This window comes from Streptomyces sp. NBC_00887 (genome assembly GCF_045207585.1).
Genome location: NZ_CP108788.1, coordinates 457,886 through 916,733 on the forward strand (window position 1 = coordinate 457,886; position 458,848 = coordinate 916,733).

The window sequence follows — 458,848 nt, forward strand, 5'->3', positions numbered from 1 at the left end:
GGTCACTACGCGCTGGTCAACCATCTCTGGCCGGCGATCGCACGCGGTGGCGCGCGCGTCATCGCCGTGTCCTCCGGCGCCCACGGAATCACCGGCGTGCGCTGGGACGACGTGCAGTTCGAGCGCGGTTACGACAGGTGGCAGGCGTACGGGCAGGCGAAGGCGGCGAACGTGCTGTTCGCCGTGCATCTCGATGCGCTCGGTCGGGACTCGGGAGTCAGGGCGTTCGCGCTGCATCCGGGCAGCATCCTCACCCCGTTGCAGCGCCACCTTCCGAAGTCGGAGATGGTCGAGGCGGGCTGGATCGACGAGAGCGGCAACCCGACCGATCCCACCTTCAAGACGCCCGAGCAGGGCGCGGCGACTCAGGTGTGGGCGGCGACCTCTCGCCAACTCGCCGGCCTGGGCGGCGTGTACTGCGAGGACTGCGACGTGGCCGAGCCGGCCGGCGACGGCTCGGAGGGCGGTGTGCACGCACATGCGACCGACCCCGAGCAGGCCGCGCGCCTGTGGGCGCTGTCGGCCGACCTCACAGGCGTCAACGCTTTCGCGGCGGCGACGTAGAGGGGCCTGCCTTCGGGGACGCGGACCAGGAGGACACCGCTCTTTGAGGACACGCGCCCGAGCCGGCCATTCGCAGGTCGGGTGGAGGCTTGGGGCTTCGGGTACGGCTGTGAGCGTGTCGCCGTCCGACGGCTCAGCAGACTCGCCCACCTGGAGCTCCCACTCGCCTGCGACAGACGGCTCCGGCCCTCGCCCTCCTGGTCACCGAACACCGAGCCCCGGAACGCACCGGGCTTGCAGCCCGCAGATGTGAGAGTTGACTCTCACATGATGTGAGAGGAAACTCTCACATCATGGATTCCAGGAACCGGCTGGGCGATATCGAGATCACCGATCCGCAGGCGATGCGGGCGTTGGCGCATCCCGTGAGGCTGGCGATCCTCGACCGTCTGCTACGACACGGGCCGGCGACAGCAACGCAACTCGCACCCGAAGTGGGAGCAACTCCCTCGGTGACCAGCTGGCATCTGCGGCACCTGGCGGGTTTCGGGCTGGTCCGTGATGCCGAGGCCGGGGCGGACCGCCGGCAACGGCGGTGGGAGGCGGCAGCCCGTGGTTTCCGCTTCGAGGCGCCGGAGGACGAGGAGGGCAGGGCGGCCGCGCAGGTCCTGTCCCGGGAGATGTTCGTGCGCTACGGGGATCTGCCGGACAGATGGCTGGCCGAGGTCGAGCCCGGCCTGGAGCCCGTCTGGCAGAGGGCCAGTGGACTTGCCCACACCCGTGTGGTCGTTTCGGCGGAGGAACTCGCGGCGATTCAGGACGGGATCGAGCGGGTGCTTGCGCCGTACGTGACACGCGACCCTGCCGAGCGTCCGGCGGGAAGCCGTGGCGTCCGGCTGATGCGCTACGCACTGCCGGAGCGGGACGAGGGGCGCACGGACGGTCGCCCGTGACCGCCCCGGCGACGGACACTCCGGCATCCCTGTGGCGTAACGCGCGCTTCCGCCGGTTCTGGGCGGGACAGTCGATATCGGAGTTCGGTGACCGGATCACCGAACTGGCACTGCCGTTGATCGCGGTGACAGCGCTCGGTGCCTCGGCCAACCAGGTGGCATGGCTGACCGCGCTCATCTGGACGCCGAACCTCCTCGGCATCTTCCTGGGGGCCTGGGTCGACCGACGCGTCCACAAACGACGCCTGATGGTTCTCGCCGATCTGGTGCGCGGTGCGGTGCTGATCAGCCTGCCCGTCGCGTACCTGCTCGATGCGGTGAGCCTCGGTCAGCTGTATGCAGTGGCGTTGCTGACCGGCGCCGCAGCCGTGCTGTTCAGCACCGCCTATCCGCCCTTCTTCGTTCAGCTCGTGCCTCGCTCGTCCTATGTCGAGGCCAACAGCAAGCTCAGTACGAGCCGGTCGGTGTCGTACGTGGTCGGGCCGGCGGTGGGCGGCGGTCTCGTGCAGGCGTTGACCGCTCCCGTCGCTGTCGTCGTCGATGCCCTGTCGTATCTGGCCTCCGCGTTCCTGATCGGGCGGATCCCGCTCGGTGAACATCGCGCCGACACCGGCGGAACCGCGGTTCCTTCATTGCTCCGGCGTGCCGGGGAAGGGCTGGCCTTCGTCGGGCGGCACCCGGTACTGCGTGCAGGGCTCGGCTGTGCAGCGACCGTCAACTTCTTCACCTTTGTTGCGGGCAGCGGGCTGATGGTGCTGTTCGCCAGCCGTGTGCTCGGACTGTCCGCCGGAGTCATCGGCCTGGCGATGGGCATCGGCTCCACCGGCGCTCTCCTCGGTGCCGTGATCGCCCCGCGGGTCTCGCGCCGTATCGGTGTGGGCCGCAGCATCGTGGTGGGAGCGGTGCTGTTCCCGGCGCCCATCGCCATCGCGGCGTGCGCGGGAGGCCCGCTCTGGGCGCGTGCCGGAGCGCTGGCCGCGGCGAGGTTCCTCTCCGGAGTCGGCGTCATGCTCTTCGACGTCAATCTCAACTCCCTGCAGACCAGCGTGATCCCCGACGGGATGCGCAGCCGCGTGGCAGGTGCTTACAGCACGCTCAACTACGGCATCCGCCCTGTCGGGGCCCTCGTCGGCGGCCTGCTCGCCACCGTCTTCGACCTGCGGACGGCGCTGCTCGTCGGGGCCGTCGGCGGAGCCCTGTCGTTGCTCTGGCTGCTCTCTTCGCCCATACCGCGCATCCACTCCCTGGCTGCCGACGACGTGGCCACGGCACGCGGGGATGGCGAGCCGAGCAGGACCGGGTAGCGGGCGCGATCCGTCTGCCGTACGGGCGGCCGGGAGTAGCTGAGGACCTTCTTGGCGTGTCCGGCGCCGGACCGACCAGCAACCGGGCACGGGGTCCCACAGGTACTCCACGTCGCCGAGGCCTGCTGGCCTCACCTGAGCCATCTCCCTGGCCTGGTCGAACTGGTCGAGCAGTACGCCCAAACGATCGGTCCGCGCGCCCTCGATCGCCATGCCCGGCTCCCCTCGCCGTCTCTTATCCCGTTGCGCTCAGGCGGAAACTAACGGCCCGCCCCACGGGGCGCGACTGATTTCCCCAACGGGAAGCGGTGCGGCACGACGCTGAGAGGTGTTCTCAGCAGTCGAGTCAAGTCGAGTCGAGTCAGAACGCCGAGATGAAGAGGTGAGTGGCGAGTGCGGCGATCAGGCCGCTCGAGAGCAAGGCGGTGACGAGCCGCCCGCGGCTGCCGGTCAGCGTTCGTCCCAGCAGTGCCCCGCCGCCGACGAGCAACAACTGCCAGCTGGTGGAGGCCACGAACGCAGCGAGGACGAATACCGCCTTTTCCATGAAGTGGGCAGCCGCCGCGATATCGCTGCCGAGCACGAGCGCCGCGAAGTAGATCACGGTCATGGGGTTCATCATCGTGATCGCCAGCAACGCCGCAAAGGCACGCGCGGGAGTGAGGGGCGTCGACTCTGTTCGGGTCGCGGTCTGCCGTTTGCGGTACTGGCGGATGCCCGTGGCGCCGCCCCAGAGCGCCAGCACCATGAGGACCGAGGCGGAGGCCCACTGCAGGGGAAGCATGACCGGCTCGACGAGGGGAGTGATCGTGGAGCCCCCGGCCACGGCGATCAACGCGTAGAGGCCGTCAGCGGTTGCCACCCCCAGAGCGGCGAACGCACCGATCTTGGGAGACGTACGGGCTGTCAGGGCCACCAGGTACGTCCCGACCGCTCCCACCGGCATGGCGATCCCGAAGCCGGCGAGGAGCCCCGCGACCAGAACGGCGCTCACGAGTGCGGGAACTTAGGCCTTCGCGGTCGGCCAGGCTGCTGCTGGGCTCGCACCGATCGGGCGGTGGAGGTCAGGAGCACGGCGGCGGTGGTCGTAGTCATGGGCGGATGTTGTCGGTAGGGCGGGCGGTCTTTCAAATCATTTTCCGTCCGTTTCACAGCCAGGGCCACGACCAAGGCGAACAGTGCCCTCCTGAAGGGTGGTCGGTGACCGTCACCGAGCACCGCCAACCGCCTGTCTGCCTGGAAATCCACGAGCCATCCGGTCAAGGTCCATGCATGATGCCTTCCGTGAACCATGTCCTGTGCGGGCTCGCTGCCAACGCGGCTCTGCCGTCCGAGCTGGTCGACCGGCTGATCACGGTCGCGGACGCCGATATCGCCGCGGCCCTCGCCGGTCACGCGGACCTCAGCCCTGCGCAGGCGGTCGCGTTGGCCTCGTCCGCCGAAGAAAGTGCGGTGCGGCTCGCGTACCAGGGCCGGCTGACCGCCGCCGACGTTGATCCCGCGGCACAGCCTCGCGCCGCCCTCGCCCTGCTCGAAGAGGGTGCCGGTGGACCGGAATGGGCTCGTCTCCTTGCGGCCGATCCCGTTGTCGACCATCGGGAGAAGCTGGCCCGCTGCCCCGACCTCCCGCCCGATGTGGTGGAGATGCTCGCCACGGACTCGGACGTGCGCGTCGTCGCGGAGTTCGCGTTGTGGACCACGCCTGATGCGGCCGCCAGGCTTGCGGGGCATCCACATGCCGAGGTCCGCCGCGCTGTGGCGGTCAATGAGGCGACGCCCCCGGCCGTACTGGCGGCGCTCATCAGCAGCGACGGGCTGTCTCACGCGCGGCGGTGCCTAGTCTGCGACCGCGAAGATCCGCCGTTCGTGCACGATCCGCAATGCTCACGGCTGGATTGCGATCTGCTGCCGGGCGCCTCCTGCGACGGCTCCCACGAATCCACCGTGCACGACTTGCTGCATGCGGCACTGCAGAACCCGGCCACGCCCGTGGAAGCCGTTGTCGGCTTCGCCGATCATCCTTCGATGCTCCTGCGCTGGGCACTCGCCGCCCGCCCCGACCTGCCCCCCGAGGTGTGCGCACGGATCGCCGTAGATCCCGTTCCCGGTGTCCGCGCCGACCTCGCCGCAAATCCCTCGATCGACGACGACGTGATCCGTGCCCTGGCCGAGGACGAGGACCACACCGTGCGGCGACAGTCGCGCACAACCCACACGTACCGCTCGACGTGCTGACCCGGCTGGCCGGCATGGCCACAGTCGGCTCCACCCTGCTGCCGCGGATCGCGTCCGCCTCCCCCACCGAGGTCAGGGAGCTGGCCCAGTCGCCGGACCCGGCCGCGCGGATGCTCGTGGCCCACCGACGGGACCTCCCGGCCGAGATCCGCGACGCGCTGGCCACCGATCCCGACGCCAAAGTGGTCAAGTCCGTCGCTCCGCACCCCGGCCTCCTCGATTCGCAGCTGCGCTCCATGGTCGTCCGGCACGGAGTCCGGGTCATCGCCGAAGTGGCGGCCAACCCGGACGCGACTCCGGCACTGCTGGAGTACCTGACCCGACACGAACCACTGGTACAGAAGGCGTTCCGCCAGATCGCCCGTCACCCCAACGCGACGGCCCCGGCACTGCTCGCCTGCTTGGCGGACCATCGGGCGAGGCCGATAGCCGCCGGTCATCCGACACTCCCGCCGCTGGTTGTCGCAGAGCTGCTCACTGATGGGAACGGTCAGGTAGCCGAAGCGGCGGCAGCCAACCCGTCGTTGCCGCTCGCCGTGATGGCGGAACTACTGCCCCAGGGCCTCTCACCGTTCGGTCACGAAATGTGATGGAGCGCATGGTGTCCCGGCCCTGGTTGGACACGTCGGCAGCGGAGACGGGTGGGCACGCTCGTACGCGAACGGATGCTCCGAGTAGAGGAAGATCACTGCGATCACGAGCACGCCCACTGTGAACCCGCCGAGCCAAAGGACCGGAACCCAGTCCATCGCGAATGCCCCGCTTCGTTCGTCGCCAGGATTCCTTCCTCGGATGACCAACGTCAGCCCCAGCAGAAGGGCGACCGGAACCTCGATGAGCAGCAGGATCAGACTGATACAGCCACCCGCGAATCCGTCACCTCGCGAGTCGGAACACCTCCCGGACCGGGCATCAGTCGCAAGCAGACGCGGCGTACGCGAACTCGGTTCGAAGGCCATGACCACACCCCCGTACGGTGCGCCGTGCACTGCGTCGCTGTTCACCGGGCCGAGACCCAGTCGTGCTGAGCCCAGCACCCTGCCATGACGTGTCCGGCCGATCACGCCGCTCGGTGAGGTGCAGCGAGGGAGAGGGCCCGATGAGTGCGGTGGGGCTGAGTCGGGCGGAAGCGATCGCGCTCGTGCAGCGGATCATGGAGGCGGACTACTACGCCTGTGAGGATGAGGTGAACGACTGGCTGGACAGGCTCGACAGAGCTCTTTCCTGCCCGTCCGGTCACGTCAGCGACCTGGTCTTCTGGCCGCCGGTGCGGGAGTTGTCGGCCGAGGACGTGGTCGACCATGCCTTGGGGTATCGGCCGATCGTCTTGTGACGCCGGTAGTCACCTGCGGAGCCAGATCACGAAGGTTGCCGCGGTGGCGGTGCCGAGGAAGACGTAGCCGCGCTTGTCGTAGCGAGTGGCGACTGCCCGGTGCTGCTTGAAGCGGACGTGCGGCCTTCTGGGCCATCACCGTGTTCGCTGCTGCGGTCACGAAAGTGGCTGTTCCAGGACTGGATCGGGTCCCGCAAGCGCCGGCGGCGCCTTTCGTGACGAGGTTCGGGTGTTGCCCCTCCGCATCACCGGCCGACCGGCCACCCTCCGCCACCGCACCAGCCTCCGACGGCTCCTGACGAACCCTCAGGTCAGGAGCAACGTCTCAGGCGCGGCGGACCCGCCAGAGCCACACTGCCGTGCCGGCCAGCAGAACCAGCGTCGCCAGGTTGGCGAGGAGGGCCGGGCCGTCGCCCGACGGGCCGCCACTGGACAGGTTCCACGTGACTATGAAGGCACTCGGCAGGACGGCGGCAAGCAGCACGCCAGTGGTCTTCTGGACGGCGGCCCAGTGCACCGAGGTGCAGAGAAGTACCGCGCCGGTGATGCGGAACAGGACGCCGAACACCGGCCCGGGGAGGTCAGGGAAGACCATCATGAAGGGCAGCGAGAGAGTGAGCATCAGGAGCGGGACCAGGGGGTGCACCTTGCCCCGTCGGGCGGGTGTACCGACACCGTCTCCGCCCGTGGTCCCGACAGCCGCGTTCCCCGACTCGGCCAGCGCTGTCGCCGCGATCATGCGGGGGTCCCCCAGCTCCGCCAGGACCTCGCCGATGGGGGTATCCGGGTGTTCGGCGCGCGTCACCTCGATGTGTTCGGCAAGGTCGGCGAGGAGTTCCTGGCGACGTTCGGCGGGGAGCGCGGAGGTCTCGCGCTCGACGGCGGAGAGGTAGTCGCGTACGGGATCGGCAGAGGTCTTCATTCGTGGTCTCCGGTGGAGGGGTGCGGGGTGGTCAGGAAGGCGTCGACGGCGTCGCGGAAGCCGGGCCAGACCCGGGTGAACTCGTCGAGTGCGGCCCGGCCGCTGTCAGTGAGCGCGTAGTAGCGGCGGGGTGGTCCGGAGGCGGACTCCTGCCAGGTGGTGGTGACCAGGTCGTCGCGGCGGAGCCGGGAGAGCAGCGGGTAGACCGTGCCCTGACTGGTGGCCAGGGCGCCGGAGTTCTGTAGGGCGTGGAGGAGTTCGACGCCGTACCGGGGGCGGTCCCGCATCAGGGCGAGTACGCAGTACTCCAGGACACCCTTGCGCAGCTGGGCGGCTGCCCTGGCCTGCCTGGCCGAATCACCTGGTTCCATGCGATGCAAGATACCTGGTGGGGCAAGCAAATGAGAAGGGGCCACGGATCCCCTGGACCCATCAGTCTGGAGGTGCCGGTGCCGACGACCTTCTGGGCCGTCACCAGGCCGCGATCAGGCGGGTGAAGCAGACAAACCCGCAGACCGGAAGCAACCGCACGGCAGGACGTAGTCGGCCTGCCGTGCATACGGGGCGGGGTCGGCGACGGACCAGCCGGGCCTGCGCTGCGTGTGCCGAGATGTTCAGCGACGCATTCGCCAACTCTGGGGTGTCCCGTGAGCGGACACTCAAGGCCGAGCGGTCCGATCGGGCTTCTCCAACAGCCGGTCGAGGCGGTGCCGCTGAGCCGACGTCAGATCAAGGCCTGCCGCCGCAGGATTCTCCTCCAGGTGGTCGATGCGTGCGGTACCCGGATCGGGAGGATGACCGGCGAATGCCCGAGAAGCCAGGCGAGGGCGACTTGTGGGGGTGTCGCCGGTCTCGGCGGCCTGCGGCGATCTCTGCCCTCTCGCCCGACGCTCCCCACGCAACGGGCCGCCAGGGCAGAATGGCGATCCCCGCCGCCTCACAGGCCGCGAGCACGGGCTCGTGCTCGAGGTCGAGGTCGAGGTCGAGGTCGAGGTCGAGGTCGAGGTCGAGGTCGAGGTCGAGCAGGTTGTAGCGGTCTGGACGCTCGAGACGTCGATGATCTCCAGAGCCCGGTCGAGTGCGGCGGTGGTGACCTCGGACAGTCCGATCCGCCCGATCTTCCCCTCGGTCTGCAGCTCCCGTAGCGTGCCGAGCTGGTCGGCGAGAGGTGTTTCCGGATCGATGCGGTGCAGTTGCAGTAGCTCGATCCGCTCGACGCGCAGTCGGCGCAGGACCTGTTCGACTTGAGCGCGCAGAGCGGCCGGACGGCCGTCCAGCCCCCACTCGCCCGACTCGGGCGACCGGGCGACGCCGACTTTCGCCGTCACCTCGGCCGCCGTGAGCACATGGACGGCACCGTCCAAGCCGTCGCCGGCCTTCTGTCCCAGCAGCAGACCGCAGACCAGATCCCGGCTCGGCAGACGTGAGCACGGAAGCCCCACCGGCCCCTTCGACGTCCCACCGCTCACCGTGCACGAGCTCGTTGGGAGCGGACCAGGTGAACAGGCCAGGCGCCCGGACGGGAGCCCGGCCACCCTCCGGTGAGGAAGGGTGGCCGGGCTCAGGGTCATGCCTCGCGCCCTTCTGCGCCCGCCAGCCGATCCGATGGTCATCCCTGAGCCCTCGGTGGCGCGCTGCGCGGCTTTCAGGCGTCGAGGGAGTTGGCGTTCCTCAGTTCCGCGAGCAGTTCGTTCTGTCCGGCCAGCAGCTCGGTGAGAATGCGCCGTGCGGCCCGAAGGAGTTCCGCCACATCGCCCCCGGCGAGTGCGTAGCTGACGGTGGAGCCCTCTCGGATGGAGATGACGATCCCCGAGCGGCGTAGTACGGCCAGTTGCTGGGAGAGGTTGGACGGTTCGATCTCGATGGCGTTCAGCAGTTCGCGTACGGGCACGGGGCCGTTCTGGAGAAGTTCCAGTACACGGATTCGGACTGGGTGTCCGAGCATGCGGAAGAACTCCGCTTTGGCCTGGTACAGCGGCACCTGCATGCGAATTGCACTCCCACCCGGGTCGACCATTCCATGAGCCGACAACCATTCCTGCTGGTCCTCGGCGCCCAGTCCGTCCATCCTCCTGCTTCCCGAACCCCCTGCGCCCTTGACTGAGCACTTTCAGATGTGCCGAGTTGAAGAGTTCTTCAACTCGTGGGCATGCGGAGCCGGGAAGCAGGAGAAACGTCTACAGTTCCAGTTCCGTCTCGATGCGTCTGAGCTGGTGCCTGGCCATGGCGAGGTTCGCCCTTCCCTTGTCCAGGACGAGGTAGAGGAACAGGCCGTTGCCCCCGCGCCCCTTGATCAGCCGGATGAGGTGGTACTGACTGCCGAGGGTGATCAGCACATCCTCGATGTCCTCCCTGATACCCAGCATCTCCATCGTTCGGATCTTCGCCCGGACCACATCGGTGTTCCCCGCGGCGGCTACCGTCAGATCGAGGTCCTTGCCTCCCCCCAGCGTTCCCAGGGCCATGCCGGACGTGTAGTCGACCAGCGCAACCCCCACGCTCCCCTCGATCGCGGTCATCGCCTCCTTCAGAGACGTCTCCACACTCAACATCGGTACTCGCTCCCTCAGCCTCGGACGAACCCGGCCCGTTTCATACCTCCGAACCAGGTGGTGATCGCCGAGGCTACCCACCGGCGCCCAACAGGATTGGAAAGAGCGGGAATTCGGCGGGAAACGAGCCCACACCCTAAAATGCACCACCACCTCGAGGTCACACAGCCCTGGTTGCCCGCACGATGTGGCCGTTACGGCCGTGTTCTCCCGAAGCCACGACGAAGTGACAAGTAGCTCTCTGTGATCAGAGTGACATTCAGTCAGGGACAGCGAGGCGGGTCCTGGGACTTCGCCGACCTGGAGGGCGGCGAAGTCGGTGTGGGCCTGTTCGACGGCTTCGGGATACGCCTCGCGCTCGGCGTGCTCGGCGAGCGCCCGGTAGATGCTCGCGACGGAGGGGTTCTGTCCCTTGCGCTTGCCGGTGGGGATGATCAGGTCGGGCTGGATCTGCTCGACGGACTCGCCGCCCGAGTGACGCCGCGGGACGGTGTGCAGCATGTCGTCGGTGATGACGGGCGGTCGGCCGTCATGCTTCCCCTTGCGGGCCGCGGTGTCGAGCCCTTCGAGGGTGGACTCGCGGATGTGCTCCCGCTCTGTCTCGGCCATCGCCGCGAAGAAGGCGGGACAGGCCATAGCGGCGCAGTTGAGAAGGCCGGAAACGTGGGAACGGGCAGGCGAATCCGGCGGAGGTGCCCCCCTCTCTCCTCGGTGCATCGCAGTCCCGAACAGAGCAAGTCGAGCGTGAGCCTTGTGCCCCCACCGGAGTACGGGTCGGTCGACAGCAGCACCGGGTGCCGGAATGGGGGGCGGAAGCGGATCCGGCGTCTACTCCCGCCGGCTCCGTCGCGTGGTGGTGGATAGCGGGACCATTGGATGATCATCGATACGGTGGCATCAACGGATCCTGACCGGGGTGGACAGGTCATCACCTGTCCACCCCTTCCGCGTCCCCGTACGTCAGCCGGTGAACCGCTCCCACAGGGCAGCCTCATCCGCGGCGAGCGGTGGCTCCCACACCAGCCTGCCGCCGATCAGCCCCGGCAGGCGGCCGGTGGCCGGCTGCGGATTCTCCAGCTTGTCGGCCGTCTCCTCCAGCAGCATGCTCAACGTCTGGTCCCCGACAGTACGCACGGACGTGTCGTCCCAGTGGCCGACCTTGCCCGTCTCGGCGTCGACGAACAGGCCATAGCTGGTGTCGGTCACCGACCATGAGCAGAACGGAATCCACGACGGCTTCCATACCGTCTCGTCGTCCGCGCTCCACCCGAGTCCCAGCTTCCGCCGGTTGTCCCTCTGCCACCGGTAGGACGTGGCCACCGTGCCCAGCTGCATCAACGCCCAGTCGTAGTCAGGCATCACGCCCGCCCCCGGAGTGTCCTTGCCCCCCGCGCACAGCAACCACAACGCCCGTAGCTCCACGGGTACACGTACCCCAAGTGCTTGCTCCAGCGCGGCGATCTCGTACGTGGACGCGCCGGGCAGCAGCGCCGCGCGGGTGGCGGACGCGTGCTGCTCGAGCCAGCTGATGATCCGCCGCCATGCATCGGTCACCTGTCGCGCAACGATCTGTTGCCTACGGGGATCCGGCACTTCCGCGGGGGCCTGCTCGTCGCCGGCGTCGGGGAGCGGCCCGGTCGCCTCGACGTCCCGGATCTCGATCCGGTCTACGTCCAGCAGAGGCGGACCATGGGCGTAGCGCACGATCAGGGATGGGCACGCATCGAAGGTGTCACTGTCGATCGTCGCCGCGTACAGGCCGAGCCTGCCGGCGCGCTCGCCCAGGCGTGGATCGTCGGCCAGCTGCCGGGCCAGGGTCTTGACCGCGTACAGGACACCGTCGCCGAGCTCGATGCAGCGAGCGCGTATGTGGTCGGGCAGGTCAACATCGACGGTCACCGGGAAGCCTGCTCCTTGCGTGTGGCTCGGGCGTACCGCTGGGCGCGTTCTGTTACGACGTCAGCCCCCACCCTGTGGACTCTTCACTCCCGCTGCCACCGATTACGATCCGCGATCAGAGTGGCCGAGATGCCGATGACGGCACCGGCCAGTGTGGAGAGCAGAGGCATCCAGTTCATGCGCAGCAGCTTGTCCGAACCAGCCCGCCAGGACCAGGGGTCTCGCTGCGGAGGCGGCACCGGCCTTCGCGATGCAGGGCGGGCGCGACCTCGCCAGGAGACCATTTGGGCCCCATGTCAGTCATGGTGCTCAGGTCGTTCGAGCCGGTAGTGGGACATCTCAAGTTTCAAGACGCGGAGTCGGCTGCGCAGACGTCTCTCGGGCAGGAGTCGTTCAGAAGGTCCTCCTGGAACATCACCAAGGCCCTGACCAAGAGGTCAGAGGAAACTTGCCCGGTGTGACAGTCACGCTGCGGCGGGCGGAACGCAGGGTTTCGATGAAGGAGCGCGTTCCCGGTAGCGCCGGTAGGCCAGGACACGGACCACGACCGGCTCATGCCGGGCAGGTCCGCTGCCGGCCCGGATCTGTGACAGCCACGACCCGTCACGCGATTGCCCGGGGTGGTCGGCTGCAGGGCGGCGCGGTGATGCCGAGTGGGGTGGTGGAGGGCAGTCACAGGGTTGAGGAGCTCAGTGCGATGAGGGCGATGGCGACAGCTGTGAGGACGGCTGCCGGTGGTGCTCCCTTGTAGTCACTGGCGCGCAGGTGCGTGGCGACTGCGCCGATGAAGTAGAGCGTCAGGGCGGACGCGGCGGCGATTCCGAGGGGCACCCACCAGAGTCCGATGACGAGGCCGCCGGCGCCGGCTATCTGGGCGACGCCCAGGAACGGCAGCACGCCCTATAGGGCAGGCCAAGGGTGGACATCTGGTCGACGAGCCGCGTCGGCCGGGTGAATTTGGCGCCTGCCGAAGCCAGGAGCACCGCCGACATGAGTGCAGCGACGATGGCATAGGTGATGAACATGGTGAGACCTCGACTGTTCAACGGGGGTGGAGTATCTGGACATTCGCCGACCTGGCGGTGCTTTGCTTCGCAGGTCAGGCGATTTCGAGCAACAGGGCGCTGAGTTCCGCCGGCCTGGTGATCATGGCGTCGTGGCCGGTGTCCAGCTTGTGGACGCAAGACGGTTCGCCGTTGGGCTGAAGCTTCGGGATGGGCCGACGTGTGACGCCCTCGGGCTCGTTGCCGATGCAGAGAATGTGAACCCGAGGGATGGACGCCTGCGCGGGGTTGTCCATCTCGGCCGACTGTCGGAAGCAGAGGACCGACTCATCTGCCAGCGTGGTCTTGAGCCAGGCGATGTCGTCGGGGTCGGTGACTCCGAAGAGGCCGTGTGGCGCGGGGAACTCCGGCAGAGGCGGAATGCGCCAGGGCTCTGCACTGCCGGCGGCACCGTCGATCATCACCTGTGTGAGCGGCATGACGTCGATGGCGTTCTCGCCGTGCGTCGGCACCATCGCGTCGAGGTACAGCAGGCGTGACATGCGCTCGGGAACCTGGTTCGCCACGCTGGAGATGACCATTCCCGCGTAGCTGTGTCCGACGAGGACGATGTCGTTCAGGTCGTTGGCGAGAATGAGGCTGACAATGTCGTCGACGTGGGTGGTGAGGCCGATCTCGGGGCTGAGAAGGTGTGCCTTGTCACCGTGGCCGGTGAGGGACGGCGTGAAGACACGGCGGCCCTGGGCGGTGAGTAGTGGGGCGACACGGTTCCAGGACTGTCCGTCGTGCCATGCACCGTGCACGAGGACGTAGGTGGTCGGGCAGGTCATGACTGTCTCCTTGACATGGGTGTGTATTCACTGACGGGTGAACTTGTGTTCCACGCGCGCACGGGCTGGGGCGTGCTTGCGGTGCAGGGCGGCTGACAGGCCCGGCACGATGACGGCTGAGGCGACGGTTCAGCCTGATTCGCTTGGTACGGCGGGTGCTACGCCGGACGCGAACTTGTCCATGGACCCCAGAACGCTCGAACGCGGCAGTCCGCCGAGATCGACTCGTCCGATGAACCGGTTGGCACCGAACGGTTCCTTTTCGATCATGAGCTTCTCGGTGGTCTCCTGCGCACTGCCGACCATGAGGGCGCCGTCGGGACCGGCCATCGCCTCGAAGGTCGGACGATCAAGGTGAACGCCGCGGCCCTGCGCGAAATACACGCGGTAGTAGGGGTAGAAGGTCTCGCGGGCTCCCTGCGACCTCGCACCGACGAAGAGATGGGCCGCCGCACCGATTCCGAGCGCGGCCCGCGGGTGCGCGGCCATCTCGCCGGTCTGCCAGTACGGATCGGCGGCCGTTGGGCCCGGGCGGGACTGCCTCCCAGACGCGCCGGCGTCATCGGCAGCCCCCGACAGCCGCACGGCGGGCGCTGTCCGGTGACCCTCCAACCGAATACGTCGAGTCCTGCCTGGTCGGTGAGGACGCCGGCGTCCTCGATGTCGCGGACTCGTTGCGAGCTGGTGGCGCCTGGGACGAAATCGGTAAGGGAAATGACGCCGAGTTCGACTTCGGCGCCCTTCGAATGGGTGAGCTGCATGCCCTCGACGCCAGGCAGCCGACAGGTACCCAAAGGTACCCTTCAGCTCGTGAGCCTCCGTCCCGGCACCGTCTTCCTCGCCGACTGCCCAGCCCGCCTGGCCATCGAGATCATCGCCGGCAAGTGGGCCGTGGTCACGCTCTTCGCTCTGAGCGACGGCCCCGTGCGCCACGGCGAGCTGGTCGAGCTCATCGGAGGCGTCTCACGCAAGGCACTGACGCAGACGCTGCGCCGCCTCCAGGACAACGGGCTCATCGAGCGACGCGCGTACGCCGAAGCACCACCACGCGTGGAATACAGCCTGACCGAGCTCGGGCGCACCCTGGAGGAGCCCATCAGAAGGCTCACCGAGTGGGCAAGAACCAACGGTGAGGCCGTCGTTGCCTTTCAAGAGACAGCTGAGCAGAAGGACCAATAGGTCCCGAAGAGCGGGGCGAGCTGCCGCAGCGTCAGGTTCGTCAGTCAGTACGCGGCGACCAGCAGGACCTGGTCCTCCCGCAGAGAGGGCTCCATGGCCGGCCCGAAGCGATCGATGACCTCGGGCAGCTCGAAATCCGAGGAACGAGGAAAGCGCATGACGGCATCTTCCCGTTCGCCGCTGCCCTGCGGCCAGCCGATTGCGGGTCGGCTCGGGGTGGGAGGTGTGAGCTGACGTGGAGGTACTCCGTCAGGCTCCGAGGACGATGCGGGTGCGGAAATGGCCTGGGCCGGCCCAGCCGTAGTCCGCGCGATCGAGGAACTTGGCCTTGATTGCCAGGCCTTCGACCTGACTGGAGCTCCACGTGCTCGACAACCCGGGCACCTACTCGCCACCGCCGCGCTGACTCACCACGGCAGCCAGGTGCCCGCCGGTCAGCCGACCTGGGCCGCTTGCACGCCCCAGTTCGAAACCTCAGCGAGCTTTGTCGCTTTGTGGCTCGACGCACAGGAATTGAGGGCCTCGGCTCGCCCCGGAGCAGGGTCGTTCGCAGCCTCGGCGGGACCGCCGGTGCACTTTTGCCGCTGCCCGCGACCTCTCGGTCAACTGCCTGGAGGCGGGCTCTCACATACCTACCCCAGCCGTCGATGAACCTGCTCTGACCTGGTGTTTTCCAAGAGTTCAGGTAGCGTGGAAAGTCCTGTCGGACGCCAGAGGGGACTCCGTGAGCGGGAGAGCCAGCGGATATGACGCCACGAGCATCACAGTTCTGGAGGGGTGTGAGGCCATTCGGAAGAGGCCCGGGATGTATGTCGGCTCGACCGGCATACGCGGCCTGCACCACCTGTTGTTCGAGGTCATCAGCCGGTCGGTGAACGACGTACTGGCTGACGGTGGTGGTTGTGTCGACGTCACCCTCACACCCGACGGCGGTGTCCGTGTCACCGACGACGGGCCAGGTGTCCCCGTCAGAACGGCCGGGAACACCAACAGTGCCGGCCTCGAAGCCCTCCTGACACGCCCGCACCCCCGAGCCGGGCCCGGCGACCCTCACGCCGTGAATTGGAGCCTCTACGGTATGGGCCCATGTGTCACCAATGCTCTGTCGAGCCGCCTCACGGCCGAGGTGCGGCGCGGGCACACGCTCTGGGTCCAGGAGTACTCACGCGGCGCCGCTCTCGCCCCGCCCGCAGCCATGGGGCCGGCGACCGGCAGCGGAACTTCTGTCGCCTTCTGGCCCGATGCCGACATCTTCGACACCATCGACTACTCGTTCGCTGCGTTGGCCAAGCGCTTCCGGGAGGTGGCCCTCCTGAACCGGGGCCTGAGCATCTCACTGACCGACGAACGCCCACCGGGCGGAGTCCGGTCGGTACGCTTCCAGTACCCCGACGGTCCCAAGGATTTCGTGGCCTTTCTCGACTCTGAATCCGGGGCGCACGCTACCGCGGACATCATTGGCTTCGAACACGAAGACACGCGGATGGCAGGAACAGTAGCGGTAGCCCTGACCTGGCACGGTGTGCGCGAGGAACGAATCCGGACCTTCGCCAACAGCGTGCCCACCCCGGAGGGCGGCACCCACGCAGACGGGTTTCGGACTGGGGTGGCATCTGCGGTCAACACGTACGCGCGTGAGCGACAGCTGCTGACAACGGAAGATGCCGATCTCACCGCCGACCGAATCGGTCATGGCCTGACAGCGGTCGTCTCAGTGAAACTGGCGAGTCCCGAATACTTGGGCCCGACCGGCGGCCAGCTGGGCGGCGCAACCGTGCACGACTGCGTCGAGCAGGCCGTCCAGACGTACCTCGGCACATGGCTGGCTCAACACCCGGAACAGGCCGCTGCCGTCGTCGCCCGCATCATCCACCGGAACAGGCCGCTGCCGTCGTCGCCCGCATCATCCAGGGGACACTGCGGAACTGACGCCTATCCGGCGAGGGCGACGTTGGGCATATGACCGATGCCGGCCAAGGCGCGGTGGACGCCTTCGCTTTGACTCGGCAGTCGCGGACGACCGTCAGCACGCCGCTAGGCCATGTATCGAAAGTGGATCTTGGGTTGTGCATGATCACAGATCATGGGTCGGGAGATCTCACAGACGAACAGTGGGCGGTGCTGGAAACACTGTTGCCGAAGGGTGCCAGGGCGGGGCGGCCACCGATCTGGCCTCGACGGCAACTGATCGACGGCATACGGTTCCGGGTCCGAACCGGAGTGCCGTGGCGAGACATCCCGGTCGGATACGGACCGTGGAACCGGGTCTACGACCTGTTCCGCCGGTGGCAGCGGGACGGCACGTGGCACCGGATCCTCACCCGGCTCCAGTCCCTGGCCGACGCGAAAGGCGCGATCACGTGGGAACTGAGCGTCGACTCCACAGTGTGCCGCGCTCATCAGCATGCGGCCGGGGCCCGCAAGCAGGGTGATCTGCAGAAGGAACCACCGGGCGGTGTGTTCACCGAGCCGAATGATCACGGGTTGGGACGCTCGCGCGGCGGGTTCACCACCAAGCTGCACCTGGCCGTCGAGCAAGGCCAGAAGCCCATGTCGATCGTGGTGACCGCCGGGCAGCGCGGGGACTCACCGCAGTTCGAACCCGTGCTGGAGAAGGTTCGCGTGCCTCGCATCGGGCCGGACCGGCCACGCGTCCGCCCCGATCGCGTGCGGGCAGACAAGGCGTACGCCTCCCGCAAAAACCGCGCCTACCTGCGCCGACGCGGGATCCGCTGCACGACCAGGCACGCAACCGCCAGAAGCTCGGCTCCCGTGGCGGCCGGCCGCCGCATTTCGATCCGGCCGACTACCGCGAGCGCCACGCGGTCGAGTGCGGGATCAATCGCCTCAAGCGACACCAAGCCGTGGCCACGAGATACGACAAACTCGCCGTCCACTACGAAGCCACTGTGCTGGTCGCGGCGATCAACGAATGGATATGAATGGCTCCGGCGTACTCATAATCGCTAGCCTCACCGGCTATGAAGCAGCGCCAGCAGAAGAAGCTCTCCCGCCACCTCTTCGAAGCAGTCCTGGCAGGTGACGCCATGCGCACGAAGGCCCTGCTGCGCAGTGGAGCAAGTCCAGAGAGACGGAACAGTGACGGCACCACTCCGCTGTACCTGGCTTCAGTGCAGGGCGAAGCCGAGATAGCTCGTTTGCTCATCGAAGCCGGGGCTTCTCCCGACACCGAAAGCAGCGGCCTCGGCTCTGAGGGCACACCGCTCTGCGCAGCCGCCTGCTGGGGGCACACCGAAACGATCCGGCAGTTGTTGACGCATGGCGCCGATCCCAACCTTCGCGAAGACCACGGCACAGGCAAGTCCCCGCTGGACTGGGCGAACAGCGGCCCTCACCCTGACACTGCCGAGATCCTTCGGGCAGCAGGGGCGCAACCGGCAACTCACCCAACTCCGTAGCTAGCGCGCCTCAGCACTCACTTTCGCAACAGGGCCTAGTGGATTGACCCTCAGCGTTGTTGACTCGGCTGATTGGTGGCTTGCCGTTGAGTGCGGTGTGGCAGCGGTGGGTGTTGTAGGTATGGAGGAAGTCCGCCAGGGCCGCGGTGCGTTCGGCGTTGGTTGTGCAGGGCCGCAGGTAGGCCCGCTCCTCCAGCGGGGTGCGGTTGAAGCGTTGACCTTGCCGTTGGTCTGCTGCCGGTAAGGGCGGATGCGCTTGTGGGCGATGCCGGCCGTGGTGAAGGACTGGGTGAAGTGCTTGGACTTGTAGCAGGCGCCGTTGTCGGTCAGGACCCGTTCGACGGTAGTGCCGTGGCCGGTGAAGAACGTCTGGGCACGTTGCCAGAATGCGATCAGGCTCGCCGCCCGCAACGAGGCGACTGTCCTCGTCGCGGCCGTCAACGAGTGGCTGTGACCCTTGGCCGTCAGGCGGTGGGATCCACGTTCCACGCCGCGGGCAGATCGCTGTCGCAGAAGACGCAGACGAAGTCGTCCTCGCGCACGATGTTGTGCTCCTGGCAGTCGGGGCACCGCCGGAATACCACCTCGTGGGTGAAGCCGGAGGGCCGCCCAAGTTGTACGCCGTCCAGAGCACGGGCGACTGCCGACCAGGAGGTGACGTCCGGGCAGTACCCGGTGGACTGGTTGCTGATCTCTCCCACGGCCCACCGGTCCGCCTCGCGCATGAAGCTGATCTCGCCGGCACTCAGAACCATGTCTCCGCCGGCACAGGCCACGTGCTCGCTTCGTCGCGGCGCCAGCCGAAGCACACCATCCCTACCGACCACGAAGGTGAACGGTTCAGCCAGCTCCGCCGCCGATTGCTCCACGATCCAGCCACCGAAGTCAGCCGCTGAGCCAATCCGGCACCCGCCGTCACCAGGCCGGACCGCAGTCTTCAGCTCGACCGGTCCGACGTACCTGTAATTCCGCCCCCGCCCACTCACACCAGCCAACCTAGAGCACTTCCGACGCATGCTTCAGTGCGGGAAGCGGCGAGGCGGGCGAGTCACTACGGTTTCCCGGAACTCAGCTATCCGCGAATGGACTTGGCGCATCAGGTACGTGTCCTCGATGCGATCCAGGTAGAGGCAGCGGTCCGCCAGGCCGGGGAGGTCGAAGGCGAAGTACAGGGACATCAGCGGATTCACGAACAACTCGCTGCCCCGGGTGCGGTCAGTGAACCGGACATCGCCGAACGAGCCGCGCACGGCTGCCGCGATCGAACCGTTCACAATGCTGGGATGCTCCGGGGTGTGGTGCTGAGCGTGCGCCACCGCGTCAAGGTAGAGGGCGCCCTCACGGGTGGCACGCGGTATCGAGAACGCGCCGAGGTAGGCACCGTCACGGTCCAGAGCGGCGATATTCTCCAATACCTGCACGTGGTTGACCCCGTGGTAGGCGTCTACTCCGAAGCCGACTGACACGACGAGCCGGGTCGGTATGCCGTCCAGACCCGCAAGCGCCGCCACGCTGGTCAGGTCCTCCTCCGGAGTCCCGAGCCCGGCTTCGTCCCCGCGCATCAGAATGTCCGTACCACCGTCGACCAGCACCACAGCGTCGACATCGTGCAACTCGACCAGCGCCTCGTAGGCGGCACGCAGGGGGCGTACCCCGGTCTGGGGGAAGGCGTACACGGTGGAGGGGTAGCCGTGCAGACGCAGCCACTGCGCGAGGGTCCGTTCCGGGAAATAGCTCTGGTGCGAAGCAGAGCCGGGTGTGACAGCGGCCAGATCAGGAACGACCCAGTCCTCGAGCGGGAGACCGGTTAGTGCGCTGAATGAGAGGTTCGCAAGATGTACCTGCTTGCCTTGATGCAGCAGGGAGAGAGCCAATGGAAGACCGGAGTAGATGTCGAAGCCGCCGCCCGCACCCGCGACAAGGATCCGTTCGGCATCGGCGAGCCGGGTGAAGAGCGGGTTGGAGTGGAGGAGCGTCATGAAGACCATTGTCCGGACCCCCACCCCCGAGCGCTCCCCATTTCTCGCCCTGAGACGAAGCCACCGAGCAACCGGGAATGCCCCCAAGACGGCGGCCCGTCCCAATGGCTCCCCCCGCGAAGAGCGCCCTGCCGCGCGCCTACGCTGCCGACCGGCCGGGGCGAAGCTGCGGTGGAATCTCACCGCTGACAGGCGGAGAGGACCGCTCGCCCGCCCTCGCCGCCCGCCCTCGCCGCATGAGCTTCCAGCCTTCGCGATGACCATCCGGCGAAAGCGGGCCCCCGGGCCGGCACCGGTCCTCCGGGCTCGGACGCGACGCCGGGAGTCGGCCGTACCCCTCGTGAACAGCCCGGCGTCCCGCAGCGTCAGTTCAGCGCTACGGGAGGCGGCGTACCGTAGAAGGTGAGCGGCGGCCAGCCCTTGGACTGGGCAAGCGCGGACAGCGCTTGGGCCACCTCCAGGGGCGTGATGTCCTGCGCGGACGGATAGCCGTTCGGCTTGTCGACGCGCACCTTGAAGCTCATGTCCATCCTCAGGTCGCTCTCGGCCATGCTCGCGTCCGCCCGGAACTCGGTTCCGTCCGTGAACTCGACCGTCGCCGGCGCCTCGTCCGTCTCCGCGGCCTCGGCCGTCGCGGTGGACGCGAACACGGCCCCCGCCGCGGCAGTCCCCGAGTACCCCAGCAGCTTGCGTCTCGACATCTCCGACACGGCCCCTCCTCCTGTCGACCTCCCGGGCGTCCGGGAGCCAGAATCGATCATAGGAACGAGGACCCCGCTCCGTAGCGATTTCGCGGTCTTTGCCGCCGTCCGGCAGCCGTGGACGAACTGGGCCGGCAAGCCCTCAGGACGAGCCGACGACGGGCCGGATGCCGAACGGACCGGATCTCGTCGCACGCGAACTCGCGGTCGGGGAAGCGTTCCAGCCGTGCTCGATGCCGGCGAGCCGGGGCTCGCCGGCACCGGGGCCTCTGGCACGGCAGGCGGTCCGTGGAATCGTTCGCCGGTCGTCGGTCCCTCCCCCGCCCTGTTCTCCTACTCGTTCTGAATCGCGTTCACCAGTCCGGCAATGAGGTTCGCCCGCTCCGTCATGGCGTCGATCACCAGATACTCGTGGTCCGCGTGGGCGCCACCCCCGACCGCACCGAGGCCATCGAGGGTCCGTACCCCCAGTGCGGCGGTGAAGTTGCCGTCGCTTCCGCCGCCGACCGACTTGCCTTCGATGCCGGGAAGGAGCCGCTGCGCCACCGCAAAGAGTTCGGTCGATGTCGATTCGGGCATCGGGGGACGGCCGACAGCTCCCTGGACCGAGATCTCCGCCTCGTCGAGATGGGCAGACAGTGCCGTGAACGCGGACTCGATTCGTTCCTTCTCGTCCGCCGACTCGACCCGCACGTCGACGATGACGGTCGCCTCTGCGGGAACGACGTTGTCCAGGGTTCCTGCGGAGGCAACGGTCGGGGTGACTGTCGTCCCGATGTCGGGTCGGCTCAGCGCTGCGATGTCCAGCACCTGATGTGCCGCCTCGATCAGGGCGTTGACTCCGGTTGCGGGCTCAAGGCCCGCGTGCGACGCCCGGCCCCTCACAGAGACCTGGAAGGTGCCGCAGCCCTTGCGTCCCGTCTTCAGGCCTCCCCCGTCGGCGGCGCCTTCGACCACGAGTACAGCGCCGCACGCGAGGGCTCGTTCCTCGATGAGGGCTCGGGAGGAGCGCGAGCCGACCTCTTCGTCGGCGGTCACGAGGATCTCGATGCCTGACCGGTCGTCGAGCGTCGCCACGCCGTGGACGGCCTGCACCAGACCGCCCAGCATGTCAAAGACCCCGGGCCCGGTCGCACGGCCGCCCTGGACCATGAACGGGCGGCGCTCAAGGGTGCCGAGCGGAAACACCGTGTCGTGGTGACCCAGGATCAGGACCTTCGGATCGCCACCGGCCGACCAGTGGACGTGGGGACCCGCTGTGCTCTCGACCAGGACGGCATGTCCGCCGAGGCGGCTCTCGAGGACGGCGGCGACAGCTTTGGCCGAGTCCCGCAGGGCGTCGACATCGCGCGACGGAGACTCGATCTCCACGAGTGTCCTGAGGTCCTCGATCATCGCGTCGACGCTCGCGCCGACGGTCTTGTGCATGGTCATTTCGCAAGGCTACCGGCGAGACAGCTGCCGACCTGGCCGGGGTGGTGGTGGCTGCCCGTCAGCAGGACGTGCGTCGGGCGGTGGTGGCGGCCTCGGTTTCGCGAGGTCAGCTCATGTGCTGCAGGAAGAAGGCGGCCGCTTCCCGGCCGACAGTGACGCGGGCCGCAGGGTCGGAGGGTTCCGGGGCGAAGAAGTCGTCGTGGCGGACGTCGGGGCCCACCGAACGGCCGCCGGCCGTCGGGATGTGCTCCAGATACGGCCTGGTGTCCTCCTCGTACGGGGCGATCGTGTCGGCCCCGGCCCAGCGGATCTCCACCGGTACGCGCACGGTCGCCAGGCTCTCCGGAGTCACCAGGCTGCCGATTCCGGGGGCCACTTGGAAGACCGCCCGCACCCGGGAGTCGGAAAGATCCGCTCCGGCGCCGTGCAGAACGCGCTTCGCCGTCTCGGCCTCGGGGTGCTTCTTCCTCAGTGCCTCCAGGACCCCGGGGAATTCAGGAACCTCCGGCAGGGGCGCTGCCCCCGTCAGCACGGCCCACAGGATCTGCGGATCGACGCGGGCCCCGGCGAGCGCCGCCGCCGTGTAGGCACCGAGAGAGAAGCCCGCCGCGCCGACCTGACCCAGAGGTTGTTCGCGGGCGAGTGCGTCGAGGGCGAACGAGACATCCCGGGGCCGCTCCCATACGTGGAGGAAGCCCTCCGGCTCGTAGCCGTCGACGAAGTTGTTTCCGTGGTGATCAAGGGCGGCCACCCGGAACCCTGCTTCGCGCAACGGGCTCACCAACCACTCCATGTCGCTTCCTGAACCGCCGGTGCCGTGCGAGACGACTATCAGCGGAGCAGGTGCGGCCGGCGGGGGCGACGGTTCCCACAGATAGAGCCGGATCGGCCGCGGACGTTGCGGGTCCATCAGATCAGGGCGGCTTTCGTCGTGCAGGACACGTATCAGCGGCTGTTCCTGCCCGGAGATCGTCATGACCACATCGTAGGGAGGCAACCGCCCCTGCTGGAACGCCTTGCCCCTTCAGCGGGGGCGAGTTGGGGAGCAGCTCTTGTGTCCGGCCGCCGGTGTGTCCGCCGGGGCCCGGCGCCTTCCCGTTCACTGCACCCCGCGGGGCCGGAACTGGATGCTGATACGTCCTCCCGCGGCTCGCGCGGTTTTGGGGACGGAGTGCTCCCAGGTCCGCTGACAGGAACCGCCCATCACGATCAGATCGCCGTGCCCGAGGGGGCGCCGGACGACAGCACCGCCGCGGCACGGGCGCAGCAGCAGGTCGCGGGGCGCTCCCACGGACAGGATGGCGACCATCGTGTCCTCGCTCGCCCCCCGGCCGATGCGGTCGCCGTGCCAGGCCACACTGTCGCGGCCGTCGCGGTAGTGGCACAGGCCGGCTGTCGTGAAGGGTTCACCGAGTTCGGCGGCGTAGTGCGTGGACAGAGCCTGGCGTGCTTCGTCGAGCACGGGGTGCGGCAGCGGTTCGCCGGAGCGGTAGAAGGCGAGCAGGCGAGGGACGGCGACGAGCCGCTCGTACATCTGCCGCCGCTCGGCCTTCCAGGGCACATCCGTGGCCAGCTGTTCGAACAGGACGTCGGCGCCGGTCAGCCAGCCGGGCAGCAGGTCGATCCAGGCGCCGTCGCCGAGTCCGGTCCTGCGCAGCCCGTCCAGCGGACGTAGGAGCACGTCCTCGCTTTGATCGAACAGGGACCCCTGGACCTGGTGCGCCGCCATGCCTCCAGAGTACCCCGCATTCGAACACGTGAACCATTAGGGTCGGCCTTACGCATCTGCCGCCCGGACGGCCTCGGCCACATCGCAGCCGCGGCACGCCACCCCGGCAGAGGGACGACATCGAAGGCGTCCCGTCCTCCCAGCAGGAGCACCGGCCGTCCGGGCGTACCGGATCCGAGTGCCGGCCGGGCGCGTAGTGTGCCTGGATGATCGGGACACCAGAGGCGTTCTCGCGGAGCACCATCGCGCGCGAGGGAGAAGCCGGGGCGGCCTGGCTCGCCGTCCTGCCCACCGTCGTCGACGAGTCGCTGGCACGCTGGGACTGCGTGCCGGACGGCGTAGTGATGCACGGGGGCGTCGGGATCATCGTTCCGTACGGCGGCGGGACGGCGGGACCGCCGTGCTGAAGGTGTCCTTCCCCCACCCCGGCAACGTCCACGAGCCGGACGCGTTCGCGGCGTGGGGCGGGCGCGGAGCCGTACTGCTGCACGAGCGCCACGACGAGTCCTTCGCCATGCTGCTGGAGCGGGTCAGGGCGTCGACACTTGCGGAGGTCGGGGACGACGACGAGGTGGTGACGGTCGCCGGAAGGATCAACCGCCGGCTGGCGGTCCCCGCGCCGCCCGGCCTGCCGCGGCTGCGGGAGCAGGCCGAATCCTGGGAGGAGCATCTGCGCAGGGATGCCGAGGAGCTGACGCACGCGCTGTCGCCCTACGTGGTCGACGCGGCGGTGGCGACCGTACGGGAGCTGGGCCGGGTCCAGTCCGACACTCTCGTCCACGGCGACCTGCACGGCGGAAACATCCTCGCGCCGATCGTGAGCCGTGGCTGGCGGTCGATCCGAAGGGGTACGCGGGAGACCCCGCTTACGACGGCGGCACGCTGCTCAAATCGCGCGCACTGACGATGCTCGGAGCGGACGACCTGGGCCGGGCCGTCCACCGCGCTCTGGACGCCTTCGCCGAGGCAGCGGAGCTCGATCGCGTACGCGTCCGGCGATGGGCTCAGTTTCATGCCGTCCAGGCCGCGTTCTGGGGTCGGCGCCACGGATTCCGCAGGGCCCGCACCGGATCTCGACCGGACCGGCTCACCGAATTCGCCGACCACCTGGCGAAACTGCTCACGGAGAGCGGACAGGGCCCCTCGCCCGGCTGAGGTGAGGGCGTCCCGGGGCAGAACCTCGCGACGGCCCGCAGGACGGTGTGTCCGCGGCCTCACCCGCCACGGCGTACCGACCGGCGTGAGCAGGGTGCCCCACGCCGGTCAGCCGTTGGTCAGGACTCCTGATCAAGCGGTGGCGCAGGCGGTCCCGCTCAGGGTGAACCCGGTCGCGGCCGTGTTGGTCCCTCCCCGGGTGCCGTTGAAGCCGACGGTGACCGAACCGCCGGCGGGTATGACGGAGGTGTACGAGGCGGGGACCACACTCACCGCGCCGCCGTTCTGCGTGAAGGATCCGCCCCAGGCGTGGCTCACGGTCTGGCCGTCGGCAAAGGAGAAGGCCAGTGTCCAGCCGTTGATCGCGGTGGTGGCGGTGTTACGGATGATGATCTCGCCCTGGAAGCCGCCGGGCCAGTCACCGACCACTCGGTAGCCGACGGAGCAGGCCGCTCCGGGTGTGCCGGTGCCCTCGTCGGTGACGACAGCCACCGTCGCCGAGCGGGCCGAGCGGTTCCCGGCCGCGTCGCGGGCGTAGACGGCGAAGGTGTACGACGTCTCTGCGGTGAGGCCGCTCACCGTGGCGCTGTTGGTGGAGGAGGCGGCAACCGTGGTCTCGGATCCGCTGCTGACGCGGACGACGTCGTAGCCGGCGACGCCGACGTTGTCGGTGGCGGCGGTCCAGCGGAGGGTGGCGGAGGTGGCCGTCACGGCCGAAGCGGTCGGGGTGCCGGGGGCTCCGGGGGCCTCGGTGTCGCCCGGTTCGCCGCCGCCGAAGACGGTGGCTTCCCGGGACGTCTGGGCGATGCCGTTGACGCCGTTGAAGATGCGCTCGCCCCAGGAGCTGAGCCGGGTGGGGTCGAAGTCGATCGTCAGGTCGAGGATCGGGTCGGTGTTACCGCTCCAGGACCAGGCCAGGTAGCCGAGCTTGAGCTGTTGGGCGGTGGCCATCATGGTGTTCTCGTCCGGGTCGCCGTACTGGTCGGCGGGGCCCCCGAACTCGCCGATCAGGATCGGCAGGCCGGCGTCCACGAACGCGTCCAGGTAGTCGGTGACCTTGTCGGCGGTGTTGTAGACGCTGTACATGTGGATCGAGAAGATCAGGTTGCCGGTGGGGTCGGCGTCGTAGACGGTCTGGGCGTTGGCACGCATGACGCCCTGCCAGTCCTGGCCCCAGTTCGGCGCGTCCACCATGATCGTGTGCTCGAACCCCGCGTTGCGCAGCTTCTTGACGGCGGAGATGGTGGGATCGGTCCAGCCCGCGGGATTGGTGTTGCCCCAGGGCTCGTTGCCGATGTTGATGATGACGTAGTTCTCTTCACCGGTGAGTACGCTCTGCAGGCCGAGCCAGTAGTCAGCGGCGTGGTCGAGCGTTCCGGCCGCCGCGTCCTCGCCGTAGCCGGTGGTGTCGTGCACCTCGAGCACACAGATGAGACGGTTCGCCTTGCACCGGTCGACGATGCTCGCCACGTCCGCGGGGCTGTTCTTGCTCCAGCGGTGTCCGTCGGAGAGAACCACGCGGACCGTGTTGGCGCCCGTGGCCTTGATGTCGGCCAGCGACTGCGTCTCGCCGGGGTACCAGGTGTGGGCGTGATTGACGCCGCGCATGACGAAGTCGTTGCCGTTGGCCTCGAGCAGGCGGCCGTCACTGACATGGAGGCCCGTGGCGAGCGCGCCGGCTTCGTGGGCCTGCACCCGGGCCTGGGCGGCGGCCGGGCCCGGGGTCCCGACAACGACGAGTCCGAGTAAGGCGGCCAGAGCGGTCAGGACGACGGTGACCGGGCTCTTACGTTTCATACGTCCAGTTGTTCTCATTACGACTCCAGAGGATGAGCGCCAAAAAACATCAACCGGGAAGGTGGGAGCGCTCCCATAAAGCCATCACGCCAGGGGCACGTCAAGACATCGCGCACGCTCCGACATGTGAACGACCGTCGCGCAGCAGCGAATCCGGTGCACGCGAATCGGATTACGCGGACATCACCCGGCAAAACCTGCCGGGCCGCAGGGCCGGGAGGCGGGCGTGCGGGTTTCCCGGCCGCACGCCCGCCTCCCGGCACCGAGCGGCTCGTCAGGCGTTCGGGTCGAACGGGATGCCGGCCGGCTTGGCCTTCTCGAGGTGAGGGTTGAAATTGCCGTCCTTGAGGCCGAAGACGGCACTTCCGAAGTTGGCCTGTGTCAGCTTGTCCCGCAGACCCGCCGGGTAGCCGTTCCAGCCGACGAGTTTGGGGAACTGCCATCCGTGATAGTGGTTCTCGGGCGGCTCGTCGTTGGAATTCGCGGGGCGGAAGCAGTGGGTGCTCAACCCGTCCTTGTGGTACACGATCTTGGGATGCGTTCCGTCCCACCGGATCTGATCGCGGTTGTAGACGTCGAAGTCGCCGTGAGCGGACGTGGATACGTAGCGGGCCTCGTTGTTCTGCACCCACACCACGACATGCTCCCAGTCGTGCCGGTGCCCGCCGAGCCCGCTGCCGGCCACGGCCTGGTCCTTCTCGAAGTAGAGCCCGTAGATGATCGCGCACCAGCCGTTGTTGCACTTGTAGCGGGCGTACCCGTTGGTGTTGTCCAGGTCCGAGGCGTCACGGCAACTTCCGTTGACGGCCCCGGTGGTGTTGAGACCAGGGGCTATGGCACCGTCCGGCCCGATGGCCGGAGTGGGGTAGCAGCCGTCCGTGTCGTAGTCGTAGGCGGGCTGGAACGACTGCTCCATTCCATCGGCGTTGAGCGGCAGAGCGCCGGGCGGGGCGGCGTACGCGCTGCCGGAGGACGCGATGACCATTACCAGGGCGCTGCCCACGACGAGCGACACCCTGCGGACTCGTGCTCTGCTCTTCACTGCTGCCTCCTGGTCGACGCGTGTCGGGGGTCACGCGGCTACGATTGACATGCCCATCGCAACCATGCTGAATCCCTCGGCACACGGACCGAGCACCACCTGATGTCGAGGTGATGAAGGCTCAGCCAACACGCGAGGAGCGAGCCGGCCCGTCGGGCGGCAGGCGGATCCCACCGCGCTCCTGAAACCGGAGGCCGTGGCGGGCCAGGGCGATCGTGGCGGTCCCGGCCTCGCCCATGCCACGTAGGGAAGTCCGGGAAGCCGGCCGCACGCGGGGCCGGCGGGAGAGCGCGGGGTTCGCACGGGCCCCGCGGCGTCCGCCTGGACACGAGCGGGGCCGTACCGGTCCGAGCGACTCCCCCACACGTCGACGCGGACGCGCCCGCCCCGGCATCGGCGGAGGGATCAGCCGCGACCGGCGTCCTGCGCGGCACGCTCCAGCCGGCCGCGGTAGCTCTCCCACGAGGACTGATCGCCGGGCGGCATGCTGTCGTTCCCCTTCGCCATCCCGACGGCCCCGTCGATGAGTTCCCTGACGATATCGGCGTGCCCGGCGTGCCGCTGGGTGTCGCCGAGCACGCGTACCAGCACGTGGTGCAGCGTCACGCCGCTTCGCTCCTCCGGCCACCACGGGACGCGGCCGACAGCATCGAGACCGAGCGTGGCGATCGTGGTGTCCGCGTGCTCCCAGGCCCGGCGGTACAGCCCCACGACCATGTCGCGCGACTCGTCCGGGGTGGCCCACATGTCCGCGCCCGGTTCGGCGTCCTCTCCGTACCAGGACGGCGGCTCATCGAAGAACGGGCGCCCGAACGTGTCCCCGAAGTAGCCCAGTTCCACGCCGGTGAGGTGCTTGACCAGGCCCAGGAGGTTCGTGCCGGTCGGCGTCAGCGGACGACGGATGTCGTACTCGGAGAGACCGTCGAGCTTCCACAGCAGGGCATCACGGGCGGCTTGCAAGTAGTGGAGCAGGTCCACCTTCGACTCTGATTCGATCATGTCGGGGAGTCTTCCGTCCGCCTCTGACATCGGGCCGCCGAAGGCTCCTGCCGAAGAGCGATCCGCTCGGCCGCTGACACCTTCGAAAGGTTGGGAGGTCGGTCCGGCCTGACGTCACGGGACAGAAGGGCACCGGAACGGGGCAGGTCACGACTCCCGGCTGACCCGTTCCCTCCCAGGTCGCCCATGTCGGCGCCGCTACCGCCGCGTTCCGTGGATGACACCGGTTCTTGACGGCGGCAGCCGAAGCATCAGCCCGCAGCGGTCGGGGAAGCCGCAGCCTGGTTCCGGACCATTTCCAGCAACGTGGTGTGGGTCCGCTGGTCGGCCGCCGCGATCAGTCCACCTGCGCCGGTGTGCAGCGGTTGGCCGTGAATGCCGGTCACCACGCACCCGGCCGCTTCGCACAGGGCGATCCCGGCGGCGAAATGCACGGAGTCGCGCAGGTCGCCGTCGGTGACGTAGGCGGCTCTTCGGCCGGCGGCGACCCAGGCCACGGCCAGGGTCGTGGAGACGACGCGTGGCCGGAAGTGGTCTGTGAACCCTGGGGCGGCGAGGAGGAGTGCTGCCCGGAAGTCCGGTGCGTTGGGGAAGGGCGGGTCGAGATTGACGTCGACCAGCCGGGACGCTGCCGAGGGTGCGAGTTCTTCGTCCACCTCGCCCTTTCGGAGACGGGCGCGCCTGCCGTCGGTCCAGAAGACCTCACCGCTGAACGGGTCGGCTGCCGCGGACACGGTGATGTCGGGCCCCACCCGCAGGGCCACGTTCACCGAGGCCAGCATGGTGTGTACGGCGTAGTTCAGCGTCCCGCACAACGGGTCGACGAGCCATCTGCGCTCCGCTCCGTCTGCGCCGCTGTGTCCGCTCTCCTCTCCGGTCACGGCGTCATGGGGTCGGGCGGTTCTCAGGATGCCGAGGATCGCGTTTTCCGCCGCGAGGTCGGCGCCTGTCGCGAAGTCGCCGTCGGACTTCGCGAACCGCTCCAGGGATTCCCCGTACATGTCGCTGACCACGGCCGCTCCTGCCCGTGCTGCCGCCAGAGCCAGTTGCGCATCATCTTCCGTGTTCATGATCAGCATGTGGCCAGGGTAACCACGGCCATGTCGGCGCGGCGGATTTCGCCGGGCTCGGCAAAGGCTCTCCCGCGCGGACGAGTTGCGGAACGGGTGAGGTCCGGTTCACGCACCGTGACGGGCCGGCTCCTGCGGGGCGTGCGGAGCACCGGGTCGCTCCGGCCGACGCGGGGCGTTCCGCGCCCGGCGACGGGCCGGCCGATGGGGGCGGGGGTGCCGGTGGCCGACGATCGGCGGGTTTCCGCCCATACCTCCGGCCCGCGCCGACGCGACAGCACGACTCCCCCGGCGAACCGTCCATCCGGCCCGTTGACATGGGTGAGAACCCGTTGCTTGGCTGAGGACAAGCGCTTTCCGGCCGGACTTTGGAGCGTTCAGGTGGAGTTCTCGCGTCGTTCCGTGCTGTCCATGATCCCGGCGGTGGCCCTGCTGGCCGTGGCACAGACGCTTCAAGCCCGAGCGGCGGTCCGGCGCGAGCCGGACGCGTCCGGCCGCACAGTGGCCGACCATGACGCTCTGGTCCGTAACACCGTTGCGATCTTCGCCGGCACCACCGAAGTCAACGCCCGCCCCGAGGTCGCACCGAAACTCACTGCCCTGCAGACGACAGCTCGCACCAGGCTCGCCGCGATGGACAGCGCCGGACAGGGCGAGCTCTTCGCGGGCGTACCGCTCGGCACCAGCGACCCCAACCTGAGCCTGTCCTTCCAGTACCTGTACGAAATCGCCCTCGCCACCGCTCTGCCGGGTACCGGCGCCTCGGAGCTCCGCGACAACAGCGCGGTCCGGCGACGGGTCATCGACGCTCTGGTCCACCTCCACGACGCCTACTACGGCGATCAGTCGAAGGGCTACTACGGCAACTGGTTCCACTGGGAGATCGGAATCTCCGCCTACGTCAGCAAGACCCTCGTCCTCCTGAGGGACGAGCTCGCGGTGTACCGGCCCCAGCTCGCCGCGACCTACGTGGCCTCCATGGACGCCTACCTCCGCAACGGCAAGGGCGGCGACGTCGATCTGGACTCGCGCTTCCACACCGGCGCCAATCTCGCCGACATCACGACGAACCGGATCCTCCAGGGTGCCGTCCTCGGCGACGAGGTCCGCACAGGGAAGGCCATCGCCGACCAGCTGACCGTCTTCGCGACGATCGACCCGTACAACCCGCAGCACGGCGTCACCGACGGTTTCTACGCCGACGGTTCCTTCGTCCAGCACGGCTCCGTCGCGTACACGGGCTCCTACGGAAAGGGCCTGCTCACCCGCATCGTCCAGACGATAAAGATCCTCGACGGAACCGGCTATGTGCCCGGCGACAGCCTCGTCGGTGTCGTGCAGGGCTGGGTGACCGAAGCCTTCGCCCCTCTGATCTTCGAAGGCTGGATGATGGAGATCGTCAAGGGCCGCGCGGTCTCACGGACCGGCACGGGGTACGCGGACGTCGCCGCCGTCGTGGAAGCCGTCGTCGACCTCGCCTCGTACACCACCGGCAGTGACACCGAGGCGCTCGAGGGCTACGTCAAGTACGTCGGGCAGACCTCGAAGGCCGGCCTCGACCCGGCCTCCTTCGTCTCCCCCGTCAGCATCGCCCGCCACGCCGACATCCTGAAGTCATCGTCGCCCGCGAGGGATCTGGGTCCAGCCGCCTCGCACACCGCGTTCGACGCGATGGACAGGACTGTCCACCGGCGGTCCGGCTACGCGTTCGCCCTGACCCGCAGTTCCGCGCGCATCAGCAAGTACGAGTACATGAGCGGCGAGAACCTGATGCCGTGGTTCCAGGGCGACGGCGCGCACTACCTCTACCTCTCCGGTCAGGACCAACGGCAGTCGTTCGGCATCGACTACTTCACGGCCGTCTCCCCGTACCGCCTGGCGGGCGTCACCGCGCCTGTGGAGACGCGCCGCACCGTTCCCGAGCTCTACGGCACGCTCTGGTACGACAACCCCGAGCGCGGGTTCACGGCATCGTCCGAGTCGCAGAACGCCTACGTCTACTTCCCGCGCGGCGGCAACGCCTTCTCCGGCGGCGCCCGTCTGGGCCCCTACGGTGTGGCCGGTCTCGTCCAGTCCGACGATGCGGCCTACACCGCCCAGCAGGCCGGTGAACTCCCCGACGACTTCGTCGCCTACCAGGGGGCCCGTGCCACCAAGTCGTGGTTCATGCTCGACGACGAGATAGTCGTCCTCGCCGCAGGAGTGACCGGACTCGAGGACCGCGCGGTGACCACCACCGTCGACAGCCGTATCGCCGCTCCCTCCGCACCCGTCACCCTCACCGGGAGCCTCCGTGACGGGACGCCCTGGCAGGGCACCGGGACCGCGCCACTGGCCTGGCTGCGTTATGCCGATGCCGAACAGGGGACGGCGATCGGGTACGTCTTCCTGTCCGGTCCGCGACCGGCTGTCGCACTCGACACAGTCACCCGCAGCCGGCGTCTCGTGCGACTGACCAATCCCGACACCCCCGTCACCAAGCAGGTCTTCACGCTCTCGTACGAGCAGGCCGCCGAGGAGCGGCCGGCCGCGATGGCGCACGTCCTCGTCCCGAACGCCTCGACCCGGCAGTTGGCCGCCTACGCCCACGGCCCGCTCTCCGTACTGGCCAACACCGTCCGCCTGCAGGCCGTCACGCACACTCGCCTGGGGTTGGTCGCCGCCAACTCCTTCGCCCCCGGCAGGCACCGCGCCGAGCGCCTCACCATCGACGGCCCGGCGTCTGTGATGCTTCGCCGGGCTCCCGACGGCACGTGCTCGATCGCGGTGTCCGATCCCACGACTCAGCGGAGCACGGTCTCGGTCACGGTCCACGGACCGGCCTTGCGGGCCCTTTCGGCCGATGACGGCGTCCGCGTCCGCCGCTTCCTCGGTGGCACTCGCCTCGACGTCACGACCCATCACGCCCATGGCCGCAGCTTCACCGCCACACTGGGCCGGCGCTGACGGCGCCGGCGGGGGCTTCGGCGGCCCCCTTGCACCGTGCTGGTCTGCGGCTACGCGTTCCGGTTCACTCGCTGTCAGTGGTCCCGCATACGGTTCTCCCATGGATGATCAGCGGTGTCGCTTCCTCACATGGACAAACTCACAGTCCGGGTGCCCGGGCAGCGCTCCCCAAGCGCCGGCGGCCCGGTGGGGCGGGCTCCGCGCATCTGTGCACCCCGCTGGGATGGAGACCGCACGTGAGTGAGACGCCGATGTACGAGGCGGGAGACGTACGAGAAGCGTGGGGCCGGGTAACCGCGTGGCTCGAGCGGAACGACCCCGGGGGTTTCGCTGCCCTCTGCGGCCCGGGGAACCAGGCGGCCATCGGCGATGCCGAACTGCGCATGGGTCTGACACTGCCGAGGGAGATGCGGGAGTGGCTCCTGGCGACCGACATCGATGCCGGCAGGCAATCCGATGGACGATCAAGTCTGGTGGCACTCGGGTGCGAGGCAGCCATCCCCGGCGACCATCTCCTTCTCGGCCTGGCGGACATTGAGGGCGTCTACCTCAGCCGGATGGCCTTGGAGGAGACGCAGCCGTCCCCAGACCCCGACTGCTCGTTCTGGCGCCGTGAGTGGGTCCCGATCGCCGCGGAACGCGACGGCCTCTACGGGACGTTTCTGGACACCCGCAACGGAACCGTCGGAACGTGGGCTGAGGCGCGCGGTCCTGAGGAAGGTGCCTTTGCCTCGTTGTTCGCCTTCTTCCAAGAGGTGGCGGACCGGCTGGAAGGAGTCGCCTCGGGGGACTGGAGAGGCCCCGCCGGTCCGGCTGGATCTGGCGGGCCCGCTCCCCGGCCGAAAGACGAGCCGATACGTCTCTGGGCACGCACGAACGGCTATCTCGTAAATGATCGTGGTCGGATCCCTGCGGAGATTCGCGAGGCTTACGAGATGTCACGGAGGTAATCACACCGAGCTCATCACGGCACGGAGCAGGGCACGTGGCCGAGTCCTGAAGTAACGACCCGGCCCGCTACGACAGTGAGTCGGCGGCCACGGATGCCGCCTGCGCGATCAGCCGGTCGTCGTACTCCGCCCCGTCCTCGGTGCGGTTCGACATGACGGCCATGACAATGGGGGCGGCGCCGGGCGGCCACACCACAGCGATGTCGTTGCGGGTGCCGTACGTGCCCCCGGCCCCCGACTTGTCGCCGACCTCCCAGCCGTCGGGCACTCCGGCCCTGATGAGCCCGGCTCCGGTGGTGCTGGTGCGCAGCCACTCCGTGAGCTGTGCTCGTTCGCCCTTGCCCAGGACGTCACCGAGGACGAACGCTCGCAGGTCTGCGGCCAGGGCCCGCGGCGTGCTCGTATCCCGCGTGGCGCCGGGGGTCCAGTCGTTCAGCTGCGGCTCGGAACGCTCCATCCGCGTCACGTCGTCGCCGATCTCCTGGAGTTCGGTGCCCAGACCCCGAGGGCCGCCCACCTGGTCGAGCAGCAGATTGGCAGCGGTGTTGTCGCCGAAGCGGACGGCGGCGTCGCACAAGGCGTCCAGGGTCATCCCGCTCCCGGCGTGCTTCGACGTCACGGGAGAGGGAGGAACCAGCTCGTCCGGGGAGTACCTGACTGTCCGTCCCATTCCGTCCGGGGAGTACTTCCGCAGAACGGCACCGGCGGCCAGGACCTTGAACGTCGAGGCGTAGGCGAACCGCTCCCCGTCGTTGTACGCCACTTCGCGTCCGGTGCCCGTGTCGACAGCGTAGACACCCAGCCGGGCGTCGAACTTGCGCTCGAGCTCCTTGAATTCACGGGCCGACTCCCCCGCGTCCGGTCCCGCCCCCTCCCCCGACTCCTCCCCCGTCACAGCGGACGAGGCCGGGGGCGTGGGCGAGGCCGGGGGAACATCTTGGCGGCCGCAGGCCGCCGCAGGGACGGCCAGAAGCATGGCGAGCACACCGCATACGGCGCGTCGGGCACCGGAGCCCCGCATGGTCAAAACCTCCTGGGCGCCCCCGGGCGGGGCGCGTCGGGGACGGAGCGGCCGTCCATCCCGGTTCGGGGGCGCGGGCATCGGATCCGCCCTCGCCTACGGACATCCTCACATCCCCGCCCGCACAGGCCGCCGGAGCAGGTACACGGCGGCGGTCGACACCAGGATGGCCATGCACGCGATGAACACCAGCCCCGCACCCTCCAGACCGATGGGACCCGACAGCACCCCCACACCGATCACAGGCACCGAGATACCCGCGTACGCCACCACGAACAGAGTCGAGATCACAGCCGCGCGCCGGTCCTCGGGAGACGCCCCGGCCACCGCGGACAGCGCCCCGCGGAAGGCCAGCCCCTGTCCGACCCCGCCGACCAGCGCGCTCAGCACCACCAGGAACAACAGGTCCCATCGCAGTGCTCCCGCGAGAAGCGCCAGCCCGGCGAGGAGACCCGCACAGCCCAGTGGCAGCGATCGCGCCACGCCGACCCTGCCGACTGCCAACTGTCCGGCGGTCGAGGCGAAGAAGGCCAGCGCGACGACCAGTCCGCTCACCGCGTGGTTGTTCACATCGAGGGATTCAGAAAGGAACGCCGGGCTGACCGACGTGAACACGCCGAAGAGCGCGAACCCGACGAACGAGGCGATCGCGGCCGGCGCGAACACCGACCGCACCTGCGGGGGCAGGCCGGGCCGCCGCGGCCGTACGGTACTCAGCGGCCGTCGCTCCCGTACTGTCTCGCGGAGCCACATCGTGATCGCCACACAGGCGGCCAGCAGGGTGAGGTGCACGGCGAACGGCAGGTACAGGGGACAGGGGGCGTACTGCGCGAGCACCCCGGCAAGCAACGGGCCGCAGCCCAGCCCGCCCATGTTGGCGGCAGTCGCCACGAACGTGGCCCGGGAGGCGCCGCCGTACGGTGCCAGCTCCATCACGTACGCCGTGGCGGCCCCGGTGAACAGGCCGGCGGACAGGCCGGACAGCAACCGTCCCGCATACAGCCAGCCCAGCCCGGTGGCGCACAGGAAGCAGACGGCGCTCGCCGCCGCGAACCCCAGACCCGCCAGCAGCACCGGTCGCCTGCCCACGATGTCGGAGACGTTGCCGGCCAGCAGCAGCACACCGATGACGCCGAAGGCATAGACGGCGTACACGACGGTCACCGTCAGCTCGGAGAACCCGAACTTGTCCTGATAGAGGCCGTAGAGGGGGGTCGGCAGCGTGGTGCCTGCCATGCACACGGCGAACACCGCCCCGCTGAGGAAACACTGGCGCCACCCTCGGCGATCACCGTCCATGCCGCCGACCGTAACCCCACGTGCCGCCCCGGACCGGCCAGGCGTGCCCGGCGTGCCACCACCGGTATGGGGTGACTGTTCACGCGTCGGGAGGCGGCGGAGTGCGGACCGACGCGGAGACTCGCGGTTCAGGGGAAGCGCTCCGCGGCAGGGTGAGGTATCCCGGAGTCATGGTCTTCCGGCAATGGCTCCACTCCCTCCGCAGCGGTGCCCGGCGGAGCAGCGCGCTGATCGTGGTTCCGTTCGCCCTCATCGCCGTCGTGACGGTGGTCGACATCATCGCCCCGCCGGAAGTCCACCTCGGTCCGTTTCTCGTCGCGGCTCCGGCACTCACCGCCTCGTTCGCCGGCCCGAGAATGACGGCGTTCGTCGGTGCGGTGGCCGTACTCGCGCAAGCCATGGTGGCGGTGGCACGGACCAGCATCAACGACCTCAACCACACCTACCAGATCATCGCGCTGTTCCTGATCTCCGCGATCGTGACGTTCTTCGCCCATTTGCGAGAGCGCCATTCCACGGAAATGGTGCAGCTTCGTACCGTGGCCGAGGCGGCTCAGCGGGGTGTGCTGCGCCCTCCGCCGGCCCGCAGCGGTCCGCTGCGTCTGGCCGCTGTGTACCTGGCTGCCGAAGCGGGTGCCCAGCTCGGTGGTGACCTCTACGCGACCGCGCGCACCGCCGAGGGGACCCGCGTGATCATCGGTGATGTCCGGGGCAAGGGCCTCGACGCCATCAACAGTGCCGCCGGCGTCCTGGGTGCCTTTCGCGCGCTGGCCCGCCAGGAGAAGCACCTGCCCGATCTGGTGAGCCGTCTGGAGAGCAGCGTGGCCGCGCACCAGATCGACGCACTGCACGAGGCGGAGGACGAGAACATCGCCGAGGCCTTCGTCACTGCGGCTGTGCTGGACATTCCCGACGGCGCCGAGGTGGTCCGCCTCATCAGCTGCGGGCATCCTCCGCCGCTGATCCTCCGTGCGGGTCAGGTGTGCCTGCTCGAAACGAAGGACCCGGCCCCACCGCTCGGGCTCGGGCGTCTGCTGGCCGGCCGGCCGACGGAGGACGTGTTCGCTTTCGACACAGGGGACATGCTTCTCCTGTACACGGACGGTGTCACCGAAGCCCGTGACCGTTCAGGCGACTTCTATCCCTTGACCGAACGGATCGCCTCGCAACACGGGAAGAACCCGCAGGCGTTGCTGAATCATCTGTGCGCGGACCTTCTGCGCCACGCGGGTGGCAGCCTCGGTGATGACGCGGCCCTGGTGGCGATCGAGCGCCTTCCCGCGGACGAGTGATCGGCTTGCGCCCGTGTGCACGGCAGCGATGCCCATCAGGACTCCTGGCTCTCCAGCGAGGTCCGTGGGGAGGCTGTTCATCAGTCCCGGTGTGCGCTCGTCGCTGCGCCTGAGGTCGAAGGCGGCGCGGCGGCGCCGGAGGTGACCTCGACGTCGGACGGGTCGAGCGCCAGGTGCTCCGCGGCGCACTCGACGACCGCGCGCACCGGCCCACCGCACGCGGTGTGGCGAAGCTCGAGCACAGGCACCTCGGGGTCCACGGCGTGGGCCTCGCCCCACTGCCGCAAGGCCACCAGGACGGGCCACAGCTCCCAGCCCTTCCGGGTCAGGCGGTACTCCTGCCGGGTGCGTCGACCCGGTTCCCGGTAGGGGACCGTGCGCATGACCCCGGCCGCCGTCAGTTTGCGCAGCCGGTCCGCGAGGACCGCCTCGGACAACCCCACATGACGGTGGAAGTCGTCGAAGCGCCGTACGCCGTTGGCCGCGTCACGCAGGATCAGCAGCGTCCATTTCTCGCCGACGATGTCGAGCGTGCGTTGGACGGGGCAGTTCTCCGTACTCGTCTCCAGCCACTCCATCCGACGATGATAGACCCCTTGACTTCATTGTTGACAGTCAGCTGCGACCTGGCTAGCTTCATCTGACATAGTCAGCGATGGAGGGGCAGCACCGTGGGGCGATCTCGCACGTACGAATGGCAGGACCCGGCCGTCACGGCGGGCGCCGTCGGTCGGGGCACCGGCCTGGAGTTCCTCCGTGACATCGCGTCCGGCCGCCTCCCCGGACCACCGGTCGGAGCGACCGTGGACTTCACCCTCGATGAGGTCGAGCACGGGCGCGCCGTGTTCTCACTGCTCCCGGGAGAGGAGCACTACAACCCCATCGGCAGCGTGCACGGCGGCATCTTCGCCACCCTGCTCGACTCCGCGGCAGGCTGTGCCGTCCAGTCCACGCTGCCGCGCGCACCGGATACACCTCCTTGGACCTGACCGTGAAGTTCCTGCGCCCGGTCACTGTCGAGACCGGCAGGGTCCGGGCCGTGGGCAGCGTCGTGAGCAGCGGCCGCCGCACCGCGCTCGCCGAGGCACAGCTGCTCGACGCCGGGGGCCGGCTGCTCGCCCACGCGACGAGCAGCTGTCTGCTGTTCCCCGTGCCCGCTGTCTGAACAGCGGGCGATCGTCCGTGCCGGTGCGGCGGGCTGCATATCGTTGCGCCATGGACGTGTTCGACGAGTTGTTGCGGAGCGTGCGGGGCCGGGGAGCGGTGTTCGGCCGGTCGATGCTGTGGCCGCCGTGGTCGCTGCGGTTCACCGACGGGGCGTATCTGACCTTCTGTGTGCCGCTGCGTGGTGCCGGCTGGATCGTTCCGGAGGGCGGGGAGCCGCGGCATGTGGGACTCGGTGAGGCCGCCATCGTCCGGGGCCCCGCGCCGTTCACCTTCACCGACGACATCACCCGGGAACCCGGAGCGGGCGCGCGGGAGGTGCGCTGGAGCGAGGGGACGGAGGGCGGGCAGGACCCCGATCACGAACTCAGCGGGTCCACCGTCCTGTTGGCGGCGGCCTACGACGTGCGGACCCAGGTTCCGCAGCGGCTGCTCCGGGTCCTGCCCCCGGCTCTCGTCGTACCGGAAGGCCATGACTGCACCGCGATGCGGGACTACTTGGAGGTGCAGATAGCCGGGGCGCGTCCGGGCCGCCAGATCGTGCTCGACCGGTTGCTGGACTGGCTGCTGGTGTGCACGCTCCGGGACTGGTTCGACCGCCCGGAGGCCGAGTCGCCGGGGTGGTACCAGGCACTCGGGGACGAGGTGGCGGGTCCCGCGCTGCAGGCGATTCACGAGGATCCCGCGCACCCCTGGACGACGGCGGGCCTCGCTGCCCGGTCCGGAGTGTCACGTACGACACTGGCCAAACGGTTCACCGAGCTCGTCGGGGAGGCCCCGGTCGCGTATCTGACGGAGTGGCGGATGACCCTGGCCGCCGATCTGCTGAGCCGCCCCGAGCTGACCGTGGCGGCGATCGCGCGCCGGGTCGGGTACGCGGACGCGTTCGGTTTCAGCGCGGCGTTCAAACGGCTTCGGGGCGAGAGCCCGAGCACGTATCGCCTGGAGGCGGTCGACCGCGCGCCGGGCCGGGCCGCCGCCCCGACCGCCTGATGCACGTGGGGGCGGACGGGCATCGACCCACCCGTGCGCCCCCTCGGCCGCTGTGACTCAGCGCCAGGCACCTTCGGCTGCCGCGTCGCGCACGAAGTCGGCGAAGTCACGCGGTGCCCGGCCGAGCGCCCGCCGCACCCCGTCGGAAACCTGGGCCTCCCTGCCCGTGCGGATCGGCAGCAGCGCGTCGGTCCACAGCGCGGCCTCGGCCTCCGGCATTCCTTGGGCCACGAGCCCGGCCCTGAACGCGGAATCGTCCACCCCGACGTAGGTGGCGCGTCGGCCGGTCGCCCTCGCGATCTCGTCGAGGACCTCGGCGAGGCCCAGCGCCCGGGGGCCCGACAGCTCGTACACCTCGCCCGTGTGACCGTCCTGGGTGAGTGCGGCGACGGCCACCGCCGCGATGTCGTCCGCGTCGACGAACGCGGCGGCTCCGTCCCCGACGGGCAGCGCGAGTTCGCCGCCCTTCACGCCGTCGAGGAAGACTCCCTCGCTGAAGTTCTGGGCGAACCAGCCGGGCCGCAGGATCGTCCAGTCCGCCCCGGAGGCCCGTACGGCCGCCTCGCCCTCCATGTGCGGACCTTCTCCTTCGTAGGCTTCGCCGAAGTAGCCGGGCACGTCGACGCCCCGGGCGGAGAGCAGCACGAGGCGCTCCACCCCGCTCGCGACTGCCTGCTCGACCAGGGCAGGCGTCGGCGAGGGCGAGGTGTCCAGCGGAACGATGTAGGCGGCGGTGGCTCCTTCCAGGGCGGCCTTCCAGGTGTTCGGGTCCGCCCAGTCGAACCGGGTCTCCCCGGACCGCGACGCCGCGCGTGTCCGCACGCCCTGTTCGCGGAGGCGGGCCACGACCCTGCGGCCTGTCTTGCCGGTACCACCGGTCACCAGTACGTCGACGGGCGCCTTCTCGTCCTTCTGTGTCATGACGCAAGCGTGTCCCGGCGGGCCCCGAGCTGCCATGGCTCAGCGTCCGGAACGGCTGTCCGTGCGTCCGGACAAGGACCGGCGCGGCAGTCCATGGGCGTCGCCCCGTAGCGGCAGCCACACCACGGTCAGCCGTCCGCGTGACGGTGACGGCGAACATCACCGTCATCTGGTTCTGTAAGGGGGACCTCGCGGGGTGCGGAGCTCGGACCGATGAGTTCTCCGGCGGCCCGGTGTCTCACGGGGGGCTACGGAAACGTCCGGTGCCCAAGAGAGAGTGGTGCGCGATGAGATTGGTACTGCAGGAGTTCCTTTCGCTGGACGGCGTCTACCAGGGCCCGGGGTCGCCTGACGAGGACACCAGTGACGGGTTCACCCGGGGCGGGTGGTTCGTTCCGCACATGGACGAGGAGTTCGAACGGCAGGTCGGCACCTGGCTCGGTACGGCGGACGCGTTCCTGTTCGGCCGCCGCACCTACCTGAACTTCGCCAGGGACTGGCCGCGAATGACCGAGCACCCGTTCGCCGGCATCTTGAACGGCCTGCCGAAGTACGTCGCCTCCCACAGCCTGGCCGAGGCCGCGTGGGACCCGACCACGATCCTGTCCGGCGACATTCCTGCCCAGGTCGCCGAGCTGAAGCGGCAGTCCGGTCGCGAGCTGCAGATCCACGGCAGCGGTCGGCTTGGTCAGTCCCTGCTGGCTGCGGGGCTGGTCGACGAACTGCGTCTCGCGATCGCCCCGGTGGTCGTGGGCACGGGCCGCCGCCTGTTCCCGGACGCCGGCGCCCCGGTCGGCCTTCGGCTCCTGAGCACTCGGACGACACCGGGCGGACTGGCAATTCACGTGTACGAATCGACAGGTCTGCCGGAGTACGGGACGTACGGGGCCGACGCGTAGCAGTCCGGGCCGAACACCGGTCCCGACGGCCTGCGGTGACGCCGGGATTCGGCACGAGCCCGTCGCTCCTTCGGGGATCGGCCGGCAGAGGGCTCAGAGCACGACGCGGAAGTGCGTGGTCAGCCGTGCCTGGTCGTCGAGGACGTGGAAGGCGAGGCCGGGCGGCTGCTCGCGGTCCGCGGGGGCGCTTCCCTCCCAGGGCATGCGCAGGGTCCAGGTGACGGCCGGTGCGACGATCAGCGGAAGCCCGGCGAAGGTGGAGGCGGCAGCTGTGTGGGCGTGGCCGGTGAGAACCGCAGCGACCTGCGGGTGCCTCGCGAGCAAGTCGGCCAGTTCCCCGGGCTGTTCGAGCTTGCAGGAGTCGGGGAGCGGGTGGTGGAGGTCGACCGGCGGCTGATGGAAGGCGATCAGCGCCGGGGTCCCTTGCGGCAGGCCGTCGAGTGTGGCGTCGATCCAGGCCAGTGTCCCTGCGTCGAGGCGTCCCTCGTCACGGCCCGGGATGGTGGAGTCGCACATCAGGATCGCGGTGCCGGTGATGTGGTGGACCTCGTTGACGGGGCCGCGCTCGGGTGCCTCACCCAGGAGGGCCTTGCGATAGGCGGGGCGCGCGTCGTGGTTGCCGGGGCAGGTCAGCACCGGGAAGGAGGCGGCCAGGATGCCTTTCGCCTCCTCGTACTCGGCAGCCTCACCGTGGTCGGCGATGTCCCCGGTGACCAGGAGGGCGTCGACCGGGTGCGCCAGGGCGCGCAGGTGGTCCATGACGCGAGTGGCACGTCGGGTCGCCCTCTCGCTGCCGTCCAGGTGCAGGTCGCTGATGTGGGCAAGCAGCGTCATCGCTCCTCCTTCTTCTCCGGTGGCGCTCACGGGGCAGCCGGCCTGCGCCGGGAGTGGTGCCGCCACCTCTACCTCTAACGGAAAATTTTGTTTTACCGTTAGGTACTCTAGGGGGCGCGGGGAGATGTGCTCAAGTGGTTGTCGACCGGTCGCAGAAAGGCAGGGAGGCCTTCATGGAACGCTGGCTGGCGTTGGAACTGGCGAGCACGATTCGCCATGACGGGGACGGCGGTGTCACCGACGACCTCGCCACGGTCCGGGAGACAGCCCTCTGGATCCGCCGTCAGGGCGAACTGCTCGGCGGCCCCGCCCCGTCCGGCGAACTCGTGGTGGACGAGAACCTCAGGCTCGCGGTCATCGAGCTGCGGCGGGCGGTCCGGGCCCTGTTCGCCCGCGTGGTCAGTCCCGCTCCGCCCAGCCCCGCGGACGCCCATCGGCTGATGCCCGCCGACCGGGCCGTCGCCCACCTCAATGCGGTCGCCGCCCGGGAACCGGTCACCCCGCAGCTCGACTGGCCCCTCGAAGGAGACCCCACCACGCGGCTGCTGTCGGCGCAGGACGACCCGTCCATCCGGCTGGTGGCACAACTCGCCCGTGCCGCCATCGACTTCCTGAGCGGCCCCCGGCGCGGGGAACTCCGGGCCTGTACGGCGCCGCGTTGCGTGCGCTACTTCGTCAAGAGCCACGGGCGGCAGGAATGGTGCAAGCCGTCCTGCGGGAACCGGGCCCGCGCGGCACGCCATTACAGGCGTCAGCGCACCGACGGCGCCGCAGATCCCGCACTTTCCTAGCGCCGCTGCCCGAACGCGCTCCCCGCCGGAAGCAGCTCATACCTCGGTCGGCACGCAGAGCACCGGCACGGTCGACAGGTGCAGGAGCTTGTGCGGGGTCGAGCCGAGCAGAGCGCCTCGCATGGGGCTCTCGCCCCAACTGCCGACGACGATGACCCGCGCCCCGTGGCGTGAAGCGGCGTCGATCAGCGCCTGGGCGGGGTTCTTGTCGATGACCTCGACGGCCGCCGGCACGCCGGCCTCGTCGGCGGCCTCGACGGCATGCTCCAACCCGGTTCGTCCCGCCTGGCGGATGGCTTCGTAGTGGGACCTGTACTCCTCGCCGGCCGCGCCGGGAGGCGCAGCTCCGTAGACCAGGACGAGTCGCTCGCCGAACGCCGCGGCCACCTCGATCGCGATGCGCAGAGCGCGCGCGGCACCGGGTGACTCGTCGTACCCGAGAACCACCGACATCAGGACTCCTTACCGTGCACGAGGTCCGGGTCGACCACACTGCGGCGCTCGGTCCAGAAGGTGGCCGACCTGAGACGCCACACCACCATGATCACCACACCGACCACGCTGATGCCGATGCCGATGACGAGCGGCGGGCCGAGCCCGAACCACGAGGTTCCGGTGTAGGAGTTCTCCGGGTCCGACATGTCCATCACCGACCGCACGAGAAGCCAGGTCAGCAGCCCCGCGCCGATCAGCGGGCCGAGGCCGATGAGGAGGAAGTTGCGGAGGCTCTCGGTCAGGTGACGGCGGTAGTAGATCACACAGGCCACACCCGTGAGGGCGTAGTAGAAGGCGATCAGCAGGGACAGGGCCGTCAGTGAGTCGAAGAGGGCGTTCTCGCTGATCCGGTTGACGATGAGGTACCAGGCGATGGCGATTCCGGCCACCCACCAGGTGCTCACGTCGGGGGTGCGGAACCGGGGGTGGATACGCGCGAGGTGCGCCGGCAGCGCGTGGCGGCGGGCCATCGACAGTGCTGTGCGCGACGCGGGGATGATGGTGGTCTGGGTCGATGCCAGTGCGGACGTGGCGACCGCGAGCAGGACGATCCAGTCCCAGCCGCCCATCACCTCGCCGGCGAGGAGGGCGAAGATGAACTCCTCCTCGTCCGCGTTGTCGGCGAGGTATGCCGTTCCGGCGAAGCCGACGACCGCGAAGCCGACGGACAGGTAGGTCACCAGCAGAATGACGGTCGACCAGACGCCGGCCTTCCCGGGAGCGGTGGCGGAGTCCTCGACCTCTTCGGTGAGATTGACGGCCGACTCCCAGCCCCAATAGATGAACACGCCCAGCAGCAGCCCACTCGTGAGCGCCGCGCCGCCGGCCCCGAAGGGGTTGAGCCACTCGGCCGAGGGTTTGATGGAGTCGGAATCGGTCGTACCCGCGTAGACGCGGTAGAGCGCCACGATCACGAAGACCAGCAGGAAGGCCACCTGCGCCAGGATCAGAACGTTCTGGACCTTGGCCGAGAGCTCCGTGCCGATGACGCACAGACCCGTCATGACCAGGATCAGGAGCACGGTGAGGAGCTGGCGCACGAAATCGTTCTCGACCCAGCTGTCGAGACCGACGGCCATCAGGGCGAAGCTGACGGCGACGTCCGCCAGCGACCCGACGACCAGAACGCCCGTCATCGCGATGGCCCAGCCGCCGAGCCACCCGGTCCACGGCCCCATCGCGCGGGTCACCCAGGAGAACGTGGTGCCGCAGTCCTGGTCCACCTTGTTGAGGTAGTAGAACGCCGAAGCGATCAGCAGCATCGGCACGAAGGAGGCGAAGAGCACTCCGGGGGCGTAGATGCCGACGAGTGCCACGATCGGTCCGATGACGGCCGCCACGGAGTAGGCCGGGGAGGTGGCGTTCAATCCGATGACCAGCGCGTCGACGAAGCCGATCGCGTTCGGCTTCAAGGTCGCCTGCGGTGCTGGTGGTCCGGCCGGTTCCTCTGCCATGCTCCCTCGCTCCGTAACGGCCTGAAGAAAAAGGCTAATAGGCCCCCTTCATGCTATTTGCGGGTCTTCGGGCGCGCCTCCCAGGCAGGGGCAGGACACCGCCGTACGGGGCACAGCGGTCGCAGCTGTCACTGTTCGCGCATGTGCCACGGTGCGCCGTACTCCGTCAACAGATCGAGGAAGGGCCGGGGAGGCAGGGCCTCCGGGCCGAGCACACCGCTTCCGTGCCAGGTGCCGCACGCGATGAGTTCGAGGGCGGCGACGGGATTGATGGCGGTCTGCCAGACCACGGCCTGGGAGCCGTACTCCCGCATGGACCACTGGTTGTCGACGACGTGGTAGAGGAAGACCTCTCTGGGCCGTCCGTCCTTGGTGCCCTTCACCCAGGTGCCCGCACACGTCTTCCCGTGCATCCGCTCGCCGAGCCCGGCCGGGTCCGGAAGGCAGGCGGCCACGACATCACGGGGCGACACCTGGACCTCGCCCTTGTCGCTGTTCACGCGGACGGGCTCCGTACGGTCGAGACCCAGTTTGTGGAGCGCGCGGAGCACCCCGATGAACTCGTCGCCCAGCCCGTACTTGAACGTGACCCGCCCGGCCTTCACATGGCGCGGTACGAGAAGCACCTCCTCGTGCTCGACGTTGACGCACTCGACCGGCCCGATGCCTTCCGGGAAGTCGAAGAGCTCCGGTTCGCTGAAGGGAGCTGTCGTGAACCAGCCGCGCCCTTCCTCGTACACGACCGGCGGGTTCAGGCACTCCTCGATGGTCGTCCAGATACTGAAGGAGGGGGCGAAGTCGTAGCCCTCCACGACCAGATCGGCTCCGTCACGGATGCCGATCTCCTCGATCTCGTCGAAGAGTTCGTCGGAGGCGTACCGGGCGAACACATCGGAGAGGCCGGGCTCCACGCCCATGCCCACGAGCGCGAGACGGCCCGCTCCCTCCCACTCCGCAGCCCGTTCGAACTGGGCGTCCCCGAGCTTGACGCCACACTTCTCGTACGGACGGTCAGGGTGCGGCCGGGAAAGGGACATCGCCATGTCGAGGTAGTTCGCGCCGTGTGCCAGCGCTGCCTCGAACAGAGGCAGCACGAATCGGGGGTCGGTGGCGTTGAGAAGCACACCGCAGCGGTTCTCACCGAGAGCGGCGCGCACCGCTGCGGGGTCCGAGGCGTCCAGCCGGACGGCGTTGAACCGGTGCCCGCTCTCCCCCAGGGCCGCGACGGCCTTCTCCGCGCGCTCAAGGTCGTAGTCGGCGACCGTCATGTGTTCGAAGAAGGGCCGGCGGGCCGCGATCCTGGTGATCGCCGTGCCCACGCCTCCCGCTCCGACCAAGAGGACACGCATGGGTGCACCACTCCTTCGCCGCGCTGCCGGCAATGGGGGCGCCCGTGCCGGTCCCGTGGGCGAGGACGCTAACAGCCGTGCGGCCCGGCGGCGGGCACCGTTCGGATCATGTCCCGCGTCCGGCGGTATCCGTGTCGGGCCCGGCGGTTCGGCGCCGCGCTATGCCGGGCGCGCCCCGGTGGGAACCGGCGCCGGGGCGGCCCGGGAGGTCTGGGCGGCCTTGCCCGGGCGCAGGGTCCACGGCACGGGCTCGGTGTTCGTCAGCCACTCGTCGGCGATCAGTCGCCTGACGATGAGGATCCGCAGATCACGTGACTGCTTCTTCCATCCCAGTCCCACGCACAGCTGTTTCACGGACGGACCGTGCCCGTGTTCCGCGCGGAAGGCGGCGGCGAACTCCGCGGCGCGGGGACCGCAGTCGGGCTGGGAGTCCTTCCACACGCCGTAGGTCGTGTGCGCACTCGCCGGGATCTGGGCGGGAACGGCCCTGCGCATGAACGCTTCCGCCACTCTCACGGTGGCCATGTGGCAGAGCGGACAGTGCTCGACGGCCTCGGCGTGCCGACGCAGTGCCGCGCTCGCCTGTGCCTTCCACGCGTCCCAGCTCAGTGGTTCCTCGGCGGTCGTGTCGCGAGGGCGCGGCGGGTCGGGCAGCGCGTGCATGCCCGAGAGGTGCCGTACGGCGTCGGCCAGCAGGTACCGGTTTCCCTCCAGTTCCAGCAGAAAACCCTTGGAGAGCAGTTCGGGCAGGGCCGCCCGGCACGGACCGGGGAGGTCGGCCGGCAGGGTCGCATGGCGTTCGGCCCGGGCGTGGGCTGCCAGGAACAGTGCGGCCAGGCGCGCGTTGCACGACGTCTTCCTGGCCGGCTTGGCGGCAAGGGTGCGGGTGGTCCACCCGGACACCCGGGACCTCTTCTCCTTGCCGAAGACCAGCCGCCGGTCCGAGGTGTCGGCAAGGTCGGGCACGGCGACGGCCACGGGTGTGTCCGGGCTGCCTCCGAACAGATCGCCCCGCACCTGCCATCCCAGAGTGCCCAGGGCGGTGACGGCGCTCTCCGCGTCGTCCAGACGCAGGGACTTCAGATCCTGGCCGGTGATGTTCCCGACCCCGCCCCGGGCGGCGCGGATCGCGACGACCACCGCGAGGAGCTGCGCGTCACTGCCGGCAAGCGGCAGCGACCCCACGTAGGTCAGGAGCCGGCGGGCGGCCTCTCCCTGCACAGCTGTCAGCAGGAAGGGCTTCGGAGTGGTCGCCACCACCGGCGCGGCCGAGACGTGGGGCGAGCTGGAAGAGGACTTGGGCACGACTTGTACAACGCGCGGACAGCACCGAGGTCACCATCTCGTACATCTGTACGAGATGGTGGATCGAGGCGGTGTCCGGAACGCCCGCCCGAGAACGAGATCTTGTTGGGGCGGCCGTGCTCGAACAGGCCCCCCTTCTCGCCGAGGTCGCGTGCGGCAGGGTCCTCCGTCTCGTCGAGGACGACGCGGCCGACCTTCGTGCTCAGGACGTACTCGTCGCGCGGATGACGGGCCAGTACGCCGCCGAGGCGGATCTCGGACAGACCCGCACCGTAGAAGGGCGCGGTGTCGAAGTAGCGGATGCCCTGGTCCCAGGTGGCCTCGACGGTGGCTGCCGCCTCTTCCTCGGGGATGGCCCGGAACATGTTGCCGAGCGGCGCGGTACCGAAACCGAGCAGGCCGGGCAGGAGGGTCTTGATCGTCATGGAGGTTCCTTGCGATACCTAGGGTGACAAATACTGTTTCGCAAGCGAATGCGGCATGCATCCGTCTTGTGCTCTCGAGGTTAGAATCCTAGACATGAGACTGCCCAAGACTTACCTCGACTCACTTGAGTCCTCCGAGGTCCCACATGCTTGACCTGCGACTTCTTCACTACTTCGTCGCCGTCGCCGAGGAGGAGCACGTCGGTCGCGCCGCCGAACGGCTGCACATCTCCCCGTCACCGCTCAGCCGCCAGATCGCGCAGCTGGAGAAGAACCTGGGCCTGACCCTCTTCGAGCGCAGCCAGCAGCGGATCCGTCTCACCTCCGACGGCCGTGTCTTCCTGACCGAGGCCCGCGCCCTGCTGCGTCATGCGGACCGGCTGGAGAACCTCGGCCGGCGGCTCGGCCGGGGCGAGGAGGGCGGGCTGTGCATCGGGTACGTCGCCGACGCCATGCACACGGGCATCCTGCCCGCCGCTCTTCGGGCTCTGCGCGAGGAACGCCCCGGCATTCACGTCGCCCTGTACGACCAGGAGTCCGCCGAGCAGTTCGAGGGACTGCGGCAGCGCAGCCTCGACATCGCGCTGGTACGCACTCCCCCGCCGGAGGACGACCCGGACCTGAGCGCCGCCGCGCTGCTTCAGGATCCCCTGCTTCTCGCGCTTCCTGCGGATCATCTGCTGGCGGAAAAGGCCGAGTTGACGCCCGACGACCTGACCGGGCAGCCCTGGATCGCGGTGGGCAAGGCCCAGGACGCGGCCTGGCGTGACTCGTTCCTCGCCTCGTGCGTCGCCTCCGGCTTCACTCCGGACATCCGCCTCGACGCTGCCGAGCCGCTCACCGCACTCGGCCTGGTCGCGTCGAGCCTGGGCCTCGCGCTCGTACAGAAGAGCATGGTCCGCGGCAGTACCGACGGAGTCGTGGTGCGAGAACTCCTCTGGTACGAACGCTCCGTCGGCCTGTGGGCCGCGTGGCACCGGGTCGACCTCCGGCCCGTCGTCACTTCGTTCCGCGAGACGGTTCTGGCCGGACAGCACGCGGCACAGGGGCAGCACACAGCACAGCGTCAGCAGCCGGGCGGCGCGGGTGACGGCGGTGCGGCCGGACGATGAGTTCGCAGGCCCGGAGCGGTCTACCCCAGTGGTGCAGCTCACCACGAAGGCGACAGAAGGCCGTCACCAGGAGGACAGAACAGTGACCACAGGCAAGGTGACCTGCGAACTCTCGATCTCCGTCGACGGGTACTCGGCCGGGCTCAACCAGCGCGAGGAACGCCCGTTCGGCGACGACGCCGGCGATGGCTGGGGCGGCAGGCTGCACTCCTGGATGTTCGAAACCCCGGAGCAGCGGCAGGCCGAGCTGGAACGGCTGACGGCGTACGGCGCCTTCGTCATGGGGCGCAACATGTTCGGCCCCGTACGCGGCGCGTGGGATCGACAATGGAAGGGGTGGTGGGGCGACAATCCGCCTTACCACACGCCGGTCTTCGTGCTGACCCACCATCCGCGCGACCCGCAGCCGATGGAGGGCGGCACCACGTTCCACTTCGTCACCGACGGCATCGCATCCGCACTGCGGCAGGCCCGCGAGGCGGCCGGGGACCGCGACGTGTCGATCCACGGGGGCGCGACCACCGTCAACCAGTACCTCGCCGCAGGCTTGATCGATGAACTGCGGCTGCACATCGTGCCGTTCACGCTCGGCGCCGGCACTCGACTGTTCGACGGGGTGCCGTCGCTGAATCTTGAGCAGGTGGAGTCGCGAGCGGCCAACTCCGTCACGCACGTGACCTATCGTGTGCTGCCCCGAACCCCGGAACAGTGAGCGGGACGACGCCCGATAACGTTCTCGCATGACTGTTCTTGAGCGTCTTCGTCCCGATCACGCGCCGGCGCTGCTCGCCTTCGAGCTGGAGAACCGCACGTACTTCGCTGCCTCGATCCCGGACCGCGGCGACGGCTACTTCGCCGGGTTCGACACACGTCACCGCGAGCTGCTCGACGAACAGGCTGCGGGGCTGCACCACTTCCACATCATCGCCGACAGCGAGGGCGCCGTCCTCGGCCGTGTCAATCTCGTCGGTGTCGCGGACGGTTCGGCCGAACTCGGGTACCGGATCGCCGAGCGGGCAGCCGGCCAGGGCCTGGCCACGTCCGCCGTCCGGCAGGTGTGCGCGCTGGCTTTCGCCGAGTACGGCCTGAGTGTTCTTCGGGCGGAGACGACACTGGACAACGCCGGGTCGCAGGCCGTGCTGGCCCGCAACGGATTCGTCCGCGTCGGTGAACTCACCCTGGACGGACGCCCCGGGCTGAGTTTCACGCGGCTTCCGATCGACCGCCCTCTCTGAGAACGCATCGGTGGCGGACCGCCACCGATGCGGGTCGGGCTGTGTCGTGATCAGTCGTTGTCGACTTCCTCGTCGGTGATCTTGCCCGTCGCGGCGTCCACGTCGAAGGCGGTCTTCTTCCAGTCCTCGGTGACTACATCGACCTGCCAGACGAGCGTCTGGCTGTCGTTCTCATCCAGGTTGAGCGAGGTGACCGTGCCCTTCTGCTTGTCCGTGGCGACCTTGGCCGCCTGCTTCCAGGTCTGCTGAGCCTTGCTGACCCAGTCGGCCAGTTCCTGCTTCTCGGCGTCGCTCTGCTCGGCCTCGGTGACGGAGTCGATCACGTCTCCGGACACCGCGTCGATACTCACCGTGTGCGCGGTTCCGTCCGCCTCGACGACTTCCGCGATCCACTTCGGGCCCGTGGAACTGCCGCTCGGGCTCGGGCTGCCTGTCGGGCTCGGGCTGCCTGTCGGGCTGGGGCTCGGGCTGCCGTCGGGGCTGGGGCTCGCGCTCGCACTGGGGCTGGCGCTCTCTTCGTCGTCGTCCAGACCCTCGAGGTCGAGGTCGGTGAGCTTGCCGCCGGAAACCTCACCCACGGCCGTCGTGGCGGCCTTGTCGTAGGTGACCTTGACGGTCGAGAGAAGTTCCTTGCGCTCGGTCTGGTCCTCGGTCAGCTGCGCAGCCGTACCGGAGGGGCTCTCGTACGGGGTGGTCGTCTGCTGAGGAATGACCTTGGCAGCCTCTGAGGTCGCCGCGGCTGTTTCGTCACCGTTGTCCTGGCCGCATCCCGTCACCATGGCGGCGGATGCAAGGACGGCGCACAGCGCGCCGACGCCACGGAGCCGGCGGGTACGCGTGGAAACGGTCTTGTTAGGTCGGGGCTCAAATCTCATACCGCATGACTAGCCGCCCCGGCGATCAGTCATGTTGTCCGACAGTCGGCTGTCACCCGATCGCCTGTGCGCCTCCGCCCATTCGCCGTGGTCGTGGTGGGCTCCCCGTCCGGTGACCGTCGCCGACACCGTCCTGCGGGCCGCGCGGAATGCGCCGATGATCCTTCGCAAGCAGAATTCCGCGTATGACCACACCTCGCCCGGGGAACGCGACCGATCCGGATCCCGCAGTGCCGGGGAGCCCGCCGCCCAACCAGGCGCTGACCCTGACTGCGATGCTCTTCGCCGTCTCGATGACGTTCATCGACCAGACAGTCGTCTCCATCGCGGCCCCCGACATCGTCCATGAACTCGGGCTGTCGGCCTCCGGGATGCAATGGGTAGTCAACGCCTACCTGCTGTCCCTGGCCGCGTTCTTCGCCCTCGGCGGAAGGCTCGCGGATGTCCTCGGGCACCGCCGGGTCATGCTGGCGGGCACACTCGTCTTCGTGATCTCCTCCGCACTGTGCGGAGCGGTGCCCTCCGGGGACCTCGCCCAGACATGGCTCATCGTCTTCCGCGCCACACAGGGCTTCGGGGCGGCGCTGATGTTCCCCGCCGCTCTCGCCGTCGTCATCGCGGTGTTCCCGGTGGAACGGCGCGGCCGGGCTCTGGCCCTGTTCTTCGGCCTCTCCGGGGCCCTCACGGCCGTCGGCCCGATCCTTGGCTGCTGGCTCACCTCCTGGACCTGGCGTTCGATCTTCTGGATCAACGTGCCGGTCGCTGTGATCGCCATCGTGCTGACGCTCCTGGCCCGCATCCCGAACCGGTCGCGTCGCGAACCCCTCGATGTACCGGGGGCCGTCCTGATGGCAGCCGGTATGGGCCTGACGGTGCTCGGCTTCCAGCAGGCGGCCGGCTGGGGCTGGAGCAGCGCCGCGACGTGGGCGTGCATCGTCGGCGGCCTGCTGGTGCTCGCGCTGTTCTGCCGACTGGAGCTGCGTACGCGGTACCCGCTCGTCAGGCTCCAGGTCTTCCGTGACCGTGCGTTCGCCGTGGATGCCGCGGTGCTGTTCTTCTCCATGCTGGCCTTCGTCCCGGTGTTCTTCTTCGCCTCCGTCTACGCACAGGTCTCCCTCAGCGCGTCACCCAATCAGGCGGCTCTCTACCTTCTGTATTTCTTCATCGGCTTCGGCATCGCGTCGCAGTGGGGCGGGCGCATCCTCGACCGCCGCGGTGCCCGGCCGGCGCTGAAACTCGGCACGGCGCTGGGTGCCGTCGGTTTCGCCCTCTGGGCCGGGAAACTGACCACGCTGTCGATGCACGACCAGTGGCCGTACGCGGCCATGGCCGGCGCGGGCATCGGCCTTCTGCTGTCACCCGCTTCGACCGACGCGGTGAACCGGGCGATCGGCGCCTCGTACGGCGAGGTCACCGGGATCACGCAGACGGTCCGGAACTTCGCGGCGAGCGTCGGCCTGGCCGTGTTCGGCACGGTCCTCACCCATGTCACCACCAACCGCGTGCATACGACGCTGCGCTCCGCGGGACTGTCGGACGCGGCTGCACAGGACGCCGCCCACAGCGTCGCCGAGGCCGTCACGGGCAACGGCGACGCGCGCCAGCCGTCCGGCGAGGGGAAGGTCGCCGAGGTGATGCGGGACTCCATGGGCGCCATCCGCATGGACTTCGCACAGGCCAATCAGTGGGTGTTCTCCTGCATGGCCGGCGCCCTGGCCGTTGCGTTCGTGTGTGCGCTCTGCCACCCGGGCACGCGGGTCGTGACCGGGTCCGAGAAGCCCGCCGACCAGGGCGCGTGAAGGTCTCCGCACCGCCGAACACGGCGCGGAACACGGCAGAACGCAGCGGATGACGCCGGTTCACCGTAACCGGCGTCATCCGTGCGGACTCTGTACAGGCGTCAGGCGGTCAGCTGTACCTCGGACGGTTCCGCCGCCGAGAGTACGGATGCCGCGGACGGGACGGCACGCAACTGGGCCTCCGCAGCGGTCAGCGCGTCCTTCACGGTCCGGGTTCCGGTGGTGACGCAGAGGGTGTAGGTGATGTCCTCGAGATGGCGGCTGCTCTCGGAAGTCCCCAGCCGTGCGTGGGCGCGTCGCAGTGTCTCGTAGCGCTTGACGAGATTCCGCAGCGTTGCGGGATTGGCCATCAGCACGGCAGTTCCTCTCCACAGGGCGGCCGGGAGCACATGGCCCCGCGCCGACGAAATCCGATCGCGCCGGCGGTACGCCTGGCGATGCGGGCGGCCGTGCGAAGTGTCAGCACGCATCCGATCCCTTGCAGATGATGGTCACCCCCGCTCACCGAATCCGCATCCGGAATCACGGAGGGTCATTCGCTGCCGGTTCCTGGAGCGCCGGGCGCGCGGGTGGGAAATAATGGAGGTGACAGGCGCCCGGCCTCTGCCGGTGCCCGGTCGGGAGGCACTCATGGATTACCCGGAGAGTTACGAGCTGATATTCCAGGCGGCCGGTGCCACGGATGATGTGGTCGTCGTCCACCTCACGGCCCGGTCGGGGGCGGGCGGTTACCCGGTCTACGAGGACGAGACGGGAATCGTGCGTGCCGAGATCAGCGAGCGGGGCGAGGTCCGCATGGTGGCGAGTGGCGGACATCAGGTTCTCGGAGTGCCTCTGCTCGCGCGGCCCCTGACTCATGGGGCCGGTCGCACCGGCTGAGCACACTCCTCCCCCGCTCCCTTCCGTCCGCGGCGACGTCGGCGCGGGAGACGCCTCCCGCGCGGGCTTACCTGACCGCGGACGGAGCAGCTCCGTCGGCTCTCGCCGCCGCGGTGCTCGCTCCGGCGGTCCGGCGGTCCGGCACGGCGATACGCTGGGGCTGTCCGCCGCCCGTGCGGTGGTACAGGATCATCGACGAACCGGCCGCCCTGCCGGCGAAGGACCTCGACGCGAAGGCCTGATCGTGACGGAGATGTGGGATCCGGAAGGTGCGGGCGTGATCGCCCTCCCCTCGGGGCGGCTGGTCCGCGGCCGCGCGCTGCGGCGCCCGCTTCCCGAGGGTCTCGAGCCGACCTTCGCGGTGCATCTGCTCGGAAAGCAACCGCCTCCGGAGGCCTGGGAGTCGCGGTGGCTGCGCTGGCCCGATTTCCGGCTTCCCACGGACCGGGAGGAAGCCCGGAGCGTGCTCGCCGAAGCGTGGCAGCGCGCGGTCGCGGAACGGGTCGAAGTTGCCTGCGGAGGTGGCCGTGGACGGACCGGGACCGCGCTTGCCTGTCTGGCGGTCCTCGACGGAGTACCGACGGACGAGGCTGTCGCCTTCGTCCGCCGGCACTATCACCCGGGGGCTGTGGAGACTCCCTGGCAGCGGCGGTTCGTACGACGCTTCGGGGAGCGGTGAGCGGCGCGGATCACTCCACGGCGCGCGAGACCGGAACCGTCGCTCCGTCCCCGGCGCGTACCGCCTCGACGATCTGCTGATGGAAATAACGGCTGGCTTCTTCGGAGGGACACGGCACAGGACTGCCGACCAGCGTGAACCAGTCCGAGGCACCGCTGAACTGCACGGCCACCTCTGCCTGCCCGTCGGACCATGTCGTGTGTACGGTCAGATCACCGCTCACGACGCCTACCTCTTCGGTGCGAACTCCGCCGGATCCCGCGAAGACACCGCAGGTAGTCCACGATGCCCAGTTCATGACGCGTCGCCTTTCGGACAGTGACAAGCCTGTCTAGCGGACTGATTTCGAGTATGACACCGCAGACCGCCAGTCGCACAGGTGTGCCAGTGCGTATCCGTTCGGTGACCGTGAGATGCACCGGACGCGGGGCCGTTCAGGAGTGCATCGAGGCACCCTTGAGGATCTTGTCCACCGCGTTGCGCGGCCCGTGGACGGCCAGTCCCACGAGGTCCATCGCATCCCGCTTCACGGCCCGGACGGCGGCCCGATTGGCCTCGTCGTGGCCGGACGCGAAGAGGTCGGACGTGAACACGGCCATCGTCACGCCCCGTCCGACCGCCCGGGTGTGCGCCGCCGTCATCAACTCCTTCGAACCGGCGAAGACGAGGACGGGCTGCCGGAACATGGGCAGGTACTCGGTGCCGTCGGCGTCGGCGTACGGTTCGCCGATCACTTCCGGCACCCGCGTACCCAGGCCACTGACGAGGAACGCCGTGACGTTGAGGCACTGCCAGGTCTGCAGGTCGTCACGGAGCAGGACGGCGATCTTGGTGTCGAAGCGTACGGGGGTGCTGTCATCGGTCATGCCGAGAAGCCTGCCGAGCCCGGCCGGTGCCGTCTTGTACGAACTTTGCACGGCCTGCGGGCCGGACCGGGCTTGTACGCTCTCCCCATGGCTGCCCCTCCGGACATCACCGCTTGGCGTCCGCGCGTCGAGGGAATCGACGAGGTCTTCCACGCCCGCTTCGCCGATCACGCCTACCCCATGCACACACACGACGCGTGGACGCTGCTCATCGTCGACGAAGGCATGGTCCGCTACGACCTGGAGCGCCACGAGCACGGGGCACGGAGCTCGGTGGTGACGCTGCTGCCTCCGCACATCCCGCACAACGGTGGCGCCGCGACCCCCGCAGGATTCCGCAAGCGCGTCCTCTACCTCAACACCGCGCAGATCGAAGCCGGCCTCATCGGCCGGGCCGTGGACCGCCCCGTGCTGCACGATCCGTCGCTGCGGCGCCGCATCCACCAGCTGCACCTCACGCTCGAACGGCCCGGCGACGAACTGGAGGCGCAGAGCCGCCTCGCGCTCGTCTCCGAACGCCTGGCCCAGCACCTGCGCGGACAGCTCGGCGCTCCTCCGTCACCGCACGACCGCCGGGTCGCGCACGAGCTTCGCGATCTGCTCGATGCGCGCTTCGTGGAGGGCGTGACGCTGCGGGAAGCGGCGGAGCTGCTGCACGCCCACCACACCCATCTGGTGAGGGCGTTCAGCAAGGAGTTCGCCATGGCCCCGCACCAGTACCTGACAGGGCGCCGCGTGGACCTGGCCCGGCGCCTGCTGCTCGGAGGGATGCGTTCGCCCGACGTGGCCACGTCGGTGGGCTTCTACGATCAGTCCCACTTCTCCCGGCACTTCAAGCGCGTCGTCGGCACCAGTCCGGGGCGCTACGCGCGCACCGCGGCCGCAGTTGACGAAAGGCCCTACCCGCGCTCCAGCGAGCCGCGCACGAACGCCGCCTGACCTGCGTGCTGCAGATCGTCCGCGACGACGCTGACCAGCCGCACGCCGAGGGTCACCGGCGGCGACCAGGACTCGTCCACCACGCGGTCCAGGGCCCGGTCGTCGAGACTGCGGACGAAGGCCAGGGTCTGCTCGTGCACGGCGTCGTAGTAGCCGAGGAGCAGATCCGCCGAAGCCACCTGTACGGAAGCCACCTGCGCGCTGCTGTGACCGTACCCGGTCGACCCCTTGGCGAAGGGCAGTTCGAAGCGGGAGGCCCAGTCCTCGGAGAACCAGACCTGCTCGGTCCCTGCGGCGTCGGCGACGTGGTCGTCCTGGATGCGCGTGAGGTGCCACACGAGCCAGGCGATCGAATTCGCGTCCTCGTCCAGCCGGGCGTTGAGGTCGTCGGGAGGGAGACCTTCGACCGCGGCGTGCACCGTGTCATGGATGCGCTCGAACGCATCGGCGAGAATGCCTGCACTGTTCATATGACCACCATGGCCGGTGTGTCTGCGGGGCCCGGACTTCGACACGCGGCCGGAGCCAGTGGGACGGCCTCGCCTGCTCCGCGGGGTGAGCCGGAACGGATCTAGCATGTCCGTATGGCACAGAGCGACGCGGTGGATGTGGATCAGTACCTGGCCGAGCTCCAGCCGGAGCGCCGGGCGGCCCTGACCCGGCTGCGCGAGCTGTGCCGGGACGAACTCACGGGGTTCACCGAAGTGATGGCGTACGGCATGCCGGGCTACGAACGGAGCGGGACCCTCGAGATCTCCTTCGCGAGCCAGAAGCAGTACATCTCCTTCTACCTGCTGCGCGGCGATGTCCGCGAGGCGTTCGAAGCCCGGCTGGCGGGTCAGGACATGGGCAAGGGATGCCTTCGCTTCCGTAAGCCGGAGCGCATCGACTTCGACCTCGTACGGGATCTGCTCACGGCCACTGCGGCGGCGCCCGGACCGGTCTGCTGAAGCGTCCCGCAGCCGCCGGGCGGGCCGGTCCGGCGTCCGTCAGGCGTGGACGGTGTCCAGCCACTGCGTCAGCCGGTTGCTGACCTCGGTGGCGCGTTCCTGCTGGATCCAGTGTCCGCACCCGTCCAGGATGTGCGAGGAGACCAGGCCGGGGAGTGTGGTGGGGTATTCCGCGATGGCCTCGGCCATCCACGTGGTGGAGGCGTCGAGGGCTCCACCGATGAAGAGCGAGGGCTGGGTGAGCCGTGCTCCGTCCCAGGCCGCAAGGTCCTCCCAGTCGCGGTCGACGTTCCGGTAGCGGTTGAGTGCCCCGGTCAGTCCGGTCCTCTCGAATTCGCCGCTGTACACGTCGAGGTCGGCCTCGGTGAGCCACGACGGGAGCTGATCGGCCGGGAAGCGGTCGCGCAGTTGTGCGCCCGGGGGCACGAAGAAGACGCTGTCCCTGCCGGGCGGCGGCATGGTGTCCGCGGAGAGTGCGGCGTAGAACCCGGCGAGCCACCCCCGTACGTCGGGCTCGATCTCCGCCTCGGCACGGCCGGGCTCCTGGAAGTAGCTGACGTAGAACTCGTCGTCGCCACCGATGCGGGCGAAACCCTCGGTGGGCCGCACTCCGCCCCGTGGGGCGTAGGGGACGCTGAGCAGCCCCGCCGCGGTGCACACGTCGGGGCGCAGCAGTGCGCTGTTCGCTGCGATGGGCGAGCCCCAGTCGTGGCCGATGACCGTTGCCGTCCTCTCGCCCAGAGCGTGTACGACTCCGACGTTGTCGCCGACGTGGGCCGTCATCCGGTAGGCGTCCACGGGCGCGGGGGCCGACGAGCGCCCGTGGCCGCGTACGTCGATGGCGACCGCGCGGTAGCCCGCCGCGGCGATGGCCGGCAGTTGGTGGCGCCATGAGTACGCGGTCTCCGGGAAGCCGTGGACCAGGAGGACGAGTGGTCCGTTGCCCTGTTCGATCAGATGGATCCGGCCTCCGGGGACGTCCACCAGTCGATGGACCGCCCCGGGAACGGACCTGGAGGGCTCGGGCGAGCGGGCGGGCTGCGGCATGTGTCCTCCTGTGGATCCCGGTGTCGTCCTGCGTCACGATCATTCGGCGCAGCACGCACGTCGGGCAAGAGATCTTGCTGTTCCGGCAAACCTGCTCATGCCATGCCTCCGGGGCCCCGGACACCGGAATTCGGTGCCGGGGCCCGGTCCCTCAGCTGCCGGCCGGATCCGGTACGAGCCCGTCCGCCACAAGTCCCGCGAGAACCGCCGCGCTCAGGGACTGGACTGCGGACAGCGGGCGGACCATCACGGTGAACTCCTGGATCCTGCCCTCCCCGTCGAACTGGAGCAGGTCGATCCCGTGAATCTCCTTGCCGCTCACGGACGCCTTGAAGAGCAGGATCTCCGAGGGGACCTGGACGTCGTCCGCGCTGGTCAGCGCCTCGCCCTCGAACTGTCCGATGTAGCGGAAGTCCTCGAACGTGCGCAGGAGCACGCCGAAGAGTCCGAGGACCATCGCCTTGCCCTCGAAGGGGGTGAACTTCACCGGGCTGAAGAAGCGGACGTTCTCGGTGAACAGATCGTCCAGTGCCGCGAGATCACTCTTCTCGACGGCGGTTCGGAAGCGCTCCGTGGTTTCGGCAGCAGTCATGGACATCTCCCCGACTCTCCTTGCTCAACAATGTGAATGATCAGTTTGTTGATTATGCCGCAGCCGCTCTCGCGGCTGCGGGCGGGGGGACGAATCAGGGGGCGACTCAGGCCGGCGGGTCGATGTAGCGCACGGTGACCGTGTCGAATCCGAGTGAGCCGAGCAGCCCCTGGAGCATGGAGGTGGTGTTCTTCTCCGCTCGCTGGGTGAGCCCGCTCTCCTTGGCCGCCGCGCCGATGTGCTTGGCGGCCAGCTTGTTCACCGCCTGCTCGCTTCCGGGGTTGTCGGAGAAGAAGTCACCGAGCCGGTCGAGGAGTCCGCGCTGTTTGGACACGGCGTAGGAGCGGTCCGGATCCAGTGCGGGCTTGCCCAGCACGGCGTGCGGCAGCCGGAGTTCGGCCGTGGTGCGGTCCTCGTTCACGACGACGCCGTTCTCCGTGACCTTGCCGAGGTCCACGAAGGCGCCCACGGTGCCCGCGCCCACGTAGAGGGTCCGGGTTCCACGTATGGCGTCGGGCAGGAACTTGGCGTCCTTCTCCAGGTCGACGACGACCTGGAAGTTGCCGGAGGCCGCCTCGTACGCGCTCATGTCCTGGATCGACTTGAGGACCGCGGGGCCCGAACGGTCCGTGGTCTCCTCGCCGAATACGTCGCCGAGCCCCGGCAGCAGGCTGAGCCGGGTGCCGAGGAGCAGCAGGACGACCGCTGCGGCACACAGGCCGACTGCTGTCAGGCACCCACGCCTACGGGCGGGGCGGCGGGCGCTCCTGCCGTCGGGTTCTCCGGCACTGTCTGTCCTTACGCCTGTGGACGTCATCCCTTCCGTGTGACCCGGCCCGGCGCTTTCAGTCCACCCGGCTCCACGACTACGCCAATTCCTGTACGGGCGGTCGAGTCATGCCGCGGTCACACCAGGAGGATGCCGTCTCGCGCGGCCTGCTGGCGGTGCATGCCGTAGTCGCCGCTGTCGCCGTCCTCCGGCGTGGTCAACGATGCCGTGATGCCGCCGATGATCCCGAGGACGAGGAAGAGCACCACCAGGGCCTTCCCCGCCCCGCTCATGATCAGCGGCCTGGTGAGCGTGCGAGCGTACCGCTGGCCGACGGAGAGGTCCTCGTCGCCGAAGAGTCCCTTGGGGTAGGCGGGGGTGAGCATCAGCGCGTAGGCGATGAAGCGCATCTGAAAGCGCAGGGTCGCCGCTGTCGCTTCCATGAGGGGCCGCGGCATCCGGCCCAGGATCAGCGTGATCAGCCACCAGACGAACGACAGCATCCACCAGCCGGACATGGCGAGGCTCTGGACGACGGCTGCCGGGATCATCAGGAGCAGCCGGAAGAACACAGCGAGGCGGTTCAGGTCGGTGGGCCGGACCTCGATCTGCACGGGGTAGTCGGGCGGCGGGGTGAGGGCGAACGGCGGGTACCGGTCGATCAGCAGCATCTCGGATGCGGCCACCCGCATGCGGTAGCCGAGATATCCGGCGAGGAAGCGGAAGACCGGCTCCGGCAGCCGTCCCAGGACCAGGGCGGCGAACCAGCCGACGATCACGGTGAGCACGGCGGCGACGTGCAGGAAGAACAGCACGATGAAGTGCGGAATCAGCAGGAGAAGTCGCAGCAGAACGGTGAGCCGGCGCTGGCGCGTCGGCTCGTTGACGTCCAGGACGGGCAGGAATTCCTCCGGATGCCCCGCGGTCCGCCCCGGGCTCCACTGTCCGTCAGCCATGTCGCTTCTCCTCGGCCGGTGATCCGTACGGCGTCGGCACGCACGGCCTCGTTCCCACGCTGGGCGCGTGGCGCCTGCCCGGCAATCGGCCGGGGCCCGAACGGGTGCCGCCGGATCCGCCGCCCCACCGGACAGCGGTGCGCGCGGTCCGCGCCGACCGCCACTCTTGTCGTCCTCCTCCTCAGCGGCGAGTCTTCGTACGTGAGCGGCACCGAACCCGTTCGTGAAGGGAAGACATCCGTGGACACCGCCTCATCCCTCCCCCGTCGTACCCGTGTCGGCATCGTGGGGGCTGGCCCGGCGGGGCTGCTCCTGGCCAGGCTGCTGCACGGGCACGGCGTCGACTGTGTGGTCCTGGAGAGCCGTGACCGCTCGTACGCCGAGCAGCGTCAGCGGGCCGGGATCCTGGAGCAGAGTGCCGTCGACGCCCTGCGTGCGAGCGGGGCCGGTGCGCGTCTGGACCGGGAGGGCATCGCGCACGACGGCATCGAGCTGCGCTTCGACGGCCGGTCCCACCGCGTGGACTTCCCGTCGCTGACGGGTGGCAGCCGCGTGTGGGTGTACGCGCAGACGGAGGTCGTCAAGGATCTGATCGCCCTGCAGCTCGCCGAGGGCCCACCGCTGCTGTTCGAGGCGGAGGCGGTGTCGGTGTCGGGTGCGGACCGGCCGGTGATCGCCTACCGGCACGGGGGCACCGAGCGGACGCTGCAGTGCGACTACGTGGTCGGCTGCGACGGCTTCCACGGTGTGACCCGTCGGTCCGTCCCCGAGGGCGTACTGCGGTCGTACTCCCGGGCCTATCCCTACTCCTGGCTGGGCATCCTGGCCGATGCTCCCCCGGTGTACGACGAGTTGGTCTACGCGCACTCATCGCGTGGATTCGCCCTTGCCAGCATGCGTTCGCCTGCCGTGAGCCGACTGTACCTCCAGGTGCCGAACGGGGAGGACCCCGCCGCCTGGTCCGACGACAGGATCTGGGACGAGCTCGACGTCCGGCTGGCCTCGGCGGGCAGCCGGAAGCTGGAACGGGGGCCGATCACGGCCAAGTCCGTGCTGCCGATGCGCAGTCAGGTCACCGAGCCCATGAGCCACGGCCGGGTGTTCCTCGCCGGGGACGCGGCGCACATCGTGCCGCCCACCGGCGCGAAGGGGCTGAACCTCGCCGCCGCCGATGTCGTGGTCCTCGCCCGTGCGTTCGCCCAGCTGGAACGGACCGGCTCCTCCGAGCTGCTCGACGCCTACTCCGAGACGTGCCTGCGACGCGTGTGGCGGGCCGAGCACTTCTCGTACGTCATGACGACGACGCTCCACACCGATCCGGCACAGAGCGCATTCGAGGCCCGTCTCCAGCTCGCGCAGCTGCACAGGATCGCGGACTCGCCGCATGCGGCTGCGGAGTTCGCCGAGAACTACACGGGCCACTTTCCCGGGTGGGCGTGATCCCGGCCGTCGGCTGGACGGCCGACGACCGGGACCTCATGGTGCCTGGACCTCATGGCGCCGGGATCTCATGGCGCCGGGTCACTCACTCCAGAAGGTCGGCATACGCCCCCAGAGCCAGTGCGATGTCGGCCTGTGCCCAGAACCGGTGGTAGGTGAAGACCGGCGCTGCTCCGCCGTCCAGATACGCCTGCACCTTGGGCCAGTTCGGGTCGTCCTCGTAGAAGGAGCGGATGGAGAGGAAGGTCGAGTCGTTGTTGACGGTGTCGCCGTTGGGCATGGCGCCCGTCCAGCCGCTGGGGACGTACACCGGGTCGTCGAACCGGTTGTAGTCGGCCCGGGTCTCCGGCACCGCCACACCTGCGTCGTCCTGGTAGTGCCCCCACATGCCGTCGAGCAGTGCCTCGGCCGTTGCCTTCGCCTCGGTGTCACCGGACTTGGCGGCGTAGTAGGTAAGGGTCCTGGCGTAGGCCCCTGCCACCCCGACGTCGTTGGTGTAGTCGGCGACGGTCACGTGAAGTCTGTCGTTGGCACCGGGACTTGACGCGTTCCAGGTGTCGGGCGCGCCCGACCACTTGAGGGTGGACGGCATGAGGTAGGTGCCGTCCGGGTTGATGGTCGTCTCGGACAGGGCCCAGTCGACCCACTTGTCGAGCACGGCCTTGGCCTGGGCGTCACCCGACTCGTGGTAGTACTCGGCGACGCGTTCCATCGACCACGCCTGGAAGCCGAACCACTGGTTGGACGGCGGGTCGTGGTAGACGGGCTTCTCGTCGTAGTACATGCCGTAGAAGGTCGGCGTACCGGCCGGCGGCTGGGCGTAACTGCCCTTCCAGCTGTTGGTCGCACCGCCCGCGATGGCACCCTCGTCCGACTGCAGCCACTGATAGAAGTCCAGCTGCCGGTCCAGGCTCTTGGCCCAGTCCTGCTGCCCCGTAGCCGACTTGGGCTTGAGGCCGGCCGACGCACTCAGGGCGTAGGCGGCCATCGGGTTCTGGTATCCGCCGTGGGCGTGGCTGGAACCGATGCGCCAGGACCAGCCCGCCGAGGTGTCGGTGGCACCGCCCCAGGCGTAGTACCAGGACATCAGGTAGTGCGCGCTGTCCTTGCCGCTTCCGGCCGGGCAGGCGGTCGGACCGACGCAGTTGCCGATCTTCTTGAAGTACTTGTCGAACATCGAGTAGCGCAGATAGTCACCCATCTTCGCCGCCTTGCCGACGGTCGCCGCGACCTCGCTCGCCTTGCCCTGCTCCTTGGCCCAGACATCGGCCCAGTAAGCGGCCTGCACGGCACGGGCGTCCGCGTCCGGAGCGTTGGTGAACTTCCACTGCTTGGCGTACGAGGCGTCCCCGGTGAAGAGGTCCAGATAGCCGCTGTCGCCGCCGTAGGTGAAGTTGTCGCAGGTCGGGTGGGTGACGGTCTCCCATACCGACTCCTGCGGTCCGCGCTGGAAGGTGTTGATGTACGACGGTCCGGTCTCGGTGGGACCGGCCGAGCACTTCCCTCCGGGCGTGTTGCCGTATCCGTAGACGTTGTCGACGTCCTGGATCCAGTGCATGCCGTAGATGTCGTCGGTGCCGTACGCGCTCTTCAGCTCGGCCGCGATCGGGTCCGATCCGGAGGCCGCCGATCCGTCGAGTACCGCCGGGTACTCGTTCGGGGTGTCGTGCTCGGGCGCGTAGGTGGCGGGCTTCGAGGCGTTGTAGAAGGAGTTCGTGGGCTGGTCGGCGTGGGTGGGGATCATGTACTTCTCCATGGTGGCCCACGCACCGTTGAACTTCGTCCAGTCCCCGGTGAGCTTCCCGTACATCGCCTGCAGCCAGATCAGATAGCTGTAGGCCTCCGATGTCGTCTCGTGCCCCTGGTCGGGGGCCTCGACTATCAGAGTCTCGACGGAGTGGTACGGAATACCTTCCGGCGAGAAGTAGCCGTTCGCCGGGTCGGTGATCTTCCCGTACAGCTCGAGGAAGCGCGCGTCGTACTCCTTCGCCGCGGCCAGCTGGGTGACGGTGACCTCGGCCTTGCTGTGGCCGGGGGCTGTCACGGTGAACGTCGCGGCTCCCGTACCGGAGGCGTCGGCCGAAACGGTCACCTTCTGGGCCGTGGACCAGTTCGACGGAGTGAAGCTGAGGCTCGCGCCGGCGGTGACGGCGAGACCGGAGTTGCCTGCTGTCCTGGCCACCCCGACAGTGACCGCAGACGTCGGCGCGGTGGAGAGCGCGACGTTGAACGTCCCCGACTTGCCCTGCTGGACTCCCAGTTGGGCAGGCGTGGCAACAACTGCCGGACCGGAGCGGACAGTGATGCCCGCAGGCGTCGACTCGGCCGAGGCTCCGAGACTGTCGTACGCCCTCGCGTAGACCGAATGGCTCCCCGCGGACAGACCTGCGGCGCTGTAGGTGTAGGGGGACGTGGTGTCGGTGCCCAACAGCGTCGTGTTGTCGTAGAACTCGACCTTGCTGATCCCCGCCCCGTCCGCCGCCGCCGCGGTGGCGGCCAGTGGTACGGAATCGCCGGCGGTGAAGACGGCGCCCGCCGCCGGAGAGGTGAGAACGGTGATCGGTGCCTTGTGGGCGCCCGCACAGACCGTGCCGTTGACGGAGAAGGCGGTCGGGGCGGCGTTGGTGCCGCTGTAGCTGAACTGTGCGCCCGTGGAGACCGCGGCCCCGGCGGCGATGCCACCGTTCCAGGCGGCGTTCTTGACCGTGACGGTCTTCCCGGACTGGGACCAGGTGCCGTTCCAGCCGTTGGTGAGCTGCTGGTTTCCCGTGTAGGCGTAACTCAGGGTCCAGCCGTTGATCGCGGCGGAGCCCCGGTTGGTGACGGTGAGCTCGGCGCTGAAACCGGATCCCCAGTCATTGGCCTTGTAGTCGACGCTGCACTCGACGGCCGCGGCCTGGGCCGGGGTGTTCGCAGCGGCGGTCATGCCCAGTGGAAGAGCGAGTGTGACGACGAATGCCGTCCACAACCGTCTGGATCCGACTCCAGTTCTGGCGGATCTTCTTCGTAACCATGTTCTTCGTGCGCTTCCCGATGGCATGCGCGGGTTCCTCCTCGCGGCTCGGCGACATGGGGGGCAAGCGGGGTTGAACACAAGCCTTGAACCAGTGGGAGCGCTCCCAGCATGGGGACGAGGAAAAAGAGAGTCAAGAGACTTGAAGAGTCGAATTAATTCGATAGCAAGAGATGAGAACAGGTGTGTTGACCGACACCACTTGACGCTCTAACGTCAAGCCACACCAGTGGGAGCGGTTCCATCAGTCGACGTGCCGTAGGGGGCGCGCCCGATCTGCAAGGAGTCGCTCATGCGACACCCCCCGCACCTATCGCACCTGTTCAGGCTGCTCCTCGGAGCAGTGCTCGCCACGGCCGGCCTGGTTGCCGCACCCATGGTGACGGCCTCCGGATCCGCCCCCGCATGCACGGTGGAACACAGCACTGTGAGTCAGCGGGACGGCGGCTTCCAGGGATCCGTCACGCTCACCGACCTGGGTGCAGCGAGCAGTGCCGTCACTACGGCGAGCGAGGGCTGGAACGGAGCACTCGCGAACGGCGCGAGGGTCATCTCCGGCTTCCTGGCGTCCGGTGCGGGGTCCGGGTCCACACCCGGTGCGTTCGGGCTCAACGGCACGCTCTGCACAGCGGATCCGGACCCGGATCCGACCGATCCCACTGATCCGGCCGAACCGCCCGCCCCTGCCGGGGAACCGCCCCGACCGAAGGTCTCCGGCAATCAGCTCGTCGACGAGAACGGCGCGACCCGCCGCATCCTCGGCGTCAACCGCTCCGGCGGCGAACTCATGGGCGCGCAGGGCCGTGGCATCCACGACGGCCCGGTCGACGACGCCTCCGTACAGGCGATCGCCGACCGGAACGCCAACACCGTCCGAATCCCTTTGAACGAGGAGTGCCGGCTGGGCCTGGACACGATAGACCCGCGAGGTGCGGGCGAGAACTCCATCAGCGCCGTGAAGGACCTGGCCGACGGGTCGGGGAGCACGGCATGACAACCACGGTCGAACCGCACTGGACCTGGGGGCAGTACACCGGAAGCCCGGCGGACTGCTCCGACGCGCACGCCAGTTGCGGGAAGCCGATGCACAACTCCCGCTGTACACCGGACTTCTGGCCCTCGGTCGCCTCGGCTCTCAAGGACGATCCGACCGTGGTGTTCGATCTATTCAACGAGCCCTGCCACGACCGCTGCTCCCGCGGTCGAGCAGGCCCGGACCTGCCGGCGGGACGGCAGCTCCGGCACCGGCCCCAGGACCCGGCGGGCAATCTCGCCGAGGCCTGGCATGTCTACAAGTCAACCTCTGTGCGAACGAGGACTGCTGGAACTCCCCGCTCGCACCGGTCGCCGCCGATGTCCCCCTCGTCGCAGACGAGATCGGCGAGAACACCTGCTCCCACGGCTGTGCCGGCGGGGTCATGCAGTGGTTCGACGACCGCGGGCTCTCCCAGCTCGGATGGACCCGGAACCCCGGGGACAGCTTCACGGGCCCGTCCTTGATCAGCGACTACGACGGTACCCCCACCCCGTACGGAATCGGGCTGCGCGATCATCTGCGCGCCCTCGACAGTTGAGGAAACGGAATTCGTATGAGCCGCACGAGCCGCACCACCATGCGCCGATCACGAACAGCACTCATAGCGGCGGGAGCACTTGTCGCCGCAGCCGCCGGCTCCGCAGCGGCGGCAGCACCCTTCGGGGCCTCGGCTGCCGCGGCGGCGGGATGCACCGTCGACTACAAGATCCAGAACCAGTGGAACGGCGGACTCACGGCCGCCGTGAGCGTGACGAACACGGGTGCCGCCATCTCCACCTGGCAGCTCGAATGGTCCTTCGCCGGCGGCGAGAAGGTCAGCCAGGGCTGGAACGCCACCGTGACGCAGAGCGGCGCTGCCGTCACCGCCAAGAACGTCTCCTACAACGGCACACTCGCCTCCGGAGCCTCCACCTCCTTCGGGTTCAACGCCACGGGCAACGGAAACAGTGCCGTTCCCGCGACCTTCAAGCTGAACGGCGTCACCTGCAACGGGTCCACGGAGCCGACCGACCCGCCGGACCCCACGGATCCGCCCACCGATCCTCCGGCGGGCAGCCGTGTCAACAACCCGTACGAGGGCGCGAAGGTCTATGTGAACCCGGAGTGGTCGGCGAAGGCCGCCGCGGAGCCGGGTGGCACCCGGGTATCCAACCAGCCCACGGGTGTCTGGCTCGACCGGATCGCCGCGATCGAGGGCGCCAACGACGGAATGGGCCTGCGCGACCATCTGGACGCGGCTCTGACGCAGAAGGGCTCAGGCGAACTCGTCGTCCAGCTCGTCATCTACAACCTGCCCGGGCGTGACTGCTCGGCGCTCGCCTCCAACGGTGAGCTCGGCCCCACGGAGATCGGCCGCTACAAGACGGAGTACATCGACCCGATCGCGGCGATCCTCGGCGACGCGAAGTACGCGGGGCTGCGCATCGTCACCACGGTCGAGATCGACTCGCTGCCGAACCTCGTGACCAATACCGGCAGCCGCCCCACCGCGACCCCTGCCTGCGACGTGATGAAGGCCAACGGCAACTACCAGAAGGGCGTCGGCTACGCGCTGAACAAGCTCGGTGACGTGCCCAACGTCTACAACTACATCGACGCGGGGCACCACGGCTGGATCGGCTGGGACGACAACTTCGGCGCGACCGCCGACATCTTCAAGGTGGCGGCGACGACCGAGGGCGCGACCGTCAACGACGTACACGGCTTCATCACCAACACGGCCAACTACGGCGCGACGAAGGAGGACAACTTCTCCATCGGCGACTCCGTCAACGGCACGTCCGTGCGTCAGTCGAAGTGGGTCGACTGGAACCGCTACACAGACGAGCAGTCCTACGCTCAGGCCTTCCGCCAAAAGCTCATCTCGGTCGGCTTCAACTCCGACATCGGCATGCTGATCGACACCTCGCGCAACGGCTGGGGCGGCACGCAGCGGCCGACCGGACCGGGTGCGTCCACCAGCGTCGACACCTACGTGGACGGTGGCCGTTACGACCGGCGCATCCACCTGGGCAACTGGTGCAACCAGGCCGGAGCCGGTCTCGGCGAACGGCCGAAGGCCGCCCCCGCAGCCGGGATCGACGCGTACGTCTGGATGAAGCCGCCGGGTGAGTCCGACGGCTCCAGCAAGGCGATCCCGAACGACGAGGGCAAGGGATTCGACGGGATGTGCGACCCGGCCTATGGCGGTAACGCACGCAACGGCAACAACCCGTCCGGAGCGCTGGGCAACGCCCCGGTTTCCGGACACTGGTTCTCCGCCCAGTTCCAGGAGCTCATGAAGAACGCCCACCCGGCGCTCTAGTTTCCACGTCGGCCGGTTCCGGACGCTCCCCCGCCCGGGCCCGGCCGACGGCTCCACATCCGGCCGATGAGGGCGCGTCCGCGGGCGGCCGACGCGGACGCTCTCCGGCCGGAAGAGACCTTGGCGGGAACCGCCTTGGCGGACCCGGACCTGTTCCTGATACCCCTCTTCGCACCGGCACCGGCACCGGCACCGGCACCGACCTTCGTCCTGATACCGGCCTTGTTGCCCGCACCGGTCCTGGCACCGGCCTTGCTCTTGGTGCCCGGCTTGCTCTTTGCCCCTGTCCGGTCCGCGGCCTTCCTCGTAGGCTTCGTCCTGGCAGTGTCCTCCACGGGCGGCACGTCGGAAAGGGCGTGGTAGCGACGGCTGATCCGCCGGCCCACCAGCGCGTAGCCGAGCAGAGCGCCGCTCGTATTGAGGATCACGTCGTCGACGTCGAAGGCCCGCCCGGCGACGAGCGCCCCCTGCGTGAGTTCGACGACCGCCATGACCAGCCCGGTCAGCAGGATCATCCGGATCATGCGCAGCCGACGCGGCACCAGGATCGGCAGCAGGACACCGAAGGGCGCGCCGAGCAGAAGGTTGCCTCCCGCCTGTTTGCACGCGGCCAGGAAGGTGTAGTCCTGCGCGTACTGCCGCAGCGACCGCCCCGGCTGCAGGTTCGAGGTGACGATGCCCTCGGACGCCGGCGAGGGGGTCAGCGTCACCTTCGCCAGGACGACGGAGAACGCCACAAGGCTCAGAAATGCCGCGATCAGCACCAACACGCGCAGCGCAAGACGGCCCCAGCTTCGGTGTTGTGCACTACGATTCGCCTCTACAGTCATGGCGGAACGGATGCCCCCAACCCTGACAGCCACACCCGGAGTCGGGTGCGACGATGTGGACATGAGCGCATCGGACAAGAACGAGCTGCTGGCGCAGGCCGTGCGGCTGCGTGAACAGGGCCACCCCGAACAGGCCAGGGAACGCCTGCTCTCCCTCACCGCCGACTATCCCGATGCCGTGGACGTGGCCTATCACACCGCCTGGGTCCACGATGTGCTCGGCCTCGAGGCCGAGGCCGTCCCGTACTACGAGCGCTGCCTCCAGGGCGACGCCCTCCGTGAGGAGGACCGCCGGGGAGCGCTGCTCGGGCTCGGGAGCACCTACCGGGTGCTGGGCAGGTTCGGGCAGGCCGTCGAGACGCTGCGCCGCGGTGTGTCGGAGTTCCCGGACGACGGCGCGCTGCGGACGTTCCTCTCCATGGCACTGTTCAACACCGGCGAGCATCACGAAGCCATGCAGATTCTGTTGCGCCTCGTCGCGGAGACGAGTGACAGCCCCGGAGTGCGGAGGTACCGGCCCGCCATCGAGCACTACGCGACGGACCTCAACCAGACGATGTGAACCCGACCCGTGGGCAGCCGGCGGACCGCTCGCAGCAGCCCGGGAGCAAAAAGGAGCCCCGGCCGGATCGGGGGAATCCAGCCGGGGCGGCTTGTGTACGGGGTGCGAATCTCGGTCGCCGCGCGCGGGCGCGGCCCGCTCGGTCCCACGTATATATGAACGATAAACCACCGAGGGCCGTTCCCGGGAATCGGCAGCCGCACATGTGATCCACACCATGCTCACCAGGGACGATGTCAGCCCTTGACGTCTCCGGCCGCGCCGAAGCGGCGCCGGAACTGTTCGATACGACCGGCCGCGTCCAGCACCTGGCGCGTACCGGTGTAGAAGGGATGACTGGCCGACGAGGTCTCCACGTCGATGACCGGATACGTGTTGCCGTCCTCCCACTCGACGCGTCGCTCGGCATCCGCGGTCGAGCGGGTCAGGAAGGCCGTTCCGGCGGCGATGTCACGGAAGACCACGGGACGGGATACGGGATGGATGCTGGACTTCATGGGCGTTCCTTCCTCACGGACAAGGGTCCTGCCGGGCGGCGTGAGCGGTCAGCGAACCTCACGGAAGAGGACGTGCGCTCCCGCGGCCGGGTCGTACTTGCGCAGCTCGAGCCGGTCGGGGCTGTTGCGGCGGTTCTTGCGTGTCACATAGCTGTGGCCGGTTCCGGCCGTGGACCGGAGGGTGATGACCGGCCTGACCTCACTGCGTGCCATGGGCACCTCCAGACGAGAGCACCGACCCCCTCCCCGTAATGGGAATGGGTATCGTTTTCGTTCTGGTCGGGTAACGCGGCCAGGGCCACCCGCATTCCCGGGAACCGATCCGCCCGTCGGAACACCTGCCCGACGCACACTTGTCCATCGCCGCGGACACCACCGGCGGCGCCTCCTCGGACCGGGCGCCGGACAGGACCCCGGACCGCAGCGGCATCACTGATCCAACGGCTCCCGGAGCACGCATATGCCCTGATCCCCGCAGAGGTGCGCCGCGCGACAGCCCCGCACGCGGGCGTACACGCAGCCGCTCACGCCCGACGACTTGCGTCAACACCCGCGTAAAGGCAAGGGTGTTCGGCGAGACCTCACCTCACTCGGCCGACGGCATATGCCGGAAGCAACAACGCATCGAGTGTTGCCAAATCCCTTACGGGCTCCCCGAGCCTGTGCAACAGTCGTGTTCGGTCCACCCCCATGAACCGGCCGTGCCATGCCTGTATCGGAGTACGAGATGCCGTCCCATACGTTCGCGGACCGCCCCGCCCCCCAGCCGCCCGAGCGAGATGCCGTCGAGGCGTTGATCAGCCGGACCCGACGGCTGCGCGGAGACGTGGATGCCGTGCGGCGGGACACCTCGGTCATCGAGGAGGACGACCCCCAGGTGCGCTGGCAGCGCGCGCTCTGCGATCTGGCCGTCCACCAGCTCGACGACCTCGGTGAGCACCTGGGACAGCTCAAGGACGGCATTCCGGCGGAGGCGGACGACGAACCCGCCGGGGCGGCCGACGGGGACACGACGGACGTACCGCGGCCCGGCTCGCTCCTCAGCAGGGTGGGCAGCGCCGAATGGAATCTGCTCACCGACGAGGTCAGCTGGTCGGACGAGCTCTACCAGATCTTCGGCAGGTCACCGGAAACGGAGCCGCTGTCCCTGGACGAGCTGCCGTCCCTGCTCCTCGCCGAGGACCAGCCCCTGCTGATGTCGATGGTCACCGACTGCCTGGTCGACGGCAGGCCGATAGACGGCGAATTCCGGATCCTGCTGCCCGACGGCCGGATGCGCACGGTTCACATGATGGGCGAACCCGTTCTCGACGCCGACGGCTGCACCGCCTCGATGTGGGCGGTCCTGCGCGATGTCAGCAGGCTCCGGCGCAGTCAGCACCTCATGAGCCGGACCCGGGACTCGCTGCGGCGCGGACAGCAGATCGCGCGGACCGAGCACCGGATGGCCGTGGAACTGCAGGAGGCCGTGCTGCCCCCCTGGCGCGGATCACTCGCCACTCCCGGCCGGGGCTCCGGCGCCCTGGACACCGCCGCCCACTATCTTCCGTCGGAGTCGAGCAACCTGATCGGCGGCGACTGGTACGACGCGCTGCAGCTCCCCGACGGCAGGACACTGCTCACCGTCGGTGACCTGACGGGCCACGGAATCCCCGCCACCTCGGCCATGGCGATGCTGCTGGGCGCGCTGCGCGGCATGGCGATGGCCGGCATCGAGCCGGGCGCCGTGATGGGCCATCTGAACCAGCTGATCGAATCCTCGGTCCAGCCCGTTCTGGGCAGCGCCGTGTGCTGCCGGTTCGACCCTGCGACAGGCACGCTCGCCTGGGCGCAGGCAGGTCACCCCGCGCCGCTGCTCTTCCGCAACGGAGTGGGGCGTCCTCTTCCGATGCCGGACGGCGTGCTGCTCGGCGCGGCGTCCGCCGTCTCCTACGAGCAGGACCAGGTGACCCTGCTTCCCGGCGATGTGCTGATGCTGCACACCGACGGGCTGACACGGCAGAGGGACCGCAGTGCCGGCCCGGACGCGCTGCTGGGCCTGGCCCCGCGGTTCGCGCAGGCCCGCACGGCGCAGGACTGCGTAAGGACTGTCGTCGAGGAGTTCGGCGGAACCGAACGGCTCGACGACGCATGTGTGCTGGTGGCCCGCGTCGGGGCATGAGGAATCGCAGGACGGCACGACCGCCCGTGGATGTGCTGATTCGCTGCTCCGACTGGGCCGGACGACGGCACTGCGCCGGTCGACGGCGCCCCGGATCAGATCTGTGAGCCCCTCGGCTTCTGGGTGAACGTGCTCTGCGGCAGGGCGAGTTGGATCTCCTCGCGAAGGTCCTCGATCTTGGCGTACCCCGCGAACTGACCGGTGAGCCGGTACATCTCGCGCAGGCGGTCCCAGGTGCGGTGGGAGGAGGTCTCCCCCATCGACACCAGGGCGAGCCGTGCGTACCGGTCGGCCTGCTCGGGGTCGTCGGCGATGAAGCAGGCCGACGCCAGCGAGATGTAGTCGAAGATCTTGGACCGCTGACGACCGTTTATACGGAGCTCGAGCGCCTGCTTCGCGTGGCGCTGGGCCGTGCCGGCCACAGCCGGATCGTGCTCCGCGAGCGTACGGAACGCCAGGGCCTGCATGCCGTGCATGTCCGCCTCGTCGAACATCTGCATCCAGCTCGGGGGCGGCACGTCGCCCTTGTCCGAGACGAAGAGCTCCTCGGCCTCGCCGAGCGTGCGCCGCATGGCTTGTCCGCGCCCCATGGACGCCTGGGCCCAAGCCTCGATGGTGTGCAGCATCGCTTGTGTGCGGGGCAGAGTCTCCTCCCCCGAACCGGACTTGGCGAGCTTCATCAGGTCCAGGGCGTCGTCCGGACGGCCCAGATGAACCATCTGGCGTGCCGCGCGAGAGAGGGCCTCGCCGGCCCTCGGCCGGTCTCCCCCCTCGCGCGCCGCATGCGCGGCGATGACGAAGTACTTCTGGGCGGTGGGTTCGAGGCCTACGTCGTGGGACATCCAGCCCGCGAGGACTGCGAGGTTGGCGGCGACGCCCCACAGCCGGCGCTGCAGATGGTCGGGGTGGTGGTAGGCGAGCATGCCTCCCACCTCGTTGAGCTGGCCCACGACGGCCTTGCGCTGAAGCCCTCCGCCGCGTGAGGCGTCCCAGGCACGGAATACCTCGACCGAGCGCTCGAGGGCCTCGATCTCCTCGGATCCGATGGGGGCGGCCTCGTACCGGTCGAAGCCGGCCGCGTCGGCGTACATGGGGTCGTTGAGGCCGGCTGCCTTGGCCGCCGGGGCGGGGTCGGAATGCAGCCAGTCGTGCATGGCGCCTGTGATGGCTGAGCCAGCGGCGAGCGCGGCGCCCGCGCTCACCAAGCCGCGTCGGTTGAGCATGAGGTCCATTCCCGTGAATTCGGTGAGGACCGCTGCCGTCCGTTCGGGCGCCCACGGCATTCCGTCGGGATTCTTCTCCGTCCCGGTGTCCTGCCGTTTCCCCACACGCCCGCGTCGGCCGAACCCGAGGTCCTCGATGGTCACGACACGGCCGAGCCGCTCGGTGAACAGAGCTGCCAGCACTTCGGGCACGGGATCTCGGGGGGACTCCCCCATGTCGATCCAGCGCCTGACCCGCGAGGTGTCGGTGGCCAGCTGGAGGTGGCCCATGGCCGCCGCCTGCCGGTTCACCATTCTCGCTAGCTCCCCCTTGGACCATCCGGCCAGGCCGAACAGATCAGAAAGGCGGGTGTTGGGTTCTCCGGTCACGTCAAGCCCCCAGGTTCTCGGCTGACTTGACACTAACCCGCTGTCAGATGCTGAGTGACTATTCGCCAGGCTTCGCCAGGGTGCGCCAGATGGTCCACTACCCATGACCCGGTGTCAGGTAGGAGTGCGCCACCCCGCCCGGCAGCCCTCGGGACTCCCCAGGGTGCCGAACGGCCGTCGGCCGGGGCGGCGCACGTAACTTGTCGGCGCACGAAGGGATCTGTCTCGCCCATGTACACAGCATCGTCCTCCGTGTCCGCCCCACCCCGCGCGTTCCGCCCCATGGGTGCGGGCGGCGGGCCCTTTCTCGACCCCAACGCCGCCTCGCCGGCGTCCGGCATGGGTCGGACCCGGCGGGCGGCGGGCACCGGCGCCCAACCCCTCAGCGGGCGACTCGACTTGTCCGGCCCTCAGGGTGCGCAGCTGAGGATGGCCATCGCCTCGGTGCACCGCATCTGTCCGGAGTTCAATCCGGTCCAGGTGCTGCGTCGCAGTGGGCGCTCGGTGCTCATCGTCGGCACCACCGGCCGTGCGACCGCGGTGGCCAAGTGCTTACTGGACCACTCCCCCGTGTGGACCGAGCGGTTCCGGCACGAAATAGCTGCGTACCGCGCCTTCGTCAGGCATCGTCCACCGGTTCGGGTCCCCCGACTCATCGCAGCCGACCCCGAGAACTGCACGCTGGTGATCGAGCGGATGCCCGGCCGGGTCGCGGCGCTGACGAGGCACCCCGCGGAGGCACCGCCCCGGGCGGATGTGCGGGCGGCCCTCGGAGCGGTCAGCAGGATCAATGCCTGGCGACCTCCGGCGGGCCTGTTCGACGCACCGCTGGACTACGCCTCACGCATCGCCAGGTATCACGAGTTGGGGCTCTTCACCGACCGTGATCTGGGTGACCTGCAGAAGTTGTTGCACGGTCTGGCCCACGCGAGCGGCCGGGGGGGCATGGGCCAGTTCTGTCACGGTGACGCGCTGCTCTCCAACATCCTGCTGCCGCCCACCGGCCCGGTGCTGGTCGACTGGGAGCACGCCGGCTGGTACCTGCCGGGCTACGACCTGGCGACGCTCTGGACCGTACTCGGTGACGCACCGGCGGCGCGCCGCCAGATCAGCCAGCTGGCGCAGGCGCCGGGTGCCGCGGCACGTGATGCGTTCCTGGTGAACCTCATGCTCGTACTGACCCGGGAGATCCGGACGTACGAGACCGCCGTCCAGCGTGCGATGCGCGAAGGGGCGCCGTCGGGTGGCGGCCAGGCCCGGCAGGGCGCGCTCTCCTCGGGCGAGGAACAGCGTCTGCTGCTGCGCAGGTTGCACGACGACTGCGCCATGGCGCGGCGCGCCGTGCGCGCCGCAGTGGGCACTCGCTGAGCGCGCCGGGCCGGAGAACCTGACCGACGGGGGACGAGTGCTGCGGGACCGGTGCCGACACGCCGGTCCCGCAGCATGTTGACCGGTTGTTCTCAGCGCACCCGTTCCACATCCACGTCGGACGCCTTCACGAACGCGATCCGGTGCCCGATCTGCACCGTCAGGTACTTTTGTGCGCCGGTGAAGTAGGTGTGGTCGTACGGCTTCGACGCGTCGATCGTCGGCGCGTAGTAGTAGCCGGTGGGCGCCTCACCTCCGCCGGGGAACGCCTGCCCCGCCTTGATCGTGTACACGAGGGGTGTGCCCACCGTCGGCTTCACGAAGTCCGAGGGGTACTCCCCCTTTTCCGGGTACGCCACTCCGTACACCGGCACCTCGGTCCTGCCCGCCTTCGGCCTGACGACGAGGCCGGACGTGGGAACGGTGACCCGGGTACCGCCGGGAGTGCGGAACCACGCCTTCTGGCCGTACCACCAGATCGCCGTCCAGCCCCGGGCCCGTTCCGCGACGACGGCCTGCTGGGTGGCGCTGATCTTGCTGCCCCAGTCGGCTGCGCAGTTGGTGCCCGCCGAACCGTCCGGGTGCAGCCCCGGGTCGGAGAAGAGCGGGGCGTCGTCGGAGGGCCCGGTGTGCAGCGGGACCGCGCTGCTCCCCTGCAACGGCAGGTCGACGCCCTTCTCACAGTCGCGGAACGCCTGCTCGTTCCTGGCGAAGTCGGGGCTGACCGTGACCAGTTCGCTGTCCTTGGGTGCACTGGGCACGGCGGGTCTGCCGAGCAGGGCCATGAAGCGGTTCCAGTCCCAGTACGGGCCCGGGTCCCAGTGCATGTTCCTCGTACCGGCCGCGCCGGTCGGCGGCACGCCGTCGTGGCCGAGGATGTGCTGCCGGTCGAGGGGGATGTCGTACTTCGCTGCCAGGTGACGCACGAGCCGGGCCGTGGACCGGTACATCTCCGGGGTGTACCACTTGGCGCCCTCGGCAGCGACACCCTCCTGCTCGATCCCGATGGAATGGGTGTTGAGGTACCAGTTGCCCGCCTGCCAGGCGACGTCCTTGTTCTTCACCATCTGGGTGACGTGGCCGTCGGCCGAGCGCACCACGTAGTGGGCGGAGGTCTGGTTGAGCGGGTTCTGGAAGATCTTCAGGGTGGTGTCGTAGTCCACCTCGGTGTCGTGCAGGACGATGAACTTGACCGGGTTGCTGTGCGGCCGGTCCGCCGTGTCGTAATTGCCGTACGTGTCCTTGTCGGCCGGATCGCCGGTCTGCTGGTAGGCCGCCGGTACCCAGTCGCAGTTGAGGCTGCGCGGGCATTCCGGCCGTACCGCGTCCGCGCCGGCCTGCGTCGCGGGGGCGAGGAGCGCGACGCTCAGCGCTCCCGCGGTGGTCAGTGCGAGTGCGAGCCTGGTCCTCTGTTTGGACGTCATGACAACCCTTCCTGGGCCGGGCCTACCGGAGGCGTTCCCGAGGTGATCTCAGCGTTCCGCCGTCGGCGGACACTCTGTGACGTGAGGTGTTGGTGAGTCAAGAGCACAGTGGGCCACGGGTATTGAGCTTGTGTGACTATTTCGGACTGTGCGTGCCCCGGATGGCCGAGGGGTAGTGCTGCCGCCGACAGGACCGGTCCGAGCGGACCGGGCGGAGTTCTCGAAAGGCCGACGCACACATGGCACAGCCCTTCTCCCTTCCGGACTTCTACGTGCCGTATCCGGCGCGTCTCAACCCTCATGTGGAGGCGGCCAGGAGCCATACCCGGGAGTGGGCGCGCGGAATGGGGATGCTCGAGGGGTCCGGCATCTGGGAGGAGAAGGACCTCGAGTCCCATGACTACGCGCTGCTGTGCGCGTACACCCACCCCGACTGCTCGTCCGAGGCCCTCTCCCTGGTCACCGACTGGTATGTGTGGGTCTTCTTCTTCGACGACCACTTCCTGGAACTGTTCAAGCGCACTCCGGACCGTGAGGGCGGGAAGCGGTATCTGGACCGGCTGCCCGCCTTCATGCCGATGGAGCGGGGGGCGGCGACGCCCGAGCCAGCGAACCCGGTCGAGGCGGGTCTGGCCGACCTCTGGGTCAGGACCGTGCCGGCCATGTCCGACGCCTGGCGGGCCAGGTTCGCCGAGGCTACGGAGAATCTGCTCAACGAGTCCCTGTGGGAGCTCGCGAACATCAACGAGGGCCGGATCGCGAACCCCGTCGAGTACATCGAGATGCGGCGCAAGGTGGGCGGCGCACCCTGGTCGGCGGGGCTGGTGGAGTACGCGGCGAATGCCGAGGTTCCGGCGTCGGTGGCCGATGCGCGGGCACTGCGGGTGCTGCGGGACGCCTTCTCCGACGGGGTCCACCTGCGCAACGACCTGTTCTCGTACCAGCGTGAGGTCGAGGACGAGGGCGAGAACAGCAACGGTGTGCTCGTCCTGGAGACGTTCCTGGGCTGCTCGACCCAGGAGGCGGCCGAGGCCGTCAACGATCTGCTGACCTCGCGGCTCCAGCAGTTCGAGAACACGGCCCTCACCGAACTCGGGCCCCTCTGCGCGGAGAGGGGGCTCACACCCGAGGAGACGGTCGCCGTGCTCGCGTACGTCAAGGGGCTTCAGGACTGGCAGTCGGGCGGCCACGAGTGGCACATGCGCTCCAGCCGCTACATGAACGGCGGTGGCACGGACGGCGCTGTGCCCGGTTTCGGAATGGCGGCCGCCTCCATCCGCTTCACGCCCCGTTCGGAGTCGGCCCGTCTGCGCGGCCACACCCATGTGCCGTACCAGCACGTCGGCCCGTCCCTGCTGCCCGACTTCGACATGCCGTTCACCACGACGCTGAGTCCGCACCTGGACGGGGCCCGGGTACGGATCGTGGACTGGTCGCGCCGGATGGGGCTTCTGGAGGCTCAGCCGGGTGTGCCGGGTTCGCACATCTGGGACGAGGAACGGCTTGTCGCGGCCGATCTGCCGCTCTGCGCCGCGGGCCTGCACCCCGACGCCACGCCCGACGAGCTCGACCTGTCATCGCAGTGGCTGACCTGGGGAACGTACGGCGACGACTGGTTCCCCGTGGTGCACGGCCGGACGCGTGACCTTGCCGGGGCCCGGCTGGCCAACGAGCGGCTGTCCCTCTTCATGCCCTTGGACGGGACGTCCGTGCCCGAGCCGGTCAACGCCCTGGAGCGGGGGCTGGCCGACCTCTGGCGGCGGACCGTCGAGCCGATGGACGCGAGCGGGCGCCGTACGTTCCGTGACGCGGTCGAGTCGATGACGGCGAGCTGGCTGTGGGAGCTGGCGAACCAGGCGCAGAACCGGATCCCGGACCCGGTGGACTACGTCGAGATGCGCAGGGCGACGTTCGGCTCGGATCTGACGATGAGCCTGTGCCGGCTGGGTCACGGCAGGAAGGTGCCGGACGCTGTCTACCGCAGTGGTCCCCTGCGCTCCCTGGAGAACGCGGCGTCGGACTACGCCTGCCTCGTCAACGACCTGTTCTCGTACCAGAAGGAGATCGAGTACGAGGGCGAGGTGCACAACGGTGTCCTGGTCGTGCAGAACTTCTTCGGGGTGGACTATCCGACGGCCGTGTCGATCGTGGACGATCTGATGAATTCGCGGATGCGCCAGTTCCAACACATCGCCGAACGCGAACTCCCCGTGCTGTACGACGACTTCGGACTGGACGCGGAGGCGCGGGAGGTCCTCGCGGGCTATGTCGTGGAGCTCCAGCACTGGATGGCGGGGATCCTGATCTGGCACCGCGACTGCCGGCGTTACCGGGAGGAGGATCTACGGCGGGGCACCGGTGCCCCGTGGCATCTCAGTGGCCCCACGGGGTTCGGTACGTCGGCGGCACGGGTGACGCAGCTGCTGACCGCGCAGGGACGTTTCAGCCCTGCTGGAAGAGCTCCGCTGGCAATGGCTTCAGCAGCGCGTACAGGTCGTCCGTGATCGGCCGGTCCCAGCTGGCGATGGTGACCAGCACGCCGTCGCTCCGGTCGAACTGAACGCAGGAGATACGGCTCTCCGAGAGCTTGACCCTGCGCACGATCAGAAGGCCGTCCCCCTGCATGACGGGGACGTCCTCGGTGCCGGTCACCTCGACCGGCTCGTCGTTCTCGAGCGCGAGGAGGAGCTGGGCGACCTCGAACGGGACCTGGCCCTCCTCGGTCTCGCGGGCGGGCGACCCCTCCGGCAGATTGCCGATGATCATCGCCGGGCCGCGGCCGCCGAACAGGTCGTAGCGCAGAAAGACGCCCTGACAGCTCCCGTCGGGAGCGGGGAGCAGACCGGCGCCGAGGTTGCCGGGCCAGTCCCCCGGATCCATGGCCAGGACGTCGAAGTCCGGGCCCGCGGGTGTGGCGGCGCTACGGCGGCGGAGGAAGGACATGCAGCCATGTTACGTGTCCCGGCTCACGTTGCGGAGCCGGGCACTCCCTAAGCGGACTCCGCGGCCAGCGCTTCCAGCAGCTCGACGGCTTCGGTCGCACGCGCGTACGGAACGAACAGGTGGTCGTGGTGGAATCCCGCGACCACGTTGCAGCTCACCCCCGCGTCGGTGAGGGCCAGCGAGACCGCCGCGGTCAGGCCGACGGCGTCCAGGGAGGAGTGCACCCGGAGCGTGATCCAGCCCGCGACGAAGTCGTGGGCCAGTCCGGACTCCAGCGCCTGCGCCTCGGGTACCACCAGGGTCAGCCCCTCGCGCTCGGTGACGGCGACCACCGGGGTCACACCGCCGGGCACCTCACCGTCCGGCACCGTCGTGAAGACGTAACGGCCGGGATTCAGCTCCGGTCGCATGCCGTGCAGCAGTTTTCGCAGATCGCGCTCGCCGGTCATGGGGGCAACGTTACGGCTCTCCTGTGCGGTGCCGCTCGTGGTGACGGCACCCGCACGGACGCCGGGGCACGGCTCACACGAGGTCGAATTCGCCGTCCCGCGCGTTGATCACGAAGGCCCGCCACTCGGCCGGGGTGAAGATCAGCGAAGGGCTGCCGGGTTTGCCGGCGTTGCGCATCGCCACGAATCCCTCCACGAAGGCGATCTGGACATCACCCGCACCCTGGCTGCCCGACCGCCAGTCCGCGTCACTGAGGTCGAGCTCCGGCTTGTCCCAGCTGGCGAACTGCTGGCGGCCGGTGGTGCTCTCCGTCACGGCTTCTCCTCCCGCTCGTCGTCCGGCCAAAGCCTAGCCACCGCCGACGGCCCGGGACAGGGCGCGGCAGAGCCCGGCGTCATGCGCCGGGCACCGGCGGGCAGCGGAACGAGTAAGCCATTCAGGCACGCCATGTATCCATACGCTCACCTTGCGTGGCAGCGGGCGGTCATCGCCCATAGCTTCGGCTCATGAGGAAAAGACACATCAAATGCCTGGTAGGCGTCACTGTCATCACGGCTACGGCGATGGGCGCGGCAGTGGTTCCGTCCTCGGCAGCCGCACCGCGCGAGCACGTGGTCCGGCCAGGCGGTTCGATCCAGAAGGCGGTGAACGCCGCAGGACCCGGCGGCACCGTCGTCGTCCTGCCCGGTACCTATCGCGAGAGCGTCCTGATCACGAAGCCGGGACTGACGCTGCGCGGCACAGGTGGCCGGACCGTCATCATGCCGGCGAAGGCGACCAAGAAGACCAAGGCCGCCAACACGTGCGCGGCGGGCGGCAACGGCATCTGCGTCGTGGGCACCAGGACCCGGATCGTCGAGGACGTCCACATCCGGTCCCTGACCGTCTCCGGCTTCAAGAAGAGCGGCATCTGGGCCTCCTGGACCGACGGACTGGCCGTCCACCGGGTGACCGCCAGGAACAACGGCACCTGGGGCGTCGCCCAGGAGCGTTCGACGCGTGGGGACTTCCGGCGCAACACCGCCACCGCCAACGGTGACGCGGGGATCTTCATCGCGAACTCGGTCAGCGAGGAGGGCGGCGCCACCGACACCCGTGGGACCGAGATCCAGAACAACACCCTGCGCGGGAACCGCATCGGCGTCACCGCCCGGCGGGTCAGGAACCTCTTGATCGACGGCAACCTCATCAGCGGCAACTGCAGCGGGGTCTTCGTCGTGGGCGACGAGTCCAAGCCCGCGGCCGGCGCGATGACCGTCAGCGGCAACCGGATCCTCAAGAACAACAAGTTCTGCGCGGCGACCCCGCGGCTGTCGGCCATCCAGGGGTCCGGCATCGTCCTCACCGGCAGCGAGGCCACGGTCGTACGGGGCAACGACATCCGGAACAACGTGGGGGCCACCCCGCTCTCCGGCGGGATCCTGCTGTTCAAGAGTTTCGTGGGCGCCCTCAACACGGACAACGCCATCACGGGCAATCTCGTGCGGGGCAACAAGCCCGCCGACCTGGCCAACAGGGACACCACGGGCAAGGGCAACACCTTCACCAGCAACCGGTGCGGGACGTCCGTACCGGCCGGAATGTGTGCCGAGTAATGGACCACCGCCGTACAAGGAGGAACGAGACGGTATGACCACCGTGAGTCCCACCCCCGACACCACCCCTGTGGCGTCCACCATCGCCGCGCCCTTGGCCCCCACCGCCGCTCCGGCCCCGCCGCCGGCCATGCGGCTGCGGGAGCTGGCGTTCGGGGCGGCCTGCGCCGCAGCCGTCCGGGCGGCGGCCCGGCTGGGCGTCGCCGACGCGCTGGGAGACACGCCCGCCTCGGCGGCGGAGCTCGCCCAGGCCGTGCACACCGAGCCCGTACCGCTGCAGCGGCTGCTGCGCGCGCTGTGCTGCTACGGCATCTTCGGTGAGAACGGGGACGGCAGGTTCGTCCACACGGAGATGTCCCGGCTGCTGCGCGAGGACGATCCGAACAGCCTGCGGTACATCTCGCTGTGGTGCACGGAGCCCTGGACGTGGGAGGTCTGGCCGCGGCTCGACGACGCCGTGCGCTCCGGGACCAGCGTCTTCCCTGAGACGTTCGGCAAGGGCTTCTTCGACTATCTCCACCAGGACGCGGGCGAGTCCGCCCATGTGTTCAACCGCGCCATGACCACGTCCAGCATGCAGTCGGCGCGGGATGTCGCCGAGCTCCTCGACCTCACCGGGGTGTCCTCGGTGGTCGACATCGGCGGCGGCCAGGGGCATGTGCTCGCGAGCCTGTTGGAGAAGCACCCCACGGTCCACGGAACGCTCCTGGACCTGCCCGGTGTCGTCGCGAAGGCGGACCCCCGGCTCCGCGACGGCGGCTCACTGGCGTCGCGCGTGTCGATCGTGCCCGGGGACTGCCGGGAGGACATCCCGGTCGAGGCGGATCTCTACATCATCAAGAACATCCTCGAGTGGGACGACGAGAGCACCCGCAGGACCCTGCGCAACGTGGTCGAAACGGCCCGTCCGGGCGCCCGCGTGGTGATCATCGAGAACCTGGTCGACGACACGCCTTCGATGCGGTTCACCACGGCCATGGACCTGCTGCTCCTCCTCAACGTCGGCGGCGCGAAGCACACGAGGGAGAGCCTGCTCGGCCGGATGTCCGAGGCCGGCCTCCGGGTCGGCGAGGTCCGCCCGGTCAACGCGTATCTCCACGCGTTCGAGTGCGTCGTACCGGACTGACATCCACGACGGACCGCGGTACACGGAGACCGCCCCGGGTCCGGCACCTAGGTGCCGGACCCGGGGCGGTCCTCGGTCGCGTCAGACGCCTTCGCGCTGCCACCGGTAGAACTGCTGGGCCATCGCGTCCTTCGGACCGCGCCAGGTCTGCGGGTCGTAGGGGCTCACGAAGGCGGTGAGCCGGTCGCTGATGGCCTTGAACTCGGGGTGCTGCGTCACCTTGGCGATCTCCGGGCCGGGGGGCCGGTCGGATTCGATCAGGTGCAGGTACACGTCGCCGAACTGGAACAGGGTGCGCCTGTTGACGCCGACGAGGTGGGGAAGCTCGGTGTTGTCGGATTCGGCGAACAACTCGGCGATGTCCGGGGCGGACTCGGGCGCCATCCGGGCGACGATCAGAGCGTGGTGCATCGGGCTGCCTTTCTGGGTACCCGGGACGGCCGGACCCGGTGTCGCGGGCCGGCCGTGGACGGGCACGGCGTCAGTTGGCCGGGACCGAGGCGGAGCGGCGCTCCCGGTCACGCTGTTCGATCTTGTCGCGGATGAGTTCCAGCTGGACGCGGGAGTTGCGGTTGATGTTGTCCGTCATCCACGCGTCGTCGACCGGTGCGTCCGGACGCATCGCGAAGTCCTGGCGCCAGTGCATCCTCGTGCCACCGGGGACCTCCGAGTACTCCCACCGGATGTCCATGTGCTGGAACGGGCCGGGCTCGACACGGCGGGCGTTCACGGTGCGCCCCGGCCGGTCGGTGGTGCGCTCCGAGACCCAGCTCCAGACCTTGCCGTTGTCGTCCGGGTGCATGGTGAGCCGGAACCTCGTCGTCTGGCCCTTCCGCTCGATCACCTCGACGGACGCGTACTCGCTGAACAGCTGCGGCCAGTGCTCGAGGTCGTTCGTCATGTCCCAGACGAGGTCGAGGGGGGCAGCGATGGTGATCTCGTTCTCCGTGTGTCCGGACACTTCAGGCTCCTGTCACGAGGGTGTTGTTGACGAGGTCGAGGAACTCGCCGGGGGTCTTGCAGCGGTCGGCGTCGGCCGGCAGCGGGCGGCCGAACCGGTTCTCGAGCACGGCCACGATGCCGAGCAGGCCGAGCGAGTCCAGGCCGTACTCGTCGAAGGCCGAGCCGGGACGGCTCTCCATCGCCAGCGGGTCGACCGTGAGACCCGCGCCGTTCTTCATGAGCGCGGCCAGTTCCTCGTAGGTCAGTTGAGTGGTCATGCGGGACTCCTTCTCACTGAGGGGTGTCGGTGCAGTGGCGCAGCACGAGCGCCGCGTTCGAGCCCATGAGCCCTCGGCTCAGTACCAGCGCCGTCCGCAGTTCCGCGGGGCGCGCACGGCCGATGACCACGTCGAGGTCGTGGCACACCTCGAAGACGTTGGGCGTCGGCGGGATCAGACCGTGTTCCATCGCGAGTACCGCGGCAGACGTGTCCAGCACGGGTGCTCCGCAGTAGGCGCGGCCGATGCCGGTCTTGGGTGCCGTCACCGGTACGCGCCGACCGTGCGGGCCCAGCGCGTCGGCGATGGCCAGTGCCTCGGCGCGGTCGGCCGAGGGCACACCGAGCGCGTCCGCGAAGACGACGTCGATCTCCTCCGGCGCGCAGCCGGCCTCCTCGAGCGCCCCTTCGATGGCGTGCGCCAGTCCCTCGCGGGACTGTTCCCACCGGGACGCCCCGGTGAAGGTGGCGGCGTGGCCGGCCAGTTCGGCACGGATCCGGGCACCGCGGCCGAGGGCCGCCGTCTCCTCCTCGACGACCAGCATCGCGCCGCCCTCGGCCGGCACGAATCCGCAGGCGTCCGAGGTGAACGGGCGGTAGGCGCGGGTCGGTTCGTCGCAGGTGCTGAGGTCCTCGTAGCCGAGCTGGCAGACGACCGAGTACGGCGCCAGGGGCGCTTCGGCCGCGCCGACGACGACGGCGTCGGTGCCGCGCCGGATGGAGCGTGCTGCGTGCATGAGCGCGTCCAGGCCACCGGCCTCGTCGCTGGCCACGACGGCGCACGGCCCCTTGAAGCCGCCGCGGATCGATATCTGACCGGTGCTGGCGGCGTAGAACCAGGCGATGGACTGGTACGGGCCGACGTAGCGGGAGCCCTGCCCCCACAGCCGCTGCAGTTCACGCTGGCCGAACTCGCCGCCGCCTGACCCTGCGGCGGTCACCACGCCCACGCTGAACGGGGCGCTCTCGTAGTCGGCGCGGCCGAGCCGTGCGTCGTCCAGGGCCAGATCGGCGGCCGCCATCGCGTAGTGCGTGAAGCGGTCGGTCTGGACGAGGTAACGCTCCTCGATGAACGCGACCGGGTCGAAGTCCCTGACTTCGCCCGCGACGCGCAGCGGCAGGTTCTCGCAGCCCTCGCGGGAGACCAGGTCGAGGACGCTGACGCCTTCCTGCGTCTGTTTCCAGAAGGCACCGGCGCCGGTCCCGTTGGGGGCGACGACACCGATCCCCGTAATGACGGATCGCCGGTGTGACCGGGTACTCATGGGGTCCTCCCGCCTGTTCGGGTCAGAGCGACGGCGGACTGGAATCCGCCGAACCCGCTGCCGACCGAAAGCACGCTGCGCAGCTTCAGGGGCCGTGCGGTGCGCGGCACGTAGTCGAGGTCGCACTCGGGGTCCGCGGTCTCGTAGTTGGCCGTCGGCGGAACCGTCTGGTGCTCGATGGCCAGTACGCACGCGGCGATCTCGATGGCGCCGATGGCGCCGAGCGAGTGGCCGACCATGGACTTGATCGAGCTCATCGGCACCTTGTACGCGTGTGCGCCCAGGGCCCGCTTCACCGCTGCCGTCTCGTGCCGGTCGTTCTGCTTGGTGCCCGAGCCGTGCGCGTTGACGTAGTCGACCTGCGAGGCGTTGATCCGACCGTGCGCGAGGGCGGTGTTGATGGCCTCGGCCATCTCGAGGCCTTCGCCGGTCAGACCGGTCATGTGGTAGGCGTTGCCGAAGGTGGCGTAGCCCGATATCTCGCAGTAGACGGTCGCCCCGCGGGCACGGGCGTGTTCGAGCTCCTCGAGTACGAGGACGGCGCCGCCCTCGCCCATGACGAAGCCGTCCCGGCGGGCGTCGAACGGCCGGGAAGCGTGCTCCGGGTCGTCGTTGTTCGCCGAGGTCGCCTTGATCGCGTCGAAGCACGCCACCGTGATGGGGGTGATGGGGGTGTCCGACGCACCGGCGATGCACACGTCGACCCGGCCTTCCTCGATGGAGTGGAAGGCGTACCCGATCGCGTCGAGGCCCGAGGTGCAGCCCGTGGAGACGGTCTGTACGGGCCCGTGGGCGCCGACCTCCTCGGCCACGGCCGAGGCGAGGGTGCTGGGCGAGAAGGCCCGCTCCAGGTGGGCGCCCGCCGGCCGGTGGTCGACGTCCCAGCGCTTGCCGCTCCCGCTGACGGCGACGTAGTCGTGCTCGAGGCGGGTGGTGCCCCCGACCGCGGTGCCGAGGGACACCCCGATGCGCCAGGGGTCCTCCTTCTCGGGGTCGAGTCCGGCGTCGCTCAGCGCCTCCCGGGCGGCAACCAGGGCGAACTGGACGTACCGGTCCGATCGTGCGACCAGGTCCGCGTCGAGGCCGTGGGCCGCAGGATCGAAGTCGCACTCGGCGGCGATGCGCGAGCGGAAGGCCGCCGGGTCGAACAGGGTGATGCCTCGGGTCGCTGTACGTCCGTTGGAGAGGAGGTCCCAGAACGCCGGGACTCCGATGCCGCCGGGTGCGACGACTCCGACTCCGGTGACGGCCACACGACGGGTCATGACGCAGCCTCCGTTCGTTCTGGCGGGGCTCCGCGCTCGGCTACGTCCGTGTGTTCGGTGTCCACGTGCCCGAGCTCCGGGCGCGGGGCGAGCGGACCGAGGTGGAAGACCATGCGCGCTTCCACGTCGCCCACGTTGCGGAAGCGGTGGCGGACGTGCGGGGGGATCAGCAGCCCCTGGTCGGGCCGCATCGCGTGCGGCTCTCCGTCCAGGTCCACTTCGAGGAGTCCTTCCACGACGTACACGAATTCCTCGGAGTACGGGTGGTAGTGCTCGCCGATGCGCTCACCCGGGCCGACGATGGCCAGCCCCATGAAGCCGCTGGTGGCGCCCACGGCGGTCGGTGTGAGCAGGGCGCGCAGGTCGCCTCCGCGCCTGCGGTTGGGCTGAGTCTCGCTGAGGTCCACGATGCGAGGCCGGTGCGTGGTCATGACTGCTCTCCTCCAGGCGCGTTGTGCGGTGTGACGGCAGCCCGGGGCGGTACCCGGTGCTGCCGGTTAAGCCGTTCAGGACTCGGTGGCCCGACGGTCGGTGATCAGGCTCATCTCTGCCTGGGCGAGGAAACGCGCGGCCTCCTGGTCGGTCGTCGGCATGCCGTTGGCACCGCCGTCGAGCAGCCGGCCGAGCATGGCCGCCTTGCGGTTGCCGCCGATGCCGAGCGCCTGGGCGGGCTGGGCGTCGAACGGGCCGCTCACTTCGAGGAGCCGCACCACGATGTCGTCGCGCTGGAAGATGGTGCTGCTCTCGATGGGGCTGGCGACGTCGTCCGCGGCCTCCTCGTCCTGGCCTGCGAGCAGCCGGGCCAACGCCATGCCGCAGCCTTCCTTGGCCTGGTAGAACAGCGCGTGCCGCTGGACGTCCGCGGCGGCGTGACGGCCGGCCTTCACGTGGTGCACGGTCGGGAGTGCGGCCCGGGTGAAGAACATCCGTGCGGAGTCGGGGTCGCTGAGGTCGCGGTCCTGCTCCAGGTACGGGTTGATGGCCTCTTCGAGAGCCCTGACCTCGGGCTGGCGCGAGACGTGGCGCAGCGCCGCCATCAGGTCGCCCTCGACCTCCACCGCTCGCACGACACGGTTCCCGTGCATGAAGAGCGAGGTACGGCACAGCCGGGTGTTCTCGTCGACGCGTGCCTGCGGGGAGTCGTAGTCGGCGAGGATCTTCGCGACCATCTCCTCCGTTCCCGGCTTCACCGTGAAGGTGAGCGCGTGGCGTACCACGCCGTCACCCAGACGCGGGGTGGCCTGGAGGCGGCCCTTGGCCGGATCGGGGGTCCGCTGCTCGAACGCGACGCCGGTCTCGCGCAGCACGCTGAAGCGGAGGGAGCGGGTGTCGCGCACGCAGCTGTGCAGCGGCTGCACCGTCGCGACGTGCTCCTCGCTGTTCACCCAGGCGAGGAAGGGCGGGGCGCTCTCCCACTCGCTGGTGATGAGCCACTGCGAGGGGTTCTCGATGGACTGGCACAGCTGGTCGCTGATGTGCCCGGGGATCGAGGCCACCTGGTTCCGCATGTGCTCGTACGCCTCGAGGAACTGGTTCTGGGCGCCGTCGTGCAGGTCCAGCAGCAGTATGACCCGGAGCCTCGAACCGTCGAAGGCGGACTGCGATATGCGTTCCGAGAGGGTTGTCATCTTTCGCTCTCCTTCGAGACGGATCGGCGGCCACGTCCCGTGGTCCCTCGTCATCCGTCGGTTTCGGGAAGCGGAGCAGGTCCTGCCCGCTGATGCGTGTTGTCGCCCCGCATCGCGAGTTCGCTCCCGCGACTGATCGTGGAACGCTGGTACGGGCGGCGCGAGATTTATGAACCGTTCAGGTGAGGCGGTGACCGAAGCCTCGGCACAAGGGCATGGACACTGCATCCGTCCCGCGTCCGAGCTGGAGCAACTGATGAACGAGAAGACCGACCTCCGCGTACCAGTCCTCATCGTGGGCGGCTCCCTGGTGGGCCTGTCCGCCTCCCTCTTCCTGAGCCGGCTCGGCGTCCGCCACCTGCTCGTCGAGAAGCACGCGAACACGTCGACCCACCCCCGCGGGCGCGGCAACAACGTCCGCACCATGGAGCTGTTCCGCACCGCCGGTGCCGAGCAGCTGATCCGGGACGCCGCCTCGGTGCTCGAGGACAACCACGGCATCCTCCAGGCGGGGTCGCTCACCGGGGACGACCAGGAGTGGCTGTTCAAGGAGATCGACCCGGGTGGCGGTCTCGCCCGGTTCAGCCCGAGCGGCTGGTGCCTGTGCAGCCAGAACGACCTGGAGCCCGTGCTGGTCACCCATGCCCGTGACCAGGGCAGCGAGCTGCGGTTCTCCAGCGAGCTGCTCACCTTCGAGCAGGACACGGACGGCGTGACCGCTGTGGTGAAGGACCGGGAGACCGGGGAGCACACCACGGTGCGGGCGGACTACCTCGTCGCCGCCGACGGGCCCCGCAGCCCGATCCGGGAGCAGCTGCGCATCGGTCAGTCGGGGCCCGGCGATCTGTTCCACAACGTGAGCATCACCTTCCGGTCCCGGCAGCTCGCCTCGGTCGTGGGCGACCGGCGCTTCATCGTCTGCTACCTGACCGACCCGGAGGCGGACGGGGCACTGCTTCCGGTGGACAACGAGGAGCAGTGGGTCTTCCACGCGCCGTGGCAGCCGGACCGGGGCGAGACGCTGGAGGACTTCAGCGACGAGCGGTGCGCGGAGCACATCCGCAGGGCGGTCGGAGCGCCCGGTCTCGACGTCGAGATCACGGGCAAGGCACCGTGGCACGCGGCGGAGCGGGTCGCGGAGCGTTACGGGGTGGGCAGGGTCTTCCTTGCCGGTGACTCGGCCCACGAGATGTCCCCCACCGGTGCGTTCGGTTCGAACACCGGTATTCAGGACGCGCACAACCTGGCGTGGAAGCTGGCTGCGGTGATCTCCGGCGAGGCGGGTCCCGGACTCCTCGGGACGTACGAGGCGGAGCGCCTGCCGGTGGCGAAGGCCACGAGCGCCCGCGCGTCGGCCCGTTCGGGGGAGCACAGTCACCCGGGTTACGCCGGGGCACCCGGTCCGACCGGCGGGCGCAAGGGCGGCATGCTCACGGTCGCGCTCGGATACCGCTATCTCCGGGGTGCGGTGCTGGGCACGGACACCGACCTGCCGGTGGTACCCGAGGGCATGGGTCTGACGGGCGAACCCGGCACGCGTGCACCACACTTGTGGGTCGACCGGGGCGGGGTGCGCCTGTCGACCCTGGATCTGTACGAGCGGTCGTTCGTGCTCCTGTGCGACGCGGGCCACCCGGAATGGCGAGCGGCGGCTGTCCGGGCGGCGGAGCGCCTGAAGGTCCGCCTGGACGCCTTCACGATCGGTGCGGGCACGGGTGCCGATCTGCAGCCCGCGAACGAGGCGGACTGGAGTGCTGCCCACGGCACGAGCCCCGAGGGTGCGGTGCTCGTGCGCCCCGACGGCTTCGTGGCCTGGCGGTCCGAGGGCGGCGTGACCGACGCGGAGGCGACTCTGTACGAGGCGCTGACGACGCTGCTCCACCGCGACTGAGCGATTGCGGGCGCGCCTCGCCCGCCGCATCTCACCCGACACCGAACGACCTCAGGGCGGTGAGGAAGGCGTCTGGGTTGTCGTGGTGCACGAGATGCCCGGCGTCGACGCGGACGTACCGCCCGCCGGGTATCCGGCGGGCCATCCACGCCAGTTGTTCCTGGTCGATGTGGCTGCGGGATCCGCCGACCACGAGCGTGGGGGCGGTGATCTCGCCCAGGCGCTCCCGTACCGCCGGATCGGGGGCGTTCAGCTGGGTGTCGATGGCGCCCACCACCGGCCAGTCGAAGCCGAGTTCTCCGGCGGGCCGCTCGGCCGGTGCGCGGGGCGGGTCGAGCGGGAGCATGGGCGGGGCGTCCTCGATGACGAGTCCGCCGATCAGCCCCGGGTACTGCTCGGCGAGCATCAGAGCCGCCGCGCCGCCCATCGAGTGCCCGACCACGACGGCGCCGGCCAGATTGCGGACCTCCAGGAACGCGTGCAGGTCGTCGCGGAAGAACTCGAAGGAGTAGCGGCCGGGCCAGTCGCTGAGTCCGTGGCCCCGGAAGTCGAGTGCGTACACCCGGTGCCGTACGGCGAGCCGTTCGGCGATTCCCGTCCAGTCCAGGCTGTTGCCGCCCCGTCCGTGGGCGAGCACGACGGGCGGGGACGCGGGATCGCCCCAGGTGCGGTGGGCGAGCCGGTTCCCGCCTGCGTACACGCTGCTGACCCCGGGGTCGAGGAAGGCGGTGACGGTGCGGACGAAGGAGCCGGGGTCGTCCATCCACGGGTAGTGTCCGGCGCCCCGTTGGACGACGAGCTCGCCGTGCGGGAAGAGCGCGGCGAGCTCGGCCGCGCGGTCGGGGCTGGGGCCGCCGTCGTACTCCCCGGCGACGACGAGTACCGGCGCCTCCAGCTCCCGCAGGGCTTCCACGACGGCAGCGGTCTCCAAGCCGTCCTGCGGATAGTGGAGCGACCGCGCCTCGGCATTGGTCTGGGCGGCGGCTTCGGCGGCGTGTGCCCGGGCACCGGCGTCCCATCGCCCGTAGGTGAACGGCAGTGTGGCTGCCCAGACGCCGGCCGTGGCGCGCCCGGCCCAGACCTCCTCCAGCGCGGCCCTGGCCTCGGCGTACCAGGGCTCCTGGCTGCGCAGTTCGGAGGCTTGGCGCCAGTCCTCGTCGGTGACGGGGATACCGGTGGCACGTGTGCTGGGGGTGACGAGGGTGAGGGTACGCAGTCTCTGCGGGTACTTCGCGGCGTAGAGGGCCGCGAGGCTACCGGACGCGGAGTGGGCCAGCAGATCGATCCGTTCGAGGCCGAGGTGCGTACGAAGGGCCTCGACGTCGTCGACGATCCGGTCGCAGCGGTACGTCGACGGGTCCTCCGGGACTGCGGAGTCCCCGGTGCCGCGCAGATCGAGGAGGACCAGTCGGCGCACCCGGGAGAGTCCGCCGAGGTCCCCGAGGTAGCGGGCGGCCCGCATCGGGCCGCCGGGCAGGCAGATCAGCAGAGGGCCGTCACCCACGAGGTGGTAGGCCAGTTCGGTCCCGTCGTACGTGCGGAAAGTCGGCATGCCCGACATCCAGACAGGGCAGGCGGGCGGCTGCGGGCGCGTACGCACAGAGCGATCAGGCGGGCACGCTGCCCGCGAGGAGCCGGGCGGCCGCCTGTCCGGCCTGGTGTGCGGGATCGGGCGTTCCCGAGATGGCCGCGGTGACGATCGCACCCTCGGCGAGCAGCACGTACGCGGCAGCGGATTCCTCCGGCCCGCCCGCGGCCACGACGAGTCCGGTGACGTAGGTGCGGAATGCGTCCTTGTGGTGGCGTGCGATGTCGGCGACACCGGAGTCGACGGCTCCGAGTTCGCCGAAGCCGTTGACGAAGGCGCAGCCGCGGAAGCCCGGCTCGGAGAACCACTGGTGGAGCCAGTCGTACACGGCGAGGACCCTGTCCCGCGGTGCGGGGCGTGCGGCGACGTACGCGGCAAGCCGCGCGCGCCAGCGGGTGTCCCGGGCTTCCAGGCAGGCGCGGACGAGTGCCGACTTGGAGGGGAAGAGTCCGTACAGGCGCTTGAGCGAAACGCCCGAGGTGGCCCGGATGTCGTCCATGCCGACCGCCTGGATGCCCCGCTCGTAGAACAGGTGCTCCGCGGCCTCCAATGCCGCGGTCCGTGCCTGCGCGAGATCCACCGAGACTCCCCTTGCGTGAGAACGTACGTTCTCCTACAGTACGGCAGCACGAGGGGAGAACGATCGTTCTCCCCTTCTGTCGAAGGAGATCCCATGACCGCAGAGCCGCTGGTCCCGCCGTTCACACGGGAATTCGCGGTCCAGAAGGTCCGTCGCGCGGAGGACGGCTGGAACACCCGCGACCCGGAGAAGGTCGCGCTCGCCTACACACCTGATTCGCGCTGGCGCAATCGCTCCGAGTGGGTCACCGGCCGCAGGGAGATCGTCGCCTTCCTCACCCGCAAGTGGGCCCGGGAGCTGGACTACCGGCTCGTCAAGGAGCTGTGGGCGCATGACGGCGACCGGATCGCCGTGCGCTTCGCCTACGAGTGGCACGACACCACGGGGCGGTGGTACCGCTCCTTCGGCAACGAGAACTGGGAGTTCGACGCCGGCGGCCTCATGCGCGTGAGGCACGCGTCCATCAACGACGTGCCGATCAAGGAGTCCGAACGGCGTTGTCACTGGCCGCTGGGCCGCAGGCCCGACGATCACCCCGGACTCACCGATCTGGGCTTCTGACCGGGCACATCTCCCGAGGAACGTCACCCCTCTTGCCATGGCGTCGGCATCCTGAATTACTACTCCCAGGGACATCGACCGAACGATCGGTCGTCTGCTTCGGCGAGAGGATCATCCGCATGACGGCTCTGCTGGACGCTGCCGAGCGGCTCGGCCGCGACGAACTGGAGGCGCTGCAGCTGGAACGGCTCCGGGGCACGCTGCGGCACGCGTACGACAACGTCGGTTTCTACCGGGCGGCCTTCGACAAGGCCGGCCTGCGGCCCGAGGACTGCCGTACGCTCGCCGACCTCGCCCGTTTCCCGTTCACCGTCAAGGCAGACCTGCGGGACAACTACCCCTTCGGGATGTTCGCCGTCCCCGAAGAGCGGGTACGGCGCATCCACGCGTCCAGCGGGACGACCGGCCGGCCGACCGTGGTCGGGTACACGGAGCGCGATCTGGACACCTGGGCGGACGTGGTCGCCCGGTCGATCAGGGCCGCGGGCGGGCGCCCGGGGCACAAGGTCCATGTGGCCTACGGGTACGGGCTCTTCACCGGCGGACTCGGGGCGCACTACGGGGCGGAGCGCCTCGGCTGCACCGTCATTCCCGCGTCCGGCGGCATGACGGCCCGCCAGGTTCAGCTGATCCAGGACTTCCGTCCCGAGATCATCATGATCACGCCCTCGTACATGCTGACCCTGCTGGACGAGTTCGAGCGCCAGGGGGTCGATGCCCGTACGACGTCGCTGAAGGTCGGCATCTTCGGCGCCGAGCCGTGGACCGAGCAGATGCGCCGCGAGATCGAGGAGCGGTTCGCCATCGACGCGGTCGACATATACGGGCTGTCCGAGGTGATGGGCCCGGGTGTCGCGCAGGAGTGCGTGGAGACCAAGGACGGGCTGCACATCTGGGAGGACCACTTCTATCCGGAGGTCGTCGATCCGTTCACCGGCGAGGTGCTGCCGGACGGCGAGGAGGGCGAGCTGGTGTTCACCTCGCTCACCAAGGAGGCCATGCCGGTGATCCGTTACCGGACCCGTGATCTGACGCGGCTGCTTCCCGGTACGGCGCGGGCCTTCCGGCGGATGGAGAAGGTCACCGGGCGCAGCGACGACATGGTGATCCTGCGCGGGGTGAACCTCTTTCCGACGCAGATCGAGGAGATCGTGCTGCGGACGCCGGGGGTGGCTCCGCACTTCCAGCTGCGACTGACCCGCGAGGGCCGCCTGGACGCGCTGACGGTACGCGCGGAGGCGCGGGCCGGGGCCACGACGGACGAACGTGCCGCCGCCGCCCGGTCGATCGCGGCGGCCGTGAAGGACGGGGTCGGGGTGACGGTGGGGGTCGAGATCGTCGATCCGGAGGTGCTGGAGCGGTCGGTCGGAAAGATCAAGCGGATCATCGACCTCAGGGACGCCACCTGAGGTACGGCCCGGTGCGGGCCCGGCCGGTCAGCGGGTCGCCGTCAGAGCGGCGAAGACGACGACATTGCTCCGGTACCCCGACTTCTTCGTGAAGCCCCCACCACAGGTGATCACCCGGATTTCGGGGCGGGCCGACGGGCCGTAGACCTTCTTGTCCGGGAAGTTCTTCTTGTCGTAGGACTCGACGGCGTAGACCGTGAACACGGCGGTGCGCAGGTCCGCCCGGATGACCTCGATCGTGGCGCCCTTGCGGACGGATCCCAGCCGGTGGAAGACGCCGGGTCCGACACGGGTGTCCACGTGTCCGGCGGTGATGGCGGTGCCCACGGCGCCGGGAGCGGTGCCGTCGGCGTACCAGCCGGCCAGGACCGGGTTGTCGTCCGGCGGAGGCTGCAGCGCCCCTGCCGCGTCGAGGGCCAGCCGGGCCACCGGGGCGTCCACGCCGGCGGCGGGGATACGCAGCCGGACCGGGTCCGACGGCGGGAGCGGGTGGACGGTGGGCCGCGCGGCCGGGGCGCTGGGGCTCGGAGACGGGGTGGGAGTCACGGGGGCCGTGGTCACCGGTGCGGGCGTGGCCGGCAGGGGGCGCAGGGGGGCCGGACGTACGGGTGGCCGGGGTGCGAGCTCAGGTGGCACGGGGGCGGGGCTCACGTAGGCGGGCACCGCTCGGGTGGCACCTACCGGATCCGTGTAGGCCTGGGAGATCGCCGGTCGCGCGGGAGGGGCGGCAGCCGGCGCCGGAGCGCTGCGGACGGGCGCGGGAAATGCGGGAGCCGCGACGGCCTGTGTGGCCGGCGGCTGCGGTGGGGTGTCGTCCCGCATTCCGCTGATCACGAGCGCGGTGCCCGCGACCAGGGCCCAGACAAGATGCTTGACCGCGGGGAACGACTGCGGTGACGTGCTGGACCTGCGCCCGGTTTCCATCTCGTGTGCCTCTGCTTCGCAGCGGTTGAGTTACTGGGGATGCCCGCGGGCCCCCGGGCCGGTACGGCGTCCGGGGCCCGCGGACAGGACACGGCCGCCATCGGGACACGACCGCGGTCGGACACGACCGCGGTCGGACACGACCGCGGTCAGGCTTCGACGGCGCTCGCCCGACGGCGCATCCTGACCACACCTCCGGCCAGCGCACCGGCCAGCAGCACGCTTCCCGCGGCGAGCTGCGTGCCCTTGTCCGTGGGAGCACCGAAGCCGGCGTCGACACCGCCGCTCGGAGCGCCCCCGCCGCTCGGGGCACCACCGCCGTTCTGGGCACCACCGCCGCTCTGGACGCGGTCGGCGATCCGGTACGTATCGGTGATCATGATCCGCGGCGGACACTTCACGATCACGGTGTCGGTACGGGCGACCGTCCCCGCCGGAATCTCGAACACGCCGACGAGCGTGCCCTTGCGTTCACCCGCGAAGAGGTGGAACGCCCCTCCGACCTCCGACGTGCCCTTGCCGTAGGTCTCTTTGCCGCATGCCCGGGTACTGACCGTGACCTGGGAACCGGGCGTTGCCCTGCCTGGGCTGATGCGGATGCTGGGCTCGGCGGCGGGTCCGACGGCGGCGACCGCGGCCGGGGCCGAGAGCCCGAGGGCACCGACGATCAGACAGATACCCGCACCGACGCGTGTGTTGCGCATGAGGATCCTCCTACGGGAGCAGGGTCCGGCCTGTCTGCGCGGCACCTCTGCTGTGCTCCGCTCCCGAGGCAACCGACAGTCCGTCACCTCCGCAACATGACATGTCGCCACATACGTCACCCGGCCAGGCGCAGAAGGCCGCCCCTGCGTGATCGTTTACGCAGGTCACCGAAGCGGAGGCAGGGACGGCGGAGGAACCGGCCGGCGGACGGCGAACGGGCTAAGCGCGGCAGGTGACCCGACCGTCCCGGAGCGCCCGCCGCCTACTCCCCCGGCCCCAGGGTCCGGCTGCCGGAAAACCGGTCCCTCAGCTCCCTCTTGAGGATCTTTCCGCTGGCGTTGCGCGGCAGCCCGTCCACGAAGAGGACCCTCTTCGGCGCCTTGAAGTGGGGGAGCTTCTCGCGGGCGTGCGCGATCAGTTCGGGCTCGGTGACCTCGCCACGCAGTACGACGATCGCGGTGACGGCCTCGATCCAGCGCTCGTCGGGCAGCCCCACGACAGCCGTCTCGGCCACTGCCGGATGGGTGTAGAGGACATCCTCCACCTGTCGTGAGGCGATGAGCACGCCTCCGGAGTTGATGACGTCCTTCACCCTGTCGACGACGGTGAAGTAGCCCTGCGCGTCGCGGACGGCGAGGTCGCCGGAGTGGAACCAGCCGTCGCGGAACGCCTCGGCGGTCTCCTCAGGCTTGTCCCAGTAGCCCTGGCACAGTTGCGGGGAGCGGTACACCACTTCGCCTGCCGTTCCGTCAGGCACGTCCTTGCCGTGCTCGTCCACCACCTTCGCCTCGACGAAGAGCACAGGCCGCCCGCACGATTCCATCCGGCCCTCGTGCTCGTCGGGGCCGAGGACGGTGGCGAGCGGGCCGATCTCGCTCTGCCCGAAGCAGTTGTAGAAGGCCAGCCCGGGCAGCCGCTCGCGCAGCCGTTCCAGTACGGGCACCGGCATGATCGAGGCACCGTAGTACGCCTTGCGCAGGGCACCGAGCTCCCGGGTGCCGAAGTCCGGGTGGTTGGCGAGGCCGATCCAGACGGTGGGCGGGGCGAAGAGGCTGTCCGCCTGCCCTGCCTCGACCAGGTCGAAGATCCGGTCCGCGTCCGGGGCGTCGAGAATGGTGTTCTCGGCGCCCACCGCGAGGTACGGCAGCAGGAACACGTGCATCTGCGCGGAGTGGTAGAGCGGCAGCGAGTGCACGGGCCGGTCGGTGGCGCGCAGGTCGAGCGCGGTGACGGCGCTGACGTACTCGTGGACCAGGGCGCCGTGCGTCATCATCGCGCCCTTGGGCCGGTCCGTGGTGCCCGAGGTGTACAGCAGCTGGACCAGGTCGTCGGCGCCGGGTGCGCGGTCGGGAGTGAAAGGGCGCCGGGTGTCCAGTTCGCCGAGGAGGGAGTCCGGTGCGTCGCGCAGTGCGCGTACGGCGTGTCCCTCCGGGATGCGCGAAGCCAGGTCGGGATCGGTGAGGACGAGGGAGCTGCCGGACTGTTCGAGGATGTACGCCAGGTCGTCGCCGGTGAGGTTCTGATTGACCGGCACGTGGACCAGCCCCGCCCTGGCGCAGGCCAGGTAGGCGATCAGATAGACATCGGAGTTGTGGGCGAAGGAGGCGACCCGGTCACCGGGACGCAGTCCGTGTGCGCCGGTCAGCACCGCGGCGGCCGTGCTCACCGACGCGTCGAGGGCGGCATAGGTCCAGGACCGCCCGGCGTAGCGGACGGCGATGTGCTCGGGGGTGCGCCGGGCGCTGCGCGCCACGACTCCGTCGACTGTGCTGCTGCGTACACCTGTCATGGCGTGATCCTGGGCGGCCCGCCGCCGGGGGTCAAGGGCCCGGATACCGACCAGCCGGTTGACAGGTGCACGGGTGGGCTGACTGAGTGGCGCGTGGCTGTCCGGGACTACCGGGCAACCGCCTTTCCCACCCGCACAGTTGGGAGGACCCTTGCCCCTCCGTAACCGTCTGAGACTCGTCGCGGTCTCCGGACTCGCCCTGTTCACCGCGGCCGCGTCGCTGCCTCCGGCCGCGGCCCGCACGTCGCCCGAGCACCGCCCTTCGGGCGGCGGACTGTCCGCCGTCATCCGGTACACCGAATACGGCATCCCGCACGTCGTGGCCAAGGACTACGCGGATCTGGGCTTCGGCAACGGCTGGGCCCAGGCCGCCGACCAGCTGTGCGTCCTCGCCGACGGATTCGTCACGGTGCGCGGCGAGCGGTCGGCGTACTTCGGTCAGGACGCCGCCCCCGACGGCTCGTTGTCCTCGGCGACGAAGAACCTCTCCAGCGATCTGTACTTCCGCGGGGTACGCGCGAGCGGCACCGTCGAGAAGCTGCTGAAGGTCCCGGCGCCGGCCGGTCCGAGTCACGACGTCAAGGAGACCATGCGCGGCTGGGCCGCCGGGTACAACGCGTGGATCAAGCAGAACCGGATCACGGATCCGGCCTGCCGGGGCGCCTCCTGGGTGCGGCCCGTCACCACGCTGGACGTGGCCGTCCGGGGCTTCGCGATCTCGGTGCTCGGCGGCCAGGGCCGTGGCATCGAAGGCATCACGGCCGCGCGGCCGCCGTCCTCGGTCCCGGCCGTCCCGGGTGTGTCGCCCGAGGAGGCAGCCGGCGCCGCGCGGCGGCTGCTGTCCACGCAGAACGCCGACATGGGTTCCAACGCCGTCGCCTTCAACGGGTCCACGACGGCCGGTGGGCGCGGGCTGCTGATCGGCAACCCGCACTATCCGTGGCAGGGCGGGCGCCGGTTCTGGCAGTCCCAGCAGACCATTCCCGGCGAGCTCGATGTGGCGGGCGGTTCCCTGCTCGGCTCGACCACGATGTCGATCGGCCACAACAGGAACATCGCCTGGAGCCATACCGTCGCCACGGGGGTCACGCTCAACCTGCATCAGCTGACGCTCGATCCCGCCGATCCGACGGCCTATCTGGTGGACGGCCGGAGCGAGCGGATGACGAAGCGGACGGTCACGGTTCCCGTGAAGGGCGCCGCCCCGGTGACCCGCAGCCAGTGGTGGACCCGCTACGGCCCCGTGGTCACCTCACTGGGGGCGGGGCTGCCGCTGCCCTGGACGGCGACGACCGCGTACGCGCTGAACGATCCCAACGCCTCGAACCTGCGCGCCTCGGACACCTCGCTCGGTTTCAGCAGGGCTCGCAGTACGGCGGACATCGAGTCGGCGCTGCGCCGCACCCAGGGCCTGCCATGGGTGAACACGGTCGCGGCCGACTCCCGGGGGCACTCCTTCTTCTCCCAGTCCCAGGTGCTGCCGAGGATCACCGACGACCTTGCCCAGCGCTGCTCCACCGCGCTGGGCAAGGCCACGTACCCCTCGTCGGGGCTTGCGGTGCTCGACGGGTCGAGGAGCGAGTGCGCGCTCGGATCCGACCCGGACGCGCTCCAGCCCGGCATCTTCGGGCCGGGCAGGATGCCCGTGCTCAAGGACACCCCGTACGTGGAGAACTCCAACGACAGTGCCTGGCTGACCCATGCGCAGACACCGCTGACCGGCTACGAGCGTGTCTTCGGCACCATCGGCACACCGCGCTCCATGCGTACCCGCGGTGCGATCGAGGACGTGTCCGCGATGGCGGAGAAGGGCCGGCTGACCGTCGGTGACCTGCAGCTCCAGCAGTTCGCGAACCGGGCGCCCGCCGGTGACATGACGGCCGGTGATCTGGCGCGGGCATGCTCGGCGCTGCCCGGCGGCACCGCGTCCGGCACCGACGGTTCGCCGGTCGACGTGTCGGCGGCGTGCGGCGTGCTGAAGGGCTGGGACCGGACCATGGACACCGCCAGCGCCGGAGCCCTGCTCTTCGACCGCTTCTGGCGCAGGGCAACCGCGACGGTCCCCGCCGACAAGCTGTGGAAGGTGCCGTTCTCCGCTGCCGATCCGGTCCGCACCCCGAACACCCTGAACACCTCGGCGCCCGGGATCGCCGCGGCACTGGCCGACTCGGTGGCCGAGCTGCGGGCGGCGGGGATCGCGCTGGACGCTCCTGTGGGCAGCCATCAGTTCGTCGTGCGCAACGGCAAGCGCATCCCGGTGGGCGGCGGCACGGAGTCGCTCGGCGTCTGGAACAAGACCGAACCCGTGTGGAATGCGGCGGGCGGCGGCTACACGGAGGTGTCGGCCGGTTCCAGCTACATCCAGGTGGTCGGCTGGGACGGCGGTCCGTGCCCGGTGGCCAGGACCCTGCTCACGTACTCCCAGTCGTCGAACCCGGCGTCACCGCACTACAGCGACCAGACCCGGTTGTACTCGGGCGAGCGCTGGGTGACGTCGCGGTTCTGCGAGAAGGACATCGCACGCTCACCCGCGCTGCGGGTCGTGCGGGTCCACGAGAGGCGATAGGCCTCGCTCCGTCCGCCCCCATCGGCCCCTGACGCACCGGCAGGACGCGTCAGGGGCTGATCGCCAGGAAGACGAACGCGGCGAAGATGACGAGGTGCACCCCGCCCTGGAGCAGGGTGGCACGCCCAGGCACGACGGTGAGGGCGCCCACCACGACGGTCAGGGCGAGCAGCACCATGTGGGTGGCGCCGAGGCCGAGGTGGAGCGGTCCTTCCAGCCAGATCGAGGCGAGCGCGATGGCCGGGATGGTGAGGCCGATGCTGGCCATCGCCGAGCCGAGGGCCAGGTTGAGGCTGGTCTGCACCCGCTCGCGCCGCGCGGCCCGTACGGCGGCGAGGGTCTCGGGCAGAAGAACCAGCAACGCGATGACGACGCCCACCACCGATTGCGGCATCCCGGCGGCCTCGACACCCGACTCGATGGTCGGCGACACGGCCTTGGAGTCGCCGACGACCGCGACGAGGGCCACCAGGAGCATGACCAGGCTGAGCACGGTCGCACCCCGGCCGGGCAGCGGCGCGGGGTCGTCCTCGGCCTTGCGCGGCCGGCCGTCCTGGGTGAGCGGCAGGAAGTACTCGCGGTGCCGCACGGTCTGTACGGCGACGAACAGTCCGTACAGGAGGAGCGAGGCCACGGCGGCGAAGCCGAGCTGGGCGGAGGAGAACTCGGGGCCGGGCTTTCCGATCGTGAAGGTGGGCAGGACCAAGCTCAGGGTGGCCAGTGTCGCCACTGTCGCCAGTGCGGCGCCCGTGCCCTCGGCGTTGAAGACGGCCACCCGGGTGCGTACGGCCCCGACCAGGAGGGAGAGGCCGACGATGCCGTTGCAGGTGATCATGACGGCGGCGAAGACCGTGTCGCGGGCGAGGGAGGAGGTCTTCGGCCCGCCGTCGACCATGAGAGTGACGATCAGGGCCACTTCGATGACGGTCACGGCGACGGCGAGGACGAGCGAGCCGTAGGGTTCACCGACCCTGTGCGCGATCACCTCGGCGTGGTGGACGGCGGCGAGCACCGCGCCCGCGAGGCACAGGGCCACCACGGCCACGGCCGTCGGGGACAGTTCGCGGCCCCAGCTGAGTACCAGCGCGACGGCCGCGATCACCGGTACCGCAACGGTCCACCGGTTGACCAGGGCCCGGGCCGTCGTGCTCACGTTCATGGCCACAGGCTGCCAGAGGCGACCCGGGAGCGCTCGGTGCCACGGCGCCGGGGCCGGCCGGGAACGCGGGCTCCGCCGTCTTCGCGATCGCCAATGCGTCGCGATCCGCACGCACGCGGTTTCCTGATGTCACGTCAGATTCTTCTGTCCGTCAGAGACGTACGGGACGGCAGGGGTGACAGTAATCTCTGCTTCGGCAGGAAGTTTCAGACTCGGACGAGATTTCGAAAGTTACTTTCGCTCACGTGCTTTCCACTCAAGGGGAAGGGGTTCCGAATGGCCGGGGACGTGTCGGGCAGGGGAATGAGCCGTCGGAGGCTGGGGGGCGGGATACTGGCGCTGGGCGGAGCCCTCGCCCTCGCGCCGATGCCCTTCGCGGGTGCGGCGGTGGCCGCCGGACGCGGGGCGGAGGCGGGCACACAGGCGGGCGCACAGTCGGGAGCTGGTACGGGTATGAGGCCGGGGCAGGGCAGGCCCACACTGCGCCGCGGTTCGGCCGAGCGCGCGGGGCTGCTGTCCGAGCCGCTCGACCAGCTCGTCGCCGATGCCGAGACGTATCTCGCCGACTCCCCCAAGCACCCCTGGTACGCGGGGGCCGTGCTGCTCGCCGGGCGCGGCGGCACCGTGGCCCTGCACCGGCCGATAGGCAAGGCCGTGCGCTACGCGGCGTACGACGAGAAGACCGACACCGGGGTGGAGTTCCCCGCGGACCAGCAGATCGCGATGGCCGAGGACACGGTCTTCGACCTGGCGTCGGTGTCCAAGCTGTTCACCTCGATCCTGGCCGTGCAGCAGATCGAGCGGGGCACGCTGGAGCTCGAGGCGACGGTCGCCTCCTATCTGCCGGACTTCGCGGGCGGCGGCAAGCAGGACATGACCATCCGTCAACTCCTCACCCACACCTCGGGCTTCCGGTCCTGGATCCCGCTCTTCAAGGAGCCGACCAGGGAGGGGAAGCTCCGCCTGCTGTGGAACGAGGTGCCGGCCTCCGCCCCCGGCACGAAGTACCTCTACTCCGACCTCAATCTGATCTCGCTGCAGCTGGTCCTGGAGAAGATCACCGGCCACGCCCAGGACGTGCTGCTCCGCGAGGAGATCACCGCTCCGCTCGGGATGCACCGCACCCGCTACAACCCGCCCGCCTCCTGGAAGCCGAAGATCGCCGCCACCGAGGACGCCCGGCTGCCCTGGTCCGGCCTGGACCGCGGGCTGGTCTGGGGCGAGGTCCACGACGAGAACGCCTTCAGCCTGGACGGGGTCGCCGGGCACGCGGGGGTCTTCTCCTGCGCCTGGGATCTGGCGATCCTGGCCCGTACGCTGCTCAACGGGGGCGTCTACGGCAGGTCCCGGATCCTGTCCGAGGACTCCGTGGAGCTGATGTTCACCGACTTCAACACCGCGTTCCCGGGTGATGAGCACGGCCTGGGCTTCGAGCTCTACCAGCACTGGTACATGGGTGCGATGGCCACGCCGCGCACCGCGGGACACACGGGGTTCACCGGCACCAGTCTCGTCCTCGATCCGACGACGGACTCGTTCCTGATCGTCCTCGGCAACTCGGTGCACCCCGTGCGCAGCTGGCGGTCGGGCAGTGCGCCGCGGGTCGCCGCGGCCAACCGGATGGCGCGCGCCGTTCCTGTCCGTCCCGCCCATGGCCGTACCGCCTGGTTCTCCGGCATGGCGAGCGCCTCGACCGCCACGCTCGCCCTGCCCGCGCTGCGTCCGGCGTCCGCGCACGCGGTGCTGAACTGTGCGCTCTGGTGGGACACCGAGCCGGGCTCGGACTCCCTGCGGCTGGAGGCGTCGTCCGATGCCGGGGCGACGTGGCTGCCCGTGCCGTTCACGACCGTACCGGCGGACGGAACCCGGCCCCCGCAGCCGGAGCCGCACCCGACGGGCTCGGTGTCGGGCTGGTCGGGCCGGGTCTGGCATCGTCTCGAGGCGGATCTGGCCGCCTGGCGCGGCACGGAGGTCCTGCTGCGATGGCGTTACACCACCGACCAGTTGTACGTCGGGCGTGGTGCGTACGTCGACGGTGTACGTGTCCGGGACGGCAGCCGCACGCTCTTCGACGGGAACCGGCCCGGCGACTCCGGCCGCATCGAGGCGACGGGCTGGATCCTCTCCGCCGACTGAGCGTTCCGCTGGTTGGATGACGGCATGAATGGAACACAGTCCATAGACGCCCCGTGGGGCGTGTCGGTGTTCGGTGCGGCGAGTGTGGATGCCGCGCCCGACCTGGCACGTCTCCGGGTCGCGATCGAGCAGACCAGGAACAAGCCCGGTGAGGCATTCGCCGCCACCCGGAGCGGTGTGAACCGGATCCGGGAGGTCCTGCGCGGGCACGGGGTGCCCGAGACCGCCGTGTCGACGTCGCGGCTGAACCTGTCGTCCCGGTGGAGCTACGGCGACGAGCGCAAGTTCCTCGGCTACGAGTGCACCGCCTCGTTCGTGATCGAGCTGCGGGAACTGGACATCCTGGAGACCGTTCTCATCGATGTCGTCGACGCGGGGGCCAACCAGGTCAAGGGAGTCGAGTTCGATGTGAGCACGAAGAAGGAACTGCGCGCCCGGGCGCGTACGGCGGCCGTGGCCGCGGCACGGGAGAAGGCCGCCCTGTACGCCGAGGCGGCCGATGTGCGGCTCGGACCCGTCATCCACATCAAGGACGTGGACTCCGAGCAACTGCAGAACTACCGCGGCCACGGCGGGCAGAGCGGCGGTGGTGAAGGCGACCTGACGCCGGGCAGGGTGTCCGTGTCGGCGGGCGTAGTGATCGGGCTTTCGCTCAGCAGCGGCTGAGGACGCGCGCCCCGGCGCGCGGAGCATGAGAGAGGCGGACAGTGAGCGCGGACCACCCAGGGGGGTCCGCGCTCCGCCATATCCGAATCCGAAACTTTCGCTGACACCCCGAACGTCTTTCGTCATGCGCGAGCATTATTACGGGAGACTCTGCCGGATGGATTCCCATACGTACCGGAGTCATACCGTCTGCGCAGGTCATCTCACCGCCTGCTCACAGATGAGCGGTTATTCGCTCGGAAATATTTCGGAAATGCAGCGTTGACGGTTCGTCACGTTGAGCGCATACTCTCCCTCGCGCCCCCTGCTGCTCCAACGCTCGTCCTCCCGCCGCGGGAGTGCCCACCGGGTGCACCCGCGGCGGCTGCACAGCACCTCGAACGGTCCGAACCACCTTGCCGGGTCCCCAGTTCCCTCCGCCCGGCAACCGGAAGAAGAGGCTGGAAACGTGATGGCCAAGAAGTCCCCCGGCGACCCCCTCGCCCGTCCGCACCTGCCGGCCCGTGCCAGAAGGGCGGTCTCGCTCATCACGGCGGGCGTCCTCGCCGCGGCGGGCGTGGTCTCGCTCGCCGGTACGGCCGAGGCGGTCGGCACGCTCGGCAACGCCGCGGCGGCGAAGGGCCGGTACTTCGGTACGGCGGTGGCCGCCAATCACCTCGGCGAAGCGCAGTACGCGTCCACGCTGGACGCCCAGTTCGACTCGGTGACGCCCGAGAACGAGATGAAGTGGGATGCGCTCGAAAGCACCCGCAACTCGTTCAACTTCTCGTCAGCCGACCAGATCGTCAGCCGTGCCCAGAGCAAGGGCATGAAGGTCCGGGGGCACACGCTCGTGTGGCACTCCCAGCTCCCCGGCTGGGTCGGCGGCCTGGGCACCGCCGATCTGCGTACGGCGATGAACAACCACATCACCCAGGTGATGACGCACTACAAGGGCAAGATCCACTCCTGGGACGTGGTGAACGAGGCCTACCAGGACGGCAGCAGTGGGGCCCGGCGCAGTTCACCGTTCCAGGACAAGCTCGGCAACGGCTTCATAGAGGAGGCGTTCCGCACCGCCCGCACGGTGGATGCCAACGCCAAGCTCTGTTACAACGACTACAACACCGACGGCCAGAACGCGAAGAGCAACGCGGTCTACGACATGGTCAAGGACTTCAAGGCGCGCGGTGTGCCGATCGACTGCGTGGGCTTCCAGTCGCACTTCAACAGCAACTCCCCCGTTCCCAGCGACTTCCAGGCCAACCTTCAGCGCTTCGCCGCCCTCGGTGTCGACGTGCAGATCACCGAGCTGGACATCGAGGGGTCCGGTTCGGCCCAGGCCGCCGGATACACCAAGGTGGTGAACGCCTGCCTGGCCGTGTCGCGCTGCACCGGCATCACCGTCTGGGGTGTCACGGACAAGTACTCGTGGCGCAGCAGCGGCACTCCGCTCCTGTTCGACGGCAACTACAACAAGAAGCCGGCGTACGACGCGGTGCTCGCCGCGCTCGGCGGATCCACCGGTGGAGGCGGTGGCGGCACCGGCAGCTGCACCGCCACGTACACCCAGACCGCCACCTGGAACGGCGGGTACAACGGACAGGTGACCATCAAGGCCGGCAGTTCCGCCATCAGTACGTGGACGGTGCCGGTGACCGTGACCTCCCCGCAGAAGGTCAGTGCCACCTGGAACGGCTCGCCCACCTGGGACTCGAGCGGAAACGTGATGACCATGAAGCCGAGCAACAACGGCAGCCTCGCCGCGGGTGCCTCGACGAGCTTCGGGTTCACCGTCGCGACGAACGGCAACACCTCCGCGCCCACCGTCGGTTCCTGCACCGCCTCCTGACCGGAGTCGGCCGCCGGCCGGAACGGGGCGCGTGAAACCCGCGCCCACCCGCCCCGTTCCTCATCACCGCCCCGCCCGGTCCCGAGACCTGGCGGGGCGGTTCGCCGCTATCCGGCCTCGGCCAGGGCGGGCGCGGGGGACGGTGCCGGAACGGCGGACGGCGCAGGTGCCGTGGATTCCCGTACCACCAGCCGTGGCCTGATCAGCAGCGACCGTCCGGCGCCCGGGGCCGAGCCGATCCGGGCCCGCAGCTGCTGGAAGGCTCGGCCGCCATCTCCGGAAGCGGCTGGCGGACCGTGGTCAGGGGCGGTTCGCGTCGACACGAGCGTGTACGGCAACACCATCACCGGTAACGCGGGCGGCGGCATCAAGTTCATGCGCACCCCGCAGGGCCCCGTGTGCACGAACACCATGAGCGGCAACACCGGTGGCGACGCGGTCGGTACGTACGCGAGCGAGTACGAGCCGACCGGCGCGTGCCCGCAGTGACCGGCCGGGGGCCCGCGAGACGCGGGGTACTGACGGCGGCGGGCGTGGCGGCGGTGGCCTTCGCCGCGCCCGGAGCCTCGCCCTCGCCGTGGCCGGGCTGCGCGAGGACGTGGCGGCGGCGGTGGCCGATGTGCCGTTCCTGTGTCACTTCCGGCGCGGCTCGCAGATCACGGACGCGGGGCCCTACGCCGAGATAGCCCGCTGGCTGTCGGGGCACCGCTTCCGGGTCGAGGAGGCGATGCAGACCCTGTCGTACTTCGACGGCGTCAACTTCGCGGCACGGGCGACCGCTCCGGCGTGGTTCTCGGTGGGGCTGATGGACCGGATCTGCCCGTCCTCGACCGTGTACGCGGCCTACCACGCCTACGCCGGTCCGGCCGAGATCGAGGTGTCCCCGTACAACGGCCACGAGGGCGGCGCTGCCGCGCAAGCTCTCCGCGCTGCGCGGCGTGTTCGGCCGGTAGGCGACGGCAGTCCGTCACCGGCCCAGCGCCGCCATGGCGGCGTTGTGGCCGGGCACCCCGCTGACCCCGCCGCCGCGCACCGCGCCCGCACCGCACAGCAGGACGTTGGCGTGTGCGGTCTCGACGCCCCAGCGGCCGGTGTCCCCTGTGGCGTACGGGAAGGACAGGTCCCGGTGGAAGATGTGGCCGCCGGGCAGCCTCAGGTCCTGCTCCAGGTCGAGCGGCGTCTTCGCCTCGATGCACGGCTCGCCGTTGCCGTCGAGTGCCAGGCAGTCGGCGATCGGCTCCTCCAGATGGGCGTCGAGTTCCGCGAGGGTGGCCTTGAGCAGGGCCGCGCGCGTGGCGTCGTTGTCGGCGGCGAAGAGCCGGGCGGGGGTGTGCAGCCCGAAGAGGGTGAGGGTCTGGTAGCCGCGTGCCGCGAGGTCGGGGCCGAGGATCGACGGGTCGGTCAGTGAGTGGCAGTAGATCTCGGACGGCGGGGCTGCGGGCAGCCGTCCCGCCGCCGCCTCGCGGTAGGCGTCGGCCAGTTGCCCGTACCCCTCCGCGATGTGGAAGGTTCCGGCGAACGCCCGGCGCGGGTCGACGGAGTGGTCACGCAGCTTCGGCAGCCGCGTGAGCAGCATGTTCACCTTCAGCTGCGCCCCCTCTGCCGGGGCCGGCGGCTCGTCCCCGAGGAGAGCGGCCAGGGCTTGCGGTGATGCGTTGACGAGCACCCTGCGGGCGCCCAGCACCCGTTCTCCGGCGGGCGAGCGGACGGTGACCTCGGCGTGGGACCCGTCGGTCTCGATACGGGTGGCCTCGTGCCGAACGCGGATCTCGGCACCCGCCGCCTGGGCCGCTCCGGCCAGGGCATCGGTGAGTGCCCCCATGCCGCCGACCGGGACGTCCCAGTCCCCGGTGCCACCGCCGATGACGTGGTAGAGGAAACAGCGGTTCTGGAGCAGGGACGGGTCATGGGCATCGGCGAAGGTGCCGATCAGGGCATCGGTCAGCACCACTCCGCGTACGAGGTCGTCGGTGAACCTCTCCTCCACGGCGACGCCGATGGGCTCCTCGAACAGCGTGCGCCAGGCTTCGGCGTCGTCGATCCGCGCCCGTAGCCCGTCGCGGGTCGGCAGGGGTTCCGTGAGCGTCGGGAAGGCACGCTCGGCGACCCGCTGCGTCATCGTGTAGAAGCGCTGCCAGGCCTCGTACTCGCGGTCGTCGCCGGTGAGTTCCGCGAAGGACGCCCGGGTGTTGTCGCCGCCGACGAGCAGTCCGGTGGCCCGTCCGCCGCGCACGGCCGGGGTGTACGAGGAAACCGTGCGCTTGCGGACGGCGAAGTCGAGACCGAGATCGCGGACGATCTTCTGCGGGAGCAGCGAGACGAGGTACGAGTAGCGGGAGAGCCTGGCGTCGATCCCGTCGAAGGGGCGGGTCGACACAGCCGCTCCCCCGGTGCTGCCGAGGCGCTCCAGGACGAGGACGGACTGCCCGGCACGGGCGAGGTAGGCGGCGGCCACCAGACCGTTGTGGCCGCCGCCTACGATCACCGTGTCGTAGCTGTCGTGCGCGGGTGTGCCGGGCGTGTGCGTCTCGTCTGTGGCCATGGGCCCTTCGTAACACGGAACGATCATCCCTGGCCAGAGGGCCGGAGAGTGTCGGAGTCCGGGTGCTGGAAGGGCGGCGCGGGGCGGCGGTGCGGGCCTGGTGCACCGGCACGCAAATCGGTGGGCGGCGCGGGGCGGCTGTGGCAGGGTGCTTTCCCGAAACGCTGTCCCCCGCCTTCGCTTGCCCGCCGCGCCCCGTCCCAGGAGAGTTCATGGTCACACCGGCACGCCTGATCCCGCTGCTCGAACAGTTCGACTGGGCGCGTGAACGCCTCGGCAACCGGATGGCCGGGCCCGTCGTGGACAGCGGCAACGGCACCGACGTCGAGGCCCCGCCGATGACCGACGAGGAGTACCTGTGGGAGCCGGTGCCCGGCTGCTGGTCGGTCCGTCCGCGTACCGCGGGTCCCGGACCGCGTGCGACCGCTCTGGCCGGCACCGGTGACTGGGGGCGCGACACGGCGGCTTTCCCGCACCCCTCGCCGCCGCCGTTCACGACCATCGCGTGGCGCCTGAGCCATCTCACCGAGCTGCTGGCCCTGCGCGCCGACCATTCGGCGGGCAGCCACAGTCTGACCCGGGACGACTTCCGCGTCGAGGGGCACGCGGCCGGGGCGCTCGCCGCCTTCTCGACCGCGGCCGCCGCGTGGCGAGCGGCCCTGATGGGCGCCGACGACACCGCGCTGGACACGGTCGGGTACAGCACGTACCCGCACGGCAGCGACCCGGAGGACCCGTTCATCGACATCGTCTGGTGGGTCAATCAGGAGCTGCTGCACCACGGCGCCGAGATCGCGCTGCTCCGCGACCTGTACCGCGGGCAGAACGTCTGACGCCCGCTCAGTGCGGCGGTATCCCCCGCTGCCTGCGCAGGGTCGCGACCCGCCGGTAGAGGTCCACCGCTTCGGTGCTGCGCCCGAGCTGTTCCAGGCAGTGCGCCTCGTCGTTGCGGCTGGCGAGCGCGTCGGGGTGGTCCGCTCCGAGGACCCGCTCACGGGCCTCGGCGACCTTCCGGTAGTCCGTGAGGGCGTCGGCCCATCGGCCCAGCCAGCCCAGGCCGACGGCGACCTCCCGGCGGCTGACGAGCGTGTCGGGGTGGTCGGGTCCCAGGGTGCGCTCCCGGATCGCGCACACCTCGCGTGATTCGACGAGCGCCTCCTCCCAGCGCGCCATCCGCCCCAGGTTGACGCCGAGTCCGTGCCGGGCGCGCAGGGTTTCAGGGTCGGCGGCTCCGTCGACCCGGGTGCGGTCGTCGACCAGCGCGCGGTACAGCGCGAGCGCCTCGGCGCTGCGGCCCAGCCTGCCGAGGCTGATGCCGACCTCGTAGCGGGCGGAGAGGGTGTCCGGGTGGTCGGCCCCGAGCACCACGGCACGGGCCTGCGCGACGTCGCGGTAGGTCTGCAGTGCCTCCGGCCACCGGCCCAGCTGGCCGAGCGTGTACGCCACTTCGTACAGCGTGACCAGGGTGTCCGGGTGGGTCGCACCGAGGAGGCGACTGCGGGCGTTCGCCACCTCGCGGGCCATGCGGTACGAGTCCTCCAGGCGGCCCAGCCTGCTGAGGTTGAACGCCAGGTTGTGGCGGCAGCGCAGGGTGTCCGGGTGGTCCGGGCCCATCGAACGCTCCCGGGAGGCGAGCACCGCCGCGTACACCTGGTGGGCTTCGAAGTGCCGGCCGAGCTGGCCCAGGACGTACGCCGTCTCCTGCCGGGCCGCAAGTGCCTCCGGGTGGTCGGGCCCCAGGGTGCGTTCGCGGCCGTCCGCGACCCGGCCGAACTCGCGCAGGGCATCCGTGGCGCGTCCGGTGCGGCTGAGGGTGAAGCCGACCTCGTACCGGCTGGCGAGGGTGTCGGGGTGGTCGGGGCCGAGCGCCTGCTCGCGTTCGGCGGCGACCGCGCGGTGCACTTCGCCCGCCTCGTCCCAGTGGCCGAGCCGCCCCAGGTTGAGGCCCGCGCTGTGCCGGCTGGCCAGGGTGGCGAGCAGCTCGGGCGACGGGGTGGGCCGGTCGGTCCGGGCCGCGGGAAGGCCGGCGGGCAGAACCCGCAGGCCGGTTCCGGTCGTCCAGGAGCCGGTCAGGCCGAGCGAGAGGTCGATGGGTGCGGTGCCCGGGGGTATCGCACCGGTCGCCTTGTGACCGGTGGTCATGTTGCGGGTCCAGGACGGCAGTCCCTGCGCGCCGCCCGCGGGCCGACGGCCGGGGTGCAGGACGGGGGCGGGCGGGGCGAGCCGGACCCTCCCGGTGTCCTGGCCATGCGTCTGCTCGCCGGTGCGTCCGAGCGTGATGCGCCTGCGCAGGTCGCCGGCGTCGGCCGGCCGGCCCTCGGGGGTCTTGGCCAACAGGTCCAGGACCACCCGGTCGAAGAACCCGGGAAGTTCGGCACGGTGGGTGCGCAGGGGCTCGGGCTGGGTGTCACGGTGTCCGACGAGGACCGCCCAGGCGTCGTCCAGGTCGAACGGCGGTACGCCCGTGGCAATCTCGTACAGCACACAGCCCAGCGAGTAGAGGTCGCTGCGGTGGTCGACCTCACCGCCGCTGATCTGCTCGGGCGACATGTAGTGCGGAGTGCCCATGGCGATGCCCGTGCCGGTGAGGCGTGAGGTGAAGCCGATGTCGTGTCCGAGCCGGGCGATGCCGAAGTCGCAGATCTTCACGGTGCCGTCGCCGAGCCGCATGATGTTGGCGGGCTTGAGGTCGCGGTGCACGATGCCCTGCTGGTGGGTGTAGCCGAGGGCGTCGGCGACCTGCTCCGCGATGTCGACGACGTCGGGTACGGGCAGCGGGTTCTGCTTGTTGTCCTCGAGGAGCTGGCTGAGGTTGCGTCCTTCCAGGAGCTCCATGACCAGGTAGAGGACGCCCTCGGACTCGCCGAAGTCGTGGACGACGGTGACACCTCGGTGCTGGAGCGCCGCTGCCACCCGCGCCTCGCGGCGGAAGCGTTCGCGCAGGATGCGGGTGAAGGACGGGTCGTGCTGGGGCACCATCGGTTTCAGGCACTTGACGGCCACCTGGCGTCCCAGGGACTCGTCCCGGGCACGCCACACCTCGCCCATGCCACCCCGCCCGATCAGATCGAGCAGCCGGTACCGGCTCTGGATCAGCCTGGTGTCCGCCATCGCCTGCTGTCGCCCCCGTCGCATCGCCTACTGCTGCGCCCTCCCCGGCCCGTCCAGTATGGCGGCCTGTCTGCGGAGTTTGTACGGGGCGGGGCGGCTCCCGGGGCCGAGTCGTGCCATCGCCTTCACAATGTGTCCGGGTGGCAGGCACCAGCGGATGCGTGCGGGAACGCAGCGCAGGGCGGTGCCGGTGGTGCGCAGGCGGCGGTCGACGACGTCCGGGGACGGCGCCCGCCTGCCGTACAGCTCGTGGGCGTACGGGGGCAGGGAGTCGTACGCGAGTGCCGCCACGCGCCGCCACAGCAGTGCGCGCGCCGGGGCCAGCAGGGCGTGGACCGGCGGGTTGCGCAGGAAGTCGTCGACGTCCAGCGCTTCCGGACCGGCGTCGAGTTCGGGGCGGACCCGGTCGAAGTAGGAGGCGAGTGCCACGGTCGTGGCGGGGACGCCGGCGGGGTCGAGGCCGACGAGGCGGGCGCTCTCGCGCTGTTCGAAGACGTACCGGTCGGCCTGGGCGTCGGTGAGCCGGAAGCCCGAGCGGCGCTGCACCTGGAGGTAGGAGTCGACCTCGGCGCAGTGCACCCAGAGCAGGAGCCCGGGTTCGTCGATGCCGTAGCTCTCGCCGGTCTCCGGGTCGGTGGCCTTGAGGAGACGGTGGATCCTGCGGACCCGGGCGCCGTACTTCTCAGCTGCCTGGGTGGTGTCGTAGGTGAGCGTGCCGACGAAGTCGGCCGTGCGCATCAGGCGCCCCCAGGCGTCCTTGCGGAAGTCGGAGTTCTGCATGACGCCGCGTACGGCGCGCGGGTGCAGCGCCTGCAGGTAGAGGGCGCGTACACCGGCGACCCACATCATGGGGTCCCCGTGCATCTGCCAGGTGACGGAACCGGGTCCGAACAGGCCCGGGTCTGCGTCGCTCATCGGCTCGTACCTTCCGCTCGGCTGTGGAACGGGGAGGCCTCGCGGCCGGGTCGTGCCGGGGCGCGGTCGTCGTCGGAAGAGCGTGCGAGGTGCTGCGCCACCCCGGCACCACTCCATGCATACCGCAACCGTGCACGTTCCGGGGAGGGGCCGGGCCCTGCGCGGGCACCCGGGGGGGGCGTGCCGCCCCCCCGGGTGCCCGCGGGTCAGCGTTTGACGGCCCGCAGGACCACGAACTTCGGGTCGCCCGCGACGGTGGTGCAGTTGCCGAACGTGCGGCGCAGCTGCGTGTGGTACCCGAGGTGCCGGTTGCCGACGACCCACAGTTCACCGCCCGGGCGCAGTGCGGCCCGCGCTCCCTGGAACATGGTGCGGGCGGTCGCGTCCGTGACCGCCTGGTGGGAGTGGAACGGCGGGTTGGTGAGGACGAGGTCGACACTTCCCGGGGGCACGTCCGCGAGCCCGTCACCGACGAGGAAGTCGGCCTTGGAGTCCGCCTCGGTGTTCGCCCGGAAGGTGGCCTCCGCGGAGGCCACCGCCTGGTACGACTCGTCGATGAAGGTGACGGACGCCTCGGGGTTGGCGAGCGCGGCGGAGGTGCCCACGACGCCGTTCCCGCAGCCGAGGTCGACGACACGGTCCGGACCGGTACGGCCGGGCAGGTGCTTCAGGAAGAAGCGGGTGCCGATGTCCAGGCGCTCGGCGCAGAAGATCCCGGCGTGATTGGTGACGGTCCGGCCGGAGACGGCGCCGACGTCGTCGGGCAGTTCGTAGCGGTACGGCCAGGGGCTGGGCGTCCGGGGCAGCGCCGGATCCGGGGTGCAGAAGATGAGCCGGGCCTTCTTCACCGCGAGCGACGTGCGGGTCGGTCCGATGATCCGCTCGAAGAGCTTGAGGGTGGAGGTGTGGATCTCCTTGACCATGCCGGTGCCGATGACGACGGTGCCGGCGTGGACGGCGGGAGCGAGTCTGTGCAGCTGGTCCTCGAGGAGCGCGAGACTCTTCGGCACCCGTACGAGCAGGACGTCGATGCGCTCCGGCGGGGTGTCGCGCGCCGACAGGAGCCGCACGGAGCCGGGTGCCGCGCCGTTGCGTGCCAGGTTGGCCAGGGTCGCACGCTGCGCGAGGTACGAGTCGGTGATCTGCACGGGGCCGTGTACGGCGAGCGCGGTCGCGAGGGCGCCCCAGCGGTCGCCGACCACGGCGACCTCTCCGGTCAGGTCGACCGGTTCGCCTCCCTCCGGATCCTCCAGCCGACGCAGCAGATACTCGTCGGCGGCGTCCCAGGCACGGAACGGGTCGCGCGGGTCCTCGGGGAATCGGGCGAGATCGAGTCCGCCCTGTGACGTAGTCAAACGGTTCATATTGCGTTCAGGCTAACCGAGTGGCGGGAAGCACCCCGCACGCTCCCCGCCCAGGGCCCTTACGGAAGCTGCTTGTCGATGGCCGACCGACCTTCCTCGGCCAGCCTGCGCTGCGCCCACTCCAGGGTCGCGGGGGTCAGATCCCGCCCGGAGGCGAGCACCAGATCCTCCGCGGCGGGCCGGTCGCTCCCACCGGTGTGCAGCAGGCGGTCCGGAGTCACCCCCCTGATCTCCGGCACGGGTACGGATACGGATTCGGACTCTTCGCTCATACCGCCTCCTCGTCCTTGCGGTAATTCTCGCGCCGGGGCGGCGTCGCCGCATCCGATGCCCCAGCTGCCGGGACGCCACGACGTCACTTGACTTGCACATGATAACTACGCAACGTTCACACGACTGGCACGGTGCGTGTGGAAGGCTCCCGGCTGACCAGACATCACATGGCCGCCGTGGCACCGCTTCCCCGCCTGTCTTCCCTGCCGGCGGCGCGGTTCCCGCAGCTTCGGAGAGGACACCCCACATGTCCAGTCGTCGCCGTTTCTACGCGCGTCCACTGCTGGCAACAGCTGCCGCGATCGCCGTCATCACCGGTGTCGCGGCCACCGCACCCGCCGCGACCCCCAAGGACGCGACTGCCGCCCCGGCGTCGCTCACCGCTCTCGACGACACCTACTACCAGGACGCGCTCGGCAGGACGGGCACCGCGCTCAAGAGCTCCCTGCACACCATCATCAGCGACCAGACCAAGCTCTCCTACAGCCAGGTCTGGGACGCGCTCAAGGCCACCGACGAGGACCCGTCCAACGCCTCCAACGTCATCCTCCTGTACACCGGCCGCTCCCAGTCCAAGAGCGGGAACGGGGGCGACACCGGCGACTGGAACCGCGAGCACGTCTGGGCCAAGTCGCACGGCGACTTCGGTACGGCGACGGGCCCCGGCACCGACATCCACCACCTGCGTCCCGAGGACGTCCAGGTCAACTCCATCCGCGGCAACAAGGACTTCGACAACGGCGGCAGCAGCGTGTCGGGGGCGCCCGGCAACTACACCGACAGTGACTCCTTCGAGCCGCGCGACGCCGTCAAGGGAGACGTCGCCCGGATGATCCTGTACATGGCCGTGCGGTACGAGGGTGACGACGCCTTCGCCGACCTCGAACCGAACGACAGGGTGAGCAACGGCTCGGCCCCGAACATCGGGCGGCTCTCCGTGCTCAAGCAGTGGAGTCAGGAGGACCCGCCGGACAGCTTCGAGCAGCACCGCAACGACGTCATATTCGACACGTACCAGCACAACCGGAACCCGTTCATCGACCACCCCGAATGGGTCGAGGCCATCTGGTAGGGCTCAGCCGGGGCCGGCCAGGGCCTGTGCGCAGCGTTCCACGGCCTCCTCGCGGGTGCCGTAGCGCGGCAGGTCCTGGCCGGTCCGCTCGCGGACGAGGTCGGGCGGGCCGAGCCGGTTGCCCGGGTCGACGACGGCGGCGCGGCGCCCGTCCTCGGCGAGACGGGCCAGACCGGCGTGCAGCAGGGTGACGGCCACGGAGTCGGCACCGGTCACCTCGCGCAGGTCGAGCACGACGGAGCCGGTCTGTTCGGGGCCCGACTCGTCCATGGCGTAGAGCACCCGCTCCGCGGCGGTGAAGTCGAGGGCGCCCTGCGCCGCGACGATCCCGACCCGTTCGTGCAGGGCGCGCTCGCGCCGGCTCGCGGGGGCAGAGGGCAGCACATCGGCGGTGGTGGCCAGCGTGACGGTGGAGCCCGGGAGTGCCGGGTTCCTCATGAGGTGGAGCCCGAGCCGCTCGGACAGGGCGCCGAGCGCGGCATGTCCGCGTACCGAGGTACCTGCCGGGTCCAGCAGCGGGCTGTAGGTGGCGAGGCCGAAGCGTGCCGGGCCCGCGGCGATCAGCCCGCCCGACACACCGCTCTTGGCCGGCAGCCCGACGCGCAGCAGCCAGTCGCCGGAGGCGTTGTACATGCCGCAGGTGGCCATGACGGCGAGGACCTGAGCGGCGACGGCCGGGGAGACGACGCTCTCGCCGGTGATCGGGTTGACTCCGCCGTGCGCGAGCGTGGCGGCCATCACGGCGAGGTCGACGGCGGTGACCCGAACCGAGCACTGCCGGAAGTAGGTGTCCACAGCGGCCACGGGGTCGACGCGCAGGGTGCCCGTGCTGCGGATCAGGTAGGCGAGCGCCCGGTTGCGGTCCCCGGTCGCCGCCTCGGACACGTACACCTCCTCGTCGACGTCCAGCCGTCGTCCGGCGAACCTGCTGAGACAGATCAGGATCCGGTCGAAGGCGGGGAGCGCCGGGGTACCGGGCACCAGCGCGGTGGTGACGATGGCTCCGGCATTGACCATGGCGTTGGCCGGCCGGCCGGTGCGGGGTTCCAGGCTGATGGCGTTGAAGGCTTCGCCGCTGGGTTCGGCGCCCACCCACCGGCCCACCTCGTCGAGGCCCAGTGAGGACAGGGCGAGCGCGTAGACGAAGGGTTTGGACACCGACTGCAGGGTGAAGGGGACACCGGCCTCACCTGCGCTGTAGCAGTGGCCGTCCATGCTGACGAGCGCCAGCCCGAAGTCGTCCGGGTCGGCTCTGGTCAACTCCGGGATGTAGTCGGCACGTTCTCCACCGCGCATGCCGGCGAACCGGGCGTGCAGTTCACGCAGGGCGTCCGTGACGGCTTCGGACGCGGTCATCCCGGATCCGTCCCGGCGGAGGGGGACGGCCTCCCTCCACTCATTGCGCGTCGTCACCGAAGATGTCGCGGAGCTTGGCCTCGCGCTCGGCGTCTAGGTTGCTGTGCAGCAGCTCGGCGCCGCCCCCCGGGAGGGACTCGCCGATCCGGCTGGGCACCTCGTTCATGGTGAGCAGGAAGAGCGCCGAAGTCCCGGGCGTCACCTTCTGCTTGACCTCGGCGATGAAGTCGTCGTCGATTCCGACGTCGGCGAGTTTCCCGCCGAGCGCCCCGGCCGCGGCTCCGATGGCCGCCCCGAGTAGCGGCATCAGGAAGATGAGCCCGAAGAGCATTCCCCAGAAGGTGCCGCTCAGCGCACCCGCGCCGACGAGGTTGATCAGCTGCTTCGTCCTCGGCTTCGAGCTCTCGGCGGGCCAGGTCACGACGGCGGCGTCCAGGATCTTGAGCAGGCCTTCCTTCTGGAGGGACTTCAGGGCCGTCTCCACGTTCTCGGCGCCCTCGGCCGACTGGAACTTCCACACGGTGAGCGTGGACATCGCGTACCTCCAGAGGGAAACGTAATAATTCGCTCATATTAGGATCAAAAGGTATGAATTGACTCGCTGAACGACCCGCACCTCTCCGTGGGAGCGGGCACCCCAGCACCGCGAACCCCGAACCCTCCGGGAGGGAACGATGGATACGGACGCCCTGACCGCCGGTCTGCTGCAGGAGCTGAGAGCGACCAGGCCCTATCCGGCCCTGTCCCTGACGATGCCGACCCACCGCCGGGCGCCCGACAACGCCCAGGACGCCGTACGGCTGCGCAACCTGGTGGCCGAGGCAGGCAACCGGCTGGAGGGTGACCCGCGCGTCACCCGCGAGGCCGGGGCCGCGGTGAAGGCCCAGCTCCAGCGGGCGGCCGAGGAGGTGGACCAGCGCCGCGCCCTGGAGGCTCTGGTCATCCTCGCCGACGCCGAGGGCTACCAGATCTGGCAACTGCCGCGCACGGCACCCGAACGGGTGGTCCTGAGCGACTCCTACCTGACCCGCAACCTGGTCGCCGCGAAGGCCGGGGCCCAGCTGTTCTGGGTGCTCGCCGTCTCCGCCGAGCACGCCACCCTGTGGTCCGGCACGAACGACGACCTGCGCGGCGAACAGATCGGCGGATTCCCTCTCACGGCTCCGCACGAGGCTCCCAACCCCCAGCGCGAGGAGCGGATCGGCGACACCCCGAGCACCTACAGCAGCGAGGACGCGCGCAACTTCCTGCGCTCCGTCGACGAGAAACTGCGCGCGGTGCTCGCGGCGGACCCGCGGCCGCTGTTCCTGGTCGGCCTCGCCCCCGCGCTCGCACTGCTCGACGAGGTCGGCGAGAGCGCCAAGTCGGCGATCGGGAGGGTCGCGAAGGGAACGACCCCGGAGACGACCGCGCCCGAGCTGCTCAAGGACCTGCGCCCCGCACTCGAGGACCGGCGGAAGCAGGCAGCCGCCGAGATCCAGGGCAGGCTCGACAACGCCCGCGGCAGCCGCTCCTTCGCCGGCGGACTCGACGAGGTGTGGGCAGCGGTACGCGAGGGCCGCGCCGGGCTGGTCGCGGTCGAGGAGCACTTCCAGCAGACGGTCAGGGTCACCGACGAGCACCTGGAGCCGGTCGACACGGCGGGCACCCGGGAGGTGGACGACCAGGTCCGCGAGGACATCGTCGACGAGCTCATCGAGGCGGCACTGGACAGCGGCTGCGAGGTGGCGTTCGTCGCGGACGACTCCCTCGCCGACCACGGCCGGATCTCGGCGGTCCTGCGCTTCTGACGGCGTGTCCCTACATGGAGATTATGTGAATTATCTCTAGGTTTGGCGCTCCAGGATCTCACTGATCACGCTTGTGCACGAAGGAGAGCCATTCATGGACCGATTCAGGCGCGCATCGGCGGCAGCCCTGCTGACAGCGGCGGTGCTCGCCGGCGCGGTGGGCGGGGCAGCGGCGTCGTCCGGTGTCCCCGCACCGCCCTCCGGGGCGAGCGCGGAGGACCTGGCGACACGGCCCGCACTCACCGCGCAGGTGACGCTGAACAGCGTCGGCGCCTGGCAGGAGTTCCGCATCCACGGTTCCGCCCAGAACATCCGCTCCGGCACGCCCATCGCCCTCCAGCAGAAGCAGGGCAAGCACTGGGTCTCGCTCCCCGCCACCATCAGGACCACCGGCAGCAACAGCTACAGCCTGCGGGTGAAGCTCGGCATCAAGGGCGAGAACGCGCTCCGGATCGTCGGCGGCGGCGCGGTCTCACCCGTCGTCCGCGCGACGGTGCGCTGAGCACCCGAACCCGCGGACACCCCCGCACGCCCCCGGCCGGCCCGCTTCCCAGCGGGCCGGCCGGGGTGCTGATACCGAACGCCCCTAGCGGACATCCGGCTCGGGGCCGTACCAGACCGTCGTGGCGTTGCAGAACTCACGGATGCCGTGCCCGGCCAGCTCCCGCCCGAAGCCCGAACGCTTGACTCCGCCGAACGGCAGGGCGGGATGCGAAGCGGTCATGCCGTTGAAGAAGACACCGCCCGCCTCCAGGTCGCGTACACAGCGGCTCGTCTCCCCCGGGTCGCGCGTCCAGACATTGGAGCTGAGCCCGAAGGGCGTGTCGTTGGCGAGGTCCACGGCTTCGTCCAGGTCCGCGACCCGGTAGACCGTCGCCACCGGGCCGAACGTCTCCTCCCGGTGGATGCGCATGCCGGGGGTGATCCCGGCCAGAACGGTCGGGGAGTAGAACCAGCCCCGGTCGAGGCCACCGGCAAGCCCTTCGGGCCGGCCGCCGCCGCAGAGCACGGTGGCGCCCTCGCGTACGGCGTCGTCCACCAGCTCCTCCAGGTCGGTGCGGCCCTGTTCGCTGGCGAGGGGGCCCACGTCGGTGGACTCCTCCATCGGGTCGCCCACGGTCAGGGCGCGCATCCCGGCGGTGAAACGCTCGGCGAACTCGTCGTAGACGTCGGCGTGGACGATGAAGCGCTTCGCTGCGATGCAGGACTGCCCGTTGTTCTGTACGCGGGCGGTGACGGCCGTATCCGCTGCCCGCCGGACGTCCGCGGACGGCAGGACGAGGAACGGGTCGCTGCCACCCAGTTCCAGCACGGTCTTCTTCACCTCGTCACCCGCGACGGAGGCGACCGCCCGGCCCGCCGGTTCACTGCCGGTGAGGGTCGCCGCGGCGACCCGGGGGTCGCGCAGGATCGCCTCGACGGCGCCCGAACCGACGAGCAGTGTCTGGAAGCACCCGGCGGGGAACCCGGCCCTGGTGAACAGGTCCTCGAGGTACAGGGCGGTCTGCGGCACGTTCGAGGCGTGCTTGAGCAGCCCGGTGTTGCCCGCCATGAGGGCGGGTGCGGCAAAGCGCATGACCTGCCAGAGCGGGAAGTTCCACGGCATCACCGCGAGGACGACGCCCAGCGGGCGGTAGTGCACATGGGCCCTGGACGCCCCGGAGTCCTTGACGTCCGCGTCCTCGGGGTGTTCATCGGCGAGCAGGCGTTCGGCGTTGGCCGCGTACCAGCGCATCGCCTTGGCGCATTTGGCGGCCTCCGCGCGGGCCGCCTTGACCGGCTTGCCCATCTCGGTGGTCATGGTGCGCGCGATGTCCTGCTGGTCCTCGTCGAGGAGATCGGCGGCCCGGTTCAGCAGGCGGGCCCGCTCGGCGAAGTGTGTGGTCCGGTAGCGACGGAACGCACGGTCGGCGGCCGCGAGCCTGCGCTCGGTCTCCTGCTCGTCCAGTGCGTCGAATGTCGCGAGTGTCTCGCCGTTCGCGGGATTGACCGTCGCGATGGGCATGGCAGTGGCCTCCTTGCATGGGTTCTCCGACCGTGCCGCGCCACGCCCTGCCGCGCAACGCGACCCGTGGTGCACACGTACCCGGCCGGCGCGGATCATGCGTGCGCGAGGCACGCGGTCCGCGCCGGCCGGGCGGGCGCCGGGCCGTTCCTCACACGAGGACGGGCACCGGATCGGGACGGCTGAGGAACGTACGGCCACCGGGGAGCGGCGTACGCGGCAGCAGTCCGGTGGTCCGCGGTGTCTCGGCGTAGCGCGTGAACCACACGACCTTGCCGTCGGTGGTCCGGCAGGTGCCCCAGCTGTCGCTGAGTGCCATGACCCGGCTGAGGCCACCGCCACCGCCGCTGAGCAGCCTGGGCATCCGGGAATCGTTGTCGGCCACGGACACCGTCAGATGGCGGCCGCTCCAGCGGAGTTCGACGACGCACTTGTTGTCGTCACCGACATGCCGCTGGACGTTGGTCAGGAGCTCGTCCACGGCCCGGCACACCGGCCGGACGTGCAGATCGAGATTCCAATGACGAAGGTGCGCGGCGACTATGCGCCGCAGCTGGGAAATGCGCTCTGCCGACACCTGCAGTTCGACCAGATAGTGCCGGTCGAGTGGAACGGTCATCGTCGAGGCTCCTCACCGCGAGGCCCACGTGCTTCACCCCGTCTGTACCAACGACCCCCGAACACGAAGCGTGAGCAGTATCCACTTCTGGGTCACTCATCAGGGTGACCCGAGGGGGCCGGTTGCGCAACCGAAGGACTGGGCAACGCTGTGTCACAGGTAGGGCAGCAGTTTGTCCGGGGTGAGCGGGAGTGTGCGCAGCCGCGCCCCGGTGGCGTGCCGCACGGCGTTCCCGATGGCGGCCGCCGTGCCGACGATGCCGATCTCGCCGATGCCCTTGCTGCCCATCGGGTTGAGGTGGGGGTCGTCCTCGTCGATCCAGTGCGCCTGGATCGCGGGGACGTCGGCGCACGACGGAACGTGGTAGGAGGCCAGGTCGCTCTCGGTGAAGTCCCCGTGGACGGGGTCCATGGTGCTGCCCTCGGTGAGGGCCATGCCGAGGCCCATCACCATGCCTCCGATGAACTGGGAGCGTGCGGTACGGGAGTTGAGGATGTGTCCGGCGGCGAAGACGCCCAGCATCCGGCGCACCCGGACCTCACCGGTGAGGGAGTCGACCGCCACCTCGGCGAAGTGGGCGCCGAAGGCGTGCCGGGCGTACGGGGACTCCTGTGCGGTCTCCTGTTCCGTGTCCGCCGTGACGGTGATGCCCTCCTGCGGTACCGGCCCGGTGTGTCCTGCGAGCCGGTCCGCGAGAGCGGTGGCCGCCTTGTGCACCGCCGACCCCCAGGACGCCGTGCCCGAGGACCCACCGGCCACGGAAGCCTCGGGCAGGTCGCTGCTGCCGATGTCGATCCGGACGTTCTCCTGCGGGGTGCCCAGTGCCGAGGCGGCGATCTGCGCCAGGACGGTGCGGGCGCCGGTGCCGATGTCGGTGGCGTTCACCCCGATATGGAAGGAACCGTCCGGCGCGGCATACGCGGAGGCGGCGGACTTCGAGACGAGCACCGGGTACGTCGCCGAGGCGACCCCGGTGCCGAGCAGCCATGACCCCTCCTGCCGGGCGGCGGGGCTCGGGTCCCGGTCGTGCCAGCCGAACCGCCTGGCCCCTTCGTTCAGACAGGCTGCGAGGTTGCGGCTGCTGAAGGGGCGTCCGCTGTCGGGTTCGGCCGCCGGTTCGTTGCGCAGGCGCAGTTCGACCGGGTCGATCCCCAGGGCGCAGGCCAGTTCGTCCATGGCGGATTCGAGGGCGTACATTCCCGGCGCCTCGCCCGGTGCGCGCATCCAGGAAGGGCTCGGCACATCGAGGGCGCTCACCCGGTGGACCGTGCGGCTGTGGGGCGAGGCGTACATCACGCGGGCCGGTACGGCGGCCTGCTCGACGAACTCCTTGATCGTCGAGGTGTGCGTGACGATCTCGTGGGAGACGGAGACGAGTACGCCGTCGCGGTCGGCACCCAGCCGCACCCGCTGGAGCGTGGGCGCCCGGTGGCCGACGATCGCCGCCATGTAGCGCCGGGGCAGGGCGAGTTGGACCGGGCGCCCGGTGTGACGCGCGGCCATCGCGGCCAGAACGGCCTGGGGGCGCGGGGTGCCCTTGGAGCCGAAGCCGCCGCCGACGTGCTCGGAGATGACGGTGATGCGGTTCCGCTCGATCCCCAGCGCCAGGGCGAGGCTGTCGCGCACCGTGCCGGAGCCCTGGCTCGAGTCGTGGACGGTCAGATGTCCGTCGGCCCACAGGGCGGTGGAGGCGTGCGGCTCCATGGGGTGGTTGTGCAGGCCAGGGAGCGTGTAGGTGGCGTCGATCCGTACCGGGGCGCCGGCGAACGCGGCGTCGGCGTCGCCACGTTCGCGTACAGCGGGGTGGCCCCCGTTGGCCTGCTCGGGGGTGTAGAGGCCGGGGTGGTCCCCGGTGAGGATCACGTCGTGGCCGGTCGTGCTGTACTCCACGCGGACGGCCGCCGCACCTGCCCGGGCGGCTTCGGGGCTCTCGGCCAGGACGAGGGCGACGGGCCAGCCCCGGTGCGGAACCCGGTCGTCCTGGAGGACCGAGAGGATCGGGTCGTCGGGTTCCTTCAGCCGCGGCGCGTTTTCCAGGGTGAGGACGGTGTGCACTCCCGGCACGGCGAGAGCGTCGTTGGTGCGGGTCGCGGTGACGTGCCCGCTCGGGACCGTGGCGGGGACGATCCAGCCGTACAGGCAGCCGGGCGGGGTGTGCTCCGCGGCGTACCGGGCCGTGCCGGTGACCTTGTCCCGGCCCTCGCGTCGGACGACGGGGGCGCCGGGCGGCTGGGCTGGGTGGCTCATGGCGGAGGTCCTCGGTTCGTCGGGGTCGGGCCGGGCGGCTCAGCGGGGCGGTGCGGGCAGGGCGGTGAGTTCCGCAAGGGCCCCGATCGCCAGATTGCGTGCCAGGGCCACTTTGAACCCGTTGTCCCGCAAGGGCACGGCGGCTTCGAGTTCGGTGTCCACCGCCTGGGCGAAGGTCTCGTCGGTAGCGGGTGCGCCCCGCAGCACCTCTTCTGCGGCCAAGGCGCGCCACGGCCGGTGGGCGAGCCCGCCGAAGGCGAGCGAGGCCTGCTCGACACGGCCGTCGCGGACGGTCAGCACGGCGGCGACGGAGGCGAGCGCGAAGGCGTACGAGGCACGGTCACGGGCCTTGCGGTACAGGGAGGCGGCGCCGTCCGGACGCGGCGGCAGCACCACTTCGGTGATCAGCTCGCCGGGCCTGATCACGGTGTCCTGGTCCGGATTGCCGCCCGGCAGCCGGTGGAAGCCGGTGACGGGCACGGTCCGTTCGCCCTCGGGTCCGTGCAGCCGGACGGTGGCGTCGAGGGCCGCGAGGGCGACCGCCATGTCCGAGGGGTTGGTGGCGACGCATTCCCGCGAGTGGCCGAGCACCGCGAGATCGCGATGGGTTCCCTCTCGGGCCGGGCAGCCGGAGCCCGGAGTTCTCTTGTTGCAGGGCTTGGAGACATCCTGGAAGTACGGGCACCGGGTGCGCTGGAGCAGATTCCCGCCGGTCGTGGCGGTGTTTCTCAGCTGCCCGGAGGCACCGGCGAGGAGAGCCTGCGACAGGGCGGGGTATCCGGTCCGTACAGCGGGGTGGGCGGCGAGGTCACTGTTGCGTACGGTCGCACCGATCCGGAGGCCGCCGTCGTCCGTCCGCGTCACCCGGTCCAGCGGGAGCCGGCTGACGTCGATGAGCAGGCCGGGCGACTCCACGCCGAGCTTCATGAGGTCGACGAGGTTGGTGCCGCCGGCGAGGAACCGGGCTCCGGGGCGTTCGGCACAGGCGCGGACGGCCTCGGCCACGGAGCCGGGGCGCAGATAGGCGAAGGGTTTCACGGGGCCACGTCCTCGATCGCTCGGACGATGTGGGGGTACGCGCCGCACCGGCAGAGATTGCCGCTCATCCGTTCGCGGATCTCCTCCGGTCCGAGGACCGCCGGGCCGTCGGGGGCGGATGCCGTGCTCGGGGTGACGTGGGAGGGAAATCCGTCCGCCGCCTCGCCGAGCATGCCGACCGCCGAGCAGATCTGTCCGGGGGTGCAGTAGCCGCACTGCAGGGCGTCCCTCTCCAGGAAGGCCGCCTGCAGTGGGTGCAGCCGGTCGCCGTCGGCCAGCCCTTCGACGGTGGTGATGCGGGCGCCCTCCTGAGCGACGGCGAACAGCAGGCAGCTGTTGGCGCGGCGGCCGTCGACGAGCACGGTGCAGGCACCGCACTGACCGTGGTCGCAGCCCTTCTTCGAACCGGTGAGGCCGAGGTGGTCGCGCAGCGCGTCCAGCACCGTGGTGCGGTGATCGAGCGTCACCGTCCGTGCGGTGCCGTTGATGTGCAGGGTGAAGGTCGAGCGGGTGTCCGGAAGGGGAACCTGTCCGGCGTCGGGATCACCGTTCCCGGGGGTGAGGTCGTCCATGGACGGGTGCCTTCCGGTCTCGTGCGGTGCGGGCATCACGCGGGGCCGCGGCTCTCCAGCCGCAGCCGGATCTCCTGTTCCTGGTCACCCGCGGCCGTCCCCACCACCCGGACGGCGAAGGTGTCCGCCAGGTGCTGACGGAGGCGGTCGACCGCCCAGTAGCCGCCCTGCGCCTCGACGGTCACGGGTGCGGACAGCTGCGTGGGCCGGGCACCGGCGAGTTCCTCGGACACGTCGACGGTCGCCGTCCACACGGTCGGGCGTGTCGTCGACGCCTCCTCGGGGGTGTCGCTCGCGGCGCGGTCCGAGACGAAGGCACGGCGCAGCACGTCGAACACGGTGCGCGCGTCCTCCTTCGGGCAGCCGGTCACCGCCACCACTACGTCGCCGCTCTCCCGGTGCTCCTGTGCCTGTGCGTCCGTGCTGTTCACAGTGGTTCCTTTCGGCTTCGAGGAAGGCGATACCGCTGCCGGGGCGCATCGTCACGAACCTGTCGGCCGGTTCACTCGTGCGAGCCCATGTGGAGGGCCAGACGACGGCCGGGTCCGGCCGACGACGCGGTACGCGGGGCTGCGGATCCCGAGCAAACGGGCACTCCGCCCCGTTCGGACGCGCGGGCGCGGCCTGCCACGGAGCGCACCCACTCTCCAGGCTCACCCGGTGGCTGCGTGTCGGCGACACGCGCAGGTTCAGCCGGCGGAAGGACCTGCCGAAGGGGTCGACCCGTTCCCTCGTGATCGTGTAGCCGGTTCCGCCCGCGTGAAACACATTCACCAGGACACCGTCACAAAATATGAATTACCTTCGCCAACTGTCTGTTTTCGATCCTCCCGGGTATCCGCCATGCATGGACGTAACAAACGGAGTCAGGGATTCTCTCGCTGTCACCCTTGCCGGGCCCGGCACGATCGGGGTTGTCGTCGGCATCGCGGGACTTGCCGTGGCGGTCGTGCTGATCGGCGCCTTCTGGTGGGGCATGCGGCGCCGGGACCAGGAACTTCCGCCGCCGCGCCCCGAGGAACAGCCTCACCGCCCCGATCACCGGACGGAGATCCGGGAGAGCGACAAGCACGGCTCGGACAGCTTTCCCGACAACGGCCGGGGACTCTCGCCCTACGAGCTCGGCGACCACGGCAACGAGGTGATCCCGCCCGACACCGACCGCCCGCGTGACCGAGACACGGGCGCCTGAGCCCGAGCGCGCATCCTGCCGCGACCTCCTCGCCTCCTCGACGGCGAGGAGGTCGCGTGTTGCGGGAGCGGTCGGCACACATGAGGCTGGTGCTGGCCCCCGCGGCACCGAAGAAGTCATGCCGCAGAACCGATAAGGCAGAGCGACCATGACCGCAAGCGAACCGGCACCGCTGACCGGCGCCACCGCGCCGTGCTGGGTCCATCTCGTGACCCGGGAGCTGGGGGCCGCCCAGCGCTTCTACGGTGCCGTCCTCGGCTGGACGTTCCGCACCGGCCCGCTGGGCAGGGACTACGCCATGGCCCGTTCGGACGGGGTGCCCGTGGCGGGAATCGGCGCCGTCGCCTCCGCCTACCAGGTGGGCGTGGCCTGGACCCCGTACTTCTCGGTCCGGGACGCCGATGTGGCCTCGGCCCGCATCCGCGAACGCAGCGGCACGGTGGCGGTGGGCCCGCTGACCATCGGCAAGGGACGCGCCGTCCTGGCAGCCGACCGGGACGGCGCGTCCTTCGGCGTCTGGGAGTGGACGGGGCGCGCGGCGTCCCTCGCGCCGTCGGGTCACCGGGCGCACGCCTGGCTCAGGCTGCGCACCAGGAACGCCTTCGACGCCGCGATCTTCTACGGCGAGGTGCTCGACTGGGAGAGCGGGGCGCCCGGCTGTTGCGAGGTCTCGTACGTCAAGGAGGAGGTCCTCGTGCGCTGCGACGGCCGTCCGCTGGCCCGGATCAGCTCGGGGGCGGTCGAGGCCGCACCCGACCCGATGGTGCGCCCGCACTGGCAGGTGCAGTTCCCGACCACCGATGTGACGGCGACGGTCCGCCTCGCGGAGGAGCACGGAGGCACGCTCATGGAGCGGCGCAGCGTGCCCCACGGCAGTGAGGCGACGCTGCGCGACCCGGACGGCGGGCTGTTCACCGTGACGGACGTACGCAGCCCCGCCGACAGGGACGACGACTGAACGGGTCACCCTGCCGAACCGGAATCCCCGTCGCCCCTCCGGCCACCGCCGGAGCGAGGGCCCCGGGCGATGGCCCACAACGGGAAGACGAACCAGCAGGCCAGGAACCACAGCGCCATCGCGCCCACCAGCCACAGGGCCAGGACGTTGTGGAGCGCCACCCGCAGGATGAGCAGCAGGGTCGAACACATCGTGCAGAAGAGCAGTCCGAGCCCGAGCTTCGTCAGGCGCGAGGCCCAGGTGACGGTCTGCGGCTTCATCCGTCTGCCGGTGAGCAGCCGGTGGTAGGACACCGGCCCTATCAGTGCGGCCGCCGTGGCCGATCCCAGCATGACGGTGACGACGTAGATGTTCCGGTCGGCGGTGGAGAGGTCGGCGAACCGGGGCTGGAAGACCACCGCGAGCAGGAAACCGAACAGGATCTGCACGCCGGTCTGGGCGACCCGCAGTTCCTGCAGCAGATCCGTCCACTGCCGGTCCGCCCGTTCCTCCTTCGTCTCCTCACGGCCTCTTCCGGCCGTCGCGCCCCGTTCCCCACCATTGCCACCGGCATCCGCCGATATCCGTCCCATCGGTGCCTCCACCACGTCGAGTGGCTGGTACTGGTGCCCCGCGGTCGCGCTGCGAATCCTTTCGGCGGGAAAGCAGGTGGTGATCCGTCCGGGCCATGGCGGGCCGGGCCCGTACCGGCGAACCGGCGGTGCGCAGGGGAACGGCACATTCGCGCGTGCTGTCCATAGTGGCACCTACCTGGGAATTCACCACGTCGGCCTGGCCTCGCCCTCACCCTCGGCCGGTGCGGACGGCGGCCCGGCGAGCGGCCGAAACCGGGCGATCAGAGGCCAAGCCCTCGACGCACCGTGACCCCTCGCCTAAGATCTTGTGTACGGCATCGCGCGTCGGTCACCGTCCGGGTGAGGCGTGGAGGTAGCCCGTGAGATGCCTTTTGGAGGCATTCCACAGTGTCAGTCGAGTTGAATCACACCATCATTCACTGCCGGGACAACCGTGAGTCCGCCGATTTCCTGGCGCACATTCTGGGCCTGGGCGCCGGAAGGGAATGGGGCCCCTTCATTCCGCTCGTCCTCGCGAACGGCGTCACGCTGGATTTCGCGACCGTTCCCGCCCAATCGATCACCGCGCAGCACTATGCGTTCCTCATTTCCGAGGCGGAGTTCGGCACGGCCTTCGAGCGGATCAAGGCGCAGGGGATCACGTACTACGCGGATCCCCATCAGAAGCTCCCCGGCGAGATCAACCACAACGACGGCGGGCGCGGGATCTACTTCCCCGATCCGAGCGGGCACGGGATGGAACTCATCACCCGCCCGTACGGCGGCTGGTCGTAACAGCGGCTGTCCGTAGCGCATCCGGGTGGCCCGGCCGGGATCCGGCCGGGCCACCCGCCGTCAGGGGCTCTCGACCGGGAGGGTCAGTTCGGGGCGGTCCCACATCACCGCGGGCGGGCGGGCCGTCACCGTGCCGGTGCGCTCCGCGCCCACACTGCGGTAGAAGCCTTCGGCGGGCGGATGCGAGACCACCCGCACGCCGCTCAGTCCCGCGCGGCGCGCCTCGTCCCGCAGGTGAGCGATGAGGAGGCGGCCGATGCCCAGCCCCTGGGCGTCGTCGCCGACGAACATGAGGTCGAGTTCGGGCGGGGAGACGATCAGCGAGTAGAAGCCGAGCACGCGGTCGTCGGCGCCGACGGCGGCGAAGACCCTGTGGGTCTCGATGTAGTCCGGGCCCACCCGGTACCCCTGGACCATCGGTGCGTACGGCCCGTCGTAGGCGCGTGAGGTGGTGACGAGACGGGTGAGCCGCTTGGCATCCCGCGCGACGGCCCGCCTGATGCGGACCCCTGCGGGTCCGGTGGACCCGCCACGCCGGTAGGTAACGCTCGACTTCATACGGCGAGTATTACGTACCCAGGACTCCCGGCGCGCAGGGACCCGGTGCGCAGGGGGCCCACCGGTTCCGGCTCAGCCCCGGCCCCGCTGCTCCCGCCACTCCCCCACGACGGCCTCGACGTCGAAGGGCGTGAGGTTCAGGGGCGGACCCTCGGGCGGCATGAGGAGCGCCTTGCGGATCTTGTCGTTGATCTCGTTCAGCAGGCGCCGGACCTCGGCTTCCGTCCTGGCAGCCGAGACCGCTTCCCTGGCATCCTCCGCCTCTTTCCGCAGGGTCAGCGACGGCGGGAGCACGGACAGTCCCTCCCGCTGCATCTTGGCCTTGATCCACCACGTCTCGTCGTAGGGCCGTTCGAGCCCGGGGATCGGCTTGCCGAAACCGGGCAACGCGGAGAAGTCACCACGCTGTTCGGCCTCACGGATCTGCTTGTCCACCCAGGATTCGAAGCTGACGCCGGTGGGCTTGCGCTCGGTCACCGTGTGCCCCTCTCAGAACCCGTCCGGCAGGACTCCGGGTTCGGGCCCGGGTCCGGCGCTTTCCACGATACCGAGCAGCCCGTCCGCATGAACTCCGTCAAGCGGGTACACGACTGCTTGCAGACGGCCCGGCACTTCGACCGGGCCCGTCCGAAGGGAGTTGACGAAAGTGAGACAGCGCTACGCACCGACCGCGAACCGACAGGAGGGTCAGTCATGACGACTGTGGTGATCATCGTTGCCGTCGTCCTGCTGGCGGCACTCGGCTACTTCCTCGTCCGTCGCCGGACGGACGGCGGCCATGGGCTGCGGCGTCGCTTCGGACCCGAGTACGACCGCACGGTCGAGCGGCACAACGGCGACACGAAGGCCGCCGAGCACGAGCTCGCCGAGCGCGTGAAGCTGCACGGCCACCTGGAGGAGCGACCCCTGCCTCCGGAGGCGCGCGAGGGATACACCGACCGCTGGGCCGCGGTGCAGGAGCAGTTCATCGACTCGCCCACCGAAGCGGTCGCCCAGGCCGACGCACTGCTGGCGCAGCTCGCCCGGGACCGGGGCTTCCCCGACGGGGCCGGCTTCGAGGAGCAGACGGCCGCCATCTCGGTGCATCACGCCGAGCATGTCGACGGGTACCGCAAGGTGCACACGGCGGTGCGCGGCCAGGGCGGCACCGAGGACATGCGCAAGGCGCTGATCGAGTCCCGTGCCCTCTTCGACGTACTGCTCGGACACGCCCCGGATGAACCGGCCCACGCGAGCCGGCACCGGACGAACGGAAGGACCGCATGATGCACCGCACCGGACCCACCGACAGTTCCGCGAACGAGGCGCCCCGGACCGCGGCGGAAACGCGGCACACCGAGACTTCTCCGGCCTCGACGGAAACGCGGCACACCGAGACACCCCGGACCGCCCCGGAAACGCGGCACGCCCCTGCGCCCGGGACTGCCGCGAAGCGGACCGCGACACCTGGCTCCGACCCGACCCAGGTCATGAACCGGGGTCCCGGCGATGCCGGTGCGCCGCCCGCCGCACGCCCGTCCACCGCGTCGGCCCCGGCAGGTCGGCCGGCCGGCCGGCCCGAGGCCACCCCGGCGGGCATGCCCCTGCTGCCCGTCAAGGAGCAGGAGTCGCTGACCGAGCGCATGAAGCAGGCGATCGCCGACTTCGTCGAGAGCCCGCGCCAGGCGGTCGAGGAGGCCGAAAGCACGTTCGACAGGATCGTGGCGGATCTGACCGAGGCGCTCGAGGAACGCAGGCGCAGCCTGCGCACGAGCTGGCAGGCAGAGGACACCGAGGCCCGGACGGAGGAGCTGCGGGTCGCCCTGCAGCAGTACCGTGACGTCGGCGAACGGCTCCTGCGAGTCTGACCGGAACCCCGCAACGGCGGCCCGGTGCGAGGTCCTTCGAGGACGTCGCACCGGGCCACGCGGCGTTTCAGGCCGGTACCGCCAGGTCTGCGCGCAACCGCTCCACCACCGCCGGGGGTACCCGCAGCGCCTTGTGGAGATAGCCGTCGAGTCCGCCCCACTTCTCGTCCATCGCGTCCAGGGCCGCTTCGAGGTAGCGGGGGCGGACTTCGATGATCGCGGACGCGATGTCCGGGTCGCCGCCCGCCTCGAGGAAGCGCTGGACACCGGGCCCGAAAGCGCCCCGGACGGCCTGGTTCACGGCCAGGAACTCCGCCCGGACGACGTCACGCGACGCGCCCGCCATGAGCAGCAGGAGCGCGGCGGCCCAGCCGGTCCGGTCCTTGCCGGTCGCACAGTGGAACAGCACAGGTCGCGCACGCGGGTCCGCGGCTGTCTCCAGGAAGGCGCGGTAGGCGGCCGCGGCACCGGGCGAGAGAACCATCTTCCGGTAGGTCTGGGCGAACAGTTCCTCAGCCTTGCCGTCGCCGAGCGCACTCGCTGCGCCGTCCGGGTCGCAGAGCAGCGCCCTGATCCTGGCCGGTGCCACGCCTGGGTTGTCTCCCAGGACGTCGGCGACGAAGAGCCGCGCGCCGGGCGGCAGGCGGTCGGGCGCCCACTGGCGCTCGTCCGCGGTGCGGAGGTCGACGACGGTACGGATACCGAGTGCGGCCACCGCCATGTCGCTCTCGGCGTCGAAGTCGCTCAGCTGACCCGAACGCAACAGGATTCCCTGGCGCAGGCGGCGGTCGCGTCCCAGGGCGATGCCGCCCAGGTCGCGCAGGTTGACGACGGTGGCGGCAGGGACGGCCCGGGCTGTCTGCACGATGAACTGCCTCATTCCCGACGAACTCCACAGGTCAGAATCAACGTCGCACGTAGCGCGAAAATCGACAAAGGGATAGAGCCGGGTACCGGCGGGGATGTCAGTCGGCGAGGATCCTCGTCTTCTGCGCCGCGAACTCGGCGTCGGTGAGTACGCCCTGCTGCCGCAGCTCGGCGAGCCGCTCGAGCAGGGTGATGACATCGTCCCCGCCGTCCGCGGGCTCCCCCGCGCCCCCCTCCGCGGGGAGGCGCTCATGCGCCACGAGCTGTCCGCCGGCCTCTTGGACCGCACGGGTGAGGGGCACCGCCCAGAGGTCCTCGCGCGCGATCAGCGCGGCCGAGTTGCCCGGTGGCACGTTCCGGCCGAGTGAGTCGATGTCCTTGACGGCAGACAGGCCGGCCACCTCACCGGCGACCGGTTCGAACGACACCAGCCCGTCGGGGTCGACGTCCCGCAGCTCCTTGAACGCGAGCGCGCCGCCCTCGCCGCGGTGGACGAAGGACAGGTCCAGGACCCGCACCGCCTGCGACGCGACCGCGTCGGCCAGAGCCGATGCCATCGGACCGGTGAGGGTGCTGCCGGGAAAGACGACGACGAGGTACTCCACGGGTCCCACGGCCACGACGCGCCCCTTTCCTGCGTTGCTGGAACGTCAGAAGCATAACTTCGGACATTCAGTGACGCACTGTGAAATTTCATGACTGAGGCAACGTATTCGCCGCATTGCCCACCATCGACGAGTACGACGGGACCGAACCCGCTCGTCCCCCGGACGGGGGAAACGCGACGGTCCGTAAAGGATCAGGTGCGTTCCGGAGAGGGCAAGGTCACAGCCGGTGCCACTGCTGCCCGTCAGAGCGCTGACCTAGCATCTGAGCATGACGGTCCTGCCTGCTGACGGGCTCTCTCTGGCCGCCGAGTTCCCTGACCCCTCCCATGATCAGTGGCAGAGCCTTGTCGAAGGCGTACTGCGCAAGTCTGGCAAGGAAGTCACGGGCACGGCCGCCGAGGAAGCGCTGTCCACCGCGCTCGGGGACGGGCTCACCGCCCGCCCCCTGTACACCTCCGACGACGTATCAACCGACTCCGGCTTCCCCGGCTTTGCCCCCTTCACCCGGGGCAGCAAGGCTGCGGGCAGCATTGCGGGCGGCTGGGACGTACGGCAACGCCACGCGCTGACGGACCCCGTACGCCTGAACGAGGCCGTACTCGGCGACCTCGAGAACGGCGTCACCTCGCTGTGGCTGGCCGTGGGCGGGCCCGGCGGGGTTCCGGCCACCGGCCTCGCCCGTGCGCTCGAAGGCGTCTATCTCGACCTGGCGCCCGTATCGCTCGACGCCGGGAGCGACTTCGAGCCTGCGGTACGGGAGTTGCTGGCGCTCTACGAGGCGCGGGGCGTCGCGAAGTCTGCCGCGCGCGGCAGCCTCGGCGCGGACCCGCTCGGCCACGCGGCCCGCACCGGCGGCGAGCCGGACCTGACGGCCGCCGTCCACTGGGCGCGGCTGTGCGGCCGCGAGTACCCCGGGCTGCGCACTCTGGCCGTCGACGCACTGCCGTACCACGAGGCGGGCGGCTCGGCCGCCCAGGAGTTGGGGCTCTCGCTGGCGACGGGCGTCGCCTATCTGCGGGCGCTGACCGAGGCGGGAGCCTCCGTCGAGGAGGCGTGTGCGCAGCTGGAGTTCCGGTACGCGGCGACGGCCGACCAGTTCCTGACGATCGCGAAGCTGCGGGCCGCGCGACGGCTGTGGGCCCGGGTCGCCGAGGTGTGCGGAAGCACCGCGGCAGGTGCGCAGCAGCAGCACGCCGTGACCTCGCCCGTGATGATGACCCGCCGCGATCCGTGGGTGAACATGCTGCGGACGACGCTCGCCTGCCTCGGCGCGGGGGTCGGCGGGGCCGACTCCGTCACCGTCCTGCCGTTCGATCACGCACTGGGTCTGCCGGACGCGTTCGCCCGGCGGATCGCCCGGAACACGTCGACGATCCTCATGGAGGAGTCGCATCTGGCCCGGGTCATCGATCCGGCAGGCGGTTCCTGGTACGTGGAGCGGCTGACCGATGAACTCGCGGCCGCGGCCTGGTCGTTCTTCCAGGAGGTCGAGCGGGCGGGCGGTCAGGCCGCCGCGCTGCGCTCCGGCATGGTCGAGGAGCGGCTCGCCGGCACCTGGGCCGCCCGCAGCAAGGACCTGGCCCGGCGCAAGGAACCGGTGACGGGCGTCAGCGAGTTCCCGACGCTCACCGAGCGGCCCGTGGAGCGCGAGCCCCACCCCGCCCCTGCGTCGGGAGGACTGCCGAAGGTCCGTCGCGACGAGGCCTTCGAGGCTCTGCGGGCCCGGTCGGACCGCCACCTGGCCGCCACCGGAAGCCGCCCGAAGGTGTTCCTCGCCGCCCTGGGCCCGGCCTCGGTGCACACGGCGCGGGCGTCCTTCGCAGCGAACCTCTTCGTCGCGGGCGGCATCGAACCCGTCCACGAACCGGCTTCCGTGGACGCCACGACCGCTGCCGGGGCCTTCGTCGCCAGCGGGGCGACGATCGCCTGCCTGTGCTCCTCCGACGCGCTCTACGCCGAGCAGGCCGACGCCGTCGCCGGGGCCCTCGCCTCGGCCGGAGCGCTGCAGGTCCTCCTCGCGGGCCGGCCCGGCGACTACCCGGCCGTCGACGGCCACGTGTTCGCGGGCTGCGATGTGGTCGCCGTCCTCTCCTCCGTACTCGACTGCATGGGAGTGGCGTGATGCAGACCACCGAGACCTCCGGGATCCCGGATGCGGGAACCCCTGTTCCGGACTTCTCCGATGTCCCCCTGGCCGCCGACGCCCCTGCGGAGGTGTCCGGCGACCGGTGGCGTGCCGCGGTGAAGGAGTCGACCGGTACGTCCGAGGACGAGCTGCTCTGGGAAACACCCGAGGGCATCGCGGTCAAGCCGCTGTACACCGGGCAGGACCTGGAGGGCCTCGACTTCCTTGAGACCTACCCGGGCATCGCCCCGTACCTGCGCGGCCCGTACCCGACGATGTACGTCAACCAGCCCTGGACGATCCGGCAGTACGCCGGGTTCTCCACGGCCGAGGAGTCGAACGCCTTCTACCGGCGCAATCTGGCGGCCGGCCAGAAGGGTCTCTCCGTCGCGTTCGACCTGCCCACGCACCGCGGCTACGACAGCGACCATCCCCGGGTGACCGGTGACGTCGGCATGGCGGGCGTGGCGATCGACTCGATCTACGACATGCGCCAGCTCTTCGACGGCATTCCCCTGGACAAGATGTCGGTGTCGATGACGATGAACGGCGCCGTGCTGCCCGTGCTCGCGTTGTACATCGTGGCCGCGGAGGAACAGGGCGTGCCGCCCGAGAAGCTGGCCGGGACCATCCAGAACGACATCCTCAAGGAGTTCATGGTCCGCAACACCTACATCTATCCGCCCGGTCCGTCGATGCGGATCATCTCCGACATCTTCGCGTTCACCTCGCAGAAGATGCCGCGCTACAACTCCATCTCCATCTCCGGTTACCACATCCAGGAGGCGGGGGCGACGGCCGACCTGGAGCTGGCCTACACCCTGGCCGACGGTGTGGAGTACCTGCGGGCGGGACGCGACGCCGGTCTCGACGTGGACGCGTTCGCGCCGCGGCTGTCGTTCTTCTGGGCGATCGGCATGAACTTCTTCATGGAGATCGCGAAGCTGCGCGCGGCCCGGCTCCTGTGGGCCAAGCTGGTGAAGGAGTTCGAGCCCAAGAACTCCAAGTCGTTGTCGCTGCGCACCCATTCGCAGACATCCGGGTGGTCGCTGACCGCTCAGGACGTCTTCAACAACGTCACGCGGACGTGCGTGGAGGCGATGGCCGCCACCCAGGGCCACACCCAGTCGCTGCACACCAACGCCCTGGACGAGGCGCTCGCCCTGCCGACGGACTTCTCGGCCCGGATCGCGCGCAACACGCAGCTGCTGCTCCAGCAGGAGTCCGGCACCGGGCGGGTCATCGACCCGTGGGGCGGCAGCGCCTACGTGGAGAAGCTGACGTACGACCTGGCGCGGCGGGCCTGGCAGCACATCGAGGAGGTCGAGGCGGCCGGTGGCATGGCGAAGGCCATCGACGCGGGCATCCCGAAGCTCCGGATCGAGGAGGCCGCGGCCCGTACCCAGGCGCGGATCGACGCCGGGCGCCAGCCGGTCATCGGCGTCAACAAGTACCGGGTGGAGACCGACGAGAAGATCGACGTGCTCAAGGTCGACAACTCCTCGGTGCGTACGCAGCAGATCGAGAAGCTCCGGCGGCTGCGCGAGGAGCGGGACGAGGCGGCCTGCCAGGACGCCCTGCGGGCGCTGACGGCGGCGGCCGAACGGGACCCGGGACCGGGCCTGGAGGGCAATCTGCTGGCGCTCGCGGTCGACGCGGCCCGTGCGATGGCCACGGTCGGCGAGATCTCGGACGCTCTGGAGAAGGTGTACGGGAGGCACGCGGGCCAGATCCGTACGATCTCCGGCGTGTACCGCAAAGAGGCAGGAGAGTCCCCGTCCGTGGACCGTACCCGCACGCTGGTCGACGATTTCGAGGAGGCCGAGGGCCGGCGTCCGCGCATCCTGGTCGCGAAGATGGGCCAGGACGGCCACGACCGTGGCCAGAAGGTGATCGCCACCGCCTTCGCCGACCTGGGCTTCGACGTCGACGTCGGCCCGCTGTTCCAGACGCCGGGCGAGGTCGCCCGGCAGGCGGTCGAGGCTGACGTGCACATCGTGGGCGTCTCGTCGCTGGCCGCCGGGCACCTCACGCTCGTACCCGCGCTTCGCGCGGAACTGGCGGCCGAGGGCCGGGAGGACATCATGATCGTGGTGGGCGGGGTGATTCCGCCGCAGGACATCGAGACGCTGCACGAGGCGGGTGCCGCCGCGGTGTTCCCGCCCGGCACCGTGATCCCGGACGCGGCCCACGACCTGGTCACGCGGCTCGGTGCCGCGCTCGGCCACGAGCTGTGAGCCGCTGACGGATGGCTCCGAACATCGACGTCGACGCATACGTCAAGGGCGTGCTCGACGGGAAGCGTGCGTTCGTGGCGCGCGCGATCACTCTCGTCGAGTCGACCCGCCCCGATCACCGGGTACTGGCGCAGCGGTTGCTGGGCGAGCTGCTGCCCTGTTCGGGGCGGGCCAGGCGCATCGGTATCAGCGGGGTTCCCGGCGTGGGGAAGTCCACGTTCATCGATGCGCTCGGCACCCTGTTGACGGGGCTCGGGCACCGGGTCGCCGTACTGGCCGTCGACCCCTCGTCCAGCCGTACGGGCGGTTCCATCCTGGGGGACAAGACCCGGATGGAACGGCTGGCGGTGGACGCCCGGGCGTTCGTGCGCCCCTCCCCCACCGCGGGGACGCTCGGCGGGGTGGCCAAGGCGACCCGTGAGTCCATCGTGGTGATGGAGGCGGCGGGCTACGACGTGGTCCTGGTGGAGACGGTCGGGGTCGGGCAGTCGGAGACCGCGGTCGCCAACATGGTCGACACGTTCCTGCTGCTCACTCTGGCCCGCACCGGCGACCAGCTGCAGGGCATCAAGAAGGGTGTCCTGGAACTGGCCGACGCCATCGCGGTCAACAAGGCCGACGGCCCCCACGAGCGCGACGCCCGCTCGGCGGCACGTGAACTGGCGGGCGCCCTGCGGCTGATGCACCCCGTGGACGCGGCGTGGACTCCCCCGGTCATGACCTGCAGCGCCCGGGAGTCGACCGGTCTGGACGAACTGTGGGAGCGGCTGGAGCAGCACCGAACGCTCCTGGACAGCACGGGGCGGCTCACGGCCAAGCGCCGCGAGCAGCAGGTGGACTGGACATGGACGATGGTCCGCGACGAGCTGCTGGACAGCCTTCGCAGCCATCCGACCGTGCGTGCGCTCACCCCGGAGCTCGAACAGCGGGTACGCGGGGGCGAGTTGACGGCCACTCTGGCCGCCGAACAGATCCTCGGAGCGTTCCGTGGGGATGCGGCGGCTCCGCCGGCCACGGCCGGCGGGAAGAAACCGGAAGACAACTGAGGCCCGTTCGCGCACAGTGGGTGCGGTGACCGATGACACCGCACCCACGACCCGTTCCAGCGAGCTGCTGGGATTCGCGCCCGATGCCCGGGTGCTCATCGTCAACTGCGACGACTTCGGGATGTACCACGCGGTCAACTCCGCCGTGATCGCGTCGATCGAGAACGGCATCGCGGCCTCGTGCAGTCTCATGGTGCCGTGCCCGTGGGCGGTGCACGGCATGCGTCTGCTCCGGGAGCGGCCGGAGATCCCCTTCGGGATCCACCTCACGCTCGTCTGCGACACGACGGACTACCGCTGGGGGCCGCTGAGCGCGAAGGACAGGGTTCCCTCGCTGCTGGACGACGCAGGCGAGCTCTTCACGCCGGCGGGCATCCCCGAGCTGCTCGGCCGGGCCCGCCCGGAAGAGGTCGAGCGCGAGTTCCGTGCACAGATAGACGCCGTCGTGGACGCCGGTCTCGAGCCGACCCATCTCGACTGGCACTGTCTGGCGGACGGCGGGCGCGAGGACATCCTCGACCTGACCGTGGCCCTGGCCGGGGAGTACGGCCTGGCCGTGAGAATCTGGCTCGAGCCCGCCAGGCAGAAGATGCTGCGACAGGGTCGGCCGGTCACTGATCACGCCTTCCTGGACAGCTTCGCGCTGGACCTCGACGGCAAGGCTGCCCGCTTCGCCGAGCTGCTGCGCTCCCTTCCGGCAGGGCTGAGCGAGTGGGCGGTGCATCCCGGGCTGGCCGACGAGGAGTCACGGGCCATCGACGGCGGATGGCAGGTGCGCAGCACGGACCTCGAATTCCTCACATCGCCCGAGGCGCACGAGATCCTTCGGCAGGAGGCCGTCGTGGTGACCGACTACCGCGCGGTCCAGCGGGTCTGGGCCGGCGCCGACGGCGCCAGGTAGCCGGGCGGCCTCCTTCCCTCCCCTCGGCTTGCGTGCTACGGTGCGATCAGCACGTGTGTACGCCACGAATTGGGCGCCGGTGCTGTTTCCTCTCATTTCTGCTGTTGTGCCCGTCCTCCAGGGACCGGCGATCCGGCTTCTCCGCACCACTTCTTCTGTCCGGTCCGGGCTTTTCTGCCCGTCACCCGGGGCGTGATTCCGCCGCCTCCGCTTCGCCGGACACCTCATTCGCCTTGTCCGCGAAAGGACCCACCCATGACCAGCACACTCGAACGCCCCGTCACGCAACAGAATCAGCCCGTCCGCACCGCGGGTGTCCTCGACACCACGAACAACGGACACGGCGTACTGCGCACCGACGGCGGCCATCCCTCCCCCGGTGACATCCAGGTGTCACCCTCACTCATCCGGCAGTACGGCCTGCGCAAGGGCGACGTCGTCTCCGGAACCTGCGAACGACCGCGGGCACTGTCCCGGATCGACTCGGTCAACGGCCGTGCGGCACAGGACCTTCGGGGCCGGCCGCACTTCCGCGACCTCACCCCTCTCCACCCCCGGGAGCGGCTGCGCCTGGAGACACCGCGCGGCGGACCCGCCACGCGCGTCGTCGACCTCGTCTCACCGGTCGGCAAGGGGCAGCGCGGCCTCATCGTCGCGCCCCCGAGGACAGGCAAGACCGTGCTCCTGCAGCAGCTCGCCGCAGCCGTCGCCACCAACCATCCGGAATGCCATCTGATGGTCGTCCTCCTGGACGAACGCCCCGAGGAGGTCACGGACATGCGCCGCTCCGTACGCGGCGAGGTGTACGCCTCCACGTTCGACCGGCCCGCGAAGGAGCACATCGCTCTCGCCGACCTCGCCGTGGAACGGGCCAAGCGGCTCGTCGAGCAGGGCCAGGACGTCGTGATCCTCCTCGACTCCCTGACCCGGCTGTGCCGGGCCCACAACAACGCCGCCGGGGCGGGCGGACGCACCCTCAGCGGTGGTGTCGACGCCTCCGCCCTCATCGGCCCGAAGAAGCTGTTCGGGGCGGCACGCCTGGCCGAGGAGGGCGGTTCGCTGACCATCCTGGCGACCGCACTGGTGGACACCGGATCCCGTGCCGACGACTACTTCTTCGAAGAACTGAAGAGCACCGGCAACATGGAACTGCGTCTGGACCGACGGCTGGCCGACCGGCGGGTCTTCCCCGCCGTCGACATCACGCTGTCCGGCACCCGCCGCGAAGAGCTCCTGGTGCCCGCCGCGGAACTGGCCGCCGTACGGGGACTGCGCCGCGCCCTGCGGTCCAGGGACGGACAGGCCACCCTGGAGGTCCTGCTGGAGAAGGTCCGCGCGACCCCGGACAACGCCACGTTCCTCCGGCAGGTCCAGCACACCGTTCCCGCCGCGTAGCAGCCCCGCTCACGACAGTCCGGTGCGCGCCGGCCCGCATCAGCCCGTGCCGCCCAGCGCCTCGGCGACCAGGGTGCGCGCCTCGTCCTGGACCCTGGCCAGGTGCCCGGCGCCCTGGAAGCTCTCCGCGTACACCTTGTACACGTCCTCCGTTCCGGAGGGACGGGCCGCGAACCAGGCACTGTCCGTGCAGACCTTCAGGCCGCCGATGGCCGCACCGTTGCCCGGCGCCTCGGTGAGTACGGCGGTGATGGGCTCACCCGCCAGGGTGTCCGCCGTGACCTGGTCCGGGGAGAGCCCGGCCAGTACCGCCTTCTCCTCACGCGTCGCCGGAGCGTCGATCCTGGCGTAGGCGGGGTCGCCGAAACGCGCGGTGAGCTCGCCGTAGTGCTGGGAGGGTGTGGAACCCGTGACGGCGGTGATCTCCGAAGCCAGCAGGGCGAGCAGGATGCCGTCCTTGTCGGTGGTCCACACCCGGCCGTCGCGGCGCAGGAAGGACGCTCCGGCGGACTCCTCCCCACCGAAACCCAGGGTGCCGCCGAACAGTCCGTCGACGAACCACTTGAATCCCACCGGCACCTCCACCAACGGGCGCCCGAGGTCTGCCGCGACCCGGTCGATCATGGAGGAGGAGACGAGGGTCTTGCCGATGCCGGTGCCGGCGGGCCAGCCGTCGCGGTGGGAGCAGAGGTAGCGGATGGCCACGGCCAGATAGTGGTTGGGGTTCATCAGCCCGCCGTCGGGGGTGACGATGCCGTGCCGGTCGGCGTCCGCGTCGTTGCCGGTGGAGACGGTGAACGCGTCGCGCTGCTCGATCAGGGACGCCATGGCGTACGGCGAGGAGCAGTCCATCCGGATCTTTCCGTCCCAGTCCAGCGTCATGAAGCGCCAGGTGGGGTCGGCGAGCGGGTTGACCACGGTGAGATCGAGCCGGTGGCGTTCGGCGATCCGGCCCCAGTAGGCGACCGAGGCGCCGCCGAGCGGGTCGGCACCGATCCGGATGCCCGCGTCGCGTACGGCGTCCAGATCCAGGACGGCCGGGAGGTCGTCGACGTACGCGGTGAGGAAGTCGTGCCGCCCCGTGGTGTCGGCGGCGAGTGCCCGGGCGTACGGGATCCGCCGGACCTCCTTCAGCCCGCCCTCGATCAGGGTGTTGGCCCGGTCCTGGATCCAGGAGGTGGCGTCCGAGCCGGCCGGCCCGCCGTGCGGGGGGTTGTACTTGTAGCCGCCGTCGGCCGGCGGGTTGTGCGACGGGGTGACCACGATGCCGTCGGCGAGACCGCTGCCACGGTCCTGGTTGTACGTCAGGATGGCGTGCGACACGGCCGGGGTGGGGGTGTAGCCGTCGTCGCTGTCGATCAGTACGGTGGCCCCGTTGGCGGCCAGCACCTCCAGGGCGGTCACCCGCGCCGGTTCGGACAGCGCATGGGTGTCGGCGCCGAGGAACAGCGGCCCGTCGGTGCCCTGCCGCATCCGGTAGTCGCAGATCGCCTGGGTCGTGGCGGCGATGTGGTCCTCGTTGAAGGCTGCCGCCACGGCCGATCCCCGGTGCCCGGAGGTGCCGAACGCGACACGCTGGCCGGGTTCGGCCGGGTCGGGGTGGACCGTGTAATAGGCGGTCACCAGGCGCGCCACGTCCACCAGGTCTCCGGGCTGCGCCGGCTGACCGGCCCGTTCGTGAACCATCGGTTCTCCTCTGTCGTCGTCGGTGCGTCCACGGACCGGACCACCGTCACGGGGCGGACGATCATCACGAGTTGTACCCGATACTGCGCCTTCGGCCGCACGCACGGGTACCCGCGGCCCGACAGCAGTAGATCCGGAGCACGGTCCCCGCCCGGGGTCGTTCGCGACAATTGGCCGGTTCCCGCACAGGACACGGCGGAACGGGCAGGGCCCGGAGGCCCCTCTCATGGGCGGTACACCGAGGGCCGCAATTCGCTTCGTACGACTCGGCATCCGGTGGCGGCACTTCAGGATCCCGCGGATTCCGGTATCCCGAATTCATCGACGCGTCGACGGCATCCCTGATCGGCCGAACGCAAGAGGAATAGGCACGGCATTGCCATCATGGGGCACAGTCCCGAACTGCAGAAGATGCGGGGCCATGACACGCCGCAGCATTCAGCGATCCGGTGTCAGTACCCCTGGTCGGAGCCAATCCGCATCACCTGATGCGCGAGTCATGCGTGTGTTCCCACAGACTGTCTGCCACAGTGCATTTCGGTCTAACCCACTTATCTCCGCCGCCATATTCCTTTCCGTCGGTCCTTACCCGAACCGGCTCGTCGGGGGCATGTGAGAAGAGAGCCGTGCGTGCTGCAGAAGAGTTGCACTGAGGAAAGACAACTGACGGTCCTTCATTTGGTCCAGCCGGTGGAGGGGGGAGTCGCACGGGTCGTGACCGACCTCGTCGCCGCGCAGGTCCGGGCAGGGCTGCGGCCTGTCGTGGCCTGCCCGCCGGGCGGTTCGCTGACGTCCGGGGCTTCCGTGGCGGGGGCCCGGGTGTGTACCTGGCCGGCCGAGCGTGCCCCGGGGCCGGGGCTGGGCCGGGAGGTCCTCACCGCGAGCCGTCTGATCAGCGCGTACGCACCCGACGTGATCCATGCCCACAGCGCGAAGGCCGGTCTCGCGGGTCGGCTGGCCGTCCGGGGCCGGGTGCCGACGGTGTTCCAGCCCCACGCCTGGTCGTTCGATGCCGTGGAGGGCCGGACCGCCCGGCTGGCCCTGAAGTGGGAGCGGTTCGGGGCACGGTGGAGCGACCGCATCCTCTGCGTCAGCGAATCCGAACGCCGCGCGGGCGAGCGCGCGGGCGTCGCCGCCCACTGGTCCGTGATCCACAACGGCATCGACCTCGGCCACTTCCGGCCGGCCGGCCGGGAGGCCGCGCTGGCGGCCCGCGCCGCCCTGCCGCTCCCGGAGACCGTCCCCGCCGGTGCCCCCCTGGTCGTGTGTGTCGGGCGGCTGAGCCGGCAGAAGGGCCAGGACGTGCTGCTGCGAGCCTGGCGGCGGACGCGGGTACCGGGGGCGCGGCTCGTCCTGGTCGGTGACGGACCGTGCCATGACGAACTGCGGCGCGCCGCACCTCCGGGTGTGCTGTTCGCGGGATCGAGCCGGGACGTGCGGCCGTGGATCCACGCCGCGGACGTCCTGGTCCTGCCGTCGCGGTGGGAAGGGATGGCACTGGCCCCGCTCGAGGCGATGGCGTGCGGCACCCCCGTGCTGATGTCCGATGTCAACGGCGCCCGGGAGAGCCTGCCGCCCGGCCACGAATCCCACTGCCTTGTGCCGCCCGAGGACCCTGCAGCCCTCGCGACGGCCCTGACCGCTCTGCTGACCGACCCGCCGCTGCGGAAGGAGCTGGGCAGCACGGCGCAGAGACATACCCGGTCGGTCTTCGATGTGAGGAAGACCGCCGGAGCGGTTCTGAGCCTTTACCAGGAACTAGTCGGCCTGTCCCACCCCACGACGAGGAAGCGCACCGAGCAATGACGACGGAGAGTGCACCTGTCCCCCGAGCCGCCCAGGCAACAGCCGTACGTCGTACGGCTTCCGCTGCCCGCCCACCGCGCGGCGGTACCGGGCGCGCGCAGTCCCTGCGGGCCGCCCGGAGCCTCAGGAGGTGGGGGTCCCCGTCGGGGCTCGTCGCCGCCGACGGCCTGGCGCTGGCTCTCGCCCTGGCGTTGGTGGCTCCCCTGCCGTGGCCTCCGGGGGTCTTCGTCCTCCAGGCCGCGGCCCAGGTGCTGCTGCACGCCCGTCGGGGCCTGTACCGGATCGGGCTGTCCCCGTCCGTCCTGGCGGAGCTGCCCGCGCTGCTCGGTCTTTCGCTGGTCCAGTGGTGCGTGACGGCCGAGGCACTGACCGCGTACGACCCCCGTTACGGCATCGGCTGGACCGCGCTGGCCTGCGCGGTCGCCGCGCAGACGCTGTTGAGCTGCGGTGCGCGCACTGCGGTCCACCGGACCCGGCTGCGGTCGGCTGCCCGCAGCCCCCAGTCGGCCCTGGTCGTGGGCGACGGTCAGGTCGCCGACCGGGTCACCACTGTCCTGCAGGAGCACCCGGAGTACGGGCTGCGGCCGGTGGGCCGGGTGGGGTCCGACGTTCCGACGGCCGTTGTCCCCGGGGCCGGTGCGACGTCCGGCGGAGCTCTGCTCCCCGTCCTCACGACCGCGCAGGACGTCGGCCGGGCGGTCATCCAGAACTCCGTGCGGCACGCCGTTTTCACGGTGCCGCCCGAGTCGGCACCCGGCGGGGCCGCGTTGTTCGGGCAGTTCGTCCGGCAGGGCTGCCGCGTGTGGTTGATCACCGAGCCGGGGACGATCGCCCCCTGCCGGACCGCGTCCAGACCGGACCATGTGTGGGGGTTCGCGGCCCACGCGCTGGACGACGGCCGGCACCGGCCGGCCGGCCACCGGGTCAAGCGGGTGATGGACGCCGTCCTGGCCATGATCGCCCTGATTGCGGCAGCCCCCCTGCTGGCCGCGTGCGCACTTGCCGTACGCGTCTGCGACGGCCCCGGAGTCGTCTTCAGGCAGGAGCGCATCGGACGGCACGGACGGCCGTTCGTCCTGCTGAAGTTCCGCACCCTGCGCCCGGCCGACGCCCATGAGTCCGCCACCCGGTGGAACGTGTCGGGCGACGAGGGCATGAGCCGCGTCGGCAGGACGCTCCGCCGGACGTCCCTCGACGAACTGCCGCAGCTGTGGAACGTGGTGCGCGGCGACATGAGCCTGGTCGGCCCCCGCCCGGAACGCCCCTACTTCGTGCAGCACTTCAGCCGTATCCACCCCGGCTACCGGGCGCGTCACCGCATGCCCGTCGGCATCACGGGGCTGGCCCAGGTGCACGGTCTGCGCGGCGACACCTCGATCGAGGACCGTGTCCGCTTCGACAACCGGTACATCGGGACCTGGTCGCTCTGGCAGGACGTGTGCGTCCTCGCGCGGACCGCGGGCTCGGTCTTCCGCCTCGGAGGCAGCTGAACCGTGACTCTCACCGTGACCGCCGCGCCGGCGGTACCCGTCGTCCGGTCCGGCCCGGCGCCCCCGGCCGTGCGCCGGTGGACGACCGCATGGCCGCTGCTGCCCCTGATCGCGACGGTACTGCTCCTGGCCGTACCGGCCGACGGCTCGGGGCCCGGGACCGTGTACGGCGTTCCGCCGGCCGACCTCGTCTCGGGCGTCGCGGTGCTCGTCTGTCCGGGGCGCCTGCTGTTCCTGCGGATGCGCCCTCTCACCCCGGCCGCGGCCGTCGTCCTGGGGCTCCCGGCCGTGGGCCTGGCGGTGGCCACGGTCACTGCGGCGGACCCGGCGGCGGCGCTCCCCGGATTCGTCCGGTACCTGCAGATCTTCGTGCTGGTACCGGCCGCCGTCCTCATCCTGGTCCAGGACGCCAGGGCGTTCCGGACCATCACGGGCACGCTGGTGCTCCTCGCGCTCGTCCAGGGCGCGACCGGGGTGTACCAGTACGCCACGGGGTCCGGCGCCTCGTACATGGGTGAGGACATCCGCGCCGTCGGTACGTTCGGGCCCAGCGACGTGATGGGCATGGCCACGGTGGTCGCCTACGGGCTGCTCGCAGCCGCCGCGTACGCGCTGGGCACCCGCGCCGGTGGGCCCCGGTGGCTGCGTCCTGGTGCCTTCTGTGTTGCCGCACTCCTGGTCGTTCCGCTCACCCTGTCGTTCAGCAGGGGGGCCTGGATCGCGACGGTCGCGGGTGCCCTGGCCGTGATCGCGCTGACCGGGCTGCGACAGGCCGTGCGCGCGCTGGCCGTGGTGTGCGCGGCCGGAGTCGTACTCGTCGGCGGTTTCGGCGTCGGGTCCGAGATGATCTCGCAGCGGCTCACCAGCATCACCGAGGTGACGCGCGCCCCCGACCGGTCGGTCAACGACCGGTACACCATGTGGGCGGCCGCCGCCGGCATGTGGCGCGAGCAGCCCGTGACCGGCGTCGGCCTCAAGGGCTTCCCCGCGCACCGCGACGGACACGCCTCGATCGGCCTCTCGTCGGGCAGTGACACCGCGGGCGCCGGGCAGGACTTCCGCAAGCAGCCGCTGCTGTCCCCCCACAACATGTATCTGCTCGTGCTGAGCGAGCAGGGCCTCATCGGCCTCACCGCCCTGGCGGGCACCTGGGTGGTGATCCTGGCCGGCGGGGTGCGCAGGCTGGTCCTCGCCCGGGCCCGGGGAGCAGCGGCCGTCGACTGCGGTCTCGCGGCGGTGGGGCTGATGACCTGGCAGACCGTCGACTTCCTGTACGCGGACATCGGCGGTCCCTCCACCGTCCTCACGGGAATCGTGCTCGGACTGGCCGCGTGGTGGGCGCTGGCCGAGCCGGAGAGGGCGACCGTCGCGTGAGCCGGGTCTCCGCAGCGACGGCCGAGAAGGCGAAGGGCTCGGGGACATCCGCGCCCGGAGCTCCGGCGGGGCCGGGACGGTTCCTCGCCCGGGCGGCCGCCGGTGCCGCCGGGCTGACCGTGATCGCCTCCCTGCTGGGGCTCGTACGGGACCAGGCCATCGCCCGGCTCTTCGGCGCGAGCCATGCCAGCGACGCGTTCCTGATCGCCTGGACCGTGCCCGAGATGGCGGCCACGCTGCTGATCGAGGACGGGATGGCCCTGCTGCTCGTCCCTGCCTTCAGCCATGCGCTGGCCCGGCGTGCCGCCGCCGGATCCGATGCGGACGGACTCGCGGACGATCCCGTGCGGGCGCTCGTCGCGGACACCTTTCCCCGGCTGTTCGCCTCGTTGGCCGGTGCGGGTGCCCTGCTGGTCCTGGGTGCTCCATGGGTCGTCAAGGTTCTGGCGCCCGGTCTGAGCGATCCCGGACTCGCCGTGGAATGCACCCGTCTGACCGCGGTCACGGTGCTCACCTTCGGCGTCACCGGGTACTTCAGCGCGGCCCTGCGGGCGCACGGGCGCTTCCTGGCCCCCGCCGGGGTCTACATCACCTACAACATCGGCATCATCGGTATGACGCTCGCGCTGCACTCCGTCTGGGGCGTGCGCGCCGCGGCGGCGGGGGTGGCCGTCGGCAGTGTGCTGATGATCCTGACCCAGCTGCCCACGTTCGCACGGCTGCTGCGGCGGCGGGTGCCACGCGCCGACGGGCCGCGCCCGGCGCGGGAGGGCCTCTCGCCGCTCCTGGGCGCCACGGTCCTCGCGCCCGTCGTGCTGTTCGTGGTGGGCCGTCAGTCGCAGGTGTTCGTCGAGCGGTTCCTCGCCTCGTCCCTGCCCGACGGGGCCATCTCGCATCTCAACTACGCGCAGAAGGTCGCGCAGCTCCCGATGGTGCTGTCCATGATGATCTGTACGGTGACCTTCCCGGTCGTCGCCCGGGCGATGGCGGCCGGGGACCGGGACGGCGCCCGCCGACGGGTCGAGCGCGATCTCGCACTGGCCGGGACGGTGGTCCTGCTGGGCACGTCGATGGTGCTCGGTTACGCGCACCAGATCGTCGAAGTGCTCTTCCAGCGAGGCGCTTTCGGCGCACAGGACACCGCGGCCACTGCCGGGGTGATGCGGATCTACGCACTCGGGCTGCTCGGCCACACCCTGGTCGGAACGCTGTGCAGGCCGTTCTTCTCCGCCGGAAAGCCCACCTGGTACCCCGTCTGCGCCATGGGCGTCGGGCTGCTGGTCACCACGGGGGCCGGTCTGGCCCTGGCCGGCCCGTTCGGCGTGAACGGCATCGCGGCGGCGAACGCCGTCGGCATCAGCACGGCCGCGCTGCTGCTCCTCCTGGGCCTGGGCTCGCGCGCGGTCGCCATCCGGGTCCGTTCCGTCGCGGTCTCCCTCGGCCGGCCTGCGGTCGCGGCGGCGGTCGCAGGGGCCGCGGGATGGGCTGCAGCCCCCGCGATCGGCCATCCGGCACTCAGCCTGGCGGCCGGCTGTGTCCTCGTCCCGGCGGCCTTCCTCCTCACCGGACTTGTCCTCAGAGCTCCCGAAGTCGTTCATCTGCTGGCTCTCACCCGACAGAGGTTCCTTCATGGCCGCTGACACATCGGCACACGCAGCCGTCCCGTCCGTTCTCCGAGCCCAGCCGTGGATTCTCACCTACCACTCGGTGAGCGATCCCACGGACGATCCGTACGGCATCACCGTCTCCGCCGACCGCCTCGACCAGCAGCTGACCTGGCTGCGCCGTCGCCGCCTCACCGGCGTGGGGGTCGGCGCGCTGCTGCGCGCACACGCCGCCGGCCGGCGCGGGCTGGTCGGGCTGACGTTCGACGACGGGTACGCCGACTTCCTCGACGAAGCGCTCCCGGTCCTGCTCGGGCACGGCTTCACGGCGACGGTGTTCGTCCTGCCCGGCCGGACGGGCGGATCCAACGCGTGGGATCCGCTCGGCCCCCGGAAGCCCCTGCTGTCCGAGGACGGCATCCGTGCCGTCGCGGACGCGGGACTGGAAGTCGGCTCGCACGGCATGCGCCACCTGGATCTGACGGCGCTGACCGACGAGGAACTGCGCCTGGAGACGCACGGCAGCAGGAAGGCGATCCGCGGCATCACCGGGACCGCTCCGGCCGGTTTCTGCTACCCGTACGGCACGGCCGACCGGCGGGTGCTGGCGTCGGTCCGGGACGCGGGGTACGGCTACGGCTGCGCGCTCGGCCCCGGTGCCCTCATCGGACCGCTGGCCCTGCCCCGTACGCACATCAGCCACGCCGACCGGGGCACCCGCCTGCGCGCGAAGGAACTGCGGCACCGGCTGCGCCACCGGCCCGACGCCGCCCCCGCGCCCGTCCCCACCGGAGGGCCCCGATGAAGGCCCTGCACATCATCACGGGCCTCGGGGTCGGCGGCGCGGAGCAGCAGCTGCGTCTGCTGCTCCGTCATCTGCCGGTGCCCTGCGACGTCGTGACGCTCACCAACCCCGGCCCGGTCGCCGAAGGGCTGCGCGCCGACGGAATCCGCGTCGGGCACCTGGGCATGAACGGCAACCGCGACCTCACCGCTGTACCCAGGCTGGCCCGGCTCATCCGCCGCGGCGCGTACGACCTCGTGCACACCCATCTGTACCGGGCCTGCGTCTACGGGCGGATCGCGGCCCGGCTCGCCGGGACCACGCGTGCCACGATCGCCACAGAGCATTCGCTGGGGCATGCGGAGATCGAAGGGCGGCCGCTCACCCGCGGCACCCGGGCCCTGTACCTGCGCACCGAGCGCCTCGGGGCGGCGACGGTCGCCGTCTCCCCCACCATCGCCGGCCGCCTGCTGGACTGGGGTGTGCCGGCCGCCCGGATCCACACCGTGCCCAATGGAATCGACGCGGCCCGGTTCCGCTTCGACAGCGGTCGGCGCCGGGCGACCCGGGCGCTGCTCGGTATCCCGGACGACGCGTTCGTGGTGGGGGGCGTCGGCAGACTCGTACCCGGAAAACGCTTCGACGTACTGATCCGTGCCGTCGCGGCGCTCCCGGGCGCCTGGCTCGTGCTGGCCGGGGACGGCCCCGAAGCCGGTTCGCTGCGCGCCCTGGCCACCCGGCTCCGGATCACCGGGCGGGTCCGCTTCCTGGGCGAGTGCGACGCGGACGGTGGCACGGCGGGCCCCGGGATCCCCGCGGTGCTCTCGGCCGTGGACACCTTCGTCTCGGCGTCCCGCGAGGAGACGTTCGGGCTGGCAGCCGTCGAGGCACTGGCCGCCGGACTTCCCGTCGTGCACAGCGCCTGTCCCGCCATCGAGGACCTCCCGGCCGGCCGGGCACCGGGCGCCACCCGCATCGGCGACGCCGGGTCCCTCTCCACTTCCGCCGACCTCACGCACGAGCTGACGGCCGCGCTGCGCCATCGGATGGAGAGCGGCGGACGACGACTGCCGCCGCCCCCTGCCGTGGACCAGTACGACATCAGGCTCAGCAGCGAGCGCCTCATGGATGTCTACGCGCACGCCCTCGACACCGCCCCTTCGACCTGGAGAGCACACTCATGACCGAGTCGCCCGAGCAGCAGCCGGCCGCCCACGGACGCCGCCCCAAATCCGCCCTACGCCACTGGTGGCCCCTGCCCGCCTGCATCCTGCTCGGAACGGCATCCGGGTTCTCCTACGGGCTGCTCGCCCCGACCGAGTACGCGGCGACCAGTTACGCCGTCGTGGCGGCCGACAAGGGCATCGATCCGTCAGCCGCGCTCGGCTACGCCCAGTCTTACGGCCGCCTGGCCACGAGCGAGGCGACCCTGGTCTATGCCCGCGGCGCCGCGGGCGAGCCGGTACGGGAACTGCGCACCCACGTACGCTCCGAGACCTCCCCCGACTCGCCCATGATCGCGATCACCGGAACGTCGGAGAACCGGCGTCGGGCCGCTGACATCGCCAACGCGGTCACCGAGGCCGTGGTGGTCAGCAGCGGTCATGTCGCCAAGGACACCGGGGTGAAACTCCTCAAGTTCTCGCACGCCGTTCCGTCGGCGGAGCCGGTGTCACCCTCGGTGCCCCTCGGTACGGCTGTGGGTGGGAGTGCGGGCGGGCTGATCGGCGGCCTGATCCTCCTCGTGCGGCCCCGCCAGGGACACCGGGGTGTCCCCGCCCAGGTGCCGGCTCCCGCCCAGGCGGACGGTCCGCTCCCGGCCGACGAACGGGAGCTCGTGCGATGACCGTCGACCTCGACAGGCGACTCACCGTCACCCTCTGCCGTGACCTGGAGGACTTCGCCGGACTCTCCGGGGAATGGGACGCCCTGCACCGCCGGTGCTCGACCTCCACTCCGTTCCAGAGCCACGCCTGGCTGCATTCGTGGTGGCTCTCCTACGGAGCGCCGGGCAGGCTCCGTGTCGTACTGACCCGGCGGAACGGGCGGCTGATCGGTGCCGCTCCCTTGATGCTCGTACACCGCCCGATGCCCCTGCTGGTGCCCATGGGCGGGGCGATCTCCGACTTCTTCGACATCCTCGTGGACGACGAGGAGGCGAAGGACGCGGTCAAGGCCCTGGAGCGCGGGTTCGAACGGGCCGCCGTCCACACAGTGATCGATCTGCGGGAGGTGCGGCCCGACGCCTCGGCCCAGCTGCTGTACGAGAACTGGTCCGGCGCCAGGAGCAGGCTCACGGACTCGACCTGCATGGAACTGCCCGCCGAGCCCATCGGCGCTCTCCTCACACGGATGTCCGGTTCGCGTGCCCAGCGCGTCCGCTCCAAACTGCGCAAGCTGGACGCCCTGAGGATCGAGTGCCGCCCCGCACCGGAGCACCGCGTGGCGGACGCGGTCGACACCCTGGTTCGGCTGCACGAACGCCAGTGGCGCGGCCGTGGGATCAACCCGGAGCACCTGCGGCCGCGCTTCTCCGCGCATCTGGTGCGTGCGACCCGCCGGATGGTCCGCGACGGCGAGGCGTCGCTGACGGAGTTCGTGCTCGACGGCGAAGTGGTGGCCGCCGACCTGTCGCTCAGGTCCGCGCGTCTGGCCGGCGCCTATCTGCACGGAGCCGATCCGGGGCTCCGGGAGAAGAAGGTGGACGTGTCGGTGATGCTGCTGCGCGAGGTGGCCCAGCAGGCGGCGGACACGGGGCGCAGCGTGCTGAGTCTGCTGCGCGGCTCGGAGCAGTACAAGAACAGCTGGGAACCCGTTCCCGTCGTCAACCAGCGCCTGCTGATCGCTCGGTCCGCTCTGGAACCGCTGCTCCGGTTGCGCGAGACGCAGGTGGTGGCGCGGGACCGGGCAGCGGAAGCCGTGAAGAACCGCTTTCCCGCCGCACGTGACTGGCACAGCCGGCTGAGCGCTCTGCCTGCCGGAGGCCTCTCCGTCATCGGCCGGAGATGACCGCGGATTACGACTTTTGATCCGATCCGTTACCGTCTGTCGATTTTCGCGTTGTCAGGGCATGCCGGCGCACCTTCTGCAGCCGGTTTCGAACCTCTCAAGGAGAACAGATGTCGCGCATCTCGAAGGTAGCCGCAGTCATGGCGGGTACCGGTGCCCTGATCGCCGGCGGTGCCGGCCTGGCTACCGCCGACGCCGGAGCCGAGGCCGTTGCCGCCCACTCCCCGGGTGTGGGTTCGGGCAACGCCATTCAGGTGCCCGTGCACGTCCCGGTCAACGTCTGCGGCAACACGGTGAACGTCATCGCGCTGCTCAACCCGGCCTTCGGCAACACCTGCGCGAACGTGTCGGACAGCCACAAGGACAAGGGTGACTACGGCTACGGCCACTGATCTCCACGCCGCACGCCACCGGGCCGCTCCTCCCCACCGGGAGGGGCGGCCCGGCCGTTTCCCGGGCGGCACCCGGATCCTGCCGCCTCAGACGTAGCGGTACAGGAGGGTGTGATCCAGGAGCTTCGCGGGCGCCACGTCCCACGGGGGCATCGGCTCGTCGAGGGCGAAGATCCGGCCGCGCTGCGGATCGTCGGCCGGGAGTGCGTGGCCCGGCAGATAGCGGGAGCGCGGGTGCGCCTTCTGCCAGCGTGTCCAGAGCAGATCCATGTAGGCGTGGTGCAGCCAGAAGACCGGGTCGTCGGGCGACGCGGCACCCCCCATGGAGCCACCGATCCAGCGGTGCACCTGGTTGTGGTTGGCCACCCCTCGTCCGCCTCTGACCCCCCAGCCCTCGATCCTGTTCCGAAAGCCGGTGGTGCTGACGCTGTTCCATGGCGCGGCGTCGTAGACCGGGTCGCTCAGCGCCCGGTCCACATCGGCCTTGCTGGGCAGGGTGACGGGCGCGGAGGGGCCGCCGAGGTTCCGGCGCAGGAAGGGGTCGTCGGTGACTCCCGCGCTGATACGCCAGTTTCCCTCCCGGTACGCGAACGGCCCTGTCATGACCTGCCGGTCGCCTGACCTGCCGTTGCCGCCGAGGAAGTCCTCCGCCCAGAGGGAGGACGCCGGCGTGTTGTCCCGCGTCCAGTCCCAGTAGGGGATCGATACCCCCGGGTCGACGGCTTGCAGGGCCTTCTCGAACTCCAGCAGGTACCTGCGGTGCCACGGGAAGAAGGACGGGGTCATATGAGCGGGCCGTAGCCCGCTCTCGGCGTCGGTGACGTAGAACTCCCGGTGCAGGTCGACGAACTCGTCGTACCGTCCCGAGCGCTTGAGCTCCAGGATCGCACCGACCAGGCGCTTCTTCTCCGTGCGTGTGAGGTTGCGCTGATTCTTGCGGCTGTACACCCGTGCTCGTCCTTCGTGGTTCAGATGGTGTGCGGGGAGGCCTTGGCCAGTTGGGCGGTGCCGATCTCGTCGACAGCCGCGCGGGCCGTCTCGAGCAGCGTCGGGAACGATTCGTAGTGGTTGACCGTGCTGAGGTAGCTCCCGTCGGAGCGCCTCATCACATGCAGCGTTCTGCCGTCGATGCTCACCTGCGTGCCGGCGATCGCGGACAGGGCTCCGGTCCGGCCGGTGGCCGCTGCACCGCCGGCAGGCACCATGACCGCTGCCGTCCCGCGGATGTCACGGCCCCGGTACATCTCGGCGAACCGCTCGGGCCCGGAAGGGCGCCCCTGCCCGCCGATGGCGGTTCCCGTGGCGGGGGTCCGATCCTGCGCGGTGCCGGCCCGGTTCTCCCGGCCCGCCACGAGAATCGGAGCGAGCGCGCCGCCCGTCCCGGCGACCACGCTCGCCGTGAAGGCGGCGCGCAGCACGACGCGGCGGCCCGGGCCCTTCCTGCCGGCCTGTGCGCCGCTCGCGCCGGTGGTCGGATCCATAGTCTGTTTCCTGCCTCTCATCCACGCTTCCGAGGTGTCTTCTCTCTCGAAGTTGACAACGAGGCGGCGCGTGAACGGTTCTCGTCGTGCGCGAATCACGCGACCGTGGGAATTTTCCGGGTCCGTACGGCCGTGTCGCCCGGGCGGCAGCGCGCGGCGGGTCAGCATGGCCGTTCGATCTCACGGAGGTTGCATGGACGCGCCGACGCAGGTACCCACGAGCCGCGTGCGCAGGACGGCGGACGTCGATCTGGCCGACCCGTCGTTCTGGCGGTTGCCCCGGCCCGAGCGGCTGTCCGCGTTCGCGCTGCTGCGGGAGCTCGACGCACCGGTCCTGTTCACCCCTCGCACGGGCTCGCACGCGCCTTTCCACGCGCTGGTGAGGCACGCCGATGTGAAGGCGGCGAGCCGGCAGCCGCACCTCTTCGCGAGCGCGCCCGGTGTCACCACGCCGGAACCGGCCCGCTGGGCCAAAGCGGTGTTCGGTAATTCCATGGTCAACATGGACGGCGCCGAGCACGCGGGTCTGCGCAGGACCATCTCCCGTGCGTTCGCCCCGCGGCTTCTCGCGGCCGCCGAGGAGAACATCCACGACGTCGCGCGGCGGCTGGTGGACGAGATGATCGCCGACGGCCCCGGCGACTTCATGCCTTCGGCTCCCTCCCGCATGCCGTTCGAGGTCATCTGCGACCTGATGGGAATCCCCGGCCGCCATCGCCCCGGGATCGCCGCCCAGATCGATCAGGCGTCGGAATACGTGGGCGTGAAGCGCCGGGGCCGCGCCCGGCTGCGGGTGCCCGGCCGTGGTCTGCGGTCCCTGGGCCGTATGCAGATGGTGATGGCCGAACTCGCGCATGAACGTCGTCGCCGGCCCGCCGACGACGTGATCTCGGCTCTGGTGCGCGCGGACGTCGACGGACAGGCACTGTCCTCGCGTCAGCTCGGCGCCTTCTTCTCCCTCTTGCTGGTGGCGGGGGTGGAGACCACACGCAACGCGATCGCCCACGGCCTGCTCCTGCTGACCGCGCACCCGGAGCAGCGCGCCCTCCTCGAGTCCGACTTCGACCGGTACGCCGACGGCGCGGTGGACGAGATCGTCCGGCACTCGACGCCGATCATCCAGTTCCGCCGGACGGTCGCGGCCGAGGCCACACTCGGCGGGCGCACCTTTCTTACCGGCGAGAAGGTCATGCTTCTCTACGCTTCGGCGAACCGGGACGCCTCGGTATTCACCGACCCCGACGCCTTCGACATCACCCGCTCTCCCAATCCGCATCTGGGCTACGGCGGGGGCGGGCCCCATCACTGTCTGGGAGCACATTTGGCGCGGCTGGAAATGAAAGCGCTCTTCCGTGAACTGCTCACGCGGCTCGCGAACGTGCGGGCGGTGGGCGAACCGGTGCTGGTCGATTCAAATTTCGACAACCGCGTCCGCTCACTTCCCTTCACCTTCGATAATTGTCACCCGAATGGTCCGGCCTGATTCTCCGGATGTCACAAATGGCCTACTCAAAAGCTCCCACGCAGCCCATTGTCGGGCGTTTCTCCCTAGGGTCGAGATCGTCGCAGGTATGCCGAAAACCCAAGGAGGAGCCGTGCCCGCACAGCGCCGTCTCATCAATTTCTGCATCGGGACGGCTGTGCTCGGCCTCCTCGTCGGTGGCGCGGTCGTCACGGAGCGGACCGAGTCGGACTCCAAGGCCGCGAAGGGCGCCTCACCTGCTCCCGCCGCGTCTGCCGACACCACCGCGATCGGCGCCTACCTGAACTACGGACCGGACGGCATCCGGCGGATGGCGGAGCTGTCGCGCTGGCTCGGCGGGACCGATCTGCGTGTCGGGCACAGCTACCTGCCGGGCGACCGGTGGGAGAACATCGAGGGCCGCCCCGGATTCCTCGCGGCGTGGGGCGCCTGGCGGCGTGCGTCCGAGGACCGGATGTTCGTGCTCAACACACCGATGCTGGAACGGAACGAGGCGCGCGTCCCGGACTCGGAGGTACGCAGGCTCCTGCGGGCGGGTGCCCGGGGAGAGTTCGACGAGCACTTCCGCAGACTGGCCGACCGGCTCGTCCTGCTGGGCATCCCCGACACGGTCATCGTCCTCGGCTGGGAGATGAACGGCACCACGTACACGCACCGCTGCGGTCCGGATCCCGTCGCGTGGAAGGCGTACTGGAGTCGCATCGTGACCACGATGCGTTCGGTCCCGGGCCAGAAGTTCCGCTTCGACTTCGCACCGAGCCGTGGGCGCGACGCCGTCCCCTGGACCGAGTGCTATCCCGGCGACGACGTCGTCGACATCATCGGCATGGACACCTACGACCAGCCTCCGGCCCGGACGTTCGACGAGCAGGTCAACGAACCGTACGGGCTGCAGAAGCAGGTCGACTTCGCGGCGGAGCGCGGCAAGCCCATCTCCTTCCCGGAGTGGGGCCTGTTCCGCAACGGCGACAACCCGGAGTACATGCGTCGCATGCTGAAGTGGTTCGAGCAGCACAAGCCGGTGTACCAGACGATCACGGACTACTGCCCGCACGGTGTGTGGCAGTGCGCCGCGAACCCCGAGTCGTCCCGGGTGTACCGCGAGATGCTGAACCAGGAGCCGGGGACCGCCGATCCCACCTCGCCCGTACCCATGCCGAGCGGGACGCCCAAGCCCGACAAGCCCACACCGATCGTGCCCGCACCGGACACCAACGGCTCCGATTGGTGCATCAGCGTCCCGCTGAGCGACTGGTTCAGCCAGTGGATGACGGACCGGAAGTTCTGTCTGGGCGACTGAATGTCGCCGCGAAGTCCGAGGCGAGGCCCGGCGGTCACGAATCTGTGGCCGCCGGGCCGACCCGGGCACGTTCCGGGTCGGATCCGTGAACGACTGCGGGAAATGACCCGCCCCGGAATCCGTGTCGCCGCTCGCCTGCAGGTTCGTACCGATCCCACTGCAGCAGCCGCTGGCGGACGGGCAGGTCGCGTGGCCGGGACGGCTCCGAGGCAGGGGGCGTACACCGCCGGGCGCCGGGCCGATCGCAGTCAGCCGTCCTGTGCGCGGAGGAACGCCAGTACTGCGGCGGTGAATTCCTGCGGGTTCTCCTCGGGGATCCAGTGCGCGGTACCCGGCACGATGAAGCCCGTCACCCGGTGGGCCACTTCCCGCATCATCTCCTCGACGAGCGCCCCCGAGGTACTCATCGCCCCGCCGACGGCCAGCACCGGTACGGTCAGTTTGCCGTCGCGCCCGAGTGCTGCACGGTTCTCCTCGGCATCCGCGTCGAACGCTCGGTACAGCTCGAATCCCGCACGCATCGCTCCGGGCGCGGAGTAGGCCGAGACGTAGACGTCGAAGTCGGTTTCGTCGATGGCTGAGGGATCGGAGTTGCGTACGGCGAAGAATGCCTGGAGGTACTGCCGTTCACGTCCGGCCACCAGCATCTCCGCGATGTCACGCGCCCCGTGGAACGCGAAGTGCCACACCCGTGAGTCGGTGCGCAGCCGGTCGAACACTTCGGTACCGGGAAGCGGTGCGTCCACTGCCACGAGATGGGACACGTCGTGGCGGAACTGCTGTGCGTACGCGTAGGCGACCATGAGGCCGATGTCGTGGCCGACGAGTACGACGGGCTCGTGGATTCCGAGGTGCTCGTGCAGCAGTTGGTGGATGTCGCGCGCCACGGTCCACTTGTCGTAGCCGGAGGCAGGGCGCGACGAGTGCCCGGCACCCCGGTAGTCGGGAGCGATCACGCGGTAGCCCGCCGCGACGAGCGGTCCCATCACCCGACGCCACTCCCACCAGGTCTGGGGAAATCCGTGGACCAGCACGATCGTGCGGACACCCTCGCCGGCCGACACGTAGTGCAGCCGGAGGCCCGGGGACAGATCCGCCATTCCGTGCGTGATGTCGAACGGTTCGTGTGGATCCTGGCCGAAGGGCATGGTGAAGGCTCCTGTCGTGTCGGGCGCCTCGGCGAGGGCCGCCGCTGCTTTCCACTGCTCACCCTGCATCCAGCAACTCGACAGGACAAGTGAAATGATCTATAGCGACTGTTAAGCTCACCTACATGCTGGATATGAGGCGTCTGCAGATCCTCCGCGCTGTGGTCACCAGCGGATCCGTGTCCGCCGCGGCCGCGAACCTCGGTTACACACCGTCGGCCATCAGCCAGCAGGTTTCGGCTCTGGAGAAGGAGGCCGCGACGCCGCTGCTGGAGAGAGCCGGCCGGGGCGTACGGCCCACCGAGGCCGGACGGCTGCTGACCCGTTACGCGGACACCATCAGCAGGACCGTGGCCGAGGCGGAGACGGCACTCGCCGACCTCCGAGAGGGCCGGACCGGCCATGTGAGCGTCCGCTACTTCAGCTCCGCCGGCGCCTCGTTGGTGGCTCCGGCCCTCGCCCGCATGCGGCACGGACACCCGGGAATCCGGGTCGAGCTCAAGCTGAGCGATCCGCACGACCCGTTGCCGGAGGTCAAAGAGGGCTCGGCCGATCTGGCGGTAGTGGTCCGGCCACAGGGCGATATCCCGGGCGGGGTCCGTCTGGTACCTCTTCTCGACGACCCGTACCACGTGGTCCTGCCGGTCGGGCACCGCCTCGCAGGGCAGCCGGTGATCGATCTCGGCGCGCTCGCCGACGAGGCATGGGTGGGGAGCGAACGGGCCTCCGACCGGTGTCTGGACATCGTGCTCACCGCGTGCGCGGCCGCCGGTTTCAGCCCCGGCTTCACGGTGGAGAGCGGGGACTACGCGACGGCCCTGGGTTTCGTCGCCGCAGGCATCGGCGTCGCACTGATTCCTCGAATGGGATTGCGCGGTACCGATGCGGACGTCGTCGTGCGCCAGGTCCGGGGGCCCGAACCGGTCAGGAAGATCTGCGCCGCCGTGCGCGGCACGACGACGGTCCCGCCGTCACTGAGCGCCCTGCTCACCGCACTCTCGGACGCCGCAAGCTGCCTGGACGCGCTTCCCCGGGAATCCGCAGTGGCAGGCCGGGGCGAGCACCCTGAGGCGACACGGGACGGGTTCGGCGGGACCCCGTAGCCGGGGCGGGGGTCGACACCACGGTGGGGCGAAGCGGACCTCCGCCTCGCCGCACCGTCTTCGGCCGGCAGGAGGTCAGGCCTTGCTGGTGCAGATCGTGTCGTACGGCCTGCCCGGGCTCGGGAACAGGTCCATGGGGTCGGCTCCCGCAGGGCATTCCTCGGCGGTCTTCGTCAGGGCCACCACCTTGCTCGCGCCGCTGCCCCCAGCACCGCAGGCCACTTCCTTGGCGGTATCGTCCACGCAGTCGCCCACCACCAGTTGGCCACCACCCGCTCCGGCATCACCGGGGTGGTCGCCGGACAGGTTACGGCCGCAGATCGTCTTGCTGGGGAGGCCGTTGCTGGCGTCACCTGAGCCGATGGCGACCTTCACCGAGATGATCTCGTCCGTACCGGCCGGGCATTCGACGGCCCCGGCGAAGAAGGAACCGTCCATGACGGCAAGGGCCTTGATCGTCGCCTTGGGGTCGTCGCAGTCGAGGCTCTGGAAACTGCCCTTCGCCCCGCCGCTGTCAGGTCCGGCACAGTCTCCGACCTTCCACTCCCGGGCCTTCTGATCGCCGCCGCCGGAGGATTCGCTGCAGGCGGTGGTGGCCCCCAGGACGAGCGCAAGGAGCAGCACCGCCCTGACGCCCGTACGAGGACCGCGCCGCGAGGACGCACCGGTGCTGCTTCGTCTGCTGCTCCGGGGCCGCGTGCTGCCGTGAACGCTCATGCTGCTGCTCCTTGGGTATCTGGCGTGGCACGCAAGGCATTTCGGCGTGGCACACGCATGGTGACGCGCGCCTGACGACGCCCGGAAGGAGCGTGGCGGTTCCCGGACCGGTCGGATGTGGACCACGACGGTCTTGGTCGCGGAGCAGGCGTCCAGGGTCTCGATGCCGTGTTCGCCGCCGAAGCCGGACTGCTTGAGCCGCCGAAGGGGACCGTGCCGGCACTCATGTCCGCGTAGGCGTTGATCCACACGGCCCGCGCGCAGACCGCTCGCGGTGCGGTCGGCGCGTTGGAGGTTCACCGGTCGGGCCGGTTCATGTTTCGTCGGCCACCGTGTCACCGGAGGACGGGACCGCCCTCCGGCTGCGGTACGCGACCACTCCGCACACCGCGAGGACGAGGACGGCCACGCCGGACACCCCGAGGGCCGTCCGCTCGGCGAAGAGCCTTCCCAGCACGTCGAGCACGCCCAGGCCCGCGGTCGCGTAGATCAGCGCCCAGGCCGCTCCGCCCACGAACAGCGCGGGGAGGTAGCGCGGCAACGGCATGCGCATGTTGCCCGCCAGGAAGTTGGCGGCGGTCTGGAAACCGACGGTCAGGAAGGAGACGGCCACCACCGGCGCGCCCCACCGCTGGATCGCCCGCTCCGCGCGCCGGAACTTGGCCGAGGAGATCCGCCCGGCGAACCTGCTGCGCCTGGCACCCGCGCCGGCGAGCCACCCGACGGCGAACGTCCCTCCGGCGCGAAGCAGGACGATGACGTACAGGGCTCCGGCCGTGTGCGCGATCTTATCCACGACGCCTCGTCCGGAACGCCGGGCAAGAACCCGCGTCCCCCGTCACGCGCATGGACGTTCCCGCCCCACCGGGAGTACGACCCGCACGATCCCGGTCACCGTCTCTCACCTGCGCCCTGCCTCTGCCCGTTCCGTTTACCGGGGTCCCTCCCGCGGCGCCGGAACCCGAACCCGCCGCGCAGGTCCACGCGTCAGGCAAGGCCAGCCTAACCGAACGCGCATACGGCGGATACAGGGCACCGGGCTGCCCGGCGAGCGACAGACGTCGGGCAGTGAAAGCGGTCGGCCGGTTGGGGAGGCCCCGAACGTCCTGGTGATGAGGTTCCGCGCCGCCGACAGTGGATCATGGTCGACGGGGCAGGTCCATAGGGCTGACGAAGGACTTGGGGCGGGGCTTTCCTGTGTCCGGGGCGGGACTCGGCAGCGAGTATTGCGTTCGACTTCGGGTGGCCCCGCTCCCGAGAATCGGCGCATGACTCTCCTTGTGCACACCTACGTCTACGACGCCGACGGTACACGCGAATTCCTGGAAGATCCCGAGTACGCCGACACCATGGCCGGATTCGAGAACACCCGCAGCCGCCTGTGGGGATCCGAGGCGATCCGGGCTCTGGGGGCGCGGTTCTTCCCCCGGTTGGACGGGGGTGACCTCTACGTGGAGCCGGTCGAGGTCGACGACTTCCTTGCCGAGTGCGAAGTGGTACGCGCACACTTTGATCATCTTGCTGAACGGAGCGGCTACGACGCCGATTACATCGCCGCACGGTTCGACAACATCCTTGTCGCCGCCGTGCGGGCCATGGCCGAGGGCGGCGGGGTCATCGTCTGGTGACGGCGTTCAAGGGCACTGCGCCACGGCACCTGGCGCGCTTCTCGATCGACCCGCCGGCTTCGGCAGCCCGGCCTTGTCCACTGGCCCTAGGATCGGGCCATGAGCAGGACCGACCGCGCCAGCCGGATGATCGCGGCACCACCGGCGGCTGTCTACGGCGCCCTCCTCGACCGGGAGTCGCTCGAGGCCTGGCTGCCGCCGGACGGCATGCGCGGGCGGGTCGAGCGGTGGGATCCCCGACCGGGTGGCGGATTCCGGATGATCCTCACCTACCTCGACGCCACCGACAGCCCGGGCAAGACCTCGGATGCGACGGATGTCGTCGACGTCGGGTTCGCCGACCTCGTGCCACCGGAGCGTGTGGTGACGCGGGCTGTGTTCGAGGCCGACGACCCGTCGTACGCGGGCACCATGACGATGACCTGGTACCTCGCCGCCGCCGGTGAGGGGACCGAGGTGACCGTCACCGCCACGGACGTACCGCCCGGCATCGACCGGACGGACCACGAGGCCGGGATCGCCTCCTCGCTGGCCAACCTGGCGTCCTACGTCGAAGCGGCCGGCTGACTCACGTCGCCCGCGCCGGGAGTGCGCTCAGTTCCCCACGCCGAGGCCGGACATGAAGGCGGACGGGTACCGGTCACCGCGCGCCGCGCCCGGCGGCACCGCCTTCTCGATCTCGGCGAGGTCGTCGTCGGTGAGGTTCAGGTCGATCGCGGGCAGCGCCTCGGCCGGCCGCTCGCGGGTGCGAGCGCCGACCAGCGGCACGATGGCCTCGCCCTGGGCGGCCACCCAGGCGATGGCCAGCTGGGCGACGGTGCACCCCTTCGCCTCGGCGACCCGGCGCAGAGCCTCCACGAGGGTGAGGTTGTGTTCCACGTTCCCGCTCGAGAACCGCGGGCTGAAGCTGCGGCTGTCACCGGGACCGGCGGTGTGGCCGGCGGACCAGTGCCCGGAGATGAGGCAGCGGCTGAGGACGCCGTACGCGGTCAGGCCGATGCCGAGCTCCCGCAGCGTGGGCAGAATGTCCGCCTCCACCGCGCGGGAGATCAGCGAGTACTCGATCTGCAGGTCGGCGACCGGGTGTACGGCGGACGACGAGGCCCGTGAGCGGCTGGAGCTGCTGCGCGTGCTCGGCGTCGAGGAGTTCCCCATGGAAGCAGCGGGCACGCCCGAACAGTGAAGCGGCCACCGGAGAAGGCGAACCTCCTTTCCGTCAGCAAACGCAGCCATAGGCTACGGCTGTCCTGACTGACTATCGCAGGCGGGGCCCGGGCCCGATCCGCTCCGGCCTGCTCACCTGCATTCGAGGAGACGGCGGTGAGAAGCAACGCCTCACGGTGGCCGATACCGATCATCGCGTTCGTTCTGGCAATGCCGCTGCTGACCGGCTGCGCCGTCGACAAGGGAACGGCGCTCGCTGCGGATTTCGAAGAGGACTGGGTCGGCGCTTCGGACGTCGAGAAGGTCAGCACCCTCGGGGACAACACCCTGCCCTTCATGGGAAAGGCGATCGGTGTGCTCGTCCTCAAGGACGACACCCCGCCCGACCGTGTGGCCGAGCGGGCGAACGAGCTGAGCGAGTACGTCGCACGCAACGACTCGATCACCGGCCGGATCACGGCGGACGGCATCACCGTCACCGTTGACGCGGACAAGCGGCGTGCCGGCGAAGTCGTGGCACTGTGGCGGTCACTGGCGACGGATGAACGGGTGGTGGACGGCGACATCAGTGGTTCGTCCTCGAAGAAGGGCCACCGCTGGCTGTCCAAGGTCACCGCCGTCGACTCCGCCGGCGCCCTTGGGTTCGACGACATGGCCGACAGCGGCGGCCGGCACCGACCGCTGTCGGATGTGACATCGGTCGAGGTCCGCACGGGGCGCGACGTGCGGCCCGGCCTCCTCGTCCAGTCGGACGTCGACGGTGGCCTCCCGACGGAGGCGATCGCCGCGTACGAGGCCGTGGTCGCTGAGCACCCGGTCGTCGGCGCGAGCCTGCAGTCCGCCCGCGTGGGCATCACCTTGGCGGACGCGGCGGATCGGGACGATGCCCCGGAACTCGCACGGAGGGCCGCACCGGGACTGGATGCGGCCGCCGTGTCGGTCACCGGCGAAGGCGGGGCCTGACCTCCGGGAAGGCGGTCGGCCTCCGGGAGGCGGGGAAGGCGGCGTGCCCGGCGGGGTGGGCCCCCGCGCTGCCAGGCACCGGCATGGAGGAGCATCTGGGCGACGGCCGGTCCAGGCCTCGGATCGTGAACGCCACGCGGGGTGCACCGCGACTTGATAGGCAAGTGAATGTTTGCCTATTCTTGGGGGCGTGGCCGACGACGTCTTCAAAGCCCTGGCTGACCCCACCCGCCGCACGATCCTCGACGAGCTCACCGAGAAGTCCGGGCAGACACTGTTCGAGATCTGCTCGCGGCTGAGCATGAAGCATCAGCTGGGCATCTCGCGCCAGGGGGTCTCCCAGCACCTCGCCGTGCTGGAAGCCGCCGGGCTCGTCGAGACCAGGCGGGAGGGCCGCTACAAGTTCCACGACCTGAACACGGCCCCTCTGCGGCATATCGCCGAGCGGTGGCTCGTGCCCGACACATCCGGACCGGAGAAGAGCACCCCATGAAGATCCATCTGACCAGCGTCTTCGTCGACGACCAGGCCAAGGCCCAGCACTTCTACACCGACATCCTCGGCTTCGTGACGAAGCACGACGTCCCGTTGGGCGAGAAGGACCGGTGGCTGACCGTCGTCTCGCCCGACGAGCCCGGCGGTACCGAACTCCTCCTGGAGCCCGTCGGCCACCCGGCCGCCAGGACCTACCGCGACGCGCTCGTCGAGGACGGCATCCCGCTCGCCCAGTTCGCCGTCGACGACGTCGAGGCGGAGTACGAGCGCCTGCGCGGCCTCGGCGTCCGCTTCATCCAGGAGCCCCTCAACATGGGGCCTGTCACCACCGCCGTCTTCGACGACACCTGCGGCAACCTGATCCAGATCGCGACGCAGCCGAAGTAGGCGTTCCGTCGACCGGCCGGACAGCGGTGGGGCGCTCACCGGATGTCCGTACACCGCACGGCGGAAGCCTACGCTGACCGGCATGCCGACCCGGGTGCCGATCAGCGACGAGCTGCGCTCCGCGTTGGGCTCCCCACGAAGGCCGTACTCCTGGACAGCAGCCCGCGCTCCCGGGTGTGGCGGGTCGGGCTGCGCGACGGTGGCCGGGTGATCGTCAAACAGATCACCGTTGGGGGCGGGGGCGGCACCGCGCCGCCCGGGGACGCGCGTTATGCGCGGGAGGTCGCCGCGCTGCGGCTCGCCGCACGGGCCACCCGCCCGAGCGTCGCACCCGCACTGCCCGGAACGGATCCCGCCTCCCGTGTGATGGTTCCGGAACACCTGGACGACCTCGGCGCGGCCGACGACTGGATGCCGGGCTACGCCGAGTCCCTGGCCCGGCTGCGGACTCACCGGACCGGCCGATACGGGCACGCTCCCCGCATGGTCCGGGCCGACTACCGCGGACGCCGACTCCTTCCTCGCCCTCGCCGAGGCCCTCGACGTCCCTGTCCCACCCGCGGTGCCGACGAACTCACCGGCCTGATCGACCGGCTCCGGCCCGCACCCCACCATGCGCTGCCTCACGGCGACCCCTGCCCAGGCAACGACCTGCGCACCGCCACCGACGTCCGCTTCGTCGAATTCGAGCACCGTCGCTGGGCAACGGCCTGGCCCAACTCGCCTACCTCCGCATCGGGTTCCCGACCTGCTGGTGTGCGATGTCGGTCACCGGTGCGCCCCTCGCGGAAGCCGAGGGCGTCTACCGTGCCCTCTGGCGGAGCCTCACCGGCACCGACGTCCCCGGCGACCTCGCCGACGCCTGCGCCGGCTGGCTCATCCGTGGCGACGCACTCGTCGGACGCGCCCGTCGCGAGTCGGTCGACCACCTCGCGCGGGTACCGGCGGAGGATTTCGAGTGGGGCTACGTCTCCGCCCGGGGAGCGCCTCGTCCACCGGCTCGGTGTGGTCGCGGACATGACCCGCGACCACGACCGTCTGCACGCACTCGGCCGCCTCTGCGCGGCACCGGCCGCGCGCGCCTGCTGGAACGCTGGTCCACGCTGCGCCCTCCGCCCGCGCAGAACACCCGCCCCCCGGGACCGACGGCCTGGGTGACCACCGACGGGCCACTCGTCGCCGTTCAGGCGTCCGGGTGGCCGGCGATGTTCAGGATGTTGCCGTCGGGTGCGCGGACGAAGAATCGGCGCAAGCCCCACGGTTCGTCGGTGAGCGGGTGCACGATCTCGTACCCGCGCCGTCGCGCCTCGGCGTACGCGTCGTCGACGCCCGCACCGACCCTGACCGAGGCGACCGGGTCCTGGGGTGCGGTGGCGTCGCGGGTGAGGAGCTGGAGCTCCGCACCTCCGTGGGGCGACCGGTAGCGAGCGACCCAGCCCAGATTGAAGTCCTCGACGCTCAGGCCGAGATAGCCGGTGTAGAAGTCACGGGCGGCCGCGATGTCCGGCACACGGAGATTCACTGTGATGCGGGTGGCTTCCATCATTGCTCCTCGAAAGCGGCAGGCTTGTCCCGTGGCGCACATCCGTGGCGAACGACCCGGGGCGCACGACAGGTGCTCGTGCCCTGCAGCCTGCCACCGAGCCTCAGCCCTCGTGCCGGCAACGCGCGGGAGCGCCGCCCCCACCTTCGACGCGCCGGGCGGACGGGGTGAGGGGCCGGGCGGGGACAAGGTGCCGGCGGGGCACCCGCCTGGGTTCGGGGCAGGTAGGCGCCCTTGGCGAGGACAGAGCCGGGTCGTAGACGGCGTGGTGGTCGGCGTCGTAGACAGGCTGATCATGCGGGCATAGCCGGAAGAACCGGTGCTGCGCCACCTGGTGTCCCCGGCGTGCGCCGACCGTGGCGGCGACCGCCGCCAGAACCCACACGCGATTCACCGCTTCCCCCGTGCCATCGCACAGAGATACGACGGGAGAAGGGCACTGCGTACCGAAGTGTCCACGCTGTGGCCTGCGGCCTCCGCGTGATCGTTCGCCTGCGCTCACACGTTGCGGGTCCTCGCTCCGGCAGACGTCGACAGCGGCGGCCCGGTCGTCGAAGCGCGGGCAGGATGCCTGCATCCGGGGCGCCGGCACCGTCCGGCTGTTCCCGGGAGGCCGACAGCACGAGGTGTCGTCGGACCTGCGCGTACGGAAGGAGGCCGAGGTCCGTCGTAGGCTGAGACCTCGCACGTGACGGACAGGAGGCTCAGGTGGCCGGGACGACGCTGGCCGAGGTGATGGCCGAGCTGGCCGAGCTCGAGGACCCGAAAGCGCGCGCGGTGAACAAGAAGCACGGTGACGACCACGGTGCGAACCTCAGCAAGCTGCGCGCCCTCGCGAAGCGGCTGAAGACGCAGCAGGATCTCGCGTGCGGGCTCTGGGAGACGGGTGACACCGCGGCGCGGCTGCTGGCGATTCTGATCTGCCGCCCTAAGGCGTTCGAGCGCGACGACTTGGACGCCATGGTGCGCGAAGCGCGTACGCCCAAGGTGCACGACTGGCTCGTGAACTACGTGGTGAAGAAGAACCCGCATGCCGAAGAGCTGCGCCTGGCCTGGTTCGCCGATCCGGATCCAGCGGTCGCGAGTGCCGGATGGGCGCTGACCACCGAACGCGTGGCGAAGAAGCCCGAGGGCCTCGACCTCTCAGGACTGCTCGACGTCATCGAGGCGGAGATGAAGAACGCCCCGGACCGCCTTCAGTGGGCGATGAACCACTGCCTGGCTCAGATCGGGATCGACCACGCCGGGCACCGCGCCCGTGCGATCGGCATCGGTGAGCGTCTTGAAGTACTCAAGGACTACCCGACTTCCCCGGGATGCACGTCGCCGTTCGCGCCCGTCTGGATCACCGAGCTGGTGCGCCGGCAGGACGCCCGGTAGGAAGGTTCGCACCGGTGGGGGCGAGGCCGGGCTGGGCCCGCGCCGCGACTCAGGGCCGGCCTCGGCATCAGGTACCGCTGAGCGGCGAGCCCCAGGTGTGGTCGTGGTGGGCTCTGCCCATCAGGTGCGCAAGCAGCAGCCCCGCGGTGTCCGGGGCGGTGGCTCGGGGGGCGCCCGCCGCAGTCAGGGCGGCACCGAGCCGCGCCTGCGCCGACTCCGGGCAGTGCATGTCGTTGAGAAGGGGAAGGGCGAGCAGGAGTCTGGCGGCGGATTCCTCCACCCCTTCAGCCGCGGGAGCGGGGTTGTCAGCGATGCGGGCCAGCTGGTTCCAGTCGATCCCGGCCCCCGAGAACCCTCCTTCCCAGGTGGCGATCCGCTGTCCGTGCCTCTGCCCCGGGTGAGTGAGGAGATAGTCGAAGCCGTAGTCGCCGACCGTGTTGCGGCAGACCACCACGACTCCGGAGCCGTCTGCCGCGGGCAGCCGGAACACCGGCCAGCGTTCAGGATCGAAGAGGATCTCGGACAGGGCATCGACATCGGCACCGTCGTCGCCGAACCACTCCGGAACAGGCCTCTCAGCACCTGTCACGTCGACACACATCGCCATGAGGTAGTTCGACCAGAAGCCCGGGCGAGCCAGCAGTGACTCCCCCGCAACCAGCGGGCCGCAGTCGTATCCCTTGATCAGCACCCCGCTAGCCTGCCACCTCGGGTGACCGCGCGCCCCGCCCTTGCCTCCACAGAGGGGAGCGCGGTACGGCCTCCGGCATCCCCCGGCAGACCGTGCTCGGGCCCGCAGACCACGAGACGGGCCGGCCGTCCGTCCCTGCCGGGTCCGGATCGGTACCGGTGCCGTCTTCTCCCCGCCGGCCACCGCACGACCACTGCCATGGAGCCCCCGGAAGTCCCCCGCCGCCACGGCCGTCCCGTCCGGAGAGCAGCCGCCTCGCACCCCGCCGAAATCGGCACCGAAACTTTCGAGACTCCGAAAGTTTCGGTGCCGCCTGTTCGGCGACATCCCGGCCTCCCTCAACCATTTTTCTTCCCACACCTGTGTTGACCAGCACAGAAGAGATCCACAATGTCGCCTGAGTTTCGGAAAGGTTACGTAAACCGTTGACAACTTCCTTGCCAGGCCCGACTGTTGTGACGCTCCCCGGCCGTGCACGGGATGCGCACGGCCGGGCTGTGTCACCTCATCGATGAACGCCGACGTGTGCTCGGCGTGTCTTTTGGTCACAGACCGCGCAATTCGCGAGGAGGAATCAACGCATGAGCGACACCCCGCACAACTCCGAACCACGTCAGGTCAGCCGCAGGAAGCTCGTCTTCGGCGGTGCCGGGGCGCTGGTGGCGGCCGGGACAGCAGGGCTGCTCCTTCCCAGCACGGCGCGCGCCGCAACGGTCCTCACCAGCAACGCGACCGGTACGCACAACGGCTACTACTACTCCTTCTGGACCGACGCCCCGGGCTCCGTCAGCATGACGCTGTCGGACACGGCCGGTTCGTACAGCAGCCAGTGGAGCAACACCAACAACTGGGTCGGCGGTCTCGGCTGGAGCAACGGCAGCCGCCGGGCCGTCACCTACTCCGGCTCGTTCAACCCGGGCAGCAACGGCTACCTGGCGCTGTACGGGTGGACCGCCAACCCGCTGGTCGAGTACTACATCGTGGAGAACTTCGGCCCGTACAACCCCGGTTCCGCCGGCACGAGGCGCGGCACGGTCACCGACGGCGGCGGTACGTACGACATCTACGAGTCCACCCGGACCAACCAGCCCTCCGTGGAAGGCACCAAGACCTTCCAGCAGTACTGGAGCATCCGGCAGAGCAAGCGCAGCAGCGGCACCATCAACACCGGCGCGCACTTCGACGCCTGGCAAGCGGCCGGGATGCCGATGGGGGCGTTCAACTACTACATGATCATGGCCACGGAGGGCTACCAGAGCACCGGCAGCTCCAGCGTCAGCCTGGGCGGTGGCGGGACCACGCCCACCACCCCGCCTCCGGGCGGGGGTACCACTCCTCCTCCGGCGACAGGTGCCTGCACCGCCACCTACCGCACCACCAGCTCGTGGAACAACGGCTTCAACGGTGAGGTGACCATCAATGCGGGCAGCAGCGGCGTCACCAACTGGAAGGTGCCGGTGACGCTGGCCGGCGGCCAGACGGTCACCTCCCTCTGGAACGGAACCTCGAGCCGGAGCGGGAACGTTCTGACCGTGACGCCGGTCAGTCACAACCGCACCCTGGGCGCGGGGCAGTCGACGTCGTTCGGCTTCACCGTCAGCGGACCCAGCAGCCCGTCCCCATCGGTCGGCAGTTGCAGCGTGGGCTGACCTCGGCGTCCCACGTACCCACTCGCTCCGGCGCGGTGCCCCCTCGGGCACCGCGCCGTTGCCGGTCCTGGGGCCTGGTCCAGTGGTCAAGCGGGAACGGGCAAGCAGCGCTTCGACCGCGATGGGCCGGCTCACGAGCTTCGTGAGGGGATTCTCCGGAACCACGACCACCTCGGCAGTCATCATCACCGTCGGCGGACTGATGCTGTTCCTGGCCGTCCACGGCGGGATCCGCGGCACAGCCCGCGTACAACTGGCCGAAGTGGCTATTCTGCTGATCGCTGCCGTCGTCCTCGCCGCGATGGTGCTCCGACGCTTCGACTGGGACCCCAGCCGCCTCCTGGACGCCGCTGCTGCGGGCAGCGGATTGGGCGACGCCCTCCTCGGTCCGGGCTGAGTCCTCCACCCGAGCAATGCCCACGCTCAGCACTACCGGAAGCTCGCAGCATCAGCCTTCACGAGGCGCACCGACTGACACTCCCGCAGCGTTTCGCCACCGGCCCCGCCCGGAGATTCGAGGTGCAGGGTCGCCCCGCCACTCGTGCGAGTTGCTGGGCGGCAGTCGTACGCGGAGGCGCCGGTCGAGATGCAGACCTCGACCGGTGCGTTCCGTTCCACCGGGCGGGCACTGAGGTCACATTCGACCTCCAGCCCCGCCGGACACCGCCCGAGAGACCCACCGGCCACCACAACCCACGAACCCCTTCAGACCTACTGAGCGGGCAATAGCCTGGACCAGGGCCCAGCCCGCAACCAACCCAGGAGGAACCGTTGAGAATGCTCATCAACGTGCCGGAGACCGTCGTCGCCGACGCCCTTCGCGGCATCGCCGCCGCCCACCCCGAGCTCACCGTGGACGTCGAGAACCGTCTGGTCGTGCGGCGCGACGCGCCCGTGGCCGGGAAGGTGGGGATCGTCTCCGGCGGCGGGTCCGGGCACGAACCCTTGCATGCGGGGTTCGTCGGGCCGGGAATGCTGTCCGCCGCGTGTCCCGGGGAGGTCTTCACCTCCCCCGTGCCCGACCAGATGGTGCGGGCCGCCGCCGCGGTCGACAGTGGTGCGGGAGTGCTGTTCGTCGTCAAGAACTACACCGGTGACGTGCTGAACTTCGACATGGCGGCCGAGCTCGCCGAGGAGGAGGGCATTCGGGTCGCCCGGGTCCTGGTCGACGACGACGTGGCGGTGGCCGACAGCACGTTCACGGCGGGCCGCCGCGGCACGGGCGCGACGGTGTTCGTCGAGAAGATCGCCGGTGCCCTCGCCGACGAGGGTGCGCCGCTCGAAAGGGTGGAGGCGGTGGCGCGGCGGGTGAACGAGTCCTCCCGGAGTTTCGGGGTGGCGCTCAGCGCGGTGACCACTCCGGCGAAGGGCAGTCCGACCTTCGATCTCCCGCCCGGGGAACTGGAGTTGGGCATCGGGATCCACGGGGAGCCGGGGCGGGAGCGGCGCTCGATGATGACGTCCGGAGAGATCGCCGATTTCGCCGTCCACGCGGTGCTGGAGGATCTGCGGCCGAACGGTCCCGTGCTGGCCCTCGTCAACGGGATGGGCGCGACACCGCTGCTGGAGCTGTACGGGTTCAATGCCGAGGTACATCGGGTGCTGTCCGAGCGGGGCGTGGCCGTGGCTCGTACGCTGGTGGGGAACTACGTGACGTCGCTCGACATGGCGGGCTGCTCGGTGACGCTCTGTCAGGTGGATGAGGAGATGCTACGGCTCTGGGACGCGCCGGTTCAGACGTCTGCGCTCCGCTGGGGCCGGTGAACCACTGCCCGGCACGCGTGAGGGAACAGGAGATCTTGTGCTCGACACCGACTTCTTCCTTCGCTGGATGGCCGCCACCGCGGCGGCCGTCCAGCGTGAGGCGAGCCGTTTGACCGACCTCGACGCCGCGATCGGGGATGCCGATCACGGAAGCAACATGCAGCGCGGCTTCACCGCGGTGACGGCTGTACTGGAGAAGGATCCTCCCGCGACACCCGGGGCCGTGCTGAGGCTCGTGGGGCGGCAGTTGATCTCGACGGTGGGCGGGGCGTCCGGACCGCTGTACGGGACGCTCCTGCGGCGTACCGGAAAGGCGCTGGGCGACACACCCGAGGTGACGCCCGGTCAACTGGCCGAGGCGTTCGGTGCGGGCGTCGCCGCTGTGGCTCAGCTGGGCGGTGCACAGGCCGGCGACAAGACGATGCTCGATGCGCTGCTGCCCGCCGTCGACGTGCTTGGGGTTTCGTTCGCGGCGGCCCGGGACGCGGCGCAGGCAGGTGCGCTGGCGACCGTGCCGTTGCAGGCGCGCAAGGGCAGGGCCAGCTATCTGGGCGAGCGCAGCATCGGACATCAGGATCCGGGTGCGACGTCGTCGGCGCTCCTGGTCGCGGCGCTCGCCGAGGCCGCGGGGACGAGCGGCGGAGGAGACGCGTGAGTGAGGAGAAGCAGGTCGGGATCGTCCTGGTGTCGCACAGCGGCCCGGTGGCCGAAGCCGTCGTGGAGCTGGCCAAGGAGCTGGCGGCCGGTGGGGCGACCGCCCCGGTTGCTGCGGCCGGGGGCACCTCCGCCGGAGGGCTCGGGACCAGTGCGGAGCTGATCGCCGGGGCCGCGAGGTCGGTGGACAGGGGCGTGGGGGTCGCGCTGCTCGTCGATCTCGGGAGCGCGGTGCTGACGGTGAAGGCCATGCTGTCCGAGGGTGGCGAACTGCCGTACGGCGCACGGCTGGTGGACGCGCCGTTCGTCGAGGGCGCGGTCGCCGCCCTGGTGACCGCGTCGGCCGGGGGCGATCTGGCCGCGGTGGAGGCAGCGGCGGCGGACGCTTACGACTACCGCAAGGTGTGAGCGGAGGCAGGCCGTCCCGCGCGCGGCGGGGCGGCCTGCCAGGAGTCACCCGCGTGTTCAGGTCACCGTGCAGACCGCTCCGTTGAGCGTGAACTGCTGGGGCTCGGTGAAGGTACCCGAGTACGTGCCCTGGAAGCCGAACGACTGGGTGCCGCCTGCGGCGATCCGGCCGTTGAAGCCCACGTTGGTCGCGGTCACCGCGCCCGAGGACGGCGAGAGGGCCGCGTTCCAGGCTTGGGTGACCTTCTGTCCCGACGGCAGGGTGAAGCCGAGCTTCCAGCCGTCGACGGGTGCGGTTCCGGTGTTGGTGACCGCGACGTCGGCGGTGAATCCGCCCGACCACGAGTTCGTGCCGTAGGCCACGCGGCAGGTGCCGGGCACGGGCGGCTCACCCGGGTTCTCCGTGCCGCCACCGGTGTTGACGGCCGAGGAGAAGGAGGTCACTCCGAGGCCGGCGCCGTTCTGCCAGGGCTCGAACCCTGCCTGGACGCTGGTGAGGTACCACGAGGGCTGGGCCATGCCCCGGGCGACGGTCTGGTCGACGAAGTCCATGACGTCGAAGGTCCAGCTGCTGATCGCGGACGGTGCCACGAACGAGATCACGTCGTTGCCGCCGTTGCTCCCGGTCCAGACCTCCCAGGTGCGGCCGCCGACGGAGGCGGTGCCGGCCTGCGAGCCGATCGGCTGGATGGGACCCACCCGGTTGAACCAGATCATGATCTCGGTCCGGTTGACTCCGTCGGTCTTCGGCTCCGGGTCGAGCCAGATGTCGTAGGACGCGTTGTAGACCGCGTTGGCGACGTAGGCGTACGTGATGCTGCTCGGCGCGCTGCTGATCGAGCTCAGCCGCTCGGGGAGTGCGGTCCCGGGCGAGCAGTTCGTGTAGTGGCAGCCGTTGAAGACGGACGGGTAGGACTTGGGTGCCCCGTTCGTCGGAACCGACCCGCCGGCCCTCTCGACGGTGAAGCCGTTGGCGGTGACGTTGACGCACTGTTCGTCAGCGGTGCCCCAGCGGTTGTTCTGGACCACGTACCGCCCCTGGATGACGGCCGTGCCGTACTGGTCGCAGATCAGGGTGTCGGCGTGAGCGGGTGTCGCGACCGTGCCGAGCGCCGCGAGCGAGGCCAGTGCCACGAGTAACGCCGTCACGGCGCTCCGTGCGGACCTGAGAGAGGCGATGAGGCTCTTCATGATGTCCTTTCGGTAGGACCCGATGATGGGAGCGCTCCCAGTTCTTGCTCCGGCGTGGAACCTATGGGGCTGTCGGGACTCTCCACAAGGGCCCCTCCGTAACACTTCCCGCGCCACCCCACGCCGGACGCCGCGCGGACGGGTCGCACACGGTCCGGCGGGTACGACACATCCCGGCAACAGGCACGCAATCAACAAATTGTTTAAAGCCCATACGGTCTCGTGCTGTTGGACCTTCTCCGTCCCTCCCCGCCCGCCCTTGGAGCGCCCCATGGTGTCCGCAACACCCGTACATCCCGTCGACGCGGTCCCACCGATACGCCAACTGGCGGCCTTCGGGCTGCAGCATGTGCTCGCCATGTACGCCGGCGCGGTGGCCGTGCCGTTGATCGTGGGCGGCGCGATGAAGCTGCCGCCCGCCGATCTGGCCTATCTGATCACCGCGGACCTGCTGATATGCGGGGTGGCGACGCTCATCCAGTGTGTCGGTTTCTGGCGCTTCGGTGTGCGTCTGCCGATCATGCAGGGCTGTACGTTCGCAGCCGTCTCGCCGATGGTGCTGATCGGCACGCAGGGCGGCGGGCTGCCGGCCATCTACGGATCCGTGATCGTCGCCGGACTCGCGATCGTCCTCCTGGCCCCGGTCTTCGGACGGCTGCTGAGGTTCTTCCCGCCTCTCGTGACGGGCACGGTGATCCTGATCATCGGTGTCTCGCTGCTGCCGGTGGCCGGCAACTGGGTGGCCGGCGGCGCGGGTGCGCCGGACTTCGGCGCCCCGAAGAACCTTGCGCTGGCGGGCTTCGTCCTGGTCGTAGTCCTGGCTGTCCAGGGCTTCGCGCCGGCCTTCCTGAGCCGGATCGCCGTGCTGATCGGCATCGCGGTGGGCCTCGCGGTATCGGTGCCGTTCGGGTTCACGGACTTCGGCGGGGTCGGGGACGCACACTGGGTGGGCATCAGCACGCCCTTCCACTTCGGCGCTCCGACGTTCCACGCCTCGGCCGTCATCGCGATGCTGGTCGTGGCCCTGGTGACGATGACGGAGACGACCGGGGACTTCATCGCCGTCGGCGAGATGACCGACCGCAGGGTCGAGCCGCGCGCCCTGGCCGACGGGCTGCGGGCCGACGGTCTGTCCACGGTCCTCGGTGGCGTGTTCAACACCTTCCCCTACACGGCGTTCGCCCAGAACGTGGGCCTGGTCGGCATGACCAAGGTCCGCAGTCGCTGGGTGGTCGCCGCGGCGGGCGCAATCCTCGTCCTTCTCGGGCTGCTGCCCAAGCTGGGCGCCGTCATCGCGGCCATTCCGGCTCCGGTGCTGGGTGGTGCGGGCCTGGTGATGTTCGGGACCGTCGCGGCGAGCGGTCTGCGAACCCTGGCCCAGGTCGAGTTCAAGGACAACAACAATCTGACGATCGTCGCCGTCTCGGTGGCGATGGGTGTGCTGCCGGTCGGGGTGCCGACGCTCTACGACCAGTTCCCGGCCTGGTTCCAGACGGTGATGCACAGCGGGATCAGCGCGGGCTGTCTGACGGCCATCGTGCTGAACATTCTCTTCAACCACCTTCACTCGAAGCCGGGTTCACGGCCGGAGGCCGCCGCCGCCCCGGTCGGCGTGCCCGTCGGCCGGGGCGAGGAATCCGTCCGGAAGGCCGGCGATCAGAAGGCCGACGATCAGCGCGTCTGAACCGTCCGGGCGCGGTGCGGCCCCGGCCGCACCGTCGGTTCCAGGGGTCGGTGCGGCACCCTTCGGAGGGTGCCGCACCGGTGGTGGTTCAGGCTGCCGGGGCGAGCACCGCCCCGGCAGCGACCTCGATCCGCACCTGCCGGGTCGTGCCGTTCACACTCACCGCGAGGGTGACGGTGCCCGGCCGCAGGGCGATGAGCGTGCCGGTGACCGGGTCCAGCGCCGCGACGTGACGCCCGCGGGTATCGCCCGGTTCGCCGATGTGGAGATTCGGGGAACCGGTCCAGTCGGCGCTGAGCGGGAAAGCGACCGGCACGGTCCTCGCCCCCTGGGTGACGCTCGCGCCGACCTTCGTACGCTCTCCCGTGCCGATCACGGACGGCACGTCGAGCGTCAGGGCGTCGACGTGGGCACGCGTCTGGGCCGACACCCAGTCGGGTCCGCCCTGCCACGGCCGGTGGCGTGCCGTCGTCTGCTCCGCGGGCGACACGCGGTCGGCGCCGATCAGGCTCCAGCCGGTGAAGCCCCCCTCGTCCGCCGGCCCTGCCGGTGCCTTGCCGGAGTTCCCGTTGATCAGATACGGGACGCCGTCGACGTGCGAGGCATGGAAGACGCCCACATGACTGCCGATCAGGGCCGCCCCCTTGCCCGTCGTGCGGCGGAAGCCGGCGAGCCACTGTTCGACGAGAGCAGCTTCCTTCCTGTCTCCGAGCTGGCTGCCCTTCTGGACGGTGGGGTCGCGCGGCGGCACGTGCTCGACCAGCATGACGGAGCCGACCGACGAGTCCTTCGCTGCCGCGTCCAGCTGCGCGCGCAGTTCCTTGATCTGGGCGAAGCCGCCGCCCCGCAGGCTGAGGCTCGATGTGTCGAGCGTGATGACACGGGTGCCCTTGTGGTCGAACGTGCGCTGGGCGGGGCCGAATTCGGTGATGAAGTTGTCGATCTTCCCGCCCATCACCTCGTGGTTGCCCGGTACGTAGTACCAGGGCAGTGTGTCGCCGAGTTCCTCCTCGAGGACACGGCGGGCGAAGGCGAGGTCCGCGGGTGATCCCTCGTCGACGAGGTCTCCGTTGACGACCAGGAAGTCCGGCTGTGCGGCCTTGATCTCCTGCAGGGTGCGACGGGCCTGCCGGACGATCGCGCTGTCCGGGTCGCGGGCGACGAACTGGGCGTCGGACATCACCGCGAACTGCCAGTCCCTGCGTTCGGTGACGGCGGCCGGGTCGATCAACGGGTCCGCAGGGGCTGTCTGTTCGGGCAGCTCGACGGTCGGGGGCACCTGGGCGGACAGGTCGTCGATGACGATCTCACCGGTGTACTGCCGGGCGGCCGCCGTCTCGGCGAGATAGAAGCGGTGTACGGACAACGGCATCGCCACGCCCTGCGGTACGGCGAACGTGACCTGGCGCCAGCCCGTCCAGGTGACGTAGGGGCCGCGCAGCAGCTGGTCCGAACCCGCGGCGTCCTTGAGGTGCAGGGTCGGCCAGGCGCCGTTGCCGTCACCCTTGATCCACAGGGTGAACGACTGGGGCTGGCCGGGTACGGGGACGGGCTGCGGTGGCGCGGCGTAGGCGGCGCGCGTCGCGGTCGACATGGTGAAGTCGTAGGTGAGCCGCAGTCCGGTACCGGTGTGCCCCTCGGGTGTCGCGGCGAGGGAGCCGGCCGCCCTGGCCTGGCTGAACTTCCAGGACCCGGCGTCGTCGAAGGCCGACACCGCCTGCTCGGTGAGCCCGACGCTCACCGCGAGGGTGGTGGTGGCGCCCTGGACGGTGGCCTTGATCTGTCCCGCACCGCTGCCCGTGCGGGACCTGACGGTGAACGAGCCCCGGCCGTCGTCGCCGATGTCGAACAGGGCCCGGTCGTAGTCGAGAGTGACGTCGTCCGGCTCCACGGGTGCGCTGGTGCCGTGGGCGTCGAGGCCCACGATGCCGAAGGTGCCGGTTGCCTGCGTGTCCGCGAGGCCGACCCGGACCGTCGTCGGCTGGATCCGGACCAGCCGGTCCAGGACGGTGAGCGTGGTGGCGCCGTGGGCACCGGCCCGTTCCGCCCGCACGTCGGTCGTGCCGCCGCGGCGGGCGGTGAAGGTGCCGTGGGAGTCGACGCTGCCGATGGCCGGGGCGGTGGTGCGCCAGCGCGGAGTGCCTCGGGCGGGCCCGTACGTCTCGTCGAACCCGGCGGCCGTGAGCTGTCGCGTCAGGCCCGGGAAGACGCGCTCGGGGTGGCCGCCCCCGACGGGGTCGGCGCCGGGGGCGGCGCCGGCCGGTGTGCGGGTCTCCACCCAGAATCCGTGGAGGCTGCCGCTGCCGTCGGGCGCGGTGAGGGCGAGGCCGTTGGGTACGGTGCGCTCGCTTCCGTCGGACGGGCTGTTCTCCACCTGGAGCGTGTCGCTGCCGGGTTCGCGGGCGACGAGTGTCGACGAGCCGCCGCCGTCCAGGTTGAGCGCGCTGTACGAGCCCGCCTGACGCATCATCAGGCCCAGTTCGGTGAGCGTGACGCCGCCGCTGTCGGTCTGGCGGCCGTCGACCGTGATGACCTGCATGGTGCGGCCGTCCTTGGAGAAGCCGACCGCGGTGCGGGGCGCGGCCGTGTTGTTGCCCTCGCCGTCGTGGTTCTGGGCGGCGCCGTCGACGACCAGGAGCTCCCTGCCGCCGACGGCGGTCCGCGGCACCGCACCGCTGTCGGTGCGTGCCCGGTACTCCATGGCGACGGGGTCACCCGGCTGCAGAGCGGTCAGCAGTGCCGCTCCGGCCTCGCGTCCGACGAGGACGGTGGTGCCTTCTGGTACGGGCCCCGAGCCCGGGGTGGCCGACACGGAGACGACCCTGCCGTCCTGTACGGCTGCCTCGGCGACGGGGGACGCGCCGTCGACGGTCAGGGCGCGGTCCGCGCTGCCCCAGGCGGAGGTGTAGGCGCCCACTCCCCCGGCGGGCACGTTCGCGGCGTTGTACGCGGCGAGGGGATGCTGGCCGGAGGGAAGCGTCAGGCTTCCCTCGAAGTACAGCTGCAGGACACGCCCTGCGTTCTCCGGCCCGATGCCCACAGCACGGTTGACGCCCGGGGCGGGCGAGTGGACCGGGCTGCCGTCCTTGATCCCGGGGCCCTGCGGCGCTCCGGTCTGGTTGATGTCGAAGAAGTCCGCGTTGATCGCGGCCACGGTGCGCCGGCCCTGACCCGGGTCGTGCCCGGCGGCCAGTTCGGAGACCGTTCGCCGTTCCGCGACCTTGCCGGCCGAGAGGTAGTCGGCGCGCGCTCCGCCGTCCAGGTCGACCGAGAGGGTGTCGACCCGTAGCCACTTGTCGGATTCGAGGCGGTCGTAGGAGCTGAGCCGGATGCCGGGGGCGAGCGGCCGGGAGCTCCGGGCGGTCTCGATGCCGTCGCCGTCCACGACGGCTCTCGCCCCACCCGACGGACTGCTCGCGGGTGGCGGGGCCACCGGTCTGAGGACCTCGGCGGAGTTGCGGGGGCGCGGATCCGGACCCGAATCGGCGGCTGCGGGCGCTATGGCCCCGACCGTCATCGCGGACACCGTCGCGAGCAGCACGAGCGGCCGCACTGCGGTGCCGAGTATGCCAAGGCCCACAAGTCCTCCTGGTGCAGAGCTGGTTGCGCCGGCAGTAAGCGCTGTCGGCGCACAGCATGGCCGGGCGTGCGGTGCCGCACCAGAGGACAACGGGGACATCAGGAGAAACAGCGGGCGGCGAAGGAATGACCGTCGGACCGGGTGGCTCGGTTCTCGGCCGAACGGGCGGCCGTCGATGGCCTTCCGGAACACCGCCCGGCAGACTTGGCGACATGCCGACATCAAGGCGCAGTGCGGGCGTTCTGCTCTACCGGATCACCGGGGGCGGGCGGGACGTCGACGTGCTGATCGGGCACATGGGCGGCCCGTTCTGGGCGGGCCGCGAGGCGGCTTCCTGGTCGATCCCCAAGGGTGAGTACGAGCCCGGGGAGGAGCCGGCGGCAGCCGCCCGGCGGGAGTTCGAGGAGGAGCTGGGGCTGCCGGTACCGGACGGCACGTGGGTGTCGCTCGGCGAGGCGCGTCAGTCGAGCGGCAAGACCGTGACCGTCTGGGCCGTGGAGGCCGAACTGGACCCCGCGCAGGCGGTTCCGGGAACGTTCACCATGGAGTGGCCCAGAGGGTCCGGTGTGCAGCGGGAGTTCCCGGAAATGGACCGGTTCGCCTGGTGCACACCGGACGAGGCCGCGGAACGCCTGGTGGCGGGCCAGCGCGTCTTCGTCGACCGGCTGCGCGGTTACGTCCGGGACGGGCGGGCGCCCACGGACCCGTAAGTCCCGGAATCCATGTTCCCGGCGCCCGTCACCGGGCGGCCGGCCCGCAGTTCGAGACGGTCCCCCGTGAAGCGGCTGCGGAAGCTGCGGTCGTGCGAGACGACGACGACGGCGCCCCGGTACCGGGCGAGTGCCGCCTCGAGCTCCTCGACCAGGCTCAGCGCGATGTGGTTCGTCGGCTCGTCCAGAACCAGCAGATCGGCGGGCCTGGTCACCAGGCGCGCCAGGGCCAGCCTGCGCTGCTGCCCGACGGAGAGCGCGGCGACGGAGACGGTCAGGTCTTCGGGACGGAAGAGGCCGAGCGCCAGCAGGTCCTCGGCGTACTCATCGGCGAACCCCGGCCGGCCCGCGGCGAACGTGGCGAGCAGCGAGCGGCGCGTGGGCCTGACGGGGAGTTCCTGCGGGAGGAAGCCGATCCGTGCCCGGCGCCGGACCGTGCCGGCGTCGGGCGCGAGGTCCCCGGCCAGAACGCGCAACAGGGTGGACTTGCCCGCACCGTTGGGTCCGGTGATCAGGAGTCTCTGCCCCGGGCCGATGCGCAGCGCCGGCAGGTCCAGGCGGTCGCCGACGACGACGGAATCGAGCTCGGCCGGCGGCTCGGAGCTCCCTGCCCCCGGGCCGGCTGATGTCGCGAGTTCGGCCGTGAAGCTCAGCGGGCGGGGAGGCGCGGGCACAGGCGTGCGGCGCAGCGCCTCCAGACGGGTCCTTGCCGCCCTGACCTGCCCTGACAGTTTGGCTTCGTGTGATCTGCGGTGCTTGCCGAAGCCCTGCCCGGGATCCTTGCCGGTGGCCGCCAGACGTTGACCGGCCGCGCCCACCAGCTCCTCGGTACGGGCCAGCTCGGCCAGCCACTCCTGGTGCTCCTGCGCCCATCGCCGACGTGCGGCCGCCTTGGCCTTGCGGTAGCCGTCCCAGCCGTCCCCGTACCGGGAGACGCCGCGCAGGTCCCGGTCGACCTCCAGGATCACGGTGGTGGTCCGCTCCAGGAACGCCCGGTCGTGGGTGACGGCCACCACGGTGCCGCGGTGGGCGCGGAGGTGGTCCTCCAGCCAGGTGACGGCGGCGACGTCGAGATGGTTGGTGGGTTCGTCGAGCAGGAGGAGTTCCGGAGCGGCGGCGAGTACGCAGGCCAGGGCCAGTCGGGACTGCTCCCCGCCGGACAGGGTGCCGAGCCTGCGGTCCCGGCCGAGGTGGCCCGAACCGAGGCCGTGCAGCGCCGCGTCGGCCCGGGCGTCGGCCTGGTACCCGCCGCGTTCCTCGTACGCCGACAGCAGGTCACCGTACGCACCGAGCTCCGCTTCGGTGGGATTCCCGTCGGACATTGCCGCTTCGGCCGCGCCGATCAGGCGCTCCAGGGTGCGGAGCTCGGCGAGGGCCGCGTCGATCGCGTCCTGGACGGTGCTGGCGGGGTCGAGCGTGAGGGTCTGGGCGAGGTAGCCGGTGCCGCCGGGGAAGGTGACGGTGATGTCGCCGCTCTCCGGGGCCTCGGCCCCGGCCATCAGACGGAGCAGGGTGGACTTGCCGGAACCGTTCTCGCCGATGACGCCGACCTTCTCGCCGGGACGGACGGTGAGGGACACCTGGTCGAGGACGGGTCGGTCTCCATAGGCCTTGGAGACGTCTTTCATGGACAACTGGGCGCGGTGGCACTGGGGAGTCATGAGGGCTTTCCCTGGGGTGACAGGCCTCGGCAGCGCTCAGCGGAACAGCTGCGGGGCGGCGGTGTCGGTCGGCGGGAAGGACTGCGGCACGACTGCGCGACCCGGTGGGTCACGCGGCGACGCTCGGCGTCGCGCGGCGGCGTCCTGGCCGGGAATCAGAGAAAGAAGGAGTACGAACCCATGCGGTCAGTGTAATCACGCTCCGACGGATACCGGCATCGGTTTCGGCCGGGGCGGCCCGGAGCTGTGCGCTCCGAGCCGTCGTCGTGGGTCGTCGGCGGTGGCTGTCGGGCTCGCAGGGCGTGCCGGGGTCAGGTCAGGCGTACCGGCAGCGCGCCGAATCCGTGGGCGATGAACGACTCGACCTGTCCGGCCGGGACCGACAGGTCGGCCAGGCGCAGTTCCGGGAACCGGGCGAAGAGTGCGGGCGGCGCGATCGTCGCCCCGAGCCGGGCCAGCGGCACGCCGATGCAGTAGTGCACACCGTGGCCGAAGGAGAGGCGTTCCTTAGTTGTCGAGGGTCATGTATGCGACAAGACTGGGGCGGCCGCCACTTCGTGGGACCGCTCTTCGGGGCAGCAGGCGAGGGTCAGTGGTCGCTCAACGCTCCCGTGGCGTGCTGCGCGTCGTCACCTTCGGGCATCCGGCGCAGCCTGCCCGTGTCCTGCGGCCTGCTCAGGACGAGCGCCGCCACGTCGTCGCGGCGCACCCCTCCGGAGAACTTCTCCAGGTCGGCCTGGAGCGCGTCCAGCACCTGGCGGGGGTCGCGCCCCGCCCACTCGGCGAGCCGTTCGTCCAGCGGGTAGAAGGTCCCACCGGAGTCGCGGGCCTCGGTCACCCCGTCCGTGAACACCAGGAGCGCCGCGCCGTGAGGAAAGGCGAGCCACTCGGCGGCGCGCGCCTCCGTGCTGAGCTCCGCCATCCCGAGGGGTACGGACGTCCGGTGCAGGGGCACCTTCGACACCGACCCACCGCGCAGCAATCTCGGCGGAAGGTGTCCGCAGTTCACGGCCCGCACCCGGTCGCCGCCGTCGAATCCGAGCAGCAGGGCGGTGACGAACCGCTCGGCGTCCCCGGTCTCGGCGGAGAAATGGTTGTGCCGGGCCACCGCGGCCTCCAGGGCGTCGGCCACCCCGGTGAGCTCGGCCTCCCGGATGGCCGCTTCGCGGAAGGCACCGAGCGCGGCGAAGCCCGCGCCGATCGCGGGCAGTCCCTTGCCCTGGACGTCACCGATGATGACCCGTGTCCCGTAGGGCGACTGCACGACGTCGTAGATGTCGCCGCCGACGAAGCGGTCCTCCTCGATCGGCTCGTAGATCCCGTGCGCCCGGACCTGCTCGGTGACGATGGGCAACGGCCGGAGAATCTGTCGCTGGAGTGCCACGGCCGCCGAACGCAGCCGGGCGATCTCCCTGGCATGCCGGATACGGGCGGCGCAGGCCGCGACTCCCAGGGCGCTGGCCACAGCGGTGAAGCAGATGACGAAGGTGACGTCCCAGAAGGCCCCGGCGGACCCGATGAGGGACGCGGCCACCACGACCGTGACCCACAGCGCCACACAGATCGTCTGGCGGACCGTACAGAAGACCGAGGCCAGCGCGGGCAGGACCACCAGGAGCGGAATGATGGGCAGCTCCTCGCCGCTGAGGACGTCGAGGAGGACGACCATGACAGACAGCAGCACCAGCCCTGCGGCGAGCGCCCAGCTCCTGACGCGGGAGGCACCGGCCGCCGCCTCACCCGGATCCGTCCCGGGCAGCGGCGTCCGGCGCGCCGCTGCCGGCAGCCGGAGCCCCATGACCACGAAAGGCCTCTCGCCGATTCGTCGGTGTCATCCCACCTGTTCCAAACTACCTTTCCCTCGGGCCGGGGTCCTGGCGTCGGTGCGCCGCTCCGGTTCCGCAGGGACCAGCGCCGAGAGGAACGCGGTCCGGCGGCGCAGCCGGAAGCCGAGCGATTCGTAGAGCCGGATGGCGTTGACGTTCGACGCGGCCGCGTGCAGGAAGGGCGTCTCACCGCGTTCCTCGATGCCGTGGGCGACGGCCCGAACGAGCCGCGTCGCGAGCCCCTCCCCTCGTACGGACTCATCGGTGCACACGCCACTGATCTCGGTCCAGCCGGGCGGGTGAAGCCGCTCGCCCGCCATCGCGACGAGCACCCCGGAGCGACGGATGCCCAGATAGGTACCGAGCTCGACCGTGCGCGGCAGGAACGGGCCGGGCCGGGTGCGCGCGACGAGTTCCAGCATCTCCGGCACGTCGGCGGGGCCCAGGAGCACCGCCTCCGGGTCGGGTGCGGTGTCCACGCCGTCGTCCACCAGCTGCACACCCTCGGCCTGGAAGACGATCTCCCAGTCGTCCGGCGGCGGCTCCCGGAAGGCGGTGAGGGTGATGGACTCGCCCGGCCCGGCGAGCGCGGCGACATCGGCCCAGTCCTGCGCCTCGGGCCGGTCCGGCAGGGCGAGCCACGGGGTGACGTCGGGCGGGTAGCGCAGGATCCTGCCCCGGTGCTCCGCGAAGTGGGCATGGGGTCCGGTCAGCGAGGCGCGGGCCGGATTGTCCAGAGGGTGCGCCGCGTCGCCCAGAGGGTGCGCCGCGTCCGGACGCGTCGGGTCGCCGGAGGAGCTCATGCCACCGCCCCGCTCGCGTGCGCACCGACCCCTTCGGGTGCCACTGCCCGGATCCGAACGGCGGCACCGACGAACGGCACAGGAAGTCGGCTTCCCGTTCCGGGTCCGTCATGGCGGTCGCGTACACAGGCCTTGGGCATGGGCTCCTCGCTCCGGTTGGTCTCAGCAGCTGACGACAGCATCGGAAAGCCCATTCGCCATGCACCTATTCCCGGGACGTCCGACTGTTCATGAGCGTGTAATCAAGGCACCGGGCAGCGGCCCTCGACGGCCGGTGGCGGGCTCGCCCCGGCAGCCGCTGCAGGACAGTCGGCCGGATCGCGGGCCGCTAAGGGGATCGTGCCCCCAACGTGCCCTTCGCTGTGGCACCCTGGAGACGGCCGCCCCACCGGGCTCCCCCGTACCGGTGGGGCGGTTCCGTGCTTGCTCGCGCCCAGGGGCGGTTCCGTGCTTGCTCGCGCCCAGCGGGCCTGCGGGACGGGCTTCCGGGAACGGCTCCTCTGGACGGCCCCCAGGGACGGCTTCTGGGGCGATAGCGATGATTCCCGGCCAATTCCGGGCACATATGCGGCTCAAATCCGCCTTTCACGCATGCGGGCAGAGCCTCCGGGAAGGCGCCCAGACCTCATGGCCTACGACCTGAGGAGCGTGACGGCATATGACGGAGCACACCGCGCAGACCGCCGACGTGACGCGAGCAGGAGCGGCGGACGAGCTGCCGTGGATCGAGGACGCGGGAAAGATCGCGCCCAAGGACGCACGCACCCTGTCGAAGCTCTTCTTCGACCGGCTGCAGGTGCTCGAGGAGGGCACGCCCGAGTACCAGTACGCGCGCAACACGCTCATCGAGATGAACCTGTCCCTCGTCCGCTTCGCCGCGGGGCGCTTCCGCAACCGGGGCAGCGGCGACATGGAGGACATCGTCCAGGTCGGCACCGTGGGCCTGATCAAGGCCATCGACCGTTTCGACCTCTCCCGTGAGGTGGAGTTCACCTCGTTCGCCGTGCCGTATATCGTCGGTGAGATCAAACGGTTCTTCCGCGACACCAGCTGGTCCGTGCATGTGCCCCGGCGCCTGCAGGAACTGCGGGTCGAGCTCGCCAAGGCGAAGGAGACCCTGTCGGCCGGCCTGGACAGGGACCCCACCGTGCACGAACTCGCCGAGCATCTGGGCCTCGAGGATGCGGAGATCACCGAGGGCATCGTCGCCGCCAACGGTTACACGGCGGGATCGCTCGACATGCCGACCGACGCCGCGGATTCCGCGGGACACATGACGAGCGGCCGCACCTACGCGGATGTGCTGGGGAGGATCGACCCCGCCATGGAGGCGGTGGAGAATCTTCATGCACTCGCGCCCCTGCTGGGTGAACTCGACGCGCGTGAGCGCCGCATCATCGACATGCGGTTCGGCCAGGAACTGACGCAGGCCCAGATAGGCGACCGTCTGGGGATCTCCCAGATGCATGTCTCCCGGCTGCTGGGCCGCATTCTGGACAAGCTCCGCACCGGGATGTTCACGCAGGACTGACACCCGGCCCCGACCCCGACAGGCATCTCGTCGGGAGCCCATCGGGGCCTCCCCACCGCCTCCCGTGCCATCCCGGTCCGCCGCACTCCGCGCGACATGCGCGGAGTGCGGCGGACCGATTCCGGCAACACAACTGCCCTCTGTTGCTGCGGTGTTGCAGGTTCGTGGCCATCCCGACGGCACGCTTCCACCCCCTCGTGCGGCCCTCTACGGTCCGTAATCAGCCCGTCGCCGCCGCGTCGCCATCCGTGCTCGCGCGCATCCGCCACTGAACCACCGTGCGAGGAATGACATGAGCCAGCCCGTCGACTCCGTCACCGCAGGACACACTCCGCAGGACCACGACCGGCAGGACGCCGGGGCCGCCTGGTCCTTCGAGACCAAGCAGATCCACTCCGGTGCCGTCCCGGATCCCACGACCGGTGCCCGTGCGGTACCGATCTACCAGTCGACGTCCTTCGTCTTCCGTGACACGCAGCATGCGGCCGACCTCTTCGCGCTGGCCGAGCCCGGCAACATCTACACCCGGATCCACAACCCCACGCAGGACGTCCTGGAGCACCGGATCGCCGCGCTGGAGGGTGGAGTCGCCGCCGTGGCACTCGCCTCCGGACAGGCCGCCGAGACGCTCGCGCTCCTGACGCTGGCCGGCGCCGGCGACCACATCGTCTCCTCGGCCTCGCTCTACGGCGGTACGTACAACCTGTTCCGGCACACGCTCCCCCGGTTCGGCATCGAGGTGTCGTTCGTCGAGGACCCCGACGACATCGAGGCGTGGCGGTCGGCGATCCGGCCCAACACCAAGGCCCTGTTCGCGGAGACGCTCGGCAATCCGCGCGGCGACGTCCTGGACATCCGGGGCGTGGCGGACGCTGCGCACGGGGCGGGGATTCCGCTCGTCGTCGACAACACCGTGCCGACCCCGTACCTCCTGCGGCCCCTCGAGCACGGCGCGGACGTCGTCATCCACTCCGCGACGAAGTTCCTCGGCGGGCACGGCACCACCATCGGCGGTGTCGTCGTGGACGGCGGCACGTTCGACTTCGGTGCCCACGCGGAGCGCTTTCCGGACTTCCACACCCCGGACCCGAGCTACCACGGTCTGCGGTACTGGCCGGACCTGGGGCACAGCGCCTTCGCCGTGAAGCTGCGGGTCCAGCTGCTGCGCGACCTGGGGCCCGCCCTCTCTCCGCACTCCGCGTTCCTGCTGCTCCAGGGTGTGGAGACGCTGAGCCTGCGCCTGGAGCGGCACACCTCCAACGCGCTGACGCTCGCCAGGTGGCTGGAGGGCCGCGACGAGGTGTCGGCCGTGCACTACGCGGGGCTGGAGTCGAGTCCCTGGTACGCAGCGGGGCGGCGCTACCTGCCGCGCGGTGCCGGAGCCGTGCTCGCCTTCGAGCTGCGGGACGGGGTGGAGGCGGGCAGGCGGTTCGTGGACGCGGTCGAGCTGTTCAGCCACCTCGCCAACATCGGTGACGTACGGAGCCTGATCATCCACCCCGCGTCCACGACACACAGCCAGCTGACCGAGGAACAGCTCGCCGCCACGGGCGCCACCGCCGGCCTGGTGCGGCTCTCGGTGGGTCTGGAGAACGTGGACGACCTCAAGGCCGATCTGGAGGCCGGCTTCCGCGCCGCCAAGGCGTCGTCCTGAACCGGGTCGCCACGTCCCCCGCACTCCCTCTCCCGCCGGCCGCCGGAGGCTGGCGGGAGGGGGATCCGTCCGGCCGCCGCTCCTGGGTGGCGCTGGACCGTCCGCTCAGGCTCGAGTCGGGGTCCGAGCTGCCGGGCGTACGGCTCGCGTACGAGACCTGGGGCAGGCTCGCGCCGGACGGCGCCAACGCGGTGCTGGTCCTGCACGCGCTGACCGGTGACAGTCACGCGGCGGGCCCTCCCGGCCCGGGGCATCCGACCGCGGGCTGGTGGGACGCACTGATCGGGCCGGGCCGGGCGTTCGACACCGACCGCTGGTTCGTCGTCGCGCCGAACGTTCTGGGCGGCTGTCAGGGCAGCACCGGTCCGTCCTCCCGGCGCCCCGACGGCACCCACTGGGGAACCGACTTCCCGTATCTGACGGTCCGCGACCAGGTGGCGGCCGAGGCCGCGCTCGCCGACGCTCTCGGCATCGGCCGTTGGGCTGCGGTCGTCGGCGGTTCGATGGGGGGCATGCGTGCCCTCGAATGGGCGGTGAGCCGGCCGGACCGTACGGGATCGCTGCTGGTACTCGCCACCCCGGCCGCGGCGTCGGCGGAACAGATCGCCTGGGGCAGCGTGCAGATCTCCGCGATCCGCGCCGACCCGGGCTGGCGGGGCGGCCGGTACCACGACGCCCCGCCCGGCTCGGGTCCGCACCGTGGGCTCGGCCAGGCTCGGCGGATCGCCCATGTCACCTACCGCAGCGAGGCGGAGCTGGGCGCGCGGTTCGGCCGGGAGGCGCAGTCCGGAGAGCTTCCCTCGCAGGGCGGGCGCTACCAGGTGGAGTCGTACCTCGACCACCATGCCGCCAAGCTGGTGCGCCGCTTCGACGCCGGCAGCTATGTGACGCTCACCGCGGCGATGAACGGACACGATGTGGGCCGGGGCCGCGGCGGTGTCGCGCAGGCGCTGCACCGTGCGGGCATGCCCGCGCTGGTCGCGGGAATCGAATCGGACCGGCTCTATCCGCCCTCGCAGCAGGCGGAACTGGCGGCGCTGCTGCCCGGTGCGGACCGGCTCCGGATCATCGCATCACCTTACGGACACGACGGTTTCCTCATCGAGACCGGCCAGGTGGGCCGCCTCGTAGAAGAGTTACTGCCCGCTTCGTAACCGCCCTTCCCCTCCCCTACCCCTGGAGCGCCCATGAGTTCCGTAGAGCCGTCCGAAGCCGCGTACGACCGGATGAGACTGCGTCAGTGGTCCCGCGGCGGCGCCAGATCGGCGGGGGTCGACCGCCGCGATCTTCTGAAGCTGGTCGTGGCGGCGTCGGCTGCCGTCCCGCTGATACCGGCCGCCGCCTCGCCGGCCCATGCGGCGGGAACCCTGGCAGGGGTGGTGAAGCCGCTGCCGCCGGAGCTGTTCACGGTGCGCGGCACCAACGCGGAGACGAACTTCGCCGCACTGCGCGACACCGGGCTGCTCACCCCCGTCGACCGCTTCTTCGTCCGCAACCACACCGCGACACCCCGCATCGAGGCGGCGGACTGGACGCTGACGGTCTGGGGCAGCGGGCTGGAGGGCGGGCCGGTGGACTTCTCGTACGCCGCGTTACGCGCCCTGCCGTCCGTCACCCGTACCGCGTATGTCGAGTGCGCGGGCAACGGCCGCAGTTTCTTCACCTCGCAACAGAACCAGCAGGTCAGCGGCACCGCCTGGACCCTCGGTGCGATCGGTACGGCGCGCTGGCGCGGGGTGCGGCTCGCCGATGTGCTGCGGCTGGCCGGAATCGGCAGGAACGCGGTCGACGTCCTGCCGCGTGGACTGGACGCGGAGGTCGTCAGCGACGGGACGAACCTGGGCCGGGTGCGCAGGCCTCTGCCGGTGTCGAAGGCTCTGGACGACGTCCTCCTCGCCTACGAGATGAACGGCGAGCCGCTGCCGCCCGACCACGGCCATCCGGTCCGGCTGATCGTCCCGTCCTGGGTCGGCATCGCGAACATCAAGTGGGTCGGTGACATCGAGGTGAGCGCGGAGCCGCTGCTGAGTCCGTGGAACACGGGCCTGTACCGGCTGTTCGGACCCGGGTACCCGCCGGAGGGCAGCGATCCGCTGACCCGGCAGACGCTCAAGAGCGCCTTCGAGGTGGCGCCCGGTGCCACCTTCGCCGCCCACCGCAGGCACCTGCTCACGGGCCGGTCCTGGTCGGGCGGCGCACCGGTGCGTCTCGTCGAGGTCAGCACCGACGGCGGCACCCGGTGGCGGCCCGCCCGGCTGCGCGACGAGCCCAGGAGCGGCAGCTGGGTCCGCTGGACGGCCGACTGGGTTCCGAAGGAGACCGGCCCCGCCGTGCTGCTCGCCCGGGCGACGGACCGGTCGGGCCGTACCCAGCCTGCGACGGCGGCCCACAACGCCCAGGGCTACCTCTTCGACGCGGTGGTCCGCCACCCCGTGACGGTCGCCTGAACCGTCCCGCCGCTATTTCGACGCGGTGGTCCGCCACCCCGTGACGGTCGCCTGAACCGTCCCGCCGCTATTCGGCGCGGCCCGCGTAGTACGTGGCGATCATGTCCTCGGCTCCGTGTCCGGCCGCCTCCGCCCGGGTGAACCGCTCGGCGGAGGCGGCGACCAGATCCAGCGTCACCCCGGACGTCTCGGCCGCGTCGAGGATCAGCCGGGTGTCCTTGAGCGCCGTGGAGAGCGCGAAGCTCGGGGTGAGGTCACCGGAGAGCACCGCGGCGGACTTGCCCCGCAGATACGGGGTGTCGAGCGGGCCGCCCCTCACCGCGTCCAGGAACAACTGCGGGTCGATACCGAGCCCTTCGGCGAGATTGAGGCATTCGTCCACGCCGTTGACCAAGTTGATCACCCAGGTGTTGGTGACCAGTTTGAGCCGGGTGGCCGCTCCCGGGTCCTCCCCGACCCATACGGTGCGCTGCCCGATCGCGTCCAGGACCGGCAGCGCCGTCGCGCGGGCGGAGGAGGGACCGGAGACGAACACCGTGAGGGTGCCCTGCTCGGCGGGCTGCCGGGTTCCGGAGACCGGGGCGTCCAGGTAGACGAGTCCGAGGCCGGCGGCCCGGTGGACGAGGTCGGTGGTGGCGTCGAGGCCGACGGTGGAACTCTGCAGCCAGACCTGTCCGGGGCGGAGTCCGGGGGCCGCGGCGGTGAGTGTCCGGGCCACGGACGGGCCGTCGTTCAGCGCGGTGAGGACGACATCGGCGCCGCGCACCGCTTCCTCCGCGGTGTCCGTCACGGTTGCCCCGTCCGCGGCAAGAGGCGTGGCCTTGGCCTGCGTACGGTTCCAGGCGCGGACGGGGAGTCCGGCCCTGAGCATGCTGCGCGCCATACCGGATCCCATGATCCCGGTGCCGAGGACCGCGACGGTCGGCGTGGGGGCGGCGGTGGTCAAGGGGGCATTCCCTTCCTCGGTGCGCCCCGCACGGCTGCGGCGGAGCGACGGGACTCAAGCCTGCCGCAGCGCGCCGTCGAGTACGGCGCGGTGTACGGCCCGGGCGAGTCGTGATCCCCAGCGTGAGCGCGGGCCGGCGAAGGGTTCCCCGGCCTGCGACCCGGGGTCCGGAGCGGCGACGCACACGGCGTCCGTCGGGGTGCCCGAGCAGTTGAGGCCGGCGTCCACGAGCGCTTGGACCTTGGCTTCGGTGGCCGTTGCCACGGCGTTGACCAGAGCGGCGTCGGAGAGGGCCACGGGGACGGTGACGACGATGTTGACCGTGCCCGGCGGCAGCGGGCCGTCGGTGCCTCCCGCCGGGTCCGCGGCCCATCCCCGTACCCCGAGACCGCTGGTGACGGTGGCCGTGACGCCCGCGTCGCACGCGACGGTGTACGCGGTGACGTCCGCGGCCGTCATCAGACCGGCCCCGGGGCCGCCGAGCTCCTCGGCCGCGGCGATCTCGGCGAGGTGCCGGTCCGGGTCCAGCCGCGGGTATCCACCCGGTACCTGCGCATTGAGAATCCAGGCCCGCGGCCCTATGCCGCCGCCCAGGACAGCGCTGCTGCAGACCCGCCAGCCGGGTCCCAGCCGCCAGACCAGGTGGTGGAGGCGGAGGCCTTCCTCCTGCCTGGCCAGCAGTTCACCGCGCTGTCCGGGGATGCGGGTCCGTACGGATTCGATGGCGCACCCCCGGGGACAGGCCGCCCGACGGTCGGCGACGGCGCGTCGATCATACGTGCGGAGCGGGACCGCATCCCCGGTGCACCCATGAGGGTGCTCACCCGAATGGCGTAACGGATGGAAGGGGCCGATACAGGCTTTGCGCGGGGCCACCGCCCACCCCGGCTGCTCCGGGCCGCCCACTGCCCGAGCCGGGAGGTTGCAGCGTCCAACCGGGTGAGGCGCGATGGAAGCCGGACGCGTCTTCTCTGCTGGACCCACCCACAGGGCGTGCCCGGGCGAGGAGGAATCGGCCATGGGAGCCGCTGACGGTTTCACGGATTCCGGAGAACTCGACGGTCTGACCGTCTACGACAGTGATGGCGAGAAGGTCGGCAGTGTAGGACGGGTGTACGTCGACGACGACACCGGCAAGCCCGACTGGATCACGGTCAAGACCGGCATGTTCGGCATGAAGGAGAGCTTCGTACCGCTCGCCGGAGCCCGCCGCGTGGGCTCCGACCTGCACGTCTCGCACACGAAGGACCGCGTCAAGGACGCCCCCCGGGTGGACGCCGACGCTCATCTCTCCGTGGCCGAGGAGGAAGAGCTCTACCGGCACTACGGCATGACCAGGAAGACCACCGGCACCGACGGCGGCGACGCGCGCACCACGTCCGGCACCGGAACGGCAGCCATGGGCGCCGCCGGAGCCGCGGGAACGGCCGGCGCCGCGGGAACGGCCGGCGCCGCGGGAACGGCCCGCCCCGGGACGACCGGCAAGGCGACCGCGGTCGGCACCACGGGCGCAGCCACCTCGGGGGCCGGCATGGGCAGGCACCGTGACACGGAGACGTCCTCCACGTCGCGCCCGCTCGCCGGAGCCGGGGCCGGGGCCCAACGGTCCGCCGCGGGCACCGGGGGCCGGGAGGAGATGGTCCGTTCCGAGGAACAGCTCCTCGTCGGTACGGAGGAGTACGAGAGCGGAAAGGCACACCTGCACAAGTACGTCGTGACCGAGAACGTCACCCGGACCGTACCCGTGTCCCACGAGGAAGTACGCGTGGTGCGCGAACCCATGCGGCCGGGCGAGAAGTCGACCGGAACGACGAGCATCGGCGAAGAGGACGTCGAAGTCACCCTGCACGCCGAACGCGCCACCGTCCGTAAGGAGGCCGTCCCGGTGGAACGCGTCCGCCTCGAAACCAACAAGGTCACCGAGCAGAAGGAAGTCTCCGCCGAACTCCGCAAGGAGAAGATCGACTACGCGGACGGCAAGGACATGGGCAGCGGCAAGGACACGGGCGGCGAGTTCGGCCAGGGACGCCGCCGCTGACCCCCTCACTCAGCGGCGACAGGCCGCGCGACAAGCAGCGAGGGGCGGGACCCGGACGACAAGGGCCCGCCCCTTCGCCGTGGGTCAGCCGGAAGCCGGGCCGCCCGCGGCGCCCCCCGGCAGGAAGCGCACCGAAGGCCTGCCGTCGGGCCCTTCGGGCGTCACCACCGCCCGTACCCGGTAGACGTCGGCGATGAGTTCCCCGGTGATCACCTCCGCGGGCGTTCCGCAGGCCACCACCCGTCCTTCCTTCAGCACGGTGACGCGGTCGCAGAACGTCGCGGCCAGGTTGAGGTCGTGCAGCGCCACGACAGCGGTGACGGGCAGCGCGGAGACGAGGGCCAGCAGCTCCAGTTGGTGCTGGATGTCCAGATGGTTCGTCGGCTCGTCCAGGAGGAGTTCACGAGGCTGCTGCGCGAGTGCACGGGCGATCTGGACGCGCTGGCGCTCGCCGCCGGACAGGGTGTGCCAGGACTGCTCGGCGCGTTCGGCGAGGCCTGTGCGCTCCAGCGCCTCGATCACGGCGTCCTCGTCCTCGCGGCCGGGCGCCGTCCAGGCACGGCGGTGCGGGATGCGGCCGAGGCGCACGACGTCCAGGACACTCAACTCGACCTGGGTGGTGGCGTGCTGGTCGACCACGGCGACGCGTCGGGCGACGGTGCGGCGGCCGGTCTCCGCGAAGGTCCGGCCGTCGAGGGTCACGGTGCCCGCGCCGGGGCCGAGAACTCCGGCCAGGATGCGGAGGAGCGTGGACTTGCCTGATCCGTTCGGCCCCAGCAGTCCGAGCGTGGCACCGGGCGGCGGCGCGATGTCCACACCGTCGCGGCCCGTCGGTCGCTCACGGCGCGGCGGGCGGCGACGGCTCGGCGGACCCCTGGTGCCAGGGGCCCTTCGCGTCGTCGTACGCGTCGGCGTAGTCCGGTCCCGCGATCGGCCAGTCGGCGAGCAGCTCTTCCGGCAGCGCGAAGGACTCGACCAGTTCGGGTGCGTGTGCGGCGACGGCTGCGATCAGTTCCTCGGTGGCTTCGGGCAGTTCGTCGACCTGCTGGGGGGTCAGGTGACCTGCCGCCAGCAGGTCCCCGCTGTTGCGGGCCACCCACTGGAGGGCGAAAAGCCGCTCCAGTTCGGCCAGCCGCTCCCGGGCGGCGCCCTCGGGGAGCGTTGTCAGCGCCTCGGCGTAGCCTTCGGCCGCCTGTCTGTACGCGTGGGCCTCGACCCCGCGCAGTGCGGCTCCGGAGGCCGCGTTCCACCGCGCGAGGGGGTCGCCGTGCGCTGCCCGGAGCGCGCGTTTCCTGGCCCGGGCGAACCAGATGTCCTCCACCGCGTCGAGGAGCCTGCCGAGGAACCGGGGGTCGGCCAGCTCACCGGGGGTCCGGTCGGCCGGGGTGTCGCCGGTCCCGTCCGCCGCGTCCTGCGAGGGGTCCACGGAGGCGGGTTCGGGGGCGAAGACCATGTCGGCCGCCGCCTTGGCGTGGACGGCGAGGTTGTCGCCCTCCGCCGTGATGGCACCTTCGATTCCGGTGACCAGCTCCGTCATGCCGTTGTTCTCCAACAGTGCCTGCGCCCCGCAGCGTTCACGGCACTCGACGATGACCGAGCGGGCCTGCCAGGTGATCCACCCCTTGGCGACGGCCACCAGGCGCTCCGCCTCCGCCCTGTCCGCGTCGGTGCGGCGCTCCCACCGGTCGAGTGCCCTGCGGTGCAGCAGACTCATGGCGAAGACGGTGGCCATCGCCGAGGCGAGCGGCCCGTGGTGGGTCCGGTGGGCGTTCACCGGAATCTGCCCGGCGCCCCGGGCGCCGGAGACCATGCGATGGCTGCCGTAGCGGACGGCTACCGCAAGCGTGGCGCGGGCGGAGCCGGCCGCGCAGGCGCTCATGGAGATCCGCCCCGGGGTCACACGGCCGATGGATGTCAGGAAGCGGCGCCGCCGGTCGGCGGGGGTGCTGCTGACCTCGCCGTCCCCGCCGAGTCCCCTCCCTTCCCCCAGCAGGGCGTCCCGCCCGACGAACAGCCGGTCGAACGAGGTCAGGCAGTGGTCCACGGGGCTGCCCATCCGGGCCGGCAACCGCCGGATCCGTACCCCTGGAAGAGCCTGTACGTCGTCGGTGAGCGGCACCAGGAAGAGGTGGACGCCGTGGTCCTTACCGTCGGCGAGGAGACGTGCGGCGACGAGACCGGTCTTCGGTCCGCCCGCCGGGCTGGTGTTGGGCATGAACTTCTGCGCCCCCGCGTTCGGGGTGCGCAGGACGAACCCGTCCCGCTCACGGTCGTACGTCGCGGTGGTCTCCAGGGAGGCCGCGTCGTTGCCGTGCGCCACCTCCGTACAGAGGAACGTGCCGATGCGCCGCATCCCCAGGAAGTCGGACAGATCGCGGTCCGTGCCTGCGTCGTGGTCGAGGAGACTGCCGAGGAAGAGGCTGTAGTGGATGCCCGCCACGGTGGTGAGCGCGGGGTCCACCGGGCCCAGCCATTCGTGCAGGGCGGCCAGCGCGCGCGGGTCGGCTGCGAGGCGGGCTCCGCTGTCGAGGGAGCGGTTGAGGATGCGCAGCCGGTCGTAGGCGAGGGCGAGACGCTCTTCGGGCGTACCGCCCGCGGGGCGGCGGAACGGTTCTGTACCGATCAGCCGCCGCCAGAAGCCGTGCTCCCGGCGGAAGTCCGCGCCGAGGACGACGCCGGTCAGCAGATCGGCCGTGGACGGTTTAACGGTGTCGGTAAGGGTCACGGTCATGAAGGACTAAACGACCGGGGCGGGCGGGAGGACACCGGCGTTGTCAGGCCTTGGGGACAGGTGCCCCGGTCAGTCCCGCCGCCAGCTCCTCCACATCGGGCGGAAGGGCACCGGCCCGTGCGACGGTCACGGCGGCCGATGCCGCCGCGTGGCGCAGCACGTCGCCCAGCGTCCCGGTGTCCAGTGAACGCAGCCGCGCGCGGCCGCCCTCTCCGAGCAGTCCGTGCGCAGCCAGGCTGTGCAGCGTGCCGGACATGAACGCGTCACCCGCTCCCACGGTGTCGACGACCCGGACGGGCACCGCGTCGACCTTCACCGTCGCACCGGGGAGAACCGCCAGCGCCCCTTCGGCTCCCCGCGTGACGAGGACGACCGCAGGACCGGAGCGCAGCCACCGCCCGGCGGTCTCCTCCGGTGTCTCACCCGGGTACAGCCACGCCAGGTCCTCGTCGCTCGCCTTGACCACGTCGCTGAGGGCGACACAGCGTTCGACCCTGCGTACGGCCTCGGTGTGGTCTCCCATCAGCTCAGGGCGCACATTCGGGTCGTAGCTGACGGTCGCGGTCGCCCGGAGTGCTTCGACGGTGGCCAGGACCGTACCGGCCCCCGGCTCGACGACGGCGGCGATCGACCCGGTGTGCACATGCTGCGGCGGCCGCTCCGGCGTCACCGGGGCCAGTGACCAGGTGATCTCGAAGGTGTACGAGGCCCGCCCCGCGTCGTCCAGGGTGACGGCGGCGGACGGTGTGGGCGCGCCGCGCCCGTCGGTGTGCACACGGACGCCTGCCGATGCCAGATGGTCCCGGATGAGCCGTCCGTTCACGTCCTGGCCGAGCTGGGTGAGGAGCGTGGTGCTCCGGCCCAGGCGGGCCAGACCGTATGCGACGTTCGCGGGGCTGCCGCCCGCGTGGACGCGGTCTGCCGCGCCCGGCTCCCGGACGATGTCGGCGACGCATTCGCCGATGACCAGCAGAGCGAGTCTGTCGAGCATGAGGAGGATCTCCAGGAGTGGCGCCGGGCGGGAGTGTCCGGCACGCGGTGGTCGGCGGACACGCTGCCGCCGATTCTGCCTCGTGCGCGGAGGGTTCCGGGAGACCCCGCGCCCGGTACCGACACCAGGGGCGTCCCTCACGCGCGGCGGTGCGTGCGGACGTCAGCCGATGCCGTCTCCCGTGACGGGTCCCGGCCGGCCGCTGAGCCGTACGGCAGGGCCGGCGGCGCGACGGACCCACAGCAGGGCGCCTGCCAGCAGCGCCGTGGCACCGAGCAGCCAGGGCAGGGGGCCTGCGGGCAGCACACCCGTGACCAGCCCTCCGGCCGCCCCGACGAGCTGCAACGAGAGTGACTGCACGGAAAGGGCCGTCGCTCGGCCCGAGGTGTCGACGCGGCGGTGCAGGAGGTCGTTCTCGCTGGGACCGGCGGCCCCGAGCCCCAGGTACACCAGGGCGTATCCGGCGACGGCCAAGGTCAGGGCGGCCGCCCCGGTGAAGGACACGGTCGCTGCGAGCATCAGGAGACCGGTGGCACTCGCCGCGAGACTCGCCAGGACCGCACGCTCGCTCCCGCCCGCGAACCGGGCGACGAGCGGGGCGATCTGACTGCCGACTGCCGAGCAGACGAACCCGACGGCTGCCAGTCCCGCGAAGAGCACCGCCCCGGACTCGGAGGCTCCGGTGATGGCTGCGGCGCGGCCGGGCGTGAGCAGTTCGAGTGCGGCCAGCGCGGTGCCGGCGGCGCCCGCGGTCATCAGGATGCGGCGGATCAGCGTGTCCCGGGCGCCGAGCCTCAGACCCGCGCCGATGGCCTCCGGAACACCGCGCAGCACACCCCGCAGGGTGGCCCGGGGGCGGGGAGGTTCGGGCAGTGCGGTGAGGGCGTAGAGGACGAAGACGGTCTCGACGGCCACACCCAGGAGGACGGGGACGGAGAGCGGCAGTACGAGGTCGGAGGTGTACGCGCGCAGCCGGGCGCCGAAGTCCGGGCCGAGGCCGAGCAGCCAGGGCAGCGCGCCGCCGAGCATCATGCCGAGTGCCATGGCGGCCGAGGACGCGGCGCCGCCGCGCGCCAGTCCCGTGCGCAGGTCGGTGTCGGGGCCGGAGCGGGCGTGCACGGTGTCGACGTACCAGGCTTCGGCCGGTCCGCTGGACAGGGCCCGGCCCGCGCCCATCAGCGCCATGCCGAGGGCGAGGACCCAGCCGGCCGTTCCGAGTCCTATGAGGGTGAGGGCGCACACGTTGAGGATTCCGGCGCCGGCCAGGACGGTACGGCGCCCGATGACGTCGGAGAGCCCGCCGGTGGGGAGTTCCAGGGCGGCGGCGGTGAGGGAGTGTGCGGCGAAGGCCGCGGCCACGGCGGCGAGGGCCAGGCCTCGTTCGGTGAAGAGCAGAACCATGGGCGCGGCGGTCAGGCCGGCCGGCAGCCAGAACAGGAACGACACCGTGACGAAGCGGCGCCGCGCGGTGCGTTCGTCCAGCCCGGTGCGCGCGGTGGCGGGCGCGGGCCGGGTCATGAGGTGCCCTGGGAGCGCGGGCCGGCCTCGGACGTGACGTCGGCGCGAGTGCCGCCGGTACGTGTGTCGCGGTCGGAGCGGAGGTCCGCGGTGAGGGGATTCGCGGACTCAGGTGACGTGGGTTCGCTCGCCGCCAGCGGGAGTCCGGCCGTGACCAGCACGACCTGCTCGGCCCTCGGATCGTGCTCGTCCCGGGCGTTCAGCTCCGCCACCTTGGCTTCGAACGCGTCCCAGAGCTCTCTCAGGGATTCCGGTGTCAGTCGGAGCATCAGGTCGCTGACACCGGAGGGCTCGTGCCACTCCTCCCCCAGCCTGCCGTCCTCGATGTCCGCCTCGTGCTGGACCACCGATTGCTGCAGGTGCTCGAGCGAGCGACGCCAGAACGTGCCCAGCACCGCCCGGCCCTCTGACGTGGCCAGCATCCCATCGTTGCTCCACGAGGTGACGGCGTGCACGGCCTGCCACCGTCGCTCGCGGCCGTCCCGGTGCTCAGCCTCCGCGACGAACGCGTACCTGGCCAGCACGCGCAGGTGGTAGCTGGTCGACGCCGACGACTCTCCCGTCCTGACCGCCAGCTCGCTCGCGGTGGCCGGACCGTGCTGCCGCAGCAGGCCGAGCAGCCGGAGACGCAGCGGGTGGGTGAGCGCCTTCAGCGCTGCCGAGTCCTGCGCGGGATCGAGTTTTCGGGGTGAGCCGTCGCTGTCCATGGCAGCAGGCTAGATGAGATCCGCACTTTCCCAAAGTATTTTTGCAGAATATTTTTGGGAAACCTGTTCAGTCGTTCCGCGCCCCCTCCAGGGCGTCCGCCACCAGCGCGAGGAAGCGGGCATGGGCTTGGGGACTGCACAAGGGCTCCGGGTTCCACGGGACGATCCACACCGCCTCCGTGGCCGCCCGCCAGTCCGGTGCACCGATCTCACCGAGCGGGGTCGCGTTCGACCGGACGTCCGCGAGGACGACGTCCGGCCGGAATTCCGCCGCCCGGCCCCAGTCCGTGGTGGACCAGTTGACTCCCCCGCCCGCGGCCGGTGACACGAGGTTGACCCCCAGCTCGGCCAGCACCCGCAGCTCGGGCCACATCGGCGGGCGGGCGATGTGGGCCTGCTCCTGGCCGGCCGGGGACAGTGCCACCACCCTCGGGCCGCCGGGAACGGCTCCGGCCACGGCGCGCAGCCGCGCCCTGGCGGCTTCCAGGTCCTCGGCGACACCCGGGACCGGTGCGCCGCCGAGCGAGCGGGCCAGCTCGGCGAACCGTTCGGCTGTGCGGTCCAGCGTGCGCGCCTGACCCACGTCGATCACGGCGACCGGTACCCGCCCCTCCAACTGCTTGGCGGCGTCCGGGTCCAGCCCGTAGACCTGTCCGTGGCCGTAGCTGACGGCGACGACCAGGTCCGGCCGTCCGCGTAAGAGGGTCTCCACGTCCAGGCCCGCGCCCGCACCCCGGTAGTCGACGGTGTCCAGCGGGAGCGTGCCGGTCTTCGCCCGGTCGGGCGCCGTACCGTCATGGCCGGAACCGAAGATCCCCTCCGGGCGCACACCGTAGTCCCACAGCGTCGCTCCGGCCTGGACGTAGGCGAGCACGCGCGAAGGGCGCCGCTCCGCCGCCAGCTGCTGCCCCCGGTCGTCCGCGAACCTCCACGCACTCTGCTCCGTCACGTCTCTCACTCCTCCGTACCGGCTGCCTCGGCCCTCACCCGGGCTCGCAGCTGACTACCTGCCCAGCCGGTCGTCGCCACACCCCTCGGTGGAACGTCCCACATAGGCGAGTGGCCCCGGATCGGGGACCTCGATCTCACGGAATCCGAGGCGGTCGTAGAAGGCCCTGGCCGGGGTGTTCGCCACCAGCATCGACAGATGGACGGCCGGGACCCCCTTGGAGTGGAGCGCGTCCAGGAAGGTGCCCATCAGCTCCCTCCCGTGCCCCTTGCGCTGCCAGGGCGGCAGCAGGTCGATGTGCAGATGCGCCGGATGTCCGTCCAGCTCGGGAAGGATCATGCGTTCGGGGTTGTAGAGAAGCGCGGTCATCTCCTCGACGGAGGTGCTCGGCGTTCCGTCGGGCCGGGGGAAGCGTTCCGTCACCAGCGGGAGCCAGACCTTGCGGAACGCGTCCACGAACTGCCGGGTGTCCGCGGTCCCCAGGATGTAGCCGACCGCCTGCCCGGACCCGTCGTCCAGGACGAACGTCAGCTCGGGTTCGAGGTACGCGTAGGGCGCCGCGAACAGCGCCGGCATCAGCTCCGGATCGGGGTACAGATGCCGGGAGTCACCGCCGTTGTCCGCTGTGCGGATGCAGATCTCCGCAAGGGCCTCACGGTCGCCGGGTCGGTAGGGACGTACGTGCGCTGCCTGGGTCATCGCCCCATCCTGCCTATTTGGGAGCGCTCCCACAAGGGCTTTGCCCTCAGCTGTCGCCGCCCTTCAAGCGCCCGAGTTCGACGTTGAACTGGGCACCGGCCAGAAGTGCCAGATTGGTGAACCAGATCCAGATCAGGAAGACGACCAGACCGGCCAGCGAACCGTACAGCCGGCTGTAGCTGCCGATGTGGGTGGCGTACAGAGCGAATCCGGCCGACGCGAACAGCCACAGGAACGCCGCGAGCACTCCGCCCGGCAGCCCGCGCCGGACGCCCCGGGCGGTACGCGGACCGGTGCTGAAGAGGACCAGGATCAGACAGGCGACCAGGCAGAGCAGCACGGGCCACTTGAGGACCGCCCAGACAGTCTCACCGGCGTGGGTCAGGCCAGTCCGTTCCCCGAACCAGCGGGCCAGCGGACCGGTGAGGACCAGGGCGAACGCGCTGGCCATCAGCAGGACGAGCAGTCCGATCGCGGACGCCACGATGATGTGCGCCTGGCGCAGGGCGGGCCTGGTGTCCTTCACGTCGTGCATGGCGTGCAGCGCTCTGCGGAAGACCGCCAGGTAGCTGGAGGCCGACCACACGGCGCTGACGCTCCCGGTGGCCACGAGGAGCCAGACGGCGGTGCGCTCGTGGGTGGCCGCCTCCAGGGGCTGGCGCAGCGCCGCTCCGGACTCGGCGGGCGCGAAGGCCGTGATGTCGATGATCAGGGCGTTGGTGGCGCCGGGGCTCGCGAGGCCGATGACGGACACCGTGACCAGGAGCGCCGGGAGCAGGGCGAGGATGGCGTAGTACGTGAGGGCCGCTGCCCAGTCGGAGAGGTCGTCGTTCCAGAGCGAGAGGGGAGTACGGCGCAAGGCGGTGCGCCAGCTCGGTGCGGCCCGCCCGGAAGGGGGCGCGGTGCTGTCCGCGGCGGGGGCGTCGGTCCTGCTGGGCACGCTGGTACTCCGGGGGACGAAGGAAGAATCGGCGGGCCGGACGGCGTCGGAGAACGGCCCGGCTGCCACCTTTCTCTCATGCCTCCGTATCGCAGGTGTATTCCTGGGCGCTCAGTCGTTGACAGCTGTCAGCAGCACCACGGCGTCCTCGAGTGCCAGCAGCCCGTGCCGTTCCTGGGGAATCGGGTGCAGCCCGCCCGTGGTCAGTTCCACGTCCCCGGAGGCGGCGGTGAGCCGGACCCGGCCGCGCAGTACCTGGAGCGAGGCGGCGGGGGGTGCGTTGTGCTCGTCGAGGGCGGATCCCGAGGTGAGTGCGATCACCGTCTGCCGCAGCGGTTCCTGCCGCAGCAGCAGGTGCGCGCTGCGCCCGTGCGCGCTGGCGCGGGCTGCGGTCAGGTGCTCGTCGGCGAGAGCGTTGAGATCATCCATACGACCACTGTGCCGCAGCCTCCGCTCCCCCGCTATCCGCCTCGGGCCGGGCCGCCACCGATGCGTACGGTGACGGCCCGGCCCGGTGGCGGTATCAGCTCCGCAGCCAGGCCGCCGCGTCACTGGGCAGCAGGCCGGAGCCGTCCAGCGGAGCACTGGTCAGCAGCACCTCGGTGTGGTCGGGGAGCGGCACCGGAGCCCCGGACAGGTTGACGGCGCAGATCAGGCCGTGGGCCCGGGTGAAGGCGAGCACCCCGGGTTCCGAGGGCAGCCAGTTCAGCCGGCCGTCCGCCGTTTCCGCGGCGGCTGCGGCGAATCCGGGTTCGCTGCGGCGCAGACTCAGGGCTTCGCGGTACAGGTTGAGCATCGAGCCGGGATCGCGGTTCTGGCGATCGGCGGCGTACGACGGCCAGGAGGCCGGCTGCGGCAGCCAGGGTTCGTCCGCGGACCCGAATCCGGCGTGCGGTTCCTGTTCGGCCCACGGCAGCGGCACCCGGCAGCCGTCGCGGCCGGGGTCGATCCCGCCGGAGCGCAGGTGCATGGGGTCCTGGATCCGCGCCTGCGGGATGTCGGCTTCCGGAAGGCCGAGCTCCTCGCCCTGGTACAGGTAGACGGCGCCGGGCAGTGCGAGCGAGAGCAGGGCGGCGGCCCGGGCCCTGCGGGTACCGAGTTCCAGATCCGTGGGGGTGCCGAAGACCTTGGCGGCGAAGTCGAACCCGGTGTCCTCGCGTCCGTACCGGGTCACGGTGCGTGTCACGTCGTGGTTGCACAGCACCCAGGTCGCGGGGGCGCCGACCGGCGCGTGCTCGGCGAGGGTGTCGTCGATCGCGGTACGCAGCAGCCGGGCGTCCCAGGGGCAGGCCAGGAAGTTGAAGTTGAAGGCGGTGTGCAGCTCGTCGGGCCGCAGGTAGCGGGCGAAGCGCTCGGAGTCGGGAAGCCATACCTCGCCGACGAAGATGCCCTCGTACTCGTCGGCGATCGCACGCCAGGCGCGGTAGATGCCGTGGAGTTCGTCGCGGTCGATGTACGGGTGGGGGTCGACGCCCTTGGTGAAGTCCGGCAGTGCCGGGTCCTTGGCCAGCAGGGCCGCCGAGTCGATGCGTACGCCCGCCACTCCCCGTTCGAACCAGAAGCGCAGTACGTCCTCGTGCTCCTGGCGGACGGCCGGGTGTGCCCAGTTGAGGTCGGGCTGCTCGGGAGCGAACAGGTGGAGGTACCACTGGCCGTCGTCGAGCCTGGTCCAGGGGGTGCCGCCGAATTCGGACACCCAGTCGTTGGGCGGGATCTCACCGTTCTCACCGCGTCCTGGCATGAAGTGGAAGAGATCGCGCTCGGGGCTGCCGGGGCCCGCCGCGAGAGCCGCCCGGAACCAGCTGTGCCGGTCGGAGACGTGGTTCGGAACGATGTCGATGAGGGTGCGTATGCCCAGTGCACGGGCCTCGGCGATCAGCTTCTCGGCTTCGGCGAGATGACCGAAGGCGGGGTCGATGACGCGGTAGTCGGCGACGTCGTAGCCGCCGTCGGCCAGGGGCGAGAGATACCAGGGGGTGAACCAGAGGGCGTCCACACCCAGCTCCACGAGGTAGGGCAGCCTGGCCCGTACTCCCGCGAGATCGCCGGTGCCGTCTCCGTCGCCGTCGGCGAAGCTGCGTACGTAGATCTGGTAGATGGCGGCGTCGCGCCACCAGGTTGCGGTGGCCTCGGTCGGACGGATGGCTGCCACGTGGCGTTCCTTTCGGGCAGGTGGTACTCCGCCGCCGGCCCCGGACACGGGGCGCGTGGTGGGATGGCCGGCGGCGGAGTGCTGGTGGGGGGCGGCAGGGGTGCTGCTGGGGTCTTCCGTCCGGATCAGGCGGGATCGTGATCCGGACGAGAATCCCTAGCCCTTGAGGCCGCCCGCGGTGAGACCGCTCATGATGTTGCGCTGGAAGAGAAGGAAGATCAGCAGCGTCGGGACGGACGCGATGGTGAGCGCGGCGATGAGGACGTTCTCCGGGACTCCGCTGGCCAGGGAGTAGATGCCCACGTTGAGCGTCTGCTTGCTCGGGTCGGGCAGGGTGAGCATCGGCCAGAGGAAGTCCTTCCAGACTCCGACGACGGCGAAGATGGAGACGACGCCGAGGATCGGCCGGGAGATCGGCAGCACCACGGAGCGCAGGGTGCGCAGGGGTGAGGCTCCGTCGATGGCGGCGGCGTCCAGCAGTTCGCGTGGGATCGAGTCGAAGAACCGCTTCAGCAGGAAGATGTTGAAGGCGTTCGTGACCGACGGCAGCCAGATCGCCCACGGCGAGTTGAGCAGGTTGCGCTCAAAGATCGGCACGTCGAGCACGGTGAGGTACTGCGGTACGACGAGGACGGTCGCCGGGATCATCAGGGTGGCGAGCATCATGCCGAGAATGACCTTGCCGAAGACCGGCCGCAGCTTGGAGAGCGAGTAGGCGGCGGCGACGTCGAAGATCAGCTGGAAGGCCAGCGCGCCGAACGCGTAGTACAGGGTGTTGAAGAGCAGCCGGGACAGGTCCATCACGTTCCACGCCTGGGAGTAGTTCTCCGTGTGGACCGAGGTGGGGAAGGCCGTGGGCGGGCTCTGTACGACTTCCTGCGTGGTCTTGAGCCCCCCGGTGACCATCCAGTACAGGGGCCCGAGGAATGCGATGGTGAAGGCGGCGATCACCACGGCGAAGATGACCCAGTAGAGGACCTTGCCGCGGGGGCGGCCCAGTTGGGCGGGCGAGATCAGGGTCCGCTGGCGGCCGAGGTCCGACTCGCGGGGGCCTCCCCTGCGCCCGCCGGTACCTCGCCGGGAGACAAGCGTGTTCGATGCCATCCTCGTACTCCCGTCCTAGTCTTCGCTGTTGCGGCTGAGCCGTACGTACACCGCGGAGAAGCCCGCGAGTACGACGAGCAGGACGAGTCCGAGAGCCGCCGCGCTGCCGTAGTTGTTGAAATTGAAGGCGTACTGGTAGATGAGGTAGACGACCGTCGTGGTGGAGCCTTCGGGACCCGCTCCGTTGGTGAGCAGGAAGGGCTCTGTGAACACCTGCATCGTCGCGATGATCTGCATGAGCAGCAGCAGCGACAGGATGAGCCGGGTCTGCGGAATGGTGACGTGCCAGATCTTGCGCAGCAGTCCGGCCCCGTCGAGTTCCGCCGCCTCGTACAGCTCGCCGGGGATGCCCTGGAGCGCGGCGAGGTAGATGAGGGTGGCTCCGCCCATGTTCATCCAGGTCGCCGCGATGACGACGGAGAGCATGGAGGTGTCGGGGTCCTGGAGCCATTGCTGGGCGGGGAGATGGAGGAATTCCAGGATCCGGTTGAAGAGTCCGTAGCCGGGGTCGTAGAAGTACTTGAAGAGCAGTACGGAGGCGACCGGCGGCAGCATGACCGGCAGGTAGACCAGCAGCCGCAGGTATCCCTGCGCGTGCCGGAACTCGTTGAGCACGACGGCGATGACGAACGGGACCGCGAAGCCCAGCACGAGGGCCAGGACGGTGAAGAGCAGGGTGTTGCGCCAGGCCTGCCAGAAGGCCGGGTCGTTGAAGACGTAGCTCAGGTTGGACCAGCCGGCCCAGGTCGTGCGTCCGTCCTCGGTCTTCTGGAAGGCCAGGAAGAACTCCCGGACCATCGGGTACCAGGAGAAGAACGAGAAGCAGAGGACCGCGCCGATCAGGAAGCCGTGCGCGGATATGTTGCGGCGCAGGGCGCGCACGAACTCCTCGCGGGGGAAGTCCGGCCGGGCGGGGCGGGGGTGTCCGGGCGGTGGCGGGCTCGCCTTGCTCGTGGACAGGGTGGGGGCCGACATGGTGTCTCCTCGGTGCCGGTGCAGTCGCTCGCAGTCGGACGGTCGGGATTGCGGGGCCGGGTCCGCGTGACCCGGCCCCGCGCGTCCGTTACTGGTTCGCCAGAACCTGATTGACCTGCTGCTCAGCGGTGGAGAGCAGCTTGTCGATGTCGGCGTCCTTGTTGGTCAGGACTCCAGACATCGCGACGTCGAGGATCTTGTAGATCTCCTGGGCCTTCGGCGGCTCGGCCTTGCCCTGGACGGGGTTGTCCATGAAGGCCTTGAAGTTCTCGATGGGCATCGTCGCGTTGGCGACGCGACTGGCGTCGTCCTTGGCCTTGCTCTCACCGGTGAAGAAGTTCGGCTGCGGCAGCCCGACGGGCAGCTGGTCGGCCTTGGTGCGGGCCCAGTCGAACTGGCCCTTGCCGGGCGAGAGGTTCTTGAAGTTCAGCCAGGCGACGGCCGCCTTGATCTTGTCGGGCGAACTGCCCTTCTTGATCATGTAGTTGTTGCCGCCGAAGAGGGTTCCCTGCGCGCCGGGGATCGGACCGATCCCGAAGTTCTCGTACTCGGCTCCGAGTTGCTGGACCATGTACGCGATGTCGTCGGGCGCGGCAAGGAACATGCCGAGCTTGTCGGTGGATATCTGCTTCTGCAGATCGCCCCACTTCAGCAGCTGGGTCTGGCCCATGCTGTTGTCCTTCCAGCGCATGTCGTGCAGCTGCTGGAGGACCTGCTTGCCCTTCTCGTCGTTGAAGGCCGCCTTATTGCCACTGGCGTCGACCACGTCACCGCCGAGGCCGTACTGCGTCGCGGCGAAGTGCCACCCGCCGTTGTTGCCCGCGCTGTACTCGCCGAAGCCGGCGATGCCCTTGCCGAGCGCCGCGATCTTCTTGCTCGCCGCGCGGACCTCTTCCCAGGTCGAGGGCGGGGTGTTCGGGTCCAGGCCGGCCTGTGTGAACAGCTTCCGGTTGACGATCAGGCCCATGGTGTAGTTGCTGGTCGGCAGGGCGTAGAGCTTGCCGTCCTTGCGGGCCACGTCGAGCACCTGGGGCTGGATGTCCCTGAGTGCGGGGACGGACTTGTCGGTGACGTACGCCGAGATGTCCTCCGCCCCGTCGTTGTCCAGGACCTGCTGCAGGTCGGTGAAGTAGGCGTAGAACACGTCCGGCTGCGACTTGCCCTTGAGCATCGCCGTGAAGCGCGGCGGCTCCAGGCACTGTCCGGGCGTGGACTTTCCGTTGATCGTGACGTTCGGGTAGATCTTGCCGAACGCCTTGATGTCCTCTTTCCACTCGCGCAGCTCCGCGGCCTTCGCGGCCGGCGGCATGCAGTCGATCGACAGCGTCACCTTGGCCTTCGGGTCCAGCGGTGCTGACGGATCGGACGAGCCGCTGCCGGAACCGCTCTTGTCGTCGTCGCTGTTGCTGCTGCTCGTGCCACAGGAGGCAAGGGCAGTCAGCGCGAGCGCGGTGACGAGCGCGGCGGCGGAGGTTCGACGTGTGCGAGAACGGCGGAACCCAGCACTTCTCATCGGTGGTCCCCTTCGGGCATGAGCATGGAAGGCCCTCGGCGAACTCTCTGCCGGGGCGCGGCTTACTCAACCACCGCCGACATGTGAACGCAATATCTCGCGCAGTTTTCGTAAATGTTTGACAGCCTTCCGCATCCGAAGCGTGACGCGCCCGGTGACGCACCCGCCGCCCCGGACTGCGATCCGTCCCGCGGGGCCGTCAGGTGTACGCCTGCGCGGTCGAGCCGCGGACCACGAGCTCGGGCTCGAAGAGGAGCTCGCCCGGCGGCACGGTGCCGCCCTGGATCAGCGCGGAGAGCAGCTCGACGGCCGCCCGCCCCATCGCCTCGATGGGCTGACGGACCGTGGTCAGCGGCGGTTCGGTGCAGTTCATGAAGGCGGAGTCGTCGAAGCCGACGACCGAGACGTCCGAGGGGACCCTGAGGCCCCGCCGGCGGGCGGCACGAACGGCACCGAGCGCCAGCGGGTCGCTGGCGCAGACGATCCCCGTGACACCCCGCTCCAGCAGGCGCGAGGCCGCGGCCCGGCCGCCCTCGAGCGAGAACATGGACCGCTCGATGCGCTCCTGCGGGAGCGCTCCCGCGACGGCGAGCGCGGCGGCGAGTTTGCGCCGCGAGGGGACGTGGTCGGAGGGGCCGAGGACCAGGCCAATGCGCTCGTGCCCGAGGGACACGAGGTGCCGCCACGCCTGTTCGATCGCGACGGCGTCGTCGCAGGACACACAGGGGAAGTCGAGCCCTTCGATGGGTGCGTTGATCAGCACGACCGGGATGCGGCGCTCGGCGAGCCGCCGGTAGTGGTCGTGCGGTTCGTCGGCCTGCGCGAAGAGTCCTCCCGCGAAGACGACTCCGGACACCTGCTGCTGGAGCAGCAGTTCGACGTAGTCGGCCTCCGAGACGCCCCCCTTGGTCTGGGTGCACAGCACGGGCGTGAGCCCTTGCTGTGCGAGGGAGCCGCCGATCACCTCGGCGAACGCCGGAAAGATCGGGTTCTGCAACTCGGGCAGGACGAGGCCGACGAGCCTGGCCCGCTCGCCGCGCAGCTGGGTCGGCCGCTCGTATCCGAGCACGTCCAGTGCCGTCAGCACCGATTGGCGGGTCGTCCGCGAGACTCCGGGCTTGCCGTTGAGCACCCGGCTGACCGTGGCCTCGCTGACCCCTACCTTCTGTGCCACCTGGGCAAGTCGTCGCGTCATGACCGCAACGCTAGCGCAACTCATGCAAGTCACCGACTTATCGCCGCAAAGAGTGTACGCAGGCGGGGGTGCCTCGCGGAAGTCGCGAGGCACCCCCTCATCCCTACTCCTTTCCCGTGGAACCCTCTGGGTCCTCCGTACCTCCCAGGCCCCCTACGGGTTGATGTTGATCTTGAACGTGGAGGTGGTGTTCCTGACGTCCACGGCGTTGCCGCTCAGCTTCAGCCCGTTGAACGTGACCTCGCCGACCGCCGGGCCCTGGCCCGTCTCCGGCATCTCGTTGGCCCAGAGACCGAAGCCGGACTTCGCGTCGAACGCGTCACCGCTCTTGCGTGCTCCGGTGATCGAGATGTAGGTGAGCACCGTGTCCTTGATCGGGAACTGGGGCTGTCCACCGACGTAGTTCGTCTGGAACATGATCCCGCTGTACGTCGGATCGACGATGTCCACATGGGAGATCCGGATGCCCTGGAACACCTTGGAGGCCGAGAACAGCCAGATGCCCGGGAAGGTCTGCGACCCCCAGAAGTGTCCGCCCGACCGCACGATCGACACGTTCTCGATCGCCGTGGGGCCGGTCCCGAAGCCGTTCATCGGATAGCCGAAGTCCAGCGAACTGACCGTGATTCCGGAGTAGACCAGGGTGTCGGCGATGTGGATGTTGCGGAAGGTGTTGTCGTACCCGCCGTACACGGCCACACCCGCGGCACGCCAGGTGAGGATGGACGTCAGGTTCTCGTACACGTTGTTCTTCATGTCCGCGCCGCCGCCGTCGATCGCGGAGAACAGCGCGAAGCTGTCGTCCCCGGTGGCACGCGCCTCGTTGTTGGTGACGTGGTTGTCGGTGGATCCGTTGGTCATGTTGACGCCGTCGGCGAACATGTTGCGGATCCGGGAGTTCTTGATGGTGACGCTGTCGGTGTTGGCGCCCCAGTAGAGGCACACCATGTGCTCGTTCCAGATGTTGTCGATCACGATGTCCGAGACGTTGGAGAAGTCGAACACCTTGCCCGGCCCGTCGATGCGGGAGGTGTAGTTGCCGAAGTACGCGAAGTTCGAGAACGACGAACCCTTCGCACTGGCCTCCGCACGGAACCCGATGTCGGTGTTGTCCTGTGTGGACGGGGCGTGGAAGCGGGTGTACCAGGGTCCCGCGCCGACGACCTTCACGGCCTTGCCGTAGACCTGGAACTTGCTGGCGGTGGAGTAGTCACCGGCCGGCAGGTAGACGCCCACGAGGGTGCCCGTGGTATCCATCCGGACCTTGTCCAGGGCGTTCTGGACGTCCTGGTGGGTGAAGCCGGCGGGCACGGTGTACGTGGCCGGGTTCGGGTTGGCCACCTGGGCGACCTGCTCCAGGCTGACGAAGTCGATCGCGTAGGTGCTGGTGTTGGCTGTGTCCTTCTGCAAGCGGATCTTGCTGCCTGCCGGGACGGTCCTGCCCAGCATGAGGTTCGCCTCGTCGTAGATGTGCCGGGGCGCTCCCGAGCCCGGGGAGTTGCCCGGTCCCGTCTCGTTCCCGTACAGCCACGCGTACTTCGACGTGAGGTCGATGGCCTTCAGGAAGGTGCCGTCCACATAGACGTTCAGTTTCGACCCGATGCCGCCGCCACCCGCGGAGTCCGGGATGGAGAACCGGGTGACCAGGGTGTTCGTGGACGCCCGGGTGGTGAACTCGACGTAGTTGCCCGTGCTGTCGAGGGTGACCGCCTTGCGCCCGGACGCCTCCCCTGCGACGTCGCCGACGGTCCTGTTGGGACCGACCACCTTGGCGCCTCCGCCCGCGACGCCGTCCTCGGCCTCGTACATGTCGTACGGCATGTCGGCGCCACGTCCGACGAACAGCGACTCGGTGCGGGTGTTGTTCTCGCGCTTCACCGGAAGCTCGTTGGCGTCGTCGGCGACCACCACCTTCACCGTGTACGAGCCGTTGGCGGCCGTCCAGGTGCCGAGGGAGACCGGCGCCGTCGTGGAGCCCGCCGCGATGGCGCCGCTGTGCGCGCCGGTCAGGGTCTTGACCGTGGCTCCCTTGGAGTCGACCAGAGTCAGGGTGATGCCGTGGCTGCCGCTCGCGGAGGCCACGGTGCCCTGGTTCCTGAGGGCGACGGAGAAGGCCACGGTGTCGCCCTCGGAGGGGGCGGACGGGGCGGTGGTGACCGCGTTCGCGACGAGGTCGGAGCTGGAGACCGGCTTCACGACCAGCGGGGAACTGCTGGTGAAGCGGTTGTTGGTCTCGTTCTCCTCGATGATCTCGCCCGCCGGGTCGACGACCGCGCCCAGTGTGTAACTGCCCGCGTCGCGCGCTCCGATACCGGCGGTGACCTGTACGGACGCGCCGGCGGCGAGAGCGCCCACCGATGCGGTGGCGACCTTGGAGCCGCCCAGCTCGAAGTCGAGCCTGCCCGCGGGAGCGGCTAGGGCGCCCGTGTTGCGTACGGTCGCCGACAGGGTGATCTGGTCGGACTCCACGGGAGCGGCCGGGGAGGCGCCGACTGCCGACACCTGCAGGTCCGCGTTGGGGGCGGGAGCGCCCATCACCCGGAACTCGGCGACCTGGCCTGCCGGGGCCCCGGTGTTGGAGGTGAACTTCAGCTGGACGTCGGCGACCCTGGCCGTGACCGGGATCGTCACCGTGTTGCCGCTCGCCGGGTCGAACGCGTAGTTCCTGGCCGCGGCCAGGCTCGTGAAGGACGTGGCGTTCTGCTCCCGTCCGAGCACTTCGATGTTCTGGGTGCGTGCGCCCCAGCTGCTGTCGGGGTTGAGCTTGACGACGACGCTCTCGGTGTCTGCGTTGGAACCGAGCTTCACGGTGAGGGTGTGGGGGTAGCTGCCGCCCGCACCCTCCCAGTAGGTGGTGACGGAGTTGTCGTTGGCGTTCGCCGCGACGAACGTGTGGACCACCGACGAGGCGGTGATCGGCTTGGAGACGGCGAGGTTGGACGCGGCGTTCGTGGAACCGTTGCGGGTCACGGAGTTGCTCGCGACGGATATGTTGCCGGCCGCGTCCTTGGCGCGCACCACATAGGTGACCGTGGTGCCGGCCGACTGGGTGTCGGTGTACGTCGTGGTGTCACCGGCCACGCTCCTGCGGAGCACGTTGTTGGCGTAGATGTCGTAGCCGGTCACGCCCTTGTTGTCCGAGGACGCCTGCCAGGTCAGCCTGATCTGTCCCGCGGACGGCTCGGTGAAGGCCAGTTGCGAGGGTGCGGTGGGTGCCTGCGTGTCGCCGGAGGTGCCCTGGCGGGTGACGGTGTTGCTGTTGCCCGACTCATTGCCCGCCGCGTCCCGGGCCCGTACGTGGTACGAGACGCTCTCGCCGGCCGGCCGGGTGTCGGTGAACGTGGTGACGTTGCCCGCCACGCTCGTCAGCAGTGTGTTGCCGGCGTAGATGTCGTAACCGGTGACACCCGTGTCGTCCGAGGAGGCCTTCCAGGTCAGCCTGATCTGCCCGGTGGCCGGCTCGGTGAAGGCCAGGTCGGCCGGGGCCGTGGGCGCCTGGGTGTCGCCGGTCCCGGGGCCGTAGACCTCCAGTTCGGAGACCTGCCCGGCCGGCTGGACCGAGTTGGCGGTGACCAGCACCCGTACGTAGCGGGTGGTGGTGGCGTCGAAGGAGATCGTCGCCGCCTGCCCGCCCGCGGCGTTGAAGGTGTACGCCTTGGAGGCGGTCAGGTCACTGAATTCCGACCCGTTGGCACTGCCCTGGATCTTCAGTGTCTGGGTCCGCTGCTCCCAGCCGTCGGGCAGCCGCAGCACGACCCGGTCGACGCGGACCGAGGAGCCGAGGTCCGCCTGGATCCACTGCGGGAGGGCGTTGTTCCGGCTCTCCCAGTAGCTGGCCCTGTTGCCGTCGTTGCCGTTGGCCGCCACGTACACCTCGGTGTGGCTGCTCGCCGTGAGGGTCCTGCCTGCGGCGAGGTCGGCCGACGACTCCTCGGCCTCACGGACCTCCAGTTCGGCGAGCTGGGCGTTGCGTCCCGCCGTGTTGGCCGTGATGTTCACCCGTACGAAGCGGGTCTTCGTGGCCGGGAAGGGGATCGTCACCTTGTTGGACGTACCGGGGCTGAAGGTGTACGTCCCCGAGGTCTTCAGGGTGGCGAAGCTCGTGCCGTCGGCGCTCCCCTGGATGGAGAGGGTCTGCCTTCTGCTCTCCCATCCTGCGGGAAGCTTCAGCGTCACCTCGTCGATCCGGGCATCCGGGCCGAGGTCGGTCTGCACCCACTGCGGAAGTGAGCTGCCGGATCCCTCCCAGTACGTCGACTGGTTGCCGTCCGTCACGCTCCGGGCGGCGTGCCCGTCGCCCGTACTGCTCGCCGCCGCGGCCCTGCCCGCGGCGATGCTGGGGCCGTCGGCCGCCGAGGCGGCGAGCGACGGCCATCCGATCATCAGAAGACTGGTGGTGACCGCGGCGGAAACAACCCGCCATCTCCAGCGTGTGGCTCTCATTGGTCCCCGATCTTCGGCCTCGGCGCGAAGCGCACCGAGGGCGCGGCTCTGTCTGCTCGGCTCGGTGACACCTGTTTCTGCGCTCACTGAGCATGAGTTTTGCGTTTTGCGGTCAGAGAATTGCAGAGAACTGCGAGAGCGTCCACCGTTGGGACAGAACCGAGCGATCCGGATCGAGAAGCGATGGGAGCACAAGCACCGTGCTTTCAATGAGATTTGGGTGCGACCGGAAGGAAGCCTCAGAGACCGCAAGGAAGCGCAATCAACGCAAGCTGTTTGCGCACAATGGAAAGGCGCTGCAAAGTGCCTGCTCCACGGCACAGCACGGAGCAGGGCCCGCATGTGCGGACCCCGCTCGGTGGAGGCGGATCAGTGTGCGGCCGGGACGGGGGTCAGAGGCCGCCGGTGTACAGAAGCCGGTCGGGCGAGCCGGTACCCAGATCCGTCAGCACGTCCGTCGTGGCCTGGCCGGCCATCCAGTCGGAGACCTCCCCGGGAGTCGCGGCAGGGTTCTGCTCCAGATAGAGGGCGGAGACGCCGACGACGTGCGGGCTGGACATGGACGTTCCGCTCAGCGCGGTGGAGCCGCCGCCGAGCCTGGCGGAGACGATGTCGACCCCGGGGGCGTACACCTCCACGCAGGTGCCCCAGTTGCTGAAGTCCGCCTGCCGGTCCTGGTTGTCGCTGGCACCCACGGCGAGCACCTGGTCGGCGCCCGCCGGGGAGACGTCGCAGGCGTCCTGGTTCTCGTTGCCCGCCGCGACGACAGGCAGGATTCCCAGCTCGGCCAGTCCGTCGAACGCGTCGTCGACCGCCGCGGACGAGGGTCCGCCGAGCGACGCGTTGACCACGCTGGGCGGCTCGGCGTTCTCGGCGATCCAGTCGAGCCCCGCGATGATCCCGGCCCAGGTTCCCGACCCTTCACAGTTGAGCACCCTGACGGGGACGAGCGAGGCGGAGCCCGCGACACCGTACGTCGCGCCGGCGACCGTACCGGCCACATGCGTGCCGTGGCCGTTGCAGTCCTCGGCGCCCCGGCCGTCGCCGATGCCGTCGTAGCCTTCGCCCACCCGGCCGCCGAACTCGCTGTGGGCGGCCTCGATGCCGGTGTCGACGATGTAGGCGGTCACGCCGGCACCCGTACCGGCCGCGTTGTACATGGAGTCCAGCGGCAGGGCCCGCTGGTCGATCCGGTCAAGCCCCCAGCTTGTGGCGGCCGCACGGGCACCTGCCGTCTTCTTGGCGGGCGGCGGTGCGAGCGAGGCCTCGCTGTTCTCCTCCACGGCCTGGACGCCTGCCGTTCCGCGCACCTTGTCCAGCTGGGCGGGGGTGAGCGAAGCCGCGAAGCCGTGCAGGACCTTGCTGTACGTGAACAGCGTGGCGACCCCGAGATCCTCGGTCATGGCATCAGCCGTCTGCGCGGACGACAGGGTGACGATGTACTGACCGGGCACGGCCCGGGACGACTTCTGCACCGGTACGAGACGGTCGCCGGTGTCGGCCGTGGCCGGGGTGGTGCCGATCAGCGGGGCGATCAACAGTAGAGCGGCCGGGGCCCAGTGGGCGCGCAGGCGCATGCGTTCTCCCTTGACGTGGAGGATCCGGTCGCGGACCAGGACAGGCCCGCGAGGTGCGAACACCTGACCTTTCGTCCACATCCCGGGCGCGCCTTGAGTCGCGTCAGCCGGACAGCGCAAAGATCGGTACCGGGGCAGGCCCATTTGGCCGATCACGTGAAAGGTTTCAACCTGCTTCTGCGGGCGAACGTAAACCCCCTCCCCTACGGACGTCAATGCCGCACACAGCAGGCTTTCAATCATCAAGCCAGAAAGACCTCGATCGCGAACGAACCCTTGACAGGGACCGGACACAACTCTAGCTTCACAGGACTGAAACGATTCATCCCCGCGTCGTTACGGAGCCGAGTTGTGATCAGCAGAAGACGACTGCTCAGCACCACCGCAGCCACCGCGGCGCTCGCCGCGGTGTCCGCACCAGCCGCGCACGCTGCCGGACCGGCGCGGGCAGCCGCCGGCCGGGCCCGTGTCACCGAGCCGACCGTCGAGTACGTGCGCCATCCTCTCGGTCTCGACACCCCGCGTCCGAGGCTGAGCTGGCCGGTCGCGTCGGAGGTCCCGGGCCGGACCCAGACCGCGTACCAGGTGCGGGTCGCCACCGCCCCGGAACGCCTCACGAAGCCCGACGTCTGGGACAGCGGCAAGGTCGAGTCCGACCGGTCGGTGCTGGTCCCGTACGCGGGCCCGGCGCCGGTGTCCCGTACGCGCTACCACTGGTCGGTGCGTGTGTGGGACTCCGGCGGGCAGGTCTCCGGGTGGAGCGAGCCGTCCTGGTGGGAGACCGGGCTCCTGGCCGAATCGGACTGGTCGGCAGGCTGGATCGGCGCGCCGGCCGCGCTGACCGCTGCGCCCGCTCTGGACGACGCCTCGTGGATCTGGTTCCCCGAGGGCGATCCGGCCGCCGGTGCGCCCGCGGCCACCCGCTGGTTCCGGGGCCGGGTGGAGGTTCCGGCCGGTGTCACCCGCGCGCGCCTGGTCATGACGGCCGATGACGGGTTCACCGCCCGGGTCGACGGCGTGGAGGTGGCGCACACCGAGGCGGACGGCCCCGCCAACAACTGGCAGCGGCCCGTCCTGAGGGATGTGACGGACCGGCTCTCCCCGGGCGTCCACGTGATCGCCGTGTCGGCCACCAACGCGACGGAAGGACCCGCCGGACTGCTCGGCCTGCTGGAGGTGACCACCGCTGACGGTGTGGTCACCCTGGCCACCGGCGCAGACTGGCGGACCACCGACAAGGAGCCTTCGGGGGACTGGGGGTCCGGTACCTACGACGACAGGGCGTGGTCCGCCGCCAAGGTCCTCGCCCCCTGGGGTTCCGGGCCCTGGGGCCGCGTCCAGGTGGCGCACTCCCCCGCCACCCAGCTGCGCAGGGAGTTCCGGCTCGGCCGCAAGCGGGTGGCGCGCGCCAGGCTGTACTCGACCGCACTCGGGCTGTACGAGGTGTTCCTCAACGGTCGGCGGGTCGGCGAGGACCGGCTCGCACCGGGCTGGACCGACTACGACAAGCGGGTCCAGTACCAGACGTACGACGTGACCGGACTGCTCGCACCGGGCGGGAACGCACTCGGGGTCACGCTCGCGGCAGGCTGGTACGCCGGAAACATCGCCTGGTTCGGCCCGCATCAGTACGGCGAACAGCCTGCCGTTCTTGCCCAGTTGGAAATCACCTTCACGGACGGCTCGACCGATCGGGTGGTGTCGGGGACCGACTGGCGCGCCGCGACCGGGCCCGTCACCGGCGCCGATCTCATGGCGGGCGAGGAGTACGACGCCCGACTGGAGACCGACGGCTGGACGCGGGCCGGCTTCGACGCGTCGGGGTGGCTCGGCGCCGATCGGGTGGACGACGTCACGGCGGCACTCGTCGCCGAAGTGGACGGGGCATGTCGTGTCGAGCGCGAACTGACGGCACGTGAGGTGACCGAACCGGAGCCCGGTGTGTTCGTGTTCGACCTCGGCCAGAACATGGTGGGCACCCCGCTCCTCACCGTGTCGGGGCCGGCCGGCACGACGGTGCGGCTGCGGCATGCCGAGGTCCTGAACCCGGACGGCACGATCTACACGACCAACCTGCGCACCGCCCGTGCCACGGACACGTACACGCTCAAGGGCGGCGGCCGGGAGACGTACGAACCCCGCTTCACCTTCCACGGCTTCCGCTACGTGGAGGTGACGGGCTATCCCGGCCGGCCGGGTCCCGACGCGATCGTGGGCCGTGTCATCCACACCTCGGCACCGTTCACCATGGACTTCACGACCGATGTGCCCATGCTCAACCAGCTCCACAGCAACATCACCTGGGGGCAGCGCGGCAACTTCCTCTCCATCCCGACGGACACCCCCGCGCGGGACGAGCGCCTCGGCTGGACCGGTGACATCAACGTCTTCGCGCCCACCGCCGCGTACACGATGGAGTCGGCACGCTTCCTCACGAAGTGGCTCCACGACCTGCGCGACGACCAGGTCGCCGACGGCGCGTTCCCGAACGTCGCCCCGGACCTTCCGGGTGTCGGCAGCGGTGCGGCGGGCTGGGGAGACGCCGGGGTGACCGTACCGTGGGCCCTGTACCAGGCGTACGGCGATGTGCGGGTCCTGGAGCAGTCCTGGTCCTCGATGCTGAAGTGGCTCGAGTACCTGGAGGCACACAGCACCGGGCTGCTGCGGCCCGCCGACGGCTACGGCGACTGGCTCAACATCGAGGACGAGACGCCCAAGGACGTCATCGGCACGGCGTACTTCGCCCACAGCGCCGACCTCGTCGCCCGCATCGCCGAGGCGCTGGGCAAGGACCCGGCGCCGTACCGGAGCCTCTTCGGCCGGGTGCGCGACGCGTTCCGGGCCGCGTACGTGACGGCCGGCGGACGCGTCAAGGGCGATACACAGACGGCCTACGTACTTGCTCTGTCCATGGATCTGCTGACGGAGGGCGACCGAGGGCCGGCGGCCGACCGGCTGGTCGCGCTCATCGAGGCGAAGGACTGGCATCTGTCGACGGGGTTTCTCGGGACCCCGCGGCTGCTGCCGGTGCTGACCGACACCGGGCACACGGATGTCGCCTACCGGCTGCTGACGCAGCGCACCTTCCCGAGCTGGGGCTACCAGATCGACCGGGGCGCCACGACGATGTGGGAGCGGTGGGACTCCATCCGGCCGGACGGCAGCTTCCAGGACGCAGGGATGAACTCCTTCAACCACTACGCGTACGGCTCCGTGGGTGAGTGGATGTACGCGAACATCGCGGGCATCGCACCGGGGAGCCCCGGCTTCCGGAAGGTCGTCGTGCGACCGCGTCCGGGCGGCGGAGTGACGCAGGCCGAGGGCCGGTTCGACTCCTTGTACGGGCCGGTCACGACGCGCTGGAAGACGGATGCGGACGGCTTCGCGCTGAGGGTCGTCCTGCCTGCCAACACGACCGCCGAGGTGTGGATTCCGGGTGGCGACGAGCGGAGCGCCGGCCAGGCCTCCGCGAGGTTCCTGCGCCTGGACGACGGATGTGCGGTCTTCGCCGCCGGATCGGGCACCCATCAGTTCGCCGCCTCCGCCTGACAGGGATCACCCCGGCGCCCTGTAGGACGGAAACTGTCCTACAGGGCGCCTAACGTGTGCTCAGGAGCTCGGGGAGATGCCCCAGGCTCCCCTGGAGGAGGCGGACGTGACCATGGCCGACGGCACGGAACCGGGCGTGGAGCCGCAGGTCTTCGAGCGGGTCGAGGAACTGAGGGACTGGCTGGAGCGGCATCACGGGGTGCGGTCGGACCTGTGGGTGAAGGTCGCGAAGAAGAGCACCGGCATCGAGTCCGTGACGGCCTCCGAGATCATCGACGCCGTGCTCTGTTACGGCTGGATCGACGGGCAGCGCAAGTCCCTCGACGAGACGTACTACCTCCAGCGGATCTCGCGCCGTCGCAAGGGCGGTCACTGGTCCCAGGTCAACGTGCGCAAGGTCGAGGCGCTGACGGCGGCCGGACTGATGCGGGAGCCGGGGCTGGCCGAGGTACGGGCCGCGCGGGAGGACGGGCGGTGGGCGGCGGCTTACCCCTCGCAGAAGGAGGCCACCGTGCCCGAGGACCTCGCGGCCGCGCTGGTCCCCGGCTCCCTGGCGGCGCGGCGGTTCGAGGAGCTCGGCAGGACGGACAGGTACCTGGTGATTCTCGAGCTCCTCAAGGCGAGAACGCCCGGGCTGAGGGCTGCCCGCCTCGCACGGGCGATCACGAAGCTGGAGTCGGGCGGCACGGCGGACTGAGCCGCCCGGCCCCGGTGGCCGGTGTCGCCCGGTCAGGTCGGCGTCACCCGGCCCCGGTCAGGCCGGCGTCACCCGACCCGGTCAGACGGTGACGCCGAGGAGGTCCGGCTTCTCGGCCAGCGAGGCGAGACGCCGGGCCGGATCCGCGACCAGCCGACGGGCCGCCAGATCGAGGATGCCGCCGACGGCCCTGATGTCCGCGGCCAGGGTGCCGTCCTCCTTGACGATCTGCTGCACGACCTCGAACGTCTTGCCCGCGCCGTAGACGAACGCGCAGCTCACGCGCACGCTGTCACCGCCACGAAGTTCGCTCAGGTACTTCACCGTCACTTCCAGCTGCACCGGGCCGATTCCGTCGGCCAGCAGCTTCTCCTGGGGCAGTCCGGCGGCCCGCAGCAGCTCCCAGCGCGCGTGTTCCGCGTACTGGAGATAGACGGCCTGGTTGAGGTGGCCCTGGGTGTCGAGCTCGTAGCCGCGCACTGTCACGTCGACGAAGTAGGTCATGAACGTCCGAACGCCGGCGGGCAGTCCGCCATTCCGCCGGAACCCGCGGCCAGGTGCCTCTACGCAACCCCTTTACGCGCCTGTCATGCGCGGGTAACTTCCTGACTGCAAAAGATTGCAGCAACATTCTGACAGCACTTGCTGTCGGAACGCACTGCTCGCCCGAACCCCGAGGCGCGTCCGGGTTCTCCGGCGGGATCCTCGCAGCCGCTCGCGGAGCGGTTGTGCTGTTGGCTGCCACGGTCCACCCGCCCGTGGCACTCCCCTGGAGACACACGAATGAAACGCACCCCCACCCGGCTGCTCGGACGCCCTCTGGGAGCGGCCGTCGCAGCCACCGTGATGCTGGGGCTCCTGACCGCGGTACCGAAGGCCGCTGGTCCCGATTCGGCTGTACCGGTGGCTGCTTCGGAGTCCACCGCGACCGTCTTCTACTACACGAAGACCAAGAACTGGTCCGCGTACAAACTCCACTACGCACCCGACGGCGGCTCCTGGACCGCCGTTCCGGGTGTGGCGATGGAGGCCGCGTGCACGGACTGGGTGAAGCAGACCGTCACCCTGGGCAGCGCGTCCGGCCTGGCCGCGACGTTCAACAACGGTTCGGGCGTCTGGGACAACAACGCCGGGAAGAACTACGCCCTGGGCGCCGGCAGCATCACCGTCAAGGACGGCGTGGTGGCCCACAGCGACCCGTGCGCGGACACCGGTACGGACCCGACTCCGACCGCCGACCCCGAAGAGACGCACAGCGCGGCGGTCTACTACTCGACCGCGACGGTCGGCTGGACCACCACCAATCTGCACTACCAGCCGGCGGGCGGCACCTGGACCACCGTGCCCGGCGTGGGCATGGAGGCCGCCTGTACCGGCTGGGTGAAGAAGTCGGTCGACCTCGGCACGGCGACCACGATGCTCGCCACGTTCAACAACGGCAACGGGGTGTGGGACAACAACAACGGCGCCAACTACACGGTCCCGGCCGGGCTCACCACGGTGAAGGACAAGAAGGTCACCGCCGGCGCGAAGGACCCCTGCGCCGCGGAGGTCCCGGACACCCAGGCACCGACCGTGCCCACGAAGGTGACCGCGGACGCCGACGGTGTCTCCGTCGTGCTGACCTGGGACCCGTCCAACGATGACCGTGGTGTGACGAAGTACCAGGTCACCCGGACCGGGGGCACGAAGGGCACGATGGTCACCGACGTCGGCTCCACGGTGTACTCCGACACCGGGCTGGAGGAGAGGACGGCCTACAGCTACACCGTCAGGGCCGTCGACGCCGCCGGGAACGTGTCGGGCGCCTCCGCATCCGCCACCGCGACCACGGGCGAGAAGCCCGCGGCCCCGGCGTCCGGGGAGCCGCTGGGCACCGATCCCCGCAAGGACCCGATCTACTTCGTGCTCACCGCCCGCTTCAACGACGGTGACACCTCCAACGACCGGGGCGGGAGCCAGCACACGAAGTCGGGCAACGCGGCCGACAACGACCCCATGTTCCGCGGCGACTTCAAGGGCCTGGTCGAGAAGCTCGACTACATCAAGGGCCTCGGTATGTCCGCCGTGTGGATCACCCCGGTGGTGCTGAACCGGTCCGACTACGACTACCACGGCTATCACGGCTACGACTTCTACGAGGTCGACGCCCGGCTGGAGTCCGCCGGCGCCTCCTACCAGGACCTCATCAACGCGGCCCACGCCAAGGGCATGAAGATCTACCAGGACGTCGTCTACAACCACTCCTCGCGCTGGGGCGCCAAGGGCCTGTTCACCCCGAAGGCCTACGGAGTCCGCGACACCCAGTGGAGCTGGTTCTACGACGAGAAGAACGACGGGTTCGAGTACGACGGCCTGACCGTCGAGCCCAAGTCCGGGAAGTCGTACTACAACGGCGATCTGTGGTCCACCGCCGAACCTTCGGGCAACACCTGCGTCAACTGGGGCACGCCCACCCGGTACACCTCGCCCGAGGGGTACCGGATCTACAACTGCCAGTGGCCCAACCCCACTTCGGGCATGTTCCCGAAGGCGTACTACCACAACTGCTGGATCGGGAACTGGGAGGGCGAGGACTCCCGCAGCTGCTGGCTGCACGACGACCTCGCCGACTTCAACACCGAGAGCACGCCCGTACAGAACTACCTGATCGGCGCCTACAACAAGTACATCGACATGGGCGTGGACGGCTTCCGGGTCGACACCGCCGTGCACATCCCCCGTACGACCTGGAACCGCCGCTTCCTGCCGGCGATCCAGGAGCGCGTCACCCAGCGGTTCGGCGCCGAGGCCGCGAAGAACTTCTTCGTCTTCGGTGAGGTCGCGGCCTTCGTCAACGACAAGTGGAACCGAGGCTCGGTCAACCACTCCGCGCAGTTCTACACCTGGAAGGAACGCAAGGAGTACAACGCGGACGACGAGAAGGCCGCGCTGGAGATGTACGACTACGAACAGCAGCAGGGCACCGGCTCCCAGCCGACCTCCAGCAACGCCTTCCTGAACGGCAACGCGTACCACGCACCGGACCACAGCAGGTTCTCCGGGATGAACGTCATCGACATGCGCATGCACATGAACTTCGGTGACGCCAACAACGCGTACAACAACGGCAAGGACTCCGACGACAGTTACAACGACGCCACCTACAACGTCGTGTACGTCGACAGCCACGACTACGGACCCAACAAGAGCAGCGAACGGTACGCGGGCGGCACCGACGCCTGGGCCGAGAACATGTCCCTGATGTGGACCTTCCGGGGCATCCCCACGCTCTACTACGGCTCCGAGGTCGAGTTCCAGGCCGGCAAGAAGATCGACTGCGGGCCCACCTGCCCGCTGGCGACGACAGGTCGCGCCTACTTCGGCGGTCAACTCGCGGGCGACGTCAAGGCGTCCGACTTCAGCAAGGTCTCCTCGGCGACCGGTGCCGTCGCCGACACCCTCGCGAAGCCGCTGGTCAAGCATGTGCAGCGGCTCAACGAGATCCGACGGGCCGTGCCGGCCCTGCAGATGGGCCAGTACTCCACCGAGGGCATCACCGGGTCGATGGCGTACAAGCGCCGCTACACCGACGCGGCGAGCGGCACGGACAGCTTCGCGCTGGTGACGGTCACCGGCAGTGCCACGTACACGGGCATCCCCAACGGCACCTACAAGGACGCCGTCACCGGCGACACCCGGGTGGTGACGGGCGGCACGCTCGCCGTCCCGGCGCCGGGCAAGGGCAACCTGCGGGTGTACGTCCTCGACCTCGGCGGGAAGAACGCGGCCCCCGGCATGATCGGGACGGCGGGTACCTACCTGAAGTGACCCGGGGTGGACCCGGGCGCGGCGGGCGCGCGATGCGCGTCCGTCACGCCCGGGCGCCTTCGCCCCCGGCCACCCGCCGCAAGGTGCGCAGCAGGTACTCCTTGCGGTGGAGCGGGTCGTGGTCGGTACGGGGCCGCTGCGGAACCGGTCCCTCGACCTGCCGGTAGTGCGCGAAGTCGGACTCCAGCACCCCCTCGCCGCGTGACAGCTCCGGCAACAGCTGCTGCAGTTCGTGGATGCGGGCGGCGGGGACCTCGCCCTCCAGGGTGCACACGCGGCCCCGCGTCAGCGGAGTCCGGGGAACGGCGCGCAGCCGTGCCAGGACCGGGACGAGGGGGCCGAACGTATCGGCCGGGAGCTCGATGCGGAATCGGTGCATCGGCTCGTACACCGTGGTTCCGGCCTGTTTCAGCGCGTCCATGAGCACCAGCGGAGTCAGGTTGCGGAAGTCTCCCGCGGTGCTCGACATGCTCTTGTCGAACACCGCGTGCGAATGACTCTGCCGGGGCCAGTAGCCGGAATGCGTCAGGGTGACGGTGCAGTCGGTGACCTGCCATCCGTGAATTCCCTGGCCGAGTGTCTCCAGCACGGTGTCCTCCACGGCCCTCATCAGGGAGAAGGGCATGGATCCGAGTTCCACCTCCCGCCGGAATTCCACCCCGCTGCCGGCCGGTGCGGGATCGACGCGGAGGCCGACCGTGGCGAGGAAGGGATTGGGTTCCCGGTCGATGACCTCGACGGCCGTGCCGGTCCCGGCCGGCCGTTCCAGGCAGATGGTCGTGGTCTCCCGGAAGGTCACCTCGATGCCGTACTCGTCCGCCAGCGTCGCCTGGATGACCTCCTTCTGCACCTCGCCGTAGAGCGAGAGGGAGATCTCCTGACGGATGTCGTCACGCCGTACGCCGATGAGCGGGTCCTGCTCCGCGAGGTGGCCGAGCGCGGTGTGCAGGGCGCCCCGGTCCTCCCGGCGGACAGGGGTCACCACCGTCTCCAGCGTCGGCGGGGCGAAGTGGGCCTGCGCCTGTGGCTTCGCGGGCGCCTCACCGATCCTGTCGCCGATCCGGACGGCGCCGAGCCCCCGCAGCCTGCCGATCCGGCCGGCGGTCAGAGCGGAAGCGCGGTCGTCCGCACCGCGGTCGAAGACGGTGATGCCGGAGATCTTGCCCTCGCGCCCGTCGTCCTCGCCGTCCCCCCGCAAGGGGACGCGTTCACGCGTGCGCAGCGTTCCGGAGAACATCCGGACGTACGCGATCTTCTCCCCGGCGGGACCGCGCTCGACCTTGAACACCGTGCCCGCAGCCGGTCCTCCGGCATCCTGGCCGGTGACGGGCAGCAGCTCGGTGATTCCCGCGATCAGTTCCGGCACGCCCGCCCCGGTGGCCGCGGAGCCGAAGTACACCGGGTGCACCAGCGTCTGCCGGGTCTGCTCCGCCAGGGCGGCGCGCAGCCGGTCGTACGGGATGCCCGTCGCGTCGTCGACGTAGGCGGCCAGCAGGTCGTCGTCGTGACCGGTGAGCAGATCGGTCAGCGCGGTGGTGAATCCCGGGTCCGCGGCGGTGAACGGTGCGGTGCGGGCTTCGCGGGTGCCCAGCGCCTCGGCCGAACCCATCGCGACGATGTCGCGGGACAGCCGCTCGGCGATGTCCGCGAGGACACCTTCGTAGCGGGCGCCGCCGCGGTCGGTCTTGTTGACGAAGACGAGTGTGGGGATCCGCAGCCTGCGCAGCGTCCGCATCAGGACACGGGTCTGTGCCTGAACGCCCTCCACGGCGGAGACGACGAGCACCGCTCCGTCGAGCACGCCGAGGACCCGTTCCACCTCGGCGATGAAGTCCGGGTGGCCCGGGGTGTCGATGAGGTTGACCGCCACGTGGTCGATGACGAAGGAGACGACCGCGGACTTGATGGTGATGCCGCGTTGCCGTTCGAGCGCCAGCGAGTCGGTCTGTGTGCTGCCGTCGTCGACGCTGCCGACGGTGTCGATGACTCCCGCGGCGTGGAGAAGCCGCTCGGTCAGGCTCGTCTTACCGGCGTCGACGTGCGCCAGAATTCCCAGGTTCAATGTGTGCACTGAGCTTCATGCCCTCGAGATAGGTGTGAATTCCTGTCTGGGTGGACACAGAAGCTCGGCGCATGAATTTCTCCAGGGTTGTTCGGCTGGTGCCGGAATTACAGCAGGCAGCCGCTTCGAGGGGCAATCGAATTAGGCCCCAAGGTGCGGGAAGCGCAGTTCGGTGCGGCTCCGCGCGGTCTCTCCGGGGCGCAGGACGGTGCTGGGCTGGCCGGGGCGGTTGGGTGAGTCGGGCAGGTGCTGGGTCTCCAGGCAGACCGCGCCGTGGCGTTCGTGGCGGCGTCCGGAGGCGTCGGTGAACGAGCCGTCGAGCTGGTTGGCGGTGTAGACCTGCACGCCCGGCTCGGTGGTCCACACCTCCAGGACCCGGGCCGAGTCCGGGGCGGTGAGGCGGGCGGCGCGGCGCAGACCCGCACCGGTCCCGCGCAGCACCCAGCAGTGGTCGTATCCGCCCGCCAGGCGCAGCTGTTCGTCCTCCAGTCCGATGGACTCCCCCAGTACGCGGGGTGCGGTGAGGTCGAAGGGTGTGCCCCGTACCGCGGCCGGAGCTCCCAGGGGGATGCCGTCGCCGTCCACCGGCAGATAGGTGTCGGCGTCGACCTCCAGCCGGTGGCCGAGGACGTCGCCACGGCCTGCCAGGTCGAAGTAGGCGTGGTTGGTGAGGTTGACGACCGTGGCGCGGTCGGTGACCGAGGCGTAGTCGATGGCCAGGGTGCCCGCGGTGTCGAGGGTGTACGTGACCGTCGCGTCGAGCGCGCCGGGGAACCCCATGTCGCCGTCGGGGCTGTGCAGGGTGAGGTGCAGGGACACGCTGTCGTCGGTGCCGTCCGCCGTGGCGTCCCACACCTTGGTGTGGAAGCCCTCGGGGCCCCCGTGCAGTGCGTGGCCGCGGTCGTTGGCGGGGATGTGGTGCGTCTCCCCGTCCAGGGTGAAGCGGCCGTTCGCGATGCGGTTGGCGTAGCGGCCGACGACCGCGCCGAAGTACGGGTGTTTGCCCGTGTAGTCGTCGACGGTGGCGAGCGACCGTACGACGGAGGCGGGCGTGCCCTTGGTGTCGGGCACGGTGAGGCTGTGGAGGGAGGCGCCGTAGGTGAGTACCTGGGCGACGACTCCCGTACCGGAGTCGAGGGTCCACAGGCCGGTCTCCGTCCCGTGGGCGGAGCCGAACGGTGTGCGGTGCACGGTGGGGCGCGGCATCAGAGGTCCTTGGGATGAGCGGGGGCACGCCCGGGTGCGGTGGATTCGCGGACGATGAGGCGGTAGCCGGGTCGGGGCCGGCGTGGTTCGGAGACCGGTTCGCCCGAGAGGCGTTCGACGAGGCTGTCGACGGCCAGCCGGGCGATGGCCTCCTTGTCCGGGGCGATGGTGGTGAGCGTGGTGGTGCCGTACCGGCTCTCCTCGATGTCGTCGAAGCCGACGACGGCGATGTCGTCCGGGATGCTCAGCCCGCGTTCGGTGATGGTCCGCATCGCTCCGATGGCGATGAGGTCGTTGTACGCGAACACGGCGTCCGGCCGCTCGCCCCGGTCCAGGAGCGAGGCCATGGCTGTGGCGCCGTCCTCGCGGCCGTATCCGTCGGTGACCACGACGAGGGACTCGTCCGGCTCGATGCCCGCGGCGGCCAGTTCCTCGCGCCAGCCGCGCAGCCGCAGATGCGCGGGCTGGCGTTCGCGTCCGGTACGTGAGCCGAGGAACGCGATCCTGCGGCTGCCGTTGTCGATGAGGTGGCGCACGGCCTCGCGGGACGCCGCGACGTTGTCGATGGCGATGTGGTCGTACGGGGCCTCGTACTCGCGCTCACCGAGCAGCACCAGCGGCGCCGTCTCGGTGCGTGCCATGAGGTCCTCGGTCTCCAGGTGGATGGGGCTGAGGATGAGGCCGTCGATCACATGGGACCGGAATCCCTGGCTGACCAGGAGTTCCTTCTCCCGGAGGCCGGCGGTGTGGTCGACCAGGACGGTGTAGTCGTGCCGGGCGGCCGCGTCGACGACCGCTCCGGCGAGTTCGGCGAAGTAGGGGTTGCCGAACTCGGGTACGGCGAGGGCGATGATCCCGGTGCGGCCCTTGCGCAGGTGGCGGGCGGTGAGGTTCGGCCGGTAGCCGAGTTCGTCGATCGCCTTCTGCACCTTGGCGCGCATCGCCGGTGTGACGTGCTGATAGTTGTTGACCACGTTCGACACGGTCTTGATGGACACGCCCGCCCGATGCGCAACGTCCTTGAGGCTGACGCCCACGGCACTCCTTGGCTCGACTTGGCTCAGTGGTTCGGCTCGGTACAGCTGGTTCGTCGTCAGGTGCTTCTGCGACTGCGCGCCAGATAGCGCTGGGCCACCACGACAACGATAAGGAAACCGCCGCTGACCACCGACTGGTACGAGGAGTTGAGCGAGCCGATCTGGTTGATCAGGTTCTGGATGACGGCCAGCAGCAGGACGCCCCACAGGGTTCCGCTGATCGAGCCGGCACCGCCGATGAGCAGCGTGCCGCCGATGACGACCGCGGAGATCGCGTCCAGTTCCATGCCCACGCCGACGATGGTGACACCGGAGGACAGCCGGGCCGCGTTGAGCGCACCGGCGAGTCCTGCCAGCAGGCCGCTGAGGGTGTAGACGAGGATCTTGGTGCGGGCGACCGGGAGGCCCATCAGGGTGGCGGCGTCGCTGCTGCCGCCGACGGCGAAGAGGGTCTGCCCGAACGAGGTGCGCTGCAGGACCAGTCCGCCGGCCCCGAACAGGACCAGGGCGATCAGGATCGGGTGGCCGAAGCCCCAGACGCTGCCCTGCCCGAGCTCCCCGAAGGCGGAGTCCTTGGGCACCAGGTAGGTGGTGGCGCCCTCGTCGGTGAGGGTGAGCAGCAGACCGCGGGCGGCCAGCAGGGTGGCGAGGGTGACGATGAAGGGCGCCATGTTGCCCCGGGCGATCAGGAGCCCGTTGAGCAGCCCGATCGCACCGCACACCACGAGGGGTACGAGCAGGGCGGCGAGGAAGCCGTACTGCGAGGCCCACGCGGCGAGGACTCCGCCGAGGGCGAATACCGACCCGACGGACAGGTCGATGCCGCCGGTGATGATGACCATGGTCATGCCGAGGGCGACCACGGCGAGGAAGGACGCCTGGATCGTCACACCGCGCGCGTTGTCCAGGGAGGCGAAGGTCGGGTAGATGAACGATGCGGCGATCACGACGGTCAGCAGGACCGCGAGGACGCCCTGGCGCTGGAGGACTTCGGCGATGCGCTGCTTGGTGTCCGGTGCGGGGGCGGCGGGGCGGGGAGCCTTGCCGTCCGCGGGTGCGGCCGGCTTCCGCACGGCCGGGGCCTGGACTGCGGGGGCGGGTGTGGTTTCGTTCATCGGGACCGACGCTCCCGGGCGACGTAGACGGCGGCGATGATGATGGCCGCCTGGGCGATCTGTGCGGTGGAGTCGGGCAGGTCGTGCTTGACGAGTGTGGCGCGCAGGAGCTGCATCAGCAGGGCGCCGGCCACGGTGCCGAGCACCCGGATGGAGCCGCCGTTGAGGGGCGTGCCGCCGACCACGACCGCCGTGATGGCGGAGAGTTCCATGAGGGTGCCGAGCGAGGACGGGTCGCTCGCGGTGAGCCTGGCCGTGGCGAGGATGCCGGCGAGGGCCGCGAGCACGCCGCACAGCACGTACACACCGATGAGGACGCGCTTCACGGGGAGTCCCGCGAGTGCGGCGGCGGACCGGTTGCCGCCGACGGCGACGATCTGCCGCCCGAAGGTGGTGCGCTGCACGAGGAAGGCCACGGCGACGGCGAGGACTCCGGCGATCAGGACGACCAGCGGAATGCCGAGGAAGGACCCGGTGCCCAGCGACAGCAGGTCGGGGTTGACGATCTGCTTGAGCTGGCCGTCGGCCATGACCAGGGCCAGTCCCCGGCCGCCGACGAAGAGGGCGAGCGTGGCCACGATGGGCTGCAGCCCGATGAGGGAGACCAGTGTGCCGTTGACCGCTCCGACGACCGCGCCCGCGAGGAGCGAGACGACGAGCGCGGGCACGAGCCCGTATCCGAGGTAGAGCGGCAGGAACGCGGCGGCGAGCGCCATGGTCGAGCCGACGGAGAGGTCGACGCCCTCGGTCCCGATGACCAGGGCCATGCCCAGGGCGACGATGACGATGGGGGCGACCTGGACGAGCTGGGTGCGGAAGTTGTCCGCGGTCATGAAGTGGTCGGTGAACAGGGCGTTGAAGAGCAGCACCACCGCCACGGCGACGTACACGCCGTATTCCTGGTACCAGGCGGGGTCACGCAGCCGTGCCAGGGGCGTCACACGCGTGACGGGCTGCTTCGCGGGCTCTACGGGTGGGGAGACGGCGGCCTGGGTCATCGGGGGTCCTCCTGAGCGGCCGGGGCCTTGTCTCCCGGCGCCGGTGCGTGGTCGGCGAGCACTTCGAGCAGCCGGCTCTCGGCCACCTCGTCGCCCGCCAGTTCGCCTGCGACGGCTCCGCCGCGCAGGACGACGATCCGGTCGGCGCCCTCGATGAGCTCCTCGATGTCGGAGGAGATGAGCAGGACGGCCAGGCCCTCGAGGGCGAGGTCGTCGATGAGGCTCTGGACCTCGGCCTTGGCGCCGACGTCGATGCCGCGGGTGGGTTCGTCGAGCAGCAGGACCTTGGGTTCCAGACAGAGCCAGCGGGCCAGCAGGACCTTCTGCTGGTTGCCGCCGGAGAGTTCGCCGACCTTCTGCTCGGGGCTGGACGCCTTGATCCGCAGGCGCTTCATGAAGATGTCGACGATCCGGTCCTGCTTGGCGCGGGAGACGACACCGGCCCGGGAGAGGCGCGGCATGGCGGCCAGCACGATGTTCTCGCGGACGGAGAGGCCGGGGACGATTCCCTCCGCCTTGCGGTCCTCGGGCAGCAGGCTGATCCCGGCCCGGATGGCGGCGGCCGGGGTGAGGCGGTTCAGCGCGGTGCCGTCGACGGTGAGCTCGCCCGCGTCCAGGGGCAGGGCACCGGACAGGGCCTTCGCCGTCTCGCTGCGTCCGGAGCCGAGGAGGCCGCCGAGGCCGAGCACTTCGCCCGCGTACAGCGACAGGGATATGTCGTGGAGCTGGTGGCGGCTGGTCAGGCCGGTCGCGGTGAGCACCGGGGTGCGGGCCGCTTCGTGTCCCTCGGCCGCGAAGTTGGTGACGCCGGAGCGGCGGACCTCGGCCATGTCGCGGCCGAGCATCATCGAGACGAGCTGCATCCGGTCGAGGTCGGCGAGGTCGCCGGTGTGGATGTGGCGGCCGTCGCGCAGTACGGTGACGCGGTCGCAGATCCGGTACAGCTCGTCCATGCGGTGGCTGACGTAGAGCACGGCGATGCCCTGGGCGCGCAGGGTCTCGATGACCCCGAAGAGGGTCTCCACCTCACGCGGTTCGAGCGAGGAGGTGGGTTCGTCCATGATGACGACCTGGGCGTTGACCGAGACGGCCCGTGCCAGGGCGACCATCTGCTGCGTGCCGATCCCTAGGGTGTGCAGGGGCCGGCGCGGGTCGACGCGTACGCCGAAGCCGTCGAGCAGTTCGGCCGTCTCCCGGTGCATGCGGGCGAAGTCGATGAGGCCGAGGCGGTTCTTGGGTTCGCGGCCGAGGAAGATGTTGCGCGCCACGCTCATCAGCGGGACGAGGTTCACCTCCTGGTAGATCGTGGAGATGCCGGCCTGCTGGGACTCGAACGGCCGGGCGAACCTCACCGGCTGACCCGCCATCCGCAGGTCGCCCCCGTCCGGCCGGTACACACCGGTCAGCACCTTGATGAGGGTGGACTTGCCGGCGCCGTTCTCGCCGACGAGCGCGTGCGTCTCGCCGGCGCGCAGGGAGAAGGAGACGTCGTCCAGGGCGACGACGCCGGGGAACCGTTTGCTCACCGAGCGGGCTTCGAGCACCGCGGCGGCCGTGGGTACGGCCGCGTCCGGTGCCTGAGGTACTGCTTCGGGTGGTGCCATGGGTGGTCTTGGCCTTCCGCTGTTCCAAGGGTGTGGGCCCGGGAGCCGCCGCGGCCCTCGTCAGAGGGCCACGGCGGCCGGGCCGTCGGGACCGGAGAGGTCAGTACGCTCCGCCGAGCGATTCCTTGGCGTTCGTGTCGTCGTACTCGCGGTCGCTGATGATGACGTTCTCGGGGATCTCCTCGCCGCCGTAGAACTTCTGGGCGGTCGCGAAGGCCAGCGGGCCGAAGCGCGGGTTGGACTCGATGACGGCGTTGTACTCGCCGTTGACCAGGGCCTGCACGGCGTTGCGGGTGCCGTCGACCGAGACGATCTTGACGTCCTTGCCGGGCTTCTTGCCTGAGGCCTTCAGCGCGGTGACGGCGCCGAGACCCATCTCGTCGTTCTCCGCGTAGACGGCGGTGATGTCGGGCTTGGACTGGATGAGCTGCTCCATGACCTGCTGGCCCTTGTCGCGGGCGAACTCGCCGGTCTGCTGGGCGACGATCTCGATGCCGGGCGCCTTGGCCTTGATCTGGTCGACGAAGCCCTTGGTGCGGTCGGTGGTCACGTTGTTGCCGGAGGCGCCGAGGAGGATGGCGACCTTGGCCTTGCCGCCGGTCGCCTTGATCATCGCGTCGGCGGCGCGCTTGCCCTGCTCGACGAAGTCGGAGCCGAGGAAGGCCACGTAGTCCTTGCAGGCCGTGGAGTTGACCTTGCGGTCGATGGTGAGGACCGGGACCTTCTTCGCCGCGGCGGCCTTGAGCGCCGGCTCGAGACCGTCGGAGTTGAGCGGGGCGACGATCAGGAACTGGGCGCCCTGGGAGAGCATGTCCTGGATGTCGCTGATCTGCTTGGAGAGCTGCGACTGCGCGTTGGTGACGAGCAGCTTCTTGACGCCGATCTTCGCGGCTTCGTCCTTGATGGACTGGGTCTCGGCGATACGGAAGGGGTTGGCCTCCTTCTCCGACTGCGAGAAGCCGACCACGGCGTTCTTCAGGTCCAGTTCCGGCGCTCCGTAGGTCTTCAGCGAGCAGCCGGCACCGGAACTGGCCTCGGGGGTCTTGGCCGCCTGGGCTCCCTGGCTGCTGTCACCGCCCGCGTTGTCCGGGGTCTCCGACTTCGAGCAGCCGGAAACGGCCAGCGTGGCGGTGGCGGCGAGCAGGCAGGCCGCGGCGAGGGTACGGGATCGACGCTGGGTCATCATGCGCGGGACGCTCCTTGGCGGGATGACGGCACGCTGTTCGGCGTGCGGTCGGGCATGGCGGGACGGTGGATCGGCCGCTCGGCGGCAGATGCCGCCGCATTCCTCACGACCCGCTGCTGAAGTGGGCTCCAGCTGCGCAAACTGTGGTCGTGAGAGCCTGTGCGGCCTCTCGGCGGCTCGGGTTTACAACGTTATATAGGCGTGGTGGCGCGGGCGGCAAGAGAGTTGTCGATGCGTTTCCAAAATGTGTCGCCCCGCGTCGCGACCTCCGGCGCGCGGCCGACGGGGCGGGACGGCATCAGGTGTTGCGCCACCTATGGACACCGGCTTGACGGCGTGCTGTCATACCGCCGACATCAGTTTTCCAACGTTGCAAGTACGTTGCCGCGTACAGGGCCCCGTACGCGGCAGCCGACTTCGCCATGCGCCGGGGCGGTCCTGACCGGTCGCACACCTCCCTGTCCTGCAGAGCAGAAGCGGAGCCCCACCGATGCCCCTGAACCGCAGACAACTCATGACCGGCGCTCTGGTCACGGCTGCCGCGACGACCGCGGGCGGCCGCTGGGCCACCACCGCGACCGCCGCCGGCGGCAAGGCGCCGGCCGTCCGTGGCGGCCACTACTCCCCCAACGCCGCTCCGCTGCATCCGACGGCCTTTCTCAAACTGCCGCCGGGCCGGGTCACCGCACGCGGCTGGCTCGCCGGCCAGCTCCGGCTCCAGCTGGACGGACTCTGCGGCCGCTACGAAGAGTTCTCCCACTTCCTGGACTTCGACGCGTCCGGCTGGGTCCGCCCCGACCGTGGAGGCTGGGAGGAGGTCCCGTACTGGCTGCGCGGATACGCCGACCTGGCGATCGTGACCGGTGACGCGACGGCGCTCGCGGCCACCCGCCGCTGGATCGACGCGATCCTCACGACCCAGCAGTCCGACGGGTTCTTCGGCCCGAAGTCACTGCGGACCTCGCTCAACGGGGGGCCGGACTTCTGGCCCTTCCTGCCGCTGATCCAGGCCCTGCGCTCCTGGCAGGAGTACAGCGACGACAACCGGATCATCCCGTTCCTCAGCAGGTTCTTCCGCTACATGAACGCCCAGGGCCCCGGGGCCTTCAACACCAGTTGGATAGCGCTGCGCTGGGGCGACGGCCTCGACAGCGTCTTCTGGCTCTTCAACCGCACCGGCGACACCTTCCTGCTCGATCTCGCCGACAAGATCCACCGGTACGGTGCCGACTGGGGCGACAACCTGGTCAACCTGCACAACGTCAACATCGCGCAGGGGTTCCGGGAACCCGCCCAGTACGCCCTGCGCAGCGGCTCCCCGCAGGACACCCAGGACACGTACGGGACCTACGGCAAGGCCATGGACCAGTACGGGCAGTTCCCGGGCGGCGGCTTCGCCGGGGACGAGAACGCACGTCCCGGGCACGGAGACCCCCGCCAGGGATTCGAGACCTGCGGAATCGTCGAGTTCATGGCGAGCCACCAGCTGCTCACCCGGATCACCGGCGACCCTCTGTGGGCGGACCGCTGCGAGGAGCTCGCCTTCAACTCGCTGCCCGCCTCGCTGGACCCGTCGGGCAGGGCGGTCCACTACGTCACCAGTGCCAACAGCGTCGATCTGGACAACGCCCCCAAGAACGGCCGGCAGTTCCAGAACGGCTTTGCGATGCAGGCGTACCTGCCTGGTGTCGACCAGTACCGCTGCTGCCCGCACAACTACGGGATGGGCTGGCCGTACTTCGTCGAGGAGCTCTGGCTCGCCACTCCGGACGGCGGGCTGGCCGCGGCGATGTACGCGGCCTGCGAGGTCACCGCGAAGGTGGCGGACGGTACGGAGGTCACCTTCACCGAGGAGACCGGCTACCCGTTCACGGACACCGTCTCGCTGGCGCTCACCTCACCGAAGAGTCTGCGCTTCCCCCTGGTGCTCCGGGTTCCCGCCTGGTGCGCCGAGCCGGACGTCAAGGTCAACGGGCGCAGCGTCGCCGCACCTGCCGGCCCCGCCTTCACCCGTATCGACCGCACCTGGGCCGACGGCGACAAGGTCACCCTGCGCTTCCCGCAGCGCACCGGCGTGCGCACCTGGGCGGACAACCACGGCTCGGTGAGCGTCGACCGCGGCCCGCTCACGTACTCGCTCCGGATCGGCGAGGACTACCGGCGCACCGGTGGCACCGAGCAGTTCCCTGAGTACGAGGTCCACGCCACGACTGCCTGGAACTACGGGCTCGTCCTGGACGGGGACAGCCCGTCCTCCTCGCTGCGCCACCACACGCGGCGTGCGCCCGGGGACAACCCGTTCACGCTCGAAGGCACCCCGCTGACCATGACCGCCCGGGCACGCAGGATCCCGGAGTGGACCGCGGACGGCGAGCACGTGGTGGCGCCCCTGCAGGTCAGCCCGGCACGCAGCGCAGAGCCGGTGGAGGAGGTCACCCTCGTCCCGATGGGTGCCGCCCGGCTCCGCATCACCTCGTTCCCCACCGCGGATCCGCAGGGGGCGCCGTGGCTCGCCGACCGCTGGTACCGGATCGGCAACCTGCACTCGGGCAAGGTCCTGGGCGTGGACGGCATGTCCACGGCCGACAGCGCCCATGTCGTCCAGTTCGCCGACAACGGCACCGACGACCACCTCTGGCGGCTCGTACCCAACGGCGACGGCTGGTACCGCGTCCTCAACCGCCACTCCGGCAAGGTCCTGGGCGTCGACACCATGTCCACCGCCGACAGCGCCCACGTCGTCCAGTTCGCCGACAACGGCACCGACGACCACCTCTGGCAGCTGCTCTGACACGCGTTCCGGACGCAGCTGACGCACCGCTCCCCCGCACCGGTGCGGGGGAGTTCCCCCTGTGAAGGAGATCAGACCGTTGACATCCTCCCCCTCCGGAAGGAGGGGGATTCCTACGGCTCGCGCCGTGGGGTTTTCTGCTTCGTCGCCGACTGCCCGCCCGGAGAACTCCGTTGAGGTCTTACACCAGCTCCACAGACTGTCACCGAGAGCCCCTCGGCCAGCACATTCTTCGCGGCGTTCACGTCCCGGTCGTGGGTCGTGCCGCACACGCACGTCCACTCACGGACGTTCAGTGGCATCTTGCCCCGCAACGTGCCGCACGCGGAGCACAGCTTGGAGGAGGGGAACCAGCGGTCGATGGCAACCAGGTCCCTTCCGTACCAGGCGCACTTGTACTCCAGCATGCCGCGCATCGCGGTCCAGGCCGCATCCGAGATGGCGCGGGCCGGGGAAAGGTTCTTGACCATGTTGCGTACGGTCAGATCCTCGATCACGATCGTTTGGTTTTCACGAACGAGACGAGTGGTCAGCTTGTGCAGGAAGTCGCGCCTGCGGTCGGCAATGCGGGCATGGACCTTCGAGACCTTACGCCGGGCCTTCGCCCGGTTCGCTCCGTCACCCCTGACCTTCTTCGCCAGCACCCGTTGGGCCCTGGCGAGACGGGCGCGGTCCTTGCGCTCGAACTTGGGGTTGGTGACCTTCTCCCCGGTGGAGAGCGTCACCAGGCTGGTGATCCCGGCGTCGATACCGACAGCGTTCGCGGTCTCGGGCATCGGCACGGGGATGTCGTCACACAGCATCGAGACGAACCAGCGCCCGGCCGAGTCCTGCGACACGGTCACGGTGGACGGCGTCGCACCTTCGGGAAGGGGACGGGACCAGACGATGTCGAGCGGTTCGCGCATCTTGGCGAGGGTCAGCTTGCCGTCACGGAAGCGGAAACCGCTGGTGGTGTACTCGGCAGACTTTCGCGACTTCTTCCGGGACTTGAAGGTCGGGTACTTGGCCCGCTTCTGCCAGAAGTTCCCGAACGCGCCTTGCAGATGCCGCAGCGTCTGCTGCAACGGCACCGACGACACCTCGGACAGGAAAGCCAGTTCCTCGGACTTCTTCCACGAGGTGAGCATCGCGGAGGTGGCGTTGTAGTTGACCCGCTCCTGACGGAGCGTCCACGCCTCGGACCGTGCGGCAAGCGCCAGGTTGTAGACCTTGCGAACGCACCCGAACGTGCGCGACAGCTCCGCTGCCTGCGCGTCGGTCGGGTAGAAGCGGTACTTGAACGCCCGCTTCACCTGGTTCGTGACCACGCTCACAAACTAGTGGTTCCGCGACTTAAGACCAAACCTGCGGGTCACAGCACTGCGATCCGCCCTGGCGGCGAATCCCAGCTCGTTGCCCTGCTCCGCAGGAGCTGTGTTTCCTCCCCGAGCTAAAGCGCGGGGTATCCACACAGGAGGAAAAGATGAAGTCCGTACGAGTCCCGGGCCGTGTGCCCTGGTGGCGCAGATTAGCCGCCGCAACCGGGCTGCCTGCCCTCGTCGCCACCGCACTGGTCGGCGTCGGCGCGGCCCCCTCCGACGCCGCGGCCGCGGCGTGGACGCCGAAGCCCTCCCCCATGACCACGCCCTGGACCGGCCAGGTGCCCGTGGACAACCCGCTCCCCGAGTATCCGCGCCCCCAGCTCACCCGCCCCGACTGGGCCAACCTCAACGGCATCTGGGACTTCGCGGTGACCGGCCGCGATGCCGGGCAGCCCGCGGCGTTCCCCGATCAGATCCGGGTCCCCTTCGTCGCGGAGTCCGCGCTCTCGGGCATCAAGCGCAGGATCACCGAGAACGACAAGCTCTGGTACAAGCGCAGCTTCACGGTCCCGTCCAACTGGAACGGCCGGCGCGTCGAGCTCAACTTCGGCGCGTCCGACTGGGAGACCACCGTCTGGGTCAACGGCACCCGGGTGGGTGCGCACAAGGGCGGGTTCGACTCGTTCGCCTACGACATCACGCCCCAGCTCAACGGCGGTTCGAACACCGTGGTGGTCTCCGTGTACGACCCGACGCAGACCGGCGGCCAGGCCGTCGGCAAGCAGCGGATCAACGACGTGAACCCGCACCCGGGCGGCGGCATCTTCTACACGGCCGCCTCCGGTATCTGGCAGACCGTCTGGCTCGAGCCCGTCGCCACCTCGCACATCACCCGGCTGGACATGACGCCGAACCTCGGCAACAACACCCTGCGGGTGAAGGTACTGGCGGCTTCCGCAGGCGGGCGCAGCGCGCGGGTCACGGTCTCCAGCGGGGGCACCGTGGTGGGCAGCTCGACCGGAACACCCGGCTCGGAGATCTCCGTGCCCGTGCCGAACCCCAGGCTGTGGAGCCCGGACGACCCGTATCTGTACGACGTGCGCGCCGAACTGCTCGACGGATCAGCCGTGGTGGACACGGTGGGCAGCTATGCGGGCATGAGGTCGATCGCGGTCGCGAAGGTCGACAACATCCTGCGGCCGGTCCTCAACGGGAAGTTCGTCTTCCAGAGCGGCACGCTCGACCAGGGCTACTGGCCGGACGGCATCTACACGGCGCCGACCGACGCCGCCCTCAGGTCTGATCTGCAGGCGCACAAGGACCTCGGGTTCAACATGGTCCGCAAGCACATCAAGGTCGAACCGCAGCGCTGGTTCCACTGGGCCGACAAGCTGGGGCTCCTCGTCTGGCAGGACATGCCGGCGATGGACACCGGCAAGACGCCCGACGGCGCCGCCCGTACCCAGTGGGAGGCCGAGTACCACGCGATCATCGACCAGCACCGCAGCTCGCCCTCCGTCGTCATGTGGGTCAACCAGAACGAGGGCTGGGGTCAGTACGACCAGGCCAGGATCGCCAATGAGGTGAAGGCGTACGACCCGTCCCGGCTGGTCAACAACATGAGCGGGGTCAACTGCTGCGGTTCCGTCGACGGCGGCAACGGCGATGTGATCGACAACCACATCTACGTCGGTCCGGGCAACACCGCGCCCACCGCGACCCGGGCCGCCGTCCTCGGCGAGTTCGGCGGTCTGGGATACAAGGTCCCCGGCCACGAGTGGTATCCGGGCGGCGGTTTCAGCTACGAGGACCAGGCGAGCATCTCCGCGCTCAACAACCGCTTCGTCGGACTGCTGGACAGCATGCGCGTCGGCCAGCTGCCGGCCGGGCTGTCGGCCTCCGTCTACACGGAGATCACCGACGTCGAGAACGAGGCGAACGGGCTGCTCACCTACGACCGCCAGGTGGTCAAGGTCGACACCGCACGGGTCAAGGCCGCCAACCAGGCCCTCATCCAGGCGTCGAAGACCCCCGCCCCGCCGGTCACCCTGCCCACCGGGCAGTACAAGTCGCTACGGGTCACCACGCCCGGCCACACCAACAAGTACCTGCGCCACCAGCAGCAGCTCGCCTACACCGCTGTCGTCGACGCCGCGGGCAGCGCACTGCTCAAGAGCGACGCCACCTGGAAGATCGTCACCGGTCTGGCGAACAGCAACTGCTACTCGTTGGAGTCCCGCAACTATCCCGGCGAGTACCTGCGCCACCAGGACTTCCGGGTCCGGCGCGACGCCAACGACGGCTCCGCCCTCTTCAAGGCCGATGCCACCTGGTGCGCGGTCGCGGGTACGGGCGGGGTACGGCTGTCCAGTGCGAATCTGCCCGGCAGCTATCTGCGTCACATCGGGTCCGAGGTGTGGCTGGCCAGTCCCGGCGGCGGTCATGCCTGGGACAACCCGGCAACGTTCACCGAGGACACGACCTGGGCGGTGGATGCGCCCTGGGCACCCTGATCTGACCACCCGTTGAAAGGGCCGGCCCGGCAGCACACGCTGCCGGGCCGGCCTTCGGTGTCGCTACGGCTGCTCGCCGTCGTGGAGCGCGGTCACCTCCTGGTCGGTGAGCGCTTTGTCGTACACCTTCACCTGGTCGACGGAGCCGTTCCAGAAGTCGGTGTCGGCGCCCGACCACTTGGCGCGGCCCACGGACAGCGCGCCGGTGCTGACATCGGCGGTGCCGGCCGCCGCGGTCGCGGCGAGTTTGCCGTCGACGTACAGCTTGATCTCGTCACCGCTGCGTACGCCGACCACGTGGTACCACTGGCCGAGCTCGGGCTTCATCTCCAGCCGGGCGCGGTGGGCGCCCGGTGTGGAGAAGGCGAACGCGCCCTGTCCGTACTGGAGGTAGAACGGGTTCTCCTGGCGCCGGCCGTCCTGGCTGACGAGCGTGGCGTAGTTGCCCGGCAGGGCGTCGAGCCAGGCCCAGGCAGACACGGTGTAGTCGCCGGTGGTGTCGACGACCGGACCGCTGGTCTCGGCGTACTGGCCCTCGCCGTTGAACTTCAGCGCCGATCCCTGCACTCCGGGCGCCCAGGACGTCCCCTGGGAGAGGGTGAGGTCCTTGTGGTTCGGGCCGCTGTCGGCGGCCTTGGTGCCCGTGTTCTCGTCGAGGGACCAGCTGCCGCCACCCTTGAGCTCGTCACGCTCACCGGCTGCTGCGCCGGCCGCGATGACCTCCTCGTTGATCTTCCGCACCTTGGCGGGGTCGACCTTGATCTCCCGACGGTCGTACGTCCAGAGCCCGTTGAGCTCGTTCTCGAGGTCGGTCACCTGGGTGTAGATGGAGCCGGACAGTTCGGCGCCGGCTGCCGCCAGGTAGTGCGTGCGGGTGTTCTCGACGTACTTGGCGGTCAGGGCGTCCTTGTCCGCGACACCGCTGTAGATCGCGGTGGGTGCACCCGGCCACATGTGTCCGGGCATGCGCAGGGTGAAGCCGCCGTGCTCACCGTCCATCGCCGCGCGGGTGTCGTCCGGGAAGGCCGGGTCGGTGTTGTTGTAGTCGTGGTGGTCGATGATGTCGCCCTTGCCGGAGTCGCCCTTGGAGTTGCAGCAGTTGACACCGCTGTGGGCGTTCACGACCCGGGAGGGGTCGGCGGCCTGGACCTTCTCGGTGATCTTGCCGGTCTCGGTGCGGTCCCACTCGCCCCAGCCCTCGTTGAAGACGATCCAGGCACCGATCGAGGGGTAGTTGTGCAGCTGCTCCATCATCTCGGCGCCCTGGTCGAGGAAGGCCTTCTGGCCCTTCTCACCGGTGATGTTGCCGGAGACGAAGTCCTGCCACACCAGGAGACCCATCCGGTCGGCGTGGTAGTACCAGCGGGCGGGCTCGACCTTGATGTGCTTGCGGACGGAGTTGAAGCCGAGGTCCTTCTGCGTCTTCAGGTCGAAGACAAGGGCGGAGTCGCTGGGCGCCGTGTTGAGGCCGTCGGGGTAGAAGCCCTGGTCGAGCTGGGCGAGGGAGAAGAACGGCTTCCCGTTGAGCACCAGCTTCTGGTAGCCGCCGACCTCGGCGACGCCGAAGGAGCGCATCCCGAAGTAGCTGTCGACGGTGTCCTTGGAGCGGCCGTCCTTGAGGGTGACCTCGAGGTCGTACAGGTACGGGTCGTCCGGCGTCCACAGGTGCTGCTTGGCGACCGGAAGGCTCAGCTCGCTGTTGGCCGGGCCGGTGACGGTGCCGACGACCTTGCCCTTCCTGTCACGGGCGACGGCGGTGATCCGGGCTGCCGGGGAGGCGTTCTCGGAGTTGACCTTCAGCGCGAGCCGGCCATTGTCGATGTCGGGCGTGGTCGTCAGGGAGTCGACCGCGGCGGGCGCGACGGGCTCCATCCAGACGGTCTGCCAGATGCCGGAGGAGGCGGTGTAGAAGATGCCGCTGGGGTTCGCGGACTGCTTGCCGGTGGGCTGGTCGGCCCCGGTCGTGTCGGTGACCGCGACCACGATCTCCTGAGGGCCGCTGCCCTTGAGGGCGTCGGTGACGTCGGCGCTGAAGGCGGTGTAGCCACCGGTGTGCTCGGCGACCTGCTTGCCGTTGACCCAGACCCGTGCCTGGTAGTCGACGGCGCCGAAGTTGAGCTTCAGACGGTCGTCGCTGCTCCGCTTGCCGACCGACCAGCTCTTGGGCACCGTGACGAGCTTGCGGTAGAACATGTGGTCTTCGTGGCGCTCGAGTCCGGAGAGCTGGGACTCGACGGGGTAGGGCACGGTGATGCGCTCGTCGAGCGACTTGCCGAAGACCGGCTGCTCACCGGCGGTGGCTCCCGCGAACTCCCACGGTCCGTTGAGGTTCTTCCAGTCGTCGCGCACCTGCTGCGGGCGCGGGTACTCGGGCAGCGGGTTCCTGCGGTCGACCTTCTCGCCCCACGGGGTGAGCAGCCGGTGTGTGGAGAGGTTCTTCGCCCTGCGGCTGATCGCCGGGACGGTCTCGTCGCCGGCCTTCAGGCCGCCCTCACCGTCGTACGCGAACCTGACCTGCTGGTTCTTCTGGACGGCTGCGCCCAGCGTGACCATGAGCGACTTGGGGTCGCCCTTCACCGCGGACACCGACGTGACGGGCATCGGCGTCGTGTCGGCCTCGACGGTGAGGTGGTCCTTGACGCCCTCGATGTCACTGACAGCGTTGTCGAAGGTCGCCTGCAGCTTCTGGCCGTCCTCGGCGACGCTCAGCGCGACGGGGTAGACCTCGAAGTCCGCGGGCGGTGTGAACGCGGACTCGGGCACGATCTGCTTGGCGAGCCTCGCGCTCGACCAGCGCAGGAACATGTTGGCCCCGCCGATGTCCTGGAACATCTCCAGGCGGAAGGTGTGCGGCTCGCCCGCCTTGAGTGCGACCGGAGAGCTGGTCTGCTCCTTGTCCCAGTCCGGTACCCAGTGGTCGATGACGGGCTTGTCGTCGATGAAGAGCCGGAACCCGTTGTCGCCGATGGCGGAGAAGGTGTAGTCACCGGTCTCGGGTGCTTCGATCTGTCCGGTCCAGCGAGCGGTGGTGTGCTCGGTCTTGCCGGTGGCCGACTCGAACGCGCCGGTGAGCCCGGGGAAGTTGATCTCCGGGTCGAGCGCCACGGCGCCGAGCTGGGCGAAGTCCCGTGCGCCCGGGGCGGACATGGCGAAGTACTCGCCCTTGAGGCCGTGGACCTCGGTCGACGGCTCCTCGGCCGTGAACGCGGAGGCTGCGGCGGTGCCCGCGTCGGGCGCCGCGGCGGCGGCCGGGACCAGGGTGGCCCCGAGGGGGAGCAGCAGAGCGGCCGTACAGGCCAGCGTTCTGAAGAGCGTGCGGGGGCGGGCTAGTTGTCGTATCAAGGCGTCGTCCTCGTCGAAGAAGCCGGAGTGCCCCGAACGGCGAGGCACTGCACATAGTCGAACATTGAGCCACAGCCTCAAACACTTAACAACGGTCGTGCATACATAATTTTCAACGATAGAAAAATCAGGTCCCCGACCGCCCGCCGATCGCCCGACCGTTCGCCCCGTCGGTCCGTTCCGCACGGGCACACCCCGATCGCCAAGGATCGGGGCGCGCCCGGGTGACGGTTACTGCGGCAGACCCGCAGGTCCGGTGGCCCATCCGGTGTTCGGCCGGTCGGCGAGCCTGTAGTCCAGCGAACCGCCCCGGGTGACCAGGCGCGCGTCGGTCCACGACCGGTCGCTCGGGCGGCCGTCGACCTCGACGGCGTCGATGTACGGATGTGTCGTATCGGCGGCCGGGGCACTGATCGTGATGCCCTTGCCCTGCGGCCGGTCGATCACCGCGGCCGGGAAGAGCGGGGCGCCCAGGAGCATCGTGGCGCTGCCCGGCGTCTGCGGGTACATGCCGAGGGCCGAGAAGACGTACCAGGCGGACATGGTGCCGAGATCGTCATTGCCCGGCAGACCGCGCGGACCGGTCCCGTACACCGTGTTCACGATCTCCCGCACGGTCTCCTGGGTCTTCCACGGCTTCCCCAGGGCGTTGTAGAGCCAAGGGGCGTGGATGCCGGGTTCGTTGGTCGGGTCGTAGCGCAGCGCGTCGCCGCCCTTCACCGACCAGGAGCCGTCCGCCTTGTGGAAGAAGGCGTCCAGCCTCTTGGCCGCGGTGTCCCGGCCGCCCATCGCGTCCGCCAGCCCCTGGACGTCCTGCGGGACCATCCAGGTGTACGTGGCACTGGTGCCCTGGGCGAAGCCGCGGTCGCTGCCGGGGCTGAAGGGGGTCACCCAGGAGCCGTCGAGGTTGCGTGCCTGGATGTAGCCGGTCGTCCCCGCGCCGTCGCCGGCCTCGGGGTTGAACACGTTGCGCCACCAACGGCCGCGCGCGTCGAAGGCGTCGGCCTCCTCGTCACGCCCCAGCAGCCGGGCCCAGCGGCCCAGTGCTGCGTCGGCGACCGCGTCCTCCAGCGTCTCGGCGGCGCCGCCCCAGCAGTGGCAGACGTCCTGAGGTGCGTAGTGGGACTCCAGGTACTGGGCGAGGTTGGGCCGCTGGCCGGTGCACTGGCCGGGGCACCCGGCGTCCGAGAGGCCGTCGGGGTGGGGCACCGTGGCCTGTCGGGCCAGGGACTCGAAGGCGCCCTCGTAGTCGAAGTTGCGTACGCCCATCGCGTAGAACGTGGCGAGGGTGGCCGCCGTGGGATCGCCCGTCATCACGTGCGTGGCACCGTTGACGTGCACCCAGCGGTCCCACACCCCGCCGTTCTGCCGGGCGAAGTTGTACAGGGACTGGGCGAAGTCGCCCGCGATCCTCGGCTTGAGGAGGGCGAGGAGCTGGATCTGGGCGCGGTACTGGTCCCAGCCGGAGAAGTTGCTGTACTGCGCCCCCTGCCCGCGCGTCACACGGTGCGGTTTCCCGTCCATGCCCGGGTAGCGGCCGTCGGTGTCGCTGATCAGGTTGGGCTGCATCAGCGAGTGGTACAGCGCGGTGTAGAAGGTGGTGCGCTGCGCGTCGGTCCCGCCGCCCGTGCGTACGGAGCTCAGTTCCTGGTCCCAGGCACGGGATCCGGCCCGGGCGACGTCGTCCACGCCTGACTTCGGCGCAATCTCCTTGCGGAGGTTGGCCTCCGCTCCGGCCTGGCTGACGTAGGAGATCCCGATCCGCATGCGGACGTCGTCATCGGCGGTGGTGTCGAAGCCGACCCATCCGCCGGACCCGCGTCCTGCCCGGTCGGCCCCGGTGGCGTACCCCTCGCCGCCGCTCGCGGTGGTCGAACCGGGTGCGAGGGTGCCGTCCTTCCAGGTACCGGTGGAGGCGAAGTCCCGGTCGAAGGAGGCGCTGAAGTAGAGCCGGTAGTAGCTCTTGCGGTTGTTGGTGCCACCATTGGCGCGCCGTCCGCAGAACGCCCCGGTCAGCACCGAACCGGTCACCTTTCGGTGTGCGGTGTCGATCTCGACCTCGGCGTCCTCGCTGCCGTTGAGGGAGTTGGACACCCGGAAGAGCAGATTGGCGGGCTTGCCGGCCGGGAAGCTGAAGTCGGCCACGCCCGCGCGCTTGCTCACCGCGAGGTCGGCCGAAGCGCCGGAGTCCAGGCCGAGGGTGTAACGGCCGGGCACCGCACGCTCGTTGTCGTGCGCGAAGTTCGCCGCGTACACGGCGTCCTTCGTATCGGCGGACGGCGACGTGGTGACGTCTCCGACGAACGGCATGATCGGCACATCGCCCGCGGCGCCCGGATTGCACCCGGCACCGTTGACATGGGTGAGGCTCAGTCCGCGCAGGCGGGTGGCCCCGTACTCGTAACCGTTCGCCGCTCCGGTGCTGGTCTGGTCGCCGGTCGTACTGGTCGGGGACCAGGCGATCATGCCGTACGGGAGGGTGGCGCCCGGGAAGGTGTTGCCGCCGTTCGCACTGCCGATCAGCGGGTCCACATAGGCGGTGGGTCGGGTGACGAGCGCGTCGGCCTGGGCGGCCGGCGGCATGACGGCAGCGGCCAGCGCGCCGGTGATGACGATCGCGGCGGCTCGCGCACCGAAGCGCCTGGCCGTGGGCGGTCTGGGGGGCATGTCGTACCTTCCGCAGGTTGGACAACGTTGTCGGACGCCGTTCCCCGACGTCCCCGTTGATCGTTGCGCGGCCGAGCGTAGGTCCCCGCAATGCCCGGGGGAAAGCCCTGCGCGGACTCCCACCGGTGAACGGGTGGTGAACGACCCGGCGGGGCGGGCCCCCTGGCACGATGACAGCACCTGCCCTGAACTCGACCTCGCGAAGGAGCGACGTGATCCTCTGGACGTACGCCCTCATCGACCGCCCGACAGCCGCCGCCGGCCGCGCACGCGCATTCTGGACCGAGGTCACGGGGACGCACGAGTCCGTGCCGCAGGGCGAGCGGGCCGAGTTCATCACACTGCTCCCCGACGAGGCCGACGCATGCCTGGCGGTGCAAGCCGTCGGCGGGGCGGGCGGGGCCCATCCGGATCTGGCGGTCGAGGACATGCCGGCGTTCGCCGCGCGGGCCACCGAGCTCGGAGCAGTGGTGGAGGCACGGAAGCCGGAACTGACCGTGCTGCGCTCCCCCGGCGGTCAGCGGTTCTGTCTCGTCCCCTGGCGCGGACAGAAGGTCCGCCCGCCGGTCCTCGCGGCCCGCGGGGTTCCCGAGAGCCGGCTGGACCAGCTCTGCCTCGATGTCGCACCGGCCGCGTTCGACTCGGAGGTCGCCTTCTGGGCGGCTCTGACGGGATGGGAGTCAACTCCCGGTGATCACGAGGAGTTCCATGTGCTGCGTCCGCACCTGGACCTGCCGGTGCACCTGCTGATCCAGCGCCTGGACGAGGCCCGCCCTGCCTCGGCGCACCTGGACATCGCGTGCCCGGACCTCGACGGGGGGCAGGCCTGGCACGAGCGGTGCGGCGCCACGCTCGTCCGCCAGGGCCCCGCGTGGACGGTGCTGCGGGACCCTGCGGGCGGCGTCTACTGCCTCACGCGGCGCGACCCGGTGACGGGCACCTGACCGGGCGTCCTACGCCCTGGAAGCCGCCAAGGGTGCTGGACGATCCGAAGCAACAGACGCGCCGCAACCTTTCAGTGGGGAGGACCGGGAGGGTGGCCTGCGCCACGCGACATGGCACGAGCCCCGACACCGCCCGTACACTCCACGAGCGGGTGGCCCGACCCGTCGATGATCGAGCAACCGCGTGAAGAAACGAAGAGCGGACCTGGTGACGCTCACGAACCCCCATCAGCCCGGCCGGGTCCGGACCACAGTATGAAAATCAGGCGACCGGGCGTGGCCCATCGTCCAGGATTGCGCCACGAGCCAAGACCTTGTGACGTCCTCCACGCACGGCTGGACGAGGAGGCCGACTTGGTCCGAGCTGCGACGGTGACGGGTGCGGGGCGTGGACCGCTCACGAGCGCGCGGTCGACTTCTGCCAAGGAGAACTCTCCGGCTACCAGAGAAGCAGCGACTGCCTGCGGCCGAGGCGCCGCCGCCGCATCCGTGGTGTCGCCCCGGCACCACCGGACGTAAGGCAGATCACCGGCTTGATGATGGGGAAACCTGAGCACCTGGGCTCACCACCGGCCTGGAGAAGGACGGGGACGCCGTCGTGCAAGGCCGCGCACGACTCTGCTGGGGCCCTGGCCCAGGGCAACTTCGGCACAGCAACCGAAGGGCGCAGGGCAACGGCTGGGAGAAGAAGGTGTCCTACGAGTCACCGGTGCCGCTGCGGGAGTCGGCTCGGGCCTGGACATCTGGTGGAAGCGAGCTCTTGAATCTCGCGGGGAAGCGCTCGTGCTTCGGATCCAAGTGGTTGATCAATGCCAGCAGGGCATCGCGCAGATCCAGGAGTCGCGGCAATGGCCCATCGTGGCCCGCGAGTTCCTGCAAGCTCTGGGAAAGTTCTTCGAACCAGGCTTGGAACGTATCATCTTGCTCCATTCGGGCGCAGAACTCGGCATATCCGATGCAATCGACAGCGTCACCTTCACGGCGAATCATCAGTTCACCGAGCGCTCGTTGATCGCTGCGGAATATTCGCAGGTGCTCATCTTCGTAGTCGCCCGAGGTGAAAACGGATGAGATGGTGAAGATATGGTTCATGATGACGCGATTGTCTTCATGGGTCCCAAGGTCCAGGAACTGAATGTGCGTGCGCATGATCTCTACCCAACCCATGTACTCAGCCACTCTGTGCAGCGTGCTGTAGAGGGAATATCGACGCTGCCGGGGTGAACCACCCTCGTGGAATTGGGCGAGGAATCGGATTCCGGTTGGTGATGCACCGCCCGCCAGGTTATAGATACGGGTCTGCAGGTCAAAGGCTGACCATAGGAGCGGATCGCGATATCGACTCATCGCGTCCAGTCGATTCGCCTGCCGCAGCCGCTCCGCTGACTGCTGGTCAAGTTCTGCCGCCAGCAGGGATTGTCGCCTTGCCCACCATGCACTCATTCCGGCCGTTGAGAGCGCGACGAGGGCGGACGACAACGCAACTACAAGCTCAACACTCATGTACGCGATTGTGGTGCATCATCGTTGCTGTCTGCCATAGCAATGCACGACCGGAGCCGTCATGACGCACCGTCCCGATCGCTTCGACTTGCGTCTGGCCACCACGGCTGATCAGCGCGACAAGGCCGGGAATCCGCTTCGACTCGACATGCCCTGCCAGAACCCCCGGGCCGGCACGAGAGCCTCCCACTGGCCGGCAAGTTCCATCGCGCAGGGAAAACCGAACGGCGTGCGAGCGAAGAACGCGTCGATGAGCGGGCGTAGTTCGTGTCCGGCATGGCCGAAGACACCCAGCCTCAGGGTGTGGCCGGCACCCAGGGAGGCCGCTTCGGCGCGGGCCAGTCCCGCCTGGAGGAGGTCGAAGGCCTGCTGGAGGTCTTCACGGAGGCGTCGGCCGACGGGAGTCAGGCTCACGCGCCGACTGGTGCGATCGAACAGGGTCACACCGAGGCGTCGTTCCTGTCTGCCGATGGCCTGACTGACGCGGGCCTGGGACACGTGGAGCCGTTCGGCGGTGCGGCCGAAGTGCAGTTCCTCGGCCAACGCCAGGAAGATCTCGATGTCGCGCAGCTCCATGGATAACCCCCCTGTTATGAATCTCTGCGCGAACTTTACATTGATCCACCGCTGACCTGCATCGATGCTGAGTACACCGCCACCGGACAGACGGCACATGCCTTCCGTACGCATCGATGAGGCAGGGGAAACCGATGTGCGATATGCAGTTGATCGCCGATCGCGTCGAGATCGAGGCGCTGCGCGCCGAGCTCACCGACGCGGTGATGATGCGTCACTTCGACCACGTTGCACTGCTGTTCACACCTCGCGGCGTCATGCGATGGCCGCACATCGAAAAGGAGTTCGCCGGCCGGGAGCAGATCCGCGCCGGAGTCGAGTGGGGGCAAGGACTCTGGGAGTTCTTCGTACAGAACGTTCACCCGGGCGTCATCCGGCTGGACGGTGACACCGCGACCGGTCGCGCCTGCATCCAGGAGTTCGGGCAGATGCGCGATGGCGCTTCGCACCTGAACTACGCCCTGTACCACGACCGCTACCAGCGCACCTCGGACGGCTGGAGGTTCAGCGAACGCGTTTACGAGATCCGGTACGTGGACTCCGCCCCTCTGACGGGCGCGCCACTGCCCGCATCTCCCCGGCCCTGGACACCCGCACCACCGAACCCCGAACCGGACGATCACCCCGTACAAGGAGTACCTCGTGGACCTCGCACTGTGGATCGCTGCCGGACTGCTGGCCGCCGTTGCCCTGCTCGGCGGCATCACCAAGACGTTGGTCCTCAAGGAGAAGTTGGCCGCGCAGCACGGCGGCGAGTGGACCAGAGACGTCGGCGCCGGTTTCTTGAAGACTCCCGGGATCCTCGAACTGCTCGCCGCGGTGGGCCTGATTCTTCCGGCCGTGCTCTGGACATCGCACCGGTCATGGTGCCGGTGACCGCACTGTGCTGGATCCTTCTGATGGTCGGCGCGATGGTCACCCATGGCCGCCTCGGCCAGTTCAAGCTCGTGATGGTGAACTCGGTCTATCTCCTGCTCGCGGCCTTCATCGCGTGGGGGCACCTCGCCGCCTGAGTGGCGCCCCGCGACATGGAACGACCACGGCCTGACAACTGACGGACGGGACCTCACCCCTACCGGCCATTCGGTCACAACTCCGTCACTACCGAAATATCCCGCCCCCTTGTCGCATACCGCACCGCTACGGTCATGCCTCCACGAACCACCCTTGGGGGACGACTTGAACACCCGCGCACTCACCGCTGCCCTCGCTTGTCTCGCGGCCGTGACGTTGGTCGGCTGCGACCCTGCCACTACGGATCCGAAGCCCCCAGCGCCTGCCGCCTCCGAGTCCTCCACCGACGCCCCTGCTGCACCGCCGTCCGAGAAGGCGGACAAGCCGCCCGCGTCCAAGGTCGTGCCGAACTTCGTCGGAATGGGCCTGCAGTCGGCGCAGGACAAAGCCCAGGCCGAGGGTTTCCCCCTGCTGACGTCCCACGACAGTGCGGGCCGCGACAGGCTGCAGGCACTCGACCGGAACTGGAAGGTCTGCTCCCAGAGCGTCAAGGCGGGGAAGACGGTGTCCACCGACATCGAGTTGGACTTCGGTGCGGTGAAGCTCGAGGAGACCTGCCCCGCCGACGACGCCGAGGCGCCTGAGGTGGCCGACGGGAAGATGCCGAACCTGGTCGGCAAGTCCGTCAAGGCAGCTCGTGGCGCTCTGGACTCGGGTACGTCGATCACAACGACGGACGCGGCGCAGGACCGCATGGTCCTACTGGAGAGCAACTGGCAGGTGTGCACCCAGTCGCCGGCCCCGGGAGCGGCCCTGAACGGTCAGCCCGTCGAGTTCACCGCGGTGAAGTACGAGGAGAGCTGCCCGTAGGCAATGCCTTCGGCGGCCGGCTGACCCCCTCACATGGAGGGGATCGCAGCGTTTGGGGTGCCCGAGATCAAATCGGCTGGGGAACAAGGTGCTCTACCACTGAGCTACGGAAGCCGTGAGCCTCCGACGGGATTCGAACCCGCGACCGCCCCATTAAGAGTGGAAGTATCCCCTGCCTGCGCACCGGGCACCCCCGACGCTGTGCGTCCCGAGATCAAGACGGCTGCGGCTCTGCGGGGTTCGATCCCCGCCCACCGAAGTGGTTCTACCCAAAAGAAGTAACCGCGGCCTGCACACCGGGAGGTGCTTGAAGTTGTGGCCTCACTCTAGCCGGTGAAGGCGGGACCAGCGCTTCGATTTACTGTCACGAGCATGGATTCGGCGACTGCGAGGAACACCCCTGCAGCCGCCGTCCCCTGAGCGGATTGCATGGGTGTGCTGCTGACGGGCTGCGGGGGGCCGCTCGTTCTCCATGGACGTGCCCCCTACGTCTCGTCGGTGTCGCGTTGCGCCACGGTCTGTCCGGGCGGGGCTGTTCGGCAGCCCGCTCCTTCGCGCGCTGCCCTGCGGTGGCGACCCAGAGCCCGATGAACGCGGCAACGAGGAGGACCTACACGAAGACAGGCAGGCCGCCGAACTCGGTGTCGACGAGGACCAGATCGCCGCGGTGAAGCTCGCTCCCGGCGAGAACGCGCCTGTTCGGTCGCCCGGACACGCCGATGCCCAGCAGGGCAGTGGGGCATGACGGTCAGAGAGTACGGGCCATCCGGGTACGGCGCTTCAGGGTCCGCGCGTAGTCCTCGAACCGCGCCTTCGCGATCACCGAGCGGTCGGCGGTACGGAGCACCACGCCTTCCGCACGGCCCGTAGCCTGGCTGTCCAGCGCTACCAGCGTCTGCGGCCAACTGGCGTTGAGCCAGGCGCTCATCCCGTCGACACTGGTCGGCAGGCTTTCCGGCGCCATGACGTCGAGGCGGGGGGTGAGCGGGATGCCTTCCATGTCGGCGGCGAGAGTCAAGGCGTCCTCGGTGAGGAACGATTGCCCACCCCCCTCGCGCCATGCGGATATGCGCTCGACCGGCCAGCCCAGAACCTCCAGCGGCACCGTCGCCACGTCGAACAACCGGTACCCGACCTGCCCTGTCCCGGTGTACTGCTTCGCCGCAGCACCCACCTTCGCCCCGTACACCTCCAGGTAGAAGACGTTGATGCCGTCCCTCGCGGCGAGGCCTTCGGCGACGGTGCGCAACGCCCCGACGATCCCCAGCGCCGGGTTGGTCACCCGGTCGCCCCGGGCGGCAAGAAGCTCCTCGCGGCTTCCGATGAACCAGTCCGCGCCTGGAAGTTGGATGATGCGCGCGTTCGTTCCGTCGACCTTTTCCGTGAGAACCACATCGCCGACGAACGGGGTGGCGTCTTCGGTGAGAGCGCCACGCTCACCGAGCACGTGATAGGTCGGGATGGACGGGTACTTGGTTGCCGAGTTCAGGGCGGCAAGATCGATGCCGTCGCTCATGCGGGACTCCTTGGTGGGCAAGTCTTCTTGATCCGGGCGCTGCGCCGGGCGAACAGGCTGGCTTTGACCTGCTCTTCTCCGGGGTGCTCCCACGTGTGCCGGCCGAGGGACATCTTCCACTGCTGGACGTGGGACTGCTCGTCAATTCCGCGCGATGCGGATCTTGACGGGGCGGCCGCGGCAGGTGGTGCGCATTGTGCGACGTGGCCGAGCAGCTACGAGACGCCCTCGTCTCCGCCTCACTGCTCGTGTGTCCGGCCTCGCGAGAGGACTCAGCGACGGCTCACTGGATCAGGTCTGTGTACGGATGATCCGGAGATGCCGGGCGGACATGGAGTTGCATCGGCTCCCATCAGATCTCCCCGGGAGTCCTCCCCAGAGGCGTCCAGCCATCGAAACGGCGACTGCAAGTGGATCACTCGCAGTCGCCGATTCGTGAGCGGCAGTCCGACGATTCCCCGGCTAGGGTGTGGTGATCGTCGGCCGCGGTGCGGTGGCCATGCCGCTGCCGATGGCGAAGCTGGGGTGCGGCGGCTGGTTGTACGCGGTGTTCTGCCAGGCCAGCGCGGTGCGGTACATGGTGTCGTGGAGCAGCGTGGTGATCCTGGTGCCGGTCTCGTACGGCGTCGAGTAGATCCGCAGCGCCGTGTTGTTGGTCGTCGGCCAGACGACTTCCTCGCGCCAGTCGCCGAAGATGTCGCCGGAGATCGTCGGCGTGGCCTTGGTGCCGTTGTTGCTGTGGACCGAGGCACCGGTCAGCTGGCGTGTGTCGGCCGAGGTGCCGTACTTGTCGATGTGGGTGCCGTCGAGGAGTTCTCGGGTCGTGTCGCCGTCCCACCAGGACAGGAAGTTCGAGCTGGACGGCTTCCGGCTGGTGACCACGGTGCCCTGCGGGTTGCGCACCCCGGAGACGGCGGAGGACCAGGACTCGGCGCCGGGGCTGCCTGACCAGATGTCACCGGACACCCCGCGGCCGTTGTCGCCGCTCGCCGGGGTGGACCAGAGGATCTTGCCCGTCTTCGCCTCCGCCATCCATGAGGACGGCTTCGAGCTGTCCTCGTCGACCTTGAACTCCTCCAGTCCCGCCCGGGAGGGGTCGAGGTCGCCTACGTGCATGGCGTCGCCGTGGCCGTTCTTCGTCGTCCACAGGCCGCTCCCGTTGTCGTCCACGGCCATGGCCCCGTACACGATTTCGTCCTTGCCGTCGGCATCGACGTCGGCGACCGACAACTGGTGGTTGCCCTGACCGTCGTACCCCTTGCCCACGTTGGTCGAGCTGTTGGTGTCGAAGGTCCAGCGCCGGGTGAAGGCGCCGCCCCGCCAGTCCCAGGCGGCGATGACGCTGCGCGTGTAGTAGCCGCGCGCCATGATCAGGGAGGGTCTGGCCCCGTCCAGGTAAGCGGTGCCGGCGAGGAAGCGGTCGACCCGGTTGCCGTACGAGTCACCCCAGGAGGACACCGTGCCGCGTGCGGGAACGTAGTCGACGGTGCCCATGGCAGCGCCGGTCCTGCCGTTGAACATCGTCAGGAACTCGGGTCCGGACAGGACGTATCCGGAGGAGTTGCGGTAGTCGGCGGAGGAGCTGCCGATCACCTTGCCGGTTCCGTCGACGCTGCCGTCGGCCGTCTTCGTCGCCACTTCGGCCTGGCCGTCGCCGTCGTAGTCGTACACCTGGAACTGGGTGTAGTGCGCGCCGGAGCGGATGTTGCGTCCGAGGTCGACGCGCCAGAGCCGGGTGCCGTCGAGCCGGATCCCGTCGATGATCGTGTTGCCCGTATAGCCGGACTGCGAGTTGTCCTTGGCGTTGGTGGGCTGCCATTTCAGTACGAAGTCGAGGGCGCCGTCGCCGTCCAGGTCACCGACGGACGCGTCGTTGGCCTCGTAGGTGTAGGCGACCCCGTCGGGTGTCGTGCCGCCCGCGGGCGGGCTGATGGGCACGTCCTTGTACCCGGCGCGGAACTGGATCGCGTTGACCGAGTCGCCCTGCTCCGTCCCGTTGACGACTGCCCGCACCGTGTAGTCGGCGGTGGCGGGTGCGCCCGAGTGGAAGTAGTTGGTCGAGGCGGTGACGGGCGAGGCGTTGACCTTCGTTCCGGCCCGGTAGACGTTGAAGGACACGCCGTCGGGGTCGGTGCCCAGCCAGCGCCAGCTGATGAGGTTGCCGCTGTCGGTGTGCACGCTGACGACGCCGCGGTCGAGTGCCTCGGCCTGCCGGGCGGCGGCGGCGTGCGAGGTGGGGCCGAGGGCGACCAGTCCGGCAGCGGCGAGCAGGCCTGCCGTCAGCGAGCCGAGCAGTGCCCGGTTACGGGTGATCCGGCGTCGCCTGCGGTGGGAGCGGGGATCGGGGTGGGGGAGCAGAGGGTCCACGGTACGCACCTTCTGGCCGGGGATGGCTTACGTCACGTCAGTTGCTCCCGGACGCCGAAAGGTTGCCGCTTCACCGGCCCGTTTTCCGCTCCGCGTCCCCAGCCCGGCGGCGTTCGCGGCGGTGTGCAGTGAACGCAGGGCCAGCAGCAGGAAGCCGATGTCGTCGAGGTACACGGGATCCGGCAGCAGGTCTACGGGCGACACCGTGTAGATCACCGCGGCCCACATCAGCGCCTTGTTGCGCAGCGGGATTCCCGCATCGAGGAGCAGCTTCCTGGCCCGGAACACCCGTACCAGGAGAACGGCGGCGACGCCCGCCGCGAGCAGGGCGACGAGCCCGCCGAGAACGAGCCAGACGGAGGTGTCCATGACCTATCGTCCACCCGTCCGAAGGCCGGAGCCTTCGGATCCGGCGAGCCCGCTCCCGGCCCGAGTGCGGGTGCGTCGTTCCGGGGCGCACAGCTTGCCTGTCTCATTCATGGGCCAATCGTCCATGAGTTCTTCTCCTCTGTTACGGATCGTCCTAAGAGGTTGTGCCGGACAGTGGCGGGCCCGCACAGCGCGGGTGACCGGCATCGGGGGGTCCGAAACCAGAGGAGACCCTGCGCGCCGGCCCGGCCGCCCTCATCGGACCGCCGGCAGGGGGGTTCCCGGGTGTGGAGCCGCCGCGCAGGCGGCGTCCAGCCTGATGCGGAAGTCCGTCACCGCACCCGGCTCGTCGATGATGTCCACCCGGCCCCCCGGGGCCTCGAGAATCGCCCGGTCGCCGATCTCGGGAGCGGACACCCGCAGGAGGTGCAGCGGCGGGACGGCGGTCATGGGGTGCGGCGGGGAGTCGAGGGGCATCACCTGCACGGTGAGGTGCGGCCGGTGTGCTGCTTCGGCGAGTACCGCCCACTGCTCGGTCATCACCTCGGGACCGCCCACCCGGGTATACAGCGCCGCGGCCGGGATCAGGGCCCACAGGGCCGCGCCGCGGCCCTCCAGGCGCCGCTGGCGCTCCTCCAGCAGTTCGAGGCGCCGGGTGCGCCGCGCCCCGGTGTCTGCGGGGTACAGGGTCCGGTCCAGGGCAGCCGCGTAGGCCGGAGTGCGCAGCAGTTCGGGGACCAGCGCGGGATGCCAGGTCCGGACGAGTGAGGCCGAGGACTCGAGGCCGATGACCTCCTGCCGCCACGGCTCCATCGCGTCCCGCCAGCGGTGCCACCATCCGGGCAGGTTCGCGGCCCCCAGGCCCGTGATGATCGATTCCGCCTCCGCCTCGGGAACCTCGTAGCGGTCCAGCAGGGCCCGGACCTGGCGGGCGTCCAGCCCGGTCTCGGCGCGTTCGATGCGGCGCACCGTGGCCGGATGCGCGTCGAGGGCCCGGGCGGCCGCCTGCAGGCTGACGCCCGCGCGTTCCCGCAGTATCCGCAGGCGTGCCGCGAGGACACGGTGCTCGACCGTGGGACCGGATCGGGGCCTCATGCGCCCGCCTTCCTCGCGAGGGCTCCGAAACAGAGAAACCCGAACATTCTGTCACTTGCAAAGTATGCACTTTGCGCCGAGAGTACATACATGCCGGAAATAGACACCCGCTCGCGCCTCGCTCCGGAGGACCCGAGCGGGAGGAGCGCACAGAGCTGGTGGATCCCCCGTCTTCCCGAGGGGGTACCTCAGGCGCGCCACCGTGTCCAGGAGGCGATGCGGGAGTGGGGAGAGCCTGACGACCGGGTCGAAGCAGCCGCCCTGGTCGTGACCGAGCTGGTCGCGAACGCGGTGCAGCACACCTCGGGCCGACGGGTCCGCTGCAGGCTCCTGCGTTCCCCCGGCGGGGTGCGGATCTGCGTGTGGAACCGCGGCCGGGCCCGTGTGCCGGCTCCGACGCGGCCCATGGACGCGAAGTCGGCTTCGCACGGCTCCCACGGCCCGACGCCGCGCCGCCCCGAGCTGTCGCGCTCGCCCGGGGACGGACCCCATGGCCCAGGAGGCCGGGCCGACGCGGACCACGGGGACCTTGCCGGGGCCGTCGACGGCCCCGACATCACGGATATCGACTCCCTCGCCGAGGACGGCCGGGGGCTGATGCTCGTGGACGCGCTGGCGACACGATGGGGAACGCGCACCAGCCTGTCCAGTCGGCTCGTCTGGGCCGACGTCTGAACCGCTCAGGCGACAGGCGTCCGGCATTCCGGGTGGCCCCAGCCCCTCGGGTTCTTCGCGATCAAGTCCTTCGCCGCATACGGCTTTCCGCAGTGGCAGCGGCCCGAGAACTTCGCCCGGATCGTCGCGGAGGGACGTGAGGAAGCTCCCTCGGTGCCCGCACCCGAGGTCCGGCCCTTCGTCGAGCGGGCCGGAGCCGGCACCGGCAGTCCGGCGGAACCGTGCGCTGTTCCCGCAGGCTGCTGCGATACAGCGGCCTCGCTCGCGGCCTGATCGGCGAGCGCGTTGAGCAGATCACCGTTCACCTGATGCGCGGGCACGTAGCGAAAGCTCACACTCCGGCCACCGAGCAGCGCGTCGATGCCGACCACCAGCTCGCGGTTGGCGACCGGCTTGCCCGCCGATGTCTTCCAGCCGTTGCGCTTCCAGCCCGGCAGCCACTTGGTCACCGCGTTCATCGCGTACTGGGAGTCCATGCGCACCTCGACCGGCACGGCCGGATCGGTGGACCTCAACAGCTCCCGCAGTGCGGTGAGCTCCGCGACGTTGTTGGTGGCGGTACCCAGCGGACCGGCCTCCCACCTCCGCGGGCTGCCCTCGGAATCCGCCACGACCCATGCCCAGGCGGCCGGTCCCGGATTTCCTTTGGATGCCCCGTCACACGCGGCGATGATGCTCTCGTTCATGCCCTTGATCATGCCAGCACAGGGGCTCAGGGCACGATCGAGTCGATGTAGCCGCCGTCGACCCGCACCGCGGCACCCGTGGTGGCCGATGCCTGCGGGGAGCTGAGGTAGACGACCATGTGCGCGATCTCCTCCGGCTCGATCAGCCGCTGCAGCAGGGACTGCGGGCGGTGCAGCCGCATGAACTCGCGCTGGGCCTCGTCCCACGACAGGTCCCTGTCCACCAGTTCGTAGACGAAGTCCTCGACCCCACCGGTGTGCGTCGGGCCGGCGATCACCGAGTTCACGGTCACCCCGGTGCCCGCGGCCTCCTTGGCGAAGCCCCGGGAGACCGCCAGCAGCGCGGTCTTCGTCATCCCGTAATGCATCATCTCCGCGGGGATCACGACGGCGGAATCGCTCGCGATGTTCTGCACCCGCCCCCAGCCCCGCTCGACCATTCCGGGCAGATAACTGCGGATCAGCCGTACGGCGCTGAGGACATTGGTGTCGAAGTAGGTGCGCCACTCCTCGTCGGTGATCTCCAGGGACGGCCTGGCACCGAAGATGCCGAGGTTGTTGACGAGGATGTCGGCGGCCGGCACGGCCTCGTGGAGTTCGGCCGCTCCCTGCTCGGTGGTCAGGTCGCAGGCGAGCGTGAGGACCGTCGCGTCCGGCACGGTGCCGCGCAGGACGTCCGCCGCCGTCTCCAGACGGTTCAGGCCACGACCGGTGAGGACGACGCGCGCCCCCGCGTCGGCGAGCCCGGTGGCGATGGCGAGACCGATGCCCTGTGAGGAGCCGGTGACGACCGCGGTCCTGCCGGCAAGATCGATGCGCACCTTGTGCTCCTTCCGTCTCCCGTCCACGGTGTACGGGGGCCGTCTCCACCCTGGCACCCCTCGCACCAGGACGCCTTCCGGGGCGCGGCGGCGCGGTATCAGCCCCCGGCGGCCGGGCGCCGCCGTGCCCATCCGAGAAGCACGACCGAGCACACCGCCGCGAGGGCGCACCAGGTGGAGATGAATTCCGTCTGCCACAGCGCGACGCAGACCGCCGCACCCACGGCGACCAGGACGCCCAGCAGCACGAGCCACCGGTCACCCGAGAGCAGCAGGGACCCGACGGTGGCGAGCAGGTATCCCGCCACGAGCAGTTCCGGCAGGGCCAGGTCGAGGACGTAGCCGAGCGTGTGGCCGCGGATGTCGGCGGCGACGGGGCGAGTGGTCAGGCTGTACGACAGGGCCGCGGCGGTCACGATGCCGGCCGCGAGGGGAACCGGGAGACGGCGACGTGGCGTGGGCGGCGCCGCGCACAGCACTCCCAGCGGCACCCAGAGTGCCAGCAGGGGAAGCGCGATGACGGCCCAGACGAGGGTGGCGGTCCCGCTGCCGCCTCCGGAACGCCAGATGACCGATTCGACGATCTGGTGCGCCCCGAGCAGCAGCGGCAGCGAGGCGAGCGGCAGGTCGCGGGCCCGTAGCGGTCGCGCGACGCAGGCCACCCCGATCGCGGCGACTCCCGCGCCCGCGACGAGATCGGCGGTCGCACTCCAGCACATGGCGCCACTCCGGTCCGGAACCGCACGCGTCGGCGGTTGCCCGCGCCACGCTACGGTTCCGCGGGCCCGCGATCGGGCCGACACGGCGGACGCCCCGTCGTCACCGGATGCGTGCGGGGCCCCGGCCCGCGGGAGGCGCGGCCGGGAGCCCCGTTGCGAGTGTCAGAGGACCCCGGACGCGGAGACCGCGATCTGGGCCTTGGTCCGGCCGGACGACGAGCCGTAGGACTCGATCTTGCGGACCAGCTCCATGCTGGGCTCGTCGGCGACCTCACCGAACACCACGTGCTTGCCGTCCAGCCACGGGGTGAGGACGGTGGTGATGAAGAACTGCGAACCGTTGCTGTTCGGGCCCGCGTTGGCCATCGAGAGCAGACCCGGCTTGTTGTGCTTCAGGGTGAAGTTCTCGTCGGCGAACTTCTCGCCGTAGATGCTCTTGCCACCGGTGCCGTCGCCCCGGGTGAAGTCGCCACCCTGCAGCATGAAGTCGGGGATGACACGGTGGAACGGCGAACCGGCGTAGCCGTAGCCTTTCTCGCCGGTGGCCAGGGCGCGGAAGTTCTCCGCGGTCTTGGGCGCCACGTCGTCGAACAGGTTGAACACGATCCGCCCGGCGGGCTCGTTGTCGATGGTGATGTCGAAATACGCCTTGATGGTCATGGGGCCATCCTGACATTGCCGGTCACCTCCCGATGCACAGCCCCCGCCCGGCGCGGCTCGCCACCCGCCGGATGCGGGCCGCTCCCCCCGTCCGACGCCGCTCGCCCTCTGCTGTCGCCGGTGAACGAACTACGGCGTACCACGGCCCCGAAGCCGTGGTACGCCGCGTTTCAAGCCGTCGGATCAGCGGTTGCCGCCACCACCGTTGTGGTGACCGCCACCGTTGTGGTTGCCTCCACCGTTGTGGTGGCCCCCACCGTTGTTACCGCCACCGTGGTGCCGGCCCCAGGACTTGGAGTCGACCTTGTGGCCACGGTTGTCGCGCAGGGTCGCGGTGTCCCTGGAGTCCCACACCTGCTGGCGGCGGTCCTGGTACACGTCGTGCCTCGTGTCCCGGCCCACGCCGGTGTGGACCCGGACGGAGGAGCGGCCGGGCAGGCGGAGGTCGAAGCGGTAGGTGCGGCGGCTCTCGTCCGTGAGCGTCCAGCCACGGAGGTTGACGGCACGGCGTCCCGTATTGGTTACGGTGACCCACTCCGCGTTCAGGCTGCGGTTGGACGCGTTGTCCCGGCCGGGGGCGTCGTGCTGGATCTCGCCCAGGACGACAGCCGAGCGCTGGGCCGGCCTGTTGTGGCCGTGGTCCCGGCCATCGGCGCTGGCAGGGAGTGCCGCTGCGGCGAGCAGTGCGCCGGAGGCGAGAACGGTGGCGGTGATCCGTCGTGCGGAACGGGACATGGGAACCCCTCATCATGCAGGCCCGGAACGGAGTACCGGGCGTTGTTCGGCCCCGGCGTACTGCCGGGAACGCAAACTTTGTCCCGCTTTCGCTGTGGCCGGAAGATGCCCTGGTTCGTGTGACAAAGTACGGACATTTCTGTCACACACGACTGCATTCGACACCGATCCCGTCGGTCGTATACCTGTCAACCGTTGATCATTGCACCGACCCTTTCAGCGGGCCGATTCCCTGATTACAGCGCCCCCGTCACGCCTCACTCCGCTCCCCGCGCACCCCCGCCCGGCACGTACGCATCGCGTAACGAAAGCGACAGCGCTTTCCTGGACAGGAGTTCCATTACGCCTGGAAAGAAGCTCACGCGTTCGAGCGTTCAGTGCCCAGCCAGCCGGCCCGATGCGGGCCCGCTGTCCACCGCTGGTGACCATCGCGTTGACGGAGGTCATCGGATCGAGCGCCATCGTCCTGGCCAGCAGCACGCCGGCAGCCAGCGGGAGCAGGGTCACGGCCAGGGCCGTACCGGCACTCGTCAGGTTCTGGATGCGGGGGCGCCGCGGCGCGTCGGGGAGCATGGTTCCCATTCGATCAGCGGCGGCCCGCCGCGAGATCGGGCAACGTACTCAGGCCGGCCGCTCCCCCGTACTCATTCGGCGCCGTTCCCGGGCCGAGTCGTCAGTCCCGACCGGTGACGCCCGGACCGGTCGCGCACCGGGCGGTCATGCCCCGGGCGCAGCGGGCGGGCCCCAATGCGAGTACCTGGGCAGCCACTTCACCCGGTAGTCGGGGTGCCCCGCGTACTCTGCGGCCATCTGTCTGACGACGAAACCCAGCCCCACGGCACGGCCGGAGGCGAAGTCCTGGCCCGGGCGGTCCGTGTCCATGGACGCGATCTCCTCGTACTCGTCCAGCAGGACCCTGTTCGTCTCGATGCGGCGCAGCGTGCGCGCGGGGTCCTGCAGCGCGATGTGCCGGTCGTAGCCACGGTTCCGTACGACGAACGCGATACCGCTGGTGCGGTCATGCACCTCGCCGGGTGCCTCCGCAGGGCACCGCCAGCTCTCACCGCCGGCTTCCTGCGCGGTGCGCTCCTCCTCGGAAAGGCGCGCCCGCACGAAGGCCAACAGGTCCGAGTTCTCTGCCATCTTGTTCCAAATCCCTCGCCGTCACAGGCACGTGCCGGCTGCGCACCGACGTGCGTCCGCCGCTCCGGGCCCGTTCTACCCAACCAGCAGAGGATGCCTCACGAGCGCGTACCTTCCGTGGTCCGCCCCGGGTCACGTCCGTATGACGGACACGGGCGCGTCAGGTGCCGACGGGAATCAGCAGTGCGGTGACGTTGTCGTGCCCTCCCGCGTCGAGGGCGAAGTCCACCAGGGACCGCGCGTCCTCGATCAGGCCGTCGCCCCGGGCCGACGCCCCGCGTCGCCGGTGGGGCAGCGCCGACCGCAGCGCCTCGGCGTCGGGCAGGTACCGCCACAGCCCGTCGGTGCACAACAGGAGGCGGCCGGGCACCGACGGCCGGTAGCTCCGCACCTGAGGCGCCGGTTCCCCCGCATCCGCCCCCAGCCAGGCGGAGAGCGCCTCGTGCTCACCGGTGTCGTCCTCGGTCAGCGCCGTTCCCGGCCCCTCGTCCGGAAGCCAGTAGGCGCGGCTGTCGCCGATCCAGGAACTCCAGATGCCCTGCGGGCCGGCGATGCCCGCGACATAGGTGCAGGCCGGAGCGGCGTCCCTCGACACGGCCAGCGCCGCAACCGCGTGCGCCGCGCGGACGGCGGCGTGGTCGAGGGCGGTCTCCGGCAGGTCTCCGGCGCTCAGACGCGTCGTCAGCCACCTCGCTCCGACGTCGGCCGCGACCTTCGCGGCCCGCTCGGAGCGCGGTGACATCGACACGCCGTCGCAGACCACCCCGATCGTCCACCGGTCGGCCGTGGTCAGCACCATGGCGTCCGCGTTGATCGCGCGCCGTCTGCCGCGGTCGCTGACCGCCGCCGCGCCGGTGTCCGCCGTGATCTCCACGTGCGACCGGAACGCCGGCTGCGCCGCACCGCAGTCCCAGCAGTGGCCGTCGGGGGCGACCGTGCCGCCGCATTCGGCACATCCCGGGGTCGTCACGCCCCGCACGGTTCGTGCGCGCTCCGTACTCATCGGGCGAACCTATCCGGCCCGGTCAGCCGGGCGACACCCCGCAGGCGGCCAGCAGGAGCGCGATGTCGTCGGGCCGGTCCTCGTCCTGGATCGCCTGCCCGATGACCCGGTCCGCCATCTCGGCGAGGGGCGCGTGGCTCACCTCGGCGAGGGTGCTGCGCAGGCGCTCGATACCCTCGTCGATGTCCTCTCCCGACTTCTCCACGAGTCCGTCGGTGAACAGGGCGAGCACGGCGCCCGGGGTGAGGTGCAGTTCGGTCACCGGATACGACGCCTCGGGGTCGACGCCGAGCACGACGCCGCCCGGGAGGTCCAGGACCTCGGTCCGCCCGTCGGGGTGGCGCAGTACGGGCTGGGGGTGGCCCGCCCGTACGGCCTGGGTGAAGCCGGTGCCGGGGTCGAGGACGACGTAGCAGCAACTGGCGAACTGGCCCGGATCGAGGTCGATGAGCAGCCGGTTGGTGGCGCTCATGATCTCCTGGGGGTCGTGCCCACTCAGGGAGAACGCCCTTACCGCGCTGCGCAGTTGACCCATGGTCGCGGCTGCTGCGACACCGTGCCCCTGTACGTCCCCGATGACCAGGGCCAGCCCGCTGCCGGTCTCGATGACGTCGTACCAGTCTCCGCCCACCTCCATGCCCTGGGTGCCGGAGAGGTAGCGCCCGACGGTGTCGACGCCTTCGACCACGGGCAGCCGGTGCGGCAGCAGGGCGTCCTGCAGTCCGCGCGCCAGGGCGGCCTCGGTGTCGTAGCGCTGGGCCCGTTGGAGCGCCTGGGCGATGAGCCCGGCCAGGGCGGTGAGCACGGTGCGCTCCTCGGGGCTGAAGCCCCGCGGCTGGTCGAAGCCGAGGATGCACGAACCGACCGGCCGCCCGGAGGCGATGAGCGGCAGGAAGGCGCGGGCGCCGACGCTCGTGTCCATGGGGATGCCGGGGTAGGAGGCCGCCAGCTTCTCCATGGACTCGAAGAACAGCGGCCGGCCGGTCGTGAGCGTGTCCACGCCCGGGATGTGGGCGTCGAGCCCGACGCCGTCGAAGCGGTCAAGGAAGCCCTTCGGGAAACCCGTCTCCCATGCCAGGTAGAGGCGCCCCTCGTTCTGCAGGTAGATGGCCAGCTGTCTGCCGCCGAAGGCGGGCAGCAGTTCCTCCGTGACCACGGCGGACACCTGCCGGGCCGTGACGGCCTCCGTCAGCGCGATGGCCAGGGCGACCGGACGGTACAGGACGGTTGCGCGGTCGGCGGCGGAGCCGAGGCCCGCACCCGGTGTGCCGACGGAGTGCGGCGCGTAGTCGGGCTGCGGCGCGGGGATGACGGTGACCGTGACCCCGTCGCGGCCCGGGTACATCGCCACGGACAGCCATTCGGTCGGGGTGCGTTTGGCGCGGAAGTGCACGGGGGCGTCGGAGAAGAGGGCCGCCCGGTGGTGGTCCTCGTAAGCGGGGTGCGCGAGCCAGGGCAACGCGTCCCACAGGAGCCGGCCGACCAGCTCCGCCCGACTGTGCCCGAGGATGTCCTCCCCGAGCCGGTTGACGTACGTGATCCGTCCGAGCCGGTCGTGGGAGAGCACGCCGCGCGGGAACCGGTCGGCCGCCTCCGGGACGACGGGCTCGGCACCCGGGTCGAGCAGGACACCGGTCAGATGGTGTGCTTGCCCGGCGCGGGGCCCGTGGCCCGAGAGCTCGAGCAGGAGCGACCGGCCGTCGGGGCCGCGCAGCCGCATCCGGCGTACGTGCGGCTGTGCCGACCGTGCGGCCCGGCTGCCCAGGGTCCACAGTCCGCACACGTCCTCCGGCAGCAGCCGGGCGGTCAGCGCTTCCACGGTGTGCGGGGGGAGGTCCGCGGGCTCGGTGCCGAGGATCAGGCACGCCTCGTCGTCCGCGGTGACCGCGCCGGTAGCCAGGTCCCAGTCGAAGTGGCCGACCCGCATCGGCTGCGCGGTTTCCGCGGGCAGCCGGACGGTCATGGGGTCGCCTTCCCACTCGGCCCGGTGCCCGCCCCTCTCCAGCTCCGCGATGTCGGCGCCGAGATGTTCCGCGATGCCCTGCAGCCTGTTGCGGTCGGCCCCGCCGACCGGTTCCCCGCGGGTGGCGTAGCGCAGCACGACGAGCACACCGACGATGGTGCGCCCGCTCCTGACGGGTACGTACAGCGACCCGAAGGGGAACGGCAGACCCGCCATGAGCTGCGGAAAGCGCCGCATGGCGTCCTCGGCGTCGCCGAGGTACACGGGCCTGCCCGAGCGGTACGCCTCGGCCACCGGGAAGGGACGGTTCACATGCATGCGCCACCAGGGGCGCATCAGGGGGGCAGGAAGCCCGGCGAGGACCGCCATCAGCAGCAGTCCCGGAGTGCGGGAGCGCAGGTAGATGCCGCCGGCGTACCCGCCGACGGCCTCGATCGCACTGACGACAGCCTGGGCGAGCACCAGAGACGGGCCGCCCGGTGCCCGGCCGACATCGGGTCTCCAGGTCACACCACCAGCATGCGCCACCCCCTCACCACCGGCACCTCCATGCCCCGCGCTGTCGCCGGGCACCGGGCCGGGTGTGCGGTCCGCCCGCACGATCCCCGGGGCCCGCGCCCGCGTAACACACGTCCTGGGCGTTCGAGTCATAAACGGCAGGACAACGTCTCATTCCACACCGTACGACCGGCTTTCGGCCAACGATGCGTGACTCCTGCGCCGCCGGACAACCTCGGGGGCCCTTCCTCGGCTCTCCCAGGAAAAGATCCTCCACTGCCCACCGGGCACTCGGAAATCGAGGAACGATGACCACCAGAACCCCCCGCAGCCGGCTGTGGCGGCCCTCCGTCGCCGCCGCCGCGGCGATCACCGTGATAGCCGGCGTCGCCGCCGCGGCACCGGACGCCAAGAAGGCACAGCCCGTGCCGGAGCTCGGTCTGATCGCTGCTTCGCCGTCGGTGACGCTCGACTCGTGGAAGGAGGAACCCGGTGTCTACCTGGATCTCGGTACGTACCTCACCGCCACGAAGGCCCCTCTGGAACTGAAGGTGACCCGCGCGTCCTACCAGGACCCGGTCGTCGCCACGCAGATCATCCGCCAGGGGAAGAAGACCCGCACCAGGGCCCTGCCCAAGGGGCTCGTGAAGGACTTCACGGGGCTGACGGACTTCGTCCGCGTCACCGTCACGAACGCCGCGGGGAAGACCGTGGTCAACAAGACGGAGTCGTTCTGCCCGAACAACGCGTCGGGACGGGTCCGCCCCGACGCACCGGCCACGTCGAAGTATCCCGAGAGCTGTCCCGCGAATCCCTTCACGCTCGGCTCGGTCTGGGGTGTCGAGAACGGCTGGGCGGCCAACACGTACGCGGGCTACTCCTCGACGCCGGTCGTCCTCCCCGCCGGGAAGTACACCGCGAAGGTGTCGGTGACCAAGGCCTATCGCGACCTGTTCGGCATCGCCGACAAGCCGCAGACGGTCAAGGTGACCGTGCGCGAGCGCAGCTGGGAGGAGAACGCGGGCGCCCGGTCCGCCGGCGGCCACGCCTCCCACGCGGCAGGGCACTCGGGCCATGCGGCCGTGCGCACGCCCGCGCCCGCCGCGGCCACCAGCGGCGCGGGTCCCTCGTACAACGTGGGCCACGGTCCTTACGCGCCCGCGCCGGCGGCGCTGCCCTGGGCGCTCAAGCGGGCGAGTCTCCGGTCCGCGCAGGCAGGTGACGGGCCGGGGCGGACGGACGGTTCCCGGCAGTCGCCCGCCACCCACCCCAACGCGAAGCGGCCGACCGGCCGGGCCGCGGTGCCGGACGTGCCCAAGCCCGACCTCCGTTCGCTGCCCGCGTACGGCATCACCATCGCCGAGGGCGACGCGGACGCCCCGGGCAAGGACTACCTGGCGTTCAGCGCCAATGTGTGGAACGCGGGCCCCGCGCAGTTGGTGGTGGACGGCTTCCGGGCGCCGGGCAAGGCACTGATGGACGCCTACCAGTACTTCTACGACTCCTCGGGCAAGCAGGTCGGCTACACACCGACCGGCACCATGGAGTGGGACCCCCGCCCGGGTCATGAGCACTGGCACTTCACGGACTTCGCGAGCTACCGGCTGCTCAAGGCCGACAAGAAGGAGACCGTCCGAAGCGGCAAGGAGGCCTTCTGCCTGGCCAACACGGACGCCGTCGACTACACGGTGAAGAACGCCAACTGGCACCCGGACAACACCGATCTGTCCACCGCGTGCGGCCAGGAGAACTCGATCTCCGTACGGGAGGTCCTCGACGTAGGCTCCGGTGACACCTACACGCAGGATCTTCCCGGCCAGTCGTTCGACATCACCGGACTGCCCAACGGCACGTACTACATCCAGGTACTGGCCAACCCCGAGAAGCGGCTCAAGGAGACGAACCTCGGCAACAACAGCGCGCTGCGCAAGGTCGTCCTGGGCGGCCGTGCCGGCGCCCGTACGGTGACCGTGCCGGCGCACGGTCTGGTGAACGCCGGCTGACGGCGGCCATGGGCGAGCCGGCTCCCGGGAGCGTCTCCCGGGAGCCGGTGTTCGCTCCGGACAGCATCAACAACCGCTGATCGTCGTGGAGTTGTTGTGGCAGACTTCGCAGGTGGAGCGGTTCACCCCATCTGCAACGGAGCTCGCCATGACGCCTGGGACGCCTCAGCCCCCGATCGACACCAGCAGGCCCCATTCGGCGCGTGTCTACGACGCGCTCCTCGGTGGCAAGGACAACTACCCCGTGGACCAGGCGGTGGCCGAGCATCTGCCGGTCGAGGCGAAGACCGGCGCCTTCCAGAACCGCGCGTTCATGAACCGCGCGACGGCCTGGCTGGCCGGCGAGGGCGTCGACCAGTTCCTCGACATCGGTACGGGGATCCCCACGGCGCCGAACCTGCACCAGACGGCCCAGGAGATCAACCCGGCCTCGCGGGTCGTCTACTGCGACAACGACCCGATCGTCCTGAGGCATGCGGAAGCCCTGCTGATCAGCCGTCCGGAGGGGGCGACGGACTACGTCCACGCCGATGTGCGCGAGGCGGGCACGATCATCGAGGCCGCCCGCAAGGTCCTGGACTTCGACCGCCCCGTCGCGCTCTCGCTCCTGGGCCTCCTCCACTTCCTGCCCGACGACGACGACCCGTACGCCATCGTGCGCACCCTGACGGCCTCGTTGGCGCCGGGCAGCTTCGTGGTGCTGTCCCAGGGCGCTTCGGACGTGAACCCCGAGCGCGGCGAGCAGGGCACGCAGGAGTACGGGAAGGGCGGCATCCGCCTCGCGCTGCGGACCCGGACGGAGTTCGAGCGCTTCTTCGAGGGCCTCGATGTGGTCGAACCCGGAGTGGTGACGGCACCCGAGTGGTACCACGGGACGCCCGCTCCCCGACCGGAGGAGAGCGGTCTGTACGTGGCCGTCGCCCTCGTCCCGTAGACCCGGCACCGAAGGGATTCACGTCATGACGGACCTTCACCACGACTCTGCGGCAGAGACGTTCGACGCGATCGGCGCCGACTACGAGCGTGCGTTCGCCGGTTCGGCCGCGCACCGCGACTCGCTGACGCGGCTCCTCGGACAGCTCGCACCGGGCAGCACCGTCCTGGACGTCGGCAGCGGGACCGGGCTTCCGACCGCCCGGACCCTGGCCGACGCCGGGCACCGGGTGCTGGGGGTCGATGTGTCGCCGGTCATGGTCGATCTGGCGTCCCGCCAAGTGCCCGAGGCATCCTTCCGTTGCGCCGACATTCGTGAACTCCCTCTGGAGAAGGAGAGTTTCGATGCCATCTGCGTCTACTTCTCGCTCCTGCAGATGTCGCGCGAGGAACAGACCGCCCTCGTGCACCGGCTGGCGGGAGCACTGCGGCACGGCGGCCGCATGGTCCTGGCCACGGTTCCCTTGGACGTGCAGGAGGTGAGCACGGTCTTCATGGGCCGGCAGGTGCGGGTGAGCAGCTTCTCCCCCGAGGCCTTCGCCGCTCTGGCGTCCGGCGCGGGGCTCTCGGCTGAGTGGGAGGACCGCACGGTGTTCACGCCGGCCGACGGCGGGGCGGTACCCGAGCCTCATATGTTCCTGCACTGCCTGCGGAGCTGACGCCGGCGCGGTCCGCTCAGTGTTCCGGCGGCGCGGTGGGCGGCAGCAACTGCTCCGTCCAGATGACCTTGCCGCCGTCGTCCGTGTAGCGCGTGCCCCACCGCTCCGCGAGCTGCGCGACGAGGAAGAGCCCGCGGCCTCCCTCGTCCGTGGTGGCCGCCTGCCGCAGATGGGGCGAGGTGCTGCTGCGGTCGGAGACCTCGCAGATCAGGGTGCGGTCACGGACCAGCCTGACGCGGATGGGCCCGGTGGCGTAACGGATGGAGTTGGTGACCAGTTCGCTGAGGATCAGCTCGGTCGTGAACGCCTCCTCGACCAGGTCCCACTCCGTCAGCTTGCGGGACACCTCGGCGCGTACGCGGGACACCTCTGCGGGGTCGGACGGCACCTCCCAGTCGGCCACGTCCTGCGCGGCGAGCCGGCGGGCGCGGCCGACGAGCAGCGCGATGTCGTCGCGGGCACGTGCGGCAACCATGACGCGCAGGACCGCCTCGCAGGTCTCCTCGGGTGTCCGGCCGGCGTAGTCGGCGAGGGTGCCGCGCAGGAGTTCCAGTCCTTCGTCGATGTCCCGGGTCCGGTCCTCGACGAGCCCGTCGGTGTAGAGCACCAGCCGGCTGTTCTCCGGCAGCTGTACGTCCAGTGTCTCGAACGGAAGGCCGCCGAGGCCCAGTGGCGGCCCGCCGGGCACATCGGCGAACTCGGCGGCGCCGTCCGGGTGGACGATCACCGGCTGGAGGTGGCCGGCCCGTGCCATGGTGCAGCGCCCGGACACCGGATCGTAGATGGCGTAGAGGCAGGTGGCCCCGGTGACTCCCCCGGCGGAGCCGTCGGCCGTCTCGTCCTGGTCGATCCGGGCCACCAGCTCGTCCAGGTGCCAGAGCAGTTCGTCGGGGGGAAGGTCCAGCGTGGAGAAGTTGTGGACCGCGGTGCGCAGCCGTCCCATGGTGGCGGCCGCGTGGAGCCCGTGGCCCACGACGTCGCCGACGACGAGTGCGACCCGGGCGCCGGGCAGCGGAATGATGTCGAACCAGTCCCCGCCCACCCCGCCGAGCCCGCCGACCCCGGCCTGCGCGGGCAGGTACCGGTAGGCCGCGTCGATGGCGGTCTGGTCGGGGAGGCCCCGGGGCAGCAGGCTGCGCTGCAGGGTGACCGCCACGGTGTGCTCACGTGAGTAGCGGCGGGCGTTGTCGATGCTCACGGCGGCGCGGGCGACGAGTTCCTCGGCGACGGACAGATCCTCGTCCTCGAACCGTTCGGGCCTCTGCGCACGCCAGAACATGGCCACACCGAGGATGACGCCCCGGGCCCTCAGCGGAACGGCGATCATCGAGTGGAAACCGCACTCGACGAGGCGCTCGGCCCGTGCGGGATGCTGCTCCTGCCATCCCGACAGGGCCGGCAGGTTCGTATCGATGACCGCCTCGCCCCTGAGCAGGCCGGCGCCGATGGCGGTGCTCGGCATGAAGCGGATGACCGACCCGAGCGGATAGAGCCCCGTGTCGTGCCGGGTACCGCTGAGCGCCGTGCGCCGCATGTCGGCGACCGTACGCGCCGCCGTCGGCTCCTCGCCACGCAGCACGGTCTCCGCCACGTCGACGGTCGCGTAGTCGGCGAACCTGGCAGTGGCGAAGTCGGCCAGTTCCTCGCACGTCCGTACGACATCGAGGGCTGTGCCGATCTCCGTACCGGCGTCGTACAGCAGTTTCAGCCTGCCCCGCGCCACGTCGGCCTTGCCCGTGAGTGCCTGCAGTTCCGTGGTGTCGCGCAGGGTGGTCACGCTGCCCGGCGGGCCGCCGTCCTGATCCGTGGAGCGCTGGCTGACCGCGAGAATCCGGTTGCCCACCGAGAGCACCTCGTCCGTGGCGATGCGCCCCGAGGCCAGCAGATCGGTGGTGAGGGGGTCGAGACCCAGATCGGTGACCGCTCGCCCTTCCACCTGCGCCGGCAGGCCGAGCAGCCGTCGTGCCTCGTCGTTGGCCAGCAGGAGCCGGCCGTCCCCACCGACGATGAGTACGCCCTCCCGCACGGCGTGCAGGACGGCGTCGTGGTGTTCGTACATCCGGGTCATCTCGGTCGGGCCGAGACCGTGGGTCTGGCGCCGGAGCCGTCTGCTGACGAGCGCCGTTCCGCCCATGGTGAGGAGCAGGATCCCCGCGGCGGAGCCGAAAAGGAGGGGGAACTGGTTCTCGACGACGCCACTCACCCGCTCGATGGTGATTCCCGCGGACACCATGCCGATGACCTTGCCGTTCGCGCCGAAGACGGGCACCACGGCCTGCACGAGAGGGCCGATCGTCCCGTTGACCCTCTCGGTGACGACGCGGCCCTCGAGTGCGGGCTGCACGTCGCCGACGAACTTCTTTCCGATCCGGTCGGGCAACGGGTGGGTGTACCGGATCGAGTCGAGGTTCAGTACGACGATGAAGTCGACTCCCGATCCCTTCCGGGCAGCCTCGGCCTTCGGCTGGAGCACCGCGCTGGGGTCCGGGCTCTCCAGGGCCGCTTCCATGCCCGGGGCGTTCGCGAAGGTCTCGGCGACGGCGACGGAGCGGTTGCGGGCTTCCCGTGCGCTGTCGGACCGGGACTGCAGCACGAGCGCGGCCACGGCGGCAGCGACGAGCAACACCACGATCGCCAACTGCAGGAGAAAGACCTGACCTGCGACGGTCCTCATTCTGAGAAACGAACGCGGGCGGCCGTAGCGTCCGGCCATGGTCCCCTTTTTACACCCTCGGCATGGACCGGGCGATCCGTGAGCCGCGAGGCACCGCAGCCGGAAGCGCCCGGAGCTGCACCCTACGACTGCGCGGCCGGCGCCTCCGGCTTCCTCGCTGCGCCCCCGTCCTCATGGGCGAGCCGGTGGGGCCACCACACCCGGGGGCCGATGTCCAGGAAGAGGGAGGTGACCAGAACGGACCGTACGACGAACGTGTCCAGGAGCACGCCCAGGGCGACCGCGAAGCCGATCTCCGCGAAGGCCACGACCGGCAGGGTCCCGAGTGCGGCGAAGGTGCCCGCCAGGACCAGCCCGGCCGAGGTGATCACGGCCCCGGTTGCGGAGAGGCCCGTCAGCACACCGGCCCTGGTGCCCTGGTGCAGGGCCTCCTCGCGGATCCGTGTGGTCAGGAAGATGTTGTAGTCGATGCCGAGTGCCACCAGGAACACGAACACGAACAGCGGGAAGTCCGTCGTCTCGCCGGCGTAGTCGAACACGTACCGGAAGACGAGCGCGCTGACACCGAGGGCGGCCGCGAAGGACAGCACCACGGTCGCGATCAGCAGCAGGGGCGCCACCAGTGCGCGCAGCACCAGCATCAGGACGATCAACACCACCAGCAGGACCAGGGGAATGATGAGCAGGTTGTCGTGCCTGGTGGCGGCGTCCATGTCGAGAATCGCCGCCGTGTCGCCACCCACCAGGGCGTCCGCGTCCGGCACCTGATGCACCGCGTCACGGACCCGTTCCACGGTCTGCTCGGCCTGCTCGCTGTCGCCGGGGTCGGTCATCGTCGCCTCGAAGATCACCCGGCCCTCGTGCACCGGCTTGGCACCGGGCGGTACGACGAGGGAGCCGGGCACCACACCGGGGGTCGTCTCGACCGCCCTGCGCACCTGCGCGCCCTTGCCGAGGTCCGCGATGACGACCAGCGGGCTGCCGCTGCCTGCCGGGAAGTACTGCTTCTGGATCTCCTGGCCGACGACGGAGTCGGGCTTGTCGGGGAAGGAGTCGGCGTTGCTGAGACCGGCGGCACGCAGCTGGATCAGGCCCAGGGACAGTGCGGCGAGCACGAGGGCGGTGGCCACCCAGACCCTGCGCGGGCGCACGGCGAGCCGCTCCCCCGTCCGGGCCCAGAATCCGTGCTCGGTCGGCTCGTCGCTGCCGAAGTGCGGGATGACCGGCCAGAAAACCCAGCGGCCGAAGATCACCAGCAGGGCGGGCAGGAGCGTGAGCATCGCGATGAGTGCGACGGCCACCCCGATCGCGGCAACCGGGCCGAGGCCCCGGGTGGAGTTCATCTCGGCGAACAGCAGGACGAGCATGCTCAGCACCACGGTGCCGCTGCTCGCGAGCACCGCGGGCCCGGCCCGGTGCAGCGCACGCGCCATCGCCTCGTGCCGGTCCTCGTGCCGGCGCAGTTCCTCCCGGTACCGGGCGACGAGGAGCAGGGCGTAGTCCGTTCCCGCGCCGAAGACGAGGACGGTCAGGATGCCGGCGCTCTGTCCGTTGACCGTGAGGCCGCCATGCGCCGCGAGCAGGTAGATGAGCGCCTGTGCGGTGAGCAGTGCGGCGACGACCGCGAGCACGGGCAGCACGAGCAGGGTCGGGCTGCGGTAGGTGATCAGCAGCATGATGATCACCACGGCCAGCGCGGCGAACAGCAGGGTCGAGTCGATGCCCGAGAAGGCGTCGGCGGAGTCCGCGGCCACGCCGCCGGGTCCGGTGATGTGGACCGCGAGACCTCCCTCGCTGCCGCCCACGACGTCCCGTACCGAATCGACCGCCGGACCGATGCGTTCCCATCCGTCCTCGTCCATCGTGATGGGGACGAGGATCTGGGCGGCCGCGGGTGCGTCCTGGCTGTCGTAGAGCGGTCCGCGTGTCTCGGCACCCCGCACACCGTGCGCGCGCAGCGTCATGAGCTGCTGCTTGTCCTCGGCGATCCGGGTGCGGTCGGCCCCGGTCAGGCCGGACTCCCGGGCGTACACGACGATCGCCGTGATGGTCTCGGGCCGGAATCCCTTGGATTCCTCCCAGACCTGGGTGGACTCGGCGCTGCTGGGCAGCCAGGACGTGGCGTCGTTGTCCTGGGCGTCGGTGAGCTTCCCCGCGAGAGGCGCCGCGACGACGAGGACGATCAGCCAGAACGCCACGATCAGCCACTTGGTGCGCCGCCCGCAGACCAGCCGGGCCACTCCCTGCCGTCGACGCTGCTGTACGTCCGGCATGCCACTCCCACCGCGTCGTCCTGGTCCTGGCGGCGACAGTAGAGCGGTGTCCTGCGGGTCGGGCACGCGACATGCCGTGCGGCCGCGGCATGAGCCACGGTCGGACCATCGTGGAGCGGATCTACGGGGTGGGGATGCCGCCGGGCCGGGATGGACGGCCGAAGCGTACGGGGACGCCGGGCGAGTACAGCACGCTCGCCGGCTCCCCTGCCGGTGCTGCCAGGCCCGCCGCTTTCACCAGGTTCTCGTCGCACTCGATGAGCCGGGCGTGGTGCAGGGGCCAGCGGGGATGGGTGTTCCGGAGATACGTCTGCCGTCCGAAGAAGGTGTAGTGCATGCCCCAGCGCGCGGTGAGGAAGTGCTCCAGTTCGCTGGGCTCCCCCACCTGGTCCCCGATGTCCAGGACTATCCGGCTGTGCGCGCCCCGGGGGCCCGGTAGGCGCCTGCTGGTGTAGGTGATGGTGTCCGCGTCACGCCGGATCGCCATCCGCGACCACCTGTACGGGAGCCGGAACGCCGTCCGTGCGACGGCCACCGGGATCAGCCGGGAGGCGTCGAGCGAGCGGAAGACCACACCCCGGCGCCCTTGGGAGTCCAGGGAGTACAGGCGGACATTGGTCTCCGGGAACGTCCCGAGGTAGGGGACGCCGGGGAGGCGGAACCAGCCGACGCGGTGCATCCGGAAGGCGACGAGTCCGATGTAGGTGACACCGTCCAGTGTGTCGGGAACCGTCCCGACCGGCAGGAGCGGCGCCACGTCCAAGGGGTCTGCCGGCCAGTGCACGAAGGCCAGATCCAGCCAGGACTGTGTCATCAGCGGGTTGAGACCCGGGTGGGGCGAGTCTGCCGTGATGGCTTGCGGGGCTCGGGACGAGGGTGTCACCGGGCCAGCATCGCAGAGCGGGGGCCGCGGTTCGTGACGTCGCGGGTGGGGTGAACGGGGTTGCGCCTACTGGAGTGCGCGCACCGCAGCCGAGAACACCCGGGGCATGCGGTGGGCGGCAGGGACGATCAGCCGGGCGATGCGGGGGTGCCCCGCGGCGCCCAACAGTCCTTGGGTGAGCATGCGATGACGTCGCGTCAGTCGCGCCCATTGTGCGGGGTAGGCCTCCGGCCGGTTCGCGGTGAGGCACGCGACCGCCGCTGTCGCGGTCGCCACGGCCAGGGCGATGCCTTCACCCGTAAGTGCGTCGACGTAGCCCGCCGCGTCACCGACCAGCAGGACCCGTCCGGCCCTCGGACTGCGCGCGTCCTGGCGCAGGGGTCCCGCGCCGCGGACGGGACCCGCCTCCAGGCCCCGGAGGGCGTCGGCCAGGGCGGGGAACGACGACAGGTGCTGTTCGTAGGGCCGGCGATCGCGACTGAGTACGGCGACACCGACCAGCCGGTGGCCGAGCGGTGTCACATAGGCCTCGCCTCGGCGCGACCAGTGGACCTCGACGAAGTCCGTCCACGGGGCGACCCGGTAGTGCCGGCGCAGGCCGTAGCGGCGCGGGGCGGATCCCGGGCGGTCGAGGCCGAGTTCGCGGCGCAGCGGGGAGTGCAGTCCGTCGGCGGCGATCAGCCAGCGTGCCGTGAGCCCCGCTGTGCTGACGCTGTCGTCGTCCTGCCGGATCGCCCCTGCTTTCCCGGGGACGATGCGTACGCCGAGTTCCACGGCCCGCCGGTGCAGGGCGGCGTGCAGTTCTGTGCGCCGTACGCCGAGCCCCGTGTCGCCTCGGAAGGTCGCCTCCGCGTTGCGGTGGCCCTCGACGTACCGGATTCCGCGCAGGTCGTGGCCGGCCACGCCGACGCCCAGCGCACGCAGGGCCGCCACACCGCTGGGCATGATTCCCTCGCCGCATGCCTTGTCCACGGGAACGGCGCGGGGTTCGACCACGACGACTTCCCGACCGGCTCCGGCGGCCCGGATCGCCGCCGCCAGACCGGCCGGGCCGCCCCCGGCCACCAGGACGTCGATCACGGGCGGGCGGCCATCGGCCGTACCGGGGCCAGTGCCCGGTCCTCGCACCGGACGCGCACAGCCATGAGGACGGCGTTGAGTGCGGTGAAGACCGTGGCGGTCACCCAGGCGCCGTGGACCAGGGGCAGCGCCAGCCCTTCGGCGGCGACCGCCGCGTAATTGGGGTGGCGCAGCCACCGGTAGGGCCCGCCGGTCACCAGGGGCATGTCCGGGACCACGATGACCCGGGTGTTCCACCGGTGTCCGAGCGTGCGGATGCACCACCAGCGCAGCCCCTGCGCCGCGGCCACCACCGCAACCATGGTCCAGCCGAACCACGGCAGGAACGGGCGCCCGGCCAGCCAGGTTTCGGCGAGGCATCCCGCCAGCAGAGCGGTGTGCAGGGCCACCATCGCCGGGTAGTGTCCGCGCCCGGCTTCGGTGCCGCCGCGGGCCAGGCTCCAGCGCGTGTTGCGCAGGGCCACGACGAGCTCGGCGAGCCGTTCGCCCGCGACGGCCAGCACCAGGGCCGTGTACCAGATCACGCGTTCCTCCCGACTACCAACGCAGCAGAACCAGTTCGCAGCAGAATCCGGGGCCCATGGCCATCAGCAGACCGGGTGTGCCCGGCTCGGGGCGCCTTTGCTGCATCGTGTCCCTCAGGACGTGCAGCACGGAGGAGGACGACAGGTTGCCCACTTCGGCCAGCGAACGCCAGGTGACGTCGAGTGCGCCCTCTGGCAGTTCGAGTACGTCGGAGACGGCTTCCAGGACCTTGGGGCCGCCGGGGTGGCACACCCAGTGGGCGATGTCCTTCGGCTTCAGCCCGTGTTCCTCCAGGAACCCGCGGACGTCGTCGGCGAGGTACCGGCGTACGACGTCGGGAACCGCCGGATCGAGCATCACCTTGAAGCCGGAGCTCCGGACGTCCCAGCCCATGACGCGTTCGGTGTCGGGGTAGAGCCGGCTGCGGGTGTCGATCACCTCGGGACCGTCCGCCGAGGCGGGGTGTTCGCCGCCGACTGCGACGACGGCCGCCGCACCGTCGCCGAACAGCGCGGTGGCGACGAGGTTGGCGGGCGTCGGGTCGGCCCGCTGGAAGGTGAGGGAGCAGAGCTCCACCGACAGCAGCACGGCCACCTGGCCGGGCCTGCCGAGCAGGTAGTCGTGCAGGCGCGCCACCCCTGCGGCTCCGGCGACGCAGCCCAGGCCGAAGACGGGGAGCCGTTTCACGTCGGGCCGCAGACCGAGGCGCCCCACGAGCCGGGCGTCGATGGAGGGAGCCGCAACTCCCGTGACGGAGGTGAACATCAGCAGGTCCACGTCGGCGGGCCGCAGCCCCGCCGTCCGCAGGGCCCCGCGCACCGCCTGACCGCCCAGCTCGACCGCGGCGCCGATGAACACGTCGTTGGCCGCCCCGAAACCGTCCAGTTCGCCGTAGCGCTCCAGGGGCAGAACCATGTTCCGGGTGCGGACCCGGGCGTTCTCGTGGATCCGGTCCAGGACGCGGCGGTCGGCCCCCGCGGGCAGGCAGGTGCGCGCCACCATGTCGGTGACCGCCCGCTGGGTGTGGCGGTGCGGTGGCAGGACCCCGTGCACGGCTGCGATCCGGGTCATCCTGGCCCCTGCTTCGGAGAGGTCATGACCCTCATCCTGCCTACAGAACAGGGTGAAACCCTGCACATCAGACACGCGGCTGGCGTGTTCGTGAGATCCGGAGTCCTTACGATCCCCTCGTGGACACCACTGACCGGCCGCAGGTGCACGAGTCCGTGACGCGACCGCCCCGCCCCGCGGTGGGGCTGGCTCTCTCCTGTCACCCTGGCCCGGTGGTGGCGGTGACCGCCCTCGTCGTCGCACTGTCCGTCAGTTCCGGGCTCGGGGGCACCCGCTGCGTCCTGGTCGGGGGGGCCGTACTGACGGGCCAGCTCTCGGTCGGCTGGTGCAACGACGCCTTCGACGCCCGGCGCGACGCGGCCGCCGGGCGCCGCGGCAAACCGGTGGCCGAAGGCGTGGTGTCACGGAGCACCGTGTGGCAGGCGGCGTTCACCGCGTTGCTGCTGTGCGTGGTGCTGTCGTCGGCGTGCGGTCCTGTCGCCGGTGCGGTGCACCTCACCGGGGTCGTGGCGGCGTGGACGTACAACCTCAAACTCAAGACGACGGCGCTGTCCTGGCTTCCGTACGTGATCGGCTTCGGCGGCCTGCCCGTCCTGGTCGCCCTGAACATGCCCGGTCACCCCTGGCCCGCGTGGTGGGCCGTGACCGCCGGGGCCATGCTGGGTGTCGGGGCCCATCTGGGCGATGTGCTCCCGGACATCGACGGGGATCTGGCATCCGGCAGTCGGGGCCTGCCCCAGCGGCTGGGCGCCGCCCGCACGCGGATGCTGCTCCCCGTACCGCTGGTGGCGGCGTCGGCGGTGCTCGTGCTGGGGCCTGCGGGACCTCCCGGCTGGTGGGGAGCGCTCACCCTGGCCGCGGTGGTGCCGACGGCGTTCGCCGGGTTCGTGCCACGGCGGACCTGGCGCACGGCGGCCCTCGCGGGAGCGGTGGCCGCGGCGTCGGTGGACGTGGCGCTGCTGCTGATACGGGGCACGTCCATCGCTTGAGCGTCCGCCGCACCCGCGGGGCGGAACGGCCTCGCGGGGCAGCCCCGGCCGTTCCGCCCCGAGCGGCCGCCTACTGGCCGGCCAGACCGGTGTGCGCGATACCGCGCACGATCTGCCGCTGGAAGAGCGCGAAGACGACCAGGAGCGGCAGTCCGGCGATCACGAGCGCCGCCATGATCTGTGCGTACCGCACCCCGAACGACGACTGGACGTTGACGAGGCCGACGGGCAGGGTCATGCCATTCGGGTCGGTGGTGACGAGGAACGGCCAGAGGAAGTTGTTCCAGGTGGAGATGAAGGTGAAGATCGCCACGGCGGCCAGCACCGGCCGGGACAGCGGGATCACGATCGTCCAGAACACCCGCCAGCGTCCGGCGCCGTCGACGAAGGCCGCCTCCTCCAGCTCTCTCGGTACGCCTTCGAAGAACTTCACCAGGATGAACACCATGGCGGGCACCGCGACCTGGGGCAGGATCACGCCCCAGTAGGTGTCGACGAGGCCGAGCTGCACCATCTCCTGGAACAGCGGCGCGATGAGTACCTGCGGCGGCACCATGATGCCGGCGAGCACCAGCCCGTAGAGCAGTCTGCGTCCGCGGAATTCGGTACGGGTGAAGCCGTACGCGGCCATCGCGCAGGTCAGGACGGTCAGCACGGTCGTCATGAGCGAGATGTACGCCGAGTTCATGAGCCAGCGCACCAGTTCGCCGGATTCCCAGACCTTGGAGTACGCGTCGAACGTGACGCGCGAACCGATCCACTCCAGCGGCGTCCCGGTCGTCTCCGCCTCCGGCTTCAGGGAGGTGGCGACGGCCCACGCGAGCGGGACGAGCCAGGCCACCGCGAGGACCAGGGCCACGACGAGCAGGACGAGCCTGCCGGGTGTCCAGCGCCGGCGCCGGCCCTCGGATCCGCCCGGCTGCTCGCTCCGGAGTACGCGGCGGGTTCTGACGGTGACGGAACCGCTCACTTTGCGGCCTCCTCAGCTCGGCGCCGGGACAGCAACGGCTGCACCAGGGAGACGGTCAGGATCAGGGCGAAGAAGATGTAGGAGACGGCCGAGGCGTAGCCGATGCGGTATCCGGTGAAGCCCTGTTGGTAGACGTACTGCAGGATCGGCCGGGTGGAGTCGTCGGGGCCGCCGCCGGTCATGAGGTAGATCTGATCGAAGATCTTCAGCGAGGCGAGCACCTGGAGGACCACGAGAAGCCCCGTGGTGCGGCGGAGCATCGGCATGGTGATGTGCCACAGCTGGTGCCTGCCGCCCGCTCCGTCCAGCTCGGCGGCCTCGTACAGATGGGCCGGTATGGCCTGCAGAGCGGCGAGGTACAGCAGGAAGTTGAAGCCGACGGTCCACCACAGGGTGGTGGCCACGACGGAGAGCATCGCGTAACGCTCGTCGCTCAGCCATCCGATACCCGGCTCCAGGCCGACGGAGGCGAGCATCTGGTCGGCGAGGCCGAAGCCGGAGGGAAAGATCATCTGTGCGAAGAGCAGGCAGACGACTCCGGACGGCAGGAGGAACGGGGCGAACCAGCTCAGCCGCCACAGCCACTGCACCACGCGCAGCTGATGGGCGAGCAGCGCGAGACCCAGCCCCACCAGGACGAGCGGGACGGTGGACAGGACGGTGAACCAGACGGTGTTCCAGAGCGAGGACCACACCTCGGGGTCGCCCAGGGCCTCCGCGTAGTTGTCGAGACCGACGAACTGCCCTCCGGAGCCGGTGATGTTGTCGCTGGTCAGGCTCATGCCCACACCTGATATCAGCGGCCAGACCAGGAACATGCCGTACACGAGCAGGAACGGGGCGATGAACACCAGACCGTGCTCGGTCCACTTCCTGTGCACGGAACGGGCCGTGGGGCGGCGGACGGCGTCCGCAGGCTTCGTCACGGGTGGCGGTGCCGCCGCGGTGGTGGAGGTCATGACGCGGCTCCCGGAAGGGGGTTGCGGGTGTCGAGGAGGGTTCTCAGGCGGGCCTTGCACTCGGTCAGCGCACCGCGCGGCGTACGGGATCCGGTGAGCACACCGGACAGCACGGCACCGAGTTCGATCCACATGCGGGAGGCGGAGCCGGCGAACCAGGCGGGCTCGTCCAGCGCCACGTCGTCGATCACGTCCCGGTACTCGGACTGGGGTTTCAGCTTCAGGTACGCCGGATCGTCGAGCACCGGCAGATAGGCGGGCACATGGCCGCCCTCGGCCCACGCGACGGAGTTCTTCAGCATCCAGGCGACGAGGGCGTGCGCCGCCTCGTTGGTCGCGCCCCCGCGGTCGTTCTGGTGCGGCAGGACGAACGAGTGGCAGTCGGCCTGTGCGGCGGCACTGCCGAAGAGCGCGGGCACGCGGGTCATGGAGAAGGGGATCCCGGCCGTCCGGAAGGTGGTGATCTCCCATTCGCCGTTGAGGTGGAAGGCGGTCTTCCCGCCGTTGAAGATGCCCACGGAGGCGCCGTAGTCGCACCGGCGCACCATCAGCCCCTCCTCGGCGAGGGTTGCCATGTACTCCAGCACGCCCAGGGCCTTGGCGTCGTCCAGCGCGAGGCGCTTGCCGTCCTCCGACAGGACCTTGCCACCGGTCTGCGCGTAGAACGTGGAGAAGAGGCGCCAGGGGGTGATGCAGTCGGGGCCGAGCGTCTCCGTCACCAGGCCCGGCTGTCCGGTCACCTTCTTCGCGGCGCGCAGCGCGTCGGCGAACTCCTCGGCGCCGCCGATCGGCTTGAGCCGGCCGCCCGACATGAGCCCGGCCTTCTCGCACACCTCGGTCTGGTAGTAGAGGACGAAGGGGTGGGTGTCGAACGGCACGGCGTACTGCTGGCCGCCCGCCCGTCCGCGGCTCCAGATCTCCGGCGGGAAGTCCTTTTCCCCCACTCCGTGTTCGGCCAGCAGATCGAGGTCGAAGGGGTCCACGAGCCTGCCGGGGGCGAAGCCCGCGAGCCGCGCGAGGTGCAGTACGGCCAGTTCTGGTGCCCTGCCTCCCGCGCCGGCCATGCCGAGCTTGGTGTAGTACGGCGCACCCCACTGCAAGGTCGCGGCCTCCAGGGCCAGGTCCGGGTGTTCGGTGCGGAAGTCCTCCAGCATTCCCGCCATGTTGACGCCGTCGCCGCCGCCGAAGAGATGCCAGAACCGCAGCCGGGTCTGCCCCGGTCCGGCTGCGGTGGCGGGCGCGGCGCAGCCGGACAGGGAGCCCAGGGCTCCGGCGGCCGCGAGGGCGCCGATTCCGCCTGCGAGGGCGCGGCGCCGGCTGGGGTGGTGTGGGTGCATGGCGGCTCGTCTCTGAGGGGTACGGGTCGTTCGCCACGGGCCGCGTGTTCGATATGTCGAATCCCGCCCGTCACTTCGGACGGGACCGTAGGCGCGGGGCAACCCGGCGTCAATGACTCTCGCTGAAATTGCGAACAACGTTCGATACCCCGGACAGCCCGTCCTGTCGCCGGACCCGAGACCCCGCCCATCGGTCTCCCGCGGCGCCCGTCGGCCTTTCGCGGCGACTCCGGCACGAAGCCGCGACGAGACGAACCAGCCGCCCCTCCGCTGCGTCCATCGGTACATGACGAGCGCGTCGTCACACCGGCCGGAAGCCATAACCGGGACATAGGGGCGGCAGTTGACGGGGACGGCCGACACCGACGGCAGCGCGGCGGAGCAGCACGGGGCCGAGGCGGCCCCGCCCGGCGCGCGACTCCGTCCGGCCATGGCATCCGTGATCACTGCGGTCAGGAAAGCGGCCGTCGTGGCACCGCCGGCCGTGATCGTGTCGTACGGCGAGGCTCCCTTCGTCCGTGCCGCCACCGGAGGGACAGGCCGGCTGTTCGGTGCGGAGTTCTGGCTCGCCGCCCTGGTTCTTGCCGGGCTGCGCGTCCAGGGGTGGACACGGGACGACAGCCGAGGGGTCACGTCGTTCGTCCAGGGCGCCCTCGTCGTCGGGGGCGTCGCCGGCCCGCTCCTCCTCTTCCACGGTGTGCTCGCCGCTTCGGCCATGGCGGCCTCCATGGCGGCACCGGGGGCGCTGGCGGCTGTCCTGGCCCGGCCGTTCGGCTTCGGGCCGGGCGACGGGGACACCTGAACACGCGCGGCACCGCTGCGGCGACGACTCCCTCCCCGCTTCCCCGTACAGCCCCTTTCCGCGGACTCCCCGTCGCACGGGCACGGGAAGGCCACCCGGACCGGCCTTGGAGCAGCACGCCCCGTGCATCTGACGCGAGCCCCCCGGAGCTGGAACCGGCGAGCGCCGGCGCCGCGCCCGGGCGTCGGTCCTCGCCGGTTCCGTGCCCAGCCGGAGGGTGCGGAGCCGGCGGTTAGAGTGGCTGCTCTCATGGCAGCAGCACATCCGTACGAGACGGCACCGAGCACCCCGGACAGGCCCCCGGTGCTTCGCGTGTACCTTTTCGGAGGATTTCGGGTAGAGCGCGACGGCGGTGCCCCCCTCGCCGACAAATGGCCGCGTCCCAGTGCCCGCTCTCTGGTCAAGCTCCTCGCCGTCTCCCCCGGACACAGCCTCCATCGCGAGCAGGCCATGGAGATCTGCTGGCCGGACGCCGACGCCCAGGCGGCGCTCGGTAGCCTGCGGGTCGCCCTGCACGCCGCACGCCGCGCCATCGAGCCGGAGCTGGCACCCCGCGCCTCCTCGTCCTATCTGACCGGCGAGGGCACCCTGCTGCGGCTCGATCCGCACACCGTGGTCATCGACGCCGATGCCGCGGAGACCCTTGCCGAGCGTGCGCTGGCCGAAGGGTCGACCGTCGCCCTGGCCACCGCGCTCGCGTCGTTCACCGGGGAGCTGCTGCCCGAGGACCGGTACGCCACGTGGGCCGAGGTCCGGCGCGAAGAACTCTCCGCGCTCCGCGACCGGGTACGGCTCGCCCTCGCCGAGGCCCACCTCGCGGAGGGCGAGACCGAGCTGGCCACCGAGGTGGCCCTGCGCGCCCTTGCCGCCGCGCCCGCTGAGGAACGCGCCCACCGGGTCCTGATCGACGCCTGTCTGCGCCAGGGACTGCGCCGGCAGGCCGTGCGCCAGTACCACCTGTGCCGGGAAGCACTCGATGCGGAACTCGGCATCCGCCCCGGGCCCGCCACCGAGCAGCTGCACCTGCTCGCACTGGACACCGCCACGACGGTGCTGCCCACAGCCTCCGCGCCCGTCCTCCCGGCCGCGATCCGCACCCCGCCCGGGACGCCGCTCCGCGGCCGGTCCGAGGAGCTGGGTGCACTGCTGGCCGCCGGGGGGCCGCCGGTGCGGCTGGTCCGCGGTGAGGCCGGGGTGGGCAAGACGCGGCTGACCGCAGAGGCGGCCAGGCGGGCGGCCGAGGCCGGGACGACCGTGCTGTGGGGCGCGGGCCACGACGCCGAGGGGCACACCCCGTACGGCGTTTTCGTCGAGGCCCTGGATGCCTGGCTCGCCGACCGGACGTCCGCCGAGCGGGCCAGGATCGGCGGCGAGTACCCCGAACTCGCCTCGCTGATCCCCTCGTTGGGGCAGATCGGTGCCGGTTCGGAGCGTAGTCCGGAAGAGGAACGCGACCGGTTCTTCCGAGCTGCCGCGGGGCTCCTGGGCGATCTCGCGGCGACCACACCCGTCCTCCTGGTCCTGGATGATCTGCACGCCGCCGACACGGGCTCCTACCAGCTGCTGAGTCATCTGGCCCGGCGTGCGGTGACCACGCGGACCGACTGGCGATTCGCTGTGACCTACCGCGCGGAGGAGATCGGGAGCACGGATCCCCGACGCACCTCGCTGGACTCCTTGGTGCGCCAAGGGCTGGCCCATTCCCTGGAGCTGGGAAGGCTGGGGCGGGCGGAGTGCCTGGCGGTCGCGGAGGACGCGGGCGCCCGGAGCGGGCTCGACCGGGTCTGGGAACTGTCACTCGGCAATCCCCTCTTCGCCCTGGAACTGGCCCGCACCGCGGACGGGTCGACGGAGCCGGCCTCGCTCAGCGCCCCGGAGGGCGTACGGCAGTTGGTGGCCGCACGGCTGTCCAGGCTCGGACCTGCGGCACGGCGGGTCGTCGAGGCGATATCGGTGGCGGGCGGGGGCGCCGCACTGTCCGAGGTGGTGGATGTCGCCGGGCACGGACTGCATCCGCGGCTCTCGCCCGCCGAGGCGACGGATGCCGTGGAAGCGGCTGTCCAGGCTTCGGTCCTGGAGGAACGGAACGTCGTGGTCGGCGGGCAACCTATGCCCGGACTCGTCTTCCGGCACCCACTGGTGCGGCTGACCTGCTACGACGGCTTGTCCGCAGCCCGCCGCAGGCAACTGCACTCGGCGTACGCGGAGGCGGTCCTGCGCCGCCGGCCCGACGCGGTCGACACGCTGGCCTCGCATCTGATGCGCGCCGACGACCCGCGCGCCACGCAGTATCTGCGGCAGGCGGCGGAGCGCGCCGCCGCGCTGTGCGCGAACGACACGGCGGACCGGTACTACATCGAGCTGACCGCCCGACTCGACGCGTTGGCCGCCGACGCCGCTCAGGCCAGGATCGACAGGGGGGCCGTGCTGCGCCGGATGGCCCGGTACCGGGATGCGGCGGCGGTGCTCCGGGAGGCACTGGAGGACATGGTGCGGCGCGGCGACGTGCACGGCCAGGTCCTGGCCGCCGCACGGCTCACCGAGGTGCTCGTGAAGTACCGCTCCACGGACGAGGGCGAGGAACTGCTCCACAGGTTCCCGCCCACCCCCGGCACCCCGGCCCTCACCGCGGCCACCCACCATCTGGCGGCAGCGGTCCTGAGGTTCGTCACGGGCCGGTACGAGGAGGCGCATCAGTACGCCTGTACCGCCCAGCAGGCCGCCGACGCGGTGCCGGGCAACGGCAGGCGCGGGCTGCTGGCCCGGGCGCTGGCCATGCAGGCGACCTCCCTCGGCCTCGCGGGCCGGCTGGCGGAGGCGCGCCCGGCCGCCGACCTGGCGCTGCCGCACGCCGAGGCGTACGGCGATCAGGAACTCATGGTCACGATCCTCTCCGTTCAGCGGGAGCACGCCCGCCGCTCCGGGCGGCTCGCCGAGGCCGTCTCCACGGGACAGCGCGCGCTGCTGCTCGCCGAGCGCACGGGGGATCCGACCGCGGTCGCTTTCGAGCGCGCCAATCTCGCTGAACTTCATCTCCTTCTCAGGGAGTTCACCGAGGCCGCCGATCATGCGCAAGGCGCGGTCCAGGAGACGGGCGAGCGGTCCGAGTGGTGTACCCCGTACGCCCTGGCGGCCCTGGCCAGGGTCCTCTCCAGGACGGGTGAACGTGGTGCGGCCGAGCTGTTGGCTCGCGCCGGTGAGGCGGCCCGGGCGCAAGGAGACCAGCAGGCCGTGCACGAGGTGCGGACGGCCGAGGCCGAAATGCTGGTGCGTGAGGGCCGCCCCGCCGAGGCGCTCGCACTGCTGGTCCACGGCGGCGGACCGGGAACAGCCCCTCTCCTGGCATGGGCGGAGCTCGCGTCGGGCCGACCGGAGCACGCCGCCCGCCACGCGGCCGAGGAAGTTGTGCGCGCGGAGCAGGCCGGCGAACGTCTTTCGGAGACTGACGCACGCACGGTGCACGCCGCCGCCCTCTCGGCGCTTGGCCTGGAACGGGAAGCCGAGGAGGAGTTCGACAGGGCGGCGAGGATGTCCGCGGAACTCCCTTATCCCGAAGGCGCGTTCAGGGTCGAGCTGGCCCGCGGACGGAGCTCCGGCCCTTCGGGGGAACAGACCCCCTGACACAGGCCGCTCCTATCGGCCCGTCTCCGGCATCCGGATCACCGCGGTGCCGCCGTCGAGGTCCACCGTTGTCCGGTTCGGCGGCGCCCCGTCCTCCTCGTCGTCCCGCATCAGCAGTGCCGACTGCCGCTCCTTGAGTTCGCTCTGCTTCCCCGGCGAGAAGCTCGCGTGCAGCTGTTCGAACCCGGTTGCCGATATCTGGCCCTGCCGGGCTCCGTTGCGCCATGGCAGAACCCCTGCCCGCCCGGCGCGCAGCAGCAGCTGATCGACGAAGGCCAGCACGGTCAGCACGAGGACCAGCCCGGGCAGAGTCATGAAGACGGCGAATCCCATGACCTGATTATCCGCCTCGACGGCCGTCGGCCTGCACTCTCCGCTCGATCTCCTCGCTTCGCGCCGTAGGAGTGCGCCCCTCACCCGGCAGGGACGGCGCTGTACCTCCATGGAGAGCTCGTGCCTATTTCCTACTCAGGGGTAGGCCTGCCCACCCCTCTTGTTATACCTTCCGTCCAACAGCTTGCTAGACGTGACGTCTAATAAGCGCGTAGGGCGCTCGCAGCCACCGGCCCCGTCGAACGGGCAAGGGACGGGACACGGTCGGGGCGGCGTCGAGTCGATCTCTCGATTCTAGGAGCGGCAGCATGGCAGGCAGCACCGTTCGGCCGGATGACAGGAACCACCGGGACCGGCTCGCCGAGCAGGAAGTCGCCCGGCGGCTGCTCGACTCGGCCGCGAAGCTCTCGTACGACCCGGCCATCGAGGTGGACTGGGAGACCCCCCTCAACACGGACGACCACGGCGCGAGCCCGGAGTGGAGCACGCTCTACGGCACCGCGTACTGGCAGGAGTTGTCCGATGCGCAGCGCAAGGCACTGACGCGTCAGGAAGCGGCGTCCGTCGCCAGCACCGGCATCTGGTTCGAAATGATCCTGCAGCAGATGGTGCTGCGCGACATGTACGCCAAGGACCCCACCGACCCACGGTTCCAGTGGGCGCTCACCGAGGTCGCCGACGAGTGCCGGCACTCCATCATGTTCGCCCGGGGTGCCGCGAAGCTGGGCGCGCCGGCCTACCGCCCCCACCGCATGGTGATCGAGCTCGGCCGGGCCTTCAAGACGCTCGCCTTCGGCGAGGCCGCGTACGCCGCGATCCTCGTCGCCGAAGAGGTGCTCGACGTGATGCAGCGCGACTGGATGCGGGACGAGCGGGTGGCCCCGTTCGTCCGGACGATCAACAACATCCATGTGGTGGAGGAGTCACGGCACATGAAGTTCGCCCGGGACGAGACCCGCAAGCGGCTGCGCGGCGCGGGCCCGCTGCGGCGGCAGCTCAACTCGCTCGTGGTCGCCATCGCCTCCTACTACATCGTCACCAGCATGGTGAACCGGAAGGTCTACGCGAACGCGGGCCTGGACACCGAGCGGGCCCTGGCCGAGGCCAGGACCAACGAGCACCACAAGTCCCTCATGCGTTCCAGCTGTTCGGGACTGATGGAGTTCCTGGCCTCGGCCCGCCTCCTCACGAAACCCGCCCTGTTCTTCTACAAGCGCGCCGACCTGATCTGACCCGAGCCGACGACCTGAGCTGACGAGATGACCTACGCCATCACCCAGACCTGCTGCAGCGACGCCACGTGCGTCGCCGTGTGCCCCGTCAACTGCATCCACCCGACTCCCGAGGAAAGGGAGTTCGGCAGCACGGAGATGCTCCACGTCGACCCGGCGACCTGCATCGACTGCGGCGCCTGCGCCGACGCCTGCCCGGTCGACGCGATCTTCCCGGTGGACAGTCTCTTCGGGGCACAGAAGGAGTACGCGGCCGTCAACGCGGCCTACTTCGCGGACAGGCCGGCCGCCCCGGCCCCGGCGGGACCGAACTTCCACGCCTGGGGCGAGCCCTCGTTCACACGCGGCGTTCCTTCCGATTTCACTCCGATCCGGGTGGCGGTCGTCGGCACCGGCCCGGCAGGCATGTACGCCGCCGAGGACCTCCTGCTGCACACCAACGCCGAGGTGACGCTGATCGACCGGCTGCCGGTGGCGGGCGGCCTCGTCCGGTACGGCGTCGCGCCCGACCACCCCGCGACAAAGGGGGTCGGCGAGACCTTCGCGCGCTTCCACTCCCATCCCCGCGTGCGCATGCAACTGGGCCTCCAGGTCGGCAAGGACATCACCGCCGGTGAACTCGCGGCACACCATGACGCGGTGATCTACGCGGTCGGCGCCTCCACGGGCCGTCGGCTCGGCATCCCGGGCGAGGACCTGCCGGGCAGCATCGCGGCGACCTCGTTCGTGTCCTGGTACAACGCCCACCCGGAGGCCGAGCCGGAGGCCGTGCGCCTGTCCACCGAGCGTGTGGTCGTCGCCGGCAACGGAAACGTGGCTCTCGATGTCGCGCGCATCCTCGCGGCGGATCCCGCCGCGCTGGCGCGTACCGACATCGCCGACCACGCGCTCGCCGTCCTGCGCGACTCGAAGGTGCGCGAGGTCGTCGTACTCGGACGGCGCGGCCCCGAGGACGTGGCCTGTACGGCCTCCGAGTTGCTCGCTCTGAAGCACCTGCCGGGCGTGGAGCTGGTCGTCGACGACCACGATCCGAGGACCGGTGCGCGGATCGACGCTGCGGCGCCCGGCGAGAAGGCCGCTCTGCTGCGCGACGTAGCCCGTGAGAGGACCGACTGGTCACGCCCCCCTGCAGCAGGCAGGCGCATCGTCTTCCGCTTCCACTCCGCCCCCGTGGAAGTGCTCGGCAAGGACGGCGTCGCGGCCGTGCGCGTGACGGCCGCGACGGGCGAGCAGGACATACCCGCCGGCCTGCTCCTGCGGGCGGTCGGCTACCGCGGCGTTCCGCTGCCGGGCCTGCCCTTCGACGACGCGACCGGCACGGTGCCGCACGAGGACGGCCGGGTGGCGGGCATGCCGGGGTCGTACGTGGTCGGCTGGATCAAGCGCGGCCCCTCAGGGGGCATCGGAGCCAACCGCACCTGCGCGGCCGAGACCGTCGGCGCTCTTCTGGCCGACGCCGTCGCGGGCCGGCTCCCGTCGCCCGCACAGCCGCCCAAGGCCTTCCGCCGCCTCGCCAAGCAGCGCTCCCGCCATGTCGTCGACGCCCGGGGACTGGCCGCCATCGACCGTGCCGAGCTGGCACGCGGTCGCGCCCTCGGCCGCCCGCGGGTCAAGTTCGCCACCGTGCCGGCGCTGATCGCGGCGGCGAAGGGCGGACGTGGGCGGAGCTGACGCTGCGAGGAGGACACCGGGAAGTGGCGGGCCGGTTCGCCGGCGAGTGCCGTGAGCTGTGCCCTCCCGGGGTCCGGCGAAGGACGCGATCCGGAGCGGGGCGCCCCCGCCCCGGACGGTCATCAGCCCGGTGCCGAGCCGGCCGGGAACGATCCGGCGGACCGCGTCGGTGGCGGCAACCGCCTTCGGGCGGGGCTCGGCTCAGACGGTTCGTCGTGCCTCGGCGAGGTTGGCGATGAGTTCGTCGCGGGCCTGGTGCTCGTGTGCGAGCCATGCGGGTTGGCCGGGGCCGCTGCGCCATGACTCGCTGAGGGGGCTGTTGTCGACGGTGTCGAACCCGAACCGGTCGTACAGGCGCGTCACGAGCTCCACGGCTTCGGGGTGGTCGCTGGAGGCCGACAGCGCAAGCCGGCCGGGGGTGCCTGCCGTCCTGCCCGCTGTGGTGATGCGGGGGGCTTGGATGTGGGTGAAGGCCTTGACGACCTTGGATTCCGGCAGGTGCTCCTGGCGGAGCTCGTGCACGGTCTTCTCTCCCGAGTCGATGGCCGGGATATGGCCGTCGCGCCAGGTCATGTAGTTGTTCGTGTCCAGCACGATCTTGCCCGCCAGTTGGTGCACGGGCATGTCGTTGATCACCTTGAGGGGGACCGCCACGACAGCGAACTCTCCGGCGGCGGCGGCGCCGGCGGCAGTTGCGGCGGCCGCTGACGGACCGAGCTCGTCGATGAGGTCCTTCAAGGTCTCGGGGCCTCGTGAATTGGCGATGACGACGTCGTAGCCGTTCACGATCGCCGCACGTGCGATCTGGCTGCCGACTTCGCCCGCGCCGATGATGCCGATGACTGTCATGATCTCTCGTCCCTGTGTGTGGTGGGGAGGCTGGGCCGTGGGGGGCGGCGGCGTGGCGTTGCTCGCGGTCCGTGGACTGCCGGGCGGGGCTCCGCCTTCCGGGTGCACGCCGGAGGCCGTTGGCCAGGACGCCGGGACGCACTGACCGACGGCCGTGCCGGACTCTTCCGGCCGCCGATCAGATCTGGTTCATTCCGCCGTCGACGTACAAGTTCGAACCGGTGATGAAGCTGCTCTGCTCGGAAGCGAGGAAGGCCACGGCCGCGGCGATCTCCTCCGGGCGCCCGAGCCGGCCCAGCGGAACGTGCGCCGCCAGGTGCTGCCGCAGGCCGGCCTGCTCGGGACCGGGAACGAGTCCCGACAGGCCAGGAGTGTCGGTCGGGCCGGGCGAAACGGCGTTGACCCGGACGCCTCGGCCCTTGAGTTCGTTGGCCCAGGTCCGGGCGAAGGACCGGATGGCGGCCTTGGAGGCCGCGTACACGCCGAACGCCTCCGCACCGACGTCCGCGTTGGTGGAACCGTTCAGGATCACCGAGGCGCCGTCGTTGAGCAGAGGCAGCGCCTTCTGGACGGTGAACAGCGTGCCCCGGACGTTGATCCCGAAATGGGTGTCGAAGTGCTTCTCGGTGATCTGCTCCAGCGGCACGAACGCGGCGACGGAGGCGTTCGCGAACAGGACGTCCAGACCTTGTCCACGGTCCCGGACCGCCTCGTAGAGCCGGTCCAGATCGGCCAGGTCCGCGATGTCGCCGACCACGGCGGTCGCCGAGCCGATCGTTTCGACGGCCGCGTCGAGTTCCGTCCTGCGCCGGCCGGTGATGAACACATGCGCTCCCTCGGCCGCCAGCCTCACGGCGCTTGCCAAGCCGATGCCGGTGCTGCCCCCGGTGACGAGAGCGGTCTTTCCCTCCAGCAGTCCCACAGCGATAGCCTCCCCTACATTCCGCATCGATCGATGCAGAACTCGAACGTACACCACTTCCGCATCGATCGATGCGGAAGTGGTACTGTGCGGAGCGTGGACATCAAACAGAACCGCTCCGCCGGCCGGCCACGGGGGTTCGACGCCGATGAGGCTCTTGAGCACGCCATGCTGGTCTTCTGGGAGCACGGCTACGAAGGCGCCAGCCTGGCCACCCTCACGGACGCGATGGGCATCTCCACCACCAGCATGTACGCGGCTTTCGGCAACAAGGAGAACTTGTTCCGCAAGGCGTTGGAGCGCTACTCCGAAGGCCCCAGCGCGTACTTGGACCGCGCCCTGGAAGAACCGACGGCCCTGGCGACGGCCACCGCGATTCTGACCGGCACCATCCGGACCACCACAGGCCCGGCCCGGCCCCACGGATGCATGGGCGTCCAGAGCGCCCTGGCCACCAGTGACTCCGGGCAGGCAGTCCGGGACCTCCTCGCCGCCTGGCGGAACAACGGATGCTCCCGCCTGCGGCAGCGGTTCCAACAAGCCGTCGACGACGGCGACCTGCCGCCGCAGGCAGATCCAGCACTCCTGGCCCGCTACGTCACCACCCTGGCCTTCGGCATCGCTGTGCAAGCCGCGAGCGGAGTCGACCGCGCGGAACTCCAGACGATGGCAGACGCCGCGCTGCGCAACTGGCCACTCTCCTGAAAGCCGTCCGGCACCTCCCGCTCCCTGGGTACGACTACCTGTCGACGGTCGCCAAAGGGCTCTTGAACAGCGGGTTGAGCAAGATGGTGCCTGCGGCGACGGGAAGGACCGCCGTCCCGGAATGGGGACTGACGATCCGTTCGGGATCCCGGCAGACGTGGGACAGATCGATCGCCGCGCCCCGTATCTCCTCGAGGTAGTCGGGATTGAGCAGACTGGAGTGCTCGGTGACCACGACCAGATCGGGGTTGAGGATGTCGAGCAGGAGCGCCGTCGCACGACCGACCGACCGGGCCCGCTCGCGCAGCAGCCGGTCCGCGCGCCGGTCCCCCGCCGCGGCCGCGTCCACGACGAGGTACACATCGGGTTCGGACACGATCCCGCGCCGCACGGCAGTCAGCGCGACGGCGGTGTTGGACGCCGTCGCCTCCAGACAGCCGGACCGCCCGCAGGGGCAGACGGCCGTGGAATCCGGTACCGGCAGGTGTGCCACGTCCCCCGCGCCTGACCCCGGCCCCTGGTGGACGACCCCGGCGATACCGAGGGCGGCGTCGACCACGTTGCCGATGAAGAGGTGGACCAGGCTGCGGCGCGCCGCGGGCCGGCCGAAGAGGATCTCGGACTGCGCGATGGCTCGGGCGTGGTTGTCGATCCGAACCTCCATTCCGCCCAGTCCACGGGCCAGTTCGGCAGCGAGCGGGCGCTGGTGCCAGCCCAGCGCGTCGTGCCGGACGGCCGTCCCCGGACCTGGATCCACCCATCCGCCGAGGGCTGCGCCGACCCCCAGCAGACGACGGCCCCGGTCGGCGTCGGCGAGAAAGGTGCGCAGCGCACCGAGGATGCGGTGCGGCAGATCCCCGGGGGCGATGCCGTCGTGCGGGAGCGTGCTGCGGGCCAGTAACCGGCCGCGCAGATCCAGCAGGCCGAACGTCGATCCGGGCACGCCGATGTGGACACCACCGGCCACCGGCCCGTCGGTCTCCCCGGCATGCAGGTCGACCGGGATCTGCGGTCTGCCCACACCGATGCTCTCGACGAGTTCGGGAAGTTCCCTCACGAGGCCGAGTCGGACCAGATCGGTGCACTGACGTGAGACGGCGGCGGGGCTGAGACCGGAGAGTTCGGCAATCATCCTGCGGGCGACAGGTCCATGATCGAGCACGGTGCGCAGGACCGTGGCGGCGTTGGCCTCGCGCCGGCCGTCGCCGGTCGTCCGGGCGATGTGAGGGACGGCTGCCATGGGGAGTTCCTCCGGTCCTGCGACCGGGGGCGGTCGCAACGTTACGGCGGCGTGAAATCGCGCCGGGGCCTTCGCCCCTCACCCCACCAGGGTGCGCGGTACATCCAGAGCGGCAGGGATAACTGCTGCTCAGAAGCTGTTTGACGACGCGTCGCCGGACAGGGCTCCGGCCTCACGCAGGCGCCGATTCAACCACTGCCGCGCACCGTCCGGGGCGTGGAAGTGTGCTTGACGTACGCCGCGGGCCGCTGGAAGTCTCCGAGACATGTTCGCGACGGCCGTTCCCGCCGCGCGGTCCGCGCACGCCGGCCGCGCCACAGCGCCCCAGACGTGTCCGGGTCGCTGTACCGCCGTCTGACCTGCCGGCTCCGGCCCCGCACCTCCGGCGATCCCGCTCCCCTGCCCTCCGCGGCACCCGTACCGCATCGCGTCCGGCGCAGGGCACCTCGCTCGACCCAATTACTTCCGCTCCAGGATCAATCAATTGAATGATCTTGGTCTCCGAAAGGAACCCATCCATGCCGTCGACAACCATTGCCCCCGCCTCCACCGTCACCGTCCGGAAGATCGGCGGCCGTCTCGGCGCAGTCATCTCCGGGGTGCGCCTCGGCGGCGACCTCGATCCCACGACCGTCGCCGCGGTCCGGGCCGCTCTGCTGGCCAACAAGGTCGTCTTCTTCCGCGGCCAGGACCACCTGGACGAGGACAGCCACGAGGCGTTCGGCCAACTGCTCGGCACCCCGGTCGCCCACCCCACCGTTCCCTCCGCCGACGGCCGCTACTCGCTCGGCATCGACTCCGATCACGGCGGCCGGGCGAACCAGTGGCACACCGACGTCACGTTCGTGCCCGCCTACCCGGCGTTCTCGATCCTGCGCGCCGTCGTCACCCCTCCGTACGGCGGCAACACCCTGTGGTCCAACACCGCTGCCGCCTATGCCGAGTTGCCGGAGCCCCTTCGCGTGCTCGCGGACAGTCTGCGCGCGGTCCACTCCAACGACTACGACTACGCGGCGCTGCGCCCCAACGCCCTGCCCGAGGCACTCGCGCAGTACCGCGAGGTGTTCACGTCCACCAAGTTCCTCACCGAGCACCCGGTGGTGCGTGTCCACCCCGAGACCGGCGAGCGCGTCCTGCTCCTCGGCAACTTCGTCCAGCGCATCAGCGGGCTGACCGGCCGGGACTCCCGCGCCCTGCTCGACCTGTTCCAGTCGCACGTCGAGCGGCCTGAGAACACCGTGCGCTGGCAGTGGCAGACCGGTGACGTCGCCATCTGGGACAACCGGGCCACACAGCACTACGGCGTGGACGACTCCGACACCCACGTGCGCAAGCTCCGCCGCGTCACCATCGACGGCGACGTCCCGGTCGGTGTCGACGGCCGCTCGTCCACCCTCATCAGCCCTGAAGAGGTGCCCGACCCCGCCTTCGGCATCGCCTCCGGCGCCTCGGAGTCCTCGGTGGCGCAGAAGGCCGGCGCGTGAGCGTGTCCGCCCCGCACGGCGACGTGCCCACCCCGGCGGGCGGCGCCATGGCGCCGCCCGCCGGGGTGGGACCGCAGGTGATCGTGGTCTCACCGACCAGCAGCGCTGGGACACGACCGGTGCCCACGGAACCCGGGCGGGGCCGGGCTCGACTCCCACCCGGCCGTCGCCGACGCACTGCGTCAGGAGCTGCTGGTGTGGCTCGCGCGGATCGAGGACACCCGGCCCGAGATCCGGCGGGCCGCACGGCGCCCGGCCGGCTGACGCCGCGCGGAGTCGTCCCCGGAGGAAGTGCCGTGGGAGGGGGTGCGGTTCGGCCACGGCACCGGACGGTGACGGCACTTCCCTGCCCTCGGACGGCGCGGTCCGGACACGTCCACCCTGCCGACAGGACCTCGCGCCGGCTCAGCCGTTGAACCGGCGTGCCAGGTAGTCCGCCGTCCGGCTCCCGGACGCCCGGGCCACGTCGGCCGGCCGTCCGGAGGCGACCACCCGGCCTCCCGCGTCGCCGCCTCCGGGCCCCAGGTCCACGATCCAGTCGGCTCCGGCCACCACTCCCATCTCGTGCTCGACCACGAACACCGAGTGGCCCGCGTCGACGAGCCCGTGCAGCTGCCGCATGAGCAGGTCGACATCGGCCGGATGCAGCCCTGTTGTCGGCTCGTCGAGTACGTACACGGTGTGTCCGACACGGCTCCGCTGGAGCTCCGAGGCGAGCTTGATGCGCTGCGCCTCGCCGCCCGACAGCTCGGTGGCGGGCTGCCCGAGCCGCAGATAGCCCAGGCCCACCTCGCGCAGGGTGCGAAGGCTCCGCGCCGCCTGCGGGACGTCGGCGAAGAACTCCGCGGCCGCGTCCACAGTCATGCCCAGTACCTCCGCGACGTCGTGGCCCCGGTAACGGACCTGCAGGGTCTCCTCGTTGTAGCGGGCTCCACGGCATTGCGGGCAGGGCGCGTAGGTGCCGGGCAGGAAGAGCAGCTCCACGGCCACCATTCCCTCGCCCTGGCAGGTCTCGCACCGGCCGCCGGCGACGTTGAAGGAGAAGCGGCCCGCGTTGTAGCCGCGCTGCCTCGCGTCGTCGGTGGCTGCGAAGAGCTTGCGCACGGAGTCGAACAGGCCTGTGTAGGTCGCCAGGTTGGAGCGCGGTGTACGGCCGATGGGCTTCTGGTCCACCTGCACCAGACGGTTCACCGCCTCCATCCCCTTGGCCACGAAGCCCGCGCCGGACCCGGTCTCCCCCTCCGCCGCGTCGCGTGCGTCACTCGCCTCGCCGGCGTTGTCCGACGGGTCTTCCGTGCCCAGATGCTCGGCGAGGGCCCCGGCGAGCACCTGTGCGATCAGGGTCGACTTTCCCGACCCCGAGACGCCGGTGACGGCCGCGAACACCCCCAGGGGCAGGTCCACATCGAGGTCGCGCAGGTTGTGCCGGTTGATGCCCCGCAGGCGAAGCCAGAGCGACGGCTCCCGCGGGGTACGCCCTGCCGCGGGGTCGGGACCCGAGGCGAACAGGAACCGGCGGGTCGCCGACTCGGCGACGGATGCCAGACCGTCCACCGGGCCGCTGTACAGGACCCGGCCGCCCAGCTCGCCCGCGTGCGGCCCGACGTCGACGATCCAGTCCGCCCTGCGGGCCACGTCCATGTCGTGCTCGACGACGTACACCGAGTTGCCTGCCTCCTTCAGCCGCACCAGCACCGTCAGCAGGGCCTCGGTGTCGGCCGGGTGCAGCCCCGCCGACGGCTCGTCCAGGACGTACACCACGCCGAACAGGCCCGACCTCAACTGCGTTGCGAGGCGCAGCCGTTGCAACTCCCCGGGCGAGAGCGACGGCGTCGTGCGGTCCAGGCTCAGATAGCCCAGGCCCAGTTCGGTGATCACCGCGATGCGGTCGACGAGGTCCGTGCAGAGCGTCTCGGCGACCTGTTGCCGGGGACCGGCGGGGAATCCACCGCCCTCGCCCCGGGCGACGGGCCGCAGCACTTCGGCCAGGGCGGCGAGCGGCATCGCGTTGAGCCGGGCGATCGTCCACCCCGCGAAGGTGACGGCCAGGGACTCCGGGCGGAGCCTGCTGCCGGCGCAGGACGGACAGGCCGAGCTCTCCAGATACCGTTCGGCCCGGGCGCGCAGCGTCTGGCTCTTGGAGTCGGCGAACGTGTGCATCACATAGCGCCGGGCGCTCTGGAAGGTGCCCTGGTACGAGCGCTGGATCCGGCCCGCCTCCCGCACCGGGTCCACGGTCACGACCGGCTGCTCGTCCGTGAACAGGATCCACTCCCGCTGCTGGTGCGGCAGCTCCCTCCAGGGCTGGTCGATGTCGTATCCGAGGGTCCGTGTGACGTCCCGCAGGTTCTTGCCGTGCCAGGCCCCGGGCCACGCGGCGACGGCACCCTCCGCGATGCTCAGCGACGGGTCCGGGACCAGGAGTTCTTCGGTGGTGCGGTGCACCTTGCCCAGGCCGTGGCACTCCGGGCAGGCGCCGGCTGCCGTGTTCGGGGAGAAGGCGTCGGAGTCCACCGGCTCGGCTCCGGGGGGATAGGTGCCCGCGCGGGAGAAGAGCATCCGCAGCGTGTTCGACAACGTCGTCACGGTGCCGACGGAGGAGCGGGACGACGCCGAACCCCGTCGCTGTTCCAGTGCGACGGCCGGTGGCAGCCCGATGACGTCGTCGACCGCGGGCACGCCCACCTGATGGATCAGCCGGCGGGCGTACGGGGCGACCGACTCGAAGTAGCGTCGCTGCGCCTCCGCGTAGATCGTGCCGAACGCCAGCGACGACTTGCCCGACCCCGAGACCCCGGTGAATACGGCCAGGGCGTCCCGCGGGATGTCCACGTCGACGTCCCGCAGGTTGTGTTCGCGGGCGCCGCGCACCCGCACGTACGGGTCATCGGCCGGGCTGGTCATATCTCTCCGGACGGCATCGGGGACGGACGGGCACGCCGCCGCCCGACGCGTCTCCTTCTTCAGTGTGCGCCCGCCGTTGCTCATCCGCAGTCCGCGCCCCCGCGTCCCCGCGCCTTTGTTAGCGCGTCGTTGCGGTCGTGTGGCACGTCACCGGAAAAGATCGACACGGGACTCGGCGGCCCGCATCGTGTGAAGCGCTTACTGCCTTCCGCAGCTGCCCTTCCGCACCCTGCGCCCCTGCATCGAGGAGTACCGATCGTCATGCATGCCATCCGTTCCGGATACCGAAGAATCGCCGCGGCGAGCGCCGCAGCGGTCCTCGCCGGACTCCTGTCGGCCCCGGCCGCGACGGCATCCGGCCACAGCGGCTCCCCGCAGCCCCGCCGCATCCTGGAGGACCTCGACCGGGGACTCGTGGCCGTCCCGTCGGGGAAGGGGACCTTCCTCAGCTGGCGCCTGCTCGGCACCGAGTACGGATCCGACATCTCGTTCAACGTCTACAGGGACGGCAAGCGCCTCAACCGCAGGCCCGTCACCGAGTCGACCACGTACCAGGACAACAGCACGGGCGGCGGTACGTACACCGTGCGCGCGATCGTGGGCAGCAGGGAGCAGCAGGCCGGCGCCCCCGCACTCTCCTTCGACGAGGGCTACGCCGAGATCCCGCTGACCGATGCCGACGGCTACACGGTGCAGCACGCCTGGCCGGGCGACCTCGACGGCGACGGCCGCTACGAGCTGGTCGTCAGCCGCCTCTCCGGCACCCGGGACAAGCCCGATCTGCTGGAGGCGTACTCCCTCCTGGGCCGTCGGCTGTGGCGCGTCGACCAGGGCCCCGGCTCGTTCACCCAGGTCGCGGGCAACGGCGCCAACGACCCCGCGCCCGCCGCGATCAGCGGGTCGACGGCCATCGGCGGCTTCCGCAACGACGACAACGTCACCGTCTACGACCTCGACAGCGACGGCAGGGCGGAGGTCCTCGTCCACACGGCGGACGGCACCACGTTCGCCGACGGCGCGAAGGTCGAGGCCGACTCACCCGCCCAGCAGTTCATCTCTGTCATCGACGGGGAGAGCGGAACCGAACGCACCCGGCAGCCCGTTCCGGAGGACTTCGTCGCGGACGGCCCCTCCGGAGGCCACTTCGGCGTCGCCCACCTGGACGGGGTGCACCCCAGCCTGGTGACCAAGCTGGTCACCCGAGTCGGTGCCAAGCGCGGTACCTTCCGTACCCTCTTCCAGACCTGGGACTTCGACGGCCGCGAGCTGAGCAGCCGCTGGAAGTACGTGGCCACCGCGGAGAGCCGCGCGACGAGCTTCCACCAGATCCGGGTCGTCGATGTCGACCAGGACGGCAAGGACGAGATCGCCGACGGCAACTACGTGGTCGACAGCGACGGTTCCCTGCGCTACGTCGTCGAGGGAGCGGGTCACGGGGACCGCTTCCACATCGCGGACCTGGACCCGGACCGCCCCGGACTCGAAGGGTTCGCGATCCAGCAGTCCGAGCTCGGCGTGGTGTCCGCGTTCCCCTGGTACTACTACGACGCCGGGACCGGCGAGCGCCTGACCACCGGCGTCCACCCGGAAGATCCGGCCGGCGAGGCGGACCTCGATGTGGGCCGTGGTACCGCCGCCGATATCGACCCCCGCCACCGGGGCCTCGAGTTCTGGACGTCCACGGCCGACGTGACCGCGCCCGGCGCGGGCGTGCGCAACGTCCGGGACGGCAAGGTCTCCACGACCACCCCCAGCGTCAACTTCCGTATCTGGTGGGACGGGGACAAGGGGGCCGAACTCCTCGACAGCACCCACGTCGAGAAGTGGAACCCGAGGTCCGAGACGTCGGAGCGGATCTTCGATCCGTCCGGTGTCGTGGCGGGGGCCCGCAACGCGACGCCCTTCTACGGAGACATCCTGGGCGACTGGCGCGAGGAGATCGTCGCCGAGACCGAGGACCACCGCGCACTTCGTCTCTACACCACCACCGAGCCCACCCGCACCCGGCTCTACACGCTCGCCCACAACCCCGAGTACCGGCTCGGCTGGACGGTGCGCGGCTACCTCCAGTCGACCTTCACCGACTACTACCTCGGTTTCGACTCCAGGAACCCGCGCAAGCCCGCCATCCGTACGGACACCGGCGCCGACCGCGCATGGACCCGCATCGCCGGTGACGCCTTCCGCTCCGGAACGGGGCAGTGGCGCTCCGAGCTCCAGGACGGCGGCTCGGTGACGGCCGAGGACGGAGTCCTGGACATCGACGTGCCCAGCGGCGCCACCGTCTGGTTCGGGAAGAGACTGAAGGGCCGGTACGAGCTCGAGTACACGGCGACGCCGGTCTCACGGGGCGGTCCGAACGACCGGGTGTCGGACCTCAACAACTTCTGGAACGCCACGGACGCCCGCTCCCCGCACGACCTCTTCGCCACCGTGAGGGAGGGCCGGCTCGACGAGTACAACTACCTGAGGACGTACTACGTCGGCTACGGCGCGAACGGCAACACCACCACACGGCTACGGCGTTACGTAGGGGATCCGGACAACCGGCCGCTGCTGTACGACTACACGCAGCCGCTGCTGACGGCCAACGAGCCCAACCGGGTCAGGATCGTCTCCGACGGTTCGACGGTCCGGTGGTGGAACAACGGGCGACTGGTCTTCGACCACCACGACCCGGAGGCGTACACGAGTGGACACTTCGCCTTCCGTACGGTCACCAGTCACTTCCGGATCAGCGACTTCGCCGTGTGGCGTCCGCCGACCCGGACCTGATCGGTGGAACTCCGCGGTCGTCACCCGTCGCCGGGGACCCCGGCGGCCGCAGCGTGCCTCCGCGCCGGGTCGGTGACCCGGCGCGGAGGCACGAGTGTCAGGCCTTCACCGTGGCCTGCTCCTCGACGACGGTCCCGTCGGCCTTCTCGCCGGCGATCCCGGCGGCGCGGGCCGCCGGGATGACCGCCGCGATCAGAGCAGCCACCAGGGCTACGCCGCCTCCGATGACCAGGCCGGCGCGGAAGCCGTCCTCCGAGGTGAGGCTGAAGCCGCCCATGGTGATGTTCATCTGGGACAGGACCACGCCGACCACCGCGGCACCGATCGAGGTTCCGAGGGATCGCATGAGCGTGTTGAAGCCGTTCGCGGCGGCGGTCTCGGAGAGCGGCACCGAGCTCATGATCAGCGCGGGCATCGAACCGTAGGCGAGGCCCACACCGCCGTTGATGACCAGGCAGACGAGCATCAGACCCCAGGCGGAACCCATCAGGACCAGCGACAGGCCGTAGCCCGCGGCGATGACGAGTGAACCGCAGATCAGGGTGAACTTCGGGCCCCGGGCGTCGGTGAGCTTTCCGCCGAACGGCGAGACGAGCATCATCATGATGCCGCCGGGCGCCATCCACAGGCCCGCGGCGAGCATCGACTGGCCCAGGCCGTAACCGGTCGCGTCGGGGAACTGCAGCAGCTGCGGAATGATCAGCATGCTGGCGTACATGCCGAACCCGATGAACACCGATGCGAGGTTGGTGAGCAGGACCCGGGGGCGGGCCGTGGTGCGCAGGTCGACCAGCGGATCCCGGGTACGGGTCTCCCAGAAGCCCCAGGCCAGCAGGACCACGACGGCGGCGGTGAACAGGCCGAGCGTCTCGGTCGAGCCCCAGCCCCACTCGGCGCCCTTGGAGACGGCGAGCAGGAGGCAGACCAGGCCCACACCGAGACCGATCGCACCGGGTGCGTCGAAACGCTGGCCCTTGGCGCCCGCCGGGATGTCCGGGATCATGAACCAGATCAGTGCGGCGATCGTCACGGCGAGCACGGCCGAACCCCAGAAGAGCACCCGCCAGCTCGTGTACTGGGCGACCGCCGCGGAGATCGGCAGGCCGAGACCGCCGCCGATGCCCATCGAGGCGCTGACCAGCGCGATGGAGGAGCTCAGCTTCTCCGCCGGGACCACGTCACGCAGCAGGGCGATGCCGAGGGGCACCATGCCCATACCCATGCCCTGCAGACCGCGCCCGACGATCATGGGGACGACGGAGGACGCGAGCGCACACACCACCGAACCCACGATGAGGGGCACGGAACACGCGAGGAGCAACCTGCGCTTGCCCAGCAGGTCACCGAGCCGTCCGGTGACGGGCACGCACACGGCCGCCACCAGCAGGGTGACCGTGATCACCCAGGCACTGTTCGCGGACGAGGTGTGCAGGATCCGGGGCAGCTCCCCGATCAAGGGCGTGACCAGCGTCTGCATGATGGCTGCCGTGGTGCCGGCGAAAGCCAGCGTGGCGACCACGGCGCCTGCGCGGGCCGGGGGCTGGGGGGCTTCCATGAAGGGATTCCTCGTATTCCTGTCGGGTGCAATATGCATCGTACACATCCAATGTATCGAGCATGTCATGTGTGCGATGCACATGATCGTGCGACACTTGAGCCCCGGCCACCGCGAACTGCAACGTGCCGGCCAGGCGGACGTGCAGGAGGCGGCGCACACATGAGCAGGCCGACGTACGAGGTCGAGTACGAGCAGATGCTGCTCAGCCGCCACGGACTCCTGCAGCACAGAGACGGGCGCGCCAAGGACGGCGGGCTGGAGCGAAGCGCCTACATCCTGCTCAGCCGCCTCCGCGTCCAGGGGCCGATGTCGATCGGCGAACTGAGCGACGCCTTCGGGCTCGACGCCTCCACCCTCAACCGGCAGACCGCCGCCGTGATGCACACCGGACTGGCCGAGCGCATCCCCGACCCCGCGGGCGGCATGGCCCGCAAGTTCCGCATCACCGACGAGGGCGCCCGCCTGCTCGACGAGGAACGCGAGCGCACGGTCCGCTCGCTGCGACGGGTCATGGCCGACTGGCCGGAGCAGGACATCGCCGCCTTCGCCGCTTACCTCAAGCGGTTCAACACCGGCATCGAGCGGCTCGGCGGGCGGCCCTGGCCGCGGCCGTGACCCGGTTCACCGCCGGGCTCGAGGCACCCGAGGCACCCGAGGCACCCCCTGCATGATCAAAAGGACGTCGGGTTAGCATATGAGCGCCTCCTAGCTCGAAAGATAAACCTGTGACTGTCAATGACGACTCGTTCACCAACTGGAAGATCCGCGAGGAGATCGCGGAATCGATGATCCCCATCATCGGGAAGCTGCACCGGGAGGGGGACGTCACCGTTCTCCTCCACAGCCGCTCCTTGGTGAACAAGTCGGTGGTCAGCCTCCTCAAGACCCACCGCTTCGCGCGCCAGATCGCCGGTGAGGAGCTCTCGGTCACCGAGACGCTGCCTTTCCTGCGGGCTCTCACCACCCTGGACCTCGGCCCTTCCCAGGTCGACATCGGCATGCTCGCCGCGACGTACAAGGCCGACGACCGCGGCCTCTCGGTGGAGGAGTTCACCGCCGAGGCCGTCTCCGGCGCCACCGGTGCCAACAAGATCGAGCGCCGCGAGCCGCGCGACGTCGTCCTCTACGGGTTCGGCCGCATCGGCCGCCTCGTCGCCCGCCTGCTCATCGAGAAGGCCGGCTCCGGCAACGGCCTGCGGCTGCGCGCCATCGTCGTCCGCCAGGGCGGCGAGCAGGACATCGTCAAGCGCGCCTCGCTGCTGCGCCGCGACTCCATCCACGGCCAGTTCCAGGGCACGATCACGGTCGACGAGGCGAACAGCACCATCGTCGCCAACGGCAACGAGATCAAGGTGATCTACGCCGGCGACCCGTCGGAGATCGACTACACGGCGTACGGCATCAACAACGCCATCCTCATCGACAACACCGGCAAGTGGCGCGACCGCGAGGGCCTGTCGAAGCACCTGCGCCCCGGCATCGACAAGGTCGTCCTGACCGCGCCGGGCAAGGGCGACGTCCCCAACATCGTGCACGGCGTCAACCACGACACGATCAAGCCCGATGAGCAGGTCCTGTCGTGTGCGTCCTGCACCACCAACGCGATCGTCCCGCCGCTGAAGGCGATGGCGGACGAGTACGGCGTGCTGCGCGGCCACGTGGAGACCGTCCACTCGTTCACCAACGACCAGAACCTGCTGGACAACTACCACCCGTCGGACCGCCGCGGCCGCTCGGCTCCGCTCAACATGGTCATCACCGAGACCGGCGCCGCGTCCGCGGTCGCCAAGGCGCTGCCCGACCTCGACGCGCCGATCACCGGCAGCTCCATCCGCGTTCCGGTGCCGGACGTCTCGATCGCGATCCTCAGCCTGAGGCTCGGGCGCGAGACGTCGCGTGAGGAGGTCCTCGACTACCTGCGCAACGTGTCGTTGACGTCCCCGCTCAAGCGCCAGATCGACTTCACCACCGCACCCGACGCGGTCTCGAGCGACTTCATCGGCTCGCGGCACGCCTCGATCGTCGACGCCGGTGCCACGAAGGTCGACGGCGACAACGCGATCCTCTACCTCTGGTACGACAACGAGTTCGGCTACTCCTGCCAGGTCATCCGCGTGGTTCAGCACGTGTCCGGGGTGGAGTACCCGACCTACCCGGCCCCGGCGGTCTGATCGCGGCGGACCGCCAGGTCCGCTCCGGTCCGCCGTCCGGCGGAGGGCACTGTGGGAGAGCGACCGACCCGGTCGTTCTCCCACAGGCGTGTCCGGCCCGGAAGGGATCACGGGACTGCCCTCAGGGACTGTCCCCGTGCCAGTGGAACCGGCGCGGATCCACCGCTCGCGGGGCGTAGAGGGCGCGGCCGCCCGGACCGTAGCGGCCGATCTCCGTGGGCAGGGCGACCGTTTCGTGACGGGCGGGGTCGGGCCAGTCGGTGACATCCAGGAGAAGCCCGTCCAGCGGTCCGCCGACCAGTTCCACGTAGGCGCGGCCCTGAAGCGGTCCGGCATCCTCGTGGTCCGCCCCGTAGACCCTGCCGCGCATGAACTCCAGCTCATCCATACGGGCAGCATCGCAGTCGGCACTGACACCGGCTGCTCGTGTTCCGCCGGTCGCGAGGCGGCGTCGAGCAGGAGATCCTTGCCGGCCGGGCACGCTCACTCGGCGCTCGTCCTGCGGGCGGTGACCAGTGCGAAGCTGAGGAACTCGCCGGCGTCCTTGGTGAGCATGTCGATGACGGGCTGACTGGATGCCCGGCCTTCCGGCCGGAACTCGGCGCCCGCCCGGGTCCACAGCAGCCAGTCCTGCCAGGCGTCCGGCTGCAGCCGTGCCGACGTGACCGTCACCAGTTCGGTGATCTCCCATTGGAAGCGCCACCACTCGGCCGTGTGCCAGGCGATCGCCTCCCATCCGACGACTTCCTTGATGTGCGGGGGAATCGCTCCCAGGTCCCGGACCTCACGATTCATCGCGGGTGTCGCCATGCCCAACTGCCCACCCGGCCGCAGAAACTGGAGCAGGTACGGCAGGTAGCTGTCCGCCGTGCCGAAGTACTCGAACGCGTCGATGCTGACGACGGCGTCGAAGCTCCCCTGCTCGAACGGCAGGACGTGCGCCTCCGCGTGCACGGCCTCCACCCGGTCGCCTACACCGGCCTCGGCGAAGACGGACGCCGCCTCTTCCGCGCCGATCCACCAGTCCGCCGCCACGACCTGGACGCCGTACTCGCGCGCCAGGAACACCGACGTCGCACCCTTGCCGGAACCGAGGTCGAGAACCCGCATGCCCGGACGCAGGTCGAGGTCCCGAGCCAGGTCCTCCAGCAGCCACAACGGGTTCGGCCCCATGTCCAGGCCGAGGAGCCAGGTCGGGTCGTAGCGGGACGAGCGTGGATAGCGGTCCGGGCGTATCAGGTCATCAAGGAAGGTCACGGCCACGACCCAAGTGGGTCGACGCGGTCCGTGCAACCCGATATCGCGGAGCCGCGGTGCTCGCTTCCGGCCCCGGGCCGAGCGCGAGAGGATGCTGCTCGACACGAGAGCCGCCGCTCCTCCCGTCCCTCCAGGGAGAATCCCTCCGTGAGGATCCGAACGCTGCGACGCAGGAAGCAGGGGCGGAAATGACCGGAGCGGGCAAGTCCCGGACACCGGGAGCGGAGGGAACCCGAGCACTTGTCGTACTGATCACGGGTGTCATGGCGGCGGGGAAGTCCACGGTCGCCCAACTGCTGGCCGAGCGGCTGCCGAAGGCCGCTCATGTCCGCGGCGACTTCTTCCGCAGGATGATGGTGTCCGGCCGTGAGGAGCTGATGCCGGAAGAGACCCCCGAAGCCCTCGCGCAGTTGTGGCTGCGCTACCGGTTGTCGGCCGCCACCGCCGACGCGTACGCGGCGCAGGGCTGGACCGCGGTGGTCCAGGACGTCATCCTCGGCAAGGACCTGGCGGACTACGCCGCCCTGATCAGGACCGAACCGCTCCACATCGTCGTCCTGTCCCCCGAGCCGGACGTCGTGGCGGCACGGGAGAAGAGCCGGGCCAAGACCGGTTACGGCGTCTGGACCATCGAGGCCCTCGACGCGTCGCTGCGCGAGGACACCCCACGCCTGGGCCTGTGGATCGACAATTCCCGGCAGACGCCGGAAGAGACAGTCCAGACCATTCTCGACCACCTCGACAGCCTCGCGGCGGACCGGTGACTCGGGCCGGCCGGCCGCGACCCCTGAGGCGGCCTTCCTGGCTTTCCTGCCCGTGACCGATCTTCACCAGTCGTGGACGGTGCCGTCCTGGAGACGGTTGACCGGCAGGTAGGCCGCCTCGTACGGATGGGCGGCCGCCGCCTTCTCGTCGAGTTCGACGCCGATGCCGGGCGCCTCTCCCGGGTGCAGGTGTCCGTCGGTGAACGTGTAGGCGTGCGGGAAGACTTCCTCGGTGAGCGGTGGGTGGCCCGAGTACTCCTGGATGCCGAAGTTGTGGACGGCGAGGTCGAGGTGTACGGCTGCCGCCATGCCGACCGGGGAGATGTCCTGGGGGCCGTGCACGGCGGTCTTGATCTGGTAGAGCGCGGCGAAGTCGAAGAGCTTCCGCAGCGGTGTGACGCCGCCGAAGTGGGTGACGGCGGACCGCACGTAGTCGATCAACTGCTCGGTGATCAGGGTCTGGTAGTCGTGAACGGTGTTGAAGACCTCGCCCACGGCAAGCGGTGTGGTGGTGTGCCGGCGCACCAGGCGAAGGGCCTCCTGGTTCTCCGCGGGAGTGCAGTCCTCCAGCCAGAAGGGCCGGTACGGCTCCAGGTCCTTGCCGAGCCGCGCTGCCTGCATCGGTGTGAGCCGGTGGTGCACGTCGTGGAGCAGAGGCAGTTCGCCGCCGAACTCGGCGCGTACGGCGTCGAAGACCGCGGGCACGTGGCGGAGGTAGGCGTCGGTGTCCCAGTCCTCCACCAGCGGCCGGGCCCTCTGGTGGAGGACCGGCGAGCCGTCGTCGTCCGTGCTGTGCACCCCGTACACCGCCTTCAGCCCGGGGATGCCCGACTGGATGCGGACCGCCTGGTACCCCTCGTCGAGACGGGCCCTGACCGAGTCCAGGAGTTCGGGTATGTCGCCGCCGTTGGCGTGCCCGTAGGTACGGACGCGCTCTCGGCTCGCACCTCCGAGGAGCTGGTACAGCGGCAGACCGGCGGCCTTGGCCTTGATGTCCCACAGGGCGACGTCGACGGCGGCGAGTGCGGCCATCGTCACCGGTCCGCGCCGCCAGTAGGCACCCCGGTACAGGAACTGCCACGTGTCCTCGATCCGGTGCGGGTCCGCACCGATGAGCAGGGGCGCGATGTGGTCGGTGAGGTAGCTGACGACGGCCAGCTCCCTGCCGTTGAGCGTGGCGTCACCCAGGCCGGTGAGGCCCTCGTCGGTCGTCAGTTTCAGCGTGACGAAGTTCCGGCCGGGGCTGGTGACGACCACCGTCGCGTGGACGATCTTCATGCGGATGCTCTCTCCGGTGCGGTGGGTGTGGCGAACGGGCTCGGCCTGTGCGGCACCCGGCCGACCCTGCACCACACAGGGCTGCGCCGGGACGCGGGGCCGAACGGCGCAGGCCGGCTCGGCGCTGTGGGCGCCGAGCCGGCCTGTCCGGTGGTGCGACCCCCGCGGGGGTGCCAAGTCTTCCGCTCGGCGGAGCCGGTCAGTCCGTGCCGAACTCCATCGCGGCGCGGTCCAGCATCTCGTCGTCGTCGGAGACCTCGCCGCGGGAGGCGATGGCCTCGGCGCCGCCCTCCGGCAGGGTGCCGATCAGGCCGGTCGCGGCCGCCTGGGCGGCACCGATGGCCGGGTTGGCGGTGCCGATCAGGCCGAGTCCGGCGTACTGCTCCAGCTTGGCGCGCGAGTCGGCGATGTCGAGGTTGCGCATCGTGAGCTGGCCGATCCGGTCGACCGGGCCGAACGCCGAGTCCTCGGTGCGCTCCATGGACAGCTTGTCCGGGTGGTAGCTGAACGCCGGGCCCGTGGTGTCCAGGAGCGAGTAGTCCTCGCCGCGCCGCAGCCGCAGTGTCACCTCGCCGGTGACGGCCGTGCCGACCCAGCGCTGGATCGACTCGCGCACCATCAGCGCCTGCGGGTCCAGCCAGCGGCCCTCGTACATCAGCCGTCCGAGGCGCCGTCCCTCGTTGTGGTACTGGGCGAGGGTGTCCTCGTTGTGGATGGCGTTGACCAGGCGCTCGTACGCGGCGTGCAGCAGGGCCATGCCCGGCGCCTCGTAGATGCCGCGGCTCTTGGCCTCGATGATCCGGTTCTCGATCTGGTCCGACATGCCCATGCCGTGCCGGCCGCCGATGGCGTTCGCCTTCATCACCAGGTCGACGGGGGAGGCGAACTTCTCACCGTTGATCGTCACCGGGCGGCCCTGGTCGAAGCCGATCGTCACGTCCTCGGTGGCGATCTCGACGGAGGGGTCCCAGAACCGCACACCCATGATGGGGTCGACGGTCTCCACGCCGGTGTTGAGTTGCTCCAGGGTCTTCGCCTCGTGGGTTGCGCCCCAGATGTTGGCGTCGGTGGAGTAGGCCTTCTCGGTGCTGTCGCGGTAGGGGAGGTCGTGGGCGAGGAGCCACTCCGACATCTCCTTGCGGCCGCCGAGCTCGGTGACGAAGTCCGCGTCGAGCCAGGGCTTGTAGATCCGCAGGTGCGGATTGGCCAGCAGGCCGTAGCGGTAGAACCGCTCGATGTCGTTGCCCTTGAAGGTCGAGCCGTCGCCCCAGATCTGGACGTCGTCCTCGAGCATCGCGCGGACCAGCAGGGTGCCCGTGACGGCACGGCCGAGAGGCGTCGTGTTGAAGTAGGCGCGCCCGCCCGAGCGGATGTGGAACGCGCCGCACGTGAGTGCGGCCAGGCCCTCCTCGACCAGCGCCGCACGGCAGTCGACCAGGCGCGCGATCTCGGCACCGTAAGCCTGCGCACGGCCGGGCACGGAGCCGATGTCGGGCTCGTCGTACTGGCCGATGTCGGCGGTGTAGGTGCACGGGATGGCGCCCTTGTCGCGCATCCACGCGACCGCGACCGAGGTATCGAGACCGCCCGAGAAGGCGATGCCGACACGCTCGCCGGCGGGAAGGGAGGTGAGGACCTTAGACATAGGAAGATTATGCATCATCTCGCATGCCCATGCAAAACCCGGGCGCGCGGCCCGCTCGGTCCTGCACGGACACCAGGTCCGCGAGGCCTGATGCATCGGCCCCGGCGGCTACGGGCGTCGAGGGCTCCTCGCACTGGGAGCAAACGTACGGCGCGCTCAGCCTCCGCCGCCGGAGGCAAGTCCGGAACGGTCGGCATCGTGGTGCGGCTTCTCCTCAACGGGTGCCGGAGCAGCCACCCCCGGGGGACGCAGGACGGAGGCACCGAGCACCACGAACAGGATCAGGAGCGCGGGAATGCCGAGGGCCACCGGGAGTCCCGTGATGGTGCTGACTCCGCCGATCACCAGTGGGCCGATGAGGAAGCCGACGTACCCGAGGCTGACGACGAGGGACAGCGCCGCTCCGGCGCGTTCGGGATCACGCTGCCCCGCGGCCGAGTAGACCTGTGGAGCGATGCAGGACATCCCGGCACCCAGGCATGCGAACCCGATGACGCCGGCCACCGGGTGGCCGATCAGCAGGGCAGCGGTCATGCCCACCGAGGCCAGAACCCCGCAGCCGCGTACGAGCCGCACGGGCCCGAACCGCTCGGCCAGCCGGTCACCGAGCAGTCGCCCGACCGTCATGGTGACCGAGAACGCGGCGAACGCCGCCGTGGCGAAGGCCGGCGCGCTGCCGAGGCTCTCGTGCAGGTAGACGGCGCTCCAGTCCGCAGCGGTGCCCTCCCCCACCAGCGTGCACATGGCCAGCGCTCCGAGGAACAGGAGGTAGTACGAGCGCGAGACACCCCCACCACCGGCCCCTGTCGCAGGCACGGGCGATGTCGGCGGGACATCCTGCGGCAGGGCCCACCCCGCGGCCCACACCGCGAGCAGCACCACACCGGCACCCACGGCGGCGAAGGTGGCCTCGGGGCTCAGGTCCTGATGGGCGAAGAGCCCGCCGATCGCGGCGCCCAGGAAGCCGCCGATGCTGTAGACGGCGTGGAACGACGACACGATCGGGCGGCCCCATGCCCGCTGGACCTCGATCCCGTTCGCGTTCATCGCGATGTTCAGGGTGCCGTGGACGAGGCCGAAGAGAAAGAGCGCCGCCATGAGGGTGACCAGCGTCGGCATGAATGCCGGAGGGATGAGCAGCAGCCCTTCGAGGAGGGCCGTCGGCACCATGACACGCGTACTCCCCCAGCGGTCGACGAGTCTCCCCAGGCCCATCATCCCGACGATGGCACCCACGGCGAAGGCCAGCAGGGCAAGGCCGAGCAGTCCGTCACCCAGCCCGAGGTCGCTCTTGATCGCGGGGATACGACTGGTCCAGCAGCCGAGGGCTGTACCGAACAGCAGGAACAGCAAGGACGTGGCAACACGCGCCCGCACCAGTGAGCGACGCGCTTCGAGCTTCGGGTTCACGCGAGGCATCTCCATCCGTTGACGCGCCTGTTCTGCTGTCCCGCTTCGGGGATCCGGTTGTCCGCCGGTGCGTCTTCCTCGTGCGGGGAATTGCGCAGACCGGTTCCCGTGGGTCCGAGGGCGTGCACGGGAGTGGCTCGTCAGCCGGAGGACTACGACCGCGTGCGCGGTGTCCGGCCGGCCCCGGCGAGCTGGACCGGAATCGTCGCGATACGGAAAGAGAGCGCTCTCCACCCTCGGCCGCAACCTTAGAAAGTTCCCCCTGGAGTGTCAACGGGCTCCAGACATGCGCGAGTTGACGCTGATCACTGGACGTGGGCCCCGCCCCGTCGGAGTTGCTCGACGCGTATCTCAGCGGCCGTCCACACGATCGCCGGACGCTGGAGCTCGGCCTACCGGCCGAAGAGGTGCGCCGCCTTCGTCTTCCAGTGGCCTCCCTTCGCCGCGTAACAACAGTCCGACGGGAATCGATCGCGTCCGACAGAGGACGCGCGATCTCTCCGAACGATGGGTTCGATACAAGGAACGAGGCGCGAGAGACTAATCGGCGCGCGCAGCCTGGAACTGGTCAATACCGTCTGGCAGCCGACGAGTTCGAGTCCTCCTCGTCCCGGACGTCACGGAGTTTCCATGCCCCCGCAGATGAAGCTGACGGCGATCACACTCGACTGCGCCGATCCCGAGGCGATGGCCGCGTTCTATCGGGAGGCCACGGAATTGAGCTTCACCCCGGTTCCCACGCCGACTTCGCCGGCGTCACCCGCACGGACGGCCTCGTCATCGGCTTCCAGCGCGTCGATGGCTACCGGGCTCCGCGGTGACCCGGGCAAACCGTGCCGCAGCAGAGCCACCTCGACTTCACGGTCGAGGACCTCGACGAGGCGGAGACCCTGCTGCTGGAGCTGGGTGCGTCCAAACCGGAGCACCAGCCGGGCGGAGACAGGTGGCGTGTCTTCACCGACCCGGCCGGGCATCCCTTCTGCCTGACCGGGGCCTGACGCCGGAGAACGAACGGCGAGGCCGGGGTGGACCACATCGGCCGGCGGTGCGAGTAGCCCTCCCTCAACGGTCCGCCGACCAGGTCGAGAACCTGCTCGACCGCAGCCGCCAACGGGGCGGGGCCGCCGAGTTCGGCAACGGCCTTGTGGCCGTCCGGCAGGGCATTTGCCCCGTACGGGATCAGCGCCGAGCATTCTGCGCGGCGACCACTTCCCGGTGCCGGCCCACGCGTTGTGGTGGGCAGTCAGCAGATGGGCCGCCTCGCGCAGGGTGAAGTCGGCGAGCGCAAGCTGTTCGTACCGGCCGGCCGACGGGGCGTCGGCCAGGTCGTCCATCCAGCAGGTGAGTCCGTAGCGGCCTTGCTCCCATTCCGCCGGGGTCGACGGAGGAGCCCCCGGCCGCGAGTGCCGCGCGCGCCTCTGCGCGTGTACGCGACAGATCCCCGCGCGGGTCCAGCAGGGGCAGACCCTGGCCCGTGGATGAACAGCACCGTGCCGCGGCGGCGGGCCCTGTCCCACGCGAAGAACGTCGGCACGTCCGCGCGGGCGTTCGCGAACAGCTCGGCCGGACGGCCCTCGTACCGGACCACCTCGCGGCGACTGGTGTCCGGATCGGGCACCAGAGGTCGGGACCGGAAGCCCGGGGCGCGGCGGCGAGGACGGCGAGTGCGGCGGCTTGCGTCACTGGATTGCATGGCAGCGGCCGCCGACACGGTTCGGGCCGAACTCCCGCGGTCCTGAGGTGAGTCGAGGGCCGGGCGGCCTGGATCAACCCACTAGTAAGTTAGGTTAGGCTAATCTAAGGAACCGTGGAGTTCGCACACGGTCGTGCACGCGTCATCAGGGAGGGGGAAATCGCCCATGGGCCTGCCCAGCGCCGGCTCCTACCCGATGCCGGCCGCCGCCCTTCCCCGCTCACGTGCCGCACGGAGAATCGATCCCGAACGTGCCGCACTGCTGGTCCACACCATGCAGAACCACTTCGTCGGTATGTTCTCGGCAGTGTTCTCCCCCGTGGTGGAGCTCGTCGACGACATCGTGGCGCTCCGGGAACTCGCGGGGACGCTGGGCATACCGGGTCGTCTTCTCGGCCGAACCGGCCGGACAACCACCGGGGCAGCGCGGGCTCGTCGGCGAACTGTGGGGATCGGGTATCGGGGACGATCCGGACCCGCCGCGATCATCGAGCCTCTCGCACCTCGCGCAGGCGAGCACCTGCTGGCCCGCGTGCGCCCCAACGCCTCCCTCCGCAGCCATTTGGGCAGGCTGCTGCGTTCACCGGCCCGCGACCAGCTCATCGTCTGCCGGCTGCACGCACACCGTGGCGTCCTGCTGACGGCCGCGGACGCCCTCATGAACGACATCCAGCCGTTCGTCGTCGCCGACGCGGTGGCCGACCTCTCCGCCGAGCGCCATTCCCTGGCCCTGGGCTGGGCGGCGGACAGCGGCGTGGTCTGCGCGACGGACCGTCCGCTGCGTGATCTTGTCCCGCACCGGGAGCCGAAGAACGCGTGACCACTCGTGAATTCAAGAAAGCAGGGGCAGCGATGAGACCGGTCGTCACGGAGCTCGCGAAGGCGGACCGGTCCGGTGGGCTGCTTCTCCGGCCGGAACGGCGGGGCTCCGCGGTCGTCATCAAATTCGGCGGCAACGCCATGGTCGACGAGAGCCTGCAGCGGACGTTCGCCCAGGACGTGGTGGAGTTGTGGCGCGCGGGTCTGCGCCCGGTCGTCGTGCACGGGGGCGGGCCGCAGATCAGCGCGATGCTCGACCGCCTGGGCCTGGAGACCCGCTTCGAGGCGGGCCTGCGGGTGACCACGCCGGAGACGATGGAGGTGGTCCGCATGGTGCTGACCGGCCGGGTCCAGCGGGAACTGGTGGGCCACATCAACGACCACGGGCCGTTCGCGGTGGGGATGACGGGCGAGGACGCGCACACGATGACGGCCGTGCGCCGACCCGCCTGGGTGGACGGCCGGCCGGTGGACATCGGTCTCGTCGGCGACATCGTGGACGTGAACCCGGGCATGGTGCGCACACTCCTCGACCAGGGGCACATCCCGGTGGTCTCCCCCGTGGCCCGCGGCGAGGACGGACAGGTCTACAACGTCAACGCCGATCTCGCGGCGTCGGCCCTGGCAGTGGCCCTCGAAGCCGAACGCCTGGTGGTCCTCACCGATGTGGAGGGGCTGTACGCGAACTGGCCGTACAGCACCGAGGTGATCGAGCGTCTGACGGCCGACGCACTGGACAAGATGCTGCCGGGACTGGCGAGCGGGATGCTGCCGAAGATGGAAGGCTGCCTGCAAGCCGTGCGCGGCGGCGTGCGCACCGCTCATGTACTCGACGGCCGCGTGCCGCACGCGGTCCTGCGTGGCGTACTCGGCGAGACCGGCCCCGGCACCACGGTGGTCCCTGACGACAGCCCGGACCACGACGGACAGGCTGGATGACCGCAGCGGGTGACGTACCGCTCCTGTGACGCGGGAGCGCGGGACGGGCGCCCGCGGCACCCTGTTCCCGGCCCCGAACCGGGGCGGGATCAGCACCACCTGAACCGAATCCCGGCATACGCAGCCGGACTTCACCGGCGCGATCGCGCGGTGAAGTCCGGGGGGCGGGTACCGCCGGGCCGACGGTCACAGGACCCTGGCGAGGATCCTTGCGTTGCGCCGGGGGTCCAGGGAATCCGCCCAGGGCCGGGGTGCCAGGCGCGCGGTCGAGGGCGCGAAGCCGTAGCGGAGGAACAGGGCGCCATCGCCGGTCGTCGCCGTGAACAGGGCACCGAGCGACTGGGCGCGCGCCATGGCCACGACCGCACGCAGGAGCGCGGCCCCCACTCCGTGTCCCTGACTGTGCGCGGCCACGCAGAAGTTGTACAGAACGCCCGCGGATCCGCGGCACTCCCCCGGCTCCGCCGGGTGCACGCGCAGACCCACGCAGCCGTCGACGCGGCCTGCGGCCTCCATGACGAGGAAGTCGGCCGCGTGGGTGGCGTAGAGCGAGGCGGGCCGCTCCCGCAGCGCCCCCGAGCGCATGAAGGGCCGGGACAGTCCGGCGAGTGCGGCAGCGTCCCCCTCACGGGCGCAACGCACGGAGGGCGTCGGCGCGAGGAGCGCAGGCGACAGCGGGGCGGGACGCGGCGTGGCCGTGATCAAGGCTTTCCCTTCCTCGGTTCCGTTTCGAAGAACGGCTCGTCGCCGTGCAACTCCGACACAACAAGCGAGATTAGGTTAGCCTTACCTAAGTTGTGAGTCCAATCCCGTGCCGCCCTGCTGTCCCTTCAGCGCGGACGGACAGCCCGGCAGCTCCTCGCCACGAGGCGGTCAGGCGTCCATGGACTCCGCGAGGGACGTGGGTCGCAGATCCGTCCAGCGGTCCTCGATGAACTCCAGGCACGCGTCACGGGTGTTCTCCTCGAAGAGGATCACCCACCCCCCGGGCACCTCGGCGAAGGACGGCCAGAGCGAGTGCTGACCCTCGTCGTTCACCAGGACCAGGAAGCGGCCTTCGGGGTCGTCAAAGGGGTTGGTACTCATGTGTCATTGCCTCCTCGGGCCGACGGGCCGGTGACAGCCTCGCCGAGAGTGTGAATCAGGTCCGCGTGTGGTGCTCCCGCAACGCGATCACCAGCCCGTTCAGGAGGTGGATCAGGATGGAAGGGGAGGCCACCATTAGGTTAGGCTCACCTAATCGAGTCGAGCTTAGCCTTTCAATATCCCTCTCACAAGGAGACGTTCATGCGACCGGTGATCGAACGGGTCCCCGCCGAGGACGCCTTCGCCGCGTACGGACTGCCCGGCAGGCCCGGCAGCGACGAGTTCTGGGCGGCGGCGCGGACACCCGCGTCGGTCCCCGCCGACGACGGCGGCTGGGTGACCCTGTTCCTCCGGCGCGGGACCGGGGCGAGCATCGGCTTCGAGAGCTGGTCGGACTCGACACCCCTGAGCCGATGGGGCGACACGGACTGCTGGTACGCCGAGGTCCGCATGCCCGCGCGGCTGCGGGTGACCTACCAGTTCCTGGCCGACGACGCGGCGTACGCCGACCCGTTCAACCCGGTCGGTGCCGGCGGCGACCGCTCCATCGCCGCGACCCCGGACGCTCCGGCCCAGCCTCACTGGCCGCTGATCGGCGCCGACGACGTCCTGCCCGTCCCCCGCACCCGGATCCGCTGGGCAAGCGAACGGCTGGGCGGACGGCGCACGGTGCGGGTCCACCCGGTGAGCGGCGGCGGGCCGGTGGTACTGCTCCTCGATGGGGACGACTGGCTGTATCTGCACCCGGCCATGACCGCGTTCGACGCGGCCGTCGCCAGTGGTGAGATGCCTCCCGTCACTCTCGTCTTCCTGCCGGCCAAGGACAGGAAAGCCGAGTTCGGGTGCGGCCCCGGACTGTGGGAGGCGGTCCGGGACGAACTTCTGCCGCTGGTGGCGGAGTCCGGCGTGCCCGCCGACCCGGACCGGCTGGTGGTCGCCGGGCAGAGCCTCGGCGGACTGAGCGCGATGTACGCGGCACTGGAGTTCCCGGACCTGGTGTCCCGTGTCGCCTGCCAGTCCGGGTCGTTCTGGTGGACGCCCGATGCACCGGACCGGCCGGACCCGTTCGGTGGCCCGGAGGGCGGTGCCATCGCGGCGCGCCTGCGGGAGCACTCCGACCTGTCCGGTCTGCGGGTCGCGTTCGACGTGGGGGAACACGAGACGCGGATGCTGCCCCACTGCGGGCTCGTCGAGACCCTGGCCGAACAGGCCGGTGCGACTGTGCGGATTTCCCGGTCGCCGTCGGAGCACGACCGGGCGGGCTGGCGGCACGCCCTGCTCAGAGACGTCTCCTGGGCGCTCGCCTAGGCCAGGGCTGAAAGGCTCACGGGAACGACGCTGCCGGGCACCGCTCCTGGTCTCCTACACGCCCAGGGCGCCGACGCGGCCCCTCGAAGCGGTGGGGCGCGCCGGCTCACGTACGGTGTGCCGACGCACTGCTCACGCGGCCAGGACGACCGGTTCGCCGAGACGTTCGGCGGCCTCCCGCCAGGCGCCGGTCACCGCCGCACGGGCATGTTCGGTGCGGTTCGGCAGGTCGCCCGTCAACATGACCGGCGCCCCGACGTGGACGTGGAGACCCGGCCTGCGCAGCGGGGCGGTGCCCAGGCCCGCGAGCTGCTTGAGCGGGCTTCCTGACACGATTCGGCGGGACCCGGCCTGTCCCAGGGGGATCACTGGGGCTCCCGCTCGGTGGGCGAGGCGGGCCAGCCCGCTGCGGAAGGCTTCCGGGGCTGCTTCTCCCGCGTCCTTGCGGTCCGGGATACCGCCCTCGGCGTAGATCAGGACCAGACGTCCTCGGGCAAGGGCCTCGGCGGCGCCGTCGAGGGCGTCGCCGGCGCGGGCGTCGTGCCGGTGGACGGGAATGTGCCCGTCATGGGCGAGCGCACGCCCGAGCGGGGGGATGCGCCAGAGACCTGCGGCCGCGAGGACGACAGGCTCGACGCCGAGACGGCGCAGCGCGGCGAGGACCACGGCCGGGTCGGCCAGTGAGCTGTGGTTGGCGGCGATGATGCTGCCCGGGGCGAAGCGGACGTCGCTGTCGGTGGTGACCGTCAGTCTGCCGACGGCAGGCACCAGGGCGCCGGCGAGGCGACTGAGCATGGGCGGGTCCTCCCGGACTCGGACGATGGTGATCCCCATCGTGGTCCGGAAGAGTGCCGCGGGCCTGAGTACCGGTGCTCAGCCGGCAGCCCGCCGGATACCCAGTCCCTCGGCGCCGGGGTTCCCCGCCGCACGACGCGCGGGACCCGGGCGGCAGGGTCTCCCGTCCGTACGGGAGACCCTGCCGCTCAACGCGCCACGGCCAGGCAGTAGTCCTCGTTCGTGGCGAGCAGATTGCGATGGGTGTCCTCGGCGGTGATGACCCCGTCGTCCAGGACCAGGACACGGTCGGCTGCGTCCAGGAGCGCCGGGCTGCTGGTGAACACGACGGTGGTGCGGCCGCGGCGCATCTTCGCGATGTTGCGTGCGATGAGCTGTTCGGTGACCGCGTCGACGGCTGTCGTCGGATCGTGCAGTACCAGGATGTCGGAGTCGGCGGCCAGGGCGCGGGCCAGGGACAGCCGTTGGCGCTGCCCACCGGAGAGGTTCGCACCGCGGTCGCGGACGCCGTGGTCGAGCCCTTCGCGGTGGAGGGCGACCACGTCGGTCAGCATCGACGCCTCGACCGCCTCGGGAACCATCGGGCTGGTGCCCGACGGGTCGATGTTCGTACGGAGGGTGCCCGCGAAGATCTCCCCGTCGTACGGGTTCACCAGCATGTGCTCACGGACGGCCTCGACCGACAGGTCCGCGATCTCGTGCCCGCTGACCCGTACCGCTCCCTCGTACGCCTGGGGCGGGACGTTCACGGCGAGGATCGACGCGAAGTCGGCCGCCGCGCGCGGCTGGTAGGCGGCGATGGCCACGAACTCGCCCGCCGGGACCCGGAACTTGAGCTTGCGCAGCGTCCCGTACCGGACGCAGTCGATCTCGAGGTCCCCGCCCGCGGCCGGGCGTTCCGGCCCCGGGGTCGTCACCGGCGGGGCGGCCAGTACCAGGGCCATCCGCTCGGCCGAGGCGCGCGCCATCATCACGTACTTCGGCATCTCCGAGAACATCTTGAGCGGTTCCATGATGAACTGCGCCAGCCCCACGGCCATGACGAGCTCCCCGATACTGATCTGCCCTTCGAACGCCAGCCATCCGGATGTCAGGGTCACAGCGGCGGCGAGGACCGCGTTGAGCGCCAGTGCGGTGCCGGCGTACGCGCCGTTCACCTTGGCGACGGTGATCGCCTGGTGCTTCGCCTCCGTGCTGACCTTCCGGTAGGAGAGGAACGCCGCGTGGTTGCCGCCGAAGCCGTGCAGCGGGCGCAGGCCGGTGATGAGGTCGGCGACCTTCGCCCCCGCCCGCGCCACCCTGGCCTGCTGTTCCTGGGTGCTTGCGCCGATCCGCTTGGACATCACGCTCAGGATCGACAGGATCGCGACGGTTCCCACGATCACGAGCAGGCCGAGCCGGATGTCGGCCAGGCCCAGCGCGACCGCCGCGACCACCACCGCGACCAGCGAGCTGATCAGCAGCGGCACCACCTCGATGATGTCGGCGGTCTGGTCGGCGTCCTCGGTGGCGATGGTCAGCACCTCGCCGGACTTCAGGTCGACGTCCCTGGCCACCGGCTGGAGCCCGCAGGCCGCGACCCGCACCCGCCAGCGGTGCGCCTCCGTCGTGTTCGCCTGCTGCAGAACACGCATCCCGAACCGCCACGACAGCGACACGGTCGTGATGATCACGGCCAGCGCGGCGATGGACAGGCCGAGCGAGCCGAGGCTCCGCTCCTGCAAGGAGTGTTCGACGATCAGGCCGAGCGCGATGGGGAACGCGGTCTCGCCGGCCTGGTACATGCCCATGAGGACGGTGCCCCTGGTCATGGCGCCGACGTTGCGCCGCAGGGCGGTCCGAAGGATGTCGGCCCCCTGCCGGGGCCGCTGGGTGTCAGGAGTTGTCATCAAGGTGGCTGGCAATCGCTTCCGGGGTTCGCAGTTCGAGCAGGTCACGGATCGTGATCACGGGACCGTACTCCCGGCGGAGCAGCCCGATCAGCCGCACCGCCAGCATGGAGTGTCCTCCGAGTGACACGAAGTCGCTCACCGCGCTCACTTCGTCATCGTCCAGGTCCAGTGCCTCGGCGAAGAACTCGCACACCACGGTCTCGGTCTCGGTCTCCGGACCGCGCTCCCCCGCCGTGGTCAGCACGCCCAAGGGCTTGGCTTCCGGGAGGGCCTTGGTGTCGGCCTTCCCGTTCACCGTCAGCGGGATGCTGCCGACCTGGGCGTAGTGCGTCGGGCGCAGGAAGTCCGGCAGTGCGGCGCCCACTTCGGCCGCGACCGTGGCCAGGCCCGCGTCACCGAGTACGAGGTAGGCGGCCAGCCGGTACGCTCCGTCGACCTCCGGGGCGGGCTGGGCGACGGCTGCGGCGAAACGCACCGCCGGGTGCGCCGCGAACGCGGCCTCCACTTCGCCCAGCTCGACCCGGTGTCCCCGGATCTTGACCTGCTGGTCGGTGCGGCCCAGGTACATCAGGTTCCCGTCGGGACGCCGGACCACCAGGTCCCCGGTGCGGTACATGCGCTCGCCGGGTTCGCCGAACGGGCAGGCGACGAACCGGTGCGCGGTCTGGGCGGGCTGGCCGAGGTAGCCGCGCGCGATGCCGATCCCCGACACGTACAGCTCCCCGGGAACTCCGTCCGGCAGGGGCCGCAGCCACGGGTCGAGGACGTACACCTCGGTGTTGTCGATCGCGACGCCGACCACCGGGTCCTGGCATTCGAAGGTGCCGACGCCGAGGGTGTTGATGGTGTACTCGGTGGGACCGTACAGGTTGTAGCCGACGGTCCCCTCGGTCTCGGCGAGCTTCTGCCACAGCCTCGGCGTGACGGCCTCGCCGCCCAGCAGCACCAGCGCGGGCCGCCGTTCGGGGTTGTCGAGCAGGCCCTCGGCCACCAGTTGCTGCGCGTAGGTCGGGGTCACGTTGATGACGTCGATCCCGTGCTCGAGGCAGTACTCGACCAGACGGGGCGCGTCGCGGCGCAGTTCCTCGTCGCAGATGTGCACTTCGTGGCCGTCGGCGAGCCACAGCAGTTCCTCCCACGACATGTCGAAGGCGAACGACACGGTGTGTGCGATCCGGAAGACCCTGTTCTCGTGCTCCGCCAGCACCGGCTCGAAGATCCGGCGCTGATGGTTGATCAGCATGTTGGTGAGCCCGGCGTACTCCGTCACCACGCCCTTGGGCTTTCCGGTCGATCCGGAGGTGAAGATCGTGTACGCGGGGTGCCGCAGTCGGTTCGGGGCGTCCGGCGCGAACGTCACGAACGGTTCGGCCTCGGGCAGCGGACGGTCGAGCTCGATCAGGTCACCGGTCAGCCTGGGCGACACGGCGCTCACGGTGAGGATCACCTTCGGGCGGGCCTCCTCGACGATCGCGGCGATTCGCTCGTCCGGGTGGTCGAGCTCCAGCGGCACGTACGCCGCACCGACGCGCAGTACGGCGAACAGTGCCACGATCGAGTCGAGGGAGCGCGGGACCGCGAGGCCCACGGCCGTCTCCGGGCCGATGCCGCGCCCGGCGAGTACGCCCGCCAGTGCGCGGCTGCGGTCGCGGAGCTGGGCGAACGTCATGGTCGAGCCGTGTGCGACGAGAGCGACCCGCTGCGGGTCACGGTCGGCCGCCCGGTCGAACCGGTCGACGACGGTGTCCGTACCGACGTCGGTACGCCCGGCGGGCTCGGGACGGGACACCGGACCGGGCAGTGCGCCGACCGGGCCTGTGGAACGGGCCAGGTCCTCGAGCACGCGCAGGTAGTCGTCGAGGAGACGACGGGCGTTGTCGGTGTCGCCGTCGCGGTGCTCCAGCTTGACGGTGAGCCGGTCGCCGGGGGTGACGACCCAGGTGAACGGGTAGTGCGTCGAGTCGTCGGCCTTCACCGAGGTGATGCCGTGCCTGGCGTTCATCTCGGCGAACGCGTCCATGTCCAGGAAGTTCTGAAGCACGAACAGGTTGTCGAACAGCGTGTCGTGCCCGCTGGCCCGCTGGATCTCGCCGAGTCCCAGGTGCTCGTGGTCCATCGCAGCGACCCTGGCCGCCTGGACGGCCGAGAGGTACTCACCGACGGTGTCGTCCGGCCGTGCCCGCGTCCACATGGGCACGGTGTTGAGCAGTACGCCGACGATGTCGGACAGCCCCTCGCCCTCACGGCCGGAGACGGTCACGCCGAACGCGGCGTCGCTCCGGCCCGTGTGCGCGCCCAGCAGGAGGCCGAACGCGCCGGTCAGCACCGAGTTCAGCGTGACTCCGTGCGCCCTGGCCGCTTCCCGCAGCAGTTCCGACTGCTCGGCGGACATCTGGTGCACGAGTGCGCGCGGCAGGTCGTCCGTGAGGGACGGGTTCGGTCCGGCGAGGAGCGTCGGGCCGGTGAGGCCGGCCAGGTGCTCCGCCCAGAAGCGTTCCGATACGGCGGGGTCCCTGGCGTCGAGCGTCCGGGCGTAGTCCTCGAATCCGGGCGTGACCGGTGTCGCGTCCAGCGGTTCGCCGGCGAGGACGGCCTGATAGGCGTCGAACAGGTCCCGCAGCAGGATCTCGCGGGACCAGCCGTCCCACAGCAGCAGGTGGTAACTGAGCAGCAGTCCGTCGCGGTCGTCGGGCAGACGGACCACGGTCAGCCGGACCATCGGCGGCTCGTCCGGGTCGAATCCCGTGTCACGGTCGCGGGTGCGCAGTGTTTCCACGTCCGCTTCCGTCTCGGGACGGACCGTGCGGACATCGACCCGTCGGCCCGCCTTGAGGACCTGGACCGGGTTTCCGTTGGCGTCGGTGGTGAAGCCGGCGCCCACGACCGGGTGCCGCGCGATCACGTGCGCCATCGCCTCGGCCAGCGCGTCGGTGTCCAGGCGCCGGTCGAAGGTGAAGTAGCTCTGTGCGACGTAGTGTCCGGCTTCGCCCGCCATCTGGGCCTGGAAGAACAGGCCCCTCTGGAGCGGGGTGACCGGTGCCGTGCGCTCGGCCGTCGCGGAGGCCTCGGCGGTGCGCTGCAGCGCGCCCAGCCAGTGCACGGCGATCTCGTCGGGGATGCCGTCGGCGAGGGTGAACGCCGCGTGCAGGCTTCCGGTGGCGTCGTCGGTCCACGCGTTGACCTCGACGGCGTACGGGCTGCCCTGGTCCCCGCCGGTGATGTGCAGCGCCCGGGACTCGCTGCCCCGCCCGAGGTAGTTGAACAGCACCTGAGGGCGGGCGTTCAGCAGGGGGGCCGTCTGAGGGTTGAGGTACCTGAGCCGACCGTAGGCGACGTGGCCGAGCTCGTCCGGCTGGCGTTCGGCGAGTTCGCGCGCCGCCGCGACGGGGTCGGTGTGCGCCGTGAGCCGCACCGGTGCGATGGAGGTGAACCAGCCGACCGTACGGGTGTAGTCGTGGTGCTCCAGCGCCGGGACCCTGCCGTGCCGCTCCAGCTCGATCGCGAGATCGGTCGGCGAGGGCTGGACCTGGGTCAGCGCGGTCCGGAGCGCGCCGCACAGCAACTCGGTGAGACCGACGCCCAGTACGGAGGGGGCGGTACGCGTCACGCGGTCGCTGACGTCGGCGGCGAGTACGACGGTGGTCTCGTGCAGACCCTCGACGGCGGGCAGCAGCGCCGGGGCCCGGAGCGTGGTGATCCAGTGCCCGAGGGCGTCCGTCGCGTGGGAGGACCCGGAGCTCAGCGCTTCGGCGTACTCGGCGTAGGACGTGGTCGGCGGTGCGAGCGGGGCACCGCCCATGGCGGCGGCCAGGTCGTCCAGCAGGATGAGCCAGGACACCGAGTCGACGGCCAGGTGGTGCACGGTGACCACCAGGGTGCGGCTCGCCTCGAGCCAGGAGAAGGCGATCACCTCCCCGGACTCGGGGTCGAGGCGCCCGGCCGCGTCGTTCGCCGCGGCAGTCGCGTCGTCCGTGTCCGTCCGCAGCACGCTGACCTCCCGGGCGGGTTCGGTGCGCAGTGCCCACACCCCGTGCTCGACGCTCAGCCGCAACCGGAGGGCGGGGTGCGCGGCCACGACCGCGCGGGCGGCGCGCTCGGCGTCGGCGAACCCGGTGCCCTCGGCCGCCACCAGCGCCCTGGCCTGGGCGAACCGGGCGAGTGAGGCGCCCAGTTCCCGCTGGCGCAGGATGATCGGCGTCGGCGACAGCGGGCCGTCCTCACGGCGCACGGGCTCGGCGGACGCGGTCCGCGGCGTGCGCGTCTCCAGGTGTTCGGCGAGCGCGCGCGGTGTCTTGAGGAGGAACACGTCGCGTGGCGCGATCGGGAGTCCGAGCGCTCTGGCCCGGTTGATCACGGTGATGGCGACGATGCTGTCGCCCCCGGCCATGAAGAAGTCGGTGTCACCGTCCACGTCCGCGGAGCCGGGCAGCGTCTCGGCGAAGATGCCGACCAGTGCGGCGAGCGCGGACTCGCCCGCGGCCACCGGGGTGCCGTCCTGTGCGGCGCGTGCGGATTCGCCCGCGGCCACGGAGGTGTCGTCCTGTGCGGCGCGCTCGGTCAGGGCCTTCCGGTCCAGCTTGCCGTTGACCGTCAGCGGCAGGACGTCGACCGGCAGCACCCGCCCGGGCACCATGTGCACGGGCAGCTTCGCCGACAGGAGGCCGGTGAGGTCGCCGGGCACCCGTCCCACGACGTGCGCGACGAGGTGGTCGCCGCCCTCCGCCACGGTGACAGCCACGTCGACGACGCCGTCGAGTTCCCGGATCGCGGCCTCCACCTCGCCGAGTTCGATACGGAATCCCTTGAGCTGCACCTGGTCGTCGGCGCGGCCGGCGAACTCCAGCTCGCCGTCGAGCGTGCGGAGCGCGAGGTCGCCCGTGTGGTACATGCGGGAGCCGTCGCCCGCGAACGGGTCCGCGACGAACCGGCCGGCGGTGAGTCCGGGCCTGCCCAGGTAGCCGAGGGACACCTGGTCACCGGCGACGTAGATGGCGCCGACCCGGCCCGGCGGTACCGGCCGGAGCCGGTCGTCGAGCAGGTAGGTGGCCAGACCGGGGATCGGACCGCCGATCGGGCTGACGTCCTCGCCGAAGTCCTCGTCGGTGAGCACCCGGTGGGTGACGTGGACGGTGGTCTCGGTGATGCCGTACATGTTGACCAGCTCGGGCGAACGGGTGCCGTGCCGGTCGACCCAGCCGCGCAGCCGCACGGGATCCAGTGCCTCTCCGCCGAAGATGATCCGGCGCAGTGCGGTGGCCGGTCCGCCGGCGTGCCGGTCGGCCTCCACGAACCGGTGGAACGCCGACGGGGTCTGGTTGAGCACGGTCACTCCGCGCTCCTGGACCAGCCGGTGGAAGTCGACCGGGGAGCGGGTCAGGGCGTACTCCGGCACCAGGAGCTCTCCCCCGTGCACCAGCGCGCCCCAGAGCTCCCAGACCGCGAAGTCGAAGGAGTAGGAGTGGAACTGGACCCACACGTCGCGCGGGCCGAAGTCCATGTCGGGCCGGGTGTTCGCGAGCAGCGTCACCACGCTCGAGTGCGGGACGACGACGCCCTTGGGCCTGCCGGTCGATCCGGACGTGTAGATCACGTATGCCGGGTCGTACCAGCCGGCCGCGGGCGCGGCGGTGTCCTGGGGCAGCCCGTCCGCCTGCGACAGCTCGTCCCCCTGGACGAGCACGCGGGCCGACAGTCCCTCACGGGTGAGCAGGTCGGTGAAGCGGTCCCGCTGCTCACGGTCGACGAGAACAACCTGCGGAGCGGCGTCGGAGAGGATGTACTCCAGCCGTTCGTCCGGGTACGCCAGGTCCAGCGGCACGTACGCGCCGCCCGCGGAGACGATCGCGACGAGGGCGACGACCTGCTCGAGGGAACGGGGGACGGCGACGGCCACGCGCTTGCCCGGTCCGACACCGGCCGCTCGAAGCGATGCGGCCAGCTCGTTCTTCGCCGCCTCCAGTTCGCCGTAGGTCAGTGACCTGGTGCTGCCGTCGAGCGCGCACTGGGTGACGGCGGTGGCGGCCGGGTCGCGGTGCGCGGCGGCGTCGAACAGTGCGCCCAGGGTCGTCGGGGTGATCGGCGCGGGGCGTCGGGCGTCGTCGGCTGCCAGGTCGTCGACCGGGGCGTCCGGACGGGTGAGGAGCCCGGTGAGGGTCCGGGTGAAGGTGCTCAGGACGGCCTGGGCGCTCGTTTCACGCAGCAGCTCACCGTCGTAGATGAGGTTGAAGCGCGGACGGCCCTCGAGTGCGCGCTCCACCACCAGCGTCAACGGGTAGTGCGGGGCGCCCTCGTTCACGATGTCGGCGATGACCAGCTCGTCGTCGGGTCCCCGCAGGGCGTCCACATCGGTCGCGACGTCGAACACCACCAGGGTGTCGAAACGGGAACCGGCGCCTGTCTGCCGGCCGATCCTCGCCAGTGAGACGTGCTGGTGCGGCAGCACCGCGCTCTGGTGTTCCCGTACGGAGGCGAGGAGGTCGCCCGCCGTGGTGGCGGCCTCCCACCGGGCGCGCACGGGGATCGTGTTGATGAACAGGCCCACCATGTCCCCGATGCCGGGCACATCCGCGTCGCGCCCGGACACCGTGGAACCGAACACCACGTCCTTGCCCTGCAGGATGCCGCCCAGCGTCACCGCCCAGGCGCTGTGCACGGCCACGCTGAGCGGCACGCCGGCCGCCCGGGCTGCCGCGTCGACGTCGTCCGTCGGCTCCACGGCGATGTCGGTGAACCGGTCGGAGGGGGTGTGCCCTTCGGCGACCAGTGAGGGGCCGGGAAGATCCGCGAGCTGCTCGCGCCACACGCGGTCGCTCTCGTCGTCGTCGCGTCCTGCGAGCCAGTGCACGTAGTCGGGGAATCCGCCGATCCGGTACACGGTCCCCGGCCGGTGGTACTCGGCCAGCAGCGTACGGAGCATCGGCGGCACCGACCAGCCGTCGGCGATGATGTGGTGCACGGTCTGCACCAGGACGTTCCGTCCGGAGCCCGCGCGGATGAGCGTGTACCGCATCAGCGGGCCGGTGGCGAGGTCGAATCCGGCGCGGCGGTCCCGCTCGGCGTATTCGCGGATCTCGTCGTCGGTGATTCCCGGGCGGTCCAGCGTGGTGAACGGCGCCCGGGCGCCGCTCTCCAGCACGGAGACCACACGGCCGTCGGCGAGGGCCACGAACCTGGCGGCCAGGTTCGGGTACAGGGTGAGCAGCCGGGTGGCCGCGGCCGTGAGCCGGTCGGCGTCCACCTCGCCCTCCAGCGTCAGCAACTGCTGCTCGACGTAGCTGCCCGCCGAGTCGTCGTCGAAGACCGAGTGGAAGTACAGGCCCTCCTGCAGCGGGGTCAGCGGCAGGATGTCCCGCAGCTCCGGGCCGTCCAGGGCGTCGACGTCGGGCTGCGTGAGCGGCACCAGGGCGAAGTCGCTGGGAGAGTGGCCGCCCTGGTCGAGGGCGGCCAGTCCGGCCAGCGCCACCCGCAGGTACTCGCCGACGGTCGCGATGTCCTCGTCGGTGAACATTCCGTCGGGCCAGGAGATGGTGGTGACCAGCTCGTACTCGCCGGTCGACGCGGGTTCGGCGATCGCGTTGAACTCCAGGGAGCGCGGCAGACGCATCCTCGGGTCGCGCTTCTCGCCCAGTTGCCCGGTGGTGCCCGCGGGCTGCCAGTCGCCGGTCGCGCCGGAGTCGAAGCGTCCCAGGTAGTTGAACAGCACCTGGGGTGCGGGCGCGTCGAACCCGGTACCGGCCAGGTAGCGCAGGGCACCGTAGGAGACGCCGTTGCTCGGCACCCTGGCGAGGTCTTCCTTGACCGCCTTGAGTGCTGCGGCCAGGTACTCGGGTGCCGTGGGGTCGGCTGCCGCGCCCGGGTCGACGGTCACCGGGAACAGGGTGGTGAACCAGCCCACGGTTCGTGACAGTTCCGGCTCGAAGCCGGCGGTGGCCGCCACGAACCGTCCTTCGCGGCCGTGGCCCTCGAGTTCGATGTGCGCGAACGTCTGGTCCTGCCCGAGGTCGCGGCGCCACCGGGCGAGGGAGACGGCGAGCGCGGTCAGCAGGACGTCGTTGACGCCCGCGTGGAACTTCGCGGGAATCTCGCCCAGCAGCGCGGCCGTGACCTCGGGACCGACGGAGACGGTCCGGGTCCGCTCCTGAACCACGGTGTCGGCTGCGGACAGCGCGCGCCTGCCCACGGGTGCGTCCGCTCCCGGCAGGGGGCGCTCGAAGTAGGCACGGTCCGCGTCGAAGTCCGCGCGCCCGAGCAGTTCGGTCCAGCGCCGGAACGACGTGCCCACCGTGGGCAGTTCGACCGGTTCGCCCGAGGAGATCTGGCGCCACGCCGTGGCCAGGTCCTCCATCAGGACACGCCAGGACACACCGTCGATCACCAGGTGGTGGACGACGACGACCAGCTGGCGGGACTCCCGTCGCCAGACGGCTCGCAGCATCACGCCGTCGTCCGGGTCGAGCCCGTCGGTGGCGAGCTCCACGCAGGCGTCGAGCGGACGGTCGCTCTCCTGCCACACCGCGGCGGCCGGTGCCGCCTCGGGGATGTCGAAGCTCCAGCGTTCACCGCGCACCAGCTTGGCGCGCAGCATGTCGTGGCGTCCGACCACGGCGGTGAGGATCTCGTCCAGGGCTCCGGCTGTCAGGTCCGCCGGGGTGTTCAGGACCATCGACTGCACGAAGCCGTCGACGGCGTCCGTGGTCTCGCCGAGCCACTGCACGATGGGCGAACCGACGACGGAACCGGTCGCCACATCGCTGTGCTGCACCGTGGAGACGTCCTCGCGGCTCGCCACCGCCGCCAGCGCGCCCACGACACTGTTGGTGAAGATCTGACGTGCCGTGACGTAGAGGCCCGCCTCGCGCAGCGCGCTGAGCAGGGAGATGGCCAGGATGCTGTCTCCGCCGAGCCGGAAGAAGTCCTGGTCGACGCCGACCTCGTCCAGCCGCAGCACCGCCGCGACCGTCGCGCACAGCACGCGCTCGTTCTCGGTGGCGGGCGGGACGATCGCGCCGGTCCCGATCACGGGCTCGGGCAGGGCCTTGCGGTCGAGCTTGCCGTTCGCGGTGAGCGGGAACTCCTTCATCACGACGGTGTGGGCGGGCACCATGTACTCCACCATGTGCTCGACGGCCCACGCCCTGACTTCTTCGGCGCGCAGGTCCTCGCTGCCGGCGGCCGGGATCACGTACCCCACGAGGTAGGTGCCGCCCGCCGTGTTCTTCTTGGCGACGACGCAGGTGTGCCGTACCCCGGGGTGCTCCGCGAGACCGGCCTCGACGTCCTCGATCTCCAGACGCATACCGCGGATCTTGATCTGGTTGTCGGCACGTCCGAGGAAGTCCAGCGACCCGTCCGGGGCGTAGCGCGCGAGGTCACCGGTCCGGTACAGCCGGGACCCGTCCCCCGCGAAGGGGTTGGCCACGAACCGGGACGCCGTCAGGCCGGCCGCGTTGACGTAGCCGCGCCCCAGGAGGAATCCGCCGACGTACAGTTCGCCGCCGACGCCGACGGGGACGGGGCGCAGTTCGTCGTCGAGCACGTAGAGCTGGGTGTTGGGGTTGGCCTTGCCGATCGATGTCGACAAGCGTTCCGCCTCGCCCCGGTAGATGACGTGGCTGACGCCGATCGTGGTCTCGGCCGGGCCGTAACCGTGGTACATGGGGATGTCGAGCCGGGTGCGGAAGCGCTCGTACAGCTCCGGGGTCAGGACTTCTCCGCCGCACCACACGTGCCGCAGGCTGTCCAGCCGACCGGAGTCGCCCGCGATCTCGAGCAGCACGTCCAGCATGGACGACACCAGGTACGTGAAGGTGACGCGGTGTTCGGCGATCACGCTCAGCAGGTGGTGCGGGTCTCGTTCGCCGCCGGGCCGCAGGACCACCAGCCTGCCGCCGGACACCAGCGGCAGGAAGATCTCGTTGATGGAGATGTCGAAGGACAGCGGGGCCTTGAAGAGTGACGCGTCGTCATGGCCGAAGCGCAGGATCTCGTCGACCTGCCACAGCAGGCGCTCGCTGATCGCTTCGTGCCGGATCATCGCGCCCTTGGGCCGCCCGGTGGAACCGGACGTGAAGATCACGTACGCCAGGGCGTCGCCGGGGACGGTGACCTCGGGGCCCTCGACGGGGCAGGAAGCGAACTTCCAGTCGTCGAGGTCCACGGCCACGGCTTCGGGTTCACCCGGGTTGTGCTCGCCCGTGTCGTTGAGCTGCAGCACGACCCGGGCGTCCTCGACGACGACGGCGCGGCGTGCGGCGGGCCACTGCGGATCCAGCGGCACGAACGCACAGCCTGCCTGGAGCACGCCGAGCAGCCCGATCACCATGTCGGCGGAGCGGCCGAGGGATATACCGACGACCTGTTCGGCGGTGAGTCCGCGTTCGATCAGATGGTGGGCCAGCTGACCCGACAGCTCGGCCACCTGGCGATACGTCAGCGACCGGTTCTCGTCGACGACGGCGACGGCGTCGGGCCTGGCCCGCGCCTGCTCGCGGAACATCTCCACCATGGTCGGGCGGATGCGCGCGGCCTCGGTGTCGTTCCACTCGGCCAGGGCTTCGATCCGCGCCGCCGGGCCGGACGGGCCGATGCTGCCGATGGGCCGGTCCGGGAAGTCGGCGAGGTCGTCCAGAGCGAGCTGGGCCTCGGCCGGCAGCACGCCTTCGGGGACGGCAATGCTCCGGCCGTCCGCGCCCACCTCCCAACCGGCAGGCACGGAACCGCCGTTGTCGACCCACCCGAGCACATCCGCGAACAGGGTCCCCGGGGTGAGGTCGATGCCGTCGGGCCCCAGTCCGGTCGCCCAGTACGAGAGACCGATGGCGCACGCTTCGGCGATGGTCCTGTCGGAGCGGTTACCGGTCCGCCGGCGCACGTCGGCCAGGCTCGCGGGAGAAAGCAGTACGAGTCGAGCGTTCGGATCCATCATCGAAGACTCAGTGTCCCTTCCAAGGTATGGAAGTTAGGCTACCCTAAGTCAGGCTTGCCTAACTACCTTCACGCCAGGCCTGCCAGAGGCGGGCATAGCGGCCACCGAGAGCCACCAACTCCTCGTGCGTTCCCTGCTCCACCACGCGCCCGGCGTCCAGTACCGCTATCCGGTCCGCCGCCATCGCCTGGGTCAGCCGGTGCGCCACGAACAGCGTGGTCCGGCCCGAGCACGCGGCCAGCACGGCCCGCTCCAGCTCCGCGGCACCCTCGCTGCCCGCCTCCGCGGTCGACTCGTCGAGCACCACCACGGGGGCCCGGCCCAACACCAGCCGGGCCAGGGCCACCTGGGCGACCTTGGTCACATCCAGGCGCTCGCCGCCCTCGCCGACCATGCCGTGCAGTCCGTCGGGCAGCGCCTCGACCCAACCGCCGGCGCCGACGGTGCGCAACGCGCCCATCAGTTCCGCATCGGTCGCCTCCGGCGCGGCGAGCCGAAGGTCGTCGGCGAGCGAACCGGAGAACACGTGCGTCTCCTGCGTCAGGATGCTCACCAGGGCACGTGCCCCCGCCTCGTCCGTACCGGCCAGGTCGTTCGACCCGATGCGCACCGATCCGGCCTGCGGCGTCCCGATGCCCGCGATCAGCGCGGCCAGTGTCGACTTGCCCGCGCCCGTCGCCCCCACGAGTGCGAGCGAACCACCGGCCGGGATCGTCAGGCTGACGTCCCGTAGGACGGGATCCTCGGTATCGGGATAGGTGAACGTCAGTCCCTCCACCGTCACCGGGTACGGCGCGATCTCCGCCGGTGCGACGGTGGCGTCACCGACCAGCCGTTCCTCCGCGGCCTCCCCCAGCACCCCGACCAGCCGGGTCAGGCTGGCGCCCGACTTCTGCGCCTCGTCGAAGGTGAACATGATGGCGCCCAGCGGCGTGAACAGCCGGTGGAACATCAGCGGAGCCGCCGACACCTCGCCCAGGCTGGCCATATCGGCCTCCAACAGGGCGTACCCCACCACGAGGATGAGGACCAGACCGATGAACTCGGCACGGTTCTCCCGGCCGACGAACCGGCCGAAGAACCGGAACACCTCGATGCCGAGATTCCGCACCCGCCAGGACTCACTGGTGACCTTCTCGCGGAAGGCGCCCTCCAGGCGGTACGCCCTGACGGTGTCGATCCCGTTCAGGCCGCTGATCAACGCCTGCGCACGGTCCGCCTGGGCGGCCCGTTGCCTGCGGTAGAGCGGGGCGGAGCGGGGGAGGTACCAGCGCAGGGCCAACGCGTACGCGGGCAGTGCGCCGGCACCCGCGAGGCCGAGCCGCCAGTCCAGTCCGAACATTCCGGCGGTGGCGATGGCGACCAGCACTCCGGCCGAGAAGACCGTGGGGATGGCCGACCGGATGCCCCTGGACAGCACGGCCACGTCGTCACCGACCCGGGAGAGCACATCTCCCCGGCCGACCTGCTCGACGCGCGCGCTCGGCATCCCGAGCACCGCCCGGACGGCACCTTCCCGCAGCCGCGCGAGCAGATCCGCGCCCAGCCGCCCGATCAGGTACGTCGACGCCGCGGTGGCCGCAGCGCCGAACACCGCGGCGGCCACCATCAACGCCCCGATCCTGACGAGGACCGAGCGGGACTCGCCTGCGACCACCCCGTCGACCACTTGGCCGAGCAGCAGCACGGGGAGCACCTGGAGCGCCGCCCCCGCCACCGTGGTGAACACGGTGGCCGCGGTCAGCCATGGCAACTCGCGGCAGTGCGCCGCCACCCATCGGGTGCCCTCGCGTCCGGTCGCCGTGCGCAGGGCCGCCGGTGCGACGCGTGTATCGGTGACACTCACGCGCGGACCGGTTCGGGCCGGGGGCTGGACAGGTTGACCACCATCTCTACTCGACCGACTTGACGAGCTCGTCGACCCCGTACGGCATGGACAGCAGCGTGCCCTGGGACAGTGCCGCACCGACCGCCGGGCCCTCACTGTCCAGCAGGTACGAGACCTTGCCGGCCTTGACCGCGGACAGGTTGTTGAACAGCTCGAACTTCTTCAACGCATCCGTGTCCGCCTTGTCGTTGATGACGACGATGCGGTCGACGTCGATCAGGTCGACGCGCTCCGGGGACAGCGCGGTGGAGAACTCGCCGCCGGCGATCTTGTCGATCTCCGTCGCACCCTTGTAGCCGATGCCCGTCAGCAGCCGGCCGCGCACGTCGGTGGTGGTGAAGGCCGAGATCGAGTCCTTGTACCAGGACACCGCGACAGCGGTCTCCTTGCCGAACTGCGGGTGCGCCTCACGGGCCGCGTCGAGCTGGCCCTGGATGCTCTTGACCATCGCGGTGCCCTCGGCCTCCTTGCCGAGCGCCTTGGCGATGTGCACCGCGTTGTCCTGCCACGGTGCGCTGAAGAGATCCTTCTCGCCCTTGGTGCGGCCCACCGTGGGAGCGATCTTGGAGAGCTTGTCGTAGGCGGCCTGGTCGACCTCGGAGTAGACCGCGAGGATCAGGTCCGGCCGCAGGGAGGCGATCTTCTCGAAGTTGGGGCCCGCGTCGCCGTTCTTCATGACGACCTCGGGGCGGGCGTCGCCCCACTTGTCCTTCACCCAGGGCCACTGGGTGTTGATGTCAGGGGACTCGCCCGCCGGGTTCGGGTACTGGTCGACCATGCCGACCGGCTTGATGCCGAACGCCAGGACGGTCTGATCGTCCGTGTAGCCGACGGTGACGACCCGCTTGGGGGCCTTGTCGATCTTCGTGGATCCGAACGCGTGCTCCACGGTGACCGGGAACGCGCCGGAGGCGGCAGCCGGAGCCTTGTCAGTCGTCTTGTCCGGCGTGTCGGAACCACAACCGGCGAGAAGGCCGACGCCGAGCGTCGCGGCGGAAACGACGGCAGCCAACCGCCGCCAGGACTTCGTGACCGTCGTCGTTCTATGGAGGAGCATCCGGGAATCCCTTGCTTTCGCGCTGTCCGCGTGCCCCCGTCTAAGGGCAGCCAAACCTTATCCTGCGCTGGTGAGGTTAGCCTAGCCTAACTGGAGCTAATTCCCTTACCCGGCCCTCAGTTGAACTGGACGTGCGTCCGGCCGACCGGAACGATGAGCGGCCGGTCACCCACCGGGTCCTCGATCACCATGGCGCGCAGCCCGAACGCCTCGTGCAGCAGCTCAGCCGTGATCACATCGCGCGGGTGACCCTGCGCGAGGATCGAACCCTCTTTCATCACGATGAGGTTGTCGCTGTAACGCGTGGCCAGATTGAGGTCGTGCAGCACCATGACCACCGTGCACCCCGACTCGTGCAGGTCGTCCACCAGGTCGAGCACGTCGATCGCGTGCGCCAGGTCCAGGTACGTGGTCGGCTCGTCCAGCAGCAGCAGATCGGTGCCCTGGGCCAGCGTCATCGATATCCACACGCGCTGACGCTGTCCGCCGGACAGGGAGTCGACCGGACGGTCCGCCAGTTCGGACACCCCGGTCATGGCCAGCGCGCGTTCCACGACGTCGGCGTCGTCCGACGACCACTGCCGCAGCCAACTCTGGTGCGGATGACGCCCCCTGGCGACCAGATCGGACACGGTCAGCCCCTCCGGCGCCACCGGCGCCTGCGGCAGCAGACCGAGCTTCTTCGCCACGTCCCTGGACCTGAGTCGGGCGATGTCCTCACCGTCCAGCACGACGGTCCCGCCGGTCGGCTTGAGCAGCCGCGTCAGGGTGCGCAACAGGGTCGACTTCCCACAGCCGTTGGGGCCGATGATCGTGGTGATCACCCCTGTCGGGATCGTCACGTCGAGGCCGTCGATGACGGTCCGGCTGCCGTACCCGACCGTGACGCCCCTGGCTGCCAGCCGTGCGACGTCGTGGACGCCGGACTCGGTCTCGGTGATGTACTGAGCGGCCACAAGTCCCCCTGTAGTCAAGACTGTCTGGATTGCCGAAGCCTTCGCGTGCTCTATCTGAGGTTCGCGCGCACCAGCAGGTACACGAGGAACGGGCCGCCGATCGCGGCGGTGACCACGCCGACGGGGAGAGTGATCGGCAGTGCCGTACGTGCGAAGAGGTCGGCGCCGATCAGCAGCAGCGCCCCCACCATGCCGGAGGCCACCATCGGCGGAGTCGGGTACCTCGCCAGACGCATCGCCACCTGCGGCGCCACCAGCGCGACGAACGGAACGGGACCGGCCGCGCTCACCGCCACAGCGGCCAGCAGAACCGCGCACAGCAGGAGGACCGCGCGCACCCACGAGTACCGGACGCCGAGGCCCGCGGCGATGTCGTCGCCGAGGTGCATCGGCTTGAACTGGAACGCGACGCATGCCACCGCCACCATGAGGACGAGCGTGCCCCAGAGCGCGACTTCGACCTCGTCCCAGGACCGGTTGTCCAGCGAGCCGACCAGCCATGTCTGGGCCCGTGCCACGTCCCTGATGTCGGCCGAGACGAGCAGCCAGGTCGTGATCGCCTCCATCGCGGCGCTCACCGAGATGCCGATGAGGATGAGCCGGAAGCCGTCGATCCCGCGCCGCCACGCCAGGAAGTACACGAGCAGACCCGTACCGAGGCCGCCGGCGAGAGCCGCGGCGGACAGACCCACGGAGCTGACGACCGCCGCGGCGGTCCCGCCCGACACCGTCACCAGGAACACCGCGACCGCGCTGGCGCCCCCGGTGATTCCCAGAATGTCCGGGCTGGCCAGCGGATTGCGCGCGATGGACTGCGTGATCGCCCCGGACACTCCCAGGGCGATGCCCACGACGAGCCCGGCCAGGGCCCGCGGCATCCGCAGATCCATGATGATGAACTCGTCGAACTGCTCGCCCCTGCCGAGGATCGTGGCGATCACCCGGGAAAGGCCGATGGGGAAGTCCCCCACGCTGACGGACAGGCAGAACACCAGGAAGGTCGCCGTCATCAGCAGCAGCGTGACGCACAGGAGCCAGGGCCGCCATACGAACGACACATGCCCCAGGCGTACGCCCGGCGCCACCGACGGCTTCACGTCTGTCACATTCATGCGTTCCTGAACTTTCCTCGCCACACCAGGGCCGCGAAGAACGGGGCGCCGAGAAGGGCGACGACGACTCCCGCGTCCAGCTCACCCGGCCGCACCACCAAACGGCCCACGATGTCACAGACCAGCAGGACGACGGCTCCGAGCAGACCCGCGTACGGCACCAGCCAGCGATAGTCCGGGCCGGTCAGGTACCGGGCCACGTGGGCCACCATGAGGCCGAGAAACGCGATCGGTCCGCACGCCGCCGTCGCCGCGCCCGCCAGCAGGGTGATCGCGACGATGCCGACGGTCCGGCTCAGCGCGATGTTCACCCCGAGCCCTCGCGCCACGTCGTCGCCCAGGTTGAGCAGGTTGAGGGTGGGCAGCTGGGTCAGGGCCAGCACCAGCCCGACCGCGATGAACGCGGTCACCGGCCAGATGACGTCGAATCCGACACCGGCCACGGAGCCGGCGTTCCAGAACCGCAGCGCGTTCAGCGACTCCTTGTCCGACAGCGCGACCGCCGTGGTCATCGCCGCGAGGAAGACCGTGACCCCCTGCCCGGCCAGTGCGAGCGTCAGGGGGTTGCCCGCCCCCCGGCCGATGCTCGACAGCCCGAACACGACGACGCCGGCGACCGCGGCCCCCAGGAAGGCGAACCATACGTACTGGAACGGATTGGAGAGCCCGAACAGTGCGATCACCGTCACCACCGCGAACGAGGCTCCGGAGTTCACCCCCAGCAGGCCCGTGTCGGCGATGGGGTTGCGCGTGTACCCCTGGATCAACGCCCCGCCGACCCCCAGGGCGACGCCCGCCACGATGGCCAGCGCCGTCCGGGGTATCCGCACGGTCTCCACGATGAGCCTGATCTCGGTGAGCCGCTGGTCGGAGTCCGGCGCGGCGAACAGCCCGTGCCACACCTCGCCAGGACTCAACGCGCGCGCCCCGACGGCCAACGACATCACCCCCACGGTCAGGAGGATGACCACGAGCGTGGCCGAACCCACAACCCGGCGCCGGCGGGCTTGCGTTGTTCCCCCGGTCGCGGGGCGCTCAACTGCAGTCGTGCTCATGTCGACGTACGTTATCCCTTTGATCCACTGGGGAGGCGCGGCGGTCGCTCACCCCGCGCCTCGGCCCCGAGCCTCGCGACTGCGGGCTAGCGGACTGTGCTGCCGGCCCCGTCGGTGACCGGCCTGGCCTCGTCGGAAGCGGACTTGACGCCCCGGTCGAGCAGCGAGTCCAGGATCTCGCCGACCCGGATCGCGGTGTTGGACAGCAGGGACGACGTGATGCCGTGCGTGTGCTCCGTGCCCCCCTGCAGGTAGATGCCGCAACGCAGGTCGGAGTCCGTCGCTATGCGGTAGTCGCGCTCGACGCGGACACGGCCCTCGTCGTCGCGGAGGCAGCGGTCCGCGACGTCGCCGAGGAGGCCGACGGGGTCGACGGGGCTGTAGCCGGTGGCGAACACCACGATGTCGGCGTCCAGTTCGCTCTCCTCACCCGTGACGAGGGACTTCACGGTGGACCGGACCTTCTCCGGCGTCTCCTCGACACCGGTGAGCCGGGACACGTTGACGAAGCGCAGCCGCTCGGTCCCGAGGACCTTCTCCTGGTAGGCCTGGCGGTACAGGTCGTCGATGAGGTCGATGTCCACCACGGCGTAGTTGGTGTTGCCGTGGTAGTCCATCAGCTTGCGCTTGATCTCGTCGGGCGCGGTGAAGTACTGGTCGACCGCCTCGGGATCGAAGATCCGGTTGGCGAAGCTGCTGTCGTCGGCGGGGCTGTAGCCGTAGCGCGAGAAGACCGCGCAGATCTCGGCCTCGGGGAAGACGCGGTGCAGGTAGGCGACGTTCTCGGCGGCGCTCTGCCCTGCGCCCACGACGACGAACCGGGAGGGCGACGTGCCCTCCAGCCCGGCGACCTTCGCCAGCAGATCGGAGTTGTGCCAGACGCGGTCGCCGCGCTCGACGCCCTCGGGCATGAGGGGACGCAGCCCGGTGCCGATGACGAGGTTGCGGGCCCGGTGGACCTCGAGGCCCTCGCCGGACCGGACCGTCACGTCCATGTACTCCACGGCTCCGTCACGGACGACGGGGGTGACCCCCACGACCTCGTTGCCGTAGGAGACCATGTCGTCGACCTGGGCCGCGGCCCACTCGAAGTAGTCGTGGAACTCGACCCGCAGCGGGAAGAGGTTCTTGTGGTTGATGAAGTCGACCAGCCGGCCCTTGCTCTTCAGATAGCAGAGGAAGCTGAACTCGCTGGTCGGGTTCCGGAGCGTCACCAGGTCCTTGAGGAAGGACACCTGCATGGTCGCGTCGTCGATCAGCATGCCGCGGTGCCAGCCGAAGCGTGGCTGCTGCTCGAAGAAGTGAGCGCTGACCGCCTCCTGCGAGCCGGTGCGTGCGTTGTGCTCGCTGATCGCGATCGCCATGGCCACATTGGACGGGCCGAAGCCGATGCCAATGAGGTCGTGGACCGGTGTTACGTCGCCAGGAAGAACCTGTGACATGTCACTCCCATCGTGCGGGGAAGCCGCCTGTCAGGCGTGGGGGAAGGTACGGGATGTGAGCACGCCGACGAAGCGGCCCGCTGGAATTTAGGTAAGCCTAAGCTAATCCTGTGGAGCTGTCGATAGGGCAGGCCGGAGCGGCGGTCGCAGGAGCTCCCGCCAACTACGGCTTCACGCCATCGCGTTGCATACTAAGGTAAGGCTTGCTTTACTGACCAACGACCAGTCCCTACCCTGAGGAGGAACCCCATGCGGGTTGTCATGTTCGGATACCAGACCTGGGGGCACCGCACCCTGCAAGCTCTCCTGGACTCCGAGCACGACGTGGTGCTGGTCGTGACCCACCCCAAGAGCGAGCACGCGTACGAGAAGATCTGGAGCGACTCGGTCGCCGACCTCGCCGAGGAGCACGGCGTCCCGGTCCTGATCCGCAACCGACCTGACGACGAGGAACTGTTCGAGCGCCTCAAGGCGGCCGACCCGGACATCATCGTCGCCAACAACTGGCGCACCTGGATCCCCCCGCGCATCTTCGGCCTCCCCCGGCACGGCACGCTGAACGTCCACGACTCACTGCTGCCGAAGTACGCCGGCTTCTCCCCGCTGATCTGGGCCCTCATCAACGGCGAGCCCGAGGTGGGCGTCACCGCGCACATGATGGACGACGAACTGGACGCCGGGGACATCGTCCGCCAGGAGGCGGTTCCCGTCGGGCCGACGGACACCGCCACCGACCTGTTCCACAAGACCGTCGACCTCATCGGCCCGGTGACCACCGGCGCACTCGCGCTCATCGCGTCCGGGCAGACGGAGTTCACCAAGCAGGACCGCTCCCTGGCGACCTTCTTCCACAAGCGCTCCGCCGAGGACATCCGCATCGACTGGAACTGGCCGGCGGAGGACCTCGAACGCCTGGTCCGCGCCCAGTCCGAGCCGTATCCCAGCGCCTACGCCTTCCACAGGGGCAAGCGGCTCGAGGTCCTCGCCGCAGTGGTGTCCGAGGGCCGCTACGGCGGTACGCCCGGCCGGATCTTCTACCGCGAGGGAGACGGCGTGGTCATCGTCGCCGGAGCCGACGCCCGCACGGGCCGCAACCACGGTCTGGCCGTCACCCGCGTACGGACCGAGGACGGCCGGGAGTTGCCCGCGACGGAGTACTTCACCAACATGGGCGGCTACCTGACCAGCCGTCCCTGACCCGCTGGCCTCCACGTATCAACGCGTGACGATTCCGGCGACGAGGTTGATCGTGGTCGCCAGGATGCTGACACCGAAGACGTAGGACAGCAGGCAGTGCCGCAGGGCCACCGCGCGGATGGTGGAACTGGACACGTCGGTGTCGGAGACCTGGTAGGTCATCCCGAGGTTGTAACTGAAGTAGAGGAAGTCGCTGTACTGCGGCGGGTCGTCGGTGTTGAAGTCGATCCCGCCCGCGGTCGGCACGTAGTACAGGTACGCGTACCGCGTGGCGTACATCAGGTGGAGCGCCGCCCAGGCCATGAACACACCGCAGAGTGCCGTGGCGGCGGCGGCGTGGCTCAGGTCGTCGTCGTCGACCAGGAGCAGCACCACGATGCCGAGCAGCCCGCACAGGGCGGAGCCGACGACGGCGAGCTCCTCGGCGACGGGCCTGAACTCCTCGCGCCGGACGTTGTGATGGGTGACGGTGGCGTTCATGGGCCACAGGACGATCCACCCCACCACGACGAAGACCGTCAGCGCGGCGGCGATGCCCGCGAGGACGCCCAGCGGCGTGTTGGCGGTCAGCACCCCGACCACCACGCCGGCGACCGCCCCGAGGACTGCCGCGCCGACGAGTCGGGGAACGGCGGAGAGTACTGACCAGAGGTGCATCGGGGACCTCGCCGAGAGGGCTGCCTCGGCAGGCCGGTGAAGGGTTCGCCCTTCCCGTACGACCATGGCTCGGACACATACGACGCCCCCACGGGCCATGGCATCGAAGGCCCGGCACGAAGGGCGCCACCAGGCTATCCGCGCATCGGCCGGGCGGCAGTGCGGCAGGTCCGGCGACGCGGGAAATGCCGAGTGGCGTGCCCGGAGGTCACCATCGGGCCCGCCACTTGCGGGGAAGGGCGCGCGGACGGAGTGCCGCGTCATCGGGGACGGACGAGCCGCTCCGGAAGCGGACGTTGATCGAGTGCAGCACCGCGGCGGCGGAGCAGGCGACCCAGGAGCTGTGGCCGAGGCCCAGCAGGAGCGCGGCCCCTCCCGCCAGTCCGGCGTTCAGGACCATCCGCGGGGCGGGGGCGGGCAGGACCGATGTGCGACCGGGGCGTTCGTGGAGCTGCCCCGTCACATCGGGCGCGTCGCTGCTGCCGTACTAGTCCGAGGTGCGCTCCCCGGGAGGAAGACCCGCCGCTTCGCGGTCTTCCTCGACGCGCTCGTCGAGTCGCTTCTCGTCCGGGCGCCTGGGCATGCCGCCTCCGTGACCCTTGTCCGGGTCGCCCTCGACCTGCTTGTTGGACTTGTGGTGGTGCTGCGCCATCGTTCTCTCCCTTGCGTTGCCCGGGCGGGCGCCGCGAATGATCCCGGTGCCCGTCAGGATGCGTTGCCGGACGAGGCCTGATCGGGGTACGGGCTGGCGCCCTCGGCGGCTGCGCTGCGGACGGTGCAGTGGAGGGAGTCGATCGTGCGGCGCAGCGGACGGGCGCCGAACTCCGGCTGGTAGCCGTGGGTCACCAGCAGCTTCTTCGCCCCCGGTGCCCGTGAGGGGTCGCCTCCACTCAAACCCGATGTCGATCGCTCCGCAAACGGAGTGGGCCTGTCGGCACAGCGGTAAAGCACGCGGGCAGGAAAGGGCTGTGCAGTCGGCGCGGGAATCGATGCCGTGTCCGGGGCACGCCCGTGACGATCACGGCCCTTGAAGGTCAGGGCGCCGGGCGGGTGCTCTCCCGTACCACCAGCTCGAACCGGGGTACGAGTAGGAGCGGACCAGGAAACCGGTGATGCTGTCAGAAGTTTTGACAGGCCGTGATCCGGGCCGCCAGGGTGTGCGGGTGAGCGATGACCCGACGATCGGTTTCCTGAAGGCGGTCTCCCCGCGCCTGGCCGACTCCGGCAGCGCCACGCTGTACCGGACGGACCCGGACGCCGACTACGGGCCGCTCAACCCGCTTACCCGCGACAAGGTCTGCGGCAGATCGGCGCTCAGGCGGGCCTGTCGCATGAGAAGGTACGCTACCGGCTCGCCCGCGCGGCGAACGCCACCAAGGTGGCCAGGCGCCGGTCCCCGGCGAGGTCGGAGACGGCCTGTGCACGGGCCGCCCGCGCGAAGCGAACCAGCGCCTGGAGCCTTCCCGGGGGTACCGCGGACAGGTCCCACGCGGCGCCGCCGAAGGCGTTCAACGCCTCGTAGCGCTCCAGGGCCTTACCCACCCCGCGCGCGGTGATGTCCCGGGGTGAACGCCGCAGCCGGTCCAGCTCGGACAGACGCTTGCCCGCGGGAACGACGACCAGGCGCTGCAACCCGGCGGCCTGCTCCTTGGTCGGGGCCGCGGCGAGCATGGCCCACAGGCGCTTCTCGGCGCGCTCGCGCGAACCGGAGACCAGCCGTTCCAGCACGGTCACGCCGGGCAGCACAACCTTCTTGTCGACCAGCCGCTTGGTGGCCAGGTCGAACAGCAGGGTCGGGCGCTCGGAGCCGATCCACGCCCGCTGGTACATCCAGCGGGCCAGCCCGAACCACTGGTCGAACTCGAACTTCGTGTACGTGTAGCCCTCGCGTATCTGGTCCTGGTGGTCCCAGCGGGTCTCTTTTGTGCCGTAGCCGGCGAACTCCGCGGGGTCCAGTCCCAACTGCTCGGCGACGTAGTCGACCACCACGGCGGGTACGCCTCGGGGTTGTTCAGGAACGTCCCCAGATACCGGACGGTCCCGAGCTGGACCGCCCAGCCGATCCGGTTGCGCGCGCCCTTGGCGGCCACTGCCCGGCGCCGGGCGGTCTGGTCGAGCAGGAAGGAACCGGCGAGCTGTCCCTCGTCCGGGTCTTCCGCGAACCGGCCGAAGCGCCTGCGTTGGTCCTCGCTCAAAAAGTTGGTGGGCACCGCGCGCTCCTTGATCGTCAACTTGCCTCGCGCGACGCTCCCAGCCTCTCCAACCGCGTGTTCGGTGCTCTTCAATTCCGGCCGGGATCATGGCCCGGCCTGATAAAGAGTCCAGGCCTCGGGGAGCCCATACCGACGATCGAGCGACCCCGGTGTCAGCCGGTCACCCGAGACTTCGCTCCGGTTTGGCCAATGGTGTGGATGTCGTGATCGTCCGGGGCGGTCGTGTTACGTCTCGCGCGGTGGACCGGTTGCGTCGGCAGCAGCGATGCCGGTAGCAGGGCGAGGGCGGCGAGTCCGGCGAGGACCATCAGGGTGGGGCCCGTCGCCGGGGCGGACATTGCTGGGGTCACGCCAGCAGTCAGAGTCCCGGCGGCCGATGGTCTCAACAGCATCATGCTGGCGGCTACGGCGATTCCGAGGGACGGGCCGACGTTCATGGCGGTCTGCTTGAGTCCACCGATAACCCCGGCATAGCCGGGCGGCGCCTCACCCACGACGGTTGCGGTGGCAGTGACCATGACGGTGGCGAATCCCGCGCCAAGGACGGCAAAGGCCAAGCCGGTATCAGCCCACGTGCCTGCCGAGCCGAGCTGGGACAGACCCCCTATGCCAAGGACGACGAGGACCGTACCGAGGATCGCGGTGCGGCGTGGGCTGTACCGGCGCAGCGCGGCGCCGGCGACGGGTGCACCGAGGGCCATGAGCGCGGTCAGCGGGAGTGCCCTCAGACCACTGGCAAGCGGGTCGAGTCCGAGTACGTCCTGGAAAAAGAATGTGGTCACGAACAGCGCGCCGAACATACCGCCGGTGGTGAACAGCAGGATCGCTACTGATGCCGTCACCGCTACGGACCGCGCCACTGCCGGCGGCACGATCGGGTGCGTGGTGCGGCGTTCGTGCCCGACGAACGCCGCCGCGACGCCCGCGAGAGCGGTGAGGCCGAGCCATGTCGACGCGGAGGTCCAGCCGTGCGCCGGTACGCCGGACAGGGTGTGCACCAGGACCGCGAGAGCAGTTGCGAGCAACGCCGCGCCGGTGAGGTCGAGTCGCTGAGTCCCGGTACGTGAGGGCGCCGGCGTCTTCACGGCGAGGGTGAGGGCGGCGATCGCGAGCGCGACGGGGACGTTGATCCAGAACACGGCACGCCAGCCCAGGTGCGCGACGAGAACGCCCCCGAGTACCGGACCGGCCGCCGCGGCCACACCGATCGCGCCGGTACGGATGGCGACCGGCGTACTGAGCCGGTCCGCCGGGTACGCCAGCCTCAGCAGCGCGAGTGTCGCCGGCTGGAGGAGCGCACCAAATACGCCTTGTACGGCGCGCAGGGCGATCACCCAGCCGGCTCCCGGAGCGAGCGCGATACCGGCCGAGGCGGCCGCGAAGCCGAGCACGCCGACGAACAGCATCCGCGGGTGCCCGTACCGGTCGCCCAAGCGTCCGGCGATGACGAGAAGCGCGGCCACCGTAAGCAGGTAGGCGGTACTGGTCCACTGAACCTGCGCCATGCTCGCGCCGAGGTCGTGTTGCAGGCTTGGCTGCGCCACCATGAGTACCGTGCCGTCCAGCGCGACGATCATCGCGCCGACCACGCTGACCAGGAGTGCGAGACGCTGCCGTACGGTTGCGGTCACGATTTCACCGGGCCGAGATGAGCGTCCAGCACCGCCGTGACGAGCCGGTCGAGCTGGCCGCTACCAGGTGCTCCGCCTGGTGGTGGGGCATCGAGGGCGAGCTGGAGGCTCCCCCAGGTCCACAGCTGGGCGAGGCCATGAAGGTTCGACCAGAGGGCGGCGGCCGTCACCGCCGGCGGCGGCTCGGACTCGCCCGGCGCACCCAACTGGTGCGCGGTGGCCTGCTCCGCCCGATGCCGGACGATGAGCTCGACGATGAGCTCGAACAACGGCAGAGTCGAATCTCGGAGCCGCGACTGGCCCGATGCGTGCTTCTCGCTGTCGAGCAGGTCGTGCCGGAACATCAGCTCGAACATGCCACGGTGCTCCAGCGCGTACCCGACGTGCGCCCGCCCGATCTCCTGCAACTGGCCGCGCGGCGACGTCGTGCCGTTGGTCGCGGCTGCGAACCGGACTTTGAGGTCCGCAAAACCGCGGCGGGCGATTGCAGAGAGCAGGGCGTGATGAGTGGGGAAGTACCGACGCGGAGCCCCGTGCGACACCCCCGCCCGTCGGGCGATCTCACGCAGCCCCAACGAGGCGGTTCCGTCGGTCATCACGAGGTCCACTCCGACGTCGATCAACCGTTCCCTGAGAGAGTTCTCGCGTTCCATAGACAGTGTCTACCATGATCCTTTAGACACTGTCTACGATGTCAGGGGATCGCGCGGTCGCGCAGCTCCGAGTGTCGTCAAACGAACGTCTGTCGACACGTGCGTGCGCGATCACGAACCCGCAGGTGGGTGACCTGTGACAGCGATGATTGATCCATTGCCACCGAAGTTTGACCACCGGTAGGTTCCTGCCAGCGAAGTTTGACTGGTGGGGCTGCTGAGGGTCTGGGGGAACGGTGGGGGCACCGGCGCTTGCGTACGGCGATGCCCCGTTATCGGCCTTTGAGCTGGACTTTTACGATGAAGGTGAGCGTCGACGGGAGCCGCTGGGACGGGCCTGGGACACGCGGTTCGAGGCTGGTGATCCGGTCCGTACGTTCAACTGGGCCAAGGACACAGAGAGTTTCGCCGGCTGGTACTACTCGGTGACCGCGGGCGGCCACGTGGGCTACGAGTCCTGGCTGGAGCGGGACCGGCTGATCCTGATGGACCGGGATCCGGAGATCATCGGGATCGCCTCGCAGCCGTTCTGGCTGCACTGGCGCGAGGGGAAGCGTCTGCGCCGCCACGCTCCGGACTACTTCGTACGGCTCGCGGACGGCCGGGGCCGCGTGGTCGATGTCCGTGCCGGTGACCGGATGGACGAGGCGACCGCGGAGCTGTTCGCCGGGACCCGGGTGGCCTGCCGGGCGGTGGGCTGGGAGTTCTCCCACGTCGGCGTCCCCGACCCGGTGCTCATGGGCCAATGTCCGGTGGCTGTCGCGCTATCGCAGGAGCCGGTGCGGCCGCCGCACCGATGTCGCCGAGCTGCTGCTGGACATCTTCGCGGAGCCGACTGAGCTGCTGGCAGGGGCAGTTCAGGCCGGTGACCGCTTGCTGGTGTTGCCCGTGCTGTTCCACCTGATGTGGTCGGGAATCCTGGCCACGGATCTGGAGGGCGGACTGCTTCGGGCCGAGAGCCCGGTCTGGGCGGAAGGGCGGCGAGGATGAGTACGTTGCGACGGCCGGCTGGGATCGCGGTCGGCTCCTGGGTCCGCTACCGGGGCCAGGTCCGCGGGGTGGTCGCCGTTGCCACGAAGACCGTGACCTTGACCGACTCCGGCGGTGATCCGCAGGTGGTGACGGTGGCCGAGCTGGTCGCGGAGGCCGACTTCGCGGTGGTCGACAACCCGGTGCGGATGCCGTTGCCGACCGCGTCGCTGCTGGAAACGTTCCCCGACCGGGTCATGGAAAGGGCCCTGTGGTGGGAGGGGCACATCCTCGAAGTCCTGCACGGCCTGCCGCCGGATGCCGGTGAGTACGCGGTGCCGCGGCCCGAGTACGCGGCGGGCCGCTCGTTGACCGCTCGGCAGCGGGCCAAGGCCGCCGAGCTGACCTCGCTGGGCCACAAGGTGTCGGCGAGTACGGTCGCTCACCGGCGCCGCCGCTACCAGGCCGAGGGAGTGCTGGGACTGGCCGACCACCGGCCGGTCCGCAAGCAGAGCGAGTTCGGCTCGATCGACGAGCGGATCGTGGCGGCCATGCGGCAGGCGATCGCCGAGGGCGTTGACTCCTCGACCCGCAACGGGGCCTTCATCCTCTGGAAGACCGGGGAGATCCTCAAAGAATCCGCTGACGGCCAGGGTGTCGAGCTGCCCTCCGAGCGCACGCTCTACCGGCTGCTGGCCAAGCTGACCTCCGGCACCCACACCTTCGGCACGGCCACCAACCGCCGCTCCAAGGCGCACGGGGCGACAGCACCGTTCGGTGAACTGCCCGCCTTCGCGCCGGGCGAGGTCATGCAGATCGACTCCACGCCGCTGGACGTGCTGGTCCTCCTCGACATCGGGGTGACCGGGCGAGTTGAACTCACCGCCATGATCGATGTCGCGACGAGGACGCTGACCGCAGCCGTGCTGCGGCCGAGCACGAAGGCCGTCGATGCCAGCGTGCTGCTGGCCCGCACCGTCACCCCCGAGCTCATGCGTCCGGGCTGGGTGGACGCCTTGAGGATGTCCCGCTCGCTGCTGCCGCACCGCAGGTTGCTGGACCTGGACGAGCGCCTGGCGCATGCCGCCGCCCGTCCGGTGATCGTCCCCGAGATGATCGTCTGCGACCACGGGAAGGCGTTCATCTCCCGCAACTTCCAGTCGTCCTGCCCCTTCCTGGAGATCGACGTGCAGCCGGCCCACAAGGCGGCGGGCTTCGAGAAGGGGCACATCGAGTCGATGCTGGGCTCGGTGGCCACGCTCTTCGCCCAGTTCCTGCCGGGCTACACCGGCCGCTCCGCCGACCACCGCGGACGGCATCTGGAACGTGAACGCCTGTGGTCCTTGATGGAGTTGCAGGAGTACCTGGATGAGTGGATTGTCGCGAAGTGGCAAAATCGCAGACACGACGGGCTGCGTGACCCGTCCCATCCGGGGCGGATGTTCACCCCGAACGAGAAGTACGCCACGCTCGTCGAGATCTGCGGTTACGTCCCGGTCGCGCTGACCGGCGACGACTACGTCGAACTTCTGCCCGCGGACTGTCGGGTGGTCAACGACTACGGCATCCGCATCAAGAACCGGACCTACGACAGCCCCGAGCTTGGCCCGATGCGCCGCCGGCACTCCGGCGTCCAGGCCAAGCGGGGCCTTTGGGAGGTCCATCGCGACCCCTACGACGTCTCCCGGATCTGGGTACGCGACCATCGCGGCGACGGCTCGTGGGTCCAGGCCACCTGGAAGCACCTGAACCGGGCCCCGATGCCCTTCGGTGACCTGGCCTGGAACCACGTCAGCCACCAGCTGCCCGACGCCACCGAGACCGAGATCGCCGACGCGGTCGCCGACCTGCTCACCCGCGCCCACGCCGGGCCCGAAGAGGCGGACCGGCCGGCGAAGCCGGCCAAGGCCAGCAAGCGGGACCGGCGGGTGGCCGCCCGCACCAAGGCCGCCGGGCCATCCACCCCGGCGCCCCGTCCCGAGCCCGCTCCGCAGACGGCGACCGAAGCCCCGGACGGACCGGCCGAGGATGCCGAGGCGGAGGAGACATTGGCCGAGGTGATCCCGCTGGGCCTGTTCGATCCGCGCGAAGACCCCTGGAGACGCACGTGACGATGCCGGACACCGCAGCCGAGGACACCGGGCGGCACCTGACCACACTGCCCGGATGGCGCCAGTTCGCCGTTGACCCGCCCGCACCTCCGGCACTGCTGACCGCCGCCAAGTACGCCGCGCTGCCTGCGCCGGACAAGTACCTCTACGACGAGACCCGCCTCGACCACCACGCACGTCTGCTGGTGGTGGCCACCTCCACCGTCCGCCACACCGTCGCCACCGGCCGGCGTCTGGTCGTGCTGAACCGGCACGCCATCAGCGCCCGCCGCGGGCTGATCGTCTCAGGGCCCGCCGGGACAGGGAAGACCATCGCGATCACCCAGCTCGGCCTGGCGCACGAACTCCTCGACCGCTCCCGCCATCCCCATGCCCAGGACCGGATCCCGGTCCTCTACGTCACCCTCCCGCCCGCCGCGACCGCCCGCATGATCGCGGCCGAGTTCGCCCGCTTCCTGGGCCTGCCCGTGAGGGCCCGCTTCAACATCACCGACATCATCGAGGCCGTCGTCGGTGTCTGCACGGATGCCCGCACGGGTCTGGTGCTGGTCGACGAGCTCCACAACATCTCGCTGACCAGCCGCAATGGCGCCGAAGTCGCCGACACCCTGAAGTACTTCTCGGAGCGAATACCGGCGACCTTCATCTACGCCGGCATCGACATCGAGGGCAGCACCCTGCTGTCCGGCACCCGCGGCGCCCAGATCGCCGGACGCTTCACCCTCATCCCCACCCATCCCTTCCCCTACAACCGGGAATGGAAGGGCCTGGTCGCGCAGATGGAGAACACTCTGCTTCTGCACCAGCACGCGCCGGGCAGCCTGGCCGCGCTCGACCGCTACCCCCACGACCGCACCGGCGGCATGATCGGCGCCCTGTCTCATCTCATCCGCGGCGCCGCGATCGACGCGATGCTCACCGGCACCGAGGAGATCACCCGGGACGGACTGGACGCGGTCCCGCTGGACTTCGCCGCCCAGGAGGCCACGACCGCCAAGCCCCGGGCGGCACGATGACCGTGAACCTCGTCCCCGACCCCTCGGTGACCCAGCTACCCGTTCAGGTCCGGCCGCTTCCGCGCGAGGGCACCGATGCGTTCATCGTCCGCCTCGCCCACGCCAACCACCTCAAGGCCGGCTACCTGCGGGACTACCTCTGCGAACCGCCCCACCACAAAGGCACCCCGAGCTACAGCCGCCTCGGTGCCGCGACCGGCCGGGACCCCGCCGCCCTCCGGGACACCCTGGAAGGCACGTCCGGCACCTGCAAAGAGTGCAACGCGCCGCTCCCGGCGACCAAGCCCGGCGCCAGAAGTCCCCGCCAGCACTGCTCCGCCCGCTGCCGTCAGCGAGCCCACCGAAGACGCCACCGCCCCGACCAGTCCACTCAACCACGGCCGCTGATCTGCGAGTTCTGCACGAAGCCCATCGCCGCGACGGCCGAGGGAGAAGCCCGGCGCTGGTGTTCATCGCGCTGCCGCCACCGGGCACTCCTCCAACCGGCCGGACCTGCCGTCGTCGAGCGGCAGACCGATCTCTCCGAGCAGAGGCCCACGGCCGGCTGCAGTCACTGCGGCACCCCCATCGACCCAGGCCGGACCGGCGCCCGGCGATACTGCTCTGCCGCCTGCCGCCAGAGAGCGTTCCGGCGGCGGAAGGAAGTACGCGACAACGTCCCCGCTCACAACGGCCTGATCAACCCGTGACCACTGCCCGAGCGGACAGCCACCCGCAGCCCCCGCGACTCACCCGCCTGCCCATCCAGGTCCGGCCACACCTCGGCGAGGGCACCGAGTCCTTCATCCGCCGTCTCGCCCGCGCCAACCACCTGCCCTACAAATACCTGCTCAGGGTCCTTTGCCGACGCGGCAGTTACGGGACCCCAGACCTCGACCTGCTGGCCCAGGCCACCGGACGGACCGTCACCAACCTGCGACGGGCACTCCCCGATGCCCCGGGACGCGTTGACTCCGACCCGGATCGAACCTGTGTCTTCTCCAAAGCGCTCGATCGCCGGGTCACGGACTCCCCGACCAGGCTCAACCTCGTCATGCTCCTGTTCGACGCCTACCAGGACGGCACACACCGGCAGCAGCTCAGCGCCCGCTACAAACTCGACCGGCGCATCGTCCGCATCGCACTCCAGTATCAGCAACCGCGCGGTCCCATGCGCCACACCCACAACCTCGTCATGCTCCTGGCCGCGATCGACGCCGCAGACCTGCACGACATGCTCACCCCCGTGACGTCCGCACTGCCCTCGTGATCACGGTCAAACTTCCCTACGTTGTTCTGCGGGACGGACGGCGCTACGAGCCAGCTCCGCCGGCAAGGGCTGCCGCATAGGTAGGGACGCGACACGCTGCGCGCGGCCAGTTGGCCTGACCGACCCCGTCAGACCAGACAGAACTCGTTACCTTCCGGGTCTGCCATCACCACGTGATCCGGCCTGCCCTGCAACTCGTCCTCGCGGACTACCGTCGCGCCCGCAGCGGTCAACCGCTCCACCGCCTCGACCACGCGCGGCCAGCGCACCTCCCACGGGGTTTCACGGCCACCACCAACTTGCACGTCGATATGCAGCCGGTTCTTCGCCACCTTCGGCTCCGGCACCTTCAGGAAGGACAAGGTGGGGCCCACGCCGTCCGGATCTGAGAGGTACGCCCCGTCATCCCACTCGTCCTCCGGAACCTCATGATGCGAAAACCACTCCTCCCAGCTCCCGAACCCTGCGGGCGCGGGCTTCTCCTCGTAGCCCAACGCCAGCGCCCAGAACGCGGCCAGTTTCCCCGGGTACGCGCAGTCGATCGTCAAGCTCCACTTGGTCCCCATGAGCCCTCCCCAGTCGGATGAACGGAGAGTACCGCGCACCTCCGACACCTCATGCCCGCTACCTCAAGCGTGCGCCGCGACTTGACGAACGGCATTAGGAATCGATGGCAAACCGTCAAACTTCGCTGTCACAGGTCAGTGGGTACTGTCGACAAGTCGCGTCGAAAATCAACGTCGGTGAACGGTCGGCGGGGTCCGACAATGCTCCTTGGCTACTGCCGCACTTCGACGGCCGACCAGAACCCCGACCACCAGATCGACGCGCTTCTGCGCAACGGCGTCGACCGCGACAACATCCGCGTCGACGTCGCCAGTGGCGCGAAAGCCTCCCGACCCAAGCTCGATCTCGTCATGCAGCTCATGCGTGAAGGCGACACGCTGAAGGTCACCCGGCTCGACCGGCTCTCCCGCTCAGTGCTGCACCTGGTGACCCTCGGCGCCCGAGCTGCGCGACCGCGGGATCGGGCTGCACGTCATCGAGCAGGGCATCGACACCGCCACCATGGAGGGCCGGGGCATGTTCGGGATGCTCTCCGTGCTCGCGGAACTCCAGCGCGAGCTGATCGTGGCGAACACGAACGACGGGCTCGCCTCCGCACGGGCCCGCGGCCGGGTCGGCGGCCGCCGACCGAAGCTCACGGCCGACCAAGCCGAGCTCGCCCAGCAGCTCTACGACGAGAGGGAGAAGACCGTCCAGCAGATCGCTGACATGTTCAACGTGCCAAGATCGACGGTGTACGGACACCTCGACAAGACCAAGACCGTGCCCCGCCAGCCGAAGAAGACCGCTGCCGCGAAGTCCTGACCACTACCTTGCGTCTGGCGTCCGTGCTGGGATTACGGGTCCGACTTCGTTGCCACCGGCTCCGACACGGCCCAGATCACCGCCTGTCAAAACTTCTGACAGCAACACCGGTTTCCTGGTCCGTTCCTACTCGGCCCCCGAACCCCGCGGTGAGTCGCGAGTGCGGCGCCATCGCGCCCGCGTCGATCCTGCGCGTCAGCGCGTCCACGACAGCTCCGCGATGCCCCGCTTGTCGGGAGCGAAGTCCGAGTACGGCGGCATCTGGTGGAACCCGCAGCGGCCTCTACGACTTCGACCGCGAGCCGAAGTTCGACCCGGTTGCGGAGCGTGACCGCTCAACGCGTCACCCGAGCGGCACGGCCCGGCGGGCGCAAGCCTGTCGCGGGTGCCATGTTTCCGACGGTGCACCAGCGGTAACGGGATACGTGGGGCGGCACCGCGTACCCGTGCCGTCGGACCCGTGTACGGGTGGGCCGAGCCCCTGAAGTGAACGAGGAGGAGAACGCCATGCCGGCAGGATCCAGCCCCAAGCGTGAGCGTCAGTACGAGCACGTCAAGGAGAGTGCCGAGAAGCGCGGCACGTCCGAGAAGCGTGCGAAGGAGATCGCCGCCCGCACGGTCAACAAGGAGCGCGCCCGCTCGGGGGAGGCGAAGACGGCGAGCAGGACGTCGACACGCGACCCGAAGTCGGCCTCGCAGCGTGGCGGCGAGCGCTCGCACAAGGGTGCGCAGGGCCGCACCAAGGACCAGCTGTACCAAGAGGCCAGGAAGAAGAACATCGAGGGCCGCTCGACGATGAACAAGGAAGAGCTCCTCAAGGCCGTCAGCCGCTGAGCCGCCGCCGTGCGGCTTCCGCCGCCCGCAGGGACGGTCGCCCATCCTGCGGGCGGACCGGGCGGACCGGGCGGCCTTCCTGCGTGTCCGGCACGTGCGAGACCCTCTCCGCCGAGAGCTCGACGACCGGGCCGCAGGACCTCTCAGAGTGCGCGCAGGGCGGGCAGGGGCTTGTCCTGCGCGCAGCGGATGAAGGTCCGGGCGAGCGCGACGTCGGTGAACCCTGCCCCGGTATGGGCGCGCACCGCATCTACGAACTTCCACCCGGCACCGCGACACCCATGGGGGACACGCGTCTCAGACAGGTCCCACAGCCTGGCGTTGTCCACGTCGAGTGCGTGCCGTGTTGGTTCACGTACCCTCCGTCGAAAAGCTCCCCAGTGATCTGCACGACTTCCTCGAGCATCACCAGACGCACATGGGCGGCCGGCCACCCGGCGCCGTCCACGTGCTCGTTGAGGTTCTCGCCGGAACCCGGTCCGAGCCGGAACCTCCCCTCGGAGAGCAACTGCAGCGTCGCCGCCTTGCGCGCCACCACCGCGGGATGGGAGCGCGTGGTCGGACCGGGCCGAGCCGCGTCATCGGTCGGAGACGGAGAAGAGGGCACCTTCGGAGTCGGAGATCACGAACGCGCTCCTCGAGGAGCCATCGGGCGAGGGTACGGATATCGCTTCGCCGCCGTGATCGACGGCTGCGGCCGCCGTCTGCTCGCTGTCCGGGACGAAGAAGTCGACGATCCACCGCGTCCGCGCTCTGGGGTCCGGAGCGGCATCGGTTGCTCCGCCTCGCAGAGTGGCCACGGTGCGCCCCCCGGCCTGGATGAGCACGTGGTCCTGTGCGTAGTCGACCGTACAACTGCCGGACGGCCCGGCCGCCCAGTCGAAGACCTCGGCGTAGAAGATGGCCGCCTCGAAGGCGTGTCGGGTCTGCAGGTCCAGCCGAGCCGGCGCCCCCTCTCCCGCCGACCAGGCCGGAGTCGACCCCTCCCAGAAGCCGAACGTGGCCCCTTCCCGGTCTGCAGCGACCCCGGCGCGCCCGTCGCCCAGCGGGATCGGGCCCACCGCGAGTGTGGCGCCGCGTTCCCTGACTCTGTCCGCTGTCCCGTCCGCGCTGCTCACGGCGAAGTACGGAATCCAGACGGCGGAGGGACCGTCGCCGCCCGGGCAGCGCCCGATTCCGGCGACCGGTCTGCCGTGCGCGAGGGCGACCGAGAAGTCGCTGCCGAGACTGCTGGGGTGAAATTCCCAGTGCATGACAGTGCCGTAGAAGGACTGAGCCGCACGCAGATCCCGTGCCGCCAGATTCACCCAGCAAGGCGCCCCGCATTGCGGCGAGATCCTTTCGAGGGCTGACATCCGACGCTCCTTCGCCCGGACCGCACGACGGCAGGGGCGGAGCAGTCCTGATCCGCGGGGCTCGTGGTCCCCACTGGCCGATGGACACCCGACAGTGCGGGGCGGCCGGCCCCGTACACCACGATGCCCCCGTCCCCGCCGACCCGCACCTCGGCACGACGGCGCTCACGCCGGATGCCCCGCCGGCGGATCCGGCTCAGCCGGATCCGCCGATGCGGGTGAAGACGCTGGTTTCCAGGCGGGCGAGAAGATCTGCGGGAGTGCGGTAGATCTCCACCGCCCCGGCCTGTTCGAGCTCCGCTCTGGGAATTCCGCCCGACAGGAGGCCCACGGCAGCCACCGACGCTCCGGTCGCCGCTTCCATGTCCCACACGGAATCGCCGACGTAGACCGTCTCTTCGCTGCGTGCGCCGGCGAGATCCATCGCGTGCCGGATCGGATCCGGGGCGGGTTTCCCCTCGTCGACGTCGTCGGCACTCGCCGTGTCGGCGATGGCGTCGTCGGCGTCGAGTGCCCGTCTCATGGCCTTGAGCTCACCACCGGATGCGGACGTGGCCAGCACTACGGTCCAGCCCCGTGCGGACAGGGCGCGCAGAAGATCCGCCGCGCCCTCCAGGGGCGGTAGCCGTTCGAAGTAGGTGGCGTACAGAGCCGCGTGCACGGCACTGATCCGCGTGTCCTGCTCGCGGTCCCGCCCTGGCCCGAGAAGGTGCTCGACGAGGTCGGCGGATCCACGTCCGATGGCCCGGTGCACCGCGGTCATCGGAATGATGTGGCCTGCCTGTCGAAAAGCCTCCCACCACGAGGTCACATGCAGGTAGTTGGTGTCCACAAGTGTCCCGTCCACGTCGAACAGAGCAGCAGGCGCCATGGCCTTCCTCCCTCGGCAGCTGTACGCAGCAGGTGCGCGGCGCCGCGGTCGGACGTCAGAATTCGACCGCCTCTGCGGCGCATATGCGGGCGCCCATGTTCCGTTCCATCATGTGGAGTGCGGCCTGAGCGAGGTCCGCATGAATATGGGCGACCCCCTCCTCAGGAATCGTAAGACCTAGGTGGCGGATATGCGCATCCAGTGCCGAGTAGAGAACGCATTGCTCCGTCACCTGACCGCAGAGAACGAGATGGCCGACGCCCACCTGGTCGAGCAGGTACGGCAGGGGTGTCTCGTAGAAGATCGAGTGCCTGGCCTTCACCACGAAAAGTGACTGCCCGTCCGGCTGCAGCGGTTCGACCAGATCGGGGCGCGCGCCGGCCAGTGCCGATTCCACGATCTCCCCGTGATGCGAACGCCATTCCCCGAAGTTGTCGTTGGCATAGATGACCGGTGTGCCGTTCGCACGAGCCGTCCGCAGCAGCCCTGCGATGACGGGAACTGCGCGTTCTGCCGAGGGAATCAGCTGCTCGGCATCCTGATGGTCATAACCATTGATCATGTCAATGACGATCAGCGCCTTACTCAGCATGAATCCCATGGTGCCATTCACTCGCGTCCGCAGCGAATTTCCTGGGGCTCGATGTCGGCAACGGGAGGACGTGGGGCACTGTCCATGTGCGCGGTCCCGAATCCCGTCGGGGCCCCTGCTCGCGTGAAGCCGGAAGCACGGGGCAGTCGGTGGGTGGCAGGAACAGCACGCCCGGCCGTGGCGGTCGGCAAAATAGGGCTCGGGAGGCCACGATGGTGCGGACGGTGGGTGTCGAGGAGGAGCTGCTGCTCGTCGACGAACAGAGCGGTGAGCCCCGCGCACTGTCGACGGCCGTGCTGGCCCTCGCGGAACGCCGTGCGAAGGGCGACTCGGTCTTCGAGCCGGAACTCCATGACCAGCAACTGGAGTTCGCCACCGAACCGCGCACCGACATGCGCGAACTCGCGGACGAGATCCTTCGCTCACGGGCCGAGGCGGCGAAGAGTGCCGCCCAGGCCGGTGCTGCCGTGGCAGCCATGGCGACAGCGCCTCTGCCGGTCAGCCCTTCGATCGGCGAGGGCGAGAGGTACCGGTGGCTCGCCGAGAGGTTCGGACTGACCACGCAGGAGCAGCTGACCTGCGGATGCCACGTGCACGTCTCGGTGGAGTCGGACGAGGAGGGCGTCGGGGTGCTGGACCGTATACGCCCCTGGCTGTCGGTGCTCCTTGCGCTGAGCGCCAACTCACCCTTCTGGCAGGGCCTCGACAGCGCGTACGCCAGTTATCGGAGCAGGGTCTGGGGGCGCTGGCCTTCGGCCGGACCGGTCGAGGTCTTCGGTTCCGCCGACCGCTACCACGAACAGGTCGCGGCACTCGTCGACACGGGGGTTCTGCGCGACAAGGGAATGATCTACTTCGACGCACGGCTCTCGCACCGGTACCCGACAGTCGAGGTCCGGGTGGCCGATGTGTGCCTCGATCCGGCCGACGCCGCGCTGCTCGCCACCCTCGTGCGCGGGCTGGTCGACACGGCGGCACGCAGCTGGTCCGAAGGGGAGCCGCCCGACCCGGTCGGGGTGGGTGTCCTGCGCATGGCCGCCTGGCAAGCCGGACGGGAGGGGCTGGACGGGCAGCTGCTCCACCCCCTGACCATGCTGCCCGAGCCCGCGTCCGAGGTCGTGGGCGCCCTGCTCGCGCACGTCCGCGACTCCTTGGAGGAGAGCGGCGACCTCGCATGGGCCGAGGCCGCGCTCAAGAACGTACTGGAGCGCGGGACCGGGGCACGGATCCAGCGGGAGGCACTCGACCGCACGGGCAGTCTCCGTGACGTAGTGGCCGCGTGCGTGGCCAGGACGCGCGGCTGACCCCTGGAACTGCCCTCCCGGGCCTTGATCTTCCCAGGTCACAGGCTCAGTCAGGGTACGACACCGTCGACACGTCCTTCCCGCAGGTGCGGAGGCTGCACCATCTGCGCCGACCGCTCTCGTCGGGAAACACCCAGCCGCAGCCCTCCCCCGGACATACCCGGATCATGAATCTGGCCGGAGCGGCCAGCAGTTCGGCCGCGCTGCGGGCCACAGCGAGAAGGGGCAGACGCAGTCCGGCGGACGGCGACAGTCGCCACCGGCCCAGTCTGTCCTGTCCGAAGACGAACGCGGAGGTTCTTGCCGCGGCCTCCGCCACACCGGCTACCGCTTTGAAGGCCCGCACATCATCGATGTCGGTCAGAACGGTGTAGAGCTGCGTACGGAACTCCCGGGCCTCCCGCAGGACTGCCGCGGCATCATTCGGTTGCTGCAGTGCCTGCTTGAGCAGCCCCGACACGACATGGGCCTCCGCGAGATCCATATGGCCTGCCCATACGGCCAGTGTGGAGTACGAACGCAGCCACTCGGATCCGGGCAGGGGAGGCCCGCCCCAGCCGGCGTAGGTGTTGCAGAACTCGAGCGCGGGGTGACCGCTCGTGGACCAGGGCAGCCATTCCTCCCCCACACGCACCGCGTACACGGGCCCGGGCGGCCGGTCCAGCCGGGGATCACCCCGCAGCATGCGCTCGTTCAGGGTCCGCAGTCGGTCGCCCGGCTCGACGCCGAGACGGCTCACGAGCGCCTGCCGGGTGAGCCGGTAGAGGTCGAGGGCCTCGGCCTGCCGGCCGCTTCTGCGCAGCCCGGTCATCTGCGCGGCGACGAGCCTCTCCCTTTCGGGGTGCCGGGGGGCGAGCGGTGAGAGTTCGGCGACCACCTTGTCGTGCTCGCCGAGTTCCAGGTGGGCTTCCGCTCTCTGTTCCAGTGCGGACATCCTCAGTTCGCCGAGGTGGCTGCCGAGCCGCGTGCGCAGCGCGTCGTCGGCCACGTCGGCGAGCAGCGGCCCGCGCCAGAGGGCAAGTGCCTCGTCGTAGTGGCGCACACGCTGGACGGCGTCCGTGGTCGCCCGTGCGCGGCCGCACAGGGCGATGAAGTCTTCGGCATCGATGGTGTGACCACCCGGGTCGAGGACATAACCGCCGTGCCGGGTGTCGATGTGCAGCCCGTGCGGCCGCAGTCGGGCGCGGATGCGGCCTATGTAGGTGTGGATGGTGCGGCGGGCGGACGCGGAGGCATCACCGTCCCACAGCAGGTCGGCGAGGCGGTCGGTGGCGACGACCCGCCCTGCCTCGAGGAGCAGGACCGAAAGGAGGCAGCGCTCCTGACGGCGGTCGGCGACAAGGATCCGCGCACCTTCGTGTCGGGCCTCGAACGGACCCAGCAGTTGGAACTCCATGGCCTTGGTGAGCGTATCCGGCCCGACCGCGCGGCAGACAGGCGTGGTCAGCGAGTGGTGAGAAGCCGGGGTCACTCTTTGGCCGGGACACCAGCCGAACCTCACTCACGGGAAGTCATCATGCGACGAACAGCTCTGGCCATCGGATCAATCCTGGCAACCACGCTCCTGGGCGCGACGCCGGCCCACGCCACCGGCGCCGAACACTCCGGCCTGCAACACGATCTCGGCTGGGAGCCCGCGCCTTCCGCGCCCTGGGATGTCGCCGCGGGCCACCGATGCGACTTCGCCATCCATGGCGAACCTGTCGTGGACGAGGTGGTGCAGCGTGTTCTGGCCCGGTACCCGGACGGGTCGCCGAAGAGTGTGGCGTACAGGGGGGACCTCGTCGTCCGGGTCACCAACAAGGTCTCGGACGTCTTCTACGACGCGGACGCTAGCGGCTCCGCGATCGTCGAGTACCGCGCCGACGGTTCGCAGTTCTGGTCGGTGCTGGGGCCGGTCCTGGTCGGCGTGGGTGAGGGCAACCTCGACCGGGGCATGTACGTCGTCGACGGCGTGTACACCCTCGCCATCAGCGCGTCCGGCCACAAGACCGTGACCATGGCTCATGGCTCGACGACGGACATCTGCGAGCGGATCTCCTGAACCGCACGGCTTGACGGGCCACTTCCCGGCGTCGCCGCGCCCGTGGAGCGCAGGAGTTCCACGGAAGCCGTCAGAACGGCATGCGCCAGCGGGCGCGGCGACCGGCCGAACCACTGCGTCCTACGGCCTTGGAGCTGCTGCGGAAGGGCTTGCTGAAGGCGCGGCCCAGGGCGCCGGGCGCCTTGCTGCCCGCGCGGGAGCCCAGCCCCAGCGTGCGCTGGGTTCCGCGCTCGGGGTGGCGGGAGAGCTTCGGGACGAAGAAGGCGAGGACGGCCAGGACAACACAGACGGCGACTATTCCGACGATGATCATCAAATCTCCTTCTGTAGTGGTGCAAGCCTCGCCTGCCCGCCGGGGGCGCCCTCAATCCGGCTGACCGCTCCGAGACTGCGACACCGGCCGCGTCCCCTCACCGAGTCGCGTTGCGCCTCATCCGTCATGGCATTCCTTCCCAGCTCGAGCGGCCACCGCCGCGCTCACCCGCACTCGTACTCACCGATGCCGGCCGCCTCCTCCGGTCGTCACGCGGTCGAACTCGTTCGGTCAGCGCCGAACAAGACCGGTGCGGCGCACGTACTGGAGCTACGAGCAAGCCGGAACGGACCGATGCCCGATGAAGGATGGACGAGATGACCGCAACGACAAGAAGCGGCCGGACCTGGCGGGGGCGCGGGAGCATTGCTCTGGTCGCCTGTGGTGCGCTGGCCGCCGGAGGACTCACAGCTGCCGGCGTGGGCATGCTGGAGCCGGAGACGGCGACAGCCTCGAGCCACCGGGAAGCGCCCCTGATCTCCGGGCAGCCCCAGTTCGACAACACCGACGTGTACGCGTTCGTCAGCCCCGACCATCCCGACTCGACGACGCTGGTGGCGAACTGGCTGCCGTTCCAGGAGCCGGCCGGTGGCCCCAACTTCTACACGTTCGCCGGCGACGCCCGCTATGACATCCACATCGACAGCGACGGTGACGCCCAGGACGACCTCCTGTACCGGTTCACCTTCAAGGACCACCGGAAGAACGAGAACACTTTCCTCTACAACACGGGCCCGGTGGAGAGCCTGACCGATCCGGACCTCAACTTCACTCAGACGTACGACCTGGAGCTGCTGCGGTTGCAGCACGGGAAGCCTGTCTCGCGCCACCCGCTGGCGAAGGGCCTGCCGGTCGCGCCGTCGAACGTCGGCAAGGCGTCGATGCCCGACTACCAGGCGCTGCGCGACCAGGCGGTTCAGAAGATCGCCGGCGGGCTCAAGGCCTTCGCCGGTCAGGCCGATGATCCGTTCTTCCTCGACCTGCGGGTCTTCGACCTCCTGTACGGCGGTGATCTGTCGGAGGTCGGCAACGACACTCTCCAGGGCTACAACGTCAACACGATCGCCCTCCAGGTGCCGAACTCGTACATCCGGGAGTCCGCCGAGCAGCCGGTGGTCGGCATCTACGCGACGACGGAGCGGAAGAACGCATACGGCGACTGGACGCGGGTGTCGCGGCTCGGCATGCCGCTGGTCAACGAGGTCGTCAATCCGGTCAAGGACAAGGACAGGTTCAACGCGTCGTCGCCCGAGAACGACGGCGACTTCCTGAAGAACGTCACCGAACCCGAGCTGCCGAAACTCATCGAGGGAATCTACAAGATCAAGGCTCCGGCGGAGCCGCGCGACGATCTCGTCTCGGTGTTCCTGACCGGGGTGAAGGACCTCAACCAGCCTCCGGCGGTCAAGGCTTCGGAGATGCTGCGCCTCAACACGTCCATCAAGCCGGTCGCGGAGCCGAAACGGCTGGGGGTGCTGGACGGCGACAACGCGGGCTTCCCCAACGGGCGGCGTCTGACGGACGACGTGCTGGACATCGCGCTCCAGGTCGTCGAGGGCGAACTCGTCGGTTCGAAGAACGACCTGGGCGACGCCGTCGACGCGAACGACAAGAAGTTCGGCACCGCCTTTCCGTACGTCGCCCTGCCCACCGCCGGTTCCGACGTCAGGGCGTCGGAGGCTGCCACGAAGGCGAACACCACAGGACTGACGGGCGGGATGTCCTCGATCACCGCGTCGTGGGACGACGACACGGTGATGCTCGCCTCCGCGGGAACGGGAGCCGCGACGGTGCTGCTGGTCGGCTTCGGCACGGCGTGGCTGCGTTCCCGCCGTCGAACCGGTCAGCGGTCCTGGCTCGGCTGACGCCCAGCCGTCGGGCTGTCGGGTGCCACGGCGGACCGGAGCCTCTCGTGACCAGGGCCCGCCGGCCGGCGTTACGCACTCCCCCACGACGCTGCCGAACCACCACCGACCGAGAACGAGGAGGGCAGGATCGATGCCCGTACGCACGCCGCGGTTCGCGCGAAGGTTTCAGCGACGGCACGGGCCGGGGCGTTGGCGCGTCTCCGCAGTCGTGGCGGTGGCTCTCGGGCTCACGTTCACCTCGGTGGCGTCCGGGGCCGGCGGTGATGCGGTGCGGCCCGAGCGCGCCGGGAGCGCGGTCGCGGCGGATGTGCCCGTCGAGCAGTTGGCCGTCGGGGAGCTGGCGCAGGGCATCACCACCTTGCAGCGGCACCTCAGGACGCAGCCCCGGGACGCCACCGGGTGGGCGACCCTGGGCGCCGCATACGTCGAACAGGCTCGGACCAGCGGTGATCCGACACGGTATCCGCAGGCCGAGGCGGCGTTCGAGCGTTCACTGAAGCTGCGTGCCGCGGACGGGAACGACGCGGCACTCGCCGGTCAGGCGGCGCTGGCCGCCGCGCGCCACGACTTCGAAGCGGCGCTGATGCTGGTGGACCGGGCGCTGAGGGTGAACCCGTACAGCGAGCGGGCGCTGTGCAGCCGGGTCGATGCCCTGGTCGAACTCGGCCGCTACGACGAGGCGCTGGAGGCGGTGGAGCTCGCCGACCGGCGGCGTCCCGGCATACCCGTGTTCACGCGGTACGCGTACGTCCTGGAGTTGCGCGGCGACGTGAAGGGGGCACGTCGGGTGCTGCTGCGGGCGCTGGCCTCGGCATTCAGTACGGCCGACGTGGCCTATGCGGCCACGTCACTCGGCAACCTTTCCTGGTCCCAGGGTGAGTTCCGTCAGGCGCTGAAGCATTTCGCGACCGCTCTGCGCGGCGAACCGGAGCACCTGCCGGCGCTGGAAGGACGCGGTCGCGCCCATGCCGCGCTGGGCGATCGAAAGCGTGCGGTGAGCGATCTCGAGGGGGTCGTACGGCGTTACCCGCTGCCTGGGCAGCTCGCCGCCCTCGCCGAACTGTACGAGGCGGGCGGACAGCGTCGGCAGGCCGAGGAGCAGTACGCGCTCATCCGCATCTGGACCCGTCTGGCCCGCGCCAATGGCGTCGCCACCGATCTGGAGTCCTCCCTCCTCGAGGCCGACCACGGCAACGCCGCCGAGGCGTTGAAGTCGGCGCGCGCCGAATGGACCCGCCGCGAGAGCGTGCACACGGCGGACGCTCTCGCCTGGGCGCTGCACGCGAACGGCAGGAACCAGGAGGCACTGACGTACGCGAAGAAGGCGACCTCCGGGTCGCCCGGCTATCGGAACGCCTCTTTCCTCTTTCACCGGGGCATGATCGAGCGCGCTCTCGACGACGACGGAGCTGCCCGGCGCCATCTGCGGGCCGCGCTCGATCTGAATCCGGGCTTCTCACCCACGGGAGCCCACGACGCCGCATCCGCCCTGTCGGCGCTGACCCGGCCCCGGGGTGACTCATGATCCGCCGTACCGCCGCCTGCGCTCTCGCCACGCTGGCGACGGGCACTGTCCTGGCTCTGCTCCCGGCGCGGGCGGCGCAAGCACACCCCTTGGGCAACTTCACGGTGAACCAGTACGACGGTCTCGTCGTCGTTCCGGGGCAGCTCAGCGTGGACCACGTGGAGGACCTGGCTGAGATCCCCGCCTCGCAGGAACGGATCCGTATCGACACCGACCGGGACGACCGGCTCGCGCCGGACGAACTGTCGGCATGGGCCCGGGCGCGGTGCGACGCTGCCGCCGAGGGTGCTCGGTTCACGGTCGGGGGCAGGGACGCGGGCGGCACCGGGGTCTCCGTCTCGGTGAGGAGCGCGAAGGCGCAGGTGCGTGCGGGGCAGGCGGGGCTGCAGACACTGCGCGTGACCTGCGGGATGGCGGCGCCGCTGCAGGATGGCGCGCGGTTGCGACTCTCGTACCGCCCGGCGGACGTAGCCACCGGCGTCGGGTGGCGGGAGATCACCGCACGGGGCGACCGGATGACGATCTCGGGGGCGGGCGTGCCCGACACCTCCCGGTCCCGGCGGCTGACCGCGTATCCCGACGACCTGCTCTCCTCACCGCCCGACTCGCGTTCGGCCACGTTCACGGTCCGCCCCGGCGGGTCGGCGCTGCGGGCGGGGACCGAGGACGAGGCGAACGCCTCCCCGGCGTTGGGCGTGCTGCCGCGCGGGACGGACCGTTGGACGCAGGCGCTGACCGGGCTGGTCGCCCGGCACGAGCTGACCGTGGGCTTCGCCGCGCTGGCGCTCGTGGTTTCGCTGCTGCTGGGCGCCATGCACGCGTTGGCCCCGGGGCACGGCAAGACCATGATGGCCGCCGCCGCAGCAGCGGGCGGCCGTGGTTCCTTGCGCGACATGCTGGCTCTCGGGGCTTCGGTGACTCTCACCCATACGCTGGGCGTCTTCGCGCTGGGTGCCCTGATCACCGCCGGCTCGGCGGCGGCGCCGACCGTGGTGTCCTGGCTGGGTATCGCGAGCGGCGCCCTGGTCGCGGTCGCAGGGGTGCTTCTGTTGCGCAGGGGGTGGCGTCTGCGCCACCGCACTCACGGCCCCGGTCATCACGGAAGCCGCGCATCCGGGCATGAGCACGCCCCTGCACACGAGCGCGGTGAGGACACCGGAACTCCGCACGGTGAGGAGCGGGTTCCCGCTCTCGCGACGGTGCGCCGAGCCGAGCACTCCGGCGAAACCGCAGACCGCTCCCCCACACCGGCGGGTACCGGCCAGACGCACGGCGACGATCATCACCATGGGCATGACCACAGCCATCCCCACAGTCATTCCCACAGCCACGTGCCGCCCGCCCCCGGGCTCCGCGGCGTGATACTCCTCGGCCTGGCCGGCGGGTTGGTGCCGAGTCCCTCCGCCGTCGTCGTACTCATCGGCGCGGCCGCTCTCGGTCAGGCGTGGTTCGGCTTCCTGCTGGTCCTGTCGTACGGAGGCGGGCTGGCGCTGACGCTCGCGGGAGCCGGGTTCCTGGTGGTGCGGCTACGGGAGACCACGGCCCGGAGGCTGGTCCAGCGGCCGCGAAGCCGGGTACTCGCGCGTGCCCACCGGCTGGCGCCGCTCGCCACGGCCTCCGTCGTCCTGATCCTCGGGTGCGGACTGGTGTTCAGGGGACTGGCAACCGCTCTGAGCTGAGAAGGTACGGACAGGCCAGGCATGAACCCGCACCAGGAGCTGGGCGATCGACCGGCCGGGCCCGGAAGGACGGCGCCGCCGGTAGGAGGCTCAGTTCCAGCTCCGGGCGTACCGGCGTCGGTAACTGTTCCGCCGCTGGGCCGATCGGATCAAGCCGGTTGCCGCGAGCCCGAGAAGGCTCACGGCGATGACCAGCAGACCAGGCGTGAGGGTCCGGAAGCTGACGGTACCGCCGAACATCGGAAGCCCCGACGATCCTGGGGCAACAGCCCCCGGGGCGACGGCTCCTGCGGCGGACGGGGGTGGGACCTGGCCGGTACCGCTTCCTTCGGCGGTCAGTCTCACTCCGAGGGCCGCCATCGCGGTGGTTGCCGGCTGGAAGTACGTGGTACCGCCGATGGTGCAGTCGCCATTGCCCCCGGACGTCAGGCCGAGGGCCAGCCCGTCGGCGAACAGCGGCCCCCCGCTGTCGCCCGGTTCGGCGCAGAGCGTCGTCTCGATCAGGCCGGTCACCGTGCCCTCGGGGTAGTTCACCGTCGCGTTCAGCGCGGTCACCCGGCCGGCGCGCACCCCGGTGGTGCTGCCGCTGCGGAAGGCCCGTTGGCCGACGACAGGGTCGGCGACCGCCACGATCCTCACCGTCTGGTCACCACCGACACCGACGACGCTCCTCGCACCGGAAGCTTCACCGTTCCCGTACGCGACGAGCGAGAAGTCGCTGCCGGGAAAGCTGGCAGCCGTGGTGGTGCCGAGTTGCCGGGTGCCCGTCGCGTCCTGGAACCAGGCGGTTCCGCGTGGACCGCAGTGACCGGCTGTCAGGACGAAGTCCTGCCGGCCGTCGGTCACGTTGAATCCAGCGGAGCAGCGTCCGTTGCGGGCGAAGATCGGGTCGGCGCCGTTGAGTCGGGTGGTGAGGGTTCCTCCGGTCCGCCGCATGTGCACGAAGCTGCCGATCTCCTCGGCGAGGCCCGACATCCGTGACCAGTCAGTGGCGGACACGGTGCTGTCGGCATGAACGACGATCCGGTTGGACGAGTAGTCCATCGCCCATGCCGTGCCGGACACCCGGGGGGCTTCGCCCAGCGCGTCGGTGGCCGACCGGAGGCTGACCATGCTGTGACGGACGAGTTCGGCGCGTGCCCCCGCTCGCCGGACCTCCGCCGCGGCCTCCGCGTCGGTCACCGCGACGACAGGGCGGCCGTCGGAGCCGATCCAACTGCCCGCCGTGCGCGAGGTGCCGAGCTGCGAGACCAGACCCGCGCCGAGCTCGGCAGGCGGAACGGTGCCGCCTGTGCCGTCCGGCGGGCCAGAGGATTCGCCCGCCACGGCGCTGGTCACCATCAGCCCGCCGCAGAGCAGTCCGCCGACGGCCGCCAGCCGTGCGATCCGTTGCAGGCTGCGTCGTGCGTGCCTCATCCGTTGCCCCCTCGAAGCCGTGCGGACACGACGTCATCGACGCCGGGAGCGTGGGATTCAGTGCCCTCTCCTCCATACGTGGCGCCTCGCTGTCCTGTTCACCCGGCCGTGGCTGTCACTCGGCCGGACAGCACCGAACCAGCACGGGAGGGAGGACCGCCCTCGGGAGATGTCCGGAAAAGCGCAACTACGAGGCTCTGTCCGCACCCCGCCGCGGGGCGGGTTTCAGCCGATTGCCCCTCGGCTCGGCACCGCGGCGCGTCCGGAGCGGGAACTCCCGAACGACCGACGCACACCCCCGACCCGCCGCCGGTTCCAGCCCGCCCCGCCCGCCTTGTCGTGAGAGACGCGGGGGCCACTCGCCCATCGCGCCGAACCGCCGCCCGTGAGTGCGGTCATCGCGTTCTTCCTGGGCCGATGCACGCTCGGCATCCACCTCGGAGCCAACACTTTGGTCCAGACCATTGACCCACGGATCGATCTCTCTCTAGCATCTGCGGCATCACGACAGCCCATCAGGGCAGGTGTCCTCCCCTCCCAGCGCATCACCCTTCGCATGCGGAAAACACGTATGCGGTTCAAGCCAGTTCGGGCCGACCCCACAGCCCGGCCCCCCAGGAGCGTCATGCCCGTACCCGATCAGCAGCCTCATTCCGCGCCGGCGAGCGAACCCGGACCGGCGAGGGGTCACGCCGCGGCCGTGCTCTCCGTCGGGCAGGAGCGTCTGTGGTTCCTGGACCAGTTCGAACCGGGGGACGCGGCCTACAACATTCCGCTGGTGCTCCGGTTCACGGGACCGCTCTCGCCGTCGGCCCTGGGCGCGGCCCTGGACGCGGCGACCGGTCGGCACGAGGCGCTGCGCAGCCGGTTCCCCGCCGTCGACGGACGTCCGTACGTCGTCGTCGATCCGCCGTCTCCCGTACCGCTCGACACCCGCGATCTGCGGGGCCGTCCCGATACGGACATCGCCTCGTGCATCGGCGAGTTCACCAATCGCCCGTTCGATCTGGCCGAGGGGCCGTTGCTGCGGGCCGCGCTGCTCCGTACCGGGGAGAGCGCATACACGTTCTGCCTCGTGGTCCACCACATCGTCGCCGACGGCTGGTCCCTCGGCCTCCTGCGTTCCGAACTCGCCGCGCACTACTCCGCCCACCGCGTGGGTGGTACGGCGGAGCTGGCGGAGCCGCCGTCCTATCTGGCTCACGCGGCCGCGGAGCGCGCGTGGCTGGACGGGCCCGAGGCCACCTCGGCCCTCGACCACTGGCGTGAGCTGCTCAGTGGCGCCACACCGTTGGCGCTTCCCCTCGAGCACCCCCGCCCCGAGGTCCCGGGCAGCGGCGGCGCCTACCACACCCGGGTGCTGGGCGGTCTGGGCGCTGTGGTGGAGTCCTTCGCCCGTTCACGGCGCCTCACCCCGTTCATGGTGATCGCCGCCGCCTATCAGGCTCTCCTCCACCGCTGCACCGGCCAGGACGACTTCTGTGTGGGGGTGCCCACCGCGGCACGGACCACGGTCGACAGCGAGCGGACCGTAGGCTACTTCTCCTCCACCCTGGTCCTGCGCGCGGACTTCGCCGGCGATCCGTCCTTCGACGCCGTCCTGCGGCGGATCCGCGGCGACTGGCTCCGCGCCCTGACGCACGGCCGCGTACCTTTCGAACGGCTCACCGAGGAGCTGCGGCAGGACCGTGACACCGGCCGCACGCCTGTCTTCCAGACGCTCCTCACCGTGCACACGCAGAGCGGCGGCGCTCTCGGCGAGCACCCCTTCGCCGACCTCGTGTGCGCCGAGGGCGACGGCGGCCACACCGCCGCCAAGTTCGAACTCGGCCTGGACGTCCGCCCGGACGGCGACGATCTGCACGCCGTCTTCGGCTACCGGACCGATCTCCTCGACGCGACGCAGACCGCCCTGATCGCCGCCCGCTTCGAGGTCCTGCTGCGCGCCGCCCTGGAGGCGCCGGACACGCCCGTACGGCTGCTGCCCGTGCTCGACGGGCACGAACTGGCGGTACAGCGGAACGAGACCGCGGGGCCCGCTCTTCCGGCACACCCCCCGACGGTCCTCGCCGCGATCGACCGGGCGGCGCTCGTCCCCGGCGCAGCGGCGGTCATCGGTCCCGACGAAAGCCTCACGCGCGGTGAACTCGCCGACTCCTCCCGCGCCCTGGCTGCCCGGCTCCTGGCAGCCGGCGTCCGCCGGGGGGACCTCGTCGCGCTCTGTCTGCCCCGGGGTCCGCAGGCGGTGGTGGCGATGCTCGCCGCCTGGCGCATCGGCGCCGGGTATCTCCCGCTGGACCCGCAATACCCCGCCGCACGGCTCGACTTCATGCTCCGTGACAGCGGGGCCGCCCTCCTGCTGACGCCTGACGGCAAGCCGGTCGCGGGTCTCACCGTCGACCTCCCGGTCCTGTCCGTCACCCCGCCGACCGGCTCCGAGGACGCCCCCGGGACTCTCCCCGGACCCGACAGCGAGGCGGGCCCGGACGACCCCGCGTACGTCATCTACACCTCGGGCTCCACCGGCACGCCCAAGGGCGTTCTCGTACCGCACCGCGCACTCGCGGCACGTGTCGCGTGGATGCGCGAGGGTTACGGCCTCGGCGAGGCGGACCGCGTCCTGCACAGCGCCTCGCTCTCCTTCGACACCAGCGCCGAGGAGATCTTCCCGGCACTGGCGTCGGGTGCGGTCCTCGTCACGGCCCGGCCCGGGGCCGCCCTCTCCGACCAGCTGGCCGAACCGTACGCGGCCGGTGTCACCGTCCTGGACCTTCCGACGCCCTACTGGCACCACCTCGTCGCCGACCTGGACGAAACCCCGTGGCCCCACTCGCTGCGCCTGCTGATCCTGGGCGCCGACCAGGCGCGCGCGGAGGCGGTCGCCGTCTGGCGGGGCCGTTTCGGCGACACCGTACGGCTGGTGAACTCCTACGGCCCGACGGAGACCACGGTCATCGCCACCACGGCGGACCTCGGCACGGCCGACGAGCTGCGACGGCCACCCATCGGCCGGCCCATCGGCGGGACGACCGTCGCCGTGCTGGACCGGCACGGCACGCCCGTGCCGCCCGGCACGCCCGGTGAGCTGGTGATCGGCGGGGCCGGTGTCGGCGACGGGTATCTGGGGCGCCCCGGCGCCACCGCCCGTTCCTTCGTGCCCGACCCGGACGGGCCTCCCGGGGCCCGCCGCTACCGCACGGGTGACCGGGTCCGCCGTCGCGCCGACGGGCAACTGGAGTTCCTCGGCCGCCTGGACGGCCAGGTGAAGGTGCGCGGATTCCGGATCGAGCCCGGCGAGGTCGAGTCCGCGCTCGGCGCCCTGCCCGGTGTCGCCGAGGCCGTGGTGTCCGCCCGCCAGGACCGGCTGGTCGCCCACGTCGTAGCGGCGCCGGGAGCGCCCGCGCCGGATCCGGCGCGGCTGCGCGCGGAGCTGTCCACGGTGCTGCCGCCGCATCTCGTCCCCGACGCCTGGGTCGTGCTCGACCGACTGCCCCTCACCCCGAACGGCAAGGTGGACCGGGCGGCCCTGCCGGATCCGGGGGCCGTCTCGCCCGTACGCGCCGTGCATGTACCGCCCCGGACCGAGGCGGAGGAACTCGTGGCCGACGTCTGGCGGGAGGTGCTCGGCACCGGACCCGTCGGCGCCGACGACGACTTCTTCGACCTGGGCGGCCACTCGCTCCTGGCCACCCGGGTCGTCGCCCGTATCCGCGCCGCCGTCGACCTCGCCGTCCCTCTGCGCACCCTGTTCACCCACCGCACGGTCGCGGCCTTCGCCGAGGCCGTGGAAGCGGCCCTGACCGCCGAGATCGACGCCCTGTCGGACACGGCGGCCGAAGAGCTCCTCGCCGCGCAGGACGCACTGGAAGGAAGCCGGCCCGTCTCATGAGCGCCGACACAACCAATCCGGCAGAACCCGCCGCGACCCGTCTCTCGGCCGCCAAGAAGGAGCTGCTGCGCCGCCGGCTGGCCTCGCGGACCGTTGCCCGCGCGACCGTGCCCCGCCGGGATCCCGGCACGCCCGTCCCGCTGTCGTTCGCCCAGGAACGGCTCTGGTTCATGGAGCAGTTCGCTCCGGGAACCGCCGCGTACAACATCCCGGTGGTCCGCAGGCTCCGCGGCCCGCTGGACATCGGCGCTCTGCGCGCCGCCCTGGACGCGAGCGTGGCCCGCCACGAGACGCTGCGCTCGCGGTACCCGGCCACCGACGACGGGCGCCCCCGGCTGGTCATCGATCCGCCCGGGCCGGCCGCTCTCACCCACGCCGAAGCCGCCTGCCTGTCCGAGGCCGAACGCCTCGTCGACGAGGCGTCGGCCGTGCCCTTCGACCTGGAGGAGGGGCCGCTGCTGCGAGCGCTCCTCATCCGGCTCGCCGACGACGACCACGTGCTGCTCCTGGTGGTCCATCACAGCGTCAGTGACGGCTGGTCCAGCGAGGTCCTGCTGGGTGAAGTGCTGCGCGGTCATGCCGCACACGTCTCGGGGGATCCGGATCCGCTTCCCGAACTCGTCGTCCAGTACGGTGACTTCGCCCTGTGGCAGCGCGAGCAGCTCAGCGGCGAGCGGCTCGCTGCCGAGGTCGCCCACTGGACCCGCGAGCTCGCCGGGATCGAGCCGCTGGAACTCGCCTTCTCGCGCCCCCGCCCGCCCCGTCAGACGTTCGAGGGCGCCGGGCACGCGTTCTCCGTCGACCGCGCTCTCCTGGAACGGCTCACGCTGCTCGGGCGCCGGCACGACGCGACCGTCCACATGGTGCTCCTGGCCGCCTTCCAGATTCTCCTGGCCCGCTACAGCGGTCAGAGCGACTTCGCCGTAGGCTCCCCCGTCGCCGGACGCCCCGAACCGGAACTCGAGCCTCTGGTCGGCATGTTCGTGAACGTCATCGCCCTTCCGGCCCGCCTGCAGGGCGACCCCCCGTTCTCCGAGTTCCTGCGCCGCACCCGCGAGACCTGCCTCGACGCCTACGCCCACCAGGACCTGCCGTTCGCACAGCTGGTCAGCGAGCTCAAGGTCCCCCGGGACGTGTCGCGGCCACCCGTCTTCCAGGCCGTCCTGGCCGTACAGAACTACGCCACCCAGCGCGACGCCGGATCGGACGGTCCCGTGACGGCCGAACCGTTCGGGGTGCGGGCCAGCGGTACCCGTTTCGATCTCGAACTCTTCCTCCAGGAGTGGCCCGACGGGCTGCACGGGTCCTTCAACTTCAACACCGACCTCTTCGAGGTTGCCGACATCTCACGCCTCGCCGACCACCTCGGCAGGCTCCTCCAAGCCGTCGCAGCGGCCCCGGAGTCCCCGCTGTCCGCCCTCGCCGGACGCACCCCCGACGAACACGACTTCGAGACGCGCCGGTTCAACGACACCGCGCTGGACCGTGCGCCCACCACCCTCACCGCCCTCGTCGCCGAGCAGATCGCCCGGACTCCCGACGCGGTCGCCGTGGCCGTGGAAGGCAGGGCGGCCCTCACCTACCGGCAGCTCGACGCACAGGCCGACCGGATCGCCGCCCGCCTGGCCGCCGAGGGGGTCGGCCCGGGCAGTCTCGTGGCCATCTGCTCCGAACGCTCACCCGAACTCGTCGCCGGTCTGCTGGGCATCCTGCGCACCGGTGCGGGATACACCCCGCTGGAACCCGGCTACCCCGCCGAACGCCTCGCCTTCCTCCTCGCCGACAGCGACGCGCCCGTCCTTCTCACCCAGCGCGGACTGCCCACCCCGCACGGCTGCACCGCGCAGGTCATGCTGCTGGACGACCCCGCGGAGCCGCCCAGATCGCGCCGCGGACCGGCGGGACCCGGCCCCGACGACACCGCGTACCTCATCTACACCTCCGGATCCACCGGCCGCCCGAAGGGCGTCCCGAACACCCACCGGGCGATCGCCAACCGCATCCAGTGGATGCAGGACGCCTACCGCCTGGGGCCGGACGACGCCGTCCTGCAGAAGACCCCCGTCGGCTTCGACGTATCGGTCTGGGAGTTCTTCTGGCCCCTGGCCACCGGCGCGCGCATCGTCCTCGCCAAGCCCGGCGGCCAGAAGGACAGCGGCTATCTGCGCGACCTCATCGCCTCCGCCGGCGTCACCGTCGCCCACTTCGTCCCCGCCATGCTGACGGTCTTCCTCGCCGAGGAGGACATCGAGCGGTGTACGGCGCTGCGCCGCGTGATCAGCAGCGGGGAGGCCCTGCCGCCCGACGCCGCCCGCGAGCTGACCGGCCGGCTGCCGCACTGCTCCGTCGCCAATCTGTACGGGCCCACGGAGGCCGCCGTCGACGTCTCCTCGTGGGAGTGCGCGGGCCCTCTGGAGACGGTGCCGATCGGGCTCCCGATCGACAACACCAGGCTGTACGTACTGGACGCCGCTCTGCGTCCCGTACCGCCCGGCGCCCCCGGCGAACTGCACATCGGCGGCACCGCGGTCGCCCTCGGCTACCACCGCCGGCCGGGCCTGACCGCAGCCCGGTTCGTGCCCGACCCGTACGGCCCGCCGGGCTCCCGTCTCTACCGCACCGGCGACCTGGCCCGCCGCCGACCGGACGGCGCCCTCCAGCACCTCGGCCGCATCGACCAGCAGATCAAGCTGCGCGGGCTGCGGATCGAGCCGGGCGAGACCGAGGCCGCGCTGCGCGCCCAGCCCGGTGTCGCGGACGCCGCCGTCGTCCTGCGCGAGGACCGGCCCGGCGACAAGCGTCTCGTCGGGTACGTCGTGGCCGCCACCGGCCCAGACCAGCCCGACCCCGCACGGCTCCGCACCGCGCTCAAGAGGCTGCTGCCCGACCATCAGGTCCCCGCCGTGGTGGCCGTCGTCCCCTCCCTGCCGCTCACCCCCAACGGGAAGCTCGACCGCCGTGCCCTGCCCGCTCCCCAGATGCGGCGCGCGACCGGCGCCACCCGGCCGGCCACCCCGACCGAGCTCCTGCTCGCCGAGATCTGGAGCGAGGTGCTCGGCCTGACGGAAGTCGGCACGGACGAGGACTTCTTCGACCTCGGTGGCCATTCGCTCCTCGCCACGCAGGTCGTCGCCAGGGCACGCGGCCGGCTCGCCGAGGCGGGCGCGCAGCCCGTCAGCGTCATGGACCTCTTCACCCACCGTACGATCCGCGACCTGGCCGCCGTCGCCGCAAGGGACGAGCACGACGACACCCCGCGGCCACTGCTGCACCGGCTCACCCCGCCGGTGTCCGCGGCCCGCCGTACCCGCACCTTCGTCTGCGTCCCCTACGGCGGCGGCAGCCCCGTCGTCTACCAGCCCGTCGCCGACGCGCTGCCCCCCGACGTCGAACTGTGGGCCGTCGCCGTGCCGGGCCACGACGTCGGCGTCACCGAGGAGTCCGTGCCGTTCGACGAACTCGCCGAACGCATCGCGGGCGAGGTGCGGGAACGGACGGAGGGACCCGTCGTCGTCTATGGCCACTGCGCCGTCGGTACGGCGCTGGCGATCGCCGTGTCCCGGCTGCTGGAGGCGACCGGCCATCCCCTGGAGGCCGTCTACGCCGGGGCCCAGTTCCCGTTCGCCCGGCCGCGCAGCCGTGTTCTCAACGCACTCAGCCGCGTCGCCTCCCTCGAACCCCTGCTCGGCGACCGGGTGTACGCGAACTGGCTCATCGGGCTCGGCGTGAACACCTCCGACCTCGACAAGGAGCAGGCCGCCTTCATCATCGGCAACATGCGCCGTGACACGCAGGCCGCCGAGGACTACTTCACCCGCGCCATCGCCGACGTCGCCTCCGGCGCCCCGCGGCTGCGCGCCCCGCTCGTCTGCCTGATCGGCGACCAGGACCCGGCCGCCGACTTCTACCAGGAGCGCTACCGCGAGTGGCTGCTGCTCGCCGAACGCTCCGCCGTCGCCGTCCTCGACCAGGGCGGTCACTTCTTCCTCAAGTACCGGGCCGTCGAGGTCGCCGACGCCGTCACCACCGTGCACCTCGCGGTCCGCGACGGGCTGACCGACGAGCTCCCCGCCCGCGATCCGCTCCACTCGTGGTGGTTCCACGGGGACACCGGCCCCATCGCCGCGGACGACGGCACACAGGCTGACGAACAGCCCTCTGCTCCACCCCACGAGGGAACGGAGTCCGCCGCCGGGCCCGAACCCAGCATGCGCCGGTTCCTCCTGGTCGCGGTCGGGCAGCTCTTCTCGATCACCGGCTCGGCACTGACCGAGTTCGCCCTCCCGATCTGGATCCTCCTGAACACCGGCTCCCTCACCCGGTACGCGCTGTACGCGGTCGTGGCCATGGTTCCGGGCATCCTCGTCGGCCCTCTCGCGGGAGCCCTCGTCGACCGGATGAACCGGCGCACGGTGCTCCTCGCCGGCGACATCGCCGCCTGCACCACCCAGGCCGGTCTCCTCGCTCTGCTCCTCACCGGAAACCTTCATTCCTGGGAGGTGTACGTCCTGCTCGGCGTACTCTCCGTCGCCCTGACGTTCCAACGGCTCGCCTACGCGTCCGCGGTCCCCCAGCTCGTGCCCAAGCAGTACCTCGGCCACGCGAACGGGATCGTTCAACTCGCTTTCGGAACAGCGCAGTTCGTGGTGCCACTGGTGGCTGTGGCGCTCATGGCGGCGATCGGTCTCGGCGGCATCCTCGTCATCGACGTGATCAGTTACGTGCTGGCCATCGGCGTCCTGCTCGCGGTGAAGTTCCCCCGGACGCTGCCGTGGACGCGTCGCGAGTCCCTCGTGTCCGAGATCCGGCACGGCTTCACCCATTCATGGCGCAACCGGGGTTTCCGGGCCATGCTCCTGTGGTTCGCGGGCCTCAACATCTTCCTCTCGCCCCTCTTCCTGCTCATCACCCCGCTGGTCCTCGCCTTCGACGACCTCCAGGGCGCGGCGCGGGTCGCCGTCGCGGGCGGCGCAGGAGCGATCCTGGGAGGGATCGTCATGGGCTTCTGGGGCGGCCCGCGCCGGCACCGGCTGCGGGGCATGCTCGGCCTCGCGGCGCTCCTGGCCCTGGCCGGAGCCGTCACCGGGCTGCACGCCAGCCTCTGGGTGATCGCCGCCGGGGCGTTCGGCATGTCCTTCGCCCTGTCCCTCGTCAACGGCGTCTACTCCACGATCGTCCAGGTCAAGGTGCCGCAGCGCTTCCACGGCCGCGTCTTCGCCCTGAACACGCTGGTCGCCTGGTCCACCCTGCCGTTGGGCCACGGCGTCATCGCGCCGCTGGGCTCCTCGCTGCTGGGACCGCTGATGGAGCGCGGAGGGGCGCTCGCCCCCGTCTTCGGTCCCCTGATAGGCACCGGCCCCGGGCGCGGCATCGCCCTGATGTACGTCCTGTTCGGGTGCGCCATGCTCGGCATGGTCGCGCTCGGCCTGCGCCTTCCCGTGCTGGCCCGCTTCGACCGGGACGTCCCCGAGGCCGAGCCCGACGACCTGGTCGGCCTGCGCGAGCGTGCCCGCATCGCCGCCGCCCGCCGTGTGAAGGAGAGCCGGACGTGACGGACACAGTCGCCACCCTGCCCGCCCTGCTCGCCCACCGTGCCGCCGCGCACGGCGACCGCACGGCCCTCGTCACCGGCCGCGAACGGCTCGACTTCGCATCCTGGCAAGCCCGTTCGGGTGCGTACGCCTCCGCACTGCGCTCCGCCGGACTGCGGCCCGGGGACCGTGTCGTGCTGCACCACGGCACGGGCCGGTGGACGGAGTTCGCCGTCGCGTTCCTCGCGGTGCTGCGCGCCGGCGGCGTGGCGGTCCCGCTGTCCGACCGGTCCGCGCCCGCCGCCACGGAGTACGTTCTCGCCGATGCGGGTGCCCGTTTCGTACTGCACGGCGGGCAGGATCTCCCGGCCGGAATCCCGCCCGGAACAACCGTGTTGACCGAATCCGACTCCGCCGGCCACCCCACCGCGCCGGACCTGCCCGACCCCGCACCCGACGGCCTTGCCCAGATCCTCTACACCTCCGGCACCACCGGAACCCCCAAGGCCGTCGGTGCCCGCCACGCCAACCTGGCTCATGGCTGCACGCTGGACGAGCGCCGCCGGCCGCTGCGCCACTCCTCCGCCTTCCTGCACGCCTTCCCTGTCGGCACGAACGCCGGACAGACCATGCTGGTCAACGCGCTCAACGCGCACGCCACGTGTGTCACCGCTCCGCAGTTCACCCCGGCCCGCTTCCTCCGGCTGCTGTCCGAACACGACGTCGGGAGCGTCTTCCTCGTCCCCGCCATGGCGATCGAACTGCTGGCGTCACCGGCCCTCGCGGACGCCACCGCCGCGGGCACGCTCGACGGTGTGCGCCTGGTCGGATCCACGGCCGCCGCTCTTCCCCAGCCGGTCGCGCTCGGGCTCGGCCGGGCCTTCCCGAAGGCCCAGATCGTCAACTACTACACCTCCACCGAAGCCGCGCCCGCGCAGATCACCCTGCTGTTCGATCCGGCCCGTCCCACCTCCCCCGGCCGGCCCGCCTCCCTGGCCGATCTGCGCGTGACCACCCCCGAAGGCCTCCCGGTCCCGGCGGGCGACCCGGGCGAGCTGTGGCTGCGATCTCCCGCGGCTCCACGGGCGTACATGGGCGAGAGGGACGGTGAGGTCTTCCAGGGACGCTGGGTACGCATGGGCGACCTCGGCCGCATCGACGAGGACGGCTTCCTGCACCTGCTCGACCGGGAGCGGGACGTCGTCAAGTCGGGCGCCCACAAGGTCTCCACCCTCCAGATCGAGAACGCCCTGCACTCCCATCCGCAGGTGCGCGACGCCGCCGCCGTCGGGGTTCCGCACCCTGTGCTCGGCAGCGTCGTCGCCGCCGTGGTCGTGTCCGACGCCGGTCTGACGGCGGCCGCCCTGCGGACGTTCCTGCTCGATCACCTGGCCGTCCACGAACTCCCCGCCACCGTGCTGTTCCGCGACGCGCTGCCCCGTAACGAGGCCGGCAAGGTCCTCAAACGCGACCTGCGCCGGCTCCTCGCCCAAGACCACTCCGAGGCCACCCTGTGAACGCGATCCTCAGTCCCGCCCAGCACGGCGTCTGGCTCACCGAGCGCACCCTGGACACCGCCGCCGCCTACCACCTCACCGTGACCGTGGACCTCCACGGCCCCGTCGACGCCGACGGCATGGTCCGGGCCTGCTCCGCCGTCGCGGCCCGACACCCGGCCCTCACCACGGTGTTCGGTGCCGACGGTGCTCCACGAGCCGGCACGGAACAGTCACGTCCGCGCGTGGTCGACTGCTCCCCCGGTCAACTGGACCCCCTCCTCGCCCAGGAGCGGTCCGTTCCCTTCGACCTCGCCCGCGGGCCGCTGTACCGCTTCGTCCTCTTCCGGCTGTCCCCGGTGCGGCACGTCCTGGTTCTGACCGTCCATCACCTCGTCTTCGACGGCGAGTCCAAGGACCGGCTGGTCAGCGACCTGGCCAACGCCTACCGCAGAGGTCCGCTCGCTCCGGTCGCCCCGCGGCCGGCGGTGGAGCCCTCCTCCGACGCCCTCGCGGGCGCGGAGGCGTACTGGGCCGCTCGTTGGCGCGAGCCGGCCGCGCCCGTGCTGCCCGGCCTCGCACCCTCGCGCATCCCCGGCACCGCTCCCGCGCCGGGCGCCGAGATCTCGCTGAACCTGGGACCCGGGCGGACCGGCCTCGTGGACACCACGGCGCGCCGGCTCGGGCTGACCCGCTTCGAACTCCTCACCGCGTCCTGGCACGCGCTGCTCGCCCGTTACGGCGACCCCGCCCCGGTCACGGCTGTCGAACTGTCGCTGCGCCCGCGCGGCGAGGCGGTCGGCGTGGGGCTGGCCGTCAACGAGCTGCCTCTCTTCAGCACCGCGGCCCCAGAAGCGCCGTTCGCAGCCTGGTCCCAGACCGTCCGCGCCGAACTGCGCGCCCTGTACCGGCACCGGGCCGTTCCACTGGGCCGCTCCGTGCGCGGTCTGACCCCGCGCACCGCGCTCACCCCCCTCTCCCTCAGTTACCGGCGGCGCCCCGCCGGGGAGCCGCCCGCCTTCGGCGACGGGGTGCGCGCCAAGGTCCACTGGACCGGCTTCTGCGGCACCGCGCGCAACCTGCTCCACCTCCAGCTCGTCGACTCCGGATCCGAGATCGACGCGAGCCTGCAGTACCGGGCCGACGCCCTCACCGCAGAATCGGCACGGAGCATCGCCGGACACTGGAGGAATCTCCTCGACGGCGTACTGGCCGACCCCGGCACCCCGGTCGGCGACCTGCCCCTGCTGACGTCCCGGGAACGGTCGGACCAGCTCGCCGCACCGGCCCCCCGGCCCGAACTCGCCCGGTGCACCGTGCCGGAGCTCTTCGCCCGTGCGGTCGCCGCACACCCCGACACGGTCGCCGTCGTCTGCGGTGAGGAAGCCCTGACCTACCGCGAGCTCTCCGGTCTCGTCGCGCACGCGGCCATCGCGCTGCACCGCCGCGGCGCGGGCCCGGGCACGCTCATCGGTATCGGCCTGCCCCGCGGGCGCGACCAGCTGGTCGCCGTCCTCGCCACCATGGCCTGCGGGGCCGCCTATCTGCCCCTCGACCCCGATTACCCGGCCGAGCGGCTGGCCTTCATCCGGTCCGACTCCCGTCTCGCGCTCCGGATCACCGCGCACCCCGACAGCCCCGGCGACCTCGTACCGGCCGATCTCGCACCCGAGGGCACGGACACCCCGGCCCTGCCCCCGGGCCCGACGCCGTCCCAGCCCGCCTACGTGCTCTACACCTCCGGGTCCACCGGGCGCCCCAAGGGGGTGGAGGTGCCCCACTCCGCGCTCGCCAACGTCCTGGGCGCGCTGCGCGACCACCTGGGCTCCGGCCCCGAGGACCGCTGGCTCGGACTCACCTCGCTGTCCTTCGACATCTCCGCCGTCGAACTGCTTCTGCCCCTGATCACCGGAGGACGCGTCGTCCTCGTACCCGAGGGTGGTCACCGCGACGGCCCCGCGCTCCTCGGCCTCGTCCGGGGCGAGGGGATCACCCACGTCCAGGCCACTCCCAGCGGATGGCGGCTGCTCCTCGACGCCGGCCTCACCGGCGCGGCGGCCGGGCTCACGGCGCTCACGGGCGGGGAGGCGCTGCCCCCGTCCCTCGCCACGGACCTGGCCGCGGTGAGCAAGCGGCTCGTGAACGTGTACGGCCCGACCGAGACGACCATCTGGTCCTCCCTCGCGGAACCCGCCGTGGCCGACGACGGACACGTCCTCATCGGCGAACCGCTCGCCAACACCCGCGCCTACGTCCTCGACGAGCGGCTGCGCCCCGTCCCGTACGGACTTGCGGGTGAGCTCTTCCTCGGCGGCGCGGGGCTGGCCCACGGCTACCGGCACCGCCCGGGCCTGACGGCCGCGCGTTTTCTCCCGGACCCGTACGGCCCGCCGGGATCGCGCATCTACCGCACCGGCGACGTCGTCCGGCGCCTTCCCGTCGGCGGTCTCGTCCACCTCGGCCGCTGTGACACCCAGGTCAAACTGCGCGGCCACCGGATCGAGCTGGGCGAGATCGAGGCGAGGCTGGCCTCGCATCCCTCGGTGGCCCAGGCCGCAGCCGCGGTGCACGGCACGGACGGCGACCGCCGGCTGAGTGCCTATGTCGTTCCCGCCGGCCCGGCACCCACCGCGCAGGAGCTGCACGCCCACCTGTCCGCGACGCTCCCCGCCGCCGCGGTGCCGGGCACGTACACGGTGCTCGACGCCTTCCCGCTGACGCCCAACGGCAAGCTGGACCGGTCCGCGCTCCCGGAGCCGGTCCCGGACCGGAGCGGGCCCGCGGCCGCCGGCGCCACGGACGGCGAACTCGACCCCACCACCGGTGCGGTGCTCGCCATCTGGCGCGAGGTCCTGGCCTTGGACGACCTCGGGCCCGACGAGGACCTCTTCGACCTCGGCGGCCATTCCCTGACCATCACCGCCATCGCCGCCCGCATCCATCAGAACCTCGGCGTGGACGTCCCTCTCGACGTCTTCTTCGACACCCCTACCGTGCACGGCGTCACCGCCGCCGTCACCGCACTGTGCAAGGAGTAGCCCTCATGAGCGATCCGACCCGCTACCTCGTGGCCGTCAACGACGAGGAGCAGCACGCCCTCTGGCAGGAGGGCACGCCGCTGCCCGCAGGCTGGCGGGCCGAGGGCTTCAGCGGCACCGAGGAGGAGTGCGTCGCGCACGTCGACCAGGTGTGGCCGGACATCCGACCGCTCAGCCTGCGCCGCCGTCTGGCCGACGAGGCCGCCCGGCAGGCGGGCGGCGTCCGGTGAACACGTCCGCCCCGACCCGAAACCGCCTTGCCGAGCTCGTCGAACGGGCCACGGACGGCCAGGTGGCCGCCGGCGAGATCGTCGACTCCGCCGAGCCGCTCGCCGCGCTCGGCGTCAGCTCGCTCTCCCTGCTGCGGCTGGCCGACAGCCTGGAGACCGAGTACGGCGTGCTCATCGATCTCGGCGACCGGGCGCTGTACACCGAAGGACTCGCCGGCCTCACCGCCCGTGTGCGGGCTCTGGCCGCGGAGAACACCCCGTGACGGCGGCGGGCCCGGACGCCTTGGTCCCCGGCACGGTGGCGCCGGACTCCGGCGCGGCCGTAGTTGCGGCACCGGATCCCGGCCGGACCCCGGCGGACGCGAGGACGACGGTCTCTTTCACGGGCGGCCGGTCCGGTGACGCCCCGCTCACCTGGGGGCAGCGCGCGATCTGGCACGCGATCGGCCGCACCGCTCCCAACGACCACTACTTCAACATCGGCCGTGTCCTGCCCCTCGCCGACCGGGGTACGCCCGTCGACCTGCCCCGGCTGGCGGGCGCCGTCGCCGCGCTCCTCGTACGCCACGAGGCGCTGCGCACCCGGATCGCGGCCGGTGACGACGGAGAACCCCGCCAACGCCTGTGTGCCGAGGGGCTGGTGGAGGTCCGCGTCCACGACGAGCCCGACCCGGCCGACTGCGGGGCCGCCGCCGAGGATCTGTTGGCGTCCCTGACCTCCCGCCGTTTCGACTACGCGCGCGAGTGGCCCGTACGGTTCGGCGCCGTCCGCCACGAAGGCCGGATCACCCACGTCGTGCTGGCGCTGTGCCATCTGGCCACCGACGGGCACGGCGCCGAGGTCCTCGTCCGCGATCTGCGGCTGCTGGCCCGCCGCGGGTCGGCCGGTCCAGCCTGCGCCGAGACCCCGCTGGACCTGGCACGGCATCAGGCCTCCCCGGCCGGCCGCCGCTCCGGCGGGGCCGCGCTCGCCCACTGGGAGAACGGACTGCGGCAAGCCCCTCCGACGATGTTCCCCACCCCGGTCGCGCCTCCACGCACCCCCCGCTTCTGGACGGGCCGTCTGGTCTCCGCCGCGCTCCCCCGGGCCGTCGAGGCGCTGGCCGCCGCCCATCGGGTCAGCGGCTCGACCGTGCTCCTCACCGCTTCGGCCGCTCTGGTCGCCGCCGATCAGGGGCACTCCGTGGCGGCGGTCATGCCGATCGCGGGCAATCGCGCGGCGCAGGGCCACCGCACCCTGGTCAGCACGCTGTCGCAGGACGCGCTGTTCGTCCTGCGCATGGACGATGTCCCGGGTCCGGACGCCGATTTCACCGATCTGCTGGCGGGTGCCTGGCCGGCCGCGCTCGCCGGCTACCGCGCGGCCGCCTACGATCCCGCCGACTGGGACGCCCTGCTGGAACGGGCGTCCCACGAGCGGGGTGCCGAGGTGCACCCGTACTGCTGCTTCAACGACATGCGGCTGACGGAGCGCCCCGCGTCGCCCCGGCCGGCGCCGGACGCCGAGGAACTCGTCGCGCTCCGCCGCCGGAGCGTGCTCGACTTCCCCGCGACGCAGGACCGCGTCGCCTGCCGGTACTGCCTGCACGTGAGCGGGGACGACAGCGCGCTCACCGTGACCCTCACCGCCGACACGGCCTATCTGCCGCCGGCCGCCGTCCAGGCCCACCTTCGCGCCATCGAGGAGGTCGTCGTGTCCTCGTCGGCCGGCGACCCGCCCCGGTTGGCCGCACTGCCTGGACTCCTCGCGACGGAAGGCTCCGGCCGATGAGCGCGGGTCTCGTCCCGCGGCCCCTGGCCCGTGCGGAGAAGACGTCCTGCGTCCAGGGCGGCAGCATGCGTTTCGGCGTGACCGCCGGCGACGGAGGCCCGCTGACCGGTCACGTCGTCGTCACCGACGTCGTCACCGAGCGCACGATGACGCGCGTACCCGTTCGCGGGACCGGGTGGACCCTCGACGTCCCGCCCGACTGGCCCAGTTCCCTGTATGTGGCCCGTTTCCACGACGACCGCCCCGAGACACCGGCGCCCGATCGCGACGCCGAACACGAAGTGTGGTTCGTGGTCCGCGCGGCCCGGCCCGCGGCGACCTCGTCCGTACTCGTCTCCGTTCCCTTCGCCACCTGGCGCGCGTACCACCGTGCGGGACAGCCGGGCCGCAGCATCTACTACGCGGAGGAGCCGGGCCGTGCCGCACGGGTGTCCCTCACCGAGCCGGGCGGCGGGCCGCCGCCCGAGCGCTGGGAGGAACCCCTGCTGCGCTGGCTCCCGGGTGCCGGGTACCCGGTCGAGTTCTGCTCCGGTTTCGATCTGCACGACGGCGACGAACTCCTGTCCTCCTACCGGCTGCTGGTGATCAACGGGCACGACGAGTACTGGTCGGCCGGCATGCGCGACAGCGTCGAGGCCTTCGTCCGCAAGGGCGGCAATCTGGCGGTCTTCGCGGGAAACACCGCCTGGTGGCAGATGCGCCTGGAGGACGAGGGGCGCACGATGGTCTGTCACCGCGATGCCGCCGCCGACCCCGCAGCCGCTGTGGACCCGCGCCTCGCCACCGTCGAGTGGTCCAGTTCGCCCGTCGACCGGCCCGAGAACTCCATGACCGGGGTCAGCTTCCGCAACGGCGCCGGCGCGTGGGGCGAGGGCATGGCCGTGATAGGACGCGAGTCGTACACGGTCCGGTTCGCCGGCCACTGGGTCTTCGAGGGCACCGGACTCGCCGACGGCGACGCGTTCGCCCGGGGCGCGCTCGGGTACGAGACCGACGCCGCCGAACTCGACTGGTCGGCCGGCGTGCCCCGGGCCACCGGACGGGACGGCACCCCCCGTTCCTTCGCCGTCCTCGCCACCGCGGACCTGCGGCACTGGCGTGCGTACGGGCAGGGCGGCTGGGCCACCATGGGCGTCTTCCGCATGGGCGCCGGCACGGTCTTCAACACCGCCACGATCAACTGGGGCCGGGCACTGTCCGATCCGGTCGTGGACCGGATCACCCGCAACGTCCTCGACCGTCTCGGCGGCACCTCTCCCCGTCCCGCCTGGCACACCGTCGGGCCGGCGCCGCGTCTGCGGGCGCTCGCCGCCTGCGAGGGCCTGCTCTTCGCCGTGGCCGAGGACGGCAGGACCCTGCTCCACCGCGAGCCGTCGGACCAGAACCTGCCGTGGGTCCCCTGTCCGCCCGCGCCGGGACCTGAGCCGGAGATACGGTGTCTGACGGCCCCGCGCGAAGCGTGCCGGCCCGTACCGCTGGCCCTGCTCGCGGTCGGAACGGACGACCGACTGCTGGTACGCGCTCCGGTGCCCGGGCCGGCTCCCTGGACCCCGGCCGGAAAGGTCCCCGCCGGAACGACCGCTCTGGCGATGTGCGACAACACTCTCTTCGCGGTGACCCCGCATGACGACACCCTGCACCATCGGCCTGCCCTGCACCCCGAGGCGCCGTGGACAGCCGTGGGACCGGCGGGCAAGGCAGCCTCCCTGACCGTGCTCAACGCCCGTCTGTACGCCCTCGGTCCGGACGGACTGCTCTCGCGTCCGCCGGTCACCACCGATGCTCCCTTCACCTTGGGCAGCCCCTTCCCTGCTGCCACCGCCCTCGCCTCGTACGCGGGGCGGCTGCTCGCGGCGACCACGGACGATCTCCTCGTCAGCCATCCGCCGGTGTGAACGGGACCGCCGGTGCACGGGGGCACCGGCGGTCGGGCGAGGCCGGTGTGACGGTTCCGGCCGGGCACCGTCACCTGGGAAGTGAGCCGGAATCCGCCTGGGGTGCGGTCCGCTCCGAGGGAGCCCGAGCCCCTCGGGCACCGTGTGGTTGACTGATCCGCATGGCCCTGTTTCCGCACCCGCCCGTTCGGCCGTGAGCGCCGATCCGGCCGCGGCCACCCGGCCCCGCAACCGTAAGCAACTCATCGTCGAGGCGGCCGGCCGAGTCTTCAGCGAGCGCGGCTACCATGCGGCGTCCATGGAGCAGATCGCCGCCGGCGTGGGTATCAGCGCGGCGGCCCTCTACCGGCATTTCCCGAACAAGTACGCACTGTTCGCGGAGTGCGCCGACCTCATGGCGGACCGGCTCGTCGCCTCGCTCGACGAGGTGCCGTCCGGGGCGGGTCCGGCGGACGTGCTCAGCGCCGTCACCCGGGTCGCCGTCGCGCACCGCGCATCGCCGGAGAACTCCAGTCCCCGCGTCTCGCTCAGCCAGCGCATGAAGCCGGCCGTGTTGGAGCTCTCGGCAGTGGTGCGACTCGGGGACCACAGAAGGTCGGAATCGGTGCTCATCAGCGCCTCCGGGGGCGAGGTCGTGCGGGTGGGGTGCGGTAGCGGGTCAGTCGGACGGGGTCCGTCCGAGGTCGCGGACGAACTCCTCCGCCCGGGGCCATGGGCCGTAGCCGGAGGCGGGGTTGAGGTGCCCGACGGGGCCGAGGTCCACGAGGCTGCTGCCCCATGCCCGGGCGAGACCGGCGACGCGACCGGACTCGGCCAGGGGGTCGTTCGTACTCGCCGCGACGATGCTGCGGAAGGGCAGGGCTGTCCGCGGCACCGGTGTCCAGCCGTTGTCGCGCAGGTCCTCGGCGGTGGGATAACCCTCCGGCAGCGTGGCCTCGAAGTCGGGCGGTGTCGCGAGCAGCGCTCCCAGCACCGGACGTCGGTGTCGTTGCGCCCAGTGCACGGTGGTCATCACCCCGGCGCTGTGCGCCACGAGTACGACGGGGCCGGAGATCTCCGACAACACCTCGTCCAGTGCGGCGACCTGGGCGTCACAGCTCAGCCTGTCCTTCTCCAGCGGGGGAACGGTCCGGGCGTCGGCGATCCTGTCGGCGAGGAGGGTCTGCCAGTGTTCCGGCACGTGATCGCGCAGCCCGGGGACGATCACGACCGTCGGCTCTGCGGTGGGGCTCATGCCCGAGCCTCCGATGTCGTGGGCGCCGTGCCGGGCAGCAGCCCCAGGCGGCGCAGATCCCTCTCGTAGGAGAACATTCCGATGGTGAAGACCACGCTGGTCACCAGGGCTACGAGCGGGATCACCCGCAGCGCGCCGAGCAGGCCCATGCTGTCCGCGAGCATGCCCGTCACCGCGGGCCCCGGGGCGAGCCCGAGCAGGCTGTTGGCCAGGGTGAGAGTCGCGAAGGCCGTCGCCGCGATGGCTGCGGGGGTCAGATTGGCGACCATCGCGGCCGCCGGCCCGGCGGTGCCTGCGGCCACCAGGGTCCCGGCCCCGATCAGCACGAGTTGCAGCGGACCGGTCGGCAGATGGAATCCCGCCATCAGCAGCACGAGCGACCCGAGGCTGCACGCAATCGCGACGACCCACTTCCGGGCCGCGACCTTCCGGCTCAGGCGGTCCGCGACGATCCCGCCGAGCACCATGCCGATGCCGCCGATCAGCGCGAAGACCCCGGCTCCGAGGCCCGCCTCACCAGGAGTCATGTCGTAGTACCGGTTGAGGAAGCTGGGCATCCAGGCGAGCAGCGCCATCGCGATGAACATCTGCAGCCCGCTGCCGATGTACGCGCAGACCACGGACAGCGACGAGAAGAGCCGCGGCAACTGGGCCCGGATGGGTGCACGTTCGCCAGGTGTGGACCTGTTTCGTCTCGTCGAGGCCGAACCGAGTCTCTTCTCCGTGATCACGAGACCGTATACGGCGGCGAGCGCGAGCCCGAAGAAGCCCATCGCGCCGAAGGCCCAGCGCCAGCCGAACTCCTGGGCGATGGCACCGCCGATCGACACCCCCAGCACGGATCCGAACGACCCTCCCGCGATGAAGGCCCCGGAGAGCGTGGCCCGTACGCCGATGGGGAACACGCTCAGGACGACCGCGATGCCCACACTCCCGTACGCCGCCTCCCCGACACCCACCATGAACCTGCCCAGGAGCATCTGGCCGTAGCTCGCGGCTATGGCACAGCCCAACGTGGCCAGGCTCCACGCTGCCGCCGAGAGGACGAGGATCCTGACCCGGCCCCATCGGTCCGCCAGCAACGACAGGGGGAACGTGAGCACACCGACCATCAGGGCCACGACGCCGCTGAGCGTGCCCAACTCGGCGTCGGAGACCAGCCATTCCGCCTTCAGCAGGGGAAAGACGGCGTTGAGTACCTGTCGCGACATGTAGTCGGACAGCAGCAGCCCGAAACTCAGGGCGAACACCAGCCAGGCATAGCCACGGGACACGGCCGGAGTGGCGGGAAGCGTGTCCGGCACCTGGGTGCCGGCGGTGTGAAGTCTCATGGGCGTCACCTTTCGTCTCTGGTCAAGGCTCAGATCTCGTCTCTGGTCAGGGCTCAGAACGTGGCGTCGCCGACGATCCCGGCGCGCTCCATCTTCCGGACGGCGGGCCAGTAGTCCTGGACGGCGTAGTGCTGGGTGGAGCGGTTGTCCCAGATGGCGACGCTGTTCTTCTGCCAGCGCCAGCGCACTTGGTACTCGGGGACGGCCGCCTGGCTGATCAGGTAGTTCAGGAGGTTGCCGGCGCCGGGCGCGTAGTCCTGGCCGAAGCGCACGTTCTCCGGCGTGTGATAGTTGACGAAGTGCGTGGTGAAGGCGTTGACGAAGAGGATCTCCTCGCCGGTCTCCGGATGGGTGCGCACCACCGGGTGCTCGGGGTCCGGGAAGCGGGCCTTCAGTTCGTGGCGTCGCTCCGCCGGCATCACGGCGCCGAAGGTCGCCTCGATGCTGTGCCGGGCGCGAAGGTCCGCGATCTGGGCCTTGATGTGCTCGGGCAGCCTGCGGTAGGCCTCGGCCATGTTGACCCAGATCGTGTCGCCACCCACCTCCGGCGTCTCCACGCAGCGCAGTACGGCGCCCATGGGCGGGGCCGCGCGCCAGGTCGCGTCGCAGTGCAGGGCGTTCTCGTAGTGCTCGGCCTTGCTGTCCAGGTCCTTGTAGATGCGGACCAGGCCCGGGTGTTCGGGGTCGCTGCCGGCCACCGGGTGGTCCTCCAGAGGCCCGAAGCGCGCCGCGAAGGCGACGTGTTCGGCGCGGGTGATGTCCTGGTCACGCAGGAAGAGGACCTTGTACCGCAGCAGCAGTTCCTTGATCTGTGCGAACAGGTCGTCGTCGCGCGCGGCGTCGCCGAGGTTCACGCCGAAGAGTTCGGCTCCTATGGTGCAGGTCAGCGGCTCGACCTCGATCGAGGCGCGGCGACCCCCGGTGCGCACCGGAGCCGGCGAGCCTTCCGTCGGGTGAATGATGTGGGGCATCGTGCTCACTCCTGGTTGTCGTGGGATTCGTGCCATGGGGTACGCGAGGTGCTCGGATGCGGCGTACTCAGACGACGAAGACGGAGGATCCCGTGGTGCGCCCTCCTTCGAGATCCCGGTGGGCCTGCGCCGCGTCGGGAAGGGCGTAACGCTGGTTCGTATCGACCGTGATGCGGCCGGACGCGACATGTCCGAACAGCTCATCGGCCAGTGCGGCGCGCTCCGCGGGCTCGGCGATGTAGTCGGCCAGGGCCGGCCGAGTCACGAACAGCGAGCCGTGGATCGCCAGTTGCATGGCATCGAGCGGCGGCACACCGGAGGCCGTACCGAAGCACACGAGCAGGCCGCGGCGCTGCAGCGAGGCCATGGATCCGGCGACGGTGTCCTTGCCGACGCTGTCGAAGACGACCGGGACGCCCTTGCCGTCCGTCAACTCGCGCACCCGCTCGGCCACGTTCTCCCGCCTGTAGTAGACGATGTGGTCGCAGCCGTGGGCGCGGGCGACCTCGGCCTTCTCCTCGCTGGAGACCGTCCCGATGACGGTGATGCCGAGCAGCTTCGCCCACTGGGAGAAGATCAGGCCGACGCCGCCGGCCGCCGCGTGGAGCAGGACGGTGTCGCCGGACTTCAGCGGGTGGATGCGGCGCAGCAGATAGGCGGAGGTGAGGCCGCGCATCGTCATGGCGGCCGCGGTCTCGCAGCTGATCCCGTCGGGCAGTCTGATCAGTGAGTCCGCGGGCATGACCCGCTCCGTGCTGTACGCACCCAGGGGGCTGCCGGTGTACGTCACCCGGTCCCCCTCGGCGACATCCGTGACGCCCTCGCCCACGGCCTCGATCACACCCGATGCCTCCACACCGAGACCGGCGGGGAGCGGGGCCGGGTACAGGCCGGTGCGGAAGTAGGTGTCGGCGAAGTTGAGTCCGACGGCGACGTGCCGGATCCGTACCTCGCCCGGGCCGGGGTCACCGGCTGTGACCTCTTCCCACTTCATGACGTCGGGGCCACCGGTTTCATGGAAGCGAATGGCGTGTGCCATGACGTGCTCCGTTTGCTCGTGTGCAATCTGGGTGGGGTGGTGCGGGGCGGCGGCCGGGCCTCCGGCCGCCGCCCGCGGGAGCCGGGTCAGCTCGTGACGTCGCGCAGCATGGAACCGCGCTGTCCGGGGCGGCGGTTGGGCACCATGCCGAGCCGGGCGAGGGTCTCGTCGGCGTCCGCGTACCATTCACCGATCCGGTAGATCCGCTTGGCGTCCTGCCCGGTGGCGACGTCACGGCCCAGTGCGTCGGCGATCCGGACCATCTGCTCGACCTGCTCGACGGACGACATCCGCTCGCCCTTGCGCTGCCACAGGTTGTCCTCGTTGCCCACCCGCACGTGCGCACCCAGAGCGATGCCGACCGCGCCCATCGGCGCCACCGCGCGCATGGAGGCCTCGATGGTGAGCACGGCGCCGTCCGGGACGCGGCGGATGAACTCGACCAGGTCGGCGGGGTGCCGGCCGGCGAACCCGCCGCCGATGGCGACGTAGTTCAGGACGAGGGGTCCGCTGTAGACGCCCTTGCGGATCAGCCGTTCCACGGTCTCCAGCTGCGCCGTGTTGGCGAGCTGGAAGTGCGGCTGGACGTCCTTGGCCCGGAGCCTCTCGAGATGTTCGAGATAGAAGTCCGGCCCGGCCTCGACCACCATGTCCCGGTATGCCTTGTAGTACCCCGGTTTGGCGATCGACGTGCCCTCGATGTCCTCGTCGTCGAAGAGCTCGACGATGTTCATCTGGTTGGTGTTGATCGCGATCGTCACCTGGTCGGGCCGGGGGGTGATCTCGGCCAGCATGTGGCGGGTGTCGTAGCTGAGCCACTTGGCGTCGCCGCCTTCGTCCTCGGGGGCGAAGGATATGGATCCGCCGACCTGCAGGACCATGTCCGGCACGGCCTCGCGCAGCCGGGCCATCAGCTCGTTGAACATGGAGATGCGCTTGGAGCCGTGACCGTCCAGTTCGCGTACGTGGATGTGCAGCACCGTGGCACCGGCGTCGTAGCAGTCGACGGCCGCCTGCACGTGTTCGTCCATGGTGAGCGGGAGGTCGTCGGCGTCACCGGGCAGCCACTCCGGCCCGTAGGGCGCGGCCTGGATGACCAGCTTCTCCTGGTTCTCCGGATACAGGGAGTCGTCGAAGAAATGCATGGTCCATCTCCTTTGTGGGGCGGGACTTCTGTCGGTGGGGCTTCACTCGCTGCCCGCGGCACCGCCTGTGACGTGGCGCCGGAAGGGCAGAGGGGAAACGGGCGCGAGGGTGCGGAAGGGGTTCCCGGGTCCGGCGGTCGCTCGGATGCGATCGGCGGTCGGTGGGGAGGGGGCACGCGGCATCGGGCAGGGATTCCTGCTCGTCCTCGTGGGCCGACCATGTCCCTTGCGGTGGTCCCACGTTAAGCGCGGGTTACGGCACGCGCTTGACCGATGGTGACAGGAGACTTATCGCTTGGGGACACGCGCCCCGGAGCGCGTCGAGCCGCCCTCGGTCATTCCTCGCCCGAGCGCCGCTGCACGGTCCCGCGGACCCGCCAGTCCCTCGGGCTGCATCCGAACCGCTCACGGAACCAGCGCGAGAAGGCGCTCGGTGCGGAGAATCCCAGCAGTCCGGCGATCTCCGTGAACGACCGACGTGGGTTCGCGACGAGTTGTTCCGCCAGCTGGATGCGTGTCGCGTTGAGCACCGAGGAGAAGGTCTCGCCCGAAGCCGCGAGGTGCCGGTGCACCGTCCTCCGGTCGATGCCGAGGCTGTCCGCGACCTGCTCGATCGAACAGCGCCCGGTGGGCAGCAGGACTTCGATCAGCTCGCTCACACGATCCAGCACGGTGGTCTCCCTGGACACCGCGATGGACTCGAAGTACTGCCGGGCGTAGGTCCGCAGCAGCGGGTCCGACATGGGGTTGGGAGCCTTGAGTTCGCTGGCGTAGAAGACGATCCCGTTGAACTCCCGGCCGAATTCCACCACGGGGCCGAAGAGACGTCGGTGGGTGCCGAAATCCGCCGGCGCTTCGTGCGTGAAGCACACGGACAGCGGCTGCCACCGGTCACCCAGAAAGCTGCGGAGCACCCCGTGGAAGGCGCCCACGGCCAGCTCGGTGGCCTGGCGGGTGGACATGGCCTCACCCACTTCGAGACTCACCCTGAGGGTGGCCAGGCCACGCGCCTCGGAGAGCCGGCTGTGAAGCAACTCGTTGTACATGTACTCGTGGCGGACGAGGAGTTCGAGGGCACTGCGGACATCTGGCTCGTCACGCAGGACCAGACTGATCGGGCCGAGATTGGAGAAGCGGCGCCGCTCGGCGAGGAGCAGGCCGAAGTCCACTCGGTGCGAGGCCTCCGCGGAGAGTTCCAGCAGCTCGATGACCGCCGCGCCGGGGATCCACCGGTCCTGGACCGCGAGGCCGACGGGGTCGAGGCCCACGCGCTTCATCAGGGCCCGCGGATCGATGCCGAGCGACTGACTGACCTCGACATAGCTGTTCAGCGCTGCGTTGCGGACAAGCGGCTTCATGGCGCACTCCAGGGGATGAGTCCCCAAGTGATAAGTGAGATGTCACGTCAAGTCAAGTAACAGCCCACGTCGTGACCTAGCGTTGCACCACCGCGGCGGAGCTCTCCGCCCGGATGCGGCGACCCGGACGGCCGGTACTCCTCGGGAAGCCACAGAGAGGAAGGGAGGCCACCATGAGGAGCGAGATCAACATGCTGCGCCGGCCCCATACCGGGCCGGCCGTGTGGAAGGGACCGGAGCAGGTCGACTCCGGGGAAGGGGTCCTACGGCTCTCACCTGCGCAGATCGACGAGCTCGACGCGGCCCTGCACAGGGTGCACGAACGGAGCATTCCGCTGCTGAAGGTCACATCCGGTGACTTTCCGCTGCCCACGCCGACCGGAGAGCTGCGGCACGTCGCCGACGTACTGGAGAACGGCCGGGGCTTCGTACTCGTGAAGGGCATTCCGGTCGAGCGGTACAACCTGGCCGCGGCGAGCACCGTCTTCTGGGGGGCGGGCCGCCACCTGGGTACGCCGGTCTCCCAGAACGCGTCGGGTCATATGCTCGGCCACGCCCGGGACACCGGCCGTAGCCTCACCGATCCGGCGACGCGCGGATATCAGACCCGCGAGAGTCTGCCGTTTCACAGCGACGGTTCCGATGTCCTCGGACTGCTGTGCCTGCGAGCGGCCCGCTCCGGCGGGCGGAGCGCCCTCGTCAGCTCGGCAGCGGTCCACAACGCCGTCCTGGAGCGGCGGCCGGATCTGGTCGAGCGGCTGTACCGCACCCACTTCTTCGACCGCCGGGAGGAGCATGCCCCCGGCGACCTCCCGTACGCCGCGCTCCCGCTCGCGTCCCGGAGCCGGAGGGGGCTCAGCATGCGCTACAACCGCTGCTATCTCGAATCCGCACAGCGCTTTCCCGACGTTCCCCGCCTCGACCCGGCGGACGTGGAGTTGTTCGACCTCGTCGACGCACTGGCGGAGTCCCCGGAGTTCCGGCTCGATGTCGACTTCGAGGCCGGCGACCTGCTGTTCGTGAACAACCACACCGTTCTTCATTCCCGTACGGGGTTCGAGGACTTCGCCGAGCCCGATCCGGGGCGCCACGTCCTGCGACTGTGGCTGACCCTCGGGCACGGTCGCGGCGGGATCTCCCCCCGCGACGTCATCGCGACACAGAACTCCGCACGTCTCCGCGGCTTCCGTCACTGCCGGTGACCGTCACCGCCTGCGCCCCCACCGATCCAGTCCGAACAGGAGCCCCATGGACAACCTCGCCTCACTCCTGGTGAAGTCCGCCCGATCGGGCGGCGACCGCGTCGCAGTCCGCCAGGACGACATCACCCTGACCTATGCCCAACTCGACGACGCGAGCGCCCGGTTCGCCACACTGCTGCGGAGCAGGGGGGTGCACCCGGGCGATCGTGTCGCGCTGGTCATGCCCAACGTCAGCTGTTTCCCGGTGGCGTACTACGGCATTCTCCGCTGCGGCGGCGTTGTCGTGCCGATGAACCCGCTGTTGAAATCCCGTGAAGTCGCCTTCGCCCTCAGGGATTCCGGATCCCGGATCGCGGTGACATCGCCTCACTCCACACACGAGGTGGCGACAGCCACGGCAGAAGTCGGCATCGACTGCCTGGTCACCGACACGGCGACGTTCGACACCTTGGTTCAGGACTCCGAACCCATGCGACAGGTCGCCGGGCGGGCGGCGGACGACACCGCCGTGATCCTATACACATCGGGCACGACAGGAACCCCCAAGGGTGCCGAGCTGACCCACCGCAACCTGGTGACCAACGCGGCAACCACGGCCGGGACACTGCTCCACGTCGGTCCGGCCGACGTGCTGTTCGGGGGCCTGCCCCTGTTCCACGCCTTCGGGCAGACCTGCGCCCTCAACACCGCCGTCGCCGCGGGCGCCACCCTGACCTTGATGCCGCGGTTCGATCCGGCCGAGGCGCTGGAGATCATGCGGCGGGACGGGGCCACGATCTTCCTGGGCGTCCCCACGATGTACTCGGCGCTGCTCAACAACAGGGGCCCCGACGGGCACGCGCTCCCCCGCCTGCGTCTGGCCGTTTCCGGCGGCGCTTCCCTGCCGGTCGAGGTACTGCACACCTTCGAGCGGGAATTCGCCGTCACGGTACTGGAGGGCTACGGCCTCTCGGAGACTTCGCCGGTCGCTGCGTTCAATCCTCCGGACCGGCCCCGCAAGGCCGGCTCGATCGGCGTCCCGATCCGCGGCGTCGAACTCAGGCTCATGGCCGACGACGGCACTCCGGTGGGCCCGGGCGAGGTGGGCGAGATCGCGATCCGCGGCGAGAACGTGATGAGGCGCTACTGGAACCGTCCGGACGACACCGCGGAAGCTGTCCGGGACGGGTGGTTCCACAGTGGTGATCTCGCGCGGGTCGACGACGACGGCTACTACTTCATCGTCGACCGGAAGAAGGACCTGATCATCCGTGGTGGATACAACGTCTATCCCCGCGAGATCGAGGAAGTCCTCTACGAACACCCGGCCGTCGCGGAGGCAGCCGTCGTCGGGGTGCCGCACGAGGTCCACGGCGAGGAGATAGCCGCCGTGGTCACCGTGCGGGACGGCTCCCAGGTCACTGCCGACGAGATGCGCGACCATGTCAGAGCGCGGGTGGCGGCCTACAAGTACCCCCGGATCGTCACCTTCACCGACGCGCTCCCGAAGGGAGCAACGGGCAAGATCCTCAAGCGGGAGATCGTCGTGGAGTGGAAGGCGCCGTAACCCCGGGGCGGGTGGCCCCGTGTACTGGTGCGAAACTGCCCGCCATGAGCAGATACACCGAAGTCATCGTGTTGGCACGGAATGCCGAAGACGTGATGGAGCCACTCACCCAACCCGACGGGAACCGGGAGTGGCACCAGTGCTTCAAGCGTGTGGACGACGGCGCGTTCGACGGATCCATCACGTCCGAGGAGTGCTACGTCTGGGTTGTCCAGTTCATCCGCCACAACTGGACAGGACTGCTGGCACATCTGGAATCGCTGCCGTGGCCCGACCCGTGGTCTGTACAGGTTCTGGTACGCGACGAGGACGACGACTGCTTCGGGATGTGGATGCTGTACGACGGCCGGCTGGTGGAGGTACCGATACCCCGAACCAGGCGAGAGCCCTTCTCGAGCACCATCGTCGGGGTGCTCTCCCGGACCGACCGCCCCGGCCACTGAAGGCGCAGGAAGGCGGAGGCGCTCGACAGCGGCGTCACCGACACCCCTGGACGGCGGACCGTTGGACCTGCTGTGGTGACAGCGGACCTTGCAGAGCGCAGCGTTGTCGATCACATGCGTGGGCCCTGGCTGATGCCCCCAGGGCCCCACCCATCGTCACCCGCCCGCTACGAAGCTCCCACCCATTTCTCGGGCAGGAGGGCGTGGGCATCAGCACGACGAATGCAACCTGAGCAGCGATCTGGATCAGCAGGGGCTCGCTCGTACTCGATGCCGACAGCGGCCATGTGAAGAGCAACATCGGCAGCACCAGCGCGCCGAGGGAAAGGGGTGTCTCCATCTTCCTGTGAGATATGGTCACGCAGCGACCTGTTCGGCGCCACACGCGGTGTGAGCCCTGGAGGGCCGGCTGGCGCGTGTCCTGCATCAGCACCCCTTCACGCATCGACCGTTCGTCCATGTCCTGCATGTCCTGTCCAGTTCCCTGACCGCACGGGCACGGGTCTTTGGCGCCAGCACGTGCCGCACAGGGCGCAGCGATGACACGGTGACTGGCCGGCCCTGCACTGAACCGCCCACATCCCCGAACCTGCTGCGCAGTGTCTGTGGCGTCTCCCGTTCGGCGTCGCATCGTTTGCGCCACGTGGCGCGGAAGTGGCGCAAACAAATGTTGCCCGCACTACCCCTCCACGCGCAGTCTAGGGTCGCGGGAGCGCTCCCACGCAGTCGGCACCCTCGCCTGGAACCCGGTGCCCACCGGAAAGAGGATGAGTTGTCATGCGCGTGACAATAAGCGGCCACGACAACACGCCGGACATCGTGGGTGCGTGGAAGACCAGGGGCGCGGACAACCTCACCGTTCAACTGAACGACCGGGCCGGTCATCGCGCGGCCCTCCCGCTGACCGGCACCGGTGACGTCCGCTACGACAAGCGTGTCCGTTCGGAGCGCGCCACCGGGTGCGAACCACTTGTGTGCGTACGACCGCCGCGCAAGCGTCCTCGAGTCTGGAGCCGACATGCTACGACGCCGCTGGACCGGGCAGCTCCTGCTGGCCCTCCTGCTGACCACCCTTGCTCCCTTACCCGCCGCGACCCAGTCCTTCGCGGCGGCCCCGACCGCGACGTCGGATACCAGGCCGACCCGCGCGGAGGCTGACCCCTCGCCAGTACCCCTGCCTTCGCTCCGTGCGACCACTACCCAGGTCGCCTCCGGGCTGAGACGGCCCACCGCCCTCGCCGCCCCCGACGACGGCACGGACCGGTTGTTCATCACCGAGAAGTCCGGCACCGTACGCGTGTACCACCCGGATACCGGCCTTGCCACGGCCCCGCTCATCGACATCAGGTCGGCCGTGGACGAATCGGGCAACGAGCGCGGCCTCCTCGGCATCGCCGTCCCGCCCGACTTCGCTGACAGCCACCACCTGTACGTGGCGTACACCGCACGGCCCGACGGAGCGGTCACTCTCGCCCGTTACCGCCTCGACGAGTCCCGCTCGGAGGTCCTGCTCTCCCAGCCGCACTCCGAGTACAGCGACCACAACGGCGGCCAGCTCGCGTTCGGCCCCGACGGCCACCTGTACTGGAGCATCGGTGACGGCGGCGGCTCCGCGGACCCCTTCCGCTCCGGGCAGCGACTGGACACCCTGCTGGGCAAGGTGATGCGCATCGACGTGAGCCGCGGTTGCGCCCCGCTCCCCTACTGCGTCCCCGGTGGCAACCCCTTCGTGGGCGCCCCCGGCGCGCGCGAGGAGATCTGGCTGTACGGTCTGCGCAACCCCTGGCGGTTCTCCTTCGACCGCGCCGACGGCTCGATGTGGATCGGCGACGTCGGCCAGGGCCGGTGGGAGGAGGTCGACCACCTCACGCCCGGAGAGGGAGGGCTGAACCTCGGCTGGTCCTGCCACGAGGGCCTGGAGAAGTTCGAGGGCGGCGATTGCGTGCCCGGCGAAACGTACACGGAGCCGGTTTTCACCTACTCCCCTTACACGGGCGGCTGCTCGGTCATCGGCGGTCACGTCTACCGGGGCCAGAAGTACGCCGACCTCGTCGGCGGCACGTACATCGCCACCGACTACTGCTCGTCCACGGTCTGGGCGCTGCGACCCGGCGGCGAAGGCGGCTACGAGCAGGCCGAGATCGGGGAGATGCCCACCCAGGTGACGTCCATCGGCACGACCGTCGACGGAGAGTTCTACGCGGTCAACGATCTGCCCGGCGGCCTGCACCGCGTGGCCTTCGCCCGTGAGGAGCCCGCCTGCCGTGTAAACCTCACCATCCGGACCTGGGGCACCGGCACGACGGTGGACCTCACCGTCACCAACACCGGCAGCACCCCCATGAACGGCTGGACGCTAGAGTTCCCGCTGGTCCTCGGGCAGACCGTCACCTCCGACTGGAACACCGACCTCACCCAGGGAAGCAACACGATCACGGCCACCAACACCTCGCACAACGCCACGATCGCTCCCGGCGCGAGCATCACTCTCGGCTACCTCGCCGCACACACCGGTGACTCGTCGTCGCCGCCACGGTTCATGCTGAACGGGGACGCCTGCGCCGTCGGCCGCTGAGCCGCCTGTACCGACGCCCTCCACGTCATCCCGCGAACCGTCGCCACCCGCTCGCCGTTCGACTGAGAACCGCCCGTGCGCACTTCGGAGGTGCGCACGGGCGGTCACGTCTGCGGGGTGCTCCGCACCCCGGCGAGCGTGCGGTGGTCACAGGCCCCGAGGGCCGTCACCCGCCGCTGTGGACTCGGCCAGCTTCTGGAACTCTCCCAGGTCGTAGTTGGTGAGTGCCGAGTCGAGGTTGGTCAGGGCACCCAGGTGCTCCACGAATCCGCTGGGGTCGTACTCGATCTGCAGGGCGACCCGGCTGGAGGTGTCGTCGAGCCGGTGGAAGGTGACCACGCCTGCGTGATGCACACCCTCGATCGTCTTCCAGGCGATCCGGTCCTGCGGGACGACCTCGGTGAGCTCCGCGACGAAGCTCTTGTCGGCGCCCGGCAGGGACAACTGCCAGGAGAACCGGCGCTCGTCCATCGGATCGACCCGTCGCACGTGGCTCAGGAACTTCGGCCACTGCGACACATCGCTCCACAGAGCCCAGGTGACGCTGACGGGCGCCTTGATGTCGACGGTCTCGACGAGGGAGGAGGACATGAGCAACAACCTTTCTTTCGCTCGGTTTCGCCTTCCGCTGCCGACTACCCGATAGGCGCCGCCACACGCATGCTCCTTCGCCATCCGGTCGCAGGAGAGACACCGATCAGCTTCGGGACGTCGGCCGGGCCGCACGCCGGGGCCGCCGTGGTGGGCCCCGGATGCGTGGGTAGACGAGAAGGGAGAGCCGAGCGAGGAGGGGTCGATGACGAAGGACACGTCGCTGCGTGCGGTGGGATGGGCACAGTCGTTTCCCGTATCGCACGGGGTACGGGCCGGCCGCCACTGGACGCGGGACCACCTGGCGTCCCTGGAATGGACGAAGGACGCTCCCGAAACCGTGGACGCGATACTGCTCAGTGTTTCCGAACTGGTCACCAACGCGCACGTGCACGCACACAGCGACGCCCAGCTGGTCCTCACCTGGGACAGTCGCTGCCTGCACGTGAGTGTCCACGACTCCGATCCCGTACCCCCCGCCCAGCAGCCCGAAGACCACACGACGACCGGTGGCCGTGGACTCGCCATCGTCGACGCGCTCGCCGACGGATGGGCCACGCACCCCCAGGCGTCGGGCAAGACCATCACCGCCTGCTTCGTCCCTCCCGGCGCGCCGAAGCCCCCGCATGGCGATTCCATCGACTGATCCCCCGCAGGAAATGATTCGGCGGGCGGCGCGGCGACCCGTCCGGAGAGACACCGAACTCGGGCTCTCGGTACGGCGCTGCGGGAGCGGTGCGCCGTACTGGCCGCCGCGGTCGCCCAGGAGATCCCCGGCGCGGCCTTGGCGGGGCTGCCCACGGGCGGACTGCATCTGTGGCTTCGTCTTCCGTCCGGCGTGGACGACACCGTCCTCACCGGTGCCGCCCGGCAACGGGGCGTCGCGGTCAGCACCGGCAGCCGCTACTTCGCCACCGAGCCGCCGGCAGCCCACCTGCGCATCGGGTTCGCCGCGGCGGCCGACCACTCCGAGCTGGCCGAGGGTGTACGGCGACTGGGAGCCGCGCTCACGGACCTCGGCCCGATGGAAGCGTGAGGCGTGATCAACGGGTTGGATCCATGGCGTCGCCTGCCGCGACAGTCCGAAGGACCGGGTCCGCGTCCGTGGGACGGCGGCGCCGGGCCGCCGTACTCGCGCCCGACCAGCAGCCGGTCACGGCCGCCGCGCGCACACCTGAGCGAACCTCCGGGTGAACACCGACCATGCCGAGACCGCCGCGCCCTCGTCGGCCACGGCCTCGGTGTGCAGCCGGTCCCTGTCGAAGCCCTGCAGGGCCAGCCGCTCCCGGTCCCAACCGGCGATCCGATGGGCCTCCGCCTCCGGGTGGAACTGCACACCCCAGGCCCGCGCCCCGACCCGGAACGCCTGGTGGGGGCAGGCCGCGCTGGACGCCAACCAGGCGGCACCCGGCGGGAGTTCGGTGATCGCGTCGACGTGCCGCTCGATCGCGGGAACCGCCCGGCCGAGCCCGTGGAGCAACGGGTCGTCGGCGGCTTCGGGGCGCAGCCGGATCTGTGTGCTGCCGAACTCGGGCTGCCCGTGACGCGCCCGTACGCTGCCGCCCGCCACCTGAGCGAGCAACTGGCCACCGAGGCAGATGCCGAGGACGGGCGTGCCGCCGTCCAGCGCCTGCGCGACGAGGTGGCGGGTGGCCGGGAGCCAGGGCGCGCGCTCGTCGTCGTCCGGCAGGAAGTTTCCGCCGAGCACGAGAAGCGGCCTGCTGTCGAGCCTTCGGGGCAGGACCTCACCCTCGTAGGGACGTAGCACTTCGAGGCCGATACCCGCCTCGCGCAGCCAGGCCCCGACCCGGCCGGGACCGCCGCTCCTGGTGTTCTGTACGACCACGGCGGTCGGCGGGCCCGGTGCGTTCGAAGGCGTCATCGCCTCGGCTCCCCTGCTCGGCATCTGCGTTCGCTGCGCTGATCATTCCGACAAGCACTTCGTAGCCGTCGGCACAAAGAATAGTTGGCGCCCACAGCTGACTGCCCTCCTGACCGGAAGCCCGAAACCCCTGACCCCGCGGCGGCGGGCTCCTGCTGTGGCCGACCGCGGACAGCAGCGACGGCGGCTCGGCAGCCGACGGCTCTTCACCTCAACCAGCGATACCGCCGCATCCGTTGTAGCGTCGACGAACCGGCGCTGAGCTGCACAGAGATCCGTCAGCTCACCTCATGCCACCACCGGCGCAGCCCGCATCGCGAACGCCCCCACCTCCGGTCCGGCAGCCCGACGGCACGGTCGATGTCATCGACGAGGTCCTCGGGGTTCCCCTCGGCGTCGGCGGAGGGGTTCCCCTCGGCGTCGGCGGAGGGGTTCCCCTCGGCGTCGGCGGCTTCCCGTTCCGCACGACCGAGACAGACCTCCAGGAGGGTTCCGTCCTGGCCCTGTACACCGACGGCCTCGTCGAAGCGGGTGAGGACATCAGCGAGGGCACCGAGGCCCTCCGATCCCAACTCGCCCGTGCCGCAGGGGAACTGGAAGCGACGGCGGAGAACATCCTTACGAGCATGCTCCCTTCCGCGCCCACCGACGACACGGTGATCGTGCTCGCACGGGCGAGCCGGTCATCACCTCACCGGCCGGGGCGAGCCGTGTGATGGCCAGTCAGCTCACGGTCGATCCTCGTGCACCGTACAGACACACACGCGCCGCCGTGTACATGCTCGATAGGTTGTACCCGTGCGCGAGCCGGGAGGATGGACCGGGCGGACCGTAAGGGGTCTGCTCTGCGCTTCGGCATGCCTTTTCCTGGGTGTGGTGAGCCATGCCTCGGCCGGTGGGCGGCTGCCCGGCGCAGGTCCGCTGGCGCTCATCCTGGCCACGCTGACCGTGCTCGGCTCGGTGTTCTTCGGTGGCCGCCGTCGCCGCTTCGATGTCACGGTGCTGGCGCTGGCCGGAACACAGTTCTCCCTCCACCTCGGTTTCCATCGATTCTCGATGCCCGAAGTCGGCCACGCGGCACATCACATGGCCGGCCGGCACATGGTCATGGGCCCGGCAGACATGGCCGAGCGCGGTATCGGGCATTCTCTGTCCTCCGCCATGACCTCGGCTCATACGGTCGCCACGGTCGGGACCGCGCTGTGCGTCATCTACGGAGAACGCGTCCTGCGCGGGCTGGCCGCCCTGGTCGTCCCGGCCTTCTGCTACCGCGAACCCCCGGCCCTCCCTGTCACCCCTCAGCTCCGGCCGGTGCCCCTGTCGTCGGCGCATCCCCGATTCGGGGTACTGCTCGCCCGTTCCCGGACCCGGCGGGGTCCTCCCTCGGCGACCCCGGCCTGACGGTCCCCCTTCCGCGTTCCATCGCACCGGCTGTTCACCGGTGCGCCGAGGCATGCGTACGGGCGGAGCCGGGCCGGGGCACTCGCGTCGCACCGTCACTCCGACGGAAGCACGTCACCGACTTCGCGGCGTCCCCGGCTCGTCCGGCGGCCGCGTCCACCTGAGGGATAGGCATGTCTTTCGGAACCGAAGAACCACCACAGAACGACCGCCGTCGTATCGACGCCCCGTCCGCCGCGGCGGCAGCAGTCGCCGTCGCCGAGCCCACCTCCACCCCTGCGGCCGAGCCCGGGCCCGGCCGCTCCTGGCAGGCCGTACGGAGCCTGCTCGTCCGGCTGCACTTCTTCGCCGGCGTATTCGTCGCCCCTTTCCTGTTGGTGGCCGCCCTGACGGGGTTGGCCTACACCTTCACGCCGCAGCTCGACCAACTCGTGTACGGCGACCAGTTGCGCGTCGAGCAGGTCGGCGAGGCGCCCCGTCCGCTGGCGGAGCAGATAGCCGCAGCCAGGGCCGCCCACCCGGAGGGCAGCCTGGCCTCCGTCGTCACCCCTCCCGGCCCGGAGGACACCACACGGGTGGTGCTGTCCCTGCCGGAGCTCGGTGACAAGCAGCGCACCGTGTTCGTCAACCCCTACACCGCCGAGGTGCAGGGCGACCTGACCACGTGGTTCGGCTCGACGCCACTCACCACCTGGCTCGACGACCTCCACCGCAATCTGCACCTGGGCGAGACCGGTCGCCTCTACTCAGAAGTCGCCGCGAGCTGGCTCTGGGTGATCGTCGCGGGCGGCCTCGTCCTCTGGCTCGGACGCAGCCGTGGACAGCGGGCCGGGTCCGCACGGGGCGTTCTGCTGCCCGACCGTTCGGCCCGGGGCGTGCGCCGCACCCGCAGTTGGCACGCGGCCACGGGTGTGTGGCTGGCACTCGGTCTGCTCTTCCTGAGTGCCACGGGCCTGACGTGGTCGCATTATGCGGGCGATCGGTTCGGGCAGCTGCTGGACGCGGCCAGGGGCCGTGCTCCCGCGTTGGACACCACACTTCCCGGCGCTCAGCCGCCAGCGGAGGACGAGGGCGGCGAACACGCCGGGCACGGCGCCGCGGAGGACTCCGCCGCGGCGGATCCGGCCGACTTCGACGCGGCCCTGGCCGCGGCCCGGGACGCCGGGTTGGGCGGCACGGTGGAGGTGACGCCTCCCGCCGACAGTTCGGGCGCGTGGGTCGTGGCCCAGGGCGACAACGTCTGGCCGGTGCACTACGACCAGGTCGCTGTCGACACCGAGAAGGGCGAGATCACCTCCCACAGCCGGTGGGCGGACTATCCGCTCCTCGCCAAGCTCAGCAAGCTCGGGGTGCAGGGGCACATGGGCGTGCTGTTCGGCATCGTCAACCAGATCGTGCTGGCCGCGATCGCGCTCGGCCTCACCGCCGTGACCATCTGGGGCTACCGCATGTGGTGGCAGCGCCGCCCGACCCGCGACGATCGCAGGGCTGCATTCGGCACGGCGCCCGCCCGCGGAGCCTGGCGCCGACTGCCGCTGCCCGTGATCGTCCTGGGCATCCCCGCTGTCGCCGCCCTCGGCTGGGCGCTGCCGGTCCTGGGGGTGACCCTGGCCGCCTTCCTCGTCGTGGACGTGGTGACAGGCCTGGTCCGGCACGTGCGGGCCTCGTAGGAGCAGAGGGCCCGGAGGACGGGGCAACAGCCCCTGTCCTCCGGGCCCGGTGTCAGCCGCTGCCTCAGGTGACGTACGGCGAGCCGAGCGTCAGCGCGTCGGTGGTGCGGGACACGACACACGTTCGTCGACGTCGGCATGACCTTGGCGCCGTGCCCGGTGAAGGGCCCGCGGCTAACGCACCAGTCGATCCGTGAAGCCGTTGCCGAAGACCCGGTGAGGGTCGAGCCGATCCAGGACGGAGACGGCTTCGGACCACTGCCCGGCGCCGTACGAAGCGGGCACCGCGGACCCGATGATCTGCTCGTCCGCCCAGGCCGCCGTGTCCGTATAGCCCCAGCCCTTGGACCACTCGACGCGCGCCAGCGCGTAGTCGCCGTCGAAGGTGCTCATCAGGAAGCGTTCCAGTTCCCGGTAGAACTCGTGGGCTCCGGGTGAGGTCGGCTGGGTCAGCACGTCCACCCACACCACGCAGTCGTACTCCGGGTGGTCCGGGTGCGGGCGGACGACGGAGAGCAGCGGCGGGCGTGCGCCCGGCGCGGCGGAGTCATCGGGCTGGTCGAGGCCGCTGACCCTGATCTCCACCTGCCCGTTGATCGGGAATCTGCCCGCCGCGGCCCAGGCCGCCAGCCTTTGCTTGTAGTCGCCGGCGAACTCGGAGACGACGCGCTGGACGTCTGCCCGGCGGGTGAGGATCCCGTACCCGTTCGCGGTCTCACGCAGTGTTGTGGGGCGCAAGTAGAACTGGAGGGCGTGCGACGGGCCCCACAGGTCCTTCGCGAGGGTGGCGGTCAGTCCGGTCGCCGCCACCGTGTACTGCGCGGCGCCGAGCAGCGGCGCGAGATGCCAGGAGCCCCCGACGACAAGCCCGGCCAGCCGGGCGACCGGGGTCGGGACGACATCGCTGAACGGGTAGTTGTACGGGCTGTGCACCGGCCTGGAAGTGACCGGGCGCTCAGGGCTGAGGCTCCACACCTTGAGCCAGGGCCGGTCGGTGAAGGCGAACCAGATCGTCTCCACCCGCCCCGACTCGGCCATGAAGTCCGCGAAGGTGTTTCCCCGGGCGGCGAGGGCGCTGCCCGGGGCGGCGAACAGTTCGTCGGCGGTGAGGTCGACGCGGCTCCGGCAGCGCAGCGGTATGTCCTCGCCCGCCTGGATCTCTGCCTCCACGATGAGGCCGCGCCCGAGGTGGGTGGCCAGCGCCTCGCACTCCTCGTCGGTTCCTCGGTGGAAGGTCTTCACGACGTAGGCATCCTGCTCCGCGTCCCAGACGACGGCGGTGAGGGACAGGACGAGGTTGCTGAGGCTGCCGTAGGTGTGGCCGGGGCGGGCGGACTCGCCGTCCGCGGGGACGCTGGTGCCGTGGGCGTCGATGGCCAGCGTGCCGCCCAGGGTCAACTCCCCCGGCGCGGGAGTGTTGGTGACGCCCAGCCCGTGGTCGGCGAGGAAGGCCATCAGCGTTTCGAGGGTCGCCCCGGCCTGCGCGCGCACCGCGCCGGGGGCGCCTGCGGGCGGGGTCGTGAGTTCCATGTGCGTGAGATGGACGGTGGTGTCCAGCAGGAGGACCTTCGCGTCGCGCTCGGTGGACGAAGTGATGGTCAGGGGCGACCAGTTGTGCGCCTTGCCCCGGGCACGTAGCCGCCAGCCGTTGGCATGCGCCCAGTTGGCGAGGTCGGCGAGGTCCTGCCCGGTGCGGGGCGCGCACGCCCACAGCCCGCCGTGGGTGATCTCGCCGGCCCAGTTGATGTACGGGGAGAGGTAGGGCACCAGACCGGCGGGCAGTTCGGGTGCGGCCGTCGGAACGATGACCGTCGCCGCGGCGGCCGGGGAGGACCCGGCCGTGGCAGCACCGAACGGGATGCCCAACGCGCCGGCAGCCGCCGCGGCCCGCAGAACACCACGGCGGGAGAGTCCGGAGGGCTCGGAGGGGCGGGAGGAGGTGACAGGACGCGGGGGGAACTCCGAGTGATCAGACATGAACCGAATGTATGGGGCTTCGGCGCGTCGCCGACGCTCCCCGGCAAAACTGCCGAGAACCCCCACCGGAAGGCCAAACGACAGCGATTCGAACCCGTCCACGATTCGGAGTCCGGTCCGTGTCCGCCGACCACTACCGGCCCCCACTACTCGGTGATACGTTATAGTGGTACTCGGTAGCACGCAGTACCGAGAGAACCGAGGAGGCCTCGCGATGGACGACCTGACGGAGATGCTGAAGGGCACGCTCGAAGGGTGCGTGCTCGAAATCATCGGCCGCGAGGAAACCTATGGGTACGCCATCACCCGTCAGCTGAACGAGCTCGGCTTCGCCGATGTCATCGAGGGGACGGTGTACACCATCCTGCTGCGGCTGGAGAGGAACGGACTCGTCCAGGTGACGAAACGACCGTCCGGGGTCGGTCCGCCGCGCAAGTTCTACGCGCTCAACGATGCCGGACTCGAGGAACTCGCGAAGTTCTGGGCGAAATGGCAGTACGTCTCATCACGCATCAACAAGCTCAAGGAGGGCGGGAGATGAACTTCTGGGAGAAGATCACAGGCAGCGATCTCACCAGGGAATGGAAGGCGTTCGCAGCCCGGGCCGAAGCCCTGCCGGACGACTACCGGGCGGTGTGGGAACAGATCGTCGCCCACCTCTTCCTTCATGGGGACTTCACCGGCCGAAACCTGATGCCGATCTTCGACGCCACCCTTGGGCTGCTCGAAGACACAGCGGCGGACGGGCTGAGCGTCCACGAAGTACTCGGCGACGACATCCGGGGCTTCTGCACGGCACTCGCCGGCGGAGAAGGGGCTCGAACCCATCGCGACCGGTGGCGCGAGCAGCTGAACAGGAACGTCGCAAGGAAACTGAGCCGGCTGGGAGGCTGACGTGGGCATCCAGGACATCATCGAAGGCAAGAAGCAGTGGCGGGCGCACATGGCGCGGGTCAAGGCGCTCCCGCCGGACTACCAGATCGTCTACAAGGAGATGCAGAGGTACCTGTTCAAGGTCGGCCCGATCGACCTGCCCGACGGGCCCCTGCTCCCCGGAATCGTCGACTTCTTCGAGGAGGGCGCCGCGACGGGCAAGGGGGTCCTGCAGCTGATCGGCAGCGACGTCGCCGCTTTCTGCGACGACTTGATCAAGGACTCACGCACCTACGCGGACATCTACCAGGAGTCCATCAGCGGGAAACCCGGTACCGCCGGGAAGTAGCACCCTGTCACCTCAAGTCGGCAGGCGAAGCCCGCAGGCGCGGCCCCTCCGCCTCCGCGCAGCGCGGACGGGCGCGGGCGGACCGGCCACCGGAAGCCGCCGCGCGCCTGTCCGCCGAGGCGGTCGAGCAGGCGGACGAGACCTGACTCGGTCCTGCCGACGCCCGCAGGCGAGCAGGTCTCCGCGGCGGGGCGGCCCGACGCCATTCCCCAGGACGGCACGACCGACGCGCAGTCACGGGCAGCCCTCTCGATCCGAGTTCCGTACAGCTCCCACTCCCCCTGCGCCTTCAGCCCCGGTAAGGAATTCACCATGCCTTCATCTGTCATGCCCACATCCAGTCAGGGTGACGGGCCCCCGTCGCCCACCGCCGTCTCCGCCGTCGGGCTCCGCAAGTCGTACGGCGAAAAGCTCGTCCTCGACGGCATCGATCTGCATATTCCGGCCGGGTCCGTGTTCGCCCTGCTCGGCCCGAACGGTGCCGGCAAGACGACCGCCGTGAAAATCCTCTCCACCCTCATCACCGCCGACGCCGGCGACCTGCACGTCGGCGGTCACGACCTGGCCGCCGACCCGCAGGCGGTTCGTGCCGCGATCGGTGTCACCGGGCAGTTCTCCGCCGTCGACGGGCTGATCACCGGCGAGGAGAACATGCTCCTCATGGCGGACCTGCACCACCTGCCCAAGAGCGAGGGGAGGCGGGTCGCCGTCGAACTCCTGGAGCGCTTCGACCTGACGGAGGCCGCCAGGAAGCCCGCCTCGACCTATTCCGGCGGCATGAAGCGCCGCCTGGACCTGGCGATGACGCTGGTCGGCAGCCCGCGGATCATCTTCCTCGACGAGCCGACGACAGGGCTCGACCCGCGCTCCCGCCACAACATGTGGGGCATCATCCGCGGCCTCGTCGCCGACGGCGTAACCGTCTTCCTCACCACCCAGTACCTGGAGGAGGCCGACGAACTCGCCGACCGCATCGCCGTGTTGAACGACGGCAAGATCGCCGCCGAGGGCACCGCCGAGGAGCTCAAACGGCTCGTCCCGGGCGGGCACGTCCGTCTCCGCTTCAACGACCCGGCCGCGTACCGGTCCGCCGCTGACGCCCTGCGCGAGGTCACCGGGGACGACGAGGCACTGTCGCTGTCCATCCCCAGCGACGGCAGCCAGCGCGAACTGCGCTCGGTTCTCGACCGGCTGGACTCGGCCGGCATCGAGGCGGACGAACTCACCGTCCACACCCCCGACCTCGACGACGTCTTCTTCGCCCTGACCAGCGGCACCGACATCCCCCACCAGCCCAAGGAGACCGTCCGATGAGCGCCCTGTCCCTCGCCGTCCGCGACTCGAACACGATGCTGCGCCGCAACCTGCTGCACGCCCGTCGCTACCCGTCAGCGACCCTGAACCTGCTGCTCACGCCGATCATGATGCTGCTGCTCTTCGTCTACATCTTCGGCGATGTGATGAGCGCGGGCATCGGTGGCGGCGGCGCGGACCGCTCCGACTACATCGCCTACATCGTCCCGGGCCTGCTGCTGATGACCGTCGGAAGCACCGTGATCGGGGCCGCGGTGTACGTCTCCATGGATATGACCGAAGGCCTCATCGCCCGCTTCCGCACGATGGCTGTCTACCGCCCTTCGGTCCTCATCGGGCACGTCGTCGGCAGCGTGCTGCAATCCGTCATGAGCGTGGTCCTCGTCGGCGCCGTCGGCGTGGCCATCGGCTTCCGCTCCACGGACGCGACCGCCCTGGAGTGGCTGGCGGCTTTCGGGCTCGTCGTCCTCTTCGCCCTTGCGCTGACCTGGATCGCGGTCGGCATGGGCTTGGCAAGCCCCAACCCCGAGGCGGCCAGCAACATGGCCATGCCGCTGATCCTCCTCCCTCTCATCTCCAGCGCCTTCATCCCCGCCGACACCATGCCCGGCTGGTTCCGGCCCATCGCTGAGTACCAGCCCTTCACGCCGGCCATCGAAACCCTCCGGGGTCTTCTCCTCGGCACGGAGATCGGCAACAACGGCTGGATCGCGATCGCCTGGTGCGTCGCCCTGATCGCGCTCGGATTCCGCTGGTCGACGGGGCAGTTCAACCGCGACCCGAAGTAGCTCAGGGGGTGGGTGGGACAAACTCGGGCTGGTCGAGCAGGCGCAGCCAACTTCCGTCGGACTGGCGCCTGACGACCTGCGCCCGCGCGCCGGCACTGTCCTTCGGTGGGGTCGAGGTGAGAGCGATGTTGCCGCTGATCAACGTCGGCAAAGGCCGTTCCAGCTCGAAGCGGGGACCGTTGGCCAGCACCTTCTCCCACAGCGCGCGGATCGCATCCCGCCCCACCGTCAGCTCGCCGGGCGGGTAAGCCATCACCGCATCCTCCTCGTAGAGCGCGGCAACCCCGGCCGCGTCACCGGCGTTGGATCGCTCGACGAACAAGCGGGTGATGTCCTCGGGCCGCATGGCCTTCTCGTACTCCGGCATGGGTTCCTCCTTCGTAAGGCTCCGGCGTTTCTCAGCCTGGTCGCCCGCCGACCAGAAGTCCAACAGATGGATCTTCTGCAAACTAGAATCTGCAGTCATGGAACTGAGGCAGCTGGAATACCTCGTCGCAGTCGCCGAGGAGCAGAACTTCACCCGTGCCGCCGAGCGTGTGCACATCAGTCAGTCCGGCATCAGCGCCCAGATCCGCCGGCTCGAACGGGAACTCGGTGCCGAGCTGTTCGACCGTTCGGCCCGAACCGTCACCCTCACCGTCGCGGGGAAAGCTGCGCTCGAACACGCCCGTGCCGCACTCGTCTCAGCTGGGGCAGTCGGCCGGGCAGTGGACGAGGTGACCGAGCTGATCCGGGGTCGCCTCACCGTCGGAATGGTCATCGGCTGCACCGTCACCCCGTTGTTCGACGCTCTCGCCGCCTTCCACAAGGCGCACCCCGGTGTGGAAATCTCGCTGCTGGAGGAGAGCTCCGACCGGCTCGTCGACGGGGTGCGCGCCGGCGCCGTCGACATGGCACTCATCGGAGCCGCAGCAGCCACCCCCGACGGGCTGGAGGCCCTGACCATCATCAGTGAACGGCTCGTCGCAGCAGTCCCGGCCGGGCACCCCTTGGCGAAGCAGCGGCGGGTCACCCTGCGCGACCTCATTGCCTACCCCGTCGTGTGCATGCCACCAGGCACCGGCCTACGCGCGGTATTCGACCAGGCTTGCGCCGCACAGAACCTCCAGCCCTCGATCGCCCTGCAGGCCAGCGCCGCGGATGCCATCGCCGACCTCGCCGCCCGCGGACTCGGCGTCGCCGTCCTCAGTAACTCGATGGCCGCGGGCTACCGCGACCGGCTCACCGCCCGCACCATCGATGACGTCGACACACCGGCGTTGCTCGCCCTGATCTGGAAGAGCGCACACAACCCCTCGGTACGCGAGCTGCTCGTGCACAGCCGACAAGCGTTCACGGACCTTCTGGGGCTGCACCGGTAAAGGTCGACCAGCGGCTTCACCGCCTCGGCCTTCGGCCCGGACCCGTACGCGGCCTGCCGGTGCGCCCGAATGCTCGGCTGCCGACGGGTGTCGGGGCCGGTGGATCAATTCAACGAGCAGCGCACGATCGGCATCCCCGCTCCGACCCTGAGCACAGGCCGGTGTCCCGCCGTGCAACGGAGGACGACGCTCCGTAGCCGGTGGAGGTCGACCGCATCAGGTCGGCGTCAAGGGAGCCCCCGTCCTCGTATGGACCCCGTCAAGGCGGTCTGTCACCGGTCCGAAGCCGAGGTTTCCTCATCTTGGCCGCACGGCCGATTCCATTCCTCACGTCAATCAGGAGCTCACGATGGCCGACCTGGCCTTCGTCGTCACCACGGTCGCGGTGTTCGCGCTGGTGGCTCTCGTCGCCCGGGGGGTGACCAAGCTGTGACCGCCGAGAACATCGTCGGCCTCGTCGTGGCCGTCTCCCTGCTGGGATACCTCGTGCTCGCCCTTCTTTACCCGGAGAGGTTCTGAGCGCCGCCATGAGTCCCCAGGCCGCTGGTGTGCTCCAGCTGCTCGCCCTGATCGCCGCCCTCTCGCTCGCGTACCGCCCGCTGGGCGACTACATGGCCAGGGTCTACTCCTCCGAGAAGCACTACCGGCCGGAGAAGTGGATATACAAGGCCATCGGTGCCAACCCAGCCGCCGAGATGAGGTGGCCCGCCTACCTACGGGGCGTGCTCGCCTTCTCGGCGGTGAGTGTTCTCTTCCTGTACCTCATGCAACGGGTACAGGGCTCGCTGCCCGGCTCCCTCGGTTTCTCCTCCATCGACCCGGACCAGGCGTTCAACACGGCCGCGTCGTTCGTGGCCAACACCAACTGGCAGTCGTACTACGGCGAGCAGGCCATGGGCCACGTCGTGCAGACCGGCGGCCTCGCGGTGCAGAACTTCCTCTCCGCCGCAGTCGGCATGGCCGTCGCGGTGGCGCTCGTCCGGGGCTTCGCACGGGCACGTACCGGTGAGCTCGGCAACTTCTGGGCCGACCTGGTGCGCGGCACCGTCCGCATCCTGGTGCCGATCTCGGTGATCGGTGCGCTCGTCCTGGTCGCCTGCGGTGCCATCCAGAACTTCTCCGGCATCCACGAGGTCGGCCAGTTCATGGGCGGCACGCAGGAGTGGAACGGTGGCGCGGTCGCGTCCCAGGAGGCCATCAAGGAGCTGGGCACCAACGGCGGCGGCTACTTCAACGCCAACTCCGCCCACCCCTTCGAGAACCCGAACCCGCTCTCCAACCTGTTCGAGATCTTCCTCATCCTGCTGATCCCGTTCGCGCTGACCCGCACCTTCGGCCGCATGGTCGGCTCGCTCAGGCAGGGATACGCGATCCTCGGCACGATGGCCACCATCTGGCTCGGCTTCACCGCGCTGATGATGTGGACCGAGTTCGCCCACCACGGACCTGCGTTCGACATCGCGGGCGGGGCGATGGAGGGCAAGGAGACCCGCTTCGGGATCGCCGGCTCCTCGATCTTCGCGGTTGCCACCACGCTGACCTCGACCGGTGCGGTGAACTCCTTCCACTCCTCCTTCACCGGCTTCGGCGGTGGCATCACGATGCTGGGCATGCAGTTGGGCGAGATCGCACCCGGCGGTGTCGGATCCGGCCTCTACGGCATGCTGATCATGGCGATCATCGCGGTGTTCATCGCGGGCCTCATGGTCGGACGGACCCCGGAGTACCTGGGCAAGAAGATCGGCACGCGCCAGATCAAGCTCGCGGCCTGCTACATCCTCATCACCCCGGCACTCGTGCTCGGTTTCACCGCCGTGGCGATGGCTCTGCCCACTCCGGGCAACTCGATGACGAACTCCGGGGCGCACGGCTTCTCCGAGATCCTGTACGCCTACACCTCCGGGGCGAACAACAACGGCTCCGCCTTCGCGGGACTGAACGCGGACACCCCGTGGTTCAACAGCACCATCGGCATCGCGATGCTGCTCGGCCGCTTCCTCCCGATCGTCTTCGTCCTGGCCCTCGCCGGGTCGCTGGCCGAGCAGAAGCCGGTGCCCGAGACCGCGGGCACCCTGCGCACCGACAAGCCCCTCTACGCGGGTCTTCTCGTCGGCACCATCCTGATCATCACCGGTCTGACTTACTTCCCCGCCCTTGCGCTGGGTCCGCTCGCCGAAGGGCTCGCCTCATGAGCACCGTCACCCCCACTCACGCTCCGCACGGAGACCTGCCGCCCTCCGGCAACCACGCGGTCACCGACCGCGTCGGCAGCGGCCTCTTCGACCCGAAGCAGCTGCTGAAGTCCTTCCCGGACGCGGTGCGCAAGCTCGACCCGCGCGTGATGATCAAGTCGCCCGTCATGTTCGTCGTCCTGGTCGGCTCGGTGGTCACCACCGTGCTGGCGGCGCTGGACCCGACCGACTGGTTCGGCTGGGCCATCGCCGGCTGGCTCTGGCTGACCACCGTCTTCGCGAACCTCGCAGAGGCGGTGGCCGAGGGCCGGGGCAAGGCCCAGGCCGACACCCTGCGCAAGGCCAAGACCGACACCGTCGCCCGCCGCCTCACCACGGACGGCAAGGGCGAGGAGCAGGTGCCCGGCGCGGAGCTCCGCATCGGTGACCTGGTGGTCTGCGAGGCGGGAGATGTCATCCCCGGCGACGGCGATGTCGTGGAAGGTGTCGCCTCCGTCGACGAATCCGCGATCACCGGAGAATCGGCCCCGGTCATCCGCGAATCCGGCGGCGACCGCAGTGCGGTGACCGGCGGTACGAAGGTGTTGTCCGACCGCGTTGTCATCAGGATCACGACGAAGCCGGGCGAAACATTCATCGACCGCATGATCAGCCTGGTGGAGGGCGCGGCCCGGCAGAAGACCCCCAACGAGATCGCCCTGAACATCCTTCTGGCGTCCCTCGCCATCGTCTTCCTGCTGGCCGTGGTCACCTTGAAGCCGTTCGCCGTCTACGCGGGCGCCGACGGCCAGACCTCGATGATCGTGCTCGCCGCGCTCCTGGTCTGTCTGATCCCGACCACCATCGGTGCGCTGCTCTCCGCGATCGGCATCGCCGGAATGGACCGCCTCGTCCAGCGCAACGTCCTGGCCATGTCGGGGCGCGCGGTGGAAGCGGCGGGCGACGTGTCGACCCTGCTCCTCGACAAGACGGGGACCATCACCCTGGGCAACCGTCAGGCGGCCGAATTCCTGGCGGTCGGAGGCGTTACGGAGGACGAACTCGCGGATGCCGCGCAGCTGTCCTCGCTCGCCGACGAAACCCCCGAAGGCAGGTCGATCGTCGTACTGGCCAAGGAGAAGTACAGGCTGCGGGAACGGGACCAGGGCGAGCTGACCGATGCCGAATGGGTCGCGTTCACCGCGCAGACCCGCATGTCGGGCGTCGACCTGGACGGGCGCAAGGTCCGCAAGGGGGCGACCGGCTCCGTCGTCGCCTGGGTGAAGGAGCGGGGCGGGGTTGTCGCCGAGGACGCGCACGCACTCACGGACGGGATTTCCCAGGCTGGTGGCACGCCGCTGCTGGTGGCTGTGGAAGACGCTCGCGGTCCGCGGATCCTCGGGGTCATCCATCTCAAGGACGTGGTGAAGGAGGGCATGCGCGAGCGGTTCGACGAGCTGCGCCGCATGGGCATCCGTACGGTCATGATCACCGGCGACAACCCGCTGACCGCGAAGGCGATCGCCGGGGAGGCGGGGGTCGACGACTTCCTGGCCGAGGCGACGCCCGAGGACAAGATGGCCCTCATCAAGCGGGAGCAGGCCGGCGGCAAGCTCGTCGCCATGACGGGTGACGGCACGAACGACGCCCCGGCCCTCGCCCAGGCGGACGTCGGGGTCGCGATGAACACCGGTACCTCGGCCGCCAAGGAGGCCGGGAACATGGTGGACCTGGACTCCAACCCCACCAAGCTCATCGAGATCGTCGCGATCGGCAAGCAGCTCCTCATCACCCGCGGCGCCCTCACCACGTTCTCCATCGCCAACGACGTCGCGAAGTACTTCGCGATCATCCCCGCCATGTTCGCCGTGGCGTACCCGTCGCTGGACAAGCTGAACATCATGGGCCTGGCCTCGCCGGAGTCGGCGATCCTGTCCGCGGTCATCTTCAACGCTCTGATCATCGTCGCTCTGGTACCGCTGGCCCTCAAGGGAGTGCGCTACCGGCCCGCCGGTGCTGACCGGATGCTGCGCCGCAACCTGGGCATCTACGGCCTCGGCGGTCTGGTCGCCCCGTTCGTCGGCATCAAGATCATCGACCTGCTCATCTCCCTCATCCCCGGAATCGGCTGATCCGCCATGACCAACACCTCCGTCAGCAACACCGTGCGCCTGTTCGGGGCCGGGCTGAGGGCCCTCCTCGTCCTCACCCTGGTGTGCGGGGTCATCTACCCGCTGGCCGTCACCGGGATCGCCCAGACCCTCTTCAACAACAAGGCCAACGGCTCCGAGATCAAGGACAAGAGCGGCCAGGTCGTCGGCTCCTCCCTCATCGGGCAGACCTACAACCTCCCGAAGAACGACCCGAACGACGCCGAAGAGGCAGCCAGGCCGGACCTGAAGTGGTTCCAGCCACGCCCCTCCAACGGCCTCGGCTCCAACAGCGTCAACACCCAGTACTCCCTGATCCTCTCCGGCGCCACCAACCGCTCCGGCGACAACGAGGACCTGATCACGTGGGTGACGGACGCCAAGGCGGCTGTGGTCAAGGACAACTCCACGGCCTCGTACAAGGTGGAGCCCGCTGACGTACCGGCAGACGCGGTCACCTCCTCAGGCTCCGGCCTGGACCCGGACATCTCCCCCGCGTACGCGAAGCTCCAGGTCCACCGGGTCGCGGAGGTGAACGACCTCCCCGTCGAGGAGGTCGAGGGCCTCGTCGCCGATCACACGACGGGCCGGCTCCTGGGCTTCATGGGCGAGCCCCGGGTGAACGTACTCGAACTGAACACAGCGCTCCAGGACCTGGTCCAGGGCTGACGGACCTCAGGCGAGGAACGGAAGCCGGTGGGGTGCGGTGACTCCGCACCCCACCGGACGGCCGCCATTCCACTGGATCCCGGTGTCCGGTTTCGGGCGTCACAGGTCCCCGCATCACCCCCTTCCGAGTGCGAACGCCGCGCTTCTGCCGCACCGTCACCTCAGAAGCCCTGGCGTCTCCGCCGTCTCTTTCACCGGGCACCGCGAGTGCTGACCACCACCCGGATCACCTCTGCGCCGAGACAGACCACCGCCCTTGTCGTCCTCGACGCGGCGCGGGTCGGCGCTCGGCGGCAGCGTCCCGGTCGGGAGCGCTCCCAAGCCGGGGATTGACGCGAGACAACCGCCGTATCCGCCTGTCACCCTGACCTGCCTTTTCGGAAATCCGCGCGACACATTTCGCCGCGATGGGTTGTCAGGGACACGCAGCGCTCCTACAGTCCCCTACAAACCAGCGCATGGGAGCGCTCCCATCGCGGGTCGTCGTGCGCTCCGATCCCCTCATCCCCCATCCGGCCATTCCTACCGACACCGACGCCCCGGCCCCATCCCCGTACGTCTCGCCGCCGAGCTCGTCCGGGCACCCCGTCCGCCTGATCCACGCACGCCCCCGAGGGTTCCGTCACCGGACGGTGACCGCACGGGACAAGCCGACCGGAAGACGATCCCCACACAGGCACAGGAGACACCATGACTCGACGCAAGAAACAACTTGCCTCCCTGGCAACGGTGCTCGCGACGCTCATCAGCGGGTTAGCCCTGGCGCTGTTCGGCCAGGGCAATGCGCAGGCGCACGGCGTGACGATGACGCCGGGGTCGCGTACGTACCTCTGCATGCTGGACGCCAAGACCAGCACCGGCGCCCTGGACCCGACCAACGCGGCGTGCAGGGCCGCGCTCAACGAGAGCGGTGCGACCGCTCTGTACAACTGGTTCGCCGTACTCGACTCCAACGCGGGTGGGCGAGGGGCCGGTTACGTCCCGGACGGAAAACTGTGCAGCGCCGGCGACCGGTCACCGTACAACTTCACCGGATACAACGCCCCCCGCGGTGACTGGCCCCGGACACACCTGACCTCCGGGAACACGATCCAGGTGAAGCACAGCAACTGGGCGGCGCACCCGGGTTCGTTCCGGGTGTACCTGTCCAAGCCCGGCTACTCGCCCACCACCGAACTGGGCTGGGACGACCTGGAACTGATCGAGACCGTCACCAACCCGCCGCAGACCGGCTCGCCGGGTGCGGACGGCGGCCACTACTACTGGGACCTGAACCTGCCCTCGGGCCGCTCGGGCGACGCGGTGATGTTCATCCAGTGGGTTCGCTCGGACAGCCAGGAGAACTTCTTCTCCTGCTCCGACATCGTCTTCGACGGCGGCAACGGCGAAGTGACCGGCATCCGCGGCTCAGGCAGCACTCCTACTCCGACGCCGACTCCGACCCCGGACCCCACACCCACGGACCCGCACTCCGGGTGCATGGCCGTCTACAGCGTGACCAACTCCTGGAGCGGCGGCTTCCAAGGTTCTGTCGAGGTCATGAACCACGGCACGACAGCACGTGACGGCTGGGCCGTGAAGTGGACGCCCGGCACGGGCGCCAAGGTCAGCAGCGTGTGGAACGGTGCGCTGACCACGGGGTCCGACGGCACGCTCACGGTCAAGAACCTCGACTACAACCGGACCATCCCGCCGGACGGCAGCGTCACCTTCGGCTTCACGGCGACATCGACCGGCAACAACTTCCCGATCGGCTCGATCGGCTGCGTCAACCCGTAGCCACCGAACGAAGCAGTGCCGGTTCCCGCACCCTGCGGGAACCGGCACTGCCGTGTCCCCAGGCCCGGCACGCATGACCGGCATCGACCCGATTTGTGCCGCAGCTGCGCCGACGTGCTCGACGAGCTCTCTGTCTTTCGCCTTCCGGCGCGCCCAGCCCGAATCTCTTCAGCCGGATGCGACGCATATCCTCACCGCTCGGGGGCACCGAGGCAGAAGGTTGGCGGTGCATTCAGCGGGCGAGGGCCACCCTTTTGGGGAGTGAACGGGTTGGTACGGAAAGCACGTTGGTCGGCTAACGGCCGGTGGGCCGGACGGGAGTGGACGGCGGTCCGGCGGTCCGTCCATAGCGCGTTCGAGGAGTCCGGACCCGAACGGGACACCCTCGTCCAATCCCTCAAAGCAGCCGCGGCGGCGATCATCGCCTGGGCCCTGACCGGATGGTGGCTCCAGGCTCCCATGGCACTCCTGGCTCCCTGGACGGCAGTCGCCCTGGTCAGCAGCACCGTTTACCAATCGCTGCGCACGGGCAGCCAGCAGTTCGGCATCATCGTCCTCGGCACGGTGTGGGCGTCGGCCGCCATGGCCGTCACGCATGACCAGACCATGGCCGCCATGCTGCTCACCCTGCCGTTCATGACGTTGCTCGGGAACTACCGCCGATTCGGGAGCCAGGGCATCCTCGGGGCGAGCACGGCCCTTTTCGTCATCACCTACGGATCGTCGAGCGCTTCCAACGTCGGTCACCGGCTGCTGGAGACGCTGATCGGCGCGGTGGTGGGCATCATGGTCAACGCCCTCGTCCTGCCCCCAGTCCATCTGCGCAGCGTCCGCGACCGCCTGCGCCGACTCGCGCGCGGATCGGCAGACCTGCTCGACGCCATGGCGCACGGCTTGCGCGAGGACAACGCATGGGAGAAGGCCGGGAACTGGCACACCGAGGCGTCCCGTCTGTCGTTGTCTCTCCAGGGCGTGGCCGATGCCAGGCACTGGGCCACGGAGGGGGCGCGCTGGAACCCGGGCGGACGGCTGCGACGGACGGGACCCCCGCCCCCACCTTTCACCGAGGACGTCCGGTGGGGCCGGGTCTGCACCCGCATCCTCGCCGTCGCACGCACCCTCAACGAAAGCGGCGGTGACGGCAGGGGCCTCCCGACGCCGCCTCCCTGCTTCCTCGTCGAGCTGTCGGACGTACTGGAGCAGGCCGCCCGCATGTGCCTCGAGGAGGCCGAGCATCCGGCCTCAGCCACCGACGATCGCCGCCGCGAGCGGGCGTTCGACAAGGCATGGGTCACACATCGCGCTCTCGCCGACAACTTCCAGCACCAGGAGGGACCGGCGGCCGCCGTCGGAGGTGCACTCTTGCTGGAGACACGCCAGTTGCTCATGGACCTGGCTCCACGCCCCTGAGCGGCACCGGAAACCGCCCCTGCGTCCAGCCGAAGTTCCCGAAGGCTCTGGGCCGGCCCGTGCTCAGAAGGCGTACCGGACGCGCAGCCACGGTGTGTGCGTGGCGATCAGTTGTTGGATGTGCGTCAGTGACTCCCGTTTGATGTCCTGTGTGTAGCGGACGTTGATGGCTCCGTTCTGCGAGCGCTTGGTCTCCTGGGCGGCAGGCTGCCACAGCACTTCCTCGGCGCGAGGGTGCCAGCCCAGGTTGACCTCGTGGAGCGACTGGTTGTGGGTCAGCATGATGATCTCGGCCGCCGCCTGTTGCTTCACGCGGACGGGCAGGACGTCGTCGAGGTGGGAAAGCAGGTCGGCCCAGTCCCGCTGCCATCCCGGGCGCAGGATGACGGGCGAGAGGTTGAAGTGGACCTCGTAGCCGGCGTCGAGGAAGTCGGCAGCTGCGGCGATCCGCTGGGTGACCGGGCTGGTCCGGATGTCCAGCAGCCGGGCGTCGTCGGGCGGCATGAGCGAGAAGCGCACTCGGGTACGCCCCTGAGGGTCGAGTGCGAGCAGATCGGGGTTGACGAACTTGGTTGCGAAGGAGGCCTTCGCCGTCGGCAGGCCGCGGAAGGCGGCGACGAGGTCTGCTGTGTTGTCGCAGACCAGGGCGTCGACCGAGCAGTCGCCGTTCTCGCCGATGTCGTAGACCCATGCCTGGGGGTCACACTGGTTGGGCTCCCTTTTGGGGCCCTGGGCCCGTACGTGGCTGCGGACGTGGGCCACGATCGCCTCGATGTTGGTGAACAGCGTGATGGGGTTGGCGTAGCCCTTGCGACGGGGTACGTAGCAGTAGGCGCAGGCCATCGCGCACCCGTTGGAGGGGCCTGGGGCAATCCAGTCGGCCGACCGGCCGTTGGGACGGGTCCGGAGTGTGCGCTTCATCCCGAGGACGAGCGTCTCGGTCTTGATACGGACCCAGCGGGCGATGTTGCCTTCGTTGCCGTGGAGGGAGGGGATGCGCCAGTGGCTCGCGACCTCGGTCACGCGCGCTCCCGGCAGCCGGGCCATGATCTGTCGGCCGCGTGGGGAGTCGAGTGCGGCCGGCTCCGCGTAGACCTCCCGCACGTCGAGCATTCGGCGGGCCTCCGGGCTGTCCCGGAAAGCCGAGTGCGCGGCCGGCTCCACTGCGATGTCCGACCACCCGAAGAGCGCTTGCTGCTCGGGCTCTCCCGGCGCGGCTCCTGTCGGCGGTTGATCCACGTTCCTCTCCTCTCCACATGTGGGTCGTGCCGAAGGGTGTCAGTCGCGGCGGTGACGCTCCTGTTCCAGCAGGGCGTCGAGATCGCGGAGCCGGTCCAGCCCCCGCACCGCCTGGGTCATCCGTGCGTTACGTTCGAACCGGTCGCGGTGGCGGTGCAGGAGGTTCCAGTACCCGGCGGTGAAGGGGCAGGCGTCATCACCGACCCTTACGGACGGCTCGTACCGGCAGGGTCCGCAGAAATCGCTCATGCGGTCGATGTACGCGCCTCCGGACGTGTAGGGCTTGGTGGTCATGCGGCCCCCGTCCGCGTACTGCGACATGCCCACCACGTTCGGGACCATGACCCAGTCGTAGCCGTCGACGAAGCTGCGGTGGAACCAGTCGGTGACCGCCCGGGGCTCCCACCCCCGTTGCAGGGCAAAGCTGCCCAGAATCATCAGGCGGGGGATGTGGTGTGTCCAGCCGGTCGTTCTGACCTGTTCCAGGACGTGGGTGAGGCAGTTCGCCTCCGTGCCGTCCGGGGACAGTTCCGTGAACCAGTCAGGCAGTCCCTCGTGGTGGCCCAAGGCGTTGCTCGCCCGGTATCGCGTCCCGAAGTGCCAGTAGACGTGCCAGACGAACTCACGCCATCCGGCGATCTGTCTCACGAATCCCTCGGCGCTGTTGAGTGGCACATCGCCGGATCGCCATTGCGCCTCCGCCCGTTCGACGCATTCCGCAGGGTCCAGCAGGCCGAGGTTGAGCGACGAGGAGAGCAGGCTGTGGCTCATCGTCGCGTCCCCGGCGAGAACCGCGTCCTCATACGCGCCGAACGTGGCGAGCCGGTGGTCCACGAAGCGGCGGAGCGCGGCCAGCGCCTCCCGGCGGGTGGCGGGGAACAGGCGGGGCGCGTCCTCACCGACGAACTCGACGTCCCCGTCACGGGACCAGCGGTCGAGGTCGGACCGCACCTCGGTGTCGATGTCGCTCTCCCGGGGGCGATAGGCCGCCGGAACGCCAAGATCGGTGGCGCCGCGCGGCGGGGGCTGCCGGTTGTCGTGGTCCAGGTTCCACCGGCCGCCGACGGGACGGTCGCCTTCCATCAGCAGGTCGTGCATCTGGCGGACCCACCGGTAGAAGTCCTCCTGCCGGAGGTGTTTCGTGCCGCGTCCGGCGGCCCAGTCCCTGAATTCGTCGTGCGTCACGAGAAAACCGCGCGCCGGCAGAACGCTCACGGAAGGCAGCGCGCGCACGAAGGCGTGGGCAGCGTGGGACGTGGGATGGTGCACGGTCACCGGGCCGTCCCCCACCGCCTCGCGCAGACCCTGACGGTATGTGTCCGCCTTGACGTACCGCACGCGGTCGCCGAGTTCGGCGGCTCGATGCCGCATCGCGGAGAGGACCAGGTGGGCCTTCGCACGGTGGAACCGCCGTCGTCGGAAGACGCTGCGGGCCTCGATCATGAGCAGCGGCGCGTTCCGCTGCGGACCGCCCCGCGCCGGATCGACGAAATGGGGACCGAGCTGATCGCCGAACAGCCAATGGGTGGCGCCGGACTCTTCCTCAGCCATTCCGAGCGCTCCCTCGACGAACATCCAGGATTTCCGGGCACAGGCCGATCGGGCTGCTCACGTGGGTCTCGTTTCAGTCGCGGGTAAGGTCCTCGCATCAACGACACAGGCCCTTTCCAGGATGCGAACTGCAGGGCCGCACTGCCGACCGAACCTCGGCCCACCCCGCGGTCGTGCCCTTCGCTGGACTGAGTGAGGCGGGCCTCCTCCGGGGAGAGCTGGGCGTTCAGTTCTGCGCCGCGGTCCCGCTCACCGCCCACGACGGGTACAACCTGGGCACCGTCAACATCACTCAGCCCCGGCCGTGGTGCCGGGCCTGGAGGCGGCGGCGCACTACAACGTCGCGCCTCTCCGGGGAACGTGGCGGGGCTTCTCCTATCTGTTCCCGCTCGACGGCGCCGCTGGGGGTTCTTGCCCGATGACGAGTGCGGCAAGGGAATCGCGGCCGCCGCAGTGACCTCGCCGACCCGCTATGCCCTGCGGGCCGCAGCCGCCTACGACCCCGATGGGGTAACCGTCCTTGGCAATCTGAATACCGTCCTCGCTCACGAGTACACCGGGGAGGACCCTCGCTCCTCACGGCCCGCTCCGGTCTCCTCACCCCCGCCCTACAGGCCTCACCCTTACCCTGGCCGTCCCCGCCGCCCCGTTGGTGCGTTCACCCATTGCCATCCACAAGGTGCCGCGAGCGCTCGGCCCCGGCGCCCCGTCCACGCCGCACGCCGCACGCCGCACGCCGCACGCCGCTCGCCGGGAGGGTCGCGGCTGTCAGTTCGCGAAGTAGAAGCGGATCGCGGTGCCTTCCGGGCTGGTGTGAACGCGGACCAGGTCGGCGAGGTAGTGAACCATCAGCAGACCCCGGCCGCCGAGCTGCTCCCGCGCGGCCGGGCGACGGCCTGCCAGCGGGTCACTCAGCTGCCCTGCGTCTGTCACCTCGCACAGAACCTGACCGTCCTGCGACCAGACCCATACGGTGCCCGACCCGCCACCATGCACGACGCTGTTGGTGGTCAGCTCGGCAACGGCCAGGGCGAAGTCGTCCAAACGCTCACCCGCGAGCCCCAGACGCCTGGCCCGCCCCACCGCGAACTCGCGTGCGGAGGGGAGGAGCTCGGCATCGAACACGTAGGCCAAGGTGTCCCACGGAGGGGCCAGCGGCTGGTTGTAGGTGGCGACGATGAGGTCGGGGTCGTAGCTGCGGCTTTGTTCCTCACGTCCTGCGTCGACAATCACGGGATGCGTGGCGTACGCGTCGGCGAGCACCGTGGCATCGAGCCGGACGGCGTCGTAGGGGCAGACGATGGTCACGTCGCGGCCGCGGAACGCAACGTTGATCAACGCCTCGTGCTGAACGCAGGCCGGGTACTCGGCCGCAGTACGGCCTGGCCAGATCGGTTCACCGATGATGCGCACCCGGCTGATGGGGTGGGCGTCGGCAAAGGCCCGCAGCACCTTGGGAATGATCCGGCCTGGGTTGCGCCCGGCCTCGTTCATGTCGATGAGTCGCACTGCCTCGGCGTCCGCACCGAGTTCCGCACGCAGCAGCGCGAGTTTGGGGCCAGGGACGGCCACCGCCACCGGCTCGCCCGCGGCGAGACCGTCCTGGATGAATGGCACAGTCCCGGCCAGGTACTCCTGGACATCCCGGTAGAACAGCGCCGGGTGGACGAACGAATCAGCCGCATCCATTACTTCGTCACCTCGATCGCTGACAGGTCGGCCCAGAACAGCTCCAATGCGCGCCGCAGCGGGCGCGGGGGCGCCTTGAGGACCATACGGCGTCCTATGCCAAGCTGCTGGGCTGCAACCGCCACCGCAGACGCGCCCGCGACGTCGACGAACGTCACGCAGGACAGGTCCAGATAGACGTCGCCGCTCCCGCCGACCAAACCCTCCAAAGCGTGCTCCCACGCAGCGCGGGTGGTCAGCGTGACCTCGCCGGACGCGTGCACTCCCGGTGGATCCGTCAGGGAACGGATCTCCAACGCGGCTGTCCTCGGCTGCGACGATGCCGCCAGAGAATCCCCACCGTGTGAGTCGTCCACCCTGTGACCTCCACAGACCTCAGTACCGCGGCATCATCCCACGACTGCGAGGCTCCAGGCCCACAGCATCCGGTAGCGGAGTTTCGTGGGCTCCCCGGCGGCCGGCTCGGCCTCCAGCAGGAGGATTTCGTCCAGGCGCGGACCTCGATCGCGGTCGGCGACAGCCAGCGTCCCCACTGATCACGCCAGCCGAACTTCATCTGGCCGTAGGGATCAGCTGTGCGCCGGCAGACAGCGGGCTCCTCGGTTCCACAGCGTGGTAACCGATGATCTCCTGTGAAGCCTGCTTGACCGGCGGTTCCGCCAGGTCGGGGGCAACGGGCTGCCGGCCACACGTCAGGTACGGAGTCATGCCGCCGAGCCTGGTCCTTGCCTCGGCGGCGAGGACTGCCTTTCCCCCGCTCTACCGGTTCTCGTCTCCTGGTTCGGCATCGCGGGCACGGAAACGACGCAGACGGGCGCGGCACGTGACGTCCTCGAGAACGCGGTGACCCAGCTGCAGTCCAGCAGTGGACCGGCTGGGTGATGGCGATCGTGGGTCTCGCAGCAGCCTTGTGGTCTGCGTCTGGTTACATGGCCGCGTTCATCCGGACCTCCAACGCCGTGCACGACCTGCCCGAGGGGCGCCCGGCCTGGAAGGTGCTCCCGGTCCGCGTCGGCTTGACTCCGGTGCTGATGGTGCTGGCCTGCGTCAGTGCCTTGATTGTCGTGCTCTCGGGCGGGCTCGCCCGTCGGCTCGGCACCGCGCTGGGAATCGGCGACACGGCCATGACCGTCTGGGCCATCACAGAATGGCCCGTCTTGGTCGTATTGGTGACCATCATGCTGGTGATCCTGTACTGGGCGGCCCGACAGCCCGTGACTGCGCCCGCATCCTGACGGGGTGGGCCGACCCGGCCCAGCTCGCGATCGTCCCGTCGTCGGCGTCCGCCCTGCGTTTCGTCCCGCGTTGTTGGTTCCAGTGCTGCGGCCGCCGCAACCCGGACCGTGTTGGACAGTGCAACTCGGACTGCCCTGTCCCGTCCCACTCTCACAAGACGGAAACAGGCCGCAGCACCTCCCCGTAGCGCCCGCCCGCACACCCGCGACCTGAACTATGGTGTCCCGCCACATACGCCCCTGACCTGCCCCTTCCTACGGTATGGCGACACAGACACGTCCCCGCCAACCGTCCGGAAGTGGTATCCATGGCCGCCCCAGCAACCGCTCCCCCACCCCCCTCGAACCTCCGCCGCGTCGTCGCGGCGAGTCTCGTCGGGACCACCGTGGAGTGGTACGACTTCTTCCTTTACGGATCGGCTGCCGCGCTGGTCTTCAACAAGCTGTTCTTCCCCGGATCCGAACCGCTCGTCGGAACCCTGCTCGCCTTCCTCACCTACGCGGTCGGTTTCGCCGCCCGGCCTCTCGGGGCCCTGGTGTTCGGGCATTACGGTGACCGGCTGGGCCGCAAGAAGCTGCTGGTGCTGAGCCTCTTGCTGATGGGTGGCGCGACCTTCGCCATCGGGCTCCTGCCCACACACGCCACCATCGGTCTGGCCGCCCCCGTCCTGCTCACCGTTCTGCGGCTGGTGCAGGGCTTCGCCCTCGGCGGCGAATGGGGCGGGGCCGTGCTGCTCGTCTCGGAGCACGGTGATGCAAAGAGGCGGGGGTTCTGGGCGTCATGGCCCCAGACCGGAGCACCCGCGGGGCAGCTGCTCGCCACCGGGGTGCTCTCCGCGCTCACCGCGCTGATGTCCGACTCCGCCTTCGAGGCGTGGGGCTGGCGCATCCCCTTCCTGCTCTCCGGGGTCCTCGTGATTCTCGGCTTGTGGATTCGTCTCTCTGTCGATGAATCACCGGTGTTCAAGGCCGCCCTGGCCCAGGCCGAGCAGCGCAGGACCGCGGCTGCGACGGCCGAGAAGATGCCGCTCGTCGCCGTGCTCCGTGATCACTGGCGGGATGTGCTCATCGCCATGGGCGCCCGGATGGCCGAGAACATCAGCTACTACGTGATCACCGCGTTCATCCTCGTGTACGCGACCACGTCCGCGGACCTGAGCAAGCAGACGGCGCTCAACGCCGTGCTCATCGCGTCCGCCGTGCACTTCGCCGTGATCCCGGCCTGGGGCGCGCTGTCCGACCGCATCGGACGCAGGCCGGTCTATCTGGTCGGCGCGACAGGCGTGGGCCTGTGGATGTTCCCGTTCTTCGCGCTGATCGACAGCCGGAGCTTCGGGAGCCTGCTGCTCGCCGTCACCGTGGGGCTGGTCTTCCACGGCGCGATGTACGCACCCCAGGCGGCGTTCTTCTCGGAGATGTTCTCGACGCGCATGCGCTACTCGGGTGCGTCGATCGGAGCACAGTTCTCGTCGGTCGCCGCGGGTGCGCCGGCGCCGCTCATCGCCACGGCCCTGCTCGCGGAGTTCGGCAGTTCGACGCCCATCTCCCTGTACGTCATCGCGGCCGCGCTGATCACGGTACTGGCGATCGTCTGCGCCAAGGAGACGCGGAACAGGGACCTCAGCGACATCGACGCGGATGCCGGAAAGGGTGCCGGAGACGTCCCGGGTGCCCGGACCGCGCTGCCTGCCGACTCCCGCACCACCTGAGCCGTTCACGCCGAGGGGCCGGCCACCACCTGTCGGGTGGTGGCCGGCCCCTCGGCGTCGTGCCGCGTCAGACGCCGGGCTCGGGCGTGGGTTCGAACCAGGTGGGGCCGTCGGTGAGGGCATGCTTGATCCGGAACAGGGAGAACTCGTTGAGCGGCGGCAGGGAGTCGACGGGGAACCACGCCACTTCCAGCGACTCGTCGTCGTTCACCCGTGCCTCGCCGCCGGTGGCGCGGCAGCGGAAGGTGATGTCGAGGTACTGGCAACGGTCGCCGTTGTCGTACTGCACGGGCTGCAGCGCCTGGGTGAGCACCACCCTCTCCGCGACGCAGTGCACGGCGGTCTCCTCGTACACCTCCCGTTCCGCGGTCGCCGCGGGCTCCTCACCGGGCTCGGAGATGCCGCCGATGACGGCCCACATGCCCGTGTCGGACCGTCGTCCGAGCAGGACTCGGCCCTCGTCGTCGAAGACGATCGCGGTGACGCCCGGCAGCAGGAGCAACTGGTGTCCGGCGGTGGCGCGGATCTCGCGGATGAAGTCGGGAGTAGCCATGCGGCGAGCCTACGTGGCCGCGGGGGAGGTCCCGGGGCGTGCCCTCCGGTCGTTCCTGGCACGCGCGGAACGGACCGTCACCCAGCCGAGGCCGGCCACCGCGAGCAGCGCGAGGATGCCTTCGGGCAGGGGGCCCATCCGCGTGGCGGGGGTGAGCGAGGACCGCAGCGGCACCTCGTCGACCAGGGCGTCCGCGGTGAACATCCCGGTCTTCTGCACGATCGTGCCGTCCGGCCGGATCACCGCGCTGACCCCGCTGGTGACGGGCACGACGACCGCCCGGCCGTGTTCGACCGCACGCACCTGGGACATCGCCAGCTGCTGGTAGGTCATCTCGCTGCGCCCGAAGGTCGCGTTGTTGCTCGGCACGGCGATCAGCTGGCCACCGTTCTTGACGGTGTCGCGCACGGCGTCGTCGAAGGCCGCCTCGTAGCAGGTGACGAGCCCCACCTTGGTGCCCGCCAGATCGAACACGCCGACCCTGCTGCCGGGTCCGAAGTCGCGCTGCACCCGGTCGACGTCCTTGCTGAAGATCCGCACGAAGGACCGCATGGGCATGTACTCGCCGAACGGCTGGATGTGCCGCTTGTCGTACGTGTCCACGGGGCCGCTGTCCGGGTCCCACTCGATGAGGGTGTTGCGGAGGTTTCCCGTGTCGGGCGCGAGCACGGCACCGATGACGGTGGGGGCACCGATGGCCTTCACCGCCTTGTCGATCACGTCGCGGGCGTCGGCGTTGCGGTAAGGGTCGAGATCGGAGGAGTTCTCCGGCCACAGGACGAAGTCCGGCTGGGGCACCTTCCCCGCCTTCACCTCCTGGGCCAGCTGCTCCGTGCGCTTGGCGTGGTTGTCCAGCACCTGGCGGCGCTGGGAGTTGAAGTCGAGCCCCAGGCGCGGCACGTTGCCCTGGACGGCGGCGACCGTCGCGGTGCCGTCCTCGGCGGAGTCGTCGACGAGCGGCAGGGCCGCGAGGGCGGCGACGACCGGGACCGCGACGGCTGCCGCGGCCGCCGCGACGGCGATGCGGGGCACCGTGCCGGTGGCGCGGTACGCGCGGATCTGTCGCAGGGCTTCGAAGAGTCCGAAGCCGCACAGCACCACGGCGAAGGAGAGCAGGGGGGTTCCGCCCAGCGCGGCGAGCGGCAGGAACACGCTGTCCGCCTGGCCGAAGGCGATCCTGCCCCAGGGGAAGCCGCCGAACGGCACGCGGGCGCGGACCGCTTCGTCGAGGGCCCAGACCGCGGCAGCCCAGAAGGGCCAGTACGCGAGCCGGGAGACCGCGGCGATCCCCACGCAGCCCACGGCGATGAACACCGCTTCGGCGAGCGCCAGGGCGAGCCACGGGACGGGGCCGACCTCTTCGCCCGTCCAGTGCAGCAGCGGGAGCATGAAGCCGAGACCGGCCAGGAGGCCGAGGCCCAGCGCGGCGCGCAGCCTGCGCGCGAAAAGGACCCATCCCAGCAGGGCGAACCCGGGCAGGACCAGCCACCACAGGGGCCGGGGCGGGAAGCTCGCGTAGAGCAGCGCACCGGACAGGACGGCTGCGGCCGGCCGGACGAGCCGCGGCCACAGCTTCCTGCTGCGGGGCGCGGGGGCGGACGGCGGTTCGACTGTGGTGATGGTGGCGCTCACCTGGCGGAGTCTACGGTGGGCGGCTGTGGGAGCGGCATCCCGCTCCGGCCGTTACGACTCCGCGGACCCGGTGGCGCTCAGGTGCAGCCGGTCGCGGATGAACCGTACAGCCGCTTCGGCGTTGTCCACCGTGACGGTGAAGGTCCTGCCGTCGCCGAGTCTCAGCACCAGCCCCTCGCCCCGGCGCACCACCACGGCGGTTCCCTGCTCGGGGCGCCAGCGGTAGCCCCAGCCGCCCCATTGGCGCGGGGTGACCTGGGGGGCGAAGTCCGCACCGACCACATGGGTGAGCAGGATCCGGCGCCTGGGCAGTCCGATGTGGCCGCAACGTACCTCGAGGGCGTCGCCGTCGACCTTGACGGCCACGTGGACGAAGGCGAGGGTCCCGAACAGGATCAGCAGTCCGGCGGCGAGACAGCCGATGACCGACATGAGCAGGGGGGCGATTCCGGCACTCCAGGCCGAATCGACAGCGAGTTCGATGCCCAGCGCCAGGCATCCCGCTCCGGCGGCGGCGAGCAGCCACTGGAAGCGGTTGCGGGCCCGGCCCGTCCAGATCGTGGCCGGGGCCTGGCTCGAACCGTGCCTCGCACTGCCGGGGTGGTCCGTCATGCCAAGCAGCGTACCCACGTTCCGCGTCCCGGGGAGCGGCTGCAGAGCCGGGCGGGACGGTCAGAGCGCGGGGCTGACGGCCTTGAGGAGCAGGCCCTCCGCGTACGCCAGTGCGGGTTCGGGCAGGTCGGCGGCGTGTCCGCCGAGGAGGACCGCGAGGGTGCCGACCGGTTCGGCCGACGGAGCGGGTGCGAAGCCGATACGGCGCAGCGCCTGTGTGGCGACCGCCACGGCTGAGCCGTGCAGGACGACCTGCGGCAGGCCGGGCTGCTGCACGGCGGCGCGGATGCGCTCGGCCACCAGCTCGTAGTGGGTACAGCCCAGGACCACGTCCGTCACGCCGGGCGGGGTGAGGGCGGCGGCAGCGGCCACCGCACGGTCGATCCCCGCTTCGTCCGCGTGCTGTACGGCGTCGGCCAGCCCGGGGCAGGGAACTTCGGTGACGTCCACCGACCGGGCGAAGTCTCGGATCAGCCCGCGCTGGTAGGGGCTCCCGGTGGTGGCCGGGGTGGCCCAGATGGCGACGGTGCCGCCGCCCGCCGCGGCGGGCTTGATCGCGGGGACCGTGCCGATGACCGGCAGTCCGGGTTCCAGTTCGGCCCGCAGGGCCGGCAGCGCGTGGACGGACGCGGTGTTGCAGGCGACGATCAGGGCGTCCGGCCGGTGGGCCGCGGCCGCGCGTGCCACGGCGAGCGCGCGATCGGTCACGTCCTCAGGAGTACGGGGTCCCCAGGGCATCGAGCCGGGGTCCGAGGACAGCACCAGATCGGCGTCGGGCCGAATCCGGCGCACCACGGCAGCGGCGGCGAGCAGGCCGATTCCCGAGTCCATCAGTGCGATCTTCACCCGGTCACCATAGTCGACAGCCCTTGCGGCGCCGCCGAAGTGGGGCAGACTTCGGCGGATGAGCGCCGTTGCCTGGATCGCCGTGGGTTCGCTGGTCGTGTGGGTGTGGCTGCTGCTGGGGCAGGGGTTCTTCTGGCGGACCGACCAGCGGCTCCCCAGGCGTGCCGACCCGGTGCGCTGGCCCTCGGTCGCCGTCGTCGTGCCCGCCAGGGACGAGGCCGAGATGCTGCCTGTCAGCCTCCCGTCGCTGCTCGCCCAGGACTATCCGGGGGACACGGAGATCTTCCTGGTCGACGACTGCAGCGAGGACGGCACGGGTGAGCTCGCGCGTGCGCTGTCGGTGAAGCACGGGGGGCTGCCGCTGACGGTGGTGTCGCCGGGTGAGCCCGAGTCCGGCTGGACGGGCAAGCTCTGGGCCCTGAGGCACGGAATCGCGCTGGCCCGGCAGCGGAAGCCGGAGTTCCTGCTGCTGACCGACGCGGACATCGCGCACGAGCCGGACAGTTTGAGGGAGCTGGTCGCCGCGGCCGGGGACGAGGGGGCGGGCGGCTTCGATCTCGTTTCGCAGATGGCACGACTCAGGGTGACGAGCACCTGGGAACGGCTCGTCGTGCCGGCCTTCGTCTACTTCTTCGGGCAGCTCTACCCCTTCCGCCGGGTCAACCGGGCGGGTACCCGGACGGCGGCCGCGGCGGGCGGCTGCGTGCTGCTGCGCACCGGGGCCGCCGAACGGGCACGCATCCCCGAGTCCATCCGGCAGGCGGTGATCGACGACGTGTCGCTGGCGCGGGCGGTGCAGCGCAGCGGCGGCCGGATCTGGCTGGGGCTCGCGGAGCGGGTGGACAGTGCGCGGCCCTATCCGCGGCTCGCGGATCTGTGGCAGATGGTTTCGCGCAGTGCGTACGCGCAGTTGCGGCACAGTCCGCTGCTGCTGGCCGGGACCGTTCTCGGGCTGGGTCTCGTCTACGTCGCACCGCCGGTGACGCTCGCGGCCGGGCTGCTGACGGGCGATACGGTGGCCGCGTGGGCGGGGGCGGCGGCGTGGGCCGTGATGGCGGGGACGTACATGCCGATGCTCGGGTACTACCGTCAGTCGCTGTGGCTGGCGCCGCTCCTGCCGTTCACCGCCGTCCTCTACCTCCTGATGACGGTGGACTCGGCGGTCCAGCACTACCGCGGACGCGGTGCGGCCTGGAAGGGGCGTACGTACGCCCGCCCCGAGGCCGCACCTGAGCCCTGAGCCCGGCCGTGGGAGGCCGGGCTCCATGGGCCGGGGGTCACTTGCGGCCGGGGGTCCAGTTCATTCCCCAGCCGTAGGCGGCGTCGATGGTCCGCTGGGGGCTCACCCCGCGCTGTGGGACGAGATAGCGTGCCTCCCGCTGCACCGTGAGCTCTCCCCCGTTGTTGGTGATCAGCGCGAGAGCGCAAACGGTGGAGGGCACGGTGCATTCGTCGAGAGAGAAGTCGATCGCCGCTCCGTTCTGTGGCTGCAGAGTGACGGTGGCATGCAGATCGGCGAAACTCCGGGCGCCTTCGTAGATGGTTACGAAGATCAGAACGCGGCGCAGCCGGTCCTTGTGGTCGAGGTTGACTGTGAGGTTCTCGCCGGTGGAGAGCGCGCCGGTGCGGTCGTCACCGTCGAGGTGGATAAAGGGGGGCCGGCTGAGATCACCGAAGGCGTTTCCCAGCGCCTGCACAACTCCCTTGCTTCCGTCGGTGAGTTCGTAGAGTGCGCAGAGATCGAGATCGAGGTCGGCGTGCATGGCGACGGCCCTGCCGAGTTTCGCGCCCCAGCTCTTGAACTGCTTGCGCACTTCCCAGTTGAGATTGACGCGCAGGGCCCCGGAGGTTCCGCCCTGTTTCGACAGGGAGACGGACGGCGCCTCCTTCGTCAGGGTGACCTTGGTCAGCCTCACCGGCTGCGTGACGGGGGGTGCGGCGGGAGGCGCGACCTGCGGGGCGGGAGCGGCCTGAGGTGCGCGGTAGGGCGCCGGGGGCGCCTGCGCCGGCTGCGGGTGGGGGGCCTGCTGAGGTGGTGCCGACTGCTGCGGTTCGTCGACGGAGATACCGAAGTCCGTCGCCAGACCTCCGAGTCCGGTGTCGTACCCCTGTCCTACGGCCCGGAACTTCCATGCGCCCTGCCGCAGGTACAGCTCGCCGAGGATGAACGCGGTCTCGACCGTCGCGTCCGCGCTCTCGAAGCGCGCGATCTCGGAGCCGCTCGCCGAGTCCACGATCCGCACGTAGAGGCCTGTCACCCGGCCGAAGGTGCCGCCGTCCGCCGAGGCCACGACGACCACGCGGTCGATCGCCGGCTCCACCGCGGCGAAGTCGACCACGAGGCTGTCCGTGACCGCGTCACCGGCCGTCCGCTTGCCCTCGTGGCGCACCGCGCCGGATGCGTGGGCCGGCTGGTTGTAAAAGACGAAGTCCGCGTCGTTGCGTACCTTTCCCGACACGAGAAGGAGCGCCGAGGCATCCACGTCCGGCGCCCCTGGGGAGGTTCGCCAGCCCAATTCGACCTGTACGACCTGAGCCGGCACAGGAACATTGGTTCCCTTTTGCATGGTCATGCTCGCCCCCATCACGAGTCCGGCTGCCCGGAGAGTTTCACGACAACCTAATCCCCGGCCCGCCGGGGAGCCCACAGTACGGCGGAGACTGCTCCCCGCGACCCGCCGGTAACCCCCCGTGAACTCGCTCTTTACACGATCACAGCGTGGCTCGGTGCCCCTTTTTGCCAAGTTCGCTCGCATTGGGGAACGCGGTTCCCTCACAACGCGTAAAACAACCCTCTTATCGGACTCCCCAACCAGCACATCGTGGGCTTAACTTATGTGTCATGACCTCCCCCCGCTCCACCTACGGCGGCGGCTACTACGCCGCGCCGTCGTTCCCCGACACCCCGATCTACGACTCCCTGGTCGCCGAGCGGGGTACTCCTCAGATCGCACCGATCCGAGTCCCCGCCGCGTACGACACGGGCAACAGTTATCTGCCGGCCCTGCCGTCGTCGCTTCCCGCCCTGCCCGCGGCCCCGTCCAGCGGGTCGTACGGCTACCCGCAGCAGGCGCCGCAGCCGCAGTACCAGAACGCGGGCATGCAGCACGCGCCGATGCAGCCCGCACACCTGCAGCACGCGCCGGCCCCGTACATCCCGCAGCAGCCCTCGGCGCCCCGCGGCTACCAGCAGCAGCCGCAGCGCCCCGGCACGGGTTACGAGTCGATGCGCCCGGCATCGCCCCGGCCCGCCCCGACTCCGTCCCCGTACGAGGACCCGTACAACCGTCCGTATCAGGGCCGGGGGTACTGAGCAGGCGCTCCTGCCCGCTGCCGGATACGACTGGCAAACTGGACGCATGGTCTCTCCCGTACTCAGGGCTGTCCACGTCCACCCGGTCAAGTCGCTGGCAGCGTGCGCAGCCGAGCAGGCCGTCGTCGAGCCATGGGGACTCGACGGCGACCGTCGCTGGATGCTGATCGACGGCCGGGGCAAGGTGGTCACCCAGCGTCAGCAGCCCGGCATGGCCCAGCTGTCCGCGAGGCCCCTGCCAGGTGGCGGGGTGATCGTCTCGGCGCCGGGGAGTGCCCCGCTGACCGTGGACGTGCCGGAGCCGGTCTGCACCGTCGGCGCGGAGCTCTTCAGGGACAAGGTCGAGGTGGTGGAGGCGGCCGAGGCCGCGCACGCCTGGTTCGGCGCACGCCTCGGTGCGGAGGTCCGGCTCGTCCATCTCGACGCGCCGTCGCACCGCAGGCCCGTCGATCCGGTGTTCGGCCGCCCGGGTGAGACGGTTTCGTTCGCCGACGGCTACCCCCTCCTTCTCACCTCGAGTGCCTCGCTGGATGCGCTCAACGCACTCGTGGCCCGGGGTGACCACCCCGAAGAGGGCCCGCTGCCGATGAACCGCTTCCGGCCGAACGTGGTCGTGGACGGGACGGCCCCGTGGGCCGAGGACGACTGGGGCCGGATCGCCATCGGGGAGGTCGCCTTCCGCGTGGCGAAGCCCTGCGCCCGCTGCATCGTGACCACGACCGACCAGCGGACGTCGAAGCGCGGCAAGGAGCCCCTGCGTACGCTCGCCCGCCATCGTCTGGTGGGCAGGGATCTCCTTTTCGGCCAGAACCTGATCCCTGAAGGCACCGGGGTGATCCGGGTCGGGGACCCGGTGCGGATCCTCGGCTGAACGTCGGACCACCTCGCACCGGCCGGGAACTCACCGGAGCGTCCCGGGCGTTGGACGGCGTGAGGTTGCTCTCTCTTCGCTTCCCCAGCACGTGATCAGTGCCGTACCGGGCTATGACGGATACGGAAGGGGGTGGATGACTGTGCGAGCGGTCCTGGGAATCCGGCGGTGGCGGCACAATCCCCTGTGCAGGCCCACCGACCGCCACGAGGCATGGGGGGCACTGGCAGCGATGCTGCTGATGCTGATCGCCGCCCCGGTGCTCGGCTGGGTGTGCGGGTCCCTCACCGATGAAGCCCTTCAGCAGGCAGTGCGCGCGCAGCACGCGCGGCGGCACCTCACCACCGCTGTCGTCGTGCGCGGGCCCTCCGGTGGCTCGCGCTTCGCCGAGGACCCCGAGGCGGCCGTGGCGGAAGGCACCGCGCAATCCTCCGCGGTGGCCCGGTGGAAGGCCCCGGACGGTACGGCCCGCACCGGCAGAGTGTCCGCGGCGTCCGCGGTCACCGCCCCCGGGGAGCGGATACGGATCTGGACGGATGACGGGGGCCGCCCGGTGATTCGCCCGATGGACACATCCACGGCGCGCACCCATGCGGTCCTGGCCGGAATCGGTGCGACCCTGGTCGCGGCGGGTCTGGTGGAAGCCACACGCCGACTGGCCGTATGGCGCATGATGCAACGGCGGTACGGTCGGCTCGACCGGGCCTGGGCCGAAACCGGTCCGGACTGGGGCCGGACCGGGACGGGCAGCTGAGCCCACCGGTGCGCGAGGTCGAGTGCCGGGACGCTACATCTGTTTACGGACCCTCATGAGCAGCCGACTCGTCAACTCGCGTCCGTCGCGCGCGCTACGGTGGACCGGCCCGCCCGACTCCTCGGCAGGCGGGCCCGGCGCTGTCGTGCGGCCGGTGGCACCGGCGTCGCACAGGCATGCGGACAGGCACGAGGCAGCGCACACGGCACGAGGTGGGGGCACAGCAGCACCATGGCACAGGGCACGGTCCAGGTGACGCACACCGGCACATCGCGATGGCGCCGCCGCACGGGCGAATACGCTTCCCTCACCGCAGCCCTGGAGGCCGCAGCGGACGGTGACGTCCTCACCATCGCCCCGGGTACCTACCGGGAGAACCTCGTCGTCGACCGCGCGGTGACCCTGCGCGGCCCCGAGGGATCCGTCGGTTCCGTGCGGATCGCGCCGGTCGACGGCGTACCCCTGACGGTGCGCGCCTCGGCGGTGATCCAGGATCTTCATGTGGAGGGTCAGGATTCCGCCGCCCCGGCGCTGCTCGTCGAGGAGGGCGCGCCCGAGCTTTCGGATCTGCGTGTCGTGACCCGGTCGGCCGCCGGGATCGAGGTGCGGGGGGCGGCCCGGCCCACCGTGCGCCGCTGTACCGTCGACAACCCGGCCGGCGTCGGCATCGCCGTACTCGACGGTGCCGGGGGCGTCTTCGAGGAGTGCGAGATCGTGTCGGCCGGGCAGTCCGGTGTCTCGGTCCGCGACGGGGCGCATCCGAGGCTCGAGCGGTGCCGTGTCCACCACGCCTCCGGTGCGGGGCTGAGCGTGACCGGCGAGGGCAGCGGTCTGGAAGCCGTGGGCTGCGAGGTGTACGAGATCAAGGGCAGCGGGGTGCAGGTCACGGCCCGCGGTTCCGCGCAACTCACCGACTGCACCGTGCACCGCACGTCCGCGGACGGCGTCACGCTGGACACCGACGCGGTCCTCACGCTCGCCGACTGCGACATTCACGACATCCCGGAGAACGCGGTCGACCTGCGGTCCCGCTCCGTTCTCACGCTGACGCGCTCGACCGTGCGCCGGTTCGGCCGCAACGGCCTGTCGGTCTGGGACCCGGGTACCCGTGTCGACGCCAACCAGTGCGAGATCCACGACAGCACGGGCGACTACCCGGCGGTGTGGGTCAGCGACGGCGCCACCGTGATACTCGATTCGTGCCGCGTCCACGACGTACCCGATGCCCTCTTCGTCCTGGACCGGGGTTCGCGCGCCGACGTGGTGGACAGCGACCTGTCCCAGATCCGCAACACGGCGGTGTCGGTGAGCGACGGCGCCACCGCCCAGCTCGACGACTGCCGGATCCGCGAAGCGTCCACCGGAGCGTGGTTCCGCGACCACGGCAGTGGCGGAACCCTGAACAACTGCACCATCGACGCCGCCCAGACCGGCGTCATCGTGACCAAGGGCGCCGACCCGACGATCGAGCGCTGCACGGTCACCTCGCCCGCCGAGGCCGGCTTCTATGTCTCGGCCGAGGGCCGCGGCACCTTCGACACCTGCCGCGTCACCGGGAGCGAGGGCTACGGCTTCCATGTCATGGACGGCTGCCGCTCCACGCTCACCCGCTGCCGCACCGAGCGGTGCGCCCGCGGCGGGTACGAGTTCGCGGAGGGCTCCGGCTCCCCGGGCGACGGGATCGGCGGCGGTCCTGTGGTGAAGGACTGCACCAGCGACGAGAGCGGACTGCGCGGTGCCACTGCCCCGGCCCCGCCGGTCCTGACGGCGACCCAGTCGACGCCCGGCCTGCTCGGTGCGATGCCGGGACAACGCGCCGCCGAGCCCGCCGCCCCCGCTCCGACGGAGCCGGTGCGCGATTCGGGCGCCGTCCTCGGGGAGTTGGACGCGCTGGTGGGTCTGGACAGCGTCAAGCGCGAGGTGCGTGCCCTGACCGACATGATCGAGGTCGGCCGGCGCCGCAGGCTCGCGGGCCTCAAGGCGGCGTCGGTGCGCAGGCACCTCGTGTTCACCGGGTCCCCGGGTACGGGCAAGACGACGGTGGCCCGCCTGTACGGCGAGATCCTGGCCTCGCTCGGTGTGCTGGAGCACGGTCATCTCGTGGAGGTGTCCCGGGTCGACCTGGTCGGCGAGCACATCGGTTCGACCGCGATCCGCACGCAGGAGGCGTTCGAACGGGCCCGTGGCGGAGTCCTGTTCGTCGATGAGGCGTACGCCCTGTCGCCCGAGGACTCCGGCCGGGACTTCGGTCGGGAGGCCATCGACACGCTGGTGAAGCTGATGGAGGACCACCGGGACGCCGTCGTCGTGATCGTGGCGGGGTACACGCACGAGATGGAGCGCTTCCTCACCGTCAACCCGGGCGTCGCGTCGCGTTTCTCACGGACCATCACCTTCAGTGACTATGTTCCCGAAGAGCTGCTGCGGATCGTCGAGCAGCAGGCCGAGGAGCATGAGTACAGCCTCGCGGGCGGAGCCGGGGAAGCGCTGCTCAAGTACTTCACAGAGCTTCCCAAGGGCCCCGCCTTCGGTAACGGCCGCACGGCCCGCCAGACCTTCGAGTCGATGGTCGAGCGGCATGCGGGCCGGGTCGCCCAGCTCGCCGAGCCGAGTACGGACGACCTCACTCTGCTCTATCCGGAGGACCTTCCCGAACTCCCCTGAGTCTCCCCGCCGCCCTGGTGGGGCACCACCGGTCCGAGCCGTTCCAGGAGCGCGGCCCGCTCCACGGCGAAGACCGGGTCGGCCTGGTAGTCCGAGTGCCCCAGAATCGGTTCGGGCAGCGGGTGTTCAGGGGTTCGGCCGTAGACCAGCGGGTCCTTCAGCGGGCCACGGTCCACCTCGGGTCCCTGGCTCTCGTCGATGCGGACGGGACCTCCGATCGGGTCCGTCGCACGCCAGAGGTTGCGCCAGCAGTGTACGGACCGGTGCAGCCCGTCCAGGGGTACCGGTCCGAAGTAGGCGGGGAACCAGCGCCCGTAGAGCCGCTCGATCGGTGAGCCGTAGGTGAGGAGCGCGACCCGGCGCCGCGTCGCGTCGGGCAGCTGCCAGACCGCGGACGCTGCCAGGACGCTGCCCTGGGAGTGGCCCGAGATGACGAGCCGGCCCCGGGTGCGCGCCGTCCAGGCGGACATCCGGGACGACAGGTCGGGCACGGCGCGCTCCGCGTAGCAGGGCGGTGCGAAGGGATGGGCGGCGCGCGGCCAGAACGTGCCGACGTCCCAGAGGATGCCGATCGTGCGCCGGGCGGACACGTCGCGGTAGGCGCGGCGGCCCCAGGTGACGAACAGGACGAATCCGAAGCCGATCATCCAGGAGCCGGTCGACTGCGCCGCCTCGGCGAGCGATTCGACGAGGGGAACCGCACCGTCCATCGCCCGGCCGGGCACCTCACCGGTGAGCCACGACCCGGCGACCGCTCCGGCGCCGAGGAGCAGTGTGGCGCCCGAGACCAGCGCGACGAGCCAGGGGGCGGAGTCGGTGAGGGCCGCCGTGGCCCTGGTGCCCGCGATCCGCCGGGTGCGGGCGCGGTCGGGCCGCGCCTGTTCGTACTCCGCCTCGACCTCGGGTCCCAGCCGACGGGCGCGCAGACCGGTGCGGACGGCCAGCCAGGTGAGGGGGGCCAGCAGGAGCAGCAGCAGGACAGGGATGACGGAAGCCTGCCAGCTGAGGAGCACGGGCGGCCCCTCTATGGTCGAGCCGGCGCCCATGCCGGGTGTACCGGAGCCGTCGAGCCAGTCGGCGACACGCTGGGCGACCCCGCCGGTCATCACACCGCCGAGCGCACAGGCGAGCATGGCCACGGCGGGCCCTCCGAGGCCGTGGAGGGTCGTGCGCGGCTCGGGGATGCGGTGGTACAGGCTCAGCGCCACCACGGCGAGCAGGACGACGAGAACGCACTGTCCGACGGCGAGGACGCGGAAGGCGGTCTCTCCGGGGAGGGTGCCCGAGGAAGCCCAGGCGGGACGGGACCATGCGGCGTACACCGTGCCGACGAGCAGCAGGGCGAGCGACGCCCCCGGCAGCAGGGTGGTGACGGCACGGTCGAGGGTGTTGTCGAGGCGCCGCTCGCTGCGGCCCCGGCGGCAGACCACCGCGACCACCACAAGCGCGCACACGGCGAGAGCCGCCTCGAACAGACCGCCGATCACAGCGGCCACGGGACCGTCGGTGGACCGGTCGTGCCGGGCTGCGGCTCCCCCCACCGCGGCTGCGACGGTGAGGAATCCGGCGGCGGTGTGGGCGGCCCGCAGCCGGGCGACCAGCCGGCGGCCGTACCAGAACCCGGGCCGGCCGAGGGCGGGACGGACCGGTGGTGCGGCGGACGTGGAGGTCTCCGGCGTGTGTGCCGAGTCCTCCCCGGGGTCGTCCCAGCTCAGCGGTCGCTGCGATTCGTACGCGCTCCAGGTGCGGTTGGACAGGTACCAGAGCAGTCCGACCAGGGCCGTGGGCACGAGTGCGGCGACCGCGAGCCGACGTCCGGGCTGGGACCACCAGCCGCCCTGCTCCGTCGACAGGAAGCCGAGCCAGGACCGCCGGCCGGAGCACTCGGGTGCGCCCGCGCACTGCCAGGCCACCAGGTCGAGGGCGACTTCGCAGACCGCGGCGGTCAGCAGCACGGTCAGGCTGAGCGCGATGAGCCGCACCACCATGCCGTACAGCCGCACCGACGCGGTGCGGCCCCGTGCCGTGGGCCGCATCCAGTGGGCGAGGTTGACCACCATGAAGGGGAGCAGCAGCAGCCACAGGGCACGGGAGCCGTTGCCCGAGGTGAGGTTGGCCCAGCAGTAGGCCTCGGCGACGGGTCCGTCCCCATGACGTCCGGGGTGCTGCTCGGCCTCGATGTCCTCGGTACGCCGGTAGATGGCGGCCGTCGCGTCGCCGGTGATCCTGGTCGTACGGGGGTCGCCGAGCATCTCCTGGGGAGTGGCTCCGCCGACGCCGTGGACGAGCAGTTCCAGCGCTGCCCCGGTGCTCTGCGGGGCCTGGGTGGCAGGGGGCAAGGTCGTCTGCTCGCTCTCTGGTCCGCCGGCCTGTCGGACGGCGGGGAAGGGACGGGGGCACGGCGCGGAGCGTCGGGCTGACGCGCAGTCACCACCATGTCCGACGGAGGGGGCCTGCCGCATCGCTCTCACCGAATCTCCCCAGTGACACGGTCGGCAGGGCTGCGTGGCAGGATGAGGGCGTCCCGCAGGCCGGTGTCGGACCTGCGGCCAGAGGGAAGGGACCGGACCCGGCGTTGAGCGAGAACCAGAACCTGCTCGCGGAACAGCGGCGCGCGCTCATCCTCGACGAGGTGCGCAAGCGCGGCGGGGTCCGGGTCAACGAGCTGACCCGCAGGCTGAATGTCTCCGACATGACCATCCGCCGGGACCTGGACGCGCTGGCCCGCCAGGGCGTCATCGAGAAGGTGCACGGCGGGGCTGTGCCGCTGGTCGAGGCGAGTACGCACGAACCAGGGTTCGAGGCCAAGTCGACGCTCGAGCTCAGCGCCAAGGAGGACATCGCGCGGGCGGCGGCGGCGATGGCCGTGCCGGGCAGCGCGATCGCCCTGTCCGGCGGCACGACCACGTTCGCGCTGGCCCGACACCTCCTGGACGTTCCGTCCCTGACCGTGGTGACGAATTCGGTGCGGGTCGCCGACGTGTTCCACGACGCCCAGCGGCCGACGGCGGGAGGTGGGCCCCGGGCCGGAGCGGCCACCGTGGTGCTGACCGGCGGGGTACGCACGCCTTCGGACTCCCTCGTCGGGCCGGTCGCGGACCGCGCGATCGGCTCCCTCCACTTCGATGTGCTGTTTCTCGGGGTGCACGGGATCTCCGTGGAGGCCGGCCTCTCGACCCCGAACCTCGCGGAGGCCGAGACGAACCGCCGCTTCGTGCGGGCCGCACGCCGGGTCGTGGTGGTGGCCGATCACACCAAGTGGGGCACGGTCGGCCTGAGTTCGTTCGCGACGCTGGACGAGGTGGACTCCTTCGTCACGGACTCGGGGCTGCCGGACGGCGCCCGGCAGGAGATCGAGGAGCATCTGCCGGGGCTTGTCGTGGCGGGCGGATCGGCACCCCAGTAGCCGCGTTCCAGGGGCGCCTGGGTTCCGCTCCGCATCCGACGGGCCGCGGACGTCCTAGGATCGTGCCGTGGCCGTCTTCCGGATCGAGCGTTTCACCCCCCTTCCCGCCGCCGAGGCCTGGCGTCGGGTGACCGACTGGGAGGCGCACGCCGGATCCGTACCGATGACGTCGGTCACCGTCCCGACCGGTCTGCCGACGCGAGTGGGGACGGTCTTCGTGGCTCGTACGGGTCTCGGGCCGTTCGGGTTCGACGATCCGATGGAAGTGGTGCGGTGGACGCCGCCGGTGGCCGGCCGTGCCGGGATCTGCCGGCTGGAGAAGCGCGGCCGGATCGTGCTGGGCAGGGCGTCGATCGATGTCCGGCCGACGGTCGCGGGGTCGCACGTGGTGTGGGTCGAGGATCTGCGCGTGAGGCTGCTGCCCGGGTGGGGTGATCCGCTGCTCTCGAATGCGGGCCGCCGGGTCTTCGGGCGGGTGCTCGACGCTCTGCTCGAAGGATCCTGACCTCAGGCGGGCCAGGTGCCGGTGGCCAGGAAGTGGTCGATGGTCCCCGTGTACGGGTCGATGTCCAGGCCCTGCTCGCTCAGCCAGCTGTCGGAGTAGTACTTGTCGAGGTAGCGCTCGCCCGGGTCGCAGAACAGCGTGACGATGCTCCCGGTGCTGCCCTGGCCGACCATCTCCGCGACGAGCTTGAACGCGCTCCACAGTCCGGTGCCGGTGGAACCGCCGGCCTTGCGGCCGATGGCCCGCTCCAGTGCGCGCACGGCCGCGATGCTCGCCGCGTCCGGCACCTTCATCATCCGGTCGATGGCACCGGGTACGAAGCTCGGCTCCATACGGGGCCGGCCGATGCCCTCTATGCGTGAACCGCAGTCGCTGGTGGCCAGGGGGTCGTGCCGGGTCCATCCGTCGAAGAAACAGGAGTTCTCCGGGTCGGGTACGCAGATCTTCGTGTCGTGCTGCATGTAGCGGACGTAGCGCCCGATGGTCGCCGAGGTACCGCCGGTTCCGGCCGTGGCGACGATCCAGGCGGGCGCCGGGTACCGCTCCAGCCTGAGCTGCTGGTAGATGGATTCCGCGATGTTGTTGTTTCCGCGCCAGTCGGTGGCCCGCTCGGCGTAGGTGAACTGGTCCATGTAGTGGCCGCCGGTGCGGGCGGCGAGGGCCGCGGACTCCTCGTACAGCTTCCGCGAGTCGTCGACGAAGTGGCACTGTCCGCCGTGGAATTCGATCAGCCGACACTTCTCGGGACTGGTGGTGCGGGGCATCACCGCGATGAACGAGACACCGATCAGCTTCGCGAAGTACGCCTCCGAGACCGCTGTCGAGCCGCTGGACGCCTCGATGACCGGCTTGCCGCGGCGGATCCAGCCGTTGCAGAGCCCGTAGAGGAAGAGCGAACGCGCCAGCCGGTGCTTGAGGCTGCCCGTGGGATGCGTCGACTCGTCCTTGAGGTACAGGTCGATGCCCCACTGCTCGGGCAGCGGGAAGCGCAGGAGGTGGGTGTCCGCGGACCGGTTGGCGTCCGCCTGGACCTTGCGCACGGCTTCCTTGAGCCAGGCACGGTAGTCGGGATCGCTGCGGTCGATGTCCGTGGTCGTCGCGATCTCACCGTCACGTCTGTGCCCACTGGTGTCCATCAGCGATCTCCTCCTCGTGCCACCGGTACCCGACGCCATCACGATATTCCCCCCACCTGCGCAAACGATCGCTTTGATACCCCATAGCCCTTCCTTGGCCCTGTCGTGGCCGCAGGTGCCCATGGTGCCTGAGATCCTCTCCCGAAACGCACGGTTCCGGCCTGATGCGACCTGGTGCACAGGCCCCGATGCGGGCAGACTTCCCAGCAGAAGCCGGTACAAGGGGGGGCGAAGTCGCCATGTCCGAGGCAGAGTTCAGTGCGAGTGGAGTCAGGATCGAGCGGTGGACCCGTTCCCTGACCCGGGCCGGTCAGGTCGTCGTCAAGGACGGCCGGCTGGCGCTGCTGACCAGTAACGGCCGGGAGATCGACAGCGCCCCGGTGACCACGGTGAGCGCGGGCAAGCGATGGTTCCTGGCGGCGGACTCCGCCGTCGCGCGGGTCAACGGGGTGCGCTACCGGCTGACCATGGGGCAGCGCAACCGCAGGCCCGGCGGGGCCGCTCCGGTGCGCAGGTTCCTGGAGGCGCTGCGCCGCGCGGGCGGGCGGCGGACCTGACGCAACGGTTCCGTACGGACACCGCGAGTTGCGGACCCCAACCCCCTGAGTCACGCTGTTGACACGTCACTGATGGTGTACCGGCGGTGACCGCGCAAGCCGCTCCGCCGGGTGCCGCAGGGCGGACCACGCACGACCAGACCAGAAACAGCAGCGCGCCACACTGCTGGATCCGTTCCTTCGTCTTCTTCCGGACCTATTTCGGGGAGTCGCAGCCGTGATCAGCGAGCCAAGCAGGCACTGCGCGGTGGAGCTCCAGGCCCTGCCGTCGCGGATCGGTCAGGTCCGCAGAATCATTTCGGCGCAACTGCGCTACTGGCATCTCGATCCTCTGATCGACCCGGCAGCGCTCGGCGTCACCGAACTGCTGACCAATGTCCACCGGCATGCACAGCCGGACAAATCGTGCACCGTCGAGATCGAGCTGCTGCTCGACCGTCTCACGGTTTCCGTCCACGACCACGACCCACGGCTGCCGACCGTGTGCGATGCCGATTCGTCCGCCACTTCGGGGCGCGGACTGGCGATGATCGCCGCGGTCAGCGAGAGCTGGGGAGTACGACCGACCGACGACACGGGCAAGGTCGTCTGGTTCACCCTTCCGGCCCCGTCCTTCGCCATCGCACTGTCGCCTCTCCCGGTGTACGGGTCGACGACCGACGGTCCTTTCGGCTCCGGACGGGACACGCTCGTGGAGCACACGGCACAGACTCGGGCCCGGTCGGCCGTCGTCGGCTGACCGGGCGGGGCGAGGGCGTCACTTCCTCTGTCGTGCGCGCTACTCCGTGGCGATCGCGCGGAGCACGTCGAGTCGTGCGGCGCGCCGGGCCGGCCGCCAGCCGGCCAGCGCGCCCGCGGCGAGCCCGACCAGGGCGACGGCCAGCAGCCTCAGCGGCGGCGGTGCGAAGACGAACACCGTGTCGCCGGTGCCTTCCGACGCCTTGACTTGACGGGCACCCAGCCCAGGAGAGCACCGAGCAGCAGGCCGCCTGCCGTGCCCAACCCGGAGAATGTAGGAGACCTGGGCCATGCCGTCCTCCCCGCCGAAGGTGGGCAGGCCGACGACGGTGACACGGACCGGGTCGGGGGTGCGCAGGACGGTGGTGTCGCCGATCTTCAGGCCGCCCGGCTCGGCGGTACCGCGGTTGACGACGACCTTGCCGGGCACAAACGGCGCTCGTCCGTCCACGAGGCGGTACGGATTGAGCTAGGGATCGGCGATCCAGTTCCCGGCGACGGTGGGCGGCCCCTGCCCGCCGATGGTCCGCCGTCTGCTCCCAGGAGCTGCCCCTCCCCCTCGGTCTTCGGAGCGGCTGCCGCGACACCCGGTACCTGTTCGATCTTTCGGACCAGATCGGTGGCCGATCCGGCGGTCAGGGTGTCGAGACCGGCGGCGCAGTGCATCAGGTCGATTTCCCGAAGCCGGAGGGCCCCGTGATCGCGGTGAAGCGGCCGCCCGGGAAGCCGACGCCCACTCCGTCCAGGCCCTGACCTCGGAGTCGCCTGTGCCGTAGACCTTCACGGCGTCGGCGACCCGGGCCGCTGCTGTGCTACCGGTGGTGGTGTCGGCGGTGGTCATGCCGGTCCGTCCTTGTCAAAGCGTCCGAAGGGCTCGTCCAGGACGGAGAGGCGGCGCCAGTACTCGTCCTCGTCGATCTCACCTGTGGCGAACCGCCTGCCGAGGAGGTCGATCGGCGAGTGCTCGCCGGTGCCGCCCCGGCGGACGCCGTGGGACTGCCACGGGCCCCGGCGGCCACGCCGGACGGTGCGGCGCAGCAGGGTGACGACGCCGATGACGACGGCCGCCCAGATGATCGGGAAGAGGAGGATCCAGGGTCCGGGTCCGCCGGAGTGGGCAAGGGTGTTCATCTCGGTCAGCTCCCTCGGTCAGGGGGTTCGTGCGCGTTCTTCTGTCGCTCACGAGCCTGGCTCCGGGAGGGGGTCCGGGGCGTCGTACGGCCGGCGGCAGTGCGCGTACCACTGTGGGAGTACGTGGTGCCCACGCGTCTGCTCCCGGCATCGGTCCCGGCCGCATCCGTTTGTACCTACTGGTATGTACAGTAAGGGGATGAGCACTCCGGACCGTCTGATCGAAGCCACCCAGGAGCTCCTCTGGGAGCGCGGCTACGTGGGCACCAGCCCCAAGGCCATCCAGCAGCGGGCGGGTGCGGGCCAGGGCAGCATGTACCACCACTTCGCCGGCAAGCCCGATCTGGCGCTCGCGGCCATCGACCGCACCGCGGCGCAGATGCGGGAAGCCGCGGGGCGCGTGCTGGACGGACCCGGACCGGCGTACGCGCGGATCTCCCGCTACCTGCTGCGCGAGCGCGAGGTGCTGCAGGGCTGCCCGGTGGGGCGGCTGACGATGGATCCGGACGTCGTGGCGAGCGACAAGCTGCGCGCACCGGTGGACGAGACACTGGCCTGGCTGCGGGGCCGGCTCACCGAGGTCGTCCAGGAGGGCCTGGACGGGGGCGAGTTCACACCGGGTCTCGTCGCGGGCGAGATCGCGGCGGCCATCGTGGCGACCGTCCAGGGCGGCTACGTCCTGGCTCGCGCCTCCGGCTCGACCGCCGCCTTCGACTCGGCGGTCACGGGGCTGCTCTCCCTGCTCACCGCACGCACCCCGTCGGCCTGAGCCGCGAAGACGGTTCCCTGCCCGAGGAGTTACCGATGCACGCCATGCAGTACGAGATCACCCTGCCCGCCGACTACGACATGGAGATCATCCGCGGACGCGTCGCGACGAGGGGGCACCTCCTCGACGCCTTCCCTGGCCTCGGCCTCAAGGCGTATCTGATCCGGGAACGCGGCGCGGCGTCACCGGTCAACCAGTACGCACCGCTGTATCTGTGGTCGGCCCCCGAGGGCATGAACGCCTTTCTCTGGGGCCCCGGTTTCCAGGGCGTCGTCGATGACTTCGGCCGCCCCGAGGTGCAGCACTGGACGGGACTCGCGTACCTGGACGGGCCGGCCGCGGGCGCGTCCGCCCGTATCGCGGTCCGCCGCCGGGTGCGGGTCGCGGACACGGTCCGGCCCGCCGGGGCGGTCGAGGCCGCGCTGGAGGAGGCCCGACTGCTGGCCGCGTCTCCCGGGGTCGTCGCCACGGCACTGGCCGTGGATCCGCGCCGCTGGGAGCTGCTCCACTTCACCCTCTGGGAAGAGGAGCCCGGCGCGGCCCCCGGTGACCGCTTCGAGGTGCTCCACGTGTCGGCGCCGGAGCGCGACCGGCTGGGGCGGGACAGGCAGTGGTGACCGCGGTCCGCACCGTCCTCGGATACATCCCCGCCGAAGACCTGGGTGTCTGCGACGCACACGACCACCTCTTCATCCGCACCCCGCTGCTGCCCGGCCAGGAGCTGGACGACCCCGGGCGGGCACAGGAACCGCTGCACGGATTCCACGGGCTCGGGGGCCGGTCGGTGGTCCGGTGGACTCCGTACGGGATGGGCAGGAAGCCCGGGGACCTCGTGGCACTTTCCCGTGCGACCGGGGTCCAGGTCGTCGCGGCCACGGGACTCCATCAAGCCGCCCATTACCCCGAGGAGTTGCTCGGCCGGATCCTGCCGGAGCCGGAGGCCCTGTTCGTCCGGGAGCTCACCGAGGGCATCGACGGTACGAAAGCGCGGGCAGGACGATCAAGGTGGCCGGATCGTTCCACGGCATCGACGCCCACGCCCGGCTCACCATGACGGCGGCGGCAGGTGCCCATCAACGGACCGGCGCACCGATCGCCGTGCATCTGGAGCTGGGTACGGGTGCGCTGGACGTACTGGACCTGCTGTGCGGGGAGTCGGGGGTGGATCCGGGGCGGGTCGCCCTCGGCCACCTGGGACGGTTCCCCGACGGCGTGGTGCAGCGCGAGGCCGCGCGGGCGGGTGCGTTCCTCGCGTTCGACGGCCCTTCACGGGCCAACCACGCCACGGACTGGCGGCTGCCGGACCAGCTCGCGGAGCTCGCCGATGCCGGCTTCGGCGGCCGGCTGCTGCTCGGTGGCGACACGACCGTGCCCGGGACACCGGGGATGCCCGACCTCCTGCGGAGGCTGCGTCCCCGGCCGGAGCAGGCCCTCGGAAAGGACCTGTTGCACTCGGTCCTTGTCACGGCCCCGGCGCGCGCCTTCGCGTTCGCCGCCCCGAGGCGGGGCCCCCGCCCCTGATCAGGTGAGGGCGGCCAGCGGGTCGTCGAGCACGGGCTGCCAGGCCAGCTCTGCGGCGCCGACCAGGCTGTTGTGGGCCAGCGTGCAGGACAGGATCGGCACGCTGCCGCTGCGCCCCCACAGGCTGCGGTCGGCGACGACCGCACGGAGCCGTTCGGGGTCGGCCTCGAGGAGGTCGCGGTGCAGTCCGCCGAGGATGATGCGGTCGGGGTTGAGGATGTTGACGAGCCCGGCAAGGCCCAGGCCGAGCCGGTCGATCAGCTCCTCCGCCGCGGTCCGTACGCAGGGGTCGGCGTACTCCGTGCGCAGCAGGTCGCCGGCCTGTTTGAGGAGCGACTCCTCGGGACCGGGTTCCCGGCGCGCCGCGGTGAGGAAGGCGAGGGGGTCCGTCTCGACGTCCAGGCACCCGCGTCCGCCGCAGTGGCAGGGCCGCCCCTCGGGGTTCACCGTGAGATGTCCCACTTCCAGGGCGAGTCCCGAACTCCCGCTGTGCAGGCGCCCGTCCAGGACGAGCGCACCGCCCACGCCACGGTGTCCGGTGGCCACGCAGAGCAGGTGCTGGGCGCCGCGTCCTGCGCCGTGCCGGTGCTCGGCGAGGGCGGTGAGGTTGACGTCGTTGCCGGTGAACGCCGGTCCGGTGATTCCGGCCGCGCGCACGCAGGCGGTGAAGATCTCCCGGACGGGGGCACCCGCGGGCCAGGCGATGTGCAGTGGGTTGAGGGCGGTGCCCTCGGGTTCGGCGACGGCCGAGGGTACGGCGAGCCCTGCTCCGACGCAGCGCAGTCCGCTGTCCCGGAGCAGCCGGGCACCGGCTTCGACGACCTCGCCGAGGACCTGGGCGGGATCGGCCATGACCGCGACGCAGCCGGGTGCGGTGGCGACGATCCTGCCACCGAGCCCGACGAGCGCGGCACGGAAGCCGTCGGAGTGGACCTGTGCGGCGAGTGCGACCGGCCCGCCGTCCCTGACGGCCAGCCGGTGCGAGGGGCGGCCCTGCGAACCGGCGGCGGAGCCGGGGCTGGAGTCGACCCGGATCAGCCCGAGCGCCTCCAGCTCCGCGGCCACCGCTCCCGCGGTGGCGCGGGTGACACCGAGTTCGGACGTCAGCACGGCGCGCGTGGGCGCGCGGCCTGTGTGGACCAGCTCCAGTGCGGGTCCCAGGGCGCTGCGGCCTCTCTCCAACTTCTGCCGGGTGGTGGTCGACTTCCCGTTCATGGGGGCGAGTCTCCCATGATCCGGAGCCGCCGCCGACGCCCGTACGCCCCACATCGTTCACCGGACGGTCACGGGGTTCGCCATGTTGCGTACGGCGTCCGCGCGGCCCTATGCTGAGTTTGTGCCGCAACTAAACAAACTGCGGACGGCCCTACCGGGGGGACTTGGCGGAGACACCGCCCCACCCCCGTCGGCCCGCCTCCGTACCGCGCTGACCGTGTTCTTCGCCCTCGACGGGTTCCTCTTCGCCGGCTGGGTGGTCCGCATCCCGGCCATCAAGCACCAGACCGGAGCCTCCCCCTCCACTCTCGGACTCGCCCTGCTGGGAGTCTCCGCGGGTGCGGTGATCACCATGATGCTCACCGGAAGGCTCTGCCGGCGATACGGGAGCCATGCCGTCACCGTGGTCTGCGGCGTGCTGCTCCCGCTGAGCATCGCCCTTCCCGCGCAGACGCATTCGGTCCTCGCCCTGGGGCTGGTCCTGTTGCTGTTCGGAGCCGCTTACGGCGGCATGAACGTGGCGGCGAACAGCGCGGCCGTCGATCTGGTCACCGCCATGCGCCGCCCGGTGATGCCGAGTTTCCACGCCGCTTTCAGCCTCGGCGCCATGGCCGGCGCCGGGCTCGGCGGACTGGTCGCGGGTGATCTGTCGCCCTCGACGCACCTGTTCGCCCTCGCCGGAATCGGGCTGCTCGTCACTGCCGTCACAGGCCCGGTACTGCTGCGCCACCGCCCGGCCACCGCCGTCACCGCCCCGAAGGGGACCTCCGGCACACGGGAGCGCCCGCAGCGCATGGACGGCCGGGCCCGCCGGATCGTCATCCTCTTCGGCGTCATCGCGCTCTGCACGGCGTACGGCGAGGGCGCGCTGGCCGAGTGGGGCGCGCTGCACCTCACGCAGGACCTGCACGCGAACCCGGGACCCGCGGCAGCCGGTTACTCCCTGTTCGCCCTGACCATGGCCATCGGCCGGCTCACCGGCACCACGCTCCTCGAACGGTTCGGGCAGACCCGCACCCTGGTGGTCGGCGGGACGACGGCCGCGGCGGGGATGCTGCTCGGAGCCCTCGCCCCCACGCTCTGGCTCGCCCTGCTCGGATTCGCCGTGACCGGCCTCGGCCTGGCCAACATCTTCCCCGTCGCGGTCGGCCGGGCGGGCGCGCTGGCCGGTCCCAGCGGAGTGGCTGCCGCGTCGACGCTCGGCTACGGCGGGATGCTGCTGGGACCGCCGGTGATCGGCTTCCTGGCCGACTGGTTCTCCCTGCCCGTGGCGCTCACGACGGTGACGCTGCTCGCCGCGACCGCCGCACTGCTGGGCTTCGGCGCACGCCGCGCAACGCACACATGAGCGAATGAGTAGGCGTACTCAGGCACGGACGGCTTCCCCGGCGCACGATGGAGACATCAACCGACCACGGGGAGCGGACATGAGCCACCAGTTGATGACCAAGCGGCAGCTGCGCACACTGGCACGACTGACATTCGGCAACACGGCGTCACGGATCTACCTCGGCCTCGTCCTGGCGGCCACGGTCTTCGTGGCGGTGGACACGCTGTTCGTGGCCCACGAGGATGCTTCGTTCGCCGGGGTCTGGGTGTTCTTCCTCGCGGCGCCGACGGTCTTCGTCTTCCTCGTCGGCAGCTCCATGGCCGGCGCCGACACGGGCGGTCCGGCCTGGTTCGTCTACCTTGCGCTGATCGTGTCCGTCCTCGTGCAGGCCTGCGCCCTCGGCTGGTTCGCACGACTGGTCCGCCGTGGCGGCCGGAGCCGCTCCGTCCACCCCCAGGGCGCCTGACCCACCTGGCACAATCTCGGCCGTGGAGATAACCGAGCACATCGCATCCCTCGCCGGTGAAGGCCGTCTGCTGGCCGGAGCCGCCGGCGAGGCGGGCCCGCACGCACCAGTACCGACCTGCCCCGGCTGGCAGGTGCGCGATCTGCTGAGACACACCGGCATGGTGCACCGCTGGGCGACGGCGTTCGTGACCGAGGGCCACCGGAGTTACGTCCCGGAGGGCGGCGAGCCCGATCTGGACGGCGACGAGCTCCTCGACTGGTTCACGGACGGGCACGCGCTGCTGGTGGAAGCACTGAGAAACGCGCCCGACGACCTCGACTGCTGGGCCTTCCTGCCCGCACCGTCCCCGCTGGCGTTCTGGGCGCGCAGGCAGGCGCACGAGACCAGGATCCACCGGGTGGACGCCGAGTCGGCGCGCGGCGGGGCACTGACACCGGTGTCGGCGCCCTACGCCGTCGACGGCATCGACGAACTGCTGACCGGCTTCCACGCCCGCCCCAAGAGCCGGGTGCGTTCCGGCACACCCCGCACCATGCGGCTGCGTGCGCTGGACGCGGACGCGGTGTGGACCGTACGGCTGTCCGCCGAACCCCCTCAGACAGTGCGGGGCGCCGACGCGGAGGCGGAGCAGGCCGACTGCGAGGTGAGCGGAACCGCCTCGGAGCTCTGTCTGGCCCTGTGGAACCGGCTGCCGCTCTCGTCCCTCGTGGCGAGCGGGGACAAGGAGGTCGCCGCGCTGTGGACCGGGAACTCCGGAGTCAACTGGTCGTGAACGCCCCGGCCGCCCCGGACCGGACGGTCCCGCTCAGCCGCGGTGCTCGCCCAGCATCCGGGCGAGCACCGCGCGCTGCAGCGGCCTGACCTCCGTGTGGCGGGTCCGGCCCTTCTCCGTCAGCTCGACCCGTACGCCGCGACGGTCCTCGCTGCACATCCCGCGGCAGACCAGCCCGTCCTTCTCCAGCCGGGCGACCAGCCGGGACAGCGCACTCTGGCTGAGATGGACCCGGGAGGCGAGTTCCTGTACCCGGTAGGCGGCTCCGCCGTCGTCGGCCGCGCTCTCCGCGAGGACGTCCAGCACCTCGAAGTCGCTGGCTCCCAGGCCGTGCTGGTGAAGGGCGCGATCGAGCTCGGAGAGAGTCCTGGCGTGCAGCGCGAGAAGAGCCCGCCACTCGTCGACGAGCACCCGGTCGGACGTGTTCGCTGGCATGTCCGCACGCTAGCAGAGCACCGGGTGGTCGTTGCATCGGAATCATATGCACGCGCATGGAACTCCGGGGGCGGTGGCCGCAGGGGCTCCTTGCCGCCGGCCACCGCTCCTGTGACACTTCGGACATGGGGCGACGCACTCAGGCGGACCGGGACGCGATGACGGTCGAGATCGGCTACGCGCTGGTGAGCGGAGCCCTGGTGGCCGCGGCCACGTTCGCCGGGATCTTTCTCCCTGCCCTGTTCCTCGATCTGACGTCCACGGGTGAGCGCGTCCTGTTCCGCATCGGCGCCGCGCTCGGCTCCCTGACGTTCGTCGTACGCGTGGTACACGTGCTGTGGCGCTTTCCGCGGGCGCCGCATGAGCAGCGCGTGCCGTCCGCTCAGCCGAGCCAACCGGGCCGCACGAGCCCCGACTCGTAGGCGAGCACGACGAGCTGGGCCCGGTCACGGGCGCCCAGCTTCACCATCGCGCGGCTCACATGCGTCTTGGCGGTGAGCGGACTGACGACGAGCCTGCGGGCGATCTCCTCGTTGGAGAGCCCGATTCCGACGAGGGCCATCACCTCCCGTTCCCGCTCGGTCAGTTCGTCCAGGGCGGTCGCCGCCGCGGGCTCCTTGGACCTGGCCGCGAACTCGGCGATCAGGCGGCGCGTCACTCCGGGCGAGAGCAGGGCGTCGCCGCCCACCACCGCCCGTACCGCGCGCAGCAGTTCCTCGGGTTCGGTGTCCTTGACCAGAAAGCCGGAGGCCCCGGAGCGAATTGCCTCGAACACGTACTCGTCCAGCTCGAAGGTGGTGAGCATGACGACCTTCACCTCGTGCAGCGCGGGGTCGCCGGTGATGGCGCGCGTCGCCGCGAGGCCGTCCAGATGCGGCATGCGGATGTCCATGAGCACCGTGTCGGGCCGTAGTTCGCGTACGAGGCGCACCGCTTCCGCTCCGTCGGCCGCCTCTCCCGCCACCTCGATGTCGGGCTGGGCGTCCAACAGGGCCCGGAAGCCTGCCCGGACGAGCAGCTGGTCGTCGGCCAGCAGTACGCGGATCACGATGTCTCCTCCGTGGGTCGGGCCGGATCCCGTGAGGCCGACGGCAGCGGGAGCTGGGCCCGTACACGGAAGCCCCCGTCGGGCCGTGGCCCCGCGTCGATCGTGCCACCCAGCGCGGCGGCACGCTCCCGCATACCGACAAGACCGTTGCCGCTGCCCCCGGCGTCGCCGCCGGTCGCGGGTCCCTCGTCGTCGATACGGAGCCGGATGCCCTCGCTCCCGTACGCGATCCGGACCTCGGCACTGCGCGACCCGGAGTGCCGCACCACGTTCGTGAGCGCCTCCTGCACGATGCGGAAGGCCGCGAGATCGGTGCCGGGCGGGACCTGGCCCGGCGCCCCGTCCGTCTCGACCGTGACGGTGAGGCCCGCAGCAGCGGCCTGGTCGACGAGTTCGGGGAGCCGGGCCAGACCCGGGGCAGGGGCGCGGGGGGCGTCGCCCGGGGCGCGGAGGTTGTCGAGGACCTGACGGACCTCGCCCAGTGCCTCCTTGCTCGCGGACTTGATGGTGGTGAGAGCGGTGCGGGCCTGTTCCGGATCCGAGTCGAGCAGCGCGAGTCCGACACCGGCCTGGACGTTGATGACGGAAATGCTGTGGGCGAGGACGTCGTGCAGTTCACGGGCCATGCGCAGCCTCTCCTCGTCGGCCCGCCGCTTCTCGGCCGCCTCGCGCTCCGCCCTGGCCGCGGCCCACTGCTCACGACGTACCCGCAGCAGCTCGGCGGCCGCGACGATCGCCACCACCCAGGCGGTGACGAACGCCTCCTGCCCCCAGGGGGCGGAGTCGTCCCCGTCCGGCGGCAGCCACCGGTACAGCCAGTGCGACATCAGCACATGGCCCGCCCACAACGCGCCGAGCGACCACCAGGCGGCCTTGCGGTGCCCCGAGACGATCGCACTGAAGCAGCCCACGGCGACGGCGAGGAACACCGGGCCGTAGGGATACCCCAGCCCGAGGTAGACGAGTGTCGCCGCCGACGTCCCGGTGACGGCCACCACCGGGTGCCGGCGCCGCACGAGCAGTACACCGACGGCTGCCGACAGCAGCAGCCGCGCGAGGAGGTCGACCGATTGACGGTCCTGGCCCTGCGCCGCGAAGGCGGTGCCCGCCATCACGAACACGCCGAGCGCCACGGTCGACGGCCACGGCAGCCGGGCGGCGTACCGTGCCCGCACGCCGGACAGCCACCGCGGCGGCCCCTCGCCCCTGGGGCCGCCCGGTCCCCTGCGGGGGGCCGCGCTTCTGCGCGCTCGCTGCTCGTCCATACCGGCAACGCTAGACGGACGGGCCCCCGCCGGGCGTCAGCCGGGCGTGGTGATGACGCGTACTCCCTGTGGAGTACCTCGCCCGGGCGGGCGGGGTGTTTCTGCGGGGTCCGCCCTTCAGGCCTGCACCGGCGTACCGCGTCAGGACGCCGCTCCGCCCGCCCGGTCGGCCGCGGTGGCCCGGCCGTCCAGGAGGCCCACCGAGCGGGCGAGGTCGTGGGCGCCGCGGCGGAACAGCAGGTCCCGCGCCTCGACGACCCGGTTGAACTGGCCGAAGACCTCGAAGGAGATCAGGCCGAAGAGCTGAGCCCACGCCGGGACGAGCGCGGCGACGACGCCGGGCGGGAGGTCGGGGGCCAGGTCGGCAGCCATGCGTTCGGCCTCGGGGCGCAGCTCGCCGGCCAGCGGCGGAACGGCCAGACCGTCACTGAGGAAGGCCTCGCGGACGAGCCCGATGAGGACCAGGCCCACGCGCGACGCGGGGCCGATCGTGTCCTGCGGGGCGGTGTAGCCGGGGACGGGCGATCCGTAGATCAGTGCGTACTCGTGGGGATGGGCAAGAGCCCACTCCCGTACGGCACAGGCGACGGTGGTCCAGCGGGCGGTGTGCGGTCCGGTGGAGCCGCCGGGCGTCGCGCGAGCCGCCTCGGCGGTCTCGCCGACCGCGCCGTACGCGTCGACGATGAGCGCGGTGAGGAGATCGTCGCGGCTGGGGAAGTAGCGGTAGAGCGCGGAGGAGACCATGCCCAGTTCGCGTGCGACGGCGCGGAGGGAGAGCTTCGCCGCGCCGTCTACGGCAAGCTGTCTCCTCGCCTCGTCCTTGATGGCGGCGGTGACCTCGATGCGAGCTCGTTCCCTGGCTCCTCGAATGGTGCTCATGGCTTCATTCTGACACGGAACGGATCACTGACCAACAACGAGAGCGGTGCTCTTGCCTTTGAGCACTCATCACGTGCACACTGATCTCAAGAGAGAGCAGCGCTCACGTTTGCGAAGGGGATCTCATGTCCGCACACGTTCAGAAGCCCGGCTGGTTCACCGTGAACATCCTCAACCGGACGGTCGCATGGATCACCCGGCGCGGCATCAGTGTCTGGGGATCCCGCGTCCTGGCGGTCCGTGGCCGCAAGAGCGGCGAGTGGCGCCGCACGCCGGTCAACCTCCTGACCGTGGACGGGCAGCAGTACCTGGTCGCACCCCGCGGCCACGTCCAGTGGACGCACAACATGCGTGCGGCGGGCGGCGGCGAGCTCCACCTCGGGAAGAAGAGCACGGCGTTCACCGCCACCGAGGTTCCTGACGACGAGAAGCCCGACCTGCTGCGCGCCTACCTCAAGCGCTGGAAGGCGGAGGTCGGCGTGTTCTTCAACGGCGTCGGCCCGGACTCGTCCGCCGAGGAGCTGCGCCGTATCGCCCCCGACCACCCGGTCTTCCGCATCACGGTCAAGGGCTGAGCGGCTGAGGGCCGAGGCAACGGAGGGCCTAGTCGGCTGCCGGCTGACCGGCTGACCGGCTGAAACACCCTCAGCGAGCCGAGGCGCCGCGCCCCTGCGACGGAAGACATCAAGGAGCCGAGGCCCCCCGTGAACGGGAGCCTCAGCGAACCGTGGAATCCTCGGAGACCGACGCCTGCTCCCGGAGCTCCCTGCGGTCCATCGCCGACAGCGCCCGCTGTGCCATCGGGTGCGAGCGCACCAGCTCGGCCAGCGACGTCGTCCCCCGGGCGACCCCGGCGAACGCGGTCCAGGCCGGGCGGAATCCGGTCAGCACCGCGTGGAGAACTCCCGGGCGCCGCTCGAACAGCTTGAGCATGCGTCGGCCGACCCCCATCTCGACGCCCAGACCCGCCTTGATCGCGAACGCGTAGTTCAGGGCCTGGCGCCGTGCATCGACAGCGTCGTGCGCCTCGGCGATCCGTACCGCCCACTCACCGGCGAGCCGTCCGGACCGAAGGGCGAACGAAATACCTTCCCTGGTCCACGGTTCGAGCAGCCCGGCCGCGTCGCCGCAGACCACCACCCTGCCGCGGGAGAGAGGCGAATCGTCGCTGCGGCAGCGGGTCAGGTGACCGGAGGAGATCTTCGGCTCGAACCCGGCAAGCCCCAGCCGCCCGATGAAGTCCTCCAGATACCGCTTGGTCCCCGCGCCGTCGCCGCGCGCCGAGATCACCCCGACTGTCAGCGTGTCGCCCTTCGGGAAGACCCAGCCGTAACTTCCCGGCATCGGGCCCCAGTCGATGAGCACCCGCCCCGCCCAGTCCTCCGCGACCGTCTCCGGAACCGGGATCTCCGCCTCGAGGCCGAGGTCCACCTGGTCGAGCTTCACCCCGACGTGCGCTCCTATGCGGCCGGCACTGCCGTCCGCACCGACGACCGCCCGCGCGAGAACTGTCTCCCCGTCGGACAGCACCACGGCGACCGTACGCCGGTCGGGCACCGCGGGGCCGTGCTGCTCCACCCGCGTCACCGCCGTACCGGTGCGCAGCTCGGCGCCCGCCTTCTGCGCCTCCTCCACCAGACCGGCGTCGAACTCCGGACGGTTGATCAGCCCGAAGAGCATGCGCTTGGACCTGCGGGTGCGCGACAGCTTCCCGTTGAGCGAGAAGGTCACCGCGTACACACGGTCCCTCAGGGGCAGTTCGAACCCCGGGGGCAGGGCATCCCGGGAGAATCCGATGATTCCGCCGCCGCACGTCTTGTAGCGGGGAATCTCCGCCTTCTCCAGCAACAGCACCCGACGGCCTGCGACGGCTGCCGCATACGCCGCGGAAGCCCCGGCCGGACCCGCACCGACCACGACGACGTCCCATACCGACGACGACTCTTCCGGCTCACGTCCGGCGTCTGCGTTCTCGCTGCTCACGATGTGCTTCTGCTCCCGATCCCGACCAGTGGCCCCAGCTGCTCACGGCATCCTACGGCGCGTTGCGGCCGCGCCCCGCTGTGGGAGGATCAGCCATGATTTCGTCGTACACGCAACGTCGCGACCCCGGCGTCGCCCACCGTGGCGTACACACCGCGCCACAGACCTAACGTCGTACCCACCAGGAGCGTGCCCATGACCGCCCGTCCGATTTCCGAGACCGTTGCCTCACTGATGCCCCGCGCGAAGGCGGAGCTGACCGAGCTGGTGGCTTTCCGGTCGGTGGCGGATCCCGCACAGTTCCCGAAGAGTGAGTGCGACGCGGCGGCCGACTGGGTCGCCGACGCGCTGCGGGCCGAGGACTTCCAGGACGTCGCCCTGCTCGACACCCCGGACGGAACCCGCTCCGTGTACGGCTTCCTGCCCGGACCGGCCGGCGCGCCGACCGTGCTGCTCTACGCGCACTACGACGTCCAGCCGCCGCTGGACGAGTCCGCCTGGATCTCCCCTCCGTTCGAGCTGACCGAACGTGACGGCCGCTGGTTCGGCCGGGGCGCCGCGGACTGCAAGGGCGGCTTCATCATGCATCTGCTCGCGCTGCGCGCCCTCAAGGCGAACGGGGGCGTGCCGGTCTCCGTCAAGGTGATCGCGGAGGGCTCGGAGGAGCAGGGGACGGGAGGCCTCGAACAGTACGCCGAGGCGCACCCGGAACTGCTCGCCGCCGACACGATCGTCATCGGTGACACCGGGAACTTCCGGGTCGGTCTGCCCACCGTCACCTCGACGCTGCGGGGTATGACCATGCTGCGGGTGCAGGTGGACACCCTCGAAGGGAACCTGCACTCCGGGCAGTTCGGCGGCGCGGCCCCGGACGCGCTGGCCGCGTTGATCCAGCTTCTGGCCTCGCTGCGCGCCGAGGACGGCACGACGACGGTCGACGGGCTGACGTCGGACGCCGAATGGGACGGACTGCAGTACCCGGAGGATGAGTTCCGCAAGGACGCCAAGGTGCTCGACGGCGTGGAACTGATCGGCACCGGTTCGGTCGCCGACCGGATCTGGGCGCGGCCCGCGGTGACCGTCATCGGCATCGACTGCCCGCCGGTGGTGGGTGCCACACCGTCGCTGCAGGCGAGCGCCCGGGCTCAGGTCAGCCTGCGGGTGCCCCCGGGCCAGGACGCCGCGGAGGCGACGAAGCTGCTGACCGCCCATCTCGAGTCGCACGCCCCGTGGGGCGCGCGGGTCTCCGTCGAACTGGTCGGCCAGGGCCAGGCGTTCCGCGCCGACATCACCAGCCCGGCGTACACCTCCATGGCGGAGGCCATGCGGGCCGCCTACCCCGGCGAGGAGATGCAGTCGTCCGGCATGGGCGGCTCGATCCCGCTCTGCAACACCCTGGCCGGGCTGTACCCCGAGGCAGAGATCCTGCTGATCGGGCTGAGCGAACCCGAGGCCCGGATCCACGCGGTGAACGAGAGCGTGTCCCCTCAGGAGCTCGAGCGCCTCTCCGTCGCCGAGGCGCTGTTCCTGCGCAACTACGCGGAGTCGAAGAAGGCCTGAGGGAGCGCGCCTTCGAGCACCCGTCGCCCGGAGCGGATTCCGGGCGACGGCCTCCCGAACGGTGACGGTGCCGGTGGGCCGAGAGGCATCTCAGCCCACCGGCACACCGGCCTCCAGGTTGAGCACGGTCGACCGTTCGCGGGCCCTCAGCGCCCAGCGCAGCCGCTCGAAGCGGGTGGGCGGGAGCATGACGGCCGCTTCCTCCTCGGTGACGAAACGCCAGCCGCGCAGTTCCGAACCGGGCAGCAGGAGCTGCGCGGCGTCCTCGCCGCTCAGGCGCCCGCCGTCGAACAGGAAGCGCAGCCCCCCGTATCCGGGGGGTCTGGGCGCCTCCCAGTCGATCACCAGGAGTCTGGGTACGGTGCCGAGGCGGAGCCCGAGCTCCTCGGCGACTTCCCGTATCCCGGCCTCCGCCGGAGCCTCGCCCTGCTCCACCACCCCACCGGGGAACTCCCAGCCCGGCTTGTAGGTCGGGTCGACGAGCAGGAACCGGTCCTGTTCGTCGAAGAGCAGGACCCCGGAGGCGACGGTTTCCGCACGCGGTTCGGGGGTCTGCACGATCTCGCACTCACGGGCGTCCCCGGTGCGTACGGCCTCGGCTATCCGTTCGGCCGTCTCGTACGGGGTGAGGGCGCTGGTGTCGATCGTGTGGGCGTCCGCGGTGATCCACTCGAGCGCCGCCCGGTAGGGCTCGATGTGTTCGTAGGCCCACTGCCGGATCCTCTCGCTGTGCTCGGGATCGTCCGCGAACTCCTCCCGGCCGGCGATCCGTCTCCGCAGGATCGTTTCCTCAGGTGAGAGCAGTACATGACGCACCGGGATGCGCCGGGCGGCAAGTCCACCGAAGATCTCGTCGCGGTACTCCTGTCTCAGCAGTGTCATGGGCACCACGAGCACCCCGGAGAGCTCGGCGAGCAGAGCGGCGGCCGTGTCGACCACCAGACGCCGCCATATCGCCAGGTCCTGGTAATCGGTCACTTCGGCGAGCTTTTTCTGGGGCAGCAGGTGGCGCAGTCCCCCGCCGATCAGTTCGGGGTCGTAGAAGGTGCTGTTCGGGATCAGATCGATCAGTTCGCACGCGGCGCTCGTTTTGCCCGCACTGAACGCACCGTTGATCCAGACGATCACGGGTCCCCCTCTTCCGTAGCCCTCTGTGGCTTGCCCGCAACACCCCGCTGCGGAAACCCGCCCGGGCGACGCTGTTGCACGGAGTCGGCAACCGGCGGCTGTCGGAGGGCGTCCCATCTGTACGAGCCCAGCCGCCGGCGCGACCGTAACGGCGGGCGGCCGGACGTCGTTGGAGCGGTCAGCACAGCAACGACGAGGGGGTGCGCGGTGCGCCGTACGGTACTTGAGCGGTTTCCCGCGGGGGGACCACGGGGCAGCTTGCCCGCCGAGGAGTTCGCGGCCGCCCGACGCTGCGAGGGCATGGCCGCCGAGGTCGTGATGGACCTGGAGCAGGACGCGTTCCTGGTGGTCGTTCCGCAGCAGGCGACCGACCGGGGCCGTTGAGCCCGGCGCGGGGCGCCCGGCCCGGGAGGCCGCTACGGGGCGGCGACGGCCCGTACCCCGTTCGCTCCTGCGGGACGGACCGCAGACGCGGCGGCTGCCGCGCCCACCAGTCCTGCGTCGGTGCCCATCACCGCTGGGGCGACCGTCAGTTGCCGGACGAAGGACAGAGTGGCGTAGTCGCGCAGGTACCGGCGCAGCGGCGCGAAGAGCACCTCACCCGCGCCGGCCACTCCCCCGCCGATCACCGCGATGTCGATCTCGGCCAGCGTGGCGGTGGCGGCGATTCCGGCGGCCAGCGCCTGGGCGGCCCGCTCGTACGAGGCGACGGCGACCGGGTCACCGGCCCGCGCGGCGGCGGCCACCGCTGCTGCCGTGACATCGCCGTCCGGGCCGGGGAGCCAGCCGTTCTCCAGGGCGCGGCGCGCGATGTTCGGTCCGCTGGCGAGGCGTTCGACACAGCCGCGCGCACCGCACGGGCAGAGGTCGCCGTCCAGGTCGACGCTGATGTGACCGATGTGTCCGGCGTTGCCCGAGGGGCCCGGGTGCAGTCTTCCGCCGAGCACGAGGCCGCCACCGACGCCCGTGGAGACGACCATGCAGAGCGCGTTGTCGTAGCCGCGGGCCGCCCCCAGCCAGTGCTCGGCCGCAGTCATCGCGACGCCGTCGCCGACCAGCGCGACGGCGAGTCCGCCCGTTTCCGCACCGACCCGCTCCACCAGCGGGAAACCCCGCCAGGCCGGCACGTTGACGGGGCTGACCGTGCCGGCCGAGGCGTCGACCGGCCCTGCGCTGCCGATGCCGGCCGCGCTCACCCTGTTCCACAGCGTGGAGGCCCTGAGCTCGGACAGGACCTCGCTCACCGCACCCATGACCGTCTCGGCGTCCTCACGTGCGGGTGTCGGCCGCTGCGCCCGCAGGAGAAGGGTTCCGCCGCCGTCCACCAACGCGCCGGCGATCTTGGTGCCGCCGATGTCGAGCGCTGCGACGAGGTCGGTATGCATCGGTGTGGTCTCTCCGGATGGGTGAGGAGCGGGCGAAGGTGCGGACCTGCGACTTCCGTACGTGGTCTGCATAGTCTCCATTCTGTTGACAACGTTGTCCAGGGCCTATGCTCGACGCCACAGGCTCCGAGCCCTCCCCAGCACCGCCCGTGGGGCGCCGCCGGAACCTCCCGCACCCGACGACAGGACAGCGCACCGTGGCCGAGACCACCCGTCATTCCGAGTCCCGCTACGGCAACCGGCCCACGATGAAGGACGTGGCGGCCCGTGCCGGAGTGGGCCTCAAGACGGTATCCCGGGTGGTGAACAGCGAACCCGGCGTCACCCCCGACACGGAGCGCCGCGTCCAGGAGGCGATCGAGGCCCTCGGCTTCCGCCGCAACGACAGCGCGCGGGTGCTGCGCAAGGGCCGCACGGCCTCCATCGGCCTCGTCCTGGAGGATCTCGCCGACCCGTTCTACGGCCCCCTGAGCCGCGCGGTGGAGGAAGTGGCGCGCGCCCACGGTGCGCTGCTGATCAACGGCTCCAGCGCCGAGGACCCGGAGCGCGAGCAGGAGCTCGTGCTCGCGCTCTGCGCACGTCGCGTCGACGGCCTCATCGTGATTCCGGCCGGTGACGACCACCGCTACCTGGAGCCCGAGATACAGGCGGGTATCGCCACCGTGTTCGTGGACCGCCCTGCGGGGCGGGTCGATGCCGACATGGTCCTCTCGGACAGCTTCGGCGGCGCGCGCGAAGGCGTCGGCCACCTACTCGCGCACGGCCATCGCCGGATCGGCTTCATCGGAGACCAGCCGCGCATCCACACCGCGACGGAGCGGCTGCGCGGTTACCACGCGGCCATGACCGACGCCGGAATCACGGTCGAGGACTCGTGGGTCTCCCTCGGATCCACCGATCCGGAGCGGGTCGGGGCAGCGGCCCGGACCATGCTCTCGGGTCCCGAACCGGTCACCGCCCTCTTCGCGGGCAACAACCGCGTGACGGTCACCGCCGTGCGCGTCCTCGCAGAGTACGAACGCCGGATCGCCCTGGTCGGCTTCGACGACATCGAGCTCGCCGACCTGCTCGGCATCACGGTGATCTCCCAGGACGCCGCGGCGGTGGGCCGCACCGCCGCGGAGCACCTCTTCCGCCGCCTCGACGGAGCCGACCACCCCCCGGTGCGGGTGGAGCTCCCGACGAGGCTCATCCCCCGCGGCTCGGGCGAACTGCCGCCCGCCTGAAACATGCGTACGGCGCGCTCGGCTACGGCGTCGTGACCGTCAGCCCGCCGCGCCGGGGAGAGGCGAAGGCGTCCAGGTCCGCGCGGGTGAGGCCGGTGAGCCGGGCCACCTCCGCGGTGTCCAGGGCGCCGCAGTCGACGCCGCGCAGCAGATAGCCGCTGAGTGCCTTGGCGGTGGCCGGCTCGTCCATGACGTCGCCGGCCGCCTTGGCGACATACGCGGCGAGGCGGGACGCGGCCTGTGCGAGACCCTCCCGGTAGAAGGCGTACACGGCCGCGTAGCGGGTCGGCAGGTGACCCGGGTGCATGTCCCAGCCCTGATAGTAGGCGCGGGCCAGAGCGCGCCGGGTGAGGCCGTAGTGGAGGCGCCATGCCTCGTGGACCTGGTGGGCGGGGCCGACGGGGAGCACATTCGTGGAGCCGTCGCACACGCGCACGCCGGTTCCCGCGGCGGCCACCTGCATGACGGCCTTGGCATGATCGGCGGCCGGGTGGTCGCTCGCCTGGTAGGCGGGGCTGACCCCGACGCAGGCGCTGTAGTCGAAGGTGCCGTAGTGCAGGCCCGTCGCTCGGCCCCGCGCGGCGTCGATCATGCGGGCCACGGCCGCGGTGCCGTCCGCGGCGAGGATGGACTGGCTCGTCTCGATCTGGATCTCGAACCCGAGGCGGCCCGCGGGCAGCCCGTGAGCCTGCTCGAAGGCCTCGAGCAGGCGGACGAAGGCCGTGACCTGTTCGGGGTACGTCACCTTGGGCAGCGTCAGCACGAGCCCCTCGGGGAGGCCTCCGGCCCGCATCAGACCGGTGAGGAAGATGTCCGTGGTGCGGATGCCGCGGTCGCGCACCCCGGCTTCCATGCACTTCATGCGGATGCCCATGTACGGGGCGGCGGTCCCGTCCCTGTACGCCTCGGACACCAGCCGGGCCACGCGGGCGGCGGCCTCGTCCTCCTCCGCGTCCGGGCGGGGCCCGTAGCCGTCCTCGAAGTCGATGCGCAGGTCCTCCACGGGCTCGCGCTCCAGCTTGGCGCGTACGCGGTCGTGGACGGGCTCCGCGAGCTCCTGCGGGATGCCCAGGACCGCGGCGAGCGCGGCCGCGTCGGGGGCGTGTTCGTCGAGGGCCATCAGCGCCTGGTCGCCCCAGGACCGGATGGTGCCGGCGGTGAAGGTGTCGGCGGGGACGTACACGGTGTGCACCGGCTGGCGCGTGCCCGGGTCTCCCGGGTAGCGGCGGGCGAGTTCGGCGTCCACCGCCGCGAGGGAGGCACTGATCTCCTCACCCACCGCGTCGGCGAGGCTCGTCGCCACCTTCTCCTGCTGACCCATGACCGTACCCTCCGCACTCTCGCAATTTCCGCTTCCCGGAAACACTCATCCGCATAGTGAAGTTATAAGTCCGCCTGCCCTTGCGTCAATGGTGATCGGAAACGGTCCGGGGCCGCGCGGCGAGGAACACCGCGCGGCCCCGGACCGTCGCACAGGTACTGCTTCTCGCGGGTCAGCCCTTGCGGGTCTTGACCTCGTCGGTCAGCTGCGGGACTACGGCGAACAGGTCGCCGACGACGCCGTAGTCGACCAGGTCGAAGATCGGAGCCTCGGCGTCCTTGTTGATCGCGACGATCGTCTTCGAGGTCTGCATGCCGGCCCGGTGCTGGATCGCGCCGGAGATGCCCGAGGCGATGTAGAGCTGCGGGGAGACCGACTTGCCGGTCTGGCCGACCTGGTTGGTGTGCGGGTACCAGCCGGCGTCGACCGCGGCGCGGGAGGCGCCGACTGCGGCACCGAGCGAGTCGGCGAGCGCCTCGATGATCGCGAAGTTCTCGGCGCCGTTGACCCCACGGCCGCCGGAGACGACGATCGCGGCCTCGGTCAGCTCGGGGCGGCCGGTCGACTCGCGCGGGGTGCGGGAGAGGACCTTGGTGCCGGTGGCGGTCGCGGAGAAGGAGACGGCGAGGGCCTCGACGGTGCCCGCGGCGGCAGCGGCCTCGACGGGGGCCGAATTCGGCTTGACCGTGATGACCGGAGTGCCCTTGGAGACACGGGACTTGGTGGTGTACGAGGCGGCGAACGCGGACTGCGTCGCGACCGGACCCTGGTCGCCGGACTCCAGGTCGACGGCGTCGGTGATGATGCCGGAGCCGATACGGACCGCGAGGCGGGCCGCGATCTCCTTGGTCTCCGCGGAGGAGGGCAGCAGCACGGCGGCCGGGGAGACCGCGTCGTAGGCGGCCTGCAGCGCGTCCACCTTCGGTACGACGAGGTAGTCGGCGAACTCCGGGGCGTCGGCGGTGAGGACCTTGACCGCGCCGTGCTCGGCGAGGACACCGGCGGTGTCCGCGGCACCGTTGCCCAGCGCGACGGCGACGGGCTCGCCGATGCGGCGGGCGAGCGTCAGCAGCTCCAGAGTGGGCTTGCGGACGGCACCGTCCACGTGGTCGACATAGACGAGAACTTCAGCCATGGGACTTCAATCTCCTGCGTGCGAAGTAGGCGGGGGCGGTGAAGGGGGAACGGCCGGGGCTCAGATGAACTTCTGGCCCGCAAGGAACTCGGCCAGCTGCTTGCCGCCCTCGCCCTCGTCCTTGACGATCGTTCCCGCGGTGCGGGCCGGACGCTCGGCCGCGGAGTCCACCGCGCTCCAGGAGCCGCCCAGGCCGACCTCGTCCGCCTCGATCTCCAGGTCCTCGAGGTCCAGGGACACAACCGGCTTCTTCTTCGCCGCCATGATGCCCTTGAACGACGGGTAGCGGGCCTCACCCGACTGGTCGGTCACCGAGACCACGGCCGGCAGGGAAGCCTCCAGC

General features: G+C 70.3%; 382 protein-coding genes and 26 pseudogenes (2 of these 408 cut by a window edge). 186 read left to right on the top strand and 222 right to left on the bottom strand.

Annotation, left to right across the window (positions count from 1 at the left end; genetic code table 11):
* The 3 genes from OG844_RS02170 to OG844_RS02180 form a co-directional block, all read left to right on the top strand.
* Window positions 1-564: the 3' portion of an SDR family NAD(P)-dependent oxidoreductase gene (locus tag OG844_RS02170; RefSeq protein WP_406387726.1), read on the top strand. Its footprint begins 399 nt before the window's first position; 564 of the gene's 963 nt are visible here — the last part of the coding sequence; its start codon lies off the left edge, out of view; it ends in the stop codon at window positions 562-564.
* 293 nt (window positions 565-857) lie between these two features.
* Window positions 858-1,457 carry an ArsR/SmtB family transcription factor gene (locus OG844_RS02175; RefSeq protein ID WP_406387727.1) on the top strand — a complete coding sequence of 200 codons (600 nt, stop codon included), beginning with the start codon at window positions 858-860 and terminating at the stop codon, window positions 1,455-1,457.
* Entirely contained in the window at window positions 1,454-2,761 is a 1,308-nt protein-coding gene (locus tag OG844_RS02180) for an MFS transporter (RefSeq protein ID WP_406387728.1), read from the top strand. Before OG844_RS02175 ends, OG844_RS02180 begins: the two co-directional genes overlap by 4 nt.
* 39 nt (window positions 2,762-2,800) lie before the next feature.
* Here OG844_RS02180 and OG844_RS02185 read toward each other — a convergent pair.
* Together OG844_RS02185 and OG844_RS02190 are read right to left on the bottom strand one after the other, a co-directional pair.
* Window positions 2,801-2,974 (bottom strand): annotated as a pseudogene (locus OG844_RS02185) (DinB family protein); the annotation flags it as partial.
* A 148-nt stretch (window positions 2,975-3,122) separates the two neighbouring features.
* Entirely contained in the window at window positions 3,123-3,755 is a 633-nt protein-coding gene (locus OG844_RS02190; protein ID WP_406387730.1) for a LysE family transporter, read from the bottom strand.
* Window positions 3,756-4,045: 290 nt separating this feature from the next.
* Between OG844_RS02190 and OG844_RS02195 the strand changes: the two are divergent.
* Together OG844_RS02195 and OG844_RS02200 are read left to right on the top strand one after the other, a co-directional pair.
* A pseudogene (locus OG844_RS02195) lies at window positions 4,046-5,586 on the top strand (hypothetical protein).
* 509 nt (window positions 5,587-6,095) lie between these two features.
* On the top strand, window positions 6,096-6,329 hold the full coding sequence (locus OG844_RS02200) for an e9imm peptide (protein ID WP_406387731.1): 234 nt from the start codon (window positions 6,096-6,098) through the stop codon (window positions 6,327-6,329).
* A 325-nt stretch (window positions 6,330-6,654) separates the two neighbouring features.
* Here the strand turns inward: OG844_RS02200 and OG844_RS02205 are convergent, their stop codons facing one another.
* The 9 genes from OG844_RS02205 to OG844_RS02245 form a co-directional block, all read right to left on the bottom strand.
* Window positions 6,655-7,251, bottom strand: a complete 597-nt coding sequence (locus OG844_RS02205) for an HAAS signaling domain-containing protein (RefSeq protein ID WP_406387732.1) — start codon at window positions 7,249-7,251, stop codon at window positions 6,655-6,657.
* On the bottom strand, window positions 7,248-7,622 hold the full coding sequence (locus tag OG844_RS02210; RefSeq protein ID WP_406387733.1) for a PadR family transcriptional regulator: 375 nt from the start codon (window positions 7,620-7,622) through the stop codon (window positions 7,248-7,250). The genes OG844_RS02205 and OG844_RS02210 overlap by 4 nt, the downstream gene beginning before the upstream one ends.
* A gap of 288 nt (window positions 7,623-7,910) precedes the next feature.
* A complete protein-coding gene (locus OG844_RS02215) occupies window positions 7,911-8,720 on the bottom strand; it encodes an aldo/keto reductase (protein WP_406387735.1) in 810 nt (269 codons plus the stop codon).
* A gap of 176 nt (window positions 8,721-8,896) precedes the next feature.
* A complete protein-coding gene (locus OG844_RS02220) occupies window positions 8,897-9,238 on the bottom strand; it encodes a metalloregulator ArsR/SmtB family transcription factor (RefSeq protein ID WP_329204919.1) in 342 nt (113 codons plus the stop codon).
* 190 nt (window positions 9,239-9,428) lie between these two features.
* Window positions 9,429-9,803 carry a hypothetical protein gene (locus OG844_RS02225; protein ID WP_406395969.1) on the bottom strand — a complete coding sequence of 125 codons (375 nt, stop codon included), beginning with the start codon at window positions 9,801-9,803 and terminating at the stop codon, window positions 9,429-9,431.
* A gap of 960 nt (window positions 9,804-10,763) precedes the next feature.
* Complete coding sequence (locus tag OG844_RS02230; protein ID WP_406387737.1) at window positions 10,764-11,702, bottom strand: SMI1/KNR4 family protein; 939 nt, start codon at window positions 11,700-11,702, stop codon at window positions 10,764-10,766.
* A gap of 672 nt (window positions 11,703-12,374) precedes the next feature.
* Window positions 12,375-12,599 (bottom strand): DoxX family protein, encoded by a 225-nt coding sequence (locus OG844_RS02235; protein WP_406387738.1) that lies wholly within the window; start codon window positions 12,597-12,599, stop codon window positions 12,375-12,377.
* Window positions 12,600-12,801: 202 nt separating this feature from the next.
* The gene (locus tag OG844_RS02240; protein WP_406387739.1) at window positions 12,802-13,536 is read right to left on the bottom strand and encodes an alpha/beta fold hydrolase; all 735 of its coding nucleotides are present in this window, start codon (window positions 13,534-13,536) and stop codon (window positions 12,802-12,804) included.
* Between the two features lie 129 nt (window positions 13,537-13,665).
* A complete protein-coding gene (locus OG844_RS02245) occupies window positions 13,666-14,025 on the bottom strand; it encodes a hypothetical protein (protein ID WP_406387741.1) in 360 nt (119 codons plus the stop codon).
* Between the two features lie 270 nt (window positions 14,026-14,295).
* Here OG844_RS02245 and OG844_RS02250 point away from each other — a divergent pair, with 270 nt between their 5' ends.
* The 4 genes and pseudogenes from OG844_RS02250 (at window position 14,296) to OG844_RS02265 (ending at window position 18,134) form a co-directional block, all read left to right on the top strand.
* Complete coding sequence (locus OG844_RS02250) at window positions 14,296-14,715, top strand: winged helix-turn-helix transcriptional regulator (RefSeq protein ID WP_406387743.1); 420 nt, start codon at window positions 14,296-14,298, stop codon at window positions 14,713-14,715.
* Window positions 14,716-15,910: 1,195 nt separating this feature from the next.
* Window positions 15,911-16,678, top strand: a complete 768-nt coding sequence (locus OG844_RS02255; RefSeq protein WP_406387745.1) for a hypothetical protein — start codon at window positions 15,911-15,913, stop codon at window positions 16,676-16,678.
* Window positions 16,679-16,785: 107 nt separating this feature from the next.
* Window positions 16,786-17,657, top strand: a pseudogene (locus tag OG844_RS02260) (IS5 family transposase).
* A gap of 39 nt (window positions 17,658-17,696) precedes the next feature.
* Window positions 17,697-18,134: an ankyrin repeat domain-containing protein gene (locus OG844_RS02265; protein WP_320780720.1), complete on the top strand. Its 438-nt coding sequence runs from the start codon at window positions 17,697-17,699 to the stop codon at window positions 18,132-18,134.
* Window positions 18,135-18,144: 10 nt separating this feature from the next.
* On the opposite strand, the pseudogene OG844_RS02270 reads toward OG844_RS02265, so the two are convergent.
* The 7 genes and pseudogenes from OG844_RS02270 to OG844_RS02300 all read right to left on the bottom strand — a co-directional run.
* Window positions 18,145-18,524, bottom strand: a pseudogene (locus OG844_RS02270) (integrase core domain-containing protein); the annotation flags it as partial.
* A gap of 74 nt (window positions 18,525-18,598) precedes the next feature.
* Window positions 18,599-19,150, bottom strand: coding sequence for a hypothetical protein (locus OG844_RS02275; RefSeq protein WP_406387747.1), 552 nt, complete (start codon window positions 19,148-19,150; stop codon window positions 18,599-18,601).
* Between the two features lie 3 nt (window positions 19,151-19,153).
* Window positions 19,154-20,113, bottom strand: a complete 960-nt coding sequence (locus OG844_RS02280) for a DUF1152 domain-containing protein (protein WP_406387749.1) — start codon at window positions 20,111-20,113, stop codon at window positions 19,154-19,156.
* 365 nt (window positions 20,114-20,478) lie between these two features.
* Entirely contained in the window at window positions 20,479-20,814 is a 336-nt protein-coding gene (locus tag OG844_RS02285; protein ID WP_406387750.1) for a hypothetical protein, read from the bottom strand.
* Window positions 20,815-21,147: 333 nt separating this feature from the next.
* The gene (locus OG844_RS02290) at window positions 21,148-22,248 is read right to left on the bottom strand and encodes a M20 family metallopeptidase (RefSeq protein ID WP_406387751.1); all 1,101 of its coding nucleotides are present in this window, start codon (window positions 22,246-22,248) and stop codon (window positions 21,148-21,150) included.
* 106 nt (window positions 22,249-22,354) lie between these two features.
* Window positions 22,355-23,224 carry an alpha/beta hydrolase family protein gene (locus tag OG844_RS02295; protein ID WP_406387753.1) on the bottom strand — a complete coding sequence of 290 codons (870 nt, stop codon included), beginning with the start codon at window positions 23,222-23,224 and terminating at the stop codon, window positions 22,355-22,357.
* A 123-nt stretch (window positions 23,225-23,347) separates the two neighbouring features.
* The gene (locus OG844_RS02300) at window positions 23,348-23,977 is read right to left on the bottom strand and encodes an alpha-ketoglutarate-dependent dioxygenase AlkB (RefSeq protein ID WP_406387755.1); all 630 of its coding nucleotides are present in this window, start codon (window positions 23,975-23,977) and stop codon (window positions 23,348-23,350) included.
* Between the two features lie 206 nt (window positions 23,978-24,183).
* On the opposite strand from OG844_RS02300, the pseudogene OG844_RS02305 reads away from it, so the two are divergent.
* Window positions 24,184-25,132 (top strand): annotated as a pseudogene (locus OG844_RS02305) (aminoglycoside phosphotransferase family protein).
* Between the two features lie 132 nt (window positions 25,133-25,264).
* Here OG844_RS02305 and OG844_RS02310 read toward each other — a convergent pair.
* From OG844_RS02310 to OG844_RS02325, 4 genes are all read right to left on the bottom strand, one after another.
* Window positions 25,265-26,947 carry a cellulase family glycosylhydrolase gene (locus OG844_RS02310; RefSeq protein WP_406387757.1) on the bottom strand — a complete coding sequence of 561 codons (1,683 nt, stop codon included), beginning with the start codon at window positions 26,945-26,947 and terminating at the stop codon, window positions 25,265-25,267.
* 256 nt (window positions 26,948-27,203) lie between these two features.
* Window positions 27,204-27,914: an NPP1 family protein gene (locus OG844_RS02315; protein WP_406395970.1), complete on the bottom strand. Its 711-nt coding sequence runs from the start codon at window positions 27,912-27,914 to the stop codon at window positions 27,204-27,206.
* A gap of 462 nt (window positions 27,915-28,376) precedes the next feature.
* Window positions 28,377-28,970, bottom strand: a complete 594-nt coding sequence (locus OG844_RS02320; protein WP_406387758.1) for a DinB family protein — start codon at window positions 28,968-28,970, stop codon at window positions 28,377-28,379.
* Between the two features lie 251 nt (window positions 28,971-29,221).
* Window positions 29,222-30,049, bottom strand: coding sequence for an inositol monophosphatase family protein (locus tag OG844_RS02325; RefSeq protein WP_406387759.1), 828 nt, complete (start codon window positions 30,047-30,049; stop codon window positions 29,222-29,224).
* A gap of 372 nt (window positions 30,050-30,421) precedes the next feature.
* Here OG844_RS02325 and OG844_RS02330 point away from each other — a divergent pair, with 372 nt between their 5' ends.
* Entirely contained in the window at window positions 30,422-32,986 is a 2,565-nt protein-coding gene (locus OG844_RS02330) for a polysaccharide lyase family 8 super-sandwich domain-containing protein (protein WP_406387760.1), read from the top strand.
* Between the two features lie 236 nt (window positions 32,987-33,222).
* Window positions 33,223-33,936, top strand: coding sequence for a histone-like nucleoid-structuring protein Lsr2 (locus tag OG844_RS02335; RefSeq protein WP_406387761.1), 714 nt, complete (start codon window positions 33,223-33,225; stop codon window positions 33,934-33,936).
* A 67-nt stretch (window positions 33,937-34,003) separates the two neighbouring features.
* Here OG844_RS02335 and bla read toward each other — a convergent pair whose 3' ends face one another.
* Together bla and OG844_RS02345 are read right to left on the bottom strand one after the other, a co-directional pair.
* The gene (bla, locus tag OG844_RS02340; RefSeq protein WP_406387763.1) at window positions 34,004-34,957 is read right to left on the bottom strand and encodes a class A beta-lactamase; all 954 of its coding nucleotides are present in this window, start codon (window positions 34,955-34,957) and stop codon (window positions 34,004-34,006) included.
* 108 nt (window positions 34,958-35,065) lie between these two features.
* The gene (locus tag OG844_RS02345; RefSeq protein ID WP_406387765.1) at window positions 35,066-36,256 is read right to left on the bottom strand and encodes an MFS transporter; all 1,191 of its coding nucleotides are present in this window, start codon (window positions 36,254-36,256) and stop codon (window positions 35,066-35,068) included.
* 170 nt (window positions 36,257-36,426) lie between these two features.
* Between OG844_RS02345 and OG844_RS02350 the strand changes: the two genes are divergently transcribed.
* Window positions 36,427-37,548 (top strand): PP2C family protein-serine/threonine phosphatase, encoded by a 1,122-nt coding sequence (locus OG844_RS02350; RefSeq protein ID WP_406387766.1) that lies wholly within the window; start codon window positions 36,427-36,429, stop codon window positions 37,546-37,548.
* An 80-nt stretch (window positions 37,549-37,628) separates the two neighbouring features.
* Here the strand turns inward: OG844_RS02350 and OG844_RS02355 are convergent, their stop codons facing one another.
* Window positions 37,629-38,126 carry a winged helix-turn-helix transcriptional regulator gene (locus tag OG844_RS02355; protein ID WP_406387767.1) on the bottom strand — a complete coding sequence of 166 codons (498 nt, stop codon included), beginning with the start codon at window positions 38,124-38,126 and terminating at the stop codon, window positions 37,629-37,631.
* 93 nt (window positions 38,127-38,219) lie between these two features.
* Here OG844_RS02355 and OG844_RS02360 point away from each other — a divergent pair.
* Both OG844_RS02360 and OG844_RS02365 read left to right on the top strand, forming a co-directional pair.
* Window positions 38,220-38,713, top strand: a pseudogene (locus OG844_RS02360) (PaaI family thioesterase).
* A gap of 50 nt (window positions 38,714-38,763) precedes the next feature.
* Complete coding sequence (locus tag OG844_RS02365; protein WP_406387769.1) at window positions 38,764-39,705, top strand: AraC family transcriptional regulator; 942 nt, start codon at window positions 38,764-38,766, stop codon at window positions 39,703-39,705.
* Between the two features lie 57 nt (window positions 39,706-39,762).
* On the opposite strand, the gene OG844_RS02370 is transcribed toward OG844_RS02365, so the two are convergent.
* Window positions 39,763-40,626, bottom strand: a complete 864-nt coding sequence (locus tag OG844_RS02370; RefSeq protein ID WP_406387770.1) for an NAD(P)H-binding protein — start codon at window positions 40,624-40,626, stop codon at window positions 39,763-39,765.
* A gap of 287 nt (window positions 40,627-40,913) precedes the next feature.
* Here OG844_RS02370 and OG844_RS02375 point away from each other — a divergent pair, with 287 nt between their 5' ends.
* Complete coding sequence (locus OG844_RS02375) at window positions 40,914-41,525, top strand: dihydrofolate reductase family protein (protein WP_406387771.1); 612 nt, start codon at window positions 40,914-40,916, stop codon at window positions 41,523-41,525.
* A gap of 93 nt (window positions 41,526-41,618) precedes the next feature.
* Here the strand turns inward: OG844_RS02375 and OG844_RS02380 are convergent, their stop codons facing one another.
* Window positions 41,619-42,359 carry a phosphodiesterase gene (locus OG844_RS02380; RefSeq protein WP_406387772.1) on the bottom strand — a complete coding sequence of 247 codons (741 nt, stop codon included), beginning with the start codon at window positions 42,357-42,359 and terminating at the stop codon, window positions 41,619-41,621.
* Between the two features lie 173 nt (window positions 42,360-42,532).
* Between OG844_RS02380 and OG844_RS02385 the strand changes: the two genes are divergently transcribed.
* Window positions 42,533-43,150, top strand: a complete 618-nt coding sequence (locus OG844_RS02385; RefSeq protein WP_406387774.1) for a CGNR zinc finger domain-containing protein — start codon at window positions 42,533-42,535, stop codon at window positions 43,148-43,150.
* 36 nt (window positions 43,151-43,186) lie between these two features.
* Here OG844_RS02385 and OG844_RS02390 read toward each other — a convergent pair whose 3' ends face one another.
* The 5 genes and pseudogenes from OG844_RS02390 to OG844_RS02410 form a co-directional block, all read right to left on the bottom strand.
* On the bottom strand, window positions 43,187-43,603 hold the full coding sequence (locus tag OG844_RS02390; protein WP_406387776.1) for a universal stress protein: 417 nt from the start codon (window positions 43,601-43,603) through the stop codon (window positions 43,187-43,189).
* Window positions 43,603-45,099, bottom strand: a complete 1,497-nt coding sequence (locus OG844_RS02395) for an APC family permease (RefSeq protein WP_406387778.1) — start codon at window positions 45,097-45,099, stop codon at window positions 43,603-43,605. Before OG844_RS02395 ends, OG844_RS02390 begins: the two co-directional genes overlap by 1 nt.
* 128 nt (window positions 45,100-45,227) lie before the next feature.
* Window positions 45,228-46,448: a saccharopine dehydrogenase family protein gene (locus OG844_RS02400; RefSeq protein ID WP_406387779.1), complete on the bottom strand. Its 1,221-nt coding sequence runs from the start codon at window positions 46,446-46,448 to the stop codon at window positions 45,228-45,230.
* 159 nt (window positions 46,449-46,607) lie between these two features.
* Window positions 46,608-47,753: a hypothetical protein gene (locus OG844_RS02405; protein ID WP_406387781.1), complete on the bottom strand. Its 1,146-nt coding sequence runs from the start codon at window positions 47,751-47,753 to the stop codon at window positions 46,608-46,610.
* 98 nt (window positions 47,754-47,851) lie between these two features.
* A pseudogene (locus OG844_RS02410) lies at window positions 47,852-48,178 on the bottom strand (aldo/keto reductase); the annotation flags it as partial.
* Window positions 48,179-48,324: 146 nt separating this feature from the next.
* Here OG844_RS02410 and OG844_RS02415 point away from each other — a divergent pair.
* The 3 genes from OG844_RS02415 to OG844_RS02425 all read left to right on the top strand — a co-directional run bounded on the left by OG844_RS02415 (window position 48,325) and on the right by OG844_RS02425 (window position 50,525).
* A complete protein-coding gene (locus OG844_RS02415; RefSeq protein WP_406387783.1) occupies window positions 48,325-49,290 on the top strand; it encodes a LysR substrate-binding domain-containing protein in 966 nt (321 codons plus the stop codon).
* 82 nt (window positions 49,291-49,372) lie between these two features.
* On the top strand, window positions 49,373-50,002 hold the full coding sequence (locus OG844_RS02420; protein WP_406387785.1) for a dihydrofolate reductase family protein: 630 nt from the start codon (window positions 49,373-49,375) through the stop codon (window positions 50,000-50,002).
* Window positions 50,003-50,030: 28 nt separating this feature from the next.
* On the top strand, window positions 50,031-50,525 hold the full coding sequence (locus tag OG844_RS02425; RefSeq protein ID WP_406387786.1) for a GNAT family N-acetyltransferase: 495 nt from the start codon (window positions 50,031-50,033) through the stop codon (window positions 50,523-50,525).
* A 50-nt stretch (window positions 50,526-50,575) separates the two neighbouring features.
* Here OG844_RS02425 and OG844_RS02430 read toward each other — a convergent pair whose 3' ends face one another.
* Entirely contained in the window at window positions 50,576-51,400 is an 825-nt protein-coding gene (locus tag OG844_RS02430; RefSeq protein ID WP_406387788.1) for a PepSY domain-containing protein, read from the bottom strand.
* Between the two features lie 185 nt (window positions 51,401-51,585).
* Between OG844_RS02430 and OG844_RS02435 the strand changes: the two genes are divergently transcribed.
* Window positions 51,586-53,199, top strand: a complete 1,614-nt coding sequence (locus OG844_RS02435; protein WP_406387790.1) for an MFS transporter — start codon at window positions 51,586-51,588, stop codon at window positions 53,197-53,199.
* A gap of 101 nt (window positions 53,200-53,300) precedes the next feature.
* On the opposite strand, the gene OG844_RS02440 is transcribed toward OG844_RS02435, so the two are convergent.
* The gene (locus tag OG844_RS02440; protein ID WP_406387791.1) at window positions 53,301-53,555 is read right to left on the bottom strand and encodes a DUF5133 domain-containing protein; all 255 of its coding nucleotides are present in this window, start codon (window positions 53,553-53,555) and stop codon (window positions 53,301-53,303) included.
* Between the two features lie 274 nt (window positions 53,556-53,829).
* On the opposite strand from OG844_RS02440, the gene OG844_RS02445 reads away from it, so the two are divergent.
* Entirely contained in the window at window positions 53,830-54,078 is a 249-nt protein-coding gene (locus OG844_RS02445) for a DUF6296 family protein (RefSeq protein WP_406387792.1), read from the top strand.
* A 253-nt stretch (window positions 54,079-54,331) separates the two neighbouring features.
* Complete coding sequence (locus OG844_RS02450) at window positions 54,332-54,757, top strand: protein-tyrosine phosphatase family protein (RefSeq protein ID WP_406395972.1); 426 nt, start codon at window positions 54,332-54,334, stop codon at window positions 54,755-54,757.
* 10 nt (window positions 54,758-54,767) lie between these two features.
* Here OG844_RS02450 and OG844_RS02455 read toward each other — a convergent pair whose 3' ends face one another.
* Together OG844_RS02455 and OG844_RS02460 are read right to left on the bottom strand one after the other, a co-directional pair.
* Complete coding sequence (locus OG844_RS02455) at window positions 54,768-55,055, bottom strand: hypothetical protein (RefSeq protein WP_406387793.1); 288 nt, start codon at window positions 55,053-55,055, stop codon at window positions 54,768-54,770.
* Between the two features lie 136 nt (window positions 55,056-55,191).
* Window positions 55,192-55,623, bottom strand: coding sequence for a DUF2000 family protein (locus tag OG844_RS02460; RefSeq protein ID WP_406387795.1), 432 nt, complete (start codon window positions 55,621-55,623; stop codon window positions 55,192-55,194).
* Window positions 55,624-55,710: 87 nt separating this feature from the next.
* On the opposite strand from OG844_RS02460, the gene OG844_RS02465 reads away from it, so the two are divergent.
* The gene (locus tag OG844_RS02465; protein ID WP_406387796.1) at window positions 55,711-56,562 is read left to right on the top strand and encodes a helix-turn-helix domain-containing protein; all 852 of its coding nucleotides are present in this window, start codon (window positions 55,711-55,713) and stop codon (window positions 56,560-56,562) included.
* On the opposite strand, the gene OG844_RS02470 is transcribed toward OG844_RS02465, so the two are convergent.
* The gene (locus OG844_RS02470) at window positions 56,523-57,032 is read right to left on the bottom strand and encodes a mycothiol transferase (RefSeq protein WP_406387797.1); all 510 of its coding nucleotides are present in this window, start codon (window positions 57,030-57,032) and stop codon (window positions 56,523-56,525) included. The genes OG844_RS02465 and OG844_RS02470 overlap by 40 nt on opposite strands.
* 114 nt (window positions 57,033-57,146) lie before the next feature.
* Between OG844_RS02470 and OG844_RS02475 the strand changes: the two genes are divergently transcribed.
* Complete coding sequence (locus OG844_RS02475; RefSeq protein WP_406387799.1) at window positions 57,147-57,512, top strand: iron chaperone; 366 nt, start codon at window positions 57,147-57,149, stop codon at window positions 57,510-57,512.
* A gap of 39 nt (window positions 57,513-57,551) precedes the next feature.
* Here OG844_RS02475 and OG844_RS02480 read toward each other — a convergent pair whose 3' ends face one another.
* From OG844_RS02480 to OG844_RS02495, 4 genes are all read right to left on the bottom strand, one after another.
* Window positions 57,552-58,559 carry an alpha/beta fold hydrolase gene (locus tag OG844_RS02480; RefSeq protein WP_406387800.1) on the bottom strand — a complete coding sequence of 336 codons (1,008 nt, stop codon included), beginning with the start codon at window positions 58,557-58,559 and terminating at the stop codon, window positions 57,552-57,554.
* A gap of 151 nt (window positions 58,560-58,710) precedes the next feature.
* Window positions 58,711-59,151: a nuclear transport factor 2 family protein gene (locus OG844_RS02485; RefSeq protein ID WP_406387801.1), complete on the bottom strand. Its 441-nt coding sequence runs from the start codon at window positions 59,149-59,151 to the stop codon at window positions 58,711-58,713.
* Between the two features lie 106 nt (window positions 59,152-59,257).
* Entirely contained in the window at window positions 59,258-59,968 is a 711-nt protein-coding gene (locus OG844_RS02490) for a DUF4230 domain-containing protein (RefSeq protein ID WP_406387802.1), read from the bottom strand.
* Window positions 59,969-60,057: 89 nt separating this feature from the next.
* Entirely contained in the window at window positions 60,058-60,876 is an 819-nt protein-coding gene (locus tag OG844_RS02495) for a DUF4389 domain-containing protein (protein ID WP_406387803.1), read from the bottom strand.
* A 240-nt stretch (window positions 60,877-61,116) separates the two neighbouring features.
* Here OG844_RS02495 and OG844_RS02500 point away from each other — a divergent pair, with 240 nt between their 5' ends.
* Entirely contained in the window at window positions 61,117-62,316 is a 1,200-nt protein-coding gene (locus tag OG844_RS02500) for a 4-hydroxybenzoate 3-monooxygenase (protein WP_406387805.1), read from the top strand.
* Between the two features lie 85 nt (window positions 62,317-62,401).
* Here OG844_RS02500 and OG844_RS02505 read toward each other — a convergent pair whose 3' ends face one another.
* Window positions 62,402-65,242 carry a glycoside hydrolase family 48 protein gene (locus OG844_RS02505; protein WP_406387806.1) on the bottom strand — a complete coding sequence of 947 codons (2,841 nt, stop codon included), beginning with the start codon at window positions 65,240-65,242 and terminating at the stop codon, window positions 62,402-62,404.
* Window positions 65,243-65,621: 379 nt separating this feature from the next.
* Here OG844_RS02505 and OG844_RS02510 point away from each other — a divergent pair.
* Window positions 65,622-66,903: pseudogene (locus OG844_RS02510) on the top strand (cellulase family glycosylhydrolase).
* Between the two features lie 15 nt (window positions 66,904-66,918).
* Window positions 66,919-68,670: a glycoside hydrolase family 6 protein gene (locus OG844_RS02515; protein ID WP_406387808.1), complete on the top strand. Its 1,752-nt coding sequence runs from the start codon at window positions 66,919-66,921 to the stop codon at window positions 68,668-68,670.
* Here the strand turns inward: OG844_RS02515 and OG844_RS02520 are convergent.
* Window positions 68,667-69,500, bottom strand: coding sequence for a VanZ family protein (locus tag OG844_RS02520; protein WP_406387809.1), 834 nt, complete (start codon window positions 69,498-69,500; stop codon window positions 68,667-68,669). The two genes, OG844_RS02515 and OG844_RS02520, sit on opposite strands and share 4 nt — an antisense overlap.
* A gap of 61 nt (window positions 69,501-69,561) precedes the next feature.
* On the opposite strand from OG844_RS02520, the gene OG844_RS02525 reads away from it, so the two are divergent.
* Window positions 69,562-70,062: a tetratricopeptide repeat protein gene (locus tag OG844_RS02525; protein ID WP_406387810.1), complete on the top strand. Its 501-nt coding sequence runs from the start codon at window positions 69,562-69,564 to the stop codon at window positions 70,060-70,062.
* Between the two features lie 236 nt (window positions 70,063-70,298).
* On the opposite strand, the gene OG844_RS02530 is transcribed toward OG844_RS02525, so the two are convergent.
* On the bottom strand, window positions 70,299-70,559 hold the full coding sequence (locus OG844_RS02530) for a type B 50S ribosomal protein L31 (protein WP_406387811.1): 261 nt from the start codon (window positions 70,557-70,559) through the stop codon (window positions 70,299-70,301).
* A 48-nt stretch (window positions 70,560-70,607) separates the two neighbouring features.
* Window positions 70,608-70,772, bottom strand: a complete 165-nt coding sequence (gene rpmG, locus OG844_RS02535) for a 50S ribosomal protein L33 (RefSeq protein WP_406387813.1) — start codon at window positions 70,770-70,772, stop codon at window positions 70,608-70,610.
* Between the two features lie 514 nt (window positions 70,773-71,286).
* Here rpmG and OG844_RS02540 point away from each other — a divergent pair.
* Window positions 71,287-72,720, top strand: a complete 1,434-nt coding sequence (locus tag OG844_RS02540; RefSeq protein ID WP_406387815.1) for a PP2C family protein-serine/threonine phosphatase — start codon at window positions 71,287-71,289, stop codon at window positions 72,718-72,720.
* A gap of 95 nt (window positions 72,721-72,815) precedes the next feature.
* Here OG844_RS02540 and OG844_RS02545 read toward each other — a convergent pair whose 3' ends face one another.
* Window positions 72,816-74,312 (bottom strand): hypothetical protein, encoded by a 1,497-nt coding sequence (locus tag OG844_RS02545; RefSeq protein WP_406387817.1) that lies wholly within the window; start codon window positions 74,310-74,312, stop codon window positions 72,816-72,818.
* Window positions 74,313-74,543: 231 nt separating this feature from the next.
* On the opposite strand from OG844_RS02545, the gene OG844_RS02550 reads away from it, so the two are divergent.
* Window positions 74,544-75,680 (top strand): aminoglycoside phosphotransferase family protein, encoded by a 1,137-nt coding sequence (locus OG844_RS02550; protein WP_406387818.1) that lies wholly within the window; start codon window positions 74,544-74,546, stop codon window positions 75,678-75,680.
* 92 nt (window positions 75,681-75,772) lie between these two features.
* Here the strand turns inward: OG844_RS02550 and OG844_RS02555 are convergent, their stop codons facing one another.
* A complete protein-coding gene (locus OG844_RS02555; RefSeq protein WP_406387819.1) occupies window positions 75,773-77,104 on the bottom strand; it encodes an N-acetylmuramoyl-L-alanine amidase in 1,332 nt (443 codons plus the stop codon).
* A gap of 239 nt (window positions 77,105-77,343) precedes the next feature.
* On the opposite strand from OG844_RS02555, the gene OG844_RS02560 reads away from it, so the two are divergent.
* Window positions 77,344-79,608, top strand: coding sequence for a terpene synthase family protein (locus OG844_RS02560; protein WP_406387820.1), 2,265 nt, complete (start codon window positions 77,344-77,346; stop codon window positions 79,606-79,608).
* Here OG844_RS02560 and OG844_RS02565 read toward each other — a convergent pair.
* The 3 genes from OG844_RS02565 to OG844_RS02575 all read right to left on the bottom strand — a co-directional run bounded on the left by OG844_RS02565 (window position 79,547) and on the right by OG844_RS02575 (window position 80,812).
* Window positions 79,547-80,047 (bottom strand): hypothetical protein, encoded by a 501-nt coding sequence (locus tag OG844_RS02565; RefSeq protein WP_329214424.1) that lies wholly within the window; start codon window positions 80,045-80,047, stop codon window positions 79,547-79,549. The two genes, OG844_RS02560 and OG844_RS02565, sit on opposite strands and share 62 nt — an antisense overlap.
* A 47-nt stretch (window positions 80,048-80,094) precedes the next feature.
* Entirely contained in the window at window positions 80,095-80,496 is a 402-nt protein-coding gene (locus OG844_RS02570; RefSeq protein WP_406387822.1) for an ACT domain-containing protein, read from the bottom strand.
* 73 nt (window positions 80,497-80,569) lie between these two features.
* Window positions 80,570-80,812, bottom strand: coding sequence for a DUF397 domain-containing protein (locus OG844_RS02575; RefSeq protein WP_406387823.1), 243 nt, complete (start codon window positions 80,810-80,812; stop codon window positions 80,570-80,572).
* A gap of 191 nt (window positions 80,813-81,003) precedes the next feature.
* Between OG844_RS02575 and OG844_RS02580 the strand changes: the two genes are divergently transcribed.
* Window positions 81,004-82,092, top strand: a complete 1,089-nt coding sequence (locus tag OG844_RS02580) for a nitrous oxide reductase family maturation protein NosD (protein WP_406387824.1) — start codon at window positions 81,004-81,006, stop codon at window positions 82,090-82,092.
* Window positions 82,093-82,126: 34 nt separating this feature from the next.
* Window positions 82,127-83,218 carry a methyltransferase gene (locus OG844_RS02585; protein ID WP_406387825.1) on the top strand — a complete coding sequence of 364 codons (1,092 nt, stop codon included), beginning with the start codon at window positions 82,127-82,129 and terminating at the stop codon, window positions 83,216-83,218.
* Window positions 83,219-83,299: 81 nt separating this feature from the next.
* Here OG844_RS02585 and OG844_RS02590 read toward each other — a convergent pair whose 3' ends face one another.
* The 7 genes from OG844_RS02590 to OG844_RS02620 form a co-directional block, all read right to left on the bottom strand.
* Window positions 83,300-83,629, bottom strand: coding sequence for a TcmI family type II polyketide cyclase (locus OG844_RS02590; RefSeq protein ID WP_406387826.1), 330 nt, complete (start codon window positions 83,627-83,629; stop codon window positions 83,300-83,302).
* Between the two features lie 70 nt (window positions 83,630-83,699).
* Window positions 83,700-84,179, bottom strand: coding sequence for an SRPBCC family protein (locus OG844_RS02595; RefSeq protein ID WP_383187178.1), 480 nt, complete (start codon window positions 84,177-84,179; stop codon window positions 83,700-83,702).
* Window position 84,180: 1 nt separating this feature from the next.
* A complete protein-coding gene (locus tag OG844_RS02600; protein WP_329214410.1) occupies window positions 84,181-84,438 on the bottom strand; it encodes an acyl carrier protein in 258 nt (85 codons plus the stop codon).
* Between the two features lie 13 nt (window positions 84,439-84,451).
* Entirely contained in the window at window positions 84,452-85,702 is a 1,251-nt protein-coding gene (locus OG844_RS02605; RefSeq protein WP_406387828.1) for a ketosynthase chain-length factor, read from the bottom strand.
* Entirely contained in the window at window positions 85,699-86,967 is a 1,269-nt protein-coding gene (locus OG844_RS02610; RefSeq protein WP_406387829.1) for a beta-ketoacyl-[acyl-carrier-protein] synthase family protein, read from the bottom strand. The genes OG844_RS02605 and OG844_RS02610 overlap by 4 nt, the downstream gene beginning before the upstream one ends.
* Window positions 86,964-87,398, bottom strand: coding sequence for a cupin domain-containing protein (locus OG844_RS02615; RefSeq protein WP_406387831.1), 435 nt, complete (start codon window positions 87,396-87,398; stop codon window positions 86,964-86,966). Before OG844_RS02615 ends, OG844_RS02610 begins: the two co-directional genes overlap by 4 nt.
* Before the next feature lie 75 nt (window positions 87,399-87,473).
* On the bottom strand, window positions 87,474-88,595 hold the full coding sequence (locus tag OG844_RS02620; RefSeq protein ID WP_406387833.1) for a SchA/CurD-like domain-containing protein: 1,122 nt from the start codon (window positions 88,593-88,595) through the stop codon (window positions 87,474-87,476).
* Window positions 88,596-88,851: 256 nt separating this feature from the next.
* Here OG844_RS02620 and OG844_RS02625 point away from each other — a divergent pair, with 256 nt between their 5' ends.
* Complete coding sequence (locus tag OG844_RS02625; protein ID WP_406387834.1) at window positions 88,852-90,486, top strand: FAD-dependent oxidoreductase; 1,635 nt, start codon at window positions 88,852-88,854, stop codon at window positions 90,484-90,486.
* A 31-nt stretch (window positions 90,487-90,517) separates the two neighbouring features.
* On the opposite strand, the gene OG844_RS02630 is transcribed toward OG844_RS02625, so the two are convergent.
* Both OG844_RS02630 and OG844_RS02635 read right to left on the bottom strand, forming a co-directional pair.
* Window positions 90,518-92,038, bottom strand: coding sequence for an alpha/beta fold hydrolase (locus OG844_RS02630; RefSeq protein ID WP_406387835.1), 1,521 nt, complete (start codon window positions 92,036-92,038; stop codon window positions 90,518-90,520).
* A gap of 55 nt (window positions 92,039-92,093) precedes the next feature.
* Window positions 92,094-92,654 (bottom strand): TetR/AcrR family transcriptional regulator, encoded by a 561-nt coding sequence (locus OG844_RS02635; RefSeq protein WP_406387836.1) that lies wholly within the window; start codon window positions 92,652-92,654, stop codon window positions 92,094-92,096.
* Between the two features lie 93 nt (window positions 92,655-92,747).
* Here OG844_RS02635 and OG844_RS02640 point away from each other — a divergent pair, with 93 nt between their 5' ends.
* Window positions 92,748-93,215 (top strand): DUF1348 family protein, encoded by a 468-nt coding sequence (locus tag OG844_RS02640; RefSeq protein WP_406387837.1) that lies wholly within the window; start codon window positions 92,748-92,750, stop codon window positions 93,213-93,215.
* Window positions 93,216-93,334: 119 nt separating this feature from the next.
* A complete protein-coding gene (gene paaK / locus OG844_RS02645) occupies window positions 93,335-94,624 on the top strand; it encodes a phenylacetate--CoA ligase PaaK (RefSeq protein WP_406387838.1) in 1,290 nt (429 codons plus the stop codon).
* Window positions 94,625-94,651: 27 nt separating this feature from the next.
* On the opposite strand, the gene OG844_RS02650 is transcribed toward paaK, so the two are convergent.
* From OG844_RS02650 to OG844_RS02660, 3 genes are all read right to left on the bottom strand, one after another.
* On the bottom strand, window positions 94,652-95,548 hold the full coding sequence (locus OG844_RS02650) for a class F sortase (RefSeq protein ID WP_406387839.1): 897 nt from the start codon (window positions 95,546-95,548) through the stop codon (window positions 94,652-94,654).
* A gap of 149 nt (window positions 95,549-95,697) precedes the next feature.
* The gene (locus OG844_RS02655) at window positions 95,698-96,252 is read right to left on the bottom strand and encodes a sortase (RefSeq protein WP_406387840.1); all 555 of its coding nucleotides are present in this window, start codon (window positions 96,250-96,252) and stop codon (window positions 95,698-95,700) included.
* 263 nt (window positions 96,253-96,515) lie between these two features.
* On the bottom strand, window positions 96,516-98,042 hold the full coding sequence (locus OG844_RS02660; RefSeq protein ID WP_406387841.1) for an acyl-CoA synthetase: 1,527 nt from the start codon (window positions 98,040-98,042) through the stop codon (window positions 96,516-96,518).
* 151 nt (window positions 98,043-98,193) lie between these two features.
* Between OG844_RS02660 and OG844_RS02665 the strand changes: the two genes are divergently transcribed.
* Window positions 98,194-100,608, top strand: a complete 2,415-nt coding sequence (locus OG844_RS02665) for a penicillin acylase family protein (protein WP_406387842.1) — start codon at window positions 98,194-98,196, stop codon at window positions 100,606-100,608.
* A gap of 49 nt (window positions 100,609-100,657) precedes the next feature.
* On the opposite strand, the gene OG844_RS02670 is transcribed toward OG844_RS02665, so the two are convergent.
* Complete coding sequence (locus OG844_RS02670) at window positions 100,658-101,767, bottom strand: calcium:proton antiporter (RefSeq protein ID WP_406387843.1); 1,110 nt, start codon at window positions 101,765-101,767, stop codon at window positions 100,658-100,660.
* A gap of 276 nt (window positions 101,768-102,043) precedes the next feature.
* Between OG844_RS02670 and OG844_RS02675 the strand changes: the two genes are divergently transcribed.
* From OG844_RS02675 to OG844_RS02695, 5 genes and pseudogenes are all read left to right on the top strand, one after another.
* Window positions 102,044-103,903, top strand: a complete 1,860-nt coding sequence (locus tag OG844_RS02675) for a serine hydrolase (protein WP_406387844.1) — start codon at window positions 102,044-102,046, stop codon at window positions 103,901-103,903.
* 24 nt (window positions 103,904-103,927) lie between these two features.
* The gene (locus tag OG844_RS02680; RefSeq protein ID WP_406387845.1) at window positions 103,928-104,569 is read left to right on the top strand and encodes an SIMPL domain-containing protein; all 642 of its coding nucleotides are present in this window, start codon (window positions 103,928-103,930) and stop codon (window positions 104,567-104,569) included.
* Window positions 104,570-105,020: 451 nt separating this feature from the next.
* Complete coding sequence (locus OG844_RS02685; protein ID WP_406387846.1) at window positions 105,021-106,400, top strand: endo-1,4-beta-xylanase; 1,380 nt, start codon at window positions 105,021-105,023, stop codon at window positions 106,398-106,400.
* 327 nt (window positions 106,401-106,727) lie between these two features.
* Entirely contained in the window at window positions 106,728-106,889 is a 162-nt protein-coding gene (locus tag OG844_RS02690) for a hypothetical protein (protein WP_406387847.1), read from the top strand.
* 88 nt (window positions 106,890-106,977) lie between these two features.
* Window positions 106,978-107,262, top strand: a pseudogene (locus OG844_RS02695) (acetylxylan esterase); the annotation flags it as partial.
* 105 nt (window positions 107,263-107,367) lie between these two features.
* On the opposite strand, the gene OG844_RS02700 reads toward OG844_RS02695, so the two are convergent.
* Window positions 107,368-108,942 (bottom strand): phytoene desaturase family protein, encoded by a 1,575-nt coding sequence (locus OG844_RS02700; RefSeq protein WP_406387849.1) that lies wholly within the window; start codon window positions 108,940-108,942, stop codon window positions 107,368-107,370.
* A 212-nt stretch (window positions 108,943-109,154) separates the two neighbouring features.
* Between OG844_RS02700 and OG844_RS02705 the strand changes: the two genes are divergently transcribed.
* On the top strand, window positions 109,155-109,775 hold the full coding sequence (locus tag OG844_RS02705) for a DinB family protein (protein ID WP_406387851.1): 621 nt from the start codon (window positions 109,155-109,157) through the stop codon (window positions 109,773-109,775).
* Window positions 109,776-109,782: 7 nt separating this feature from the next.
* Here the strand turns inward: OG844_RS02705 and OG844_RS02710 are convergent, their stop codons facing one another.
* From OG844_RS02710 to OG844_RS02725, 4 genes are all read right to left on the bottom strand, one after another.
* Window positions 109,783-112,053: a tetratricopeptide repeat protein gene (locus OG844_RS02710; RefSeq protein WP_406395973.1), complete on the bottom strand. Its 2,271-nt coding sequence runs from the start codon at window positions 112,051-112,053 to the stop codon at window positions 109,783-109,785.
* Between the two features lie 27 nt (window positions 112,054-112,080).
* Entirely contained in the window at window positions 112,081-112,968 is an 888-nt protein-coding gene (locus OG844_RS02715; protein WP_406387852.1) for an oxygenase MpaB family protein, read from the bottom strand.
* Window positions 112,969-113,174: 206 nt separating this feature from the next.
* Window positions 113,175-114,332, bottom strand: coding sequence for a methyltransferase (locus OG844_RS02720; RefSeq protein ID WP_406387853.1), 1,158 nt, complete (start codon window positions 114,330-114,332; stop codon window positions 113,175-113,177).
* A gap of 59 nt (window positions 114,333-114,391) precedes the next feature.
* Window positions 114,392-114,604, bottom strand: a complete 213-nt coding sequence (locus OG844_RS02725) for a hypothetical protein (RefSeq protein WP_329214348.1) — start codon at window positions 114,602-114,604, stop codon at window positions 114,392-114,394.
* A gap of 248 nt (window positions 114,605-114,852) precedes the next feature.
* On the opposite strand from OG844_RS02725, the gene OG844_RS02730 reads away from it, so the two are divergent.
* Window positions 114,853-115,677: an endonuclease I family protein gene (locus OG844_RS02730; protein WP_406387854.1), complete on the top strand. Its 825-nt coding sequence runs from the start codon at window positions 114,853-114,855 to the stop codon at window positions 115,675-115,677.
* A 3-nt stretch (window positions 115,678-115,680) separates the two neighbouring features.
* Here the strand turns inward: OG844_RS02730 and glsA are convergent, their stop codons facing one another.
* Window positions 115,681-117,033 (bottom strand): glutaminase A, encoded by a 1,353-nt coding sequence (glsA, locus tag OG844_RS02735; RefSeq protein WP_406387855.1) that lies wholly within the window; start codon window positions 117,031-117,033, stop codon window positions 115,681-115,683.
* A gap of 40 nt (window positions 117,034-117,073) precedes the next feature.
* On the bottom strand, window positions 117,074-117,568 hold the full coding sequence (locus OG844_RS02740) for a DUF1269 domain-containing protein (RefSeq protein ID WP_406387856.1): 495 nt from the start codon (window positions 117,566-117,568) through the stop codon (window positions 117,074-117,076).
* A 139-nt stretch (window positions 117,569-117,707) separates the two neighbouring features.
* Here OG844_RS02740 and OG844_RS02745 point away from each other — a divergent pair, with 139 nt between their 5' ends.
* Window positions 117,708-118,823 carry a chemotaxis protein gene (locus OG844_RS02745; RefSeq protein ID WP_406387857.1) on the top strand — a complete coding sequence of 372 codons (1,116 nt, stop codon included), beginning with the start codon at window positions 117,708-117,710 and terminating at the stop codon, window positions 118,821-118,823.
* 94 nt (window positions 118,824-118,917) lie between these two features.
* On the top strand, window positions 118,918-119,325 hold the full coding sequence (locus OG844_RS02750) for a hypothetical protein (RefSeq protein ID WP_406387858.1): 408 nt from the start codon (window positions 118,918-118,920) through the stop codon (window positions 119,323-119,325).
* An 84-nt stretch (window positions 119,326-119,409) separates the two neighbouring features.
* Here the strand turns inward: OG844_RS02750 and OG844_RS02755 are convergent, their stop codons facing one another.
* From OG844_RS02755 to OG844_RS02780, 6 genes are all read right to left on the bottom strand, one after another.
* Window positions 119,410-120,828, bottom strand: coding sequence for an NADP-dependent succinic semialdehyde dehydrogenase (locus tag OG844_RS02755; RefSeq protein WP_406387859.1), 1,419 nt, complete (start codon window positions 120,826-120,828; stop codon window positions 119,410-119,412).
* 151 nt (window positions 120,829-120,979) lie between these two features.
* Window positions 120,980-121,447, bottom strand: a complete 468-nt coding sequence (locus tag OG844_RS02760; protein ID WP_406387860.1) for an ATP-binding protein — start codon at window positions 121,445-121,447, stop codon at window positions 120,980-120,982.
* A gap of 153 nt (window positions 121,448-121,600) precedes the next feature.
* Window positions 121,601-123,694 carry a xanthine dehydrogenase family protein molybdopterin-binding subunit gene (locus OG844_RS02765; RefSeq protein WP_406387861.1) on the bottom strand — a complete coding sequence of 698 codons (2,094 nt, stop codon included), beginning with the start codon at window positions 123,692-123,694 and terminating at the stop codon, window positions 121,601-121,603.
* Between the two features lie 39 nt (window positions 123,695-123,733).
* A complete protein-coding gene (locus tag OG844_RS02770) occupies window positions 123,734-124,732 on the bottom strand; it encodes an FAD binding domain-containing protein (RefSeq protein WP_406387862.1) in 999 nt (332 codons plus the stop codon).
* On the bottom strand, window positions 124,729-125,304 hold the full coding sequence (locus OG844_RS02775; protein WP_406387863.1) for a 2Fe-2S iron-sulfur cluster-binding protein: 576 nt from the start codon (window positions 125,302-125,304) through the stop codon (window positions 124,729-124,731). The genes OG844_RS02770 and OG844_RS02775 overlap by 4 nt, the downstream gene beginning before the upstream one ends.
* 35 nt (window positions 125,305-125,339) lie before the next feature.
* Window positions 125,340-125,735, bottom strand: coding sequence for a hypothetical protein (locus tag OG844_RS02780; protein WP_406387865.1), 396 nt, complete (start codon window positions 125,733-125,735; stop codon window positions 125,340-125,342).
* Between the two features lie 416 nt (window positions 125,736-126,151).
* On the opposite strand from OG844_RS02780, the gene OG844_RS02785 reads away from it, so the two are divergent.
* The gene (locus OG844_RS02785; RefSeq protein WP_406387867.1) at window positions 126,152-126,496 is read left to right on the top strand and encodes a DUF6479 family protein; all 345 of its coding nucleotides are present in this window, start codon (window positions 126,152-126,154) and stop codon (window positions 126,494-126,496) included.
* Window positions 126,497-126,644: 148 nt separating this feature from the next.
* Complete coding sequence (locus OG844_RS02790) at window positions 126,645-127,454, top strand: VOC family protein (protein WP_406387868.1); 810 nt, start codon at window positions 126,645-126,647, stop codon at window positions 127,452-127,454.
* 5 nt (window positions 127,455-127,459) lie between these two features.
* On the opposite strand, the gene OG844_RS02795 is transcribed toward OG844_RS02790, so the two are convergent.
* Window positions 127,460-128,026 (bottom strand): DUF6328 family protein, encoded by a 567-nt coding sequence (locus tag OG844_RS02795; protein WP_406387869.1) that lies wholly within the window; start codon window positions 128,024-128,026, stop codon window positions 127,460-127,462.
* 390 nt (window positions 128,027-128,416) lie between these two features.
* On the opposite strand from OG844_RS02795, the gene OG844_RS02800 reads away from it, so the two are divergent.
* Complete coding sequence (locus OG844_RS02800) at window positions 128,417-128,803, top strand: VOC family protein (protein WP_406387870.1); 387 nt, start codon at window positions 128,417-128,419, stop codon at window positions 128,801-128,803.
* Between the two features lie 60 nt (window positions 128,804-128,863).
* Here the strand turns inward: OG844_RS02800 and OG844_RS02805 are convergent, their stop codons facing one another.
* Entirely contained in the window at window positions 128,864-129,361 is a 498-nt protein-coding gene (locus OG844_RS02805) for a GNAT family N-acetyltransferase (protein ID WP_406387871.1), read from the bottom strand.
* Between the two features lie 72 nt (window positions 129,362-129,433).
* Window positions 129,434-129,838, bottom strand: coding sequence for a DUF1992 domain-containing protein (locus OG844_RS02810; RefSeq protein ID WP_406387873.1), 405 nt, complete (start codon window positions 129,836-129,838; stop codon window positions 129,434-129,436).
* 216 nt (window positions 129,839-130,054) lie between these two features.
* Here OG844_RS02810 and OG844_RS02815 point away from each other — a divergent pair, with 216 nt between their 5' ends.
* Complete coding sequence (locus tag OG844_RS02815; protein ID WP_406387874.1) at window positions 130,055-130,627, top strand: hypothetical protein; 573 nt, start codon at window positions 130,055-130,057, stop codon at window positions 130,625-130,627.
* Window positions 130,627-131,208, top strand: coding sequence for a hypothetical protein (locus OG844_RS02820; protein ID WP_406387875.1), 582 nt, complete (start codon window positions 130,627-130,629; stop codon window positions 131,206-131,208). The genes OG844_RS02815 and OG844_RS02820 overlap by 1 nt, the downstream gene beginning before the upstream one ends.
* Before the next feature lie 67 nt (window positions 131,209-131,275).
* On the opposite strand, the gene OG844_RS02825 is transcribed toward OG844_RS02820, so the two are convergent.
* The gene (locus OG844_RS02825) at window positions 131,276-132,073 is read right to left on the bottom strand and encodes a tyrosine-protein phosphatase (protein ID WP_406395974.1); all 798 of its coding nucleotides are present in this window, start codon (window positions 132,071-132,073) and stop codon (window positions 131,276-131,278) included.
* A gap of 100 nt (window positions 132,074-132,173) precedes the next feature.
* On the bottom strand, window positions 132,174-132,695 hold the full coding sequence (locus OG844_RS02830; protein WP_406387876.1) for a DUF6325 family protein: 522 nt from the start codon (window positions 132,693-132,695) through the stop codon (window positions 132,174-132,176).
* Between the two features lie 256 nt (window positions 132,696-132,951).
* Here OG844_RS02830 and OG844_RS02835 point away from each other — a divergent pair, with 256 nt between their 5' ends.
* The 5 genes from OG844_RS02835 (at window position 132,952) to rho (ending at window position 140,387) form a co-directional block, all read left to right on the top strand.
* On the top strand, window positions 132,952-134,805 hold the full coding sequence (locus tag OG844_RS02835) for a methylmalonyl-CoA mutase family protein (protein ID WP_406387877.1): 1,854 nt from the start codon (window positions 132,952-132,954) through the stop codon (window positions 134,803-134,805).
* Window positions 134,805-137,045 carry a methylmalonyl-CoA mutase gene (gene scpA, locus OG844_RS02840; protein ID WP_406387879.1) on the top strand — a complete coding sequence of 747 codons (2,241 nt, stop codon included), beginning with the start codon at window positions 134,805-134,807 and terminating at the stop codon, window positions 137,043-137,045. Before OG844_RS02835 ends, scpA begins: the two co-directional genes overlap by 1 nt.
* An 11-nt stretch (window positions 137,046-137,056) precedes the next feature.
* A complete protein-coding gene (gene meaB, locus OG844_RS02845; RefSeq protein WP_406387880.1) occupies window positions 137,057-138,091 on the top strand; it encodes a methylmalonyl Co-A mutase-associated GTPase MeaB in 1,035 nt (344 codons plus the stop codon).
* 25 nt (window positions 138,092-138,116) lie between these two features.
* The gene (locus tag OG844_RS02850; protein ID WP_406387881.1) at window positions 138,117-138,992 is read left to right on the top strand and encodes a polysaccharide deacetylase family protein; all 876 of its coding nucleotides are present in this window, start codon (window positions 138,117-138,119) and stop codon (window positions 138,990-138,992) included.
* 255 nt (window positions 138,993-139,247) lie between these two features.
* Window positions 139,248-140,387 carry a transcription termination factor Rho gene (gene rho, locus OG844_RS02855; protein ID WP_406387883.1) on the top strand — a complete coding sequence of 380 codons (1,140 nt, stop codon included), beginning with the start codon at window positions 139,248-139,250 and terminating at the stop codon, window positions 140,385-140,387.
* A 39-nt stretch (window positions 140,388-140,426) separates the two neighbouring features.
* Here rho and pgm read toward each other — a convergent pair whose 3' ends face one another.
* On the bottom strand, window positions 140,427-142,073 hold the full coding sequence (gene pgm, locus OG844_RS02860) for a phosphoglucomutase (alpha-D-glucose-1,6-bisphosphate-dependent) (RefSeq protein ID WP_406387884.1): 1,647 nt from the start codon (window positions 142,071-142,073) through the stop codon (window positions 140,427-140,429).
* Between the two features lie 630 nt (window positions 142,074-142,703).
* On the opposite strand from pgm, the gene OG844_RS02865 reads away from it, so the two are divergent.
* The 9 genes from OG844_RS02865 to OG844_RS02905 all read left to right on the top strand — a co-directional run bounded on the left by OG844_RS02865 (window position 142,704) and on the right by OG844_RS02905 (window position 152,532).
* Entirely contained in the window at window positions 142,704-143,879 is a 1,176-nt protein-coding gene (locus OG844_RS02865; RefSeq protein ID WP_406387885.1) for a glycosyltransferase, read from the top strand.
* Window positions 143,876-145,369, top strand: a complete 1,494-nt coding sequence (locus OG844_RS02870) for an exopolysaccharide biosynthesis polyprenyl glycosylphosphotransferase (protein WP_406387886.1) — start codon at window positions 143,876-143,878, stop codon at window positions 145,367-145,369. Before OG844_RS02865 ends, OG844_RS02870 begins: the two co-directional genes overlap by 4 nt.
* 3 nt (window positions 145,370-145,372) lie before the next feature.
* Window positions 145,373-146,743 (top strand): O-antigen ligase family protein, encoded by a 1,371-nt coding sequence (locus tag OG844_RS02875; protein WP_406387887.1) that lies wholly within the window; start codon window positions 145,373-145,375, stop codon window positions 146,741-146,743.
* Window positions 146,740-148,383, top strand: a complete 1,644-nt coding sequence (locus OG844_RS02880; RefSeq protein ID WP_406387888.1) for a lipid II flippase MurJ — start codon at window positions 146,740-146,742, stop codon at window positions 148,381-148,383. The genes OG844_RS02875 and OG844_RS02880 overlap by 4 nt, the downstream gene beginning before the upstream one ends.
* Window positions 148,373-149,152: a polysaccharide deacetylase family protein gene (locus OG844_RS02885; protein ID WP_406387889.1), complete on the top strand. Its 780-nt coding sequence runs from the start codon at window positions 148,373-148,375 to the stop codon at window positions 149,150-149,152. Before OG844_RS02880 ends, OG844_RS02885 begins: the two co-directional genes overlap by 11 nt.
* On the top strand, window positions 149,149-150,315 hold the full coding sequence (locus tag OG844_RS02890) for a glycosyltransferase (protein ID WP_406387890.1): 1,167 nt from the start codon (window positions 149,149-149,151) through the stop codon (window positions 150,313-150,315). The genes OG844_RS02885 and OG844_RS02890 overlap by 4 nt, the downstream gene beginning before the upstream one ends.
* Window positions 150,312-150,977, top strand: coding sequence for a lipopolysaccharide biosynthesis protein (locus tag OG844_RS02895; protein WP_406387891.1), 666 nt, complete (start codon window positions 150,312-150,314; stop codon window positions 150,975-150,977). The genes OG844_RS02890 and OG844_RS02895 overlap by 4 nt, the downstream gene beginning before the upstream one ends.
* Window positions 150,974-152,140: a GNAT family N-acetyltransferase gene (locus OG844_RS02900; RefSeq protein WP_406387893.1), complete on the top strand. Its 1,167-nt coding sequence runs from the start codon at window positions 150,974-150,976 to the stop codon at window positions 152,138-152,140. Before OG844_RS02895 ends, OG844_RS02900 begins: the two co-directional genes overlap by 4 nt.
* A 110-nt stretch (window positions 152,141-152,250) precedes the next feature.
* A complete protein-coding gene (locus OG844_RS02905; protein ID WP_406387895.1) occupies window positions 152,251-152,532 on the top strand; it encodes a chaplin in 282 nt (93 codons plus the stop codon).
* 87 nt (window positions 152,533-152,619) lie between these two features.
* Here the strand turns inward: OG844_RS02905 and OG844_RS02910 are convergent, their stop codons facing one another.
* Together OG844_RS02910 and OG844_RS02915 are read right to left on the bottom strand one after the other, a co-directional pair.
* Complete coding sequence (locus OG844_RS02910) at window positions 152,620-153,480, bottom strand: tyrosinase family protein (protein ID WP_406387897.1); 861 nt, start codon at window positions 153,478-153,480, stop codon at window positions 152,620-152,622.
* Between the two features lie 20 nt (window positions 153,481-153,500).
* Window positions 153,501-154,013, bottom strand: a complete 513-nt coding sequence (locus OG844_RS02915; protein ID WP_406387898.1) for a tyrosinase family oxidase copper chaperone — start codon at window positions 154,011-154,013, stop codon at window positions 153,501-153,503.
* A 193-nt stretch (window positions 154,014-154,206) separates the two neighbouring features.
* Here OG844_RS02915 and OG844_RS02920 point away from each other — a divergent pair, with 193 nt between their 5' ends.
* Entirely contained in the window at window positions 154,207-155,496 is a 1,290-nt protein-coding gene (locus OG844_RS02920; protein WP_406387899.1) for a cytochrome P450, read from the top strand.
* Window positions 155,497-155,608: 112 nt separating this feature from the next.
* Window positions 155,609-156,796, top strand: coding sequence for a glycoside hydrolase family 26 protein (locus OG844_RS02925; RefSeq protein ID WP_406387900.1), 1,188 nt, complete (start codon window positions 155,609-155,611; stop codon window positions 156,794-156,796).
* A 248-nt stretch (window positions 156,797-157,044) separates the two neighbouring features.
* Here OG844_RS02925 and OG844_RS02930 read toward each other — a convergent pair whose 3' ends face one another.
* A complete protein-coding gene (locus OG844_RS02930; RefSeq protein WP_406387902.1) occupies window positions 157,045-158,013 on the bottom strand; it encodes an alpha/beta fold hydrolase in 969 nt (322 codons plus the stop codon).
* 56 nt (window positions 158,014-158,069) lie between these two features.
* On the opposite strand from OG844_RS02930, the gene OG844_RS02935 reads away from it, so the two are divergent.
* On the top strand, window positions 158,070-159,047 hold the full coding sequence (locus tag OG844_RS02935) for a LysR family transcriptional regulator (protein WP_406387903.1): 978 nt from the start codon (window positions 158,070-158,072) through the stop codon (window positions 159,045-159,047).
* Between the two features lie 75 nt (window positions 159,048-159,122).
* Here OG844_RS02935 and OG844_RS02940 read toward each other — a convergent pair whose 3' ends face one another.
* Complete coding sequence (locus OG844_RS02940) at window positions 159,123-159,764, bottom strand: hypothetical protein (protein WP_406387905.1); 642 nt, start codon at window positions 159,762-159,764, stop codon at window positions 159,123-159,125.
* A 313-nt stretch (window positions 159,765-160,077) separates the two neighbouring features.
* Complete coding sequence (locus OG844_RS02945) at window positions 160,078-160,560, bottom strand: DedA family protein (protein WP_406387906.1); 483 nt, start codon at window positions 160,558-160,560, stop codon at window positions 160,078-160,080.
* A 472-nt stretch (window positions 160,561-161,032) separates the two neighbouring features.
* Between OG844_RS02945 and OG844_RS02950 the strand changes: the two genes are divergently transcribed.
* Both OG844_RS02950 and OG844_RS02955 read left to right on the top strand, forming a co-directional pair.
* Window positions 161,033-161,392 (top strand): hypothetical protein, encoded by a 360-nt coding sequence (locus OG844_RS02950; protein ID WP_406387908.1) that lies wholly within the window; start codon window positions 161,033-161,035, stop codon window positions 161,390-161,392.
* Window positions 161,393-161,491: 99 nt separating this feature from the next.
* On the top strand, window positions 161,492-161,959 hold the full coding sequence (locus tag OG844_RS02955) for an SRPBCC family protein (RefSeq protein WP_406387909.1): 468 nt from the start codon (window positions 161,492-161,494) through the stop codon (window positions 161,957-161,959).
* 27 nt (window positions 161,960-161,986) lie between these two features.
* On the opposite strand, the pseudogene OG844_RS02960 reads toward OG844_RS02955, so the two are convergent.
* Window positions 161,987-162,484, bottom strand: a pseudogene (locus OG844_RS02960) (aldo/keto reductase); the annotation flags it as partial.
* Between OG844_RS02960 and OG844_RS02965 the strand changes: the two are divergent.
* From OG844_RS02965 to OG844_RS02985, 5 genes and pseudogenes are all read left to right on the top strand, one after another.
* Window positions 162,417-162,575 carry a hypothetical protein gene (locus OG844_RS02965; RefSeq protein WP_406396390.1) on the top strand — a complete coding sequence of 53 codons (159 nt, stop codon included), beginning with the start codon at window positions 162,417-162,419 and terminating at the stop codon, window positions 162,573-162,575. The pseudogene OG844_RS02960 and the gene OG844_RS02965 sit on opposite strands and share 68 nt — an antisense overlap.
* A 137-nt stretch (window positions 162,576-162,712) precedes the next feature.
* Entirely contained in the window at window positions 162,713-163,519 is an 807-nt protein-coding gene (locus OG844_RS02970; protein ID WP_406387910.1) for a hypothetical protein, read from the top strand.
* A 190-nt stretch (window positions 163,520-163,709) separates the two neighbouring features.
* Window positions 163,710-164,012: an ArsR/SmtB family transcription factor gene (locus OG844_RS02975; RefSeq protein WP_406387911.1), complete on the top strand. Its 303-nt coding sequence runs from the start codon at window positions 163,710-163,712 to the stop codon at window positions 164,010-164,012.
* Window positions 164,009-164,401 carry a VOC family protein gene (locus tag OG844_RS02980; protein WP_406387912.1) on the top strand — a complete coding sequence of 131 codons (393 nt, stop codon included), beginning with the start codon at window positions 164,009-164,011 and terminating at the stop codon, window positions 164,399-164,401. The genes OG844_RS02975 and OG844_RS02980 overlap by 4 nt, the downstream gene beginning before the upstream one ends.
* Window positions 164,402-164,483: 82 nt before the next feature.
* Window positions 164,484-165,537 (top strand): annotated as a pseudogene (locus OG844_RS02985) (aminoglycoside phosphotransferase family protein); the annotation flags it as partial.
* A 47-nt stretch (window positions 165,538-165,584) separates the two neighbouring features.
* Here the strand turns inward: OG844_RS02985 and OG844_RS02990 are convergent.
* Complete coding sequence (locus OG844_RS02990) at window positions 165,585-165,944, bottom strand: VOC family protein (protein WP_406387913.1); 360 nt, start codon at window positions 165,942-165,944, stop codon at window positions 165,585-165,587.
* A 735-nt stretch (window positions 165,945-166,679) separates the two neighbouring features.
* On the opposite strand from OG844_RS02990, the gene OG844_RS02995 reads away from it, so the two are divergent.
* A complete protein-coding gene (locus OG844_RS02995) occupies window positions 166,680-167,324 on the top strand; it encodes a DNA alkylation repair protein (RefSeq protein WP_406395976.1) in 645 nt (214 codons plus the stop codon).
* A gap of 67 nt (window positions 167,325-167,391) precedes the next feature.
* On the opposite strand, the gene OG844_RS03000 is transcribed toward OG844_RS02995, so the two are convergent.
* On the bottom strand, window positions 167,392-168,015 hold the full coding sequence (locus OG844_RS03000) for a hypothetical protein (RefSeq protein WP_406387914.1): 624 nt from the start codon (window positions 168,013-168,015) through the stop codon (window positions 167,392-167,394).
* Between the two features lie 581 nt (window positions 168,016-168,596).
* Here OG844_RS03000 and OG844_RS03005 point away from each other — a divergent pair.
* The 5 genes from OG844_RS03005 (at window position 168,597) to OG844_RS03025 (ending at window position 172,490) form a co-directional block, all read left to right on the top strand.
* Window positions 168,597-169,664, top strand: coding sequence for a glycoside hydrolase family 11 protein (locus tag OG844_RS03005; RefSeq protein ID WP_406387915.1), 1,068 nt, complete (start codon window positions 168,597-168,599; stop codon window positions 169,662-169,664).
* Between the two features lie 121 nt (window positions 169,665-169,785).
* Complete coding sequence (locus tag OG844_RS03010) at window positions 169,786-170,061, top strand: hypothetical protein (protein WP_406387916.1); 276 nt, start codon at window positions 169,786-169,788, stop codon at window positions 170,059-170,061.
* 380 nt (window positions 170,062-170,441) lie between these two features.
* The gene (gene dhaK, locus OG844_RS03015) at window positions 170,442-171,428 is read left to right on the top strand and encodes a dihydroxyacetone kinase subunit DhaK (RefSeq protein WP_406387917.1); all 987 of its coding nucleotides are present in this window, start codon (window positions 170,442-170,444) and stop codon (window positions 171,426-171,428) included.
* Window positions 171,429-171,465: 37 nt separating this feature from the next.
* Entirely contained in the window at window positions 171,466-172,083 is a 618-nt protein-coding gene (gene dhaL, locus OG844_RS03020) for a dihydroxyacetone kinase subunit DhaL (RefSeq protein ID WP_406387918.1), read from the top strand.
* A complete protein-coding gene (locus OG844_RS03025; RefSeq protein WP_406387920.1) occupies window positions 172,080-172,490 on the top strand; it encodes a PTS-dependent dihydroxyacetone kinase phosphotransferase subunit DhaM in 411 nt (136 codons plus the stop codon). The genes dhaL and OG844_RS03025 overlap by 4 nt, the downstream gene beginning before the upstream one ends.
* A gap of 57 nt (window positions 172,491-172,547) precedes the next feature.
* On the opposite strand, the gene OG844_RS03030 is transcribed toward OG844_RS03025, so the two are convergent.
* The gene (locus tag OG844_RS03030) at window positions 172,548-173,681 is read right to left on the bottom strand and encodes a GH12 family glycosyl hydrolase domain-containing protein (RefSeq protein WP_406387921.1); all 1,134 of its coding nucleotides are present in this window, start codon (window positions 173,679-173,681) and stop codon (window positions 172,548-172,550) included.
* A gap of 271 nt (window positions 173,682-173,952) precedes the next feature.
* Between OG844_RS03030 and OG844_RS03035 the strand changes: the two genes are divergently transcribed.
* On the top strand, window positions 173,953-175,365 hold the full coding sequence (locus OG844_RS03035) for a nucleobase:cation symporter-2 family protein (protein ID WP_406387922.1): 1,413 nt from the start codon (window positions 173,953-173,955) through the stop codon (window positions 175,363-175,365).
* An 88-nt stretch (window positions 175,366-175,453) separates the two neighbouring features.
* Here the strand turns inward: OG844_RS03035 and OG844_RS03040 are convergent, their stop codons facing one another.
* Window positions 175,454-178,882, bottom strand: a complete 3,429-nt coding sequence (locus tag OG844_RS03040; protein ID WP_406395978.1) for a phosphodiester glycosidase family protein — start codon at window positions 178,880-178,882, stop codon at window positions 175,454-175,456.
* 275 nt (window positions 178,883-179,157) lie between these two features.
* On the opposite strand from OG844_RS03040, the gene OG844_RS03045 reads away from it, so the two are divergent.
* Window positions 179,158-179,655 (top strand): NUDIX domain-containing protein, encoded by a 498-nt coding sequence (locus OG844_RS03045; RefSeq protein ID WP_406387923.1) that lies wholly within the window; start codon window positions 179,158-179,160, stop codon window positions 179,653-179,655.
* On the opposite strand, the gene abc-f is transcribed toward OG844_RS03045, so the two are convergent.
* From abc-f to OG844_RS03065, 4 genes are all read right to left on the bottom strand, one after another.
* Window positions 179,619-181,316, bottom strand: a complete 1,698-nt coding sequence (gene abc-f, locus OG844_RS03050) for a ribosomal protection-like ABC-F family protein (RefSeq protein ID WP_406387924.1) — start codon at window positions 181,314-181,316, stop codon at window positions 179,619-179,621. The genes OG844_RS03045 and abc-f overlap by 37 nt on opposite strands.
* A 311-nt stretch (window positions 181,317-181,627) precedes the next feature.
* A complete protein-coding gene (locus OG844_RS03055) occupies window positions 181,628-181,798 on the bottom strand; it encodes a hypothetical protein (protein WP_406387925.1) in 171 nt (56 codons plus the stop codon).
* Window positions 181,799-181,905: 107 nt separating this feature from the next.
* Window positions 181,906-183,120 carry a PP2C family protein-serine/threonine phosphatase gene (locus OG844_RS03060; protein ID WP_406387927.1) on the bottom strand — a complete coding sequence of 405 codons (1,215 nt, stop codon included), beginning with the start codon at window positions 183,118-183,120 and terminating at the stop codon, window positions 181,906-181,908.
* 27 nt (window positions 183,121-183,147) lie between these two features.
* Window positions 183,148-183,945, bottom strand: a complete 798-nt coding sequence (locus OG844_RS03065) for a GNAT family N-acetyltransferase (protein WP_406387928.1) — start codon at window positions 183,943-183,945, stop codon at window positions 183,148-183,150.
* A 658-nt stretch (window positions 183,946-184,603) separates the two neighbouring features.
* On the opposite strand from OG844_RS03065, the gene OG844_RS03070 reads away from it, so the two are divergent.
* The 4 genes from OG844_RS03070 to OG844_RS03085 all read left to right on the top strand — a co-directional run bounded on the left by OG844_RS03070 (window position 184,604) and on the right by OG844_RS03085 (window position 189,577).
* Window positions 184,604-185,476, top strand: coding sequence for an RNA polymerase sigma factor SigF (locus OG844_RS03070; protein ID WP_406387929.1), 873 nt, complete (start codon window positions 184,604-184,606; stop codon window positions 185,474-185,476).
* A 292-nt stretch (window positions 185,477-185,768) separates the two neighbouring features.
* On the top strand, window positions 185,769-187,130 hold the full coding sequence (locus OG844_RS03075) for a bifunctional o-acetylhomoserine/o-acetylserine sulfhydrylase (protein ID WP_406387930.1): 1,362 nt from the start codon (window positions 185,769-185,771) through the stop codon (window positions 187,128-187,130).
* Window positions 187,127-188,284, top strand: a complete 1,158-nt coding sequence (locus OG844_RS03080; protein WP_406395979.1) for a homoserine O-acetyltransferase — start codon at window positions 187,127-187,129, stop codon at window positions 188,282-188,284. Before OG844_RS03075 ends, OG844_RS03080 begins: the two co-directional genes overlap by 4 nt.
* A gap of 33 nt (window positions 188,285-188,317) precedes the next feature.
* The gene (locus OG844_RS03085) at window positions 188,318-189,577 is read left to right on the top strand and encodes a sulfite oxidase (RefSeq protein WP_406387931.1); all 1,260 of its coding nucleotides are present in this window, start codon (window positions 188,318-188,320) and stop codon (window positions 189,575-189,577) included.
* 67 nt (window positions 189,578-189,644) lie between these two features.
* Here OG844_RS03085 and OG844_RS03090 read toward each other — a convergent pair whose 3' ends face one another.
* Both OG844_RS03090 and OG844_RS03095 read right to left on the bottom strand, forming a co-directional pair.
* On the bottom strand, window positions 189,645-190,523 hold the full coding sequence (locus OG844_RS03090) for an NAD(P)-dependent oxidoreductase (RefSeq protein ID WP_406387932.1): 879 nt from the start codon (window positions 190,521-190,523) through the stop codon (window positions 189,645-189,647).
* A 54-nt stretch (window positions 190,524-190,577) separates the two neighbouring features.
* Entirely contained in the window at window positions 190,578-191,201 is a 624-nt protein-coding gene (locus OG844_RS03095; protein ID WP_406395981.1) for an adenosylcobinamide amidohydrolase, read from the bottom strand.
* 340 nt (window positions 191,202-191,541) lie between these two features.
* Here OG844_RS03095 and OG844_RS03100 point away from each other — a divergent pair, with 340 nt between their 5' ends.
* Complete coding sequence (locus tag OG844_RS03100) at window positions 191,542-192,561, top strand: PRC and DUF2382 domain-containing protein (protein WP_406387933.1); 1,020 nt, start codon at window positions 191,542-191,544, stop codon at window positions 192,559-192,561.
* An 84-nt stretch (window positions 192,562-192,645) separates the two neighbouring features.
* Here the strand turns inward: OG844_RS03100 and OG844_RS03105 are convergent.
* From OG844_RS03105 to OG844_RS03180, 16 genes and pseudogenes are all read right to left on the bottom strand, one after another.
* Window positions 192,646-193,383 (bottom strand): annotated as a pseudogene (locus tag OG844_RS03105) (ABC transporter ATP-binding protein); the annotation flags it as partial.
* 16 nt (window positions 193,384-193,399) lie between these two features.
* A complete protein-coding gene (locus tag OG844_RS03110; protein WP_406387934.1) occupies window positions 193,400-195,292 on the bottom strand; it encodes an acyl-CoA dehydrogenase in 1,893 nt (630 codons plus the stop codon).
* 43 nt (window positions 195,293-195,335) lie between these two features.
* Window positions 195,336-196,283 (bottom strand): carbohydrate kinase, encoded by a 948-nt coding sequence (locus OG844_RS03115; RefSeq protein WP_406387935.1) that lies wholly within the window; start codon window positions 196,281-196,283, stop codon window positions 195,336-195,338.
* A gap of 162 nt (window positions 196,284-196,445) precedes the next feature.
* Window positions 196,446-197,801 carry an MFS transporter gene (locus OG844_RS03120; RefSeq protein WP_406387936.1) on the bottom strand — a complete coding sequence of 452 codons (1,356 nt, stop codon included), beginning with the start codon at window positions 197,799-197,801 and terminating at the stop codon, window positions 196,446-196,448.
* Window positions 197,798-198,508 (bottom strand): helix-turn-helix domain-containing protein, encoded by a 711-nt coding sequence (locus OG844_RS03125; RefSeq protein WP_406387938.1) that lies wholly within the window; start codon window positions 198,506-198,508, stop codon window positions 197,798-197,800. The genes OG844_RS03120 and OG844_RS03125 overlap by 4 nt, the downstream gene beginning before the upstream one ends.
* 67 nt (window positions 198,509-198,575) lie before the next feature.
* Entirely contained in the window at window positions 198,576-199,457 is an 882-nt protein-coding gene (locus tag OG844_RS03130) for an ABC transporter substrate-binding protein (RefSeq protein WP_406387939.1), read from the bottom strand.
* 54 nt (window positions 199,458-199,511) lie between these two features.
* A complete protein-coding gene (locus OG844_RS03135; RefSeq protein ID WP_406387940.1) occupies window positions 199,512-200,156 on the bottom strand; it encodes a GNAT family N-acetyltransferase in 645 nt (214 codons plus the stop codon).
* Between the two features lie 46 nt (window positions 200,157-200,202).
* A complete protein-coding gene (locus tag OG844_RS03140) occupies window positions 200,203-201,096 on the bottom strand; it encodes a YihY/virulence factor BrkB family protein (RefSeq protein ID WP_406387942.1) in 894 nt (297 codons plus the stop codon).
* 111 nt (window positions 201,097-201,207) lie between these two features.
* Window positions 201,208-201,525, bottom strand: a complete 318-nt coding sequence (locus OG844_RS03145) for a cupin (protein WP_351176990.1) — start codon at window positions 201,523-201,525, stop codon at window positions 201,208-201,210.
* A 94-nt stretch (window positions 201,526-201,619) separates the two neighbouring features.
* On the bottom strand, window positions 201,620-203,248 hold the full coding sequence (locus OG844_RS03150; RefSeq protein ID WP_406387943.1) for a glycoside hydrolase family 13 protein: 1,629 nt from the start codon (window positions 203,246-203,248) through the stop codon (window positions 201,620-201,622).
* Between the two features lie 156 nt (window positions 203,249-203,404).
* Complete coding sequence (locus tag OG844_RS03155; protein ID WP_351176996.1) at window positions 203,405-204,352, bottom strand: carbohydrate ABC transporter permease; 948 nt, start codon at window positions 204,350-204,352, stop codon at window positions 203,405-203,407.
* A gap of 15 nt (window positions 204,353-204,367) precedes the next feature.
* Window positions 204,368-205,327: a carbohydrate ABC transporter permease gene (locus tag OG844_RS03160; RefSeq protein ID WP_406387944.1), complete on the bottom strand. Its 960-nt coding sequence runs from the start codon at window positions 205,325-205,327 to the stop codon at window positions 204,368-204,370.
* Between the two features lie 88 nt (window positions 205,328-205,415).
* Window positions 205,416-206,840: an extracellular solute-binding protein gene (locus tag OG844_RS03165; protein ID WP_406387945.1), complete on the bottom strand. Its 1,425-nt coding sequence runs from the start codon at window positions 206,838-206,840 to the stop codon at window positions 205,416-205,418.
* A gap of 199 nt (window positions 206,841-207,039) precedes the next feature.
* Window positions 207,040-208,035, bottom strand: a complete 996-nt coding sequence (locus tag OG844_RS03170; protein ID WP_406387947.1) for a LacI family DNA-binding transcriptional regulator — start codon at window positions 208,033-208,035, stop codon at window positions 207,040-207,042.
* Between the two features lie 153 nt (window positions 208,036-208,188).
* Complete coding sequence (locus OG844_RS03175; protein ID WP_406387948.1) at window positions 208,189-212,478, bottom strand: discoidin domain-containing protein; 4,290 nt, start codon at window positions 212,476-212,478, stop codon at window positions 208,189-208,191.
* Between the two features lie 392 nt (window positions 212,479-212,870).
* Window positions 212,871-214,055, bottom strand: coding sequence for a S8 family serine peptidase (locus OG844_RS03180; protein WP_406395983.1), 1,185 nt, complete (start codon window positions 214,053-214,055; stop codon window positions 212,871-212,873).
* A gap of 351 nt (window positions 214,056-214,406) precedes the next feature.
* On the opposite strand from OG844_RS03180, the gene OG844_RS03185 reads away from it, so the two are divergent.
* A complete protein-coding gene (locus OG844_RS03185; protein ID WP_406387950.1) occupies window positions 214,407-217,604 on the top strand; it encodes an alpha-L-rhamnosidase in 3,198 nt (1,065 codons plus the stop codon).
* 76 nt (window positions 217,605-217,680) lie between these two features.
* Entirely contained in the window at window positions 217,681-218,301 is a 621-nt protein-coding gene (locus tag OG844_RS03190) for a YdeI family protein (protein WP_406387951.1), read from the top strand.
* An 81-nt stretch (window positions 218,302-218,382) separates the two neighbouring features.
* Here the strand turns inward: OG844_RS03190 and OG844_RS03195 are convergent, their stop codons facing one another.
* Window positions 218,383-218,805 carry an acyl-CoA thioesterase gene (locus OG844_RS03195; protein WP_406387952.1) on the bottom strand — a complete coding sequence of 141 codons (423 nt, stop codon included), beginning with the start codon at window positions 218,803-218,805 and terminating at the stop codon, window positions 218,383-218,385.
* Between the two features lie 279 nt (window positions 218,806-219,084).
* Between OG844_RS03195 and OG844_RS03200 the strand changes: the two genes are divergently transcribed.
* The gene (locus OG844_RS03200) at window positions 219,085-222,111 is read left to right on the top strand and encodes a carbohydrate binding domain-containing protein (protein WP_406387953.1); all 3,027 of its coding nucleotides are present in this window, start codon (window positions 219,085-219,087) and stop codon (window positions 222,109-222,111) included.
* Between the two features lie 43 nt (window positions 222,112-222,154).
* Here OG844_RS03200 and OG844_RS03205 read toward each other — a convergent pair whose 3' ends face one another.
* The 7 genes from OG844_RS03205 to OG844_RS03235 form a co-directional block, all read right to left on the bottom strand.
* Window positions 222,155-224,182, bottom strand: coding sequence for a GTP-binding protein (locus OG844_RS03205; protein WP_406387955.1), 2,028 nt, complete (start codon window positions 224,180-224,182; stop codon window positions 222,155-222,157).
* Between the two features lie 132 nt (window positions 224,183-224,314).
* The gene (locus OG844_RS03210) at window positions 224,315-225,379 is read right to left on the bottom strand and encodes an aldose epimerase family protein (RefSeq protein ID WP_406387956.1); all 1,065 of its coding nucleotides are present in this window, start codon (window positions 225,377-225,379) and stop codon (window positions 224,315-224,317) included.
* Entirely contained in the window at window positions 225,379-226,416 is a 1,038-nt protein-coding gene (locus OG844_RS03215; RefSeq protein WP_406387957.1) for a LacI family DNA-binding transcriptional regulator, read from the bottom strand. The genes OG844_RS03210 and OG844_RS03215 overlap by 1 nt, the downstream gene beginning before the upstream one ends.
* Before the next feature lie 56 nt (window positions 226,417-226,472).
* Window positions 226,473-227,531 (bottom strand): ABC transporter permease, encoded by a 1,059-nt coding sequence (locus OG844_RS03220; protein ID WP_406387958.1) that lies wholly within the window; start codon window positions 227,529-227,531, stop codon window positions 226,473-226,475.
* Window positions 227,528-228,529: an ABC transporter permease gene (locus OG844_RS03225; RefSeq protein ID WP_351177191.1), complete on the bottom strand. Its 1,002-nt coding sequence runs from the start codon at window positions 228,527-228,529 to the stop codon at window positions 227,528-227,530. The genes OG844_RS03220 and OG844_RS03225 overlap by 4 nt, the downstream gene beginning before the upstream one ends.
* The gene (locus OG844_RS03230; RefSeq protein ID WP_406387959.1) at window positions 228,526-230,133 is read right to left on the bottom strand and encodes a sugar ABC transporter ATP-binding protein; all 1,608 of its coding nucleotides are present in this window, start codon (window positions 230,131-230,133) and stop codon (window positions 228,526-228,528) included. The genes OG844_RS03225 and OG844_RS03230 overlap by 4 nt, the downstream gene beginning before the upstream one ends.
* A gap of 100 nt (window positions 230,134-230,233) precedes the next feature.
* Window positions 230,234-231,319: an ABC transporter substrate-binding protein gene (locus OG844_RS03235; RefSeq protein ID WP_406387960.1), complete on the bottom strand. Its 1,086-nt coding sequence runs from the start codon at window positions 231,317-231,319 to the stop codon at window positions 230,234-230,236.
* A gap of 490 nt (window positions 231,320-231,809) precedes the next feature.
* On the opposite strand from OG844_RS03235, the gene OG844_RS03240 reads away from it, so the two are divergent.
* The gene (locus OG844_RS03240; RefSeq protein ID WP_406387962.1) at window positions 231,810-234,110 is read left to right on the top strand and encodes a beta-L-arabinofuranosidase domain-containing protein; all 2,301 of its coding nucleotides are present in this window, start codon (window positions 231,810-231,812) and stop codon (window positions 234,108-234,110) included.
* Between the two features lie 113 nt (window positions 234,111-234,223).
* Here the strand turns inward: OG844_RS03240 and OG844_RS03245 are convergent, their stop codons facing one another.
* Window positions 234,224-235,426, bottom strand: coding sequence for an RNA-guided endonuclease InsQ/TnpB family protein (locus OG844_RS03245; protein ID WP_406387963.1), 1,203 nt, complete (start codon window positions 235,424-235,426; stop codon window positions 234,224-234,226).
* 149 nt (window positions 235,427-235,575) lie between these two features.
* Between OG844_RS03245 and OG844_RS03250 the strand changes: the two genes are divergently transcribed.
* Window positions 235,576-237,927 (top strand): AbfB domain-containing protein, encoded by a 2,352-nt coding sequence (locus OG844_RS03250; protein WP_406387964.1) that lies wholly within the window; start codon window positions 235,576-235,578, stop codon window positions 237,925-237,927.
* 63 nt (window positions 237,928-237,990) lie between these two features.
* Here the strand turns inward: OG844_RS03250 and OG844_RS03255 are convergent, their stop codons facing one another.
* Complete coding sequence (locus tag OG844_RS03255) at window positions 237,991-241,317, bottom strand: LamG-like jellyroll fold domain-containing protein (RefSeq protein ID WP_406387965.1); 3,327 nt, start codon at window positions 241,315-241,317, stop codon at window positions 237,991-237,993.
* A gap of 183 nt (window positions 241,318-241,500) precedes the next feature.
* Window positions 241,501-243,936 (bottom strand): GH92 family glycosyl hydrolase, encoded by a 2,436-nt coding sequence (locus OG844_RS03260; RefSeq protein ID WP_406387967.1) that lies wholly within the window; start codon window positions 243,934-243,936, stop codon window positions 241,501-241,503.
* A gap of 170 nt (window positions 243,937-244,106) precedes the next feature.
* Here OG844_RS03260 and OG844_RS03265 point away from each other — a divergent pair, with 170 nt between their 5' ends.
* Entirely contained in the window at window positions 244,107-244,880 is a 774-nt protein-coding gene (locus OG844_RS03265) for a VOC family protein (RefSeq protein ID WP_406387968.1), read from the top strand.
* Window positions 244,881-245,576: 696 nt separating this feature from the next.
* Here OG844_RS03265 and OG844_RS03270 read toward each other — a convergent pair.
* Complete coding sequence (locus OG844_RS03270; protein ID WP_406387969.1) at window positions 245,577-246,383, bottom strand: hypothetical protein; 807 nt, start codon at window positions 246,381-246,383, stop codon at window positions 245,577-245,579.
* A gap of 111 nt (window positions 246,384-246,494) precedes the next feature.
* Window positions 246,495-246,959, bottom strand: coding sequence for a LysR family transcriptional regulator (locus OG844_RS03275; protein WP_406387970.1), 465 nt, complete (start codon window positions 246,957-246,959; stop codon window positions 246,495-246,497).
* 209 nt (window positions 246,960-247,168) lie between these two features.
* Between OG844_RS03275 and OG844_RS03280 the strand changes: the two are divergent.
* From OG844_RS03280 to OG844_RS03295, 4 genes and pseudogenes are all read left to right on the top strand, one after another.
* Window positions 247,169-247,414 (top strand): annotated as a pseudogene (locus OG844_RS03280) (nuclear transport factor 2 family protein); the annotation flags it as partial.
* Between the two features lie 187 nt (window positions 247,415-247,601).
* A complete protein-coding gene (locus tag OG844_RS03285; RefSeq protein ID WP_406395912.1) occupies window positions 247,602-247,835 on the top strand; it encodes a DoxX family protein in 234 nt (77 codons plus the stop codon).
* Window positions 247,832-247,972, top strand: coding sequence for a hypothetical protein (locus tag OG844_RS03290; protein ID WP_406396391.1), 141 nt, complete (start codon window positions 247,832-247,834; stop codon window positions 247,970-247,972). The genes OG844_RS03285 and OG844_RS03290 overlap by 4 nt, the downstream gene beginning before the upstream one ends.
* Window positions 247,973-248,126: 154 nt before the next feature.
* Window positions 248,127-248,783, top strand: a complete 657-nt coding sequence (locus tag OG844_RS03295) for a hypothetical protein (RefSeq protein ID WP_406387971.1) — start codon at window positions 248,127-248,129, stop codon at window positions 248,781-248,783.
* Window positions 248,784-249,531: 748 nt separating this feature from the next.
* Here OG844_RS03295 and OG844_RS03300 read toward each other — a convergent pair.
* The 4 genes from OG844_RS03300 to OG844_RS03315 form a co-directional block, all read right to left on the bottom strand.
* Entirely contained in the window at window positions 249,532-250,299 is a 768-nt protein-coding gene (locus tag OG844_RS03300) for an RNA ligase family protein (protein WP_406387973.1), read from the bottom strand.
* A gap of 462 nt (window positions 250,300-250,761) precedes the next feature.
* Window positions 250,762-252,666 carry a rhamnogalacturonan lyase gene (locus tag OG844_RS03305; protein WP_406387975.1) on the bottom strand — a complete coding sequence of 635 codons (1,905 nt, stop codon included), beginning with the start codon at window positions 252,664-252,666 and terminating at the stop codon, window positions 250,762-250,764.
* Window positions 252,667-252,693: 27 nt separating this feature from the next.
* Window positions 252,694-253,035, bottom strand: coding sequence for a YkvA family protein (locus OG844_RS03310; RefSeq protein ID WP_406387976.1), 342 nt, complete (start codon window positions 253,033-253,035; stop codon window positions 252,694-252,696).
* Window positions 253,036-253,290: 255 nt separating this feature from the next.
* Complete coding sequence (locus tag OG844_RS03315) at window positions 253,291-254,130, bottom strand: helix-turn-helix domain-containing protein (protein WP_406387977.1); 840 nt, start codon at window positions 254,128-254,130, stop codon at window positions 253,291-253,293.
* Between the two features lie 216 nt (window positions 254,131-254,346).
* Here OG844_RS03315 and OG844_RS03320 point away from each other — a divergent pair, with 216 nt between their 5' ends.
* Window positions 254,347-254,805, top strand: coding sequence for an ATP-binding protein (locus OG844_RS03320; protein ID WP_406395985.1), 459 nt, complete (start codon window positions 254,347-254,349; stop codon window positions 254,803-254,805).
* 5 nt (window positions 254,806-254,810) lie between these two features.
* Here OG844_RS03320 and OG844_RS03325 read toward each other — a convergent pair whose 3' ends face one another.
* From OG844_RS03325 to OG844_RS03360, 8 genes are all read right to left on the bottom strand, one after another.
* The gene (locus OG844_RS03325; RefSeq protein WP_406387979.1) at window positions 254,811-255,491 is read right to left on the bottom strand and encodes a ribonuclease H; all 681 of its coding nucleotides are present in this window, start codon (window positions 255,489-255,491) and stop codon (window positions 254,811-254,813) included.
* Window positions 255,492-255,517: 26 nt separating this feature from the next.
* Entirely contained in the window at window positions 255,518-256,312 is a 795-nt protein-coding gene (locus tag OG844_RS03330; RefSeq protein WP_406387981.1) for an SDR family NAD(P)-dependent oxidoreductase, read from the bottom strand.
* A gap of 98 nt (window positions 256,313-256,410) precedes the next feature.
* The gene (locus OG844_RS03335) at window positions 256,411-257,031 is read right to left on the bottom strand and encodes a DUF6629 family protein (RefSeq protein WP_406387982.1); all 621 of its coding nucleotides are present in this window, start codon (window positions 257,029-257,031) and stop codon (window positions 256,411-256,413) included.
* A gap of 162 nt (window positions 257,032-257,193) precedes the next feature.
* Window positions 257,194-257,691, bottom strand: coding sequence for a peptidylprolyl isomerase (locus tag OG844_RS03340; RefSeq protein WP_406387984.1), 498 nt, complete (start codon window positions 257,689-257,691; stop codon window positions 257,194-257,196).
* Window positions 257,692-257,874: 183 nt separating this feature from the next.
* A complete protein-coding gene (locus OG844_RS03345) occupies window positions 257,875-258,426 on the bottom strand; it encodes a lamin tail domain-containing protein (RefSeq protein WP_406387986.1) in 552 nt (183 codons plus the stop codon).
* A 717-nt stretch (window positions 258,427-259,143) separates the two neighbouring features.
* Complete coding sequence (locus OG844_RS03350) at window positions 259,144-259,569, bottom strand: DUF6221 family protein (protein WP_406387988.1); 426 nt, start codon at window positions 259,567-259,569, stop codon at window positions 259,144-259,146.
* Window positions 259,570-259,729: 160 nt separating this feature from the next.
* Window positions 259,730-260,572: a PP2C family protein-serine/threonine phosphatase gene (locus tag OG844_RS03355; RefSeq protein WP_406387989.1), complete on the bottom strand. Its 843-nt coding sequence runs from the start codon at window positions 260,570-260,572 to the stop codon at window positions 259,730-259,732.
* Window positions 260,573-260,594: 22 nt separating this feature from the next.
* Window positions 260,595-263,186, bottom strand: a complete 2,592-nt coding sequence (locus tag OG844_RS03360) for a SpoIIE family protein phosphatase (protein WP_406387990.1) — start codon at window positions 263,184-263,186, stop codon at window positions 260,595-260,597.
* Between the two features lie 155 nt (window positions 263,187-263,341).
* Between OG844_RS03360 and OG844_RS03365 the strand changes: the two genes are divergently transcribed.
* From OG844_RS03365 to OG844_RS03375, 3 genes are all read left to right on the top strand, one after another.
* The gene (locus OG844_RS03365) at window positions 263,342-265,036 is read left to right on the top strand and encodes a lysyl oxidase family protein (RefSeq protein WP_406387992.1); all 1,695 of its coding nucleotides are present in this window, start codon (window positions 263,342-263,344) and stop codon (window positions 265,034-265,036) included.
* A gap of 148 nt (window positions 265,037-265,184) precedes the next feature.
* Complete coding sequence (locus OG844_RS03370; protein ID WP_406387993.1) at window positions 265,185-265,970, top strand: SAM-dependent methyltransferase; 786 nt, start codon at window positions 265,185-265,187, stop codon at window positions 265,968-265,970.
* A 25-nt stretch (window positions 265,971-265,995) separates the two neighbouring features.
* The gene (locus OG844_RS03375) at window positions 265,996-266,628 is read left to right on the top strand and encodes a class I SAM-dependent methyltransferase (protein ID WP_406387994.1); all 633 of its coding nucleotides are present in this window, start codon (window positions 265,996-265,998) and stop codon (window positions 266,626-266,628) included.
* Between the two features lie 16 nt (window positions 266,629-266,644).
* On the opposite strand, the gene OG844_RS03380 is transcribed toward OG844_RS03375, so the two are convergent.
* The 6 genes from OG844_RS03380 to OG844_RS03405 form a co-directional block, all read right to left on the bottom strand.
* Window positions 266,645-269,341: a SpoIIE family protein phosphatase gene (locus OG844_RS03380; RefSeq protein WP_406387996.1), complete on the bottom strand. Its 2,697-nt coding sequence runs from the start codon at window positions 269,339-269,341 to the stop codon at window positions 266,645-266,647.
* Between the two features lie 83 nt (window positions 269,342-269,424).
* Window positions 269,425-271,575 carry an MMPL family transporter gene (locus OG844_RS03385; protein WP_406387997.1) on the bottom strand — a complete coding sequence of 717 codons (2,151 nt, stop codon included), beginning with the start codon at window positions 271,573-271,575 and terminating at the stop codon, window positions 269,425-269,427.
* A 121-nt stretch (window positions 271,576-271,696) separates the two neighbouring features.
* Window positions 271,697-272,389: a YqjF family protein gene (locus OG844_RS03390; protein WP_406387998.1), complete on the bottom strand. Its 693-nt coding sequence runs from the start codon at window positions 272,387-272,389 to the stop codon at window positions 271,697-271,699.
* Window positions 272,390-272,524: 135 nt separating this feature from the next.
* The gene (locus tag OG844_RS03395; RefSeq protein ID WP_406388000.1) at window positions 272,525-273,538 is read right to left on the bottom strand and encodes an NAD(P)/FAD-dependent oxidoreductase; all 1,014 of its coding nucleotides are present in this window, start codon (window positions 273,536-273,538) and stop codon (window positions 272,525-272,527) included.
* Window positions 273,535-274,062 carry an isoprenylcysteine carboxyl methyltransferase family protein gene (locus OG844_RS03400; RefSeq protein ID WP_406388001.1) on the bottom strand — a complete coding sequence of 176 codons (528 nt, stop codon included), beginning with the start codon at window positions 274,060-274,062 and terminating at the stop codon, window positions 273,535-273,537. Before OG844_RS03400 ends, OG844_RS03395 begins: the two co-directional genes overlap by 4 nt.
* Window positions 274,063-274,075: 13 nt before the next feature.
* Window positions 274,076-275,134 carry a type III polyketide synthase gene (locus OG844_RS03405; protein ID WP_406388002.1) on the bottom strand — a complete coding sequence of 353 codons (1,059 nt, stop codon included), beginning with the start codon at window positions 275,132-275,134 and terminating at the stop codon, window positions 274,076-274,078.
* Between the two features lie 119 nt (window positions 275,135-275,253).
* Here OG844_RS03405 and OG844_RS03410 point away from each other — a divergent pair, with 119 nt between their 5' ends.
* Entirely contained in the window at window positions 275,254-276,123 is an 870-nt protein-coding gene (locus OG844_RS03410; RefSeq protein WP_406388003.1) for a UbiA family prenyltransferase, read from the top strand.
* Between the two features lie 70 nt (window positions 276,124-276,193).
* Here OG844_RS03410 and OG844_RS03415 read toward each other — a convergent pair whose 3' ends face one another.
* Genes OG844_RS03415 through OG844_RS03425 form a run of 3 tightly spaced genes read right to left on the bottom strand, consistent with a single transcriptional unit; the run spans window position 276,194 to window position 279,389 of the window.
* Entirely contained in the window at window positions 276,194-277,093 is a 900-nt protein-coding gene (locus OG844_RS03415) for a carbohydrate ABC transporter permease (RefSeq protein WP_406388004.1), read from the bottom strand.
* Entirely contained in the window at window positions 277,090-278,052 is a 963-nt protein-coding gene (locus OG844_RS03420) for a carbohydrate ABC transporter permease (protein WP_406388005.1), read from the bottom strand. The genes OG844_RS03415 and OG844_RS03420 overlap by 4 nt, the downstream gene beginning before the upstream one ends.
* The gene (locus OG844_RS03425) at window positions 278,049-279,389 is read right to left on the bottom strand and encodes an extracellular solute-binding protein (RefSeq protein WP_406388006.1); all 1,341 of its coding nucleotides are present in this window, start codon (window positions 279,387-279,389) and stop codon (window positions 278,049-278,051) included. Before OG844_RS03425 ends, OG844_RS03420 begins: the two co-directional genes overlap by 4 nt.
* A gap of 343 nt (window positions 279,390-279,732) precedes the next feature.
* Here OG844_RS03425 and OG844_RS03430 point away from each other — a divergent pair, with 343 nt between their 5' ends.
* A complete protein-coding gene (locus OG844_RS03430; protein ID WP_406388007.1) occupies window positions 279,733-280,191 on the top strand; it encodes a hypothetical protein in 459 nt (152 codons plus the stop codon).
* A 249-nt stretch (window positions 280,192-280,440) separates the two neighbouring features.
* Complete coding sequence (locus OG844_RS03435; RefSeq protein ID WP_406388008.1) at window positions 280,441-283,812, top strand: ATP-binding protein; 3,372 nt, start codon at window positions 280,441-280,443, stop codon at window positions 283,810-283,812.
* Between the two features lie 12 nt (window positions 283,813-283,824).
* On the opposite strand, the gene OG844_RS03440 is transcribed toward OG844_RS03435, so the two are convergent.
* Complete coding sequence (locus tag OG844_RS03440) at window positions 283,825-284,145, bottom strand: DUF6191 domain-containing protein (RefSeq protein WP_406388009.1); 321 nt, start codon at window positions 284,143-284,145, stop codon at window positions 283,825-283,827.
* A gap of 308 nt (window positions 284,146-284,453) precedes the next feature.
* Between OG844_RS03440 and OG844_RS03445 the strand changes: the two genes are divergently transcribed.
* Together OG844_RS03445 and OG844_RS03450 are read left to right on the top strand one after the other, a co-directional pair.
* Window positions 284,454-285,377 (top strand): diiron oxygenase, encoded by a 924-nt coding sequence (locus tag OG844_RS03445; RefSeq protein ID WP_406388010.1) that lies wholly within the window; start codon window positions 284,454-284,456, stop codon window positions 285,375-285,377.
* Window positions 285,378-285,404: 27 nt separating this feature from the next.
* On the top strand, window positions 285,405-287,048 hold the full coding sequence (locus OG844_RS03450) for an FAD-dependent oxidoreductase (protein WP_406388011.1): 1,644 nt from the start codon (window positions 285,405-285,407) through the stop codon (window positions 287,046-287,048).
* Between the two features lie 201 nt (window positions 287,049-287,249).
* Here the strand turns inward: OG844_RS03450 and OG844_RS03455 are convergent, their stop codons facing one another.
* Together OG844_RS03455 and OG844_RS03460 are read right to left on the bottom strand one after the other, a co-directional pair.
* Window positions 287,250-287,897 carry an NADPH-dependent F420 reductase gene (locus tag OG844_RS03455; protein WP_406388012.1) on the bottom strand — a complete coding sequence of 216 codons (648 nt, stop codon included), beginning with the start codon at window positions 287,895-287,897 and terminating at the stop codon, window positions 287,250-287,252.
* Window positions 287,898-288,075: 178 nt separating this feature from the next.
* Window positions 288,076-288,819, bottom strand: coding sequence for an SDR family NAD(P)-dependent oxidoreductase (locus tag OG844_RS03460; protein ID WP_406388013.1), 744 nt, complete (start codon window positions 288,817-288,819; stop codon window positions 288,076-288,078).
* 96 nt (window positions 288,820-288,915) lie between these two features.
* Here OG844_RS03460 and OG844_RS03465 point away from each other — a divergent pair, with 96 nt between their 5' ends.
* Window positions 288,916-289,524, top strand: coding sequence for a TetR/AcrR family transcriptional regulator (locus OG844_RS03465; protein ID WP_406388014.1), 609 nt, complete (start codon window positions 288,916-288,918; stop codon window positions 289,522-289,524).
* Between the two features lie 34 nt (window positions 289,525-289,558).
* Here OG844_RS03465 and OG844_RS03470 read toward each other — a convergent pair whose 3' ends face one another.
* Window positions 289,559-290,764 (bottom strand): ROK family protein, encoded by a 1,206-nt coding sequence (locus OG844_RS03470; protein ID WP_406388015.1) that lies wholly within the window; start codon window positions 290,762-290,764, stop codon window positions 289,559-289,561.
* Window positions 290,765-291,282: 518 nt separating this feature from the next.
* Here OG844_RS03470 and OG844_RS03475 point away from each other — a divergent pair.
* Window positions 291,283-292,248, top strand: a complete 966-nt coding sequence (locus OG844_RS03475) for a TauD/TfdA dioxygenase family protein (protein ID WP_406388017.1) — start codon at window positions 291,283-291,285, stop codon at window positions 292,246-292,248.
* Between the two features lie 405 nt (window positions 292,249-292,653).
* On the opposite strand, the gene uvrA is transcribed toward OG844_RS03475, so the two are convergent.
* Entirely contained in the window at window positions 292,654-295,152 is a 2,499-nt protein-coding gene (gene uvrA, locus OG844_RS03480; protein ID WP_406388018.1) for an excinuclease ABC subunit UvrA, read from the bottom strand.
* A gap of 261 nt (window positions 295,153-295,413) precedes the next feature.
* Between uvrA and OG844_RS03485 the strand changes: the two are divergent.
* Window positions 295,414-297,264: pseudogene (locus tag OG844_RS03485) on the top strand (hypothetical protein); the annotation flags it as partial.
* 54 nt (window positions 297,265-297,318) lie between these two features.
* Window positions 297,319-297,927 (top strand): annotated as a pseudogene (locus OG844_RS03490) (DUF6250 domain-containing protein); the annotation flags it as partial.
* 97 nt (window positions 297,928-298,024) lie between these two features.
* On the opposite strand, the gene OG844_RS03495 reads toward OG844_RS03490, so the two are convergent.
* A complete protein-coding gene (locus OG844_RS03495; protein WP_406388019.1) occupies window positions 298,025-299,482 on the bottom strand; it encodes an MFS transporter in 1,458 nt (485 codons plus the stop codon).
* Between the two features lie 162 nt (window positions 299,483-299,644).
* Between OG844_RS03495 and OG844_RS03500 the strand changes: the two genes are divergently transcribed.
* Both OG844_RS03500 and OG844_RS03505 read left to right on the top strand, forming a co-directional pair.
* On the top strand, window positions 299,645-300,100 hold the full coding sequence (locus OG844_RS03500) for a MarR family winged helix-turn-helix transcriptional regulator (RefSeq protein ID WP_406388021.1): 456 nt from the start codon (window positions 299,645-299,647) through the stop codon (window positions 300,098-300,100).
* A 110-nt stretch (window positions 300,101-300,210) separates the two neighbouring features.
* Window positions 300,211-301,656, top strand: a complete 1,446-nt coding sequence (locus OG844_RS03505) for a glyceraldehyde-3-phosphate dehydrogenase (RefSeq protein ID WP_406388022.1) — start codon at window positions 300,211-300,213, stop codon at window positions 301,654-301,656.
* Window positions 301,657-301,777: 121 nt separating this feature from the next.
* Here the strand turns inward: OG844_RS03505 and OG844_RS03510 are convergent, their stop codons facing one another.
* Together OG844_RS03510 and OG844_RS03515 are read right to left on the bottom strand one after the other, a co-directional pair.
* Window positions 301,778-302,044, bottom strand: coding sequence for a hypothetical protein (locus tag OG844_RS03510; RefSeq protein WP_406388023.1), 267 nt, complete (start codon window positions 302,042-302,044; stop codon window positions 301,778-301,780).
* 95 nt (window positions 302,045-302,139) lie between these two features.
* Window positions 302,140-302,913 (bottom strand): SAM-dependent methyltransferase, encoded by a 774-nt coding sequence (locus tag OG844_RS03515; protein WP_406388024.1) that lies wholly within the window; start codon window positions 302,911-302,913, stop codon window positions 302,140-302,142.
* Window positions 302,914-303,101: 188 nt separating this feature from the next.
* On the opposite strand from OG844_RS03515, the gene OG844_RS03520 reads away from it, so the two are divergent.
* Complete coding sequence (locus tag OG844_RS03520; RefSeq protein WP_406388025.1) at window positions 303,102-303,677, top strand: AAA family ATPase; 576 nt, start codon at window positions 303,102-303,104, stop codon at window positions 303,675-303,677.
* A gap of 63 nt (window positions 303,678-303,740) precedes the next feature.
* Here OG844_RS03520 and manD read toward each other — a convergent pair whose 3' ends face one another.
* The 3 genes from manD to OG844_RS03535 all read right to left on the bottom strand — a co-directional run bounded on the left by manD (window position 303,741) and on the right by OG844_RS03535 (window position 308,010).
* On the bottom strand, window positions 303,741-304,955 hold the full coding sequence (manD, locus tag OG844_RS03525) for a D-mannonate dehydratase ManD (protein ID WP_406388026.1): 1,215 nt from the start codon (window positions 304,953-304,955) through the stop codon (window positions 303,741-303,743).
* A gap of 199 nt (window positions 304,956-305,154) precedes the next feature.
* The gene (gene argG / locus OG844_RS03530; protein ID WP_406388027.1) at window positions 305,155-306,600 is read right to left on the bottom strand and encodes an argininosuccinate synthase; all 1,446 of its coding nucleotides are present in this window, start codon (window positions 306,598-306,600) and stop codon (window positions 305,155-305,157) included.
* A 156-nt stretch (window positions 306,601-306,756) separates the two neighbouring features.
* Window positions 306,757-308,010, bottom strand: a complete 1,254-nt coding sequence (locus OG844_RS03535; protein WP_406388029.1) for an MFS transporter — start codon at window positions 308,008-308,010, stop codon at window positions 306,757-306,759.
* A 630-nt stretch (window positions 308,011-308,640) separates the two neighbouring features.
* Here OG844_RS03535 and OG844_RS03540 point away from each other — a divergent pair.
* From OG844_RS03540 to argB, 3 genes and pseudogenes are all read left to right on the top strand, one after another.
* Window positions 308,641-309,008 (top strand): annotated as a pseudogene (locus tag OG844_RS03540) (VOC family protein).
* 861 nt (window positions 309,009-309,869) lie between these two features.
* Window positions 309,870-310,523 (top strand): isochorismatase family protein, encoded by a 654-nt coding sequence (locus OG844_RS03545; RefSeq protein WP_406388030.1) that lies wholly within the window; start codon window positions 309,870-309,872, stop codon window positions 310,521-310,523.
* Window positions 310,520-311,461: an acetylglutamate kinase gene (gene argB, locus OG844_RS03550; protein ID WP_406388031.1), complete on the top strand. Its 942-nt coding sequence runs from the start codon at window positions 310,520-310,522 to the stop codon at window positions 311,459-311,461. The genes OG844_RS03545 and argB overlap by 4 nt, the downstream gene beginning before the upstream one ends.
* Before the next feature lie 186 nt (window positions 311,462-311,647).
* On the opposite strand, the gene OG844_RS03555 is transcribed toward argB, so the two are convergent.
* Window positions 311,648-312,166 carry a GNAT family N-acetyltransferase gene (locus OG844_RS03555; RefSeq protein ID WP_406388032.1) on the bottom strand — a complete coding sequence of 173 codons (519 nt, stop codon included), beginning with the start codon at window positions 312,164-312,166 and terminating at the stop codon, window positions 311,648-311,650.
* 168 nt (window positions 312,167-312,334) lie between these two features.
* Window positions 312,335-312,547, bottom strand: a complete 213-nt coding sequence (locus OG844_RS03560; RefSeq protein WP_406388033.1) for an MbtH family protein — start codon at window positions 312,545-312,547, stop codon at window positions 312,335-312,337.
* Window positions 312,548-312,748: 201 nt separating this feature from the next.
* Here OG844_RS03560 and OG844_RS03565 point away from each other — a divergent pair, with 201 nt between their 5' ends.
* A complete protein-coding gene (locus OG844_RS03565) occupies window positions 312,749-313,855 on the top strand; it encodes an alpha/beta hydrolase-fold protein (RefSeq protein ID WP_406388035.1) in 1,107 nt (368 codons plus the stop codon).
* Between the two features lie 132 nt (window positions 313,856-313,987).
* Here the strand turns inward: OG844_RS03565 and OG844_RS03570 are convergent, their stop codons facing one another.
* The 9 genes from OG844_RS03570 to OG844_RS03610 form a co-directional block, all read right to left on the bottom strand.
* Window positions 313,988-314,650, bottom strand: a complete 663-nt coding sequence (locus tag OG844_RS03570) for a lysophospholipid acyltransferase family protein (protein ID WP_406388036.1) — start codon at window positions 314,648-314,650, stop codon at window positions 313,988-313,990.
* A gap of 188 nt (window positions 314,651-314,838) precedes the next feature.
* Window positions 314,839-316,539, bottom strand: coding sequence for an ABC transporter ATP-binding protein (locus OG844_RS03575; protein ID WP_406388037.1), 1,701 nt, complete (start codon window positions 316,537-316,539; stop codon window positions 314,839-314,841).
* Window positions 316,526-327,466: an amino acid adenylation domain-containing protein gene (locus OG844_RS03580; protein WP_406388039.1), complete on the bottom strand. Its 10,941-nt coding sequence runs from the start codon at window positions 327,464-327,466 to the stop codon at window positions 316,526-316,528. Before OG844_RS03580 ends, OG844_RS03575 begins: the two co-directional genes overlap by 14 nt.
* Window positions 327,467-327,524: 58 nt before the next feature.
* Window positions 327,525-329,312 (bottom strand): ABC transporter ATP-binding protein, encoded by a 1,788-nt coding sequence (locus tag OG844_RS03585; protein WP_406388040.1) that lies wholly within the window; start codon window positions 329,310-329,312, stop codon window positions 327,525-327,527.
* Window positions 329,313-329,358: 46 nt separating this feature from the next.
* Complete coding sequence (locus OG844_RS03590) at window positions 329,359-330,411, bottom strand: iron-siderophore ABC transporter substrate-binding protein (RefSeq protein ID WP_406388041.1); 1,053 nt, start codon at window positions 330,409-330,411, stop codon at window positions 329,359-329,361.
* A 116-nt stretch (window positions 330,412-330,527) separates the two neighbouring features.
* The gene (locus OG844_RS03595) at window positions 330,528-331,367 is read right to left on the bottom strand and encodes an ABC transporter ATP-binding protein (protein ID WP_406388042.1); all 840 of its coding nucleotides are present in this window, start codon (window positions 331,365-331,367) and stop codon (window positions 330,528-330,530) included.
* 50 nt (window positions 331,368-331,417) lie between these two features.
* Window positions 331,418-332,479: a FecCD family ABC transporter permease gene (locus OG844_RS03600; RefSeq protein ID WP_406388043.1), complete on the bottom strand. Its 1,062-nt coding sequence runs from the start codon at window positions 332,477-332,479 to the stop codon at window positions 331,418-331,420.
* On the bottom strand, window positions 332,476-333,534 hold the full coding sequence (locus tag OG844_RS03605; RefSeq protein WP_406388044.1) for a FecCD family ABC transporter permease: 1,059 nt from the start codon (window positions 333,532-333,534) through the stop codon (window positions 332,476-332,478). Before OG844_RS03605 ends, OG844_RS03600 begins: the two co-directional genes overlap by 4 nt.
* A gap of 86 nt (window positions 333,535-333,620) precedes the next feature.
* Entirely contained in the window at window positions 333,621-334,976 is a 1,356-nt protein-coding gene (locus OG844_RS03610; protein WP_406388045.1) for a lysine N(6)-hydroxylase/L-ornithine N(5)-oxygenase family protein, read from the bottom strand.
* 249 nt (window positions 334,977-335,225) lie between these two features.
* On the opposite strand from OG844_RS03610, the gene OG844_RS03615 reads away from it, so the two are divergent.
* Complete coding sequence (locus OG844_RS03615) at window positions 335,226-336,173, top strand: methionyl-tRNA formyltransferase (RefSeq protein WP_406388046.1); 948 nt, start codon at window positions 335,226-335,228, stop codon at window positions 336,171-336,173.
* 18 nt (window positions 336,174-336,191) lie between these two features.
* Here the strand turns inward: OG844_RS03615 and OG844_RS03620 are convergent, their stop codons facing one another.
* The 7 genes and pseudogenes from OG844_RS03620 to OG844_RS03650 all read right to left on the bottom strand — a co-directional run bounded on the left by OG844_RS03620 (window position 336,192) and on the right by OG844_RS03650 (window position 341,327).
* The gene (locus OG844_RS03620) at window positions 336,192-336,830 is read right to left on the bottom strand and encodes a DUF1345 domain-containing protein (protein ID WP_406388047.1); all 639 of its coding nucleotides are present in this window, start codon (window positions 336,828-336,830) and stop codon (window positions 336,192-336,194) included.
* A gap of 208 nt (window positions 336,831-337,038) precedes the next feature.
* Complete coding sequence (locus tag OG844_RS03625) at window positions 337,039-337,293, bottom strand: hypothetical protein (RefSeq protein ID WP_406388048.1); 255 nt, start codon at window positions 337,291-337,293, stop codon at window positions 337,039-337,041.
* Window positions 337,294-337,317: 24 nt separating this feature from the next.
* A complete protein-coding gene (locus OG844_RS03630; RefSeq protein ID WP_406388049.1) occupies window positions 337,318-337,482 on the bottom strand; it encodes a hypothetical protein in 165 nt (54 codons plus the stop codon).
* A gap of 53 nt (window positions 337,483-337,535) precedes the next feature.
* Window positions 337,536-337,691, bottom strand: a pseudogene (locus OG844_RS03635) (hypothetical protein); the annotation flags it as partial.
* A 483-nt stretch (window positions 337,692-338,174) separates the two neighbouring features.
* Window positions 338,175-339,040, bottom strand: a pseudogene (locus tag OG844_RS03640) (DUF4158 domain-containing protein).
* 155 nt (window positions 339,041-339,195) lie between these two features.
* Complete coding sequence (locus OG844_RS03645; RefSeq protein WP_406395987.1) at window positions 339,196-340,620, bottom strand: MFS transporter; 1,425 nt, start codon at window positions 340,618-340,620, stop codon at window positions 339,196-339,198.
* Between the two features lie 50 nt (window positions 340,621-340,670).
* Window positions 340,671-341,327 (bottom strand): TetR/AcrR family transcriptional regulator, encoded by a 657-nt coding sequence (locus OG844_RS03650; RefSeq protein WP_406388050.1) that lies wholly within the window; start codon window positions 341,325-341,327, stop codon window positions 340,671-340,673.
* Window positions 341,328-341,563: 236 nt separating this feature from the next.
* Here OG844_RS03650 and OG844_RS03655 point away from each other — a divergent pair, with 236 nt between their 5' ends.
* The 5 genes from OG844_RS03655 (at window position 341,564) to OG844_RS03675 (ending at window position 346,672) form a co-directional block, all read left to right on the top strand.
* Window positions 341,564-342,166: a TnsA-like heteromeric transposase endonuclease subunit gene (locus tag OG844_RS03655; protein ID WP_406388051.1), complete on the top strand. Its 603-nt coding sequence runs from the start codon at window positions 341,564-341,566 to the stop codon at window positions 342,164-342,166.
* A 147-nt stretch (window positions 342,167-342,313) separates the two neighbouring features.
* Window positions 342,314-344,407, top strand: a complete 2,094-nt coding sequence (locus OG844_RS03660; RefSeq protein WP_406388052.1) for a Mu transposase C-terminal domain-containing protein — start codon at window positions 342,314-342,316, stop codon at window positions 344,405-344,407.
* A gap of 2 nt (window positions 344,408-344,409) precedes the next feature.
* Entirely contained in the window at window positions 344,410-345,423 is a 1,014-nt protein-coding gene (locus OG844_RS03665; protein ID WP_406395989.1) for a TniB family NTP-binding protein, read from the top strand.
* The gene (locus OG844_RS03670) at window positions 345,420-346,112 is read left to right on the top strand and encodes a hypothetical protein (protein WP_406388053.1); all 693 of its coding nucleotides are present in this window, start codon (window positions 345,420-345,422) and stop codon (window positions 346,110-346,112) included. Before OG844_RS03665 ends, OG844_RS03670 begins: the two co-directional genes overlap by 4 nt.
* Entirely contained in the window at window positions 346,109-346,672 is a 564-nt protein-coding gene (locus OG844_RS03675) for a hypothetical protein (RefSeq protein WP_406388054.1), read from the top strand. The genes OG844_RS03670 and OG844_RS03675 overlap by 4 nt, the downstream gene beginning before the upstream one ends.
* Before the next feature lie 128 nt (window positions 346,673-346,800).
* Here OG844_RS03675 and OG844_RS03680 read toward each other — a convergent pair whose 3' ends face one another.
* Window positions 346,801-347,238, bottom strand: a complete 438-nt coding sequence (locus tag OG844_RS03680; protein ID WP_005474438.1) for a VOC family protein — start codon at window positions 347,236-347,238, stop codon at window positions 346,801-346,803.
* Window positions 347,239-347,439: 201 nt separating this feature from the next.
* Here OG844_RS03680 and OG844_RS03685 point away from each other — a divergent pair.
* The 3 genes and pseudogenes from OG844_RS03685 to OG844_RS03695 form a co-directional block, all read left to right on the top strand.
* Window positions 347,440-347,613, top strand: a pseudogene (locus OG844_RS03685) (recombinase family protein); the annotation flags it as partial.
* Between the two features lie 127 nt (window positions 347,614-347,740).
* Complete coding sequence (locus OG844_RS03690; protein ID WP_406388055.1) at window positions 347,741-348,043, top strand: helix-turn-helix domain-containing protein; 303 nt, start codon at window positions 347,741-347,743, stop codon at window positions 348,041-348,043.
* Window positions 348,044-348,550: 507 nt separating this feature from the next.
* On the top strand, window positions 348,551-348,877 hold the full coding sequence (locus OG844_RS03695) for a plasmid stabilization protein (RefSeq protein ID WP_406388056.1): 327 nt from the start codon (window positions 348,551-348,553) through the stop codon (window positions 348,875-348,877).
* A gap of 263 nt (window positions 348,878-349,140) precedes the next feature.
* Here the strand turns inward: OG844_RS03695 and OG844_RS03700 are convergent.
* From OG844_RS03700 to OG844_RS03715, 4 genes and pseudogenes are all read right to left on the bottom strand, one after another.
* Window positions 349,141-349,439: pseudogene (locus tag OG844_RS03700) on the bottom strand (LLM class flavin-dependent oxidoreductase); the annotation flags it as partial.
* Window positions 349,440-349,455: 16 nt separating this feature from the next.
* Window positions 349,456-350,232 carry a VOC family protein gene (locus tag OG844_RS03705; protein WP_406388058.1) on the bottom strand — a complete coding sequence of 259 codons (777 nt, stop codon included), beginning with the start codon at window positions 350,230-350,232 and terminating at the stop codon, window positions 349,456-349,458.
* Between the two features lie 196 nt (window positions 350,233-350,428).
* Complete coding sequence (locus tag OG844_RS03710) at window positions 350,429-351,103, bottom strand: HAD family hydrolase (RefSeq protein WP_406388059.1); 675 nt, start codon at window positions 351,101-351,103, stop codon at window positions 350,429-350,431.
* 55 nt (window positions 351,104-351,158) lie between these two features.
* Complete coding sequence (locus OG844_RS03715) at window positions 351,159-351,695, bottom strand: cysteine hydrolase family protein (protein ID WP_406388060.1); 537 nt, start codon at window positions 351,693-351,695, stop codon at window positions 351,159-351,161.
* 212 nt (window positions 351,696-351,907) lie between these two features.
* On the opposite strand from OG844_RS03715, the gene OG844_RS03720 reads away from it, so the two are divergent.
* Window positions 351,908-352,999, top strand: coding sequence for a glutamate--cysteine ligase (locus OG844_RS03720; protein ID WP_406388061.1), 1,092 nt, complete (start codon window positions 351,908-351,910; stop codon window positions 352,997-352,999).
* Between the two features lie 46 nt (window positions 353,000-353,045).
* Here the strand turns inward: OG844_RS03720 and OG844_RS03725 are convergent, their stop codons facing one another.
* Window positions 353,046-354,395 (bottom strand): BTAD domain-containing putative transcriptional regulator, encoded by a 1,350-nt coding sequence (locus OG844_RS03725; protein ID WP_406388062.1) that lies wholly within the window; start codon window positions 354,393-354,395, stop codon window positions 353,046-353,048.
* A 120-nt stretch (window positions 354,396-354,515) separates the two neighbouring features.
* On the opposite strand from OG844_RS03725, the gene OG844_RS03730 reads away from it, so the two are divergent.
* Window positions 354,516-355,043, top strand: coding sequence for a hypothetical protein (locus OG844_RS03730; RefSeq protein ID WP_406388063.1), 528 nt, complete (start codon window positions 354,516-354,518; stop codon window positions 355,041-355,043).
* Between the two features lie 70 nt (window positions 355,044-355,113).
* Here the strand turns inward: OG844_RS03730 and OG844_RS03735 are convergent, their stop codons facing one another.
* Complete coding sequence (locus OG844_RS03735) at window positions 355,114-355,356, bottom strand: DUF6411 family protein (protein WP_406388064.1); 243 nt, start codon at window positions 355,354-355,356, stop codon at window positions 355,114-355,116.
* A gap of 317 nt (window positions 355,357-355,673) precedes the next feature.
* Between OG844_RS03735 and OG844_RS03740 the strand changes: the two genes are divergently transcribed.
* The 3 genes from OG844_RS03740 to OG844_RS03750 all read left to right on the top strand — a co-directional run bounded on the left by OG844_RS03740 (window position 355,674) and on the right by OG844_RS03750 (window position 360,428).
* Window positions 355,674-357,221 carry a DUF4331 domain-containing protein gene (locus OG844_RS03740; RefSeq protein WP_406388065.1) on the top strand — a complete coding sequence of 516 codons (1,548 nt, stop codon included), beginning with the start codon at window positions 355,674-355,676 and terminating at the stop codon, window positions 357,219-357,221.
* 217 nt (window positions 357,222-357,438) lie between these two features.
* Window positions 357,439-358,749 (top strand): tetratricopeptide repeat protein, encoded by a 1,311-nt coding sequence (locus OG844_RS03745; protein WP_406388066.1) that lies wholly within the window; start codon window positions 357,439-357,441, stop codon window positions 358,747-358,749.
* The gene (locus tag OG844_RS03750; RefSeq protein ID WP_406388067.1) at window positions 358,746-360,428 is read left to right on the top strand and encodes a nickel transporter; all 1,683 of its coding nucleotides are present in this window, start codon (window positions 358,746-358,748) and stop codon (window positions 360,426-360,428) included. Before OG844_RS03745 ends, OG844_RS03750 begins: the two co-directional genes overlap by 4 nt.
* A gap of 90 nt (window positions 360,429-360,518) precedes the next feature.
* On the opposite strand, the gene OG844_RS03755 is transcribed toward OG844_RS03750, so the two are convergent.
* Complete coding sequence (locus tag OG844_RS03755; RefSeq protein ID WP_406388068.1) at window positions 360,519-361,844, bottom strand: S1 family peptidase; 1,326 nt, start codon at window positions 361,842-361,844, stop codon at window positions 360,519-360,521.
* A gap of 625 nt (window positions 361,845-362,469) precedes the next feature.
* On the opposite strand from OG844_RS03755, the gene OG844_RS03760 reads away from it, so the two are divergent.
* From OG844_RS03760 to OG844_RS03800, 9 genes and pseudogenes are all read left to right on the top strand, one after another.
* Window positions 362,470-365,733: an amino acid adenylation domain-containing protein gene (locus OG844_RS03760; RefSeq protein ID WP_406388069.1), complete on the top strand. Its 3,264-nt coding sequence runs from the start codon at window positions 362,470-362,472 to the stop codon at window positions 365,731-365,733.
* The gene (locus tag OG844_RS03765) at window positions 365,730-371,285 is read left to right on the top strand and encodes an amino acid adenylation domain-containing protein (RefSeq protein WP_406388070.1); all 5,556 of its coding nucleotides are present in this window, start codon (window positions 365,730-365,732) and stop codon (window positions 371,283-371,285) included. Before OG844_RS03760 ends, OG844_RS03765 begins: the two co-directional genes overlap by 4 nt.
* The gene (locus OG844_RS03770; RefSeq protein WP_406388072.1) at window positions 371,282-372,781 is read left to right on the top strand and encodes a class I adenylate-forming enzyme family protein; all 1,500 of its coding nucleotides are present in this window, start codon (window positions 371,282-371,284) and stop codon (window positions 372,779-372,781) included. Before OG844_RS03765 ends, OG844_RS03770 begins: the two co-directional genes overlap by 4 nt.
* Window positions 372,778-375,798 (top strand): non-ribosomal peptide synthetase, encoded by a 3,021-nt coding sequence (locus OG844_RS03775; RefSeq protein ID WP_406388073.1) that lies wholly within the window; start codon window positions 372,778-372,780, stop codon window positions 375,796-375,798. Before OG844_RS03770 ends, OG844_RS03775 begins: the two co-directional genes overlap by 4 nt.
* 5 nt (window positions 375,799-375,803) lie before the next feature.
* Window positions 375,804-376,028: an MbtH family NRPS accessory protein gene (locus tag OG844_RS03780; RefSeq protein WP_351167283.1), complete on the top strand. Its 225-nt coding sequence runs from the start codon at window positions 375,804-375,806 to the stop codon at window positions 376,026-376,028.
* Entirely contained in the window at window positions 376,025-376,291 is a 267-nt protein-coding gene (locus OG844_RS03785; RefSeq protein WP_406388074.1) for an acyl carrier protein, read from the top strand. The genes OG844_RS03780 and OG844_RS03785 overlap by 4 nt, the downstream gene beginning before the upstream one ends.
* 35 nt (window positions 376,292-376,326) lie before the next feature.
* On the top strand, window positions 376,327-377,799 hold the full coding sequence (locus tag OG844_RS03790) for a condensation domain-containing protein (protein WP_406395991.1): 1,473 nt from the start codon (window positions 376,327-376,329) through the stop codon (window positions 377,797-377,799).
* Window positions 377,800-377,864: 65 nt separating this feature from the next.
* Entirely contained in the window at window positions 377,865-379,694 is a 1,830-nt protein-coding gene (locus tag OG844_RS03795) for a N,N-dimethylformamidase beta subunit family domain-containing protein (RefSeq protein WP_406395993.1), read from the top strand.
* Between the two features lie 193 nt (window positions 379,695-379,887).
* Window positions 379,888-380,193, top strand: a pseudogene (locus OG844_RS03800) (TetR/AcrR family transcriptional regulator); the annotation flags it as partial.
* Window positions 380,194-380,352: 159 nt separating this feature from the next.
* Here the strand turns inward: OG844_RS03800 and OG844_RS03805 are convergent.
* The 6 genes from OG844_RS03805 to OG844_RS03830 all read right to left on the bottom strand — a co-directional run bounded on the left by OG844_RS03805 (window position 380,353) and on the right by OG844_RS03830 (window position 386,772).
* Window positions 380,353-380,928 carry an RBBP9/YdeN family alpha/beta hydrolase gene (locus OG844_RS03805; RefSeq protein ID WP_406388075.1) on the bottom strand — a complete coding sequence of 192 codons (576 nt, stop codon included), beginning with the start codon at window positions 380,926-380,928 and terminating at the stop codon, window positions 380,353-380,355.
* Window positions 380,925-382,259 (bottom strand): MFS transporter, encoded by a 1,335-nt coding sequence (locus OG844_RS03810; RefSeq protein ID WP_406388076.1) that lies wholly within the window; start codon window positions 382,257-382,259, stop codon window positions 380,925-380,927. The genes OG844_RS03805 and OG844_RS03810 overlap by 4 nt, the downstream gene beginning before the upstream one ends.
* A 53-nt stretch (window positions 382,260-382,312) precedes the next feature.
* Window positions 382,313-383,230 carry a TauD/TfdA dioxygenase family protein gene (locus tag OG844_RS03815; protein ID WP_406388077.1) on the bottom strand — a complete coding sequence of 306 codons (918 nt, stop codon included), beginning with the start codon at window positions 383,228-383,230 and terminating at the stop codon, window positions 382,313-382,315.
* A 67-nt stretch (window positions 383,231-383,297) separates the two neighbouring features.
* Entirely contained in the window at window positions 383,298-384,269 is a 972-nt protein-coding gene (locus tag OG844_RS03820; RefSeq protein WP_406388078.1) for a quinone oxidoreductase family protein, read from the bottom strand.
* An 86-nt stretch (window positions 384,270-384,355) separates the two neighbouring features.
* The gene (locus OG844_RS03825; protein WP_406388080.1) at window positions 384,356-385,414 is read right to left on the bottom strand and encodes a 3-keto-5-aminohexanoate cleavage protein; all 1,059 of its coding nucleotides are present in this window, start codon (window positions 385,412-385,414) and stop codon (window positions 384,356-384,358) included.
* A gap of 335 nt (window positions 385,415-385,749) precedes the next feature.
* The gene (locus OG844_RS03830; protein ID WP_406388081.1) at window positions 385,750-386,772 is read right to left on the bottom strand and encodes an AraC family transcriptional regulator; all 1,023 of its coding nucleotides are present in this window, start codon (window positions 386,770-386,772) and stop codon (window positions 385,750-385,752) included.
* A gap of 173 nt (window positions 386,773-386,945) precedes the next feature.
* Here OG844_RS03830 and OG844_RS03835 point away from each other — a divergent pair, with 173 nt between their 5' ends.
* The 4 genes from OG844_RS03835 (at window position 386,946) to OG844_RS03850 (ending at window position 392,538) form a co-directional block, all read left to right on the top strand.
* On the top strand, window positions 386,946-387,974 hold the full coding sequence (locus tag OG844_RS03835) for a TauD/TfdA family dioxygenase (RefSeq protein ID WP_406388082.1): 1,029 nt from the start codon (window positions 386,946-386,948) through the stop codon (window positions 387,972-387,974).
* 46 nt (window positions 387,975-388,020) lie between these two features.
* Complete coding sequence (locus OG844_RS03840) at window positions 388,021-389,520, top strand: long-chain-fatty-acid--CoA ligase (protein ID WP_406388084.1); 1,500 nt, start codon at window positions 388,021-388,023, stop codon at window positions 389,518-389,520.
* 44 nt (window positions 389,521-389,564) lie between these two features.
* Entirely contained in the window at window positions 389,565-389,963 is a 399-nt protein-coding gene (locus tag OG844_RS03845; RefSeq protein ID WP_406388085.1) for a hypothetical protein, read from the top strand.
* Between the two features lie 1,018 nt (window positions 389,964-390,981).
* Window positions 390,982-392,538 carry a PQQ-dependent sugar dehydrogenase gene (locus OG844_RS03850; protein WP_406388086.1) on the top strand — a complete coding sequence of 519 codons (1,557 nt, stop codon included), beginning with the start codon at window positions 390,982-390,984 and terminating at the stop codon, window positions 392,536-392,538.
* 147 nt (window positions 392,539-392,685) lie between these two features.
* Here OG844_RS03850 and OG844_RS03855 read toward each other — a convergent pair whose 3' ends face one another.
* A complete protein-coding gene (locus tag OG844_RS03855; RefSeq protein WP_356422939.1) occupies window positions 392,686-393,129 on the bottom strand; it encodes an SRPBCC family protein in 444 nt (147 codons plus the stop codon).
* A gap of 205 nt (window positions 393,130-393,334) precedes the next feature.
* Between OG844_RS03855 and OG844_RS03860 the strand changes: the two genes are divergently transcribed.
* Window positions 393,335-393,775, top strand: coding sequence for an ATP-binding protein (locus OG844_RS03860; RefSeq protein ID WP_406388087.1), 441 nt, complete (start codon window positions 393,335-393,337; stop codon window positions 393,773-393,775).
* 192 nt (window positions 393,776-393,967) lie between these two features.
* A complete protein-coding gene (locus tag OG844_RS03865; RefSeq protein WP_406388088.1) occupies window positions 393,968-394,165 on the top strand; it encodes a hypothetical protein in 198 nt (65 codons plus the stop codon).
* A gap of 117 nt (window positions 394,166-394,282) precedes the next feature.
* Here OG844_RS03865 and OG844_RS03870 read toward each other — a convergent pair whose 3' ends face one another.
* Window positions 394,283-395,011 (bottom strand): type 1 glutamine amidotransferase, encoded by a 729-nt coding sequence (locus OG844_RS03870; RefSeq protein ID WP_406388089.1) that lies wholly within the window; start codon window positions 395,009-395,011, stop codon window positions 394,283-394,285.
* A gap of 290 nt (window positions 395,012-395,301) precedes the next feature.
* On the opposite strand from OG844_RS03870, the gene OG844_RS03875 reads away from it, so the two are divergent.
* The 3 genes from OG844_RS03875 to OG844_RS03885 all read left to right on the top strand — a co-directional run bounded on the left by OG844_RS03875 (window position 395,302) and on the right by OG844_RS03885 (window position 398,082).
* Window positions 395,302-395,727 carry a SpoIIE family protein phosphatase gene (locus tag OG844_RS03875; RefSeq protein ID WP_406388090.1) on the top strand — a complete coding sequence of 142 codons (426 nt, stop codon included), beginning with the start codon at window positions 395,302-395,304 and terminating at the stop codon, window positions 395,725-395,727.
* Window positions 395,728-395,887: 160 nt separating this feature from the next.
* Window positions 395,888-396,412, top strand: a complete 525-nt coding sequence (locus tag OG844_RS03880) for a hypothetical protein (protein WP_406388092.1) — start codon at window positions 395,888-395,890, stop codon at window positions 396,410-396,412.
* Between the two features lie 173 nt (window positions 396,413-396,585).
* Window positions 396,586-398,082 carry a PepSY-associated TM helix domain-containing protein gene (locus tag OG844_RS03885; RefSeq protein ID WP_406388093.1) on the top strand — a complete coding sequence of 499 codons (1,497 nt, stop codon included), beginning with the start codon at window positions 396,586-396,588 and terminating at the stop codon, window positions 398,080-398,082.
* A gap of 174 nt (window positions 398,083-398,256) precedes the next feature.
* Here the strand turns inward: OG844_RS03885 and OG844_RS03890 are convergent, their stop codons facing one another.
* Window positions 398,257-400,059 (bottom strand): cholesterol oxidase substrate-binding domain-containing protein, encoded by a 1,803-nt coding sequence (locus OG844_RS03890; RefSeq protein ID WP_406388094.1) that lies wholly within the window; start codon window positions 400,057-400,059, stop codon window positions 398,257-398,259.
* 214 nt (window positions 400,060-400,273) lie between these two features.
* Between OG844_RS03890 and OG844_RS03895 the strand changes: the two genes are divergently transcribed.
* The 3 genes from OG844_RS03895 to OG844_RS03905 are packed head-to-tail and all read left to right on the top strand — an operon-like array spanning window position 400,274 to window position 401,281.
* Window positions 400,274-400,600 carry a PadR family transcriptional regulator gene (locus tag OG844_RS03895; protein WP_406388095.1) on the top strand — a complete coding sequence of 109 codons (327 nt, stop codon included), beginning with the start codon at window positions 400,274-400,276 and terminating at the stop codon, window positions 400,598-400,600.
* Complete coding sequence (locus OG844_RS03900) at window positions 400,597-400,953, top strand: DUF1048 domain-containing protein (RefSeq protein WP_406388097.1); 357 nt, start codon at window positions 400,597-400,599, stop codon at window positions 400,951-400,953. The genes OG844_RS03895 and OG844_RS03900 overlap by 4 nt, the downstream gene beginning before the upstream one ends.
* A gap of 1 nt (window position 400,954) precedes the next feature.
* Entirely contained in the window at window positions 400,955-401,281 is a 327-nt protein-coding gene (locus OG844_RS03905) for a DUF1048 domain-containing protein (protein ID WP_406388098.1), read from the top strand.
* On the opposite strand, the gene OG844_RS03910 is transcribed toward OG844_RS03905, so the two are convergent.
* Entirely contained in the window at window positions 401,236-401,610 is a 375-nt protein-coding gene (locus OG844_RS03910) for a hypothetical protein (protein ID WP_406388100.1), read from the bottom strand. The genes OG844_RS03905 and OG844_RS03910 overlap by 46 nt on opposite strands.
* Here OG844_RS03910 and OG844_RS03915 point away from each other — a divergent pair.
* Window positions 401,609-402,595, top strand: coding sequence for an ATP-binding cassette domain-containing protein (locus OG844_RS03915; RefSeq protein WP_406388101.1), 987 nt, complete (start codon window positions 401,609-401,611; stop codon window positions 402,593-402,595). The two genes, OG844_RS03910 and OG844_RS03915, sit on opposite strands and share 2 nt — an antisense overlap.
* A complete protein-coding gene (locus tag OG844_RS03920; RefSeq protein ID WP_406388103.1) occupies window positions 402,592-403,383 on the top strand; it encodes an ABC transporter permease in 792 nt (263 codons plus the stop codon). The genes OG844_RS03915 and OG844_RS03920 overlap by 4 nt, the downstream gene beginning before the upstream one ends.
* Window position 403,384: 1 nt before the next feature.
* Here OG844_RS03920 and OG844_RS03925 read toward each other — a convergent pair whose 3' ends face one another.
* Window positions 403,385-403,750, bottom strand: a complete 366-nt coding sequence (locus tag OG844_RS03925; RefSeq protein ID WP_406388104.1) for a YybH family protein — start codon at window positions 403,748-403,750, stop codon at window positions 403,385-403,387.
* A 97-nt stretch (window positions 403,751-403,847) separates the two neighbouring features.
* On the opposite strand from OG844_RS03925, the gene OG844_RS03930 reads away from it, so the two are divergent.
* The 7 genes from OG844_RS03930 to OG844_RS03960 all read left to right on the top strand — a co-directional run bounded on the left by OG844_RS03930 (window position 403,848) and on the right by OG844_RS03960 (window position 412,923).
* Entirely contained in the window at window positions 403,848-404,744 is an 897-nt protein-coding gene (locus OG844_RS03930; RefSeq protein ID WP_406388105.1) for a LysR family transcriptional regulator, read from the top strand.
* A gap of 429 nt (window positions 404,745-405,173) precedes the next feature.
* Window positions 405,174-405,263: a K(+)-transporting ATPase subunit F gene (kdpF, locus tag OG844_RS03935; RefSeq protein WP_010058599.1), complete on the top strand. Its 90-nt coding sequence runs from the start codon at window positions 405,174-405,176 to the stop codon at window positions 405,261-405,263.
* 8 nt (window positions 405,264-405,271) lie between these two features.
* Window positions 405,272-406,936, top strand: coding sequence for a potassium-transporting ATPase subunit KdpA (gene kdpA, locus OG844_RS03940; protein ID WP_406388106.1), 1,665 nt, complete (start codon window positions 405,272-405,274; stop codon window positions 406,934-406,936).
* Complete coding sequence (kdpB, locus tag OG844_RS03945) at window positions 406,933-409,047, top strand: potassium-transporting ATPase subunit KdpB (protein ID WP_406388107.1); 2,115 nt, start codon at window positions 406,933-406,935, stop codon at window positions 409,045-409,047. Before kdpA ends, kdpB begins: the two co-directional genes overlap by 4 nt.
* Window positions 409,048-409,053: 6 nt before the next feature.
* Window positions 409,054-409,734 (top strand): potassium-transporting ATPase subunit C, encoded by a 681-nt coding sequence (locus OG844_RS03950; protein ID WP_406388109.1) that lies wholly within the window; start codon window positions 409,054-409,056, stop codon window positions 409,732-409,734.
* A gap of 690 nt (window positions 409,735-410,424) precedes the next feature.
* Window positions 410,425-411,513 carry a lytic polysaccharide monooxygenase gene (locus tag OG844_RS03955; protein WP_406388111.1) on the top strand — a complete coding sequence of 363 codons (1,089 nt, stop codon included), beginning with the start codon at window positions 410,425-410,427 and terminating at the stop codon, window positions 411,511-411,513.
* Between the two features lie 261 nt (window positions 411,514-411,774).
* Complete coding sequence (locus OG844_RS03960) at window positions 411,775-412,923, top strand: FUSC family protein (RefSeq protein WP_406388113.1); 1,149 nt, start codon at window positions 411,775-411,777, stop codon at window positions 412,921-412,923.
* A 63-nt stretch (window positions 412,924-412,986) separates the two neighbouring features.
* On the opposite strand, the gene OG844_RS03965 is transcribed toward OG844_RS03960, so the two are convergent.
* Window positions 412,987-414,162 carry a spore photoproduct lyase family protein gene (locus tag OG844_RS03965; protein WP_406388115.1) on the bottom strand — a complete coding sequence of 392 codons (1,176 nt, stop codon included), beginning with the start codon at window positions 414,160-414,162 and terminating at the stop codon, window positions 412,987-412,989.
* Between the two features lie 39 nt (window positions 414,163-414,201).
* Entirely contained in the window at window positions 414,202-415,713 is a 1,512-nt protein-coding gene (locus OG844_RS03970; RefSeq protein ID WP_406388116.1) for a cryptochrome/photolyase family protein, read from the bottom strand.
* A 453-nt stretch (window positions 415,714-416,166) separates the two neighbouring features.
* On the opposite strand from OG844_RS03970, the pseudogene OG844_RS03975 reads away from it, so the two are divergent.
* Window positions 416,167-416,217: pseudogene (locus tag OG844_RS03975) on the top strand (hypothetical protein); the annotation flags it as partial.
* A 264-nt stretch (window positions 416,218-416,481) separates the two neighbouring features.
* On the opposite strand, the gene OG844_RS03980 reads toward OG844_RS03975, so the two are convergent.
* The 3 genes from OG844_RS03980 to OG844_RS03990 form a co-directional block, all read right to left on the bottom strand.
* Window positions 416,482-417,402, bottom strand: coding sequence for an anti-sigma factor RsbA family regulatory protein (locus OG844_RS03980; RefSeq protein WP_406388117.1), 921 nt, complete (start codon window positions 417,400-417,402; stop codon window positions 416,482-416,484).
* Window positions 417,402-417,698, bottom strand: a complete 297-nt coding sequence (locus tag OG844_RS03985) for an STAS domain-containing protein (RefSeq protein ID WP_406388118.1) — start codon at window positions 417,696-417,698, stop codon at window positions 417,402-417,404. The genes OG844_RS03980 and OG844_RS03985 overlap by 1 nt, the downstream gene beginning before the upstream one ends.
* A 93-nt stretch (window positions 417,699-417,791) precedes the next feature.
* Window positions 417,792-417,935 (bottom strand): hypothetical protein, encoded by a 144-nt coding sequence (locus OG844_RS03990; protein ID WP_406388119.1) that lies wholly within the window; start codon window positions 417,933-417,935, stop codon window positions 417,792-417,794.
* A gap of 214 nt (window positions 417,936-418,149) precedes the next feature.
* On the opposite strand from OG844_RS03990, the pseudogene OG844_RS03995 reads away from it, so the two are divergent.
* Together OG844_RS03995 and OG844_RS04000 are read left to right on the top strand one after the other, a co-directional pair.
* Window positions 418,150-418,607, top strand: a pseudogene (locus OG844_RS03995) (YhjD/YihY/BrkB family envelope integrity protein); the annotation flags it as partial.
* A gap of 338 nt (window positions 418,608-418,945) precedes the next feature.
* Window positions 418,946-420,346, top strand: a complete 1,401-nt coding sequence (locus OG844_RS04000) for an MFS transporter (RefSeq protein ID WP_406388120.1) — start codon at window positions 418,946-418,948, stop codon at window positions 420,344-420,346.
* Between the two features lie 67 nt (window positions 420,347-420,413).
* Here OG844_RS04000 and OG844_RS04005 read toward each other — a convergent pair whose 3' ends face one another.
* Genes OG844_RS04005 through OG844_RS04020 form a run of 4 tightly spaced genes read right to left on the bottom strand, consistent with a single transcriptional unit; the run spans window position 420,414 to window position 423,989 of the window.
* Window positions 420,414-420,899, bottom strand: coding sequence for an NUDIX hydrolase (locus OG844_RS04005; RefSeq protein WP_406388122.1), 486 nt, complete (start codon window positions 420,897-420,899; stop codon window positions 420,414-420,416).
* Window positions 420,900-420,908: 9 nt separating this feature from the next.
* Window positions 420,909-422,531 (bottom strand): apolipoprotein N-acyltransferase, encoded by a 1,623-nt coding sequence (lnt, locus tag OG844_RS04010; protein ID WP_406388124.1) that lies wholly within the window; start codon window positions 422,529-422,531, stop codon window positions 420,909-420,911.
* A 51-nt stretch (window positions 422,532-422,582) separates the two neighbouring features.
* Window positions 422,583-423,143, bottom strand: a complete 561-nt coding sequence (locus OG844_RS04015; RefSeq protein ID WP_406388125.1) for a hypothetical protein — start codon at window positions 423,141-423,143, stop codon at window positions 422,583-422,585.
* Between the two features lie 60 nt (window positions 423,144-423,203).
* Window positions 423,204-423,989 (bottom strand): glutamate racemase, encoded by a 786-nt coding sequence (locus OG844_RS04020; RefSeq protein WP_406388127.1) that lies wholly within the window; start codon window positions 423,987-423,989, stop codon window positions 423,204-423,206.
* Between the two features lie 58 nt (window positions 423,990-424,047).
* Here OG844_RS04020 and OG844_RS04025 point away from each other — a divergent pair, with 58 nt between their 5' ends.
* The gene (locus OG844_RS04025) at window positions 424,048-425,229 is read left to right on the top strand and encodes a glycosyltransferase (RefSeq protein ID WP_406388128.1); all 1,182 of its coding nucleotides are present in this window, start codon (window positions 424,048-424,050) and stop codon (window positions 425,227-425,229) included.
* 37 nt (window positions 425,230-425,266) lie between these two features.
* On the opposite strand, the gene OG844_RS04030 is transcribed toward OG844_RS04025, so the two are convergent.
* A complete protein-coding gene (locus tag OG844_RS04030) occupies window positions 425,267-426,574 on the bottom strand; it encodes a TerD family protein (RefSeq protein ID WP_406388129.1) in 1,308 nt (435 codons plus the stop codon).
* Between the two features lie 257 nt (window positions 426,575-426,831).
* Here OG844_RS04030 and OG844_RS04035 point away from each other — a divergent pair, with 257 nt between their 5' ends.
* From OG844_RS04035 to OG844_RS04050, 4 genes are all read left to right on the top strand, one after another.
* Window positions 426,832-427,302, top strand: a complete 471-nt coding sequence (locus OG844_RS04035) for a DUF6643 family protein (protein WP_351176576.1) — start codon at window positions 426,832-426,834, stop codon at window positions 427,300-427,302.
* 46 nt (window positions 427,303-427,348) lie between these two features.
* Window positions 427,349-428,173, top strand: a complete 825-nt coding sequence (locus OG844_RS04040; protein WP_406388131.1) for an MOSC domain-containing protein — start codon at window positions 427,349-427,351, stop codon at window positions 428,171-428,173.
* Window positions 428,174-428,309: 136 nt separating this feature from the next.
* A complete protein-coding gene (locus OG844_RS04045; protein ID WP_406388133.1) occupies window positions 428,310-428,927 on the top strand; it encodes a hypothetical protein in 618 nt (205 codons plus the stop codon).
* 231 nt (window positions 428,928-429,158) lie between these two features.
* Entirely contained in the window at window positions 429,159-431,591 is a 2,433-nt protein-coding gene (locus OG844_RS04050) for a right-handed parallel beta-helix repeat-containing protein (protein ID WP_406388135.1), read from the top strand.
* Here OG844_RS04050 and OG844_RS04055 read toward each other — a convergent pair.
* Window positions 431,561-433,930: a hypothetical protein gene (locus tag OG844_RS04055; RefSeq protein ID WP_406388136.1), complete on the bottom strand. Its 2,370-nt coding sequence runs from the start codon at window positions 433,928-433,930 to the stop codon at window positions 431,561-431,563. The genes OG844_RS04050 and OG844_RS04055 overlap by 31 nt on opposite strands.
* A 236-nt stretch (window positions 433,931-434,166) precedes the next feature.
* Between OG844_RS04055 and OG844_RS04060 the strand changes: the two genes are divergently transcribed.
* Together OG844_RS04060 and OG844_RS04065 are read left to right on the top strand one after the other, a co-directional pair.
* Window positions 434,167-434,997 (top strand): DeoR/GlpR family DNA-binding transcription regulator, encoded by an 831-nt coding sequence (locus tag OG844_RS04060; protein ID WP_406388137.1) that lies wholly within the window; start codon window positions 434,167-434,169, stop codon window positions 434,995-434,997.
* A 67-nt stretch (window positions 434,998-435,064) separates the two neighbouring features.
* Complete coding sequence (locus OG844_RS04065) at window positions 435,065-435,502, top strand: SRPBCC family protein (protein WP_406388139.1); 438 nt, start codon at window positions 435,065-435,067, stop codon at window positions 435,500-435,502.
* A 2-nt stretch (window positions 435,503-435,504) separates the two neighbouring features.
* On the opposite strand, the gene OG844_RS04070 is transcribed toward OG844_RS04065, so the two are convergent.
* A complete protein-coding gene (locus tag OG844_RS04070; protein WP_406388140.1) occupies window positions 435,505-436,638 on the bottom strand; it encodes a PLP-dependent cysteine synthase family protein in 1,134 nt (377 codons plus the stop codon).
* 239 nt (window positions 436,639-436,877) lie between these two features.
* Here OG844_RS04070 and OG844_RS04075 point away from each other — a divergent pair, with 239 nt between their 5' ends.
* Both OG844_RS04075 and OG844_RS04080 read left to right on the top strand, forming a co-directional pair.
* On the top strand, window positions 436,878-437,195 hold the full coding sequence (locus tag OG844_RS04075) for a hypothetical protein (protein ID WP_329213767.1): 318 nt from the start codon (window positions 436,878-436,880) through the stop codon (window positions 437,193-437,195).
* Between the two features lie 217 nt (window positions 437,196-437,412).
* Window positions 437,413-437,934 (top strand): ATP-binding protein, encoded by a 522-nt coding sequence (locus OG844_RS04080; RefSeq protein ID WP_406388141.1) that lies wholly within the window; start codon window positions 437,413-437,415, stop codon window positions 437,932-437,934.
* Between the two features lie 279 nt (window positions 437,935-438,213).
* Here the strand turns inward: OG844_RS04080 and OG844_RS04085 are convergent.
* The 3 genes and pseudogenes from OG844_RS04085 to OG844_RS04095 form a co-directional block, all read right to left on the bottom strand.
* A pseudogene (locus OG844_RS04085) lies at window positions 438,214-438,554 on the bottom strand (ABC transporter substrate-binding protein); the annotation flags it as partial.
* Window positions 438,555-438,774, bottom strand: a pseudogene (locus tag OG844_RS04090) (ABC transporter ATP-binding protein); the annotation flags it as partial.
* Window positions 438,771-439,064, bottom strand: coding sequence for an SHOCT domain-containing protein (locus tag OG844_RS04095; RefSeq protein ID WP_406388143.1), 294 nt, complete (start codon window positions 439,062-439,064; stop codon window positions 438,771-438,773). The gene OG844_RS04095 and the pseudogene OG844_RS04090, both read right to left, overlap by 4 nt.
* Before the next feature lie 199 nt (window positions 439,065-439,263).
* On the opposite strand from OG844_RS04095, the gene OG844_RS04100 reads away from it, so the two are divergent.
* The 3 genes and pseudogenes from OG844_RS04100 (at window position 439,264) to OG844_RS04110 (ending at window position 441,354) form a co-directional block, all read left to right on the top strand.
* Window positions 439,264-439,833 carry a TetR/AcrR family transcriptional regulator gene (locus OG844_RS04100; RefSeq protein WP_406388144.1) on the top strand — a complete coding sequence of 190 codons (570 nt, stop codon included), beginning with the start codon at window positions 439,264-439,266 and terminating at the stop codon, window positions 439,831-439,833.
* A 35-nt stretch (window positions 439,834-439,868) separates the two neighbouring features.
* Window positions 439,869-440,450: a DUF4865 family protein gene (locus OG844_RS04105; protein WP_406388146.1), complete on the top strand. Its 582-nt coding sequence runs from the start codon at window positions 439,869-439,871 to the stop codon at window positions 440,448-440,450.
* A pseudogene (locus OG844_RS04110) lies at window positions 440,444-441,354 on the top strand (phosphotriesterase). The gene OG844_RS04105 and the pseudogene OG844_RS04110 overlap by 7 nt, the downstream one beginning before the upstream one ends.
* On the opposite strand, the gene OG844_RS04115 reads toward OG844_RS04110, so the two are convergent.
* Window positions 441,355-442,569, bottom strand: coding sequence for an ROK family protein (locus OG844_RS04115; RefSeq protein WP_406388148.1), 1,215 nt, complete (start codon window positions 442,567-442,569; stop codon window positions 441,355-441,357).
* Window positions 442,570-442,690: 121 nt separating this feature from the next.
* Here OG844_RS04115 and OG844_RS04120 point away from each other — a divergent pair, with 121 nt between their 5' ends.
* From OG844_RS04120 to OG844_RS04130, 3 genes are all read left to right on the top strand, one after another.
* Window positions 442,691-443,917 (top strand): MFS transporter, encoded by a 1,227-nt coding sequence (locus OG844_RS04120; RefSeq protein ID WP_406388149.1) that lies wholly within the window; start codon window positions 442,691-442,693, stop codon window positions 443,915-443,917.
* 79 nt (window positions 443,918-443,996) lie between these two features.
* The gene (locus tag OG844_RS04125; RefSeq protein ID WP_406388150.1) at window positions 443,997-444,365 is read left to right on the top strand and encodes an SCO4225 family membrane protein; all 369 of its coding nucleotides are present in this window, start codon (window positions 443,997-443,999) and stop codon (window positions 444,363-444,365) included.
* Window positions 444,366-444,387: 22 nt separating this feature from the next.
* Window positions 444,388-445,140 (top strand): maleylpyruvate isomerase family mycothiol-dependent enzyme, encoded by a 753-nt coding sequence (locus OG844_RS04130; RefSeq protein ID WP_406388151.1) that lies wholly within the window; start codon window positions 444,388-444,390, stop codon window positions 445,138-445,140.
* A gap of 33 nt (window positions 445,141-445,173) precedes the next feature.
* Here the strand turns inward: OG844_RS04130 and OG844_RS04135 are convergent, their stop codons facing one another.
* Complete coding sequence (locus OG844_RS04135; protein WP_406388152.1) at window positions 445,174-445,575, bottom strand: MarR family winged helix-turn-helix transcriptional regulator; 402 nt, start codon at window positions 445,573-445,575, stop codon at window positions 445,174-445,176.
* Between the two features lie 125 nt (window positions 445,576-445,700).
* Here OG844_RS04135 and OG844_RS04140 point away from each other — a divergent pair, with 125 nt between their 5' ends.
* Window positions 445,701-445,997 (top strand): DUF6332 family protein, encoded by a 297-nt coding sequence (locus OG844_RS04140; RefSeq protein WP_406388153.1) that lies wholly within the window; start codon window positions 445,701-445,703, stop codon window positions 445,995-445,997.
* Here the strand turns inward: OG844_RS04140 and OG844_RS04145 are convergent.
* The 3 genes from OG844_RS04145 to OG844_RS04155 all read right to left on the bottom strand — a co-directional run bounded on the left by OG844_RS04145 (window position 445,958) and on the right by OG844_RS04155 (window position 448,767).
* Complete coding sequence (locus tag OG844_RS04145) at window positions 445,958-446,623, bottom strand: response regulator transcription factor (RefSeq protein WP_351181442.1); 666 nt, start codon at window positions 446,621-446,623, stop codon at window positions 445,958-445,960. The two genes, OG844_RS04140 and OG844_RS04145, sit on opposite strands and share 40 nt — an antisense overlap.
* Complete coding sequence (locus tag OG844_RS04150; protein ID WP_406388155.1) at window positions 446,620-447,888, bottom strand: sensor histidine kinase; 1,269 nt, start codon at window positions 447,886-447,888, stop codon at window positions 446,620-446,622. The genes OG844_RS04145 and OG844_RS04150 overlap by 4 nt, the downstream gene beginning before the upstream one ends.
* Window positions 447,889-448,029: 141 nt before the next feature.
* Window positions 448,030-448,767, bottom strand: a complete 738-nt coding sequence (locus tag OG844_RS04155) for a TetR/AcrR family transcriptional regulator (RefSeq protein WP_406388156.1) — start codon at window positions 448,765-448,767, stop codon at window positions 448,030-448,032.
* Between the two features lie 125 nt (window positions 448,768-448,892).
* On the opposite strand from OG844_RS04155, the gene OG844_RS04160 reads away from it, so the two are divergent.
* Window positions 448,893-449,342, top strand: a complete 450-nt coding sequence (locus OG844_RS04160) for a nitroreductase family deazaflavin-dependent oxidoreductase (protein WP_406388157.1) — start codon at window positions 448,893-448,895, stop codon at window positions 449,340-449,342.
* Window positions 449,343-449,484: 142 nt separating this feature from the next.
* Here the strand turns inward: OG844_RS04160 and OG844_RS04165 are convergent, their stop codons facing one another.
* Window positions 449,485-450,750 (bottom strand): geranylgeranyl reductase family protein, encoded by a 1,266-nt coding sequence (locus OG844_RS04165; protein WP_406388158.1) that lies wholly within the window; start codon window positions 450,748-450,750, stop codon window positions 449,485-449,487.
* Window positions 450,751-450,945: 195 nt separating this feature from the next.
* Here OG844_RS04165 and OG844_RS04170 point away from each other — a divergent pair, with 195 nt between their 5' ends.
* Window positions 450,946-452,310: a dipeptidase gene (locus OG844_RS04170; RefSeq protein WP_406388159.1), complete on the top strand. Its 1,365-nt coding sequence runs from the start codon at window positions 450,946-450,948 to the stop codon at window positions 452,308-452,310.
* Between the two features lie 90 nt (window positions 452,311-452,400).
* Here the strand turns inward: OG844_RS04170 and OG844_RS04175 are convergent, their stop codons facing one another.
* Complete coding sequence (locus tag OG844_RS04175; RefSeq protein WP_406388161.1) at window positions 452,401-453,438, bottom strand: NUDIX domain-containing protein; 1,038 nt, start codon at window positions 453,436-453,438, stop codon at window positions 452,401-452,403.
* A gap of 258 nt (window positions 453,439-453,696) precedes the next feature.
* Here OG844_RS04175 and OG844_RS04180 point away from each other — a divergent pair, with 258 nt between their 5' ends.
* The gene (locus OG844_RS04180) at window positions 453,697-453,822 is read left to right on the top strand and encodes a hypothetical protein (protein WP_406396393.1); all 126 of its coding nucleotides are present in this window, start codon (window positions 453,697-453,699) and stop codon (window positions 453,820-453,822) included.
* A 32-nt stretch (window positions 453,823-453,854) separates the two neighbouring features.
* Here the strand turns inward: OG844_RS04180 and OG844_RS04185 are convergent, their stop codons facing one another.
* Entirely contained in the window at window positions 453,855-454,823 is a 969-nt protein-coding gene (locus OG844_RS04185) for an ROK family protein (protein ID WP_406388163.1), read from the bottom strand.
* Window positions 454,824-455,020: 197 nt separating this feature from the next.
* Here OG844_RS04185 and OG844_RS04190 point away from each other — a divergent pair, with 197 nt between their 5' ends.
* The gene (locus OG844_RS04190; RefSeq protein ID WP_351181925.1) at window positions 455,021-456,049 is read left to right on the top strand and encodes a LacI family DNA-binding transcriptional regulator; all 1,029 of its coding nucleotides are present in this window, start codon (window positions 455,021-455,023) and stop codon (window positions 456,047-456,049) included.
* Window positions 456,050-456,071: 22 nt separating this feature from the next.
* On the opposite strand, the gene OG844_RS04195 is transcribed toward OG844_RS04190, so the two are convergent.
* The 3 genes from OG844_RS04195 to OG844_RS04205 all read right to left on the bottom strand — a co-directional run.
* The gene (locus tag OG844_RS04195) at window positions 456,072-457,370 is read right to left on the bottom strand and encodes a DUF6986 family protein (RefSeq protein ID WP_406388165.1); all 1,299 of its coding nucleotides are present in this window, start codon (window positions 457,368-457,370) and stop codon (window positions 456,072-456,074) included.
* A 172-nt stretch (window positions 457,371-457,542) separates the two neighbouring features.
* Window positions 457,543-458,505, bottom strand: a complete 963-nt coding sequence (locus OG844_RS04200; protein WP_406388166.1) for an electron transfer flavoprotein subunit alpha/FixB family protein — start codon at window positions 458,503-458,505, stop codon at window positions 457,543-457,545.
* A 60-nt stretch (window positions 458,506-458,565) separates the two neighbouring features.
* Window positions 458,566-458,848, bottom strand: partial view of an electron transfer flavoprotein subunit beta/FixA family protein gene (locus OG844_RS04205; RefSeq protein ID WP_406388168.1) — the final stretch only. Its footprint extends 503 nt past the window's final position; the window shows 283 of its 786 coding nt (coding positions 504-786); its start codon lies off the right edge, out of view; its stop codon occupies window positions 458,566-458,568.

What these genes read in the sequence shown, in the direction of transcription:
- OG844_RS02175 (WP_406387727.1), top strand. Translation starts at nt 858, where the DNA reads ATGGATTCCAGGAACCGGCTGGGCGATATCGAGATCACCGATCCGCAG.
- OG844_RS02200 (WP_406387731.1), top strand. Translation starts at nt 6,096, where the DNA reads ATGAGTGCGGTGGGGCTGAGTCGGGCGGAAGCGATCGCGCTCGTGCAG.
- OG844_RS02205 (WP_406387732.1), bottom strand. Translation starts at nt 7,251, where the DNA reads ATGAAGACCTCTGCCGATCCCGTACGCGACTACCTCTCCGCCGTCGAG.
- OG844_RS02210 (WP_406387733.1), bottom strand. Translation starts at nt 7,622, where the DNA reads ATGGAACCAGGTGATTCGGCCAGGCAGGCCAGGGCAGCCGCCCAGCTG.
- OG844_RS02220 (WP_329204919.1), bottom strand. Translation starts at nt 9,238, where the DNA reads ATGCAGGTGCCGCTGTACCAGGCCAAAGCGGAGTTCTTCCGCATGCTC.
- OG844_RS02225 (WP_406395969.1), bottom strand. Translation starts at nt 9,803, where the DNA reads ATGTTGAGTGTGGAGACGTCTCTGAAGGAGGCGATGACCGCGATCGAG.
- OG844_RS02240 (WP_406387739.1), bottom strand. Translation starts at nt 13,536, where the DNA reads ATGACCTGCCCGACCACCTACGTCCTCGTGCACGGTGCATGGCACGAC.
- OG844_RS02245 (WP_406387741.1), bottom strand. Translation starts at nt 14,025, where the DNA reads ATGGCCGCGCACCCGCGGGCCGCGCTCGGAATCGGTGCGGCGGCCCAT.
- OG844_RS02250 (WP_406387743.1), top strand. Translation starts at nt 14,296, where the DNA reads ATGCCCTCGACGCCAGGCAGCCGACAGGTACCCAAAGGTACCCTTCAG.
- OG844_RS02255 (WP_406387745.1), top strand. Translation starts at nt 15,911, where the DNA reads ATGGGGCCGGCGACCGGCAGCGGAACTTCTGTCGCCTTCTGGCCCGAT.
- OG844_RS02265 (WP_320780720.1), top strand. Translation starts at nt 17,697, where the DNA reads ATGAAGCAGCGCCAGCAGAAGAAGCTCTCCCGCCACCTCTTCGAAGCA.
- OG844_RS02275 (WP_406387747.1), bottom strand. Translation starts at nt 19,150, where the DNA reads ATGCGTCGGAAGTGCTCTAGGTTGGCTGGTGTGAGTGGGCGGGGGCGG.
- OG844_RS02280 (WP_406387749.1), bottom strand. Translation starts at nt 20,113, where the DNA reads ATGACGCTCCTCCACTCCAACCCGCTCTTCACCCGGCTCGCCGATGCC.
- OG844_RS02285 (WP_406387750.1), bottom strand. Translation starts at nt 20,814, where the DNA reads ATGTCGAGACGCAAGCTGCTGGGGTACTCGGGGACTGCCGCGGCGGGG.
- OG844_RS02290 (WP_406387751.1), bottom strand. Translation starts at nt 22,248, where the DNA reads ATGACCATGCACAAGACCGTCGGCGCGAGCGTCGACGCGATGATCGAG.
- OG844_RS02295 (WP_406387753.1), bottom strand. Translation starts at nt 23,224, where the DNA reads ATGACGATCTCCGGGCAGGAACAGCCGCTGATACGTGTCCTGCACGAC.
- OG844_RS02300 (WP_406387755.1), bottom strand. Translation starts at nt 23,977, where the DNA reads ATGGCGGCGCACCAGGTCCAGGGGTCCCTGTTCGATCAAAGCGAGGAC.
- OG844_RS02310 (WP_406387757.1), bottom strand. Translation starts at nt 26,947, where the DNA reads ATGAGAACAACTGGACGTATGAAACGTAAGAGCCCGGTCACCGTCGTC.
- OG844_RS02315 (WP_406395970.1), bottom strand. Translation starts at nt 27,914, where the DNA reads ATGGTCATCGCGTCCTCCGGCAGCGCGTACGCCGCCCCGCCCGGCGCT.
- OG844_RS02320 (WP_406387758.1), bottom strand. Translation starts at nt 28,970, where the DNA reads ATGATCGAATCAGAGTCGAAGGTGGACCTGCTCCACTACTTGCAAGCC.
- OG844_RS02325 (WP_406387759.1), bottom strand. Translation starts at nt 30,049, where the DNA reads ATGCTGATCATGAACACGGAAGATGATGCGCAACTGGCTCTGGCGGCA.
- bla (WP_406387763.1), bottom strand. Translation starts at nt 34,957, where the DNA reads ATGCGGGGCTCCGGTGCCCGACGCGCCGTATGCGGTGTGCTCGCCATG.
- OG844_RS02345 (WP_406387765.1), bottom strand. Translation starts at nt 36,256, where the DNA reads ATGGACGGTGATCGCCGAGGGTGGCGCCAGTGTTTCCTCAGCGGGGCG.
- OG844_RS02350 (WP_406387766.1), top strand. Translation starts at nt 36,427, where the DNA reads ATGGTCTTCCGGCAATGGCTCCACTCCCTCCGCAGCGGTGCCCGGCGG.
- OG844_RS02355 (WP_406387767.1), bottom strand. Translation starts at nt 38,126, where the DNA reads ATGGAGTGGCTGGAGACGAGTACGGAGAACTGCCCCGTCCAACGCACG.
- OG844_RS02365 (WP_406387769.1), top strand. Translation starts at nt 38,764, where the DNA reads ATGGACGTGTTCGACGAGTTGTTGCGGAGCGTGCGGGGCCGGGGAGCG.
- OG844_RS02370 (WP_406387770.1), bottom strand. Translation starts at nt 40,626, where the DNA reads ATGACACAGAAGGACGAGAAGGCGCCCGTCGACGTACTGGTGACCGGT.
- OG844_RS02375 (WP_406387771.1), top strand. Translation starts at nt 40,914, where the DNA reads ATGAGATTGGTACTGCAGGAGTTCCTTTCGCTGGACGGCGTCTACCAG.
- OG844_RS02380 (WP_406387772.1), bottom strand. Translation starts at nt 42,359, where the DNA reads ATGACGCTGCTTGCCCACATCAGCGACCTGCACCTGGACGGCAGCGAG.
- OG844_RS02385 (WP_406387774.1), top strand. Translation starts at nt 42,533, where the DNA reads ATGGAACGCTGGCTGGCGTTGGAACTGGCGAGCACGATTCGCCATGAC.
- OG844_RS02390 (WP_406387776.1), bottom strand. Translation starts at nt 43,603, where the DNA reads ATGTCGGTGGTTCTCGGGTACGACGAGTCACCCGGTGCCGCGCGCGCT.
- OG844_RS02395 (WP_406387778.1), bottom strand. Translation starts at nt 45,099, where the DNA reads ATGGCAGAGGAACCGGCCGGACCACCAGCACCGCAGGCGACCTTGAAG.
- OG844_RS02400 (WP_406387779.1), bottom strand. Translation starts at nt 46,448, where the DNA reads ATGCGTGTCCTCTTGGTCGGAGCGGGAGGCGTGGGCACGGCGATCACC.
- OG844_RS02415 (WP_406387783.1), top strand. Translation starts at nt 48,325, where the DNA reads ATGCTTGACCTGCGACTTCTTCACTACTTCGTCGCCGTCGCCGAGGAG.
- OG844_RS02425 (WP_406387786.1), top strand. Translation starts at nt 50,031, where the DNA reads ATGACTGTTCTTGAGCGTCTTCGTCCCGATCACGCGCCGGCGCTGCTC.
- OG844_RS02430 (WP_406387788.1), bottom strand. Translation starts at nt 51,400, where the DNA reads ATGAGATTTGAGCCCCGACCTAACAAGACCGTTTCCACGCGTACCCGC.
- OG844_RS02435 (WP_406387790.1), top strand. Translation starts at nt 51,586, where the DNA reads ATGACCACACCTCGCCCGGGGAACGCGACCGATCCGGATCCCGCAGTG.
- OG844_RS02445 (WP_406387792.1), top strand. Translation starts at nt 53,830, where the DNA reads ATGGATTACCCGGAGAGTTACGAGCTGATATTCCAGGCGGCCGGTGCC.
- OG844_RS02450 (WP_406395972.1), top strand. Translation starts at nt 54,332, where the DNA reads ATGTGGGATCCGGAAGGTGCGGGCGTGATCGCCCTCCCCTCGGGGCGG.
- OG844_RS02455 (WP_406387793.1), bottom strand. Translation starts at nt 55,055, where the DNA reads ATGAACTGGGCATCGTGGACTACCTGCGGTGTCTTCGCGGGATCCGGC.
- OG844_RS02460 (WP_406387795.1), bottom strand. Translation starts at nt 55,623, where the DNA reads ATGACCGATGACAGCACCCCCGTACGCTTCGACACCAAGATCGCCGTC.
- OG844_RS02465 (WP_406387796.1), top strand. Translation starts at nt 55,711, where the DNA reads ATGGCTGCCCCTCCGGACATCACCGCTTGGCGTCCGCGCGTCGAGGGA.
- OG844_RS02470 (WP_406387797.1), bottom strand. Translation starts at nt 57,032, where the DNA reads ATGAACAGTGCAGGCATTCTCGCCGATGCGTTCGAGCGCATCCATGAC.
- OG844_RS02475 (WP_406387799.1), top strand. Translation starts at nt 57,147, where the DNA reads ATGGCACAGAGCGACGCGGTGGATGTGGATCAGTACCTGGCCGAGCTC.
- OG844_RS02480 (WP_406387800.1), bottom strand. Translation starts at nt 58,559, where the DNA reads ATGCCGCAGCCCGCCCGCTCGCCCGAGCCCTCCAGGTCCGTTCCCGGG.
- OG844_RS02485 (WP_406387801.1), bottom strand. Translation starts at nt 59,151, where the DNA reads ATGACTGCTGCCGAAACCACGGAGCGCTTCCGAACCGCCGTCGAGAAG.
- OG844_RS02490 (WP_406387802.1), bottom strand. Translation starts at nt 59,968, where the DNA reads ATGACGTCCACAGGCGTAAGGACAGACAGTGCCGGAGAACCCGACGGC.
- OG844_RS02495 (WP_406387803.1), bottom strand. Translation starts at nt 60,876, where the DNA reads ATGGCTGACGGACAGTGGAGCCCGGGGCGGACCGCGGGGCATCCGGAG.
- OG844_RS02505 (WP_406387806.1), bottom strand. Translation starts at nt 65,242, where the DNA reads ATGACCGCCGCTGCGAACACCCCGGCCCAGGCCGCGGCCGTCGAGTGC.
- OG844_RS02515 (WP_406387808.1), top strand. Translation starts at nt 66,919, where the DNA reads ATGAGCCGCACGAGCCGCACCACCATGCGCCGATCACGAACAGCACTC.
- OG844_RS02520 (WP_406387809.1), bottom strand. Translation starts at nt 69,500, where the DNA reads ATGACTGTAGAGGCGAATCGTAGTGCACAACACCGAAGCTGGGGCCGT.
- OG844_RS02525 (WP_406387810.1), top strand. Translation starts at nt 69,562, where the DNA reads ATGAGCGCATCGGACAAGAACGAGCTGCTGGCGCAGGCCGTGCGGCTG.
- OG844_RS02530 (WP_406387811.1), bottom strand. Translation starts at nt 70,559, where the DNA reads ATGAAGTCCAGCATCCATCCCGTATCCCGTCCCGTGGTCTTCCGTGAC.
- rpmG (WP_406387813.1), bottom strand. Translation starts at nt 70,772, where the DNA reads ATGGCACGCAGTGAGGTCAGGCCGGTCATCACCCTCCGGTCCACGGCC.
- OG844_RS02540 (WP_406387815.1), top strand. Translation starts at nt 71,287, where the DNA reads ATGCCGTCCCATACGTTCGCGGACCGCCCCGCCCCCCAGCCGCCCGAG.
- OG844_RS02550 (WP_406387818.1), top strand. Translation starts at nt 74,544, where the DNA reads ATGTACACAGCATCGTCCTCCGTGTCCGCCCCACCCCGCGCGTTCCGC.
- OG844_RS02555 (WP_406387819.1), bottom strand. Translation starts at nt 77,104, where the DNA reads ATGACGTCCAAACAGAGGACCAGGCTCGCACTCGCACTGACCACCGCG.
- OG844_RS02560 (WP_406387820.1), top strand. Translation starts at nt 77,344, where the DNA reads ATGGCACAGCCCTTCTCCCTTCCGGACTTCTACGTGCCGTATCCGGCG.
- OG844_RS02565 (WP_329214424.1), bottom strand. Translation starts at nt 80,047, where the DNA reads ATGTCCTTCCTCCGCCGCCGTAGCGCCGCCACACCCGCGGGCCCGGAC.
- OG844_RS02570 (WP_406387822.1), bottom strand. Translation starts at nt 80,496, where the DNA reads ATGACCGGCGAGCGCGATCTGCGAAAACTGCTGCACGGCATGCGACCG.
- OG844_RS02580 (WP_406387824.1), top strand. Translation starts at nt 81,004, where the DNA reads ATGAGGAAAAGACACATCAAATGCCTGGTAGGCGTCACTGTCATCACG.
- OG844_RS02585 (WP_406387825.1), top strand. Translation starts at nt 82,127, where the DNA reads ATGACCACCGTGAGTCCCACCCCCGACACCACCCCTGTGGCGTCCACC.
- OG844_RS02590 (WP_406387826.1), bottom strand. Translation starts at nt 83,629, where the DNA reads ATGCACCACGCTCTGATCGTCGCCCGGATGGCGCCCGAGTCCGCCCCG.
- OG844_RS02600 (WP_329214410.1), bottom strand. Translation starts at nt 84,438, where the DNA reads ATGACCACTCAACTGACCTACGAGGAACTGGCCGCGCTCATGAAGAAC.
- OG844_RS02605 (WP_406387828.1), bottom strand. Translation starts at nt 85,702, where the DNA reads ATGAGTACCCGGTCACACCGGCGATCCGTCATTACGGGGATCGGTGTC.
- OG844_RS02610 (WP_406387829.1), bottom strand. Translation starts at nt 86,967, where the DNA reads ATGACCCGTCGTGTGGCCGTCACCGGAGTCGGAGTCGTCGCACCCGGC.
- OG844_RS02615 (WP_406387831.1), bottom strand. Translation starts at nt 87,398, where the DNA reads ATGACCACGCACCGGCCTCGCATCGTGGACCTCAGCGAGACTCAGCCC.
- OG844_RS02620 (WP_406387833.1), bottom strand. Translation starts at nt 88,595, where the DNA reads ATGACAACCCTCTCGGAACGCATATCGCAGTCCGCCTTCGACGGTTCG.
- OG844_RS02625 (WP_406387834.1), top strand. Translation starts at nt 88,852, where the DNA reads ATGAACGAGAAGACCGACCTCCGCGTACCAGTCCTCATCGTGGGCGGC.
- OG844_RS02630 (WP_406387835.1), bottom strand. Translation starts at nt 92,038, where the DNA reads ATGCCGACTTTCCGCACGTACGACGGGACCGAACTGGCCTACCACCTC.
- OG844_RS02640 (WP_406387837.1), top strand. Translation starts at nt 92,748, where the DNA reads ATGACCGCAGAGCCGCTGGTCCCGCCGTTCACACGGGAATTCGCGGTC.
- paaK (WP_406387838.1), top strand. Translation starts at nt 93,335, where the DNA reads ATGACGGCTCTGCTGGACGCTGCCGAGCGGCTCGGCCGCGACGAACTG.
- OG844_RS02650 (WP_406387839.1), bottom strand. Translation starts at nt 95,548, where the DNA reads ATGGAAACCGGGCGCAGGTCCAGCACGTCACCGCAGTCGTTCCCCGCG.
- OG844_RS02655 (WP_406387840.1), bottom strand. Translation starts at nt 96,252, where the DNA reads ATGCGCAACACACGCGTCGGTGCGGGTATCTGTCTGATCGTCGGTGCC.
- OG844_RS02660 (WP_406387841.1), bottom strand. Translation starts at nt 98,042, where the DNA reads ATGACAGGTGTACGCAGCAGCACAGTCGACGGAGTCGTGGCGCGCAGC.
- OG844_RS02670 (WP_406387843.1), bottom strand. Translation starts at nt 101,767, where the DNA reads ATGAACGTGAGCACGACGGCCCGGGCCCTGGTCAACCGGTGGACCGTT.
- OG844_RS02675 (WP_406387844.1), top strand. Translation starts at nt 102,044, where the DNA reads ATGGCCGGGGACGTGTCGGGCAGGGGAATGAGCCGTCGGAGGCTGGGG.
- OG844_RS02680 (WP_406387845.1), top strand. Translation starts at nt 103,928, where the DNA reads ATGAATGGAACACAGTCCATAGACGCCCCGTGGGGCGTGTCGGTGTTC.
- OG844_RS02685 (WP_406387846.1), top strand. Translation starts at nt 105,021, where the DNA reads ATGGCCAAGAAGTCCCCCGGCGACCCCCTCGCCCGTCCGCACCTGCCG.
- OG844_RS02700 (WP_406387849.1), bottom strand. Translation starts at nt 108,942, where the DNA reads ATGGCCACAGACGAGACGCACACGCCCGGCACACCCGCGCACGACAGC.
- OG844_RS02705 (WP_406387851.1), top strand. Translation starts at nt 109,155, where the DNA reads ATGGTCACACCGGCACGCCTGATCCCGCTGCTCGAACAGTTCGACTGG.
- OG844_RS02710 (WP_406395973.1), bottom strand. Translation starts at nt 112,053, where the DNA reads ATGGCGGACACCAGGCTGATCCAGAGCCGGTACCGGCTGCTCGATCTG.
- OG844_RS02715 (WP_406387852.1), bottom strand. Translation starts at nt 112,968, where the DNA reads ATGAGCGACGCAGACCCGGGCCTGTTCGGACCCGGTTCCGTCACCTGG.
- OG844_RS02720 (WP_406387853.1), bottom strand. Translation starts at nt 114,332, where the DNA reads ATGAACCGTTTGACTACGTCACAGGGCGGACTCGATCTCGCCCGATTC.
- OG844_RS02725 (WP_329214348.1), bottom strand. Translation starts at nt 114,604, where the DNA reads ATGAGCGAAGAGTCCGAATCCGTATCCGTACCCGTGCCGGAGATCAGG.
- OG844_RS02730 (WP_406387854.1), top strand. Translation starts at nt 114,853, where the DNA reads ATGTCCAGTCGTCGCCGTTTCTACGCGCGTCCACTGCTGGCAACAGCT.
- glsA (WP_406387855.1), bottom strand. Translation starts at nt 117,033, where the DNA reads ATGACCGCGTCCGAAGCCGTCACGGACGCCCTGCGTGAACTGCACGCC.
- OG844_RS02740 (WP_406387856.1), bottom strand. Translation starts at nt 117,568, where the DNA reads ATGTCCACGCTCACCGTGTGGAAGTTCCAGTCGGCCGAGGGCGCCGAG.
- OG844_RS02745 (WP_406387857.1), top strand. Translation starts at nt 117,708, where the DNA reads ATGGATACGGACGCCCTGACCGCCGGTCTGCTGCAGGAGCTGAGAGCG.
- OG844_RS02750 (WP_406387858.1), top strand. Translation starts at nt 118,918, where the DNA reads ATGGACCGATTCAGGCGCGCATCGGCGGCAGCCCTGCTGACAGCGGCG.
- OG844_RS02755 (WP_406387859.1), bottom strand. Translation starts at nt 120,828, where the DNA reads ATGCCCATCGCGACGGTCAATCCCGCGAACGGCGAGACACTCGCGACA.
- OG844_RS02760 (WP_406387860.1), bottom strand. Translation starts at nt 121,447, where the DNA reads ATGACCGTTCCACTCGACCGGCACTATCTGGTCGAACTGCAGGTGTCG.
- OG844_RS02765 (WP_406387861.1), bottom strand. Translation starts at nt 123,694, where the DNA reads ATGAGCCACCCAGCCCAGCCGCCCGGCGCCCCCGTCGTCCGACGCGAG.
- OG844_RS02775 (WP_406387863.1), bottom strand. Translation starts at nt 125,304, where the DNA reads ATGGACGACCTCACCCCCGGGAACGGTGATCCCGACGCCGGACAGGTT.
- OG844_RS02785 (WP_406387867.1), top strand. Translation starts at nt 126,152, where the DNA reads ATGGACGTAACAAACGGAGTCAGGGATTCTCTCGCTGTCACCCTTGCC.
- OG844_RS02790 (WP_406387868.1), top strand. Translation starts at nt 126,645, where the DNA reads ATGACCGCAAGCGAACCGGCACCGCTGACCGGCGCCACCGCGCCGTGC.
- OG844_RS02795 (WP_406387869.1), bottom strand. Translation starts at nt 128,026, where the DNA reads ATGGGACGGATATCGGCGGATGCCGGTGGCAATGGTGGGGAACGGGGC.
- OG844_RS02805 (WP_406387871.1), bottom strand. Translation starts at nt 129,361, where the DNA reads ATGAAGTCGAGCGTTACCTACCGGCGTGGCGGGTCCACCGGACCCGCA.
- OG844_RS02815 (WP_406387874.1), top strand. Translation starts at nt 130,055, where the DNA reads ATGACGACTGTGGTGATCATCGTTGCCGTCGTCCTGCTGGCGGCACTC.
- OG844_RS02820 (WP_406387875.1), top strand. Translation starts at nt 130,627, where the DNA reads ATGCACCGCACCGGACCCACCGACAGTTCCGCGAACGAGGCGCCCCGG.
- OG844_RS02835 (WP_406387877.1), top strand. Translation starts at nt 132,952, where the DNA reads ATGACGGTCCTGCCTGCTGACGGGCTCTCTCTGGCCGCCGAGTTCCCT.
- scpA (WP_406387879.1), top strand. Translation starts at nt 134,805, where the DNA reads ATGCAGACCACCGAGACCTCCGGGATCCCGGATGCGGGAACCCCTGTT.
- meaB (WP_406387880.1), top strand. Translation starts at nt 137,057, where the DNA reads ATGGCTCCGAACATCGACGTCGACGCATACGTCAAGGGCGTGCTCGAC.
- rho (WP_406387883.1), top strand. Translation starts at nt 139,248, where the DNA reads ATGACCAGCACACTCGAACGCCCCGTCACGCAACAGAATCAGCCCGTC.
- pgm (WP_406387884.1), bottom strand. Translation starts at nt 142,073, where the DNA reads ATGGTTCACGAACGGGCCGGTCAGCCGGCGCAGCCCGGAGACCTGGTG.
- OG844_RS02870 (WP_406387886.1), top strand. Translation starts at nt 143,876, where the DNA reads ATGACGACGGAGAGTGCACCTGTCCCCCGAGCCGCCCAGGCAACAGCC.
- OG844_RS02885 (WP_406387889.1), top strand. Translation starts at nt 148,373, where the DNA reads ATGGCCGCTGACACATCGGCACACGCAGCCGTCCCGTCCGTTCTCCGA.
- OG844_RS02890 (WP_406387890.1), top strand. Translation starts at nt 149,149, where the DNA reads ATGAAGGCCCTGCACATCATCACGGGCCTCGGGGTCGGCGGCGCGGAG.
- OG844_RS02895 (WP_406387891.1), top strand. Translation starts at nt 150,312, where the DNA reads ATGACCGAGTCGCCCGAGCAGCAGCCGGCCGCCCACGGACGCCGCCCC.
- OG844_RS02900 (WP_406387893.1), top strand. Translation starts at nt 150,974, where the DNA reads ATGACCGTCGACCTCGACAGGCGACTCACCGTCACCCTCTGCCGTGAC.
- OG844_RS02905 (WP_406387895.1), top strand. Translation starts at nt 152,251, where the DNA reads ATGTCGCGCATCTCGAAGGTAGCCGCAGTCATGGCGGGTACCGGTGCC.
- OG844_RS02915 (WP_406387898.1), bottom strand. Translation starts at nt 154,013, where the DNA reads ATGGATCCGACCACCGGCGCGAGCGGCGCACAGGCCGGCAGGAAGGGC.
- OG844_RS02920 (WP_406387899.1), top strand. Translation starts at nt 154,207, where the DNA reads ATGGACGCGCCGACGCAGGTACCCACGAGCCGCGTGCGCAGGACGGCG.
- OG844_RS02930 (WP_406387902.1), bottom strand. Translation starts at nt 158,013, where the DNA reads ATGCAGGGTGAGCAGTGGAAAGCAGCGGCGGCCCTCGCCGAGGCGCCC.
- OG844_RS02935 (WP_406387903.1), top strand. Translation starts at nt 158,070, where the DNA reads ATGCTGGATATGAGGCGTCTGCAGATCCTCCGCGCTGTGGTCACCAGC.
- OG844_RS02940 (WP_406387905.1), bottom strand. Translation starts at nt 159,764, where the DNA reads ATGAGCGTTCACGGCAGCACGCGGCCCCGGAGCAGCAGACGAAGCAGC.
- OG844_RS02950 (WP_406387908.1), top strand. Translation starts at nt 161,033, where the DNA reads ATGACTCTCCTTGTGCACACCTACGTCTACGACGCCGACGGTACACGC.
- OG844_RS02955 (WP_406387909.1), top strand. Translation starts at nt 161,492, where the DNA reads ATGAGCAGGACCGACCGCGCCAGCCGGATGATCGCGGCACCACCGGCG.
- OG844_RS02965 (WP_406396390.1), top strand. Translation starts at nt 162,417, where the DNA reads ATGTCCGCCTCCACCGCGCGGGAGATCAGCGAGTACTCGATCTGCAGG.
- OG844_RS02980 (WP_406387912.1), top strand. Translation starts at nt 164,009, where the DNA reads ATGAAGATCCATCTGACCAGCGTCTTCGTCGACGACCAGGCCAAGGCC.
- OG844_RS02990 (WP_406387913.1), bottom strand. Translation starts at nt 165,944, where the DNA reads ATGGAAGCCACCCGCATCACAGTGAATCTCCGTGTGCCGGACATCGCG.
- OG844_RS02995 (WP_406395976.1), top strand. Translation starts at nt 166,680, where the DNA reads ATGGCCGAGCTGGCCGAGCTCGAGGACCCGAAAGCGCGCGCGGTGAAC.
- OG844_RS03005 (WP_406387915.1), top strand. Translation starts at nt 168,597, where the DNA reads ATGAGCGACACCCCGCACAACTCCGAACCACGTCAGGTCAGCCGCAGG.
- OG844_RS03010 (WP_406387916.1), top strand. Translation starts at nt 169,786, where the DNA reads ATGGGCCGGCTCACGAGCTTCGTGAGGGGATTCTCCGGAACCACGACC.
- dhaK (WP_406387917.1), top strand. Translation starts at nt 170,442, where the DNA reads ATGCTCATCAACGTGCCGGAGACCGTCGTCGCCGACGCCCTTCGCGGC.
- OG844_RS03030 (WP_406387921.1), bottom strand. Translation starts at nt 173,681, where the DNA reads ATGAAGAGCCTCATCGCCTCTCTCAGGTCCGCACGGAGCGCCGTGACG.
- OG844_RS03035 (WP_406387922.1), top strand. Translation starts at nt 173,953, where the DNA reads ATGGTGTCCGCAACACCCGTACATCCCGTCGACGCGGTCCCACCGATA.
- OG844_RS03040 (WP_406395978.1), bottom strand. Translation starts at nt 178,882, where the DNA reads ATGACGGTCGGGGCCATAGCGCCCGCAGCCGCCGATTCGGGTCCGGAT.
- OG844_RS03045 (WP_406387923.1), top strand. Translation starts at nt 179,158, where the DNA reads ATGCCGACATCAAGGCGCAGTGCGGGCGTTCTGCTCTACCGGATCACC.
- abc-f (WP_406387924.1), bottom strand. Translation starts at nt 181,316, where the DNA reads ATGACTCCCCAGTGCCACCGCGCCCAGTTGTCCATGAAAGACGTCTCC.
- OG844_RS03065 (WP_406387928.1), bottom strand. Translation starts at nt 183,945, where the DNA reads ATGAGCTCCTCCGGCGACCCGACGCGTCCGGACGCGGCGCACCCTCTG.
- OG844_RS03070 (WP_406387929.1), top strand. Translation starts at nt 184,604, where the DNA reads ATGACGGAGCACACCGCGCAGACCGCCGACGTGACGCGAGCAGGAGCG.
- OG844_RS03075 (WP_406387930.1), top strand. Translation starts at nt 185,769, where the DNA reads ATGAGCCAGCCCGTCGACTCCGTCACCGCAGGACACACTCCGCAGGAC.
- OG844_RS03085 (WP_406387931.1), top strand. Translation starts at nt 188,318, where the DNA reads ATGAGTTCCGTAGAGCCGTCCGAAGCCGCGTACGACCGGATGAGACTG.
- OG844_RS03100 (WP_406387933.1), top strand. Translation starts at nt 191,542, where the DNA reads ATGGGAGCCGCTGACGGTTTCACGGATTCCGGAGAACTCGACGGTCTG.
- OG844_RS03110 (WP_406387934.1), bottom strand. Translation starts at nt 195,292, where the DNA reads ATGACCGTGACCCTTACCGACACCGTTAAACCGTCCACGGCCGATCTG.
- OG844_RS03115 (WP_406387935.1), bottom strand. Translation starts at nt 196,283, where the DNA reads ATGCTCGACAGACTCGCTCTGCTGGTCATCGGCGAATGCGTCGCCGAC.
- OG844_RS03120 (WP_406387936.1), bottom strand. Translation starts at nt 197,801, where the DNA reads ATGACCCGGCCCGCGCCCGCCACCGCGCGCACCGGGCTGGACGAACGC.
- OG844_RS03125 (WP_406387938.1), bottom strand. Translation starts at nt 198,508, where the DNA reads ATGGACAGCGACGGCTCACCCCGAAAACTCGATCCCGCGCAGGACTCG.
- OG844_RS03135 (WP_406387940.1), bottom strand. Translation starts at nt 200,156, where the DNA reads ATGACCCAGGCAGCGCACGTACGTCCCTACCGACCCGGCGACCGTGAG.
- OG844_RS03145 (WP_351176990.1), bottom strand. Translation starts at nt 201,525, where the DNA reads ATGGATGATCTCAACGCTCTCGCCGACGAGCACCTGACCGCAGCCCGC.
- OG844_RS03155 (WP_351176996.1), bottom strand. Translation starts at nt 204,352, where the DNA reads ATGGCATCGAACACGCTTGTCTCCCGGCGAGGTACCGGCGGGCGCAGG.
- OG844_RS03160 (WP_406387944.1), bottom strand. Translation starts at nt 205,327, where the DNA reads ATGTCGGCCCCCACCCTGTCCACGAGCAAGGCGAGCCCGCCACCGCCC.
- OG844_RS03165 (WP_406387945.1), bottom strand. Translation starts at nt 206,840, where the DNA reads ATGAGAAGTGCTGGGTTCCGCCGTTCTCGCACACGTCGAACCTCCGCC.
- OG844_RS03170 (WP_406387947.1), bottom strand. Translation starts at nt 208,035, where the DNA reads ATGACGCGACGACTTGCCCAGGTGGCACAGAAGGTAGGGGTCAGCGAG.
- OG844_RS03175 (WP_406387948.1), bottom strand. Translation starts at nt 212,478, where the DNA reads ATGAGAGCCACACGCTGGAGATGGCGGGTTGTTTCCGCCGCGGTCACC.
- OG844_RS03180 (WP_406395983.1), bottom strand. Translation starts at nt 214,055, where the DNA reads ATGCGCCTGCGCGCCCACTGGGCCCCGGCCGCTCTACTGTTGATCGCC.
- OG844_RS03190 (WP_406387951.1), top strand. Translation starts at nt 217,681, where the DNA reads ATGCCCCAGGCTCCCCTGGAGGAGGCGGACGTGACCATGGCCGACGGC.
- OG844_RS03195 (WP_406387952.1), bottom strand. Translation starts at nt 218,805, where the DNA reads ATGACCTACTTCGTCGACGTGACAGTGCGCGGCTACGAGCTCGACACC.
- OG844_RS03200 (WP_406387953.1), top strand. Translation starts at nt 219,085, where the DNA reads ATGAAACGCACCCCCACCCGGCTGCTCGGACGCCCTCTGGGAGCGGCC.
- OG844_RS03210 (WP_406387956.1), bottom strand. Translation starts at nt 225,379, where the DNA reads ATGCCGCGCCCCACCGTGCACCGCACACCGTTCGGCTCCGCCCACGGG.
- OG844_RS03220 (WP_406387958.1), bottom strand. Translation starts at nt 227,531, where the DNA reads ATGAACGAAACCACACCCGCCCCCGCAGTCCAGGCCCCGGCCGTGCGG.
- OG844_RS03225 (WP_351177191.1), bottom strand. Translation starts at nt 228,529, where the DNA reads ATGACCCAGGCCGCCGTCTCCCCACCCGTAGAGCCCGCGAAGCAGCCC.
- OG844_RS03230 (WP_406387959.1), bottom strand. Translation starts at nt 230,133, where the DNA reads ATGGCACCACCCGAAGCAGTACCTCAGGCACCGGACGCGGCCGTACCC.
- OG844_RS03235 (WP_406387960.1), bottom strand. Translation starts at nt 231,319, where the DNA reads ATGATGACCCAGCGTCGATCCCGTACCCTCGCCGCGGCCTGCCTGCTC.
- OG844_RS03240 (WP_406387962.1), top strand. Translation starts at nt 231,810, where the DNA reads ATGCCCCTGAACCGCAGACAACTCATGACCGGCGCTCTGGTCACGGCT.
- OG844_RS03250 (WP_406387964.1), top strand. Translation starts at nt 235,576, where the DNA reads ATGAAGTCCGTACGAGTCCCGGGCCGTGTGCCCTGGTGGCGCAGATTA.
- OG844_RS03260 (WP_406387967.1), bottom strand. Translation starts at nt 243,936, where the DNA reads ATGCCCCCCAGACCGCCCACGGCCAGGCGCTTCGGTGCGCGAGCCGCC.
- OG844_RS03265 (WP_406387968.1), top strand. Translation starts at nt 244,107, where the DNA reads ATGACAGCACCTGCCCTGAACTCGACCTCGCGAAGGAGCGACGTGATC.
- OG844_RS03270 (WP_406387969.1), bottom strand. Translation starts at nt 246,383, where the DNA reads ATGAGTGTTGAGCTTGTAGTTGCGTTGTCGTCCGCCCTCGTCGCGCTC.
- OG844_RS03275 (WP_406387970.1), bottom strand. Translation starts at nt 246,959, where the DNA reads ATGGAGCTGCGCGACATCGAGATCTTCCTGGCGTTGGCCGAGGAACTG.
- OG844_RS03300 (WP_406387973.1), bottom strand. Translation starts at nt 250,299, where the DNA reads ATGAGCGACGGCATCGATCTTGCCGCCCTGAACTCGGCAACCAAGTAC.
- OG844_RS03310 (WP_406387976.1), bottom strand. Translation starts at nt 253,035, where the DNA reads ATGGACACCTCCGTCTGGCTCGTTCTCGGCGGGCTCGTCGCCCTGCTC.
- OG844_RS03315 (WP_406387977.1), bottom strand. Translation starts at nt 254,130, where the DNA reads ATGAGGCCCCGATCCGGTCCCACGGTCGAGCACCGTGTCCTCGCGGCA.
- OG844_RS03320 (WP_406395985.1), top strand. Translation starts at nt 254,347, where the DNA reads ATGCGGGAGTGGGGAGAGCCTGACGACCGGGTCGAAGCAGCCGCCCTG.
- OG844_RS03325 (WP_406387979.1), bottom strand. Translation starts at nt 255,491, where the DNA reads ATGAACGAGAGCATCATCGCCGCGTGTGACGGGGCATCCAAAGGAAAT.
- OG844_RS03335 (WP_406387982.1), bottom strand. Translation starts at nt 257,031, where the DNA reads ATGTGCTGGAGTGCGACCGCCGATCTCGTCGCGGGCGCGGGAGTCGCC.
- OG844_RS03340 (WP_406387984.1), bottom strand. Translation starts at nt 257,691, where the DNA reads ATGACCATCAAGGCGTATTTCGACATCACCATCGACAACGAGCCCGCC.
- OG844_RS03345 (WP_406387986.1), bottom strand. Translation starts at nt 258,426, where the DNA reads ATGTCCCGTTCCGCACGACGGATCACCGCCACCGTTCTCGCCTCCGGC.
- OG844_RS03350 (WP_406387988.1), bottom strand. Translation starts at nt 259,569, where the DNA reads ATGGCAGAGAACTCGGACCTGTTGGCCTTCGTGCGGGCGCGCCTTTCC.
- OG844_RS03355 (WP_406387989.1), bottom strand. Translation starts at nt 260,572, where the DNA reads ATGAGTACGGAGCGCGCACGAACCGTGCGGGGCGTGACGACCCCGGGA.
- OG844_RS03360 (WP_406387990.1), bottom strand. Translation starts at nt 263,186, where the DNA reads ATGACTCGAACGCCCAGGACGTGTGTTACGCGGGCGCGGGCCCCGGGG.
- OG844_RS03365 (WP_406387992.1), top strand. Translation starts at nt 263,342, where the DNA reads ATGACCACCAGAACCCCCCGCAGCCGGCTGTGGCGGCCCTCCGTCGCC.
- OG844_RS03370 (WP_406387993.1), top strand. Translation starts at nt 265,185, where the DNA reads ATGACGCCTGGGACGCCTCAGCCCCCGATCGACACCAGCAGGCCCCAT.
- OG844_RS03375 (WP_406387994.1), top strand. Translation starts at nt 265,996, where the DNA reads ATGACGGACCTTCACCACGACTCTGCGGCAGAGACGTTCGACGCGATC.
- OG844_RS03380 (WP_406387996.1), bottom strand. Translation starts at nt 269,341, where the DNA reads ATGGCCGGACGCTACGGCCGCCCGCGTTCGTTTCTCAGAATGAGGACC.
- OG844_RS03385 (WP_406387997.1), bottom strand. Translation starts at nt 271,575, where the DNA reads ATGCCGGACGTACAGCAGCGTCGACGGCAGGGAGTGGCCCGGCTGGTC.
- OG844_RS03390 (WP_406387998.1), bottom strand. Translation starts at nt 272,389, where the DNA reads ATGACACAGTCCTGGCTGGATCTGGCCTTCGTGCACTGGCCGGCAGAC.
- OG844_RS03405 (WP_406388002.1), bottom strand. Translation starts at nt 275,134, where the DNA reads ATGACCCGGATCGCAGCCGTGCACGGGGTCCTGCCACCGCACCGCCAC.
- OG844_RS03420 (WP_406388005.1), bottom strand. Translation starts at nt 278,052, where the DNA reads ATGACCTCCACCACCGCGGCGGCACCGCCACCCGTGACGAAGCCTGCG.
- OG844_RS03425 (WP_406388006.1), bottom strand. Translation starts at nt 279,389, where the DNA reads ATGCACCCACACCACCCCAGCCGGCGCCGCGCCCTCGCAGGCGGAATC.
- OG844_RS03435 (WP_406388008.1), top strand. Translation starts at nt 280,441, where the DNA reads ATGGCAGCAGCACATCCGTACGAGACGGCACCGAGCACCCCGGACAGG.
- OG844_RS03440 (WP_406388009.1), bottom strand. Translation starts at nt 284,145, where the DNA reads ATGGGATTCGCCGTCTTCATGACTCTGCCCGGGCTGGTCCTCGTGCTG.
- OG844_RS03445 (WP_406388010.1), top strand. Translation starts at nt 284,454, where the DNA reads ATGGCAGGCAGCACCGTTCGGCCGGATGACAGGAACCACCGGGACCGG.
- OG844_RS03450 (WP_406388011.1), top strand. Translation starts at nt 285,405, where the DNA reads ATGACCTACGCCATCACCCAGACCTGCTGCAGCGACGCCACGTGCGTC.
- OG844_RS03455 (WP_406388012.1), bottom strand. Translation starts at nt 287,897, where the DNA reads ATGACAGTCATCGGCATCATCGGCGCGGGCGAAGTCGGCAGCCAGATC.
- OG844_RS03470 (WP_406388015.1), bottom strand. Translation starts at nt 290,764, where the DNA reads ATGGCAGCCGTCCCTCACATCGCCCGGACGACCGGCGACGGCCGGCGC.
- OG844_RS03475 (WP_406388017.1), top strand. Translation starts at nt 291,283, where the DNA reads ATGCCGTCGACAACCATTGCCCCCGCCTCCACCGTCACCGTCCGGAAG.
- uvrA (WP_406388018.1), bottom strand. Translation starts at nt 295,152, where the DNA reads ATGACCAGCCCGGCCGATGACCCGTACGTGCGGGTGCGCGGCGCCCGC.
- OG844_RS03495 (WP_406388019.1), bottom strand. Translation starts at nt 299,482, where the DNA reads ATGGAAGCCCCCCAGCCCCCGGCCCGCGCAGGCGCCGTGGTCGCCACG.
- OG844_RS03500 (WP_406388021.1), top strand. Translation starts at nt 299,645, where the DNA reads ATGAGCAGGCCGACGTACGAGGTCGAGTACGAGCAGATGCTGCTCAGC.
- OG844_RS03510 (WP_406388023.1), bottom strand. Translation starts at nt 302,044, where the DNA reads ATGGATGAGCTGGAGTTCATGCGCGGCAGGGTCTACGGGGCGGACCAC.
- OG844_RS03520 (WP_406388025.1), top strand. Translation starts at nt 303,102, where the DNA reads ATGACCGGAGCGGGCAAGTCCCGGACACCGGGAGCGGAGGGAACCCGA.
- manD (WP_406388026.1), bottom strand. Translation starts at nt 304,955, where the DNA reads ATGAAGATCGTCCACGCGACGGTGGTCGTCACCAGCCCCGGCCGGAAC.
- argG (WP_406388027.1), bottom strand. Translation starts at nt 306,600, where the DNA reads ATGTCTAAGGTCCTCACCTCCCTTCCCGCCGGCGAGCGTGTCGGCATC.
- OG844_RS03545 (WP_406388030.1), top strand. Translation starts at nt 309,870, where the DNA reads ATGGGCCTGCCCAGCGCCGGCTCCTACCCGATGCCGGCCGCCGCCCTT.
- OG844_RS03560 (WP_406388033.1), bottom strand. Translation starts at nt 312,547, where the DNA reads ATGAGTACCAACCCCTTTGACGACCCCGAAGGCCGCTTCCTGGTCCTG.
- OG844_RS03565 (WP_406388035.1), top strand. Translation starts at nt 312,749, where the DNA reads ATGCGACCGGTGATCGAACGGGTCCCCGCCGAGGACGCCTTCGCCGCG.
- OG844_RS03570 (WP_406388036.1), bottom strand. Translation starts at nt 314,650, where the DNA reads ATGCTCAGTCGCCTCGCCGGCGCCCTGGTGCCTGCCGTCGGCAGACTG.
- OG844_RS03575 (WP_406388037.1), bottom strand. Translation starts at nt 316,539, where the DNA reads ATGACAACTCCTGACACCCAGCGGCCCCGGCAGGGGGCCGACATCCTT.
- OG844_RS03580 (WP_406388039.1), bottom strand. Translation starts at nt 327,466, where the DNA reads ATGATGGATCCGAACGCTCGACTCGTACTGCTTTCTCCCGCGAGCCTG.
- OG844_RS03590 (WP_406388041.1), bottom strand. Translation starts at nt 330,411, where the DNA reads ATGCTCCTCCATAGAACGACGACGGTCACGAAGTCCTGGCGGCGGTTG.
- OG844_RS03600 (WP_406388043.1), bottom strand. Translation starts at nt 332,479, where the DNA reads ATGAATGTGACAGACGTGAAGCCGTCGGTGGCGCCGGGCGTACGCCTG.
- OG844_RS03605 (WP_406388044.1), bottom strand. Translation starts at nt 333,534, where the DNA reads ATGAGCACGACTGCAGTTGAGCGCCCCGCGACCGGGGGAACAACGCAA.
- OG844_RS03610 (WP_406388045.1), bottom strand. Translation starts at nt 334,976, where the DNA reads ATGTCACAGGTTCTTCCTGGCGACGTAACACCGGTCCACGACCTCATT.
- OG844_RS03615 (WP_406388046.1), top strand. Translation starts at nt 335,226, where the DNA reads ATGCGGGTTGTCATGTTCGGATACCAGACCTGGGGGCACCGCACCCTG.
- OG844_RS03620 (WP_406388047.1), bottom strand. Translation starts at nt 336,830, where the DNA reads ATGCACCTCTGGTCAGTACTCTCCGCCGTTCCCCGACTCGTCGGCGCG.
- OG844_RS03630 (WP_406388049.1), bottom strand. Translation starts at nt 337,482, where the DNA reads ATGGCGCAGCACCACCACAAGTCCAACAAGCAGGTCGAGGGCGACCCG.
- OG844_RS03645 (WP_406395987.1), bottom strand. Translation starts at nt 340,620, where the DNA reads ATGATCGTCGCGCTGGACGGCACGGTACTCATGGTGGCGCAGCCAAGC.
- OG844_RS03650 (WP_406388050.1), bottom strand. Translation starts at nt 341,327, where the DNA reads ATGGAACGCGAGAACTCTCTCAGGGAACGGTTGATCGACGTCGGAGTG.
- OG844_RS03660 (WP_406388052.1), top strand. Translation starts at nt 342,314, where the DNA reads ATGAGTACGTTGCGACGGCCGGCTGGGATCGCGGTCGGCTCCTGGGTC.
- OG844_RS03665 (WP_406395989.1), top strand. Translation starts at nt 344,410, where the DNA reads ATGCCGGACACCGCAGCCGAGGACACCGGGCGGCACCTGACCACACTG.
- OG844_RS03670 (WP_406388053.1), top strand. Translation starts at nt 345,420, where the DNA reads ATGACCGTGAACCTCGTCCCCGACCCCTCGGTGACCCAGCTACCCGTT.
- OG844_RS03680 (WP_005474438.1), bottom strand. Translation starts at nt 347,238, where the DNA reads ATGGGGACCAAGTGGAGCTTGACGATCGACTGCGCGTACCCGGGGAAA.
- OG844_RS03690 (WP_406388055.1), top strand. Translation starts at nt 347,741, where the DNA reads ATGGAGGGCCGGGGCATGTTCGGGATGCTCTCCGTGCTCGCGGAACTC.
- OG844_RS03695 (WP_406388056.1), top strand. Translation starts at nt 348,551, where the DNA reads ATGCCGGCAGGATCCAGCCCCAAGCGTGAGCGTCAGTACGAGCACGTC.
- OG844_RS03705 (WP_406388058.1), bottom strand. Translation starts at nt 350,232, where the DNA reads ATGTCAGCCCTCGAAAGGATCTCGCCGCAATGCGGGGCGCCTTGCTGG.
- OG844_RS03710 (WP_406388059.1), bottom strand. Translation starts at nt 351,103, where the DNA reads ATGGCGCCTGCTGCTCTGTTCGACGTGGACGGGACACTTGTGGACACC.
- OG844_RS03715 (WP_406388060.1), bottom strand. Translation starts at nt 351,695, where the DNA reads ATGCTGAGTAAGGCGCTGATCGTCATTGACATGATCAATGGTTATGAC.
- OG844_RS03720 (WP_406388061.1), top strand. Translation starts at nt 351,908, where the DNA reads ATGGTGCGGACGGTGGGTGTCGAGGAGGAGCTGCTGCTCGTCGACGAA.
- OG844_RS03725 (WP_406388062.1), bottom strand. Translation starts at nt 354,395, where the DNA reads ATGGAGTTCCAACTGCTGGGTCCGTTCGAGGCCCGACACGAAGGTGCG.
- OG844_RS03730 (WP_406388063.1), top strand. Translation starts at nt 354,516, where the DNA reads ATGCGACGAACAGCTCTGGCCATCGGATCAATCCTGGCAACCACGCTC.
- OG844_RS03735 (WP_406388064.1), bottom strand. Translation starts at nt 355,356, where the DNA reads ATGATCATCGTCGGAATAGTCGCCGTCTGTGTTGTCCTGGCCGTCCTC.
- OG844_RS03740 (WP_406388065.1), top strand. Translation starts at nt 355,674, where the DNA reads ATGACCGCAACGACAAGAAGCGGCCGGACCTGGCGGGGGCGCGGGAGC.
- OG844_RS03750 (WP_406388067.1), top strand. Translation starts at nt 358,746, where the DNA reads ATGATCCGCCGTACCGCCGCCTGCGCTCTCGCCACGCTGGCGACGGGC.
- OG844_RS03755 (WP_406388068.1), bottom strand. Translation starts at nt 361,844, where the DNA reads ATGAGGCACGCACGACGCAGCCTGCAACGGATCGCACGGCTGGCGGCC.
- OG844_RS03760 (WP_406388069.1), top strand. Translation starts at nt 362,470, where the DNA reads ATGCCCGTACCCGATCAGCAGCCTCATTCCGCGCCGGCGAGCGAACCC.
- OG844_RS03765 (WP_406388070.1), top strand. Translation starts at nt 365,730, where the DNA reads ATGAGCGCCGACACAACCAATCCGGCAGAACCCGCCGCGACCCGTCTC.
- OG844_RS03780 (WP_351167283.1), top strand. Translation starts at nt 375,804, where the DNA reads ATGAGCGATCCGACCCGCTACCTCGTGGCCGTCAACGACGAGGAGCAG.
- OG844_RS03795 (WP_406395993.1), top strand. Translation starts at nt 377,865, where the DNA reads ATGCGTTTCGGCGTGACCGCCGGCGACGGAGGCCCGCTGACCGGTCAC.
- OG844_RS03805 (WP_406388075.1), bottom strand. Translation starts at nt 380,928, where the DNA reads ATGAGCCCCACCGCAGAGCCGACGGTCGTGATCGTCCCCGGGCTGCGC.
- OG844_RS03810 (WP_406388076.1), bottom strand. Translation starts at nt 382,259, where the DNA reads ATGAGACTTCACACCGCCGGCACCCAGGTGCCGGACACGCTTCCCGCC.
- OG844_RS03815 (WP_406388077.1), bottom strand. Translation starts at nt 383,230, where the DNA reads ATGCCCCACATCATTCACCCGACGGAAGGCTCGCCGGCTCCGGTGCGC.
- OG844_RS03820 (WP_406388078.1), bottom strand. Translation starts at nt 384,269, where the DNA reads ATGGCACACGCCATTCGCTTCCATGAAACCGGTGGCCCCGACGTCATG.
- OG844_RS03825 (WP_406388080.1), bottom strand. Translation starts at nt 385,414, where the DNA reads ATGCATTTCTTCGACGACTCCCTGTATCCGGAGAACCAGGAGAAGCTG.
- OG844_RS03830 (WP_406388081.1), bottom strand. Translation starts at nt 386,772, where the DNA reads ATGAAGCCGCTTGTCCGCAACGCAGCGCTGAACAGCTATGTCGAGGTC.
- OG844_RS03835 (WP_406388082.1), top strand. Translation starts at nt 386,946, where the DNA reads ATGAGGAGCGAGATCAACATGCTGCGCCGGCCCCATACCGGGCCGGCC.
- OG844_RS03840 (WP_406388084.1), top strand. Translation starts at nt 388,021, where the DNA reads ATGGACAACCTCGCCTCACTCCTGGTGAAGTCCGCCCGATCGGGCGGC.
- OG844_RS03845 (WP_406388085.1), top strand. Translation starts at nt 389,565, where the DNA reads ATGAGCAGATACACCGAAGTCATCGTGTTGGCACGGAATGCCGAAGAC.
- OG844_RS03850 (WP_406388086.1), top strand. Translation starts at nt 390,982, where the DNA reads ATGCTACGACGCCGCTGGACCGGGCAGCTCCTGCTGGCCCTCCTGCTG.
- OG844_RS03855 (WP_356422939.1), bottom strand. Translation starts at nt 393,129, where the DNA reads ATGTCCTCCTCCCTCGTCGAGACCGTCGACATCAAGGCGCCCGTCAGC.
- OG844_RS03860 (WP_406388087.1), top strand. Translation starts at nt 393,335, where the DNA reads ATGACGAAGGACACGTCGCTGCGTGCGGTGGGATGGGCACAGTCGTTT.
- OG844_RS03870 (WP_406388089.1), bottom strand. Translation starts at nt 395,011, where the DNA reads ATGACGCCTTCGAACGCACCGGGCCCGCCGACCGCCGTGGTCGTACAG.
- OG844_RS03875 (WP_406388090.1), top strand. Translation starts at nt 395,302, where the DNA reads ATGCCACCACCGGCGCAGCCCGCATCGCGAACGCCCCCACCTCCGGTC.
- OG844_RS03885 (WP_406388093.1), top strand. Translation starts at nt 396,586, where the DNA reads ATGTCTTTCGGAACCGAAGAACCACCACAGAACGACCGCCGTCGTATC.
- OG844_RS03890 (WP_406388094.1), bottom strand. Translation starts at nt 400,059, where the DNA reads ATGTCTGATCACTCGGAGTTCCCCCCGCGTCCTGTCACCTCCTCCCGC.
- OG844_RS03895 (WP_406388095.1), top strand. Translation starts at nt 400,274, where the DNA reads ATGGACGACCTGACGGAGATGCTGAAGGGCACGCTCGAAGGGTGCGTG.
- OG844_RS03900 (WP_406388097.1), top strand. Translation starts at nt 400,597, where the DNA reads ATGAACTTCTGGGAGAAGATCACAGGCAGCGATCTCACCAGGGAATGG.
- OG844_RS03915 (WP_406388101.1), top strand. Translation starts at nt 401,609, where the DNA reads ATGCCCACATCCAGTCAGGGTGACGGGCCCCCGTCGCCCACCGCCGTC.
- OG844_RS03910 (WP_406388100.1), bottom strand. Translation starts at nt 401,610, where the DNA reads ATGACAGATGAAGGCATGGTGAATTCCTTACCGGGGCTGAAGGCGCAG.
- OG844_RS03920 (WP_406388103.1), top strand. Translation starts at nt 402,592, where the DNA reads ATGAGCGCCCTGTCCCTCGCCGTCCGCGACTCGAACACGATGCTGCGC.
- OG844_RS03925 (WP_406388104.1), bottom strand. Translation starts at nt 403,750, where the DNA reads ATGCCGGAGTACGAGAAGGCCATGCGGCCCGAGGACATCACCCGCTTG.
- OG844_RS03930 (WP_406388105.1), top strand. Translation starts at nt 403,848, where the DNA reads ATGGAACTGAGGCAGCTGGAATACCTCGTCGCAGTCGCCGAGGAGCAG.
- kdpA (WP_406388106.1), top strand. Translation starts at nt 405,272, where the DNA reads ATGAGTCCCCAGGCCGCTGGTGTGCTCCAGCTGCTCGCCCTGATCGCC.
- kdpB (WP_406388107.1), top strand. Translation starts at nt 406,933, where the DNA reads ATGAGCACCGTCACCCCCACTCACGCTCCGCACGGAGACCTGCCGCCC.
- OG844_RS03950 (WP_406388109.1), top strand. Translation starts at nt 409,054, where the DNA reads ATGACCAACACCTCCGTCAGCAACACCGTGCGCCTGTTCGGGGCCGGG.
- OG844_RS03955 (WP_406388111.1), top strand. Translation starts at nt 410,425, where the DNA reads ATGACTCGACGCAAGAAACAACTTGCCTCCCTGGCAACGGTGCTCGCG.
- OG844_RS03970 (WP_406388116.1), bottom strand. Translation starts at nt 415,713, where the DNA reads ATGGCTGAGGAAGAGTCCGGCGCCACCCATTGGCTGTTCGGCGATCAG.
- OG844_RS03980 (WP_406388117.1), bottom strand. Translation starts at nt 417,402, where the DNA reads ATGGATGCGGCTGATTCGTTCGTCCACCCGGCGCTGTTCTACCGGGAT.
- OG844_RS04000 (WP_406388120.1), top strand. Translation starts at nt 418,946, where the DNA reads ATGGCCGCCCCAGCAACCGCTCCCCCACCCCCCTCGAACCTCCGCCGC.
- OG844_RS04005 (WP_406388122.1), bottom strand. Translation starts at nt 420,899, where the DNA reads ATGGCTACTCCCGACTTCATCCGCGAGATCCGCGCCACCGCCGGACAC.
- OG844_RS04015 (WP_406388125.1), bottom strand. Translation starts at nt 423,143, where the DNA reads ATGACGGACCACCCCGGCAGTGCGAGGCACGGTTCGAGCCAGGCCCCG.
- OG844_RS04025 (WP_406388128.1), top strand. Translation starts at nt 424,048, where the DNA reads ATGAGCGCCGTTGCCTGGATCGCCGTGGGTTCGCTGGTCGTGTGGGTG.
- OG844_RS04030 (WP_406388129.1), bottom strand. Translation starts at nt 426,574, where the DNA reads ATGGGGGCGAGCATGACCATGCAAAAGGGAACCAATGTTCCTGTGCCG.
- OG844_RS04035 (WP_351176576.1), top strand. Translation starts at nt 426,832, where the DNA reads ATGACCTCCCCCCGCTCCACCTACGGCGGCGGCTACTACGCCGCGCCG.
- OG844_RS04040 (WP_406388131.1), top strand. Translation starts at nt 427,349, where the DNA reads ATGGTCTCTCCCGTACTCAGGGCTGTCCACGTCCACCCGGTCAAGTCG.
- OG844_RS04045 (WP_406388133.1), top strand. Translation starts at nt 428,310, where the DNA reads ATGACTGTGCGAGCGGTCCTGGGAATCCGGCGGTGGCGGCACAATCCC.
- OG844_RS04050 (WP_406388135.1), top strand. Translation starts at nt 429,159, where the DNA reads ATGGCACAGGGCACGGTCCAGGTGACGCACACCGGCACATCGCGATGG.
- OG844_RS04070 (WP_406388140.1), bottom strand. Translation starts at nt 436,638, where the DNA reads ATGGACACCAGTGGGCACAGACGTGACGGTGAGATCGCGACGACCACG.
- OG844_RS04075 (WP_329213767.1), top strand. Translation starts at nt 436,878, where the DNA reads ATGTCCGAGGCAGAGTTCAGTGCGAGTGGAGTCAGGATCGAGCGGTGG.
- OG844_RS04095 (WP_406388143.1), bottom strand. Translation starts at nt 439,064, where the DNA reads ATGAACACCCTTGCCCACTCCGGCGGACCCGGACCCTGGATCCTCCTC.
- OG844_RS04100 (WP_406388144.1), top strand. Translation starts at nt 439,264, where the DNA reads ATGAGCACTCCGGACCGTCTGATCGAAGCCACCCAGGAGCTCCTCTGG.
- OG844_RS04105 (WP_406388146.1), top strand. Translation starts at nt 439,869, where the DNA reads ATGCACGCCATGCAGTACGAGATCACCCTGCCCGCCGACTACGACATG.
- OG844_RS04115 (WP_406388148.1), bottom strand. Translation starts at nt 442,569, where the DNA reads ATGAACGGGAAGTCGACCACCACCCGGCAGAAGTTGGAGAGAGGCCGC.
- OG844_RS04125 (WP_406388150.1), top strand. Translation starts at nt 443,997, where the DNA reads ATGAGCCACCAGTTGATGACCAAGCGGCAGCTGCGCACACTGGCACGA.
- OG844_RS04135 (WP_406388152.1), bottom strand. Translation starts at nt 445,575, where the DNA reads ATGCCAGCGAACACGTCCGACCGGGTGCTCGTCGACGAGTGGCGGGCT.
- OG844_RS04140 (WP_406388153.1), top strand. Translation starts at nt 445,701, where the DNA reads ATGGGGCGACGCACTCAGGCGGACCGGGACGCGATGACGGTCGAGATC.
- OG844_RS04150 (WP_406388155.1), bottom strand. Translation starts at nt 447,888, where the DNA reads ATGGACGAGCAGCGAGCGCGCAGAAGCGCGGCCCCCCGCAGGGGACCG.
- OG844_RS04155 (WP_406388156.1), bottom strand. Translation starts at nt 448,767, where the DNA reads ATGAGCACCATTCGAGGAGCCAGGGAACGAGCTCGCATCGAGGTCACC.
- OG844_RS04160 (WP_406388157.1), top strand. Translation starts at nt 448,893, where the DNA reads ATGTCCGCACACGTTCAGAAGCCCGGCTGGTTCACCGTGAACATCCTC.
- OG844_RS04170 (WP_406388159.1), top strand. Translation starts at nt 450,946, where the DNA reads ATGACCGCCCGTCCGATTTCCGAGACCGTTGCCTCACTGATGCCCCGC.
- OG844_RS04185 (WP_406388163.1), bottom strand. Translation starts at nt 454,823, where the DNA reads ATGCATACCGACCTCGTCGCAGCGCTCGACATCGGCGGCACCAAGATC.
- OG844_RS04195 (WP_406388165.1), bottom strand. Translation starts at nt 457,370, where the DNA reads ATGGGTCAGCAGGAGAAGGTGGCGACGAGCCTCGCCGACGCGGTGGGT.
- OG844_RS04200 (WP_406388166.1), bottom strand. Translation starts at nt 458,505, where the DNA reads ATGGCTGAAGTTCTCGTCTATGTCGACCACGTGGACGGTGCCGTCCGC.